We start from the raw sequence: 442182 nt of genomic DNA on the forward strand, positions 1-442182 counted from the left end.
GTGCTCAAAACCATGTCATACTGCCAGTTTTCGCCCTCGGGTTCCGAAGGGACGGCGTTGCCACCCTCCGCGCTGATGTCGATGGCTTCCTCGCCGTAGTTCGTGTAGGGCGCCGGCGTCGTCGTCGGTTCGTCAAGGTGGTTGAACGCGGCGTGGTAGTTCCGAATCCGCCGACCGTTGCCTTTGTCGTCCCAGCGGTACCCGATTGGGCCGGTCGCGCTGATGCTCATGACGTTGTCCGCCTCGTTCGGGAGGCTGATGACGTCGCCGTCGGTGTCGAGGTTTACGCCGTTGTTGCCTGCCGCCGCGACCATGAGCGTACCTTGGTCGTTGGCGTAGTCCGTCGCGCGTTCGATGGACTCCTGAAGCAGGGCGGTGTCGGCGTTGTCCGGCAGTGGATATGCGCCGAGACTCATATTCGCCACGTCGGATTCGATATCGGCGGCGTGGGTCATCGCTGCTATGATATCTCCGAACGTCGTGAACGGGCCAGTAAACACCCGAAGCGCGACGAGATCGGTTCCGGGAGCGGTACCGACGATTCCGCTTCCGTTGGTGTCGTCTCCCGCGATGATGCCGGAGACGTGGGTGCCGTGGTCGCTGATAATCGGGTTGTAGTCGCCGCCGTCGCCCGTGAAGTTCTTCGAGAGGTCGGTGTTGAGAACGCCGGTGAGATCCGGGTGGTCTTCGAAGGCACCGGAGTCGATGACGGAGACACGGGTTCCTTCACCGCGCGTCGCGCGATGAATCCATTTAGTTCCCTGCACCTGCTTGTCCCACTGGAGTTGCGAGAGTTTGTGCGGGCCGGGTTCGTCGCCGTTCCCGTTGTTCTCGATTTCGGCTTGGTTGAGTTCCATCTCGACGTCTTTCGAGTAGCGCGTGCCGCTCATCTGACTCTCCTCGCCTTCGACCACTGCGATATCGATTTGGTCGAGTTGGTGGACGACGGAGAGACCGGAAAGCGCGTCGTCCGACGCGCCTTCGAGGTCGATCATGAACCTATCGTCGGTCGAACTCGCCGAAACCGATTGCGTCGTCAGTGCAAGACCGCTCAACGCCACTCCTGCAGATTTCAAGAAAGAACGTCGTGTGGTATCTTTTGACATCCACTTTCACATTTTTCTGACTGTATATTATCGTTAATATATTAGAGGAGTTAAATTAAAATAACGTTTGAAGGAGTTTATAACGGCACAATTACATTTTGTGTTGAGCCGAAACTCTCGGAGCTAAAATGGTAGCAGCGACCGCAAACAGCACACAAAAAAACTACGGCAGTCCTTCGATTTCGCAAGCGAGATCGAGATACCGGTCGATAGGGCCGTTCGCGTCGTCACGCTGAACTTTGTCGCCGTTTCGTTCGATAATGCCGGTTTCCTCCATCTTCGGCAGATGCTTGTGCCGTAGCTCGGTCAGGATGCGCTCCCTATCGCCCGCGCTCGAGTCCCACTCCGCGATTCGGCTGGCGAGTTCGTCCATTTCGACCGCGGATTTTTGCTTCCGAAGATAGTATAGCGCGTACCGACGTCGGTGATCCGCGAGCAGTTCCATCAGGTCATCAAGGTCATCTGACCCAATGCGGTTCGTGCCAGTGTCCGGCAGGTCTGTCGAGTCAGAGCTCATCGTTCGACTAGTTGTCACATACCACAAAAAGGGCAACGCCTAAGCACTTAGGTAGTCATCGGCGGCGCTAAAACCCTTTCCCGAGGAGTTCGCGCGCGATGATGTTCTTCTGAATTTCCGTCGTTCCCTCGTAAATCTGCGTAATCTTTGCGTCGCGGTAAAACCGCTCCGCGTCGAAATCGTTGACGTAGCCCGAACCGCCGTGAATCTGCACTGCTTCGTCGGCACATTCGACTGCGATGCGGGAGGAAAACTCCTTCGCCATCGACGCGAGTTGCGTGAGTTGGCCGTCCTCGTTCGCCACACTCCACGCAGACTTGTACGTGAGATTTCGCGCCGCTTCGGTTTTCGTGTGCATGTCGGCGAGTTTGTGCTGAATCGCTTGAAATTCGCTGATAGAGCGACCGAACTGTTCGCGCTCCTGGGCGTATTCGAGCGCCTGCTCGCAGGCACCTTTGGCGATACCGACGCCCTGCGCCGCGACTGCGGTGCGGGTTTCGTCGAAGAACTGCATGAGTTGGAGGAATCCCATCCCGCGCGTGCCGACGAGATTCTCCTCGGGAACGCGCACGTCGTCGAAGATGAGCTCGGCGGTGTCGCTCGCGCGGATGCCGAGTTTGCCCGTAATCTTGTCGGCCTCGAAGCCGTCGCGGTCGGACTCCACGATGATTTGGGAAAAGCCGGAGTAGCGGTCTTCCGCCTCCGGGTCGGTCTTGCACATCACGACGAAGAAGTCGCCGACGGTGCCGTTCGTAATCCACATCTTATTGCCGTTTACGACCCATTCGTCGCCGTCTTTCTCGGCGGTCGTGGAGACGGACGAAACGTCGGAACCGGTGTCGGGTTCGCTGATGGCGGTACCCATGACGGCCTCACCCTCCGCGACCGGCGTCAGGTACTCGTTTTTCTGCTCTTCCGTCCCGAACTCGCGGATGGCGTCGCCACCGAACGCGGTGCTCGTGATACAGAGACCGATACCTGCGTCGACGGCGAACAGTTCTTCTACGATGATAGCGACTTCGAGCGGCGAGTAGCCCGCGCCACCGTACTCGATTGGGATGTTCGCGCCGGTCAGCCCCATCTCGGCGGCCTTGTCGATGATTTCCCACGGGTACTCTTCCTTCTGGTCGTACTCCTTGGCAATCGGAGCGACCTCGTTCTCCGCGAATCGGCGCACTTCGTCTCGAATCGCTTGCTGTTCTTTTGTCAGTTCGAAGTCCATGCCAACGAGTTACGGGGCCACGGATAAATCGTTTTGTAACCGGATATAAACTCATTCACAGTTTATTAGATCGGGGAGAGAAACGTTAAAACACCCTCATGTAGAGGGTTTATGCATGGAGTTGGAAGATATCAACAGTATCACGGTTCTCGGTGCCGGGAACATGGGCCACGGAATTGCGGAAGTCGCCGCACTTGCGGGGTACGACGTGAACCTGCGCGACATCAAAGAGGAGTTCGTCCAGAACGGCTACGACCAAATCGAGTGGAGTCTCGGCAAACTCGCCGAGAAAGACCAGCTCAGCGAGGCGGAGGCCGACGCCGCGCTGGAGCGCATCACACCGCTCGTCGATTTCGAGGAGGCAGTTTCGGACGCGGACTTCGTCATCGAAGCCGTTCCGGAGAAGATGGATATCAAAAAGGACGTGTACTCCGAGATGGAAGAGCACGCACCCGACCACGCCATCTTCGCCACGAACACATCCAGCCTCTCGATTACCGAACTCTCGGAGGTGACGAACCGGCCTGAACAGTTCTGCGGAATGCACTTTTTCAATCCGCCGGTTCGGATGCAGTTGGTCGAGGTCATCACGGGCGCGCACACGGACGACAGCGTTCTCGACGTGACCGAGGAGTTGGCCGAGGAGATGGGCAAAACACCCGTTCGCGTTCGCAAAGACAGCCCCGGCTTCATCGTTAATCGCGTCCTCGTCCCCCTGATGAACGAGGCGGCGTGGATAGTCGAATCCGGGGACGCAACCGTCGAAGAAGTCGATAGCGCGACGAAGTTCGACATCGGCCTGCCGATGGGAAGCTTCGAACTCGCGGATCAAGTCGGCATCGACGTGGGGTATCACGTCCTCGAATACATGCACGAAGTACTCGGCGACGCCTACGAACCGTGCCCGCTTCTCGCCGAAAAGGTCGAGGAGGGCAACCTCGGCAAGAAAACCGGCGAGGGTTTCTACGACTACGAAAACGGCGGCGTGGACGTGCCGACCGACGCCGGGAGCGAGGCGGTCGTCCACCGACTGCAGGCCGTGATGGCCAACGAAGTGGCGAAGCTCGTCGGCAACGACGTCGCGCCAGCAGACGAAATCGACGAGGCGGTCATGCTCGGCGCTGGCTTCCCCGAAGGGCCGGCGCGAATGGCCGACGACGCGGGACTCGACGTACTGCTCGAAACCTTGGAAGACCTCCGCGAGGAGACGGGTGCGGAACGCTACGAACCGGCGGAGTACCTCCGAGAGCGCGCCGAAGACGGATTCTACGAGCGGAGCGACGAGGACGGCATCGAATTCGAAACCGTCCGCATTGAAAAACCCGGCGACATGGTCGGCAACATCGTCATCGACCGACCGCACCGGATGAACACCATTAGCGCGCAACTGCTCGATGAGCTTTCGGTTGCGATCGACGAAGTCGTCGAAGACGACGAGGTTCGCACGATTCTCCTCACCGGCGAGGGTGACGAGGCGTTCTCCGCCGGGGCCGACGTACAGAGCATGGCCACAGGCGGAGCGGACCCGATTCAGGCTATCGATCTCTCGCGCAAGGGTCAGGAGACGTTCGGAAAACTCGAATCCTGCCCGATGCCGGTCGTCGCCGGAATCGACGGCTACTGTCTCGGCGGCGGGATGGAGCTCGCAACCTGCGCCGACCTCCGAATCGCCAGCGAGCGGTCGGAACTCGGGCAACCCGAACACGACCTCGGCCTGCTTCCCGGCTGGGGCGGCACCCAACGCCTCCAGCACATCGTCGGCGAGGGTCGGGCGAAGGAGATTATCTTCACCGCAGACCGCTTCGACCCGGAAACGATGGCGGACTACGGCTTCGTGAACGAAGTCGTTTCGAACGACGAGTTCGAAGATAAGGCGTTCGAACTCGCCAGCAAACTCGCGGGCGGCCCGCCAATCGCACAGGAGTACACGAAGCGCGCCATGCTCAAGGGCTGGGAGAGCACCGACGCGGGCCTCGAAATCGAGGCGCAAGCGTTCGGCCACCTCATGAGCACGGATGACCTGATGGAAGGCATCACGGCGTTCATGAGCAAGCGAGACCCCAAGTTCGAAGGGAAGTAAGCGAAATCGAATCCGGGTCGGAAATCGAAATCGACTTTCGGAGTGCCACCGACTCCCCCGGGAAACACTGCCGCTGTCGGTCGATAACGCAAGGCTTAAACTAGTACGGCAGAAAGCAAAGAGTGCGCAGGAAGCGCAACACGCTCGGTTGGTGTAGTCCGGCCAATCATCTTGGCCTTTCGAGCCGAGGACAGGGGTTCAAATCCCCTACCGAGCATTTTTCGAACGAAGTGAGAAAAAGCGCAGAGTATGAGGATTTGAACTAGACCAGTCGCACGCCCGGGAAGCGGTAGCGACCCGGAACGTCTGGGCGTGGTTCAAATCCCCTACCGAGCGCTTTTACGGTTTCTATGGAAACGAGGAACGGCTTTTACTTCAACTTCCGTTTTATCGGGGTTACGGCGGTTACTCCGGACCTGAACCGCACGAACGATAACCCCGGTTGAAGTCGCTCCTCGTCGCTGTTCCGACAGCGATGAATCGCGTTGCCAAACTGCTCTTGGCGGTCACGGTTGCGGGAATGGTATTCTCGGGGACGGTTCCGGCGGAGCGAACCGACAAAAAAGGACAGTACGCGGAAGCGAACCTGAGCCATTTCGAACTCGATTCCCGACCGGACGAAACCCACGAGGGCGAACGCTTCGTGTTCGCCCTCGAAAAAAACGACACGCCGTCTCCGCGGATAGTTGCGGATGACCGTCCGAGGGACGGCCCGAACGACGAATCCGCTGCGTTCGAGGCGGCGAATTCGACAATTGGAATCAACAACCACGGAGCTACGACCGAAATCACGAAGGAAACAGCTAAAACGACGTCGTAGTTGTCAATGTCGGTGAAATACCCACAAATCGATGACACCGTCACTTTCGAACCCTTTCCCATGACCGACGAAGAAATCTTGGGGACGACAAAAATCGCCCAACGGTGGCGAATCAGCCTCATCAAGGATGTTCGCGAACTGCTCGAAGAGCAGGATGTCGAACTCGAAGAAGGTGATAGAGTCATGTTCGTCGAACGTGACGGCGAGATATTCATTAAACCAACGAAGTAACCATTTTATCAGTACTATCGTGTGAAGATATCACTATCGTGCTAGCAATTCATAACGCTCAGAGACGTTAATAACTGGACAAAGGAGGCTAAGAGATGGAGTATTTAATTAGACAGTTCAGTTTGTCTAGTGAATATATTTATTATTCTGGAACGCTTCTATTTGGTATTGTCTGACGATGGCTACTCGTCAGTGTGAACGAAATAAAACGTCGATACCAATGTCATGAAGTCCGCCGCCGATTCGACCTCGTCCCCCGAGAACGCTCTCGTTTTTAGCCCTGCTATCGGAAACCGAACCGACGACGAATGCGTTTCTCGACTGTCCACGTCCCCCCCGAGCGCGACGAATGCTCTGCTCGTCTCCTACAAGCAGTCTCCCGAGGAACTACTCGAGCGCTGGCGCGAGCGTTTCGGCGACGAACCGTCGTCGTTCGGTATTATCGCCGTCGGAAATCACGGGTCGCCGAGACAGACGGAGAACGACCGAAACGTCGTCTCACTCGTTCGTCCCGACTGTCTCGGGCGTCTCCAAACTGCGATGTATCTCTATCTCGACCAGTGGTCGACGACCGACCGACAGCAGGTGCTCTGTTTCGATTCGATTACGGCGATGCTCCGCCACGTCAATCGAACGATCGCCTTTCGGTTCGTTCACTCGCTGACAAACTCACTTCGCAGATTCGACGTGGACGCGCATTTTCACATGCATCCCCAAGCGCACGACGAAGAAACGATTGCCATGTTTCGCCCGCTGTTCGATACGGTTATTGACGGACCGCCGAAAACCGCCCCGACAATCTCGCCGGAGGCGCTTTCGGTACTTCTCGACTCCCCCCGGCGACGTTTCGTCTGCCGATACCTCGCCGAAATCGCGGATACCGCGGATGTATCGGCCGTCGCCGACCGAATCGCGGTGTGGGAATCCGAAGCTGCGCCGAGCAGAGATACTTGAGAGCGAGTTCACATCACGCTTCGACACGTCCACCTGCCGAAACTGGTCGAAATGGGCGTGGTCGAACTCGATGGAGAGACGGTCACGTCGGCGATTAAAACCGAAGAACTGGCTCGGTACTGCCGAATCGCAAGCCAAGAGGGAACCGCGTCCGAGACGGAACCGACCATCTCGAACGGCGATGAACTGCCGGAGAGAAACCCTCCCGGAGACGAATAGAACGAAACCTACTGGACGGTGTATGGCACTGCACGGGATTCGGTCGTGGTAACGTTGGCGCGAGCACTCGGTACTGTCTCGAATGTGCATCCGACGAAGCTTCGGCCGGTTCTCTACGACGTCGTGGATATCGACTCGTTGCAACGACTCGCAGGGCACGAGGAAACGTCCGTCTATGCGGCATTCAACTACGGAAAGTACGAAGTGGTCGTGGACGGTGGCGAGATTCGCCTGTACGAATCGGGCTAAGAAATCTCAGGCGAGCCACTCGTCCGGCTTCGTGTCGTAATCGACTTCCGTGGCGGTGATGTCTTCGACTTCGCTCCACGGAAGGTCGTGCATCTCGAACTCCTCGCCGTCGTAGCGCAGGAGCTTTCCTTTCTCCTCCGGTTCCGGTTCGCGGTCACGTCGCCGGGCGATTTCGGCGTCCCGTTCGTCGATTTCCTTCACGATAGTTTTCAGATTCACCGGACGACCCCACAGGTCGTATATTCGTTCCAAGGTTCGCGTCGCCTGCCCGATGTCGAGCATGACACCGTTGTAGTGGTGGCCTAGCAGCAGTTCGTTGCGGTTGTCGTAGTTGCCGTCGTACACCGCGATGGTCGGCTTACCGAAGTTGGTGAACTGGAGCATCAACTTCTTTTTCACGTCCTCGTACTCGGAACTCGTCACGCGGTAGTCGCCGGTCGTCTGGCTGAATTCGTACGTGAAGTAGTTGTTGTCGGTGACGAACTCCTTCGTCAGGAAGCCATCGAGAAACGTTACGTCGTTGTGGCTGGACCGAACCTCGTACATCCGATCCCAGCCGACGGAGAAATCCACGTCCGCCATCGCTTCCGCGGCGCTCTCGTATCGCTCGTCGTCCAGCAAGTAGCGGGCGTACTGTTCCAAGGTCGGCTGTCCGATGGATTCCAGGAAGCCGCGGTTCTGGAGTTTGTTGAGCGAGAAATGTCGCTCCGCGAGTCCCTCGTAGGAAAGCACTTTCCACGGATGGCGGTCAACGTCGATTTCGCCCGCTTTCGCCCTCTCCAACCCGTCCGAATCGATTTTTTCGGATGGAAGCGATTCGAGGTCGGAAAGCGTCTCCGAGTTCACCGCTTCGAGCGCCGGACGCGGTTCGAGCAGTTCGTTCACCTCGTCGAAGTCCACGACCTCGTGGAAGTTTCGCCACGTGATGCCTTTCACGCGCAGGAGTTTTCGCACCACTTCCCGCCGATTTTCGGTGTTCTCGATGTACTCCCACAACTGCTTGCCGAGTTTGTACGGATTGAGTCCCGGCGACCCGAGGACGCGTGCTTGGTGGTCCGCGTACTCGATGAACTCGTCCGTCCCCGCGAAGGATTCTTCGCCCATCATCAGCGACTCCCAGTAGGCGGCCCAACCCTCATTCATCACCTTCGTCGTCTTCTGGGCGGCGAAGTAGTACGACTCGGTTCTGAGCATTTCGAGGACTTCCTTCTGCCAATCTTCCATCTCGACGGCTTTGCCCTCCTCTGGATCGTAGGCGCGTCCGTGGTCGCGGAAGAACGCGAGCAGGTCTTTTTCCGGTTCTTCGAGTTTCCCGGCCTGTTTCTCGCGCTGTGCTTCCAGCCATTCCTCGTCGAATACCTCCTCCCGAACTTCGTCGCTGAGGTTCATGTCCGCGAGTTGGTCTGAGATTTCGTCTGTTTCGGCGTTGTCTTCTTCTCGAACCCGGTGCTGGTTTTTGAACGCTTGGTGCTGGTCGATGTTGTCCTGTAGACAGAGCACGTTGTCTATCCACTTTTCGACCGCCTCTCGGTCGATTTCCGGGTCGGCCATGATGGACCGAACGCGGCCGGCGTGACGTTCGAGAAGGGCTGCCGCGTCGAGTTCGTCGGCGAACATGCGATACCAGCGGTTGTTGGCGAAGAAATCCGAGTGGGCTTCGACGTGCGTGATGACCGCCTTCTGGTCGGCGAGGCTGTTCGACTCCTGCAAGAAGGCGTGTGCCGGGTCGTCGTTGATGACGATTTCGAACGCCTTGCCGCCCGCGTACTGGCCTTGCTTTTGCTGGCGGTCGTACTTCATTCCCCATCGCCAGTGCGGGTATCGCTCCTGAAACCCGTCGTAGGCGATGAGTTCGTTCATCTCGTCGTAGTCGATTATCCAGTACTTGACGGGATAGGGGTCGAGACCGAGTTTCTTGGCGAGTTTTCGCGCTTCAACGACCGGTTCTTGTACTCGTTCCGCCTCGCGCTTGGTTTCGGTTCGTTCGTTCATTCTGCCTCCGTGCTCAGAATTTCGTAAATCGCCTTCGTCACGTCCTCCGGGCCGTTGACGTAGCTGACCGCGACGTTGTCCGCCTCGGCGAAGTAGCGTTCTACCTCCTCCGCGTGGGTCGCGTTGATGGCCTTGCCTTCCGGTTGCGTTTCCACGTAGGCGTGGAGGTTCGCCGGAATCGTCTCCATCATCGGGACGACGTTCTCCTCGGTATCGTTTCGGCTGTTTTCGCTGTCGCCCGCCGCGAACACGTAGCGGTTCCAGTCCGCCCACGGAAACTCCTCTTCGAGAATCGCGGCGGCGAGTTCGTAGGCGGACGAGATTTTCGTTCCGCCGCCCGAGCGAATGCCGAAGAACTCGTTCCGTTCGACCCGCCACGCCTCCGCGTCGTGGGCGATGTAGACGAACTCGGCGTTGTCGTACTTACCCGTGAGATACCAGTCGAGCGGCGTGAAGGTTCTCTCGACCAGCTCGCGCTTCTTCTCGCGCATCGACCCGGACACGTCGCGGATGTTGACGACGACGACGTTCTTTTCTCGCTCCTCGATGATTTCGGGGTAGCGGTAGCGTTCGTCCTCGCGCCGGAACGGAACGTGGCGGATGCCCTCCTCCCGAATCTTCTGGGCCGTACTCATCGGCGTCACCCGATCTTCCATCTCCTCGATGCTCTCCCACTTGGTTCGCTCGTCCACGGAGAGCGCGTCGTAGTTCTCTTCCACCCAGCGCTTCGATACGGTGAGGCTCTTTTCGCGCGCCCACCGGAACACCTCGTCCGGGCCCCAGCCCTCGACGCCCATCGCCTCGCGGACGTAGTTCGGGTCGAAGTCCATCGCCAGCTTGCGCTTCAACCCCTCTTTGAACATACGCTCGAAGTCGAGCGTGCTGTCGGGACCGGTTTTGGTCACGTCGGTGAAATCACCCTCGGTTTCCTCGATAACCTCTTTTCCTTTCGGTTCGAGTTCGAGACCGAGTTCGTCGTCCAGCTCTTGGGCGAACTCCTCGGGGTCCATCTCGTAGTAGTCGTGGTCGCCCGATTCGTCGCCGGGGTCGCCCTCCTCGCCGTCGTCGCCGGGTTGTGGCTGTGGCTGGCCGACCGGGTCGCCCACGTCCGGGTCGCCCTGTCCGACGCCGCCTCTGTCCCGTTGGTCGTAGCGGAACTCCGGCAAATCGACGATTTTGATGGGAATATGAATCTCGTCGGGGAGACTCTTCCCGAGGTCGCCGTACTGGATGAACTCCGCGAGGTCCTCTCTGCGCTCCTCGCCGACTTCACGGTACCGTTCGAGATCGTCTCTCAATCCCATTTGTAGCTCACCTGGTTCATGACGTGTTGACTGGTCAGTTCCGCGGAGGCTGCAGAGTAGCCGAACAACTCCTGTAGGTTCCGTATCGTCTCCGCTTTTACTTCGGCCGTCTCGGTGTTCGTCGGCGGGTTCTCCCACTGGCTCGGGTTGAAGTCCTCGTACACCCGTCGCACGTCCTCCCAGTCGTTGCTCGCGAGTACCGTCTTGATTATCGGCACCTCCTTCGGGTCGATGTCGCTCACCTCGAACTCCTCGTTTCGGCTCTCCCACGCGTGGCGGTTCAGCGCGGTGATAACCTTGTTCCGGCGGAACTCGGCCACCGCGGGGCCGGGTTGGTGGTCGGCTTCGTAAGCGTCCGGCCCGAATCGACCGAGATGTTCCGTCTCGAACACCTTCATCTTGAGCGCGTCGGGTTCGATGCGCTCGCCGCGGTCGTTCTCGACCTCCTCGCCGGTCGCCCACGCGTAAACGTGTTCGATGTACTCGGCGACCGTCTCCTCGTCCACCCGGCGGTCGCGCATGATGGCGTCCAGCACGTCGCTCTCTTGTTGCTGGAAGATGTAGTTTTTCACCGGCACGAGTCGGTTCTCGTACTCGGTGCGCTCGGCCGTCGAGAACACGGGGGCGTCCCCGACTCCTTCAGCCATCGCGTTCAGGATGTCCCGCGGCATGATGACCTGTTCGACGGGGTAGTCGGGATGATGGCGGTCGCGGACTTCGTTGAGCAGTCCGGCGATAACGTCCCGCGTGTAGGTGACCGGAATGCCGCCTGAGCCGTCCGCCGCGTCGTCGTCGAAGTCGAAGTCGTCCTTGTCGATTCGCTCGTCGCCGTCCAGCAGGTAGCCCCGGTCGAATAACACCGCTTTGTCCACGAGGTCGAGTCCGGCGGGAAGGTCGCTTCCATCGAGGCGCGAAACCACGCTGTAGAGCGCGGCGGCTTCGATGGCGTGCGGCGAGATCTCCCGCTTTCCGACGTCATCGCCGTCACGAACGCGAACCGAAATCGGTTCCCGAATCCACGCTTCGAGTTCGTCGTACACGTCGGCCTGCCACACCGGCGTCTCGTTCGTGAGTTCGCGTCGGATGAGTTCGGCTTCCAGACTGAGATTGGTCAGATAGCCGAACTCGCGCCGGTCGAGTCGGCGCTTCAGCGCGCGCAGGGGGTCGGCCCCGCCCGCGTCCGCGTGCTGATTCAACTGGGCTTCAAGGTCGGGATTCGAGATGATGACCAACTGCGTGTCGATGTCCATCTGAATTCCCTTGTCCAGTTTCACCGATTTTTCGTCCGGCACGTTGAGCAATTTCTGGAGCAAGTCCGCGTGCTGGGCCGCGTCCTCCACGATGGTCAACAGGCCGTTACCCTGCGAGAGGACGCCGTCGTAGCTGAACGCCTGCGGGTTCTTGCGCCCGCGGGAGTCCAGTTCCTGTAACATCCCTTGCATCCAACTGCCGACGAGTCGTTGTTTCGGCCTACCGCTATCCTCCGAGTGGAGGACGCCGATGCCGTCGCCAATATCCACGACGTAGTTTTTCACCCTGAGGTGCGCCGGGTCGGTGATTGCCGAAAACAGCTCTTCCTCGCCGTTGCGTCGGTACTGCTCCTCCAGATAGTTGTACGCCTCCCGACTGAACGGGTCGAGTTTCCCCTCGACGAGCACGTCGATGTGGTCGTCGAGATTACCGTTCAGTTGCGAGAGTAGTTCCTCGCGCACCGGCGGCGGGAAAACGAGCAGGGGGTGCGACTGAACGGGACTTGCGTACCAGTTCTCCTCGCTCGTCGCCGTCACGTCGTCGCCGTAGCTGAGTCCTGGCGATTCCGTCGCGGTGGCGATGTTCCATTCGATGGTGTAGCGCCGACCTTCGGGCGTTTTCGAGTACTCGCGCAGGCCGTTGACCAGACAGCGTTTGAGTTCGGATTTTCCGGTCGCCGTCGGCCCGGCGAACCAGATAATCTTTTCCTCTTTCCCGCGGCGGGCGGCAATCGAGCGCAGGTCGTCCACGAAGGCGTTCAACACCTCCGTGTTGCCGAGGATGGCGTGTTCGCCGTCGTTGTGCGGGTCGTCGAAAAACCGGTAGCGCTCCTTTTCGTCGCCCTCCTCGATGACCGTCCGGGTTCCCATCGACTCAATGGCTTCCAGCAGATACTTGCTCGCGTGCGAGGCGGTCGTCGGGTTCTCGAACGCCGAATCCACGTACTCCGCGAGGCTCATCGGCTCCTCGTAGGTCTCCCGGAGTTCGTGGTCGGCATTCGCGATGTAGTCGCTTCCTTCGGACACTGTGTTACTCCTCCATTTCCGCGCGGGCGACCTCCGCCCCGGCGAATTCGAGCACCTCCTTCGCGCCCTCGCGCGAGTAGCCCTGTTCAATCAGCGCGTCTACCCACGCGTTCTGTTCGTCGTTGTCCATTTCATTGGCCGACACCAACGCCGAGAAGTTGATGTTGTGTTTCTTGTCCTCCCAGAGTTTGCGCTCCAAGGCCCGGCGCAGGCGCTCGTTGTCCTGCGGGTTGAACGGCGACCCTTCGCGGGCGCGTCGCGAGACCCAGTTCGACACTTCCTGCCGGAAGTCGTCCTTCCGGTCGCGGGGGACTTCCAGTTTCTCCTCGACGGCGCGGAGGAAGCTCTCGTCCGGTTCCTGTTCGCGTCCAGTCAACTCGTCCTCGACGGTGGCGTTGTCGATGTAGGCCATGACGTGGTCCATGTACTTCTCGCCCTGTCGCTGAATTTCGTCGATGTCGTAGGCGAGCGCGTGGCGCACGTCCTCGATGGCGCGTTCGCGGTATTCACCGCGAACCGATTCGAGGTAGCGGTAGTACGTTTCGAAGTTCTCCTCCGGAATCGAACCGTGATTCTCCAGGTTCTCCTCGAAGTGGTTGAACACCGACAGCGGACTAAGGAAGCCGCGGCTTCGGTGGGTGGAGTTCATGATTGCCTCGGCGATTTCGTCGCCAATGAACCGAGCTGAAACGCCTTCCATCCCCTCGCCGATGTCGGCCTTCTCCTCCGCCTCCTCGCGGAGTTTCTTCACGTCGATGTCGTCGCTGTCCTCGGTTTCGCCGTTGTAGGTTTTCGCCTTCTGAAGCAGGTCGACCATCTCCGTGTCGGGTTCCTCGATGCGCGTCAGCACGCCGAAGAGACCCGCCATTTCGAGGGTGTGCGGTTCGATGTGCACGTCCGGCACGTCCGCGTTTCGGAGCATCTTCCGGTAGATGTCGGCTTCCGACTCGTATTCGAGGACGTACGGGAAGTCGATGCGTTTCGTCCGGTCATTGAACGCCTCCATCTTCTCGTCGCCCTTTTTGTCCCGGTACTCGGGCATGTTCGTCCTCCCCACGATGACTTGGTCGATGTCGATACGCGGGTTGTTCTTCGGCTTAATCGTCTGTTCCTGCGTCGCGTGCAGGAAGTCGTAGAGGAACTCCCGCTGAAGTTTGAGCAGTTCCTCGCCGCTGAAGATGCCGCGATTCGCGTTACAGAACGCGCCGGAGTAGTCGAACGCCCGCGGGTCGCTCTCACCGTATATGGCGATTTTCGAGTAGTTGACGTCGCCCGTGAGTTCGGTCTCGTCCTGATTTTTCTTGTCCTTCGGCTCGAACGTTTCGACAGCCTGTCGCTTGTTCTCGTCGGCGACGAGGCGGATGATTTCGACGTGGTTTTCGAGTACCTGCTTGATGTCGTCGTCGTAGTACGCGAGCAGTTCGTCCATGTAGAACTCACTGGCCGGGTCTAGGGCCTGTTCGTTTTTGATGGTGTACGGCGCGTCCAACTCTTCGTTGATGTCGTCAATGACTGTCTGACGCTGTTCGTACGGAAGCAGGACGAGCGGGTCTTGGTTCATCGGGGAACGAACCACGTCGTCCGCCGGATCTTGGTCGACGATAACGTCGCAGAGGTTCGTCCACCGGAAGGTGTACAATCGCCCTTCGTCGCGGAGCGTGTAGTCCTCGAAATATTTGCGAACCTGGCGGTCGAAGTCGGATTTACCCGACCCGACCGGACCCAACAGCAGTTTGATTCGTTTTTCCGGACCCAGTCCGCGGGCACCGCTTTTCACCTTGTTCACGAACTCGTGCATCGCGCGGTGAATCTCGCGTCCGTAGAACGTGTTCTCCCCGTCGTGGAGGGGGTCTTCGGACGCGAGTCGGTACTCGACGACGCCGGAGTCTTCGTCGTACTCCGTGCCGTAGTAATCGAACATATCGGCGACTCGCTGGTGGGCGTTTCGAGCGATTTTCGGATGCTCGTACACCTCTTTTAGGTACCAGTCGAACGATTTCGTTTCACGGAGGTCTTCCGGCATCGATTCCTGGTAGCTTCGGCTGAGGTCGTCCAGCGTTTCCATGTCACCTTTCATTGTATCACGCATTGTTTGGGGCTATGAGATGGACCGGGGAAGTGAGAGAAACCGACCGGGCGGCCCGATACCGGCGGGAAATACGTAGTCGGCACACACTCACAAAGTAGTGTCGGTCGAAACACCCAGATGGCTCTCACATGGGGCGAATCGGGCAACGACGAGCGCGCCCGGCGAGACTGCTGCCTCTGTCGGGTAATCATGTGCGTGCCATCCACCACCTCTATGAACCAGTCGGCGTCGCCATCTCATCTCGTCGTGAGAGGTGTGTGATTTGAGACCGTGCATCGTGTGGGCAACTACCACCCGATACTGTTTAATAGATAGGACGAGGGAATATATAACTGTTGCCCATAGACAAGATTCTTTTGATTTGGATTAACGAATCTAAAGAACCAATTATGCACTCTACAGCCCCTACAAAGTCGAAATCGTCCGTTTCACAAATATATCATTTAATCTCCTTTTATATGTCCCGATATCTATCCTGGACTGAGAAGCCTTACGCTCGTCCGTCACCAACCACCCGATATGTCGCTCGAATCCCTTCCGGAGTCGTGGGTCGTCTGGAACGACGAACCCAACGGTCGGTGTATCCTCGCCTTTCGTCCGGACGTGTTCGACACGAAGCAGTTCCCGCCCGCGTGTCTTCCCACGATTTACGTCACGCAAGGAACGCCGAACCGTCCCGCACAGGAACGCCGCACGACCGATTCGTGGTACTTCGAATTTTATCTCGAACCGGACGTTTCGCTTCCGCGGACGCCGCGGTTTTCGACTCGGGAAGAAGCGCTCGAAGCCGCGGTCGAACTCGCCGGCGAGTTCGACCGCGGCGAAATAGCGTATCGGGATGCCTATCAGATTCCCCGTGAGGAGTACCTCGACGAACTAGACGAGTTGACAGGACGAGGAGTGACAAACTGACGGGGCGAGGGGCTTAACCGATCCCCCTGCCTACGCTCACTCATGTCCACCATTACTCTCATCGGAACCCGACTCGCCGAACCCGGACAGGAGTTCGTCTATCACGGCGAAGCGAGCGCCTGCGAAGGCTGTCCGTACAGAAACCAGTGTCTCAATCTCACGGAAGGCGTTAAATACGAGGTTACCGACGTCCGTACGGGCGCACAGACGCTCCCCTGCGGCGTCCACGACGACGGTGTCACCGCGGTCGAAGTCGAACCCGCAACCACCCGGGCCAACGTCTCCGCGAGGAACGCTTACGCCGGAAGCAAGTCGAAACTCGAAGGGCCGTGTCCGCACGTCGAATGTCCGAGCCACGAGTTCTGCGAACCCGTCGGGGTCGAGTTCGACGAGGAGTACCAAATCGCTAAAATCGTCGGTGACCCGCCCCACGACTACTGCATGTTAGACCGCGACCTGACGCTAGTCGAGTTCGCAAACAAAAAGGAATAATCAGTTGCCGAGAACGCCGACTTGTTCCGCAGTGTATCCGAAAATGTCCTCGTAACCGTACGCCGACATCAACACCGGGATGAACGACTCCTCCGCGACCAACTGTTCCTCGCCCGTCGTGGCGAATCGTTCACCTTCTTCGACCGGCGCGAAGTTATCGACCAGCACTTCGAACTCCGACCCGCCGTTTTTGAGCACCGGCTGGTCCATTCGGTACACCGTGACTTCGTCGCGTTCGCCCGCCTCGACCGGGTTTTTCCCCTCCGGCAAGGGAAGCGCGCCGGTTCCGGCGAGGAAACCGCGAATCAGGTCGTAGGCGTTTTCCGCGGCCTCATCCGTACCCTGTAACCCGCATTCGACTTCGAGCGTGTGCGGGTGCGAGATGAGTTTCCCTTTCGTGAAGCGGTCGGTTTCGACCAACTCGGAGATGGAGAGATACAGACAGATGGATCGCGCGACGGCGTTCACCTTGTCCACGAGCGCGAACGGGCGCGCGTAGGACTGCGTGGAGTGCAACGAGAGAACGGTACAGTCGCGTAGTTCGCCCAGCAGTTCGTGGGCCAATCGTCGTTCGTAATTCTCCGCGTCCGGGTCACCCGGGAACACGCGGTTCATATCTTCGTTGATGTACCGAACGCCGCGCTCCAGCGCGCGTTCGTTCACGATAACTAGCTTTACCGGTCGCTCCACGTCCGGATTTTCCGTCAACAATCGCTCGACAGCGCGCGGGCCGCACGGTTCGTCGCCGTGGATTCCGGCGACGACAGCGACTTCCGGCGTTCCGTCACCTAACTGCTCGATTCGCATTTAACGGAGGCAGGTAGCGAAGCCTGAAAGCACTTTACACTCGCGCGCTCGGAAAAAAACGTGACACGATCGGCTGACCGATTCTGCCGAGCGGTTCACGGACGGCGCTTGTGCGCCGTCGATGTCTGCGTCGCCGTCGTTCCAGTTGCATTCCGACGTCGCTGTCGCCCACTTCCCTTTACAGTCGTCCTACTCGTCCGACTGGTCGGACTCGCCGCTGTCCCAGTTGTCGGACTCGTCATCCCCATCCGATTCGCTCCCGAGTAGATCAATTATGTGATATATCGGCACGGGCCGTTGATTTCTGTGTATTATAAAATAGTGGCCGAACTCCGGATTCTCCGAACCTACGACAGTATTTTGCCGCGCGTTGCGTGGTCTACTCTAGCGATTCCGCGTATCTAAAATCTTCTTCGCGCGCCGTCGGAAGTTTGCTATCGAGCGGAATGTTCCATCCGTGAAGCACCGTCGGATCGGACAGCGCGTTCGTCATCTTCATCCGAACGTCGGTCACGTTCACACCGTAGAAATCTCGCGGTACCCCGTGGAGGTACTGGAGCGCGGTTCGAAAGAGCGAACGCATTCCGTCGTCATCCTCGAAATCGAAGTGTTTGTACGCGCCCGCCGCAACCTGCACCATTCCGTGTAAGAACGCGCTCTCCGTGCTCCCGCTCCCGTAGTTGTACCACTCGTCCTCGAAGCAGTCGTGGCTCTCGTGGAACTCTCCGGAGTTGAACAGGCGAACGCCGTGAATCACCGCCTGACGGAGTGTGCCGTGTTCCCAGAGGTTCTTCTCGGGGAGCCACCCCGCCGGAGTCAGATGGGCTGGCGGCGGAGCGGCCGTCGGGTCACGCGTATGGTCGTCCATGGCATATATCGCGTTCGGAGCGGTGTAATTCCCTCGGTGCCGCGACTGTCCGAACCGCGCTCTCGTTCAGCGTTCGACTGTCGAGTAAAAATCGGAGAGACTCGTTACATCGCCCGCGCGAGCGACGGTTACACCGCTATCTTGCTCGGTGGGACTCTGGCTACCTCGTAATCGCCGCCTTCCCGAACTGCGATAACCGCCCACTCGTACTCAGGATTCGACTCGCGCAACTGCTGGCTGAGTTGCGCCGCATTTTCTTCCCATGCAACGAAACAGCGGAATTCTCCGCGTTTCGGTGCATTCATGGAGTCCGCGCATGCCGTAACCCGTACTTCTCGCCACTTCCGTTTGGCCCGGAATTCATCACCATCATCAATGACCTCGTAACCGAGGTTGTTGAAAATCGACCTGGCCTCCTCCATGGGTGGTGTGCTAACAGGGGCCATCCATTTGAACATAACACGCACCGCATAATAAATGTTCTTGCGGATTTGAACGCACATAGATTGACGTCTGGAAAATTCGAAACCAATTGCGTCCGGAAATAAGCGAATCGCCGTCGGGAATGTTCGGAGTCTCGTCAGGAAAGTTGTACCCACGGGTTCGTGTGCTGGGACGGATACTCCTCTATTTTTCCTTCCTCCCGAAGTTTTTTGAGTTGCGTTCTGGCGTCTTGGCGTTCCATTCCGCCGATTGCGACGGCGGCGTCCAAGAGGAGTTGCTCGGCCACGCCGTGTTCCGTGATTTCGCTGTCTTCGTCAGTTCCACCCTCGTCGCCGTCGGGCATATCCGAGCAAATGACGCGGAGGAATTCGTGCAGGTTCGTCGTGTTGCGAAGTTCTTCGTGCCACCCCTCAGGAAAGGCGCTGATTCCACCGTCGTCCAGTTCGTAAACCGTCCGGCCGCTTTGCCACGAATCCGACGCCGTCAGCGCCTCGTTGAGCGACGAGGGAAATGCGGCCATCCCGTGGCCCGTTTCATCGAGATAGGCCTCCAGCACGTCGCGTTCGACGCCCTGCCTATCGCCGCCGGGATGGTTTATCTCGATGAGCCGCACCGCGTCGGGCAACAGCAGCGTATCCATTCTGTCTTCTAACTCGGCAACGATTTCCGCGTCGGTCGATGTCATATCCGCCCTCCGATTCGAACGTCCCTAAAAAGAGTGGCCAACCTATTCGTGGGCCGCATCCCACTCGGTTGCTTTCCGGAGGTTTCCGCACTCGTTGCATTCGATTCGACCCATCGAATCCATCGCGTTGTCCAGCGTCTCGCAGTTGCCACAGAAGTAGCCGTACCGTCGCTCGCCCTCCGACGTGCGATAGACGACGAAAAACGGTCCGTTCGACCCGCGAGTTCCCTCCGACCGACTAATGTAGACGGTTTCGCCGTCGGCTGTCGTCGTTTCGTCCATCGACAGCGAATTGTTGGCCTACCGATTTAGGAGTGTCCATCGAAGGAACCATGTCCCACGGCTGAGATTCCTCGGCGATGGCGCTCCGTCTGCTTCACTACTCTGATGTCGAAAACGCCTACGACGACCCCGACCATATCGGCCGATTCGCTGGCTGTATCGACTCCTTACGCGATGACAAAACCCTCGTCGTCGGAACGGGTGACAACACCGCACCGGGCGTACTCTCGCTCGTGACCGAGGGCGGACATGCGCTCGATTTCTTCGACGCAGTTTCCCCGGATTTCGACACCTTCGGAAACCACGACTTCGACTACGGCACCGACCGCGCCCGCGAACTGGTTCGGAACTCACCGCAAACGTGGCTCACGGCGAACATCCGCGAAAACGGCGACCGGTTCGCGGTTCACGCGGGAACCGCCTCGCACGCTATCCGCGAACTCGGTGGGAAACGGGTCGGATTCTTCGGCCTGACGACGCCGAAAACACCGGCACTGAACCCGAACGTTTCCGGTCTCGACTTTCTCGACCCTCTCTCAGTCGCCCGAAAAGCCGTTTCGACGCTCCGTGATTCGGATGTCGATTACGTCGTCGCCCTCTCGCACCTCGGACAGGCCGACCGCGAACTCGCGAACGAACTCGATATCGACGTGATTCTCGGCGGACACGTCCACTCCGAACGAGTCGAACAAATCGAGGGAACGCTCGTCACCCGACCCGGCGTGAACGGTCGCGTCCTCCTCGAAATCGAACTCGGTTCCGAACCGACAGTCAGTCGTCACCGTATCGTGGACGCTCCCTTGGACGACGAAATCGCGGACGCCATGGAGGACACGATGGCGACGACAGGACTCGACACGACCGTTGCGACCGTCGAAACCGCAATCGAGCGAACCGAGGCGACGGTGTTTCACGGCGAAAGCCGAATCGGAAACTTCGTCGCGGACGCCTATCGCTGGGCGACCGACGCCGACGTTGGCTTGCAAAACAGCGGCGGCATCCGCGAAGGCGACCCGCTGGTCGGCGACGTGACCGTCGCCGACCTCGTGAGCGTCATCCCATTTCGGGAGAACGTGGCAGTCGCGGAACTCTCGGGCGCGGAACTGCTCGACGTGTTCCGACAGGCCCACGACGCCACCATCGGGTTCGGCGAACCCGACTGGTGGCACGCGCACCTAAGCGGCGTCGAACTCGTCTGGAACCGCGCCGGACGCGACGTCGAATCGGTCGCCGTCGGCGGCGACCGAGTGCGCGAGGAAGAAACGTACTCCGTCGCCACGACGGAGTACCTACTTCACACCGACGAGGAGTTTTCCGCGCTTCACGAAGGCCACCGCGTGGAAACCGGCGAGGTGCAGTACGAGGTGCTGGCCGACTACGCCCGCGAGTTCGGTATCGACCCGGAAATCGACGGACGCATCACGCGCCAATAAAATACGTAAGGTTCTCCCCCGCCGACCCCCTTTGACTCTCCATGACCCGCGTCCTCGTTCCGGTTCGATACCCGCTGTCGGAACATTCCCGACGGACGCTCTCCGAAGCCATCCGCGTGGCAGAAGAGCGTGGCGCAGACCTCACTATCCTCCACATCAATCTCTATCACCGCGGGGGTGAAACGACGCGAACCAACCTGAAACGCACCGTCGAGAAAGCGTTCGGTCGCCTCGCGAACGCTCGGTACGTCGTCCGGGATGGCTTTCTAATCGAGGAGACGATTCTCGAAGAAGTGGCCGCGACGCAGGCCGACGTGGTCGTTATCGGTCGGAAGCAGATGGGTCGCTGGCGGCGCGCGATTCGCCGATTGGTTGACGACCCGAACATCGAAAATTTCCTCCGCGAGAAAATTGACTGCGAACTGATTACTGTTGGATGAGGAAGAACCCGTTTTTCATCGCTCGTTAGCGCTCGTCGAACTCAACCGGGCGAGATTGCTGTTGCGCTTCGACTGATACCCGCGCGATTCCGCTCGTCTCGTCGAAAACGAGGTGCGAGTGCGGATAGGCGATTTCCACGTTCGCGTCCTCGATTTCCGTCCAGATGCGCTCTCGAATCTTCGATTCGACCCTCCTCATGTAGTAGGGGTCTTTCACCCAGTAGCGCAGTTCGAGGAGGACGCCGTGGTCGGCGTAATCTTTTATTTGTGCAACCGGAGCGCTCGGGTATCGGGCGCTCCCGATTCGGATATCCGGTCCGGACGCGACGACTTCCGGCGTTTCGCGGGCGGCACGTTCCATGATTGCCCGCGCTTTTTCGAGGTCGCCCTCGTAGGTTACCTGTAGTTTTATCGACAGTCGGGAGCGAGTATCCTCCGCAGAATAATTTATCACGTCGCGCTCGCGCATGGTCGCGTTCGGGATGACGATGAACGTGTTTTCGAGCGTGAAAACCTTCGTGTATCGCAGCGTGATGTCCTCGACGTATCCCCGGGTGCCACCCTGCGGCCCGTTATCTACCAACTCTATCAGGTCACCGATTTCGTAGGGCTGGTCGGCCAGCACGAACAGGCCGTTGATGACGCTGCCGACGATTGGCGCGAGGACGAGACCGATGACGGCGGAGAACACCGTCACCGAAATGAAAATGTTCGACGTTCCAATGCCGACCTGCGCCGCAGCAAACGCGAGGGCGACGAATAAAACGAATCCGCGCACGCTCCGCAGAATCGTCTTCGTCACGCTGGGTCTGCGGAACCGGCGAGCTACCTGCCGTCCGATGAGGCTGACGACCAACTGTGAGACGTACCAACCGAGGAGGAGATACAGCGCCGCGAGGACGAGTTCGGCGACGATAACGGAGTCGTTCGTCCTCCGGCCCAACACCTCCCAGCCGCCGACCTCTCCGAACCAGCGGAGCAATCCGGCGAGTCGGTCTTCGAGCGTCGGCATGACTCTCCCCTCTCACTCGGGAAAGTAAAACCCGCCTATTTCCGGATTTGACGTATCTCCGGGGCGATGGAAGCGGTGACGACCCGACGACGGGAGTACAAATTAAGATACAGCGCGTCGAACACGATGCATGTCTTGGCAATCACGCCCGACCCGTGCGTCGTTCGAAATCACCGCAGACGAGGAGCCGAGCGGAACTCTACTCGTCGGCATTTCGGAGTTCGGCCTCGCCGGACTGACCGCGGTCGAATACCTGGTCGAACACCTCGACCTCGAAGAGACGGGTTACGTCACGACCGAACAGTTGTCCAGCATCACACCGTTCGAAGACGGCCAGCCGCGCCACCACACGAGGCTGTTCTCCCGGCCAGACCTCGATGTGACCGTCCTCGTCGGCGAACTGTTCGTACCCGTCTGGGCCGCGGGATCGTTCGCCAACGCCATTCTCGATTGGACGGGCGACAACGGCGTCGAGGAAATCGCCGTCCTCTCCGGCGTGCCCGTTCCCCACGGCCCGGAGGAGCACCGCGTCTTTTACATCGCAACCGACGATTATCGGCAGAATCGGCTCGATGGAACCGACATTCCGGGTATGGGTCGAGGATTCCTCGACGGCGTGAACGCCACGCTCGTCAGACGCGGCATGGATTCCCACCTCGAAACCGGTGTGTTCGTCACGCCGGTTCACGCCCAGACGCCGGACGTTGAGGCCGCCCTACGACTCACCGAAACCATCTCCGACGTGTACGATCTCTCGGTCGATACAGACCCCCTCAAGGCGTTCGCGGAGGAGGTCGGCGAGTACTACGCCGAACTCGCGGCCCGCGTCGAATCCGCCCGCGACTCCGACGTACCGGACGATAGGATGTATATGTAGGAACCACCACCTTTTACGACGGTCACAGGCAGCAACGACAAACCGCGTCGTTCCTGCTGGCTCCCTGTAAAAGCTGGAGGCGAAAAGGTGGTACTATAGGCCTCCGTTGATTTGCTTTGGGTAATGGCCTCCGACGACCTCTATCTGACGCTCGAACGAGTCGGAGAACGGTTCAATCTCGGGGAGTACGAAATCGACGCCTATCTCACGGTGCTCGAACATGGACGACTGACTGCGAGCCAAATCGCAGACCACACGGATATCCCGCAACCACGGGTGTACGACACCGTCCGGAGTTTGAGCGACCGGGGACTGGTCGAACTTCGTGAATCCCGACCGATGAAAGTCATCGCGATCGATCCCGAAGAGGCGTTCTCCGACGTGCAGTCGTCGCTCGACGACATGATAACGAACCTCGAAGCGCGCTACACCGCGCCGACGCGGGACACGGAAGCCGTCTCCCTCGTCAAATCGCGCTCGACCATTCTGCGCTATCTCGAAGACGTTATCGACAACGCAGAGTACGAAGTCGCGCTGTCACTCACTCCCGACCTCCTCGTCCGGTTCGAAGACGACCTCGCCGACGCGATCGAATCCGGCGTGAGCATCGAACTGCTCATCACTCCTGCCTCGGAAGCGCCCGACCCGGAAGAGTTCGACTACGACGCCGTGGCGACGACGGCCCGCGCACGACGCGGAATCACGACGCCCGTCATCGCGGTGGCCGACGGCGAGTATTCGATGTACGCCACGCAGGACGCCCTGCGCGACGACCGCGACCGCTACGGCGTCATTTTCAACCGCTCGGCGCTGGGCTTTCTGGTTTCGGGGTTCTTCGGCACCGTCCTCTGGACGACCGCCGAACGCACCCTCTCGGCCGACGGCGACGAGAGAACGTTCCCCCGGCGGTACGCCTCGATTCGGCGCTGTGTGAAAGAGATTCAGGGAATGGAAGGAGACTTCTACGCGACCATCAAGGGTCGGGACATCGAGAGCGGTAAGGAGCGCGTCATTCGGGGCGAAGTCGTCGGATTCTCCTTCGAGGGGGGCGAGCGAGTTGCCGGAATGTCGGTCGAAACCGAAAACGGTATCGTCACGGTCGGTGGGCAGGTCGCCGCGCTGGAGGACATCGAAGCGCACGAAATCCGAATCGGTACCGACGAACCGCCCGCCTACGAACGGTGAGAAAATCGAAACTTAGAACCTGAAGACGTACTGGCGGCAGGCCGGGCACGCCAGCACTTCGTCCGGCGGCGATAACGGACTCGTGCCGCTCCCGCAGCACCGACTGGCGGTCGTTTCTTCGAGGTGTTCGTCGCAGTCCGGACAGTCGTAGAGGAACGCCCGCAGCGCCGACGCGGATTGCGTGCGAACGTCCCGGTCGATACCGTAGTCGGCCAGCGCGCGCACTCCCGCGACCTCGGCGATCGCGACAGGGCGAGAAAGCCACTGCTCGCTTTCGGGACTTCCCGCCGAAACGACGACCCAATCGCCGTCTTCCACCAGTTCCACCTCGATGCTCTCGGGGGCGGTCTTTCGGACTTCCCTATCGAGGTCGCCGCTTCTCGCCCGTTCCATCTCCGCCCGCCACTCGGTTCGGAAGGAGTCGTCCAAGTGAAGCGTCTCGCCGACGGCGTGGACGACGCCCGCATCGAGAAGTGCTTCTACTGCGCGGTCGCCGGATACATCGTTATCGCCGGCCAGTGATCCGGCTTCTGTCGGTTGGCGTTTCGATTCTCGGGATGCGAACCCGAGAGCCTCGGCTAGGCGAGGTGCGATGTGCGGCGTCCCCGGAATGAAGTAGCCGCGGAGGGTGATCGCGGCTCCCCCGATGAATCCGAGCGCCGAGGCAACTCCGAGGCGACGGGCGCGGGACGACGGGACTAGCGGGGCGAATTTTTTAGGAACTACCGTTATTATTGTGCACGCGAGAAGGAGGAGAACGGTGTTCAGCGCGGTACACGGCCAACATCGGTTTTCTCCGGTGTACTCCGGCTTTCGGAGCTGTTTCAGCATCGGTCAGTGGTTGGCGGGCGGTTCGTTTCAGTGTTCGGGAAACAGAGAGGAGTTCGAACGTTCCGAGCTTTTCCGCTTTGTCCTTAGCTGGTGCCGACTCCAAGGGACCGCACCGTTCCGCAACCGCAGTCCGCCCACAATCCTTTATCAAATCCCACAGAACTCACCTAGCGAACCATGACCGAAATGGAGTACACGAAACTCGGCGACACCGGCCTCGAAGTCTCGCGCCTCTGTCTCGGCTGTATGAACTTCGGGAGCGGTCAGCCGTGGATGATGAACGACGAGGAGGCGAGCCTCGAACTGCTCGACGACGCGCTGGAGATGGGCGTCAACTTCCTCGACACCGCGAACGTCTACTCGCGGGGCGAGAGCGAGGAGATCGTCGGCAAAGCAATCGAGGGGCGAAATCGCGACGAACTCGTAATTGCGACGAAAGTGTACGGGAAGATGGGTGGCTATCCGAACGGACAGGGTCTCTCCCGAAAGCACATCCTCGACCAAGCTGAGGCGAGCCTCGACCGACTCGGAACGGATTACATCGACCTCTACCAAATTCACCGCTGGGACGACGAGACGCCAATCGAAGAGACGCTTTCCGCGCTGGATTATCTCGTGGAGACCGGCAAGGTTCGCTACATCGGCGCGAGTTCGATGGCGGCGTGGCAGTTCTCGAAGGCCCTCTACGAGAGCGACCTGCAGGGCTACGAACGGTTCACCTGCATGCAACCCGAGTACAACCTCGTCGATCGCCACGAAGAGGAGAACGTTCTGCCCGTCTGCGAGTCGGAAGGCATCGGCGTCATTCCGTGGTCGCCGCTCGCGGGCGGATTTTTGACGGGGAAGTACGACCGCGACGAGGAACCGACCGAGGGGAGGGCGACCGAGGACGACCACACCGAAGCGCGGTTCACCGACGAAAACTGGGCCGTGGTTGGCGAAGTTCGCGCCATCGCCGAAGAAAAAGGCGTGACGCCGGCGCAGGTGAGTTTGGCGTGGCTCCTTCACAAACCGGTCGTGGATTCGCCGATTATCGGTCCGCGAACCATCGACCATCTGGAGGAAAACGTGGCATCCCTCGATGTCGCGCTTTCCGACGAGGAACTGGAGCGACTCGAATCGCCGAAGTCACCGGTCTGGTCGCGCGAGATCGCCGGACTGTAATCGACAAAATAGCACAGGTTCGAAAAGAAATCGAGAAAGATGTCGAACAAAATGCAATAGATATTGGTGATACCAGATAGCAATACCACGTCCATCTCGGCTTTTTCGGCTGGTTACTCGTTGAAGTGATAGAATTCGGCCATAAATAGTTTTACTCATCATCTACTCAATCCGCACGAAAGTGATACTTCGTGGTCGGAAAAGATAACAACGTAAGTAGTCAATCGCACCAAAGTTATAAATGCAGTCCTTCCGTCCTACAACCGTATGGTTGGTGTTAGCGAGGGTGAGGACCGTCGTCGGCGAGACGGCGTTTCACGGCGCAAGTTCGTGAAAGCAGTCGGGGCATCCGGTACCGCCGCTGGTCTCGCTGGCTGTATCAGTCGAGGGCAAAGTAGCAACCCCAACGTGGTACAATGGGCCGCCGACGACGACGTCAGAACCAACAAAGACGCGATAGAAAATGCACTTCACGAGGCTGGACTCGACGATAATATCAGGCTCGAAGTTCTCGCGGGGAACGAACAAACAGGTGCCCGGCAGTCACAGTACCAACGATGGCTGTCCGCAAACCTCGAAGAACCCGATCTGTTGCTGGTCGACAGCGGATGGGCGATTCCGTTCATCGAACGCCGCCAACTGCTCAATTTGAGCGAGAATATGGCGAGCGAGGCGCTCAATAAGGTTAACAACGATTACTTCCAAGGGAGCGTCATCACGGGCAAGTCCAGCGACGGCGACCTCTACGCAATCCCACTGTTTTCCGACTTCGGAACGATACAGTACCGCAAGGATTTGGTACGACAGTCGGGCTTTAATCCGGACCAGGAAAACTGGGCGACGGAAGGGATCTCGTGGAAGAAATTTTCGCGAGTCACGAAGAAGGTTCTTCAAGACAATCAGAACATCGATTACGGGTTTACCTTCCAAGCGAGCGCCTACGAGGGACTGTCCTGCTGTGACTTCAACGAGTTCATGACCAGTTGGGGCGGGACGTACTTCGGCAGTGTGGAGAACCTGCTCGGACAGGTCGGAAACCGACCGGTCACTTTGGATTCACAGAACGTTATCGATTCCATCAAGATGATTCGAACGTTCATCCACGGCAACGACGCTCCGAACACGCTGAACGATTTCGAGGGCGGTATCGCACCGCGGGCCGTTCTGAGCTGGATTGAAGAAACCTCGCGCGCGCCGTTCAGCAACGGAAACGCGGTCATGCACCGCAACTGGCCGTACTCCATCAACATCAACGGAGCCCCGAAGTCGGAGGGCGGCTTCGGCGAAGACCTCGGCGTCATGCCGATTCCGTACGGCGTCAAGTCGGGGCAAGCGGGCCAGGGTCTCGGCGGCGTCGCGTCCGCCCTCGGCGGGTGGAACGTTGCCATCAACCCGAACACGAGAAAGAAGGACAAGGCGCTGCAGGTTCTCGAAGCGATGACGTCGGAGAGTTTCAAGCTCAAACTGTTCGAACTCATCGGTTGGATTCCACCGGAACCCGGCCTTCTCGAAACACAACGGGCAAGTAACGTTCCCATCATGGGTCGCTACGTCGATACGCTGAAAGTTGCGGGTCAGAACGCCCTTCCGCGCCCCGTCTCGGTCGTCTGGCCGCAAGAATCCGGGAAGATTTACCAGAGCGTTTTCGCGGCGTACGCGGGCCAGGAATCGCCGCAACAGGCGATGTCCACGTTGAACAGCCAAATTACGGAGATCGAGGAGTACAACGAGTAGAGGTAGACAAGAATGTCAACCGAACAAACGACCGAAAAACGGCAACAAGGAAAGTCAGGGGCGTACGCTGGCGCGGTCAGATGGATCGAGAACCTGAGCGAAACCCAGTTCGCGTATCTGCTGTTGACGCCCGCACTGCTACTGCTCGCAGTCATCGCGTTCTGGCCCCTGCTGAGTACGTTCGAGATGTCTCTCCGCGCCGACAGCCTTCGCGGCGCATCGCAAGTCGGCGAGTTCGTCGGCCTTCAGAACTACACCGACCTGCTGACCGGGAAACTGGACACGGTGGCGCTGCCACAACCGTTCATCGACTTCAGCCAACCGTTTAAGAGTGCGCTCATCGTGACGTTCATCTTCACGATAGCCAGCGTCCTCATCGAGACCATCATCGGCTTCGGACAGGCGCTCGTCTTAGACCAAGACTTCCGCGGCCGACGCTGGGTGCGCGTGGCAATCATCATCCCGTGGGCGGTTCCAATCGTCATTCAGGGCATGATTTTCTACCTGATGTTCCAACCGGGCATCGGGTTCGGCGCAAACCTCACCGAAATGGTCGGGTTGACCAGCACGCCGCTGGCCAACAGCAGTTCCGCGCTCGGAATCATCGTCCTCGCGGACATCTGGAAGACGACGGCGTTCATGGCGCTGCTCATCCTCGCCGGGCTCCAGAGCATCGACCGAAGCCTCTACGACGTGGCGAAGGTCGCGGGCGCGTCGAAATGGCAGCAGTTCAAAATGATCACCCTGCCGCTCGTGCTTCCGACGGTGCTCGTCGCCCTGCTGTTCCGAACCATCGCGGCGATGCGGGTGTACGGACTCATCGAAACCGTCTCCGGTTGTACGACGGTTCCGTCGCTGTCCTGTCTGGTCGTCACGACGTTCAGCACGCGGCGATACGGTACCGCGGCAGCGGTGGCGTTCGTTACAGCGGCAATCATCGGAATCGTGGTGTCGATATACATCGTGAAGTTCCGCGACTCGCAGGGGGGATTCTAAATGGCCGAAGCAGAACAAACGCAAACTGACGGTCGGCAACAGGCGGAAACGACGCGTGGGCCGTTCCAGCGATGGGTGCAAGGGTCGATTCAGAACCCCGAACGAACCTATCAGGCCATGTTCTACGTGGTGACGCTCTTCTTCCTGTTCACCACGCTGTTCCCGTTCTACTGGCTCCTCGTGCTGGCGCTGACGCCGCGTGAGGCAATCGTGAACGTCTGGTTCCTCCCGAAAGGATTCAACCCCGGCGTGTTCATCGAAATCTTCGAACAGTTACCGTTCCATCTGTTCATGTTCAACAGCTTCGTGCTCGCGCTCATCACCACGGCCATCGTGTTGGTGTTAGCGAGCCTCGCTGGCTACGTCTTCGGGCGACTGTCGTTCCCCGGACGGGGCGTGTTGATGTTGCTCATCCTCGCCATCTCGTACTTCCCGCCGGCGGCGTTCCTGCTGCCGCTGTTCCGGCTGTTCACGGGGAACGTCGAACTGTTCGGCGTTAGCAGTCCGATGCTGTACAACACGCCGGGCGCGATGGTACTTCCGTTCAGCGCGCTGTTCATGCCCCTGTCGATATTCATCCTGACGACGTTCTACGGCCAGATTCCGGACGGCCTGGAGGACGCCGCACGAATCGAGGGGACGACTCGACTCGGTGCGCTGGTTCGGGTCATCATCCCGCTGTCCGCGCCGGGCGTGGCGACCGCAGGAGTGCTAACATTTATCTCGGTGTACAACGAGTTCTTCTTCTCGTTCCTCATGACGAACGGGGAGGTACAGAATTGGGCGCCACTGCTGTGGGGTATCCTCGGCTACCAAGGCCAGTACGCGGAGTTCTACAACTTGATGGCGGCGGCGAGCATCGTGGGTGTCCTGCCCATCGCCATTCTCGTCGTCATCGCACAGGAAAAAATCGTCAGCGGACTCACCGCTGGCGCGCTGAAGGAGTGATACACAATGGGTGAAGTCAACTTAGAACACGTTTCGAAACGGTACGAAGATGTAACGGCAGTCGACGACATGAACCTCGACATCAAGGACGGTGAGTTCGTCACGCTCGTCGGTCCGTCAGGCTGTGGCAAATCCACGACACTCGAAACCATTGCGGGGCTAACGATACCGACGGACGGGACGATTTCCATCGCAGACCGAGAGGTTACCACCCTCCCGCCGAAAGACCGCGGCATCGCGATGGTGTTCCAGAACATCGCGCTGTTCCCGCACATGGACGTGTACGACAACATCAGCTTCGGGCTTCGACTCAGAAACTACGACAAAGACGAAGTCGACCGTCGCGTCGAGCGCGCGGCGGAAATCGTTCAACTCGAAGGGATGCTCGATAGGATGCCGGACGAGATGTCTGGCGGACAGCGTCAGCGCGTCGCGATTGCGCGTGCAATCGTGCGCGAACCCGACGTGTTCCTGATGGACGAACCGTTGGCGAACCTGGACGCCAAACTGCGCGTTCACATGCGCACGGAACTCCAGCGACTCCACAAGGAACTCGACGCGACCATCATCTACGTCACGCACGACCAAGCGGAAGCGATGACGATGTCCGACCGCGTTGCGGTTATCAACCAAGGTGAACTCCAGCAGTTCGCCCCGCCGCTCGACTGTTACAACGAACCCAGAAACCTATTCGTCGCGGGCTTTATCGGGTCGCCGAGCATGAATCTCGTGGAAGGTGTCGTCGATTCCAACGGGCTGCAGACGCCGGACTACCACATCGAGTTCGACGCCGGACAATTCGACGGCGTGTCGGTGGACGACAGAATAACGATGGGCGTCCGACCCGAAGACGTATATCTCGTGGAGGACGCCGAAAGCGTTGCGCATCCGACCAGCCAAATCGACGCCCGAACGGACGTTCTCGAACCGATGGGCGACGAAATCTTCGTCTACATCCTCACGGGGGAGGGCGAGACGGTGGGAATGGACGCCGAGGCTGACGACGCCCATCAACTCCTGATGAGCGTCGATCCGGACAAGGACATCGACACGGACAAAGACGTGCAAATCGTCCTCGACAGGGAGCGGATTCACCTGTTCGACACTGATACCGGCAACGCCATCGCACACGGACTCGAATTCACGTCCGTCGAACCCGGTCCCACCAGCACCGAAGCGGAGGGGGACGACTGAGATGGCGGTGGAGTTCGGATTGGTGTATTTCGGAGCGGGGACGCTCCTGTTTTTCTTCTGGGCGTACGGTATCGTCTCGTTCGTCCTCGACGTGAAAAACAAAATCATCCCCGGCCTCCGGACACTCATCGAAAACCGGCGCGCGCAGAAAGCCGAAGAAGAGCGAGAGCGCGAACGCGAAGACAAAAAACAACAGTTGTACTGACGTGACTCCTTGCGACCATCAGAACCGTATCGGAAAACCATCCCGTTTTCGAAGCGGAAGTACCAGCTCGGTAAAACCGAGCGAACAAAAGGAAAAGAATAACACCGTCTCACAGGTGAGCCGTAAGTATGAGTGCCAGTGAGCCGGTTCGAGTTGGGTTCGTCGGTCTCGGGAATATTGGACATTATCACGCCGATAGAATTACTGATTTGCGTCACGAAATCGTCGGAGGGGTCGATATCAACCCCGACGCCCGTGCGCGGTTTGCCGAGAAATACGACACCCGTTCGTTCGAGAGCTACGAAGAACTGTACGAAGCAGATGTAGATTGTGTCATCGTCACGACACCGAACAAATTCCACGAGGAGTACGCCGTCGCCGCGCTGAACGCGGGACTCAACGTTCTTCTCGAAAAGCCGCTCGCCCACACGCTAGAGAGCGCGGAACGAATCGCGGAGGCGGCCCGGAACGCCGACGGCTTCTGTATGGTCGGGTTCCACAACCGATTCCGCAACCCCGTGGAAGTCATCAAGGGTTACCAAGACGAAGGACGATTCGGCGAAACGCGCCACATCGAGGCGAACTACATTCGTCGTCGCGGAATTCCGGGTCGCGGTTCGTGGTTCACGAACCGCGACGTTGCCGGTGGCGGCGCACTCATTGACATCGGCGTCCACGCAATCGACCTCGCGTTACACCTCCACGACTTCCCGAAAGTAAAGGAAGTCAGCGGCGAAGTCCGCTCACAGTTTGGAAGCCGAGAGGACTACACCTACCTCGAAATGTGGGGCGACGACACCGAATCCGGCGCGTTCACCGTTGACGATTCAGTAAGCGCGTTCATCCGCTGCGAAAATGGAAAGACCATCGCGCTCGAAGTCGCGTGGGCCGCGAACCGCGAATCCAACGAGAAATACCACGTCCGCGGAACCGACGCCGGTGCGAGTTTCGACAAGAGCGACGATTCGCTCACGATGTACGAGACGAGCATGGTCGGCGCGGACCATTTCTCGGACACCAGCGTCAGAACTCGACAGGAAGACGCCCACAAGGCGGAACAGCGCGTCTTCTTCGAAGCGGTTCGCGACGATGTTGCGCCGAAGATGAACACCATCGAGCAGGCGTTGACGGTTCAGCGCGTCATCGACGCGGTGTACCGCTCCTCGAAAAAAGAGCAGGCAGTGCAGTTGGGGTAGTCGGAAAATCGAAAACCGCTACTCTCCGGGCGCACTCGAAACGTCGGCGACGAGACCGGCGATAGCGAACCCGAGGGCGACGAGCAAAATCCAGTACGTCGGGCTATCGAACGGGAGCAGTTTGGCTCCATCCACCTCATCGAGAGGTTCGATTGAAGAGTGTACTCCTTCGCGTTTGCTGACTCAGCGAAGCCATCGAATCCATCGCCCGTGTTGTTCGTAGGCGACGAGCGATTCGTATCCCTCGCCGTCGAACCAGTCGAGCGTGAAGGCATTGTCCCACCGATCGGCGGCCTTGTGGCCCGATAGCCAGTGGAGCGGACGCTCCTGCGCCGCGGATTCGATATGCGCCCGAAGGCGGTTTTGCGCCGGGTCGGGCAGTTGATAGCGCATCTGCGTGTCGAAGACGCAGACGGGAACGTCGTCGGGGATTTCGGCGAGCACGTTCGGCAGTTCTTCGATTGCGTCGCCCTGCCGGAGGTCAGGTGGATTGCGCTCCGCCACATCCGCGGCCTGCTGAAGCAGTCGGTGGCGGTCTGCGTGCTCCGGCCAGATGAGCGCACGAAGCCAGCGAACGTCCGCTTCGTCGCGCACCGAGAGCGGATTCAGGTCGATGCCGACGCGGGAGATAACCGCCGGAAAGTCGTCCGAAACGGGGGGCATTTTGTCGCCCTTGATTTCCGAATCGAGCGTGCACTCGCTCGTTCCGAATGTTCCCGCGTCGCCGTAGTCGTAGGCGTACTGATTCCAACAGAGATTGAGTCCGCCGCTCGGTCCGAGTTCGACCAGCGCGAGGGGGTCACCGCCGACTGTTCGGGAGACGTGCGAAAACGCCGGAAACAGCGCTGTACAGCGCCGAACCGCGTTCGTTTGAGTTCTGCGATTTCGCAGGAGAGGACGGAGGTCGGTTTCGTATTCGGCGCAGAAATCCTGAAATGCGGGAAGCGGATTTCCCGATTTCGGGTCGTCTGAGGTGGTTGGATAGTATTCCGCGAGAGGATGGTCAGCGCCGCCGAGCAGATGCCAGTGAACCGCGGCGAACAGGATGTTCGCCGTGCCGCGCTTCGGTGGGATTTCCTCGGCGAGGGCGAGCAACTCCGGGTCGTCCGCGACCCCGCGGGCGATTTGCTCGTAGAGGGACGACGTTCCAACACACCAGTCCGCGAACCACTCGAACTGTTCGGCGAGGCGCATATTTAGAGAGTGGAAGACGGCGAGTGTAAGCGTTGCCACCGAAATTTTATTCCCGACCGAAGTAATGGTTCACGCTATGGACATCGGCGTTCACACTCCGCCACTGTACGGTGAATCGCTCGAAGACGCGCTCGCGTACCTCGATGGTATCGGCGTGGACGCTATCGAACCCGGTGTCGGCGGCTATCCCGGCGACACCCACCTCCCGCGCGACGACTATCTGGACGACGACGACGCACAGGAAGACCTGCACTCCTTGCTGGCCGAACACGACATGCACATCAGCGCGCTGGCGACCCACAACAACCCGCTCCATCCTGACGACGAGCAGGCCGAGGAGGCAGACACCGAACTCCGCGAGGCGATTCGGTTGGCCGACCAACTCGACGTGAACGCGGTCACCTGCTTTTCCGGACTCCCCGCTGGCGGCCCGAACGACGAGGTGCCGAACTGGATTACGGCCCCGTGGCCCTCGGAACACGACGAGGCGCACACCTACCAGTGGGAGGAAGTCGCCATCCCCTACTGGCGCGACGTGGCGGAACACGCCGCAAACCACGGCGTCGACGTCGCCATCGAGATGCACCCGAACATGCTCATCCACGAGCCCGTCGGGATGTTGGAACTCCGCAACGCGACCAACGAGCGAATCGGGGCGAACTTCGACCCCAGCCACCTCTACTGGCAGGGCATCGACGTGGCCGAATCCATCCGCTTCCTCGGCGAACACGACGCCATCCACCACTTCCACGCGAAGGATACGAAGGTGTACGAGTCCCAAGCCCGCTATAAGGGCGTTCTCGACACGACCCCATACGACGAGGAGGCCAACCGCTCGTGGCTGTTCCGCTCCGTCGGCTACGGCCACGGCGAGGAACACTGGAAGGACATCGTCAGCGCGCTCCGGATGATAGAGTACGACAGTACCCTCTCCATCGAACACGAGGATTCGCTGACCAGTTCGAACGAAGGATTGGAGAAGGCCGTCGAGATGCTGGAGCGCGCCGTGTTCCGAACCTCGCCCGGCGAAGCCTACTGGGCGGAATAAAGCGGATCCACGGACTTACAAATCCGGGATAAGCTGTTCGGGGTAGAACGTTTCCCTCCCCTCCGAAAACTCGGTCGGGCGTTTCCAGAAGCAATCGATTTTCTCGTCGAATTCGGCTTCGTAGCCCGAAAACTCGTCCCGTTCGTATGGCCACGACTCCGCGATGTCCGCCTCGTAGACCCGCCACAGTTCGTGGACGGGATTATCGTCGAACGTGAACAATCCCTCGTAGGTTTCGCGGTAGGTGACGTTTATCAGCGAGACGCCCAACTCCTCCTCGAACTCGCGGCGCAGGGCGTCCTCGCTGTGTTCGCCGAACTCGACACCACCGCCGAGTGGATAGTAAAACTGCTCGTCCTCAGTTGGTTTAGTGTCCTGCGCGACGAGCAGTTCGTCGTCCCGCCAGACGAGTCCTCTCGCCGAGACACGGATGTGATTCTTGTGCATTGACGTTGTGAGACGTGACAATATTCACGATTGTATAAAGTAGGTTGCGGTGTTTCGATTGTCGGAGACTGATGCCGACTTCAAACAAAACCGCCACCGCCAGTGTCCCCACTCCTCCCCGCCAGCGCGGGACTGCACTCGCGCCTCACTGGCGTTCGTTGCTCGCCCAAGTGCGCTGGCGCAACCATGCGGCTAATTTGTCAAGTAACGTGGCGCGCGCTGGCGAGACTTCCCGGATACGGTCATCCGAGAAGTCGAAACAAAGCCGCGCGAGGGATGACTAAGTGAACGCAGTGAGCGAAGGAATCGGTTGGGGAGGACGTGGCTTGCGGTGCGGTGGCGGTTTGATTGGAGTCGAGAATTGGAAACACCATCTCGAAACAAACCTCGAAGACTCATTGTCGAATTTTCTATGTGTGCGGTTTTCATTGGAGTCGGCAACAGCTAGCAAAACAGGACAAACGGCGATTCCAGAAGCCGATTTTACAGCACGTCAATCAAAAAATCCCATCACCGCTATTTTCGCCGAGGGCATCAAACACTAAGCCGTCCCGCAAAGAAGCCTTCCACAAGTTATGACGCTAAAAGTTGGTGTGTTAGGCTACCGGTTCATGGGAAAAGCCCACGCGAACGCGCTCGCCCGCCTGCCGATGTTCTTCCCGGACGCACCAGACGTGGAGCGCCACGTCCTCGTCGGCCGGGACGAGGAAGCACTCTCGGAGGCCGCAGAGCGCCTCGGCTTCGAAAACACGAGCACGGACTGGGAGGCGGTCGTGGACGACGTGGACGTGTTCTACAACCTCGGCCCGAACTTCGTCCACGCCGAGCCTTCCATCGCGGCGCTGGAAGCGGGCGTTCCCGTCCTCTGTGAGAAACCGCTCGCGGCCAGTCTCTCGGACGCGGAGCGAATGGCCGAGGCCGCGGAATCGGCGGGCGTGCCGACCGCGACCGCGTTCAACTACCGATTTATCCCGGCGATTCGGTACGCCAAGCGACTCATCGAGGACGGCGAACTCGGCGAGGTCCACCAGTTCCGGGGGCGCTATCTACAGGACTGGTTGGTCGACCCCGACGCGCCGTGGTCATGGCGCAACGACGCGGAGTTGGCGGGCAGCGGCGCGCTCGGCGACCTCGGCGCGCACACCATCGACCTCGCGCAGTTCCTCGTGGGCGACTTGGAGCGCGTCTCGGGACACCTCCGAACCTTCGTGGACGAGCGCCCGGTGGAAGAGGAAGACGAGACGAAACCCGTCACCGTGGACGACGCCTACTCCGCGCAGGCCGAATTGGAAGGCGGCGTGATGGGCACCTTCGAAGCCTCGCGGTTCGCCACGGGGCACAAAAACGACCACACAATCGAAGTCCACGGCTCCGAGGGGAGCCTGAAGTTCTCGCTCGAACGGCTCAACGAACTCGAACTCTTGCGGGACGACAACCGCGGCTACGAGACGATTCTCGTCACCGACGAATCCGACCCCTATATCGACCACTGGTGGCCGCCTGGCCACGTCATCGGCTGGGAACACACCTTCGTCCACGAAAATTACGAGTTCCTCTCTGCCGTAGCGAACGGCGAGGAATACCATCCGAACTTCGCGGACGGATTGAAAGTGCAAAAAGTGTTGGACGCAGTCGAGCGAAGCGACGAGAGCGGGGAATGGGTGAGCGTGGAGTAAAAGAGCAACTGAATCTGTTCAATACTCCCACGTCCCCTCGTCCGTTACGACGGAATCGAGGTGGTCCGTGGGGGTCGCGTCGTAGGCCGGATTCGCAACCGAAAACCCTTCCGCCGGTTCCCGGATCACTTCGCTGGCCGACCTGAAGTCGTTCTCGAAGCGGAACGCCTCGCCAACGATTTTCGCGCTGGAGCCGATAGTAGTGACGGGCACGCCCACCTTGTTCGCGGTGGCGACGAGCGAAAACGTCCCGATGCGGTTGTAGAGAGTACCATCAACGATGCAGTCCATGCCGGTGAACACGCGGTCGCACTCGGGGAGGTAGTGGCCCGCCGCGCTGTCGATGATGAGCGTTACATCGACCTGGTCGATTTCGCTGAGGACGCGGGCGGTTTTGCGTCCGAGATAGCGCGGTCTGGCCTCCAAGACGTACACGTCGAGATAGGAACCGTCGGCGACCGCATTTTCGACCGCTTCCAGCACCGTCGAAGAGTAGTCGTGGGTCATGAGGGTCATCCCGTCCTCGAACTGCGGGGCGGCGTTTTCGGCGGCCCTGCGTTTGGCGGTGACGACCTGTTCGACCACGCTGTCGATGGCCTGCGACATCTGGTCTTTCGACTGCTCGACCGACTCGCTCTCGGCGTCGGTGACCATCTTCACGATTGCTCGCTGGGTCGTCACGAGCGATGCGTGGGACGGATTCGCACGACGGAGGGCGTTGCTGTTATGATCGAGCGCTCGCTCGAACTCTTCGACCGTCTCGAAATCGCGGTTGAGGAGGTCTTCCAACGCGCGGGCGGCCTTGACCGCGACGGTCGAGGAGCTGTGCGTTTGCATCTCCTGTATCTCCTCGACTGTCTCGTCTATCATGCACTAACGGTGTTCGCCGGGCTACAAGATTGTTCTGGGTTTGCGTCTCTCCGGTGGCATCGACGCGCAGTTTACATTCTTCCGCAGCAAACAATCTCCTATGACAGTCCCCGTCCGCTACTACTGCCCTCACTGCGGCGCGATCGTCACGCTGGAACGCGACGCTAATCTCGCCGACAAGTCGGTGACCGCCGACCCCTTGGATGGCTGGAGGTACGCCGACGCCTACGACGATTTCGAGGATTCGGACGGCGTCCAAATCGTCTGCGGAGCCAGCGAAACGGACGAGGATGGCTGTGGCGAACTGTACTATCTCAACTTCGTCAAATTCGAGGACGGCCAGGAACTCGACCCGCACGTTCCACTGCGGCCCGAGGACGCGCCGAACTTCGATTTCAGAACCTGACGAACTCGACCAGCAGGCTTACCGAATCCGAAGCCAGAATCCCCAGCGGTACGCTTCGTCATCGACGCCGTACTGGTCTTCGAACCGATAGCGTCCGCTCGGAAAGCACGACTCGTTTTTCGCGTGGCTAAGAACTGCCCGTTCGACATGCGATTTCTCGCCCGGTTCGAGCGTCCGTCGCTCGGTCGTCCCTCGACCGCCGAGCCGTCCGGACTGCCAGCATTCGTCGCGTCTGTCGTCCGAATCGGGTTTGTACTGGAGGACGAGTTTCGACCCGTTCAATTCGGCGCTGACTACGTCCGAGAACGGACTCGGATAGCCGAACCGAATCGTCCGCTCGGACTCGGCGGTGCACTCGAACGTCACCCGGAGCATCGGGGGATGCTCCGGGTGACACCCGAAACGAGCGTCGCTGGCAGTCCATCCGGCACCGAATCGTTCTCGATACTGAACCGAGAATCGTCCGACGACAGTCCGAGAATGCCGCCGATACAACCGGCGGTGGTGCCCGTGGCCAGCGTGCTAAGCAACGTTCGTCGTCGCATACTCTTTCTTCGCGACGATAGATGTCAAAAGTTTTTGATTAGTGAAAGAGGTGTTTTAGCTATCTCCTCACCTACCCCTTGATGTTACAGACGGGATACGTCCGCACGACCTTATCGCCGATTCCGAGCGCGTCCGACACCTTCACGACCTCGTCCACGTCCTTGTAGACGCCCGGCGCTTCCTCCGCGACCGTCGCCCCGCTCTGGGCTTTGACGTAGATGTGTTCTTGCTCTAGTTCGTCCTGCACGTCGCCGCCCCAGTAATCCCGTTTCGCCTGCGTCCTGCTCATCACCCGACCTGCGCCGTGGGCCGTCGAACCGAAACTGAGGTTCATAGACTCCTCGCCGCCGCAGAGGACGTAGCTTCCCGCGCCCATACTTCCGGGGATGATGATGGGTTGTCCCACGTCGAGGTACGCGCCGGGCACCTCGGGGTGGCCCGCCGGGAATGCTCGGGTCGCGCCTTTTCGATGGACGAACAGCTCCTTCTCCTCGCCGTTCACGTCGTGGGTTTCCTTCTTGGCGATGTTGTGAGCCACGTCGTACAGCAGTTCCATCTCCATTTCTTCCCACGATTCACCGAACACGCGCTCGAACACCTGCCGCGTTCGGTGCATGATGAGCTGGCGGTTCACCCACGCGAAGTTGATCGCCGCGCCCATCGCCTGATAGTACTCCGCGGCGAGTTGGCTTTCGGCGGGGGCCGCGGCGAGTTCCTTGTCGGGAAGCTTCGACAGCAGTCCCGCGTGGGATTTCTCTATTTTCCGAAGGTAGTCGTTGCAAACCTGGTGGCCCAGTCCGCGGCTGCCGCAGTGGATGAGAACGACGATTTGATCTTCCGAGAGGCCGTAGGCGTTGGCAACGTCCTCCCGGAACACGTCCGTCACGCGCTGGACTTCGAGGAAGTGGTTACCGCTGCCGAGGCTTCCCAACTGGTTTTTCCCGCGGTCTTTCGCCTTCTGTGAAACCGCCGACGGGTCGCTTTCCGCCCGCACACCTTCGTCTTCGCAGTGGGCCAAATCCGCTTCCGTCGCGTAACCCTCGTCCAGCGCCCACGCCATTCCGCGTTCGAGAACGTCGTTGACGGCGTCGATATCGCCCTCCACGACGCCGCCGCCGCCGAGTCCCGACGGGATGTTGGCGAAGAGGGCGTCCACGAGTTCCTCTTCTTTCCCGCGCAGGTCGTCGTAGGTGAGGTTCGTCCGCATCATCCTAACGCCGCAGTTAATGTCGTATCCGACCGCCCCTGGCGAGATACAGCCGTTCTCGGCGTCGATTCCGGCCACGCCGCCGACGGGGAAGCCGTACCCCTGATGGCCGTCAGGCATGCAGAGGGCGTACTTTTGTACCCCGGGTAAGTGGGTCGTATTTTTCAACTGTTCGAGCGTCTTGTCGTCCGCGATTTGTTCGAGTAGTTCTTCGCTGGCGAATACCCGCGCTGGCGTCTCCATTCCGTCCTCTTGCGGGATTTCCCAGACGTACTCCCGAACCCGTTCGAGTGTGATGTCTCCCGCGGTGTACGTGTTCATACGTGGAGGTTGATCCCCGAACTCCGAAGGCGTTTCGGGGTTCGGTTGAGAGAACGTTCTTTTTATTTCCACGCCGAAAACGACGTGAGCGGTTTACACGTCGAACACCACGTAGGCTCGCCATCCCTCCACCGTTTCCTCGACGGCCATCTCGGAATACGTCACGGCCTTGATTTCGCGTGCCCCGAGTCCGTCGAGGGGCACGCCTCGCGCGCTTCCCGTGAGCGTCCACTCGCCGTCGGCGTCGTGGACGCTCGCCTCGTTTTCGACGGGAAGGACGGCGCGAACGTCGCGTTCGTAGATGAGTTCGTCGAGGTAGTCGAACAACAGTGCGTCCCGACTCTCTGCACTCACTTCGATGCCGAATCGCTCGCCCGTGTCCGGAATGTCGTCGCACATCGCGGCGGCCAGTCCGTCGGCGACGGCGGCGAAAACAGTGGAGAGTGAATCACCCGTGGCTTCGACCGCAACGTCGGCGGTGTGCTCGCGGAGCGCGTAGGTCATTAGTGAAATATCGGTCGCTGCGGGTATCAGGCTTGCCAAACGACGCGTGGTAACCGCAACCTATGCCGGTGGAATTATATTCACCTGTCTGCTACTCCCTCTCAGTGAGTGTGAATATTGACACGCGCGTCGTCTCGCCGGGCGACAACCGTTACGTCGAGGAGGCGTGGCAGTTAAAGGAAATTATCCGGCGGAACGAGGACGTGCTGAAACAACGACGAGGGTTTTTTACCGACGCATACCGCCGGTCGACCGTCTACTGCTACCTCACGGACGGCGAGGCGGGCGAGCAACTCATCGGGTTCGCGGCGGTGCGTCGTGACGGGTACATTCTCTTTCTCGCGGTCAACCCCGATTTCCGGGGCGAGGGCTTCGGCGAACGGTTGGTCGCACGGGTCGCGAAAAACCACGCCACCGTCACCTGCCACGCCCGCAGTACGAACCAGAACGCACTCGACTTCTACCGGTATCTCGGCTTTTCCGTCGAACGACGAATAAACAACTACTACGAGGACGGCGGCGACGCCTTCTATCTCCGACTGGGCGAAGAAGAGAGCATCACGAAGCGTCTTTCCGACTTCATGCGCGGCTGAAATTCGGACGAGTTCGTTTTCTCTCACTCCCGGATTCGTTTCGTTGAGTATTCGCGTAACGTCGCGTTACTCCGCTTCCTCGATTCCGCGAGCAGGGAGTTTTCGACTCGGTCCAAAATCAGAAGCGTCCTCGCAGCCTCGCGATTTCCGAAACGAAATGGGCACTTGAAGCGAAGAAACAACGCTTTAACCGCTCGGTGTTTTTGCAACTGACGATGGAAGAGCGGACGCGAGCGTATCTCCGGGGACGGTTCCGCGACCACTACCGGACGGTAGAACCGGAACTCCCGCCCGCCGCGGACGAGCGCGAGTGGGGCTACATCCCGTGGACGTCCGGGACGGGAACGACGATGGTTCGGCACAACTCGCTCCTCGACCTCGGAACGCTCCGCGGGTTCCTCGAACGAGAGCGTCCGCGCCACGTGTATTTCTCCGCCGGGCGGTACAGGAATCCCGGTGCGGGAACGATGGACGTAAAGGGATGGCAGAGCGCAGACCTCGTGTTCGATTTGGACGCGGACCACCTCCCCGGAGTCACCCCCGAAACCCCCTACGCCGAGATGCTGGCGCGGGGGAAGGCGGAACTGCTCGACCTGCTCGATTTGCTCGACCGGGATTTCGGCTTCGACGACATGACGGTCGTTTTTTCGGGCGGTCGAGGTTACCACGTTCACGTTCGGGACGAAGGTGTCCTCGAACTTGACCGCGAGGCTCGCCGAGAAATCGTGGACTACGTCCGGGCGGCGAACGCGGAGTTCGAATCGCTAATCCAATCCGAAGCGGTCGCCGGTATCGGGCTGAAAAATCCGACCCAAAAACGCACGCTTCCGACCGACAGCGGGTGGGGCGGACGAGTTCACGACTACCTCTGTTCGTTCGTGGACGAACTGCTGGCGATGGAGGAAGAAGACGCGCTCGAACTCCTGCAGGAGTTCGACGGTATCGGCGCGGGAAAAGCGGCGGGGGCGTACAAAGCCGCGAAAAACAATCACGAAGAGATCGAGCGCGGCAACGTGGACGTGCATCCGGCGTTTTACGGCTTAGCGAAAATTCTCGCGGCGGACGTGTTCGAATCCGAAACCGCGGCGGTGGACGAACCCGTGACTACCGATACGCATCGACTCATCCGACTTCCCGGCAGTCTCCACGGCGGGAGCAGTTTGGAGGTGACGCGGATTCCGCACGACGAACTCGTCGACTTCGACCCGCTTCGGGATGCGGTTCCCGAGACGTTCACGCGACACGACGTGACGATAGAATTGGACGAAGAAGTACAAGTCGAACTCGCTGGCGAAAGATTTAGGCTCCCGGCGGGAGATGTATCAACTCCGGAATACGTGGCCAACTTTCTCATGGCGCGTGGCCGGGCAGAAAAAGGGAAAGAATGAATCTCGACGAACTCCGCAGTGTTCAGAGCAAGGAGCGCTCGAAGGATAGCCTACAGCATCTGCGCGAATCCTTCTACGAGGACGTGGGGAGCTACATCGGGAGTTTGCGCGACGAACGCGAGCGAGCAGCGGAGCGAGCGGACAACCCGTTCGATTCGAGCGACGTCAATCGACTGACCGACGAAATTCAGACGGCGGAGGATGTCGTCCAAGCGATATACGAACGACGGGTCGGAAAAGTCGTCAAACGCGCGAGCCTCTCCGCCGCGGGGATTCCGGCGGACGAGGAGGGACTGACGAGCGAAGAGCAAGAACTGTTCGCCGACCTCGTGGAACGAATCGAATCGAACAAATCGACCGTTCTCGACGTGCTGGCCGGGAACGGGTCGGATGGCAATCCGACCGAAAGTGCTGTGCCAACGGGAATGGAACCCGCCGACTCCGCTCCGGACGGAGCGGAGTCGGCTGAATCGAGGTCTGCCGAGACGGGTCCGGGAACGGAAACTCCGGAACCAGAGACGCCCACCGCCGAACCCAAATCGGAATCCGAAGACCATCGGTCGTCCGCGGAAGTGGCGGCGGTTGCGGACAATCCCGAGGATTCCGGGACAGAGTCCGAAGCGGCGTCCTCCTCCACGACGGCCGTCGAAACGGGAGACGAGATGCCCGATGATACTGACGGAAGCGGAACTGCGGGCGAACCGAAACCCTCGCTTTCCAACGAGCGAACCACGGTTCGAATCACCCGCGACATCGGCGAAATCCTCGGCGTGGACGAACGCGAGTACGACCTCGCGAGTGAAGACGTGGTGACACTTCCGGCCGAAAACGCCGGGCCGCTTATCGAGCGCGACGCCGCCGAAAAGTTGGAATAACGAACACCGTTCCGGCGAATCTTCGATTTTAAGGCAAATCGTTGAGAAGCGAGAGCCATGCTCACCGAACTCGCGTGGCTCGTCGTGCTCGCGGTGGGTAGCACGGCGGTCGTCTGGAAAGGGAGCAACATGCTGGAGCGCGCGAGCAAGCGTTTATCGGCATACTACGATCTGCCCCCGATCGTACAGGGCGCCATCGTCGTCGCGGTCGGGTCGAGTTTTCCCGAACTGTCGAGCGTCGTCGTTTCGACGTGGTTCCACGGCGAGTTCGATTTGGGCGTGAGCGCCGTCGTCGGTTCCGCCATCTTCAACCTGCTCGTCATCCCCGCGTTGTCCGGTATTTTTTCGGACGGCGTCGAAGCCGACCGGTCGGTCGTCTACAAGGAAGCGCAGTTCTACATGATCGCCGTCTCGGTGCTCATCATCACGTTCGCGCTGGCGGTCATCTATTACCCCGTTCCCGACGTTCGCCTCGGCGGGACGGTGACGTGGCAACTCGCACTCATCCCCATCGCTTTCTACTGCGTCTATATTTTCACGCAGTACCAGGACACGCAAGACCACGACGCAGATGAAGCACCTGAGGACATCAACCCACTCCGCGAGTGGGGGCTGCTCCTCGCCAGTCTGCTCGTCATCGCGGTGGCGGTCGAAGGCCTCGTCGAGGCCGCAATCGGGTTCGGTGACCTGTTCGACACACCGAGTTTTATCTGGGGGTTGACCGTCATCGCCGCCGGAACCAGCCTCCCCGACACGCTGGTCAGCGTCCGGGCCGCCCGCGAGGACGAGGGCGTCACCAGCCTCGCCAACGTGTTCGGAAGCAACGTCTTCGACCTCCTCGTGGCGGTTCCGACCGGAGTGCTCATCGCAGGTTCCGCGAACATCGACTTCGCGGTAACGGTGCCGATGATGGGTTTTCTCACCCTGGCCACCATCGTCGTCTTCGGCTTCCTCCGAACCGAACTCACGCTCACGAAGGGCGAATCGTGGGGACTACTCGGCGTCTACGGATTGTTTTTGGTGTGGATGCTTCTCGAAACCGCGGGTGTGACGAATCTCGTTCCGGGGGCGTGACGACCGAAACGCCACCAGTGACGGAAGAGCGATAAGCTAGTGACACAACGGAGAAAACTAGCAATCGACACTAACTACGAAAACAAGCAATCGACGCAACCGCTGGCGGTTAGCAGTTCACCGGAAAATCTCCGATTTTCCGGGGCGACGACCGAATGGCGCATGGACGACTCGCGGCGCGAGTCGTCCACAGCGAAATGAAGGGGGAGTGTCTTCCTGAACGCAGTGAAGGAAGGCTCGGAAGTCGCATGCCCGAAGCGAGCAGAAACGTCTTCCGGTGCTTTTGATGAACGTTTTTCAGGGAGACGGTCAGTTTCCCGCGAAATCGCGGGAAACTGACCTTCGACCGTCGTAAAACGTTTTATTGGAAGGTTCTGCCCAACTGCTCTTCCTTCTTCGGTTCGGCGGTGTCGAACCGTTCTTCGATTTCCTCGTAGCGCTCCTTGGTTTCCTCGGTGACGCTCGGCGTCACCTCGTCCAGCGCGTCTTCGAAATGCTCGGCGGTGATGCGGACGTTGCCGACGCTGTCGCCGATGTCCTCGCGCGAGACGCTTTGGATGAACTCCCGACTCGCCGCCATTGCGGCTTCGCGGCAGACGGCCTCGATGTCGGCACCGACGTAGCCGTCGGTTTTCCGCGCCAGCGAGTCGAGGTCAACGTCGTCGGCCAGCGGCTTGTGGCGGGTGTGAACCTCGAAGATGGCTCGGCGAGCGTCCTCGTCCGGAACCGGCACGTGGACGTGCCTGTCGAGGCGGCCCGGACGCAGGAGCGCCGAGTCGATGAGGTCGGGGCGGTTCGAGGTGGCGATGACCACCACGTCTTCGAGTTCTTCGAGGCCGTCGAGTTCGGTCAGCAGCTGCGAGACGACGCGCTCGCTGACCTGCGAGCCACCGCCGCCGTCGCGTCCGCGCTCCGTCGCGATGGAGTCGATTTCGTCGAAGAACACCACGGTCGGGGCGTTCTCGCGGGCCTTGCTGAACACTTCGCGGACGCCCTTTTCGGATTCTCCGACCCACTTCGATAGCAGTTCGGGACCCTTGATCGAGATGAAGTTGCTGTCGCTCTCGTTTGCGACGGCCTTCGCCATCAGGGTCTTCCCGGTTCCGGGCGGGCCGTACATCAGGACGCCCTTCGCGGCCTGCATATCGAGCGATTCGAACACCTCTGGGTAGTCGAGCGGCCATTGGATGGTTTCGCGAAGGCGCTCTTTCGTGTCCTCCAGACCGCCCACGTCCTGCCACGACACGTCGGGCACTTCCACGAACACTTCGCGGAGCGCCGAGGGTTCGATACCTTTCAGGGCTTCCTTGAAGTCCGCTTCAGTTACTTTCAGCGACTCCAGTACGTCCGCGGGAATCTCGTCCGAATCGAGGTCGAGTTCCGGGCGGACGCGACGGAGCGCGTTCATCGCGGATTCGCGGGCCAGCGACTCGAGGTCGGCACCGACGAACCCGTGGGTGTTGTCGGCGTACTCCTCCAAATCGATGCCGTCAGCGAGGGGCATCCCGCGAGTATGAACCTGCATGATTTCGAGCCGACCGTCGCGGTCCGGCACGCCGATTTCGATTTCGCGGTCGAAGCGACCGCCGCGCCGGAGTGCGGGGTCAACCGCATCGACGCGATTGGTCGCGGCGATAACCGTCACCTCGCCGCGCTCTTCGAGGCCGTCCATCAGCGAGAGCAGTTGCGCGACGACGCGGCGTTCCACGTCGCCACCCGCCTCCTCGCGTTTCGGCGCGATGGAGTCGAGTTCGTCGATGAAGATGATGGCCGGGGAGTTCTGCTCAGCCTCTTCGAACACCTCCCTGAGTTGCTCTTCGGACTCGCCGTAGTATTTCGACATTATCTCCGGACCGGAGATGGTTCGGAAGTAGGCGTCGATTTCGTTGGCGACGGCTTTCGCCATCAGGGTCTTCCCGGTTCCGGGCGGCCCGTGGAGTAAAACGCCCTTTGGCGGGTCGATGCCGAGGCGACTGAACAGTTCGGGGTGTCGCATCGGGAGCTCTATCATCTCCCGAACCTGTTCGAGTTCGCGCTCCAAGCCGCCGATGTCCTCGTAGGTCACGTCGGGTCGTGCCTGTCCACCGCCTCCGGCCGCTCCGGCCGCGATTTCCTCGGCGGGGCGTTCGCTAATCTGGATTTCGGTGGAGTCTGTCACGACGACGGTTCCCTCCGGGTCGGTGCTGGCGACTTTGAGCGGAATGGACTGACCGGAACCCATCCCCATCAGACCGAAGCCGAACGGAATCGCCTGCCCTTGGGTGATGGCCTGCCCACTCAGCTTGTCGCGAATGTGTGGCGCGATGTTCCCGCGAATCTGAAGGTTTTGCGGGAGCGCGATGGTAACATTTTTCGCTGGTTTTACGTCGGCCTTCTCGATGCTAACCTTGTCGTCGATGCCGACACCGGCCTCTTGGCGAAGCTTGCCGTCGATGCGGATGATACCGCGACCCTCGTCTTCGGGGTACCCCGGCCAAACCCGTGCGACTGCACGACCCTGCCCGCGACCCTCGATAACGATGTAGTCGCCGTTTTCTACGCCCAGTTCCTCCATGGAACGCCGGTCGACCGCCGCGAGCCCGCGGCCAGCGTCCTTCTGCTTTAACGGCTTGACAGTGAGTTTCATCGTCCCTCCGTTATCGTTAGGACACCGTTGTTGATTAACACTTCTGCCCCGTCCGTCGGCAGTTCGATTTCCGTCTGGAGCGCATCGTCACCGTCCTCTACGATGACGATTGCCACGTCTTCGAGCACGTCCACGGCAACGTCCGCTGTTCCGAAGTCGGCGACGACGACATCTCCGTCGTCGTAGCTATACCGACGGGAAATGCTTCCACTCTGCTGTGAGATACGTTCGAGCGTCATGTTTGGCTAACCTTTGGTTAGTTACTTAGATATTTAAATCTGTCGCCAATGGATACGCCACCGTACTGCGGTTACTGTCGAATCAGTACAAATGCGGTTCGAACCGGCTGTCAGCCGAAACCGCTCCGCATCAGTCCTGAACTTTATGCTCCGCGCATGTGAAACATGGTATATGGAAACAGTCACACACCACGACCGGACGACAGCCTATCGCATCGCAGACCGTGGTGGTGATGGCGACCCCGTTCTGTTCGTCCACGGGAGCGGCGGCACCCACGAACTCTGGAAGGCACAACTCGCTCGCCTCGCTTCTACCTTCCCCGTCGTCGCACTTGATTTGAGTGGCCACGGCGACTCCGAAGACGTGGAAGCTGACCCCGGATGGAGTACCCTCTCGGCCTACGCGGACGACGTGCTCGCAGTCGCCCAAGAAACCGAAGCGAAAACGCTCGTCGGTAACTCGCTCGGCGGTGCTATCGTCGTACACCTCGTCCTCGACCGAGGTTTCGACCCCGACGCCCTCGCACTCGTCGGAACCGGCGCGAAACTCGCCGTACTGGACGACCTGCTCATCTGGCTCGAATCGGATTTCGACCGCGCTGTCGAGTTTTTACACGAAAGCGACCGCCTCTTTCACGACTCCGACAACCGCTACGTCGAACTCTCGAAGGAGTCGATGTACGAGGTCGGCCAGCGAGTGACGAGTCGGGATTTCCACTCCTGTCACACCTTCGACGTGCGGAACCAGTTGGACGAAATCGTCGCCCCGACGCTCGCCGTCGTCGGCGAACACGACATGCTCACGCCACCGCGGTATCATAAGTATCTGGCCGACAACATCATCGACGGTCAGTTCGTCGAAATAGAGGGAGCGGCACATCTGACGATGCTCGAAACGCCGGAGGCGTTCAACGGAACGCTGACGCGATTTTTGGAAGGCGTCCGTAATGACGCCGATTTTGGTAATTAGAAGGTTCGATAATCAATACACGTCGTCTAAGCTCTCCTCAACGTGCGAATGTTCGTCCGCCGGGAAATCGCCCGATTCGACTTCGGCGCGGAACGCGGAAACTGCGCGCTCCATCTCGCCGCGAACGTCGCCGAACTGCTTCGAGAACGAGGGACTCCACTCGCCCAGTCCGACTGCGTCGGTGATGACGAGAACCTGTCCGTCGGTGTGCGATCCGGCACCGATTCCGATTGTCGGGATGTCGAGTTCTTCGGTGATGGTCGCGGCGAGGTTCGCCGGAACGTGTTCGAGGACGAGCGAGAACGCGCCCGCCTCCTCGTGTTTCCGGGCGAGTTCGAGCATCTCGTCCGCGGTCTTCTGCGACGTTCCCTGTCGAGCGTAGCCCGACTGGTTGACGTGCTGTGGCGTCAGTCCGAGGTGGGCCATCACCGGAATCCCGATTCGCGAGAGCGTCTCGGTCAACTCGACGGTGTGACTCCCGCTTTCGATTTTGACAGCGTTCGCTCCCTCCTCTTTCACCATTCGACCGGCGTTCTCGACCGCCGTTTTCGCGTCGAAGCCGAAACTGAGGAACGGCAAGTCGGCGATGACGAGCGCGTCTTCGGCACCGCGGGAGACGGCCCCGGTTCGACTCGCAACCTCATCGACCGTGACTGGAAGCGTGGAGTCGTATCCCAACACCGCGTTCCCCATGCTGTCACCGACGAGTATCATATCGATGTCGGCGTCGTCTACGATTGCCGCAGTCGGCGCGTCGTAGGCCGTAAGCATCGTAATCGGCGCTTCGCCAGCCTTGGCGCGAATATCCCTCACCGTTGGCATGCTTCGAACTCCTTGTCGGGAGGGCTTAACCCCCCCGGTCGGCGACGGATCGACCGGAAGCTGGCTGGCTCGGTTGGGCAGCTGACCCGACCTGACAACGCTTAAGCCCGCCCAGTACTCGGATTTATCTGTGCCCGAACCAGTCGAAACCTACAGTCCGGACGGCGTCGATTATGGGTGGGTGATGCAGGTCACCTTCGTCACGACAATACTCGTCGGCGCGCCACTCGTTGCACTCATCGCGCTCTTTTCGGGAGTGTCCCTGCCGACGTGGGCCTCGCGTGTCTCCTTCGCGGTTCGCGTCGGCGCAATCGTGTGGTTCGTCACCGCGATTTGCGTGTTTTTCTACGCTCGCAGTCAGCAGACGGACTGAAACGCCGAAATTCGACAGTGGTCGAAAAAGACGACGAACGGGCAACGAACGGCGAAACGGGTTAAAATGACCCGGTACGGCGATACTATACTACATCGACTTGTTGGCACGAACTGAAATCCTCTTTCGGTGCATCCGCGCCCCCGCCACGTGAAAAGCGGGTCGAAAGCGATTCTGTTCCAGTATCATGTAGTTTATTTATTCAAATCTGCCAATAACGGTATCAATGAGAGCACCTGAAAAGGGGGGTATGACGGGAACGATTGCAGAGGTGACGTTTCCCGCCGACAAGTTCGCCCTCGAGCAAACTCTCCGATCACTTGATGCGACCCGGTTCGACATCGAACAGGTCGTGGCGTACAACCAAAACCGGCTGATGCCGTTCGTGTGGGCTGGAACGAGCGACCGCGAGACCGTCGAATCCGCCTATCTCACCGACGAGAGCGTGAGTGCGTTCCAGTTCGTCGCCGAGTTCGATACCGAATGTCTCTACCAGTTGGAGTGGGTCGCCAAAATCGACTCCCTCGTCCGAATCCTCGTTGAAGAACGTGGGGCGATTCTGACCGCGACAGGGAAAGAAGATACGTGGAATCTCAGAATTTTGTTCGGCGACCACGACGCGCTCGCTCGCACCTATGAACACTGTGAAACCCAGGGAATCGACCTCGAAGTCAACACGATTCAGGAGTTCGTCCACGGCCGAACCGGCCAGTTCGGTCTAACCCAGAGCCAACGACGGACGCTTCAACTCGCCCACGACCGGGGCTACTACTCCGTTCCGCGGGAAGCCTCCGCGAAAACACTCGCGGGCGAACTCGGTGTGACACATCAATCCCTCTCGGAGCGACTCCGCCGAGGGCACGAAAATCTCGTAAAAAATACGCTCGGCGGCCGATAAGTCGAAACTAAATCAAATTTCGATGCGGGGGTACAATACGATTAAACGTATTCGAACGCCACACCTGCGCGTTCCGCAGTCAGTTCATCCCGGCGCGAATCGCCGATGAACACCGCGCCATCGACGCCCAGCGCGCGAAGGGTCGCCTTCAGCGGTTCCGGATGCGGCTTCCGAGTCGGAACCGAATCCCGTCCGACGACCGCATCCACGTGCCTTGCGAGTCCGTGCGTTTCGAGGCCGACGTGGCAGGCGGATTCGCAGTTCAGCGAACACACACCGACGGGAATTTCGCGGGAGAGCAGTTCGTCCGCGTGCGGCAGGCGAATCGAACGCCGCGCGCCGTCGCGCTCGTGCTGGCTAATTATCGCCTCGATTTCGTCGCGCACGTTCGCCTCGTCGGCCAAATCGAGCATCCGCCAGAGATCGGCGTCACTGGCATCGACGCCGTGACGTTCCAGCTCCACCGTTACGTCCTGTGCCACCGCCTTCCAGTTCACGATGAGTTGTACGAGCGTTCCATCGAGGTCGTACACCACCGCCGAAACGTCGTCAGTCACGGCTGTTCGTAGGTAGGTCGGGGGCAAAGGGACTTCGGTCGGCAGCTTATTCGATTGCTTCTTCCACCATCTCGACCAGCGTCGTCACGTCGGAATCGGGGTCAACCGTGAAAAACAGTCCTTCTTCGCCGACGAGTATCCGAACGAGAATAATGTGATCCATGAACGTGACGAACGACCGAACCTCACCCGCATCGCGAAACACGTCCTCGAAGAGGTCTTTTTCCATGAAATCGACGTGGACGTAGGAGAGCACTTCTTCGAAGTGGTCTACCATCTCCCGCTCGCTGTCGTACAAATCGAGGGTCAGCTGGTCGGCACGCAGGATGTTGAAATCCTCGGTATCGTACTCCACGCACAGGTGAACGGAATCGCCCGCAACGTCTCGGAGTACAGTGACTGCCGAATCGACGTCGAAGGAAACGAGGGATGAACGGTTGGAGATAGTCATCGAATCACGGAACTGGTTATTGAGTCAGCCATCCTAGTGATGTGGCATAAATCTGTGGGATTATTCCAACAATTTGCGGGCGATGACTTTCTTCTGAATCTCCGACGTTCCCTCGTAGATGGTCGTTATCTTCGAATCGCGGTACAGTCGCTCCACGTCGAAATCGGTCGTGTAGCCGTAGCCGCCGTGAATCTGCACCGCCTCGTTCGTGATTTCGACGGCGGACTCGCTGGCGAAATATTTCGCCATGCTCGCCGCCATTCCGTGTTCTTCGCCAGCGTCAGCGAGTCGGGCGGCGTCTCGAGTCAGCAGACGTCCCGCTTGTAGTTTCGTCTGCATATCCGCGAACTTGTGCCGGATTGTCTGGATGTCGGCAATCGGTTTGCCGAACTGCTCGCGTTCCCCGGCGTAGTCGATTGCGTGGTCGAATGCGGCCTGAGAAAGTCCGACCGCCTGACTCGCGATGCCGATGCGTCCGCCGGTCAGAATATGCAGGGCCGCGGAGAGACCCCTTCCTTCCTCGGTGAGTCGGTAGTCGGCGGGAATCCGCACGTCGTCGAAGATGAGGCTGGTCGTGTCGCTCGCGCGCAGACCGAGTTTCTCCTCTTTCTTTCCGACTTCGACGCCAACATCCTTCGGAACCACAAACTGCGTGACGCTTCGCGGGTCGTCCCGGTCGGTTTTGGCGAACAAGATTATCACGTCGGCGCGCTTGCCGTTCGTAATCCACTGTTTTTTGCCGTTGATGACGTACTCGTCGCCCTCCTTGCGCGCCTCCGTGGACATCTCGGCGGGGTTCGACCCGGCCTCCGGTTCCGACAACGCGAACGCGCCGACGGGCCTTCCCTCGGCCATCTCCGGAAGCCAGCGCTCTTTCTGTTCTTCGTCGCCGAACTCCGCGAGACAGGACGTTGCGAGACAGTGAACCGACAGCGCCGTGGCCACCGACAGAGCGCCGTAGGCGACCTGCTCGTTGGCGATGCTGTAGGTCATCTTGTCCACGTCGATACCGCCGTACTCCTCGGGGACCGTCATGCCCGTCAAATCGAGTTCCGCGAGACCGTCCCACACGTCCTCCGGGAACTCCTCGTTTTCGTCACATTCCGCGGCAGTCGGCTGGATTTCCTCGACAGCGAACTCCCGGACCACGTCACGAATGGCCCGTTGTTCCGGGGAGAGGTTCATGCCCGTTCTTCGAGTTCCGGGGGAAAAAGATACCCGTTCTGCGGCGGCCTGGAAGCGGAATCTCGGCACCCGCGATAAGTCTTTGCTCGGCGTCCTACTCGCGCAGAAACGTGACGACATCCTCCGGTTCCGCCGACAGTCCGCCGCCTTGCGCGAACGACGGACTGCCGCCGCCACCGCCGCCGAACTCCGCGGTCACCTCATCTATCACGTCGACCGCAGAAACGTCACCGTTCGCACCGACCACGAGGAAGGTTGCTCCATCCGCGCCGGTGAGCGCGACCACGTCGGCCGCGTCGCCAGCCAACTCTTGCACGCGGTCTGCGAGTTCGTTCGGGCCGACGCCGTCGATGGTGCCGACCAGCCACTCGTTGCCGTCTCTGGCAACCGTCTCGTCCGCCAACTCCTCAATTTTCGCGCCGACGAGTTGGGATTTCGCGTCCGCCAGTTCGCGTTCGAGACCTCCGAGTTCGTCCGAGAGTCGGCCGATTTCCGCGGGCAAGTTTTCGACGCTCGTTCCCGCGACTCGCGCCGAATCGAGCGCCGCGGATTTTTCGTCTACCTGCTGGCGAATCGCTGGCGGGCCGACGGCGAACTCCACGCGCGTCAGTCCCTCTCCGGGATTTGACCGTTCGAGGACGGTGACCGGACCGATTTCGTGCGTGTTCTCGACGTGCGTTCCGCCGCACGCCGCCACGTCCCACTCTTCGATTTCCACCACTCGAACCGTATCCGAATCGCTCAAGACGCCCTCCTCGGTTTTCGTGTTGAACGCGATTTCCTCGCGTTCCAACGCTTCTGCTTTGGGAACTTCTACCCACGAAACCGGGAGCGAATCCCAGACCACCCGGTTCGTCAGGCGTTCGAGTTCCACGAGGATCGAATCGTCGATATCCGTCGAAGTTTCGAAATCGACGCGGATTTTCTCTTCGGCGATGTCGAATCCGCCGTAGCCGAGGTCGTCCAAAATTTGCCTTCCAGCACCGTAGAGGACGTGGCTCGCGGTATGCGCCCGCATACAGTAAGTTCGGAACGTTTCGTCGATTTGGCCGACGACGGTGTCGCCCGGTTCGAAGCTCGGGTTCGCGTCCGCGTTGGATTCAGAACCCAACGCGGACGCGGTTTCGCCCCTCGACACGGCTTCCGTTTCGAGCGTGTGAACTACCGCTCCGTCGCGCTTCTGTACGTCCGCGACCGGAATGCCGCCGAGGGTTCCTCGGTCGGCTGGTTGCCCGCCGCTTTCGGCGTAAAAATACGTCTCGGAAAGAACGACGTCGCGCCCGTCCCGTCGTTCGACAGTCGCCTCAAATCCCGTTCGATAGGGTTCCGCTGCTGCGCGAGTCATACACCGTTCTCCGAAACGAGAAGACAAAAACGCTCCGCCGACTCGAACCCTACGCCGATTCCGACAGCGTCACGCCGAGGCGGTCTTCCAACGCTTCGATGACCGACCCGCCGACGCCCGCGCGGTTGGCCCGGTTTTGCTCGACGGCGAGAAGGTGTTTTTCCGGAATCTCGAGTTCCTCGGCGAGTTCCTCGCGCTGGAGTCCCGCATCCTGTCGCGCTTCGACGACGTTGTCGCCGTAGTTGGAGACGAGGTACGGAAGCGGGTCGTCGTCGTAGTTCGTCCCCTCTTCCTCCCAGTGGCGGGCGTCGCCCTTGCGCGCGTCGTCCATCCGCGCCGTTCGCTGGGCGGCCCGGCGCTTTCTATCCTGTTCGCTGGGTTCTCTCGATTCAGTCTTCGTGCGCTGTGCCGCGTCGTTGTGGCTCGCACAGTTTTCACAGACGGACAACTGTGCGCCCGCGACGCTCGCCTCGGTCAGCGAGTCGGTCGCTTTGCCGCAGAGTTCGCAGGAACCGCCGCCACCGCCGCCGGAGGAGTTCCCGGTCGAGTATTTGGCCATACACCTGTTAGGGAGGGGCCACATTTCAATATCGCGTTTACATTCGGAGCAAAGTGGTGGGAACGCGCCCGAACGTTTATCCTCGGCGTCGTCGTCCCCCTGTCGGGGGAATCGGGATGCTAAGCGCACGAAACCGACTGACAGGAGAGGTAGTGGAAGTTCAAACCGGCGACGTGACCACCGAAGTGACCATCGACGTGAACGACGAGACAGTAACCGCGGTCATCACCCGCGAATCGGCGGAAGACCTCGAAATCGAGGAGGGAATGGAACTGACGGCAGTGGTCAAAGCGACCGACGTGATGGTTCGCTCGGACTGAGTGATTGAACGGACGCGGACGAAAACCATTTTATCCGGAACCTCACCGACCGCTCGTCGATTCGCGCCGAATCGACAGACCGATTTACTCGCTTCCGGTTACGGTTTGCATGGACGAATTCGGCTACACCACCGCGGTCGAAACGCGCTACAGCGACTTCGACACGATGGGCCACGTCAACAACGCGGTGTACGCGACCTACCTCGAACAGGCACGACTCGACTACTTTGGGGACGTTATCGGAATTCCGCTGGACGAAATCAGCGGCGTCGTCGCTCACCTCGAAATCGATTATCGACGGTCGATAACGCCGGAAGACGAGGTGACTGTGGCCATGCGAGTTGCGGAACTCGGCGAGTCGAGCATCACGATGGAACACGAAATCCGAGCGGGAGCCGACGTGGCGGCAACCGCCGAAGTCGTGCAGGTCGCCATCGACGGGAATACCGGCGACCCTCGCCCGATCCCTCCAGAACTGCGCGACCGAATCATCACGTACGAAGGCCTCTGATCGCAGAATCTCATCGCAGGCGTCGAAACCATTTTTCGGCGTCGGCGAACTGGTTCGCCTTCAAGCGCGGGACTACACTTCCATTCGGCTCTATAGTCGATTTTTTGGTACGGGAACGAGACAGCGCTTGCTGGTCGGTATAAATGCAGATGACAGTCACCAGCCGTGGCTGATGACTGTTGTTTCAGTAGAATTGTGCGTGGGTGATGTCCACGAAGGAGATCACCTGCATCGTGTTCGGCGGTTACACCGCCTCACGAATCGCGGCAAAGCCGCGTTTGCGATGCGTGGGACCGGATTTGAACCGGCGGACCCCTACGGGACAGCGCCCTCAACGCTGCGCCGTTGGCCTAGCTTGGCTACCCACGCTCGCTGTGTCTTTCCGCACTCAATCGTAGACGGTGGCCTAATAAAAGACCTTTCATTTGAGTCGCCGACGCGAACGATTCGCACAGAAATGCCAGGTGGAGGCCACTAATTTCATATTATTTGGCGACGTTCGGAAGAAAGATGCCACTCCAACGGCTCATCAATCGGTTTCGAAACAGCCACATCGATTACGTCTGTGCGAACTGCGGACGCGCGTTCAACCTTCCCCTCGATTCGTGTCCCTCTTGCGAGGATGAGCCCCTGCATCGAATCAAGAAGTAACAGGTGTACGGCCGGCACTAAAGTAACTGGTATGCCGCGGGAGTCCTAACGCCTGAGCATGGAGTCTACGGTTCGGAACAACGTTCCGGCGCTGACCGCGCTGTTGACCGTCATCTCGCTCGCACTGGTGTTCGCCGCGGTACTTGGCATCGTCCCAAAGGGGTCGATTCCGCGCGCACCCGACTCAGTTCTCGGCGCAATTCCGCACGTCAACGCCGTCATCAGCATCATCGCAGTCGGGGTTATCGGAACCGCGTGGCGCGACATCCGCCGCGGAAACGTCGCCCGCCACCGCGCCGGGATGCTCACCGGTGTCGTGCTGTTCGTCGCCTTTCTCGGCTTCTATCTCTACCGCGTGTCGCTGGAGGGACCGACCGAGTTCGCAGGCCCGGAAACGGTCTACCAGTTCCTCTACCTGCCGGTGTTGGCGATTCACATGCTGTTGGCCATCGCCTGCATTCCCCTGCTCTACTACGTGCTTCTGCTGGCGATTTCGTACCCCATCAACGAACTTTCGGGGACGAACCACCCGCGAGTCGGGCGAATCGCGGCGACCCTCTGGTTGATTTCCTTTTCCCTCGGCGTGGTCGTCTACACCCTCCTCTACGTAGTGTACTGATACGACGGTTCGTCGGATCCCGTCTGGCAATCAGCCACACGATATTTCCCCCAACAACCCTTACGACACCTATGCCAATTCCCGGGTACGACGAGGACGATTTGGACGAGATGCTCGAAGAGCGACTGGAAGAGCGCGACGAGCAGTTTCTCACGCCGAGTCAGCGCGAGGAGTACGAAAACGGCGGTAGCCTCCTCGATATCCTGAGCGAAGACGATATTCATCGACTGCTGAACTGAGAATGCGAACTTCGAGGTGGAACAGCAGACCGTCCTCTGATTTTCATCAAAATCTACGCAACCGGCTCGCGGGTCTCGGCGGATGAAGGGCGAACGAAGAAGATACGAGTGGCGAAGCCACGAGTACCGACTGAGGGCCGGAGAAAATTTCCGATTTTCTCCGGCCCTCGGTCGTTCACGACTCGCTACGCTCGTCGCTCTCTCTCGCCCTTCATCCGCCGAGGAAGTGATCAAAATAGAATACAATAAAGGGAGGAAACATCGTATCTGAAATCATGTCAGAGATCACCAGTCGCCGGGTGGGCCACCACTTCATCTCGGCCCTGTTGGGGTTTGCGTCAGTGTTACTGTTTCATCTGGAATACGCCCCGGAAAACGCGGCGAATCCGTACTGGCTCGGTGGCGGCATACTGGTCGGCAGTACAGTGATTGTGATGGAGTATCGAAGGAGAGAAATCAGTGCGGTGCTGGAAAACTCGATGACGATTACGTCTCTCGCGCTTATCGTCGGTGTCGTCCTCGTCGCTACCGTAATCACGGTTGCTGAACTCCATTATACGCCGAAATGGACCTCCGGATTGTTGGGACTGGCCTGTAGCAATCTCGTCGTCGTCCCGCTCTATCTCTCGAACTGAGGGACACACTGCTCACAAATCGTTCTACAAAAGCTCGTTCTCAGTCGCTCGCACCTTCGATAACCGGACGCGACACGTCGCGGTCTGTCTCCTCGTCTTCAATGTCGTACGGGTATTCGCCGGTCACACAGCCCAGACAGAGGTCGCCCTGCTGGACGGCGAGCGACTCCGCGATGGCCTCCTTCGAGAGGTAGGCGAGACTGTCGGCCGAAATGGTGTCTCGAATCTCCTCGACGGATTTGTCCGAGGCGATGAGTTCCTCACGGGTGGCCATGTTGATGCCCATGTAACACGGCGCGACGATTGGCGGGGCACCGATGCGCATGTGGACTTCTTCAGCCCCGCAGTCTTTGAGCAGTTGGACGAGTTGGGTCGATGTCGTCCCCCGGACGATGCTGTCGTCGATGATGGTCACCGTTCGGCCCTCGACGGTCGATTTGATGGGGTTGAGTTTGAGACGAACCGCGCGCTCGCGCTCGTCCTGCGTCGGCATGATGAAAGTCCGTCCGACGTAGCGGTTTTTCATCATCCCTTCCGCGAATTCCACGTCCGAACCGTCCTCCTGTGCGGCCTCGGCGTACCCCGACGCGAAGGCGCGGCCCGAGTCCGGAACGGGCATCACCACGTCGGATTCGATACCGCTTTCCTCCCAGAGCTTTCGGCCGAGTTCGCGCCGCACTTCGTACACGAGGTTGCCGTCGATAACGCTGTCCGGGCGGGCGAAGTAGACGTGTTCGAAAAAGCAGTGCGCAGTTTGCTCGCGCTCCACGAGTTGATAAGTGTCGTAGCCCTCCCCGTCCGCTTGGAGGACGACGAGTTCGCCGGGGCGCACGTCGCGGACGAGTTCGCCGTCGATGGTGTCGATGGCCGAAGATTCGGACGCGACGACGTAGCCGTCGTCCACTTTTCCGATGACGAGCGGCCGGTTGCCTTCGGGATCGCGAACGCCGAGCACCGTGTCGTCGTGCATGATCGCCAACGAGTACGACCCGTGGATACGGTTCATCGTTCGCTTGACCGCGCGGATGAGGTCTTCTTCCAACAAATTTCGCGCCAAATCGTGCGCGATAACCTCCGTGTCGCCGTCGGAGGTGAAGGCGTGGCCCTTTCCGGCGAGTTCGTCCCGAATCTCCTCCGAGTTGACGAGATTGCCGTTGTGCGAGAGTGCGAGCGACCCGCTCTTGAACGAGACGGTAAACGGTTGCGCGCAGCTTTTGTCCACGCTTCCAGCCGTCGGATAGCGGACGTGGCCGATTCCGGCGCTTCCTTTGAGTCCGTTGATGTCCTCCTCGTCGAAGGCGTCACCGACGAGGCCCATCGAAACGTGGTCGTGTTGTTGAAACCCATCGTGAGTGACGATTCCCGCCGACTCCTGTCCGCGGTGCTGGAGGGCGTACAGCGAGTAATAGAGGGGGCGTGCCGCGTCTCGACCTGCGAGTGACGCGCCAACGACGCCGCATTTCTCCGTCGGCCCGCCGAGGTTCCCGTCCCGGCCAGTTGACATAGCTGACCATTGTGCGGGCCAGTAGTAAAAACCCCCGCTATCGTGTCGAATTCGGAATCTCGAAGACAATAATTATGCACGATTGTGTATATTTGTCTCGGCGAACGAGCCGTCGGCTCGTCGGTTGAGCAAGTAAGAGGGAAAATCAACGGCAGGCGCTTAGTTGTCGCCTGCTCGACTCTGCCACTCGTAGCTACGTTGCTTGCTCGACTTACCGAAGCCGCACGACGAGCATTCCTTTTTGCGCGAGTGGTACGATTTCTCGCCACAGCGGCGGCATTTCACGTGCGTCGTCTTGTTCTTCTTGCCCTGGCTTGGGGTTCCTGCGCCAGTCATGGATTAATCGAAACGACGTTATCGCCGCGTATAATGGTTGTGTCTTCGTCTTCGATGACGAGGTTCATGTGCTGGTCGTAGCCGGTGAGTGTTCCAGTGTACTCCTCGCCACCCTTCAACTGTACAGTCACGACAGAGTTCAGCGACGCTTCGAGAACGTCGAGTGGTCGTCCGCTCATATCAACAAACCCAGTGTTTGCGTTGATAAACGTACCGGAACGCGAGTCGGAAACCTTCGCTTTAACCGAAAGTTAGAGGTCGACCGAGAATCCGTCGTGCTCACTCGCTTGCACGGCGAACTCGGCGAGCAGGTCGGCCGATGCTTCTAAATCCTCGATGTCGATGACTTCGACGGGGGTGTGCATGTACCGATTCGGCAGGCCGAGGTTGAGCGACGGCGTCCCGCCGCTGGCCGTGTAAAAGGCGTCTGCGTCCGTTCCGGTTCGAATCCCCGCAGCCTGTAGTTGAATCGGTATTTCGGCGTCTTTCGCCGTCGTTCGAACTGCTTTGACCACTTCGGGGTGGTTCGTGCTCCCGCGTGCGACGACGGGGCCACCGCCGAGGTCGATGCCGATATCTTTGAACTGCTCTTCGCTCGTCACGTCCGGGCTGTCCATTGCGTGCGTCACGTCCACGGCGACGATTGCGTCGGGGTCGAGGTCGAAGCCGACCATCTTGGCACCCTGCAATCCGACTTCCTCCTGCACGGTACTCACGGCGTACACCGTCGCGTCGGCGCCGCGATCTGCCGCGCGGCGCAACGCTTCCGCGGCGACCCACGTTCCGACGCGGTTGTCGATACCCGGCCCGGCGAGTCGCGTCCCGTGAAGTTCCTCTATGTTCGGAGCGAAGATGATGGGGTCGCCCACGTCCACGAGCTCCTCGGCTTCCGCCTCACTGCTCACGCCGATATCGACGTGCTGTTCCGTGATATCCTCGAACTCGTCGTCCTCCGGGTCGCGCAGGTGAATCGCCCGCTGGCCGACGACGCCGTTGACGACGCCGTCGTCGGTGTGAACTTTCACCTGTTGTCCCTTCGTGACGGTTCTGTCCGACCCGCCGATTTTATCGACGCGAAGGAAGCCGTCCTCGTCGATTCCGGCGACGATGAGGCCGATTTGGTCGGCGTGCCCTGCGAAGGCGATTTCGGGGCCGTCGCCTTCGACGACGGCGACGGCATTGCCGTACTCGTCCGTCCGTACTTCGTCCGCGAATTCGGAGACGTATTCGACCCACGCGCGCTGTCCCGGAACTTCGAATCCCGAAGGGCTTGGCGTCGTTAACAGTGTCTGGAGAAACGCGCGACGCTGTTCGTTCATACGAGTTTAGGGGGGACGGTGTCTCTTCAACCTCCTGAACATCGGCGAATGTTGTAACAATATGGATATTTATCCCGAACCGATAAGGCCGAGATTACCGAATGGGTGTGCATGGGGGTTTTCGAACTGCACCTACACGAACCGAATTTCACGCTCAACGCGGGCGAAAAAGGGTCGAAACCGAATCTCGACTGGGGCCAAACCGACGGCGAGGAGGAACGACCGCCGATTGCGGAGAAGCTCGGGCCGGTGTTCGTTCTGCTCGCCGTCATCGTTCTCGCGGTTCTCCGCAATCGCCGCCGAGAGTAGGACGAACGATCCGGAGCAATCGAAATACGCGCAGACGAACGGAAAACCAACACGGACGGGGTAAATCAGGAGGGAAAAACGAAACCAGTGTAGACAGAAGGATTTTGTCCGCGCGAACCCAACGTGACCGCGTGAATCTCTATCGTAGCGTGCGTGCCGTCACCGGCGCGTCCGGAAACGGCCCGATCGACTGGGCTGCGGTCGCCGAGGCGGCGAAGTCTGCGACGGAACCGGGGTCTATCGAACTCTCCGCCGAAGAGCGGACGGGGTACGCGACCGACGTTCGTGACGCCCGCGCTCGCGTCCGAGAGGCGTCCGGCGTCTCGTTCGACGTGCCGGACACCGTCGAAATTCAGAACCGTCACCACTGGATAGACGCGAACATCACCACGTTCAAGCGCGTGATGGAACCCATCGAGGAACACGGGCAAACGGTGCTTCCCGGCGTCTCCCGCGTCGTCAACACGGGAACGATGTCGTTCATGCTCGCCCTCCTCGGTAACAACGTCCTCGGTCAGTACGACCCGCTCTTGCTCGCGGACGGCAAGGGGGACGACCACGCTCTCTACTTCGTCCATCCGAACATCAAGCGAATCGCCGGAAAGTTGGACGTGGATTTCGACCGGTTCCGGCGCTGGATAGCCTTCCACGAAGTGACCCACGCCGCGGAATTCGGCGCGGCTCCGTGGCTCTCAGGCCACCTCGAATCGCGGATGGAATCCGGCATCGAAGCGTTGGCCCACGGCCAAGTAGACCGCGAGGCGTTCCGCGAACTCGACGCCGTGATGACCTCCGTCGAGGGGTACGCCGAACTCCTCATGGACGAGGCATTCGACGACGAGTACGAAGATCTGCGGCGGAAGATCGAGGCCCGTCGGAAAGGGATGAACCCCCTCTCGAAACTCGTCCGGCGGATGCTCGGACTCGGCATGAAACGCAGACAGTACGAGCGCGGTAAGGAGTTCTTCGAGTACGTGGTCAGCGTCGAGGGCGTCGAAACCGCGACCCGAGTGTGGGACGGTCCGGAGAACCTCCCCAGCGACGACGAACTCGACCACCCCGAACAGTGGCTTGCGCGAATCAAGTAGTAGAACTCACCGCATAATCCACGACAGATACCACGTCAACAGCGCACCGAGAAGGAGGCCACTCAGGGTTGCAACGATCATGCCGACTGTGTTTGCGCCGCTCTGAAATGCGATGAGTCCGCCGGACGCGCCGACCAACAGGACGATTGCGATTTTCAGGCGAACCATCGCCGACGACCGGTCTTCGGAACTCATCGGCGCGACCATTATCGCACCCGAGTTTCGTGCGTTGTTGCCGCTCTCTTTCGAACCGTCGCTTGCGCGCCGCCATCGCGTGCCGGGTGTACTGCCCCCATGAAAACAGGCGCGGTTGGGAGGTTCTTAAACCCCGACGGGATGCGATTCCTACTGAAAACCTCTGCCCACTTCGTCCTCGTCGATGAGGTCGTCTAGTTCCGCGGTCAACAGTTCCTCGCTCTCCTCGAATGTCTCGGAGAGGTCGTCAACCGATTCGGGGCGGTCGTAGCCGTCGAAATCCATCGGCCCGAACGCAGGACTCTCGATGACTCCCATCACGTCATCGAATAGATCTGCCCCGGACGTTGGGGCGTCGGCGTGCGCCTTCAACACCTCGCCGAGGTGCTTCGCGCGCGCTTCGGCCTCCGCTTCGTCCGGCGGTTTCTCTTCGGGGTTCCGAACCGCGAATCGCCCCTCGCGGGAATCTTTTTCCGGAAGATAACTTCCGATTTCGTCGTCCAACTTTCGGGCGACCCGCGCGCCGACCCCGCGAACCTCGTAGGGATTTTTCGCGTAGGTTTTCAGATGGTACAGTCCCGCCTTCCGATGGCCGAGATACAAATCCTCGCCGACGCCGCCCGCTCTCCGTCCCCCGGCAGCCCGCCATCCGTCCGGGTCAACGTCGCGGTCGATAACGTCTTGTAGGATTTCCTGCCACTCTCGAACCCGCATGGATACACCGTGACACGCCGAGGAGATTAACGTGTCGCTTCCGCGGGATAGTTCGTCGCGATGGGTGAGAGGGTCTTGACTCATTTCTGTGAGATACCATCGGGACAGTCACAACGAAGGATACGTTTTGGGTGGGACTCCGCTAGGTAATCACGACTCCAAAATAACCGCACCGCAGGCCACACACCTCCCCAACCGATTCCGTCGCGCCTCTCGGCGCTCGGTCATCCCTCCCGCACTATCAGCACAGCCCTTCGGAGGTGACTCGCGGCTCCGCCGCTCGCATCGCGGTTTCGCAGAAACCGCGTTTTTCATCAGACCTGTGCCAGCGCGCGCCACCGTGATTGATTGGGTTCTCGAATCGTCGTAAATCACCCTGGCGCGTGCTGGCGAGGCTTCTCAAACGTACAGTTTTCGAAGGCTCGCCAAAGCCGCGCGAGGTCTTCCTGAACGAAGTGAAGGAATGGCTCGTCAGAGCTTGTCTCTGACGGTGGACGACTGAAACGAGCGCCAGCGAGTTGAAGGCGTGTGGGCGGGTGCGAGGCGGCGGCGGTATTTGTTGTCGTGAATTGCTAAGCGCGCCAAAAATACAAAAACTGGTCACGGGAAACATACTTGAAGGTTCGGAAAGCCACCTTCAAAATATCAGTTCTGTAGAAGATTGATAACGAACTCCATCGCACACTGAAACATGACCGACGACCTCGCCGACCTCGGATTCCGAGACACGAATCATCCGACGGCCAGACTGCTTTCTGCAGTCAAACGCCCGATGGTCGGCGTCCTCGGAATCTGTACCGTTATCGGCGTCGTCGCGCTCCCGAATCCACTTCCGGAACTCCCGGTCGCGCTCTACGCCCTCCTTGGCATCGCCGAGGGGACTGGACTGGCAGTCGCGGCGGAAAATCTGGTTGCGCGCCCGACCACACCATTTCGGTTTCGCCGCGCAGTACAGACGGTCGGAATGGTCGCCGGGGCCGTCCTGACGTTCGTGGCCGCAATGGCGGTTTTGGGCGTTCACCTGACTCCGCGATTGGACACTATTGGGTGGCTTTTGCGTCTCGGTTCCGGCGTCGCTGGCCCTCATCGATTATCTGAAAGACAGGGTTCGGACGGAGTTGCAGCCCTGATTTTCCGACGGATGTTTCTCCCGGACTTACACTTACCGCGACAGCCACTTCTATTTCCTCCCGGAAGAAATCGGAGGACATGACCGACGCAGAAAACGACTCGCCTACGGTTCTCGTCCTCCGGCGAGGAACCCACGGGATGCCCGTCTTCGACTACGTCGCCGAACTCCGGGAACGACTGCCGAACCACGAGATCCTACACGCTCGAACGCCCGACGAGGAGCGCGAGTTCATCGCCGACGCCGAAATCGTGGCGGGGATGTCCATCGACGAGGAACTGCTCGACCACGCCGAAAACTTGCACCTGTTCGCCTGTGCCTACGCCGGGACGGGCCACCTCCCGCTTTCCGCGCTCGAATCGAAGGGAGTGGCGGTGACCAACGCCTCAGGCGTTCACGGCCCGAACATCGGCGAGCACGTTCTCGGCGCGATGCTGACGTTCGCCCGCGATTTCCTCCGCGCGGGACGCCAACAGTCGCGCAGGGAGTGGCGGCACTTTCAGGCGGACGAATTACGGGGGAGCACCGTGACCGTCGTCGGATTGGGTGCAATCGGAAGCGCCGTCGTCGAACGATTGGCAGGCTTCGGCGTCGAAACCATCGGCGTCCGCTACTCGCCAGAAAAGGGCGGTCCGACGGACGAGGTTCTGGGATTCGACGATTTGCACGACGCGCTTTCCCGAACCGACTACCTCGTGCTGGCCTGCCCGTTAACCGACGAGACGGAAGGATTGCTCGGCATCGCGGAGTTCGATACGCTCCCACCGAGTTCCGTGCTGGTGAACGTCGCCCGCGGAAAAGTAGTCGAAACCGACGCGCTCCTCTCTGCGATTCGCGGCAATCAAATTCGCGGTGCGGCGCTGGACGTAACCGACCCCGAACCGTTGCCGGAAGATCATCCGCTATGGAACTTCGAGAACGTCCTCATCACGCCTCACATGGCGGGTCACACGCCCGAATATTTCGCCCGACTCGCGGACATCCTCGCCGAAAACGTTCGGCACGTGAACGAAACCGGAGAATACGAGGGACTGCGGAATCAGGTTCGGTAGCGGATTCCGCGGTGCCGCGGAATCCGCCTCAGGTTCGGTAGTCGTAAGCGAGGTACAGAAACATGAACCCGAACACGCCGACCATCGATGCGAGCAGAAGCGAAACCACAACGTCCTGACCCGCGGAGCGCCCCACAACGACGATTCCTGCGGCAATGCCGACGAGTAGCAGGCCGAACGCCACGAGCGTCGCCTGCACGGTTCGATTCACTTCGGTCGGTTGACTTGTAGGTTCGTGAGCAATTCCATCTTCGATAACCCGTTCGACTGCCGGTGCCACCGACACGGGAACCGAGAGCCAATGCGTGTTGTTGAGGCGTTGTGCCTCGGAGGACAGTCGAAAAACGGTCATTCCAGCGAATTTGAACCGGCGGAACCCGTCGTAGTCGTCGAACGCGAGTTCGCGGGCCGGACGGAGGTCGGAATCGTCGATTCTGATGACGCGCCGAACCGGGTCTAACTCGCCTGACGATTCGAAGGTACCTACGATGACGAACATCGCTCCGTAGAGAACCGGAAATAGCAGTAGTAGCCACGGAGCGACCAGCACTGTGGCGATGAGAGCCACTGCACTGACGACTGATGCGACGACCAGGGGGAGCGGTCGAAGATGCTCGTCAAATCCTAAAAATCCCGGTCGCTGGTTCGAATCGGCGACCAGCGGAAGCAGGTAGAGCAGGGAAAGCGGCCCGCCGACCAACCCGAGGAGGAGGGCAAGTGCGAGAATCTCGAACTGGCCCGAAAGTATCGTCGTCACACCGACGAACGCGATTCCGAGAAGTACGATGAGCGTCACACCGCCGAAAACTCCGTAGGCCCCGTGCAGAGAGATGAGCGCGAGATGACTGTCCGACGGGTCGAGCGACCATCGAATCGTTTCGTTGGAGGACACGTTTCACACACTGTGTGTCCACATCATATACATTCGGTCGAAAATCGGAGGGCGGTCGGATAGCGGTTCGGTCGGGGAAAGAGCAGTCGGCGCGACTACCAGAGCTGTGCGGTGGGCGTCTCGCAGGTATCGCAGACGACCGCGTCGTTTCCTTTGTAGGTGCCTCGCTCCAGTTGGCCGTCGGGACACCACTGACACTCCTCTCCTTCGAGGCGTCTGATAACGCTCGGTGGGGTCGTCAAACTCATCTTGTTCGCACGTTTCGTCGCTCCCGCTATGAATTTGCTGGCCCACCTTGCAGGGAGTTTATCCTTCGTGGCGCACTAGGAAGGAACATGAGCGAACAGCAATCCAATCTCCCCGAAACCGAGGACGAATGGCGCGAACGCCTCTCCGACGAGGAGTACCACGTCCTGCGCCAGCAGGGCACCGAGCGCCCGGGAACCGGCAAACATCTCGATAGAAAGGACGACGGAACCTACGTTTGCGCTGGCTGCGGCGCGGAGCTGTTCGATTCGGATACGAAGTACGATTCGCACTGCGGTTGGCCGAGTTTCTACGACGTGCCCGAGGGGAACGTCGAGACGCGGGAGGACAGAAGTCACGGAATGGTTCGAACCGAAGTCGTCTGCGCGAACTGCGGTGGCCACCTCGGCCACGTCTTCGATGACGGCCCGGAACCGACCGGCCAACGTTACTGCATCAACAGCGCGGCGATGGATTTCGACGAAGAGTAGTTAGGTAGTACGCCCTCGATGACGCGTCTCCAAACGGGAACGCAGAGGAGTATCTTTTGGACGGTATCGCTCGGCCGATATTCCGTAGAACATTCATCAATAGAATGACGACAACGACAACCATCTGAACGGCACTATGAGTTCCGCCGAGAACGGGCAGGTCGTCGTGATAACCGGCGCGAATGAGGGAATCGGCTATCACGTGGCAACCGCGCTACTCGATCGCGGCTACCGAGTCGCAAGTTTGGATGTCGATGGAACAAACGTCCAGTCACTTCAGGAAACGCACCCCAATCGAGTGCAGTTCTATCGTTGCGATGTAACGGTGGATGGGGATGTCCGAACCGCGGTTGACGAAATTCTCGACCGATGGGGACGGATCGACATCCTCGTCAATAACGCCGCGATATTCAATTTTGCCCCTTCGAAAACCACACCCTTGCCGACACGAAGCGCGAGTTCGAGGTAAACTACTTCGGGTACGTTCGGACGATTCGACCCGCCTGCCGAACGACACGCCTTTCCTCCCGCCCGAGAAAACCCGAATATGGACAGAAAGCGAGAGCTTTCGAGCATCGACCTCGCCGCCGTCGTCCGCGAACTCGCGAGTTACGAGGGCGCGAAGGTCGATAAAGCGTACCTCTACGGTGACGACCTCCTGCGCCTCAAGATGCGGGATTTCGACCGGGGACGCCTCGAACTACTCATCGAAGTGGGCGAAACCAAACGCGCTCACACCGCCGCGCCGGAACACGTTCCCGCCGCGCCGGGCAGACCGCCGAACTTCGCCAAGATGTTGCGAAATCGGCTCTCCGGAGCCGATTTCGCGGGCGTCGAACAGTTCGAGTTCGACCGCATCCTCCAGTTCGAATTTCGGCGCGAGGATAGCGACACGACCATCGTCGCGGAACTGTTCGGACAAGGCAACATCGCCGTGCTGGACGAGAACTACGAAGTCGTGGACAGCCTCGATACAGTTCGGCTCAAATCTCGAACCGTCGCCCCCGGGTCGCAGTACGAGTTCCCCAACTCGCGGGTGAACCCGCTCGAAATAGAGTACGAGGAGTTCGAATACCGGATGAACGATTCGGACACCGACGTGGTTCGGACGCTGGCGACCCAACTCAACTTCGGCGGACTGTACGCGGAAGAGGTCTGTACCCGCGCGAACGTCGAGAAAGCGATGGACATCGCGGACGCCGATGAGGAGGAATACGAACGACTGTACGCCGCCATCGAGCGTCTGAAGGAGCCGCTGGTGACTGGAGATTTCGATCCTCGTGTTTACTACGAGGACGACACCCGAGTTGACGTGACGCCGTTCCCCCTCGAAGAGTACGAGGAGCGAGACGTGGAAGCGTTCGACTCGTTCAACGCTGCGCTGGACGACTACTTCACGAACCTCGATTTGAGCGACGACGACAGCGGAGGAGCGAACTCCCACGAACTACAGAAGCCGGATTTCCAAGGCCAAATCGAGAAACAACAGCGCATCATCGACCAACAGCAGGGTGCAATCGAAGGCTTCGAACGGCAGGCGGAGGTGGAACGAGAGAAGGCCGAACTGCTGTACGGCAACTACGGGTTCGTGGACGAAATCCTCTCGACGGTGCAAAATGCCCGTGCGGAAGACGCTCCGTGGGCGGACATCGAAGCCAGATTCGAGGAAGGTGCGGAGCGCGGCATCGAAGCGGCGGAAGCCGTGCGGGGAATCGACGAAAGCGAGGGAACCGTCACCGTCGAAATCGACGATACGGAAATCACGCTGTTTCCGGAAGACGGCGTTGAGAAGAACGCGGATCGCCTGTATCAGGAGGCGAAGCGGATCGAGGAGAAGAAGGCGGGTGCGCAGGCCGCAATCGAAGACACCCGCGAAGAGTTGGAAGCCGTGAAGAAACGGAAAGAAGAGTGGGAAGACGAACCGAACGAGGAGCGAAGCGACGACGAACCGAAGGACATCGACTGGCTGTCGCGGGCGTCAATCCCGATTCGGAACCAAGAGCAGTGGTACGAGCGATTCCGCTGGTTCCGAACCTCCGATGGGTTCCTCGTCATCGGCGGGCGAAACGCCGACCAGAACGAGGAACTCGTCAAAAAATATATGGACAGAAACGACCTGTTCTTCCACTCACAGGCCCACGGCGGCCCGATTACCATCCTCAAAACGTCCGACCCGAGCGAACCCTCGAAGGACGTGGACGTGCCCGACCGAAGCAAGGAGGAGGCCGCCCAGTTCGCGGTGTCCTACTCGTCGGTGTGGAAGGACGGACGCTTTTCGGGAGACGCCTACATGGTGTCGCCAGAACAAGTGTCGAAGACGCCCGAAAGCGGCGAATATCTGGAGAAAGGTGCGTTCGCTATCCGCGGCGACAGAACCTATTTCGACGACACGCCGGTCGGCGTCGCGGTCGGTATCACCGTCGAACCGAACACCCGCGTCATCGGCGGTCCACCGTCGGCCATCGAATCGCAGGCCGAAACCCACATCGAGGTAGAACCAGGGCAGTACGCCCAGAACGACGCCGCAAAGCGGCTGTACCGCGAATTCCGTGAGCGATTCAAAGATACCTCGTTCGTGCGAAAAGTGGCGAGCCCCGACCTGATTCAGGAGTTCCTGCCCGCTGGGGGCAGTCGGATGGTGGACTGACACGTCCGCTTTTCGCGAAGAAGGGTTAAGCGCTTGGCGAGCGTCTACATCGTAGAGTTCACGGGGGTTGCGCGTCGCGCAGACCCGCACTCAGGGGATAAACCATGTTCAACGACAGCATCAACTACCTGAAAGACAGTGACGACGCCGCGAAAACCGTGCTCATCGGCGGACTACTCGCCATTTTCGGCTTCCTCATCATCCCGGCGCTCATCGTGGAAGGATACGTAATTCGCGTCCTGCGCCGCGGGTCGGCGGGTGACACTGAAGCACCGGTGTTCAGCGATTGGGGAACGCTCACGGTCGACGGCCTGAAAGCCGCCATCATCACGCTCGTCTACTTCCTCGTGCCGGCAATACTCGCCGCAGTGTTCGTTGGCGGAGGAGCCGCGCTCGCAAACGACGCGCCATTTATCGGCGGAGTGGTGGCCCTGTTCGGCGGCCTGCTGACCCTGATTGCGACGCTCGCGGTTTGGTACGTGGTGCCAGCCGCGCTCGTCCGATTCGCGGAGAACGGTGCGATGGGGTCGGGATTCGACTACGAATCCCTCGCGCCAATCGTCCGCGACCGGGAGTACGCGACAGGTTGGCTCCTCGCGCTCGGCGTCATCGTCGTCGCCGGTGTCATCGTGAGCGTCGTCGCTGTCGTTCCGCTGGTCGGCTGGTTAGTGGCGGTGTTCCTCGGCTTCTACGCGCAGGTGACCGCGGCGTACATCTACGCCCGTTCGTATGCGGAAGCGACCGACCACCAGCTGCGAGAGGGGCCGGAAGTGGACGACGGCAGACCTGCGGTCTGAGCTTTCTGCTTTTGACCGCGCGTAGCGACAATTGTGTTCGAAACGACTAATTAACTGCCGAAGATTGTTTCGAGCGAGAGATGAGCTGTCGTGATAGCTGACGCGCTTCGATACCCGATTTCCGGTGACCGTTCACGGAAAACGGTCGCCATCGGGATGCTGTTGAGCGCGCTCGGCGTGTTCGTGATTCCGATGGTGTTGGTGGGCGGCTACATCGGTCGAGTACTCGATTCGAGTTCGCGCGGCGAGTCCGGTCCGTCGTTCGAAAACTGGGACGAACTGTTTGTTAACGGCTTGCTCTTCGGTCTCGATCTCGTTTGTTATGCCGCCGTCGTCGTTTCATTTCTCGGCGCAGTCGGCCTGCTCTCGCTCGTTCTCGACGAAACCGGTTTCGGCGGAGCGGTCGTCGTCGTTCTGTCTTTCGGTTTTCTCCTCGTCTTCGTTTTGCTGGTGTGGTTTTTCGCTCCCGCCCTGCTGACGAACTTCGTGCGCGAAAGACGATTGCGTTCCGCGTTCGACCGGAAAACGATTCGGGCGGTTTCGTTCGATACGCGATATCTGCGCCGTTGGTTCGTCGGATGCTGTTTCGTCGGCACGGGGACGGTCGTCTACTCCCTTCTCGGCGGAACCATCGTGACGGGTGTTCTCCTCGGCGAGTACGGCAATTCGGCAGTTGTGAGCGGCGTTCAAAGCATCGGTCACTTCGTCGGTGCTGGCGTCAACTTCTACTGTCAGGTGGCCGCCGCCTACTGCTTCGGCCGCGGCTACGCGATGGCGACCGGCCGATTGACGGCGGACGAACGGCACCGACCCATCCGAATCGAATCGGAGAAGCGACGGAACGGAGAGCGACGGAAAGCGAACCGACGAATGGACGAGGGAGAAAAAGACGAAGGAAAAATCGTCGCGGGCGGCATCGACGAGCGGCCCGAATGGGGTGCCGAAGCCGCGGCGTGGCGAGAACAGCGTAGACGCTCCCGACGTTCGAAAAACGACGAATAGGGAATCAGATGTCTCGGTCTACGAACGTCGCGTTGGTTTCCGGCGGGTGACTCGGCCGATTTTGCGTGGTTTCGCCGAACGCCAGACCGAACATGTAGCATCCCGCGAGGTAAACCCAGAACACGACGAACGGGAAGAACAAGTAGCCGAGGCCGAACGTGACGATGGAGACGATGGTAAGCAGGATGCTGACCGCCATGAAGATGAAGAGCGAAAACAGCGCACTGACGAAGTATTTCTTGCTCGTTACGACGGGTTTGAGCGTCCCGAAGTCGAACGCCGAGCCCATCTTCCCCGTTCGCCCGAGGTTCGTGTAGGCCGCGGGGATAATGTACATGAGCGGCAGTGAGAGCAGCAATCCGGTCAGCACGCCAACGGTTCCGACGATACCCAAACCACTCGTGTCGGTGCTACTCGCGCCGCTGAGTGCGACGATGAGCGACACGAACATGATGAGCGTCGGAACGATGGTGTAGGCGATGTTGACGACGAACGATTTCAGGCCCAGCACGAGCAGATTCCCCCAGTCCTCGAACGCCGGAAGATCTTCTTCGCCGCGCGAAACGGCGGTCAGCGTCTCGATGACGTAGCCCAGCGCGATAAGTCCGGGGATGATGAAAAAGAGAGAAGCAGTAAGACGCCCCCGATGAGCAGTCGTACGAAGCCGTTTTCCCCTCTCGTCGGATATGATAATGCGTCTTCTAACATACTGGATGTGATATCATTTTCAGCGCATTTAAGGCCGTCCGATATCTTTCGGAACGCGCGACCGAACGCTCCGAATAGCAGGGCACTTATCGCCGGAAACCACAGTTCCAGCCATGCAGATACACGACCGAACGTCCCTCGACGGGAATCGCGAGCGAATCATGCTCGTCCCCGAGAGTTTGGACGACCTCTGGCATCTCACCTATCTCCTCGAACCGGGTGACAGCGTCGCGGGCGACACGACCCGGCGAATCCAGCGCGCGGACGACCAGATGCGCGATACGGGCGGTGAGCGAGAGCACATGCACATCACGCTCGACGTGGAGGACGTGGAGTTCCACCGCTTCGCCAACCGCGTCCGCGTCGGCGGCGTCATCACCGACTGCTCACGGGAAGACCAGCTAGGCTTACATCACACGCTCAACATCGAAGAGCGCGATAAGATTTCCATCGAGAAGGAGTGGAAACGCGACCAGTTGGACAGACTCGACGACGCCGTCGAAGCGACCGAAAATCCGGACGTCGCCATCGCAACCGTCGAGGAAGGTCAAGCTCACATTCACACCGTCGCGCAGTACGGTGCCGACGAATACACCTCGTTCACCGGAACGACCGGCAAGGGCGAGTACGCGGGCGGTCGAGCTGAACTGTTCGACCAGTTGGGGTCGGCGCTGACCCACCTCGACGTGGATGCCATCATCCTCGCCGGGCCGGGGTTCACGAAGCAGGACGCCTACGACCACATCGCCGAGAACTATCCCGATTTGACCGACCTCATCACGCAGGTCGACGTGAGTGCGGTCGGCGACAGGGGCGTCCACGAAGTTCTGAAACGCGGCGCCGTCGCGGACGTACAGGAGGAAACGCGAATCGGCGAAGAGGCGGAACTCATCGACGAACTCACGAAGCGAATCGCGGAAGGGGCGAAAGCCTCCTACGGCATCGAACAGGTGGCCAAAGCCGCCGACTTCGGTGCGGTCGAACACCTGCTCGTGCTGGACGAACGCCTGCGCAAGGAACGGGGTGCGCTCGGCGAGGACGAAGCGGGCGGCGAGTGGGCCATCGACGTAAACGAGGTCATCACGGACGTGGAACGAAAAGGCGGCGACGTGACGGTCTTTTCCCACGAGTTCGCGCCGGGGGAGCAGTTGTCGAACCTCGGCGGAATCGCGGCGCTGCTCCGCTATCGATTGGAGTAATCCCGCCGGTACACGTACAGTACGAGTCCCGCGAGACCGAGAAAGCCGACGGCGATTCCTCGCACAATCGGACGATTTTGTTCGCGGCGAGCCGAATCCCAGTAAACGTAGTAGCCGACAGTCGGCCAGAAAACCAGCAGATAGAGGGCGATTCGGACGGCCGCGCCGTTTCCGGCGGTCAGGGTTTGGGCGTCCATTCGTGACAGTACACCCGACAGCGTCATACCGTTTCTCCATCGGCAGGAACGTTTAACCGAAATCCGAACCAAATTTCGGCTCGATGTGGCTGTATCTGGTGGGGAGGTTGGCCATCGTGGCGGTGTACTATCTCGTCAGGATCGTTCCGATCGTTGGTCTCAAGCTCTCCGACCGGTACGAACACGAACTGTTCGGCCCGCTGGTCGACGACCTCTCGGTCGCCGACGTTCGCGCGGTGCGAAATGGAAAAGCCGTGCGCTCCGAAGAATCCGGCCATTCCGGCGACTCCGACGAATCCGGAGACTCCGTCGGTGTCGAACTCCGGTTCGACAACGACAGCACGCTCGACGCGCGCATCATCGGCGGAACGATTCGATTTGGTCACACCGAGGACGGCGAAACCGCCTGTAACCTCGTCTGGACGGACGATTTCGACTCACCTCCAAAAAATATCGAAGCGTCCAAAATCGAGTCGGAGGGTTCCGGAACCCTCCGACTCGAACACCGTTTCGACGGCGACGACCTCTATTTGGACGGCGAACTTCGTTTGCGACGAATCGCCACGGTTCGCGGACGGGAACTGCCGTTAGGAGTCACCAGTTTTACCCTGCCAGAGGAGTCGATTCGCGTCGAGGAAGGGAGCGCGGAGAAGTCGGACACAGACGAAGCAGAGCCACCGCGACAAAGCGCCGTCGAGTAGCGCCGTCGAGCGATAGACGGTGGGCGATGGAGAGAGAAACCGCGATTAGATTTCGACCGAAAACAGGTCTTCCGCGAATCGCACGTCGCCGTCGTAGTTCTCCGTAACCGAGGACACCATGGCCTCGTGCTTGCCGTCCGTGTGCGGGTACAGGTGCGTGAGATAAACCCGACCGATGTCCGCGCCGGAGAGCGCCTCGCCGAGTTGCGTCGGCGTCGGATGGTTCGCCACGTCGACTTCGTCGGGGAACGAGCAGTCGTGAACGAGGACGGAGCAGCCATCCGCGAAGGTTGCGAGTCCCGAAAACGCCTCGCTGTCACCGCTAAAAGCGAAATCGTCACCGAACCGGTAGGCGAGGCAGGGCATCGAATGGCGCGTTTCGAAGCCTTCCACGTCGAATCCCGCGACCGAAAACTCCTGTGCGCCGACTTCGCGAATTTGGAGTTCGACCCGTCCGTCGAGATAGTCGTGAACCGAGAGAAGTCCGTCGAGCAGGGCTTTCGTCCCTTTCGGTCCGACGACTTCGAGGTGTTCTTCTCCCGCAAGCCAGCGGGCTTTGAGGAGGGGAAGCAGATCGGAGATGTGATCTAAATGATGGTGGGTCAGCAGAACGGTGGAAATGTTTTCGTAGCCGATTCCCGACTGCTGGAGGCGGTGGAGAACGCCACTGCCACAGTCCACGAGGAGGCGATTTCCGTCCTCTTCGACGACGAGGCCGGTTTGGAACCGCTCGCCGGTCGGCATCGCGCTTCCCGTGCCGAGGAATGTGACTCGCATGTGTGGAGTCCCGTTCGGAAGGGTGAAAAAGGTTCAGCCGTGCCGGAGGGTAACGCTGGACGTAGATTCGGAATTACGTTCGCCGACGAAGGTTTATGAACGATGACGGAACCACTCCTGATTGACAGGTAGCCGTCACGTTTCGAACGCGCCGGTTTCACTTTCACTCCGCTGGCATAACCCTCTTTGTCGCCCGCTCCCAATCCGAAACAAATGGACGGGAGAACGCTGTTGGCCCGCGAGGGGGTGAAATTCGACCCGGAATCGGTCGAACTCGCGGACGAGGAGGTGTTGGCCCTTCTCGAACCGGCGGTCAAGGAGTGGTGGGTCGAGACGTTCGGCGAGTTCGTTCCCGAGAACGGCGGGTTTTTCACGCCGCCACAGCGGGAGGCGATTCCGCTCATTCACGGGCGGGAAAACGCCCTCATCGCTTCCCCGACGGGGAGCGGGAAAACGCTCGCTTCCTTCACCGCGATTTTGAACGAACTGTTCCGCCGGGAACGCGAATCCGGACTCGAAAACTCGGTGTACTGCCTCTACGTCTCGCCGCTGAAATCGCTGGCGAACGACATTCACAGAAATCTCGACATTCCGCTATCGGGTATCCGTGAGAAGATGGCGAGCGGAAACTCGGTGGAAGAAAGCGAAGAATCGTCGGCGACTGCCGACGATTCTCCCGAGTCGAACGACAGCGACGCTCCCGATTCCATCCCGGCCGGGAGCGAGGTTCGCCACGCGATTCGACACGGAGATACAGATTCGTCTGCGCGACAGAAGATGCTAAAAGAGACGCCGCACATCCTCAACACGACGCCGGAAACCCTCGCCATCCTGCTCAACTCGCCGAAATTCAAGGAGAAACTCAGAACAGTCGAGTACATCGTTGTGGACGAAATCCACAGCCTCGCGGACGGAAAGCGAGGGACACACCTGTCGATCAGTCTGGAACGGCTCGAAAACCTCGCACACGACTCGCCGACGAGAATCGGCTGTTCCGCGACCGTCGAACCCCTGTCGGACATCGCGGAGTTTCTGGTCGGGAGAAAATCCCCCGGCGGGGGAAGCCGGGAGTACGAACTCGTAGACACGCGGTTCGTTCGCGAGTTCGACCTCGAACTCCACTGTCCGACCGACGACCTCATTCACGCGTCCCGCGAGACGGTGCAAGACCGGTTTTACCACCAACTACACGACCTCGTCCAAGACCACACGAACACGCTGGTGTTTACCAACACGCGCTCCGGGGCGGAGCGCGTGTTACAGAACCTCCGCGACAAGTTCGAGGGCTACGACGAGGACAGTTCGGGGTGTCACCACGGCAGTCTCTCGAAGGAGGCGCGCCAGCGAATTGAGGAGCGACTGAAAGAAGGCGAGTTGGACGTGGTGACGACCTCCACGAGCCTCGAACTCGGCATCGATATGCCCCACGTCGATTTGGTGGTGCAGGTCGGGTCGCCGAAAAGCGTCGCGTCCCTCCTCCAGCGTGTCGGACGCGCGGGTCACCAACTCGGACAGACGGTCACGGGCCGGGTCATCGCCCTCGACAGGGACGAACTGGTGGAATGTGCGGTCATGCTGAAAAAGGCGGAAGAGGGGTTCGTAGACCGCGTTTTCGTCCCCGAGCAGGCCCAGGACGTGGCGGCACAGCACGTCTACGGGATGGCCATAAACGAGGTTCGACCGGAGGTGGACATCAAGGCGACCCTTCGACGCGCTTACCCCTACCGGAACTACGGCGACGAGGAGTGGGAATCCCTTCTGCGTTATCTGACCGCGGACTACGACGGGTTGGAGGACAAAAACGTCTACGCGAAGGTGTGGCGCGACGACAACGACCCGCCGGACGGCGAGTACCACTACCCGGAGTTTCCGGTCGGCGAAACGCTGATGGGAAAACGCGGCCGCCTCGCTCGCGTCATCTACATGACCAACATCGGAACGATTCCCGATTCGTTTTCCTGCGACGTGGTCACCCGGGCCGACAACGAATGGGTCGGCGACTTGGACGAAAACTACCTCGACACGCTCGAAAAGGGCGACGTGTTCGTCCTCGGCGGCCAGCACTTCGAATATCGCTACCGGCGCGGATCGAAGGTGTACGCAGATCGCACGAATGCCCGTCCGACGGTTCCCTCGTGGTTCTCTGAACGACTGCCGCTTTCCTACGACCTCGGGCGGGAAATCGCGGCGTTTCAGGGCGAACTCCTTTCGCGGCTTTCCGACCGCGGCAAACCGGCGGTTCGGGTGTGGCTTCGGAGGCTCCCACTGGACGAAAACAGCGTCCGCGCAATCGCTCGGATGTTCGACGAGCAGGTTCGGTACGCTGGCCCCGAAAGCATCAGCACCGCAGACCGCCTCGCGGTCGAAATCGAGATGGACAGAGACGAGTACAAACGCCACTACTACGTCCACTCGAACTACGGGAGACGGTTCAACGACGGTCTCTCCCGCGTCGTCGCCTACCGTTGTGCACAATCAGCCAACACGAACGTCACAGTGGCGGTTGCAGACAACGGGTTTACCGTCTCCATGCCGCTGAACCGAAAAGTGGACGTTCCGGCAATCCTCCGCGATATTTCACCGGACGAACTGCGCGACGATTTGCAGTCTGCGCTCTCCGGCACCGACCTGCTCCAGCGCTATTTCCGTATCAACGCGACGCGGTCGCTGATGATTCTCAAACGCTACAAGGGGTACGAAAAATCCGCCAGCGAGCAACAGGTGTCGAGCGAGATGCTGCTCGGATTCGCCGACGAGTTGGACGAGTTCGCCGTCATGGAGGAAACCTATCGGGAAATCATCGAGGATAAACTCGCGCTTTCGGCCGTCGAAGAAATCCTCGGGATGATACAGTCCGGCGATATCGAAGTCGTCCAACACCGGGTGGACTCCCCGACGCCGCGAGCGTTCGGCCTCGCAACCCTGATGGCGAGCGACGTGGTTCTCGCGGATGACGAAAGCGCGGTCTTACAGGAGTTTCACGAGCGCGTGCTCGCGGAAATCGAAGACGAGGAAGCGATTGCCGAAACGAAGTGACGAAAGAATCGGCTTAGTCGGAGATAACGCCAAATATATCGGTTATAAATTATATTCCAAACGGCCGAAAGAATAATCTGGACGCATTCAATTGGATGTGGTTACCTATGACAGGGCAGTCGAATCCCCGCCGCCGACTCCTTCTCTTCGTCATCGCACTGCTTGGAACCGCACTCATCGCCGGCGCTCCGGGTCCGGCAGGCCTCTCGACTCGGGGGCAGTTCGCGCTCGCGACGATGTTCTTCGCGGGACTGCTGTGGGTCACGGGAGCGTTCCCGTTGGCCGTGACGGCGCTTTCGATACCCATCCTCCTCACCGTCTTCGGCGTCTACGCCGATTTGGACGAGGCGCTTGTCGGCTTCGCAGATCACCTCATTTTCCTGTTTATCGCCGGATTCATGCTGGCGAACGCGCTCCAAAAGTACGACATCGACCGCCGTATCGCGCTGTGGATGATGTCGGTGATGGGGTCGTCACCGCGCAGGCTCATCCTCGCCGTCATGCTGGCGACGGCGTTCCTCTCGATGTGGGTGTCGAACACGGCGACGGCCGCGATGATGACGCCCATCGCGCTCGGCGTCCTCTCGCAAGTCCTCGGGCGTGAGAACGTCGAAGTAGCGAGCGAGAGTCCCACCGGAACCGATACCACCGCCACCGACGGGGGAATCGCGGCAGCGAACGAGTTCTCGAACATTCAGGTGTCGATGCTCCTCGGAACCGCGTACGCCGCCAGCGTCGGCGGCGTTGGCACGCTCATCGGAACGCCGCCAAACGCGGTTCTCGCGTCCCAATTGAACGAAATCCTCGGCTACGAAATCGGATTCGCACAGTGGTTGATTATCGGCGTTCCGATAGTGGTCATCACGCTTCCCGTCATCTGGTACGTACTCACGTACGTCCTCTATCCACCGCAGGTGGAGGACGTGAGCGGCGCGCGGAATCAGGCGCGCCGGTATCTCGCCGAAGAAGGAGAATTGAGTCCCCGCGGGAAGCGCGTCGCGGTTATCTTTACCGCGACGGCATTCCTCTGGGTCGTCGGCGGATTGGGCGATTTCCTCGGACCGTACCTGCCATCGACGTGGGCAGTTACGCTCTTCGGCGGAGAAGGAACGAGCGTCTTCGGGGTCGACGGCCATCAGGGTATCCTCTACTACGTCGTCGTCGGTCTGCTGGCCATCCCGTCACTCGTGTTGGCGGATACGATGGAGTGGGACGACCTCGTCGATATCGATTGGGGTACCATCCTCCTGTTCGGTGGCGGTATCGCGCTGGCGGACGCGTTGGCGACCACCGGGGCGACGGAGTGGATCGCCGACTCGGTCTTTACGTCACTCACGGGTTCCCCCATCGTACTCGTGGTCGCTGCGGTAGTTCTCCTCGTCATCTTCCTCACCGAAATGACCTCGAACACCGCAACCGCGACCATCATCATTCCGATTCTCATCAGTATCGGGAGCGTCTTCGCGGCCACGCTCGGTCTCACCGACGCGGCCGCGGCCGTCTTCCTCTCCGTCTCGGGTGCCATCGCGGCGAGTTTCGCGTTCGCGCTACCGGTGGCCACGCCGCCGAACGCCATCGTCTTCGGGAGTGGCTATCTGAAACAGAGCCAGATGATGCGCGCTGGCGTGATTCTGAACCTGCTAATGACGGCTATCCTCACCGGACTCATCTGGTTGCTCTTCCGGTTCGTCTGGCCGCACGTGCTCTGGTAACGGAATCGGGATCGCCGTTCAATCGTTCTCGGGTTATATCAGGAGCGTTTCCAGCGCGTTCGGCACGACGAGTACGTCGCTTCCGGGTTCGACGGCGGCGCCCACCGATTCGCGGGCATTCAACAGACAGTCTTCGACGACTTCCGGGTGTTCGCTTCCCGTCACAAACACGTCGTGGTCGCGCAGGGCGCGCGCCACGACGAACGCCCGTTGTGCGCCCGGTTCGTACCCCGAACGCAGTTCGTCGTACAAACTGGCGGGGTCGCTGGCGTCGGCGAGTCGGCCGTAAAATCGCTTCTCCCCGCGGCCCTCGCCCGCTCCCTCCGAGAGTTCTGCGGGAACGACGACGCGCCCGCCGGAACGCAGTGGATTCCGGTCACCGAGAATGACGTAGGTGGCGGCGCGCGAGGCTTGATAGAGGTTCGTCGCTTTCGCGTCCGGAACCCCCGCAACGACCGCATCGAATTTCCGCTCGATCCGAACCGACAGCACCTCCTTCGCGGTTTCCGCCAGGTCGGCAACCACGTCGCGGTGGTGTCCTGCACTAGCGCCGAGAACCCCGTCCGGTCCGTGCGTGACGTTCAAACAGAAATCGAGACCGATGGCGTCGCCCGCTTCGTCGAGCGTTTCGCGGAAGGGGTTGTCCGCGGTTCGTCCGAGTCGGACGCCGTCGCGCGCGAGCATCTCCGGCCCGTGCGTGTATCGTATGAGCGATTCGCCGCCCGCGCCGATCGCCACCGTCTTTGCCCCGCCGGAAAATCCCGCGTACTGGTGCGGTTCTACCATCCCCGTCGAAAACACTCGGTCGGCATCCGCAACCGTCGGATTCAGTTCGATCGGAATCTCGGATTCGCCCGCCGTCACGCGTCCGACTTCGACCGCGGAATCGGCGTCGTGATTCTCGGCGAGGTCGGCGCGTTCACCGAGGGCGTCCGCGATTTCCTCGTCGGTCATCGGGCGGTGGAGGCCGAGGCCGATGACGACCGTGATTTGATTTCGGGGTACACCTACGTCGGCGAGTTCCGAGAGGAGCACGTCCAACAGAATATCGTCCGGCGTTGCGCGAGTAACGTCCGTAACGACGATTGCGACCGTTTCGTTCGGCGAGACGAGTTCGGGGATGCGTGGCCCGTGCGGACTTTCGACCGCTCGCTCGGCGGCCTCGCGCGGGTCAACGACGACTCCGCCGGGGGGTTCGAGGAATGTCACGTCGCAGTCGGGAAGCAAGAGATTCGACAGGTTCGATTCGTCCATGCGCCGAGATACGAATCCGGGGCACGAAAACGTTCACGTCGCCCACTCTACCATTCGGTCGTACAGCGGGGAAGAACGCAGTGCGGTTTCGTCGCCAACGAGGACGAGGGATTTTTTGGCTCGGGTGAGCGCGACGTTCACTCGGCGGTAGTCGTCGAAAATCGGACTGTCCAAATCGCCCGTGGCGACAAACGAAACGATGATGACCTCCTTGCTCGACCCCTGAAACCTGTCCACCGTATCGACCGCGACCGAGTCCGGAACCCGACGCGAGATTTCCGCAACCTGCGCTCGAAAGGGAGCGATGACACCGATGTCCTCGCGTTCGACGCCCGCATCCGCGAACCGGGAAACGAGTTCCTTGACCCGTTCTGCCTCCTCCGGATTCGTGTTGCCGACCGCCTTCCCGCCTGAATCGACGAAGGTCACCCAGCCGTCGAGTTCCGCCGGAAGTGTTTCCGCGCTGATTCCGGAAAGGTCGGCGAGTCGCTGGCCAGCGACCTCGCCGTTCGCGGGGCGAAGCACCCCGTCGTAGAACTCCCGCGACGAGAACGCCTGAATCTGCTGGGCCATCCGGTACTGACGTTCGAGCATGACGGAGGCGTCCGGATACTGTTCTACCAATCGTTCGAACAGCGATTCGGAAAGGTCGTTTTCCGCCCTAACGACCGGCGGCAGTTGATGGTGGTCGCCGACGAGGACGAACCGTTCCGCGAGATTGATGGCCGCGAGGGTGGCCGGTTCGGTCAGCTGCGAAGCTTCGTCCACGAGCGCAACGTCGAAGACCTGTTCGCGCATGATACGCGAGCCGCAGGTTGCGGTCGTCGCTGCGACGACGCTGGCCTGTTTGAGTTCTGCGGCGCGCGTTCCGGGGTCGCCGCCGTACTCTAACCGGATGTCCTGCATATCCTCGCGGACGCCAGTTTCGGTGCCGACGCGAATCACGTCGTCAAAGCCCTGTTCGCGCAACGCCTCCAGCGCGTTGTCCACCGCGCGATTCGTGAAGGCCGAAAGCAGGACTCGATTGCCGTCCTCGACCAGCGCCCGAATCGTTCGCGCGATGGTGTAGGTTTTCCCGGTTCCCGGCGGTCCGTGGATGAGCGCGCAGTCCTCGGCATTCACCGCAAGGTTGACCGCCGCGTTCTGCGATTCGTTGTTCGGGATGTACGACTCGTTCCTCTCCGCAAACTCGGGTTCCTGCTCCCCGAACAGGATGGCTTTCCTCCGGGGGTCGCCCTTCAGCAGACAGTCGTGCAGCGCGGTGAGCATCCTGTCCGCGGACAGTTCCGAGGGGTAGACGTCGAGTCGGCGCAGTTCGACCGGTTCATCAGTCGTGACGACGATTTCCGTTCCGAGACGCTTCACGCGGGCCAGTTCGCCGTGACCGTCAACCGGATGTCCGTCGCTGGCCAACACCACGTCTCCTTCCCGAATCTTCGACACCGCGTCGCCCGTCTTCTTCGCGCGGAGTTCCCAGCGTCCGCCCTCTATCTGGGTCTGTCCCGCGGGTTCCAAGTCGATGAGCGCGCGGTCGTCGTCCGCGCGCTCTCTCGCGGTCTGCTTCCAGAGTTTGGCGTACTCCGCGTGGGTCGCCCGGCGTTCCTCCTCGATTTCGCGGTACTTTCTGTCGAAATACTCGCGTTCGTGTTCCGGAATCGGCGTGCCGATTTGCCCGGCTTTCGACTCCTGACCGAGACGTCCGGAGACGACCATGCAGGTGTCCTTCTCGAAGCAGTACTGACATTTCGCGTTCGCCTCGTAGCCCGTCGGAACGTCCATCTCGAACTCCATCGCGGCGATTTCGTTCCGGGTTCGAACGACGAATTCGAGCAATCCATTCGCGATGGAGAACTCTTTCGCGGGCGAGAGGTCGCCCGATTCCTCGGTTCTGTCCAAGGCCGAATTTTTCGTGTACAGCAGAGTTCCGGTGTCGGCCGGAACGCCGCGCTCCTGGAGGAGGAGGGCGTAGCAGGCCGCCTGAATCTTGTCCTGAAACCGCGGGTCGCGGTTCGTGTTCTTTCCGGTTTTCAGCTCGACCGGCATTCCGCGCCGCAATGCGTCACACCGTCCCTTGATACCGAATCGCTCGCTGATGAGCGTGTACTCGCTTCGCCAGTCGTCCGTGTCGTCCAGCACGCCCTGTTCCAACCATCCTTCGATTGCGCGGGCGTTCTGGCGTACTTCTCCCGCGACCTCATCGGTTTCGCGTCCGAGCAGGCCGAGTTCCAAGCCCGCCTCCTCGACGCGTTCGTCGATGGAATCGTCCAACTCGCGCCCCCGAAGCAGGTCGCCGAACACCTCGTGGACGATGGTTCCCTTGATGACGGGGAAGTTCAGCGGGATTCCCGACAGTTTGTTCAAGTAGTACATCCGGGGGCACTGCACCCACGAGCGAACGTCGGTCACGTTCACCAGAAAGCCGGGCTCGACCACGACGTAGGATTCCTTGCTCGTCGCGTACGTCGTCTCCCCGTCGTACTCGGACTCCTCCGCGTCCGTCACCAGCAGTTCCATTCCCTCGCGGAGGAGTTCCGCGCTCTCCGTCCATTTGCCCCACAGCGTCACCGTTTTCGGCGCGTCGTCGTTCGGTTTTACGACCACCTCGGCGAGTTTTCGCTCGCCGTACCGGGTGGTCACGGTTCGTACCTCGCCCGGGTCGGCGACAGTCCCCCGTATATTCACGAGGTTTTGTACTGCCTCTCGCCGAAAAATTCTATCGATTGTTGCGACAGGGGTTTCAGGTTGGGTTTGATGGAATGGTGCTGCTAGTTGTTCGTCTCCGTGTTGATTCGGATATTGGTTATTGAGTTACAGCGGTTTGCACGATGTTGCTAGCTATTTCCGACTCCAATGAAACCGCTACCGCCTCCGCAGGCCACACCCTCCCCAACCGACTGCGTTTCTCACTCCGGAAGAGCTTGCTCTTCCGTGCTCTCGTTCACTCCTTCGTCGCTCACGAGAACTTCGTTGCGATACTCATCTCTCGCGCGGGTTCAGCTTGCGCCTCCGGGCGAAGTGCCCTCCGGCGCGTCCCAGCGCGCGCCACGAGGCAAATTTGGAGTTCTCGAACCCAATCAAACCACAGTGGCGCGTGCGCCAGCAGGCCCGAGCGCTTGCCACCGAGGGCTTGCGTGGGTTCGCGCGAGGGATGAGCAAGCAAGCGCCAGCGAGTGAGCGAATCGGTTGGGGAGGGAGTGGTCTGCGGTTTCGGTGGCGGTTTTTTGGAGTCGTGACTACTACCGACTCCCCACCACTCTCACTTTCGTATTGCTGATTTCGTCGTCGTGGCGGTCATGTGTTGTCGTGATTACCTAGTGCCATGCTCAAATACTGATTACCTAGCACCTTTCGCAAACACGCTCCAATGACAATCCACCCAAACAACACTTCTCTCCGAAATTCCAAAACAGAAATTGCGTCCTCAAACCTCACGCAGTCACGCGATCACCACGCATATTCATCGCGGGGGTCGCGGTCGTCGCGCTCCGCATCGTAGGCATGTTGACCATCCACGAAAACGTGCTCCGCGTCCGACGTGATGTCGAAGGGTTCTCCATCCCAAACAACCACGTCGGCGTCGGTACCCTCCACAAGCGTTCCGACGCGATGCTCGATTCCCAGAATCTCCGCAGGGTTGCGCGTGACCGTCTCCAAGGCAACCTCCTCGGGAAGTCCCTCTCGAATCGCCAAGCCGACGCACACGTCCAGATGCTCCTGCGGGAGCACCGGTGCGTCCGTCTGGATGGCGACTTTGACGCCCGCCTCGTGGAGGATACCCGCCGTCTCGAAGGTGATGTTCGAGAGTTCGTACTTCGCACCCGAGTACAGCGACGGCCCGACGACGGCGGGTACGTCGCGTTTCACGAACTCGTCGGCGAGGACGTGGCCCTCCGTCGCGTGTTCGATGGAGAGGTCGGAAATGCCGAACTCGTCGGCGATGCGGAATACGGTCGCGATGTCGTCCGCGCGGTGGGCGTGGACGCGGAGCGGCAGGTCGCCCTCGACGACTCGCGCGAGGTTTTCTAACCCCAAATCGCGCTCGAAGGAATCGCCCTCTTCCTCGGTCTTCTCGCGCCGAGAAACGTAATCCTCGGCGTCCATGAGCGCCTGCCGAAGGGTGGCCGCGATTCCGGGCCGAGTGGTCGGTTCGCGCCCGTTCTGGTCGCCGTGGACGCGCTTTGGGTTCTCGCCCATCGCGGCCTTCATCCCGTCCTCCTGAATCAGCATCTCGTCGGCGAGATCGCCGTAGGTTTTCATCGAGCAGATGATTCCGCCGACGACGTTCGCGCTCCCCATTCGAGCACTGACGGTCGTCACGCCGCCCCGATAGGCGTGTTGCAGTTCCTCGTCACGGGGGTGAAAGCCGTCCAGCGCGTTGACGTGCGGCGTCACTGGGTCGGTGAGTTCGTTCACGTCGCCGTCCTCGGGTTCGCCCCACTCGCCCATCCCGGCGTGGCTGTGAGCCTCCACGAGACCGGGCGTGACCGGCTTTCCGTCGGCGTCGATAATTTCGGCATCCTCGGGCACGTCAACGTCCGAATCCGCACCGACCGCGACGATTTTGCCCTCCTCGAACAGCACGGCTCCGTTTTCGATGGTTCCCGCCTCCGAAACAGTGTGAACCTCTCCATCGACAATTGCCTGCATTGCACAACCCTTCGCAATGAGAAAGGTTAGTATTTCGGTTCGAAATACGTCGTGTTCGTTCGCGATTCGATTCTACCGCCCCTCGAACTCCGGCGTCTCCTTCTCGAAGAACGCCGCCAATCCGCGCTCGTAATCCTCGGTTTCGGTCATCCGGGCTATGCTGTCGGTTTCGCTCGCCATCTGTGCCGAGAGGTCGCGGCCCAGTCCGCGGTTGAACAGGCGTTTCGTCGCACCGTAAGCACGGGTCGGCCCGTCCGCGAGGGATTCCGCGAGTTCGACGAGGCGGGCGTCGAAGTCCTCGGCAACTTCCGTGGCGAGTCCCATCTCGACAGCGTCGTTCGGGAAAATCGGGTCGTCCAACAGAGCGATTTCCTTCGCCCGGCGCAGGCCGACGAGGTGCGGCAGGAAGTAGGTCGAACCGCCGTCGCCGGTCAGGCCGACTCGCGGGTACGCGAACTCCAAGCGAGAATCTTCGGCAAGCAGGACGATGTCACCTGAAAGCGCGAGTCCGAACCCGCCGCCGGCGGAGACGCCGTTGACGCCCGTGATGACGGGTTTCGGCGCGCGAACCAGATTCTCGATGGAGCGGTGCAGGCTCGACGCTATTTTCCGGAGCGTGCGCGCGTCCTCCGAGTTGCCCGAAAGCACCGACAGGTCGGCACCCGTGTTGAACGCGCCGTCGGTTCCAGTGAGGACGATACAGCGCGAATCGTCGTCGTGCAGGGCCATCGTGACCGTTCGCAGTTCGTCCGCCATCTCGCGGTTCATCGCGTTGTGCATTTCGGGACGGTTCATCGTCACGCGGGCGATATCCTCGACGCGCTCGATATCGAGATACTCGAACTCCGTCATATCGTTTTCTGCGAGGGGAATCACCAAAATCGTACCGTCGTGAAAACGTATCGTGATTGTGCGAAAATCCATTCGCCGAACAAAAGGTCAAGAATTTAGTACCCCATGTTGAGTACGGTAGCCGTATGGAGCGATTTGACGTTGCTGTCGTGGGCGGCGGCCCCGCCGGAATGTCGGCAGGAAAGCAAGCCGCGACGCACGGTGCGAGCGCCGTCGTCTTGGAACAGGGCGTCCCCCGCGCTGACCGCGATTTCCTCGGCCCGGATTCCACCGACGCCGCCGGAATGTTGGACTACTGGGTGGACATCATGGACGAGGATTACCGGGAGATTCCCGACCGCATCATCCTACAGGAACTCGACCGGGTGGACTTCATCGGCCCGAATGAGAATGCGGTTCTCCGCCGCACGGGTATCGAAGCTTCGTACCCGAAGATGGGGTTCACCTTCAACCGAACGTGGATGGACGACTGGCTCAGAGAACGCGCCGAGGAGTCCGGCGCGGAGTACCGCGTCGGCGTCGGCGTCAAACGAACCGAAACCGACCTCGGCGCGGAGTACCGCCACACCCTCCGTCTGGCGGACGGCGAAAACATTTCGGCAAAATACCTGATTCTCGCCGACGGCCCACAGCGTCGCGTCACGCTAAACACGTTAGACCAGTTCATGCCGGACGGGCGATCGGTGAGCGACCACCTCAGTCCGCCGACGGCGAACCACATCGCCTATCAGGAGTATCGGGAGTTTCCCGAGGAACTGTTCGAACGCTCCGCGCTCAAGTTCTGGTGGGGCTACATCCCCGGCGAAACAGCCTACCCGTGGGTGTTCCCGAACGACGGTACGGTGGCCCGCGTCGGCCTCACGATGCCCATCGGGATGAATATAGAAAACATAGAAAATCCCGACTCCTACGTCCTCCTGAACGAAGACGACGAGAGCCTCCCTCGCGCCGGGGAGTACATTCGCAGGCTCCTCGAACACGAGTACGGCGACGAGTACGACATCGAGACGGATTTCCCGCTGGTCGAAGACCGCGGGAAATCCGGTGGGACGGAGACCTACCCGATTTCCTCGACCAAGCCGATCGAATCGCCCGTCGAGGCCGGTATCGCGGTCGCAGGCGGCGCGATGGGAACGACCAGCGCGTTCCACGAAGGCGGTTACCACGTTGCGGTTCGAACCGGCAAAATCGCCGGGGAACTCGCCGCGACCGATTCGCTCGAATCGTACAACGACGAGTGGAAGGCCACAATCGGGGACGAACTCCTTCGGAACGTCTCCTTCGCGGACATCGTCGCTGATTACGGTCCTGACGATTGGGACGACACCTTCTCGATGGCGGACAAACTACTCAAAAGCGAAGGGAAAGGACTGCTCCGGTCGAAGTTCGGGTCGGGTGTCAAGGCGGCGAGACTCGCCACGAAATACAAGAAAACGAAGTACGGCTATCGAAACGGCGGCTACGTCCAATTGAAGGAGTCGGAGTACACCATCTAACTTCGGACGAGAAACGACGATTTTATCGAATTAGTGACAATGTCTAGTAGGAGACAACCCGAAAGCCCTTATCGGGTTCGACGCCTACCTATTCTTTGCGTACCTCAGTCCCCGCCGGAGCAATCCCACTTCGGGAGCGATGACCGAGCGGAGAACCCGGGTACGCGACAGTTCAGTGAGTACGGTGATCGCTCCGAAATCACCCCCTGAGCCGGTGGAACCGGTTCAAACGTGGCAGTTCTCAAATTCGCCCGCCGAGATGGTAACTGCGTCTCGGTGCTCGGTGGTTCATCCACCCGCCCGGCACGAGGGTTTGCCAGCCGACGCGGCACGCCGCCTCGGGATGAGGCTGGAAGTTAGTGTTCCGGGCGACATTTCGATAACCGATAGCAGAACGCATCTCGATTCCATTCGATACTATTTACATATTAACCCATCGTTAGATTTTATTCGAAAGTGTTAGCACGATACGCCGCACCATGAAACTCGATAGACGAACACTCCTGCGGTCGGTCGGCGGAACGGTTGCCACCGCGGGCATCCTCGGCAGTGCGGGAACGGCCACAGCAGAAGGCTCGTACACGAACCACTACTACAGCGGCTTCGACTACTGGAAGTACGTCCCCGACTCGGCGGGGGCGGGGTCGCCGCTCGTCGTGATGCTTCACGGCTGTACCCAAGACGCAGACCAGTTCCGCGTGGAAACGGGCATGAACGAAGTCGCGGACGAAGAGGGGTTCGTCGTCATCTATCCCGACCAGTACAACGCGCGAAACAGTGAACAGTGCTGGAACTGGTTTTACGACGCGAACACCGTCCGCGGAAACGGCGAGGCCGCGGTCATCGCCGGAATGACGCAGGAAACGATAGACGCGCATACTCTCGATTCCGAACGGGTGTACGTCGCCGGACTCTCCGCTGGCGGCGCGATGGTTCCAAACTTGCTCGCCGAGTACGCCGACATCTACTCGGCGGGCGGTATCCACTCAGCACTAGAATACGACGCCGCGGACAGCGCGACGGAGGCGACGATAGCGATGGAGGAGGGCGGGCCAAACCCCGAGGAGAAAGGTGTCGATGCCTACGACGCGATGGAGTACTACGGCATCACGAGTTTGCGCCCGACGATCGTTTTCCACGGAACCGCAGACGAAACCGTCGCACCGATAAACGGCGACCAAGCGACGGTTCAGGCGATTCAGACGAACGACCTCGCTTCCGACGGCGCGGACGACGACAACGTCGATACGACGGCGGATTCGGTGACGAACGGCCAATCCGATTCGTTCAGCTACACCGTTTCGGATTACCGCGACGACTCCGGCAACAACCTCGTGGAGTACTGGGAGGTGGACGGCATGGGTCACGCGTGGTCGGGCGGAACCGCTGGCGGGGAGTACACCGCACCGGGCGGCCCGGAGGCGAATCGGCGGATGTGGGACTTCTTCATCCAACACGCAAGGAGTGAGTGACTCGAAAACAAATCCGTCCGAGAGCGCAAACCGTTTTTCCGCGCACTTCGAACACCGGGACATGAACACGAAGAAAATTGCCGACCTCGGCCCGGATGAGCGCCGCGCGTTGTTCGACCGGGACGCCGGAATCGAGAGCGTCCGCGGCGACGTGCGCGACATCATCGATCAGGTGCGAACCGAGGGCGACGTGGCGGTTCGAGAGTTCTGCCGCGAGTTTGACGGCGTGGAAGTCGGCAACATCGATATCACGGACGACGCTGAACGCGCCTACGAGGAAATCGACGCGGACGTGCGCGAGGCCATCGAAGACGCCGCGGCAAACATCCGCGAGTTCCACGAAGCCCAACTGCCGGAAGATTGGCGCGAGGAGTTCGGCGGACGCGAACTCGGCCGTCGATTCCGGCCCATCGAGCGCGTCGGCGTGTACGCGCCGGGCGGCACCGCGGCCTACCCCTCCAGCGCGCTTATGGGCGTCATCCCTGCGAAAGTTGCGGGGGTGGAACAGGTCGCGGTGGCCACGCCGCCGGGCGAACCACAGAACCCGATCACGCTGGCCGCGATTCACGCCGCGGGCGCGGACAGGGTGTACCGCGTCGGCGGCGCGCAGGCGATCGCCGCGTTAGCCTACGGAACTGAGCAGGTAGACCGCGTGCAGAAAATCGTCGGCCCCGGCAATCGCTGGGTGACAGCGGCGAAGGCGGAGGTGCAGGGCGACGTGGCAATTGACTTCCTCGCGGGACCGAGCGAACTGCTCGTCCTCGCGGACGAGTCGGCGAATCCGAAACACGTCACCAGCGATATGGTCGCGCAGGCCGAACACGACGAAAACGCGTCCGTGGTCACGGTGACAGACGATCCCGACTTCGCCGAGGCAGTCGCCGCGGAAATCGACCGCCAAGCGAGCGAACGCCAGCGCGAGGACGTGATTCGGGCCGCGCTCGAAAACGACGCGGGCGGCGTGTTCGTCGCTCGGTCGATGAGCGAAGGCCTGCTGTTCGCGGAGGAGTACGCGGCGGAACACCTCTCTATCCAAGCGGAAAACGACGAGGAACTCTTAGACCGAATCGACAGCGCGGGAAGCGTCTTCTTGGGTTCGTACACCCCCGTCGCGGCGGGCGATTACGCCTCGGGAACGAACCACGTCCTGCCGACGACCGGACTGGCGAAAATCACGGGCGGTCTGTCGGTCGATACCTTCCTCCGCTCGACTACGGTTCAGCGGTTAGACGAAGACGCACTCGACTCCCTTTCGGAGACGATTACGACGCTCGCTGAAGCGGAGGGGTTGGAAGCGCACGCTGAAAGCGTGCGCAAGCGGTTCGAATAGCAGTCTGAAAGCGGTTGAGCGGCGAACAAGGTTCGCCTGCCTGTGCTTTTCCGGGGTAGTGTTTTACCGTTTCAGTCCGTCGTTCAGAAACGTTCGAACGATGAACTTCATAGCTGAGTTCGACATCACCACGCCGATTTTGGCGAAAACGCGACGCGCTGTCACCGGGTTGGTCGTCGATATAGAGGATTTACAACTCCGGTCGGGAAAGTCACCGGTGCTCGTCTGCTGGGTCGACTGCGACGACTTCGACGTCATCGACAGGGAACTTCCGACCGACCCGACCGTCGAAGCGTTCGAAATCCTCGCGGAAAGCAGTGGGAGACGATTGTACCGCGTGGCGCTTTCGGAAAAAGGGGAGGCCGCTCTCGTCTACCCAGTCGCGGTGGAACACGGAATCACGTTTCTCGAAGTGAGAGCCACTGACGACGGCACGCACATCAGCGCCCGGATTCCAAATCGAGACGTGCTGCTCTCGTTACAAAGTCGATTAGAAGAACGCGACGTTTCGCTCCAACTCAAACGTATCTATCGCGCGGACGACTCCGGCGACGTTCCCTACGGAGTCTCCGAGCGACAGCGAGAAATCCTGTTGTATGCCGTCGAAGCGGGATTTTTCGAGGTACCGCGGAAAATCACGCTTCGAGACATAGCGGTGGAGTTCGACATCACCGACCAAGCCGTTTCGACGCTCTTGCGACGAGGGTTGACGAACCTTCTCCGTCACACCCTCGCCTCGTCCGTAGATACTTAAAACGTTGAATGACCAACGGAAGGTGATACCCCGACAGCCCCGCTATTCCCGAATGCATCAAATGCCCTCGAAAGTAACCACATCGAAAGACTGCGGGAGGGAACAGTTTTGTTACCAATGCAATCAGAACGAAACGCCGACCGAAGCGGTTCTCTCTGCGGTCTCTGCCGTCTCCAACCGAAAAATCATTCCAAGTGCGACCGGCGATGACGACCCCGACGCCCTCGAACCGCTATACGGCGCCATCAATACGGACGCGCTCGATGCACTCATCGGTTCCATCGAAGGCAACTCGGGAACCGACGGAAGCGTGACGTTCGGCTACAGCGGCCACGAGGTGACGGTAAAAAGTACGGGCGAAATCCTGGTTTGTGCGTCGCCAGCGCCCCCTAACTACTGACTGGTTCTATTTGCCGAGCGCGGTACTCGTCGCGGACAGTCCTGCCTCCACGTCCACGTCGGCACCCTGTTTTTCCAAGGCGTCGCCGAGCGCGCTGACGAGATACGACACCGTTTCCGGTCGGGCGGAGTAGCCCATACAGCCGATTCGGAATATTTCGCCGTCCAAATCCCCGAGCCCGGTGGCAATTTCGAGGTCGTACTGCTCCAGCAGGTAGTCGGTTACGTCCGTGTCCGTGACGCCCGCGGGCACCCGAACCGCGTTGAGGCTCGGCAACCAGTAGTCGTCCGGCGCGTTCATCTCGACGCCCATCGCCTCGACGCCCGTCTTGAGCGCGCCAGCCACGTTTCGGTGGCGTTCCCACCGCGCTTCGATACCTTCCTCGGCGACCAGTCGAAGGGCTTCGCGGAGCGCGTAGACGTTCGTAATCGGGGCGGTGTGGTGGTATGCACGCTCGTCGCCCCAGTACCCTTCCAGCAAACTGAGGTCGAGATACCACGACCGGGCGAGTTCCTCGCGCGACAGCACCTTCTCCATCGCGCGGTCGTTGAGCGTCAGCGGACTGGCCCCGGGCGGGCAGGAGAGGCACTTCTGTGGCCCGGAGTAGGCCACGTCGATGTCCCACTCGTCCACTCGTAGTTCGACGCCGCCGAGCGAAGTCACGCAGTCAGCAATCACGAGCGCGTCGCGGTCGTGCGCGATGTCGGTGAGTTCCGAAACGTCGGGTTGAACCACGCCCGTACTCGTTTCGGCGTGGACGAATCCGAACACGTCCGGGTCGTGTTTTTCGAACGCCGCTTCCACGTCCGATGAGTCGAGAGGCTCACCCCACGGCGCATCGACGTGGACGACATCGCCGCCCGCTCGGGTCGCCATCGACTCCATCCGTCCGCCGAAGTAGCCGTTCGTCGGAACGAGCATAGTGTCGCCAGGTTCGACCACGTTACCTATCGCTGCCTCCATCGACGCCGATCCTGTGCCGGACACCGGAATCGTCCACTTATTCTCGGTTCGGAAGGTGTACCGGAGCAGGTCTTGCACGTCGTTCATTACCTCGATGAACGACGGATCTAAATGACCGACCAACGGCGTACTCATCGCCCTGAGTACGCGTGGATGCACTTCGCTCGGGCCGGGGCCCATCAGCGTCCTGTCCGGTGGTGTCAACTCGCCTACGGTGGGCTTTTCCATGCGCCACTGTATCACGCGAAGTACCAAAAACCCCGCCTTCCCGGCATCGCGTGTCCAACGCCTCATTGAATCGGACAACGCGGCGTTTCTCCGGTCGAATAGTTTCCGAACGGTGGAAACGGTCGCCTCGATTTATCCGACGCATCGGTGTACGCCGGGACACCCCAGCACGTTGCTGGGTGGAGGAAAACAATGGCACATCATAGACATATGCAGGGTCCACACGGACAGCAGTACGGCCAACCGCAACGGCAAGGCCAGATGCAAGGTCAGCAGTATGGTCAATCAGAGCAGCAGGGCCATCAAGGCATGGGCCAACGGGGCCAGCAAATGACACAACAGATCGGCCAGTTCGAAGACCAGCTGCCGGGCGAGATGCGAATCGCGCTCGAAGACTTCGAGAAGGCCGCGAAGGTGTGCGACTGGTGTGCCGACCAGTGCATCGACGAAGGGCCGCAGATGGCCGACTGCATCAGACTCTGCCGCGACGTAGCAGACCTCGGGACGTTGAACGCGAAACTCATTTCCCGCGATTCGGTCTTCGGGCCGGAGGTCGCGGAAGTGTTCGCGAACGCCGCCGAGGAATGTGCCAACGAGTGCAGGCGACACCAGCATACACACTGTCAGGAGTGTGCAACCGTGCTTTCCCGAGCCGTCGATTCGACCTACCGACTGCTTGACGGGCTCCAGAGCGGACAGACAGAATCGTCCACCCAACAGCAGTCGCAGTTCTAAGGTCGCACTCTTTTTTCACACGACAAACCGCAGTAGTACGATTTATCGGACACCGACGGCCGCCGAGCGTTCGGTTCGTGGTGCCGGTCGTCACCGACGCGAATCCGGATTACGACGGCGAAACGACCGAAATGGTCGTCGCTCTTATTTCCACTTGCAACGGATTTTCGAGCGGTCGCTCGCCGAACTACGCCAGCATCCCGACCCGCCGATACGCGGGATACGACACGCGTACTCGAACGCGCATTGAAGTCGCTTTCTCGCGACGTTTCCGCGCCTCAACAGGAAGGGATGGGTCGGTAGGTAACCCATCCGTTCTCGGAGAGAAGTTTATAATCGCTGAACGCGAAGGAGAAATCCCATGATGGTCGGCCACGCCCTGTTAGCCTTCGCGCTGACGGCGCTCGTCGCCAACCGATACCGGCCTGCAGAGCGCGCGCTCGCGTTCGGCGTGGTAGCAGGCGCGTTCGCCACGGTTCCCGATGTGGACATGGCCTACGCGCTGGTCGGACTCGCGCAGGCCGGATTCGGCGGCGTTTGGTCAATGACCGGTGCGTTCTGGGGAAGTTCACAACTCGTCCACCGGGCGGTGACGCACTCGCTCGTCGTCGGTCTCATCGCCGCTCCCGGATTCGTTCTGCTAACCGGACCGACCTCTAGAAAAGCGATTGGCGCGATCACCCTCTCGGCCCTCGTCTGGATTGGGTTCGCGGAAAGCGGCGCCCTCGGCGGGGGTGTCATGCTCGTCTTCGTACTGGCGGGAACGGCGGTCGCGCTCGCCGCGGCTGCGCGCACTGACCTCGGGTCGCGAGAGCTGCTCTTCGCGGCGACGTTCGGCCTGCTGTCGCATCCCTTTGGCGACCTATTCACCGGCGAACCGCCGCAATTCCTCTACCCCCTCGATAGCGTGCTGTTTCACAGCCGAGTCGCCCTGTTCCCCGACCCGACGTTGAATCTGCTCGCCATCTTCGGGTTGGAACTGGCGACCGCGTGGCTCGCCGTCGGCGTGTACTTCCGTCTGCGCGACGGCCACCGCGAAAAACGTCTGCTGGGACACGTCCACGGACGGGCGACGCTCGGCGCAGGCTACGCGCTGACCGCGGTGTTCTTTCCGGCACCGACGCTCGACGTTTCGTACCACTTCGTCTTCTCGGTACTCGCGGTCGGTGCCGTGGGCGTTGGCCCGAAACTGTATCCCCTGCGCACATTCCGCGTAGAACGCGACCCTCGTGCGTGGCTCTGCACCGGTATGGCCGCGGTTACGGTCGCGGTACTGGCGTACGCAGGAGCATACGTCACGGCCTAACCTTTCTTACCGACGGCAGCCCTATCGAGCGATATGGCACAGCGAAGCGGCCGGTTGGACGCGTTCGTAGAAGACAAGCGCGTCAACGCCGGATTGGCGTGGATTTTGGTCGGATTTTTGCTGGTTGTCGTGGTGGTGAGCCTACTCCGGGCGGATTTCCTGTGGGCTATCTTCGCCGGGTTCGTCTTCGCGCTGGCGGTGATTCCACCGATTTCCTATCGAAATGCCGAAGCAATGCTTCCGTGGGAAGTGCTGCTACTCGCCGCACTTCCCGTCCTCGGGCGCGCGCTCGCGACGCTCGCGCTGACGACGCGAGCGTCGACGTACCTCTCGGTGGCTGCGCTCGCGCTCATCGTCGCCGTCGAACTGCACGTTTTTACTCCGGTTCGGATGACCCACTGGTTCGCCATTCTCTTCGTCGTCACCGCGACGATTGCGACGGCGGGCGTCTGGGCGGTCATCGAATGGCTCTCCGACGTGTACCTCGGCACCGCGTTCATCGAGAGCGAACGGCTGCTGATGTGGGACTTCGTCTACGCAACGGCGGTCGGCATCGTCGCGGGTATCGTCTTCGAACTGTACTTCCGACGAGTCGCACCGCCTCGAACGCGACTGCCGGACGACGTTCAGGAGCGGATAGAATGAGGGTTCGCGAGCGACTCGGGATTTCGCCCCGACGACAACGACAGTTGACTCGCGTGATGGAGTTGAGCCTCGTCGGCATTTTCTTCGTCGGAGTGGACAGGGGAAATCTCGGAATCATGGTCAACGCCGGAATCGCGTTCGCCATCACGCACGTTCCGGCAGTCATCGAACGGGACTATCACATTCCGATGGACGCCGGGCTGACGCTGTGGATTACGACCGCCGTTTTCCTGCACGCCGTCGGCACCCTCGGCCCGTACCAGAACGTCTGGTGGTGGGATCACGTCACGCACGCGCTTTCGGCGTCGCTCGTCGCAGCGGTCGGTTATGCCACCGTTCGAGCGCTGGACGCCCACTACGACGACGTCTACCTCCCGCCACGGTTCATGTTCGTGTTCATCCTCATGTTCGTGGTCGCGTTCGGCGTCATCTGGGAGGTCGTCGAGTTTGGAATCAGCGGACTGGCGGTCGTCCTGGGCGCGAAGACGGTGCTGACCCAGTACGGGCTGGGAGACACGATGCTCGACCTCATGTTCAACACGGTCGGCGGCCTCATCACGGCGATTTGGGGAACCGCGTACCTCTCCGACGTGGTCGGCGCGCTGACGGAGCGACTCGACGGCCAGATGCAAGGCGCGGAGTACGAACGGCAAGACGATTGACAGATCGAACGAACGCGCCAACCAACGGCCAGTGCGACTTTTACCCGCGGCGGAAAATGAGAGGACGCCATGGTGTTCAAGAAAGTCACCCTCATCGGAACGAGCGACGAGAGTTTCGACGCCGCCGCGGACGACGCAATCGACCGAGCAGAGAAAACGCTCGACAACGTCAAATGGGTCGAAGTAGACCACCTCGGCGTCGAAATCGCGGCCGTCGAAGATCGAGAGTATCAGGCCGAAGTGACCGTCGCTTTCGAACTGGAAGAATGAGGACGAAGCGTAAGTAGAGTACTAAAAGCGTACCGCAGTCTTTTTTGTTCCGTTCCGATTGCGGGCGAGTCGTCTCGATTAGATTCGACTACGTCCGGAAGCTTTCGCCACAGCCGCATTCGGAGACGACGTTCGGGTTATCGACGTGGAAGCCAGCGCCCTGCAGGCCGGTTTCGTAGTCCACGACGCTTCCCTCGATGTAGTTCATACTCGCAGGGTCGACGAACACGCGCAGTTCGTGGTGAGTGAACACCGTGTCGTCCGACTCGGGTTCGTCGTCGAATCGCATGCCGTAGGAGAGTCCGGCACAGCCACCCTGTTGGACGAATAGGCGCAGTCCGGCGACTCCAGGGTCGAGATCTTCGCTCTCCAGCAAGTCAAGGGCCTGCTCGGCGGCAATTTCCGTCACCTCGATTTGCGTCGTCTCCCCACTTTGCGCGGCGTCAGTACTCATAGATGTTGTTTGTCGTCCCGGCCTCATTAACGTTCGCCCCTAGCACGGATTTGGTGGCAAGGACGTTGTAGGGTCGTCCAAATGCTATCGGGAGATTTCTTCTGAGTAATGCTAACTGGCGGTTTTTCAGGAATGGTGCTAGGTAATCACGACTCCAATCAAACCGCACCCGCCCACGTACCTCCCCAACCGACTCCCTCACTCGCTGACGCTCGTTTCGGTAATCCCTCGCGCGGCTTTGCTCCGACGTCTCGGACGATCGTATCCGAGACGTCTCGCCAGCGCGCGCCACATCGCTTGCTTACTCAGCCGAATGGTTGCGCCAGCGCACTCGGACGAGCGACGAACGACAGTGAGGTGCGAGTCCAAATCTGCGTCCGGTAACTTCGTTTGTTGTCGGGAGTAGCTAGCGACAAAGAGCCAGTCTCATTCGAAGTAGTGCTAACAGAAACACAGAAATCACGAAGAACTCTCTATCGAGCTAGTCCACGTCACAGAAGGTTTTTGCGAGAGCCTGTTTGTTGGCCCTATGAGGTTTTTTGCGAGGGAAGAGCGCTCCGATGCGGTCTTCCTGCACTCTGTTATGAGTGCGAGGGAAGGGATTTGAACCCTTGGACCTCTACAGGAGCGGATCTTGAGTCCGCCGCCGTTGGCCGAGCTTGGCTACCCTCGCACGCAGTTTCTACTCCTCGCTGGGTGACTTAAAACGTTCCGGATTCGAAAACGGCACTCCGAAGCGACACTCCTTTTCCACTTCGCCGCGCCTGTCACAGCATGACCGACACGAACGCGCGATTTCGACTTGCAAAACGCGCCGCGACGGCGGGGAGCGAAATCGCGGCGGAAGGCTTCCGGAACGATATCGCGGTGGAGACGAAATCGAACAAGACCGACGTGGTGACGGAAGCGGACCGCCAGAGCCAGCGCCGGGTTATCGAAGTCGTCCGCGAGGAGTACCCCGACGACGCGATCGTCGGCGAGGAGGACGACGAACTGAAGGAAGTACCGGCGGAGGGAGACGTCTGGATAATCGACCCGATAGACGGCACGAACAACTTCGTCCGCGGGATTCCGATATGGGCGACTAGCGTGGCCGCGGTTCGGGACGGCGAGACGGTCGCCGCCGCGAACGTCTGCCCCGCGCTCGGCGACGTCTATACCGCGGACGCGGAGGGAACGTATCTGAACGGCGAGCAGGTGACGGTCAGCGACCGCACCGACCCGGAGACGTTCACGGTCTGCCCGACGCTCTGGTGGGATTTCGATCGACGGGACGAGTACGCCGCGACGGCGCGCGGTATCGTCGAACGGTTCGGCGACATGCGCCGGTTCGGCTGTGCGCAAATCGTCCTCGGGATGGTCGCCAGCGGCGCGCTGGACGGCACCGTCGCGAACGTCGTTCCGAATCCGTGGGACACCGTCGCGGGCGTTCACATGGTTCGGCAGGCGGGCGGGCAGGCGACCGACATCCACGGCGAACCGTGGACGACCGGGAGCAGGGGGCTGGTGGCGTCCAACGGCGAGGCTCACGACGAGGTGCTGGCCGCGGCCCGCGAGGCCGAAGCACATCGTGAAACGTAGGGAAACGGTCGTCGACAGTTCAGAATACTGCAACCGGGCTCCGGGGAAGGCGTGCAGTTATTTATCATTGGGGCATTTGGGTAGCGATATGAAGCTGGATGATACGGACCGCGCGATTCTCAAAGCGCTCCAAACCGACGCCCGAACCCCGTTTAGCGAAATCGCCCGCCAAATCGAAATGTCCAGTGCGACGGTTCACGACCGGGTCAACCGGATGGAAGAAGCGGGCGTAATCACCGGCTATCACGCCAACGTAAACCCGAAGGAAATCTCGCTCGGAATTTCCGCTTTCGTCGGTCTTCGCGTCGAACAGGGTCGGGAGAAGGATACGCTCAAGAAACTCGAAAACATCGACGGGATTCAGGAGGTTCACCTTACGACGGGGTCGTGGGACGTGATGGCGCGCGTGTACGCTGAAAATGCCGACAGCCTTCGCGAACTGATGTTCGACAGAATCGCCCAGATGGACGGTTTTTCGCGTTCTCAAACCATGGTCGTCCTCGGGTCGCCGTTCGAGAGCGAAGAACTTCCGCTTTCTATCGACAACGAAGAATAACGATACCGGAACTGTAAAACCCGCTCGCTCCGGTTCGTGCGATATGGATACCGCAAGTGAAGGAATCGACAACGAACGAACGTGGGCGGGTGCCGTCGCCGCCGCCATCATCGCGCTGGTCGGTGGTTCGCTCGCGTTCCCGAAACAGGTGTACGACGGCTTTATCTGGCACTATTTCTGGGGGCCCGTGGTCGCCGACGCGAAAAACGCACCGTGTGCGGTTCGTGAAGACGGAGCGACGCGGTTCATCTCCGACGCCGAAACCTGTGCGACCCTTCCGGAACCGGTCGCGGAACCGGGCTACACGCTCGTCTCCGAAATCGGCTACGCGGTGACGCTCATCGTCGCACTGGTCGGCCTCGTTTTCCTCCTCCGCCGACTCGGCATCGGCCAGGACAGGAGTCTCTTCTATGCCCTGTTCCCGTTCATGCTGTTCGGCGGGGCGCTTCGGGTCGTGGAAGATGCCGACAACGCACTCCAGCAGGTCGGCGGCGGTGCGATTCCGTTCCCGTGGAATACGCTCATCATCAGCCCGGTAATCTACTTCACCGTTTTCGCCGTCACGCTCCTCGCCGTGGTCGTGAGTGTCGCGGCGGCCCGCCGAGGAATTTTCGACGGGTACGAATACTCCCTCGCCGGAATAGGGACGCTGGCGCTCGCAGTCACCGTCGGCTACCTCTCCTACCTCACCGTCACGACCGAAGCGGTTGGTTTCTACCCGCAAATCCTCGTCGTCGTCCTCGGCGGAGCAACGGTGGTCACCGCGATTATGTGGGTGGCAATCGAGCGATTCAAACCAGGAATCAACGCCGGAACCGCCGGTATCGGTGCGGTCATCATCTGGGGCCACGCTGTTGACGGCGTCGCCAACGTCGCCGTCCTCGACTGGGCGCTGGAACTCGGTCTCAAGGGAGAGTACGGTGCGAAACATCCCGTCAATCAGGGAATCGTGGACATCACCTCGTCCGTTCTCCCGAGTTCGATAACGTCCGTCATCGGCACGGCGTGGCCGTTCTTGCTCGTGAAAATCGCCGCGGCCGTGGCCGTCGTCTGGGTGTTCGACCAGCAAATCTTCGAGGAAAGTCCACGCTACGCTATCTTACTACTCATCGCGATTCTGGCGGTTGGTCTCGGTCCCGGAACGCGCGACATGCTCCGGGCGGCGTTCGGAATCTAACGGAGCCGTTCGAGCGTCGATTCCGGGAAGTACTGGTCGCCGCAGTTCGCACACGCCGCGACATCGACCGACCCGACGTTTCGGAATCCCAGTCGGTCTACCGAAACGCTCTCTTTCGAAAGGGGCGACCCGCACGTCGCACAGGTGAGGTCGAACTCCGTCGTCATACTATCACCCGATCCGACGTGTAACGCGTTTTATGCATGATTAATAGTTCACCACTGCGGAAACTACGACCACATCCACTATAAACATGTGTGTTTCGTTAGCACAGCGCAACTAGCGTACGATTTCCTCAATTGCGAACGTTCCCCAGATTATGGATACGGATGCGGTTCCCTGTTCAGTTCCGAATCGAATCCGAGTTCGTTCGGCACGGTACGGGCACGCTCGCCGAAGAACGGCTCTCCGGTGAACAGCGGTTGGGCCTCGGGTGCGAGCACGCGCACCGCCTCGAAACCGAGCGATTGTACGTCTCGCGTCGTGAGACGCGCGCCGTAGACGGCGAACGCTTCGCTCGCCCGCGAAACGACTGCCCGTAGTTCGGCAGTACCTCCGGCAACCGATTTCCCGACGCTATCGCTCGGAATCGTCGTTTCGGGCGCGACGAGCTCTCGAACCGGTTTCGGAAAGTCGGCGTACCGGGCAATCGAACCTTCCGCGTTCGCCGCGTCATCCGGCCCCATCAGTTTCAGTTCCGTCCAGTTCTGGAGGGCTTCCGAGAGCGCAGACCGCGCCGCGGAATCCGGGTCGAGATTCGCCCCCGACCCGACCGCGAATTTCGGCCACTCTTCTTCCCGGTGCACCGCGACGGCGACGACCGGAACGTCCACGTCCTGGGTTACGAGGAGGGCAGTGACATCCAATTTCTCCGCGCGCGCTCGCTTCGCCAACTCCTCGAAGCCCTCGTCCTCGACGTGCAGACCGAGCGGTTCGAACGAGGAATACCACGCAAGCATGGTCGCATCGCGCTCTATCACCTCGTACAGTCCCGACAGTAGGGCCTCCGTGGTCGAATTACCCAGCCCCAACCCCGTCGTTATTGCGGGCTTGAATCGGGCGTCGAGAGGCGGAAAATGAACGAATTCCGCCGGGAGATGAACCGGATTGCCGGTTCCCAAATTCCGACCCGGAATCCACGCGAGTTCGTCGTTTTTCACCTCCTTCCAATCGTCAGGACGGACGAATTTCGCGGGCGAAACGGCGTCGTCGAGCACAGACGGGCGGGCCACACCGAACTCCGATTCGCGGTAGATTCCCGCGCAGTAGCGCTCCATCCCCTCGCCCAACGCCTTCATGAGCGCCTCGTCCCAGTCGCCCGCGACGCCCGCAGATTGTTCCGCGCACTGTGCATCGCTGAATCCCGCCGTCTTGCAGATATTCGCCAGATAGTACGGCACCGGAAACGAAGACACCTCGCCGAGCGATTGGACGATACCGACGCGCTCGTCCAACGCGATTTCCGCGCGCGAAATCGCCTCGTCCAGCGTTCGCTCGGAATGGTCGATGCCGAGCGTTCGGTCACGGGCATCACCGCACGCTGGACAGTTCGGAACCGGAAGCAATCGGTGCTCTGCGTGCGGTATTTCTACAACACCGCCGAGCACCGAAGAGCGCTCGCCGGAACGAAGCGTCACCGCTTCGCGTCCGGCGAGCGCTCCCGCGAAGCGGGTCGCTGCGGTGTCGGTTTCCGTCACCTCCGTTCCGTCGGTCTCCTCCGCGTTCGCCGCGACGCGTGCGCGAAGACATTCGAAACACGCAGTGTCGGGTGCGAAGCCCGACACTGCGGCATCGACATCCGGAAACGATCGACCCCCGACCCCGCCGAGTTCGACGGCGAGCCACGGCGTTCCGGAACGATTCGCGCGTGCAAAACGGTTCGACCCGACTTCGCCGGCGACCACGGCGAAATCGACGTTTTCGACCTCTTCCACCTCGATTTCGGTGACGGTTTCATCGACAGCAGAAAGGGCGGCGATGACGGCGTCAGTTGCGGAACCAGTTCCGACGACGCCCAGCAGGTTGCTCATGTGCGGGATGAGACGGGGAGGTGGCAAAAACGCGGCGGATAGCCGTTGCTCGTGACCGTGAAAAATGGAAAAGTTTGGACGCGGGAATTAGTGCAGGATGCCCTGTGCGACGCTCGCGAGCTGGTCGGTGTCCGCGGTCTGAAGGTCGTCGTTGGCGAGTTTCAGGCGGAGTCGTGGGCGACCGACGTCGATTGGAACCTTCTCCGTGCCGATGAGGCCCATATCTTCGAGCTTCGTCTTCGTGCGGGAGAACGTCGCTTTGCTTGCGATGCCGACGTCCTCGCCCCATTTGCTGATGTCGTAGAGGAGGGCTTCGTTTTTCGCCGCGACGAGCAGGCTGATGGTCACTTCGTCCAGACCGTCGCCGTCTCCGCGGGCGGTTTCGAGCGAGGAGAGGACGCTGTTGAAGTCGTCTTCCGCCTCGGGGCTAATTTCGTCGCTCAGCGTCTCGCGGACGCGCGTGATTGGCGGCGTACGGAGCGAGAAGTCGCTCGCGTCTTCCCAGTGGGACGTGTACGTGCTGTAGGCCGCGTCGACGAAGTCGTCGTCGTCGGAAGTCAGCCCGCCCACGCGGTCGCCCGCAGTGACGAGTGCAATAACGACATCGTCGGTGACGAGGAGCGAGTTCCCGGAGGAATCGTCCGTCGTGCGCAGAGTGAGCGCACCTTCGTCGATGAGGTCTGCAGCGTTGCTGGCGATGATGAAGTCCTCCATCACGTCTTTGAGCGTGCTCTCGTCCGCGAGCATGCGCATTTCGGGGAGGTCGCCGTCGTACTCGGTTGCGGCGTCGATGAGTTCTTCGATCGCGCTACCGGATGGGTTGACGACAACCATCACTTCGGGTCCTTCGTCGATGACGGTACGAAGGATTTCGTGGACGCTTTGGTTCAAGAGGTTCGTTTTTGTTTCCATATCCGGACGGACGAGATTCATCTATTTAATTTTAACGCTCAAACCCGACGGAAATCATAGGTTATATAGCATGAACAATTAGTCAATGCTGTAATTATAACCGTGCAATTCGAATAATACCACCCTGAAAACCAGAAACTCTTCGGAATGTTATAAATTCGGAAATCTGTTCGGAGAGGGGTCGGAGACGGCGAAAAAATCAATTTTTCGTCGCATGCAGGCGTTGCTGAACGGCACTCTACAGATAAATACGGAGAGTAATCGCTAATTACCAATTACGCCTTCTGTGAACAGTCCGAAAGAATGAAGTATGAATGTGAGAGACCAACATATACCATGCGAGGTAAAATACGCGAGTGGCTCATGGGACGTCCGAATGCAATGAACGTGGCTTTCGGACTGCTGTTGGGATATACGTACATTCAAAACACTGCTATAGACCCGCTTGTAGCACAGGGTGCTGGCGGAGGGCCTTAACACAAACTGATTTGATCAAGTAGTTCGTTTTCTCCCGACCAGTATAGTTCACCATCGTACAGAACAGGCATTTCTGCTCGTTCGAGAAATGAACGTAATTCGTCGCTATTTAAAATGAATGAGGTTTCATTTCCATATAAATGTAATTCCTTGTTCCCGTCGATGTATGGTTCATAATATCCACCAACCAGAGAGATAGGAAGTGAATTATATTCTAGCTCAAATTTGTTTCTGTACCGTTCGACATTCCCTAAAACCGGCATATGGTTATTACACTGCGTCAACTGGTACGTCCCATCACCAACAACAGCGTAATCCTTGTTCATCATAATGCGCCGTCGTGCGAGTTGAAGTGCGTTTTGGATGCTGAACCCGTTTATCAGCAGCCGGGCGAACGACACGCCGACTTTCGCGGCCTGCTTGTTCAACACTTTGTTGAACGTAACCGCTCCTGCGACGCTTCCTTTCTCGATCAGTTTCATTCCCTCGTAGTACGACCCGCAGGCGTTGAGGAAGAACGTTTGAACCTTGCTTTCCTCGATGTTCTCGACCGCGAGATTGCCATCCGTACATCGGAGTCCGTCTTCCTCGCAGTGGCCGATGTAGTGAACGTAATCGCACGGCGTCTCCAGTAACTCGGCGAGTTCGTCGCGCGTCAGATTCTCGTGGATGGTGACTTCGATGGGAAGGTCTTCCGCGCGATCGAGATAGATGTCGGCGGCGTCTTTGTGTTCGTCGCCCATCTCCTCGTCGTTCAACACCAGCGCTACTTCGATGTCCTCGCTGTCGCGCTCGAAATACTCGAACCGGTTTTCGTAGGCGCTCGGGTCGGCTTTGAACACGTCGATAGGAACGCCCTCGGCGAGCCAGCCGTGAACCCGACCGCGATGCAGCGTCGGATTGATTCGTTCGACCGAGTTGACGTTCTCCGCCCGCGCGCTTCGACACGACTCCCCGCCGGCAACCGCGCGTCGGGTGGCGTTCGATTCGCTCGGGGCGTTGCGGTAGAAGTCGCCGAGCGAGGCATCCAGCAGTTCGTTCCGGTTGAGATCCGACGACTCGGGGAGGTAGATGAGGCTGAGGTTCGAAAGCAGATACGGAAGCGTCGAGACGTTCTCCACCGACGGTTCGACGTACATCGAGAGATGCCAATCCGGTAGTTCGTCGTCGATTCGCTCGAACTCACAGAGGTCGTAGGCGACGAGCTGTTCGACGGGCGTCGCGTCGTAAATCGCTTCCGAGTCGATTTCGAGGTCATCCAGAAGCGAGATTTCCGCGAGGTTCCAGTGATACGGTCCCGCGTTACGGACGAGACAGTCGAGGAAAAACACCCGCCGAAGCATCTCCGCGACTTCGTGTTGATAGTTCGGAAGCGGACTGAAGGAGTACGTGAAATTGGCGGCAGGTGCCCGGAGAACCGGTGCGGTTCGATTTTCCACGATAACTTCCGCCTGAAGATAGTATGCCAGTGGCGCGGTGACGAACAGCGTTTTGAAATCGTCGGGGACGCGAAGTTCGATGTCGACGTCCTTTTTGTTTTCACGAACCGGCTCCGGAATTCGTAGTTCGTCACCCACCTCGAACCGTGGCGGATGCCCCCGGAGCGTCGGAAACGACCGGTCAGAGCCGGTGGTCTTGTGCGACGAAGAGGCGTAGGAAATCGCGGTCGCCAACCCCTCCGTCGTCGGCGGGATGGTTATCGTATCGACGGGAATTTCATGATGGCTTCGGAACCCGAGTGTCACCGGAATTCTGTCGCGGAAAGAGACAATTAACGCATCGAAATCGCACGTTTTTCGGATCGTCGCGGGGGCGGAAAACCGGAGATACGTCTTTACGTTTCCGTGGATGTTCGCTAAATATTCTTCGTCTGGGAGTGTGAGTATCCCGGTATCGCTTCCGTGATGTTGTCGTTCGCCCGATTCCACGTCGGTAATCGTCACTAAATTCGGCGGAAATCGGAGTTCTGAGGCGAATCCGGAGACGGTTTCGTCGATGGGTCTCTCGATATCGTACCCTCGCCCACCACTCCGCCAGTCGGGCGCACCTATCGAAATTTCCGTTTTCGTCCGGTCGAATGCCCGAAGGCCGGTATCCGTTTCCTCCCACTCAATCATACCGGTAATAGAAGCGTTATCTCACTATTAGTTTATATTTCTGTCGGGGATTCGGAGCCTACTCAGCGAAAGGTAAACTTATACGCCGCGGTGTCGCGGAATTGCACATGGAGTACGACCACGTTCGAGCGGTCGACCCGGCAGTCGCAGATGCTCTCGAAGCGGAAGTCGAACGCGAGCGCGACACGCTGGAGATGATCGCCAGCGAGAACTTCGTCAGCAAAGCAGTGCTGGAAGCGCAGGGAAGCACCCTGACGAACAAGTACGCGGAAGGGTATCCCGGCGAGCGGTACTACGGCGGTTGTGAGCACATCGACACCGTCGAATCGCTCGCAATCGAGCGCGCGAAAGAACTCTGGGGCGCAGAACACGTCAACGTCCAACCGCACAGCGGGTCGCAGGCAAACATGGGCGTCTATCTCGCCGTTCTCGACCCGGGCGACAAAATCCTCTCGCTCGACCTGACCCACGGCGGCCACCTAAGCCACGGCCACCACGTCAACTTCGCCGGCAAGCTGTACGAGGTCGAACAGTACAAAGTCGATGCCGAGACGGGCTACCTCGACTACGATGCGCTGTACGACCACGCCGTGGAGTTCGAACCGGATATCATCGTTTCGGGCTACTCGGCGTACCCCCGCGAAGTCGAATGGGGGCGGATTCAGGATGCCGCGGACGAAGTCGGCGCGTATCACCTCGCGGACATCGCCCACATCACCGGTCTCGTCGCAGCAGGGGAACATCCCTCGCCGGTCGGCGTCGCGGACTTCGTCACCGGTTCGACGCACAAGACGATTCGCTCGGGTCGCGGCGGTATCATCATGTGCGACGAGGAGTACGCCGACGCCGTCGATTCGGCGGTCATCCCCGGCATGCAGGGCGGCCCCCTCATGCACAACGTCGCCGGCAAAGCGGTCGGATTCAAGGAAGCCCTCAAACCCGAGTTCGAGGAGTACGCCGCGCGAACCGTCGAGAACGCGGAAGTCCTCGGCGAGACGCTCCAAGACCACGGCTTCGGCCTCGTCTCGGGCGGTACCGACACCCACCTCGTGCTCGTGGACTTGCGCGAATCCCACGAAGACGTAACCGGAAAAGATGCGGAAGAGGCGCTCGAAGAAGTGGGAATCGTCCTGAACGCGAACACCGTCCCGGGCGAAACGCGCTCGCCCTTCGTTGCCAGCGGCATCCGCGCCGGAACGCCCGCGCTCACGACCCGCGGGTTCGATACGGACGACATCGAACGCGTCGGCGACCTCATCGCGCGCGTAGTGAACAATATAGACGACAAAGACGTGAAAGCGGAGGTCGCGGAAGAAGTGCAGGCGCTCTGCGACGAGAACCCGCTGTACGAGTAGGTTCGAAACTCGGTGCGGTTTCGATTCGGACAGTCAACACAAAATTTATTCTCAATTTTCATGAATATCGTGTATGATGAAACCACGGCGGCATTTTCTCAGCTGTTGTAGCACGCTCTTTACGTTTTTAGCGGTTGCGTGGGCCAAGATGTCGGCAGTAGTCCCGACACGACGACCACGACCGAGCAGGATTTTCCCGAGACGATTTCGGTGACGGAGAGTATCGAACGCGAGGAAATCGAGTATCTGCCGGAAAACGATTCGATTCGATACGTCGCGGCTTATCGGAGAGGAGAAAGCGGGACAGAGGCGGGCGAATCGAACGACCCACCCGAAAGCGAACCGGTGTACGAAACGATTCCGTTCGATGACTGGGCGGAGACGGGGTGTGCAAGTGTCGGTGCAAAGGCGGTCAACTCGGCGATGAAACGTCGATTAGGTACTGCCGATGGCCTCGCCACGGGAATCACGCACGAGAACGGACGGCGAATCATCTCGATCACACACCAAACGATGCTTGACCGGGACGGCGATGTGGTTTCGGAATCACACGTCAAATACGAACGAGTGAAACGAGTGGCACCGAAACAGGTTCGGGCAACTATTTCGCTCGACAGTAAAGAACACACCTCGGTCGTTCCGATAGAGACGGAACAAACGACGATACAACAGCAGTAGTCGCGGAACAGTCGAGAACGACTGTACGCTGGTGCGGTAGATGTAACTACGCATACGGAGAATTTCACCCATGTCAGAACAGCTAGCGGGGTTCAAAAGCGCGGACATCGTTTTCACCGACGGAACAACCCTCACCGACGTGACCGTCGCCATCTATCCGGGGTGGATACGAATCCAGACCGAATCGACGAACCAGTTCCATCCCCGCGAACAGATAGACCGGATTCAGTCGAATCGGTGAGAGCGGACAACAGTTGCAGAACAATAGCCGAGGATTTCGGGGTTCTGCCTCTCGAATTTGAGCAAGTTTGTGTATATATTGTAGATATTATAGCCAAAAATACGCACGAACCCGAATGTTGAAGGGGCTTCACACCGGATAATCCGCCAATGACGGACATCATCGACGGGAATTCGGTTGCCGAACGGATTCGAAACGACTTCGGAGCGAGCATCGACGCGCTGAAAGACGAAGGTGTAACCCCCGGGCTTGCGACGGTGCTCATGAGCGACGACCCCGCGAGCGAAACCTACGTCTCGATGAAACAGCGCGACTGCGAGGAGGTCGGTATCGACGGCATTCACGTCGAAATCGATCCCGATGCACCCGCCGAGGAGTTGTACGAAACCATCGAAGAGCTGAACGACGACCCCGAGGTTCACGGGATGCTCGTCCAGATGCCCGTCCCCGACCATGTCGATTCCCGACAGGTCATCCGCGCCATCGACCCGGCGAAGGACGTGGACGGCTTCCACCCGGAAAACGTCGGAATGTTGGTCGCGGGGCACCCGCGATTCAAACCCTGTACCCCCCACGGCGTCCAGAAACTCCTCGAATCGGCGGATGTTGACCCCGAAGGCAAGGACGTTGTCATCGTCGGTCGGTCGAACATCGTCGGCAAACCGCTCGCCAACCTGCTCGTTCAGAAAGCCGACGGCGGCAACGCGACGGTGACGGTTTGTCACTCGCGCACCGACGACCTCGCCGCAAAAACGAAGAGTGCGGATGTCGTCGTCGCGGCCTGCGGCGTCCCGGAACTCATCGACGGGTCGATGATTTCGGAGGGCGCGACGGTCATCGACGTCGGCGTCAATCGAGTGGACGCCGACACCGAGAAGGGGTACGAACTCGTCGGGGACGTGGCGTTCGATAGCGCGAAGGAGAGAGCAAGCGCGATTACGCCGGTTCCGGGCGGCGTCGGCCCGATGACCCGGGCGATGTTGCTGTACAACACGGTGAAAGCCGCCGGACAGCAAAACGAGGTCGAAGTGGAACTGCCGTAAGCCGTAGACCGAAAAACCGAACCGCCATCTAAAAACTGCTATTTTCGTTCAGTTGCCGATATCGACGAGCGCCTGCCACGTGTTCGGGCCGACGATACCATCGACAGCGAGGCCAGCGCTGGATTGGAAGCTCTCGATAGCGCTCCGTGTTTCCGGCCCATACACTCCGTCTACGGCGATGCTGTAGCCTTCGTCGTAGCGCAGTTGATGCTGGGCGGCGTAGGTCGCCCAGTAGGGGTCGTTATTGGCGTCCTGCACCGTGACGACGAGTTGGCTCCACGTGTTCGGGCCGACGACGCCGTCCACGCTCAGCCCGTTAGCCGACTGGAAGGATTGCACCGTATTCGTCACTTCCGAACCGTAAATCCCGTCGTGGTAGTTCAGGTTGTAGCCGTGCTGTTCCAACAGGTACTGGATGGTGTACACGGCTTCGCCTTGGTCGCCGTTCGAGTAAATCGGCCAACTGTATCCGCCGGGGTCGTCACCGAAGGTGATGTGGTCTGCCAGCGAATTCATCACGTCGCGGATGCCCTCCGCCCAACTGATGTCCGTCGCGTAATCCTGATTCATGCCCCGCAGGGTCGGCCCGTAGGACGAGTAGTAGTGGTCGCCGCCGGGTGTCAGGTATTCGTCCCGAATGACGGGCATGACCGTCCGGATGCACTGTGATTTCGAGGAGAACGATTCGGCACAGGAGTACGGACAGCTATCGTACGCTTTCCAGCCGTAGATATTGTTCTTGTCCCGTGCGATGTTACTGGTGCCCCACGCGGACTCCCACGCGGCGTGAGCGGCCATGTACACCGGATTGATGCCTTCTTGGTAGCTGACATCGACCCACGTGCTTCCGAGTCCGATGAGCGGACTGTCGGAGCGAACCTGCCGAATCGCGTAATCGAGGTCACCGCCGGAGATATCCTCGGTGTTCGTCAGGTCGCTGTCGATGGAGTATCGCGCCGCGACACTCGTTCCCGAGAGAGCGCCGATGCCACCGATGGTTGCGATGCTTGCCGTCGCACCTCTGAGAAACGTCCGTCGTGATTGTTTCATGCGTCGAAAGTATATTAGTTTGTTTCTAGTATTAATCTTTATAATTATAATTGATAAATACATTACTAGGAGATATTAAATTAAATTTGAGAACTAACCTCACAACACACATCAGGAAGAAAACTGAGCCGAGATATTCGTGCACCCACTCCCTGCGAACGACTCACACCGCACTATGAACCTCACACTAGTACAGAATACTCACGTACCAACTCACTCGATTCGGTCGAGCGTATCGCGCGTGCTGACCAACGCGTTCTCGTCTCCCTCGCGGAAGTAGCGCGCGAGGTCGCGCGCCGACGACACCAGTGTATCCGCCGTGTCGATGTCGAGACCGCCTTCAAGCGCACGCGCGCGACGGACGTGTTCGCCGAGTGTTTCGAGCGTGTTTCTTCCCTCGCGGCCCGCGTCGTGTTCTCGCACCCAGTCGCCCATTTCGTCGTGATAGTCGTGAAGCGACTCCGAAACCGCGAGCCCGCGAACTTCGTACAGCGATTCCGGTACGTCCGCGGTGGCGGGACGTTCCCCGGTGTCTGCCCCGCGAAGCAGGGAGAAAAAGTACAATTCCTCGTCGTCGCGTATTTCTAACGCACGGGAGAACACGTCTGCGATGTGTCTGAGTTCCTGCGCCACGAGATAGGTGTCGTCCAGCGGTTGCAGTTCGCCACCCTTGATGAACCCGCGCTTTCTGACGTACTCGCGTGCGGTATCCGCCACGAGGGCCGAAACCTCGCGGAGCGGCCGTTCATCGACCGCTTCGCGTGCTTCCGCCAAATCGAGGGTGACGGCGCTGTCCGTGTGCTGGACGCGGTCGTCCTCTAGTCCGACGCTCTGCATACTCTCGCAAGTCGGGCAGGCCACGCTTCCGGTGTCGTAGTACGACCATTGCGTGCCGCAGTTTTGGCATTCGCGGGTGCCTCGAATCTTCATGTTCTCCCGTTGTCGTGCCGGGGTGAAAACTCTCACGCGGCCGAAGACTAATTAGCAGAATTTTGACTATGTATGAAATGGAAAATAACCCATGAGCAAATACGAAGAACCACTGCTGAACCTTCGCGCGCCGATTTCCGCGCGAGTCTGGTCGGATTATGCGGCACCAATTGCGCTCATGACCGGCGTTTTGCTCGCGTTGATGTTCGCGGTTGCGGGCGCTGAGGCGGTGTCGGTCGTAGCCGTCTTCGTCGGCCTCTGCGTCGGGTTACTCGCCGCTGGATTGCTCACCTACAATCTGCTGATGGTCGGTGTGATTTGGTTCGACCGTCGTTGAGATCCCTTCCCGAAGTCGTCCCGTAACTTTATCAGTCGTCTCTGACTATCCATTAGCACGATGTCGAGTGATACTCGCTCGGAGGATAGAGTAAGTCGCCCCGGGGCGACTGGTCGAGAAATTCTCGGCCGCGCATAGCACCAGTTCTACCGACGTTTGCAATCGCGACGAGCCATCGGTTTCCGCCACCGCCGCCGAAAACGGCGTCTCCGTGGTTGTTCGCGGCGAACGACACGACCTCTCCAGACGCGAGGCCGACCGTCTACGAGACGCGCTCGGACGGGCGCTGACCCAACGAACGGAGTTTTTCAACACGGTGGGCGAACGCCGCGACGACGGAAGCTACGTCGTTTCGCGCAGCGGTGCGGAGTCGTCCGGACACCGGAAGGTGTTCCGGAACTTCGACACGGTGGTCGAACTGTACGGCAGACTGCCCCCGGAGTTCACCGCCGAGTCAGTCGGCGAGCGCGGACTGACCGGCGGACGGAGACACATGCTCGTTCACCACTTCGCGGAACATCCGGAGTTCGACTGCGAACTCGTCTCTCGCCAACCGCTCACCGCGAGGAAGGAGGGGAGTTCGGAGTAGCCGTCTCTGCGAGCGTTTCCGCTGGGTCAACGTTTTTCGGGGTAGCCCGCTTTCTCCCGTCTATGCCACGACCATCGACGTTTTCAATCGTCGCGCGCGACCCGGAACGGGACGCCGTCGGCGTCGCAGTCCAATCGAAATTCGTCGGCGTCGGGGCCGTCGTCCCCTTCGTCAGCGCCGGTGCGGGAGCGGTCGCCACGCAGAGCTACGCCAACGTCGCCTACGGGCCAGACGGCCTCGACCTGCTTCGGTCGGGACGACCCGCCGACGAAGTCGTGATGGAACTCACGGGGGCCGACCCGGAGTTCGAATCGCGACAGGTCGGAATCGTCGGACGGGACGGCTCCGTCGCCGCTTTCACGGGCGACGACTGCTTCGACTACGCGGGCGACGCACAGGGCGAGAACTACACCGTCCAAGGCAACATTCTGGAAAACCGCGAGACGCTCGAGGCGATGGCCGAGACGTTCGAGGAAACCGAGGGCGACCTCCCGGAGCGGCTCATCGCGGCGCTCCACGCGGGCAACGACGCGGGCGGCGACAAGCGCGGCGAGCAGAGCGCGGCGCTGTACGTCGCCAAGCCCGAAGGCGGGTACGACGGGCGGAACGACCGCTGGGTGGACGTGCGCGTGGATGACCACGAAACCCCAATCGACGAACTGGAGCGCGTGTTCAAAATCTACGACGTGACCTTACTGGAGCGGGCGGAACCCGACGAAACCCGGGAACTATCGGGCAGAACCGCGAGCGAAGTCGCCGAAACGCTCGTCGACCTCGGCTTTTTCGAGGAGACGCCGTCGGAGGAGTTCGGGGAGAGAGAACGGAACGCCCTCGAAGCGTTCCGAGGAATGAACAACTTCGAAAACCACTCGCTCGCCGTGTTGGAGGACGCACTGGTTCGCGGATGGAACGATTCTGTGGGAGATGGCGAGGAGAAGATGATTGACGCGATTTGGCACGGACTCTCGCGTTTGGAGCGGAAATGATTCGAGAGACGGTTTAATTGTGGGGTCGAATTTGTGACCGTATTTGAAACGCTCGGTCGAAAGCACATTGCCGATACTGCTAACCGGATGAAACACAAAATTCCGTCCACGCATGAGGGACGAAGACGAAATCCGCGACCAGTACGAATACCTCAAAGAACAGCTCGACAGCGAGGAGATGAACCACGAAGGGGTTCGGCAGATGTTCACCTACTACAAGCGAGCTATCGGCTGGGTACTCGAAGAAGAGCATATCTGACTTTATTTCTACATCGTCTCCAGAGTTATCTAAATCGTTACCTTTAAGTCATTACACCGTCTTGTTGCAGTTGACGCTTCGCTTTGGAGGGCCGAAGCGTCAGCGGGGACCAATTCAGGGCGGCAAGCGGTACGCGGGGTGTTTTCATCCCCGCGTGTTCCGCTTTCCTTTCGAAACTAACTACCGAGCGACTGCACTGTTCTGACTGATTGTAACACGCGTGAACCGACGGCGTTCGATATCACCGATTATCGACAGAACCGAAAAAAGGATAGTCGCCGCGTGTACCGAATTTCGGCGTTTTGTGCCGGTTACTCGATTTTCAGCGACCCGTCGCCGCCGTCGCCACCCTCCTCGCCTTCCTTCCATTCGAGTTCGAACTCGATGCTGAGTTCGCTCGAACCGGACGAAGAGGTTTCTCGCTCGGCTTTCACTTCGAAGACGGGGTTGGTCGGCGGGTCGAGCGTGACGGATTGACTGCCCGCGTTTAGGGTCATTGCATCGCCGCTTTCGAGTTTGTCGGCGACGGTGCGAAGATATCGGGCGATGTCGGTTCGGCTCTGCGTACTCTCCGTTTCGAACAGGACTTCTTCGGGCATATCTCCCTAAAGGGGGTACACGAAGATAAAGACACTCCCGACAAAGAAGTGACCAGATCGTTATATTTATACTACTCAGACAGAAATAGGCGATATTGACGATGTACGAATTAACGGGGTTTCAGCGCGACGTACTGTACGTAATCGCCGGAAACGGCGAACCGCACGGACTGGCTATTCAGGAGGATTTAGAGCAGTACTACGATACAGAAGTCCATCACGGGCGACTGTACCCGAATCTCGATACGCTCGTCGAAAAAGACCTCGTGGAGAAAGGAAAGCGCGACGAACGAACGAACTACTACACGCTCACCAGCCGCGGAAAAAGTCACATCGACGCACGGAAAGAGTGGGAAAAACAGTTCGTTGATCGGTAGGGCGGTTCGATTTCTGAGCCGTTTTCCCGTTTCTCCCCACTACAATCGGCGACCCGAACGAAAACTGCTCGAATCGCGACTACTCCGGTGATTTATCGCCGCCCGTAGGCGTCACTGTCGCTCCATCTGTTTTCGTCTCGTCTCGTCTCCTGCATTCCCACCATCGCCGACCATATCGCCGCTAACCGCTTGTTCGGGGTCGCGCGGCGGTTGCGGGAGCGGTTCGCCGCTGCGAATGTACGTCGGGTCGACCGCCCACGGTTGAATCGGTTTTCCAGCGATAAGTTCCGGCAGCACGACCTCCACGAAGTGGACGACGAGGACGAGAATCATCGGCCCGAGGAAGATGCCGTACCAACCGAACAGCAGTGGCCCGAAGATGTACGCGAACATTACCATTCCGACGTGGAGGTTCCGCCCCGAAACGTAGGGCCGCAAAACGAGGTCCGGAATGGTGTCCACGATGACGAACGAGATGAGGGCGAACGCGAGAGGAAACCACAGCACGTCGGGGGCGCCATCCATCAGTGCGTTCGCGCCGATGACACCGGTAACCGGGAAGTAAACCAGTTTCATCCCGACGACGGGAATGAGGCTGGCGACCCCGGTCAACAGTCCCACGACGGTCGGGTACGGGATTCCCAATCCGGCGGGTGCGATTGCGTTCAACACGTTGTACGCAATCGCGCCGATGGTGCCGGTCATGAGGGCGTTCAGGATGTTACCGAAGAAGATGCTGTTGAAGTCGGTGTCGACCCGCTCGATGTACGTTTCGAGGACGCCCGCGCTGTCGGCGAACGTCCGGCGGAACCATCGAGAAAGCTTGTGATCGTCGCGAAGGAGGTAGAACGCGACGGCAATCATGACGAACAGGTGTAGAGCACCGTTTCCGATGAACGTGACGTATTTGAGCGTCGAACCGAACGCCTGCTCGATGAGTTTCGTGTTATTTCCGTCGGTGAGCAACTGCTCCGGATGCTGTGCGATTTCGGAGACGTCCGCGTACTGGCGGACCGGTTCAGGGAGCGCCGAAAGGTTCGTCGTCTGTGCGACTGTCGTGAGTTCCTGAACCGCGATGGCAAGCGTGTAGACGACGAGTAAAATCGCCGGGAGCGCGAGCGCCAGCAGCGCGACGGCGGCGGCGAGGCTCGGCGGACGGATGCGCCGTTTCAACCGGCGGTACACCGGTCGAGTCGAGTAGTAGAGAAAGAGACCGAAGACGAAGGTCCCGATAAACGAGTAGACGACGAAAAGCGTCGCCAGTCCGAGTGCCGCGCCGACAGACCACCACGCGACACGAGATTTGTCAATATTCCATCCGCTGACCATACGGGGGAAGTTTGTTGCCAGAACATAAAGATTTCGCGCAAGAAACGGCGGTGGCAGCAATTCTTTTATTTGTACAACTATATAGTCTATAGAGTGACCGGATTAGAAGAGGTTTTTGCGTCGGCGACGTTGGAAAGCGATGTCGTTCGAATTGCCATCGCCGGAGCGCTCGGTCTGTTTCTCGGCCTCGAACGCGAGTGGTCGCAGAAATCCGCCGGTATTCGAACGTTCACCCTCATCAGCCTCCTCGGCGCGGCGTTTACCATCGTCGATAAGGACATCCTGCTCGCGCTCGGCGGCCTCCTCGTCATCGTGCAAGGGATTCTCCTCGCGGTACAGGGGTTACTGGACGACGAGGAGGATACGGGGCTGTCCCTGACGACCTCCGTGTCGATGCTCGTCACCTTCGGCGTCGGCGTCCTCGTCGCGGAGGGATTCATCCTCGTCGGCGTCACCGTCGCCGTCGTGTCGTCGCTCCTCCTCGTGTTGAAGCGGGAACTCCACAGTTTCGCGTGGGGAATGTCGCGTCAAGAGCTCAGGTCTGCGGGTGAGTTCGCCATCCTCGCGTTCGTCATCTACCCACTGTTACCGCCGGGTGAAATCGAGATGGGGAGCGTCATGGTAAGCCCACGTCTCGTCTGGCTGATGGTCGTCACCGTGGCCGGTATCGGTATCGCCAACTACGCCATCGTCGAAACCTACGGCGGGCGCGGCATCGCCGTCACCGGCTTTTTCGGCGGGCTCGCATCCTCGACTGCCGTGGTCGGGACGATGTTAGACCACGTTCGCCAACGGCCGGAAGCGGCCTCCTACGGCGTGGCCGCGATTTTGCTCGCCGACGCCGCGATGGCCCTTCGAAATCTCGTCATCGCACTGGCGTTCACTATCGGAACCCCCGGCAAAACGCTGTACGGCGCGATTATCCCGCTCGGGACAATTATTATCGGGAGCGTTGCCATCGCCGCCTACTCGGCGGACTGGTCGCAGAAGATGGACATCGACCTCGAAAGTCCGTTTTCGCTCCGCAACGTGCTCGGCTTCGGCCTCATCTTCCTGTTCGTCGTGGTCGGCGGCGCCCTGGCGAAAAGCCAGTTCGGGGAAACCGGGTTTTATATCACGGCCCTGCTGTCCGGACTCGTTTCGAGTGCGGGCGTCACCGCCTCCGCGGTGACGCTCTACAGCGGCGGCAATCTCGACCAACAGACCGCCGTATTCGGTATTCTGTTGGCCACGGCATCGAGCATCGTCGTCAAGGCGGCGCTGACGATTTCCGCGCCGAATCGACAGTTCGCCTACAAGGTCGCGGTGTGGAGCGGCGTCCTCCTCCTCGGGTCGGGAGCGACCGCAATCGTCGCCGTGCTTTGAACACGCATAGCGAACTTTCCGAACTTTTTAAACGGGGGCTTTTCGTAGCGGAAGCATGGACCGGGAAACAGCCGAGCCACAGGTCCGGGAGATGCCCGGAACGAAAGCAAAACAGTGGTCTGAGTACCATCACCAGTTCGCCGCTCCAACGACGTACGTCTACGATTTCGTCTGGGATATAACGGAAGACGCGACTGGGCCGTTCTGTACCGACGTCGACGGCAACGTTCTTCTTGATTTTACTAGCCACGTTGCCGCCGCTCCACTCGGGTACAACAACCCGAAAATTATGGACAAGCTCCGCGAGTTCGACCTCCCCGACCCGACGAAAATCGCGGGACAGGATTTCTACGCCGCGGGCGGGTGGCCGCCGGAAAACCCCGAATTTCCCGGCCCAACGCAGTTGATGGACCGGTTGGTCGATGCGACGAGTCACTACAACATGGACACGGTTTTCCTCTCGAACTCCGGCGCGGAGGCCGTCGAGAACGCTATCAAAATTAGCTATAACCGCGGCGGCCACCGCGCGTTCACCTTCGACGGCGCGTTCCACGGTCGGACGCTCGGCGCGCTCTCGCTCAACCGCTCGAAGGTCGCTCACCGAAAAAGTTACCCCGAGATTCCGGGGGTCGTGAGCGTTCCGTACTGTTCCTGTACGGCCGAGTGTGAGTGCGGTTGGAAAACGAACGGGCCGGGCGGCAACGTCATCGCCGACAAACTCGACCCCGCACAGGGCGTCATCGACCCCGAGGAGGTCTCGTACATCATCCTCGAACCCGTACAGGGTGAGGGTGGCTACCGCGTTCCGAACGACGAGTTCATCGCGGATATCGCCGAGATTCAGGAAACCTACGACATCAACGTCATCGCCGACGAGATTCAATCCGGCATGGGCCGAACCGGCGAGATGTGGGCGGTTGACCACCTCGAACTCGAACCCGACGTGATTACGAGCGCGAAGGGACTCCGCGTTGGTGCGACCGTTTCGCGCTCGGGCGTGTTCCCCGAGGAGAAGGGCCGACTCTCCTCGACGTGGGGCGCAGGCGACGTCCTCTCGTCGCTTCAGGGCGTCCTCACCATGGATGCGATTCAGGAACACGACCTGCTCTCGAACGTCGATGCACGCGGTCAACAGACGCGCGAACTCATCGAGGATGCGAATCCCGAGAACGTCATCGACGTGCGGGGCCGCGGTCTAATGCTCGCCGTGGAATTCGACACGAAAGACCGTAGAGAAGCGGTCGTGGATGGGGCACTGTCCCGCGGCCTGCTCACCCTCGGTTGTGGCTACAAAACGCTCCGCCTTCTCCCGCCGCTCGACGTAACCGAGCGCGAAATCGACATCGGCGTCAACCTCCTGCTCGACGCCATCGAGGACGCGTCGTAACTCTCCCGCGCTCAGGCGAGAGGATTCACAAACCTCCGCAAGGCTATGTTCTCTCGGAGCGCCTCTTTGCATGAGCGTCACGGCTGACCTTTCAATTCTCGGTGAGGAGTTTCTGCTCGGAACCGCTTTGCTCACCGACACGGACATCCACGTCGAACTGGAACGAGTGGTTCCGGCCTCGCGGCAGGTGCTTCCGTTTTTCTGGACCATCGGCACCGAATTCGACGCCTTCGAGCGAGATGTCCAGTCGAACCCGAACGTCGAGCATCTCGTCTCGTTGAATACGGTGAACGACCGCGACCTCTCCCGAGTCGAATGGAGCAAAGCCGTAGAGAGTCTCATCTACGGAATTGCGGAAGTCGGTGCGACCATCCTCGAAGCGCACGGCGACGACCGTTGGCGGTTTCGACTTCGGTTCAACGACTACGAAGCACTGTCGGAATTTCAAACGTGCTGTGAAAAACACGACATCGACTTTCACCTCGACCGCGTAGCAACGGAAACGGAAATCGACCAAAACGGGTTCGGGTTAACGCCCGAACAACGAGAAACCCCCCTGCTGGCCGTCGAACACGGTTGCTTCGATGTTCCGCGGGGGGTTACACTTGGCGGAACTCGACGAAAAAATCGGCGTCTCACAGCAGTCCGTTTCGGAGCGCGTGCGGCGCGGTGCTGGTAGTGTACTGGAATTCGCCCTCTTCGACACGTCCATCTTCTGAAACTCGCCGAAGAGGGATTGGTGGAATGGACGCCGCACCGCGGCACCGTCGTTTTCGACCGACTGATGGGATGACGGAAACCAGTTAGAACTGATACCGGCGCTCGTCGTCGCGCTGGGGATACTGGGTCGCGCCGGTCATCTCCTCGAACGTCATGCCCGAGAGATACTCGTCGTACGTCACATCGTAGGCATTTCGCAGGTGGAAATCGAGTTTTCCGGTTTCGACGGTCGATTGAAACAGCAGGTGAACCGCGCGACGAACCAATTCCTCGGGGTCTTCGGGGTCGAGGGAGGCGGAAAGCATGGCGAGTTCGTTGTGCGTTTCCCTGTCGAGTGAAACGGACAGTTCGGAATCGAGGTCGGAGTAGGCGGCTTTCACGTCGTCGTTCAGGTCGTCTAAACTCATGGCCGGGTTGTAGGTCGGGCGCGGGATACGATTTTCGTTCTCGATTCGCGTCAAAATTCCTCGTCGCAGTACCGGCAGACGTTCCTGCTGGCGAAGTTGCGGGTCGCGCAGTGCGGACAGACGATATAGTGGTGAGACTGCGGACTCGACTGGCGGGCCGACCGGTTTCCGCGCCCCCGGTGAAGTGCGGTTCCGATTCCGGCGAGCATGAACGCCCCTCCCAGTGCGATCCACGCGGTTGGACTCCGGAAAAAGACGAACGGAGAAACCGGGACGACGATAATTCCGACGCCGATGAGGAACAGTGTGGAGGGCCGGACGCGCATTTTCCGGAGATTAAGACGAGCGGGCAATAAGCCTTCAGGTTGTCCGATTGTGCGTGCGACGAGGTATCGTAGAGCAATCGCGGTTGCACGTCACACCGAATTACGCTCCGCCTTCTCGAATCGCTACCGGTAAACCGAATCCGCACGAAGCACCGGTGATGACCGACACGTCGTGGTCGCTCCCGGACGACATCGACGCGGTGCGCGACGCCCTCGTCGCGTGGTACGAGGACGACCACCGGAGTTTCCCGTGGCGCGAGACGGACGACCCCTACGCCATCCTCGTCTCTGAAGTGATGAGCCAACAGACGCAACTCGGGCGCGTCGTCGCCGCGTGGGAGGCGTTCCTCGACCGCTGGCCGACCGCAAACGACCTCGCGGACGCAGACCGCTCCGACGTGGTCGGCTTTTGGACGAGTCACAGCCTCGGCTACAACAACCGGGCGAAATACCTCCACGAGGCCGCAAAGCAGGTCACCACCGAGTACGACGGCGAATTTCCCGAAACGCCCGACGAACTGCAAAATTTGCAGGGCGTCGGCCCCTACACCGCGAACGCCGTCGCATCGTTCGCCTTCAACAACGGAAACGCGGTAGTCGATACGAACGTCAAGCGCGTACTCTACCGGGCGTTCGACGTGCCGGACGACGACGCCGCGTTCGAGGAGGCCGCGAGCGAACTCATGCCCGGTGGCGAATCGCGCGTCTGGAACAACGCCGTCATGGAACTCGGCGGCGTCGCCTGCGAGAAGACACCGGCCTGTGAAACCGCAGGATGTCCGTGGCGCGAGTGGTGCCACGCCTACGAAATCGGGGATTTCACGGCTCCCGACGTTCCCACGCAACCGAAATTCGACGGCTCGCGCAGGCAGTTCCGGGGGCGCGTCATCTCGATTTTGAAGGAGTACGAGAAACTACCGCTCTCGAAACTCGGCCCCCGCGTACGGGTTGATTACGGCGGCGACCACGGCAAGGAGTGGCTTCGGGAGCTGTGTTCGGATTTGGAAGACGACGGGTTGGTGGAACTGGAGAGCGCGGACGGCGACGAGAACGGGGAATGTGTCGCGCGACTCCGGCGATAGGTACTCAACCGTAATAGGCGTCCAAACGGTCTCGAATCGTCCGCTCAATGTCTCGCATCGTTCGTCTACCCTCGAAATACACCCGTATTGGTGGGTTGGAAATCAACGACAAGAATCCGGAAAACCCGTTGCGGAGCGTTCTGCGGCTCGGTTTCCTTCCAATCGAGTAAGAGCGACAGCGTCGTCGGGCTCGATTGGATTCGGCGCAGTTTCGTCAACCGATAGCAACCCTGCTCCACGTCGTTCGGCAGCGTGGTGTGTCCGGCAGATTCACTTCCAATTCTCGTGGTCGATTCCGACGTAGCGATCGGTAGCGCGGACGAGCGCGGTTTTCGAAACCGCGCTCGCCGATTCGTGGAAATCGCTCGCTGTCAAGGCGCGCGAAGGGTCGAAGGAGGTCGTATCGGGCGACGTCATACGAACAGTTCACGAAGACGACATATGATTGTTTTCCTACAACGTATTTTGCCTTGCCGAACCCAATGTACTCCATGCCCAACGAACCAACCGTCGTTGCGATTTGCGGCAGTCTCCGGGACGAAAGCGCGACGCGGGTCGCGCTTTCGCGCACACTCACCGGCGTCGAGGAGGCGGGGGGAACCGGCGAGCTGCTGGATTTGCGCGAGTTCGACCTGCCGCTGTACGACGCGGACGACCGCCTGGCGGGCGACGCGGCGGATCTCAAACGTGGCGTGCGCGAGGCGGACGCCGTCATCCTCGGAACGCCGGTGTACCACGGGTCGTACTCGTCGGTGCTGAAGACGGCCCTCGATTACTGCGGCTTCGACGAGTTCGAGCAGAAGACGGTCGGTTTGCTAGCGGTTGCGGGCGGCCGATTTCCGATTACCGCGATGGACCACCTCCGGTCGGTTTGCCGGTCGCTCGACGCCTGGGTACTCCCCTACCAGGCCGCTGTACCGCGGGCGCACAGCGCGGTTCGGAACGGGCAATTTACGGACGACGAACTGGCGAAGCGGGTGGCGACGCTGGGCGGGCAGGTCGTTCGGTACTGCAAAATCGAGCCGTGTCCGGCGAGTTTCGAAAGCGAGGAAAATATCGGCGCGGCGGAGTAGCGTTCCGAGACGTGAGATGTTCGGAAATGAAATCGAACGTTGCCGCGGTGAGAATCGGATTGAAAAGGGTGGCGCTTGCCATGGGTTTATCCAATTCGAAAGCAAAATCAACGTATGAGTGTAATCGCCGACGTTAGCGTACCAGGGGAGTCGTTCGCGCTGCACGAGACGCTCGCGACAGCCCCGGAAACGACCGTCGAAGCGGAACGGCTGGCCACACACAGCGCCGAGTGGGTGATGCCGTTTCTCTGGACGACGGGCGGTGATTCTGGGGCGTTCCACGAGGCGGTTCAGGGCGATTCGACGGTTGATACAGCAACGATAATCGAGGAAACGGACGACAGTCGGTTGTATAAGATCGTGTGGGAGCAAGAGATCGTTGATCTCATCGAAGAGATAATTGACCAAGAGGCGACAATTTTGGAGGCGAAAGCGTCCGAGGACGTCTGGCGCCTAAAATTGCGATTTGCCGAAGAGGAACTGGTCTCGTCGTTCCAGAATCACTTTTTGGAACAAGGACACGAATTCGAGGTCAATCACCTTTCGTCCCCGACGACCTCCCGCCAAGGTGAGTTCGGTTTGACCAAAGAACAGCACGACGCGTTAGTCACAGCCATTCGGGAGGGGTATTTCGAAATCCCACGTTCGACCACGAATCAAGAGCTGGCGGATGCGCTCGGTATTTCTTCGAATGCCACCTCCCAACGCATCCGACGAGCGTCTGCGAACCTCATTCGCAATACGCTGATAATCGACACCGACGAAGAGTGATTTCAAAGATGTAATCGTCGTTTCGAATACCGGATCGGTATAAAGACCGGTGATTTCGCGCCATTCATCTATTATAGGTGGCCGGAGTAGTGTTCAGACACAGTGACCTTTCACCCGAATCAGAACATGGTTCATAAATGTCACTATCTGCAGTTCGAGCGCGCTCGGTACCGTCGCTCGATAGCTACGCGCGCCGATACCGAACGCGGTACGAGATGCGAGACAGCGAATCGAAAAATACTTCATAATTGATATATGGTTGGAACAATTGTCGATGTAGAACTCCCGGCAGAGAACTTCGCACTCGAACAGACACTCGATAGGCTTGAAACGGTCGTCTTCGAGGTAAAACAGATGGTCGCGTACAATTACGACAGCCTCCTCCCGTTCATCTGGGTCGGTACCGACAATCGAGACGCGATAGAGCGGGCGTTTGCCGAAGACGAGACCGTCGCCGGATTTCAGCTCGTCGGCGAATTCGACACCGATTGTCTCTATCGGTTGGAGTGGGTAGAGGAAATCGATGTGCTTGTCCGCGTGCTCGTCGAAGAGAACGGAACCATCCTCTCCGCGACTGGCAGCGATGGTTCGTGGCAACTTCGGTTTCTCTTCGCCGACCACGATTCGGTCACTCGCACGCACCAGTACTGCGAAGAAAACGGAATCCCGCTCGAAATTCAGAACATCACGGAGTTTGCGGGTGAGGATAAAGACCGATACGGACTCTCCAAGGAGCAACGCACGACGCTCCGACTCGCTTACGACCGGGGCTATTACTCGATACCACGAGAGACGAAAGCCGAAGCGTTGGCCGAAGAAGTCGGTGTGACACACCAAGCGATTTCCGAGCGACTGCGGCGCGGCCACGGTACGCTCCTTCAGAACACGCTCGTCAATGGCCACGGGACGACGGCCTCCCCACAACCGAAGTCGGAAGACGCCGACGAAGAAGTTGCTCCGGGTTCGTAGTCGACTTCGGGGAGACACTTTCGAGTTACCAACTCGAATAAGCAATCCTTTTGACGCCGGATTGAGCGCAGTTCGGATATGCACAAAATCACGAACAGCGGGTGGGTCGAAGTTATCACCGGCTGTATGTTCTCCGGGAAAACCGAGGAACTGCTCCGTCGGCTTCGTCGCGCGGAGATAGCGGGACAAGAAGTCGCCGTGTTCAAACCGGCGCTGGACGACCGCTACGGCGAGGATACGGTGGGATCCCACGACGGAGCGTCGTGGGACGCGACGGTCGTCGAACCGGATGACGAAGGCGTCTGGGAGATTCCGAAGAAATTGAACGGCGAGCAGGTCGTCGCCATCGACGAAGCGAACTTCTTCTCCGCGGAACTCGTCTCCGTTTGCGAACACCTCGCCGAGGACGAGCGTCGCGTCGTTATCAGCGGAACCGACCAGACGTTCCGGGCCGAACCGTTCGACCCGCTTCCGCAACTCATCTCGGTGTCGGAGTACGTTGAAAAGTTGCAGGCAATCTGCGCGAAATGCGGCGAACCCGCGACGCGGAATCAGCGCCTCATCGACGGGGAACCGGCGCACGTGGACGATCCGACGATTCTGGTGGGAGCGCAGGAATCCTACGAAGCGCGGTGTCGGAACTGTCATACCCTCCTAAACGACTAAGGTCAACTGTGACACAGTGGGTCGAAAATCCGACGGGCGGACGCGACCGAGGACCGCGGGCGATCGTCCGCGCGTGGGTCGAAGTGATGGTGCGGCCACGCCGGTTTTTCAACGTCGGCGTCGCACCCGGTGATCAAGCCCCGGGACTGGTGTTCGGCGTGTTCGTTACGGTCATCGAAGTCGCCTCTCGGATGACGTTCGGCGGTATTGGTGTGGGCGACTCCCTCTCCTCGAAACTGTTCGCGCTGATCGTGGTCGGCCTGTTCATAGCGCCCGCCGTCCTCCATCTGACGGCGGCGCTTCAGACGGCCATTTTGATGGCGTTGGTTCCCGAACGAGGCGGAATCAGCGAGACGGTGCAGGTTATCGGCTACGCAGTCGCACCCTGCTTGCTCGCCGGACTGCCGTTCCCGGAGGTACGGGTGGCTTGCACGCTGTACGGATCGATACTGCTCGCCATCGGGACGAGCGAGGTGCACGGAACCTCGCTCGTCCGCGCAGTCGTCGTCACCGCGATTCCGTCGGCGCTCGTGTTTGGATACGGATTCGGCGGGGTCGATGCCCTCGCGACCACCTTCCAATCTCTCGCGGGCGTCGTCCCATGGTAATTAAGCCAAAGAGGGCGTATCGGAGGTATGCTCAACCTGCGCATGGACAATTTCATGGTCGAGTTGAAAGACGGGTCGTTGAAAAACGTCGGTCCGACGAACAAAAAAGGGACGGCGAAACTGTTCGACGTGGAATCGGCAGAAGCGCGCGAGTTCGGGGACAAACGCGTCAAACTCGTGTTCGAAGACGAGGACGGCAACGAAGTGCAGGTCGCCCTGTTCCCCGAGCACGTCCGAAAAATCGCGGGCGAGATTGAAGCCCTCGAAGACGACAGCCCCGTTTTCGAGTGAACGACGAAAACGATTCTCTATTCCAGCATGTGCGTTTGTGTTGCATCGCTTTCGAAGCGTTAGAGGCTCAATAATAATATCATGGTATGTTGTAGCATAGTGCGACGAGCATGTCCACAATCACCGACTCGGAGACGAGGAACACCCGGACGAGCGACGAGGAAGCGGAGCCGTCCGACTACTCTCTTTCGGCCCCGATTCAGTTCGTCGGTTTTTGGACAGCCGTCGCGCTCCCATTCCTGTACGTCCCCCTCCTTGCAACTGGTCTCGACACGCCCGGACAATTTCAGACGTTTCTCATACTGATAGCAGTAAATCTGGCCGCACTCCTCCTCGGACATCGGTACCGAGCGAAGGCTTAACTGGTCAATAATCCTAAATATAGTTGGTATCGTACACCATCTGAATCCCGTTAGCGAGACTATAACTATGGGTTTACCGACCGTACAAAACGGTATGTCCCAGTCAGCCATGTCCGTCGGATGCCCCCACTGCGGAACGGCATCCGCAGTCGAACTAATGACCGTCGAGGGGGGCAACCACTCGAATGAAGACCGGCTCAAAGGAAGGCGAGTGGACTGTCAGCACTGTGGCGACGACTTCTCGTTTTACTACTACTGACCCCGGTCGTCCGACACCGATGGGGGTGAATGACCGTCGGGATTTCGACAACCGTTTTAGGCCGGGACTATTTTGTTCCAGTATAAATGGGTAACTGCGTCATTTGCGGAACGTCTGTCGACGGCCCAATTTGTTCGAGCCACGAGCAGGACGTTCTCTTCGAATTCGAAGGAAACCACCCGCAGCAACTCTCTGTGGGTCGATACTACAAAGGTACGGTCGATGGCTTCGCCGACTTCGGCGTCTTCATCGACGTCGGTAAAAACGTCACTGGTCTCCTCCACAAAAGTGAACTAGACCAGCGACTCGAAAGTCTCGACTGGAACTCGGGCGACTCCGTGTTCGTTCAAGTTCTCGGCGTCCGTGACAACGGCAACGTCGACCTCGGTTCGTCCATCCGCCAGTCGGAACGCGAGTTCCGCGGTAAATTGATTCAGGACGCCGAAAACACGTACCTTCCCGACGAATCCGAAACCGAACGAACGGAACAGTCCGACTCCGATCAGTCGAACCAACCCTCACGAAACGAGCCGAAAAAACAGGAAGAGAGCGAGACGCCGGATCCGTCCCCAACCACGGACGGGTCGGGAAACGCGGTCGGTAGCGCGACAATCCCCGAGCAGGAAGAGCCGCTGACACGCGTCACCATCGATAGCCTAAGCGACCGAGTCGGCGAGCGCGTCCGTATCGAGGGCGAAATCGTCGGCGCAAGTCAGACGAGTGGCCCGACCGTCTTCGAACTGCGCGACGAAACCGCCGTCGTGGACTGCGCAGCGTTCAAAGAGGCTGGTGTCCGCGCGTACCCCGAAGTTGACACCGGCGACATCGTCCGGCTCGTCGGCGAAGTCGAACTCAGAAACAACGAACTGCAAGTCGAAACCGAACAACTCGACGCGCTCACGGACGAGGAAGAAGACACCGTCGTCACCCGACTCGCCGAAGCGCTGGAAGACGAAGCACGTCCAGCGGACGTTGACCTGCTCGCCGAGGATTCAGTCGTCGAAGCAATTCACGACGACATCAAGGATGCCGCGGGAACGATTCGCCGCGCGGTCATCGAATCCCGTCCCGTCATCGTTCGGCACAACGCGAGCGCCGAGGGCTACGTGGCCGGTGCTGCGCTCGAACGCGCGGTGCTCCCGCTGGTGCGCGAGGAACACGCGCGAAGCGACGCCCAGTATCACTACTTCGACCGCCGACCGCTCGAAGACGGCTTCTACGACATGCAAGACGCGACGAAGGACGCGACGAACATGCTCGACAACCGCGAGCGCCACGACGAGAAGCTCCCCCTCTTCGTCCTCGTGGACGCCGGGAGTACGGTCGAATCCGGCGACGGACTCGACCTGCTCGACATCTACGACGCGCCGCACGTCGTCATCGACACGCAGTATCCCGACGAGGACGTGACGCAGACGGCGGATGTCGTCGTCAACCCACACCTCGGCGATTCGGACGAGGATGTCGCTGCTGGCGTCCTCGGCGCGAACGTTGCGGCCCACATCAACGACGACGTTCGCGAGGACGTGTCTCACCTTCCGGCAGTGAGCTACTGGGTGGAAACGCCGTCCGAATACGTCGAACTCGCGACGGAAGCGGGATACGACGAAGCACACGTTACGGCCCTGCGCGAGGCAGTCGCGCTGGAGGCTTACTATCAGTCCTACGAGGACAAGCGCGAACTCATCACCGACCTGCTGTTCGAACACGCAAAACGCGACCTCGCCGAACACGTCAGCGAGCAGTTCCGCACGAAACTCGAAAACGAATTGGACACCGCCGAACCGAACCTCTCGGTTCGCGGCGCGAACGGCGTCACCTTCACCGTCCTCGACACGGACGCCTACACGCATCGATTCGACTTCCCATCGACGGCGGTTCTCTTAGACGCACTCCACCGCCACGACATCACTGGGCGTCCCGGCGGTCAGAACGTCACGCTCGGCCTCGCGGACGACGAAATCCACATCCGAAGCGACATGGGCGTCAACGTCCGCGATATCGAAGAACCAGTCCGCGAGCGCGCCGAAAACGCCGGAATCGTCGCGGTCGGCACCCGCGACGGGAAATTCGAATTCCTCCGCGGCGAGCGCGAGGAAGCACTCGATGCGGTTATCGAGTCGGTTAGCGAACACGTGAACTAAACCAACGATTTCGCGGCGGTTTTGCTTTTAGCGGGATTGGTGCCTCGATTCAATAGTTCAGCAAGACCGCTGGTGGGTTTTACTACTGTGGATCGGAAAGACGAGTTTCCACAGAAACCGGCCGGTCAACTTTGAATCGGGCGAGCAGGCCGCGGCCTGCCCGCCCCCGCTGGTGGCAACGGGCGAAACGAAGAGCGAACGACTGGAAGGGGTGAGCGACGAGGAGGGCGTGACCTGCGCCGAGCATCAGCAGTCCCCGCACCAACAAACTCGGTTCCCGTACTTCCGAAAAATCCAATCAAAACTCGAATCCTCGTCCAGAGCAGTAGTCGTAGACGACACGCTTATCCGGGCGAAACGACCAAATACCACGTAATGAGTACCGAGACGCCGGACGCCACAGAGACGGAGGCGTTCGAGCAGGTCTGCGAGGCGCTCGTGGAGCGCATCCTCGCGGGCGACATCGAGCGCGACGACGTGGAGAGCGCAAAGCTCCAAGCCTGCTCCGAGTTCTCCGCCGGAAAAGTGCCGAAGAACTCCGAGATTCTGGACTACGCGCCGAACGACCAGCGCGAGGAGTTAGAAGCGGTGTTACAGCGCAAACCCGTCAGAACCGCGTCGGGCGTCTCGCCGGTTGCGATTATGACCAGTCCGCACCAGTGCCCGCACGGGAAATGTCTCTACTGTCCTGGCGGCCCCTCCTCCGAGTTTTCGTCCTCGCAGAGCTACACGGGCCACGAACCCGCCGCGGCGCGCGGCGTGCAGAACGATTACGACCCCTATGGTCAGGTGACCCTGCGATTGGAGCAGATGCGCGAAATCGGCCATCCCGTCGATAAGGTCGAACTCATCCTGATGGGCGGGACGATGACCGCTCGGAGCCACGACTATCAGGAGTGGTTCGTCAAGCGCGCGTTGGAGGCGATGAATGACTACGACGTTGACAAGGAACCCGAACCGGCGGAGGGCGTTAGCTTCGCGCAGGATTTCGACGAGTACGAGTTTTCGTATCTGGAGGACGTTATCGCCGAAAACGAGACGGGAGACGTTCGCAACATCGGCACGACGTTCGAGACGAAGCCCGACTGGTGTGACCCCGAGCAGATCGACCGGATGCTCGATTTGGGCGGCACCAAGGTCGAAGTTGGCGTCCAAACCACCTTCGAACGTATCAACCGCGAGATGCACCGCGGCCACGGCGCGCAGGCCTCCATCGAAGCGAACCAGCGACTCCGCGATTCGGCGTTCAAAGTCGGCTTCCACATGATGCCCGGCCAACCCGGCATGTCCAAAGAGATGTGCGTCGAGGACTTCCGGCGCATCTTCGAGGACGAGAAGTGGAAACCGGACTACCTCAAAATATACCCGACGCTGGTCGTCCGCGGTACCGCCACCTACGACTGGTGGTATCAGGACGAGTACGAACCCCTCCGAAACGAGGAGGCTGCGGAACTCGTCGCCGAAATCAAGTCGATGATTCCGCGGTACGTCCGCCTTCAGCGCGTCCAGCGCGACATCCCCGCTGACTTCATCGACGCCGGTGTGTGGAAGTCCAATCTCCGTCAACTCGCCCGAAAGAAGATGGACGAGCACGGGTGGGCCTGCGAATGTATCCGATGCAGAGAAGTCGGCATGAACGACGAGGAACCCGAAAACGTCGAGTTGGACGTGCTGACCTACGAGGCCGGTGGCGGCACGGAACATTTCATCAGCTTCGAGGATTTCGAGAAAGACTTGCTCGTCGGCTTCTGTCGCCTCCGATTCCCCGGCGACCCGGTTCGTCGAGAACTCGACAACGCCGCCCTCATCCGCGAACTTCACGTCTACGGGGGCGAAGTGTCCGTCGGGTCGGCAAGTGAGGACGCCCAGCACCAACACCGCGGTTACGGCCGCCGACTGATGGAGAAAGCGGAAGACCTCGCCAGAGACGCGGGGTACGAGAAACTGAGCGTCATCTCCGGTATCGGCGCGCGCGAGTACTATCGGAACAAACTGGGCTACCATCAGGACGGCCCCTACGTGAGCAAACTCATCTAGGAACGAAGTGCTAGCGAGGGGTTCGACACTCTGTTTTGGGGGTCGCAACCGGTATTTTCAGACGTTGGACTACGCCATGCCCCCTGTGCGATAAAACGAGGCACGATAACGGTGTTAGAGTCTCAATCGCCACGTTTTCGTGCACACCACTTATCCACGAACGTTTTGAAAAATCCCGACACACCAGTCTGCCGACATCGAAATCTGGGTTGCACAGATTTATAAGTGAGAAGCAAAAAGTAGCGAATGCCGATACACGACGCTTTTCTCGTCGTCTGTCGGCATATCGGGACTGTGCGCCTCGTCGCGTGGGCACACTGGTCGGAACCCACCGGCTTCCGGAAGCCACACCCCAACCCCTCGTCTCCAGTCGTCTTTCACTCTTCGCAAACCAAAATCGAACACCATTCTCAAAACTCCAGAGAAGTCGAAACTCGACGGCGCTCAGTTCGAAACGCGAGCGAATGACCTGACGAAAATTAGGATGCCGAACGCAGCGAACGCGAGGAAAACTATCGCGTCCGTATCTAACCCGCTGAAGGCAACAACGAGATAGCTGATGAGTGCCCCCCACGAGTGCGAGAGCGAACGTAGACAGGATGTTCCGATTTATACATTCGCATCGAATCGCCACGCTACTAATACCGGGAGAACCGCGATTCGAGAGTTCGGGAGGGTGGCCGTGTATCTCAGTTCGAAGTGCAAAGATACGATTTGAAGAAAATGAAGATGCCGAATATGACGAACGCGACAACGAACATCAAGCTATCATCCACTGCCCCTCTCCCAATGAGGAGGAATGTTATTACTGCAGCGACGAGCGCCAACGCAAAGGTAACGACGTCATCTCTGGTCATAATTCCAACTATTTTCGAGAACAGTAAATACTTTCTCGTCACGACGAGGGACGATTTTACTCGTTCCCCGTACAAACGGGAGCCGAGTCCCCTCGTTACTCGGTGCGAACGAAAAGAAAAAGCGCCTCGTTACACTCGGCGGTTTCGTTTCAGTCTTTGAAAAATGAGGGGACTATTTCGCGGCGCTCGTCTTCCTTCGTTTACTCGTCTTCGGTTTTGATGTCCGCCGACAGGCCCTGGGCCATCTGGATGTCCTTCGAGTTGTTGATGGTCCACGCCGTGCGCTCCGTCACCGCTTCGATGGCTTCACGGGCGCTCGGATAGCCGTTTCCGGATTTCTTCACGCCGCCGAACGGCAGTTGGACTTCCGCGCCGATGCACGGGAGGTTACCGTAGGCGAGTCCGATTTCCGCGTTGTCGCGGAAGTAGTTGACTTGGCGGTAATCCTCGCTGATGATTGCTCCGGCCAGTCCGTAGGGCGTGTCGTTGTGGATTTCGACCGCGTCCTCGATGTCGCCCGAATAGCTCATGAGGGCGACGTGCGGGCCGAACACTTCCTCGTGGATACAGCGCAGGTCGGGGCTGTAATCGACCTCGTAGACGAACGGGCCGACCCAGTAGCCGTCCTCGTGGCCGTCCGGAATCTCCTCCTCGTCAAGCTCCTCGCGGTCGACGAGAACTTCCGCACCCTCGTCTTTGGCGAGTTGGTTGTACTTGCCGAACTTCTCGACCTGCTCTTCGTTGACCAACGGCCCCATGAACGTGTTCTCGTCCAGTGGGTCGCCGACCGAGACGTTCTTCGCGAGTTCGACGTAGCGCTCTTTGAACTCGTCGTACACGTCCTCGTGAACGATGAGGCGCTCGCTGGAAACACAGCGCTGGCCCGTCGTCTTGAATGAGGACATGATGGCGCTGTGAACCGCGATGTCGAGATCTGCGTTTTCGGTGATAACGATGCCGTTTTTGCCGCCCATCTCGCAGGCCGCGAGTTTGCCGGGTTCGCCGCCGACCTTGCCCGCGATTTTGTGACCGACTTCCGAGGAACCGGTAAAGAGGACGGTGTCCACGCGCTCGTCCTCAACGATGGCGTTTCCGGCGTCGCCGAATCCTTGTACCATGTTGAAGACGCCTTCAGGGACGCCTGCGTCCTCGAACATTTCCGCGATGATTTGGCCGCACCACGGCGTCTGCTCGGCGGGCTTCCAGACGACGGTGTTCCCTTCGACCAGCGCGAGCGCCATGTGCCAGAATGGGATGGCAACCGGGAAGTTCCACGGCGTGATGCAACCGATGATACCGCGCGGCTTCCGACGCATGTAGGCGTCCTTGGCACCGATTTCGCTCGGCACCACGTCGCCGTGCGGGTGGCGGGCGTTGCCCGCGGCCCATTCGACCATGTGCGCCGCCTCGACCACGTCGGCTTTTCCTTCGGAAATCTCCTTCCCGCACTCCTTCGTGATTATTTCGCCGAGTTCGTCGGTTCGCTCTTTCAGTTCGTGGTAGATGTCCCAGAGGTGTTCCGCGCGGTCGATGTACGAGAGGCTCGCCCACTCGTCTTCGGCCTCCGCCGCGGCGGTCAGCGCTGCGTCGATATCCGCGGGCGTACCGCGGTGGAACTCGCCCAGCGTCTCCTTCGTCGCCGGGTTGACGCTCTCGAACGTCTCGTCTCCCTCGCCGTCGCTCCACTCGCCACCGATGTAGTGGCTGTGAATCTGCTCGCTAGCTTGTTGACTCATGTTGTACTCGGTGGATTTTGACCCGGCACCATAAAAAAGACTCTTACTTGCCGGAGACACCGCCCGGCAATTCAGGAAAATACGACCGAAATCCCGACTGTGGCCGCGCAGAGAGCGCTGGCACAGATAAGCAATAGTACCACCCTACGCGAGGTGACTGACATTTCCACGAGACGTTCGATGAGGTGGCGACCAGCGGGCGTTACGCCGACACCGACGACGAACAACAGCACACCCGCGATGGTAGGCAAAATTGCGTGGGGAACTGCGGCGAAAAGGTGGACGATACCGATTCCGAATATCAACGCAGCGAGGGCGGTCGTTCCAACTCCGAACGCGTAGCGACCCGCACGAGAAACGGTCAGAGACATGTTTCCTACTACGGTCATTCATCTAATAAGAATTTGTATTCGAGGGAGTTCGTACCGGGTGTTTGGTAAGACATCGGCGAAGATCGGTACTCCCGAACTACCCGTCTTCTCCCTCCCAGTAGTCCACTTCCGCGTCGAGCGGAAAATAGCCGCTCAAGGTGCGTCCCTCGTGGCCGCCGGGTGCGGCCCCCACGAAGAGACCGACCTTTCCCGAGTCAGGGTACACTGCAATGTCCGGTTCGCGCATGGTCGAAACACAGAGGTAGCGAAGCGCGCTGTCGGAATCGTTGATGACTCGTCGAGCGTACTCCTCGCCAACCGGAAACGCGACGTAATCGCCCGCTTCGAGGCTCGTTTCGTGGTCCTCGATTCGGAGGGTTCCCGAGCCGTCGAGGACGTATATCGCTTCCTCGTTTCCGGTGTGGTAGTGGTAGGGCCACGCTTTCTTTCCGGGGGGGAGTTCGTAGAGGCTACAGCCTAATCGCTCGCCGCGCGACTCTGCGCCGAGTTGTTTGCGCCGAATGTGAAACTCCTCTCCACGGGATTTTTCCTCCCAATCGAGGGTCCGTTCGTTGACGACTCGCGGTCGCTCGTCGTTCATACGAATTTGTTCAGCAACTGTGAGCAAGAGCGTTTCGAGGCGCTTAACTAGTCGTCTCGTCTTCCGTGTCGGCTAGCTTCTCGATTTCGCCTTTCACCGCAACCGCGTCGAAATCGTGGTCGGGACGCATATTTACGAAATCGAGAAACTCCCGGGCCGAAAGCAGTTCTTCCGCGGAATAATGGTTGCGGGCGGCCATCACTGCGTCACGAGCGCCGATGAGAGGCGTAAGCGACGCCAGCGCACAAGCGAGGTCGTACGACCTCGCCTCGTCGATTCGGGCTTCGTTCACGCTCGTCGCGTCGATGAAGTAGATTTCGTCGTTCGCCACGAGGACGTTTTCACCCCGCAAATCGCCGTGAGCGAGGTTGTTGTCGTGCATGCGCGAGAGGGCTTCGAACAACTCCGGTGCGTGGTCGTGCATCCCTTCGTCGGATAATTCCTCGAACGTTTCGAACTCGGGGAGATACTCCATCACCAACACGCCGAGGCCGTCGTATTCGAACGCCTCAATCGGGGCAGGAACGTTCAGTCCGATTTCGCGCATCTTCTTCGTCGCCTCGAGTTCGTGGTCGGCCATCTCGTCCGGACCGGCGAAATGCTCGAAAAAACCCTCCGTACCGCTGGAAAACGCACCCAAATTGCGGGCGCTGGTGAAAAGCGCGTGGACGAGCGAGTTCTGATCCGACGTGATTTTGACGAACCATTGGTCGTCCACGACACAGGGCGTCGAGAGCCAGTTGTCGGCATCGATGAACTCGACGCGAACCTCGTCGCGGTCGTATCGCTCCGCGAGTTCGCGGATAACCGCTTCGATGCGAGGCCACTCTATCGTGCCACGTACCAATCGCCGGATACCCATCAAAAATGGGTTCGTCCCCACGACTGATAAAGACATCCGTCACTGAGCCGTCCGTCTCGATAGACGGGTCACTCGCACTCGTAGACGTAGTACACCTTCTCTCGGGGAATCAGTACGGTCGATTCGTCGGAGAGGCCGGTCTTGCCCTCGACGAAGTTGATATCGTGCACCCGACAGCGCCAGTGGTCGGTTTCGGCATCGTACGTCGGTTTTTTGAGGACTTCGAGCCGCCTATTGTCGAGAACCTTGACGTCCGGGCCATCCTCCGAGACGAGTTTGGTGACGACGGTGTACGTCGGCGGCGTCGGTTCGACCGGTTGCGGCCCGTCGCTCGGCTCGTGTGGCCTCGACTTCGAAACCCAATACATTCGTTCGCCGGGAATGCGAATCGAGACCGGGGTCGTTTCGAGTGCTTCCTCGCCACTAATTGGTACGTCGGATGAGCGGGAGAGTTCCTCGACTCGAACGACCCAGTGACCGGTCTCTTTCTCGTAGTACATCGTCTCATCGGAGAACGCCGGGTCGCGGTCGTCGTCGAAGAGAAAACTCTCCCGCTCGTATCGTTCCGGGCCGTCGTACAGAATCGCAAGGGAGGAAGTCACAGTGGAAGGACGGGTAGCGATGGCAAAAGTGTATCCTGACCGAAGACTCGCTATGGTTTCATCATGACGGTGTCTTCGGGAGCGACGAAGGAGAGAACGAGGACTCACCATGGCGAAGGCATGGCGGTGTCTTTATACTCCGACCCGCGCAAAAATTGCGTATGGATTTCAATCTCCCTGACGAGCACAGGATGGTACGGGACACCGTCCGGGAGTTCTGCGACGAAGAAATAGAGCCGATTGCGCAGGAAATCGAGAGCGAACACCGCTTCCCAGACGAGATTTTTGACCAACTCGCCGACCTCGACATGATGGGCGTCCCCGTCAGCGAGGGGTATGGCGGCCTCGGTGGCGACCAGTTGATGTACGCTCTCGTCACCGAAGAACTGGGCCGCGTCTCCGGTTCTATCGGTCTTTCCTACGCCGCGCACATCTCGCTCGCTTCGAAACCGCTCGAACTGTTCGGCACGGAAGAACAGAAAGAACGCTGGCTCACGCCGCTCGCCGAGGGCGATTATCTCGGTTCGTGGGCGCTCACGGAACCCGGTTCCGGGTCGGACGCGAGCGACATGGACACCACCGCGGAGAAGGACGGCGACGAATGGGTCCTCAACGGAACGAAGCAGTTCATCACCAACGCTAACGTCGCCGGAAGCGTCCTCGTGAAAGCCGTCACTGACCCCGGCGCGGGCTACGACGGCATATCGACGTTCATCGTCTCCCCCGAGGAAGACGACGGATTCGAAGTCACGACCGTCTGGGACAAGATGGGCCTCAACGCCTCGCCGACCTGCGAGATTCAGCTTTCGGACGTTCGACTCTCGGAAGACCGCCTACTCGGCGAAGAGGGCGAGGGCTGGGAGCAGACGAAGAAAACGCTCGACGGCGGACGAATCTCCATCGCCGCGCTCTCGACGGGTATCGGACAGGGCGCATTCGAGGCGGCCCACGCGTACAGCCAAGAGCGCGAGCAGTTCGGCAAGCCGATTTCGAAGTTCGACGCCATCCGAAACAAAATCGTGGACATGGACCGTAAAATCGAACGTTCGCGTCTGCTGACCCACAAGGCCGCGTGCAAGTACGACGAAGGCTACTCCGTCTCCCACGAGAGCGCGCTGGCGAAACTCGACGCCAGCGAGTCGGCCCGCGAGGTGTCCGAGGACGCGGTGCAGGTTCTCGGCGGCTACGGCTACACCGAGGATTTCGCCCCGCAGCGATTCCTGCGAGATGCGAAACTGATGGAAATCGGTGAAGGAACGAGCGAGATTCAGCATCTCGTCATCGGACGAGAACTCGGGCTGTAATCAGGAATTTGCTTTTATCGGTCTGAACGAATTCGTTTCAGTACGTCGGACTCTCTTCTCGCTCTCCATCGCGTTTGTTCACCACGCGCGCGAGGATGAATAGAGCGTCCGACAGTCGATTCAGGTAGGTTACGGCGTCGTCGTTGATATCCTCCTCACCCGCCAGCGCGACTGCTCGGCGTTCGGCCCGCCGACAGACGGCGCGGGCGTGGTGCAAATTCGCACCCGACTCGCCTCCACCGGGGAGGATAAAGGAGGTGAGCGGCTCTAATTCCTCGTCGTGGGCGTCCATCCACGATTCGAGCAAGTCGGCGTGTTCCGCAGCGACCTGCGGGTCGTCCTCGTCGGGTTCCGGGTTGGCGAAGTCGGCCTGCACGACATGGAGGTGGTTCTGGATTTCGCGGAGCTGTTCGTCCACGTCGTCGTAGCCCGTGGGTCGACATCGTCCGATGAGGGCGTTCACCTCGTCCACCGTGCCGTAGGCTTCGATTCGCGGACTCGCTTTCGAGACGCGAGACATATTTTGCAGGTCGGTCTGGCCCGCGTCGCCGCGCCCGGTGTAGATTTTCATGCGAGCGACTGCTCCACGTACTCCACGATTTTTTCGCTCTCGGCCATCGTAACGCCCGAATCCTCGTTGACTAGGACGGGAACGCCACGCTGGCCGCTGGCGCGTTTTACTTCGTTTCGGTTCGAGTGTAGGGCGTCCACCCATTCGGTTTCGTACTCGATTTCGGCGTCGTCGAGCGCATCGTGGACTTTCTCGCAGTACGGGCAGCCGTCGAGCGAGTACAGCGTTATCGAGGGCATGGAAGGGACATGGGGCGCGAGCGTAAAGTAAGCTATCGTCCCGGGCGGTACCCCATCATCTTGACAACTGCCAACACGGTATTTTGCCACTCGCGCCGTATCCGACTCCATGGGGAAAGAATCAAACGAGGAAATCGAAAGTGGGGCGAATCGAAACGGCGAATCGCGACGAAATCGGCCGACGACGGAGGAGAGCTACGGAATTCCCGACCACGAGGATGGGCTGCTCTCGTGGGCGTTCGTTCGGGAGAAGATGGCGGGCGACGAAACCTACTGGGTGACGACCACGTTACCGGACGGTCGCCCGCATGCCCGACCGGTATGGGGCGTCTGGGTGGACGACACCTTCCACTGCGGCGGCGGCGATAAAACCCGTTGGATGCGGAATCTGGCGCTGAATCCCGAAATCGTCGTCCACCGAGAGAGCGGCACGGAAGTCGTCATCATCGAAGGTACTGCGGAACGAATCGAGGAACCGAAATCCGAACTCGCGGAACGTCTCGATTTGGCCTACGAGGGAAAGTACGGAATTCAGCACGGAACACCCTTTTTCGCGGTGCGCCCCGAGACGGTTTTGGCATGGAGCGATTATCCGGGAGATGCGACTCGGTGGGAGTTCGATTGAGATAGCTCGGTACAGGACTGAGTAACACCGGTACCACCGAATTTCGTATAGCAGTATGAAATTTATTTTCCCGTTACTGGCGACGATTCCCAGCCACGGGTTGATACTTTCTCGGGACGAACGGCTAGCATGACCCGCGCGCAGGAGTTGGTGGAGTATCTCGCGGGAACCGAATCGCTCGCGATTGTTTGTCACGACAACCCGGATCCGGACTGTATCGCTAGTGCGCTCGCGCTTTCGTCGATTGCCGAGTGGTGTGGCGTCGAAGACACCGAACTGTTTTACGGCGGGATGATTTCTCATCAACAGAATCGCGCGTTCATCAATTTGCTCCATTTGAACCTAGAACACGCCGAGGAGTTCGTCCGAGACGACTTCGACAAAATTGCGTTCGTAGACCACGCGACACCCGCAGGACATACGGAACTCAAATCGGTCGAACCCGACATCGTCATCGATCACCATTCGACCGAAGCTCCGGAGTGTGATTTCGTTGACCTCCGCGACGAATACGGTGCGACGGCGTCCATCCTCGTAGAGTATTTCCGCGAACTCGACATCAAAATGAACGTCCAGTTGGGGTCTGCACTGCTGTTTGCCCTCCATCGCGAACGAATCGACTATATTCGCGGGCCGACGGCACACGAGTACGAGGCCGCACTGTACGTCTACGGCCACGCCGACCTCGAATTGCTCGAACGATTGTACGGAGCCGCGTTTTCCCCGGCAACGGTGGACGCGATTAGCGAAGCCATTCGAAACCGCGTTCAGCGCGGAGCGACCCTCGCCACCTCCGCCGGTCGAACCGCGGAGCGGGATGCGCTCGCGCAGGCCGCGGACTACCTGCTGAACGTCGAGGGGGTGGATACGGTGCTCGTATTCGGCGTCGTAGACAGCGCGGTCGAAATGAGCGCGCGTTCCATCGACCCGCGCGTGCACGCGGGAAACGTTCTCCGACAGGCGTTCGACGATGTGGGAAGTGCGGGCGGACACGCCGACATGGCCGGGGCACAGATTCCGCTCGGTCTGTTCGCTGATTCGGATGCGGACGACGAGGAACTCGTCGATTTCGCCTCACGGCGCGTCGTCCACCGATTTTTCGACGCGCTCCACCTCGAACGCGGCGAGGAGTAGGCGGTCGAAACCAGTATCTTAAACTGCGCCAATCACGGAGGAAGGAACATGAGTCTCGAAATTCAACACGATTGTCCCGAATGCGGGGGCGAGCAGACGTTTTGGCGCAGTGCGAGCACCACCCTTCATCTCGGCGAGAAAACGAAATGGCGATGTTCGGAATGTGATTTCGGAATCGTTCGCATCAACGGCGACATCGACTCCGCATCGGCGTAACGACAGCACCCGGCTTTCGATTTTCCGATTGTCACGGTCAGTGACGGCGAGTAGCAACGTTTTCTCGGTTTTAGTTTGGACTGCGACCAAACGATATAAATCCCATGGTGATATAGCAAATCGCCAACAACGACGAACGCGCTAGATATTTTTCGCACCGCGGGTACCGTCCGACCGTGCGCCGATAAGCCGGTACAGCCCTGCTCTGACGAATCCGGCGAGAATACACAAAGCACAACCGCGGGGAGCGGGCCGTATCCCCGTGTCGTCGACCATCGTCATCGGCTGTTCTATCGTCGACGGGACGTTGATGACGACGAACGAAAGAGCGACCCGAATCCGAGGATGACCATCGCAACACCGGTTGATTGACCTGAAGTTGACAGTTCGTCCGTCTCCGTGGTCGGCGCGGTATCGAACGCCGCGCCGTTACATCCGGCGGGGCACAGGAAGAGAGCGACACCGAGCGGTTTCAGGGCTTGCTTCACCGGTCATCGATGACGATACTGAATAATATTTTCTGTCATACACCGGGATTGGGGCAATTTTTCACAGTTCTCAAACCGTGTCGCCATCGCCCGGCGGAACGAGTTTGTAAACCGCACCATTCCCCGCCACGCTGTTTGTTTCGCTGGTCAGGACGTACAGTTCGCCGGCTGTGCCGCGACCGAACGCCAGCACGTAGTGGCCAAGTTCGCCGTTTTTGCCCCCAGAAACGCGAAATTCCCGCATCGACCACTGTTCGTCTGATACGTTCGGTCTGTTAGCGTAAAACAATCTCCCGCGTGGCGACCGAAACGACCGGCTCCAATCCCCGAAAATGTAGTCTCCCGCGCGGTTTTGGAGTGCAGTCCCATCGTACACGTTCCCGCCGATGACGGCGAGGCCGACGGCCTGCCCGCCCTTTTTGTGTGGATATTCGATGATAGGGTCGGTAAACTGCTGGCCGTCGTACGGTGGCTTTGCCGTCGCGGAGCTCGGGCAGTTTTTGCGGGGGTGTTGCGGTGACCCCGCGTTGAAGCAGTGCCGTCCTTCCCGAACGTTCCAGCCGTAGTTGTCACCCGCTTCGACCAGATTCACCTCTTCGAACCGTCGTTGTCCCACGTCGGCCACGAACAGTTCGCCGCCGGAAAACGATAGCCGCCACGGGTTGCACAATCCCCACGCCCACAGTTCGTCCGATCCCTCTCCGCCGACGAGCGGGTTGTCGTCCGGAACCGCGTACGATTTGTTTCCTTCGCGGTCGTCCACGTCGAGTCGAAGAATGCTCCCGAGCAGGTTCCGGGTCACATCCTGTCCGTTGCCGCCACGGTTACGCGAGTACCAGTCCGAGACGTGGCCGCGCCCCGTGTCGCTCGCTCCGCCGCCGTCACCGAGCGGAACGTAGAGGTAACCGTCCGGGCCGAACGCGATGTCCCCGGCGTTGTGGTTCGCCTGCGGTTCGGGAACTGCCAAAATACGTCGTTCGGAACCGGAGTCTGCCGAAAGTAGGTCGTCGCTCGCCCGAAACTCGGATAGGACGGCCGTGTGGTCGAAGTTCCGCGGCGTCGATTTTCCCGGCGGCGCGCTGTACCGAACGTAAAACCGGCGATTAGTTCGAAAGTCGGGGTGAAGTGCGAGTCCGAGTAACCCTCGTTCATCCATGAAGTCAGTTCGCATCTTCAACCGGTCGCGCACGTCGAGAAACGGTTCGTCCGCGATTCCATTGCCGCCGAGAACGTGAACTCGCCCGATTTGATCGACGATGTATCGGTACCCGACCCCGTCCGCGGTTTCGAAGCCAACCGGTTGTGTCAGGGGTTCGCCCGCCACTTTTTGGACTCCGACGCTAGCACCGGTCGGTATCGCCGTCCGTCGAATCCCCTCGGTTCGAGCCGTGCCGATCGAGCCGAAAGCAGCGGTTCCGCCGATGGCTGCGGTGCGTAAAAATCGCCGTCTAGAAACGTTCTCGTTCGGTCGTCTCATTTTCCCATTCTCGGTTCCACGAACCGCGGGTTAAGAGTTCAGCGAAAATCACGTTCAGCGAGGAGAGAAACGAACGGTTCGGTCGGGCTACTCGTCCAACGCCTGCCACGAGAGCCGCAGGTTTCGCGCGGCGCTGGCTTGGTCGATGCGCTTTGCCGTCGTCTTCTGCGGTGCGGATTCCAGCGTCTCGGCGTCCTCGCCCGCAACCGCGTTGAACGCTTCGGCGAGTTGGTCGAGCGTCTCGCGATTCTCGATTTCCGTCGGTTCAGTCATGAGTGCCTCCGAGACGATTTCGGGCCACTTCGTCGTCGGCGGGTGAACGCCGTAGTCGAGCATCCGTTTCGCTACGTCCGCGGCGTCTTGGTCGCCCGCGCTGGCCACGAATTCGTGGTGGAACGGGCTAAACGGAACGTCGTACTCGATTTGCGAGGCGAGATAGTTCGCGTTGAGCACGGCCTTCGCGCTAGCGTCCGAGAGTCCTTCGTCGCCGAGGCGGGCGATGTAGGCGTAGGTTTTGACCAACACGAGCCAATTGCCCGTGAAGCCGTGAACTTTCCCGATGGTTCGGTCGGGGTCGAATCGCTCGTACCGGTTTTCGACTTTTCTGACTCGCGGTGCGGGCAGGAACTCGGCCAGTTTCTCGCCGACGCCGATTGGACCAGCACCGGGCCCGCCGCCGCCGTGGGGCGTGGCGAACGTCTTGTGAACGTTGTAGTGCATGATGTCGAAGCCCATGTCGCCGGGGCGGGCGCGTCCGAGGAGGGCGTTCAGGTTCGCGCCGTCGTAGTAGAGCAGGCCGCCAGCATCGTGAACGGTTTCCGCGATTTCTTCGATGTCGCGCTCGAACAATCCGAGCGTGTTCGGGTTAGTGAGCATGAACAGCGCGGTGCTGTCGCCGACGGCGGCCGACAGCGCCTCTAAATCGACGCGCCCGTCCTCCGCGCTCGGCAGTTCGACCACGTCGTAGCCGCCGAGTGCGGCGCTAGCGGGGTTAGTTCCGTGGGCGCTGTCCGGAACGATGATTTCGGTTCGCTGGTCGCCCTCGCCGTTCGCCTCGTGAAAGGCTTTAGCGACGAGGATGCCGGTGAACTCTCCCGCCGCACCCGCCGGAGGCTGAAGACTGACGGCGTCCATGCCGCCGATTCTGGCGAGGTAATCCTGCAAACCGTGCATGAGTTCGAGGGTTCCCTGCACGCTCCCCTCGGAGCGGTCGGGGTGGATACTCGCACCGGGGAGCGCGGCCACGTCCTCGGTGAACTTCGGGTTGTACTTCATCGTACAGGAGCCGAGCGGGTACGGGCCGCTGTCGATACCGTAGTTCATCTGGCTCAGTCGGGTGTAGTGACGTGCCAGCTCGGGTTCCGACAGGTCGGGGAGTTCGAGACTGTCGCGGGTCAACTCGTCCGGCAGGGACGAATCAATCTCAACGGCGTTGCCGTCCTTTTCGGAGAGCAGCGGCTCGTACAGGTTGTCTTCCTCGCGTTCCCATTTCGCTTGCGTGTATTTCACGCGAACCACCTCGTGAGCGTGAAGCTCGAAAGACGCGTCGTTCGGTGTCTCCGTGAGCGCAGCGATCGGATGCTCGAAGCGACAAATTCGCTTCGGTGGTTCATCGGGCCACCTCCTGAAACAGCGTGACGAACTCGCCGACGGCGTGTTCGTTCACGTCGGTTACGCACACCTGTACCTCGTGTTCGCCGACTTCGTGCACCGCGAAACCGCGCTCTTCGAGGTCGGCTACAATTGGCGGTGCGGGTTGGTCGGTATGCGCGACGAACTCGCGGAAGTGGTATCGGTCGTGAACCGGTGCCTGAACGCCGCTAATGTCGTCCAGCCGCTCCGCGAGGTCGTCGGCCAGCGTGACGCATTTTTCGGCCAGTTCGACCAGTCCGGACGAGCCCAGGTAGGCGACGTGAATCGCGGTTCGAAGCGCGACCCACGCCTGATTGGTACAGATGTTTGACGTCGCGCGTTCCCGGCGGATGTGCTGTTCGCGGGTCTGGAGCGTGAGTGTAAATGCGCGATTTTCGTCCTCGTCCTCGCTGACGCCGACGAGTCTGCCCGGAACCTGCCGGACGAACTCCTCCCGCGTCGCGAACAGGCCGAGTCCCATCCCGTAACTTGCGGGGAGGCCGAGGGTACCCGAATCGCCGACGACAACGTCGGCACCGACGTTCGCGGGTTTCTGCAGGAGGGAGAGCGCGACGGGGTCGGAACCGAGGCAGAACAGCGCGTCGCGGTCGTGTGCGAGGTCACCGATTGCCGAGAGATTTTCTTCGATAGTCCCTCTCGTCGTCGGATTTTCCGCGTACACCATCACCACGTCTTCGTCCATCGATTCTGCGAGGGCGTCAGCATCGACGTTTCCGTCATCGGTGGCGAATTCCTCGACGACGAGTCCTGGCCCCTCGGTGTAGTTTTCGAGGACGCTCTTTCGCCCGGAGAGCAGATACTCCGGAACGAGGACTTTGTTGCCGCTGGTTTGACGAACCCGCGATGCCAGCAGGGCCGACTCGGCCAACGCCGTCGCGTGGTCGTACATCGAAGCGTTGGCAATTTCCAACCCCGTCAGTTCGACCAGCATCGACTGGTATTCGAACAGCGCTTGCAGGAATCCCTGCGTGACTTCCGGTTGGTACTGGGTGTACGAGGTCAGAAACTCGGAGCGGTCGGCGATGTGGTCGACCAATGATGGGACGTAATGACTGTACTGTCCTCGTCCAAGAAACTCCGTCAGATTTCGGTTTTTCCCCAGGATTCGCTGTAGTTCGCGTCGGGTCGCCTGTTCCGACCGTTTTTCGATGCCGAACTCCCCGTCGAATCGAACCGACTCGGGAATGTCGAAGAGAGCTTCGACGCTCTCGACGCCGGCCGCGTCGAGCATCGCCGCTGTCTCCCCGACCGTGTGCGGTGCGTACGGACTCCCCGTACTCGCGTTGCCTCCGGTCATTGCCTTCGGCTATGGAGCGCATCCTTTTAATATGGGAGGAAAGCGGACGCCAGTGTTGCATAGTCGTGAACAGGTCCGTGGATTTAGCCGGAGAGAAAGCGGAGAAGTATGCACGACGGAACCAAATATTTCCGAAATCACCTGCTATCGTTCGCCAACCGTTTGTCGGTCGCGGTCGCTGGGAACAGTCGTCGGGAACCAGTGGGAAAACGAGAATCGGTCGCTACTCGATTTGGTCCCGGTACTCGTCCGCGGACAGCAAGTCGTCGAGTTCGCCCTCGTCGTCCACGTCGACTTCGAGCATCCAACCGTCGCCGAACGGGTCTTCGTTGACCAGTTCGGGCGTGCTCTCGAGGTCGTCGTTGACGGCCGTGACGGTGCCGGAAACCGGCGAGTAGAGGTCAGAGACCGCCTTGATGCTCTCGACCACGCCGAACTCGTCGCCCTGTGCGAGTTCGTCGCCCTCGCTCGGGAGTTCGACGAACACCACGTCGCCCAGTTCGTCCTGCGCGAAGTCCGAGATGCCGATTTTAGCGGTTCCGTCGGTCGCGTTGACCCATTCGTGCGATTCAAGATACTTACAGCTTTCAGGTATTTCGAAGCTCATTGTTTGTCCTTCAGGAATGGCGTGCTCTCAATCTTTGCTTTCTTCGACCGCCCGCGCACCATCACGCGGATGACGGTTCCGGGATCCGCATAGTCGGTCGGGACGTAGCCCAAGCCGATGGGTTCGGAAAGCGTGGGACTCATCGTCCCGCTGGTGACCGTCCCGATGATGGTGTCGTCCGTGTTGGTTATGTCGTAGCCGTGGCGAGGAACGCCTCGGTCGATGAGTCGAAAGCCGACGAACGTCTCCTCGACGCCTTCTTCTTTCACCTGTTCGAGCGCGTCGCGTCCCACGAACTCCGTATCGAGTTTCACCGTGAAACTTACTTTGGCCTCGTAGGGGTTTCGCGGGTCGTTTTCGTGGTTGAAATCCTGCCCGGACAGCAAGAATCCCATCTCCGTGCGGAGCGTGTCGCGCGACCCGAGTCCGCAGGGCTGACAGTCGAACGCGTCCCAGACGGTTTCAGCCTCGTCCCACGGGCAGATGAGTTCGAAACCGTCTTCTCCCGTGTAACCGGTGCGCGCGACCCAGCATCGCACGCCTGCGACGGTTGCGTACATCGCCTCGAACTTCGAGAGGTCGGCGACGGATTCCTCCATCACCTCCCCGACGGAGTTGGCGGCGTCCGGGCCTTGCACGGCGTACATGGCGTAATCGTCGGTTGCGTTGCGGATTTCCGCATCGAGTTCCCACTCGTTTCGGAATCGCTTCCACCGGTCGTGCATCTGCTCGTCGTGACCTGCGTTCGGGACGAACAGGTAGTCCGACTCGTCGTCCTCTGGGAGGCGGTAAACGACCGTGTCGTCGATGATGATTCCGTCCTCGTCGGTAATCATCGAGTACTGGGAATCGCCCGCGGACAACTGCGTTACGTCGTTCGTCGTCAGTCGCTGCATGAGCTGTTCGGCATCCGGCCCGCTGACTTCTATTTCTCCCATATGGGAGACGTCGAAGATGCCGACGGATTCACGAACGCTCAGGTGTTCTTCTTTTATCGAATCGAACTCGACAGGCATGTCCCACCCGCCAAATTCGGTAAACGTCGCGCCCCGCTCATCGTGGTGGTCGCGCAACGGCGGTTTCCGAAGGGGCATACTTGAACTGTCGAAGCGAGGTAAGTAATGTTTTGTTTTCTCTGTCGCGAGATGGCGGTTCTTTCAGTTGGTCGAGCGTCGGTCGAACTACGCTGGTTCGACGACGATTTGTCCGTCGCGTTTCTTGAAGACGAGTCGGTCGCCCTCCTCGATTTCGACTCCCTCGTCTGCGAACTCCTCCCGAACGGCTTTGATGAGGCTGATTCGCCAGCGCTGGGTAACGGTCGTCGTGCCGAGAATCTGCTCGGAAGACATCGCCTACCCCAATGTAATCGGTACTGTTATGGATTTGTAGCTATATCGACGTAATAGTCATAAATGACTATTTCGACGACGGAGTTCGTCCGCCGACTCCACGAACACGGTTCCGAATCGATTCTCGTTCGCGGTCGGCGCGCGCCGACCGGAACTATCGACGATACCGCGACGCTCGACCCGGGCACCGTCGCCGCACTGTACGGCGACCATCTGCGCCTCCCACTGTACGTTACGGTGCCGACGACGGATGGACGAAAACAGCGTCAGTTCAGTACGTCTTCGTTCGCGGACGCCATCGAGGGAGCAGAACGGATGCTCACGGACCACGCACCAGACAATGTGTGGATTCGAAACCACGCACAGCTCGTTGGGGCGCTCGCCCCCGTCACGGTCGGGTTACTGGAAGCACGATTGGCACGAATTGCAACCGACATCGATGCGACACTCGTAACGTGGACGGAAACCTCGACACCCGCGAACGACAGGCTTTACGACTCCGTCGTTGAGCCGTGAACGCGTGCGAGTAGAGCGGACGGTTCGACCGCGACATCCGTACTTTCACACGCCGGGCACTGCACGACGAGCGACCAGTCGAGCGGTTCGATGTCGCCCGCGACGCGGGCGGCGATGTCGAAAAAGCAAAACGAACGAATCAGAATGTCCACAGTTTCTGCAAGTCATTGGTAGTCAGGCCAACTGGTGTATTCGCGTTGTCGGCCGATTCGAACTGGTTCCGTTTCGGTATTTGAACGTTCGGTTCAGTCGTTTTGGGTGCGCTCAGTCGTTGCTGGAAGACAAACCGTACTCGTCCGCGCGTACGCGCCAAAACTCCGTGTAGCCTTCTTTTTCCGGGTTCTCCCGAGCCGTACTCTCACCGCTGTCAACGCGGTCGAGTTTGAGGTCGACTTCCTCCAGCAGTCGCTCGCCCACGTCGTCGCTGACGACGCCGGAGCGCATCGCGTCCATGATGGCACTTTTTTCCTCTTTCAGGACGCGACGCTCCCCGACGAGGAGTTCCTCCCGACGGAGGTCGGGGTTGTTCATCAGTAGTTGGGAAATCGCGGCGTTCAAGTCGTCCTTTTCGCGTTCGTACTCACCGCGGAAATCCTCGTACACTCCGCCGGGGAGTTCGCCCTTGTCGTGCAGTCGCTCCGCGGCGTTCAGTGCCGAATCCACCGCGCGCGCACGACCGAGAAGGAGTTCGTACAGTTCCTTGGATTCGCTCCGGGTGACGACGCCGAGTCGGTCGAGCAATCGGCCCATGGTTAGCCCCTGAACGACGAGGCTGAACGCCGCGACGCCGAACACCATAGAGCGCAGTTCGGTAACGCGCGGGAAGTCCGGGGGAAGACCGAGCACGAGCGCGATTGGAATCGAGGCGTGAAGCCCGCCCCAGACCATCACGTGTTGATACGAGAACGGCACGGTTCGGTTGCTGTAGCGGTTGACGAGACCGGTAATCGGGTAGACGACGAGCGCGCGAACCGCCAGCGTCAGCGCGATGGCGATGCAGATTATCTGCCAGTTGTCGAGCATCTGCGCGATAGGAGTTTTCGCGCCGATGAGAACGAAGATGAGCGTGTTGACGAGGAAGGCCGCCGTCTCCCACGTGTTGAAGACGGATATCTTCGTCTGCGGACTCATCGCGTACTCCGCGCCGCGGTTGCCGATGAAGAGACCCGCGGTGACGGTGGCGATAACGCCGCTGACGTGCAGGTAATGTTCGGCCAACAAGAAACTGCCGTAGGCGAGGATGAGCGTGAGAACGATTTCGGTCATATGCTCGTCCAGATTGACCATGATGCGGTAGATGAGATACCCCGAGGCGAGACCGACGAGCAATCCGCCGAGACTGGCGGTGACGATTTCGATACCCGCGTCTGCGATGACGGTCGGCGAGATGCTTTCGGAATTGGTCACCAGCACGAACAGCGTCGAGAAGATAACGACGCCGACGCCGTCGTTGAGCAGGCTTTCACCCTCGACCAATACGGACAATCGCTCCGGCGCGCCGAGTTCCTCGAACAAGGCGAGAACCGAAACCGGGTCGGTCGGGAGAATCATCGAGGCGAGCAACAGGGAGAGTAACAGGGAATAGCCGAAGGCGTAGCTTCCGACCCATCCCAGAACGACAACGGAGAGAACCAGGCCCGGAACTGCGAGCGCCAACACGGGGACGATGTTCTCACGAAAGCGTCCCAAGTCGGTCGTCGCCGCCCCTTCGAACAGAAGTGGCGGAAGGAGAACGAGTAAGATGAGGTCGTGCGAAAGAACGATGTCGATATCGAGGCCGAGTATCGATACGCCGAGTCCGGCGAGAAGCAGGGCGATGGTGTACGGAAACCGCCCGACTTTGGCGACGAAGACGCCGACGCCGCCCGCGATGATGAAAACCGCCAACAAGTCGATGAGACCCGACTCGATTCCCGATGGTGCGACCATGGCAGTTGGTTTGCACGGTGCGTAATTAAGTATTAAAGCCGAATCACCGACAGTCGGATGTCCTCCGGTCAGGGATGTCATGAAACCGGAGCCGTATCGTAAAAAATGGTTGCCACTCGTTGGACGATAGAACGAAAAAGAAAGGAACAATCGAAACGGGTGCTTACTGGTACTCCGTGATGGTCAGGTCGTAGCTCCCCGAACCGCTGTAGGAGTCCACGTCGATCTGGAGCGCGGTCGAGGTGTCCGGATTGTCGATGGTGATGGATTCCTGACTGTTGGTGCTCGTGGATGCGTAGTCGTAGTTGCTCGGACTCGCGTTGGTCGTCGTGCCTTCGTTGACGTAGAGGTCGAAGTCGGCGCTGGACGGGCCGTCGAGCTCGACGACAATCTGACTTGGACTGCTGTACTCCCAGTTCCACGAGTAGTCGTCGTAGTCGGCGTAGCTCGACAGCGAGCCGCTGACCGTTTCGGTCGTGGAGCCGTCACCGGGGTCGTCGCCACCGCCACCGCCGTCACCGGGCTGCGTGGTAACCGCGTTGTAGGCGTCAACCTGTCCCGCACCCTGCTTGTCCGACGAAAGACCGATGTCTTTCGCCGTGGCCTTCAGGTGGCTCTGAAGTTCGTTGTTCGAGAGGCTCGACCACTGTGCGAGGGCCAGACCGGCGACACCGGATGCGACTGGCGTCGCCATCGAGGTACCCGAGAGTTTCTCGTAACTTCCGCGGGCTTCCGTCGTCGTAGAGAGAACGTCTACACCGGGTGCGGCGAGGTCGATGTCGCCGTACTGGGAGAACGATGCGAGGTTCTCGTTGCTGTCCACGGCGGAGATGGCCATACATTCCTCGTAGGCCGCCGGGTAGGAGACGCTGCCAGTTCCGTTGTTACCCGCGGCACAGATGATGAGCGACCCTTGGTTGTTCGCGTACGACACGGCGTTTTTCATCGTGCTGTTGTATCCGCCACCACCGAGGGACATGTTGATGATGTCCGCACCTTGGTCTGCGGCCCACTCGATAGCGTCCGCGATATCGGACGTGGAACCGCTCCCGCCCTCGTCGAGCGCGCGGCCGTTGATGAGCGAGGAGTTACTCTGTCCGGCGACACCGGCGCCGTTGTCGATGACGGCGGACGCACAGCCGGAAACGTGGGTACCGTGGTACTCGTCGCTCGGTGCGTCCGGGTACGGGTCGGAGTCGTCGTCGGCGAAGTCGTAGCCGGGGTTAGATTTGTAGTTCGCGGCGAGGTCGGGATGGTCGTACTGTGCACCCGTGTCCACGACTGCGATGGTCACGTCGGAAGAACCGAGCGTCGTGTCCCACGCTCGGTCGGAACCGACCTGTTGTGGCGCGTACTGGTCGCCGAACTGCGGGTCGTTCGGCGTCAGTTGCGTCGAGAGCGTCTCGTTTTTCTCGGCGTACTTGATGCCGTCGCGCTTCTCGATAGCACTGATGAAGTTCTCGCGAGCAGTCTCGTTGCCGGGAACTTTTACCGCGACGTATCGAAGCTCGTCGTTTTTGTGAACTATTTCCGCATTGCCCATCGTGTATTGGGCAACTTTCTGTTCGATGTCCCCTTCACCGGCAGAGACGCCGACCAGCACTTCGTCCTTCTTCGGTCCTGGTTCGCGACCTGGCGTCGCCGCAGTAACCCCACCAAGGGCTGCAGCAGCACCGACTGCACCGGTCGTTTTCAGGAATGTCCGCCTGTCAAATCGAGATGTGTTGTCGTCTGCCATACAGCACGCTAACAAACCCCTCTATTATATTTAAATTTTATCTATTCGATTAAGAAATATGTAAGAGTAGACCAATAAATGAAGATTGGGAGATAAGGAACTAACTGATACCCACGTCAAGTGACAATGGCATACATCAAACATGCAACAATCTGCGGCGTTCTAAACGGCTTCGACGGCGAGGAGAATCGCCACGGCTTTGTCCGGGTATCCACTAGTCCGGCACATGACTGGCGGCTTGCGGTCGGTACTCGGCGGAACGAGTGACGACGACGACACGACCGTCGCGCTGTTCGTCGATGGCCCGAACGTGCTCCGCGACGAGTTTGACGTGGATTTGGACGACGTTCGAACGGCAGGACGAAAACTCGGTCAACTCGTCGTTTCCCGACTCTACCTCGACGAGCACGCGACTCCCGGACTGATTCAGGCGGCGGAAGCGCGCGGGTTCGAAGTCGTGATAACGAGCGGCGACGTGGACGTAAAACTCGCCATCGACGCGACCGAACTCGCACTGGACGAGCGCGTGGACGCGCTCGCCATCGCGTCGAGGGATACGGATTTCAAACCGGTGCTGGAGAAAGCGGCCCGAAACGGCATCCGGACGGTGGCCATCGCGCCGGGCGAGTACGGGCGCTCGGACGCGCTCCAAAACGCCGCCCACGACGCGTTCGTCATCGAAGAAGAGTAGGCGTTTTTTCCTCGGAGCGTGAGGGGTCAGGCATGAACGACCTCGGCACGCCGGTACTCGACAACCACCTGCATTTAGACCCTGAACACGGACGGGGTATCGAAGCGGTCAAAGATTTCGCCCGAAGCGGCGGCACGCACCTCTTCGTCGTCAACAAGCCCTCGTGGTTGCTCGGCGTGGAAGCCGAGAAAGGCGACGATTTCAGAATGACGTTCGACACCACCGTCGAAGTCGGCGCGCGCGCAAACGAAATTCTTCCCGGAAAAGCGTGGCCCGTCCTCGGCGTCCATCCCGGTCTCATTTCGAAACTGGTTGACGACCGGGGATACCCACCCGCCGACGCGCGCGACCTGATGCAAGCAGGATTGGAAGTCGCAAACGAGTACGTCGCGGCGGGTTCCGCCATCGCCCTGAAATCGGGACGACCCCATTACGACGTGGCCGACGAGGTGTGGAACGCCTCGAACGCCGTGCTCCGGCGCGCGCTGGAGTTGGGCGCGGAAACGGGATGTGCGGTTCAACTGCACACGGAGGGAACCGACGATCTCACCGACGTTGCCGAGTGGGCCGAGGATGCTGGCCTCGCGCCCGAGCGAGTCGTAAAGCATTACGCGGGGGGGAAACTGTCGGGCGTGACGCCGAGCGTGATGAGCGAAAAAGAGCGGTTAACGGTCGCCGTGGAGCGTGGCGAACCGTTCCTGATGGAGACGGATTTCGTCGATGACCCCGACAGACCGGGTGCGGTGATGGGACCGAAAACGGTTCCGCGGAGGGTGAGCTGGATGCAAGAGCGAGGGTACGACGACGGGATTCGAACGGCCCACGTTTCCACGCCAGAGCGGGTGTACGGTGTGGATACGCTCGAAACGCTCTCCCGATAGACGCGGACCGAAGGAAAGGCCTATTTATCGTGCTACGCAGGGGAAAGGTATGAGCGCTCCTCCAGAGGAGTTCTACTCCGAAGAACGCTGGCAGAACTGGCTGGACAGAATCAAGGACGAGGACATCGATCCGGAGAACGAGGATTCCGCGCGCCTGCTCCTCAACCTTCAGGACGACGTAGCAATCGCCGTCGCCAAAATCGTCACCGCCTACGACGACGACGACATCGGCGAGGAGACGGCCCTCTCCGAACTCACGGACATCCGCGAAACAGTTCTCGCGGAAGTCGAGTTCGAGGACGAGGAAAAAGCGATGCTTATCGACGGCGTCCAGACGAGCCTTCTCTGTGTCTTCTACGCTTCGGAGGAGTACGTGGCACACGGTCCCGCCGAGGACGCGGAAGTCGAGGAGTACATCCTCGAAGCCCAGAAAGCCGAGAACGCGGAAGATTTGGACTCCGCGCTCGGGCTCGTCTCCGCCGGAGGAACGCGAATTATCGCAGGTGACGAGCTTGATATGTCCATCACGGAGGATATGGAGTACGGACTGGTGACGGAGTGGGTAAACGGCCTCGACAGCCTCCTCAGCGCGATGAGCGACCCCGAAGTCGTCGAAGAAGACGGGGAGTAATCGAGTAACAGGTTTTTTATCCTTTTCCTGTATCTGTCCCATTCATGACGTTCTGGGCGGATGAGCGTGCGGTAACCGTGCAGGTAGGGACGGTTTTGCTGTTCGCCACGCTCATCGTCGCCATGTCGCTGTATCAAGCGACCGCGATTCCGAGCCAGAACGCTGAGATCGAATTTCGACACAGCAAGCAGATACAGGGTCAGATGCAGGACGTTCGTAACGCCGTGGTTCGGACGGGTGCGACCGGAACGAGCCGACCGATCTCGGTAACCCTCGGGACGCAGTATCCGAGTCGAATGTTCTTCATCAACCCGCCGCCGTCGTCGGGGACGCTGCGAACGGCTAATTCAGGCACAGTCGGCATCGAAAACGTCACCGCACGCTCGCCCGAGACGGCGGATTATTTGGACAGCAGTCGGACGAATCTCTCGTTTTCCACGCGCTCGCTTGTGTACGAGCCGAACTACAATCAGTACGATAATGCGCCGGACACCGTGTTGGAAAACGCGGTTGTCTACAACCGTGCGAACGAGGGGAACGCGACTCTGACCGGCCAGCAACTCGTTCACGGGCGGAGTATCACGCTCGTTACGCTCGACGGGTCGCTGTCGGAATCCCAATCCGCGACGATGAGCATCGACCCGCAGGCGCTTAGCCCATCGACCACGGAAATGCGGTCGATTCCCGTGCGGTCGAACGGGGACGGAAACGTGACGATACGGGTTTCGACCGGTTTGAACGAGGAAAAATGGAACGACCTGCTCGCCAATCAGATGGTTTCGGAACCGGGGGGCTACGTAGCCGACGTTAGCGTCGAAAACGGTATCCTCCGGCTAACGCTCCTCGGAACCGATGCGAGTGGGAAATACGTCACTTACGACCTCCGGATGGCGAAGGTCGGCATCGGGGCGGGCGGGGAAAGTAGCCAAGCACATTACGTAACGAGCGTCTCCGGTACCGGTATGAGTGTCTCCGAAGGAAGCCAGACACAGCTTGCCGTCGAAGTCAGAGATACGTACAACAATCCCGTTTCCGGGGCGAGCGTGAACGTTACGCTCGCCGATTCGACCCCGAGTACGTCGCACGAACTCGACAACGGAACCGAAACAGGTCAAACCGTGCGAATGACGACTGGGAGTGACGGAATTGCGACAGTTTCTTACCACCTCCAATCTGTTCCGGGAGTAGCGATGATGTCGAAGTCCGAACCAGTATCGACGACGTGCCGTCGGCGGACGAGGAGTTCGATACGGAGCGAAAGGAAACGCTCGCGTTCGACGTTACCGCAGTCGGACGAAACGGGAACGGCGGGAATGGCCCACCCGACGATGGTCCGCCGGGTGGGGATGGTAGCGCCGGGGATATCGAATACGTCTCCGACAGTGGACTAGCGAAGGCGAACGGTGGTCAGACGACGGGAGCGCAGTTCCAGTTCGAAAACACCGGGTCGGAGACCGTAACGGTGACCGATATGAAAGTGTCCGTCGAAAGCGGTCCTGCAAAGGTGATTCACGAGCAGGCAGGAGGTAGCAGCGGGGACGGTCAGAACGAGATATACGTCGAAGCGACGGAGTCCGGCTATCTCGAAATGGGTGGCTGGCGTGACTCACAGAACCCATCCGCCGCCTACGAGCTCGGAACGAAAGCCAGCCTCACCGGAAACGCGGAAATTGGCGGTGGTTCAACGGCGACGGCCTATCTGTTCGAGTTCAAAAAGTAGAACAGACAACCGGCAGAGATGAGTGGCAGAGAAGTCACCGTAACGCTGTACTTCGCCGACGGGTCGTCAAAAGACGTGACGTTCACCGCGGAAGATCCGTGGCGGTAATCGTTTCGACGGCTGTCGATACTTTCATCGACAAACACTTATACCACGTTAGACAACGTGATGGCAAGAATGACAGCCGTCGGTATCGACGCCATCGAAATCTGGACTGGAAAGCTGAAACTCGACCTGCCGGAAACCTTCGCTCCCGTGAAGGACGAAGACCCGGAGAAGTACACGAAGGGGCTGGGACTGTACGCCAGTTCGTTTCCCGACGCGCACGAGGACATCGTGACGATGGGCGCGAACGCGGCCTACCGCCTCATGGAGCGCAAGGGACTGGCGCCCGAGGATATCGGCCGCATCGACGTGGCGACGGAGAGTGCGTTCGACAACTCCAAGCCGGTTTCGACGTACATCGCGGGCTGTCTCGAACAGGTGTACGACGGCGACTTCCACCACGCGAACAAGGGAGAGCGAAAGTTCGCCTGCATCGCGGGAACACAGAGCTTAGACGACGCCTACAACTGGATTAAGGCGGGACGCAACCGCGGGCGCTCCGCGCTCGTCGTCGCCACCGACACGGCGCTCTACGCACGCGGCGACCCCGGCGAAGCGACGCAGGGAGCGGGTGCGGTCGCCATGCTCATCAGCGAAGACCCGAGCCTCGTGGAGATGTCCACGGAGCAGGGCTACGGCAGCGCCGACGAAACCGACTTCCTGAAGCCCAACCAGCAGTTCCCGAGCGTGGACGGCAAACGCTCGATGCAGGTGTACCTCGCCCGGATGCGCGAAGCCCTCGAAGACTTCGAGAGCGTCTCGGGGGATACCCACCCCGATGATTTCGAGTACATCCCGTTCCACACGCCGTTCCCCGGCATGGTTCGAAAAGCGGGATTGCTCGGCTACCGGCACATGATTCGGGGCACGGACGTCGAAGACGAACTGGCGGAGGAAATCGGCCGCCAACCTCGCGAGGAGGAGTACGACGACCGCGAGGCCTACGAGGAGGCCATCCTCGCGTACATGGACGAACTCAAATCGACCGACCAGTACCGAGAATGGTACGGCGAAACCATCGACCCGACGCTCGGCATCTCCCGCGAAGTCGGCAACTGGTACACCGGCTCGGTTCACATCGCCCGCGCTTCGGCCCTTCAGTACGCCGCGGACAACGACATCGATGTGACCGGCAAGCGACTCCTCGTCGGTTCCTACGGTAGCGGCGCGCAAGCCGAAATCCACGCCGAAACCGTGCAGGACGATTGGAAAGAGGAAATCGGCGATTTCACCATCGACGAGCAGATTCGCGACCGCTACAACCTCTCCTTCGAGGAGTACGAGCAGGTGCACGACCGCCACAACCACGACAAGCGCGTGGAACTCGGCGACTTCACGGAACCCGAAGACGAGTTCATCTTCACGGGCCGCGGCGAGATGGACGAGCGAACCTACGAATACGTGGAGTAAGGCGATAGGGAGTGTGACGAATAGCGTTTTTTGAAGTGTTCGTTTCTGTAGTAGCAGATTTTTTCGTGTATTTGAGCTACCGAGGAGGTTGGTTCAGGAGTGTTAACTGCTGGTGCTGGCTATAGGCCACGCCCTCGCTCGGTTAGTCACTCATGGCTTCGCCACTCGTTCCCACCGGAAGAGACAAGCTCGTCCGTGCTCTCGTTCGCTCCACCGTCGCTCACGAGAATTCCGTCGCTCGCCCGTTGCCTCCAGGAACCGCAGGACGGGCAGGCCAGTGGCCTGCCCGTCCAACCCAAATTCGGTTGGCCGTTTTCTGTGGAAATTCACCTTCCGACATCCAGTGGAATGACGACCAATCCCTTGAGGGCCGAGTGCAGCGCACTCGGCCCTCTGGCGGCCTGGAGGCAACGGGCGAACGAGGAATGAGCGACTGAAAGGAGCGAATGACGAGCGAGGGCGTGACCTATTGCCTGCACAAGTAAACGACACGCCGTCACCAAAAACTTCCATTCTCTCAACAGAAAATCCACAGACTACCCATCGACGTTTCTGTAGACAAACGATTTATCCGAGTCGGCACCCACTGTGCAACCAAGGAACACACCTGGAATCGCACGCCAATCAAAAAATCCTCCACCACCAAAATGACCGAAATCGAGTCGGAGACGCAATCGGCGGACGAACTGCCCGAAACCATCGCTCCCGAGAACGAAGACCGAGCAGACCCGACGGACGCCTTCTCGGTTCTCGGCAACGAAATCCGGATGGCCGTGCTCCGCGCGCTCGTGGACGCGGAGGCAGATGGAGTGGACACCCTCGCCTTCTCGGAACTATTCGAGGCCACCAGCGCCGACAACACGGCGGGATTTTCCTATCACCTCCGGCAGTTGACCGACCACTTCATTCGGAAAACCGAGAGGGGCTACGCCCTGACCTACGCTGGGCGCGAAATCGCCCGCGCGATTCGCGCCGGAACCTACACCGACAGCGTTGATTTCGACCCTATCGAAGTGGACGACCCGTGCCCCTTTTGCCGCGAAGAATCCTTCGAAGCCCGCGGCGAGGACAACTACGTCGTCATCGAGTGTTCGGCCTGCGATAAGCCGACGCTCACGCTTCCGTTTCCGCCCGGCGGCCACCGCGCGCACGACCGGGACGGCCTGCTGACGGCGTTCGACCGACACCATCGTTATCGCCTGTCGCTCATGTCCGATGGAGTCTGTCCGGAGTGCAGTGCCCCGGCGGACGCCCGAATAGGGTATTTCGACTCGGATACGAGTAGCGAATCCAAGGAAAACAGTCGTCCGCAGGTTCGATTCGACTGTGACCGTTGCGGCTGTCGGCTTCGCTCGCCGGTGACCTTAGCGGTGCTCGAACATCCCGAAGTTATCTCGTTCTACCACCGCCACGACAAAGACATCCGGGAGCGCCCCGTCTGGAACGTCGGCGAGGAGTGGCGCGAAGCGGTTGTCTCCGAAGAGCCGTGGTGCGTGCGGGTTTCGACGGAACTCGACGGAAATCTGCTGTCCCTGTTCGTCGCCGAAACCCTCGACGTGGTGACGGTACAGGAAACGACGAGTTCGGGAGCGGCGTCGTAGCGAGCCGCGACGAAAGGCGACTGTTTACGACGCTCTGTCGGCGAGCAGGTCGAGCGATTCTAAAGCTTCTCGACGAGCATCGATGTCGAGTTCGCGGTACGTCGGGTCGATAATCACCACATCGACTTCTTCGGGCGAGAACGGTTCGCCTCGCGCGTCCGCGAGCGCGGAAAGTGCGAGTTCGATGCCCGAATCGACCGAGACGTCGGGGCCGTAGTTCGCTTCGAGATACTCTCGAACCGCGTCGTCGTCCGCCCCGATTGCCGTGGCCTGCCACTCGTAGGGTGTTCCCGAGGGGTCGGTTTCGAACAAGCGAGGATGCACCTCGCCCTCGGAATTCGTGTCCACCCCGCCGACCAGCAGGGCCGCGCCGAACGGCCTTGCCCCTCCCTGCTGCGTGTACTCCTGTACGTGGTCGGTGACGGCTTTCGTAAACGGTTCGACGGCCATCGGTTGGTCGTAGCGCAACCGGTCGGTTTGCGCGCGTCGTCTGCCGAAATCCACCAGTTGTCGGGCGTCTGCGACGTGGCCCGCGCTGGCGACGCCGAGGTGCGTGTCGATTTTGTGGAGCTTTTCGACCCCGTCCGCTTCGAGCAGGGGCGACCGGACGCGCTTGCTCGCGGCCAGAACGACGCCGTCGTCGCCGCGAATGCCGACGCTGACGCTTCCTCGGCGGACCGCCTCGCGGGCGTACTCGACCTGATACAGTCTCCCGTCGGGCGAGAAGATGTTCGTCCCGCGGTCGTAGGCCTGCTGTTGTTGGCCGTTCATGCCGCCATCTCCTCGGAGTTGGTATCGTCGCCCTCATAGCTGTCGTGACTCCGAATTTCGACGCCCTCTCCCGTGACGGTCGCTATCGTGACACCGTTGCCGCTCGCGGTGTCGCGCTCCGCGGCGCTCTCGATTGCCCGGACTGCGACGCGGCGGGCGGAGTCAGTCGGGAGGTTCGATTCGTACTCGCGTTCGAGGACGCCGTAGGCGAGTTGCATACCGCTCCCGCCCGCGACGTAGTCCGATTCCATGACGCCCCCACCTGCGTCCAATTCGTAGACGCGGGGGCCAGTCGCATCGACGCCGCCGAGGATCGGGTGTGCTCCGCGGAACTGTCCGTTCCGGAGGAGGTTTCCGGTGAGCGTTGCGAGCGCGGACATGTCGATAGTTGTTCCCTGACGAGATTCGTAGAGACTCGTTTCGGCTCGGAGCGTTCGAACGAACGATTGCAAGTCGCCGACGCCACCAGCGAGCGTTATCGCGGCGGTCGGATGAACCTGCTCTATTTTCATCATCTTCTTGTTGGAGATGAACCGGCCGCCGAGACTGGCGCGGCGGTCTGCGGCGAGCAGAACGCCGTCGCCGGTCGTCAGGGCAACCGTGGTCGTTCCGGTTTTGAGCGTCGAATCGGATAGTGACTCGGGCATGTAGAAGCAAAGGTGCCCGATTCGGAAAAATGTTAGCTAAAATATATTTTAGTTCGTGTTAGGAATCGTTCCATTCGACCATCTCGTTCACGTCGCCGGAAAGCGGCCCTTCCACGAGCGTTCCGAATGCGCCGCGTCCGGCGAGCGTTCTAAGGTGCGAGACGAAATCGCGCCACTGGCCAGCACATTCGACGTGGAGGTGCCACGTATGGGATGGCGGACATCGACCCGGAGAGGAGATGCGAATATCAGTAGCCTGTTGGTCGATGCGTTCGTCACACCACGGGCACGTCGGACAGTTTGCCCCGACACCTTCGTGGGATTTCGCTGCGCTCATTATATAAACAAGACACGTCTGATTGAGTTTAAATCTCGCCTTCACCACGCCACCGTTTACGTGTGTCGTCGTTCAGACCCCCCCGTGACACACGCGTCACCGCTTATACAGCGAGGTCGCGCATGGCATCGACCATCGCCTCCTTATCGCAGTCGGTGACGGCCAGCGAGAAGCCATCCAGTTGTGCGAGTTTCGACGCGTGTTCCCACAGGTTGTCGGCGTCGAGTCCGTGGAGGACGACCGCGTTCGGCGTCGGATTGACGACGCGTATGGCGACCAGCGGTGACTCCCCGCGCGTGACGTTCGTGAAAACGAGTGCGCGACTCGTGCTCTGACCGTAGAGGCGGTAGAACTCCTCACTGGAGAGTCGAGTGATGGCTTCGATACTGTCGATGACGGTGTGACCCGTGATTTCGTCTTTCGCACCCGATGCGATTTCCGTCGCGTCGATGGATTCGTACAACTGCGAGAGGGGAACGGTCGTCGGATATTCGCGCAAATCGTTTACGATGGTACTGTCGAATCCCGCCGAGAGGACGCGGGCGTACTGACGGATTCGGTCGCCGCCTCTCTGTTGGTCGATGTCCAACAGCGCCGTAACCGTTCGGCGAACGACGCCGATTCCGGGATTCTCGCGCCGCCCGCTTTCGTAGTCCGAAATGACCGACGAGGATACTTCGAGGTGGTCTGCGAGCGCGGTCTGAGACACGTCGAAATCCGTGCGCCACTTCCTGAGGGTCGCCCCGGGGTCGTCGCTCAAGGTGATTTCACCCGCGATTTGTTCCGCGAGCGTCCGGCGCGCATCTGTCATGGATTTGGATGTGGCAGTGGCACGGAAAAACATATCGAAAGTACCCTTCGACACCCGTCGAAACTTCGAAAAACGGGATGGTTTCAGCGTTGGTGGTCGAACTATGTCGTCTAATCCGGAGTACGGGTATGAATTGCCGACTCTGAATGACCGCTACAGCGAGAGGACTGATCGGGAGTTACCTCGCTTTTGTAAGAATGGCGTCGAGGCTTGTTGACTCCAATGGAATCGCAACCGTCCCATACTCGCGGCCTTGCCGCGAGACGACGGCGAAGCCGTGAGCGACGAACGAAGTGAGGCGCGAGTGTACTCCCGCGCTAGCGGGGAGGTGTGGAGGGGACGAGATTTCTTCCAAACCTCGCTTGTAAGTAGCGCGAAACGCGCAGTTTCGCGGGCAGTTGAACGGCTGAGTCGCGAAACGACGGTGAAACCGCGAGCGCGGTTGCGGAAGCGGTGGCGGTCTCATCGGAGTCGGCATTTTCGAACGAAGCCCACGAGAAAAATCGGTTACCGGGTATCGAAATTCAGGTTGTGCATGGCAGAGTCACAAAAGCCACCTGTCCGAAGAAATCCGATTTCAGAACGTCAGAAATGCCCCAATGAACTTCCTCAAACACGCCCACATCAAGAGCAGCCGGAAATAACCGACGGAAACCCGAACGTACCGGTTCCGTATCGAAACGTACGACCGACCTACGCCGCCCGATGTCGGACAATTACTATGCACAACGCTGTCGTCCACCGTTTGATGCCATCAGTGGTCGTACACGTCGCGGTGGCGGGATTGCTCGCCACGTCACTACTTTCCGACCATTTCGATAGTCGAGCAGCGATAGTGGTGATGGTCGCCGCCGCGCTCCCCGACCTCGATACGCTGGTCGGGTTGTGGATTCCGGGGGGACACAGAGCCGTGTTTCACACACTTCTTTTACCGATGGGGGCCGGAACGCTCCTGCTCACGGACAAAATCGGCGGAAGTTGGATTCGTCGGCGCTGGGGGGCCTACGGGGTTCGAGTCGCGTGGGTGAGTCTCGTTTCGCTCCTGGTCGCGGGAATCGGACTGGATTTGGTTACCAACGGCGTGAACGCGTTCTATCCGGTTCACGACCAGTTTTACAGCGTCTCCGGAAAGCTGCAGTTCTCGAATCAGGAGGGTGTCGTCCAGACGTTCATCCAACCGCAGGCCCACGGTTCGACGGCGAACACGCACTACCGAACCGGATTCGACCTCGCACGGGGGCCCGACCCGGCGGAAAAAGAGCGCGTCTTTCCAATCGTCAGGAGCGGCCGACAACTCCTGTTGGGCGCAATGAGTTTCGGTATCGTCGGCTTTCGCCTCTGGGAATCACGCAACAAGTAAGCCCTCCCCACATCGACAGAGAGTATGGAAATCAGACCCTACGACGGTACCGAAACCGACGCGAAGCAGTTGTGGAAACTCAAGCGCGGCTTCGAACTCGGACTCGGCGAAGGCACGGGCGCGGAGGACAAAGCCGAAATCTACAGCGAGAAACTGACCGACGACTACCGCGAGGAGTACCTCAACTGGGTCGGGCGATGCGTAGCGGACGACGAACGCTGCGTCACCGTCGCCGGAGATAGTACAGACGACGGCCCCGAAGATGGCGAACTCGCGGGCTACGTGTTCGTTCTCCCCGCACGACTCGCGTTCATCTGGGATGCGGCGGTTCTCAACGAGATTTTCGTCCGACCCGAACACCGCGGAACCGGCGTCGCGGACGATTTGATGGACGCCGCAATCGAACTCGCTCGCGACCAGTCCCTTCCGCTGGACAGACTCGTCCTCGACGTTGACCGAGAAAACGACCGCGCACAGTCGTTTTACGACCGTTACGGCTTCGAACATTGGGGCGAGATGGTCGCCAGAAAGCTGTGAGTCGGATTTCGCAACTGAACCGAGAGCACGAGACTGAGTTGCACGAGATTCGATAGCACACCTCCAGGGTTATAAATCGTTCAAAATCCCATTCCAAATCGAGATATTTATTCGAGTCCGAGTTAATCTCTGTATAACGCCTGCCAACCCCCCGTTACTCTCTCCCCCCGGGGCGCGGCAGGAGGTTAGAAACAATGTGGCAAGAGTACGTCTTCCTAGCGGGTAGTATCGTCATCATGATTTCGCTCATCCCGACAATTCGGGACGAAGAGGCGCGGGTACCGCTTCGAACCAGCGTTCCGTCGGTAGCCGTGTTGTTCGTGCAAACACTGGCATTCCTCTCGATGGGGCTGACGTTTTCCGCGGCCGGAACCGGGATGGGCTTCGGCCTGTGGACGCTGATTGCGAAGTACAAATCCTAACGAATATCGAACCGCCGACACGAAACTCATTTTCACGATTCGTGTGTGAATAGTAGAATCCGGTCATCTTCTCGAACGACGCAAAATCGCATCGAACCAGTCGGTTGAAAGCTGTGTTCTCGCTGTTCAGTTATCAGCACCTCGGCAAACGGTTCCTCGCACGACGGACAGACCACCGAACCGCGGTTTTCGAACAGGGAGGTGTGTCCGACATCCCGCTTTAGTTTCAGGCGGTGGCGCATCGCGTGAACGTCGAACCGATCGGTCATTGGTCGTTACCATTTTCACGGCTCGCCTACCACTGCTCCCGCGTGATGGAGTAGCGGTGCGAATCGTACGTCGTCCCGTCGGGTCGGGTGCCAGCGTTTCGGATCAGAATATCATGCTGGCCGCCGAATCGTTCGACGTACTTCTCGATGGCTCGGCGCGATTTCTCGTTACCCGCTTCGTGGGTCACGGACACGAGTTCCAAATCGAGGCGGTCGAAGGCGAGTTCCACGAGCGCGGCGGCGCGCTCGCCTGAGTAACCCCGGCCCCAGAATCGCTTTCGAAGCCAGATGCCGAGGGTACCGGTTTGTTTCTCCCAGTCAATGGTCAGGCCGGTGTTGCCCGCGAACTCGCCCGCACCGTCTTCGCCGGATTTTGGGCGAACCACGTATGTCCCCCGAGAATCGTCCTCCCACGCTTCCTCGCAGTCAGTGACGAAATCGAGCGTTGCCTTCGGCGTGGCGTGGGGGTCCCACGTGAGATATTTCGTCTCCTCCTCGATTGCCTCGCGGTGCGAACAGAGTCGATACCAGTCGATAATATCGACGTTTTCGCGACACAGTCGTTCCAGCACCAGCCGATCCGTTTCGAGGCGTTCGGGGAAGAGGTCTGTCATGGCTCCGTGACCTCGTCACGGCTTTCTTTTTTCTCGCGGTTTTCCAGCCACTGTTCGCGCGTGACGGTGTAGCGGTGGGCGTCGCGGACGTCGTCGCCGTCTGGATACCAGTTGCGGAGTATCCCGTCATACTGGCCACCGTGTGCCTCGACGTACTTTTCGATGGCCCGTTTCGATTTCTCGTTGCCGTCGAAGTGATCTACGGCGACCAGTTCGAGGTCGAGCGTTTCGAACGCGAGTTCAATCAGTGCGTCGGCGCGCTCGCCGGAGTAGCCGCGCCCCCAGAAAGGTTTACGAAGCCCGATACCCAGCGTGCCCGTCCGACGCTCCCATTCGACGTTGATGCCGGCCAATCCGACGATTTCGTCGGTGCCAGTGTCGTGCGACGAAGTTCCTTTCTCACCTTCCTGTAGACGAATTAGGAACTCCGCACCTTCGCCTTCGGCGCGATTTTTCGCCGCGGCGTCGATGAAATCCTTCGTCTCTTTCGGCGTGGCGTGTGGTTCCCACGGGACGAATTCGGTAACCTCGTCGATGTCGGGTGCATCGTGTGCGTTGTGCTGATACAGCTCGAACACATCGACGTTCTCGTGCGTCAGCGCTTCCAGTACGAGGCGTTCCGTCTCGATGCGTTCGGGGAACATAGCACGGACGACAGGTCACAGGGATAAGAATTTTCTGACAGATAGATATTCTCTCGCACACCGTCGCTTCACATTTCGATTTCCGTTCTCAGTCCTCTGTCCGGATCTCCTTTCTGCTCGTCAGTCCGTCAGAAACGCTTCTAGTTCCTCTTCGTTCATCTGCACTGCTTCGGAATCGCCCATGGCACAGAAACTACGACCTGTCGAGCGAAAAGGTGCGGGACGAAATTCGGAGGTGCATATTTCAGGGTTCGGAGTGCAGATTCAGCTATGCCCGACAACCCACTGCACGTCGTGGACGTGTTCGCCCAGGAAAAATACGCAGGTAACCAACTCGCGGTCGTTCACGAGGCCGCGACGCTGTCCGACGAGGGGATGCAGAAAATCACGCGGGAAACTAACTTCTCCGAGGCGACGTTCATCGAATCGACGGCCGAAGACGGCGGCTACGACGTTCGGATTTTCGACCCAGCCGAAGAAATTCCGTTCGCGGGACACCCGACTCTCGGTACCGCGTTCGTGATTCGGGAGTTCGTCCGCGACGACCGGCCGGACGAACTGACGCTGAATCTGGGAGTGGGACGCGTTCCGGTTCACGTCGAACGGGACGAGGACGGGAACGAACTGTACTGGATGCGCCAAATCCCGCCGACGTTCGATCGGACGTTCGACCGCTCGCTCGCGGCCCGCATCCTCGGACTCGACGAAGCGGACATCGATGACAACTATCCCGTTCAACTCGTTTCGACTGGACTGCCGACGCTCGTCGTTCCACTGCGCTCGCTCGACACCGTCGAGCGAGCGCGAACGAACCGCGAACCGTACTACGAGGAACTCATCGACCCGCACGGAAACTTGAACGTGCTGCTCTTCGCGCCGGAAACCGAGGACGAAAACGACCTGCACGCGCGGGTGTTCGCCGATTGCGCCGGCGTCCCCGAAGACCCGGCGACTGGGTCTTCGAACGGGTGTCTGGCCGCCTATCTCGTCGCCAACGGCTTCTTCGATTCGGACGAAATCAACGTTCGAGTGGAGCAGGGGTACGAGATGGGTCGTCCGTCGCTCCTCCACCTTCGGGCGACGAAGGGCGAGGATGGAATCGAAGTGGAGGTCGGCGGACGAGTGATTCCGATCGCGGAGGGGAACCTGTTGTGAGCGGTCAGTCTTTTTGGAGTCGCTCGGTTCAGCCTTCGCAACCACTAAACGCACCACCTGCATAGAACGACACAATGGTAGACTGGACGGAGAAGTATCGCCCGAGCACGCTTTCTGAAGTGCGCGGGAACAACAAGGCCCGGGACAAACTCCACGAATGGGCAAAGACGTGGGACGAACACGGGGACGCCGTTATTCTCCACGGCAGTCCCGGCGTCGGGAAGACCTCGGCGGCCCACGCGCTGGCGAACGACATGGGATGGCCGACCATCGAACTGAACGCCAGCGATCAGCGAACCGGCGACGTAATACAACGCGTCGCGGGCGAGGCGGCCAAAAGCGGCACGCTAACCGGCGGCACGGCGGGCAGGCGAATCGTCATCATGGACGAGGCGGACAACCTGACGCACAACGCCGACCGCGGCGGGTCGCGGGCGATTACGGATGTCGTGAAAACGGCGAATCAGCCGCTCATCCTCATCGCAAACGAGTTTTACGACATGTCGAACTCCCTGCGAAACGCCTGTGAAACCATCGAGTTCCGCGACGTGTCGGCCCGAAGCATCACGCCGGTTCTCCGGGACATATGTCGCCAGGAGAACATTGAGTACGAACCGGAGGCGTTGGAGGCCATCGCCGAGAAAGACAGCGGCGACCTCCGCTCCGCGGTGAACGACCTGCAAGCGGTCGCGGCGTCGAACGGCAAGCTCACGGCCGACGACGTGGTGACGGGTCAGCGCGACACGACGAACGGTATCTTCGACTTTCTGGACGACCTCATCAAAAAGCAGGACGCGGAGGGCGCGCTGAAAGCCTCCTACGACGTGGACGAGACGCCGGACAACCTGCTCAACTGGGTGGAGGACAACGTCCCGAAGGATTACGAGGGCGAGGAACTCGCGGACGCCTACGACTTCATGGCGAACGCGGACCGCTGGCTGGGTCGGGTTCGTGCCACGCAGAACTACCGCTACTGGCGCTACGCGACCGACAACGCGACCGCCGGAGTTGCGGCCTCACGGAGAGGGAAAAAGAGTGGATGGACGCGCTACGGACCGCCGAGCTACTGGCGCAAACTCGGCAGTTCGAAAGGAGCGCGGAACACCCGTGACTACATCGCCCGGCAAATCGCCGAAGAGAGCGGCATCAGCATGAGTACGGCCCGACGGGTCATGCCGTATCTCGCGGAGATGACTCACCACTGCAAAAATCGGGAGTTGACTGTGGCCATGGCGGCGCGCTACGACTTAGAGGAAAAGCACATTTCGTTCGTCACGGGAAGTGGGAAAACGACGAACAAAGTCCAGCAAATCGTCGAGGACGCCGAGGAGTTGAGAGAACAAGCCGCCGTCGAGCACTCGGGCGGGGCATTCGAAGGTAGCTTCGGTTCGAAATCGGACGATTCAGCGGAGAATGATTCGGAAGCAGAAACCGAGTCGGAGGGCGAAGATTCGGACGACGACGAGCCTGAAGAGGCCGAAAGCGAGAACGAAGGAGACGCAGGTGGAGACGACGGGCAGGCCAGTTTCGGTGACTTCGTGTAAAACCGAGGACGACTAGGGTTTCATACTACTACCCGACTGCAGACCCATCTGCTGTACCACTATTTCGAAAAGACAGATTTCCGCCCTGAAAACGGCAGGTCGTCCTTGGATTGGGCGGGCAGGCCGACGGCCTGCCCGCCCTGCATTTTTTGTTGTCGTGTTTAACGGCTGTAATCGCCACACAGCCAAACGTATCACTGAACGCTGTTACCCGACGGTCGAAAAACAGACCATCGAAAATCGTCTAAAAATCGATTTTAGTACGGGAAGATGCGGAAGCCCTCCGGAAGCGTAATTCCGAGGAGGAGGAACAACGTGCCCGCAATCGTCGCGCAGATAATCGCGTACGGAATCTGCGTTTTGACGTGGACGAGGTGGTCGCTCCCGCTGGTCGAGGACGCGAGCACCGTCGTGTCGCTGATGGGCGAACTGTGGTCGCCGAAGATGCCGCCGCTGAACACCGCGCCCATGACGAGTGGCAGGTTCGCGCCCGTCGAGAACGCCACGGGGATGGCGATGGGGAACATGATACCGTAGGTCGCCCACGAACTCCCGTCGGAGAAACTGACCATGCTGGTGACGAGGAACAGCGCGACAGGCACGAGGAAGGCCGGAACGCCGGAGAACCAGTCCGTGACGAAGTCCGAGATGCCGAGCACCGTTACGGCGTTCTGGATGGAACTGGCGAACATGAGAATGACCGCCGCGAGCAGGATTCCCTTGAATCCGCGCGTCATCGCCTCGGTGGCGTCCTTGTTGCTCGGAATGTCACCTTTCAGGCGATACAGAACGAACGCGACGACCAGCGCGGAGAAGGACGCGAGGCCGAGTTGGACACCGCCGATGTCGAACGACCACTGGCCGCCCGCCGGGAGGATGAGTTGGTAGCCCCCCACCGAAAACAGGGTGTTCATCTGCGGGGCGGAGACGACCGGATTCGGTCGCCAGAACATCGCGCCGAGGCCGACGAGAATCATCGTGGCGATTGGAATGGCGAAGTTGCGCCAGTCCGGGGTCGCGGTGTCCGCCATCTCGAACTCGTCCATCACGCGGGAAATCATGGGGTCGTGGTCGTCGCCGACGACGCCGCCGCCGTTTCTGGCCCGTTCTTCCTCGTCGGCCATGCCGAAGATGTTCGGAACGACCTGCCACGCGACCAGCGCGGCGACGATGAGCGCAGTCCACGAGTAGAACCCGAACGCGAGACTGTTGAAAAACAGGGGCCATATCTGGTCGGTCGCGGCCTGCACCGAGTCACCGTTTTGGGTAACGTACCCGCTCATGTCGGCGGGAAGCGTGTTCTGTGCCGCGGCCTGTTCGAGGCCGCCGCCGATGAAGCCGATGAGCGCGACGCCCCACGTCGAGTAGAAGGCGAGGCGGGCCGCCGGACTTCCGGCGCTGTCAACGTAGTAGGCGAGTTTTGCCCGCGAGACGTTGTACTTGTCCGTCAGCGGGCGCATCATCGAGCCGACGACGAGGCAGTTGAAGTAGTCGTCGATGTGGATGGCGATACCCGCCAGAAACGCCGCTTTCTCGGCGTCTTCGGGCGAGTCCGCTCGTTTCACCAGCGCTTCGAGAACGCCCCGAATCGCGCCGGAGCGAATCATTAGGCCGATCATCCCGCCGATTGCGAAGATGGCGAGCAGAACGTTTTCGACGTACCACGCGTCCGAAAAGAGAGGTGAGGTTGCGATGATGGTTGGGACGTGTTTTAATCCGAATATCGCGCCGAGAGTAGGGCCGAACGCTCCTCCAATCATATCCTGTGGAACGCCCGCAGATGCGGGCTTTAGCGCGCCGTAAACCGCACCGGCGCTGGCGACGCCGACGAACAAGCCGATGATAGCGTCGCGCGAATACCACGCGAGGCTAATCGCAAGTACGGCCGGGACGACAGATAGCCAACCCGCGCTGATTTGGTCGAGAGCCATACCGTGTCTCTCAAATCGGCGAATAAATGGGTTTCGACGCGGGGTAACTAACCCCTCGAAAAGAAAAATTATCCCTTAGTGGACTCGTGCGAGGAACTGTCTTGCACGCTCCGTTTCCGGATTGGCGAAAAACTCTCGCGGTGGCCCCGACTCCACGATACGTCCTTCGGACATCAAAACGACGCGGTCGCCGACTTCGCGGGCGAATCCCATCTCGTGCGTGACGACGAGCATGGTCATTCCTTCCTCCGCCAGATTTCGCATGACTTCGAGCACTTCGCCGACCAGTTCCGGGTCGAGCGCGCTGGTCACCTCGTCGAACAGCATGACGCTCGGATCCATCGCCAGCGCGCGGGCGATGGCCACGCGCTGTTGCTGGCCGCCCGAGAGCTGATTCGGATATTTGTGGGCTTGGTCGGAGAGACCGACGCGGCCTAACATAGCGTTCGCCCATTTTTCGGCATCGTCGTCGTCGAATCCTTTGACGACTTCCGGCGCGAGGGCGACGTTCTCCATCGCCGTTTTGTGCGGGAAGAGGTTGAAACTCTGGAACACCATCCCGATGTGCTGGCGGAGTTGGTTCACGTCCACGTCCGGGTCGGTGATTGCTTGTCCCTCGATTCTGATTTCGCCGTTCTGAATCTCTTCCAGCCGGTTCGTACACCGCAGGAGCGTCGATTTTCCGCTCCCGCTCGGGCCGACAACGACGACCACTTCGCCGTCACTGACGGCGAGGCTCACGTCTTTTAACACGTGCGTCTCGCCGAAATATTTGTCAACGTGGTCGAACTCGACTTCGGGAACGGCGCTCATCGTTCCGTCCCCCACATCGACCGCGTTTCCATCGTCCGCACGAGTTTTCCGAGCGGAACGGTGATGACGAGGTACGCCACGGAGACGACCACGATGGGCGTCCACGCGTCGAAGGTCGCGCTATTCACGTTCCGGAAGACGCTGATGAGTTCGGGAATCGCTAACACCGTCAGCAGCGAGGTGTCCTTGACGAGGATGACGAGGTCGTTGCCGATGGCCGCCAGCGCGTTCCGCCACGCTTGTGGCAGGATGACGAATCGCATCGAGTCGATGTACGACATGCCGAGCGACCGCGCCGCCTCGGTCTGGCCCTCGGCGACGGAATTGATACCGCCTTTCACTGCCTCGCCGATGTACGCGGTGTGATTCAGCGTGAGACCGATGATGGCCGCGGCGTAGCTCCAGTTGGATATCGGGAACGCGCCGCTCGTCCAGAGCGCGGGAACTCCGAGATAGACGACGAACAACTGGAATAGAAGCGGCGTTCCGCGGAAGAACTCCACGTACAGGGTAGCGATGGACTGGGTGAAGCTCGTCTTAGAGACGCGGCCCAATCCGACGAGCACCCCGAAGGTGAGTGAAAGTACGCCGGAGATGAGGATTATTTCCAAGACAAGCAAAAGGGCTTCAACGAACTGCGGGATGATGGTTACCAGCAAGTCGTAATCGACGAACTGCGTCAAAATGAGAAGCAAGAAAAAGATGATTCCAGCCGTGAAGAGACCCGCTGCGGCGATGCCAATCCACCTGACGCGTCGATCGGTTAGGAACCCTTCTCCGCCCCCTGTCGGTTGTTCGATTCCTCTTTCGTCGGTGTACGTCTCGGCCATCACGTGCTCCCGTGGCGATTAGCCACTGGTCGTGCCCCCGTCGGTTCCCGCCGCGGCTTCGAAGTACTCGTTGTAGATTTCATCGTACGTGCTGTTTTCCTGAATCGTCGCCAGCGCGTCGTTCACTTGCTGTCGGAACTGGTCGTCGTCCCGTCGGAACGCGATGCCGTACTCCTCGGTGGTGAGCGTGAGGTAGGGCGGGGCGTCCTCGCCTTGTTCCTCGGCGGCACCCTCCCCTTGTAGAAGGATGGCTCGATCGTTCTGCTGTGCGAACTCGGCGTTGACCGTGTTGTCGTTGATAACCGCGGCGGCCTGATTGTTGCCGAGTGCGGCGAAGGCGTCGGGAATCTGGTCGTAGCTGTCGATGGTGAGGTTCCCGTCAAAACGCTGTTGCAGTTGTCTCGCGGCCTGTTCGCCGGTCGTCCCCTTCTGCACCGCGACCGTCTCCCCTCGCAGGTCTTGCAGATTGTTGATACCGCCGTCCCGCAGGACGAGGACGGTTTGGTACGCCGTAAAGTACGGGTCGGAGAAATCGACCTGTTGTGCTCGTTCTTCCGTAATCGTCATCGCGCTCATGATGACGCGGAAGTTTCCGTTGTTGAGGCTCGGAATGATGGTGTCGAAGCTCGTCTGGACGAACTCGTACTGCCGATTCAACTCTCCTTGGAAAATTGCCTCGGCGATGTCCACGTCGAAGCCGACGAGTTCACCCGTTGCTGTTTGATACTCGAACGGTCGATACGGAATGTCGGAACCGATTCTGACCGTGCCTCCGTCCTGTGCGCCCGCATTCCCGGCGAGCGTCAGGCCGACGATAGCTCCGGTACTCCCCTTGAGAAAGGTCCGTCTGTGCATTGTAGTTCTCCCCCGATACTACATGGTCAATCATCGTATAGAAAGCTACTATCGGTTTCTCGCACGATTTCGCTAAAACTTTCGCCGGGAGTTGTTAGTCGTCCGACGGATAACCCGCGGTCGATTCGCTCGTCGAGGATGCGTCTTTGTCCGGTTCCTCGTACGCCCACAGCGTCGTCGCCAGCAACGCGGCGAAGATGACCATCGCGGCGGCGTGGTGGGCCACCTGCGAGGCGGGGCCGTAGATGAGGACGGTCGCGCCGCCGAGGAGCAGTTGAACGGGGAGGACGACCAGCGCGATGGTGGACGCGACCCGGATTCGGGTGCTGTCGTAGTATTTCCACGCGCCGACCGTCGTTCCGAGGATGAAGAATCCGGTCACCATCGCCACGAGGCGGTGGAACCACTCGATGAAACTTGGAATCGTCTGCGGAAGCAGGCCGCCGTCACAGTACGGCCATTGGGCGCTACAGGACAGGCCCGCTCCCGCCGCGGCGGTGTAGACGCCGAGCAGAATGAGGGCGAACGTCAAACTCGTCGTGAAGGCGGCGAATCGCCTGAATCGAGACCCCATCAGGCGCTCACCTCGGTGCTGTCGTGTCGTGTCACGGTAATCCCCTTTTCCGTGGATTAGGAGGCGTCGTACTTAGGTCTGTCCGACTTTCCCGGAAACTGGGAGCGGAGGGAAGCAGTAGAGGTTAGTGTGAGAAGGGGGAATGGGGCGGAAGGTTCAGCAGGAACCGAACAGGACTGCGAGGCCACCAGCGGGCGGCACCGCGGCGGGCACTCTTCATTTACTGTAATTCAATAATAAGTTTTGTGGGAATAATATGTACTCTGACAATGAGCGCGACAGAAACAGGTTCAAGGGAGTCGAGAGCGACAAAGCGAGTATGTCGAAACTGGACCGTCTCGACGCGCTCCTCGACGCGCGCGACCTTCGGTCAGTCTGGTTCGCACGCCCGAACGATTTCGCGTGGCTCACCGGGGGGAACAACGTCATCGACCGCGAAGGCGACGTGGGAGTCGCCGCCGCCGGCTACGACGGCGAAGTCCTTCGTGTTATCACGAACAACATCGAAGCCCCGCGCCTGCGCGACGAGGAACTTCCGGACGAGGTGCCGGTAACCGAATACGATTGGTACGAAAAAAGCCTCACAGAGAGGGTCACAGAAGTAGCAAAAACGCCGGCAGGGGCGGATTTCGACGTGCCGGACTTCGAGTCGGTGGACGCCTCGTCACTGCGTCAACCGCTGACGCCAGAGGACATCGACACGTATCGCGCTCTCGGCCAGGAAACCGCCGCGGCGGTCGAAGCCATCTGCCGGGAGTTAGAACCAGAGGATACGGAACGGGAAGTGGCGTCAGCGGTTCGCGGCGCGCTCGATTCCAGAGGAATCGAGACGCCGGTTGCGCTGGTCGGCGGAAGCGAACGCGCGCAAAAATACCGCCACTACACACCGGACGATTCGAAAGTGGGCGAATACGCGCTCGTCTCCGTCACCGCGGAGAGGGCGGGACTCCACGCCAGTCTAACCCGTACCGTGGCGTTCGACCCACCGGAATGGCTCGAATCGCGCTCCCGCGCCGCGGCGCGGGTCGAAGCGACGGCGCTCACGGCGACACAACGGGTCGGAATGGAAGGTGGGACGGGAAGCGAGGTATTTTCGGAAATCCGGTCGGCCTACGAGCAGGTCGGCCACGAAGGCGAGTGGAAAAATCACCATCAGGGCGGGGCCGCGGGCTACGCCGGGCGGGAGTGGATAGCCACACCGACGACGGATGCGGACGTTCGACTTCCGATGGCGTTCGCGTGGAATCCGACAGTACAAGGTGCAAAGAGCGAGGACACCGTCCTCGTCACCGAGAAGGGAATGGAAATTCTGACGGAGACCGGAAACTGGCCGACGGAGGCCGTCTCAGCAGTCGGAGGCGACGGGGCAATTCCGCGACCGACGGTGTTGCAATCGTGATTTCGACAACCGTCGAAGGCAAATTCGACGGATTCGGATAGATTTTTAGCGGAGGGCGGGAACGTAGGGGGCATGGGACTCGACGAGGATTCACTCGACTACCACCGGAGCGACCCACCGGGGAAAATCGAGATTTCGACGACGAAGCCGACGAACACACAGCGCGACCTGAGCCTCGCGTACTCGCCGGGCGTGGCCGCTCCGTGCGAGGAAATCGCGGTGGACGCCGGGAAAGCGTACAACTACACCGCGAAAGGAAATCTCGTCGGCGTGGTTTCGAACGGGAGCGCCGTACTCGGACTCGGCGACATCGGTGCGCAGGCCAGTAAGCCGGTTATGGAGGGCAAGGGTGTCCTGTTCAAGCGATTCGCCGACATCGACGTGTTCGACATCGAACTCGACCAGGCGAACCCTGATGACATCGTGCGAACCGTCAGCGCGATGGAACCGACCTTCGGCGGTATCAATCTGGAGGACATCAAAGCGCCGGAGTGTTTCGAAATCGAGGAGCGACTCGGCGAGAAGATGGACATCCCCGTCTTCCACGACGACCAACACGGTACCGCCATCATCAGCGGGGCCGCACTGCTCAACGCGACTGAAATCAACGGCAAAAGTCTGGACGAACTGGAAATCGTCTTCTCCGGCGCCGGTGCGAGCGCGATTGCGACGGCCCGATTCTACGTCTCGCTCGGCGCGCGCAAGGAAAACATCACGATGTGTGACTCCACGGGTATCATCACGCGGAACCGCGCCAAGCAGGGCGACGTAAACGAGTTCAAAACGGAGTTCGCCCGCGACGTTCCTGAAGGGAGTCTCGCGGACGCGCTTTCGGGCGCAGACGTGTTCGTCGGCCTGTCGGTCGGCGGCATCGTCAGTCAGGAGATGGTGCGTTCGATGGCCGACAACCCGATTATCTTCGCCATGGCGAATCCCGACCCGGAAATCGGCTACGAAGCGGCCCGGGAGGCCCGCGACGATATGGTCATCATGGCGACGGGGCGTTCCGACTACCCCAACATGGTCAACAACGTCCTCGGATTCCCGTTCATCTTCCGGGGCGCGCTCGACGTGCGCGCGAGCGACATCAACGAGGAGATGAAGATCGCCTCCGCGCGGGCGCTCGCGGAGCTCGCTAAGAAGGACGTTCCGGACGCCGTCGTCAAAGCCTACGGCGACCAACCGCTCCAGTTCGGCCCGGAGTACATCATCCCGAAACCGCTCGACCCTCGCGTGCTGTTCGAAGTCGCACCCGCAGTTGCGAAAGCGGCCATCGAAACCGGCGTCGCCAGAAGCGACCTCAACGTCGGCGAGTACGTCGAAACGCTCGAAGCGCGACTCGGCAAGTCCCGCGAGATGATGCGCGTCGTCCTGAACAAGGCGAAAAACGACCCTAAGCGCGTCGCGCTCGCGGAGGGCACCGACCGGAAGATGATTCGCGCGGCCTACCAGCTGCGCGAGCAGGGTATCGCGGAACCGATTCTCATCGGCGACCGCGCTGAAATCGAGGCCGAGGCGACGGACCTGGGCCTCGATTTCGACCCCGAAGTCGTCGACCCGGAGAACAGCGACCACGAGGCCTACGCCGACCGCCTGTACGAACTGCGCGGGCGCAAGGGGATCACCCGAAGCGAGGCCGCGGAACTGGTCGAGCGCGACAGCAACTACTTCGGGAGCGTGATGGTCGAACAGGGAGACGCCGACGCGATGCTCACCGGTCTCACCCACCACTATCCATCCGCGCTCCGACCGCCGTTGCAGGTTATCGGCACCGCTCCGGATGTGAACTACGCCGCGGGAGTGTACATGCTCACGTTCAAAAATCAGGTCATCTTCTGCGCCGACGCGACGGTGAATCAGGCCCCCGACGAGGACGTGCTGGCCGAAGTGACGAAACAGACCGCGAAACTCGCCCGGCGGTTCAACGTCGAACCGCGGGCCGCGCTCCTCTCGTACTCCAACTTCGGCAGCGTGGACAACGAAGGGACCCGCAAACCCAGAGACGCTGCACAGATACTCCGCGACGACCCCAAAGTCGATTTCGCCGTCGATGGCGAGATGCAGGCCGACACCGCCGTCGTCGAGGAAATTTTGAACGGCACCTACGAGTTCTCGGAGTTGGACGAACCTGCCAACGTCCTCGTCTTCCCGAACCTCGAAGCGGGCAACATCGGCTACAAACTCCTTCAGCGTCTCGGCGGCGCGGAGGCCATCGGTCCGATGCTCGTCGGCATGGACAAACCCGTCCACGTCCTCCAGCGCGGGGACGAAGTGAAGGATATTGTCAATTTGGCTGGCGTGGCGGTCGTAGACGCGCAGCAGGACGAATAACGCGGACGAGAGGACGCACACCGCGGATTTTCGTATTTTTGTGGAAAGTGTTGCTATTTTGTCTCTATCTACTGCCGACTCCAATCAGATCGCACCATAGGGAAACCGGCAATCAGCCCCTGAAATTTGCTCCGAGATGGTGCTTCTTATTTCCGACTCCACTGAGACCGCACCGCCACGGCACTGGGCCACACCCTCCCCAACCGACGCTTGCGCTCACTTCGTTCGCGCAATCGTCCACCGAAAGACTCCTGCTCGCTTGCGCTCCGCGGGCATGCGACTTCCGAGCCGTCGCTCACGAGAACTCCGTTCACGACGACCTCGCATGGGCGAACCGGTGGTTCGCCTTCGCGCGCCAAGTGAAATTGGGTTTCAAATAGAGGCAAACCATGGTGGCGAGTGCGCCAACAATCCCGAGGACTCACCGTCCGAGGGGTTGTCTGGGTTCGCACGAGGGATGAGTACCACAGCGACTGCAAGGAGCGGAACGGAATCGGTTGGGAGGACGTGGCCTGTAGAGGCGGTGGCGGTTTCAGTTGAGTCGTAATTATCTAGCGACCCGAAAAAAGAAGACTACCAGTGGAAATTCAAAATCCTCCTTTAAATCCTCTGAAAACAGTCTCCGAAAACAATCCAACAAAAAGCCAAACCTCTTCAACGAGGCCGTCCCGAAACCTGTTCTCTCGAAACTGACTCCGCTCCCCGTTCAGCCACCAGGAACAGTGGTTTCACGGGTACCACTGTGTGCGTCTTCGCAACACCGCCGCCATGCCGCCGCCATTTGGTAGATGCATAGAGGACGTACACCTCCGGGCAACTATCCCGAATTTCGTCCACCAACTCGGCAAACGCGTCGGAATCGAACCGCGCGTCCGAAACGAAATCCGTCTCGACGACCACCGAATCTCGCTGGGGAACTCTGTCGAGTTGGCCTTCGCAAATTTTCTCGAACTCGTGCGCGAGTCGAGGGAGGCCTGTGTCGAGCGGGAGTTTGACGTATGCCTGCCTGTAGTCCGGTCGGTTGGTCGTTCGCTTCCAGTACCGAATCAACGAGTTGAATATCCGCGTGCCCATCGCGTGCCACACCTTGGACAGTCCTCTCTGAGCGACGTTGTAGTCGTTTCGTTGTCGATATCATACCGATTGGTGATACGTCAGTGGTGATAGTAATACCTCGATACGCGGGTTTTGTTTCCGTCTGGGACGACATCATTGTTCCCGAATCACCCACGAAGGTGATGCGAGGGATTACCGTTCTGTCGCCCATCCATTCGGTCGTGTCTAACAGTACGGACGATACGGACGGTAACCACCGATGTGAAGCGTGTGGTGCGACGTTCGATACCGAGGACGAACTCCGAAAACACGTCCACGAGCAGGGTCTCGTAGACTGAAAGCGTCGGGTTCGTCGCCGAATCAGTCGCTCGCGTGCCTGTTCGCCCGGGAGGGGGGCGGAATCTGCGTTTCGCAGGACTGCGGAGCGTCGGGGAGCAAACACCGCGCTGGTTCGCGGTTCACGTGAGCGTACTCGTCCGGCGCGTTCGCCAAGGGATGGGCGGGGTTGTGGTCGCTCCGAATTCGGGCAGCCCGGAGCTCGCCGAATCCGGCGATTCTGGCGCGGATGCCTCGCCAGTGGAACTTCCCCGGTGGTGGAACCGAGAACGGTTTCGGAGGTCGCCAGTCCAAGCGATTGAACGCGAGCACCGCGTTGTTGACGTTGGCTGCCAGTTGGTCGTGGTCAACTAACACGCCGACCCGCGCGTCGGCAGGGGCACGAACCGCCAGCACGTCGAGTCCGAGGTGGAGCGCTCGATATTCGGCGACGTTGTTGTCGGGAACGTCGTCGGGAATCGAGAGACGGGTGACCCGCCTGCCATCGCGGGTTTCGATGATGACACCGAGCCCGCCCGCTCCGCTGTTGTGACTGTATGAACCGTCGGTTGCGACGTAGAAATCACGATGATGCGTGTGCGGCGGATGGGCGATGTGCGGCGTGGGCGACTCGTCGAACAAGTCTCGCAATGAGGGGTGTCGGCCGTGAACGGCCATGGAAAACGGTTCGGTGTCTGATTACTTAACTGTGAGGTTACGTTCTGCATCGAACGTCCTGAGATTATAGGATACGGGGAATGATGACTTGTACCACAGATATATAACGGATTATGCGCCATATCAGGGCATGCCCGACGAAGCAATGAATCGGCGGACGTATCTGAAATTTGCAGGCGGCGCAGCGGCGTCGGCGGCACTCGCTGGCTGTACCGGTGGCGACGGGAATCAAGACGGAACGAACACCGGAGACGGTGGAAACGGCGGTGGCGGACAGTCGGGTGAACTCGCGGTCACCATCACGCAGGGACAGATGCCATCGACGCTCGACCCGCACAACCACCGAGAGACGACCACCGATAACGTCGTCCTACAGGCTTACGAGGGCCTGCTCTCCCGCGATACGGAGGGCAAAATCGTCAACAAACTCGCGACAGAGTACGAGCGGGTGGACGACGGAACGGTGGAGTTCACCATCCGCGACGACGTACAGTTTCACAACGGCGACGACCTAACGCCCGAGGACGTTGCGTTCAGTATCAACCGCATCGTGCAGTCGGACACCGGTGGATTGGAAAGCCCACAGAGCGACCAGCTTTCGGGCGTGACCGGCGCGGAAGTGGCGGACGGCAAGGTGCAAGTCTCCTCGGACGGCATCAACCCGATCGTGTTCGCACTGTTCGCATCCTACTGCGACGTGATGCAACAACAGTGGGTCGAGAACAACGACGGAAGTTTCATCGCTAAGAACATGAATGGAACCGGACCGTTCGAACTCCAGAACTATCGGGAGGACGTGAACGTCGTTTTCCAACGAAACGAAAACTACTGGCGAGATCCTGCGGCTGTGTCGGAACTCACCTTCAACGCGGCGAAGGAGTCGAGCACGCGGGTTAACCAACTCGTCAACGGCGAAACGGACCTCGTCGTCAACGTTCCGCCGCAGGATGCCGAGCGCGTGCGGGGTTCAAACAACACCCGGCTCTCCGCGGAGGCGAGTACGCGCATCATCTACAACGCGATGCGGTACAACGTCGAACCGTTCTCCAGTGCGCAGTTCCGCCGGGCGATGAACCTCGCCATCGACCTGCCGAGTATCATCGAAAACGTGCTCTCCGGCTTTGCCGACCCGACCGGACAACCCACGCTGGACGGGTTTACCGGCTACAACAACAACGTCAACCCCTACGGCACCGACAGACAGGAAGCCGAGCGACTCGTCGAGGAGAGCGGTCACGCTGGCGCGAACATCACGCTTCACACGCCGGTCGGTCGGTACCTGAAGGACGTGGAAATCGCACAAGCGGTTTCCCAACAGATAAGCCAACTCAGCAACGTCAACTGCTCCGTCAACCAGCGCGATTTCAACTCGCTCGCGGGCGAGTTGTCCGACGGGAATCTCGACACGAGTCCGAAGTTCTACCTCATCGGCTGGGGGAACGCGACGTTCGACGCCAGCCAGACCATCATCCCGCTGCTGACGACGGACGGCGCGCTCACCTCCTACAGCAACGAGGAGGTTGACACGCAGATGAACGAAGCCCAAAATATGCCGGACGGTGATGAACGAACCTCCAAGCTCCAGGAGGTGAACCAAATTCTCCACGACGACGCACCGTGGATCTTCCTGAACCGACAGTACAGCGTCTACGGCGTCAACGAACGCCTACAGTGGCAAGCACGGGCGGACGAACGCATCGAAGCGTACGCGATTTCACAAAAATAGGATGTCAGCAGCATTGAAGAGGTGTCACTAGATGTCGATGGGTCGATTCCTGTTCCGAAGAGGCGTGCAGGGGATATTCGTCATCTGGGGCGTCGTTACCGTGGTGTTTCTCCTCCGATTCATCACGCCCGGCAACCCGATTACGTTTATCGCACCGTTGGACGCGAGTCCGGAGTTGAAACAGCGAATCGCGGTCGAACTCGGGTTGAACAAACCGCTGTACATCCAGTACTTCGACTATCTCGTCAGCCTCCTTCAGGGCGATATGGGATACTCGTACATCTCGGGAACACAAGCGAGCACGCGCATCTTCAACCGCCTTCCGGCGACGTTGGAGCTCGCAGTCGCGGCGAGTCTCGTTGCGGTCATCATCTCGATTCCGCTCGGCGTGCTCAGCGCAACGCGACGTCACGAACCGGCCGACTACGCGGCGACGACGTTCTCGCTGGTCGGCATCAGCACGCCGAACTTCTGGCTCGGCATCATGCTCGTACTCCTGCTCGCCGTCGGCGGGCCGCTTCCGACGAGCCAACGCGGAATCGGGCTGTTTCCTGCAGTGGAGATGCTGTTTACCGAAGGTAATGCAAACGGACTGATGACGTGGTTGAAACACATTTTCCTCCCGGCGATAACGCTCGGAACGTACTTCACGGCGCTCATCACCCGTCTGACGCGGAGCGGTATGCTAGACGAACTCGGCAAAACCTACATCCGCGCGTCGCGGGCGAAGGGATTGCCGGAGACGCTAGTTCGGTACAAACACGCGCTCAGGAACACCTTAGTTCCCGTCATCACCGTCCTCGGCCTGCAGTTGGGGACGCTCATCGGCGGGGCAGTTATCACGGAACAGGTGTTCGCGTGGCCGGGGCTCGGCACGCTCATCATCAACGCCATCAACGCTCGTGACTGGCCACTGATTCAAGGGTCGCTCATCGTCGTCGGAATCGGATTCGTCGTCCTCAACATCTTCGTGGACGCGCTGTACGCCTACATCAATCCGCAGGTGGTATACGAATGATTTCGCCGCGCACGCTTCGGAACCTCAAACGCGAGTTCAGACAGAGCTTGCTGGCGAAAATTGGTATCATCGTCGTCATCTCGGTTATCCTGGTTGCGGCATTCGCACCGCTGTTGGCGCCGCACAATCCACACCAGCAAAACCTGGACGATTCGAACCTCCCGCCGCTGGGTTTCAGCAAGCAAACGACGGAAACGAGCACGGAAATGGTGGATGGGAACATCGAGATAGTTAACAACACGACATACGTCGAAGCACAGGCGTCCCATCCGCTGGGAACTGACCAACTCGGGCGCGATATGCTCTCGCGAGTCATTTACGGCGCGCGAACGTCGCTCCTCGTCGGCCTGTTCGGAACCATGCTCGCCACGCTCATCGGCGTGACGGTCGGTCTAGTCGCAGGCTACTACGGCAAACTCGTGGACGACGCGCTGATGCGAAGCGCCGACATCATGCTGGCGTTTCCGTCGCTCGTCTTAGCTATCGCATTGGTCGGCCTGTTCAGAAGCGCGGTGGTGAATATCCCCGATCCGCTCGTAGCGTTGGGTATCGTCTCCGGAATGCCCGCGCAAATCAACCTTCCGGGGACGGTTATCGTCGTCGTCGCGCTCGTCAACTGGGTGTGGTTCGCCCGCGTCTCACGCGGCGAGGCGCTGACCGTCTCGAGCGAGGAGTACGTGAAAGCGTCCCGCTCCGTCGGGGCGCGCGACTCGTTCATCCTGCGTAAACACATCCTGCCGAACAGCGTGACACCAATTATCGTGTTGGCGACCATCCAAATCGCGGCCATCATCCTGCTCGAAAGCGCACTGTCGTACCTCGGGTTCTCCGGAGTGAACCTCTCGTGGGGCTTCGATATCTCGCAGGGGCGAGATTATCTCGCCAGTTCGTGGTGGATTTCGACGGTTCCCGGCGTGGCAATCGTCATCACCGTCATCGGAATCAATCTCATGGGCGATTGGTTGCGCGACGCGCTTGACCCCGGTATCGAAGGCGAAGGGGGCGGCGTATGAGCGATCTGCTTCGCGTCCGCGACCTCTCGACGCGCTTTTTCACCGAGACAGGACAGGTCAACGCCTGCGAATCGCTGAGCTTTGACGTGCGGGAAGAGGAAGTGTTCGGCGTCGTCGGCGAATCCGGGTCGGGAAAGAGCGTCGCCGCTCTCTCCATCATCGACCTCGTGGAGTCGCCCGGCAAAATCACGTCGGGCGAGGTTTGGTATCGAAACCCGACGCTCGCCGAGGAGACGAAATCAGACCGGCCGGAGGCCGTCGATGGCGAGTTCGTGGACATCCGCCAGTTGACGGTTCGCGAACGGCGCGCGCTCCGCGGACCGTCGTTCAGCATGATTTTCCAGGATCCGATGAGCAGTCTGAACCCGTCGATTACGGTCGGCGAACAGATTGCGGAAGCGGTCGAAGTCCAACAGCGAGCGCGGTCGAACCCGCGTTCGACGCGCTCGCGAACGCAGGGCTACGGACTCACCAATCTGATTTCGAGTACCGTGCTTCCGTCGCAGGATTACGTCAGCGAAGCGAGCCACTCGAAAGCGGTTTCCCTGCTGGAGCAGGTCGGCATCCCCGACCCGGCAGACCGCGCCGAGGAGTATCCCCACCAGTTCTCCGGCGGGATGCTCCAACGAGCGATGATCGCCCAAGCGCTCGCGGGCGAACCGGATTTGCTCATCGCGGACGAACCGACGACGGCGCTCGACGTGACGATTCAGGCCCAAATCTTAGACCTCCTGCGCGATTTGCAGAAGGACACGGGTATGAGCATCATGCTCATCACGCACAATCTCGGCGTCGTTGCCCGGATGTGCGACCGCGTCGGCGTGATGTACGCCGGGGAGTTGGTCGAACGCGGGACGCTCGGAGACGTGTTCGACAGGCCGGTGCACCCCTACACGAAGGGTTTGCTCGGGTCGATTCCGGACTTGGAAGACCCCGCACCGCGACTTCAACCGATAGAGGGGAACGTCCCCGACCTGCTGGATTCGGAGATGGAAGACCGATGTTACTTCGCCGACCGCTGTCCGAAGGCGATGGAGGACTGTCTCTCCCATCCGTCGATGGACGATGCGAGCGGAAGCGACGAACACGAGGCGCGCTGTGTGCTCACCAAAATGGAGTACGACCAGTCGCGCGCGCTGGCGAACGACCGGTTCGAGCAAGACTCGGGAACTGCCGAAAACAGAGGTGACAACAGATGACTGACCCACTCCTCCGCGTCGATAGCCTCCGGAAATACTACTTCGAACAGGATACGCTGACCGACCGTTTGTTCGGACGAGAACCCAAAAGCGTGAAAGCGGTCGATGGCATCTCGTTCCACATTCAAGAGGGCGAAACGCTGGGTCTCGTCGGCGAATCTGGATGCGGGAAATCAACGACCGGTGAAACTCTGTTGAGCCTGCGCGAACCGACCGACGGGCGCGTCGAGTTCGACGGTCGAAACGTCTACGAGATGGACGATTTGACCGAGTTCAGAAAGCGCGCGCAGGTGGTCTTCCAAGACCCCTTCTCCAGTCTCGACCCGCGGATGACGGCGGGCGAAATCATCCGCGAACCGCTGGACGTTCACGGCGTCGGGTCGCGGAAGGAACGCAAAGAACGCGTACAAGAACTCATGGAGCGCGTCGGTCTCTCGGCGGGACAAATCGACCGTTATCCGCACGAATTCTCGGGCGGTCAGCGTCAGCGAATCGGGATTGCCCGTGCGCTCGCGCTCGAACCCGATTTCGTTGTGCTGGACGAACCCGTTTCCGCCCTCGACGTATCCGTGCAGGCGCAGGTGTTGAACCTCCTGCAAGACTTGCAGAACGATTTCGGTCTCACCTACCTGTTCATCGCCCACGACCTCTCCGTGGTTCGCCACATCTCCGACCGCGTGGCGGTGATGTACCTCGGCGAAATCGTGGAGGTCGGCCCGGTGGACGAAATCTACAACGATCCGCAACACCCCTACACGAAAGCACTGCTTGAGAGCGTTCCGCGCGCGGATACGAGCGAGCAAGAACGGGACATCCACACGCTTTCGGGCGACGTACCGTCGCCGCGAAATCCGCCGTCCGGCTGTCACTTCCGGACGCGGTGTCCCAACGTCATTCCGCCGCAGGACGTGGATATTCAGCAGTCCGCGTACCGCGAGGTGATGGATTACCGCGAACGACTCGAATCGGACGAACTCAGCGTGGACGGCGTGCGCGAACTGGCCGCCGGTGTGGACGAAAATCCGGCGGAACTGGATGACGAGGCGCTCAAGGCGGAGTTGTGGAACGAACTGTTCACGCATCGACTGGAGGGTGAAAATCGCGCCATTATCTCCGAATCGTTCGACCGTGTCGTCTCCGGCGACCGAAAAGGTGCAATCGCGGTGCTGAAAAAGCGGTTCGAGAGCGTCTGTGAACGAAAGCGACCGGTTCTCCAGAACCGCGACCATCCCGCCGCGTGCCATCTCTACGACCAACCAGACCCGACCCAGACGGAGTCCGAACGAGGAATCGAATCGTCCGCGGATTAACTGCACGACCGACAGTAAATCGAATTCGATCGGTTTTTCGAACCGTCCACCGATCGAGTTCCACGTCGATTTCGGACGAAGAGTTATAAACGAAGGGGCACTACTAGATGAACCCTAATGGTCGCCCGCGAGTATGACTTCTGGCTTCTCGATTTGGACGGGACACTCATCGACATCGAACCGACGTACGTCCGTTCCGTGTTCGACCGCGTTAGCGACCGCCTCGGAAGGGAATTCACGGAGTATGAATCGGAAATCATCTGGCACGGGCTGGGCGGGTCGCGGGATGCACAACTGCGCGAGTGGGGTATCGACCCCCTGAACTTTTGGGACGCCTTCCACTCGATAGAAGACCCGCAACTTCGTGCTGAACACACGTTTTTGTACGACGATGCCGCGTTCGTCGCCGACTTGGACTGCCCGGTCGGATTGGTCACGCACTGCCAACAGTTTCTCACCGACCCAGTCATCGACCAACTGGGGATTCGAGACTGGTTCGACACCGTCGTCTGCTGCGACGAGCAATTGGGCTGGAAACCCGACCCCGCGCCGATCGAGTACGCGATGGCCGACATGGGCGTCGAACAGGCCAGCCGCGGCATTCTCGCGGGAGACGGGTCGAGCGACATCGGCGCGGCGTGGAACACCGGTCTCGACGCGATTCACGTCGAACGGCACGACCCGCACCGCCGGAACCAGTGCGTGCTGGGCGACTACCGAGTGAGCAGTTTCGACGAGCTATGGTCGAACGCCGGGCAGGTCGCCGAGTACACCGACTAATTCCGAATCGAGCGCATTTTTCAACTCCTCCATACCGTCCTTCCGTTCGCGCGCTGGATTCGCCAGCACGCGAACTCGTTCTTCGCCGAGCGAGACGAATCCCAAATCCAGCTTTTCGGCCGTCGAGCGCAGGCCGAGTCCGGCGTCCGAAGATCCGGCGGCGACTTTTCGGGCCGGGCTTTCGTGAGCTTTCACCGTCATCTCGAAACCCGAGATGGACTCCACGAGTTCGTGGCGGGTCGTCCCGCGCTCGTCCGCGAGGTCGGCGACGGCGTTTCCGAGCGTCGTCCGCAGACCGGAGTCGGTTCCGCGGTTAACGAACGTGAGGTCGCGCTCGACCAAATCGGCGAGTCCCTCGATTACCTCGGGATTTCCGGCCGGGACGACCAGTCCCCACTCTCGGGAGTAGGACGCGAGTTCGGTTCCCTCACTCGCGTCCTCTGGCGTGTTTGTTGGTGCATCTGTTTCCGTATTCGTCGCAATCGCGAAATCCGGTACGCCGTTTCGAAGTCGGCGCAATCCCTCCCGACTGCCGAGCGCTAGATAGCGCGGCGAGTCGAGTTCGTCGAGGAGGCGCGAAAGCGCGGGGTCGTCCTCGCCGACACCGAAAACGGACGGCGGGCGCACGTCCGGCGAAAACAGGCGCACTTCGACCGATTCACCTTCCGCGAGGTAGGCGGTATCCGGTTCGACGGTCACCACGCCGTCGGCCTCCACGAGGCTGGTCGTCGCGCCGCTTCCCTTGTCAACCGGGTAGGCCAGGGCGCGACCGTTTTCATCCTCGACCAAACCGGTCGGCATGAGTCGCATTCTGCCTTCCCCGTAGCGTTCTTCCACGGCCATTCGAGCGCCGATTGTGGCCGTGGTCGGTTCCGGCACGCCCGCCGCGTTTCGAATCGCCGGTGCGACGAACGTTCGGAAGATGGTCAGAGCGGAGACGGGATACCCCGGCAGGCCGACGTAGGCCGAACCCGGAAACCGCCCAACGAGCATCGGTTTTCCGGGTTTGACCGCGACGCCGTGCAACAGGAGTTCGCCTTGGGCCTCGATGACGCGGTAAATCACGTCCACCGCGCTGGCGCTGGTCGAACCCGAAGAGAGGACGAGGTCGCATTCTTTCGCGGCCTCCAACAGCAGACGCTCCATCTCGTCGTAATCGTCGCCAGCGTGGGGGTAGAGGATTGGTTCGCCTTCCGCCTCCTCGACGGCGGTTGCGATAGTGTAGCTGTTCACGTCGTATATCTGGCCGGACTGGTCGGAGAGCGGATTGCCGGGTCGAACGAGTTCGTCGCCCGTCGAGATGATACCGACCCGAGGTTTGCCGCGAACCGGTACCTCGTCTACACCGAGCGCGGACAACAGGCCGATTTCGCGCACCGTGAGTCGCGCTCCGGGACCGAGTGCACGCTGTCCCGCGGACACATCCGCTCCCGCGAGCATGACGTGGTCTCCGGGCGCGAGCGAAGTACGGATTTCGACGCCGTCTTCTCGCTCATCCGTTCGCTCCACCATCACCACCGCGTCCGCACCGGAGGGCATCACGGCCCCGGTCGAAATTTCGACGGCTTCGCCGTCACCGACTTCGACTGCTGGCTTTTCCCCTGCGTGAACTTCGCCAACGAGGTCGAGAATCGCGGGGTCGGCCTCGTCCGCACCGAAGGTGTCCCGCGCCTGCACCGCGTAGCCGTCCATGCTCGCGCGGTCGAATCCCGGCACGTCGCGGTCGGCATCCAATCGTTCCGCCAGTACTCGCCCTCGCGCGTCCACGAGTGGAACGCGCTCGGTTTCGGGCGCGAGGTCGAGCGACGAGATAGCTTCGCGTGCGTCTTCGGGTTCTGCGAGGTCGCGGAACTCCTTGCGGTCGTTCACGCGGACCACTCCCAGTTGGCGACGGAAACCGTCTCACCTTCCGGAATTCCTTCTCGTTCTTCGGGGACTTCGACCCATCCGTCGGCCAGTGCGACGCTGGACAATACGCCGGAACCGCTGGCGCGCGTGGGGGTCGCGGTTCCATTTTTCATCGTGACCCGGACGAACGACCGAACGCCGGGTTCGCTCCGGATTTTTCTGCCGAGCGTCGCGGTCGTCGTCGGCACGGAATCGAGCGGAAGGTGCCCGGCCCATTTCATCGCTGGGCGGAGGAACTGCACCGCGTTGATGATGCAGGCGACGGGATACCCCGGAAGCATCACGATAGGTGTTTCACCAACCTGGCCGAGCGCGACCGGATGCCCCGGCTTGAGGGCGACGCCGTGAACGAGGATTTCGCCCAGTTCCGAAACGACTTCGGGGAGCAAATCGCGCTCGCCAACCGAGGAACCGCCGGTCGTGACGATGACGTCGCGATCGAGGTTCGACTCGATGGCGTCGCCGAGTGCATCCTCGTCGTCGGTGACAACGTCGCGGTAGGTCGCGTCGCCGCCCCAACGTTCGACGAACCGCGATACGGTCAACCCGTTCGTCTCGATTACTTCGCCGGGTTCCGGGTTGGATTCGACCAGTTCCTCCCCGGTCGGGACCACGGCGACTCTAGGGCGGTCGTACACGGTCAGTTCGCGTATGCCGACCGATTTCAGCATCCCGAGGTCGGAGGGCCGAAGGCGGTGGCCGGGTTCGTACAGCGACTGTCCCTCCTCTACGTCCTCACCGATCGGGGCGACGTTTTTCCCCTCCGCGACGGCATCGAACACCTCGACTTCTTCGCCGAACTCGTCGGTTTGTTCTATCATCACCACGGCGTCCGCGCCTTCCGGGAGCTCGCTGCCGGTGTGGACGCGAACCGCGGTGTGAGGTGCAAGTTCTTCGCCCCGTCGCAGGATTTCGGGCGACCGACCGCTCGCGCCGAAGGTGTCCTGCGCTCGCACCGCGAAACCGTCCATCGCGGCCCGCGGATAGTGGGGAACGTTTCGCGGGGCGACGACTGCCTCGGCGAGTACCCGCCCGTCCGCCGAATCGAGGGAAGCCGATTCGGTGCGGCCGTGTCCGGAAACCGCTTCGCGGAGTCGCTCGCGCGCGGCCGACACGCGAGTCGTCTCCTTGAATCCGGACCGTTTTCTGTCCGGTTGGTGGTCGCTCATACGCGCCCATTCGAGTCGCCGGGCAAAAAGGAAGCGGGGAACACTTATCACAGGATGGACAACAGTTCGAATATGTCCCTCCTCGATTACCCGTTCGTGCTGACGGTTCTCTGCGTCAGTTCGCTCGTCGGAGCCGTCATGCTCTGGTACGGAAGCAAAGACATTCGAACCGCCTACCGAATCCTAACCAACGACCCGAACGACGTCCAATCGCTCGGCGACCGTACCCCCGTCGAAGTGGAAGGCGCCGCAAAAGCCGAAGACGGAGTCCTCCGTTCGCCGTTCATGGACACCGAGTGTGTGGCCTACGAGTACGAAGTAAAAGAGGAGCGAAACAGCAAGAACGGACGCCACTGGCGCACCGTCGATTCGGGCCGAAACCACGTCCCGTTTCGCGTCGAGGACGAAACCGCCAGCGCGCTGGTCGACCCGCGCGGCGCGGATTTCCGGTTCAAATCTGAACGCTGCATCGACGTTCGCGGCGGGAACAAACCGCCCGAGCGAGTTCGAGAGTTCATCGCCGCGAACGATGATGTGGGTTGCGAAGACAGAACGCTCGACCTCAAACTGTTCGGACTGAAAACCGGCAAGGACAGAAAGTACGTCGAAAAACGACTCGACCCCGGCGAAAGCGTCCACGTCCTCGGCGAAGCGCGCTACGATTCGACGGCGGGGAGCGAGGCGGGCGAAGTGAACACCGTCATCGGCCACGGCGAAAACGCCCCGCGATTCCTCATTTCGGACGCGGACGAACGCGGCGCGGCGTGGCGCGTCGGGTGGGGTGGCCTGCCGTATGTACTTGGGGGAGCCGTGTTGTTGGGAATTGCAGGATTCATGTTAGTCGGGTCGTTGTAGTCGCCCCCTCGAATCAGAACGACAGGCGGATGTTCGATTTCTGTGCGATCGAGATACCGATGCTAGAGCCGACCGCCGAAGGGATGTACGCCAACCATCTGGATTCTCCCGTCAGAAATGTATCTAGAATGACGATGCTGACGTAGGAGATGGTCGCCCAGAGAACGAAAGCGGTTATGAATTTCACAGTTCGTCTATCGTTCTACTCCGTCGTAATTGTTCTGAGAACTATGTTTTCGCTCGGCGGTCAAACTCATTCGTTTCGGGAGCGCGATTCGGAGTCCTCCGAATCGCGCTCGTGTGCTGACGCGGACAGCATGACGACAACGAATCCGAACAGTAGCCAGACGAAGAATTTCGGGTCAAGCAGTGCGGTGTTGTGCAGTGCGGTGTTGTCGTAGTCAGTTAACGTTAGCAGGGCGGTTCCGACGATAGTAGTAATTCCGAAGACGACAACGGTTATAAGCGTCAATTTCGTCAGATACTCCATGTGGTAATCTTCAGCCACAGTGTCATATTCTATCCGGGAGAAGAACTCATCATGAGACGCCGCACTGCGATTGTGTTGTATATATCCTGCCATCGGTTCTCATGCCGGAATCATCGCCGTGACGCTTCTCCGATTTCCCGACGTGATTGGAACGCAATCGTTCCGGCTCGTCCAACTCACTTTTGTCGCCATCTTTGGCTGTCTTCTGCACACCAAACGGGATGAACTGTTGGGTGGCAACGAAGTGGAGGCACAGCAATAACCACAAAGCATTACCGCGCGTCTCCCAGCTCGCGGTTACACGGCTTACCAGGAGACGCGCACACGGCGCGTCTCCCAGACCGCACCCTTTTTCGGCTTTGCCTCCCAAGATGGAGCCATGTCAGCGCTTCGTGATGCGTTGCGGGAGCTTCCGGACGCCGTGTTCGCGGACTTATTGGAGAGCGAGGACGCCTATCTCCTCGTCATCGACATGCCCGGCGTCACCGAGGGGACGATCGATATCGGCGTAACAGATGGCCGCCTCCAAATCGAAGCGCGGCGCGAGAAGGACGTGCCCATGGAGTTCGACTACCTGAGCGAGGAACGTTCGCTGTTCCTCGACGCCGAGCTGCCCCTTCCGCCGGACTCGACCGGTTCGGGGGCGGAAGCGACCGTCTCGCGGGGCGTCCTCGAAATCACGCTCCCGAAACGGTCGTCGGCACCTGACCACTCCGTGCCTATCAAAGGTCGATAGCGTCAGGTGGTCTCTCTGGCATCTCTCCGCGCGTACCGTCGGTTCTTCGTCGTCGCATGGCACTTCCTGCCGCTCCTGCTTAGCTACGCCCGCGACCGAAATCGGTTTTTCCTGTTCGGTCGCTCCCGCCAGGTAGACCGTGAAACGCGAATCGAGCGAGCAGACACGCTCCTCGAATCACTCCTCACGCTGGGGCCGACGTTCATCAAACTCGGTCAACTGCTTTCGACCCGTCCGGACATCCTGCCGCCGGAGTACGTGGAGGAACTCTCGAAGCTACAGGACGAGGTTCCGCCCGCCGACTGGGAGCGGGCACGGACGGTGTTGGAATCGGAAATCGGGTCGGTCGAGGAGACGTTCGCCGAGTTCGACACCGAGGCGATAAGCGGCGCCAGCCTCGGACAGGTGTACGCGGCGAAAATCGACGGCGAGGATGTCGCGGTCAAGGTTCGCCGCCCCGGCATCGAGGAACTGGTCGAAGCCGACCTGCGGGTGATCCGCTGGTCGCTTCCCATCCTGATGCGCTTTATCGGTCAGGGGCGGGCGTTTTCGCTCGAAAATCTCGCCGACGAGTTCGCCCGAACGATTCGAGAGGAGATGGACTACGGTCGGGAAGCGTCGATGCTCCGGGAAATTCGCTCGAACTTCGAGGGTGAAGACGACATCGCCATCCCGCGAGTTATCGACAGCCACTCCAGTTCGCGCGTTCTCACGATGGAATACATCGGCGGAACGAAAATTAACCACGTCGATGAACTGGACGAGAAGAATATCGACCGCCACGAACTCGCGGTGACCCTCCAGCGTGCGTACCTCCAGATGATAATCGAAGACGGCGTTTTCCACGCCGACCCGCACCCTGGCAATCTGGCGGTCGAAGACGACGGCACCATCGTCTTCTACGACTTCGGTATGAGCGGGCGGGCGGACGAGTTCATCCAGGGTAAAATCGTGGACTTTTACATCGCGGTCGCGAATCAGGATATCGACGGGATTCTCGACGCGCTCATCGAGATGGGAACCCTCAGTCCGGAGGCCGACCGCGCGACGATGGGGAAGGTAATGGAGCTCGCAATCGAGGACGCCCGCGGGGAGGACATCGAAACCTACCGCGTCCAGCAAATCGTAGAGCAAGTGGAGGATACAATTTACGAGTTTCCGCTCCGCCTGCCGTCGAATCTCGCGCTCGTCTTGCGCGTGGCGACGGTCGTAGAGGGCGTCTGTGTCACGCTCGACCGCGAATTCGACTTTATCTCCGTGGCGACGGAGTATCTGACCGAGGAAGGCTACCGCGAGGAATCCATCAAGCAGTACGTCTCCGAGACGGGCGACCAACTGCAAGCCTCGGCCCAGTCAATAATTAGAACGCCGCCGAAATTGGAGCGAACCTTAGACCGCATCGACCGCGACGACTTTTACGCCCGCGTCAGCATCGAGGACGACAACGACGTGTTCGACCTGCTGGCGAAGCGTCTCATCTACGGTATTTTGCTCGCGTTCGGCGGCCTGACGACGGCGGTGTTGTACGCGGCGGAGGCGGTTCCCGCCGCCGCGATTTCGGGCGTGATTTCGCTGTTCATCGTCGGACTGCTCTACCGCTCGTTCCGCAAACGCAAGGGAATTCGGACGACGCCGCAGTTCACGCGGCAGAATCTACGAGAGCGACGCGGCGGGAAGTGAACTTTCGGCACCGCTCTCGGCTCCGTTTCGGTGAAAAATGTCGGTCGGGTTCCAAATAGCTTTTCACGACACTATTCGAACAGCTATACTATGTTCTCCAACATTCGGTCGTCTGCCACTGCGACCGAGAAAGAAAGCGGCTGGTGGCTGCTCATCCTCCCTGGATTGGTGACGACGACCGCCGTCGCAGTCACTTCGTTCGTGTTTGGTACCTCCTCATCAGCACTAGCGTCGCTTCCAGCACCCATTACGTTCATTTTCGGGATTTCGGTTCTCACCGCGCCCGCTCTCGTCGCAATCGGGGTCCACTTCGACCGGAAATACGTCGCGTCGGTGTCGGCGTGGGAACCGCGCTCGGAGTACATCCTCCTCGGAATCGCCATGTGGTTCGGTATCGGCATTCCGCTCGGTCTGCTGTATCTGTTCCGGCGGCACAAGTACGTCGGCGTACCGTGATTTTCGACCTACACCTCGACTGCCCCATTCCGTAGCTTTTCCACCGCCCGCGAACAAGAGGCGGTATGCAGATAGAACCGTTCAAACTGGAACGCTGGTTCGCGGAATACGAACACGAGGCGGACATCATGCTGGCCGAAAGCGGCATCCGAAGCATCGATTCCGACCGTTTCGACACGAACCCCGGCGAGCTGGGCTACGTCATCCCGACGAACGGTAGTCCGGAGTTTCGCGCCGAGGTGGGCGAACGCTACGACCGAACCGCCGGCGAAGTGCTGTTCACCTGCGGGACGCAGGAGGCGAACTTTCTGGCTTTTTTGAGCCTGTTGGGAGAGGGAGGCGAGGGAAGCAAGGAAGGCCACGCGGTCGTCGTTACGCCGACCTACCAAGCACTTCACGCCGTGCCGGAATCGCTCGGAGAGGTGAGTCGTGTCTGGCTCGAACCGCCCGAATGGGAACTCGACGTTGACGCGGTGGCCGACGCGATTCAGGAGAACACGCGGGTTATCGTGCTGAACAACCCGAACAACCCGACCGGGCGGTATCACCCGCAGGAGAAAGTCGAAGCCCTCTACGACCTCGCAGAGGACGCCGGGGCGTACCTGCTTTGTGACGAGGTGTACCGCCTGCTCGCGGACGACCCACTGCCTCCGGTGGCCAGTATGGGCGAACACGGCATCAGCACGACGAGCCTCACGAAAGCCTACGGACTCGCGGGGTTGCGATTCGGCTGGTTGGTTGGTGCTGAGGAAGTCGTGGAGGGCGCGTGGGAGTGGAAAGATTACACGACCATCTCGCCGGGTATCATCGACCAGCACGTCGCTCGGCAGGCCCTCAGCGAGCAAGAGGACGACATTCTGACCGAGAACCGCGAGTTGGCGAAGCGGAATCGAGACCGGGTGCGCGAGTTCGTGGACGAGCACGGACTGGACTGGTACGACCCGGTCGGCGTGAACGGGTTCGTCTCGATTCCGGACGGGTTCGAAGACGGCGAGGCGTTCTGTCGCGGCGTCGTCGAGGAGGAAAGCGTGGTTCTCGCACCGGGTGGTTTGTTCGGGTACGACCGGTATTTCCGCATCGGATTTGGGCTCTCGGCGGAGGAGTTGGAAGATGGATTGGAACGTGTAGGGCGGTTCATCGACGGGACGCGGTGACCGGTTTTCGTACCGAAATACACCTGGTGCCGATACGTTGTGCCGTTTCGAGCGGTCTTGCAGAGTAGCAACGACACCTGCATCGAAATCGACGCCGACGACGTCGATTTCGACGGAAACGGGCACCTCATCACTGGCGAGCAGGTGGCTGGAATCCCGGAAGGTCGACCGAAAACCAACGCCGTCGCGGCCGACAACCAGACGAACGTTACCGTACACAACGTCGAAATCGGCGAGTGGTGGTATTACGGCGTCCACTACACGAACGTCGACGATGGAACGGTACGCGACGCGACTATCACCAGAACCAACAACGGCGTCGAGTTCGACGCCAGCGACGACGGCACCGTTTCCAACGTCACGATCCGAGACGGTCTACTCAGCGGCGTCGTGCTCAGCGAAACGACGGACACGACGGTGTCGGACGTGCGTTCGATCGAGAACGATGAACGCGGGATCTACCTCTTCCACAGCGATAACAACGCGCTGAGAGACGTGACCGCCAACAGGAACAGGGGCATGGGTCGCGGCGGCGTTGTTCTCAGCGACAGTAATAATAATAGCCTGTCGAACGTGACAGCTCGGGAAAATCCCGCCAACGGTATTCTAGTTTGGAACGGTGACGAAAACACGATGTCCGAGGTGACTACCGACGACAACGGCTACGGCGTCGTCATCGAGGGGAGCCAAAATTCGGTGACGAACGCGACGGTGACGAAAAGCACCAACCAGGCCATACGGATCGAAGGGGCGGACAACGCGTTCCGAAACGTCGACGCCAGTCCCAATACGGGTGGCGTTTTACTGCTCGGAGAGAACCAGACGCTGGTAAACACGACGGTCGGTGCCTTCGGTCTCGCGCAAGCCAGGAGGTTGGAAATCGGCGCTCGAAACAGCACGCTGAAAAACACCACCGTCAACGGCTCTGAAGGCACCGAGATTACCTTCAACGGTGACGCTGCCAACAACACGCTAATTAACACGACGATTCCTAACTCCGAAGCTTCTGACGCGATTTTCCTCCTCGCTGGCACGACGAATAACACACTGATAAATACGTTTGTCAGTGGCGAATACTACACGAACGCGTTCCGGTCGCTCGGAAACGACGACACCACCGCGATCAACTTCTCGCTCGAAACGGCCACTATCTCGTTCCGAAGTCGCGCCGTGGAAATCGAGAAGACCCAAACCGTTCCGCCGTCGCCGGAGGGTTACCGAGACATCGGACAGTACGTGAACGTCACGAACACGAGCGAGGACTCGTCCATCGATCTCAAGGTTCACTACTCCGATGACGACGTGGCGCAGGCGGGTGTGGACGAGAGCACGCTTCGCATCTGGAAGTACGACGGGGGATCGTGGACGGAAGTGCCGCCTCCCAACGGGGTGAACACCGAAGCGAACGTCGTGTACGCGAATGTCACCAACTTCAGTGCGTTCGCGCCGCTCGGCGAACCGGCCGAATCGGACGAGCCGTTCCTCGACCCCCTCGTCATCGAACTCGGCAACGTCACAATCGCGGAAATCGGGCCACCGCAGGACCACGACGACGATGGTCTGTACGAGGATGTAAACGGCGACTGTGAGTTGACCGGTGACGACGTCGCCGCACTCTCCCTCGTCGAAATCGCTCACGAACGGGGAGCGCTGGAGTTGACGGACGAGCAAGTGGCGGCGCTTGATTTCGACGGGGACGGACGGCTGACACAGCGAGACGTCGGTCGCGAGAGCACCGACGTTTCGGCCTGAACCCGAACCGCGCATCGTTTTTTCGCCGACGGACGAGAACGGTCACACCCCGTCGTTCGCCTCCAGATACTCTTCGAGCAGGGATGGAAAATCCCGTCCCCTCAGATACCGCAGGCCGAAATCCTCGGCCCAGCCGATGATGCCGGTATCCTCAGTGACGACGCCCGCATCCAGTTCGCGGGCGAGGATGAGCAGATCGAAATCCTCACGGGAATCGAGGACGCCGCGCCGGAGGGTCGAGCGATACTCGCTTCGCAAGTCGGAGATGACCTCGCCGACGTTCGCCTCGCCGTCATCGAAGGCTTCTCGAACGGCGTTTTCGGAGACGCGCAGACCCCGGTCAACTCGACTGCTCATCTCGTCGATGAACCGGTAGACGAGTTCGGCGGGAATCATCACCTCGAAGCGGGCGGGATTTTTCTTGATAACCCACGTTTCCAGTTTTGAGAGGGTGGATTCCGAGATGTTGCGCTCTTGCAAAATGACGGTGAGTTCGTCGTGAACCGAGGGCGGGATATAACAGGAGATGTTGAGCGACAGTTTCGCTTGCGCAATCGAATCGAGCAGGCGGTCGATAGCCGATTCCAACCCCTCGTCTTCGTCTCGGATTTCCTCCGTGAGAAAGACCGACGTATCGAGGACGAACCGCTGTTTCAGCGGATGTTCCGGCATGAGTGGCGATTCGTGCGAGAGGGCAAAAGTCCTTTCATGGGATATGTTCACATCCATCATGACTGAACTTCTGAAAAATGGTTATGCTGATCGGTGGCTAAGTAGCAACTGTCGCAGGAACCGGGAGGACTAACCGGGCGGTCTACATTCGATTGGATGTAGATGCGGAGCAAAAACCAAGTGGTCGGTAACACGACACCGAGGTCAACGCTCCGACGGAGAACCGAAGTGACTCAGAAATCGTCTACAAAGACGATTGTGAAGACCAAGTAACGGACGGCGTGAAAACGGCGTTCGTGAAACTGGTGGAAGCCAGCAGGGTCGTACGAGTCGCGGAAAACGTCTCTCGTCCGGGTTCTAATCGCGGTTCTTGCGTCTTTCTCGATACACTGCACCGCCGAGCGACAGCGCGCAGGCGCGACAGTTCCAAACGGTTTATACCGGAGCGAACGCAATCCCGCGGTATGGCGAAAGAGCAAAAGGAAGTCCGCGAACTTCAAGAAGGAAACTACGTCATGATGGACGACGCCGCATGCGTCATCAACTCCTACAGCACCGCAAAGCCCGGAAAGCACGGTAGCGCAAAAGCCCGAATCGAGGGCAAAGGCGTTTTCGACGAGAAAAAGCGCAGTCTGAGCCAGCCGGTTGACGCGAAGATTTGGGTTCCGATTATCAACCGGAAACAGGGCCAAGTCGTCAGTGTCGAGAGCGAAACCGTCGCGCAGGTCATGGACCTCGAAACCTACGAGACTATCACCATCAAGACGCCCGAGGGAATGGGTCTCTCACCCGACGACGAAATCGAGTACCTCGAAATGGACGACCAACGCAAAATCGAACGTTAAATGTTCCCCGGTGCGTCCACTGACCGCGGACAAGCGGACTTCGTGGTGGTGGGTGCGCCGCTTGACGTGTCCACCACGTTTCAGCCCGGAACGCGATTCGGTCCCGAACGAATCCGGCGATTTGCCCGGACGTTCGACGACTATGACCATCGCACCGGGCTATTTTTTTCAGACCTTGCAGTTCACGACCACGGCGACGTCTACGCATGGGACGACGCCGAAGAGTATTTAGAATACATCGAGGGCGTTCTGACCGACATCGTCTGGGACGACGCCTGCCCGCTTCTCCTCGGCGGCGAACACACCGTCACGCTGGCCGGAGTCCGGGCGACCGAACCGGACACCTTCGTCTGTCTCGACGCCCACCTCGATTTGCGAGCGGAGTACGACGGGAATCCATTGAGCCACGCAACCGTCACCCGGCACGTTCTCGACGTGGCCGACCGCGCCATCATCCTCGGTGCCAGAACCGGAAGCGAGGAGGAGTGGAACCGCGCCGCCAAGTCCGACGTGACCGTCGTCCCTCCCGAGGAGGTGGCCGACTGGGAACCCGATTTCGGGGGAACCACCTACCTCAGCGTGGACATCGACGGCGCAGACCCCGGATTTACGCCCGGCACCGGAACCATGGAACCCTTCGGTCTTTCCCCCAGAGAAATGCGCGACGTGGTTCGAGATGTTGCCGAGGAAACCGACGTCGTCGGCTTCGACGTCGTCGAGGTCAACGACCGCGACGACGGCCAAGCCGCTTCGCTAGGCGGGAAACTACTTCGAGAGTTTGTGTTCTCGCATGCTCACGATAGGTAACTGGAAAACGTAGACGAATCCGACTTTTTGATTTTTCCAGAGTAGTGACCAAACCACACGGCGCGATAATCAGCAGGGCTTCGGATTCCGAAGCCCTGCTGATTATCGCGCGAGGGATGACTGAGTGAGTGAAACGAGCGAAGGAATCGGCTGGGGAGGGTGTGGTCCGGTAGCGGTATGATTGGAGTCGTGACTTACTAACGACCTTTTGATTAGACTGCGTTGTAGCAAATCACGACTCTAATGAAAACCGCACCGCGACAGCCACGTCCTCCCCAACCGATTCGCTCACTCGCTTTCGCTCGTTCACTCATCCCTCGCGCGACTTCAGTGCAGAGCCTCGGACGTGAAGTCCTCGGCACTGCACCAGCACGCGCCACAGTGGTAAGCTTAGATTCAAAGAGTTAGCACACACGACAGATCGACCGCTTCACGCAAAATATCGACTTCGTCTCGAAAAGTCGAATCAGGTTGTGTCAGATAGTCTCTGAAACCGAGCGGCGCGGGGTTAACTTCTGAACACGCGCCGAAGTTTGCTCACGATACGTCGCCTGAACCGTCGTGGCAGGCGTCGCCACGTAAACATAGCTTTTCGGAACTTGCCCATGATCAAACACCTCAGTTGCCGCTCGTCCCCCGAAAGGGGAGTAAAAATAGGCCGGGAACGGTCTTAACCGTGATGGCAGAAGGGAAGAAAGCCGGGACATACAAACCGACAGCGCGTGGAGGATGAGACATGAACCTCGCCGAACTCACGGAACGATACGACGACCGACTCCGGACGAGCGACTTCGCGGACGTAGACGCGAGCGCAAACGGGCTGCAAATCGGCCCGGACGACAAAAACGTCGAGCGCGTCGCCTTCGCCGTGGACGCAGCGGAAAAGACCATTGAGGACGCCGTAAAGTGGGACACGGACGCGCTGGTCGTCCACCACGGCCTGTCGTGGGGCGGCATCGAGCGCGTGACGGGGCGCGATTACAACCGAATTGCGCCGCTCATCGAAAACGACGTGGCCCTGTACGTCTCGCACCTACCCCTCGATTCGCATCCGGAACTCGGCAACGCGGCCGGAATAGCCAACCTCCTCGGTCTCGACTCGCGGGAACCGTTCGGGAGCATGGGGCCGGAGCACATCGGCCGGTGCGGACGGGGCGAATTGACGGTCGAGGAAATCCGGAACCGACTGACCGACGAACTCGACACCGGCGGGCGGGAAATACAGGTGTTCCATTTCGGTCCCGAAACAATCGAGAACGTGGCCATCGTCACCGGAAGCGGCGCGGACTGGCTGGACGAAGCGGTGTCCGTCGGTGCCGACGCGCTGATTACCGGCGAAGGGAAACAGAAGGTGTACCACGAGGCGCGGGAAGCGGAACTCACCGTCTTCCTCGCGGGGCACTACGCCACCGAGACCTTCGGCGTGCAGTCGCTCCAGTCGCTTGCGGAGGAGTGGAAGTTGGAAACGACGTTCATCGACGAGCCGACGGGACTGTAACCGATGAATCTATCGAGTTCCGACCGCTGAACTACCGCAAAATCGTGACTGAACTACTGGATAATTGCGACTGAACTACCCGATTTTTCGTGCTGATTTTTCGGAAATCGTCATACGATTTCATAGAAACAGGAGGTATTAAAAGGGGGGAGGACGAGGGTTCGGACGTGTCCTGCGGGTTTCAACGGTTCGAGAGAACCGCCGGGACTATCGGAGTCACGTTCCGGTCTCGCCGGATACGGGCCGCCGCCGACCGGCCCCGACAGCCGAGCCTTCGGGTTGCGGCTAATCGAAGCGTCTCTGGCGTCCGACTCCGCGTCACGCGCGCCCTTCGTGGCAGTCGGCAACACAGTTTCTCCACAGAACGACGGTTCGAGAGATATTAGCACGGCAACCGGAATAGGGATTATGCGGGAAGGCGCAGTGAACGTACTCGAATGAGTTTTATCGTCGAAATCGAAATTCCCGTCGACGCATTTCCGTTGGGTGAACTCATCCAACGGTATCCCGAGGCACACATCGAACTCGAACAGCTCGTCCCCGCGGATGACGGCTTACTCCCGTTTTTCTGGATCCGGAACGTCAGCGCGGACGAAATCGCAGAAACCGAGGAAGAAGAACCCGCACTCGAATCCGTCACCGTCCTCGACGATACAGGCGAGGCGCTGCTCTGTCGAATGACGTGGAACCGCAACCAGCCCGGATTACAGGACATCATCGTGGACGGTCAGATGACGCTCCTCGGTGGAAGTGGGTCGTCGGATGGATGGCATTTCCAATTTCGGTTTGCCACCCACTCCGCCGCGAGCAGGTTGCGCGAAGAGCTTTCGGAGCGGGAAATTCCCTTCGAAGTGATACGCGTCTACTCGGTACGGGAGATGCGCGAACGACAGTACGACCTGACCTCCGAGCAGTACGAAGCACTGGTCTCGGCGCATCAAGCGGGCTTCTTTGGAACGCCGCGACGGGCGACGTTGGCGGAAATCGCACAGGAGCTCGAAATCTCTCCACAGGCGTTGTCGGCCCGGTATCGTCGCGGGTTGGATTCACTGCTCGGCAGCACGCTGTACGAAATCGATGATGATTCCTCATTGGACGTATAAACCCTCGAACTCGTCAACCCAAACCGACCAACCGGCGACGCACTAACGAACGATGTGAACAACCAATCCAACATGGGAAAGAGCGAAAGGGCTATCTGCCAGTTCGAAGGAAACGACCGACCTTCGGAAACCGTCCTCGAAGCGGTTGCGACGGTCGAAGAAACAGAACCGTGGAACCTCCAACCACCGTTGTACGGGTCGCTCGACCCGGACGCCCTCGATTCGTTGCTAATGAGTGAGACGCCCCCGGAGCAAGTAGCGTTCGCCTATCTCGGTCACGATGTGACGGTCGGATGCGACGGCCACGTCATCGTCGAATAATCGCGGCGTTCAAGCCGATCGCTCACACAGCATGGAGCATGAGCGACCACGACGAGCAGGGCGAAAGTGAGCACGACGGACAGGGCGAAAACGGCCATAGCGGCCACGACCACGGCGAACACCACGTTCACCGTGAGGAGTTCCACCACGACCCCATCGCTCACGCGGAAGTCCGATCGGGGATGACCGTCGGGGAACTGGCCGACGAGTACGGCTCCGCGGGCGTTGGCGCTGCGAACGTCCACAAGGCGGTGGACATCTACGCCGAAATGCTCGGCGACGACGTGACCAACTTCTTCGGCCTCGCCGGCGCGATGGTTCCGACCGGAATGCGCAAAATCGTCGCCGACCTCATCCGCGACGGCCACATCGACGCGCTGGTGACGACCGGCGCGAATCTCACCCACGACGCTATCGAGGGAATCGGCGGGAAGCACCACCACGGAAGGGCACACCCTTCCTGCTCACACTCGCAAGACTCGCGTGAACACGGACGGGACGGACAGGATGGAAAATCGATGCGCGAACACGACGAACAGCTGCGCGACGAGGAGGTAGACCGAATCTACAACGTCTATCTCCCCCAGGAGCATTTCGCGCTGTTCGAGTCCCACCTTCGCACCGAGGTTTTTCCCAACATCGAGGAGACGGTCAGCATCCAGCGCATGACCGAGGAACTGGGCCGTGCTACCAGCGAGGTGAACGAACGCGAGGGAATCGAGGAGGACGCCGGAATCGCGGCAGCGGCCTACGAAAACGACGTTCCAATCTACTGCCCCGCGGTGCAAGATTCAGTACTCGGCCTCCAGGCGTGGATGTACTCCCAGACGACGGATTTCACCTTGGACGCCCTGCGGGATATGACTCACCTCACCGACCTCGCGTTCGAAGCCGACAAATCAGGCGCGATGGTCGTCGGCGGCGGCGTGCCGAAAAACTACGTCCTTCAGACGATGCTCGTCTCACCCTCGGCCTACGACTACGGCGTCCAATTGACGATGGATCCGCCGCAGACCGGCGGCCTCTCGGGAGCCACGCTGGACGAAGCGCGTTCGTGGGGCAAACTGGAAAAGGCGGCGCGTAACGTTTCCGTCTATGCTGATGCGACGATTACGCTTCCCCTCGTGGTGGCGGCGGCGCGCGAGCGAATCGAGTGAAAATGTAAATCGTGGGGTAGCCTGTTGACCGCAATCCCAACACTTTTCAAATTTCTGAATAATTATTCGGAATATGGCGTACGCACAACTCCCCCGTCGCGGTGCTATCCAGACGCTCAGTCAGGCGTTCGGATGGCTCGCCAGCAATCCGATTTTGCTCGTCCTCGGGTTCGTCCTCGGACTTCTGAGTGGTTTCAGAGAGATGTTTGTCCTCCTTTCGCTCGTCGGGATGTTGTTCGGTATCTTCGTCGATGGCGTCGCACACGTCTTCGCGGAGAACGAAGCGTTCGACGAACGGACCGATTTCGGCGACGCCGCCTCACGAGTCGGGAGCAAGTATCTCACCCTGTTCGTGATGACCATCGTCTACGGCGTCATCGTCGTCATCGGCTTCATTTTCCTCATCATTCCGGGAATCTACTTGGCCCTTCGACTGTCGCTCGCGTTTCCGGCCTGCGTCATCGACGACAAAAACCTCACGAAGAGCCTCGAAACCAGTTGGGAAGTCGCCCCCGGCAACTTGCTGAAACTCTTCGGTATCTCGCTGTTGGCGGTCATCATCGGCTTCGGCGTCGGAATCGTCGGCGTTATCGGCGGTGGCGAGAGTTTCGATGTCATCCTCATCGGTGTTTCAGTCCTGCTTACGACGTTCCTCCACCCCGCAATTCAACTGGCGTATGCGCGCGTCTATCTCGAAAACCGACCGACGGAAGACGAGATGGAGACGAACGAAACGGGCACGATGCCCGTCTGAGTTCGTCACGTCGGCGCGGACAGAGACAATCATTTTTTAGGAGTAGTACTGTAGTCGAGAGTGGCCGATGACGAAAACAGGTGTTCCGAGCTAGTCTGGCGGCTGGTTGTGACGAACCCTATGAGTGCCGAGGCCAAACTAATATCGAGAGTGCGACTTTACGAGCGACGTTCGTACACACGTGAAAATCAACGAACGAGAGCACCGAACACGCGCTCCTCCACTTTCCGGAGGTGCTCGCCCACGGTCGTCGGGGCAATTCCGACAGCAGCTGCTACATCGTCGAGCGTGGATTGGCGAGACGCGCTGTAGTACCCTACCTCGACCGCTACTTCGAGCACTTCCCGTTGGCGCGTCGTTAAAAGTCTCGTGAGCGTCGCTTCGTCCGGTTCGTAGTCACCCGTTTCGACGACATCGAACGCGACAGCCGACTCCTCGACGGAGTCGCGGAACAACTCTCGAAAGGCAGCGTCGCTTCCCAGATAAGTTATCCGTAGCGAACCGTCGGCGGTAAAATAGATCGGTGTCTCGATAACGACGTTCGACTCGCGTTGACGTTCCAGCAGGCGTCGAGTTGCCTCCGTCGGTTCGAACTGACTGACAGCCATCCACCGGTTCCCTCCGGAAACGAGATAGTCGACAACGTACGGCGAGTTTCGCATTATCTCCTCGTATCGGCCCCGATCTCCGCTCCCCTCGGCGAACGACAGTACCGTGTCGTCGGCGAGATGTTCGACGTGGTGGATCGCTTCCCGCTCGATCTCCGACTCTTTCGTGAGTTTCTCTCCGAGCGGGTGGAACGCACCGCCCTCGGCTGGATGAACGAGAACCGTGAGATATCGCATACGTATGATAAGAAACTCGGGGCGTTTTAAAGCAGCGTAGATAAGCGGCAGCCGGAATTTCACGGCTCGATGTGAACCGACAGATATGGAACGAGACCGTCGAACGCTGCGAACACCCCCGCAACGACGAGACGCCCACCAGTTGTGCCAGGAGCACCGATGACAACAGAAATACCCGACGTCGCTATCGTCGGAGGAGGGATCTGTGGACTAACCACGACACTCGCGCTCGAACGACGGGGTTGGACTCCGACCGTATACGAGACCGCGTCCGAGTACCGACCCATCGGCGCCGGAATCCTGCTACAGACGAACGCGTTACTCGTTTTGGACCGCCTCGGAATCGCCGACCGCGTCCGAGAAGCGGGGGTTCCCCTCGAAGAAAGTTTGATTCGGTCCGCAAACGGACGAGTGCTGACTCGATTCGATCTGAACCGAGTCGAACGGGCCGACTACGGCTACGGTTTCGTGGCGATACATCGCGCCGAACTACAGCGGATACTCCTCGACGAACTAGACGCCGAAGTCAGAACCGGAATGACGTGCGAAGCGGTGACAGACACGGAAGCGCCAGTCGTCCGATTTACCGACGGCACGCAAATTGAGCCCGACATCCTCATCGGGACGGACGGCATCAACTCCGTCGTCCGGGATGCCGTCGCGCCGAATGTCGAACCGCGAGCGCTGGACAGTATCGTTCATCGAGCCATCGCTACGGTAGATTTACCTGAGCAGCACCGAACTCGAGGAATCGAGGTGTGGGGTGAGGGAACCTACGCCGGTGGTGCACCCATCGACGCCGATCGGTTCTACTGGTTCGCTACGGCGCCGGAGTCCACCGCGGAGGGGCGAACCGACTCACGGCCGACGAAAGCGATGCTGCGCGAACTGTTTTCGGAGTACCCCGCTCCGATTCCCTCCGTCGTCGAGTCGCTTGATACCGATGCCGTGTTCAGTACCGGTTTGGCGGATGTCCCACCACTTGAACAGTGGCATCGCGGGTCAGTCGTCGTCGCCGGCGATGCGGCCCACGGAATGTTACCGTTTGCTGGGCAAGGTGCGGCGCAGGCCATCGAGGACGCGCTCACGCTGGCCCACGAAATCACCGCGTACGGGGAGACGACGGCGGCCTTCGAGGTATTCCAAGACGAGCGAAAACGCAGAGCCGATCGAATTCGAGCCGAGTCACACCGGCTCGGAGGTCTGAGTACGATCCAATCGCGGGTCGGGGCTCGAATACGAAATCTCGCTGTCGGAGCGCTTCCGGACGCAATTTTTCGACGAGCGCGTCGGCGACGAACATCGCGAACGTCACTTCCAGAGACTACCGCCTCCGACCGACAATCCGATATCCGATAATAATAGCTCGTTCGAGCGCCGAGACCGACTTTCTAGCGATCGGAAACAAAGCGTATGAGCCGTTTGCGGCGGTCATCGGTCCGTTATCAAACCGGTATGCGGAACCTGATAGCGCAACGGCTCCGAAACGAATCCTACGCACCAGAATCTACATTGGAGAGCCACCAACGACCGGTTTCGAGAGCAAATCAGGCGGTCCCTTCCACAGTGTAATCGACAACCAGACAACTCCACAAAATCCCATCTGTAAGCCAAAATACCGCAAATGTTTACTCAGTTCCGAAATCCTAATTCTACCAAAAATCGTGTTATGACACCACTAAGGCCGGTGTAAACCGTGCATAATTATAGGCGTCTATGCCGCTCTCATTAGTACGATGTCAGACAGTGGGCAGGCAGTCCGACCCCTGAAAGAGACGCTTCCTAATCCGGTAGAGGCAGACAATGTCATCTACAATCCGTCACTCGAAGAGCTTCGCGAATTCTCGCGCGAGCTCGAAACCACGGCGGAGTTCGGCTCCCCGACCTACGTGAGCAGAGAACGTTCGCGCAACTCGGATAAGACGAAAAACGCGATAGACGACGGGTTCGACTCGGAGGATTACACACACATAGAAAACGTGCTCGACTACGCACAGGAGAACGAAATCCTCTGCATCGACCGGCAAATGGGCCGCCACGCCGAGCACTCCTATCGATGCCGGTTGTACGTTCCCAAGGAGTACGGTCGCATCGCCCTCGCGTGGGCGAAGCTGTTCGAACCCGTCGAGGGTGAGGGCGAACCGGATTTCGTCACCGTACAGGTTCCGGAATGGGACGAAATTGCGATTCGAATCCTTCCCGAGGAAGGTCTCACTGCGGTTCTCGGAACCGACTACACCGGCGAGGCGAAAAAGTCGTTTCTCCGGCTGTTCATGTTCCACGCCAAACGTAAGGGCGGCCTCGGCCTCCACGCGGGAAGCAAACGAGTGACGCTCCACGACGACGACGGCGAACTTCAGAACGTCGGACAGGCGTTCCTCGGACTCTCCGCGACCGGCAAATCGACGCTAACCGCCCACGGCCTCTGGTTCGACGAGGACGAGGGCGAGACGGCGACGATGCTTCAGGACGACGTGTGCGCCCTGCTCCCCGACGGTTCCATCGCGGGAAGCGAAGGCAACGGCCTGTACGTCAAAACCATCGGCCTGGACGCCGACGAACAGCCAGCCATGTACGACGCCGTGACCCACGAGTCCGCCGTCCTCGAAAACGTGGACGTGGCGGACGACGGCACCGTGGATTTCGACAGCGACCTCCACACCTCCAACGGTCGGGCGATCATCCTCCGCGACAATCTTTCATCTGCGGATGACGACATCGACCTCGACGGGGTTGACCAAGTGTTCTTTATCACCCGCAATCCCGTCATGCCGCCGGTCGCCAAACTCTCATCTGAAGAGGCTGCGGTGGCGTTCATGCTCGGCGAATCCATCGAAACCAGCGCTGGCGACCCCTCTAAGGCAGGCGAATCCATCCGCGTGGTCGGGACCAACCCGTTCATCGTTGGGCCGAAAGGCGAAGAAGGAAATCGCTTCCGTACCCTCATCGACGACCTCGGCGTGGACTGTTTCGTCCTCAACACGGGCCACCTCGGCGGCAAGGACATCGGCGTCACTGAATCCGTGACGCTCCTCCGAGAAATCGCCCGCGGAACGGTCGAATGGACCGAAGACGAGGCCACCGGCCTCACGGTTCCGAGTTCGGTGCCCGACATCGGCATCGGGGAATTCGGCGTAGCCGACAACGTTTCCGACTACGAGACTGAACTGGAGAACCTGCGCACCGAACGACAGGTACACCTCGACACGTTCGACGACTTGGACGAAGACATCAGGGACTCGGTTTACTAAACGGCCCGTTCGCGGGTTTTCGAGCTGAAATCGAGATTTTCGGTTGTTTTTGAGGATAAAAAGAAACGAAATCCGGGTAGTCGCTCGTCCGAGTAGACCCCGCTATTCCGAATCGAAACCGTTCATCACCGTTTCGAAATCCAACTCGGTGTCCACGGGTTCCGTGAAGACGAGTCGGTACCCATCGGGGTCTGCGAGCGTTACCTGCCGCGTGTTCCACGGCGTTTCTTCCGGCGCACTGACCACGGTTGTATCGTTCAATTGTGCGCGTTCGAACACGTCGTCCACTGTTTCGTTTTCCATGTTGAGGGTGAGCGACAGTCCGTGTCCGGCCAGTTCGGATGACGCTTGTGCAGTCTGCTCCGGATGTTCGGATTCGTCGGCGGGAACGAGCATCACATCCGCGTACTTGCGATAGCGAAGGTAAGCGATGCCCGGCAGTGGTGCGACTTCTCGAAATCCGGCGACCTCCCGACACCAGTCGGTCGAATCCTCCATGTCGGTCACCTCCATTCGGGCGAACATCGGTATCGGGTAAATGTCGATGTCGTTTGCTTCGTTCGATTGCGATTCTGTATCCGTCGGTTCGTCGTTTGGTGTCGGCATCTGTCGTGATTTGTGGAACGTCGTCACTACGCAATGCGTAGGAACAGTTCCGAAAGCGGTGGCTCGACCCACACCGAGTGGCGTGCTCGGTGCAGAACGAACGGAAACGAAAGAGACGGCGTTAAATCGCCATGGTAGATGTGTGTCCAGCAGAGATAGTATTTATTCGTTTTGCCGGACGACTGAACATCCGAGAATCAGCTATCTTCCTCGCCCCCGTCTATGGCATATGAACGTCCACTTCGAGGATGCAACGTTCGACTACCAGACGCTCAGGGCCATGAGTTACGCAACCTATGGTGGGGCCGAACCGGGCGAATGTCTAGCCACGGTCGAAAACATCGGCGAGGGTGATTTCGAAGGATGGTTCACCGAATGGCGACGAACCGCCGACCGTGTCGCCGAAACGGCCCGAACCGCGCTCGACGGCAGGCACCGCGAAACCGCACGAGGGGCGTTTTTTCGGGCGCACAACTACTACCGAACCGCGGAGTTTTTCCTCGATTCGGACGACCCACGACGACTCCCGACCTACGAGCGAAGCAGGGAGACGTTCAGAAGCGCGCTCGGCTTGCTCGATACGCCCACCCAGCAGGTCGAAATTCCGTACGAAGATACTACTCTTCCGGGGTACTGGTTCGTTCCCGAGGCGAGCGATAACGACGGTGATGGAACCGAAAAATCGTTTCCGACCGTCGTCTGTCTCGGCGGGTTCGACTCGATTGCGGAGGAACTGTATTTCCTCTGTGGCGTTGCGACGGCGCTCGAACGCGGGTATTCGTGCCTCGTCTTCGACGGGCCGGGACAGGGCGCACCGCTTCGACTCGAAGGGCTGCGGGCGCGACCCGACTGGGAGGCCGTCGTCGGCCCAGTCCTCGATTTTCTCGAAGAAAAATCCGATGCGAACGAAACGCGCATCGCCCTCCTCGGCGCGAGCATGGGTGGCTATTACGCGCCGCGAGCCGCGGCGGGAGACGACAGGGTATCGGCCTGCATCGCGTTCGACCACTGTTTCGACCTCTGGTCTGCGTCGGCCCACGGACAGGAACGAATCGCGAATATCGTCGACCACGCCCCCGGCGCGGTCGTGAACGCATTGGCCTCGTTCGGCGCGCGATTCGATCCGGGAGCGCGCTGGCAGCTGGAGAATTCCAGTTGGGTGTTCGGCACCGACGCCGCCGCCCTCCGTCGGACGGTTCGGGAGTACTCGCTTCGCGACGTTGCAGACCGAATCACCTGTCCGACGCTCGCGCTAGCAGGCGAGGACGACCACTTGATTCCATTGCCACTCGTCTACGAGTTCGTGGACGCCATCGCCGGGCCGACGACCCTTCGCGTGTTTCGCACGGAGGAGGGCGCGGGCGAACACTGCCAACTCGGCAACCTTTCGCTGGCCCACGGAGAAATTTACGATTGGTTGGACGACCGTTTTTCGGGCGTCTAGCGACTCTCACACACATCGTCGAACGACCGTCGCCCCTCAGTCCGCGCTCTCTTCCCGAGTGAGTTCGTCGAGCGACGGGAGAACGTCGAGTTGCTGGAGCAACCCGAGGGCGTCGTAGTTTGTCCACATCTCGACGATGTTTCCGTCCTCGACGCGATACATCTCCATACCCGAGACGGTCACCCGTTCGCCCTCGTGGGTTCCACGAGCCGTGTATCGAAGCGACACGAGGTCGTCTTCGGCGAGCTCGATATCGACCCTGTACCGAGCGTCGGGAAAGGCCCGACGAAACGTCTCCACGTACTCCCGATACTCCTCCCGACCCTGTTCTTCGTTCGGCGACGACGGGTCGTGGAGCACGAAGTCCTCGTCGTATATCTCGTCGATAATCTCCGTTTTCCCCTTCGACCAAATCTCCTCGGCGTCGCGCCGAACGAGTTTTTGGTTTGTTTCTGTAGTCATACTCTCCCCATCGGGAATCGTCGGATATCGTTATCAAACGTGGGGCCGACGCACACTGGTGTAGCGACGCGCCCACCGTCGGGGTGGCGGTGGTGACGGACTACGCTATCGAAACGTTCTTTTTAGTGGTCGAATAACTTCGCGCTCCGGCCGAAATGGCAAACAGAAAAAGACCGCCGATGAACAGAATAATGGTTCTCGGTTCGCCCGGAGCGGGAAAGACTACGTTCGCTAAGCGGTTGGGTCGCGCACTGGACAGGCCCGTCACGCACCTCGACGCGCGGTTCTGGGAACCCGGATGGGAAAAGCCGAACCGCGACGACTGGGAGGAAACGCACCGGAATCTCATCGAGCGACCGAAGTGGATACTGGACGGGAATTACGGAAGTACCATCGACACGCGAATCGACGCGGCAGATACCGTGATTTTCCTTTCAGTCCCGCGGTACGTTTGTCTCTATCGGATTCTCGAACGATGGTTTCGAAACCGTGGCGGGACGCGCGCCGATATGGCCGAGGGCTGTGAGGAGAAAGTCGATACGGAATTTTTGCGGTACGTCTGGAACTTTCCCGCGGAGAAGATCCCGGCGATGGAACGGAAGTTCGAACGGACGGGAGAGGATACGGCCGTGATTCGCCTGCATTCGAACGCGGAGTGGGATGCCTTTCTCGCCCGACTCGAAGGATAAATCGGAAGACACCGTTCAGACGATTCGATTGACCATGCGGTCGAGGGTACCTGCCGCGAGCGCATCGTAGTTGGCCACGATTATTTCTCGCCAGCGTCCCGGCTTGTGGGGCGTCGAACCGGCCATGTGCGGCGTGAGAACTGCGTTCGAGAGGTTCCACAGCGGCGAAGCGGGCGGGAGCGGTTCCGTCGAAAACACGTCGAGCCCGGCACCCCGAATCAGACGATTCTGGAGCGCGCGTATCAGGGCCGCTTCGTCCACTACGTCGCCGCGGGCGATGTTGACCAGCACAGCATCGCTCGGCATGAGTCGGAACTCCTCCGACCCGAGAAGTCCTTCGGTTTCGTCCGTCAGCGGACAAGCGAGGACGACATAGTCCGCTCGACGAAGCACCTCGCGGTAATCGTCGGCGGGAAAACAGTCGTCGAGAATTGCTGGGGCAGTCTCGACGCTTCGCTTCGTTCCGATAACCGTCATTCCGAGTCCAGCACTCAACTCCGCGACGCGGGTTCCGATTGCGCCGACGCCGATGATTCCGAGCGTCTTTCCGCGGAGTTCGCCGCCCTCGAACCGTTCCCAGACGCCACGGGACTGTTGACGGACGCCGACGTGAAGGCGTCGTTCGAACGTCAGGAGAAACCACAGCACTTGCTCCGCGATTGGCTCGGCGTGAACGCCGGAGGCGTTCGTCAGGGCGATGTCCCGCGCTTCGAGTGCGTCTCGGTCGTAGCGGTCAACTCCGGCGCTGAGCACCTGCACCCAGCGAAGGTTTTTCGCCGCGTCGAGCATCTCCTCGGAGAGTCCCGCCGTGATGATTCCGTCGGCCCCGGGAAGCAGTTCGAACGCTTCTTCGGGCGTTCGGGCCCGAGCGAGGCCGCCGTCGGGAAGGTGACCATCGAGTTCGGCGTAGAGGTCGGATGCGGTGTCGGGCCTGAGGCGATGGGTTAGCAGGAGCGTCGGGTCGGTCATACTGCTCACGACGGGAGACGGGGTGGTAGCGTTTTACTTCGCGGAAATCCGGGAAAAGCGACCGTTATGAAGGTAGTAATCGGTTTTTTAGGAAATGACGCCGAAATCTGGGGCCGAATCGTCTCCGCGATTCGCGGAGACGATTCGGAACGGTGGCCCCTCAGTTCAGCGTCTCCACTTCGTTCGTCAAATCCTGCGGCTCATCGACCGGGCCGTTGACGAATAGGCCGTGGCCGATGATGGCACACGCGACGATGCCCGCCGAGATAGTCGCGACCGGGATCGAAACCGAGGTTAGCAACCCGACGCCAGCCCCGACGGACATACTGACGGCGATACTGAGTAGGACGAGGTCGTAATACTGCCATTCGTATGCCATGCGATACTGTTGTTCTTCTAGCCACGAAAAAGTGGGGGCGAATGGTCGGGAGTTCGACAGAGGGTCAGACGAAGAACGGATTCGTCGTCCTCGCGCTAGCGGTGCTGCTCACGTTCGGAGCCGCGACGGTCGATGTATCACTGAGCGTGTTTTCCGCAGCGAAACGCTCGATTCGGGCAACATCGTTGCCGGAACGGAGACGAACAGTGAATCGACCGAATCGGTTGCGATTTCGAACTCAACGACGATTCCAGCGGGAACGAATACCACCGTGGAAACCGGATAGCAAAAATGCGTTCTCGTCGGGGGGTCGCGTTTCCGACGCGATCGAAGACGGGATACTGACAGCGCGTCGTTCGAGTATCTAAAAATTGCGCCAGCTGCTCACCGAACTCGCGCTTCCCAGTGAACGGTTTCTGGCGAATCGATCGGTTCACCGTCGATACCGACCACGGCGGCAGTGAACGTGTCGTCGCCGATTTCGGCCGGAAACGCCCGATTCGTGGATTCGGTTTGAAGCACGACGCTCGTTGGCGGTTCCGCGAGTCCGTGTTGAATCGTCTCGCCGTCAGCGAGGGCTGCTCGACCGCCGTTTTCGGTCGCGTATCCGACGTTATCACGGACGAGCGCCGGAGAGCTCGTGAATCGGAGCGCCGCGGGTTCGCCGAAGGTGTTGCCGACCACTTTCGTTCCCTCGTGTTCGCCCTCGATGTCGATGCCCACGCGTTGCGCTGGCGCGTCCCGGTCGTCGTACACGTCGTTGTTCGATACTATCGCGTACCGGTATGGCTTCGTCCCGCCAGCGAGTCGAATCCCCGCCGCGTCGTCGCTGGCGACACCGTTTCGGAAGATGGAGTTTCCGGTGACGCGCAGATGGTCACCGCCGTTCTCGAATCGAATCCCCGACTGCCCGTTTTCGAAGACGGTGGCGTTCGAGACGGAAACCGTTCCATCGACGGTCGCCGCGACGAACGCGCCACAGCCGTCGTTCCCCGAGAGTTGACAGTTCGCCACGTCGAGCACTGTTCCAGCGCCGTCGAGCACCGCAACGCCGTGGACGCCGTTATCGACCGCGTGGCAGTCGGCGACGCGGTGTTCGCTCGCGGGCGGCGACGTGTCGTCCTTGTCGCTGATGACGAAGCCGTGTTCGTCGTTTTCGGTCGCCGAACAGCCGACGAACTTCACACACCTGTCCGCCGAGTCACGGAAACCGATGCGGTTTCCGCGTGCGGTACATCCCGTCGCCGTCATGAAACCGGCGTGAACGTTCTCGGCGTCGGGGCCTTGCGCTTCGAACATCACGCCGTTGTTCCCGTTGTCCGCGGCGTGGCAGTCCGAGACGACGACAGTTTCCGCCGAAAATCGACCCGCGCCGATGCCGATGCCGTTCGCCCCGATGTCACCGGGCGACCAAAGTCGCCCGTTCTGCTCGGCGATGCAACCGTGAACGAGACTATCGACCATGAAATCCGTCCCGATGCCGGTGGCGGGCGCGCCGTAGGCGTGGACCGAGACGATTCGACACCGTTTCACGTTTTGGAAATAGATGCACTTCTCGCCCGTGGAGTACGTCTCCCCGTCGCCGAGTGGCGAGCAATCGATGGTCATCGCCTCGACCGAGAGGTCGGTTAGCGGATCGTCCGGGGTTCCGAATCCTTCGAGCGCCGCATAGTCGTCCCCGTCAGCGAGCAGCGTCGTCGCGCCCATTCCCGCCCCGCGGAATCGGACGCCGGAGCGAAGCGTCACGGGTGATTCGACGCGGTACGTTCCGGGCGGCAGATAGACGCTTCCATCGCCGTCCGCCGCCGCGACCACGGCGTCCTGAATCGCCGCCGCATCGGGAGTCGTTCCGTCGCCCGTCGCGCCGTACGCCGTCACGTCGTGCCGGCCAGCGAACGCGGCGTTTTCGGTCGATGTGTCGCCCAGTTCGTCGGTCATAGGATTCCGTTTCGGACGAACCGGCGAAATCGTTCCGGCCGGTTTCGGGGATTGACAGTCGTACAAAGCGTCACTAGAAGGAAGGCGTCACTAATTACGAGGGCACGGCTTGCGACGAGAAGTAGCAGTAACAGCAGTTTCATCGACAATCCCTCACCCAGTTCCCAAAATAAGGCACGACAATCCTGCCTTCCGAACCGGAACCGACGAAATCGCCGAAATCACACTCGAAGCAGGTCTCGAATTTCGCGAAGCCCCCGAACTTCGTACGTTGGATCGACCGAAAGTTCGTACTCCGCACGATGCGGCCTGCGGATGAACACGGAATCGAGGTCGGCGCTGTGGGCCGCGACCACGTCGCTTTCGCTGTCGCCGACGAAGAGGGCGGTGTCGACACCGATGTCGGAAAGCGCCTGCTCCAAAAAGTACGGTTCGGGCTTCTTCCGGTGGAACGCGTCGAGCGTCGGCGGCCTCCCGTAGTACGTCTCGAAATGCCTGCTGAGGTCGAAATGGTCGAGCATGAACTCGATGGTCGCGTGCTGGTTCGAACTGACGATTCCCATCGGGCGAGTGAACGACTCCAGCGCGTCCACGTCGTCGTAGGTCGTGGTTCGTCCCGCTTCGAGTTCGCGCAGTTGGGCGTCGGAGGCCGCGGTGTCGCGGGCCTCCCAGAACTCGGCCGGGTCGAAATCGTAGGCCTCGCACACCCGCTTTAAGTCGTCGGGGGTTACGCTACGCGACACCGCGTCCAGATGGTCGTCTTCTGGTTCCGTATCGAACTCGGCGAACGCGGACAGTGCGGCCTCGCGGAGGACGGTTCCGTTCGGCGGTTTCACCAGCACGCCGTCGTTGTCGAACAACACCGCATCGTAGCTCATTTTCGAGACGATTACTCGGAGAATAGTTATCGCTGGCGATTTCGATACCGTATTTGCTGTTTCGGCGGCCTTCGGTACCGCTATTCGACGGACACGACGTTCCACTCGTCGTCGGTCACGCGCTGTTCGGCCAGCGTCTCGCCGTCGCCGAGCAGGCGAAACGAAAACCCTTCGCCGTCGCGTTCGGTTTGGAGTCGCGTCGTCGTCACGTCGGCCGTAACTTCGGTTCGCCGTTCGTCAGGAACCCAGTCGTCGCGCACCGCAGTCAGTCCGTAATCGGCGTACGCGAGGCTGGTCGATTCCTCGATTGTACCGTCGGTTCTAACCTCCGCGACGATTTCCTCGGTCGGTTCGGTTTCCCGAATGACGAACGTGTAGGTCGTTCGTGACATACGAATCGTTTTCGTGCAGTCGCCTATCGCCGCAGGGGTTGCATTCGCAGGTCGTATTTATTCCACCCGTTCGAGGACGATTCCGGCGGAAAATCCGCCGCGGTCGTCGGCTTTCTCGACTCGCAGTCGTTCCAGTTCGTCGGGCGAAACATCTGCGCGATCGGCCAGCGCGTACACGACCTCGAGTACGTCCGCCAGCTCTTCGGGGTCACCGGATTCGTGGAACTCGGCGACCTCCTCGTCCAGTTTTTCGGCAAGCCTGCGTTCGTACTCGTCGCCGTCCGTGACGTTTGTTTTCGGCGTTTCACCGTTTTCCTCGATTATTTCGGGGATTCGGTCGCGGACGAGTTTGTCGTAACGGGTCACATGAAAAACGCCCGAGCGAACGAAAAAAAATACCGCCGTCGCCTCGCTTCGTCGTCCCGCTATCGCTGTGGTTCGAAGGCGGAGAGACTGCCGTCGTCGCTACCGGTGTAAACGCGCTCGTTGTTTGCGAAGGGGGGTGTTCTCACCGCGCCCCTCGACTCGAAACGTCTTCCTCCGTTCCGCGCGTCGAATCCAGCAGATAGACGCGGCCGTCGCTTGCGCCGACGTAAACCGTTAGTTAGGATTTGAATCCTCGCGATTTTCTTCGATATTTTCCGCGGGAATAGCCCTGAACCGTAGTTTGAACACCGCGCCCTCGTCGCCGTTTTCGACCCCGATGCCGCCGCCGTACTTCTCCAGCAGTCGGGCGACAAAAAAGAGGTCGAGGCCCTGCCCGTGGTGAAGCGGGCTGATTTCCTCCCGACCGAAGATTAAGTCGTGTTCGTTCGCAGAAATACCCGGGCCGTCATCAGCAACCGTCACTGTGGCGACCGAATCGTCGCTATCGAGACGAACCGAGACGGTTGGAACGGACGAGTCGTTGTGCTCGACGGCGTTTTCGAACACGGCTTCGATTGCGGTTCCGGCGGCGTCGTCGGCGGCGACGAAGACTGGATCAGTGCCGAGTTCTGCACTGAATTCCGCCTCTGGATACATTTTTTGAGCGGAACGGAGTTCGTCTCGGAGGAGTTCGTCGAGGCGAACAGGCGCGAGCGAGGGGTCGGTTCGCTCGGAGAGCAGTTCGTCCAGATTGCGAGCCGTTTCCGCGTACTTGATGATGGAGTCGATGCGGTTGCGAGCGGTCGAAAGCGACCGCACTAACTCCTCGTCTTCCAGTTCGTCGGCGACGATATCCACGTGCCCGAGGATAACGTTCGCGTCGTTTCGCAAGTTATGCCGGAGGACGCGGTTCAGGATTCGAAGACTCTGTTCGTACTGTCGGCGCTCGGTGAGATCCGAAAAGAATCCGGCGTATCCGCGGAGTTCTCCGTCGATTCGAACAGGGACGCACGAACCGCGACCATAAACCATCCGCCCATCCTTCATCGTTGTCTCGAACCCGCCGACCCACGGTTCGCCCTTTGCCAGCGATTCTATCATCGCTTCGTATATCACCGGTTCGCTGAACAGGTTTATCGGCGTATCTCCGACAAGTTCGTCCCTACTGTAGCCGGTAAAATCGATACAGGCCTCGTTTACGTCCTGTATGACGAAATTCGAATCGGTGATAACGGCGGGATTTTTCGTCTCCCGGAAGGCGGTTTTGTAGATAGCCGACTCGAAACACTCCATGTCTCGATATGTAATCGAGAGCCGAAACGTATATTCTTATCGAGAGTACGTATCTTTTCGGATAGCTTTTATAAAATGTAGCAGAAATGTTTTTATTATCCATACAGTAAAGAAGACACGAGAATGCCCCGCCAACGGCTCGTCGACGAGCTACCGATTCCTTCAGAACATCTGACAGAGATAGCAGCGGTAACGCTTCCCGATTCGGTTGCAAAGCTGTCAGATGAGTACGATACCGTTGTTGGCGACCGAGACAAGTTCCTCTGGCAGTGGATATACACGCTGTTCCCTTCGTTTACCCTTTCGTCCGTTCCGGCGGAATACGCGGAGACCGCTCGGACGCAGAAGACGATTCTCACGATGTTCGTAACCCTGCTGGACGACCTCGCGGAGAAGGGCAACGACCGAGAAACGCTGGAGGAGGCGTGTCAGATTCCGTATCGGCCCGAAACCGTAAATCCCGACAGGGAAGGTGTGAAAACGGAGCAGTTACGCTTCATCAAGCGGGTCTGGTCTGCCTTCGAAGACGGTATCGAAGATGCACCGAAGCACGACGAGTACAGGGATATCTTCGACTGCGATCTCCGGCAGACGCTGACCGCCATTGATTACTCCCGTGTGTTGAACGATCACGTCGAAATCGCAAATATGGCGGGAATAGAGCATTACGACCCGCACAATATGTTGATGTTTCCGTACGCTGACGTCGATTTGATGTTCTCGCCGTCGTTCGCCGCGAGCGACCTTTCGACGCTCCGGTCGGTCATCTGGGAATTGCAACGGATGGCTCGAATCGGTAACTAGACGACGACGTGGGAGCGCGAACTCGGCGAAGGAGATTACACGGCCGGGCCGGTCATCTACAGCCTCCAGGAAGGACTCATCTCGCTAGAAGATTTAAACCCCGACGACGACGATGCTATCGAGCGAGTGACGGAACAAATTCGGTCACACGACATCGAAGACCGGTTCATCAACGAATGGGAACGGCGATACGAGGCCGTGAGGGAGCGACAAGAACGGGCGGACAGCGTCGATCTCGATTCCTTCGTAGACGGGATGCGAACGGTGCTGGCGTACCAACTCGCGGCGCGCGGTCGGAAATAGCGCCATAGTGACAGATAATCAAATAATCCAGTGATAAATACGTGATTATTGTACATAAACTATTAATTTAATATCAGATATAAAATGAAAAATTGATGGACGGATATAGAAAGTCACTTTTATGATGCCATGTGTACCCAATTGTCATGGCATCAGATTTCGGAGCACTGTCGCTGGTACCACCGCTACTGGCCATCGTATTGGCCGTCACCACGCGGCGAGCGATGCTGTCGCTGTTCATCGGTGTCTGGGTTGGTGGCATCATCTACTCCGGTAGCCTCGGCGTCGCACAGATGTTCGACTGGATTATCTCGTCGATCGGCGAGAGCACGTTCAACGCGAAAATTCTCGTCTTTACCCTCCTGATAGGGGCCGGAATCGCGCTTATCTGGCGATTGGGCGGTGCGTTTGCCATCACGCGGTTCGCCACCCAGCGAATCGACTCGCATCGTAGGGCGGGCATCACGACGTGGCTCCTCGGTCTTCTCTGGAACTTCGACGATTACGCCAACAACGCCATCGTCGGCAGTTCGATGAAAGACATCGCCGACGAGATGAAGATGTCCCGCGAGAAACTGGCGTACATTCTCGACTCGACCGCCGCGCCGATGGCGACCATCGGGCTTTCCAGTTGGGTCGCGTTCGAAATCGGACTGATACACACCCAGTACGAGGAACTCGGCATTCAGGGAGAGACCCCCACTGCGGCCACGACGTTCCTCCAGAGCATCCCCTTTAACATGTACGCGATTCTCGCACTGGCGATGGTCGGCATCATCGTCATCACGCAGCGCGATTTCGGCGAGATGCTCACTGCCGAAAACCGCGCACAAACCACCGGAAACGTCATTCGAGAAGAAGCTCAGCCACTACAGAGCATCAAGAAGGATTTGGGCGAACCCGCACTCGACGACGCACCCCTCCGGATGTTCCTCTTACCGGTTTTCGCGCTCGTCACCGTCGTCATCGGCGGGGCAGTGATAACGGGGTACGCCCCCGGACGGACGCCGATTGAGATGTTCGACAACACGGACGTCGCTGGCGCGCTCGTCTGGGGTTCGTTCGCCATGGTTGCGACGGGTATCGTCCTGTCGCAGGTTCACGGCGCGATGAGCTTAGACGAGACGATGGAAACCGTTCTCAACGGATTCGGAACGATGCTTCCGGCGGTCAGTATTCTCGTGTTGGCGTGGTCTATCGGCTCCGTCGCCAGCGCGCTGGAAACCGGCGCTTACGTCACTGCGTACGCCGAAGGAGTCGTCTCACCACTCCTCCTGCCCGTCGTCATCTTCCTCATCTCCGCCTTCATCTCCCTCGCCATCGGCACGTCGTGGGGAACGATGTCGATAATGACGCCGATAGTGATACCGATGGCGTGGAGTATCGGCGGCGAGTCGTCGCAGCTCATCGCAATTGCCGTGGGTGCGATGTTCAGCGGCGCTATCTTCGGTGACAACTGCTCCCCCATCTCCGACACCACGGTTCTCGCATCGACGTTTTCGGGGTCGGATCACATCGACCACGTCCGAACGCAGATGTACTACGCGGGAACCGTCCTCATCGCGACGGCGGCCATGTACCTACTGTACGGACTCACGAACGTCAATCCGCTCGTGCTCCTTCCGGTCGGCGTCGTAGTGTTGGTCGCACTGGTCTACGCGTTTTCGGAGTGGGATGCAAATCGCAAGAATATCTCATCGAAACCGGCCGCGAAACGACAGTCGAAACCCGACGTGACTAGCGACGACTGAGTGGGCAAAATTACGTCCGCGGTATTTTATCGTACTCTAACGTTTCCACGGCTATCCCAACGACACGTCGAGAAAGAGCATCACGACGATTCCGAGCATCATCCCGAGGGTCGCCTCGCGTTCGTTTCCGCGGGCGTGCGTTTCGGGGACTATTTCGTCGCTGATGACGAACAGCATGCCGCCCGCGGCGAATCCCATCGCGTAAGGGAGAATCGGCATCGCGACTTGTACCGCGAGGGCACCAAAAACGGCCAGCGGAATTTCGACCAGTCCAGCCCGGACGCCCGCGATTGCGGCGTAAAAGAGCGAGCCGAATCCGGCGTTCCGCGCCGCGACGGCGACGGCCAACCCTTCCGGAACGTTCTGAATCCCGATCGCCAGCGTCAGCGCGAGCGCGTCCCCGAGATTCCCCGCACCGAATCCGACGCCGACGGCGAGTCCCTCGGGCATGTTGTGAAGCGTGATAGCGACGATGAAGAGGAGGACGGAGGCGGTTCGCGGATCGCTAGTGCCGTTTTCTCGAACGTCCCCCGTGATAACAACGTGGACGTGGGGCACCCACTGGTCGGCCTGGTCTAAAACGAGGACGCCGAAAGCAAAGCCGACGATGACGGGAAACACGCCACCTGCCTCGATACCGGGGAGAATGAGACTCGTGAAACTGGCTGAAAGCATGACGCCCGCGGCGAATCCCAGCGCGGAATCCAAGGAGCGTTCCGACGGGTTTCGCCAGACGAGAACGAGCAGTGCGCCGAGCGTGTTGAGCGCCGCGATGATGATGCCGCCAGCGAGACCCCACAAGACGCGATTTTGCCCGACGATTTCGACGAACAGGTCTTCTACCATCGCACGAATCGTCCGGTCAGACGAATCGAGACGACAAAAAGCCGCGGTCGAAACACAGGCCACTTCCAGCGCGGATGGACAGGGGGATTGAAATTCGCCGAGGTTGACGGGAACGTATGGGGGTGTGTGACATCTGCGAGAAGCGTAAGTCAAAAGGAACGCAGTTGGTCGGCAGAACCGGGGAACTGTGGGTGTGTCGCGGCTGTATGATGCGGGCCGTCACCGGCAAGAAAGAGGAACTGTCGTTTATGGACTGGTAGCCGAGTTTTATGTCGCTCGTCGCCGTGGTGAAACGCAATGACGAGCACACGGGCACGCGGGAAGTTCGACGGGTCGGAAGAGACACCCGAACTGTCGCGTCTGCGGTACGCGAAGAACGACGCCGATTTCGAGAGCGAGGGAACGCGCTGTGCCGGGTGGCTGTACACGCCGGAGGGGAAAAAGAAACCGCCGGTCATCGTGATGGCACACGGCTTGGGCGGAGAGCGGACGTTCGGCCTACCGGAAATAGCGAAACGGTTCGTCGCCCGCGGATTTGCGGTCTTTCTGTTCGACTACCGAAACTTGGGCGACAGCGACGGTGAGCCGAGAAATCTCGTGAGCTTCTCCCGGCACGTCGCCGATTGGGAATCAGCCATCGACCACGTTCGGGGACTCGACGCCATCGACCGGCGGAAAATCGCACTGTGGGGCACGTCGTACAGCGGCGGGCACGTCATCGAAGCGGCCGCGGGCGACCACCGAATTGCCGCCGTCGTCGCGCAGGTTCCCTTCGTAGACGGCCGAGAGGAACTCCGCTCGGCGGGCATCAAAAAATCGCTGAAGGGGACGGTTTCGGGGCTGCGAGACCTCGTCCGAAAGTACACCTTTCGCAGCCCGCGAACAGTTCCGGTCGTCGGCGACCCCGACGAGTTCGCCGTGATAAACGCGCCGGGAGCGAAAGCCGGGTACATGGACATCGTCCCCGACCCACCGGTGTGGGAAAACGAAGTTCCGGCGCGCGTGTTCCTCGACATTTCCCGCTACCGACCGATTTCGGTCGTCGAGGACGTGCCGTGTCCGCTGTTCTTGTTGGCAGGGCGGGACGACGAAGTCGTCTCCGCCTCGTCGGTGAAGGAGGCCGCGGAGACCGCTGATGCGACCTACGTCGAACTCCCAATCGGCCACTTCGACGCGTACAATTCGGCGTTAGAGGAGGTTTTAGGCTACGAGATGGCGTTTTTCGACCACCATCTCCAAAATTGATAGATGAAGGGAATATATCCGAGAGTAAGAGTTGACTTTATATCGTTTGGTGTATTCTCGTATAATATATGACGATGAAACCATCTAACAATCTGAACCATTGTAAGACATCGAACAATCGAAACGAAATCGTCTCGATCGAAGATATCTTCGACGTGCTTACTGCGCCAGAACGACGTGCGGTGCTGTACGCTCTGTGCAACCAATCGAAGCCGATAGATGTAGACGAATTGAGTAGAAAGGTAGCGTCGGCGGACGTCGGCAACACGCGGAACTCTCCCGAGCAAATCAAACCCATCCTTCACCACGTTCACTTGCCAAAACTCGAACAGTTCTCCCTCGTGGAATACGACCGCGATCTAGGTACTGTTGAAATAAAGCGACTGCCGCGGCGATTGAAGCGCTATCTTCAATTTACCGCGGCGGATGAAATGGAAGCGTGTTTGGAGGATGTGACCGCGTAGTCGAAAACACGGTTGAAAGAACTGTTCAGCCGAGCGCGTGGCCGAGGAACCACGCGCCAGCGATGATGATAGTTCCACCAGCGAACAGTAGATAGTTCGCCTTCGGGTCGCTGGCCGGTGTGATGTCGAGCGTGAAATGCTTGTCCGAAACCGGCCAGAACGGGCGAATCCCCATCGGCGTCAACACGTCCGCGAGAAGGTGGGAGACGATGGTGAGCGTTCCGACCAGCAGTCCGAATCCGGCGAACCACAGTCCGACGGAGACGCCACCGTCGACTCCGGCGAGAACGCCAGCCGCGGCACCCGAAAGCAGTCCGACGAGGAGCGCGAAAGGAATCGAATGCGTCGGGCCGCGATGTTGGAGTCTGATCGTCTTCGAATCGAGGTCGGGAAGCATCGCCAACGCGAGGGAGAGACCGGCACCTAAAAACGCGCGGTCTGTCAGTCCGGCGGCAACGAGGACGCCGGCAATCGGCGCGTAGAGCGTGAGTGCAACGCCGAAATGACCGGGTCGATACATGATTTTCGCAAGAGCCGAGCGGGGTTAACTCCGACGGAAACCGGTTTTACGAACCCACCCGTCTGAACTCGCATGGACGGATTGACGGCGGTCGTCACGGGCGGCACGCGAGGAATCGGTCGGCAGGTAACGCGCGCCTTCGCAGAAGCGGGCGCGAACGTCGCTCTCTGCGGGCGTGACGCGGATGCAGTGGACGAAACGGTCGCCGCCATCGAAAACGCGGGCGGAACCGCCGTCGGACTCCGGGCCGACGTGCGTGACGAGTTCGACGTGGAGCGGTTGATGGAAACCGCGGCCCGGTTCGAAAACGACGGCATCGACGTGGTCGCGGCGAACGCCGGAATCTACCACGGAACGCCGGGCGAGACGCCGCTCGTCACCGAACCCTACGCCGCGTTCGACGACACGTTCCGAACGAACTGCCGCGGGGTGTTCACCGCGATTCGGGAGTCGCTACCCCACCTCTCCGAAAGCGCCAGAGTCGTCGTTCCGACCGGCGGAATCGGCCACGAGACAGAGGCAGGGTACGGTTCCTATGCCGTGTCGAAAGCCGGAGCGGAAGCACTCGTTCGCGGGTTTTCCGCGGAAATCGACCAGACGGTCGTCGGACTCGACCCCGGCGCTGTCGCCACGGAGATGATGGGTGGACGGGGTCGAGAGCCCGAAACAGTCGCAGAGATGTTCGTCTGGGCGGCGACGGACGCGAAGGACGTGAACGGCGAAATAGTGGGACTGAAGCAGTGGCGACAAGCGACGCGATAGGGAGTAGAAGAGCAGTTGGGAGGGGTTTTTTATCGCCGATTTTTCGGGAGGGACGGCGTGGTTTGTGTGATCGCCGAAGCACGAACTACGCCGTTAGAGGCCGGGCGTGCCGTGACACGTCCGGCCAACCCAAATTCGACCCGCCGTTTTCGATGAAATCCATCTTTCCCGTAAACGACACCATGACGAACATCCACTTGGCGGACGAATGTGGCGCACTCGCCCGCCTGCTGATCTGGTCGGACACGGACGAGTGAGCTCGGGCGTGGGTTGCGCGTAGCAGTTGGAAAAACTCACAATCTGTTCCAGTCGTTCCGAATCAGTAATAATGTGACAAATTATATACTGTTCTGCAATCCGTCACATCGTGCAGAGCCGAAACGTTAAGTCAGCAGTGTGAGAAATGGTGTCTACCTGATGGCGAGCGAAGATGTGGAGCAGACGCACACGCCGAAGTTACCCGAGTCGGTAACTCGGTGGTTGGACGAGAAAGCAGCGGAACTCGACTGCTCACGTCAGCAACTGCTCTCGGAACTGCTCACGGCACATCGCACTCTCGACGAGGACGACGCGATAGACGGCGAGCTCAACGCCGTACGCGAGGAGTTTACGTCGAAGCTGACCGATGTGCGAGAGCGCGTCGTGCAGGTCAAGCGCGAAACGGACGGGAAAGCATCGACCGACCACGCCCACCCCGACCTGCGGGCTGAGTTGATCGAAGTCCAGCGCGCGGCGGAGGAAGTGGATGCACTCCGCGAACGCGTCGAGGAAAACCGCGAGCGCGTGGACAGCGGATTCGAGAACTACGAATCGGTGCTGGAGTACCTCACCGAGACGACCGACGAGTTGGAAAACCGACTCGACGTACTCGCGCGCGCGCTCGTTTCCGTCCGCGACCAGACGCGTACGCTCGCCACGCAAAACGCGACGCGGGCCGCGACGGCCGAACTCGCTCGGACGGCGAATCGAAACGGAATCGAGAGCGCAAAATGCTGCGAGTGTGGAACGGGCGTCACCATTTCGCTTCTAACCGAACCGTCCTGTCCGCACTGTAGCGCGACGTTCGAGGGCGTCGAATCGAAACGGAGCTTTCTCGGGTCCGATCGACTCGTCGTCGGTCGGCCACCCGCAATCGAGGGAGAAACGATCGATTCCGACGTGGACGCGTCGGTGGACGAGGTCGAGGAGATGAGCGAGGAAGCGGATAGATGACGGGCGAAGATACCGCCGAGAGAGAAAGGAAAGGAAGAGACGAAACGGGCGGAAAGGGTAGAAAAGAAAGAATGGACGGGAGGGACGAACCACTCGCGAACCTCGCCAAGGGAGTGGAGGCGCGCCGGAATCGAAATCCGACCCGCGACCGTGGCGAATTGGACGACGCCTTTACCGAAGAACGCGTTGGCGAGGCGGACGTGAACGACCCCTGGGCGGAGTTGGAAACCGAAGACAGCGGCGACCTCGTTGTCTCCGCACCGCGCGAGACGATCGAGGACGACCGCGACGTTCGCACGATTCCGAAGTCTACCTGCCGCGACTGTCCACATTTCGGCGACCCGCCGAGCGTCCACTGCACACACGATGGAACGGACATCCTCACGATGATCGATATCGAACAGTTCCGCGTGGCCGATTGCCCGATGGTCGTGGACGAAAAAACCCCGCTTACCGAATGAGTGGGCTCGCCGAAACGGCCGTGTCGCTCATCCAACAGTACGGCTTTCTCGCCGTGTTCGTGTTCGCGTTTTTAGAATCCTCGATGCTGTTTCCGCTTCTGCCGAGCGAACTCGTCGTTCCGACGGCGGCGGGACTGCTCGTCCGCGACCCCATCTCGTTCGCCCTGTTCGTCCTCGCGATGACGGTCGGAACGACCGTCGGCAGTTTACTTCCATACTTCGTCGGCCACGAGGGACACGGCGCACTCGACAGGTACGGACAGTACCTCCGCGTTTCGCCGGACGAAACCGACCGCGCGAGTCGCTGGTTCCGCAGGTGGGGTGAACATTCCGTTCTCTGGGGGCGTTTTCTGCCCGTCCTGCGCTCCGTCATCTCGATTCCCGCCGGATTCGCGGAGATGGGGTTTCGAAAGTTCGTTCTCTACACGACAATCGGCGCGTTCGCGTTCAACCTACTGGTCACCGGACTGGTGTACGCGGGCCGGGACGACCTGCTCCACCTGCTTTCGGTGCTTCCGTAGGCCGTCTGTTTTCGGTGTACCGCTCTCGGCGCTGTCGTAGTACGTGGTGCTTTTGCGTCTCCGCACGCTATCGCGGGTATGCAATTCTGCGACGACTGCGGTTCCATGATGAAATCCATGGGGTCGAAGATGGTCTGTGCGAACGACGACTGTCAAGCGACGACGGCAAAAGACGAAGAACGCGCGAAGGAGTTCGTCTCCACGGAGGAACAAGGCGATTCGGAAGTCATCGAAACCGAGGAGGGCGCGGATTTCGAGGGCAAACCGACCGCCACGGACGTGACCTGCGACAAATGTGGCCACGGCGAAGCGTGGTACACCATCAAACAGACCGCCTCCGCCGACGAACCGCCAACGCGCTTTTTCAAGTGCAAGGAATGCGGTTATCGCTGGCGGGAGTACAACTAACTCGCACAGTTCTCGCAGTTTTTGACTTCAGACCGACGTTTTAGGTATCGGGACGACGACGATATGGTATGCGATTACACACCCGCGACGTCGGTCAGGACGTGCGCGAACTCGGCGGCTTGCTCGGCGACGTGCTTTCTCGCCTCGGGTCGGAAGAAGCGTTCGAGACGGTCGAAACCTTGCGAACCGAATCCATCGACTACCGGCGCGAAAAGACGGACTCCCGCGACGCGGTTCAGGACGAAATCAGGGGCCTCTCGCCGGAACTGGCGGGTCACGTCGCCCGTTCTTTTGCCACCTATTTCGAACTCATCAACCTCGCGGAGGAGCGCCAGCGAGTCCGCGCCATTCGGGAGGGGACGCAGGAAGGGACGCTTCCCGACAGCCTTCGTGCGACGGCCGAAACGCTGGCGGAGGAGGACGCCGACCCGGAAACCGTCCAGCGCGTGCTGAACGACGTGTCCGTCGTTCCGACGTTTACCGCTCATCCGACGGAAGCGCGCCGGAAGACGGTGAAGGCGAAGCTACGGTCGGTCGCGGCTCTGCTCTCCGAATTAGACGAGCGCAGATTAACCGAGCGGGAACAAGCGAAACTGGAGCGACAGTTAGAGAGCGAGGTGACTGGACTTTGGGAAACCCGCCAAGTGAGAAAGCGCAGGCCGGACGTGACCGACGAAGCGCGGAACGTCCTCTGGTACTTAGAAAACGTCCTGTTCGACATCATCGGCGAGGTGTACGACGAACTCGACCGCACCGTCGGCGAGGAGTTCGATGCCGACGTTCCGGAACTGTTCTCGTTCCGCTCGTGGGCCGGGAGCGACCGCGACGGCAATCCGTACGTCACGCCCGAAATCACCGCGGACACGCTCTCCCGTCAGCGCGAAGTCGTACTGGAACGCTACCGCGACGAATTAAAACGGCTGTCCGGCGTGCTCAGTCAGGACGGCGATCGGGTTCAGACGAGCAGCGCGTTCGAATCGAGCCTCGAAAGCGACCGGGAGCGGTTCCCCACCATCGCCGACACCGCGACCGAACGCTATCCCGACGAACCCTACCGCCAGAAACTCGCCCTGATGCGGGTTCGAATCGACCGCGTCGAGGACGTGCGACCCGGCGGGTACGCCGACGCCGAGGAACTGCTGTCCGACGTAACCGTCATCGCGGATAGCCTCCGCGAAAACGGTGGAGAGGCGGTCGTCGAAACGGAGGTCGACCCGCTTTTGCGGCAGGTCGAAACCTTCGGTTTCTCCCTTGCCTCACTCGATCTGCGCGACCATCAGGAGAATCACACGACGGCAATCGCCGAGACGTTGGCCCGCGAGGGATTCGACTACGACTCGATGAACGAAGAGGAGCGTGTGTCACTGCTCACGGACGCGATTTTGCAGGACGAACCGATCATCGACCTCGACCCGGAGGGGCTTTCGGAGACGGCTGGTCGCGTGCTGACGCTGTTTTCGGAAACCGCGAATTGGCAGAAAGAGTACGGTCAAACGGCCATCGACACCTACTGCATCAGCATGACCGAAGAGGCGAGTCACGTCCTCGAAGTGCTGTTTCTCGCCGATCAAGCCGGAATCGTGGATTTACCCGGCTACGCCGGACTGGACGTGGTTCCCCTGCTCGAAACCGAGTACGCCCTCTCGGGCGCCCGGCGCATCATCGGGACGCTGTTCGAGAACGAAGCCTACACCGCTGCGTTGGAGGCCCGCGGCGGCAGTCAAGAAATCATGCTCGGTTACTCCGATTCGAACAAGGAAAACGGCTTTTTGGCGGCGAACTGGAGCCTCTACAAGAATCAGAAGCGACTCGCCGAAATCGCCAACGAGTACGACGTGACCCTCCGCTTGTTCCACGGGCGCGGCGGGTCGATTTCCCGCGGTGGCGGGCCGATGAACGAAGCCCTGCTCGCGCTCCCGCGCGAGACCGTTTCCGGACAGGTAAAATTCACCGAACAGGGCGAGGCCATCGCAGAGAAGTACGCCAACCCCGCGATTGCCGAGCGCAACGTCGAGCAGATGCTGGACGCCCAGATTCGCGCGCGCTACGACGCGATAGACGAAGGTCCCGAATCGCTTCCCGACGAGTGGACGGAGACGATGGACGTGGCCGCGGACGCCGCCCGCGACGCCTACCGCAACCTGCTCGAATCGGAGGGATTCGTCACGTATTTCGAACAGACGACGCCGATTCAGGTCATCGAAGACCTCAATCTGGGGTCGCGCCCCGCCTCCCGTTCGAGCGAGCGAACAGTCGAAGACTTGCGGGCGATTCCGTGGGTGTTCTCGTGGACGCAATCCCGCTGTATCCTGCCGGGGTGGTACGCCCTCGCGGTTGGACTGGACGCCGTCATCGAAGACGGTAAGATGGACACGCTTCGAGAGATGTACGAGGAATGGCCTTTCTTCCGCACGACGCTGGACAACGCGACGTTGGCGCTCGCCCGCACAGACCTCGATATTACCACGGAGTACGCGAGTCTCGCGGAAGATGATCTACGAGAGGAGTTTTTCCCACAATTGGAGGAGGAGTACGACCGCTGCGTCGAACTCGTCACGGAAATCACGGGCCGCGACGAACTGCTCGAACGGGAGTGGCTTCGGAACAGCCTCAATCGGCGAAACCCCTACGTTGACCCGCTCAACCTCCTGCAGGTGAATCTTCTGCGCCGAACCCATCTTACCGAAACGGAACGTCGCGCCCTCCGGCTCACGGTAACCGGGGTTGCAGCCGGGATGAAAAATACGGGATAAACGTTAGGGTCGCTCGTACCGTGCGTTGGTTCGGGAAAATCATGCATGAATTCGACAGGCGGCGATTTCTCGAACTGACGGCGGGAACGATCGGACTCGCTGGTACCGCACACGGAACGACCCAGGGAACGAATCGGCGAAATCGCAGGATGGTGTTCGAAAACACCGACCAGCTGTCGGACGCGTATTTGAACCGTATCATACTCGTCACGGAGACGTCTGAACCCGACGCGAACGTCCCGCCCGTCGGCGGGTGTGGCTTCGACGACCCGTGGCCGCCCGCGAACGTGGACGTGTTTCAGGGCATCGTGGTGGAGTGGCGAAATCGGGACACAGCCAGATTGCTTGGGACGGATAGACGAGTACGAGCCGAAAAACTCGTTCGCCGCGACCTCTACGTCGAACGCCGTGACTCGCCGGTCGAAATCGGGACGCCGTTCATCATCGAAAACGTCGTTCGGTGTCCGAGCGGATTGGTCGGCGTGGAGGCCAGCCAGATTCCGGGAGTTCGAATCGAAACGCCGCCGGAGGACGAAGGCGGAATCGGGTGACCTTTCCTCGGACGTATCCCAAGACGCGAGTGTGACGACGAAGTGCATCCGGGGCGGGAGGCGGGCGAACACTGCGAGGGAATGCACGTCGGCGACCAGAGAATAATCGACTCCCTCCACGCGTTTTTGCCGGACTATCTCCGGGAGTTGGAGAATCCGGATTCGAACTGAGAACTCTGATCGTCGCGCAGGTTCGAATTACGGCTGTGCGATGGTCAACCAAAAGACGAAGACGACCACGCCGCCGAGCGTGGTGCTGGCGACGGCGTGGGTTCTGAGTTTGTCGAGCAGGTGATGCGCATCGTCGGAGAGCTGTGCGACCTCGTACACCTCGCCGCCGAGTTCGCAGCGCGGGAGGAAATCCATCGCGACGTGGAGGAAGACACCCGCCGCAAAGCCGAAGACGATGCCGTTGGCCGCGTCGCTGGACGGAACGTTGAGGAGCGCCGAGAGGATGGCGGTGATGCCGACGCCCGCCGCGGGAAGGAGGAGAATCGAGACGGGTTTGCCCGCGCGCCGGAGTCGATGGGCCGCGACGTAGCCCGCCGGGCCTTTGTGCGAGACGATGGCGAGTCCGAGGAGGAGACCGAGGCTCGGCATGTTGCCGTACACGAGTCCGATGATCGCCCCGGCGGTGAGCGAGTGTGCAGTTAGTTCGAGCGCTGCGTGGTCGAAGGGAACGTCTAAGTGCATCAGCCGATGGCCGACGGTGTGCGCGCCGAACCCGGTCAGAATACCGAAGGCGATACCGAACCCGCCGAACTGGGGGTGATGGCCGATTGCGTTAGGAACGAGGAAGACGGCGGCACTGGTTATCATCGCGCCGCTGGCCAGCCCGAACGCCCAGACGAGCTTTCTCGCGTGCGTGGACTCGCCCGGACGCGAACCGAGCGCGGCGGCCCCCGCCATCGCGGCGAACGCGACCCACGCGATAGCAAGCACCTTGTCCAACCCCGCTGACACCGCAAAGCCCGACAGCACGACGAGCGAGAGGAATCCGAGGAGTCCGATTCGAGACAGACGTGGCATAGTTATTAATTTTCAACTCCATCTTATTACGTCGTCGGTTCCCGGCCATAAAACTAATTTATTGTGACATTCTCGGCACGGGTAATGCAGACGAAAACGGCTCGAAACGTCATACTACTTCCCGACAATCGTGCCGTGCAGGCATTCGCGATAGCCGCCCTGTTCGCGGCGACGATGCCCTTCGCGGATGCAGTCGCCTCTGGGACGCTCTCACGCCTCGGATTTACCGTGGCTGACACCGGTTCGCATCAGGCGCTATCGCTACTGTTCGTCGTCGGCACGTCGGCCAACGTCGCGTTCTGCCGTTCCGACTGCTGGCGCGTCGTGCGGTCGTAACGCCATGCGCGCGCTCCAGTTCACGTGGCGGGACTGCCTGTTCGTCCACTGGCCGGTCGAACGCGGGACGCTCCGAACCGCTGTTCCGGATTCGCTGGCTCTCGACACCCATGAAGGACAGGCGTGGGTTAGCATCCTCGTCTCCACCATCGAAAACGCCAGGCCGCCGGGGGTACCAGCAATGTTGGGAATGACGTTTCCGCAGGTCAACTTCCGAACCTACGTTCGCCTCGGCCGCACGCCGGGCGTCTATTTTTTGAGCCTCGATACCGGCAGTCGACTCGCGGTTCGCGTTGCTCGGTCACTGTATCGACTACCGTACTACTACGCGGACATCGTTACGGAATCCGGGTCGCTCCACCGAGTTCGAAGCCGGCGTATTCAGCGTGGCGCGCCCCCGGTCGAGTTCGAAGCGACCTACGAACCCGAAGGGTCTGCAAGCACCCCGGAACCTGGAACGCTCGAAGACTTTCTCGCGGAACGCTATCGTTTATTCGTCCCGCAGGCAGGACGCACGACCGAAATCGAACACGACCCGTGGTACCTGTATCCCGCGACCGCCGAGGTGAGCGCGGAGTCATTCTTCGAAGCTGTCGGTCTCCCCGAACCGAAACGAGAAACGCGAGTTCGGTACTGCCCACGGATGGAGTTTCATGTACAGACACCGACGCGAATCGAGGAGTAAGGTGGGACAAAAATGGTAGCTTTCGGGGAAATCAGTCCGTCAAAACGCTTCTAAAAGCCGCTTCTGCACGAATCCGTCGTTTCTACCACGAGACTTCGAAGGTTCGTTCGCTCGCCGTTTCGTCCTCTTCGACCTGAACGAACGCGCCGCTGTTGTTGAATTTCTTGACGATTCCTTCGACGATTCCTCGATCCATCGACGTCGGGTAGGGCGTTTCACACACCATGCGTCCGCTGGTTTCGCCGGTTTCCTCGAACTTGTAATGACCAACGTCGCCCTCGTGGTGCATCTGATACACGTCGTCGAGTGAGGTCAGGGCCGCTTCGACGTCGTCGATCGTTGGTGGCCACTCGACGGTTTCCGGAATCTCCTTGCCGATAGTTTTGACGGTTTGCGGGCCGATTGCGTCCACGAGATCGTCGAGTGCGTTGATAGTATCTTCGAGGGAGTACCACTCACCGGGTCGTGGTTCCGGAATCCCGTGACTGTCGAGGACGTCGATAACGCGCTTTCGATACGCACCCGATAATCGAGAAACACCCTCAACGATCGAAGAGAGAGAATCGCCTTTTACTTTCGCATCTGCTGTTACTGTCTGAGACATGAAAAATACGTCCCGCACAGATATTAAGTAGTTTACTATTATCTATTTAAATAATTTGGGTGTGATTTAATAGACTCTAGGAAAATACCAGACTGAGACGGTTATACCGCGTCAATCGCTCTAAAACACTCACCTAGTTACTAGTAAATTACACTACATAACAGTATCCGTAAGTTTATCGTCTGTAAACTTATTTATGAATATATGAGCGTCGGAGATGAAAATTCTAAACTCGAAACGGCCCACGAAACCTACGAAATAGAGGATGTGGCCTTCATCGGTCGCACGCTCGAAGAGTACGTGCGTATGTTCGACCTCGACCTCGACGAACTCCACGACGCCACGATTCTCGACTGTCCGTCGGGAGCCTGTGCGTTCGTCGCCGAGGCGACCAAACGCGGCATCTCCGCAGTCGGCGCGGACGTGATGTACCAGTCTGACTACGTCGACCTTGACGAACGCGGTGAGGTCGATATCGAGATGGCTCTCGACGGATTCGACGGCGTCGAGGACCTGTTCGAGTGGGATTTCTACGGCGACGTGAACGGCGTTCGAGACCACTGGACAAACGCCTACGAAACGTTCCTCGATGACTACTCCGCGGGACTTACCTCCGGTCGGTACGTCCCCGCAAAACTCCCGACCCTTCCCTTCGAGGACGACAAGTTCACCCTCACACTCTCGGCGCACTTGCTGTTCTTGTACGCCGACCGACTCAGCTACGAATTCCACGTCGAATCCCTGCGCGAACTTGCCCGCGTCACCGAAGAGGAAGTTCGCGTCTACCCGCTTGCGGACTTCGAAGGAACGCCGTATCCGCGGCTGGACGAGATTCTCGATACACTGATGGAAGACGGACACGGCGTCGAAATCGAATCCGTCCCGTTCGAGTTCCAGCGCGGTGCCAGCGATATCCTCGTCATCGACTGCGCTTGAGTTCACCGTCGTCTTTCGGCGAAAGACCGTCCACTCGATTCACCCCCCGCTGGCGCACTCGCACCGTATCGAATCTCGTTTTAAATGCTGTCTACTATTGATTCACATCAAGCATAAAATCCAAATATACTTGCCGCGGCACCGTAGACAGTCATCCATGAGTCGGACCGTCGCCGTCGCGCACTATCCGGAGGGTGCTGGTCACGCAACCCGGATGCTCGCCGTGGCACAAGCACTGGAAGGACCGGAAACCGATGTCGTCCTTGCCGGTGGAGGTCCCGGGTCGCAGTTCATCGAATACAACGGGTACGAGGCCTACCACCCCGCAACAGTCGATTACATCGGCGATTATCAGGGCGGCTCAATCTTCAACGTCCTCACGCGGAGCGTTCCGGACAGCGCGAAACGAGTGTTCGATTTCGCCCGATGGCTCCGTCGGGAAGACCCCGCCGCGCTCATCACTGACGACATGTTCGCCGCGATGGCCGCCCAACTCACCGACACGCCGCTGTACGTGCTCACGCACAACGCCGCGTCCTACTACGACGCGGCGGTCGAACAGGCGTTTACGTGGTTGCTCAACCGATACCAACTCTCGGTAGCTCACGCGTTTCTGTATCCCGCAGTCTGGCCGCCGGACAGGGGCGACCCGCCGGGCGTTGTCCACATCCCTCCCATCGCACTCGAACCGAACGGCGCGGAGGCACCGGACGACGTCGGCGTCCTCATCGTCCCCAGCACGTACTCCACGAACTTCGACGAACTCGCGCGCACGCTTCGGGAAGAGGGACACACCGTTACGCTCGTCGGCGACGACAGTTGGGAGTGTGCCGCGTCGCTTCTGCCGTGGATTCAGTCGGCCGACGTGGTCGTCTGTTCGGGCTACTCCACCGTGATGGAGGCCGCTGTGGGCGGAACGCCGTGTATTATCTACCCTTTCACCGACGAACAACACGGCGTTTCGCGGGTCATCGAGCGCCGCGGCCTTCGCGGATTCCAAGTCGAGCACTCGATTCCGCACGTCGCCCGCGCGGTACGCCACCCGCCGGAATCGCCCAGTCACGAAAACGGTGCGAAACGGGCCGCGGAGTTCGTGTTGAACCATATGGAGAAAGGGGAAGCCCGGATACCGCGGTAATTTGCCACTGCCGAAATCGGCTTTTTTCCCTCCGCTGACCAGTACGTATGGTACGGGTGACGGTCGGCGCGCGACTCCACTTCGGATTTCAAAACCTCTCGCTCGCCTACGAGCGACTGTACGGCGGTCTCGGAGTCGCACTCGAATCGCCGACCGTCTCGGTCGAAGCCCTCCCCGCGGGCGAAGTACGCTGTGACGATTCTCGCGCGCGTGAGTACGCTCGCCGTGCGACGGATATGTTGGACGTTCCGGGCGTAGAGCTTCGCGTTCACGAGACCCTCCCGAGCCACGTTGGACTCGGAAGCGGAACCCAACTCGCGCTCACCGTCCTCGCCGCGACTGCGCGGGCGTACGATCGCCGACCCGAAATCCGCGACGACGCGCCTACGCTCGACCGGGGCGGGAGAAGCGGCGTGGGCGTTTCGACGTTCGAACGGGGAGGATTCGTGGTCGATGCGGGCCACCCCACCGAACGGTTCACCACCGACCGACCCTCTCGCGGCGAGTGGGCCGTCCCACCCGTCGTAGCCCGGCACACGATTCCCGAAGAGTGGCGATTCGTGGTCGTGCTCCCCGAAGCGAAACCGGGACGAAACGGCGACGGCGAGGACGAAAGCATACGAACGGTGGTCGAGCGAGCAGACCCCGCAATTTCGGACGATATTTCGGTGATGCTCCTGCGTCGGGTGCTTCCGGCAATCGTGGAAGACGATCCGGAGACGTTCGGCGCCGGAATCGCCGAAATCGGGCGGTTGAACGGCGCGTGGTACGCCGACGAACAAGGGGGCGTCTACCGCCCGCCGGTCGGCGAACTCGTGACCGACATGGAAGAGTCCTCGTCGATTTTCGGCGCAGGCCAGTCCTCGTGGGGACCGGCGGTGTACGGCGTGACGACGCGAAACGAGGGCGACGCTGCGATTGAGGCGGCGCAGGCGGCGCTCGATTCCGCGGGAGTCGGCGGCGAGGTGCGAATCGCTCGTCCGAGAAACACGGGTGCGAGCATAAACGGTAAGCGGTAGGGAAGAGTGTCACCGACATGAACCGAATCCCGTTCGGCGTCTCGCAGTTCGACTCGCTCATCGGCGGCGGCGCCCCACCGGGAAGCGTCGTCCTGCTGGCAGGCGACGCCGGGGCGGGCGCGCGCGAGTTCGCGTACACCAGTGCGACGATAAACGCCCTCGGCCACGCCAACACCGACCAGTTCGACCTTCACTACGGAGCAGTGGACTCCTGTGCGAGCCTCCCCGAGGAGATTCACTACGTCTCGTTTACCGCTAGTGCCTCGGAAATCTACGCCGAAGTCACGCACGCCATCGACGAGAAACTGGCGACGCCTGCGTCCGAAGCGATGGAGTTCGAAGACCTCTCGAGCGAGTATTTTCAGTTGAGTCCGATTCCCCACGACTGGTACGTCGAAAAGCGTAGAACTATCACCGACCTCGGAGGGAGCCACGGTCGCCGGGACATTCTCGAAGCACTAGGAGACTATCTCACCAAACACGCTTCGAATAATCTCGTAATCATCGACTCGCTCACCGATCTCATCTCCCTGCCCGACGAACAGGCGGACTGGCACGAAAATTCCATGCTGTTGAAAGGAATGAAGAAAGCGTCTCAATCGTGGGGCGGGCTGATTCTCGTCCTCGTAGACCAAGAGAGTCTGACGGACACGCAGATGGGCGAACTGATGGGTGCGACGGACGGAACCATCAGTTTCGAGTGGGAACGCGGCGGCAACGAGCGCGCCCGAACCATGTTCGTCCGCGAGTTCCGGGGCGTCCTCTCGCGCATCGAAGACGAGAACATCATTCAGTTCGAAATCGAGATTCAGGGCGACGGGTTGGACATCAGCAACGTCCGGAAAATCAGATGAAGCTATTAGGTGAGTTGGAGGAATTGTACCGGCACTGATTCGACCTTAGCGCGGCGACGTGTACTCCATGCCGAGGAACGGCCGCGCTTCGTCGGGGTCGGTGATGACCGACCGAGCATCTCCGCGAACTCCACGGCGAGTTCGATAACCACCAAATTCTTCTGAATCACTTCGTCTCGGTGAGGATATTTCCAGTAGGCGTCCTCGATGCCGACGCGAACGACGTTGCCCCGGCGTGAAGGCCGAAAACTCGCTTCGCTCGCCTTTCGTACTCCCATTTCGTTTCGCAAAAGTGGGACCGTCGAGAGTCGAACTCGAGTCCTACGGACCCCATCCGCAGAGGATACCACTACCCCACGGTCCCGCGGCATTTCGGAAATGGCGAGTGCGTGAGTTAAGCCCTTCGTTTCACTCTTGGTCGCGCGTGACGACGAGGTCGCCGTCGTCGCGAACCGCGAGGCTCGTCACGGGGTCGTTCTCGTAGGCCGAAACGCCGTGATAGCGTCCGACCACGTAGCCGTCGTGGTCGCTTTCCACCCTTGTCTTCGAATCGCCGTGCGGCGTTACGATGTCCGCGATGACGTCGCCCTTCTCGAAGGTGTCGCCCGCTTCGACGCGGTGGCGGACGATTCCCGCCGTGTCGGTGTGCGGATGAACCGCGCGCTTGACCGGAAAATCGACGGGAGCGGAGAGATCGGTCGGTTCGGGATCGCCGGGGAGCATGTCGAGTTCGCGCATGACGTTCATCAGGCCGATAACGCCCTTCTCGCTGGTATCCTCCTCGACGACTTCGAACCCGCCGAGTTCGACTGTGAAGGCTGGAATTCCGGCGTTGTTCAGCGCCCACCCCGCAGTCGAACGCTGGAGGTTCTGCTCGACGTACTCCTCGGCGGCGTACTCGTTGACGACCGGGAAATCGTAGGCGTCCACGAGTCGCTCCAGTTCGTCCGCAAGCTGGTTTGCTTCCGATTCGGTTCGCTCGCTTCCGTAGAGAACCCTGTCCCGAATCACGAACGGAATCGACCCGACCTGTGCGGTGTGGAGGTCGACGAGCGCGTCGGCGGACTCCTCGAAGGCATCGAAAATCCGCCCGTCGATGAGTTCCTGTACGCGCGGGGGGCGCGAACCGTCGGCGCCCGGGTCGGGGAAGTACCGATTCGGGTCGTCGTCGTGGTAGTACGAAGCGCGGGACGTTTGGCGCAAACCGGCCGGATTCAGGGTGGGAAGGCAGACGACTGTTCCACGAATCTTCGATTCGAGGTTCTCTTTCATCACGTCCTGTGCCACGGCGAGAGCGGTTACTTCGTTGCCGTGAATCGACGCCGTAATCCAGAGTGTCGGGCCGTCTTCTTCCCCCTCAGCGATGAGAACGGGGAGTCGTTCCGGGGTTCCCGTCGGAAGATCGGTTACGTCGAACCACCCGGTAACGAGTTCGCCGGGGGCGGATTCAGCGGTGCCGAGGTTCATACCGGGAGATGTTCGGCAAGTAGTAAAAAATCGCGCGTAGCGGCAGTGGCGACGAAACCGAATCGTGACGACTCTCGTTAGTTCCGAAGAACAGTTCGACGCTGGTTTCGTTTGCAACGTTCCCGAGAACCTCTGCACAGCGTCCGCGTCGATAGACTCGAACGAATCGCTCCGTAATCGAACATTCCAACCCGTGTTTGAGACCGATTACAGTCGAACAGTTTCGACGGGACGAAAAGCGAATCCTCCGCACCGGTATCCCACACTCGAATCGACAGGTCATACACGGACGGTTCGTGGAACGCGATGGCCACCACCGAATCGGTCGGGAACTCGAACGTACTGTCGAGAACCACCTCGCCCGTTTCCCGGTCGGTGACCACGACCACGGCGGTTCGAAACCGGATTCCCGCGTTCCAGGTGCTCACCGTGTGATGTGGGGTATCGCCGTTGGGTCGTCCGATTCCCACGGATCTGAGCGTCATTCCCGGGTCGTACGTCCCGAGATTTCCCCTCGCAATCGGCGGGATTCGGTGTTCGGTCGTCGCCGCGGTGAGGGCACCGACGCTGAAACACCCGATAATCGTCGTCACCACGGCGGGGAATCCGGCGAGGAATGTCCGACGATTCATACCATAATAAAAAAGATACGTAGATAGATCGCTTTTGAAGGAGTGAGACAGCGTTTATCAGTGAAATTTGAATATTCATGATGATATTTTGATTTAATGATAGGGTGAAATTGACCGGCGAAGACAGGGGGAATGGGAGAAGCAGGAAATCAGACCAACACGCGTTCCAGCGCGACGACTTCGCCGTCGTCCGCATCCGCATCGCCGACCATCTTTCCGAGACAGACCGCTGAACCGCTCGGCGTGAAACAGGCGACGAGTTGATCGCGCTCCGCATCCTCCGCGTCGATGACGCCGGGGGCGTACACCGGCGCGCCGTTTGCGACCTGTTCCGCCGCGTTCGGGGCGATGGTGACCGCCGGAAGGTGCGTCAGTGCACGTTCCGCCGGGTGGACGATTTCGCGCAACCAGTCGTCGGTTCCGTCTTCGCGCCAGCGACCGAGGGCGTCCGAGAGGTCGTGAAGCGTCGCGAGGTCGGTGTCGTCGAAGGGGTCGGTTCCGGTTCTGCGGAGGTGTCCCATGTGCGCGCCGGTTCCGAGCGCGAGTCCGAGGTCGTGACAGAGCTTTCTTATGTAGGTACCGCTCTCACAGCGAATCCGCAGGAGCACTTGCCTGTCGCGGACTTCGAGCACGTCCAACTCGTAAATCTCTCGGACGCGAAGTCTGCGCGAGACGGCGCTTTTCCGCGGCGGTTTCTGGTACAGCGGCGCTTCGAACTCGGAAACGATGGACTCGATGTCGCCCGGCGGTTCGTCGTGAATCTCCAGCACGGAGACGTACTCTTTCGACCCTTCGAGAAACACCTGCGAAAGGCGGGTCGCCGTGCCGGTCAGAATCGGCAGACAGCCCGTAACTTTGGGGTCGAGGGTACCCGCGTGGGCCGCCTGCTCGACTCCACAGAGGTCGCGAACCCACGCGGCGACTTGGTGGGCCGACGGGCCGGGCGATTTGTCGAGGTTGATGACGCCGAATTCGAGCAGTTCCTGGGGCGAACGCTCGTCAGGTGGGCCGCGGAGCGTCATCAGAAATCGTATGAGACGCCGGTAATTGGATACTTGCCCTCGTCGGCTTCCGGGTCGTAATCCTCGACGGCGGTCGTCAGCATGTCGAGAACGTTCTCGGGGTTCCACCGCGCCGTGTTGACGCTCAGGTCGTAGATGGTGAGGTCAGTGATGTCGATGCTGTAGTACTCTTCGTACCGTTGGGCCTCACTGCCCGCACGGGCGCGGGTTTCCGTCGCGGCCTGTTTCACCGTCTTTTCTTCGCGGTCGGCGATGCGGGCCGCCCGAACGTCAAGGGGTGCATCCAGCCAAATTCGGAAATCGGCGTGTTCCCCGGCGAGCCAGCCCGCGAGCCGGGATTCGAGGACGAGGTCGTCGCGTTCGACGGCGATTTCGCGGAGTCGCCTGTCCAAATCTCGGTCGATTTCCCCGTCTTCCTCGGCGAGTTTGTTGAACTCGAGCGGCGTCAAATCGCGCTCCGCGGCGAGTTCGCGGAAGATGTCGCCGCCGCTCACGTGTCCCAATCCGAAAATCTCGGCGAGTCCCTCGGCGGTCGTACTCTTTCCGCTCCCCGGTGGGCCGGAGACTGTCAGTAGCATATTCCCTCTCGAACGGGCACCAAGAAAGAGGTTTTGAACTTACGTCGGCGTCGTCTGGATGTTCAGTGCCTTGCGGATGAGCTGCGTGAACGCCATCGAACAGAGGAAGTACCAGACGATCCACGCCTGCATCGGGCCGATGACGCCGTGTTGCCATTCAATCGGGCCGCCCGCCATCGGAATGATAATTTTCTGCGGGACGACAGCACCCGTATCCGTACCGATTCGCCAGTACATCCAGAGGAAGACGGGGATGGTCAGGAACATCGTCCAGACCATCGGGCGGAACTGCTCTTTGAACATGCCCATCTGGTCGCCCATCGCATCCATCTGCTCCTCGCGGATGCGCTCCATCTCCTGCTCGTCGCCCTTCTCGCGGGCTTCCTTCTGGCGCTTTTGGATGTCCTTCATCCGCTGTTGGTACGCGCCCATCTTCTCCATGTTCATCAGGTTGTCCTGCAGGAGCGTGGAGTACAGCCCCGTCAGCATGGCGAGAATCATGATGACGACGTAGAAGGGGAGCGCCGATTCGACGGGGCCGATGAACACGTCCACGGCACCGCCGACGACGCCGCGAACCGATTTGATGGAGTAGCCCGCGAACAGGCCGATGCTGGCCACTGCCGCGAGTTTGTCCCACTTCGACCACGTCGTGCCATCCACGTCGTCCACGTCGGCGGACGATGTAGCGGCAGTAGTACCCGTCGAACCGTCGAGCGCGCTCTCGACCGCGTCGGGGTTGGCGAGTTCGAATCCGTGAATCCCGTCCACGAGGATTCCCTTCTCTATCATGCGACCCCACTGGCCGCTCGTGATGTCGTCGCTCACGTCGCCCCACTCGACCTCGTCCGACCCCTCGTCGGTTCGTTCGTAGACGACCGAGAGTGCGTCGGCCATCGCCGAATCCTCGGCGATAAGCGATTCCACTTTCTGCGCTGTCCGTGCCATTACGTCGGATTTGGAATCCGTCGTTAATCAACCTTCGCCATCGACGCGACGAGACCGGGAGTTGTGGTTTTGGCGGTGAGGAGTAGGATACCAGCTACGTAACTGATTGATAGAGGAAAAACAGGGAACCGTTAGGGAGTTCCGACTCCAATGTAACCGCACCGCCTCGCACCCACCCACACACCTCCCCAACCGACTCCCTCGTCACTGTGTTCCTCGGTCATCCCTCGCGCGAACCCAGCAGACCCTCGGCGGTGAACGCCTCGGTCTACTGACGCACGCGCCAGAATGCTTGCGAAAATTCACGGAATCCCACATTGACCATGTGGCGCGCGAAGGCGACCGTCAGGTCGCCCGCGCGAGGGATGACTGAGGAACGGAGTTCTCGTGAGCGACAGCGGAGCGAACGAGAGCACGGAAGAGCTTCGCTCTTCCGGTGTGACGAAGGAATCGGTTGGGGAGGGTGAGGCTTGCGGTGGCGGTCTGATTGGAGTCGTGAATTGTCGGTAGGACCTGTTGTTGTCTCCGTTAGTCTTGGACACAACAACATTTTCGAGCCGATGATTTCTGATAGCCTCCACAACCAGAAAACCGAATCATTAGCAACCAAAACCTTTTGCCACGCTCACATGAACTGTACAACATGAGCGGTAGCTTGGACGAACTGCTTCCCGAAGATGACTTCTGGCGGACGGCGACGTTCTGCGTCTTCCTCGTCTTTCTCGTTCCCCTCGTCGCAATCACGGGCGCCTTGGCACCGGAAGCCCTCATCGCGGGCGTCGTCCTCGCGTTCATCGCGTGGATAGCGAATCAGTTGCGGGACTCCGGAAACGATGCCACCAACGCGGATGAACGCGAACGAGACGCACTCGAAACGTTGCGAAAACGCTACGCCAACGGCGAAATCGGCGAAAGCGAGTTCGAGCAACGGCTGGACACACTCCTCGAAACGGAATCGCCGACGCCACGCGAAAAAGAACTGTCGTTCGAGTAATCGAATGTTCGAACAGCCGAACGATTACGCTTCGCTTTCGACCGTTTCCCGAATGTCGTTCCACACTTCGTCCGGGGTCTGTTCGCCGTCGATTCGGACGAGTTCGCCCGTTTCCTCGTAATGTTCGATGACGGGTTCGGTGTTCTCGCGGTAGACACGCAGTCGTTCTCGAACCGTCTCCTCGTCGTCGTCATCGCGCTGTTCGAGTCGCGCTTCGACTTTCTCGTCCTCCGGAGGGTTGTACTTCACGTGGTAGATGTCGCCCGTTTCGGGGTCGAGTCGTCGGCCCGTCAGTCGGTGGACGAGTTCCTCCTCGTCCACGTCGAGGTAGAGAACGACGTCGAGGTCGGTGATGTCGTCCAGATATTCCGCCTGCGAGAGGTTTCGCGGGTAGCCGTCGAGGACGTACCCGTCTGCCTCCGAGAGCGCGGCGTTGACGATTTCGTTCACCACGGGGTCGGGGACGAGTTCGCCGGCGTCCATGAAACTCGCGGGCGTTCCGTGCTCCGTTTCCATGTGTTTGTTCGCGCGGAGCGCGTCGCCTGTCGTGACGTGCTCGACGTCGAACTCATCGGAGATTCGCGCGCTCTGAGTTCCTTTTCCGGCACCGGGCGCACCCAGAATCAGGATGTTCGGGTTCATATTCACACCTCCATCGCCATCGCATAAAGGCTTAAAGAAACCGTCCGAGCGGCCGGGTTTTTGGTGGCGGGCCGCGAATTCCCGGTATGAGCAGATTCAGCGCCGACACGCCGACGGAGCGGCGAAAACTCGTGGTGGATGCCATCACCGCCCACCGCGAGCGCGGCAGTCCGTTCTGCACGCTACTGGTCGAATACGTTCCGGAGGAAGAATCCGGCGACGAACCGGACGAAGACGCGGAGTCACAGGAGGCCCCGCCGTGGATACAGTTCGGCGATCGGACGCTCAACCTCGACTGCACCGACGAGGAGCTCGACCGACTCAAAACCCTCCTGCGCGAGTTTCCGGCGTTCAAAATCGAGCAGTTAGAGAGTCCGGAGGAAGCGGAGGGGACGAACGTTCGAATCAGCGCGAAGGCCGACGTGAACAGAATTGCACAATTCGTGGAGCGAGCGCTCCAAACGGTGTACGAATGTCCAAAATCAACGACGATTTGGGCGGTCGAGGTGTAACGAACTGCCGCGATTTTCGTAGCTGTTATGAATATCGGACGCAATTACTGCGCCATATGACGCACAGACACGCCATTAGAGATACCTCTGACAGAGAACGGTGGACGGATGCGATTCGACGGCACACTCGACAAGTAATCGACACCGGGTGGTACGTCACATGACCCTGTTCGACCGCGTTGTCCTCCCGGTCGCCAGCGAGAAGGACGCCAAATCGACCTGAGATGCCGCACTGGGGCGAATCGGGTCGGCGGGTGGCCGGGTTGTCGCCCTGCACGTCATCGAAAAGGCGGGCGGTGCCCCCGACAAGGCATCGGTCGAACAGCGCGAAGAACAGGCAAACGAGATTTTCGAAATCGTCACGAAACGCTGTGATTCCCTTGGAATTCCGGTCGAGACGAAAATCGCGTACGGAACCGACGTGGCGGACGCCATCTTCGAATCCGCCGATGAAGTCGATGCCACCGCAATCGCGTTCACGCCTCGCGGCGGCAGTCGGTGGATGAAACTCCTCACCGGGGACGTGGCGCTTTCGCTCGCCACGAAGACGAACAGACCCGTTCTCATTCTTCCGGACGAGGGGGACGACTGATGGCGGACGAGGAACTCGCCAAAGACCTCGGACTGCTCTCTGCACTGACGATTGGTATCGGAACGATGATTGGTGCAGGTATCTTTGTGTTACCGGGAATCGCCGCACGCGCCGCTGGTCCGGCAGTCGTCGTCTCGTTTATCGCTGGCGGCCTCATCGCGATGATTAATGCACTGTCCGTCTCCGAACTTGGAACAGCGATGCCGAAAGCGGGTGGTGGTTACTACTACGTTAATCGGGCGCTCGGGCCACTTTTTGGTTCTATCGCCGGGATGGGTGACTGGATGGGACTGGCGTTCGCGTCGGCATTCTATTGCATCGGCTTCGGACAGTATCTCACGACGCTAGCGTCGCTTCCAGCAGTACCTTTCCTAACCGAGATTCAAATGGGGGCGCTACTTGCTGGCATCGTGTTCGTCACCGTCAACTACATTGGAGCGAAAGAAACAGGTGGAATTCAGACAGTCATTGTGCTGATTTTGCTGTCGATTCTTGCCGCGTTCTCCGTCGCTGGCTGGCTATCGTTCGACTACGCGACGCTCACCGGTGACGGCGGACTAGCACCGAAAGGATACGACCAAATCCTGCCGGGCACCGCGCTCGTGTTCGTTTCCTTCCTCGGCTACGCCAAAATCGCCACCGTTGCGGAGGAGTTGAAAAATCCCGGCAAAAATCTACCTCGGGCAGTTCTCGGAAGTGTTGCCATCGTGACTGTTATCTACGCCATCCTCGTGACCATCATGCTCGGCGTAGTGCCGTGGGCCGACCTGAGCCAGAGCGCACCCGTCGCACAGGCAGCCGAAGTCGCATTCCCCGGCGGTTTCGCGGGTATCGCCGTGACCACGATGACGCTGGGCGCACTTCTCGCAACCGCATCCTCCGCGAACGCCTCAATTCTCGCGTCGGCGCGAATTAACTTCGCAATGGGGCGTGATGGCATCGTCACTAACTGGCTCAACGACATCCATCCGAAGTTCGCCACCCCGTACCGCTCGATACTCGTTACCGGAGTCATCATCATCGTGTTCATTGCAGTGATGGGTCAGGACCTCGGCATTCTTGCAAAGGCGGCGAGCGTTCTCCACCTGATAGTGTATACGCTGATGAACGTCGCGTTAATCGTCTTCCGTGAGAGCGGGATACCCGAATACGACCCGGATTTCAAAGTGCCGCTGTATCCGATTACACCAGCCCTCGGCGCAGTTCTCTCGTTGGGTCTGGTCGGCTTCATGGCTCCGATAGAAATCGGGTTGTCCCTCGTGTTCGTGGCTGGTGCCGTCGTGTGGTTCTTCGTGTACGCACGTAACGAAGCGGACGAACGAGGCGTGTTGAGCAAATACATCCTCAATCATCCCGACCAGATGCCGGAACCCGTCGTTTCCGCGGCGTCGTCGGTTAAACCGGACGGCGGCGACTTCCGCGTGATGGTTCCGCTGGCGAACCCGGAAAACGAAAAAGACCTGATTTCGCTCGCCAGCGCGGTTGCGAGCCAACGCGGCGGCACCGTCGTCGCAACCCACATCGTGCAGGTACCCGACCAGACGCCGCTCGCAAGTGGTGCCGAGCACGTGGAAACGCTCGACGCCGAATCCAAGGAACTGCTCGAAAGCGCCCGCGAGGACGCGGAAACGTTCGGCGTTTCGGTCGAAACCCACACTATCCTCTCGCATCGCTCGTTCGAGGAAATCTTCGACGCGGCCCGAACTCACGATGCAGACCTCATGGTGATGGGTTGGGGGAAGGACAGCCACGGGTCGCCCGGACGCGCGGAAAGCGCCATCGACGAACTCACGAACGACCTGCCCTGCGACGTGGTCGTCTACCGTGACCGCGGATTCGACCCCAGCAAGGTTCTCGTTCCGACCGCCGGTGGTCCCGACTCCGCACTGAGCGCCGCAATCGCGCGGATGCTTCGGGCGGAGTACGACTCCGAGGTGTCGCTCCTCTACGTCGCCGACGATGGAGAAGAAGACGGAAAGCAGTTCCTCTCCGAGTGGGCCGAAGAACACGAGTTGGACGACGCGACCCTCATCGTCGAGAACGGCGATGTAGAATCGGCAATCGAACGAGCTGCACGGGACTGTTCGATGCTCATCATCGGCGCGACCGAAGAAGGGCTGCTTTCGCGTCTCGTCCGCGGGTCGCTCGCGCTCGACGTGGTGAACGAAGTGGACTGTTCGGTTCTGCTCGCAGAAAAGGCACACGAACGGTCGCTCCGTGAGCGACTATTCGGTTAGTCGGTCAACCCGTTTTTTAGTCGGCTGTGTTTCGTTTTTGTCGGTGAAAACTGGAAGCCGGGAGTCTTACGTCCGCCAGTAGGCGGGCGTCAACAGTACCAGCACGGTGAGGATTTCGAGTCGGCCAATCCACATCAGCGCGACCATCAGCAGTTTGGAAATGTCCGAAAACGGCAGATAGCTGTTCATCGGGCCGAGCAGTTGGAAACCCGGACCGACGTTGCCGAGGGTTGCGGCGACCGCCGACAACGCCTCCAAGGTGTTCAGATTTGGCCCGCCCGCCCGCTCCGCGTCGAGGAAGAGGAGGAGCGTGCTGGCGAGGAAGATGACGAGGTAAAGCAGGGTAAAGGCGTAAATGCCGCGTACTGCCTGCTCGTCAACCGCCCGCCCGCCGAGGCGGAGCGGTCGAACCGCTTCGGGGTGAACCGTCGTGAACAGTTCCCGACGGAGCGATTTCAGGATGACGTACCAGCGGACGATTTTGATGGCGCCGCCGGTCGAACCGGCACTGCCGCCGATGAGCATCGCCGCGAGCAGAAGGTACTGCGCGGAACTATTCCACGTGTTGAAGTCCATGCTCGCGTATCCCGTCGTCGTGACGATAGAGACGAGTTGGAAGGCGGCGTGTCGGAGCGACGATTCGAGGTTGCCCGCGACGGGTTCGCCGCCGGGAATGAACACTAACCCTTGATGCGTAAAGAGCAGGGCGGTCAGAATCGCGGAGAGGACGGCCATCACGCCGATATAAAAGCGGAACTCTGCGTCCCGGATGAGCGTTCGCGGATTTCCACTCAGGACGTGCCAGAACAGCGCGAAGTTCGTCCCTGCTGCGACCATGAACGGAATGATAACCCACTGTACCACCGCGGAAAACGCTTCGATGCTTCTCGCCTCCGGCGAGAAGCCGCCGGTCGCCATCGTCGTAAATCCGTGCGCGACGGCATTGTAAAGCGTCATGTTGGGTGCGAGCGGTTGTCCGACGACTGGGCCAAGGAGGTGGAGCCCGTAGAGCAGGACGATTTCCAGCGCCGTAATGCCGAGATACGCTTTCCAGAGCGCGCGGGCGGTTTCCGCAATGCGGGGCGTGAGTTTTTGAATACCCGGGCCGGGCGCTTCCGCGTCCATCAGCTGTGCGCCGCCGACTGATAGTTTGGGGAGAATGGCAACCGCGAGAACGACGATACCCATCCCGCCGAGCCATTGGGTCAGCTGTCGCCACATCAGTAGCGCGCGGCTGTGCGTCTCGAAGGAGATGTCGCCCATGACGGTCGCCCCCGTCGTCGTGAAACCGCTCATGCTCTCGAACAGCGCGTTGACCGGGTCTGCGAGCGTCGAGGGACCGGAAACGATGTTAACGAACGGAAACTGCCCGGGGAGCACGATTTGGTTCCCAGCGATAACGTACGGCAGGCCGCCGACGATCGAGACCGCCCCCCACGTCAGCGCAACCATCAGGAAGCCTTCGCGTGCGCCAAGGTCGGGGTCGGGTTCGAGGCGTTCGAGCGAACCGCCCACCACCAGCGCGATGACGATGGTGGTGACAAACGTTCGTATTGCCTCCAACTCGCCGTAGTAGGCGGCGATGAGGAGCGGAAACAGAAGCGGTACCGAGAGCCATTTGACGACGGAGCCGACGAGACTTACGCTGGCCCGCCAATTGACGCGCAGATTCATATCACGTCATTCACTTCGTTCAGAACGTCCGTATCGACGAACACCACGATGTGGTCGTTTTCCTTTATCACCGTATCACCGCGCGGAACGACGAACTTCCCGTTCCGGGTGATCGCTCCGATGACGACACCGGATGGGAGGTCGGCGACCGCCTCGTGGATGGGTCGATCGGCGAGGACGCTGTCGGCATCGATTTCGATTTCGAGTACTTCCGCACGGTCGTTTTCGATGAGCGCGATGTTTTCGGCGCGGTCTTCGCGGGTGAAGCGCGTGATTTCCTCGGCGGTCACCTCACGGGGGTTGATCGCCACGTCGATACCGACCGCCTCGAACAGCGAGACGTACTCGGCATCCTCGACGACTGCAATCGAGCGTTCCGCGCCAAGTTGCTTGGCCAGCACGGAGACGAGGAGGTTCTTTTCGTCGTTCTCCAAGGTGGCGACGACCACGTCCGCCTCGTCCACGTGCTCGCGGGCGAGGAACTCGGCGTCGGTCGCGTCGCTCGCCATGACCATGGTTTTCGGAAGGTCTTCGGCAAGCTTTCGAGCGCGCGCTTGGTTTTGCTCGATGAGTCGCGGGCGCAAATCCCGGTCTTCGAGCAGTCGAGCCGTGTGAAAACCGATTTCACTTCCGCCGATGACGACCAGTTCCTTGTCCGCGTCCGGCGTTTCGTTGGGCGCGACTTCGAGCGCGAACTGCTGGACGCTCTCGGGACTGCCGATGACGACCACCTTGTCGTCGGCCTGAATCACGGTTTCTCCGCCGGGAATGTCCACGTCGCCGTTTCGGATAATCGCGGCGAACGTGAGCGAGTCGAAGCGGTCTGCCTGTCGAATCGTCTGGTTTGCTACCGGACTGTCGGCCCGAACTTCGAACTCGGCCATCTGCACTTCGCCGCCCGCGAACGGGTCTACGTCGCGCGCCGCGGGGAGGCCGATGACGCGAACGATGTCCATCGCGGTGAGCAGATTCGTACAGACCATGAAATCGACGCCGAACGCGCCCTGCTCCGCATGCTCCCACGTGTCTAGATAATCGACTTTCTTTACTCGCGCGATGGTGAACGGGTCGTCTATCGTTTTCGCCGTCCCGCAGACGACGAGATTCGTCTCGTCGTCGTCGGTGCTGGCGATGACCATATCGGCCTGGTCGATACCCGCCTCTTGGAGCGTGGCGAGTGAAGTGCCGTCGCCCTCGATTGCGAGCACGTCGATGGAGTACGTAAGCGAGTCCACGCGCTCTTCATCCCGGTCTACGACGACCACTTCGTGGGAGTCGGCGAGACTTTGCGCGATGGACGAGCCGACCTCACCAGCGCCGACGATGATGACGCGCATCCGTTACCCTCCGTATCATTCTTGCTGGAGTGTTTCCACCGGTAAGGTAAGGATATTTCTCTTTTGCGACAGAGCGAGTCCAGTCGCCCGTCGAGAACTCGAATCGCACGCCCAAGAATTCGATTGCAGCGTCTATCGAGTTCCGATGGTGAGGACGGATGCTTGCTAGTTCAACCCCAATGTTTCTCGGGGTCAGTACGGTACGATTCCGGATATGGTAGAGCACACCCGAACGTTGGGATTTCGCGTCGCGTTCGCGATAGGATTAGGGACGATGATTGCCGCGGGCATCTTCTCGCTCTCGGGAACCGCCATTGCGCAAGTCGGCAGTAACGCCGTCATCTCGTTCGTCATCGCGGCGGCGATTGCGGGCGTAACTGCGGCTTCCTACTCCGAGTTCGCGTCCATCTACGCAGAAAACGGCGGTGGATACCTCTTTTCGTCGCGCACGTTCAAGGACGACCGACTGCTCTTCGCGGTCGGTGCGTCACTGTTTCTGGGTTACTCCGCGACGACCGCGTTCTACCTCGCCACGATGGGCGAGTGGTTCCACCAGTTCATCATTCCGCACGACATCTCGATTCCACACGGCACCGTCGCGGTGGCGACCGCAATCCTGCTCGGCGTGCTGAACGCCCGCGGTACCGAGGAGAGCGGAACCTTTCAGGTGATCGTTACGGGAGCGAAAGTCGCCGTTCTGCTCGCGTTTATCGGCGGCGCACTCGCGTACCAAGCGCCGTCCGCGACGGTGGACACGTTCATCGGCGGCTTCGAAAAAGGCGGCCCGGCGGGTATCATTTCCATCGCCGCCGTCGCGTTCATTACGTTTTTCGGCTTCTCGGCCATTGCAGCGAGCGCGGGTGAAATCATCAATCCGAAAGAGACGGTGCCGAAAGCCATCGGTGCGAGCATCCTGACCGTCACCGTGCTTTACATCTTCGTCATCGTGGCGATGATGAACTCGCCGACCGACCCGCAAATCATTCAACAGCAGGGCGAGACCGCGATGGGGAAGGTCGCAGCCGATTTCCTCGGGAGTTTCGGAAAGTGGCTCATCGTCGCTGGAGCCATCTTCAGTATGGTGAGCGCCTCGAACGCCTCGATTCTCGCGGCCAGCGGAATAGGGTCGCTGATGGGAAGACAGGGACAGGCACCGCGGCGATTCTCGCGCATTCACTTGGAGTACGGCACGCCGTTTTGGAGCGTGGTGGCCTGCACCGGAACCATCGTCACACTCGTCGTGGCGTTTATCGCGCTGTTTCCGGCGGAAGGTGGAGCCACACCGATTAACCTCGGCTTGGAAGCGCTCACTGGTTTTGCGAACCTGAATCTGCTCGCGCCGCTCGCGGTCGTCAACGTCGCACTCATTCTCTCCCGGCGACGTTTTCCGGAGATAGAGCGGCCGCTGAAAGTGCCGCTCGTTCCGTTGCTTCCGATAGTCGGTGTACTGGCGAACCTTGCACTCATCACGAACCTGCCGCCACACGGCATCGTCGTCGGAATCGCGGTGGAGGTGGCGCTCGTCGGGGCGTACCTCCTCTGGGGCGGTGCACCCGACGTGGACGAGATGATGACTCGAACCGTCGCCGCCCGCTCCCCGACGACGAATGGCGGAGAACCGAAGCCTGTAGGCAGCGAGGAGTCGGACGTCGGGAAAGCGGGTGCGGAGGATGTGGAGCAATCCGACGAGGATAGATACCGTATTCTCGTGCCGGTCGAACGAATGTTCAACGCATCGGAATACGTTCGTCTCGCCGGAAGAATCGGCGCACTGCGGGGAGAAAACCCGCTCGTTCAAGTCGTCAACGTCACGCAGATTCCCGAGCAGACATCGAGCGACGACGTCACCGACATCGCAAACGCGCGGGCAGACCGGTTGCTCGACACTCTCGGCGAGGCGAACTTCGACGTGGAGTACACCGTCGAAGGCCACATCTGTCGGAGCGTTTCGTTCGACATCCTGAACACCGCTCGGACGGACGACGTTGACCTCATTCTGATGGGCTATCCCAAGGAACACGAGGACGTCGCGGAAGCGGTCGAGTACGACTCGCCCTGCGACGTGCTGTTCGTGGACGGATTTGGCGAGGAATCACCGACCCTCGACAGCATCACGGTCGGAACCGGCGGCGGGCCACACCACCAAGCGGCGGTCTCGCTCGCCAACGAACTCGGGCGAACCGGCTCCGATGTTCACGTCGCCGACGTCACGCCGAGTCGCGACGGTGGTACGGCGGAAGACCTCGACGGAACTCTGTCGGAACTCGGAGATGTGTCGCAGGTGCAGACGCACGAAGCGCAAGCCGACACGGTTGCCGAGGGATTAGTTGCCGCAGCGGAGGAACACGACAGCGTGCTGGTCATCGGCGCGTCCCGAACCCGCCTGCTGAAGCGCTGGGTGTTCGGCAGTACCCCCGACCGCGTGGTCTCCTACGCCAAAATCGCGGGCGTTCCGGTCATCGTCTGTTCCCGCCCGACGGGCGTTTCCGGACGATTGGAGGACGCACTGTTCCCGGTTTATCGAACGCTCAAAAAATTCCGTCGTGGTCACGCGCCGGAACCGAACTCGAACTGAGAACCCGATTCGAATCGGATCGAAAACGGGTTCGGCTTAAATCTCCTCGTGAATCCAGTAGTGGGCGATGTGAGTCGCGTCCACCCAGTGAACCTCGTCGTCAGCCTCGATTTTGATGTATGGTTCCTCCTCGAACTCGACGTTGTGGGTGTGGAGTTCGAGCTCCTCCCCACCAGCCGTTTTCGCCATGATTTCGCCTTTTTCCTGCAGTTCATCTTCCAATCGCTGGTAGATATCCGTCATTCCGGTGAAATCGACGGCGGGAATCGCGAAAAATTTTGTTGCCAACGAGGTAAGAGAAATGGTGGAGTGAGGAGACTCGACTGGAAAAGGACAACCGCATTTGACGGAAAAGACTCAAACAATCCGGCGCGCGCTGGCACGGGTCTGAGGAGTTCACCTCCGAAGGCCCGTGGTGATAGCGTGCGAGGGATGAGCACTGGAGCGGAGCGAAGCGCGCAATCGGCTGGGGAGGGAGTGGGTGGTGGTTCCCTGGTGGAGAGAGGCGAATGAGGAGCGACCGGAGTTCTCGTGAGCGAAGCGAACGAGAGCACGGAAGAGTTTCCCTCTTCCGGTGGGAGCGACGACTGAGGGCTTCGTTTGGCATCGTGATTTGCTCACTCTCGGTTTGATTGTATTGTGTTAGAGCAAATCACGACGCCAATGAAAACCGCAACCGTCCACGTGCCTCCCCAACCGGTTCTTTCATTCGTTTCACTCGCTCAGTTATCCCTCGCGCGCTTCAACGTGAGTTCTCGGACGTGAACTCCTCAAACTCGCGCTAGCACGCGCCACGTGGTTTGCATTGATACTTGAGAATTCGATTTCCATCAAAATCCTACAAAACACCGTTATCCCGCAGTAAATCAGCCAGAACGTGGAAGTAAAGAACCACAGCCGTGAAAACTGCAACTGCTGGCGAAGCGAACACAAATACACCGACCAGAACACCACCGAGGAACACGTGCGAGAGAATCCGTTCGTGTTCTAGTCCCGTGTCGTCCATGTCCTCGAACACCCAATCCTGGTCGCCAAAGGCGGCGATCGGGTTTCTGAGACAGGCCGTGAGATGTCGCCAGCTTCCGGTTCGAATCCGGGTCAGCACGAAGTGGTCTAAGTCGATGAAGACGCTCAAAAGGACGCCGTAGACGAACAGACCGGCAAGAACGGGCGTCCCGAACCGCTCCGAAAGCGGAACGAGAAGGAGTCCCGAGACGATCGCACCGATGAGGAAGTGCTCCCGCGAGTACATTGACCGAATCCGACACGGCGACGGGAGTAAAAGGTAGCGTCCCGCCGTCGAATCGGGGCGGCCAACGCTCCGAGTTCACTTTCACCCGATGGCACGTATTTTTATATTAATTCGTCTCGCGTGCTCGTCAATCGGAGATTCAGCGTGTGAACCGGATATTCTGCGTGTGAATCACATTCGAAGTTCGGTACGTTCATACTGCCTCCACCGCAGTGATTTACCCGATGGCAGGACACAGCGCGGAACGCGTACCGCTCGCTCGGCTTCCCTCCGGCGTCGAACTCGAAACGACGGTTCACACCTACGAAGGCGCCAACGACGGTCCAACGCTGTACGTGCAGGCCGCACAGCACGGGCAGGAAATCAACGGGAGCGAGGTGCTTCGGCGATTCCACGAGGAAATCGACCCGGCCGAACTCGCCGGGGAAATCGTCGCGGTACCGGTCGCCAACCCCCTCACGTTCGACCGCGTGTCCTACACCACGCCCGAGCAGTTGGACAGCATCAATCCGAACATGAACCGCGTCTGGCCCGGCGACGAGGATGGCACCCTCCAGGAACGCATGGCGGCAACGCTCTGGGAGTACGCGACGACGGCGGACGCCATCGTTGACCTACACACGGGTAGTCCGAACATGATGACCCACGTCGTGTTCATGGAAGGCGACGAAGAATCCCGCGCCCTCGCGGAAGCGTTCGGTACAGACCTACTCCTGTCGGAGCAGGCTGGCGACGCCGCCGACGTGGAATGGAGCGAGCGGGATTTCGGTGGCAAGTTCCGCGTCGCGGCCACCCGCGCCGGAATCCCGTCCATCACGCCGGAACTCGCGCACAACAAGGAAGTGGTAGAAAACGCGGTCGAAACCGGTTTGACCAGGCTGCTAAACGTCTGTCGCGAGCTCGGTATGCTTCGGCCGTCGCCCACCGAAAACGGCGATCGGGAACTCGCCCGGAACCACCTCGGCAGGGTAGATGCCATCGATTCGGGCCTGTTCGTGGTCGAATCGAATCACGAACTCGGCGACGAAGTGGACGCCGGAGAACGAATCGGAACCCTGTACGACCCGGCGACGTACGATGTGTTACAGGAAGTCGAAACCGACCGCACCGGAGTGTTGTACGCGCTGACTCGCGAAGCGACGGTCTGCGGCGGCGGAAAGCTGCTCAGCGTCGCGTTACTTCGAGACTGAGCCGCGAATCCCGGAGCGGAAAATCCCTGAACAGGGAGGTCCGGAGCGTCGAATTCCGACGCGACCTGTTTGATTTTTCCGGCGCCGGGAATGCGGGTGACGGCGACGCCGAGAATCCACCCGGGGCGCACCGGTTCCGAGATAGTGACCGCTTGATCGTAGTAGCCGTTTGCATCGCCCTTGGTGATGAATCCGGCGTGCGGGGCCGGACAGTTCCTGAGTTCGGCGCAGTTGTCCGCTCGCGCGAGATAGGCCGGATTCGCCTTCCCGTACCAGTTTTCCCCCTTCTCGACCCAGAATCGAGCCCGATGCAGTACCGGTATCGCGGCGTCGCTGCCGTTCGGCTGAAAGACGAGCACGTCGCCCGAAGCGCCGAGCGAGCGATAGCTCTGGTTCCTACCAGCGCGGGCGGAGACGACGCCGGAGCGACTCCCAGGCGGCGTCACCCGGTGTTCTTCCATGACGACGACGACGTCCGTCTGCTCGATGTTCGGGGCCATGCTCCCGCTGATGACCGTGTAGGCTGGCGGCCAGACGCCCATCGTCGCGACGAACAAGAGGCTAACCACGAGGAGAGCGGTAATCGTGTGTGCAACCAGTCTTCGGAACCTGAACACGATCCGTCGAAACGGAATGTGCCGGCTTTGTTATCGACCGCCTGCGAACCGTCAAGGACTGCTTTCCTGCCGATTCGACACCGAACAGTGGCTTCGTATCGAACGTTTTGCTCGGTCAAATTCGGCAAAAATCCACCGTTGTGGCGGTGGAATGGGATCGAAGCAAAAACCGATTCGACCCGCCATTCGACGATGAGTCGAATCAGTCTTCCACGAGGCCTGCGAACTCCTCTACGGGAACGATTTCCATCGTCTGCGTGTCGAGGCCCTGATTTTCGATGGCTATCGACGCCCGGAACGCGGCGTTTCTGTCCGGCGCGTCGAAGACGACCATGAAGTCGTACTCGCCGAGTATCGCGTAACTCGCCTCAATTTCGGCGTCGTACTCCTGGACCTCGGTGGCGAGATTCCCCAACGACGACGCTAATTTTTGGGCGTTCTGTACGGAACCGCGAATTTTTATCAGTGATACGTATTTTGCCATCGAACGAGGAACGCGGGTCATCGGCAAAGCAATTGCGGCGAACGTCCGTACCCGACGCAGAGAATCCGCACACACCACCACTTTGTATCCGCGGACGAATTAGACCCGGTATGACCACAGACGACCTCCGCGAGCGAATCTGGACGCGGTTGGAAGACGAGGGTGTCGCGCGATTTCCCTTCCCTCCGCACGGCAGAATCCCCAATTTTGCGGGCGCGAAGGACGCCGCGGAGCGACTCGCCGACCTACCGGAATGGGAGGACGCGAACGTGATAAAGGTGAATCCGGATTCGCCGCAACTCCCCGTCCGACGGCGCGCGCTCCGGGAGGGAAAAGTAGTCTACATGGCCCAACCGCGACTGCGGGACGAAAAGCCGTTCATGAAACTCGACCCGACGGAAATCGAGGATACAGACGCCGCCGCCACCGTTTCGAAGATGGACGACTACGCCGAACCGGTTGTACCGGACGAGATGCCGCCGGTCGATTTCGTCGTTTCGGGGAGCGTCGCGGTGACGGACGAGGGCGCGCGAGTCGGGAAGGGAGAAGGGTACAGCGACCTCGAATATGCGGTTCTCCACGAGCTGGGGCTGGTGGACGAGCAAACGACGATTGCCTCGACGGTTCACGAGATACAGGTGGTCGAGGACGAGATTCAACTCGAACCCCACGACGTGCCGATGGACGTACTCGTCACTCCTGACGAGGTAATCCGCACTGAAACTCCGTTTTCGCATCCCTCGAGAATCGACTGGACGGAACTACCTGAAGAGAAAATCGAGGAGATTCCGCTTCTCGGACGACTGCGACCGTAGTCAGGAGAGAGCCGTTACGCCGTTGAAACTGGAACCGGAAACGGGAACGTATCCTCCGATAACCGACGATACCAGTTCGATTGGGGCGAATAACGAACTTCGAGGGGCGCGAGAAACGGAGCATGCGCACAGTTTGGGTCGTGCTTTCGGTCGTGCTCGCATTTACACTGGTTCCGGGTATCGGAAATACAGTGAGTCAGCAAGCCGCGGAACCGGAAAATCCGAACATTCAGAACGAGCGACAAACGGTCGATTCCGCCACCTCGGTCGATTCCTGCACGACGATTTCGAATCCGGGGCGCTACACCCTAACGAGCGACGTGACGAACGCGACGGACGACACCTGCATCCGCATCACCGCGAACGACGTAGTGTTCGACGGGCGAGGAAACGACATCGACGGCGTCGGCGCGTTCGGTTCCGCGGGCGTCCTTGTCACGGGCGGCGAGAACGTCACGGTTCGGAACGCGACAGCGACCGACTGGGACGACGGGATTCGATTCACGAGCGTGCAGAACGCGACCGTCCGAGAGACGACGACGGCCCGAAATCGCGTCGGACTCTCGCTCGTCTCGCTTCGCGGCGGAACGGTCGTGAACAACACCGCACGGGAGAACGCGGTGGCGGGCGTCTTCCTCGTCGGTGCGAGCGAGAACAACACGCTCCGGAACACGACGGCGAACGAGAACGCGCTGGTCGGCGTGCAACTCGTCGAAGCGAACGGGAACAGAGTTCTCGATACAGTCGCTCGCGGCAACGAGTTCGGAGTCGCCCTCATCGGCGCGAACGACAATACGGTTCGCGGGAGTGCCGCGGACGAAAACGAAATCGCCGGGGTGTGGCTCTCCGCCGCCGCCGACAACCGCATCCGCGACAATCGGGTTTCGAACCGGTTTTACGGCATTTACCTCGCGGATGGTGCGCGAAACAACACGGTCGAATCGAACACCGCGCGGAACAACTCCGTGGGCGTTCGCCTTCGTGCGAGCGACGGAAACGCCGTCCTCCGGAACACGGTTTCGAACAGCAGCGACACCGGAATCCTACTCATTTCGAGCGACGAAAACCGCGTCGTCGGCAACACCGGCGCGGACAACCGCCGTGGAATTATCGTGTCGGAGTCGTCGCAGGGGAACAGCCGGTCGAACAATTCGGTGGGAGAGCAAGAATAACTCGTCGCAGAGACGGTATTCACACGCGAGGGGCGTATTCGCGGGCGAACACCGTGACGAGCGAGCGAAACACGCCGAGTACGATGGGACCGAAAAAAAGGCCCATGAAGCCGAACGCGTAGACGCCGCCGAAAATGCCGACGACGAGCAGACCGGGATTCAGCCGCGCCTCGCGGCCGCTGACCACGGGGCGGAGGTAGTTGTCCGAGAGGCTGATGACGAGGGTTCCGTAGACGAACAGAAACAGGGCAGAAATCGGATGATTCACGACGAACAGATACGCCGACGCCGGTAGCCAGACGACGGACGCCCCGATAATCGGAAGCAACGAGAGAAACGTCGTGACGGCCGTCCAAAACACGACGCCCGGAACGCCCGCGATGGCGAGGCCGATACCGGTCAGTATACCCTGGACGATCGCCACGAGGAGGTTGCCGACCAGCACGCCCCACATCACCTGATTCATCTCGCCGTACAGTTCGTCTTGTACCGGCGCCGGAAGCGGCGTACTTCGGCGAATCCATCGAAGCAACGTCTCGCCGTCCACGAGGAGGTAGTACAGGAGAAACCCCAGAATCGTGATTCCGATGAGCGCGTCGGAAATTCCGCCGAAGATACTCATCGCGTTGTTTACAATCTGGGACGTGCTGCCTTCCGGAATGAACTCTCGAATGTTCCGCCCCTCGATGGCGATTCCGGTGTAGCGTTCGACAAGGTCGAAGAGTTCGAAAATCTGCGGGTCGCCGCGGAGGATTGCCCCGAGAATCGTCGCCGCCTGTTCGGCGGCGATGATAATGAACGTAGCGACGGGGACGAGTATCACGAGCGTCGTTCCGATGAGGAGCGACAGCGCCGAAATCCGCGGTCCAATTCGAGGCGCGAGTCGCTTCTGAAGCGGATGGAGAACGTAGCTCAACAGAATTGCTGCCAGTACGTACTGGAGAAACGGCTTGACGAGCAGTCCGACAAGAAGGCCGAACACGGCGATGAGGAACAGCAAAAATCCGCGTTCCCGGTTCATGGGAGTACGACACCGCGATGACGCATAAATCGACGCCCCGAAAAGTGAACCGTCAACGGGACGGTAATCGTCGCACTGGTGAGCACGTCTATCTCTCCCGCCACGAAGCGTCGCCGAAATCCATCTCGATACGGTAATCGTCGCACTGGTGAGCACGTCTATCTCTCCCGCCACGAAGCGTCGCCGAAATCCATCTCGATACGGCTCTCTAACTCGTCCACGTTCCGAATCAGCGAGGACACCTCCTGTCCTTTCTTCCGGCGCGCCAGTTTGAGCGTTCGTGCGATTTCCCGCATTTCGTCGATGCGGAGGTCGAGACCGAGGACGAACGAGACGACATCGTCGATGTCGTCTCGTCCGCTTTCGTCGCCGCCAGCCAGCGTTTCGAAGCCGTTTCGGACGGCTTCTTTTTGCTCGTCGGTTAAAGAATCCGGGTTTACGACGCGGAGGGTGCGGAGGTCGGAACTGGAGAGATTTATCGCACCGCCGCCGGTGACCCTTCCGTGGCTCTCGATGACGATTTTCGAGAGGCTGGAGTTCAACAGTCCGAGCAGGAGCGCTGAATCGATGGCCGTTGGCCGTACCAACAGAAACCGATTGCTGGCGACGATTTTTTCGTCGGTTCGGGCGAAAAACCGGTGCGTGTCCATCGCCTGCGGACAGACGATCGGAGCGGTGTCGTCGTCCAACGACCCCGTGTTGAACCACGGGTCGTTGAGTTCTACCGATTTGTTCGACCGAGATGGCTGTCGTTCCGCCCAGCGAAGGTACGACAGGACGCCGTCGTACCCGTCGCGCTTCAGCGCCGACGTGACGCTCGCTGCGAGGTTGCCGGAGGTGCCAGAGGTGGATTCGAACGCTAATTCGGATGCGACCTCCGAGACGTAGTCGTCCATATCGAGCATCCATTTTTCCGCATCGGCCGCCGCGTGTTCGTACCCGTCGAGTTCTTTCACGCTCTTCACCGCAGGGCGGAGGAATCGGTCGTCGATGGTTCGAGCGCGGACGGTGTCCGCATCGAGGATGAAAATCGGGTTCGCACCCGTCTTTTTCCCGCGCGTTATCGCTGCGATGTCGGACAGGGGAATCGTCTCCTCGTGTTCGAGAACCGCCGTGTAAAGGGTGGGGGCGGTGATGTACTGCTGGTTCTTTTCTTCGGGATTGGTGGCCAAATACGACTGGGAGACAGCGATCGTTCGACACTTTGAATTCCCGCGAATCGCCATGTGCCCCCCATTCGGAACGTCCGCGGTTCGGTCGATACGCTCCAAAATATCGTCTTCGTCCATCCACTCGTTGAGGCGGATGAAGTTCGTTTGCGTGCTTTCGCGCGCCGCCGCATCGTCGGTACGTTCCGCCAGCAACAACACCGTATCAACTAGCGCGTCCTCGAAGAGGCGCTTCCGGAACCCGACCACTGCTTCGACTTTGTACTGGTCGTAGAGGAATCGGCGAAGCGACGGGCCGTAATCCGCGGACATCCACTTCGTCGGAATCACCCACGCCAACCGCGCCCCCTCGCGGAGGAAACGCGTGACGTTCGTGAGAAAATAACAGTAGAGGTCGCTTCGACCGTCGATTTCTTCCTCGCCGTCGTAGTAGTTCCGCGACGAATCCCGTTCGAACCGCTGTAAGTGTTCGCGAAAATGGTCCCGATTCGGGTACAAAAACTCCTGGCGGACGTACGGCGGGTTCGCGACCGTCGCGTCGAACGTCCTGAGTGCGCCGTCTGTTCCATCGTTTTCTTTCGTGTTCGGCCCTCTCGTTCCCGGTTCGAGGTCGAAAAAGTCGGCGCGGTGCGCAAAGCGCTCGGTCACCGGTTCGCGGACGTTCCGAGTTGCGAGGTTGAGCGCGGTGAGCCGGAGCGGGAACTCGTTTATATCGACCGCCGTGATGCGCCGGAGAATCTCCCGGTGGGTGAGGTTCCCCAACTGGTCCAGTCGTTTGTACGCCTCGATGGCAATCGCCCCCGAGCCGCTGGCCGGGTCGAGAAACCTGTCGTCCGGCGACCGAATCGCCCATTGGGAGAGAAGCCGTCCGATTGCGTCCGGGGTGTAGAACTGGCCGAGCGCTTTCCGTTCTTCGACCGGGATGAGTTTCTGATACAACTGCCCAACGGCGTCGATGTCGATATCCGAAAACGGCTCTTTTTCGACACTACTGGTGAAGGCGGACAGACGCTCCTGTGTTCGTTCGTCGTTCGGAATCGCGCCGAAAAACTCGCTCTCTGCCTCGAAAATCGGGTCTGAATCGTGGTCACCGGCCGCCGAGCGAACGCATCCCGAAAGCTGTTGGTCGAGGGTCTGCACCGACGCATCCGACGGTCGGTCGTCGCCGAACTCGTCCACGCGGACGAGTTCGGCGAACACGATTCGGTTCATCAGCAGATACGCGTACTGCCGGGCAGCGATTCGGAACGTCTCTTTCACCTCGGGATACTCGAACGGATAGTCGTTTTCCCGCGCCCACTCGACCAGCAACTCCCGAAATCGGTCGCAGTCATCGAATCGCTCGCGGATGAGTGATTCGTACAGCGGATAGATACTGGTGTGAAAACTACGAAGTCGGGGAACGACGACGTCGTCAAATTCTACCGAGGCTCCGGAACCATTCCGTAGTTCGACCGCGTCCGCGACGAACTCGCCGACAAACTCCTCGACGGAAAGCGCACGAAGGTCGTAGTGTCGGCGGGCAAATTCGGGGGTACTCGCCCGGGATTCGGTTCGCCGGAACAGGAACGCGTCGCGTTCGTTCGCCGTGACGAACAGGCTCGCATCTTTCTTTCGGGCGTATCGGTCGCCCCGCCGTCTCACGTCCGCCGAGTGCGGGTCTACGGTTTTGTCGGTTACCGCGACGACGATGCCACCGCGGGAGGTGGACGGAATGAAGATGTCGGCGGAGTCGTCCTTCTCACGTCCCTCTTCGTCGGGCGTCTCGAAGTCGGTGTCGTGCGTAGAGACGTAGTTCTCTATCGCCGAAAAAAGACGTGCGCGAAAGGCGACCTCCGAACCCATAGTCCGTGACTCAAAGGTCTGGTTCAAGAATCTTCCGTGATTCGGATAGCGCGACCGCGAAAATTGCGAATCGAACGTGTTCGGCGGAGCTTATCCGCCGAACATCTCGCGCATCATCGGATGCATCTCCATCAACTGCTCTTCGGCGATTTCCTCGTAGAGCTTGTACGTGATGGACACCGTCAGCAGGAGTCCCGTACCAGAGACTGCGCCGATGGTGCCGAGCATGTTCGCCATGACGGCCAGCAGGCCGACCAGCGCGCCGCCGAGGACGGTGACTTGCGGGATGTATCGCTCCATCACCTTCTCGATGACGCCAGTGTTCTGGCGGAAGCCGGGTATCTGCATCCCGGAGTTCTGAATCTGCTTCGCCGTCGCCTCCGGCCCCATGTCCGTCGTCTCCACCCAGAAGATGGCGAAGATTGCGCCACCGACGACCATGAAGCCGAGGTCGATTGCAACGCGGAGGAGCACTTGCCACGCTTCGTGTGTCGCAGCGGGACCACCCGCCCACCACATCCAGTCCTGCGGTTGCTGGATGGGGGCGAGGTAGTAGAACAACCCGCTGGTGGGTTGCCCTTGCGTGTAACTACCGAGCCACGCCGGAAGACCGCCGAGCTGACTGTCGAGGATGCGCCCGAGGAACTGGATGTTCGCTTGCAGGGCGCGGACGAGGATCATCGGCAGGACGCTCGCGTAGATGAGCTTCACGGGGAAGCGACCGCGGGCACCCTTCACTCGCGCGTGGCTGAGCGGAATCTCGACGCGCACGCTTTCGGCGTACACGACGACGGCGAAGATGAACAGCGTCGTCGCGAGGGCGAGCAGACTACCGCCGCCGAACAGGAGGTACTGAATCCCTTCGCCCGTCAGCAGCGACGGAACGTTCTGCGCGCTGCCGGTGATGATGGCGATCCACTGCGGGATGATGCCCGCCGGTCCCTCCAATCCGGGCGAGATGAACCCGCCGACGAGGCTCTGGCTGACACCGGCGATGATGAACAGTCCGATACCGCTCCCGACGCCCCACTTGCTCACGATTTCGTCCATGAACAGGACGAGCATCGCGCCGACGAATATCTGCGCGAAGATGAGCCACTGAACCGCCATCGTGGAACCGAGCGCGGCGACAAGCGCCTCCTGCGGCTGGAAGAATCCGCCGACGAACACCATCGGCAGGCCGGTCAGACAGATCATCACGACCACCAGCAGTTTCTGGAGGCCCTGATACAGCACTTGGTCGCGCGGGTCGTTCGTATCGAGTCCGAGGAGGTCGGCACCGCCGAGCAACTGGAGGACGATGCTCGCGGTGACAATCGGCCCGATACCGAGATGTAACACGGACCCCTGTGCGCCCGCGAGAAGCGAGCGGAACTGACCGAAGAGGTCCGTACTCGTATTCACTCCGTACAGAGTGACGTTCGTCAAGAAGAAATACAACACGAGAACGCCTGCCGTCCACGTTAGCTTGCGCTTGAAGGGGACGTGCCCCTCCGGGCGCTGGACGGTGGGCATCCGTGTTAAAACCGGTTCTGCGGTTTCTTTCCAACCCATTGACTATGCCTCTGACTTCATCACACGTATCTCCTTCGACTTCGTAATGTGACAATCCGCGGAGTTTCCCCCGTTCTCTCGCGTCGAGGGAACGTTGTCCAATCGGGAACGGAAAATCAAAATCGGAATCACGGGAACGTTTCAGTCGTCCTCGCCGAACCGAGCTCGACCGCCGAACCGACAGTTGTCCGTGAGTCGCATACTGTTCCCTCTGACGACAATAAGAATTGTCATTTCAGATAGAACAGCAGACTAATCAAACCGGTCGGTAGCAAAGAGAACAATCGTCAAGAAACGGAATGTATTCGGCGGAAGACTACTCGGCTTCGTCTTCGTCGTCCGACGCTTCGTCTTCTTCTGCTTCGGCGCGCTCGCAGAGGACGGCTTCGCCGTCCGCTTCCTCGATGAGTTCGACTGCGGATGCCGAGAAGGCGTCCGCGGTCACGTCGAGGGTGTTGCGAACCTGGCCGCCGCCGAGCACCTTGACGGCGTCGGCGTCCCAGCCGTCATCGACGACGTCGCGCGCGTCGATTTCGTAGCCGTCACCGGTCTCTTCGGCGACACCTTCTGCCGCCAAGAGTGCGGCGTCTTCGTCGAGTTTCTGCACGGACACGGTGAGCACCGTCTCCTTTGCGTCTTCGGGTCGTTTGAACCCGTGCTTTCCGAGCGGTTCGTAGTTGTGGAACTCGTGTTTGGCGCGGCCTGCGCGTCCGCGTCCGCCGCGGTTACCCGCACCGCGGCGGTTCTTGTGCGTCCCGCCGCCGTGCGTGCGCGAGCCACGTTGGCGTCGTTTCTTACTCATGGTTATCGCATCGACTTGAGGAGTTCGTTGATTTCCTCAGTCGTGTGTTTGCCGAGTTGGCCGCCCTCTTTCGTGGGGTGTTTGATACCGTCGTGACCACCGCGCGGCGGGTGGAGTCGAAGGACGGGCGTCAGTCCCTGCTCTCGGAGGGTCGTCTCCTCGTCGAGCAGCGCCCCCGCGAGTTCGGCGAAGTCGGCGTACTCCGTGTTTTCCGCGAGCCATTCCTCGTCAACGTCGTCGTTTCCGTCGAGCGGCTGCGATCGCTTCGACAGAACCGTCTCCAGGACTTCCTGGTCGGGTTCGCCGTGTGCGACCCAATCGTTGACCTTCGTCACCATTCCGCGGTAAGTTTCCGTCTCCGGAACCAGCGCGCAGTGATTGACCTTGTGGAGGTTGAGCATGCCGAGGGTGTCACGGACACCCTGCGTCATGTCTACCTCGCCGCGAATCTGGACGACTGCTCTCATCAGTCGGCCACCTCCGGCTCTTCATCGGGGCGGGCGCGCGGACCGCGCGCCTGCGATGCGTTCTCCAAGGCGTTGTACGTCGCCTTGGCGAGGTTGAGTGTCGTTCGCGTGTTGCCGTGGCTCTTCGTCCATGCGTTCTCGATACCCGAGAGTTCGAGGATTTTGCGCACGGTGTCAGTTGCCGCGAGACCCAGTCCGGCGGGTGCCGGGATGAGCTCGACTTCCACACTGCCCGCCTTGCCGGTCGTCCGGTGGGTGAGCGAGTGCGGTCGGTCGCTTCGGTCCTCCCACGACCCTGCGCCGCGGGGGACTTGGACGATGTTCAGTTTCGCAATCTCGATTGCCTTCTGGATTGCGCCGCCGACTTGGTCGTCTCGTCCTTCTGCGTAGCCGACGAACCCGTCGCGGTTGCCGATTGCGCAGACACAGCGGAATTTGACACGCCGCCCGGAGTCGGTCATGCGCTGAACCATGTTGATGTCCAGCACTTCGTCTTCGAGACCGGGAAGGAGCTGGTCAACGAGTTCCGGCTCCTTCAGCGGGAGTCCGGAGTTGAGGGCGTCTTCCATCGTGTCGATTTCGCCCTCGGCGACCTTGCGGCCGAGACGGGTCTGGGGTTCCCAGCCGTCGTTGTAATTTGCACACATGTTATTCGTCCTCCTGGAGGTTCGAGAGCACTTCGTCGAAGTGCTCGGGTAGTTCGGTGGCGTCGAAATCGCCGCCGTACAGCGAGTCGTCTAGCTGTTCCGCGTACTCGGCGATGTGTTCGCCGCGGTTACGCGACCAGTCAGCCAGCACGCTGTCGTTGTGCGGGATGTCGAGGCCAGCGTCGATTGCACCTTCCTGTACTGCAAATGCCTTGCTACCGGGTGTTGCCGAGTTGAGACCGATGTCGAGGACTGCTTCCTCGTAGTCGGCATCGAGTGCGCGTTTTCCGAGCAGGTATCCAGTGAGGTACGCGCTGGGGATATTGCTCGTCGGGGCTTCCCAGCCGTACTCCTCCAAATCGCCGGAGTACGCACTCGCAACCGTGTTGTCGCCGTCGGGACCCATCGTGACCAGCTGCGCCCTGACGTGCTGGTTGCTCTTCCGAGCGACCAGGCGGGGCTTGCCCGATTTCAGCAGGCGCAACCTCTGATGGTAGTCAGTTCGGACCTCGCGGCGGCGGCGCATCGGCACCTTGTATCGTGGTCCAGTTGCCATTGTTAGTAGTTGTTCTCTATGTAGTTCAGCAGATACTGCACACTACGGAACTCGCCACCCTTGGACTTGTCATAGAGGTCACGGTACTGTGACTTCGTGATTTCGCCCTCGGAACGGAGTTCTCGAAGTTTGCGTCTCTGCGCGCGGATTTGGTTCTGCCACTCCTCTTTCGAGTTCTTGCGGCCGCCCTTCTTCCCCTTTCGGGTGCCCGGTCCCTTGCGGTGACCGTATTTGCGCTTCGATTTGCGCTCGCGGGCGCGGCCGCGGGAGTTGCTCTTTGCGTCTTTCGCCTGAATCGACCCGTCGTCGACGAGTTCGCGAATGTCCTCGCGGGTAATCGCGTCCGCGATGGCACCCTGCGCGTCGGGGTCGAACCAAACGCGGTTCTTCCCGACGTCGAGCACGTCGGCGGCGAGTCGCTTCTGTGCACTCAGGTCACTCATTCTCTACCTCCACTTCGACGTAGGTCGGGTTGAGAACGCGAATGTTCTCTTCCTCGGCGACTTCCTCGATACGCTCGCGCTTGCGAGCGCCGACTTTCGAGGCGATGCGAACCGCTTCCGTGTCGCCGTCCACGCCGTCCAAATCGTCGACGTTGTGGACGCGAACTTCGTCGAATCCGCTCGGGTGTTTCCCCCGGACGGATTTCGGCGTGCGGTAGCCGGATTCGACCATGTCGCCTTTGCCCTTGATGCCGCGGCGTTGCTTGCTCAGCGCACCGCGGGGCTTGCGCCACGATTCGGGCGTCCGCTTTTTCTTGTGGTAGTCCTGTCGATTGAACTGCGGTTTGCCCTCGCGTTTGCGCTGTTGGAGAAGTCGCGCTTCCTCGTCGCCGAGGCTCGGCGTCTTCTCGGTCAGGCCGCGTGGTTGCAGTTCGGTTTCGACATCTTCGTCCGATTCTTCTTCCTCGGCCTCGTCGTCCTCGATTTCGGCTTCGGTTTCCTCTTCGACTTCGAGGCCGCCGACGTCCGCTTTGATACGGGCGGCGAGCGCGTTGCCGATTCCATCGACTTCGGCGAGGTCGTCCTGACTGGCGGCGACGACGTCCTCGACGGACTCGTAGCCGGCGTCGCGAAGCGACTCGGCCTTGCTTTCGCCGACACCGCTGATGTCTTCTATCTGTTCTGGTTCGTCTGCCATCTATCAGGCACCTCCTGTAGACGGCTTCTCCGTAATGTAGACGCCGTCTTGGAACACGCGCGTGTCTTTGCCGCTCACGCGAGTGAGTTGTTCGATGTCCGCGGCGGTCTGGCCCACGTCTTCGATGCTGGGGCCGCGCAGGAACAGTTCCTCGTCGCTGACTTCGACGGTGGTGTCCCCGTGGATGTTGGTCCGTCGGGGCGCTTTCTCACCGAGAAAGTTCTCGATGACGACTGCGTCGCCCTCGGAACGAACCTGCATCGGGAAGTGAGAGTAGAAGACTTCCATCTTGTACTCCCACTCCTCGGACACGCCGTGAATCATGTTTCGTACGTGGCTCTCGAACGTTCCCATCGTCGCCTTCGTTTTGGCGTCGGTGGAATCGCTCTCGATGACCACTGCGTCCTCCTCGACGCTGACGCTGATATCTGGGTACCAGAGCCGTCGCGTGACGGTTCCTTCGGGTCCATCAGCGGTCAGGTCGAGGTGGTCTACGTCAGTGGTCACCTCGTCCGGAATTTCGATTTCTACTCGTGGCATGGTTCTAGTAGACGTAGGCGATGACTTGGCCACCGATTCCCTGATCGCGGGCCTCGTAGTGGCTCATGACGCCGTGGCTGGTCGTGACGACGAGCGACCCGTAATCTTGGGCCGGGAGGAATCGTTTCTCCCATTTCTCGAAATCGTCTTTGCCCGCGGAGTACCGGGGCTTGACCGCGCCACATTCGTTGATTGCGCCTTTTAGTTCGACCTCGAAGCGACCGGCTTTACCGTCGTCGACGAACTCGAAGCCGTCGATGTACCCGTGGTCGTAAAAGACCTCGAGTACGCTGCCAATCTCGTTCGAGGCGGGCTGTACCGTGTGGGACAGATGACCGACACTTTCGGCGTTGTCCACGCCGGAGAGTGCGTTGCTGAGTGGGTCGTTTCCTGCCATAGTTATCGGTACTTCTTGAATCCCATGTCGCGTGCAATCTCGCGGAAGCACTGGCGACACAGATTGATGTCGTATTTTCCGACCAAGCCTTGCTTTCGACCGCAGCGCTGGCACGTTTCGAGTTGTCCAGTGCGCTTGGCCGTCTGCTCGCCGGTCGCGTCGTTCTCACTTTCGCTCATTCGTCCACCTCAACGTCGAAGTTGGCTTCGAGGAACGCCGTCGCGTCCTCGGCCGTCAGTCGGTGGTTCGACGGAATCTGGCGGGACACCTTGTCGCGCTTTGCGACGCGGTAGCCCGGTCGAACGAGGTTGACGGTCACGTCAAGCCCGTAGATTCCGACGTTCGGGTCGTACTCCTGGCTCGGGAACTCGGTGTGTTCGTCGACACCGAAACTGAAGTTCCCCGTCTCGTCGAACTGTGATTTCGAGAGACTGGAAAGCGACAGTGCGGTATCGAGGAACTCGTGTGCGGTCTCGCCGCGGAGCGTGACCTTCGCACCGATTGGGTCGCCCTGACGGATGCCGAAGTCCGGCATCGTGGACTTCGCCAGCGTACGGACGCTCTCTTGCTCGGTCACGTCCTCTAAGATTTCCTCGGCGTTGGCGAGTTCTCGACCACCTTCACCGACGCCCATGTGGACGACGACTTTCTCCACTTTCGGCTCTCGCATCTCGTGGAATTCGGCTTCGCTCATTCGTCATCACCCGTAGACGAAGTCTGCTGTACTTCGGACGAGTCCGAACCGCCCGTGAAATTCTCGTCGATGACGACGAGGTATTCCTCGACGGTTTCGAACGTGGTGTCGTCACCTTCGACGGTGACAGTGTTCGATCCGCTTCCGGGCGTCACCGTGATGTCGGTGACTTTACCGATTTCGCCCGCGTGCTGACCGCGGACGGCGGTGACGAGACAGCCTTCCTCGTATGGGAAGTGAACGAGAATTTCCTTCTCCTCGGTTCCCACGACGATGGAGTCTTTCGTGCTGTATTCGTCGGCGTCATCCACGCGGAGATTGCTTCCGTCGTGGAGGTTGAGTTGCGTTTCGCCACCGGTGACCTGCGTCTTGTCCTCGATTTTCGCCAGTCGGCCGTCCGCCGCATCTGCGTCGATGGGGGTCAGCGCGAGGCGTCCACCTTCGTCGGGGAAGACGCGGTAGTACTCTTCGCGTTCGGTGAACGCGATGATGTCGAACATTCCGATGGGTCGCTGTTCGTCGCTGATCGCCTCGCCGTTCACGAGAACGGAATCCTGGTTGAGCGCGTAGCGGGCTTCCTTCTTCGAGTTCGCGTAGCCCAGCACGTCCCGCAGAATGATGAGGAGCGGGACGCCGTCACGTCCGTGCGGGCCGGCGCCGGCCTTCACGGTGAACGTGGCGGTCTTTCGCTCGACCGGCCAGGAGTTCGGAACGGAGAGTCGTTTCTGATGGTTGCTCATTCGGTATCACCTTCCAGACGCGCCTCGCGGCGGTCGTCTTCGAGGTTGAGGTCGGTCACGCGAACGTTGCTCGTGTCGAGCGGACGCGGAACGTCCTCGCCGTCTGCTTTTTCGAGGGTGATTTCCTCGACGTGGATGACCGCGTCTTTCATATCCACTTCGAGCACTTCGCCCTCTTCGCCGGCGAAATCGCCGCGCATGATCTCGACCGTGTCGCCCGCGTTGACGCGGACGCTTCGCTGACCGTACTCCTCGCGGAGGTCGTCGGACAGCGTCGCTTTGACCTGCTGGTGTCGCTGGTGAAGCGAGGCGCGTTCGGTCTGGTTTCGCTGTTTGCGTGGTTGTCGAGTCATACTATCATCGTAGCTGTGCTTGCAATACTTCCGAACCGCTCGGCGACTTCCTGCGCGATGGGACCCTTAATCTCGGTCCCTCGCGGCTCTTCGACGTCGTCGATAACGACGGCCGCGTTGTCTTCGAATTTGACTCGCGTGCCGTCCGGACGGCGGATGGATTTGCGCTGTCGAATGATGACGGCCTCCAGCACCTGACGCCGCATCTCGGGCGTCCCCTTCGTGACGGACACGGTGATTTTGTCACCGATGCCAGCCTTCGGGTGTCGGCTCTTCGTGCCGTGGTAGCCGGAGACGCTGATAACTTTCAGCTCGCGTGCGCCGGTGTTGTCGGCGCAGTTGATCAGGGAGCCTTTCTCGACGCCCTGCGTCACGTCAGCTTTCAGCGCTTCCATTAGTTGTCACCTCCGTCCGTGACATCGTCTGCCACGGTCTCGACGACGACGTGTGATTTCGTCTTCGAGAGCGGTCGGGTTTCTGCGATACGAACCGTGTCGCCGACTTCGAGAGCCAGGCACTCCGGCGCGTGGGCCGGAACGCGGGAGCGACGTTTCATCTGCCGATCGTATTTCGGCACTGTAACGTCGTACTCTCGCTCGACGACGACGGTCTTTTCCATGTCGGTGGAGGCGACCTCTCCTTCGAGAATCTGTCCGCGCACGGAAAGGGTTCCGTGGAACGGGCAGTCCTCGTCGGAGCAGGTCTCCTCCGGTTCTGGTACGTTCAATCCTAACGCCATTTCGAATTACCTCCAGTTTCGGTACGCAATGCGGGTCGTGAGAGCAGCGTGACTCCATCCACCGTAACGTAGGCTCCGCCCTCGCCACCGTCGGAATCGTTCCGACGAGCCTCCGAGCGTGGCTCGGAGAAAGAGCCAGACTGACCGGAGTTTCCTCCGGCAGTTTCCGACTCCCGTTTGGACGGAGTCCCCGTTCCTTCGCAGGAAACGGCGGCTTCATCTGTGAGTCTGAACTCGAATCTCGTACCCTGCTTTGGTACCTGCCACGACCGAGACGCGGACTCGACGGTAAGCGTGCGCATCGTTTCGGAGACGACCCGACCCTCGATACCTTCGAGGGCGGGATTCGTGGCCGAAACGACCCGCACGGGCAGACCGGCGAGTTCGTGTTTCGTGAGCGTCTCGGGTGTCAGTGGCATCTTATTCGAGGTCGCCTTCTTCTTGCTGAATCGTCTTGATTCGAGCGATGGTTCGGCGAAGCTCCTTGATGCGACCCGGGTTCTCGGGCGCACCACCCGCGGCCTTGACAGCCTTCGAGTTGAGCAGTTCCGTCTCGAGTTCTTCGAGCTCTGCTTCTCGCTCGGCAGGCGTCATGTCGCGGATTTCTCCGGTGTGAAGAATAGCCATTATTCTTCACTCTCCTCGTCTTCCATTTCTTCGAGCAGTTCTTCGGCTTCGGCTTCGACTTCCTCTTCGAGCTCGTCGAGTTCCTCCTCGACGGACTCGGATTCGGAGTCCTCTGCCTCCGCCGACTCTTCCTCGATGACCTCTTCGACGATCTCTTCGTCAACCTCGGTCTCGCCGGGCTCTGGCGATTCCTCGTCGTCGGCTTCGAGTTCTTCGAGCGTTTCCTCGTCGGGTTCCTCGATGAGGGCCGCTTGCTCGTTGACCTCAACCGCTTCCGGAACGAGTTCTTCCGGGTTCGCATCCTCCTCGATGTGGAAGTCGTCGGGCAGGTTGGCTCCCGGCGGGATGATTTTGACATCCACGCCGATGGTGCCGAGTTTCATCACTGCGACGCCCTGACCGTGGTCGACGATTTCCTGTGCGGGTTCGCCGTTGTGCTTGATGTAGCCACGGTTGAACTTCTCCACGCGCGAACGTGCGCCCGTGACTTTTCCGGACAGGACGATTTCGGCACCGAGCGCGCCGGAATCCATGATTCGGTCGATGGTCGTGTGACCCGCCTTCCGGAAGTACCAACCGCGTTCGAGCGCGTTGGCCAGTCGGTCGGCGACGATTCGGGCGTTCAGATCCGGTTCGTCGACCTCTTGAACGTCGATCTGCGGGTCGTCGAGGTTGAACCGCTCACCGAGTTCTCGGGTGATTTTCCGGATGTTCTTCCCGCCTTTTCCGATAACCATACCGGGCTTTTCGGCCTTGAGGACGATTTGGGTCCCCATCGGCGTCTTGGCGACGTCCATGCCGCCGTAGCCCGCGCGGCCGAGTTCTTCCGAGAAGAACTCGTCTATCTGCGAGCGCTGAAGCCCATCTTGGATGAATTGATGTTCGTCTGCCATTATTCTTCAATCTCCTCTAGGATGAGTTCAACATCCACTTCAGGGGTGTTCCAGGCGCTTGCGCGGCCGAATGCGCGCGGCTTCCGGCCCTGCACTTCGCCGACCTTGTGGGCGGCGACGTGCATGATTTTCATCGACTCGCCGTCGAAGCCCTGCGCATCCGCGTTGGCGGTGACGTTGTCGAGGAGTTCGATGAACGCCTTGCTCGCCTTCTCAGGGTAACGACCTGCGTCCCAGCCGTCGATATCCGAGCGATGGCCGACGCCGCTGTTGTGCTGCTTAAACGGCACCGACTGCTCCTCGTTCACGACCTGCTGGAGGTACGCTTTCGCGTCCTCGGCAGTTTTGCCCTTGATTTCGCGGGCAATCGCCTTGCTGTGCTTGTGGCTCATATGCCGCTCCCGGAGCATCCCTTTCGCAGTGGTGTCCGGGTCGGCATCGACGCTGTAGCTGATTCCCATGGTTTATTTGAGTGGCACGAACTTCGAGGAACGGGTCGCACCGATGCCCGCTTGTCCGTGTTCGACGGAGTTGCGGGTCAACTGGAACTCGCCGAGGTAGTGGCCCAACATCTCCGGCTCGATGCGGACACGTTCGAACTCACTGCCGTTGTAGACGGAGAACGTCTTGCCAACGAACGATGGAAGCACCGGCATGTCGCGCAGGTGCGTCCGAATCGGGCTGTTCGCCGATTCTTCCTCGGTTTTGTTCCGGGCCTTTTCGAGCAGCTTCTCCTGCTCGACGGTCAACCCGCGAAGGATGCTTCGCCGCTTGCGTGCGGGGAGCAGTTCTGCGACTTCCTCCAGGCTCATGTCCTGCAGTTCGTCCAGGTCGTAGCCGCGATAGGTGAACTCACCCTCGCGTCCGGTTCGGTATTCGTTTCCGCTCATTTGTTACCTCCACGTCCAGTTCGTTTGGACGCGATGTCTCCGACCTTTCGTCCCGGCGGGGCGTCCCGCGAAACGCTTTTCGGTCGGCCGGGGTGCTGGCGGCCACCGCCACCGAACGGGTGGTCTACGGCGTTCATCGCCACACCACGCACGTTCGGCCACTTCGTGCCGCGAGCTTTCATCTTGTGATGTTTGTTACCGGCCTTAACCATCGGTTTCTCCGTCCGGCCGCCACCGGCGACGACGCCGATGGTGGCGCGGCAATCAGGCGACAAGCGCTTCATTTCGCCGCTCGGGAGTTCGACGACTGCGGCCTCACGGTCGTGCGTGATGAGGTCCGCGCTGACGCCGGAGGCGCGCGCGAACTTCCCGCCGTCACCGGGCTGGCGCTCAACGTTGCACACCGGAACCCCTTCCGGGATTTCGGCGAGCGGGAGCGTGTTGCCCGGCTTGATTTCGGCGGAAACGCCGACCTGAATCTCCTCGCCCACGCCGACTCCTTCCGGCGCGAGGACGAGTCGCTGGTCGCCATCGTCGAATTCGATGGCCGCGACCGGAGCACTGCGAGCAGGGTCGTGTTCGATGCCGACGACCGTGCCGGTGACCATGTCGCTGTCCTCGGTCTGTTTGTGGCTCAGTTCAGCTTTGTATCGGTGCGACGGTGCGCGGAAGGTCGGTCCACCGCGACCACGTCGCTGTCCCTGAATCCTTCGTCCCATTGTTAGAACACCCCGATTCGGGAGGCGACGTCCTGCGCGTCGTCGTCGTCCGACAGCGCGACAGTCGCCTTCTTTTTACCCTTCATCGTTACCTGGGTGTTGATTTTCTCGATGGTGACTTCGTAGCGCTCTTCGACTTCGTCTCGAATTTCAGGCTTCGTGGCGTCGAGCGAAACGATGAATTGGAGCTTGTTGTCGAAGTCCATCTCGTTCATCGCCTTCTCGGTGACCCACGGATATTCGATGACGCTCATCGGTCAGCCACCTCTTCGAGTGCACTCTCGGTCCAGACGGTCAGTCGTCCTGCCTGCGTCCCGGGGGCGAGGTCTTCGGCGTTGACCTCGCGCGCCGTCGCAACGTCAGCGCCAGCGAGGTTGCGCGCCGCGCGCGATGGTTCTTCGCTGGTGACGAACAGAATCGACTTTGGCGTCTTGTACTTGCGGCCACGGGTCGTCCCGCGACCTGCGCGAATCGACTTGTTTTCTTCCGCGCGCGTGATGTCGGCGTCGATGCCGACCGCTTCGAGGAAGGAAACGACTTCCTTCGTTTTGACGAGATCTTCGAACTCGTCGCTCACGACGAGCGGCAGTTCGGTATCCTCGTCGAAGCGGTGTCCGCGCTCGGAGACGCGCTCTGTATCCGTCGTCGCCGCGATGGCGCTTCGGATGGCCTGCTTTCGTTCCTTCTTGTTGATTGAACGCGTTCGATCTTTCTCCGCCTTCGGCGGGTGTGCGACACGCCCGCCCACGGTGAATGGAACGCGAGCGGCCCGTCCGTTCGTTCGCGGGACGTGAGCCATACCGCGGCCACTGCCCGGCGACTCGGCGGAGGTCCGCATTCCGGCGTGCGGGTCGGTGCCGTAGTCTTGTTTCCGGTTTGCCTGTGCGGCGAGCACTGCACGCTTGATGAGGTCCGTTCGGACGGTCGTGTCGAACACGTCCGGAAGGTCAACCGTGTCAGCCTCCTCGCCATTCAGGTCACGTACTGTTGCCTGCATGGGTTATCCCTGGTTAGACTCCGTGCTTACGTAGCGCACCTCGGGATCGAGGCGCGGTTGGTCAGTCGGTCGAATCGCAGGGCGGAAGCGCACGAGGCGTTTGTTCGGCCCCGGAACCGAACCCTTGATGAGCGCGTACTGGCCATCGACCTCGCCGTAGTTGACGAATCCGCCGTTGACCGAGGCTTCGTCGTCGTCGCCGAGGGAGATGAGGCGCTTGTTGAGTTCGGTGCGCTGGTGGTAGCCCATCTGACCAAGCTGCGGAACCGTCGATCGAACGCGCGACGGATTCCACGGGCCGAGGTTACCGATGCGGCGTCTCCAGCCTTGGCGGGCGTGTTTGCCCTTCCGCTTCTGGACGCCCCATCGCTTGACGGGACCCTGCGTTCCTTTTCCTTTCGTAACGCCACCGATGTCGAGGTACTCGCCCGCGCGGAACACGTCAGTGATGCCGTGTTCCCCGCCGTCCGCGAGTACGTCGAGCGCGAAGTCGGCGCGCTCCGTGAGGGAGCCGCCGCCGACGCGCGTTTCCATGACGTCCGGTCGTTTCTTCGGTACGTTCTTCAGCTCGCTCGGGACGGTGTGGGTGATGACCCGGAGGTCTGCCACGTCGCCTGTCTCGATGGCGCTGCGGAGTTCGTCCTCCGCGGCGTCGGCGTCGTGGTTTTCCGGCACGTTGAGCGTGCGGTCGAGTTCGTCGTGGAACTCGCTACCCCACACTTCCGTCAGCGGCTTCTTCCCGTACGGCGTGTCTTCGTAGGCTCGGAGAGCGACGGCCCGCATTGGGGGCGTCTCGACGATGGTGACGGGCACGGTTTCCTCCATCCCTTCGCGGGGGGAGTTTGCCTCGTCGTTGACCATCACCACGTGGGTCATTCCTGCCTTGTAGCCCGCAAAGCCCTGTAGCGACGGTTGACCGTCGCTGTCGGGCCATGATTTGAAGCGCGGAACCTCGCTAGTTGCACGCTTACGGGGGCCGAAGCCCAGCGAACCTTTTCGTGGTCTGCTTGTTTGTGGCATCGTATCACTCGCTGTTGAGGTTGAGGCAGGCGAGGGAGGCGAACATCGCTTCTTCGGTTCGTATTACCTCGCTGCCTTGATTCGGAACCGTATTCAGCCAGAGGTCGAACCGGGCTGGTACGCCGGATTCGACCGCGGAGATACGCTCGGGTTCGACCCCGAGTATCTCCGGCAGCCCCCGACCGGGCGAGCCGAACGCGACGGACATGCCGTCGCGTTCGGTTTGCGCAACGATTTCGTCGAGCCGCGCCACGGAGAGCGATTCTCCGAAGCGGGACGTGGCGATTCGGACGCCAGCATCGTCGCGGTCGAGGGCCGCCGAGAGGTTCGTGCGCATCACTGTGTAGCCCGACTGCGGAGCGTCCACGAGCTTCGCACGAACCGGTCTTCTCGAAGAGATCCTGACGGTAACGCGCTCCCCCTCGCCGACCGTCATTTCTGACGGAACGACGAGCGAAATCGGGTGTTGCAATCCGCAATTGACCCGGACGCGCCCTTCAGGTCCGACCTCGGTCACGATTCCCTGTCTTAACGACCCCGAATCGTCGGATTCGGAGCCGGTCTGCGATGGTGCGCGGAGCGGCGGCAGGACGCCCACATACTCCAACTCGTCGCGCTTCCCGAATGCCTCCTTTCGGAGGTACGGTGGTGTAGCGGCGTACCGGAGTACGGTCTCGACGAATCCGCCGCCCCATTTTCGCTCGCCTTCCGAATCGGGGAAGACGATAAGATTATCTGCCCGGAAGATGGTCGCCGCGCGGGCGACGTAGCCGATTTTGCGAGTTGCCTCGCGTTTGTCTTCGGCTTCCCGGACGAGGGACGACGGCACGAGTATGGTGACGCTCATGCCGTGACGCTTCGACGCCTCATCACTAGACTGTAGCGAAATTTTCGTAGTGACGGTTAAAAGGGTGACGCTTCCGATTTGGGAGCGTGACGTATTCACACGCCTGAAACCCTTCGAATCAAGAGACATGAGGGAGTGATTCCCACGCGAAGGTCGCCCCGACTCGCAAGTCTTATACTGTAGTCGGGAATACGGGGAAGTGGACGCAGCACTGCGCTGGTAGTGTAGTGGTATCACGTGACCTTGCCATGGTCACAACCTGGGTTCAAATCCCAGCCAGCGCATTTTTGGGAACTCACGACGACGAGCGAAGCGAGTCGGCGGTGAGAGAGTCAATTCCGAGCGATGAACCACAGTCTGCACGCTTTTACTGAGGACCACAGTCTACACGCTTTTACGGTGAACAACGGGCGAGCGCTGCATTGCGTGCGCTCGCCCACGCGCAGGCAATGATTAAAGGATATTAGATTGAACTAATCCGTCATCGGTTTGCTCTCGCCACCTCGCGTGCGTAATACATTTATACCCAGCCGTAGCAAGATTGTACTGTCGCGGAACGCAACGCTGCGCGCTGGTAGTGTAGTGGTATCACGTGACCTTGCCATGGTCACAACCTGGGTTCAAATCCCAGCCAGCGCATTTTTGGGAACTCACGACGACGAGCGAAGCGAGTCGGCGGTGAGCAAAATGCGTACTGGGTTTGAAGTTAGACCAGTCGCACGCCCGCGTAACGACCAGAAGTGATATTTTCGACCAACCGCCAGAAGACGTTCCGCCACTTTCGTCTCGTTCCTGGAGAGTTGAGCGGTCGAAAGGAAGTGTAGTCGGACGGCCGAGCGTCGGCAATCACGCTTACCTACGTCCCCCGCGACTCGCCTTTGGGAAAGCCATGGCATCCGAAAACCCCGAACCCGAGATAACCGCGAAGCGCGCCGACCAACTCGATCCGGACGCAAAATCGTTCCTCGAAACGCTCGAATCGGAGGGCGTTCCGCAAGTTGAGACGTTGAGTGTGGAACAGGCCCGCGCCCTACACACCGACGCGTTCACGCCGGAGGCAGAACCGGAGTCCGTCGCGTCGGTCGAAGACAGCACTATCGGCGAGTTCGGAAAGAACATCCCGGTTCGAATCTACACGCCCGAGGGGGACGGCCCGCGTCCCGCGCTCGTCTACTTCCACGGCGGGGGGTGGGTGCTTGGTAATCTCGACACCCACGATTCGGTCGCGCGGTCGCTCGCAAATCGCGGCGACTGTGTTGTCGTTTCGGTCGAATATCGGAAAGCGCCGGAGAATCCGTTCCCAGCGGCTGTCGAGGACGCCTACGAAGCGACGAAGTGGACGGCAACGCACGCCGAAGAAATCGGTGCGAACCCCGACAAGTTGGCCGTCGGCGGGGAGAGCGCGGGCGGTAATCTCGCCGCAATCGTCGCACAGATGGCACGGGACAAGGAACTCGGCGCGCCGGAAATCGACTTCCAACTGCTCGCCTATCCGGTGACGAACCACGACTACGGAACCAAATCGTACAGCCAGAACGGTTCGGGTTATTTCCTCTCCCGACCGCTCATGATCTGGTTCTGGAACCACTACCTGCGGGAGGACGTGGACGGAAGCAACGTGCGCGCCTCGCCGCTCCTCGGTCGCGATTTGTCGGGACTGCCGCCGGCGTTCGTATTGACCGCGGGCTACGACCCGCTGCGCGACGAAGGAGCCGCATACGCAAGCCGATTGAGCGACGCTGGCGTTTCTATTGAACACGCGAACTACAACGGGATGATTCACGACTTCCTCAACATGCGGCAATTGGACGACCCGTTCCCCGACGTCGAGCGAGCGGACGACGCGCTCGACCGGGCGGGAGAGGCGCTACGCGAAGCGTTCGAGGAGTGACGAGTCGGTTCTCCCGCCGAAATCCTTCTGCCGGAATCCGCCGTCCAGAGCACGAGGAGGGGAGAATGAACCGACCAGAAAACCGACCGAAGAGCAAATCGAATCGCCGCGAGAATCGATCCGATGAACGGATCGGTCGGATGTTTTTCACGCAGAACCGTGTTTCGGACGAGGACAGGCGGGCGCTCGTGGAACTGTTGAATCAGGAACCCGCGGATACGACCGACCTGCTGACCCAGACGAAGTACGCGCACACTGGAACGTAAAAGGAATGCAATTTTACGCACTGCACCAACTGTTCGACGACTTCGCCGAGGTGCTGTTCGAACACGGCGACGGACTCGTCGAACGGGCGACCGCACTCGGCGGCGAAGCGCGGGAACGGTTCGAATGGCGTCCGCGAACTCACGCATTCCGGAGATTCGAACCGATATCGTCGTCGGCCCGCAGTACGTCGAGACGTTGGCGAACGACGTGTCGATTCACGCCGCGAACCTGCGCGGAAATCGACGCCGCGGAGGCACACAACGACCAAGGCACTGCCGACCTGCTCACCGAACTCTCCCGCGAAGTGGACCAGTACCTCTGGTTCCTCGAAGCGCATCTCCATCGGGAACCGATTCAACCGGCGGGCGAAGAGCCTGAAGGGAGGACGGGAGGGGAGACAGGGCGGAACCACGGCGAGCGACCACAGCGGTCTCGGCGAGGAACGGCGCCGACGCGGTAATCATGAGTGTGCTGACATGGAGCAGCCACGCTTAGGTAGCCAAAGACCGATGGAGAACGTATGACAGTTATCGCGCTCCTTTCGGTCGCGCCGGTCACCGAGGACAGCATGGCGGACGAAGTCGCAAAGGCGGTGGCGGCGCTGGACGAGTTCGACGTTTCCTACGAGACGAACCCGATGGGAACCGTCATCGAAGCCGACTCGATTGACGAACTGTTCGCCGCGGCGCAGGCCGCCCACGAAGCGGTCGATGGCGACCGGGTGAGCACGGTGTTAAAAATCGACGATAAGCGCACGAGCGACCAGCGCGCACACGAAAAAGTCGATGCTGTCGAGGACGTGCTGGGCCGAGAAGCGAAACGCGACCGGTGAGTGTAAGCTACGTTCGGTCGTCTGCCACGTCCGGCCGTGGGGCGCGTTCGTCCGCCCTCAGGTTCGCCAGTAGGCGAGTGAGCAGCACGAGCACCGGGAGTATTTCGATTCGCCCGACCCACATCAGTATCACCATCACGAGTTTTGCGGAATCGGAGAACGATTCGTAGCTATCGAACGGACGGGCGGTGAACCGATAAACGGTTTACCGGCCGACGACCAACTCCGTGGCATGGACAGTCTCAATCGAATGGCTCTCGAACTCGTGGACGAGGCCATCGACTTCGCGGGCGAACTGAACGTCGCCGCCTACGAACTGGACAACGAGGCGACCGTCCTCGATTTCGGCATCGAAGCGGACGGCGGAACGGAGGCCGGTCTCCTCCTCGCTGAACTCCAGACAGCCGGATTAGCCACGGTACAGACTCAGATGGACGACGTCGCTGGGGCACCGTTCCCCTCCGTCGAGCTTTCGACCGACCAACCCGCACTCGCTCTTCTCTGTTCGCAGAAAGCGGGATGGGAACTCACCGTCGAAGAGTTCGACGGACTCGGAAGCGGTCCCGCGCGCGCGCTGGTCGCAGAAGAGGACGAATACCGGCGCGTCGGCTATGCCGACTCGTTCGAGTTCGCCGTCCTCGCCGTCGAATCCGACGAACTTCCGGACGAGAAAGTCGCGGAGCACGTCGCCGACCTCGCGGGCGTCGAACCGAACGCTGTGTTCCTCCCGACGTTCGCCACGGGGAGCATCGCCGGAAGCGTCAGCGTCGCCTCGCGCGCCGCCGAACTCGCCGTCTTTCGACTCAGCGAACTCGGATACGACCCGCTCGACATCCTTTCCGCGAGAGGGTCAGCCCCCGTCGCGCCGGTCAGTTACGACGAAGCGACCGCCATCGGGCGAACGAACGACGCGCTCGCCTACGGCGGCCGAGTGCATCTCACCGTCCGCGAGGAGTTCGAGAGATTCGACGAACTCCCATCCACCGCGAGCGACGAGTACGGCACGACGTTCCAGACATTCTTCGACGACGCAGACTGGGATTTCGGCGCGGTTCCGGAGAGCGTCTTCGCCCCGGCACAAGTCACGGTGGACGTCGTAAACGGCCCGACGCACGTCTTCGGCGAGACGAACCACGACCTGCTGGCCGACAGTTTCGAACTGTGAAATTCAAACTCGTTCCCGAAGCGCCCGAGGAGTTGGATTTCGTGATGGACGCACAGAGAGCGGTTCCGCTGGTTCCCGGAACGGAGGACGACTGCTGTGCCCGTCTGATGGACCGACTCGGCTTTCAGAGTCGGGACGTGGCCCGGACGTGGCTCACCTTCCTCCGGGCGCTCGAGCTGGCCGAGGAGACGCGGTCGGGGTTCGCTCGACTGCGTCGCGACCCCAACCGGGACGAACTGGCCGAATCGTTTCGGTCGCGGGTGTACGGCGTTTCGACTGTTCTGTCAGTGCTGGACGAACACGGTCCGCTCCGAAAGCGGGCCGTGTTCGAGAAGTTCCGCGAGGAGATCCCGACGTGGGAGCGCCACAAAGACCCGAGCAGAGTGGAGGAAGTGTGGCGCGAGCGGGTCGGAAACGTGCTCGATTGGGCGGTTTTGTTAGGGTTGGCAGAGCAGTCGGATGGCGACTATCGGCGGGCGTAGTTCGAGCAAATATCGTCCGAAATCGCTAACAGAAAATGTATACCATATCTGAATCATATTTTTACGTATGGGCATACCGAAGGTATTGTTGTTCGCCCTATACGTGGCCATCTTCGGCATCATGAGCTGGTTCGTTATCGACATCTTCGCCCCGAATCCGACTCGAATGGGAGTTATCGGAATGTTCTCCGTCGCCGTTGGGGTCGGCGGTGCGTACTACAGAACGTATCTCGCAGACTGAAGAAAACGCTCCGTATCCGGCTCACTGGTCGGCCTGCAAGTGCTGATAGCCGAGTTGGACGAGCATCACCGACCCCGCCACGCCCAGCAGCAGAGAGACCTGGTCGCCTCCGGCGAAAAAGTAGTTTGTCATCGACCAGACGACGATGCCGCCGAAAAAGGCTGCCCGCCACCGCGATGTCTGCGTAATATCGCGGAAGACGCCGATAATGAGGACGACGACGAGATACAGGAGAGAAAGGCCTTCCAACAGTCCTCCAACGCTCCGTTCGGAAACCAACCCGACGACGGAAACGAGTGCGACCAAGAAGAGAAGCGCGGTGAACGCCTTCGTGACGGTGGTCGCATCGACTCGCAGTTTCGACATGGGTGAAACTGCGAGCGTGGGGGAAATAAACCTACTCGACTGGCAGTACGTCGGTGACGGTGCCGACGCCTTTGCTCTGCCCCTCGCGGAAGACGAATCGTTGGCCCTCCTCTACGAGGTAGGGTCGGAATTTGAACCGGACGTTCGTCCTCCCCTTGTCTCCGGGTAGGAGTCGGCCTCCCTCGGGTTCGAAGACGGCGGTTTCGCTCACCGTTTCGAGGTGAACGACGGGTTCGTAGCCGGTGCCGATTTTGGTCGGATGGTTCAACACCATCACTTCGGCGTCGAACTCCCAGACCGCGTTCGGTTTCGTCTCCGGCGGAACCAGAACCATGCCGCGTTCGATATCCGCCTCTCGAACTCCTTTCAGCGCGATGCCGACGATTCTACCCGCCTTTGCTTCATCGACGCGGTGGTAGTGCATCTCGATGGAGCGAACCTCCACCTCTCGGAACTCCCCGTCCGGCATCGGACCGAGGAGGAGGTTGTCGCCCGCTTCCACCTCCCCCGAATTTATCGTGCCGCTGGCGACCGGGCCGACGCCCGTTACGCTGTAACTGCGGTCGATGTACATCCGGAACTCGCCGCTGTCGGCGGTCGTTTTCGGCAACTGCTCGAACATCGTGTCCAAGGCGTCTAACCCCTCCATCGTGACCGCGCTGGTCAACAGGACGGGAACGACGTTTTTGTTCACCTCCTCGATGGCGACTTCGACGCCGTGGCGTTCGACCCGGAGCGGCGTTTTGCCGACTTCGCGGAGCAATTGCTCGACTTCCCGTTCGACTTCCATGGCGCGTTCCTCGCCAACCACGTCGGTTTTCGTGATGGCGACGATGGTCGGCAGTTCGGTGGCCAACAGGATACCGAGGTGTTCGCGCGTCGTCTTCGTCGGGCCGTCGTCCGCGGCGACGGTCAGGAGGCCATAATCGAGTTTCTGCCCGACGAGGCCGCGAATCGTCGTTCGAAGCCACGGCTCGTGGCCGACGGTATCGACGAACGAAACGAGTCGGTCACTCTCCTCTACGATTCGCGCCCGGTCGGATTTTCGGTGCGGGTTGTCCATGTGAACCGGGCCGTCCTCGTCGAAGCCGTACACCGCGTAGGAAAGGTCGGCGCTGAGTCCGCGCTGAACCTCGTGCGGTTGCACGTCCAGATACCCTCGGGTTCCGCCTTCGCCATCGTCCGACTGACCGGTGACGAGACTGCCGACGAGCGTACTTTTTCCGTGGTCGACGTGTCCCGCGGTTCCGACGACGATGTGTTCGCTGTCCGTTTCGAGGACGGCACCTTCGCGGATGGTGGCGACGCCCACGATTCCGCCGCTCCCGTTTCGCGCCGAGGCGCGCGTACTCGTTTCAGTGGCGTCGATTCCCCACGTCTGTACGTCCTCGATGTGCGCGCCAGCCTCCTCCGCGAGGAACGAAAGAACGTCCATCGACTCGGAAAAGAGGTCGGGACTGATGCCCGCCAGTCCGCCGTCGTCCGTGACGCCGACCACGTACGTCGCTTCGCCGTCCCCGGAGAGGACGCGATGGCGTAACTGCGCGGCCAGACTCTCCATTCGCCCCTCGGCAAGGTGGATTTCCCTCGTCAGTCGTTCCTTGAACTCTACGCTACCGCCTTCCTGCTCTCCCCGGTCGAGAGCGCGCTGTAAGGCGGCGCGGTCAGCGCTCATGAGCGCGAGTTAGGGACGGTCGGTCAAAAGGTTTGCCCGCATTACAGAACCCTCAGCAGCGATCAAATGTAGCGATTTCTCAACTACTATTTACTTTTCGACAGCTAAATTCGAGTCCTTCTCGAATTTGATGGAAACCCCTCCGTGTTTCGCTCGATCGCTTACGACGAGGGTCGCGTCGGCGGCGTCGATCGAAACCAGCGTTCTAAAGGTTTTCGTCTGTCCCCCTTCGATGACCATCGGACTGAAGTCGGTCACGTTTTCCAGCGGTTGATAGCCGTGGAGCGTGCCGTTCGAGCGAACGCCGAAGTCCCCCGGTTTGAGACCGACCGAGTCGTTACCCTCGTTCGTGACGTTCATCGTGACGAGAAGGAACTGTTTGCCTTCGCCCGGTTTGTAGATGCCGGGGTCGCCGGATTCCGGGTTGAGTTCCGAGAGACGCTTTGCGTTCCACTGCACGGTCAGCGAGTCGGTGGAGTTGTTCGCGACCGTGGATTGCGCTGTCACGTTCCAGTCTTGCGTTTCGACCTGCCCTCCGGTTCCGATAATCATCGGGGCGACCGTGGTCGTCCCGACGAGTCCGAGGAGAAGGACGACGACGCCCACCACGAGTTTCGGTTTGACGAGCAGTGAATCCGGAAGCGAAACGGGAAGCGAGAAGCCGCCTTCGTCGGAATCGTTCGTTTCGGCCCCTCTCTCCCCACCATCGGTGAACTTGTTGACGAGGTCGTGGAGTTCGCGCGCCTCGATGATGGTTCGTAGCTTCTCGCCATCGACTAACTGCACGCCCGCCTTCGCGCCGATCTTTTCCGCGTCCTCGGAGAACATACCCGGCGTGACGACCGCGCCCTCGCCGACGCCGTACTGCTTGCAGAGCATGACGAACTGCTGGAGTTCCTTGCCGCTGACAGCGTCACCCGTCGCCGGTCGCGCCCAAATTAACCCCTCTGCGCCCTCTTTCTGAAGCGTGACGAACGATTTTTCTTTTTTTCGTCGTCACCTGTGTTTGCCAGCCCTGTTTGGTCCAGAGGGCGGCGACGAATTCGGCAAACGGGGTTTGTTCCATTTGGCGTATCATGGTCTATGTGGGTTCGGGGACGGTTGGTTCGTGCGTTTATCCTCAGTCATCGTATAAAATCTATCGGACATGTTCATCGCGAGCGCCGGACGACGAGGAGCGCGGTGGCGAGAAACGCCACGAGCGCGACGGTTACGTTGAATCCGGGCAGACCACCCTCCGAGACGGTTTGCGCGGTAATCGGCTGTTCGGTCGAAATCGGCGTTGGCGGGGCGACCGTGGTCGTCGTAGTCGTCGTGGTAGTTGTCGTTGTCGTGGTGGTCGTCGTTTCGGGCTCTTCTGGTTCGAGCGTCGGTGCCACGATTCCGCGAATCTCCATTTCCTGGTCGCGGAGTTCGATCATGAACTCGGTGCCCGACGCGAGTTCGCTGAAATCGAACGTCGCGCCGAACGTTCGGTTTTCCGTGACGACCGGCGCGGGGTCTGCGTGCCAGATGAATGGATTCGTCCCTTTGTCGAACACGCTCACGTTGATGGTCGTCCCCGGTGCGAGCGTCGTGTCGCCGCCGATGGCCGTCTCGTTCGCCACGACCATCACGTTGCCGGTGTAATCGACGGACACCCGGCGTTCGACTACGGAGAGACTCGTTTCAGCGATTTCGGATTCCGTAACCATCGGGTTGTCCGCGCCGATTTCGAACGTCACGTCGTACTCCTCGCCGACTTCGATGTCGTGACTCGACGTGTCGGCAATCAGGTAGAGCGTATCCGTTTCCTCGTCCAGAAGGAGCCGTTCCGGTTCGCCTTCGGTCACATCCTCGCCGTCGAACTCCTTCGGCGTCGTGTTCCGGCCGTTGTTGGACTCTCGGAACGTGACGGAGACGTCCTCGGCACCGCCAGCCAGATTCGCGTTTTCGACGAAGCCGCCGAGTCCGGACGCGTTGAGCGCGAAGACGAACTGGTCGCCGCTCGCAATCGTTCCGTTGTCGTCGGTCATCGACGCGGCCTCTCGAAGGTCGGCCGCCGGGTCGTCCGCCGATTCGAACGCCGAGGGATCCGCGGCGGCCGGGAGAACCATCGTGCGTGCGTCGCGCGTTTCGCGCTCTTTCACGGTGAACGTCCCCACGTCCTGTCTGACTCCATCGACCGTGACGTTCATCTCGTACTCTCCGGTTTGGAGCGGGCCGGTTTTCGACAGAATGATGGCGTTCGGGGTTCCTTTGAGACTCCCCTTGACCAGCGAAACCGAGTCGTTTTCGTCTGCCCGGTAGGTGTTAACCGCGAGGGTCGTCGTTCCTTTCGTCACGTTCGCCTGCACCCAAAATCCGTTCGCCTTCGAGCCGATGTTGACCGTTGCGGCCTCGTTCGTGCTCACCGTTATCTCGATAACGTCACCGCGGTGGTCGCTAACTGTCGCGTCCTCGAACGTCGCGCTCTTTCCGTTGACGACGCCGCTAGAGAGAATCGGAGCGACAATGGCCGAACAGAGGAGAACCACAACGAACAATGTGGCATGTTTTGTGACACTTTTCATCGATAGACACACATCTGACAGTATTTAGTGCCCATTACTCGAAATCGCATGTTTCAGGCTATTTGGTCATCGATAGCCGGGATCGATAGTGTCGGCATGAGTTACTAAGTGAAGTGTTATGAACCGACTGTAATAAATTCGTCCGTCAGTACCGCGACTGATAATCGGCGCCGTAACTGAGACTCATCGGTCGCTTCGAACCCGTTCGTACGCTCGATTGACGCGCTTGAACGCTTCTTCGTTTCCGTTGGCCCGGTCCGGGTGAACGTCTTTCACCTTCTCGCGGTACGCCTCCCGAACTGCCTCGTCGTCAGCACCGACATCGAGACCGAGGATTCGGTAGGCCTCCGCCGGACTCGGCCCGGACGAACCGTTGACAGTCGCCCGTCTGCGGTTGCCCTCGCGCGCGTCCCACTGCGCTTGTTCACGACTGCGCGCGCGAGTTCGCGCGCGCGACTGGCTACGAGTTCGCTGTCGCGTCCGCTCTCGGCCCGCGGTCCGCGTCGACCCGAACCCACGATTCGAGTCGCGGTAGGCAGCCTCGCGTTCGACTTTTTTATGAAGTCGGCCCGTCGCGTGGTACCAGAGGATAGCTGTCGTGACGCCGAACGGTATCGCGAAAACGACGAGAAAGAGGTTGTACCAGAACCCGAGGATGGTGAGCGAAACCGTAATGCCGGCGAAAACCGCGGAAAGACCGAGCAGGAGGCGCGACCTGAGCACGTTCTACGCTACGGGAGGATGGGTGTTAAGCCTCTCGCCGCCCACAGACTGATAGCCGTCGGCGATAAACGGGGAGACATGAGCGTCACTGGTCTGTGTCAAATCTGTGAGACGGCGAAAGCGACGCACGACTGCGACCGCTGTGGTGCCCTCGTCTGCGACGACGACTGGAATCGTGACACCGGTTTCTGCGTCGAGTGCACGGCGGAAATCGGCGGCGGCGGAGGCGGAAAACGGACACCGGAGGGGCCGGGAAGCGAGGATATTCGACCGCCGGACACCGACGACGAAACGCACCAGTTGTAGCCGACGGAGAGAAGGCCGATTTCGGCCGCTCTACCGGTACTGATTCAACTGCGTTTTCAGTCGTTTTGCGGACTGTCCGGAAACTTTGTGGAATTCCTCGCCAGCGTCCTCGCCCGCGAAGATGATTCCCCGCGAGGAGTTGACCAGTCCGGCATCGCGCGCGGTGGCGCAGGTCGCCGCCGCCTCCGCGTCGCCGCCCTGCGCCCCGACGCCGGGGACGAGGAACGGGAGGTCGGGGACGCGCTCGCGGACGTCTTCCAGTTCGTCGGGCGTCGTCGCGCCAACCACCAATCCGACGTTTCCGTTCGCGTTCCAGAGGTCTGCGAGCGAGGCGACCCACTCGTACAACGACTCGCCGGAGGCCAATTCGAGATCTTGGATGTCCGTTCCGCCGGGGTTCGAGGTACGACAGAGGACGAACACGCCCTTGTCCTCGCGCGAGAGGAACGGGTCGAGGGAGTCGCGGCCCATGTACGGATTGACCGTAATCGCGTCGGCCATATCGAGCAGGTTCGCGTACTTCCGGGCCGTGTTACCGATGTCGCCGCGCTTCGCGTCCAGCAGAACCGGTACGTCCTTTCCGTGCGCGTACGCGATGGTTTCTTCGAGCGCCCTCCACCCGTTCCTGTCCTCGTAGAACGCGACGTTTGGCTTGTACGCTGCGGCGTGTTCGTGCGTCGCGTCGATAATTCGGCGGTTGAACGCCCAGCGAGGCAGGTCGTGCTCGTGAAGATGGTCGGGGATTCTGTCGAGGTCGGCGTCGAGTCCGACGGAGACGATGCTGTCGATGGCGGAAATTCGTTCCCCGAGGCGGTCGAAGAAGTTCATACTCCGAACTTTTCGCGGTGGGTCATGGATGTATCGAACTGATAAAGAGCACTCGCGTCGTAGACGTATCAAATGCGCGTGACCGCTGTGGGCTTTGACCTCGATGACACGCTTGCGGTAACCGACCAATCGCGAGCGACGCTTCTCTCGGACGCGGCGGAAGCGGTGAGCGCTCCGGCGCTCTCGCGCGATGATTATCTCAACGCCCACAGTCAGCATCTCGCGACCGAAACGCGGGAGCCGATTTTCGAGGATCTGCTTCCCGAAGGGAGCGAAATTTCCTCCGAGACGCTCACGGAAGCCTATCGGAACGCGATTCTCGACGCGCTCACGCCGCTGACCGGCGTTCCTGGTCTGCTCGATACGCTCCGGGAACAGTATCGCGTCGGACTGCTGACGAACGGTCCAGTGGTCGCCCAGCGCGGGAAAATCACCCAACTCGGCTGGGAACCGTACTTCGATACGACCATCGTCACGGGCGAACTCGACGCTGGCAAACCCGACAGTCGGGCGTTCGGCGCGCTCTGTACCGAACTCGAAACGCCGCCGGAAGAAGCCGTCTACGTCGGCGACGATCCCGAGATGGACGTTCTGGGCGCGAACGACGCAGGGATGATGACCATACAGGTGCTGTATCCCGACGGCCCCGAACCCGAACCGGCGGCCGACGCCTACATCGACCGCGACGAACTCGTGTTGAGGCTTCCCGACCTGCTTTCCTCGTTCTAACCGTCTAACTGGCGTCCAGTCCGGCAATCAGGGCGTCGACGGCGCGTTTGACGTGCGCGCCCTGCTCCACGAATATCAGAACGCGGGGCGGCTCAACCGCTTTCGGTCGAACCAGCAGATCTGCTTCGCGGGCGGTTCTCTCGGCCGATTCGATGCCGTCGGTGAGTTCCATCCGAATCCGATCGGGGTGAACGAACACGCTCGCCACCCGTTCGCCATTCCGTTCGACTTCGTAAGCCAGCGTCCCGTCTTCGGTCGGTTCCGCGTCGCGGTTCGCGTTCACCACGGCGAGCGAATCGAGCGGCGGGTCTTCGCGCCCGTCGAGTTCGGAGGAGAGGAGTTGTGCGATGCGCACGCCGTCGGTGGTTCTGTCCTCGACCATATCCGGCTTTGGCGAAGCGCGGGTTTACGCTTTGAGATCTTCGAGTGCTTCGTCCGCCTCGCTGCTCACGTCGATACCGTTCCGGCGCGCGTAGACGATTGCGGCGGCTTCGACCGAAATGCCCGCGTCCTGTTGTAGCTCGTTGATTTCCGCGACCGCGGTCTGTTTGGTCGTCCCGTGTGCGACCAGTTTATCCAGCACCTTCTCGAACGTCGATTGCTCCTGTAACAGGCTCTCCTCCGGTTGGAACTCGTCGGGAATCTCGATGTCGGTGGGGTCGAACTCCGCGACGAGCGTTTCGTCCTCCCGCGAGAGGAGTCCCTGTCCGCTGGCGACGTCGACGAGGCGCTTCGCTTGGTCGGGGGAAAACCAGTCCCGGTCGAGTGACAGCGCGACGACGAATTCGCTTTCTCGCATCCGCTCGCGCCCGTTCTGTTGGAACGGCGCGGCGACAGCTATCCGCAAACTCATGGTCAAGCGGAACTGGATGTGGTGGCCTAAATCTGCCGATGTCGAACTACGAATCGAGCCATTGAAGTATTTCGTGGGCGACCCTCACGATATGAAAGACCAAGGACGCTCCACGCGAAAGCGAACCGGTGGCCGACTAAAGCCTCTCCGGAAGAAAAAGAAGTACGAACTCGGTAACCAGCCAACCGAAACGCAGGTCGGCGAACCACGCTTCCGCACTACGGACGCTCGCGGCCGCAACGCGAAAATTCGCGCGCTCACGACCGACGCCGCCAACGTAACGACGGGCGACGAAACCGCCAGCGCGACGATTCAGGACGTGCTCGAAAACGGCGCGAACCCGAACTACGCCCGCCGAAACATCATCACGAAGGGTGCGGTCATCGTCACGACCGAAGGCAAAGCGCGCGTGACCTCCCGACCGGGCCAGACCGGACAGGTCAACGCCGTCCTCGTCGACGACGAATAATCGAATCTTCCGTTTTCGATTCGACGATTCCGAATTCCGAGAGCGACTGCGCTAACAAGGGGAAGGGTGGTTTGTAGAAGGGCAGAAACGGAGTTGAACGTTCGTTTTTACGGACGCGGTGCGGCTTTCTGGAGCGCTGTCTCGGCGATGTTGCCGCCGTAGTCGGCACAGCGCGAGAGGGAGTCGACGACGAGTCCGAGCGACTGTGCTTGCTGTGGGTCTTGTTCGCGGAGCAGCTTGTCGATGGAGCGCGCGTGTTCGTCGATTTCCAAAATCGCCTGTCGAGCCTCGTTTGCGAGTTTGGTCGCTTCGTCGCTGTCGGCGGAAAAGAGGGCGTCCATCGCAGTGGCGATAACGTCGGTGGCGTCGTCGTGGAGTTCTTCGAGACTGTCCATCACCTCCTCAGGCGGTGCCGACGACATCTGAAGCGTGAGTCGACCGATTTTTGCGGCGTGGTCGGCGATGCGTTCGAGTTGCCGCGCGCTCGAGTGGTAGTCGAAACACACCTCGCGGGACATGCCGAGTTCCTCGGTCGCTTTCGCCGTGCGAAGTGCGGCCCGGAAGATGCGGGAGACGACGTACCAGAGTCGATCAACGTCCTCGTCGCGGGTGATAACGTCGCGCGCGATATCCTCGTCGTTCTCGGCGAGGGCGGTGATGGCATCGTCCAGCATCGATAGCGCGATGAGTCGCATGCGCGTGACCGCGTTGTGAATCGACAGTTCGGAGGAGTCGAGAAGGTCTTGAATAACGACCTTATTGCCGGTTTCTTCCAACACTTCGAGGCCGACGAGTCCTTGCGTCGCGGAGCTGATGGTTCTGCGCTGTTCGGTCGTGATACGACTGGATTCGAGCGTGATGATGTCGAACCCGCTCACGTACATCGTCATGACCGCGCGATTCAGTTCTTCGTCCCGAAGGTCTCTGATGTCGAGCGTTCCTTCCAATTGGTCTCGTTCGTCCTTCGGGGTGAGGAGTAGCGAATCCGATTCCGGGTAAAATTCGACGACGCTTCCGGCTTCGATGCCGTTGTCGGTTGCCCACGTTTTCGGGAGCGAAACGGTGTACGTCGAACCGCCGGTGACCTGCACCTTGCGCGTCTCCATACGTTCGTATGGGTTCGAGCGGACTATAAATCCACCTATCTCTATATACTAATTCGAGAAAACCACTATCAACGCGGATAGTATGGTTATCGTTCAGATGGGCGATAATCATGGAAATATTGGCAATTTAAAGCCAGAAAATTAGAAGATAAATACGTCGAACAAATCGGAGTGTATCGCTCGAACCTCGCGATATGGGATAGTTAGCTCCGTGTAAACAACGGATGACACATATGACCAAACGCAGAACAATACCATACGTAGAAGTATATAGAAATAATAGCAACGTATTATTACGTTCTGTCCTTCGAATTTGATGATGTCAGGTAAGTCGTCAGACGGCGTTTCGCGGCGGACGTTCCTCGCGGGAGCAGGTGCATTAGGAGTAATCGCGCTCGCGGGTTGCACGAAAAATCCCGCGGCGGGAGGCGGTTCCGGAAATTCCGGCGGTGGCGGTGGACTGAGCGGTTCGATTAGCATCTCCGGTAGTTCGACGGTGTTTCCACTGGCGCAGGCGATGCGAGAGGAGTTCCTCAAAGAACACGAAAATGTGAGCATCGACGTGAGTTCGACCGGAAGTGGTGGCGGCTTCGCGAACCACTTTTGTCCGGGGCAGACGGAGTTCAACAACGCTTCCCGACCGATTCAGGAGGAAGAGGTAACGTCCTGTGAAAACAACGGCGTTACGCCCGTCGAACTTCAAGTGGCAACGGACGCGCTCACGGTCATCGTCAACAACGACAACGACTTCGTCGACTGCATGACCGTCGACGAACTCAAACAGATTTGGCAGGGTGGAAACGGCAAGGTCACCAACTGGAGCGACGTGAACTCCGACTGGCCGGACGAGAAGATTCAGCTCTACGGGCCGACGGAGGCCTCCGGGACGCTCGACTACATGCACGAGACGGTCGTCGGCGAGGACAACGAACACCGGATGGACCATCAGGCGAGCGAAGACGACCAAAGTATCATCGGCGGGGTCAAAGAGAGCAAATACGCGCTCGGCTACCTCGGATTTTCCTACTACAGCAAATCGAAAGACGAGGTAAAAGCGCTCGGCATCGACAACGGCAACGGCTGCGTCAAACCGTCGCTCGAAACCGCAAAATCGGGCGAGTACAAGCCGCTTTCGCGACCGCTGTTCACCTATCCGGCGCAGTCGGCGCTGAGCGAAGACCACGTCGCCGAGTTCGCAAAATTCTGGGTCGAGAACACGACGAACAAGGAAATCGTGGCGGACAGCGTCGGATACGTGCCGCTCGACGATTCGCAGAAAGAAAAGCAGATGAACACCCTCGAAAAGGCCATCGAGAAGGCGAACGGTAATTAAAGCGACCGAATCGGTAAACGAAGGCCTTTTCGAATACGACTGAGGAATACGAACAATGAGTACTGATCGGATAACACAAAATCTTACAAGACGAACAGGAAATTCGTCGCGGGAGCTGTTAGCGCGCCTGTTTTTCTTTACTTGCGCACTCCTGTCGATAATCACAACCGTCGGTATCGTTCTCTTGTTGCTCAACGAGTCGCTGGGGTTTTTCAGCGAAACTGCGGGATTACTCGGTGTCAACGGTGAGACGACATCTATATTCGACTTCGTGACCGGGTCAACGTGGCGACCCAGTAACGGCGAGTTCGGCGTGTTAGCGCCCCTAACGGGAACGCTCATGGTGACCATCGGTTCCGCAGTTATCGCGCTACCGCTCGGCGTCGCAACCGCACTCTATCTAAGCGAATACGCGAGCACGCGGACGCGGTCGGTGCTGAAGCCAGCACTCGAGATTCTCGCTGGCATCCCGACCGTCGTCTACGGTTTCTTCGCGCTCATCTACATTACACCGTTGATAGACATCTTCATCGACGTACAGTTTTTCAACATGATATCGGCGAGCATCGTCGTCGGTATCATGATCATTCCGATGGTCGCATCCATCAGCGAGGACGCGATGAGCGCCGTTCCTGATTCGCTCCGACAAGCGGGATACGGAATGGGAGCGACGAAGCTCGACGTCTCCGTCGGCATCGTCATTCCCGCGGCGATTTCGGGTATCTTCTCCTCGTTCATCCTCGCGCTGTCGCGCGCAATCGGGGAGACGATGGCAGTGACTATCGCGGCGGGAAGCGTCGCGTTCCTCCGAAATCCGCTCAACCCGGCGGAGTACACCAACCCGAACATGCCGATGACGGCGGCGATCGTGAACTCGCTGACGGGTGACTTCGCCGGCGGCGGTATCGCGTATCGGAGCGCGTTCGCCCTCGGTCTCACCCTGTTCGTCATCACGCTCGTGATGAACGTCGTGAGCGACCTCATCGCGGAACACTACCGGGAGGAATACTAAGATGGCAACAGACTCAGGCGGATACGAAAAGACGAGCGGATTTGGGCAGGTCAGTCAAACGGCCGGAACGGTATTCAAGTACACATTGCTGGCCGCGACGCTCGTCGGCATCGTCGCGCTGGGAGTGTTGCTGCTGTACGTAGCGAACGACGCCATTCAACCGCTCACGGCCGACCCGGGGTGGTATCTCGTCTTCTTCACCACGTTCGTCCTTCCGACCGTCGCCGTCGGCTGGTATCTCAACCGAACCGACAGAAGCTCCCTTTCGGCTGGGGTAACCGCACTCGGAATTCCGGTCGTCGGGACGATATTCGCGGCCGGAATTTCGACCGTCTTCATCGACGTGGTGTACCCGCTGCTGTGGTTCGCGTACTTCGTTGCGTTCGCCGTTCCGGTCGTCTTCGCCATCGGATTGAGCCGAAGCGATTTCGAAGTGCCGTTCCTCGGATGGCTGGGTATCACGATTCTTACGTTCGCCGCATCATACGTGCTCATTCCGTACGGTATCCTCCGTCTGCTCTACATCCCGACCGACGGAATGTCGATGGCGCTCACCTTCGGCTCGGTGGGAGCGCTGGCGGCGAGAAGCTACGTCGGCAAACGGTGGGACGGAGAACGAACCGGGAACATCGTGGCGGCCATCACCCTCCTCGTGACGATGCTCTCCGCCCCGGTTGGTCAGTTCGTCGGAATCGGGGCCGTTCCCGCGCCCATTTTGATGACATTGGCCGGAGTGCCGGTCGGGCTCTACGTCGCCGACACGCTCGCTCATCGGCCAGAAAACAAAGTTGGACTCGCACTCCCCCTCGTCGTCATCGGCGGCGCACTTCTCGGGGCGCTTTTCGTTGATATTCTTTCTTTCGCCGGGCCGCAATCGTGGCTCGATTGGAAGTTCGTCACCGGCAATAGTTCGAGAACCGCTGGTGATGCGGGTATATATCCCGCAATCGTCGGGTCGGTGCTGTTGATGTTCGTCGTCGCCCTCGTTTCGTTCCCGGTCGGCGTCGGTGCCGCGGTGTATCTCGAGGAGTACGCGCCGAACAACCGGCTGACGAGAATCATCAAAATCAACGTCTCGAATCTAGCTGGCGTTCCGAGCGTCGTGTACGGACTGCTCGCCGCAGGTGTCTTCGTCACGTATCTCGGCCCCGGTATTCCTGTGCTTCCACCGGCAATCGCAGAACCGCTCGGCCTCGCGCCGATATACGTCGCCGGGAGCCTGTTCGGTTCCGGTACCATCGTCGTGGGTGGATTGGCGCTCTCGTTGCTCATCCTCCCTATCATCATCATCTCGTCACAAGAGGCTATTCGAGCGGTGCCGGACGACATGCGACAAGCATCGTACGGAATGGGCGCGACCCAGTGGCAGACGGTGAAAAACGTCGTCCTCCCCCGATCGTTCCCCGGCATCCTCACCGGAACGATTCTCGGACTGGGACGCGCAGTTGGCGAGACCGCACCGCTCATCATGATCGGTGCGGCGAACATCGCCGGTATCCCGCGCACGTTCGAGTCGAAGGTCGTCGCGATGCCGATGCAAATCTACGTGTGGGCGGGGACGTTCGCCACGGAGGAGTTCTTCGAGCGAGTCGTCCCGGCGGGCGTCGTCGTCCTGCTCGTCGCCATGCTGGTGATGAACTCGGTCGCGATTGCACTGCGAAACAAGTATCAGAAGGAGGGATAACCAATGAGTCAAGAGAACATGCAGAACGAGGAAACGAACGAGGGAGAGAGTACAGGCGAATCACCTACCTCGATGGCCGACGACATGGTCATCGACACCGACGTCGATTCGGGGAGCGTCAATCGCGCGGACACGCGACCGATAATCACGTCGAAGGACGTGAAAGTCTGGTACGACGACGACCAAGCGCTCCGGGGAATCGACATGGAGATTCCGGAAAACCGCGTCACCGCGATGATCGGTCCATCCGGGTGCGGGAAATCCACCTTCCTCCGGTGTATCAACCGGATGAATGACCTCATCGATGCTGCGCACGTCGAAGGCGAACTCTCCCTGCGGGGGAAAAACGTCTACGACGACGACGTGGACCCGGTGGCGCTCCGCCGCCGCGTCGGAATGGTGTTCCAGAAACCGAACCCGTTCCCGAAGAGCATCTACGACAACGTCGCCTACGGACTGAACATTCAGGACAAGGACGGCGATTACGACGAAATAGTCGAAGAGTCGCTCAAGCGCGCCGCGCTGTGGGACGAAGTGAAAGACCGACTGGACGAATCCGGCCTTGAGCTCTCCGGCGGGCAACAACAGCGTCTCTGCATCGCCCGCGCCATCGCGCCCGACCCGGAAGTCCTGCTGATGGACGAACCCGCGAGCGCGCTCGACCCGGTCGCGACCTCGAAGGTCGAAGACCTCATCGCCGAACTGGCGGAAGATTACACCGTCGTCATCGTCACCCACAACATGCAGCAGGCGGCGCGCATCAGCGACAAAACAGCCGTCTTCCTGACGGGCGGCGAACTCGTCGAGTTCGACGACACGCAGAAAATCTTCGAGAACCCCGAGCACGAACGCGTCGAAGATTACATCACCGGCAAGTTCGGATAAGATTCATACGACAACCTCTCAAATACAATCTCAACACAAACTATGGCACGCAAAAGCTACCAACAGCAGTTGGCAGGCCTCCACGAAAACGTCCTCTACATGAGCGAAGTCGTGATGGAGCGACTCCGTCTCGGTCTCAACGCGCTCGAACAGAAAGACCGCGACCTCGCCCACGAGGTCATCGAGGGCGACGACGAAGTGAACGAACTGTACCTCGAACTCGAACAGGACTGCATCGACCTGCTCGCACTCCAGCAACCCGTCGCGAGCGACCTTCGGATGATCGCCGCGTCGTTCAAAATCATCACCGACCTCGAGCGGATCGGCGACCTCGCGGTGAACCTCGGCGAGTACACGCTCGAAGCCGACCACGACGTGTTCCCCGAAGTCGATATTCAGGAACTCGGAACCGTCACGCTCGACATGCTGGAGGCGACGATGGACGCCTACGCTGAGAACGACACCGAGGCCTGTTACGCCGTCGCCGACCGAGACGACGATTTGGACGACCTCTGTGAGCGCGCCAGCGCGCTCGTCGTCCGCGACCTCATCGAGACGGAACTCGAAGAGAACACCGAACAGGAAATCGAGCGACTCCTGCAGGACGTTTCTCGCCTCCTGCTCACCATCCGCGACTTGGAACGCATCGGCGACCACGCCGTCAACATCGCCGCACGAACATTTTACATGGTCGAAAACGACGACGAGCTTATCTATTAGAACGCACCTTTCGATACTACCTTTTACGACGGTCGCAGGCAGAACCGGTGACGACCACCGTCGCCGGTTCAGCTGGCTTCTTCACGGGCGCCGCCCGTGAAGGAACGAGATAGCTTCGCTCTCTCGCATTTTCTGTAAAAGGTGGTAATTAAAAGCTGGTTCCTTATTGGAAACCGATTCTGCCGCCGGTCTGGCGCTGTGGGCCGGACGAGCCGCCTTTGAAGTCCTGTTCGATTTGGGTGTAGTAGTCGAGCAGATCTTCGGTGATGGTGGCGCGCACGCTCTCCATCGCCGCGCGGAAGTGGCGCATCTCGACCTCTTCCGCGTCGTCGTCCTCGCGCAGGGCTTCGATTGCGGCCTCGCGCGCGATAGATTCTAAGTCGCTGCCGACGTAGCCGTCGGTCATCTCCGCGAGTTCGCGCAGGCTCACGTCAGGCGCGAGCGGCGTGTCTTCGGTGTGGATTTTGAGGATTTGCTCGCGACCTTCCTCGTCGGGTTGCCCTATCATGACGAGGCGGTCGAAGCGACCCGAGCGGATGAGCGCCGGGTCTATCATATCGGGACGGTTGGTCGCGCCGATGACCATCACATCGCCCTTCTCTTCGAGCCCGTCGAGTTCCGTGAGCAATTGGTTCACCACGCGCTCTGAGACGTTGCTACCGACCTCCTGACTGCGTCCGGGGGCGAGGCTGTCCAGTTCGTCGAAGAAGATAACCGTCGGGCTAACCTGCCGCGCCTTGCGGAAGGTCTGGCGGATGGCCTTCTCCGACTCGCCGACCCACTTCGACAGCAGTTGCGGTCCCCGCACGCTGATGAAGTTGGCGTTGGTTTCGTTAGCGACGGCTTTCGCCATGAGCGTTTTCCCGGTTCCGGGCGGCCCGTAGAGCAGGACGCCGGACGGCGGGTCGATTCCCATTCGGTCGAACTTCTCGGGCGAGGTGAGCGGCCATTCGACGCTCTCTTTGACCTGACTCTTGGGGTCTTCGAGGCCGCCGACGTCGTCCCACGAAATCTTCGGCAGTTCGACCAGAACTTCGCGCATTGCGGAGGGCTCGACCTCGTTCAGCGCACCCCTGAAGTCCTTACGCTTCACGATCATCCGGTCGATGAGCGACGGCGGTATAGACTCTTCGTCTAAGTCGATTTCCGGCAGATAACGCCGGAGTGCCTTCATCGCAGCTTCCTTCGTCAGGCTCTCGATGTCGGCACCGACGAAGCCGTGGGTGTCGTTCGACAGGTCGGGAAGGTTAACGTCGTCCGAAAGCGGCATCCCGCGGGTGTGTATCTGGAGGATTTCCGTGCGACCCTCCTCGTCCGGAACGCCGATTTCGATTTCACGGTCGAACCGACCCGGACGGCGGAGCGCCGGGTCAACCGAATCGACGCGGTTGGTCGCCGCGATGACGATGACCTGTCCGCGCGCTTCGAGGCCGTCCATCATCGTCAGCAGTTGGGCGACGACGCGACGCTCGACTTCGCCGGTCACGTCCTCGCGCTTGGGCGCGATGGAGTCGAGTTCGTCGATGAAGATGATAGACGGTGACTCCTCGGCGGCGTCCTCGAAGATTTCTCGGAGTTGCTGTTCGGACTCGCCGTAGTATTTCGATATAATCTCAGGGCCAGCGATGGAGAAGAAACTCGCGCTGGTTTCGTTGGCGACGGCTTTCGCCAACAAGGTTTTCCCGGTTCCGGGCGGGCCGTGGAGAAGCACCCCTTGTGGTGGCTCGATGCCGAGCTTTTGGAAGATTTGCGGGTGCTTCATCGGGAGTTCGACCATCTCCCGCACGCGCTGGATTTCGTTCTGTAAACCGCCGATGTCCTCGTAGGTGATTCCGCCGCCGGTCTTCTCGAAGCCGGAAATCGGCTCCTCGCGCAGTTCGACCTCCGTATCCTCGGTGATGAGACAGACGCCTTGCGGGTCGGTCTCCACCGCGATGAGCGGAATCGCCTGTCCGGGCGAGCGCATGAACGGGTGGTTCGTACTCGACATGACGGGCACGATGTCGCGCTCGACCACCGGGCGTTTCAGAATTTGGCGTTTGACCATTCCTGCGGCGTCGCTTCCGAACTGGACGCTCGCCTCCTCGGGAGGAGCGAGCACCAGTTTGTCGGCCTTTTCCGCCTCGGCCTTTCGTATTTCGACGCGCTCGCCGATGCCGACGTCGGCGTTCTGGCGCGTGAAACCGTCGATACGAACCGTATCGGTGTTCCAGTCCTGCCGGTCGGCACGCCAGACTTTCGCCGCCGTCGTGTCACCGCCTTCTATCTCGATGATATCTCCGGGGCTCAGCTTCAGATGCAAGAGCGTGTCCGGGTCGAGACGGGCGATGCCGCGTCCCGAATCGTTCGGATACGCCTTTGCGACCTCCAGTTGCACTTCGTTCATGATTGTTCAGTCACGGGGATGGTTGTGGGTGATAGTTCGCGGGGCATAAGTCCTTTGCTACCGGGTTTTTCGGCCACGCTGTCTGCCGATGTTGTAGGGCGGTGCCCGCGTGCGATGATTGACACTACGGGATAACAGTACAAAGGGATAGTGGTGCCAACACGACCGGTGGGATTTTCGCGTTCCGGCACGCGCTGGCACGTATGAGGACGCTTGCGTTCGACGGACGAATGGGGGCCAGCGGCGATATGATTCTCGGAGTACTGCTCGACGCCGGAGCGGACCGAACCGCACTCGAACCGATCGAAAACGCGCTCGACGTGGAGTATTCGGTCGAAACGACGGTGAAAAACGGAATTTCTGCGACACAGGTTCGCGTGCTGCTGACCGGCGATTCGGAGCGCGACGAGTCGGGCGAGGGCGAACCGGACGAGGATGGGGACGCTCCCGAACATGGACACACCCACGGAGATGAGCACGGCGACAACAGCCACGAGCACAGCCACGACGGCCACTCTCACGAACACGACGATGATACTCATGGAAATCACCACGAACACACCCACAATCACGGCGATGATCACGACCACCCCCACGACCATCAGCACGCAGAAAGTGCCGGTCCGGCGCGAACCTACCGCGAAGTAATCGATCTGCTGGAATCGATGGGACTCGACAGAGACGTCGAAGCCAACGCGAAAGCCGTGTTCCGGATTCTGGGCGAAGCGGAGGCCAGCGTCCACGACACCGACCTCGATTCGACGCATTTTCACGAGGTCGGCGCGGACGACGCCATCGCGGACGTGGTCGGTTCCTGCTTGCTGTTCGCCGATCTCGACGCGGAGCGAGTCGTAACGACGCCGCTCGCGACCGGCGGGGGACAAGTCGGGATGAGCCACGGAACCTACCCGATTCCCGCACCCGCCGTGGTCGAAATCGCGACCCGGGCCGATTGGTCGCTGTCCGGCGGCCCGGTCGAAGCGGAACTGCTGACACCGACGGGGGCCGCGATTCTCGCGCATTTCGCCGACGGCGTCGAAACGGTTCCCACCTTGAATATCAAAAAAGCGGGCTACGGCGCGGGGGGCCACGACTTTCCCGAACATCCGAACGTCCTCCGCGCTCTCGCCGGTGAATCGGGGGATGACGGCCTCATTCGCGACGATATTACCGTTCTCGAAACGAATCTGGACGACACGTCGCCGGAAGTGCTCGGCGGCCTTCAAGATACCCTCGCAGGTTCAGGCGCGCGAGACGTGTCCATCCTCCCGGCGACGATGAAGAAATCGCGTCCGGGCCACCTCGTTAAAGTCATCACGAAACCCGAAGACGCGGAACGAGTCGCCCGAAAATTGGCCGAAGAAACCGGAACGCTCGGCGTTCGTGCCACGGGCGCAAGCCATCGCTGGATTGCCCGCCGGGAGTTCGAGACGGTGACGCTGGAGATCGGCGAATCGGAGTACGACGTGACCGTAAAAATCGCAAGCGACGAATCCGGGTCGGCGTACGACGTGAGCGCCGAATTCGACGACGCTCTTGCGGTGGCGGAGGAAGCCGGGATTGCGGTTCGTGAGGTGATGCGCCGAGCGGAGGGCGCGACGTACGAAAATCTATAACTATCGACAAATCGTAGTTGGAACATGGTTCTCGTTCGCGTTCAGTGTCCCTTCGACGGCTGTGACGGAATGGGTGAGTTCGAAACCGACCCGGAGGGCGAAATCGTCGCCCGCGAGAAGGGTCACGTCGAACTCGACAAGTTTCAAAAGGTCGGTAAGCAACTGCTGTCCGGGTCGATCGTCAAGGAAGAACACCTCCAGTGTCCGGTCGAAGAGACGCACCGGTACACCGTGCTGGTGGAATTGTAATCCGCGCCGATAGATCGGTAATTTACCCCTCCTCACTCCTCCCGATGTTCGTCGAGCGCTTCGTCGATAGTCAACTCGCCCGCCGCGACACGGCGGGCGAGTTCCTCGTCGATTTCGCGGTTGTCCTCCGAGCGTTCGCGCGACCGGCGTTTGATGACGCCGAGTTCTCCCTGCGTCGGTTCGATGTCGCGTTCCTCCACGACTTCGCCCTCCAGTCGAGCGATGTTGGCCGCCGCGAGCACGTCGCCCATGCCGCGCGCACCGGTTCCGAGGTACGGCGTGGTTCCGGTTTCGTCCACGAGTTCGACCAACATATCTTCGAGTTCGCGGATGAGGTGCGCGCCTTGGAGCCGCGCGCCGTCGCCGATTCGGACGACCGGGTCGATTGCGTCTTCGACCTCCTCGCGGACGACGTCCGCGGCGTCGGTAATCGGGACGTGAAACGCGGAGACGACGAGATCGCCCGAGAGAACCGCGATTCCGGGGCGCGTTCCGGGGTCGATGCCGATGATGGTTCTACCGGACTCACCGCGGAGGACGACGAGGGCTTCCTCGACCGCTTTTCGAGGATGCTTGGAGTCCGCGACGACGACTGGAAGGTCGGTGTCGATGTCGTCCTCCTCGGCCCGGATACAAATCCGGGCGTGCTCCGGAAGGTCGTCACCCGGTTCGATGGTCGTAAACCGGACGCCCCTATCGCGCAGTTCGTTCACCACGTCGTGATACAGTTCGAAATCCGCTGTCGCAACGACGACTGTCACTCTGCTCCATTCGCAGGGGTGGAACAAAATCACCTCGGTCGAGCTGAAACCGGAACTTTTTGCGTGAGAAGGCCTAACGACCGCACGTGACCGACGCAGAGAAACTAACAACCGGGTGCCCGCCCGTGGACGACCTGCTCGGAGGGGGATTGGAACGAGGAACCGTGACGCAGGTGTACGGGCCGCCCGCGGCAGGAAAGACGAACGTCGCGCTTGGAAGCGCAATCGAAACCGCGCGGAACGGCGGGACAGTGGTGTATATCGACACCGAGGGGCTCTCAGTCGAGCGATTCGAGCAAGTCGCCGAGGCGAAGGTGAGCGACGTGGACGAGGTCGCCTCCCGAATCATCATCAAGGAGGCCCTCGATTTCGCCGAACAGGAGGCCGCGGTCAAGGACGTGAGCGAGTTCGCCGACCGCGCCGACCTCGTCGTGCTCGACAGCGCGACCGGATTTTACCGCCTCGAACGGAGCGAGGACACGAAAGGCGGAGAAGCGCTTCGCAGCGTCGCCCGACAGGTGACCCATCTACTCTCGCTGGCGCGAAAGCACGACCTCGGGGTTCTCCTGACGAATCAAGTGTACACCGACCCGGATTCAGACGGCACCCGACCGCTCGGCGGACACACGTTGGAACACTGGACCGGCGTCGTCCTTCGAGTGGACCGCTTTCGCGGCGGCAACCGTCGAGCAACCCTCGAAAAACACCGGTCGAAACCCGCCGGGGAACGCGCCCAGTTCCGAATCACGGACGCCGGATTGGAAGGCACGGAAGAGATGGTCTGAGTTCGAGTCTGCGGGTTCGCTTTTTACTCCGAGATTGCCGTGACTGTTGTGCCGAGTTTTTGAACGAGGAAGACGGTTGTTGAGAAGAGACGATTGCAGATGTTGGGCGCAAACCACGCCCGTCCTTCTTTCGCAGGCGTTCCGCCTGCTCGATACCTCGTTCGGTCCCCGCTTCCGGCCCAACCGCAAGCGGGCAGGCCGTCGTCCTGTCCGCCCGAGCCAAACCCGACAAGCCGATTTCGGAATAAAACGCTAACTTCCGACAATAGCGGCTGACTACTCGCTCGCCTGCGGATTTGGCGGTCGGCTACGCCTAACAGTTGCAATCTGCATCACGATTGCACCACCTTTCGAATCCAAAAAAACGAGAGAACAAAATTGCGCCAAATCCTGATCAAGACGTCTTCGACACCACTCGCGCCGTTACAGTTCGTTGAGCTTCCGGAGGAGTTGGCCCTCGTACTCGCGGTCGCTCTGCACGCCTTTCAGTTCGAGGACGTTGCGCTCCAGCGTGTCGCGGGCGACGTTGAACCCTTGTTCCGCGCCGTAGCCTTCGCCCGACCCGGCGACCTGCCCACGGTTAGTGCGGAGGCGAATCTTACACTGGATGAGGGGTGTGCCGCGGAGTTTCTCTTTGTGCTCGTGGAATCGAACGTGCGCGTGGCGCACCTGCATATCTTGGTACTTGTTTGTGATTTCTTGGATACTCTCCCGAATAGTCTGCCGGGAGATGGTATCGAGGAGGTTGATGTTCGTGATTTGCACGTCCATGTGTTCCTCCTCGGTGTAGGTGAGCGCGCGAAGCACGTCGGTTTTCGTGACGACGCCGCCCACCACGCGGTCGTCGTCAGGCGTAACCACGAGACCGGCGTAGTTCATCTCGAACATCTTTCTGACCGCGTCCTCGACGGTTGCGTCGAGCGAGATGGTTTCGACGGGGCTGTTCATCACGTCGTACACCGGCAGGTCCAGCATTCGGTCGCTGTCGCCGGTTCGCTCGCCGGTCGTCGGCTTGTCCTCGTTTCGGGTGACGAAATCCACGATGTCGTGGGTCGTGACCATCCCGGTGAGGAAGCCGTCGTCGTTCACGACCGGGAGGCGGGAAACGCTGTGTTCGCGCATGAGATTGATGACGCGCCCGAGGGTGGCGTCCTCGGGAATCGTGACGGGATTCTCGGAGTAAATCTGCTCGACGGTGAGCGCGTCGAGATTGTCGAGGACGCCGTCGAGAATCATATCCTCGTCGATGATTCCCCAGACGGTCTCCCCTTCGAAGATGGGTGCGACCTTGCTCCCGCCTTCGACGAGGGCGCGAGCGACTTCGCGCACGTCGTCGTGCAGGTCGATTTTCGGCGCGGGTTTCGTCAGCGTCGCCACTTTCGTCTGGTCTTCGATATGTGACTGCAGAAGCTGTTTCTGCGTGATAACGCCGTCGTACTCTCCCGCTTCGGTGACCACGATGCCCTTCGGATTTTCCTCTTCGAATATCGAGCGTGCTTTCCCAAGTCGCTCTTCGGCCTCGATTTCGAAGTAGTCAGTGGTCGCAATGTCAGAGATATCCATCGGCAGTTTCCATGACGCGGTCATTGGTCTTGAACTTTGTCGCAGAACGGGCATTTCTGGTGGCTTTTTGGAGACACACCGCGTAGGGATTCCCTGTGTTTCCTGACATTGGTGCGGTGTTCGGTTCGTACACCTACCTCGCCAGCGAGGTAGTTTTTGGGACGGTTGCGCTCTGGTTACTCCTCCGGGCCGGCGCGCTTTCCCGCGCGGGCAAGACGGTCATCGCCCTGTACCCAATCGGTTACGTCTGGGACTGGTACACGCTAACCATCGGCGTCTTCGCGATTCCGCTTCGAACCGGTATCGAGGTGGCTGGAATTCCACTCGAAGAACATCTATTCATCATTGTAGTGCCCGCGCTCGTCATCGGCGTTCACGAAAATCTGTACCAGGTGACGGAACGCGGTGAAACCGGTCAGTAATCGGCGGTTACCGCCGGACTACGGGAAGATACGGACAGCATTCCGTTTCTCGTAACCACTCGTTTACGGCTGGTAAATGGTGAATAACAAAGAACAAACCCGGTAATGTTTGAATCCATGCTGGGTTACGAGCAAGGGGTGGCGAAGTAATGAGCACAATCGGTGACTCCTCTGGCACGGGGAACAACGAAACCGATAATCAACCGAATGAGTCAGACTCAACCGTGGCTGAACACGTTTCAGACATACTCGAATCAAACGCGTCGGGAGAGCAACGGGACAGTCCCCTCTCCCGCGATATGGTTTTCGATGTACTGAAAAATCAACGCCGACGGTACGCCCTGCACTATCTGAAGCAGGCCGAGGAAACCGTCCAGTTGAGCGACCTTGCGGAGCAGGTCGCCGCGTGGGAAAACGATACCACGGTCGGTGCCATTTCCGCCGCCGAGCGAAAACGAGTCTACACCGCGCTTTACCAATCCCACCTCCCGAAACTCGATGATGCAGGAATCGTAGATTACAACCAAAACCGGGGAATCGTCGAACTCGCCACCGCCGCCGAACAACTCGACCCCTATCTCGAAACCAACACACGGGACGACATCTCGTGGTGTAAACGATACCTCGGAATCGCAGCCGCCGGATTTGCCGTGCTTACCGGAGCATGGCTCGAACTACCGCTCCTCGCCGGAATCGCCGATATCGCACTCGCCTTGCTAGTAGTGGTCGCATTTACGCTCGTCGCAGTTGCCCATACCTACGACGCACGACATGCACCCTCGACGGGCGAACAGGCACCGAATATTTCGAGCGAATAGTTCCTCGAATCACTTTTTCTGGAGTCGTGTTCGGAGAGCGGCGGCTACGGACGGGTGAATCGTATCCTAAATTATTGGGAAAGAGCGACCACCCTGCCGAGAGGGTTTTCACGAGTGAAAATCGGAGAACGACATCGGAAATAGCTGTCAAACTGCGACTTGCTTCGCTCGTCGCATTGTGTCGTCAAAAATAGTGGGTTTGGGCAGATTTGAACTGCCGGCCTCCTCCATGTCAAGGAGGTGTCATAACCAACTAGACCACAAACCCAGTCGGCCTCTGTGCGCATTTCTTCGTTGGCCGCATGGGTAATTGAAGGTTTCGAAATCGAACGCCGTATCCCGGTTTTATTTCGCTCGCGACGGACGACAGCTTTAAGTGATTGTACGAATTTGTGCATTACAACACGAATCAGTTCATTGGTGTTCCACTATGCAGGACTACATCGAACACGTCACCACCGGACACGACCTCACGCTCACACAGGCCAGAGACGCGGCGAACGCCGTCTTCGACGGCGCGACCGACGCCCAAATCGGCGCGCTCCTCACCGGGCTGCGTGCAAAAGGGGAAACAGAAACCGAAATCGCCGGATTTGCACAGGGCATGCGCGACGCCGCACGGACAATTTCCCCTAACCGAACCCCGTTGGTTGACACCTGTGGCACCGGCGGTGACGACTACAATACTATCAACGTCTCCACGACCGCCGCAATCGTCGCCAGCGGCGCGGACGTTCCGATTGCCAAACACGGCAACTACTCGGTGTCTTCGTCCTCCGGCAGCGCTGACGTGCTGGACGAGGTTGGGGTCGTGGTCGATTCGGAACCACCGGCAGTGGAACGCGCAATCGAGGAGCAGGGAATCGGATTCATGCTCGCGCCCGTCTTCCACCCCGCGATGAAGGCCGTCATCGGTCCGCGCCGCGAACTCGGTATGCGAACCCTGTTCAACGTCTTGGGACCGCTGACGAACCCGGCGGGAGCGGACGCGCAAGTCGTCGGCGTCTACGACCCCGACCTCGTTCCCGTGCTGGCACACGCACTCGCCCACATGGAGGTTTCGCACGCCCTCGTGGTTCACGGGGCAGGGATGGACGAAATCGCCGTTCACGACGAAACGACGGTCGCGGAAGTCGAGGGAGATTCCATCGAGGAATACACGCTCGCGCCCGAAGACCTCGGCGTCGGTCGGCACGACGTGTCAAAAGTCGCGGGTGGTACGCCCGAGCAGAACGCCCGCGACCTTCGCGACATCGTGGCGGGCGAAGTCGGCGGCGCGAAACGCGACATCATTCTGGCGAACGCCGGAGCGGCGGTGTACGTCGCCGGCCGAGCGTCGTCCTTGGAGGACGGCGTCGAACAGGCGAAGCGGGCAATCGACTCGGGTCGCGCGGAGGAAAAGCTAAACGCGATGACGAGGGCCGTCTCGGCATGACCCGGACGAAAATCTGCGGGCTGACCGAGGAAAATGACCTGCGCGCCGCCATCTCTGCGGGCGCGGACGCAATCGGCCTGCTCGTGGACGTGCCGATCGATTCGCCCCGGGAAATCGACCCACTTCGGGCCGCCGAGCTCGCCCGGGAAGTCCCGCCCTTCGTGACGACCGTACTCGTGACGATGCCAGAAACCCCGGAGCGAACGGTCGAACTAGCCGAAATCATCGAACCAGACGCCGTACAGGTTCACGGGATGGGCGTCGGCGACCTCGCGTACCTCTCGTCCAGCATCGACGGAAACGTCATTCGCGCCATCGACACGACGGCGGAGGGACCGGGACGCTACGACGCGGTTGCCGACGCGCTCCTCCTCGATGCCGGAAAAGCGGGTGGAACGGGCGAAACCCACGACTGGGAGCGTGCACGGAAGTTCGCAAATAGCCTCGACTCGCCGGTCATCCTCGCGGGCGGACTGACCCCCCACAACGTCGGCGACGCTGTCGAGGCGGTCGAACCGTTCGCGGTGGACGTTGCGAGCGGCGTCGAATCGAACGGCGGGCAGAAAGACCACTCGGCCGTCGAATCGTTCGTCGAGAACGCGAAAACGGCATCGATGAAAGAATCAGAAACGAATTCGAAGTCGGGATCGGTTTTACAACGATGAATCGAAACGAGTTCGAAGCCTACGCCGACAGCGACCAGTCGGTCGTCGTCCACGCGGAAACCGAACTGGACGTGGAAATCGACCCGCTAACCGCGTACTCCACCCTCGGGGGGAACGAGTACGATTTCCTCCTCGAAAGCGCGGAGAAAGTCGCGTCCTCCGATCCGGACGGAGCGTTCGACCCCGCGGAAACCGACGACCGACGGGCACGCTACTCCTTCGTCGGTTACGACCCGAAAGCGGTAGTGTCTGTGAAATCGAACGAAACGGAGGTTCGGGTGCTTGACGACGATTGGAACGGCGCAGTCGTCGGTCGAAACGGCGAGGACGAGAAGGGCGATGGATGCGATACGGGGGAAGACGATGTACTCGACAAACTTCGAGATTCGCTTCCCGAGGTGGAGCGGCGGGGGTTCCCGAACCGGGACGGCTTTTCAGGCGGTTTAGTCGGTTTTCTAGCCTACGACGCGGTGTACGACCTCTGGTTGGAAGAGCAGGGGGTCGAGCGTCCGGAGACGGAACTGCCGGACGCGCAGTTCGTCCTGAACACGAAAACGCTCGTTTTCGACCACGTCGAAAACTCGCTCTCGTTGGTGTGTACGCCGCTCGTCGCTCCGGAAGACGAACCGGGCGAGAAGTACGACGAACTGGTCGCGGAGTCGAATCGCGTTGCGAACGCGCTCGAATCCGCAGAAGAGCCCGAACTCGGCGGCTATCGACCGGAAGGCGAAACGGCGGGAGCGCAGGACGAGTACGAGGACGCAGTGCGCCGGGCGAAAGAACACGTTTTCGACGGCGACATCTATCAGGGCGTCGTCTCCCGAAAACGAGAGATTCGGGGCGAAATCGATCCGCTCGGATTGTATGCGTCCCTGCGCGAGGTGAACCCCTCGCCGTACATGTACATCCTCGGCTACGAGGACAGAACCATCGTCGGCGCGAGTCCGGAGACGCTGGTGTCGGTGCGCGACGAAAAAATCGTCTCGAACCCCATCGCCGGAACCAGCGCGCGCGGCGGGAGTCCGATGGAAGACCGGCGACTCGCGGGCGAACTGCTCGCGGACGAAAAGGAGCGGTCGGAGCACGCGATGCTAGTAGATTTGGCCCGAAACGACGTTCGCCGAGTGGCTGAATCTGGAAGCATCCGCGTCGAGGAGTTCATGAACGTCATCAAGTACAGCCACGTCCAGCACATCGAAAGCACCGTCACTGGAACCATGGCGGAGGACTGCGACGCTTTCGACGCGGTTCGCGCGACGTTCCCCGCCGGAACCCTGACCGGCGCGCCGAAAATCCGCGCGATGGAGGTAATTCACGACCTCGAAGAAACGCCGCGAGGCGTGTACGGCGGCGGGGTCGGTTATATTTCCTGGACTGGCGACGCCGACTTCGCTATCGTCATCAGAACCGCAACGATTGAACACGGCGAACGAGATACAGTCGCGGTGCAGGCGGGCGCGGGCATCGTCGCGGACAGCGACCCGACCGCCGAGTTCGAGGAAACGGAACAGAAGATGGGCGGCGTGCTTTCCGCGCTGGAAACGATGGAGCGTGAGTCAGCACCCGAACAGAAACTGGAGGTGTCCCGATGACGCGCGTGCTGTTCGTGGACAACTTCGATTCGTTCACCTACAACCTCGTGGAGTACGCTGAGGAAGCGCTTCGGGCGCAGGTGTCAGAATCGAATCGCGAATTGCGGTTCGATTCTGACGGTTCGCGTTCGGCCTCGGCGATCGAAACCGAAGTCGTGAAAAACACCGCCTCGCTCGACGCCATCCGCGAGAAAGACCCGGCCGCAATCGTCATCAGTCCCGGTCCGGGTCACCCGGAAAACGAACGCGACGTGGGCGTCACGAACGAAGTCCTCCGCGAGCTATCACCAGAAATACCGACGCTGGGCGTCTGCCTGGGCTTGGAGGCTGCGGTGCATGTGTACGGCGGGAAAATCGGGCGCGCACCGGAACCGATTCACGGGAAAGCGTTCCCGGTCGAACACGACGGTGTCGGCGTGTTCGACGGTCTCGAACAGGGATTCCAGGCCGGGCGATACCACTCGCTTGTCTCGACCGCCGTCCCCGACTGTTTCGACGTGAGCGCGACGACGACCCACGACGGCGACGAACTCGTGATGGGAGTTCGCCATCGCGACCACCCGATAGAGTGCGTTCAGTTCCACCCGGAGAGCGTGCTGACCGCTCGCGGGCGCGAAATAATCGAGAATTTCCTCGGCGGCTACACCAGCACGCCCGCCGCGTAAAGGGCGGCGACGACGAGGAGTGCGAGGACGCCGATTCGCCAGGTGAGCGCGACGGCGAAGCGAACGGCGACGACGAGGAGAATGATTCCGATAACCACGGCGGCGATGCCGACTGGTTCGATGGCGAGGGGTGTCATACCCGAAATGACCGCGTACTGAATGGTAAACGTATCGGTGGTGTTTGGTTCGTTTTCGAGGAAAATCGGGGGAGGGGACGAGAGTAGGCGCTCCATACCGTGAGAAACTCAATCATATCGGTCACTTTCGCTCCGGTCTGAACACTCTTATAGTCCTTGGCGTCTTACTCTCTGATAGGCAGAGAACGACCCCAGAGGCGTCACTATACAAACAAACTTGGGATAGAGAAAGTAAACTTAATTTGGGATGGGTCGAATGCATTCTTCGTCACGAATGAAACGGTTCTACGCACAAAATGAACGGCGAATCGCCACGCAGAGTAACAGAGCAGCGGTGGTGACGCTCGTATGAGCGGCGCGCACGAGACGGACGCCAACGAGGTCACTCTCCCGGTCAAGCGAACCAAGGGCGACACGCTCGAAGACCGGATGACGGGGAACGCGTACCAGAACATCCTCCCGGCGCGCTATCTCCGCAAGGACGCCGACGGCAACCTCGTCGAGAAACAGGAAGACCTGTTCCCGCGCGTCGCGAAGAATATCGCGCTCGCGGAGGCCGTCTACGAAGCCGAAAAACAGGGCACCGAAATCACCGTCACGCCCGAGCAGTTGAAACCCGGTCACCCGCGACGGGACGAACTCGCCGCGGACGTGTTCGGCACGAGAACGACCGCCGAAGACGACGCCGAAACTGCACTCTCCGTCTACAACGTCAACAAGTTCGCCTACGAAACGGTGGTTCCGGAACTTCCGGAGGACATCCGAGAACACGTCGAATCCGTCCGAGACGAGTTCGACGACCTGATGGAGAGGCTGTCGTTCATCCCGAACTCGCCCACGCTGATGAATGCGGGCGACGAACTCCAGCAGTTGTCGGCCTGTTTCGTCGACTCCCCCGGAGACGATATCACCGACATCCATCAAACCGCGAAAGAGGCCGCGGAAGTCTTCCAGTCCGGCGGCGGAATGGGCTACGCCTTCTGGAAGCTCCGACCCTACGGCGACGCAGTCGGTTCGACGGGTGGCATCGCCTCTGGCCCGATTACGTTCATGCGCACCTACGACCAGATGTGCGAAACCATCGCGCAGGGCGGTGCCCGCCGCGGCGCGCAGATGGGCGTCATGCGCGTCTCGCACCCCGACGTTATCCAGTTCATCCACGCGAAAAACAAGGACGTGAGCCTCGCCAACACGCTCCGCCTGAACGACCCCGACGACTACACGCACACGTCGTTCAAGGACGCGTTGGAGGAGGCCCGCGAACTCATCGACGACGATGGTCGGGTTCCGAAACACCTCCGAAACGCCGCCGAGGGGCATCTCTCTAACTTCAACATCTCCGTCGGCGTTACGGACGACTTCATGGACGCCCTCTACAACGGCGAAGAGTTCGTCTTCACCAACCCGCGCACGGAAGAGCCCCACGTCGCTACCGAACACACCGAGGAACTGTACGACATGTTCGGTCTCGGCGAGTACGTCACGGCCGGTGAAGTGCTGTCGATTCCCGCCGACGTTATCTGGAACCGAATCGTGGAAGGCGCGTGGGAAAACGGCGAACCCGGCGTCATCTACCTCGAACGGGTGAACAAAGAACACTCCTTCGACGTGGAAGAACACCCCGACCACCGGATTCTGGCGACGAACCCCTGCGGCGAACAGCCGCTCGAAGAGTACGAGGCGTGCAACCTCGGCCACATCAATCTCTCGACGCTCGCCGACGTGGATGCGCCGGACTGGCGCGTCTGGTACGAGCAAAACGCCGACAGCTACGGGTCGCTGTCGGAAGCCGTGGACGCTTTCCTCCGCGACGCCATCGACTGGGACGAGTTCGACTATCGCATCGACTACGGCACCCGGTTCTTGGAGAACGTCGTCACGATGTCCGACTTCCCGGTCGAGAAAATCGAACAAAAAGTTCGAGATATGCGCAAAATCGGACTGGGCATCATGGGTCTCGCCCAGTTGTACATCCAACTCGGCGTCCGCTACGGAAGCGACGAGGGTAACGAAATCGCCCAGCAGTTGATGACCCACATCAACCACGAGTCGAAGTGGGCCTCCCACGAACTCGCCGAGGAGCGCGGATCGTTCAACGACTGGTCGGACTCGAAGTACGCGAACCCGACGGAGTATTCCGAGTGGTTCGAGAAACAAACCGGACTTGACGCCGAAAAGTGGAAGGACGGCTTCTCGGTTCGGAACCACAACACGACGACCATCGCGCCGACCGGCACGACTTCGATGGTCGGCAACACCACGGGCGGTTGTGAGCCCATCTACAACGTCGCCTACTACAAGAACGTCTCCGACGACGTGCAGGGCGACGAGATGCTCGTGGAGTTCGACGACTACTTCCTCCGCACACTGGAGGCGAACGACATCGACGTGGGCGCGGTCAAAGAAGAAGCCCAAGAGCAGATGGCGACCAATCAGTTCTCCGGCGTCGAAGGACTCGAAACCGTCCCAGACGCCATCGGCGAACTGTTCGTCGTGACGGGCGACCTCACCGGCAAGCAACACGCCGCGGTGCAGTGCGCCTGCCAGCAGGGCGTCGATTCGGCCATCTCGAAGACCTGTAACTTCCCGAATTCCGCCAGCAAGGAGGACATGGACGAGGTGTACCGCTACATCTACGACCACGGCGGCAAGGGCGTCACGGTGTACCGCGACGGTACGCGCTCGAAACAGGTGCTCACCACGCGCGCCGACAACGCCGAGTTCGCCGACGAGGACGAGGCGGCGGAAACCATCGCCGAACAGATCGAGGAGGTCTTCGGCGGCATCGAGGGCTTCATCGCAAACGAGGAAGTGCAGGCCGCGCTCGGCGACGAACTGTCAAGTCTAGTCGAAGACGGCGTCACCGGCGGCGCATACGCCAAGGAGCGTCCGCGTCCGGACGTGCTCCACGGCGTCACCCAGCGCATCGACACCGGCTACGGCAAGATGTACGTCAACATCAACGAGGACGAATCCGGCGAACCGTTCGAACTGTTCGCCACCATCGGTAACTCCGGCGGCTTTACCAACTCCTTCACGGAAGCGCTGGCGAAGGTCATCAGCTACGCCCTCCGGAGCGGCGTCGACCCGAACGAAATCGCGTCCGACTTGCAGGGCATCCGCAGTCCGAAAGTCGCGTGGGACAAAGGCGAGCAGATCAACTCCATTCCAGACGCTATCGGCGTGGCGATGCGCCGCTACCTCGACGGCGAAATCGAGCGTACGGGCGTTCCACAGCAGAAGACGCTCGAAGAGACGGCGGACGAAAGCGAGACTGACGGCGGAGCAGTCGAGACGCGGAAAGACGCCTCCCAGTCGCTCATCGACGCGGGTGAAAGTCCGGAATGTCCGGAGTGCGGGTCGCTCTCGCTGTATTTCTCCGAAGGCTGTAAGACCTGCGAATCCTGTGGCTGGAGCGAGTGCTCGTAATCCACCAGTAGCGTTTTTCTAACCCAGTTTTGCCGCTCGCTGATTTTGCGTTTTTACGGCTTCGCATGCCGTGAGGGTGGCCGGAAACCACAAGTGCAGAGACATTGTCTCAAAGGAAGTTGCATGGGGAGGAATGCCAAGTGAGGTGTCGAAAGAGAGGGGGACGACGTGAAACCGACTAGTGATTTTCGGCGTGGCCTCTTTCTCATCGTATTCGGTGCGCTACTCGTCGGAGTGGTGTTCGGGGCGAGTTGGGCGCTCGCCCCGAACACGAGCGTAACGACCCCCGATTCGAACGCAACGACGACCACGCTCGTCGGCGTGCAGGGGCCCGGATGGGGCGGAAGCGTAGTCGAACTTGACAGCAACGGAACGAGGATGTGGCGCATCGGGAACGCCATCAGCTATCAGGACGTTTCGATGCTCGACAACGGAACCGTGCTGGCGACCCACGCGGATGGAAACTACCAGCGGTGCGGTCAGTTCCCCGCACCCTGCAAGCGAACCGGTGTCAGGTTCATCGACCCCGCAGGAAACCCGAACATCGTCGGCGAGTGGAGCTATCCGGTTCGAACCCGGAAGGATAGCGAGGTTCACGACGCGGAGATGGTTCCCTCGGGCGAACTACTGGTCGCGGACATGGAGTACGAGAGCATCTACACGTACAACTTCTCGACCGGAAATCGGTCGTGGACCTGGAACGCGAGTCAGTACTACAACGAGCCCCGCGACCCGACCAGAACCGACTGGCTCCACATCAACGACGTGGATAGAATCGGCGACGGACGATACCTCGTCTCGGTTCGGAACACGAACCAGCTGCTCGTCATCGAACGCGGTGAAGGGGTAGTCGAAGTGATCAACAAAGACCGCGACCCGTCGGTGCTCAACAAGCAACACAATCCGCACTGGCTTGGAGACGGTGCCGTACTCGTCGCGGATTCCGAGAACCACCGCGTCGTCGAACTTCACAGAAACGAATCGTCCGGGGAGTGGGAAGAGGCGTGGATAGTGTACGAAGCGGGCGGAATTCACTTCGATTGGCCGCGCGACGCAGACCGCCTGCCGAACGGGAACACCCTCATCACGGACAGTCGGAACAATCGCGTGGTCGAGATAACGCGAAACGGCAGCGTCGTCACCAGTTACACCGTTCCCGACTTACCCTACGAAGCCGACCGCGTTCCGTTCGGGGAGTCGCACGGACGACCGTATGAAACGGCAGGCGAGTACGACGTGTTCGGTGACCGAAGCACAGAAATTCCGATACTATCCGCGCTTCTCACAGGGGCGCGCCATTCTGTCGCGCTTCCGTTCTGGGTGTCCGAACTGCACGTCCTCGTCGTCCTCGTCGCGGTCATCCTCTGGGGAGTGGGTGGAGCACTGTTGGTCAAGTCCCGGTGGACATCCTGAGGGAAACAGTCAAACCGGTCGCATCCGGTAGTTTTCCTATGGCAGAAGAGGCAAACGGACGACCCTGTCCGCTCTGTGGCGAGTCTATGTACCACCGCCACTGTAAGTACGTCTGCCCCCAACACGGCGTCGTCTACGACTGTTCAGACACTTTTTACTGACATCTCTGCGATTGTACAGCTTCATCCGATTTCGATACCTCACTCGCTATCGAAGAAATGTCGGTACGCAGGCCCGGCCAACAGGAGAAGCGCAACGAGCCCCATAGCCGCGATGAGGGGCAAATTCTTTCCGAGTTCGTCCACCGAGAGCGAATCCAACGAACTTCCGGCGAGCACCGCCGCGATCATCCACGGTGCTTCGCCGATGGTCGTCCCGATGACGAACGCCCGCGGCGAAACGTTGGATAAGCCCGCCGTCGCCGAGATGGCGTCGGCGGGCACCGGAGAGAGTCGGGACACGACTATCCCGCGCAGGTCACCGGTCGTCTCGAAAAATCGGCCGCCGGACTCGCCGAGTCGGCCGAACATTCCCCCCTCGATGCCGAAATACCGCGCACCGGCGAACGGAACGCAGGAACTCATCGTCGCACCGACGAGGGCGACCGGAATACCGACGACCGGCCCGTAGACGTACCCAACCGCCGCAGCGACTGCGGTCGTCGGCCACGCGAAAAACGGGCGAACGAGATAGACGAGGAGGAAGAAAACGCAAGCGAGGAACGGGTGTTCGGTCACACGCTCGACCTGCTCGAAGACGACCGTCGGCGAGAAAAAAACGCCCGCAAGAACGACCAGCGCGACGACTGCGAATGCGGTGATATGCCGACGAGTCTTCGTGAGAACCATTCTGCCGTAGGTAGCGGGGGAAGAGGTTAAGTTCTTTCCACCCGAGCGCGCAACGTTTAATCCGCTTCGTGCGGGATTCGTAGTCGATGGACGAGGACGATACCGTCGCGCTGGGGGTGGAACTGTTGTCCAAACTAGAACATCCCGAACTGTCGGTCGCGGAGGCGGTAGACCGCATCGAGACGATTACCACCAATCCGTCGATGACGCGGACGATTCTCGACGAGGCCGAAAAACGCGGCGTCATCGAGCGCGAAAACGGAATCATCCGACCGCAGGGCGGCAGCTACCTCAGGTTCGAAAGCGACGTGGTGACGAAGGAAGGAGATTTCAGCTGTCGGCGCTGTGGAACCGGCATCTCGACGGGTTACTTCATGAAACTCGATGCGGGCGAACACGGGCCGTTCGGGTCGTCCTGTATTCGGAAGGTGACGGGACGAGAGTGAGACCCGGCAGAAAAATGGCTATCGACCGCGCGTCAGTTCCTCGATGAGTTGCTCGATGGTGCGTTGCTGTTGTTCGAGCAGTTCGTTCTGTCGCTCGACGACTTCGGTAAGGGCGGTCAGTTGCGCCTCCACCGGGTCGTCTAAATTCTCGCTCGCGGATTAGAAGCCCGAGTCGGCAAAACCGGTCGTCGCTTCGGGTTCCTGTGCGATGGTTTTCCCCGTTTGAGATCCGCTATTTTCGGTTTCTCGCGGCTCGGTTTCCGATTCGGCGGCCGAACCGGTCGGCGAGCCAGTGGAAGCGGGTCGTGATTCCGCGGCCGTCGCGTCCGTCGGTGCGGATTCGGTCGTCGCGTGGTCGGCATCTTCCAGTTCCGCAGAAACGCGTTCGGCCTCGCCCTTGCCGAGCGGATCGGATGGCACCCCTTCCACGATTTGTCCGTTGTCGTCGAGTTCGGGCGGGTCCGCATTGAGCGGTTCGACGCCGCCCCCGAACACGTCGTCATCCTCGGTGAGCGAGACGTTTTCGTCGGATTTCGGCTCGGATTTTCGTCCGGTGCGACCGTCTGCTTGAACTCGGCGTAACTACCGACATCGTGGTAGGTGAGGAGCGACTGTTCGATTCGCTCGCGGACTTCTCGGGTTCGGTCGCTCGGAGTTTTGATTCGCTGAGGGCGACCGTTCGCTTCGATGATAATTTGCGAGGAGACGGTTCCTTCTTCGACGTCGAGACTCGTCACGTCGGCAAAATGGAACTGCTCGAAATCTTGATCCCAAATCGCTTCTCCCACGTGTTTTACGACGCGTGCGCTAGTGAGTACCAGGGTGAGTTCGCTGAACTGGTAGGTTTGGGTGACCTGCTCGTTCGCGTCGGTGATACCCGCGCCGTTCAGCACACCAGCGATGACGGGATGCAGTGCATCGTGAAGGCGTTTGGTCGGGATTTTAAAGGTGTCTTCGCCGTCGATACCGTAATCGAGGGTGATGGTGGATTTCCGTCGCCCTTCGGCGACGGAAATCCGCTCCGCTCCGTGTGGGTACTCTTCGACCGATTCGTCGCTCAACAGGCCGTCGGCGCGGTAGACGAGTGTTCGCGAGGGTGTGACGAAAAGGATGTCTTCCCCGCCAAGCGACACTTTCGCGGCGACGTGCTCGTCTCCGAGACTAGACTGGACGATTCCCGGTACGCTCATGCAGGGAATGGTCAGGCCCGTATCTTAAATCCGCCGGGTGAACACGACACAGACAAAACTGGTATGATAACCAGCATAGGATTGTCGTGCAAGTCGAACGACGGCGTCGCCATCGTGGCGTGCATCCCAGTGACATCCGGCGGTCGATATGAGAACTTTAAAGAGTGACTCATCCCTACCCGTAGTTGAGCCCGGGTGGCTTAGCTGGACATAGCGCCGCACTCATAGGGTTCTGAGATTTGGCGCTCAGGCCTTGGAAGCCTCCCATGCGCCCGTGAGGCCCCGCCAGGCCTCGAACCTGGGACATGCGGAGATCGAGGGTTCGGAGCCCTCCCCGGGCATTTTCACGACTTCAATTCGATAGCCGAGCCGAGGTTCCGGGCGTCGAAATTCGGTAGATCCGCGGATAGCCGGCGAGTGAAGCGAACCGGGGATAGAACGGCAAACGCTCGATGGTCGGATTTGTTCCCGATTCGACCCCTTTCCGATGACGCGCTCGTTTGTGCGAAGTTCGTGTTGGAAGACAGAATATATCGCAGCGTGCAAATATTCAATTCAATTGCCAAAGTGAGAACTTCTCGATGATTCGAAATCAGAAGTTCGAGTTTCGATTTCATGATACTCTATCGGACACGTTTTGAAAACCGATTCATAGATACTAGCTCAAAACCCGTTTTAAAAGGTCTAAAGATCTCTCAGAAGATTATAAAATGCCGGTGAACCGAATTAGAGTGGTAAAATAGCGCGAATTTCGTTGTACACTCATCTCGTTATATGACCCCTCCAGTCGTAGCGAGAGATACATCCCAGAGTAATCATGTCCAGCCCTCCAACGATACAGAACGACCACGCATCGGATTTCGAACTGTCCGTTCCCCGTAACGCCGTCGAAAGCACCGCCCGAAAGCTGTTCGCGCCGGTTCAGTTCCTGAGCTTCTGGACCGCGGTCGCGCTCCCGTTCGCCTACCCGCCGCTGCTGTATCACGGCTACGTGTCTGCGACGACCGTGACGTTCGCCCTCCTCCTCGCCCTGAACATGGTCGCCATCGTCGTCGGTCACGGCTACAACCTCGACTGAGCCCCTCCGTTCGACGGACGGCGTCGAACGAATGCCGCCCTGTTCCGAAGATAGAGCCACACGTATGCGCCGGAATCCGCGTTCCGTTTTTAGGCATGCCGAAATGGTAGGCGTTATGATAAGTATTAACCCTGCGTACGCCAAAATAGACGGCTATGGGAGTGCTGGGAAACTTCTCGCTGGTATTCGTCGCAGGGCTTATTACGGCGCTCGCAACCGGCGTCGGTGCCCTCCCGTTTTTTCTCGTCAGCGACGTGAGCGACCGATGGAACGTCGTTCTCTGGGGGCTCGCTTCGGGAATCATGCTCTCCGCGTCGGTGTTCGGTTTGATATTCGAGGGTGTTTCGAACGTGAACGGCGGCAGTTTCACCGGTGTGGGCATCGGGTTGCTGGTCGGTGCCGGACTCGTCGTCGTAAGCCACCGCGCCATCGCCGGCGTGGAAGTCAATCCGAAAAAGTACGAGGAGGCAGATTTCAAGAAACTAGTGCTTATCCTCGGTATTCTCACCGTCCACAGTTTTCCGGAAGGTGTCGCAATCGGCGTCTCGTTCGCTGATTTGAATCTCGGAACCATCGACGGAATCGCCGTTCTCGGGTTTTCGATTCCGCTTCTCGCCATCTTCATGACCGTCGCCATCTCGATTCACAACGTTCCGGAAGGGGTTGCCATCTCCATCCCACTCCGCTCGATGGGCGTGAGTAACTGGCGGATGGTTTGGTGGTCGATTTTTTCGAGTTTGCCCCAACCAGTCGGCGCAGTCATCGCGTTCTACTTCGTGCGAACCGCGCGAGATTTCCTTCCCGTCGGGTTCGGCTTTGCGGCGGGGGCCATGATATATCTCGTCGCGGCCGAGTTCATTCCGGAAGCGCTTGAAGTCGGCGAGGAATTACCAGGCGGTGGCTACCGCGAACTGCTCTCGGGACTCTCCGCGGGGATTCTTATAATGGTTCCGCTCGCATTCATCTGAATTTTATCTTACCGATAAGAATTGTATTTATTCCGTATCCCGAAGAAGAGGTTTCAGTGAAACAACCTCAAAAACGATTTTGAAGCGTTTGGCGACTTTTTAGAGCGTTATAAATGGATAGACAGGTCGGTTCATTGGTCGTAAACGATGTGAATTCATCCCAACGCTCTCCACGCTATAAGGTCGCCCCTGTCTACGACTTAGTCGGGCACGAGTGTGCTACAATGTCGGGAACAACCTCATTCGAAAACGACGGTGACGGTATCAGTCGCACCGCTATTGGACGCAAGAAAATCACCGCACTCCACGCGAAGTACCGAGAGCACACGCTCACGACACCGCTTCAGTTCGTCGGCTTCTGGTCGGCAGTTGCACTGCCGTTCTTCTACGTTCCACTCCTGATAGATGGTCTCGCTGGCGCAGAAATTACGGTTTTCCTCTCCCTGCTGGCATGTCACATCGTCGCCCTCTTCGCCGGACACTCCTACGGACAGGAGTAGTCCCCCTCTCGCTCGACACCGTCCTCCACTCGCCGTACCCCGGTTTTCCCCTTTCCGCTACTCCCTAACCCTGTCCTCCTTCGGTCACTTTAACCTCCCTCTCGAAAACGGGTAGACATGGGACTCGAAACGGTGTCGCTCGGCAGTACCGGCACGAAAGTGAGTGAAATCGCGTTCGGAACGTGGCGATTCGGTCGAGAAAACGATGAAGGCAAAGTCGAAATCGGCGAAAAGCGCGCTCACGAACTGTTGGACGCCTACGCGGACGCTGGTGGTAACTTCATCGACACCGCCGACATGTACGGCGACGGCGAGAGCGAGCGATACATCGGCAACTGGCTCGCGAACCGCGATCGCGAGGATTTCGTCGTCGCATCCAAAATTTACTGGCCGACCCGAAAGGACGACCCGAATGGACGCGGCCTCTCGCGCAAGCACCTGCGCAGGCAGATGAATCTCATTCTCGACCGTCTCGGTACGGAGTACCTCGACTTGCTCTATATCCACCGGTGGGACGACGAGACGCCCGCTGAGGAGTTCATGCGCACGCTCGACAGGTTCGTCCGGGACGGCAAAGTGAACTACATCGGCACGTCGACGCTCGAACCGAACGCGTGGAAGGTCGTCAAGGCGAACGAGATGGAGTACGAACCGTTCCGCCTCGCGCAACCGCGATACAATCTCGTCAACCGCGAAATCGAGTCGAACTACCTGCCGATGTGCGAGGATTACGACATCGGCATCATCCCGTGGTCGCCGCTCGCGGGGGGTTTCCTGACCGGCAAATACGCCCGAGACGAGGAACCGCCGGAGGGAACCCGCGGCGCGACGGACCAGCAGTTCCGCGATTCCTACCTGACCGAGGAGAACTTCGACGTACTGGAGGAAGTCGAAACGGTCGCCGAGGAGGTCGGGACGACTCCGGCGAAGGTCAGCCTCGCGTGGTTGCTAAGACACGACGCAGTGACGGCACCGATTGTCGGCGCGCGAACGGTAGAGCAGTTGGAAGAGAACCTCGACGCAACCGACGTTTCGCTCAGCGACGAGCAGTTCGAGCGACTGGCCGACGCGAAATAAGAACACTGCACCGCCGAGCCAAGCGTTTTTGACGGATTGCGAACAACCCCACTGCATGGACGAAATTTCACTCGTGGTTCCAGAGGCTATCGTCAACTCACTTCCCGAAGACGGCGACGCCGCGGCGCGCGACATGCAGGAGGCCGTCGCGGGGTGGGAAGCGCGACTCAATCGACTTATCGAAGACAACTCGGACGAAGACGTGGCCAGCGCCGCCGTCGACGTTGTCGAGCGGTTCGAAACCCGATGGGAGCAGTACGACGATTTCGTCGCCGAACTGCGAGCGTGGGGACAATCGCCCATCTACGCGATGGCGTGGCGCGACCTCCACGCCGCGCTCGTCCAGCAGTTGTACGACAACGACGACCTCTCCGCGCACATCGACCGCGAGCGAAACGCCCGCATCGTCAACGACGGCATCCGATTCGGGAGATGAGCGGCGACGACCGGCCGCTGTCCCGCGTTCGACGGGCGAAAAGTCAGCAATCGGCCACCTCCCGAATCGACGGCGGTGCGATTGCGGTCGGAATGGTCGTCACGCTCGGTGCGCATCTCGCCCCCGCCCTGCTGTTGCTTCTCGAAACTTCGGCATCTCTCGTCCGTCTGACCGCACTTGCGAGCACGGTCGCGTTCCCGTTTGGGAGCTACGTCACCGGACGCTACGCCGGTTCCGACTGGGAGCGCGGCGGACTCAACGGCGTATTTGCGGCGGGGGCATCCCTCGTCGTGCTCGGCGCGTCGGCGATAATTCTCGTCGGGGCAGACCGAGCAGTAGCCGAGTTCGGTCGCATGCTCGTCGGAACACAGGCGGTTGGTTTCGGGCTAACCACCGGGTCGCCCGTGCTCGCGGGAACCGTCGTCTTCCTCCTGTTCGTCGGAATCGTCGGCGGGGCGCTCGGGGCGAACTGAATCGGTCGAGGCGGACGCTTGCACCGAACCGTTCCGCAGTCTGAGCGTTTATAATCACAGCGAGCCATTTCCGCGTATGGAACTCACGCTCCGGTTCTTTGCGAACTTCCGTGAAGATGTCGGACAGAAGGAACTCGAACGGGAATTCTCGGACGAGGCGACGGTCGGCGACGTGCTGGAATCGCTCACCGAGGAGTACGGAGTCGACGTGTTCGAGGACGGAGAGTTGCGACCGCAAGTCACCATCATGAAAAACGGAAAGGACGTTGTCCATCTCGACGGCAGGGAAACCGCACTTGCAGAGGGTGACAGACTCAGCATCTTCCCGCCGGTCGCGGGTGGATAGATGCGACGCGAGAAATCCTTCCGGGGTATCAACGAACGACTCGCGCGCGTCTACCTCGAAAACCTCGGCGGCGAGGTAGAGGAGGACGGCGACGTGTCGGGCGATGGCTGGCGGGCCTCGCTGTCCTCGGAAAAAGTCGAGATCGGGCCGACCGTCGAACTGACCGAAATCACGGTCGTTTTCGAGGGCAACGAGGAAACGCTCGATTCGCTCGTGGACGATTTCTCCCAGAAGGCCATGCGCGCGGGAGGATAAGAGCGCGGGTACCGCGAGTTTCAAATGACCGACGACGACCCCAACCACCCCATCGAAGGCCAAATCGTGCTGATGGCGGGCGCCAAAGCCAGCGTGCCGCTCGAGCGACTCTCCGAACTGCTCGGCGAGACGCAGGCCGACCTCGGCGGGCGGATTGCCGAGTACCGACAGCGGTACGAATGCGTCCACGAAACGCCCGAAGAACGCGTCTTTCTCGTCGAGGAAGGACACTGGGAAACGGTCGGCAATCGGCTTGGATTTGGGCGGCGGGAATGGGATGGACTTCGGCGCGCGCACGAACAACAACTCTACCGAATCGGACGGCGCGAACGTCGCCGGTCGGAGTTCGACAGCGCGCTTGAGATTCGGGACGCCGTCGTGATTGGAACTGAAGAGTGATGACAGGTAGTTTGTTGTGTTTTGTTTCGGTAGTTCACAGGATTTTCACAGGATTGGTCGAATCGGAGTATGTTTGCCGGGTTTTTGGAGTGATCAAGTCTACAAATCCCGACTCCACCGAGACCGCACCACGTCCTCCCCAACCGATTCCTTCGCTCACTGCATTCGCTCGGTCATCCCTCGCGCGACTTCGACTCGGCTTCTCGGACGACCATCTCCGAGAAGCCTCGCCAGCGCGTCATGCGGTAATTGAGTGCCAAGTGAATTTTCACAAACATAGTGGCGCGCGCTGGCGCAGGGATGAGGAGTTCACCTCCGAAGCCCTGCGCGAAGTCGTGTGAGGGACGACCGAAACGAGCGTCAGCGAGTTGAGGGAGTCGGTTGGGGAGGGTGTGGCTTGCAGTGCGATGGCGGCATGTGTTGTCGTGATTTGCTACCGACAAAGTGCCTCAGTTCGAATTGCGTATCACCGGTTTCGTCGTGGCGGTTTCATTGGAGTCGGGAATAGCTACCATAGAATCGAAAACAGTGGCCGAGACACAGTAAGTAAAAATCAGTAATCAAAATACAAGACAGTCGTTCTCAGCAGTCCGCTAGTCCAAAACCTCGAAAGCAGATTCCAGGTCGGCGAGCAAATCCCGCGGGTGCTCGACCCCGACGGAAATCCGCAGGAGCGAATCCGAGATGCCGATTTCCTCGCGCTCTTCGGGCGTGAGCGGCGAGTGGGTCATACTCGCGGGATGTTCGATGAGCGACTCCACGCCGCCGAGGCTGACCGCTAGCGCGAAGTGGTCGAGTTCGCCGACGAATCGTTCGACATCCGCGAGCCCTCCGTCGAGTTCGAAAGAGACGACGCCGCCCCCACCGTCCATCTGGCGTGTGGCGAGGTCGTACTGCGGATGGGATTCGAGGCCGGGGTAGTAGACGGTCGAAACGCCTTCGCGTTCGTCCAGATACGCCGCGATTTCGGCGGCGTTGGTCTCGTGCTGGCGCATTCTGAGCGGGAGCGTCTTCAGGCCCCGAAGAGTGAGGAAGGCGTCGAAGGGCGCGAGCATGTTGCCCATGCCGACCTGCTGGAGGAATCCGATTTCGTTCGCCAGTTCCTCGTCGCTGGTGACCGCCGCGCCGCCGATTGAGTCGCTGTGGCCGTTCAGGTACTTCGTCGTGCTGTGGACGACCACGTCCGCGCCGAGTTCGAGTGGTCGCTGGAAGTACGGCGAGAGGAAGGTGTTGTCCACACCGAGGGTCGCGTCGACTGATTCCGCGATGGATGCGATGGCCTCGATATCACAGAGTCGGAGGAGCGGATTCGTCGGCGTTTCCATCCAGATGAGGGCGGTGTCGTCGCGCACGGCGTCGGAAACGGAGTCGGTGTCGCGGGCGTCCACGAAATCGACGGCCACGTCTAGTCGCTCGCGGAACAGTTCCTTGAGCATCGTCTTCGTCCCACCGTAGAGATCGTCGAACGCGACGACGTGGTCGCCGGGCGAGACGGAAGCGGTGATGGTCGCCACGATTGCGGAAGTTCCGGAGGCGAAGGCCATCCCGTAATCCCCGCCTTCGAGGGCCGCGAGTCGCTTTTCGAGGGCGTGTCGGGTCGGGTTGGAAAGCCGCGAGTAGAGATACTGGTTTTCGTCTGGGTTAAGGTCTTCGAGGGAGATGTCCGGGTCGATACCACCGACTTCGAAGGTCGAAGCGAGGTGAATCGGCATCGTCACGTCGCCCGCTCGGTCGTCGTGCGATGGTTGCTCCGCGTGAGTCACGGCCATCGTTTCGAATTTATCTGTGTCGCCGGGACGGTCAGTCATGCCACCTTCACGTTCGATAACGATAGTTAGAAGCTTTCGATGCGGCAGGCGTTACCATGCGCCGAAAGAATGGTGATCGGCGGGAAATTATTGTGAAGCATCTGAATAGAATTTTTCAGACGTATCTCGAGTAAAGTCAGGGATAACAGAGTGAGTATCGGGAGGGATTTCGATCGCGCGCGGTCGGGAACGGCCGGTCGAACTCCTTTCGAGGAACGTATTAGTAGGATCTTAACTATATTAGAATTTGTATCCTTGTATAAAATTACTTTTGACGACTATTGAATCATATCCCGGTGCCTCAACAGAAGCAAGACGGTTCGTTCGACAAGCCAATCAAAGAGCGCGCGCCGAACGGAATCAGTCGCCGAGCGTGGCTGAAAGCCAGTACAGTGGGTGTTACGGGCGCATCAATAGTCGGAACCGGATCATTTTCCGGAACCGCGGGGGGCCATTGTCCAACCCCGGCGACCCATCACCAGTGCAGTCGGAAGTCGGTGGAGGCGAGCCATACAACAACAAAGTGACGCGAAGCGACGCGAACTGCTACGTCGAGCAACCCGATGACGGCCGGGGATGAACTCAAAAGCCACATCGACAACGCGGCTTCGTCCGACATCTTCTGATAGACTCCGGCGTGACCGCCGACATCACCTACGTGTACGAGAAAAAACGCTCTGGCGCGTGCGTTGGCAGGCCTGAGGATGTCCTGAAGGCCTGCCAATCACCACGCGAGGGATGACTGAAACGACTGAAAGGAGTGGAAGGAAACGGCTGGGAGGCATGTGGGCGGTTGCGGTGGCAGTCTCACTGGAGTCGTGATTTGCGAACAGCATACCGATACCAACCCGTATCACTCGTTGCTCATTTCGCCACGTTGAGGTCTGATTAGAATCAGTAGTAGCTAACAAGCCGGTACAAAAATACGAAAATTCGACTGTTCGACCTAGTCGTCGCCGGAGGCCGCCGCGCCACCGCGACTCACGCCGGTTCCGGGACCGACGTCGATGCCGAGGTCGTCCAGTTTCTCGTCGGGAACCACGCCGCTTTCCCAGCCGCGCACGTCGTAGTATTCTTCTTTCATCTCCGCCAGTTCGGCGAGTTGGCCCTCCGAACCGCCCTCTCCGGGAATGGCGTCGGGGTGACCTTCGACGAATCGAGCCGGCAGGTCGTCGTCGTCGCCGTCGAAGCCGACGAGGTTGTTGTAGTAGCGCTCCAAGTTGTAGATGCGCTCGCCGGACTCCATCAGTTCGTCCTCGGACACGTCGAGACCGGTCATGCCGTTGTACTGGAGGACGTACTCCTCGACGCCCTCCGCGAAGGCGTTGAACTTGCAGATGTCGAAGGAGTCGCTGACCGCGTGCATGTCTTGGAAGGTGGCGCAGAGTTCACCCTTGCCTTCCCAATCCGCCGGGTCAACCTTCTCCGGAATGCCGAGCAGTTCGGCGGCAGGCGTGTAGCCGCGCAGGTGGCACGCGCCGCGGTTGCTGGTCGCGTAGCCGATTGCCATTCCCTTCATCGCCCGCGGGTCGTAGGCGGCCATCGTCTGGCCTTTCACGTCCAGCGCCATCTCCTCGTCGCCGAGTTCGGTCGCGGCGCGGGCTGCACCCTCCGCGAGCAGGCCGGCGAGTTCGTCTTCACGGTGGGCCACGCGGTCTATCATATCGACCATCGTGTCCACGTCACCCCATTCGAGGCCCTCGTCCAAGCGACCCTCCTCGGTCGCTTCCATCGCCATCGCCATGGTGTTGCCCATCTCGATGGTGTCGAGTGCCACGTCGTTACAGCGGTCTATCATCAGCGCGACCTTGTCCCGGTCGTCGGTCATCGAGTTCGGACCGAGCGCCCACGCGGATTCGTACTCGTAGGACTCCATCCGGACGTTCATGTCGTCGCCCTTGTGGTGGACCTGCACCTCGACTTCCTTCTTACAGGCCACCGGACAGGAGTGACAGGTCGGTTCGTCCACGAGAATGTTCTCGCGGACGTTCTCGCCGGAGACGTTCTCGGCGTCGATGTTCGGTTGCGAATGCCCCGCCTCGGCCTCGCTGCTGGTGCTGGTGTGCTGTGCGTTCCGAGTCGGCAGACCGTCCATCTCGTTGGTGACGTTCATCAAGACGTTCGTGCCGTACAGCGACAGACCACCCTCGTTCGGGGCCGTCACGTCGGATTCCTGAATGGCCTGCATCGCCTGCTTGTGGCCCTTCTGGAATGTTTCTTGGTCGGCGGGCTGTTGCATCTTCGTCGTGGATTTAATGACGATCGCCTTGAGACCTTTCGACCCCATTACCGCACCGGTGCCGCCGCGCCCGGACGCTCGGTCGTCCTCGTTGATGATGCAGGCGTACCGAACTTCGTTCTCGCCCGCCTGCCCGATTGCCATCATCGAGAGGTTCTTGCCGTAGGCACCGTCGATTTCCTCCTCCAAGGTGTCGCGGGTTTCGTGGACGCCTTTCCCCCAGAGGTGCGAGGCGTCGCGCAGTTCGACTTCGCCATCTTCGACCACCGCGATAACCGGGTCGTCGGATTGCCCTTCGAACAGCAGGCCGTCGAATCCGGCCCACTTCAGTCGTGCGCCCGACCACCCACCGTGATGGGAGTCCGTCACGGTGTTCGTCAGCGGCGACTTGGTACAAACCGCGATTCGACCGCTCATCACGGTCTGTGTGCCCGTGAGCGGACCGTTCATGAACGCCAAGAGGTTGTCCGGACCGAGCGGGTCGACGTCCGCTCCTTGGTCGAACACGTACTTTACGCCGAGGCCCCGTGCCCCGATGTACTTTTTCGCGTCGTCGTCATCGACGCTCTCGTAGTTCACCGAACCGTCCGAGAGGTCGACGCGAGCGACGTGGTCGTGAAATCCGCCTAAGTCGGTCATGGTAAGTTCCAACACTTATATTGGATCGCTATCGTGTTAGCCGTTGCCACATAGATGTAACTGTTTTTGGTTACGTCATTGTAGAACGACAACGTCGAAAGCGGAGCAATCAGGCCAAAAAAGTCGGGGCGTTCGACCGGTTCAGTCGTCGCGGCGGAACGAGTACACGTGTCCGCTTTCCGCTCGTTCGCTGTACGGTGGATAGATGAACGTCCCGGCACTGGCGTAGATAGCATCGTCCGTGACTGCCGGTTTGGCCCGCACGGTTCCCATCACTTCCCAGTGTTCGAGTTCGGTTCCGTCGTCCGTCGAATAGGCGTCCACGCGTCGGTTGCTGCCGATGTAGATGGTATCGTCGTAGACGACTGCCTCGGAAACTCGCAAATACGAAGTCGGGGAAATCGTCCATCGTTCGTCTCCGGTTTCCGCCTCCAGCGCGACGAGACGGGGCGGTTTCTCACCGAGTTCACCCGAGTCATCGATAACCGAGGCGTAGACGGAACCGTCCGTTACAGTAAGCCCGTTCACGTCCGTCGTATCTGGAATTTTCTTCGACCACAGCGTCGTTCCGTCACTGGCGTCGAAGGCGAAGATCTCGGCGGATTTGTCGCGGTTCTGTGTGAAGTGTCGTTCGGTTGCGTAGACGATGCCATCGGACACGACAACCGTCGAGTCCCGCGTGAATCCGCCGTCGGAAACCTGCCACTCGACACAGCCATCGCCTGCACTGAGCGCCCAGAGGTTTTCGGTCTCGCCGAGGTACACGATACCGTTCGAGACGGCGACAGAAGTGGCCCTGTCGCCAGTCGAATGGTCGCTACCGAACGTCCACTCGATGTCACCCGTCTCCGCGTCCAGGGCGTACAACAACGTCTCCTCGGGCGCATACTGCTGTGAGACGTAGATGGTTCCATCGGCGACTTCGTAGTCGCCGACGTTTCCGTCGACTGCGGTTTTCCACTCGACAATTCCGTCCTCGCTGTCCACCGCGATGATGTGACGTTCCCTTCCGTCCCGACTGTACGCGTAGACGGTTCCGTCTACGTAGGTCTGTTCATCATATGAACCGTCGATTTTCCACTTTTCTCCCCCGCTTTCTGTGTCAATAGCGTAGAGGCTACCGCTGTCATCCACAGCGTAGAGCGTGTCGTCAATAACTTCGGGCGAAGTTTCGACAGTTTCGTCCGTGACGAACCGCCAGTTCGTTCGGTCGTCTGTCGCCGAAAACACGTAGAGGTAGCCGAAGTTGTCCCCCGCGTAGACCGATTCGTTGACGACTGTCGGTGCGAATTCAACAGTACCACGGGGGTAGTACTGCCACTGAGCATCGCCCGAGGATGCGTCGAAAACGCGAATTGGGTCACCACCCGTGTAGATATTTCCGCCTGCAATCGTGAGTGTAGCGGTATTTGCGAGGGTTTCCCACGAGTTCCAAACCTCGCTTCCATCTTCCGCATCGTACACGTATATCGACCCCGAGCGTCCGGAACCGGAGACGTAAACCTTGCCGTCGGCGACGGCAGGCGTGCTGTCCATGTCTAAACTGCCCTCATCGACTTGAACGGTCCACTGTTCGCTCCCGTCGTCGGTCGAAAAGGCGCGTAGTTCGGTATCGTCTACGATGAAGATGCTTCCGTCCGCGACTGATGGGGAACCGCCAGATCGGGATAGTCCGTCAATCCGCCACAGTTCGGTGCCATCTTCGGCATCGAGGGCGTACACGGCGTTCCTTCCACGGAAGTACGCGACCCCATCGACGACCGCCGGAACGTTTGCTCGCGGCTCGTTCGGTTCGAACTCCCAGCGAACAGACCCATCTGCGAGGTTGAGCGCGTAGCATTTTGTTCCGGTGCGATGTGCTGTCGCGTATACAGTACCATCGACGACAGTGACCGAAGGAGTACGTTGTGAGTCAGCCTCGAACTGCCACAGGTTGTTGCCGTCTTCCGCATCTTGCGCGAAAATCATTCCTTCAGCCGTCGTCAGCACCGTTCCATCTGCGACCGTCGGCGGAGAACCATAGGAGTACAGCTCACCATCCATATCGGGTGTTGCTCGCCAGAGTACTTCGCGTGTCTCTATGTCGAACGCAATGGTTGTTACAGTTGCGTCAACGACGTAGGCAACGTCGTCAACGACAGCAGGGTTCGAAATCTCTTCTTCGCTCAGTCGTTCACTCCACCCAAACGGTGGTTCGGGGAGGCCGTCTCCCGGCGGGTTGCCCGTATTCGCGGCGTCGTACAGGAACGTAGACCAGTCCTGTCCGGCGAGTGTGGAGGGGTTGTCGGACGCGGTTACATGCGTACTATCGAGTGCGCCAGAGGCACCTGCGACGCTCGCGCCACCGACTGCGAGGCCGACCGTCTTCAGGAACGTTCGTCGTGTATTTTCGGACATGCGACTATGCAATGTGAGAGAACGATATTTGCTATCAGGTTTCTAATTCGTTTTCGCTTATTTTCACCGATTTTATTGGTCATACACCCAACAATTAAAGGGTGGAGTTTCGATCCGAATCGTGTTTAACCACCGGTAGGTGTGACTTTCTTGGATCTGTCCGTTTTTATCCCTTCAGAAAATCAATTTTCAGTGACCAAATATTCGAATCGAAATCTATTTTGGACGGATTGACACGATTCTATCCGTAGGATTATATTCGGTTGATAAGTGTCATAGTTCGCAACATGTTCTGTTGTGAAATGGTCGGTGAACCGTCGTCCTTTACATTCCCTGTTACTATTTGGCGAACGAATGCCCTCTTCCCTCGATAAACCGGCCGCACAAAACTGGGGCACCGTCCTCGCTTTTGCGGTCGGTATCTGCTACTTTTCCGTGTTCTCGACTCCCGACACTGGCGTTTCCTCCCTCGGTCCACTCGGACTCGTCGGAACGGACAAGTGGTATCACGCGATTGGATACGGTGTTCTGGCTACCCTGCTCGCAATCGCGCTGTCGGGCAGGGTTGACGAGTCTAACAGGCCCGGCGAGGCGAATAGGGCCAACGAATCTAACAGGACGAATTGGGCCACCAGCGCGATTGCAGTCGCGCTGGTGGCCATCGCCGGAGCGACCGGCTTCGGTATTCTGATAGAAATCGCCCAGACGTTCGTCCCGGTTCGACACGGCGGAATCGGGGATGCGACCGCGAACGCATTCGGGGCGACGGTCGCGGTCACGATTCGGTTTCTCGTCGCTCGGCGAGACGAAGGCGATTTACGCTCGTAACCGTTCTTCCCGTACAATGAGTACGCCGACTCCCGAGAGCTACGAACGGGGTAAGGGAATGGATGCCCACAACTCCGTGATGCGCGATATTCGCGCCCGGAAGGAGAAACACTACGACCCGCACGAACCGACGCGAGTGTGGCTGGACGAGGACAACACGCCGGACGGCGTCTACCAAAGTTTGACCATCATCCTCAACACGGGTGGCTGTCGCTGGGCGCGGGCCGGTGGCTGTACGATGTGCGGCTACGTCGCCGAATCGGTCGAAGGCGGAAGCGTCGGCCACGAGGCGCTGATGGATCAGATCGAGGTCTGTCTCGACCACGAGCGCGAAAACGCGGACGAGAAGAGCGGTCTCATCAAAATCTACACCTCCGGTTCGTTTTTGGACGAGCGTGAAGTCGGTGCCGAAACCCGGCAGGCTATCGCCGAGACGTTTTCCGACCGCGACCGAATCGTGGTCGAGAGCTTGCCGGATTTCGTGGAGAAAGCAAAGTTGGAGGACTTCACCGACGTCGGTCTCGAAACCGACGTAGCAATCGGGTTGGAGACGGCGAACGACCGCGTTCGGAAAGACTGCGTGAACAAGTACTTCGACTTCGAACAGTTCATCGAGGCAAGCGAACACGCCGAATCAGTCGGGGCGGGTATCAAGGCCTATCTGCTGATGAAACCGCCGTTCCTTTCTGAAGCCGACGCAGTGCAGGACATGAAGGAGTCGATTCGGAAATGCGCCGAGTACGCCCACACGGTGTCGATGAACCCGACGAACGTACAGCGATACACGATGGTAGACGAACTCTACTTCCGAAACGGCTACCGGCCGCCGTGGCTCTGGAGCGTCTGCGAGGTGCTACAGGATACGGCTGACGTGCCCGCAATCGTCATCTCCGACCCCGTCGGCCACGGGTCGGACCGCGGCGCGCACAACTGCGGCGAATGCGACGACCTCGCCCAAAAGGCGATCAAGGACTTCGACCTCCGACAAGATCCCTCCGTGTTCGACGAAGTGACCTGCGAGTGCGAACACACGTGGGAAGCCGTCATGGAGCGTGAGAAGAGTTATAATCTCCCACTGGCACGGTAGTCAGGCCGATCTTATTTCGGCTACGGCGCGGATAACAAAGTACGCGTCCAGCAACCGGTCAGGCGGGGTGAATGGACACAGCCGACTGTCCCGAGGGATGACGGACGCACGGAGTCACTACGAGACGATTTTCTGTCCGAACGGCTGGGTCGAAATCCGGAATCCGGAGCGGGCAGACCAGTGGATTGCCATCGATACGCCGACCGAGGTACGACGATGACCGTCGCGGGGGAGATAGCAGTCGCTCCGGTGGCGGTTGCCGGACCGGTCGTCCTCTGGCCGCTTCTCTTGCTATTTATCGGCGGTCTGTTGATGAGCGCGATGTGGTCGCTCCTTCGCGGACGCCGTGGAAACAACAACTGAACGATCGAGTCTCAGAAATCGCCGTCGGGGGAAGGGACACAAAGGAACCAAACGCCCGAAAAACGCTCCCGCTAGAGCTTTCGAGCCATCATCACTTCGTCAACGAATTCGTCGCCGACGAGATAGTGGTCTTTCCGAACCGCTTCGGTTTCCCAACTGAAATCTTCGAGGAGGTCGATTGCCGTCTCGTTCGTCCCGGGAAGGCTCTGGTACACTTTCTGGTAGCCGGCGTCGTTCGCCCACGCCATCGCGCGCTCCAGCAGTCGGCTGCCGATACCGTGTTTGCGGTACGGTTCGCGGACGCCCACGGTTAGTTCGGCGGTGTGGCGCAGTTTGTCGAGTTCCGGGGCGTCAAGGTGAACCCATCCCACGACTTCGCCTTCGTTCTCGCCGTCGGCGACGGTTGCGACGTAGAACATTCGCGAGCGCCGGTCGTTGTTGCGAAGCAGGGCACCTTCGTCGTCGATGTCCGCCGCGACTCGCTCAGCGGAAATCGACGCCCCTTCGTCGGCGACTTCACGAATCGCGGTTTCGATACCGCGGCGGTTGAACTGGTGGGCTTGTCGGATTCGGTACGAAAGCCCCTCGTCCTCGTACTCCTCCACGTCGTTGTCCAGTGCGAGGTGCAGTTCGCCTTCCTCTTCGGTGAGGTGACCCGCGTCCAACAGCGCGGAGACGTATTTCCGGAACTCCTCCGGTGGAATCCGAACCTGTGGCTCCGTCGTTCCGGACCGGGCCGGTTTCGACCCGGTCGGCGAGTCGATTCGGACTTGGTCGCGGAGTTCCTCGACGGAGACGGAACCGTTGCGTTCGACCTCGTCGTAGATGCGTTGTTGAATCGCGTCGTCGAACTCGATGGTGGCGGGTACTCCCATACTGGAGTGTACCAACGCGGAGAAGGTTATTATTTATCGCCTAATTTCGACCCGTGACCGACCGGCGCCCGGTTCGGATTTATATAGTTGGTAAGTCTCGGAACCCCGCTATTTCTCTTCAACGTGGCGCACGTCCGCCGAGACGCCGCGCGTCGATTCCACCATCTCCGGTCCGGACATCTCCGCGCGTCCGATGGCGAATGCCTTCGGCCCCTCGATGACGACTTCGTCGCCGACGCGAATGTCGTCGTCAGCGTCCACGATACCCGGCGCGAGGACGCTCCCGTGGGGCGCGAAGGCGTCGATTTCGATTCGTTTCACGGGCGCGTCGCTTTCGACCCACTGGCGCGCTCCGGCGAGCGTGAACGAGAGCGTGCCGTACTGGGGAACCATCGCCGCCAACTGTTTCCCGTCGTCGTCGTGAACCCGGAGTTTCGGGTAGCGACTCTCGATGTTGATCGACGAAAAGAGTTCGTCGCCCGCACCGTCACCGAACTGGTAGTCCGCGATTCCGCGAACCGTGTTGTGCTGGCGCTCGCGCTTGCCGTACTTGAGTTCGCCCGAGAGGGTGCTAGCAAGGTTGGCGAGCGATTCCGTGCTCGTCGGATGCCCCTCTACGGTGTATTCGAACTCCACGTCGAGGGCCGCTTCGACTCGCTCGCAAACGTCGCGATAGCCCTCCTCAGGTACGTGCGCGATGACGCGGGGATACTCGTTTCGCTCCAGATACCGACGCAGAACCTCGGCCACGAACTGCTTTTCGTCCTCGCTCCAACGACCCGTGACGACCGAATCGTAATGCTGAGCCGGATAGGTGAGTTCGAGTTCCTGCGGCACGACGCCAATTGGACTGGTCATCGACACCTTGTGCGCGCGGAACTGGATGGCGTCGTGGTACTGGCCGTGACTCTGCGATTCGCTGTACGGCTTTTTCGCCGAACAGGGAAGCAGCACCAGCGGGTTGTCGAACCGACCTCGATAGCGCGTCGTCACGCGGTCGGCGAACCGGTGAATTTCGACTCGGCGCAGGGAGTCCGAGGTCGCGGCGGCGAGTTCCGTGTTCCGGAGAACCGGGGTTCGTTCTTCCACGTAGCTCCACTGCTGGTCGAACTCGCGAAACGCGGCGGTGAGCCACTGGTCGTGTCGGGCTTGCCCCTCGATGTAATCCCGAAGTCGTCCCGCACGGATTCGCTGGCGAACGATTGCCAACTCGGCCCGGAGCGCGTTCACGTTGTGATCAGCGCAGTCTTCGCGAGTAAACTCGTCCACCGGGCGCTGGCAGGCCGGGCAAGAACACGGGAGTTCTTGTAGGTCTTCCAGATGATACTCGCCTTCCGTCGTCAGGTATTTTCCTTGGGTTCCCTTGACCACGGCGCGGTCTGCGTCCACGAGGTCAACTCCAGCGTAGACCAGCGTGGCGACGTTCTTCGGCGTGGCGACGCCGGACAGAAAGAGCGCGCTATCCGAGGGAATCGCCTCGCGCGTTTCGAGAACTGCCTCTTTGAATCCCGCTCCGTGACCGACAACGCCCTGCGCACCCGAGAGAACGTAGGCGTCGGTGCCGTAATTCTCGGCTGTTTCGGGTGCGATTACGGCGGCGCTTGGGTAGTCCACGTCGGGATAGTCCACGGCGAACGATTCCATCACTTCCTCGTCGGTGCCGCGCGGGAATGCCCGGTGGGGCAGGACGGTCAGTTCCGATTCGTCGCCATCCGGCATTTCGCGCTCCTTGAACCAGAGGCTTCCCGCGTCGGAAACCACCTCGTCCGCGAGTCCGGGCGTGGTCACGGACTCGGCGAGGCGGAGTTCCCCGATGCGGGCCGCCCCATCCCGGTCGTGAACTTCGAAATAGTCGGTCATACCCGTGTTTCGGGGGAGCGGATTCAACTATCTTGCGTAACTCCGTGAGTGAGGAGAGTGTGCATTCGTAAAATTGTGAGAGAAATGAATGTAGAAACAGCAGTAATATGTTTTTCTGATACCGATATCGGAACTAATTCTGTCGAGGAGATGACCGCCAAGTGTTTTGCGCGGCTTGCCACTGGTTTCGGAGTGACGAATTTCCACCTCGAAATCGGCCATCCGACTTTGATCTGGATGGCGGGTCAGTGGCCCGCCTGTCCTGCGGTTGGGCGCGGGCGACGTGATTTGCGCCTCGCAACTTCCGTGACAGCAGTCCCGTCACTGCTAACTCACCACTCTCAAAAATGCAAATACGGAAGTGGGAACTTCCGAAGAACCTATTCTCGCAGGTATTCGTCTTCGTCGAACGCTTCGTCCTCGCCCTCCACGGCAATCACGTCCAGTGCGGTCACTTCGGCACCGACGCCGAGCAGTCCGGCCAAACTCGGTTCCGTCCGCCCTCCGTCGCCGCTCACCAGTTCCTTGATGTAGAGTCCGCCTTCGCCGTGAATCTCGACTTGGCCGTGCGTTTCGTCGTCGAGGTGGCCGTCGATTTCATACACTTCTCGTACGCGGGTCAGATTTGCCCGACGGTGGTCAACCCGATTCGGCGTGTACTGTTCGACAGTCGCACCGCGCAGGTGTTCGATTGCGTCGGCGAGTTCCACTTCGGTGACGGCGGCGTCGAACTTGACCTGTGCGCGGTAGGTTTTGCTCGCGTCGAGTTCCTTCACGCGTTCGACCATCTCGTGCGTGGCGAGAGTGAGACCCTCGACTTCGGCGTTTCCATCAGCGAACTCGTTGATTTCGGCTTCGAGCGCGGTCGTGTCGGGGGCGCGCTGTTTTGGTTTTTTAATTTCGATGACGAACGGGCGACCCGTCCCGAGCATGAGGGCGTCCACGTCCTCTCTGCCCGCGCCGTGAAAGAGGGCCTCGTCGCCGTCCATCGCGTCGAGAACCGGGGGTGTCGTCAACTCTTCCACGCTTTTGCTGTAGAGGTAGCCGTCGCCGCCGCAGTAGTCACAGGGTTCCTCGCCGCCGCCTTCGGCGAGTTGCTTGCCCGACCCGCCGCACTCCCGGCAGGGCCACTCGGTTTGTGGAATGTCGCGCTCCAGTTTTCGATAGCGTCCGAAAACGAAGGCAGGGTTGATCTGCACGTCCACGTCACCGCGTTCGAGGTTGAGGAGGGCGAGAACGTCGGGTCGCTCGAAATCGACTTCCGTGTCGGTCAGCGCGCCGACGCGCTTGCCGACCTCGCGGTTATACTCGGATTTAAACAATTCACCCGTGTCTTCGGGGAGATCGGCCAAATCGCGGAGCAGTGACTCGTTCTCCTCAATGAGCGGCGGGGTGCGCGTGCCAACTTGGTACGTCTCGAAGTCGATGCTGGAGAGAGTGTCTGCGACTTGCTCTGCGTATCTTTCGAAGTCGTTCGTGAGACCTTCACAGACCCAACACTCTTCGCCGGATTCCTCGAAATCCTCGAAATCCTCGTCGTCCTCCAGTGCGACCGTAATCCTGAGCGAGTGGCCGCGCTCCGCGTTCGACAGGCCGAAACTCCGGTCTGCGAACTGGCGACCGAGGCAGGCGTCGCACACCGGCCCCTCGTCGATGACTCGCCGCGCCGCGGAAAGTACGTCCATGTTGCTTCCGTGGGAGTCACGCGGTAAACCGGTTTCCGATTCCGGTGGCCTCCGATTCGGGAGCCATCTGACTTGGGCGTCTCGGTCGAACGGTCATTCGCAAGGAAAGCACCCGCATCGAGTGTCGCTTGGCTCGGCCCTCCATCGACCGAACCGATGCGGGTGTGGCGGTCTGTTCCTGTTTCGGACGGACAGGTGGACAGACGACAGGTGCGGAAACAGACACCGGTTGTGATTGAGTGGTGGTGGTACATTCCCATGTTGTCTCTCGACAACCTGTTTCCGCACTCGACTGTTCACACGCTGGTAACTTATAAATTACTTCTAGGTACTTATACATCCCCCGACGGTACAGTGATACTCCCGCCACCCACTGTCGAAGGTATGCGACGACACGCAGAGTGGATGGCACACGCCGACGAGCGAATCGTAGAATTTCTCGCCGACTACGGCAACCACCAGCCGTCGCAGATTACCGACGGATTGGCTGAACTCGGCCCGGAGATGGACTATCATCCAAAATACGTCGGGCGGCGCTGTCGCACCCTCGCGGCCTACGGCCTCTTGCGAAACCTCGGTAACGGACTCTACCAGATTACCGACGAGGGAAAATCGTATCTCGCGGGAGAATTGGATGCGAGCGAACTGACCCGCGACGACGAGTAAGCTCAATCGAATGCGACGTATTCTGATAGTCACAAGTGCCGGAATAGTCACAATCGGCTACGGATACTGAATCCGTAAACATCTATCGATTTTGAAATTCATTAACCACAAGATTACGCGCGATGCGGCGATTTAAACAGCGGAGTCGACCAACGCCTGCAGACGATGGAATAGCGGGGTAACTTGTTTTCCACCGTTCTCGCGTTCGCTCTCCAAATCGAATCGTCTTTTCACCCTACCTGCCAATACCTATCTAATGTCGAATCGGTCGCTCGTCGTCGCTCTCGTCGCCGGAATCCTGCAAGGGATTTTCGAGTGGCTACCCATCTCAAGCGAAGGAAATCTCGTCCTTTTTCTCACCGCGACGGGCGAAAATCCGGCGTTTGCGGTGCAGTTCGCGCTGTTCCTTCACGTCGGAACCGCCCTCTCCGCGACGGTGTATTACCGCGACGACGTGACGAAAATAGTCCAATCCGTTCCGAACTGGCGACCGAGTTCCGCGTTCCACAGCGGCTCGGCCGAACAGTCCTTTCTCGCGGTTGCGACCCTCGTCTCCGGCGTCGTCGGCGTCGTCGTCTATCGAACCCTCGACGCGGTGGTGAGCGAACTCGCGGGCGGGATGTTTGTTGCGCTAATCGGCGTTTTGCTAGTCGGAACTGGTGCCCTGCTCAAAACCGCCGACGGGATGAAGTTGGGAAACCAACTCGGAATGCGCGAGTCGCCCACGCTCATCGACGCGGTACTCGTCGGAACACTACAGGGAGTCGCAATCTTACCCGGTGTTTCGCGCTCCGGTACGACCACGAGCGTGCTCCTGTTTCGGGGCTTTGACGGCGGGTCGGCATTCCGACTATCGTTTCTGCTCTCGATTCCCGCCGCGCTCGGCGCAGGGTCGCTGACGGTACTGAATTCCGGCGTTCCCGAAATCCAGCTATCCACGGCGGCCACTGTGATTGGTGTCAGCGCCCTCGTCGGGTACCTCGCAATCGATGGCCTTCTTTGGGTGGTCGAACGAGTCGCCTTCTGGGTGGTCTGTGTCGCTCTCGGAGCACTGGCGGTGTTAGGTGGGTTTGTCGTCGTACTCTGATTTCTTGCGCGCGTTACCGCCGAACCTCGTAACGGGAGTTTCGAACCGGGGCATTCGTGAGGCGATCGTACATGTCGATTCCGGGATTTCAGTGCCCGGAGACGCCGAAAAACCGGGGATACCCGCCAATTCATGACCGCAAGCTGCCACAATTTTTATACTCAGTTCCGGAGTAGCGCCGTCTACAATCAGGTCTGGATTGGGTCAAAATTGAGTATTGAAGAGCGACTGCGTCACGGTAGCGTGTTAAATGATACGAATACACGACGAACGAATCGGTAACCAGCGCATCGGCAACGAGCAACAGGAACACGACAGAATATCGAACAGAATTCATTCGGACCACTGTGTGCCGAGAGGGCACGTATCAAGCGTTACGAGTTGCGTGTTAGCGGAACCGAAGGGGCTATAAGCGTGCTAGAACAGTCTGATGATATGGCTTCCGAGCGGCCGTTTGTCTCTGTCATCATCCCCGTATACAACGACCCGAGGGGAATTCGGATGACTCTCGATGCTGTCACGAATCAGACGTATTCTCCCGAAGGGTACGAGATCCTGGTCGCCGATAACGGATCTACCGATAACACTAGGGATGTCGTCCGGAAATACTCCGAACGATTCCCCGACCTCGTTCATCTGTTGGTCGAAGACGAAGTGCAAGGGCCTGCGGCCGCGCGAAACGCTGCAATCCCGCGAGCGAACGGGTCGCTGTTGGCGTTCATCGACGCCGACATGACCGTCGAGGAGACGTGGCTCGAAGACGCCGTCGCGTCGATGGAGTCGAACGATTGGGACTACATGGGCTGTAACGTCGAAATTTACATCGAAGACGGCAAGGATACTCTCACAGCAAAGTACAACCAGATTTTCGGCTTCCCGATTCGAAAGTACATCGAAGAACAGCAGTTTTCGGGAACCGGTTGTCTCGTCGTTCGGGATACCGTATTCGACGAAGTCGGCGACTTCGACGAACGACTGTTCTCGGGCGAGGATCAAGAGTTCGGCAATCGGGTATACGACGCCGGATTCGACCAGCATTACCAACCCGCGATTACGATGTATCACCCTGCTCGCTCGTCGCTTCTCGAACTCCTGAAAAAGCACTTCCGACTCGGTCGGGGGCGCGCCCAGATGCAGAGATATCATCCCGAACGCGTCGAAAAACCGAGTTTGCTGAATCCGCGGAACTATCTTCCACCGCATCCGATTCGGTTTTACAAACGCATCACCTCCTCCGCGTCGCTGGCGTGGCACGAAATCCTCCTGCTCTTTTTCATCGCCTATCTGAAACGCCTCTCCGCCACGTCCGGATGGGTGTACGAGCACTTCAGCGAGGACGACGGCTAGACGCGGGTCGATACGCTCCCCGGATTCAGCAAGCGACTTACGCCGTCGTGTCCAGCGTCCGAACATGCGACAGTTCATCGTCCTCGGCCACGACGCCCCGATGACTTCCGACTTCTCGTTAGACGACCTCGCCGGTTCGGCGGGGCGACTGGACGCCCTCTGTCGGTGCGTCAACAGCGCATTTTTCCTCTCGCACGACTTCCGCGGCGACGCCCGCCTCTTTCTCGTCCTGCAAGACGAACTGACGATTCGATTCGAGGGAAGCGAACTTCGCCGACTCAACCCCGACGAACGAAGCACCGCGGCATTGATTCGGAAGGCGTTGGAAGCGAAATCGAAAGCTATCGGTCACATGGAGGCCGAAAGCACGCCCGGCGTCTACGTCTCGAAGCGCGATTTCGAGGCGGTTCTCGACGCGGCCAGCAAAAAAGCCACGGTCATCGAACTGCACGAGGACGGCAGTCCCGTGGTCGATGTCGAACCGCCGGAAAACCCGCTGTTCGTCCTCTCCGACCACGGCGATTTCTCCGACGAAGAGGCCGAATTGTTGGCGGAACAATCGGACCTGCGCGTTCGATTGGGGCCGAAGCTCCTACACGGAAATCACGCGATGACGGTCGCCCACAACTACCTCGATACCGAGGGTTACGCCGACTACTGACGCCATAATTCCGGAACCGTTAAAGGCGGGTATCGCCATTTCTCATTTGCGGGCCGGTGGGGTAGCCTGGTATCCTTCGGCCTTCGGGTGGCCGTAACCGCGATTCGAATTCGCGCCGGCCCACTATTCATCCCGCATTCTCAACACACCGAGCGACAGCGAGGTGTTTCGATTGCGGCAAACCCGTGAAGAGGAGCGATTTGATGGCAATGAAATGTTCACTATTTTTATCCCTAACTCTAGAACACCAATATTCATATATAAATTTCCTAACCATGGTTAATATAGAAATAATAATATTATGATATATTAATGAATAAATCGTATGCCGAATACAGACGACAGTGAGACGAAGCCAGCAGGAGAACTATCCCGGAGAGCACTGATAGCGGCGACAGGGTTTGCGGGGCTCGGCCTCCTCGGGTCGGAACGAGCGAGCGCGAGAGACGGTTCGTTACATATCGACGGGTCGAATTCGATGGAAGCGGACATCGACGCCGACGGCCACAGTCTCGTCAACCTCGACGACATTAGCGCGGCGGACGACCATTCGTCGTGGTCGTCCTCCGGGTCTGGCAACGGGAATTTGCAACTGTGGGACTCCACGCAGGGTAAGCCACTGGTGCGCGCGCGAGAGGGTGGCGAATTGTTACTTGATGCCGACACGAAACTAATCGGCGGTCTCTCCGTCGCCGACTGGAAGGTCGTTGACGTCGTCGAGGCCGGGGGCGACCCGACCGGCGGCGAATCCATCAATCCCGTGCTGGAAGACGAGTTCGCCGACAACGTCGTTTTCGTATTTCCGCAAGGAACCTACTACATGGACGCCCGGTTCGAGAAAACCGGATTCGAGAACGTCGCGTTTGTCGGCCAGCCTCGCGCGACCATCCGAGTTGACGAACCGTACGAGCAACTGTCCCGACTGTTCATCCTCGGCTCTAGCACCGATAACACAGACCCATCCTACGAAAACAGCGTCACATTCCGCAATCTCACATTCGATATTGATAACGGTAGCTCGCAAAACCCCGGTTGTCCGCTCATCATCGCCCGTCCAACCAATCGACTAGTCATCGACGGTGTTCGCATCGAAGGGGAGATGCAGTTCGCGGACGGCAGTTACGACGGAAACGACGGATATGCGACGGTCAACCCGTGGGTCACCGGTGAAGGTGGTCACGGGTACGTGAGCATCGTCGCCCGTGACGGCGGGAAGTACGACCCGGATACCGGCAGCACGAATCATCCGGTCGGTATCGGCGTCCAGAGCGAGAGCAAGGGAATCCTCCACTTCTACGGCTGTGACATCCGTGGATTCCCCAACAACGGTCTGTACATCAAAGGTGGCGAACGGGCCGTTATCGAGCGGTGTTTCGCGGCGAACAATCAGGTGGCGAACATCCGAACCGGGCAGAACATGTCCATACGGGACTGTCACGTTCGCGTCGATGGGAACGTCAACTCGGACTTCGGGAAAACGAACGGCATCCGAATCGACGAGGGGAACACCATTGTCGAGCGGACGAAAGTCGAGATGTTGGACGGTGACGGGGCGGCAGTCAAGCAACTGTTCAAAGACGACGGCGAAGTGACCGTCCGCAACGTCGATATTACGCTCGATGTCGGCACGATACGCGCCCTCGACATCACGGGGGCGGATGCGACCGACGAGTCGGTGTACGACAACGTCCGAATCAAGGGCAGCGGGAGTGACACGTATAACTACGCCGTCAAAGTGACCCGACCGTACGTCACGTTCCGTAACTGCCACGTCAACGTCCCTGATATGCGCGGAATCACACTGCAGGCTCCCTACTGCACCATCAACGGCGGCTATCTCACGTCGAACCAGTACCGCGCGCTTGGCGGTAGCGGGAGTGCGCCAGACGGCGACCGGTTGACCGTCCGGGATTTGCGACTCGGTGGGAGTCTTCACGTGCCGTCCGACTGGGAAAACGTGACGCTCGCGGATATCCGACTCGACGGTGGGTCGGTCGATGTAGACGCCAGCGATACGGTTGAGCGCAACGTTCGGTAAGAACCACGACATCACGATAGGCGTTTTGCGACCCGAGACACCACCGTTATCCCCCTCACGTACCTACTCAAACAGAATGAGCGAAGGAATCGACTTCGACATCGCTGAAACCGACCGCGTCGCCGAGGAACGGGACGCGGTCGTCTCGGCGGTTACGCGACACGCAGGGCAGATTGCGCGCGAACTCGCGCTCTTGCAGGGGGGCGATTACGGCCAAGCGACGTTCGACACCAACGTCGGGGAGTGGACGGTGAAATACGAGGCCGGCGACCTCCAGTATCTCCGGTTCAAGGGGAAGTCCGGGGGCGAAATCTACGTCGTTTCGGCCAAGCAACCGCCGGATCCGGACGATCTCGCCGACGCGATGCAAGATTACGAGGCGTTCGTGCGGGCGTACAACCGCCACGTCGAATCGAAGGAGGGTGTACTGGACGACGTGGAAACCGACTTTCCGCCAGTTTCCACGACGGATTCGGTCGTGTCGGAACGCGACCGCATCGTCGGGCGCATCCGCGACGTCGCCGACACGATCGCGGGCGAACTCCACCGATACGACGGCGTGGATTACGGAACGTTCACCGCGCGAGTCAACGGCCAGCGATGGGAGTTAAAGCGCGACCACAGTTCCGTTTCATACCTCCGCGTCGGCGGCCGGAGCGGCACCTACCTCGTTTCGCAGTACGAACCGCCGTCCGCGCCCGACGTTCGCGAACTCGCCGACGATTTCCGGGGATTCGTCGAGGCGTTCAACGAGCACGTGGACGAGTTGGAGGCAGATCTGACGAAAGTCTCCTTGTGAATCGAGCAAGAGAACGGGAAACAGAGCTGATTTCGCCCGTTTCCGAACGCACAAATCCCCATCCGACGATGGTCCGGTATGGACGAACGAAAAGTCGCCGTCGTTACCGCAGCAGGTCGCGGAATCGGCGCAGAATGCGCTCGAACGTTAACAGCGGACGGATACACGCCCGTTTTGTTGTCGAAATCCGGCGCCGCAGTCGATGTGGCAAGAGACATCGGCGGCGTCGGATTCGAGGGGTCGGTAACCGACCCTGACGATCTTTCTGCACTGGTGGCGGCCGCGAAGGAGCGATACGGTCGCATCGACGCCGTGGTGAACAACACCGGTCACCCGGCAACTGGCGGGTTGCTGGATATTTCGGACGAAGAGTGGCACGACGGACTCGACCTCGTTTTGTTGAACGCGGTTCGAATGGCGAGATTGGTTACTCCGATTATGAAGGAGCAAGGTGGTGGCGCGTTCGTGAACATCTCCACGTTTTCGGCATTCGAACCGAGCAGTGAGTTTCCGGTTTCGTCGGTGCTTCGCGCAGGCCTCGGTAGTTTCACGAAACTCTACGCCGACCGATATGCCGACGACGGGATTCGAATGAACGCGGTGTTACCGGGGTTCGTGGATAGCTACGAAGTCGATGCGGAAACAAAAAATCAAATTCCGATGGGGCGACCCGCGGCCACCTCCGAAATCGCTGATACCGTCGCATACCTCCTCTCCCCGTCAGCGAGTTACGTGACCGGACAGAACATCCGGGTGGACGGCGGTCTCACCGACAGCGTCTGATTATTACAGCCCTTCGTCGTCGTCGAAGACCAAAATAGAAACCGCCTGATGGTTTGCCAGCAAAACGAAGACTGGAACGTTACTCCGAACCGTTCTCTGAAGCAGTTTCGTTTTCACCGCTCTCGACAGTCTCCGTTTCCGGTTCGGGCGTCGGTTCCGACGGTTCGGCGGTTGTGTCTGCTGGTTCGGCGGTCGGTTCCGCTTGTTCAGTCGTCGGCTCCGCCGGTTCGGTTGTCGAGGGGTGTGACTCCGTCGTTGGCGATGGTTCTTCGGTCGGTGTCGAATCCTCTGTCGTCGCGCTGGACCGGTCAGTCGTCGCTTCGTCCGTTTTCGTGTTCGTCGTCTCGGTTCCGTCGTCCGGACGAATCTCCTGCAAACAGGCGTCCAGATTCGGCGGTCGCTTCGAAATCGTGGGGTCCACAGCATTGGATTCGAAGGCGCTTATTTCGGTGATTGCGAAGCCAGCGACACCCGCCACGTCGCCGACGTTCGATTCGTTGATTTCCGTCTGGCCGCTCACCGGCCCGATTTCGTTGTAGGAAGTCGCGACGCCGTCCGGCGCGTACCACGTCGTGCTGATGGCGATACGCTCGAACTCGCCGGTCACCCGCGCTCGGTCGCAGGCGAGAAATTCGATACTCTTCGCTTGTTCGCCGTCGTCTCCCGCCGGTTCGTTGTCTGTCGGTTCACCGTTGTTGTCCGCCGGTTGGTCGTTCTCTTCGTGCATTTCGAAATCGTCCGGGTCTATCCGCCGTCCGTTCAAAAACACCCTCGCGTTGCGCCCGATTCTGAATCGCTCGATTCGTCCGGAAAATCGGTAGGCGTCACCGCCGCCAGCGACCGCACCGCGGACGCGGCGTCCGGAAACACGGTCCGTTCGGTCGATGGTGACGTGTCGGTTTGCGATGGGCGCACCGCCGCCGTCTCCGGTTTTTTTGACCTGTCCCCCGACGACGAACTCGTATCGAGCCGGGTTTCGAGGGAGTCCACCGACGATAACGAGATGGTTCGATAGGTCGCCGTTCGGCCGTTCGGTTGACGAGTTCTCCGACGTGCGTTGCGCTCGACACCACGGCCCCGCGAAGGGATTGTCCGCGGTGAACTTCGCGGTCTGTCCGGGCGTCCGTAGTCGCCGCGTATCGACGCTCACGGAGTCGATAGCGAACGGATAGGGTTCGTGTTCCGACCGAGGATTGAGGAGCGTCGTTCCGCGAATCGGGCCGTCGAACAACCAGTTGGTTCCGAGGCCGTCTTCGTCCCAAAAACTCGTGTGCAGTCGGACACCGTGGAAGTTCCCCCTAACCCGCGCCGTGGTGCAGTCGAGAAATTCGATCGGCGTGTCCGTTTCCGGGGCGTCCCCGAGGTCGGCAGGTGTGACCCGCCGACCGTTCAGATACACCGAAACGTCGTTCACACGATTCGCCGACAGCGAAACCCGGAATCGGACGATTCGGCCGGTGAATTCATACGCATCGCCGCCGCCGGCAATCGCCCCGCTTGCGTTGGTTCCGTCGCCGGAAATCGTATCTTCACCGTCGATAGTGACGTGGCGGTCGGGGATAGGTGCACCACCGCTCTCGTTGCTCCGTTCGAGACGACCGCTCACCGTAATGCGATATTCGATGGGATTCCGCGGACCGCCGCCGAAAACGACGATGTGGTTCGTTCCCTGTCCGCTCGTTCGGATTCCGCCGACGCTTACGAAACCCGCCGTCGCCGAAAGGACACCGCGACGACTGATGCGAGATTCCATGGATTGTTCGCTCAAATTCGAGAGGAATCGGGATAAAGCGAGAGAATCGTTCGCCCCACGAGCCGGTGGCAACGTCGGATTACCGAGTCAGCGAGCCGACACGAATGAGGTACGTCAGGCCTACCGATTTCACGGGTGGCGACAAAAACGAAGACCGCAGTGCCTTTGCCGTCGGTCGAAAAGGATACCTTATGGCCGACGAAGACGACCCCCTCGCGTGGGAGACGCTCGAATCCGACGTCGCCTACGCCTGCCCCGGATTCGACATTCGCCACGAGGACGTACGACTGCCCGACGGAACGAAAACGGATTTCGATTACCTTTCGGAGTCCGAGAGCGTCGTCGTCCTCCCCTTCACCGAAGATGGCGACGTGGTCGTCATCGAGGAGTGGCGACAGGCGGTGTCGCGCGTCTCGCGCGGCCTGCCGGTCGGCGGAGTCGAACCGGAAGACGACGACCTCGAAGCGTCCGCACGCCGCGAACTCACCGAGGAAACCGGTTACGAGGCCGCCCGCGTTTCACACCTCACCACCGTCGAACCCGCGAACGGAATCGCGGATTCCGTTCTCCACTACTTCGTGGCACACGGCTGCGTCCCGACCGGCAAGCAGGAACTCGACCACAACGAAAGCATTCGCCCGACGACGACCACGTTCGACGCGCTGAAGGAAGAAATCGAGACTGACGGCGTCTACGACGGTCGAACCGCCCTTGGCGTCCTTTACTACGAGGCGTTCGGCAACTGAACGTTCGATGAGTGATGTCGCGCGGACTGGGTTCGAGTGAGTCGTGTTCGCCTCTTTCGCCCGTAGTTCGATTATTTCAGATTATCTGTCCAAATCCGCTAAACGTTTTTGGCATAATGTTATTTTTCTCACACATAAATTATAAATGATTGTCGTTGCTTTTCGGAGTGTATGGCATATCCTCACAGTCCGCTGGTCGCCTTTGTTGTCGGATTGGTTGCAGTCATCCTGTTGCTCGTGTACTGGGATCTACCAGCGTTTATCGGGCTCGTTATCGCGACGTTTATCGTCGGACTCGTCGCGCCGCAGGTTGCATTCGGGGACATCGCTTCGGAAACCGCAACCGCGTTCGGCGAGGGAATGACGGGAATCGGAATACCCATTCTGATGGCGGCCGTCATCGGAAATCGATGATGGGAAGCGGGGCGGCTGAACGAATCGTCCGCGGATTTCGCAGCTTGACCGGGTCGGACGGTTCGGAGTTCGCCCTGTGGGGCAGTAGTTCCTTCTTGGCCATTCCGGTGTTCTTCGACAACGTGTTCTATCTGATGGCACCGCTCGCGCGCTCGATGCGCGCTCGCGTCGGGAAAAACTACGCGCTGTACCTCGTCGTCGTCGGCGCTGGCGCCGCGACGACGCACGTGTTCGTTCCCCGACGCCGGGGCCACTGGCGGTAGCCGACGAAATCGGCGTCAACTTGGGAACGACCATCCTGATCGGACTCGCCGTGGCGATACCCTCCGCCCTCGTCGCCGGAATTTTTTACGGCCGGTGGATAAACGCCCGACTGGACATCCCGCTCCGCGACTCGATGGACACGAGCGGCGCGGAACTCGAAGATATCGCCCAGCGATCGACGAGTCAGCTTCCGGGCGTATTCGAAGCCAGTCTTCCGATTTTGCTCGCGGTCGTGCTGGTCGCGTCGAACACGGTCGTGGACACGTTCCTCTCTGATGGAACGACTTTCAGCGGCCTGCTCGGTGCCAATATTCCCCTCGTCGGCTCGATGGAAGTCGGTGGCGTCACCGGCTTCCTCGGCGACCCGAACTTCGCGCTCACGATGGCGGCGGTGGCCGCTGCGTTGACCTACCGACGAATGCGCGCGATGAGCGACGAGGAGTGGTCCGACGAACTGACGGAATCGTTGAAATCCGGCGGCAACATCGCGGCCATCACCGCCGCCGGTGGCGCGTTCGGCGCGATGCTCGCCGCGGCGGGTATCGGTGATTACATCGCCGATGCGCTCGCCGGACTCGGTATCGGCCTGCTCGTCACCGCGTGGCTCATCGCCGCCGCGGTTCGTATCGCACAGGGGTCGGCGACGGTCGCGATGCTCACGACGGCGGGCATCGTTTCCGGCTCCGGACTCGTCGCTTCGCTTTCGGTTCATCCCGCCTACCTCGTCATGGCCATCGGCGCGGGGGGCAACATCTTCTCGTGGTACAACGACAGCAGGTTCTGGCTGGTCAAGGAAATCGGCGGTCTCACGCAGGCAGAGACGCTGAAGACGTGGACGGCGCTGATGACGATTATTTCCGTTACCGGCATTATCACGGTTCTGATTGCCTCGTCGGTCTTCCCGCTGACCTAACAGCGCAATTCTTACACCGCCACCGTGGCAACGACGCGGTAATGGAACGAGACATCTTCGAACTCCGCGCCCAAGACGGGGCGGGTCGAATCGGGGACCTCACCGTCCCGCGCGCCGGTGTGACGGTCGAAACCCCCGCCCTTTTACCGGTTGTCAACCCGCACGTCGTAACCGTCGAGCCCTCCCGACTCGAATCCGAGTTCGGCGCGGAAATCCTCATCACGAACTCTTACATCCTCTACAAGAGCGACGATTTCCGCGAGGAAGCCCTCGACGTGGGACTGCACGAACTGCTCGATTTCGACGGCGCTATCATGACCGACTCCGGGTCGTTCCAACTCGCCGAGTACGGCGAAATCAGCGTGACGACGGACGGAATTCTCCAATTCCAACACGACGTCGGATCGGATATCGGAACTCCCGTGGACATCCCGACGCCCCCGGACGTTGACCGCGAACAGGCCGAAGACGAGTTGGCCACGACGAAGGAACGCCTCGAACTGGCGGAAACCGTCGATGTCGGCGACATGCTCGTCAACGCGCCGGTGCAGGGTTCGACCTACCCGGATTTGCGAGAAGCGGCGGGTAACCACGCCTACGGTACCACGCTGGACGTGTTCCCCGTCGGGGCCGTCGTCCCCCTGATGAACGAGTACCGGTACGGCGACATGGTGGACATGGTCGCCGGGGCAAAGCGCGGACTGGGCGCGGATGCACCGGTTCACCTGTTCGGCGCGGGCCACCCCATGATGTTCGCGCTGGCGGTCGCCATGGGCTGCGACCTGTTTGATTCGGCGGCTTACGCGCTCTACGCCCGCGACGACCGCTATCTGACGGTTCGGGGAACCGAGCAGTTGGACGACCTCGAATACTTCCCGTGTTCGTGCCCCATCTGCGCGAACAACGCGCCAGACGAAATCCGACGGTTGGGCGACCGGGAGCGAGAAGAGCAACTCGCGGAACACAACCTCCACGTCACGTTCGAGGAGATTCGCACCATCAAGCAGGCGATTCGGTCGGGTAACCTGCTCGAGCTGGTCGAGAACCGCGCCCGCGCCCATCCCGCGATGCTGGACGGCTACCGTGCGCTGGTCGAACATTCGGCCCAACTCGAACGCGCCGACCCCGCCTCCAAGGGGACGTTTTTCTATCTCTCCAGCGAGAGCGCCCGCCGACCCGAAGTCGTGCGCCACCACGAGCGCCTGTCGCGCCTGAATCCCGAAGGGCGGGTTCTCCTGACTGAAGGCAACCCGAGCAGTCGCTACGACGAATCGTGGAACATCGTCCCGCCGTTCGGCCCGTTCCCCCGCGCGCTTTCCGAAACCTATCCCCTGACGGTAGAGGTTCCCGACCGGATGGACACGGATGCGTTCGAATCCGCCGCTCGCGGCGTGGGTCGGCTGGTCGAAGAGAATCCAGAAACCGAGTTCACGCTAGCCCACCGCGGCTGGCCCGAATCCGCGGTGAAACTGGTTCCAGAATCGGTTCATTTGGTCGATTTGGACCACGTGTAGACCGCGGCTGAGGATTTTGTTTGTCGGTTTTTCTCGATGTTTTGGTGGTTTTTCGAGAATAGACTGATTGTGAAGAGGAGGTGGTTGCTCACACGAGTCGTAAGCCACGCCCGAGCGCAGGAAGAAACGAGTGGCGAAGCCACGAGTGACTGACGGCGCTCGCCCGTTCCCGACCAAATTTGCGGGCGAGCGAGTGCGGCGCTGCGCCGCACTCGCCCGCCAAGCGACTGGACGAACTGGCCACTGCTTTCGGAAGGACGATTTTCCACCGAAAACCGGCAGGCCGAGTTTGGAGTGGGCGGGCCAGTGGCCCGCCCGCTCTGCGGGTGGGTCGGGGAACGGGCGACCGAACGAGAAGACCGAATACGGCGCTTCGCGCCGCTGAGGGGAGCGAGTGAGGGCGGGCGTGGCTTACGACTCGTGATTACTATCATACCTGTCTTGGCACCGATTCTGTCACGCTGTCGGCTCAAAACTCCAAAAATGTAGCAACCGCCACATCCTATCCGAATCAGAAACGCCCATGTAACGCCCCGCCAACCCTACAACCGTGTTCGGGGTAGACGAAGCGGGCAGAGGGCCGGTGTTAGGGTCGATGTTCGCCGCGGCGGTCGTGGTTGAGGACACAGACGACCTCCCCGCGGGAATCGGCGATTCGAAAACGCTCGCGCCGGAGCGCCGAGAGGCGTTCGCGGAGCAGTTCCGAGAGGACGACACAATCGAAGTCGGCGTGGCCGAAATCCCGACGAGTCAAATCGACGACCCGGAAACAGATATGAACACCCTGACCGTCAAGGCGCACGCCGAGGCGATTTCACAGGTTGCAAAAGAGAATGCGCAGGGGATCGTAGACGCCTGCGACACCAGCGAATCGCGGTTCGCACGGCGGGTGACCGAGGGAATCGAATACCCCATCGAAATCACTGCGGAGCATGGCGCGGACGAAACCCACACAATCGTCGGCGCGGCCAGCATCGTCGCCAAAGTCGAACGGGACACTCACGTCGCGGAACTCGAGGAAAAGCACGGCGAGGTCGGAAGCGGCTATCCCAGCGACCCGAAAACGCGGACGTTTCTCCGCGACTACGTCGAATCCCACGGTGAGCTGCCGGACTGCGCCCGCGCGTCGTGGCAGACGAGCAAGGACGCGCTGTCGGCCTGCGAGCAGTCCGCGCTCGACCAGTTCTGAGGATTGTTTTTCGAAGCGTGGTGACCGAACGCGATGGCTCGACATTAGTCGAGTGAAACAGCAAAAAGCCGAATCGTAAAAACGCGATTATTTGTCCGTCAGCAGGTACCGCAGGATGTCACCGTAGGCCGGACGGGTGATGAGCACCCCGATGAGCACGCCGAGGATCGTGATGATGGCGAATCCGCGGAGGTCACCGAGCGAGAGCACGGCCAGCGGACTCATCGCAACGATGGTCGTCGCGGCGGCGGCCCCGATGACCCAGAACGCCTTGCGGAAGCGCGACTGGAAGACGCGCGAGGAGTGGACGTCACCCTCGCTCATCACCTCGTCGGCGATGATGATGAGGTCGTCCACCCCGGTTCCGATGACGGCGATGAATCCCGCGATGTGCGACAGGTCGAGCGGTAACTCGATTGCCGCGGCGAAACCGAGGAGGATGACCACCTCGGAGAGCGCCGTGACTATCATCGGGAGCGCGACCTTCGGCTTCCCGTACCGGAGGAACACGGTGCCGCTCACGGCGAACACGGCAGCGATACCCGCGACGAGCGAGTACAGTTTGAACTCCGTGGCGAGGCTCGGCGCGAGGTAGGTGGTCGTCCCCGCCTGCGTGTCGAGGGGCGACGGGAGCGCGCCCGCTCGGAGGTTGACTTGCAGTTGTCGGGCGTCTGACATGTTGGTCGTCGTCATCGTGAACGTCGGTTGATCCTCGAACTCGCCGCTCTCTATTTGTGGGGCGAGACTGTTGCTCATCGACGCTCCGTAGACGACTCGTTCGTCCACGATCGTGTACAGACAGTACCCGCCTTGGCTTGCGTTGGCTTGCGGATAGTTACAGGCTTGAATGCCTTCACTACTCGTGAATCCGCGCTCGTTCATCACGCGGGAAAATCGCTCCGCGGCGGAATCGGTGAGCGTGACGGAGACGAACGGGCGGCCGTTCGGGTCTTGCTCCGCTTGCCCGATGCTCGTAAAGGAATCCTGCTGGAGCACCGTCGTGTTCTCGTAGCTTCCGTTGCCGGTCGGGTAGTGAGCGACGACGGTCACCTTACCGCGTTCGGTAACCAAGTCGTTCATCTCCGACTGGTTCGTGTTCGGCATCTCGATTTGGATGAAGTGGTCGCCGGTCGAGGTCACCTCTTGGACGCGACCGCCCGCGAGTCCGGATTCTGAAATCTTGTCTCGCAAGGTGCGAACGATTTCGTCGCGGGTTTGTTGGGTCACGCCGTCACGAACCGTTCCGTGTTCGATACCCGCCTCGTCGAGCGCGGATTCCAGTTGATTCGTCGTGACGTTGTCCGTGAGCACTTCGACGGTGATTCCCTCTTGGCTCTGGCGAATCATCACGTCGCTCTGGTCGGCGTTGGCGATGTTCCCGGCGACGGCTTTCTGAATTTCGGATTCGCTCGTTCCGTTCGAAAGCTCCACGTCTTCTGCGGTGACGCCGTGAACCGGCGCACGAATCCGCGTTCCGCCCGCCAGATCGAGCCCATACTCCAGATTGGTCGGGCCATCGTTCGTGGTCAACGCATCGTTTTGATTACCGCCGGAGACGGTTCCTTGCGGAGCGAACAGCGCGAACGCGCTTCCTAGCAGGAGAAGGACGAGCAGGGTGACCCGCCACTGTTTTCGGATGCTCATCGCGCTATCCCCTCGTATTTGTACCAGCGAAGGAGGCTCAAGTTGAGCATGTAGGTGTTCATCAAGTCAGTTGCCAGTCCCATCACGAGCACCACGCCGATGGACGTGAGCAAGTCGATGCCGAAGAAGAACGCTACGAGCGTCATCACGGCCATCGCCGAAATGGACGTGAGCGTCATCGTAACACCGGTTCGCATCGCGCGGTAAGTGCTCTCGTAGAAGTCGCCCGACCGCCGCAAGATGTGATTGTTGAGCAGTATGTCCGAGTCCACGCTGTAACCGATGAGCATCAGGAGCGCCGCGACGGTACCCAACGAGAGTTTGATACCGAAAACGTTCATCAGCGCGAGCGGAATCACGATGTCGCTGAACGCCGATAGAACGACGGCGATGGACGGAACGAACGTCCGAAACATGAGAAAGACGAGGATGCTCATGCCCGCAAATGCGGCCACGAGACCGTACAGCGCGAGTTCCTGCGAATCCGCGCCGAAGCTCGCCGAGGTACTCTGCACCGAAGTCACCTCGTACCCTTGCTGTTGGGCCTGCGATTCGAGCGCCCGCGTGTTCGTCTCTTGGAACGTTACGATGTAGACGTTATCCGCTGATTGGGCGGGTGCAATCGAGACGGGGTTCAGCGACTGTTCGATCTCCGCTTGCGATGCAGTCGCCTGAATCCGCATCTCGGTGCCGCCCGTAAACTCGATACCGGGGGTTACCGGTGCGCCGGTGGTCAACCACCATCCGGCGAGCACGAGGAGGGCCAGCACGAGGACGGCGAGCGGCACCGCCGCGAGTTGCCGGTTCGAGTACCGGGTGTAATCGACCTCCGGTACTTGAAACTCTACCATGATGGATGGGTGCGTGATGGCCCTGAATAAGCCTTCTTAATTACTGTGGCCAAACGTGTCGTGTGAAAATTGAAAGACCGGACGACGGAACGGTTCGACAACCGCGAAAACCGATATACGTGTGAATCACCTATTCGTTCGTATGACGACCAAAGAGGCCGTACCGGCGGGCGAGACGGCGACCCGCGTCGTCGTCTCGTACCCCGAAGACCTGAGCAGTTGGGGCGAGTTCCAACTGAACGAACGCCCGTTCCGGGCCTACCTCCGGAAAACGAAGGACGACGTTCAGGAGGGCGACGTGTGGGAGGAGTTCCTCGACGTCGGCTGTTGTGGCGACACGCTGGACGTTCCGCTTCGCGTCGAATCGGTCGAAGGCGGCGGCAAAATGGGAGAAGACACCGAAATCGTCTACGAGGTTCGGGAAGCCTGCGGTATTCGGGGCGGATGGTTAGTGCAGAGCGCGGACGGGCCGAACGAATTTTAGCACCATTTCGGAATTCCACTAAAACTGCTCGTCGAGAAACGCTCCGACGCGCTCTTTCGTCGGTGCGGTACGAGCGCCGGGTGCCATCGACGCGAGCGCACCGCAGGCGTTTGCGAACTCCAGCGCCCGCTCGTAATCCGTGGAATCGAGAAACGTGGCGATGAACCCCGCGGCGAAGGCGTCACCTGCTCCGGTCGTGTCCACCGAATCGACGCCGAATCCGGGATGGGTGTAGACGCCTTCTGTCGTATCCACGCGCGCACCGTCGCTTCCGTGTTTGATGACGACGACGCGACCGTGAAGTTCCGAGGAGGGATGTTCTAAATCCTCGTCCAGAAGGGTCTTTGCCTCCCTGTCGTTCAGAAAGACGATGTCCGAGTAGGCGAGCGCCCGTGAAAAATCCCGGTCAACGAGTCTGCGACCCGGGTCGAAACTGACGGGAACTCCCACTTCGGTTGCAACCCGCGCGAGTTCCGCCGCGCTGTCCGGGCGTTGACTGGTCAAGTGGAGATGTTCCGCGTTTCGAATGTACGCTTCGTTCACGTCGTCCGGCGAAACCGCTTCGTTCGCGCCGTCGTTGCCGAGAACCATCACTTCTCCCGCCTCGTCCACGATGAGGTACTTCGTCGTGGTTTCTATTCCCTCGACTTGGAGGACGTGTTCGCAGTCTACCCCTTCGGCATCCAATTCGCGACGGACGAGCAATCCGTGTTCGTCGGTGCCGACGCTGCCAACGAGTCCCGCAGAAACGTCCATCCTCGACAGGGCGACGGAGACGTTTGCGGCGCTTCCGCCGCCGGAGCGTCGTTGGGACGTGATACGCGCCTCACCGTCGGGGTCCGGAAGGGCATCAACCTGAAGCGTCACGTCCCAGTTGACGTGACCGGCAGTTACGACTCGAACCAATGTAGTTCCCCCTCGCGGTTCGTGGACGGCATACTGTTCCGATAAGCGGTACTGGTAAAAAATCCTGATGATTGTGCCGGAATCGGCAACAACGGTTGGTTATCCCGTGATGGCGAACAGTATGAGATTGTGCGCGCCCGGACCCAATCCGACCGCGGCGACGACACCGAGCAGGAGGTAGCCCTCCGTCGGTTCGTCCGCGACGTAGTCGGCAAACAGAATCACGACGAACTCCGCGATGGCGAGTTTGACGAGAATGAACAACCACCCGACGCCGATAGCGTCGGCCGTCGGAAGCACTTCCGCAAATTCGAGGATGGTGCGGGAGACGGGGGTTCGTTCGCTCGCGTTGAGAATGTCGATACCGACCGCGGTCGAAACGGAATCGACCGCGTGGCCGAACAGCGTGAGGACGCCGACCGCGCCGGTAATGACGGCGACGTGAGGGTAGAAAAACTGCGTGCCCACCCAGAGAAGGCCGGTTAACACTACGGCGACGACGAGCGCGACGAAGGGCCAGAACAGCCGCAAACTGTCGTTTTGAATCCCGTACCAAAGGGCGGCGGAAATGACGAGGAGGATGCCCGCAGTACCGACTCCCGCGAGTGTCTGCGGGACCGACTGTTCGCGCCGCCGGAGCGAAAACAGCCAAACCAAACCGGCGACGACGAACGTCGTGAGATACACCGAGGGCGTCCCGAACAGGGGCGCGATGCTTTCCGGAACGAACCCGACCTGATAGAGCGCGTGGAGTCCGGCGCCCACGACCATCCACGGGGCGAGTGCGACAACTGTCCGTTCCGAAATCGTCGGCTTCGCGCGCAGGAGCGCCCACGCGACGAAACCAACCGCCAACAGAAGCGGGAGGAGATAGACCAGCGATGGGAGTGCAAATCCTTCCGGCAGTACCATACACCGACAGGTGAACGGAGGTATGGAAAGGTTTGCGGTCTGTCTACAAGTCTCGTGATAGTTTGACGGTGATGACCAGTTAGGTACCGAACTACCGTTCCCACGGTTCGTTGGCGTGGTAGTCACCAAACAACTCGCGCATTAGCGTCACGACACTTTCCGGCGGAAACTGGCCGCGTTCGGTAACGATGGCGTCCACGTATCTTGGGGGCGTCACGTCGAACGCCGGATTTTCGACCGTCACGTCGCCGATTTCGGCGCGTTCGTCGTCGGGGAGGATTTCCGCTTCGTCCCGCATCTCGATTTCGACCGTGTGACCCGTCATCGTCCCCGGGTGGAATTTCAACGTCTGCGCCGCGACCATGATGGGAACGCCGCGTTCGCGGGCGTTCACCGCCAGTCCCGAGGTGCCGATTTTGTTGATGACGCTCCCGTCCGCCGCGATGGCGTCCGCGCCGACGAGAACGTGGTCGGTGTCGTCCAAATACCGGCGGGCCGCGTTGTCCACGATGATCGTGACCGGAACGTCCCACTCGCGGAGTTGCTTCGCGGTGATGTGGCCCTGCTTTCGCGGGCGCGTCTCCTTGACGATGGCGCTGATTTCCTTGCCGTCGTCCAACGCGTTGCGAACGCAGGAAAGCGCGTCCGTCGAATGACAGTGCGTCATGATGGTGTCGCCGTCGCGAAGGCGGTTCGCGCCGATTTGACCGAGGTTGTCCTGCGCGTGGTCGAGTTCCCGGCGGAACTCGACCGCACCTTCGATGACGCTCACGCGCAGTTCTGAGACGATCTCGCCGTTCATTCCGCGAAGGACGTACCGCAGGGCGTTCGGCAGACTCACCGCGGTCGGGCGGGTTTCGTGGAGCATCCGGGCCGCAGTTCGTATCTCCGCTCGGAACGCTTCCGGCGTTTCGGCCTCGCTCGCCTCTGCCTGTTCGCCGAGCGCCGCCGCCGCGGCGTCGGCGATGGTCGCCGCACCGCGAACCTCCATGTCGGCGATGTCGTCCGCGGCGTCGGTGACGGCGGGATGGATGTCGCGTTCCATACCCCTTACTAGAACGTTCGGCGACAAAAAGATAGTCCGGCGAAACGTCCACAGTCGTGGTACGTGCGCCACTACTATAGGTTTCGACGCACCCTACGCGCAGTTTCTGTCGGTACGGACGATAGCGGGATTTTTACCCCGCCGGTTCATCCGCCCCGCTATGAACGAAACAGAACTCGCCGGCGCAATCGACCACACCGTCCTCGGCCCGGAGACGACGCTTGCAGACGTCGAGAAAGTACTCGACGAAGCGGAGGAGTACGGAATGAACGCCTGCATCCCGCCGTGCTACGTGTCGGAGGCGAACGAGTACGCTCCGGACGTGACCCTCGCAACCGTCGTCGGGTTCCCTCACGGGCAACACGCAACCGACGCGAAGCGCGACGAAGCGGTCGGCGCGTGGGACGACGGCGCGGACGAACTGGATATGGTCATCAACGTCGGACGACTGAAAGCGGGCGACCACGACGCGGTCAAAGCCGACATCGAAGAACTCGTCGCGGCGGTGCCGATTCCCGTGAAAGTCATCATCGAAACCGCGCTGCTCACCGACGAGCAAAAGCACGACGCCTGCCGACTGGCGAAGGAGGCCGACGCCGCGTTCGTCAAAACCTCGACCGGTTTTGCGGATGGCGGGGCAGAAATCGAGGACGTGGAACTGATGGCGGAATACCTGCCCGTCAAGGCGAGCGGCGGTATCGGCGACTACGAAAAAGCGAAGGCCATGCTCGACGCGGGCGCGAAACGAATCGGTGCGAGCAGTGGCGTCGAAATCGTGAGCGATTTCCGCGGATAGTCTTTTTTCAGCCGTTTTCGACCGATTCGTTCAGTCGTCGTCGTCGCTGGGTTGCGGACTCGGCGTCCCCTGACTGGCGCTGCTCATCCAGCTGTCGATGTGGTTTGCGACGTAGTCCCTGCCACCCCATCCGAAGGCGACGCCGACGCCGATGGCGACCGCGGCGGCGAGACCCCACGCGAGCGCTCTCGCGAAGACGTACAGGATGCCGACGTCGATTCCCATCGTGTCGAGACCGATGACGATGGCGGTGAAGTACAGGAACATCCGGGTTCCTGTAGAGAACCAACGGGTGTAGGCGGTGTGCGTCGCCGCTCGGGTTCGCATGATTGCGTCACCGATGAAGTCGGCGACGACGAATCCCAGCACGATGACGAGCAGACCCGCGATCAGTGCGGGAAGGTACGAGACCGCGGTCGCCACCCACTCCGAGAGCGTTGCGATTGCGAGGACGTTCGCCGCGGCGAGAATTGCCAGTGCGTAGATGAACCACGCGGCGAGCTTCCCGAACGCGCCGGATACCGCGCTTTCGGTTCCGCCGAGCATTCGACCCAGCGGCGTATCGAGCACCATTCGGTCGAGTTCGATTCGGTCTGCGATTCGACGAACGACCGCCGCCACGGCGCGACCGATAACCCAGCCGATGAGCAGGATGACGAGCGCGCCGACGAGTCGCGGGAGCAGTGCGATAAAACCGGAGATGGGATCTTGCAACCAGCCCGGAAGGCCCCCTACTTGCAGTACTGTATCCGTGACCAGATTATGTTGAGTCATTGTTTTTCTCCCCCACTTCCGCGTGGGTAATAGAGGAATGGACTACAGCCAATTTGTTGTTGGCTGCCTAAAGCGAAACGGCAATCGAGTAACGATGAATGATACAGAATTTATTTTTCTCCACAACAGTACGAACACAGATAGTTAGGTCGCCGATTATGGCTGAAATATTTCATTTTCGGAGAGCCGCAGTAGCAGAGAAAACGCGTTCCTTTTGCCGCGGTGCGGTTTTTTCGAACGGAAAGACACGAACCGTTAAACTGTGTCAAAAAATTTCTGACATTATTTCGCTCCGTCCGATTCGGGACGCCCCGGTAGTTTTCATGCTTCGAGCGCGTACAGCATATCCGACCCCTCCGCCGGTTCAGTGGTTGCAAAGAGCATCCCGTCCGCGACGGCGAGACCCTGCCGAACGCGGCCACCGAGGTCGCGTTTCCACCGCATCGAACCGTTTTCCGGCGAAACCGGTTCCACCGCCGGTTTTGATGCCGTACAGCGTTCCACTGTCGTCGCCGATATACAGCGTCTCGTCGGCAACGATCGGCGAAACAAGACTGTTCTCGGCGAGGGAGAACGTCCAGCGCGCCTCTCCCGAATCAGCGTCGGTGGCGACCACTTCGTCACCGTGCGTTCCAAACACGGTTCCGTCGGCCACGGCGAGATGATTGTCTGTTATGCCTCCCTTTTTTCGCTTGCCACTTCGTTGCGACAACTCCGGCGTCCGCGGCGAGGCAGAACAATCCCCCGAGAGTGGGGACGTACAGCGCGCTTTGAATACTTCCGGCCGGGGCGTTTCGGAAGGGAGGTTAGAGTTCATTTGTCAGCGGTTCGTCGTTTGGTGCAATAGGTCTTCTGTGCCGAAACGAACGCAATTTCGGCCCACAATCGTCGCCCTTTTGCCCGCGTAGGCGAAAGCGAACACCGAATGGCCCGGTATCACATCGAGACGTACGGGTGTACCTCGAACCGCGGCGAGAGCCGTCAGATAGAGTCCGCGCTCCGCGACGCGGGCCACTATCGCGTCGAGGCACCCGAGCAGGCGGACGTCGCAATCATGAACTCCTGTACGGTGGTGGAGAAAACGGAACGAAACATGGTTCGCCGGGCCAAAGAACTCGAAGCGGAGACGGCGGATCTCATCATCACCGGCTGTATGGCGCTCGCGCAGGGCGACGAGTTCGAGACGGAGGGAATCGACGCTCAAATCCTTCACTGGGACGACGTGCCGACGGCGGTGACGAACGGCGAATGTCCGACCCCCGGTCCGGGTGTCGAACCGGTTTTGGACGGCGTGGTCGGCATCCTACCCATCGCTCGCGGCTGTATGTCCGACTGTTCGTACTGCATCACGAAGCACGCGACCGGCAAAATCGACTCGCCCTCGGTCGAGGAGAACGTCGAAAAGGCTCGCGCGCTCGTTCACGCAGGTGCGAAGGAACTCCGGATTACCGGACAGGACACGGGGGTGTACGGCTGGGACCGCGGCGAGCGAAAACTGCACGTCCTGTTAGACCGCATCTGCAACGAAATCGAGGGCGAGTTCCGCGTCAGGGTCGGCATGGCGAACCCGAAGGGCGTCCACGGCATCCGCGAGGAACTCGCGCAGGTGTTCGCCGAAAACGACGAACTGTACAATTTCATTCACGCGCCCGTCCAATCCGGGTCGAACGACGTGCTCGGCGACATGCGCAGACAGCATCAGGTGGGCGAGTACGTCGAAATCGTGGAAACGTTCGACGAGTATCTGGACTACTGGACGCTTTCGACCGACTTCATCGTCGGTTTCCCGACGGAAACCGACGACGACCACGAACAGAGCATGGCGCTCCTACGCGAAACGCGCCCCGAAAAGCTCAACGTCACCCGGTTTTCGAAGCGTCCGAACACCGACGCCGCGAACATGAAAGGACTCGGCGGCACGATAAAGAAAGAGCGCTCGAAGACGATGTCCGAGCTGAAGATGGACATCGTCGGCTCCGCCTACGAGGAGATGGTCGGCACCGAAAAGCGCGTGATGGTCGTGGAGGAAGGTACCGGCGATTCGGTCAAATGCCGGGACGAAGCGTACCGACAGGTCATCGTACAGAACGCCTCCGACTACGGCATCGAACCCGGTGACTTCCTCGACGTGGAAATTACGGGTCACCAGACGGTGTACGCGTTCGGGAAGCCGATTTAGAGATTCAATTTTTGGCAGCTGAAAGAAGTGAGAGACTCGGGAGGGCCGAATCGGGGTTGGGTGATGAACGTCGATTACTCGACAATTATCGTTCCCTTCATGCCGACTGATTGGTGCGGAACGCAGTAGTATTCGTATTCACCGGGCACCTCGAAGGTGTGGCTGTACTCGTGGCCCGCGTCGTACACTGTTCCGTCGCCGCCGGGCGTTCCCTGCCAGTTCGCCTCGTCGGGTTGGCTTTCGACGGCGATGTTGTGCGTGTCCGACTTCCAGACGAAGGTGACTTCGGTTCCTGTCGGGACTGTGAGCAGGTCGGGAGTGAACTCCAGATTCCCATCCGACCCGACTTCGACCGGCAGGTCGTCTTCGGTCGCGGGGGGTTGTTCGCCCGTCGTTTCGGTGAGTTTCTCGGTCGTTTCCTCCGCCGGCGGTGCGACGGTAATCGTTCCGACCATCCCGGCGGCATTGTGCGGTTGACAGAAGTACTCGTATTCGCCGACCGTCTCGAAGGTGTGGGTATAGCGGTATCCCGTGTCGTAAAGTGTGGAACGGGAACCGGGCGTCCCTTCCCAGTTCGCATCACTGGGTTGGTCTTCGACTACGATGTTGTGGGTGTCCGATTTCCACTCCCACGCGACAGTCTGGCCGGGGTGAACCGTAACGTTCTCGGGTGTGAACGTGAGGTTGCCGCCGCGGCCGACTTCTATCGTCACGTCAGCTTTCGTCCCCTCGTCCGGTTTCGACTCGTCTTTCGAGCCGATTTGTCCACCTGCGAGACAGCCAGCGAGGGACGTTCCCGCGAGCATCGCGCCGGTTGCTTGCAGCATCGTCCGCCTGTCGTATTCGGAGGTCATAGGAACCTGTATCTGTGTCTACAACACCGTGGTAAAAAATACCGGAACCCGATTCCCACCATCTGAAAACGACAGCCTATCCCCCGTCTCCGTCCCGAACCGGTGTGTCAGCCAATCGGTCGGCTTCGTCGTCCGTCTTCCACTCACCGAGTTCCTTGGGATCGACGTGGACGAAGACGTCGTCCACCTCGGCAATCTCCTGAACGGAGTGCATCACCTCGGTTTCGATGTCGTGTGCCTCGATGAGCGTTCTATCCCCTTCGACTTCGATGTGCATGCTCACGTCGATTTCCGGGCCGACGTAGTGGGCGACGACGTCGTGGACGCCTTCTACATCAGGATGTGAAAGCGCCCGTTGGATGATTTTCGCCCGAAGGTCTTCCGGCGGGGCACGCCCGACGAGATACTCCACGTTGCTCTCGACGATTTCCCACCCTGTGTAGAGAATCCCGAGTGAGACGACGCCCGCCGCGAGTGGGTCGAGTTCCGGAATCCCGACGGACGCGCCGAGAACCCCGACGAGAGCCGCCCCCGCGGTGAGAATGTCGTTGCGGTTGTCCAGCGCGATCGCTTCGACTGCGGGCGAGTTGGCACCCGCACCGATTCGGAGGCAGTATCGGTACAGTCCGTATTTGACGACACATGTTCCGACGAGGACGCCGACGGCCAGCGGACTCGTCGTCGCCGAAACGTCGCCCGAGAGGAAGGAGGTTGCCGACCGCCAGAAAATCAGTCCACCGGCCGCGAAAACGCCGAGCGCGACGAGCAGCGAAACGAACGGTTCGATTCGCTCGTGCCCGTGCGGATGGTCGAAATCCGGCGGTTGCGTCGTCAGGTACAGTCCGGCGAGGACGACGACGCTGTACACCGCGTCGGAGAGGCTGTTGACCGCCTCGGAACCGACCGCGAGGCTCCCGGTTTGAAACCAAACGAGTCCCTTCGCGACCGCCAGCAGGAGGTTCGCCGAGAGGACGACGATTCCCGCGGTGCGGACGGCGGACGAGCGGTTCATTACGGCTGAATTAGGTCGGATTCCCTATGGCTATGTCGGCGGGGAAGAGCTGTCGTCCTCTTTCATTCTACTCGAACGAAACCGCGGTGTTTTCGTCGGGAATCGTTGCACCTTCCTGTTCCGCGAAGGCGTCGTGAACCCGTTCGTAGGTGGCCTCCAGCGCTTCCACGATGACCTTCGTGTCGGAGATTACCGGCATGAAGTTCGTATCGCCCTGCCACCGCGGGACGATGTGCGTGTGGAGGTGGTCGATGGAGCCGCCGCTTCCCTCACCGATATTCAGCCCGGCGTTGAATCCGTCCGGTGAGAGGGCGGTTTCCAGGGCGTCGAAGGTTCTCTGTTTGAGTCTCGCGTGACCAAGCAGGGACTCGTCCGTCAGCTCCCGGTAGTCCGCGGTGTGCTGGTTCGGAATGACCATGACGTGCCCCGGATTGTAGGGGTAGTTGTTCAACATCACAACGGCGTGGTCGTTTCGCGCCACGACCAGAAAATTCCGGTCGGCACCGCGGTTCGGGAGTTCGCAGAAGACGCACTCTTCGATTTCGACGTCGCTGTCCTCGCGTTCCACCCACTCGATTCGCCACGGTGCGAACACCTGTTGCATGCGTAGATGTGTGGCTTGAGATGGTTTATGTTATGAGGTTCGTGCTATCGGGAGTCGTCCTCTGCCGTGTACTATCCAGGATTTCGTGAACTTCGTCCTTTGTTGTGTTTTTGTGACTCTTAGGATAGGTAGTCACGGCAACAAATCCCGCCACCGAACCGCGCTCGCGGCTCCACCGCTCGACTTCTCGCTTGATCACTCAACCGCAAGGGTGCGCCAGCGCGTTTCGCGCGAGGGTCGAACGAAGTGAGGCACGAGTGCAATTCAGCGCTGGCGGGGAGGAGCGGGGACACTGGCGATGCGGTAGCGGTTCCTCGGCGTCCTCGTGAACGGAGTTCTCGCGAGCGCAGCGAGCGAGAGTACGGAAGAGCAGAGCTCATCCGGTGTGAACGAGGGGTCGTCAGAGCGTCCTCTGACGGCGGATGAAGGACGAGAGAACCACGGAGCATGAGGGTGGGGGAAATTTCCGATTTCCTCGAGTGAGCAAACCGGTGTGTTTGCGAGCGACGGAAAACCGCTGGTTTTCCGGTACCGCGAAAGACGGAGTCTTTCGCAGGCATCGTTTTGAGTCGGAAATACCAAACACCCTTTGGGCACGAACCGCTAGAGCACACTTCTGGATAACCACACTTCAGTACAACCCAACTCAATACTTTCGTCCACGTCAAACCCGTCGATGCGTGCGTTACGACGAGTTTAACGACTCCCTAACCGAGACTAAACACCCACCTACTGGAGTCGGTGACCACCCGCCTCACTTATGAAGCCCTCATCTCACAACAGTATCTTTTCAAACGCTGACTTCGGAGGGAGAATAACGAATGTATCTCATCATCGTCGGTGCGGGCGACATCGGCTCGCAACTCATCAGCATTGCGACCCAGAACAACAACGACGTGGTGGTCATCGAAAAAGACCAAGAACGCGCGGAACGCGCGTCGATGGAGTTCGACTGCCTCGTCCTCCACGACGACGCGACAGTCATCGATACGCTAGAAGAAGCGGGCGCAGAACGCGCGGACGCCCTCATCAGCACGACCGACCAAGACGCGACGAACATTATGGTCTGCCTGCTGGGACAGGAGATGGAAGTGCCGTCGCTCATCTCGGTCGTTCACAATCCCGAACATATGAACATCTTCCGCCAAATCGGCGTGAACGTCATCGAGAATCCCCAACGCCTCATTGCGGACTATCTCTATCGCGCCGTGAAACGCCCGTCCATCAAGGATTACATGAAGGTCGGCGAGCAGGCAGAAGTGTTCGAAATTACAGTCGATTCGTACGCGCCGATTTCGGGCCTCACGCTTTCCGAAGCGGCGGGCGAGGGCCTGTTCGGCGAAGGGATGTTGGTCGTCGCAATCGAGCGCAACAAAGACGTTATTACCCCGCACGGGAACACGAAAATAGAGGGCGGCGACCTCATCACCGTCTTCTCGGAAAACGGCGCAACGCCCGAGGTAACCGACATCTTCGGCCACTACGAGGACCACGACTGATATGCCACGACGCCCGACGGTTGCCGGGGTTCCGGCGAACCTCGCAACCATTCTGCGGGACATCGGCGCGCTCGTGTTGATGCAGGCGACACTGATGCTGCTTACCGCCGTCGTCGCGCTCGTCTTCAGGGAGTTCTACGTGGCGCTCGCGTTTCTCATCGCCTGTGGAATCACGGCGACGGCTGGCGGTGCGGCGCGCAGAGCCTTCGAAGACGCGCCGAACCCCGTGATGAAACACGGGATGGTCATCGCCGCCGGGGGCTGGTTCGCCACTGCCATCTTCGGCTCGATTCCGTTCTTCCTCTCCGCTCACCTGACGCCCGTTTCGGTGATGAACAGCTACGTCCCTGCGGGGGCGAACTACGAACCGATTCGAATTGGCGGCGAGACGGCGTTCTCCAGCCTCGCCTACTACGGCGAACCCCTCCACGCCCTGTTCGAGAGTATGTCCGGGTGGACTGGCAGTGGCCTGACGATGGCGGTTCACGAACCGTCGCTTCCGCGGGCGATTCAATGGTGGCGCTCGCTCATCCAGTGGGTCGGCGGCGTGGGCGTTATCGTCCTCACGACGGCGATTCTCGCCCGACCCGGAAGCGGAAGTTACGCGCTTTATCGAGCGGAAACGCGAGAAGAGCGAATCCATCCCAGCATCATCCACACGGTGCAGACGGTGTGGCGAATTTTTCTCCTCTACACGATACTCGCCGTCGTCGTGCTGTTCGGCGCGATTTGGTGGAGCGAGCCGCGATTGAGCCTGTTCGAAACGTTTTGGCAAGCGTTGAACCACGCGATGACCGGGCTTTCGACGGGTGGATTCAGCGTCACGGACAACTCCATCGAATCGTACGATTCGACGCTGGTCGAAGGCGTCCTCCTTCCCATTATGACGCTGGGGGCAATCGCATTTCCGATTCATTATCTCGTCCTGCACGACCGGGATTTCGACGCGCTGTTTTCCGACCTCCAGACGCGCTGGCTGCTCACCCTCTTCATCATGGGAAGCCTCGCGCTGTCGGTGCAGAACATCATCGCGCTCCCGGTGGCGAGCGAGGCGTTCACGGAAACCGGATGGCTCGGAGTTCGAAACGTCGGGATGTCGGCGTTGGCGGGCGATGCGGCCCGCGATTCGACGTTTCAGTTCATCAGCGCCCTCACCTGCACGGGGTTCCAGTCGTCAGACATCGGCAGTTGGAGCGCCGGAGGGAAACTCATCATCAGCGGCGCGATGGTGCTCGGCGGGGCGGCGGGGAGCACCGTCGGCGGTATCAAAATCATTCGCGGCTACATGATAAGCAAGGGCATCCAGTGGGAGTTCTCGCGGGTGTTTCTCCCGGTATCCGCGGTCGTCAACACCCAGATCAATGGAAGAAAACTCGACCGAAACCAGATGTACGAGGAGTTCAGCGAGGCGGCAATCGTCAGTATGCTCTGGATTATTCTACTAATCACGGGAAGCGTCCTCCTCGTGAACGTCACCCCCGAATTCGGCTACGCGGACGCCCTCTTCGAGGTCGCCAGTGCCCAGGGCAACGTCGGACTCTCGACCGGTATCGTCGGGCCGACGATGTCGCCTCTCGGCGAGGGAATGCTCGTCCTGAATATGTGGGTCGGCCGCCTCGAAATAATTCCCGTACTGGTTTTTATCCGATCTGCTCTCTTCGGTCTCAATCCCTGACCAAGTATATATAGTATTCGGCTGTTGTAAAGCGTTCCGCCATCATTAACGGTTCAGGGAGTTCGATAAACGAAATAGGACGCTCTCGCGGCTCCAAATGGTAAAACCGCAAGACGGAGTTCGAATAAACGGTTCGAACGTCATCCAACAGAGAGGGGTTTTTATGCTCGTGTCAGCGGTTGTATGGACTGAGCAGGAAGTCACCATGGCAACAAAAAATCAGGGGTTCCAAGCAATGGTAGAACTGTGCGACAACTGCGGCCGCGAAACCTCGCACGAGGTATCAGTCGAAATTCGTACCGAGAGCAAAAAGCGGGAGAACGCCGAGTTCTCGCGCGAACCGTACCGTGTTACCACTTGTCAGGCGTGTGGTGAAGAGACGAGCCAGCGGATGAACAACGCATAAACCGTTCCGCATACCTGTCAGCTATTCTCGTTCTCGTCGACGATTCGTTACCGAGTTATCACTAAAATATAGATGATAGTCTCTCGACTATCTCGTGAACACTTCACAGCCGTCTTCGGTGACGATGACGGAGTGTTCTTTCTGACTAACGAGGAATCCCTCTTCTTCTTTGAGTACCGGATAGCCGTGGACGACGTTTTTCATCTTCAAGCGACGAAGCGCCATCTCGGGACGGGAACTGTCCAACCATCGCGTTGCGAACGGAAGCGTCCGGAACTCTTCGGTAATTTGGTCGAGCGCTTTTCGGGCGCTTCGGTCACGAACCGACGCCTCGCGTTCGAGGGAGAAAATCTCCTCCTCAGCACCCTCTCGAACCTTGCCACTGCCGTCGGTGGCGAACGGTTCGATGGCGACTACGTCGCCGACCTGTAGTTCGATTCCCTGCGAGACGGCACGGTTCGGAATGTTCGGTTCCGTGTGCTGTTCGTAGTGGGCCAATCCGTGCCCGGAGAGGTTGACGACCGGATTGTAGCCGTAGCCGTCGATGACGGATTCGATTTCGGCACCGATTTCGCCCGTTTCGACGCCGGGTTCGACGACTTCGAGCGCGGCGTCCAGTGCTTCCTCGCTCGCCTCTGCGAGGTCGTCGTGTCCCGAAAGGTCAACCGTGATCGCGGTGTCGGCGAGCCAACCGTCGATTTGAACTCCGATATCGAGGTTGACCATGTCCTCGCCGAACGTGCTTTCGTCGTCGAGGCTCGGCGTCGCGTGTGCCGCTTCCTCGTCGATGCTGATGTTCACCGGAAACGCCGGTTTGCCGCCGAGTTCGCGGATACGGTCTTCCGCGAACTCGGCGATTTCCAGGTGACTCGCACCGACTTCGACGCGCTCCGCGGTTTCCGTGCGAACCTGTGCGAGGATTTCACCGGCCTCACGGTGTTTTTCGTACTTCTCCGCCGAGAGGTCAACTGACTGGTCGCTCATGGCACGGTGTTCGTCCGAACGCCGGAAAGAGTTTGCGTTACGCGGAAAGACGGTGGATACGACCGCACCCGACTCCGAAATTCACCGAGTGACGCCGATCTGCATCGCGTCGCTGTTGAACGCGCTTCCGGCGTTTCCGTCCCGGTCGAGGACGATGACGCCCGCACTCGAACCGGTGAGTTCGGCGAACTCCTCGATTGCCCTATCTGCGGCCTCCTGTGCGTCGGAGCCGGATTCGAGATGGCGAACGGCGCGCCGGGTGAGCGTCGATTTTGCGATGTCTTCCCCCGCACCCGTGGAACTGGCCGCACCTGCCGGTGCCGCGTAAAAGCCACTCCCAATTTGTGGCACGTCCCCGACCCGGCCTGCAAGTGCAAGCCACCGTCCACCCGTGGAGGTTGCTGCCGCAAATTTGTCTCCGTCGTAGGCGACCGCGCCGACCGTGTCCGCGCCGCCGAACTTCTCGCGAAGCCATTCGAGGTGTTCGCTCGGCGCTCCGTCGGGAGCGTCGTACCCCTCCCATCGCTCCTCGCTTTTTTCCGTCCAGAGGTCGATTCCGGTTTCCACGCCGAAATCCGCCGCGAGTGAAACGGCGTGGTCGCCGCTAACCAGGACGTGCGGCGTTTCCTCCATCACGGCGCGGGCCGCACTGACGGCGTGTTCGACGCCGGGCATCGAGCAGGCCGCGCCCGCTTTGCGGTCGCTCGTCATGATTCCCGCGTCGGTTCGGATTTCACCGTCGCTTTGCACCGCGCCGCCGACGCCCGCGTTGAATCGCGGCGAGGATTCGAGGACGTGAACCGCGGCTTCGACCGCATCGACGACCGTCTCCGCCTTTCTTCCGGTTTCCGCGGCCTCGTCGAGAACTGTTTGCCGAGGTGTCGGTTCGTCGGGTTCGCCGCCAGCACCGCCGTGAACGATAACTTTCATGCCGACTGCTCTCGCGTGGGATGGCTTAAATTCACGTCAAACGGCGATTCGGACGAAATAGTTTGTCGGTTTAATTGACTAATATGCCAGTTAGTTCTCTTGATAATATCAAATATAACCTCGATAACTATACTGCATCGTTCATCTTTTCTAACCGGATCATGTCCAAAAAACCGAAGTTCAACCGCCGAACGATGCTCTCGTTGACCGCCGCCGGTCTCGTCGGGAGTTCCACCGCTATCGCCGCATCCGATGATGTAGTCCTGACCGAGTACGACGCCGATTCCAGCGTGAATTGGGATACTGACGCATGGCCGCAGGTCGGGTACGATAACGGCAGAACAAGTTATAATGCGGCCGCGAGCGGCCCGACGGGAGAGCTCTCGGTATCGTGGAAATTCGGCGAGGAGTCGTTTTCAGGACAGATTCCAATCGTCGCCGACGGAACCGTTTACACCATTCAGGGAGCTCCCCTGTACGGTGTACAGAAGTTGTACGCCCTCTCCAGCGACGATGGAACGGAGCGGTGGGTCGCCGAGTTGAAAGGGGACTACGAGCAGAACGCCAAAGATGACGATGCCCCTCGCTACACGTACGATATGCGAAGTACTGCCGTGGCCGATGGAACGGTGTACACCAGCCGGCTCGATAGGACGGAGGTGTTCGACGCGGAGAACGGTGACCGATTGTGGACCGTCGAAACGGGTGGCAACAACATCGCGGTCACCGACGAACTGCTCGTCGTGGATAGTCCTCTCCTCTCCGATGGCAACCACGAGGTAGGACATCGGGTTGTCGCACTCTCCCGTGAGGATGGGAGCGTCGAATGGACGTACAACTTCCGCGGTAGAGGCCCGACTACGCTCGACCCGACGCTCGATATCGTCGTTGCCGATGGGTCGGTGTACGCCCTGTACGATGCCGTCGATCCGGAGGAGAAGAAAGTACTACGCTCCATCTCGCTCGACAGCGGTGAGGAAGAGTGGTCACGAGAGGCCACGAGTTTGGAGGGCGATATGGTCGCCACCGCCAGCGAACTGTACGTGTCGCTCGGCAACGCACTCCTCGTCCTCGATCCGAAAACCGGCGATGAAAAGTGGACGAACGACTCGGAATACGCAGTTAAGGCGGTCGGTGACGGAACCGCATACTGCACCGACGGGAACGTTGTGACCGCATTCGACGCCGCATCGGGAGCGGAACAATGGCGCGTCGAGACGAACCGTCGCGGGAGCGCGCGCATCGTCCACGATGAACTGGTGGTCGCCGGAGACGTGCTCTATTACACGATTACGAAAGACGACACCGTCAACGACAAACCGGCGGTCCGCGACGTGGAAACCGGGGAACTCCTCGGCAGGTACGAATTACCGGAAACCGCTGACCGAGATGACGGCTTGCTGGATGCGACGAACTATCTCGCACCTGCCGGTGAAAAACTGTACACGGTGTCCGATGACGCGCTGGTAGCCTTCTGTGACAAATCCGACGACGAAAGTGATGGCGTGGATAGCGACGATGGTGACGACAGCGGTGGTGGCGAAGGAGGCGACGGTTCGGACGAAGACGAGTTCGACGACTGCTAGCCGCACTACCAGTCAATTACCTAATTCTTTAAGGGAGTATAAGGCCCATACGCAGACCAAACGGTAGGCCTTTTACCCTCCTCGAAACACTGTTCGAACGATTATGAGCTACGAGTACGATAAGGTGGAAGTACCCGAAGAAGGGGCTAAAATCACGTACAACGAGGAGACCGATGAGTTGGAAGTTCCCGACAACCCGATTATCCCGATTATCCACGGAGACGGTATCGGAACCGACGTCGGCCCGGCCGCACAGAAAGTCCTCGAAGCCGCGGCAGAGGCGACCGGACGCGAAATCAACTGGATGCGCGTCTACGCCGGATCCAGCGCCCGCGAAACGTACGACGAGAACCTCCCGGACGACACCGTCGAAGCGATCAAGGAGTTCAACATCGCCATCAAAGGGCCGCTCACGACGCCCGTCGGAGCGGGATTCCGCAGTTTGAACGTCGAGCTCCGCAAAACCCTCGACCTCTACGCGAACGTTCGCCCGACCTACCACCTCGACGGCGTTCCGTCGCCCGTCAAAAATCCCGGCGCGATGGACATGGTCACCTTCCGTGAGAACACGGAGGACGTGTACGCCGGTATCGAGTGGGAAGCAGGAACCGACGAAGTGCAGGAAGTGAAAGAGTTCATCGAGAACGAAATGGACGCCACGGGCGTCATCCACGACGGGCCGGTCGGCATCGGCATCAAGCCGATTACGGAGTTCGGAACGAAACGTCTCGTCCGCGAGGCAATCGAGTACGCCCTCGAAAACGACCGTGATTCCGTCACGCTCGTTCACAAGGGCAACATCATGAAGTTCACCGAAGGCGCGTTCCGCGACTGGGGCTACGAACTCGCAGAAGAGGAGTTCGGCGACGTTACCATCACGGAAGACGATCTGTGGGACGAGTACGACGGCGAACAGCCGGACGACAAACTCGTCGTCAAAGACCGCATCGCCGACAACATGCTCCAACAGATTCTCACCCGTACCGACCAGTACGACGTCGTCGCCACGATGAACCTGAACGGCGACTACATGTCCGACGCCGCAGGTGCGCAAATCGGCGGCCTCGGCATCGCACCTGGTGCGAACTTCGGCGACCACCGCTGTCTCGCGGAACCGGTTCACGGTTCCGCGCCGAAGTACGCTGGTGAGGACAAAGTTAACCCGACCGCGATGATTCTCTCCGGACGCCTCATGCTCGAATACATGGGCTGGAAGGACGCCGGTGCACTCGTCCGCGACGCCGTCGAGGAAACGATTTCCTCCGGCAAGGTCACCTACGACCTCGAACGCCAGATCGAAGGCGGCGAGAAACTCGCGACCAGCGAGTACGCCGACGCCATCGTCGAAAACATCCACGACCTCGCGTAAGCGAGTCGTGGGTTAATCGAACTGTGTTCGGTGGTATCGGAATTTCTCGATGGTCTTTTTTCGAGTCGAACTCTGTTCAGTCGGATGATGCCTCGTTACTTCCACGGCACGTCCAGTCGCGGCGGACTGAAGATGTCGATGCCACGAACCGGTTCGTCGCCCTCGTTTTTGGCGGAATGCGGTTCGTCGCCCGGAATCGCGTAGGAGTCGCCGTCTCCGATGACGATTTCTTCGCCGTCAACGGTGAACGTCAACGCGCCGCTGTGGATGAATCCGGTCTGTTCGTGTTCGTGGCTGTGTTCCGGCACCATCGCACCGGGTTCGATACGGAAGTGCTGGATGCTCATTTTCTCTCCGGCGGCCAGTTGCGCGAGGTAGACGCCGTCGGTAACTTCGGTTTCCTCGTGCTCTGAAAGAACGCTCTTTTCCATGCGGTGGACTCACACGCAGAGATGGTAAATCCCTCGGCGAGAGTTTAAATATGAGGAAGGAACCAATTCGACGCGATGGCGGACCCGCGCTTCAGATTTATCGACCGACGACCCCGACCTGCGGCGGCGAGACCGTCGCCCGAATCAGGATTGCACAGACTGAGAAGACGGGAAGTTGGGGACGAACGCAGGCTTCAACACGGAGGCAGTCGGAGGGGAGAATATGTACTCTGTCGTCGGTTGTAGCGCGTGTAGCAACCTGTGGATAGTCGATGGAAATCCCGAGACGACGCAGTGTTCGCGCTGTGGCAAGCGGAAGAAATTCCGAAAGCTGAAGAAGTTCGTCGAAACCGACGACGAAGACCGAGCCCGGGAGATTCGTGCGTCCATGCTCGCCAATCGACAGGGGCACGGCGACACCTTCGCGGAACTCGACTCGTTCGCCGAGATGGACGCACAAACCGACCACGCTGGAATGGACGACGAGGAATACTTAGACCGCTCCGGAATCGACGTCGAGGAGGTGTCCGCCGTCGAACAAGGTTCCCGACGCGGAACCAACAGCAAAAGCAAGAAGCAAATCGTGTTAGATACACTCTCGAATCTGGACGAAGCGGACGAAGCGGAAATCGTCGCCTACGCGGGTGAGCGCGGCGTCTCCCGTGAGTACGTCGAAAAAGCGCTCGAAAAACTCGTCCGACGCGGGGAGGTCAGTGAAAGTCGGGGACGGTATCGTCGCATCTAAAAATGTGGTGGGGGTCGGAAGACCCTCACCACTGGAGCGCACCGTTCAGGCCCTTCCACACGGCAACGAACAACGTGACGACGGTAAGCAACAGTTTCAGGAACCGAAGGACGTGATATGCCCAGGAGTCGGTAATCGGTGCGTCCTCGTCGGAGGGTGCTGTAGCCATTGAAGGTCACCATCGGGCGGCACGGTACGAGAGATTTTATTTCTCGTTCGTGCCAGTTATTTATTATATCTTGCCAGTATAAATTTATAGGAAAGTTCTTCGCATTTTAATTCGTAACCGATGCTTACCGTCCGAGTTCTTCGTGCGCGCTCGAAAGATGACGCGATGCGAGCGCCGCGAGCAGGGAGAGTTCGCCCGCCAGCGCGCCGACAGCGATGATTTCCGCGAGGGCGTCGGCGTTGCTTCCGGGAGGGTCGCCGCCGCCACGAAGTCCTAACACGTCGAGCGCCTCCGTTTGTGTCGGGAGTTTCGTGCCGCCGCCGACGGTGCCGACTTCCAAACTGGCGATGCTGACGCTCGCGTACAGCTCCTCGTCCCGCGCTTCGACGGTCGTAATCGCGTTACTTCCTTCCACCACCTGTGCGGCGTCCTGTCCGGTTGCGAGGAAGGCGGCGGCGATGGTGTTCGCAGCGTGGGCGTTGAACCCGAGGCTTCCAGCCTTCGCGCTTCCGACGAGATTCTTTCGCGTGTTCGCCTCTTCGATGGCTTCCGGAGTGGTGTGCAGTCGATTTTCGACCGTCTCTCGCGGGATTCGAACGTCCGCCGTGACGCTCCGTCCGCGACCCTCGACGGCGTTGATTGCGGCGGGTTTCTTGTCGGTACAGAGGTTGCCCGAAAGCGCGACGAGGCTCGCCGGGGTTTCTTCTTCGACCAACGACGCGGCTTCGCCGGTTGCAATCGTCGCCATGTTCATCCCCATCGCGTCCTTCGTGTCGTAGACGAATCGCAGAAAAACGGAGTCGCCGACGACGTATGTCGTCACGTCTTCGAGTTTGCCGTGATTGGTCGTGGCTTCTGCGGCCTCCACAAGTTCGTCGCGGTGGTCACGAACCCAGTTCACGACTTCTTCGGCTTCCACGATACCCTGCACCCGGAACACCGGCGCGCGCGTCATCCCGTTTTTCGTGACGCGGGCGTCCGCCCCTCCGGCGGTGCTGATGACGGAGCAGCCGCGGTTGACGCTGGCGAGCAGCGCGCCCTCGGTCGTAGCGAGTGGGAGGTAGTAGTCGCCCTCCGCCGACCCGCCGCTGACCACAACGGGTCCCACGACGCCCATCGGAATTTGGGCCGCGCCGACCATGTTCTCGATGTTGGGTTCGGCCAGTTCCGCGTCGAATGCGTAGTCGCCGACCGTACCGAGGTCTGCGTCGGTTTCCGATTCGAGGAGCTTCCGGCGGGCCTCGGCGGCGGTGTCGTGGTCTGCGTGGTCTTCGAGTTCGTGAAGGCGCAGGTCGCCCGCCCGAACCTGTTCCGCGAGTTCGTCTGCGTCGGTCATAGTTCGGGATTTCTCCCGCGCCCCCTAACAGTTGCTCATTTGTACGAGCCACCAAGGATTTGCCCACCCTGTGAGAATATCGACTATGGAAACGAGGGACGTGACAGCGAGCGACATTCCGGCGATTCGTCGCGTTTCGAGCGAGGCGGTGAACGCGGCATACGAGTTCCTCCCCGAGAAAGAGCGCGAAGCGACCGTGCGGGAGCGATTCAGCGACCAACGCCTCCAAACCGCATTAGGCGACGACGATGTGATACTCATCGCCGCAGTCTCGGACGGCGAACTCGTCGGCTATGCACACGTCGAGGCGATTAGCCGGGTCGATGCGGTCGGTGAAGCGGCCCTGCGTGGAATCTACGTCGTGCCAAATCGTTGGCAAACGGGCGTCGGAACCGCCCTGCTAGAAGCCGTGGAAAAAGCGGTTCACGAACGGGGATTCACGCAGCTATCGGTTGCGGTTCTCATCGACAACGGACGAGCGAAACAGTTCTTCGAATCGAACGGGTTCGAGCGCGTAGAGGAGCGGGTCGAAGACCTGTTCACCGGAGGAACCGCGTATCAGCAGGTTTACTACCACGATTTCGCGTAGTACACTTCAAATCGGAATTGACAATTGTGTGAAAATCAGTGGATTCGTATGGTCGAAATCACGATGTCCGTATATCTGGCCGTCCCACCCGCCCTCCTCGGTGCCGCGTGGATGTACCGCGACGCCAGCAGGCGGAGGATTGAGACCGCCGATATGTGGGCAGTGGGATTTTTCGTCGGCTTCTTCATCCCGCCGTTTATCGGAGCAATTGCCGTATACGTGTTTTATATCCTGAGCCACAACCGCGGAGGCGGTTCTATGCACGCAGTTCCGTCGGAATAGTTCTTCTTTTCGTCTCGCCGACCGGCTCGTGACGTTCCCCCCGGCGAACGACTTCCCCGTCGTGAAGAACCGCCAGCGTGAATTTTCCGTTCGGGCCACCGTCCGGAATCCGGACGGTGGCGGTGTAGTTCGCAAGTCCCGCGCAGTTCCGCTTCGGTTTCTCGGGCGTTTGACTGCTGTTCACCTGGAGCGCGTAGTCCCCACCCCGTCTCGACCAGCGTCGGGGTTTCGAGCGAGTACGCGGCGTCGGGGACGCTCACGTTTCCGGAGACGACGAGATAGCTGGTTCCATTCGTGGTTCGGTCGCGATTTCGACCCGGTTTTCGGGCGAATCGACACAACCACCGCCGGTCAGCACCGTATCGACGATTTTCGGCTCTTCGGGCTTTTCTCGGTCATCACGTTCGGCCCAAGAAACCCGGCGTCGGAACACCCGGCGAGGAGGACGAGAACGACGACTAGGAGCGTGGGGAACTTCGAGGACATCGGTCGTGTAATCACAGCAAACGATCAAATGCGTTCTGCCGCTCCCCGAACAGTTATCGCCGTCGGAATACACCACGAAAGCATGACAGCGCCAGCGGATGTGGTTTTCACGAACGCCGAGGTACGCACCCTCGCGGAGACCGACGAGACGGCGGACGCGGTGGCCGTCCGCGACGGGGAAATCGTTCGTGTCGATAGCGCCTACGAAGTGGACTTTTTGGAAGGCGTCGAAACCGAGGTAGTAGATCTCGACGGCCGCGTGCTCCTGCCGGGATTCATCGACGCCCACACCCACCTGATGATGGTGGGGAGCTATCTCGTCAACGCCGATCTCTCGGTCGCCGACTCGCCTGCCGACTGCGTGGAACTGCTCGCGGAGTTGGACGACGACCGCGACTGGATTCTGGGCTACGGGTTCGATGAAAGCACGTGGGAGGAGTCGCGCTACCTCACCCGCGACGACCTCGATTCGGTCAGCGAAACGCGGCCCGTGGTCGCGTTTCGCGAGGATATGCACACGGCTTCGGTCAACAGCGAGGCCCTCTCTCGGCTCCGCGACGAGATTCCGGACGAGGACGTGGAAACCGAGGGCCGCGAACCGACCGGCGTCATCGTGGAAGAGGCCGTCGATGCTGTCTACGAAACCATCGAACCCGACGCCGAAACGATGCACGAACTCCTGCTGGCGGCGCAAGGCGACGCGCACGAGAAGGGAATTACGGGCGTCCACGACATGGTTCGACGCTCGCGCGCGCCCGAAGTGTACCGGCGTCTCGAACTCGACGGCGACCTCGCCCTACGCGTGCGTATCAACTACTGGAGCGACCACCTCGACGCCGTCGAGGAAATCGGCCTCCAGACGAACCACGGGAGCGAGTTCGTCCGAACCGGCGGAATCAAATCGTTCACCGACGGGAGTTTCGGCGGGCGAACCGCGAAACTCGCAGAATCCTATGCTGACGGCGATGGAAACGGCCAGTGGGTCGTTCCCCCGGAGGAATTGAACGAAATCGTTGCGCGCGCTGACGACGCCGGACTGCAGGTCACGGCGCACGCCATCGGCGACGAGGCAATCGACGCGACCCTCGACGCGTTCTGCGAAACCGAAGACCCCGGCGCGATGCGCCATCGCGTCGAACACGTCGAACTCGTGACCGACGAACAGGTCGAACGATTCGCGGAAACCGGCATCGTCGCCTCCGTCCAACCGAACTTCTTGAAATGGGCGCAGGAGGACGGCCTGTACGACGACCGGCTCGGCAAAGAACGACGGAAGCAGACGAACCGCTTCCGAACCCTACTCGATGCCGGGGCGAACCTCGCGTTCGGAAGCGACTGCATGCCCCTCGACCCGCTGCTCGGGATTCACCAGACGGTCAACGCGCCAGTTGAAGCACAGCGACTGAGCGTCACCGAAGCGCTCCGTGCGTACACACACGGGGCGGCCTACGCCGGATTCGACGAAAATCGTCTCGGAACCGTCGAGACGGGTAAAAAAGCGGATTTCGTCGTCCTCGACGGGTCCCCGTGGGAGACGCCGGACGATATCGAAAACATCGATGTGGCCATGACGGTGGTTGACGGCGACATCGTGTTCGACGGACGAGCCGATTGAGCGGGCGGTTTGCTTTTTCCGTTATGAGTTAATTTCGTCTCGGAACCGGATTCGGCGACGTATTTGTATCATTTTCCTAAGATATTCTATCCACCGACGAGTATTTGCGTGTTTATCTCCCAGATAGACGAGAAACGAAATGCAGTCCACATCTTTGAAGAGAAAATCTTTTCAATACATGCGATTGTCAACTAGTGTACTCGTAGGTGCATAACTGTGACCCAAATGGAATCGATAAACCTCGAAACGGAGCTCAGCCTTTTCAAATACGATAGTTTGGAACAACTACCCGAGGAGTATCGGGAGTTGAGCCAGCAGGACCGAACGGAGCGAATCGAACGGTCGCTCGACCGACTGGGCGATTCGGTGGTCATCCTCGGTCACAACTACCAGCGGCGCGAAATCGTCGAGCACGCTGATTTCGTCGGTGATTCGTACCAGTTGAGCGCCGAAGCCGCGAACGCAGACGCGGAGTACGTCCTCTTCTGCGGCGTCACATTCATGGCCGAATCGGCGGACATCATCACCGACGACGATCAGACGGTTATCCTTCCGTCGATGGAAGCATCCTGCCCGATGGCCGGGATGGCAGAGGCCCTGCAGGTGGATTCCGCATGGGGAGACATCGAATCCGCGGCCCCAGACGCCGACATCGTTCCGATAACGTACATGAACTCCTACGCCGACCTGAAGGCGTTCTGCGCCGAACAGGGCGGCGCGGTGTGCACGTCCTCGAACGCCCATCGCGTTTTCGAGTGGGCGTTGGAGCGCGGCGACAAAATCCTCTTTCTCCCCGACAAACACCTCGGCGAGAACACCGCCCACCGACTGGGGTTGGAAGACGGTGTCGTTGAGTGGAACCCGTGGAATCCCGGCGAAGACGCGAACGACGTGGCTGACGTGGATATCATCCTCTGGGACGGCTACTGTCAGGTTCACGAACGATTCACGACCGAGCACGTAGAACAGGTTCGCGACGACTACCCCGACGCGCGGGTCGTCGTCCATCCCGAGTGTCGCCGGGAGGTCGTCGAATCGGCGGACGTCGTCGGGAGCACGGCGACTATCCGTGAAACCGTGGCCGACGCGGATCCCGGCGAGACGTGGGCCGTCGGCACCGAGATTCATCTCGTTCACCACCTCCAGCGCTGGCACCCGGAGGCGTCCGTCGTTCCGCTTTGTGGCGACGCCTGCATGGACTGCAACGCAATGCAACAAACCGATCCAAACTATCTGACGTGGGTGCTCGAAGAACTGGTCGCGGGGAGGGAGCGAAACGTCATCGAGGTTCCGCCGGAGGAGAAGGAACTCGCCACGCTGGCGCTCAACAGGATGTTGGAACTATGACGGGGAGCAAAGCAATCGGCGACGCGAACCGAACCGACGACACGGACGTGCTCGTCGTCGGAAATGGTATCGCGGGATGTAGCGCCGCGCTCGCCGCCGCCCGCGATGGGGCGAGCGTCTTCCTCGTGACGAAAGCGACCCGCCCGGAAAACGCCGCGACCTATCGGGCGCAGGGCGGAATCGCGGTCACTCGCGACGCCCCCGAATCGCTCCGAACCGACGTTCTGCGGGCGAGCGCCAACACTGCGAATCCGGACGCCATCGACGTGTTGGTCGAGAACGCGAATGACGCGGTGCACGACGTGCTCATCGACACCCTCGGTATCCCGTTCGACGGGAACGGCGACGGGTTCGACTACGGCACCGAGGCCGCCCACTCCGAGGCGCGAATCCTTCACGTCGATGCCAGCACGGGACGACACCTCCTCGGGCCGTTTTGCTCGCACCTCCACTCGCACCCGCGGGTAACGATTCGGGAGGATACGGCCGTGCTTTCGCTCCTCACACACGAGGGTTGCGTCCACGGTGCGACCCTCGAACGCGATGGAGAGACGTGGGAAACCTACGCGGGGGCGACGATACTCGCAACCGGCGGTGTCGGCGCGCTCTACGGAACGACGACGAACCCGGATTCTGCGACGGGGGATGGCATCGCCATGGCCGCCCTTGCGGGGGCAGAGACGGCGGACATGGCCTACGTACAGTTTCACCCGACCGCCTACGCCGGGGCGGATTCGTTCCTCGTCAGCGAGGCGGTCAGGGGCGAGGGTGCGGTGCTCCGGAACGCCGACGGTGACCGGTTCATGCCGGAGTACCACCCGGACGCTGAGTTGGCCCCGCGTGATATCGTCGCTCGCGCGGTTCAGCGCGAACGCGATCGAACGGGCGAGGTCACGCTCGACGCGACGCCGCTCGATTTTTCGGGGCGGTTCCCCGGTCTCGCCGAGAAATGCAACGACCGTGGCATTCCGCACGACGCGATTCCAGTCGGCCCGAGCGAGCACTTCCTCTGCGGCGGTATCGCGGTAGACGACCGTGGACGGACGACGCTCGATCGATTATTCGCTGTCGGCGAGTGCGCCCGAACCGGCGTCCACGGCGCGAACCGACTGGCTTCAACGGGCCTCCTCGAAGGATTGGTTTGGGGACTCCGTGCGGGAGAGGCGGCTGTCGGGTTCGACGCCGAATCGATCGAATCGCCAACCCTGCTAGACAGCGACCCGTCGCTCCCGTCGGAGTTCATCGAAAACAAGTTCTTTCGCCTTCGGCGGGTGATGGACGAATGTGTCGGTCTGTGTCGCACTCCGGGCGACCTCCGGCGAGCGGCAGCGACCCTACGCCGACTGAAGGGTGAAATCGACGCGTACGTCAGAACGCGAACCAGCCGCGAGCTGTACGAACTCCGGAGCGCGAGCGTCGTCGCACTGCTCGTCGCGCGCGACGCGCTGGAAGCGGAACCGGTCGGCTGTCATCACGTTTCCGAGGGTCGTCTTGAGGGGGAAATCCGTGCTGACTGATCGCGAGGTGGAGCGGTGGCTCCGCGAAGACGTGGGGCACCGCGACGTGACGAATCGCGTTCCGGGGGAGACGACCGGACGACTCGTCGGGCGGGAGTCGGGCGTCGTCGCCGGGGTAGACGCGGCCGTTCGGGTGTTCGACTATCTCGACTGCGACGCGACGCCGCTGGTGGAAACCGGCGAGCGATTCGACGTGGGTGAAACCATTCTCGAAGTAACCGGGACTGCGACCGACATACTGCGAGGCGAGCGAGTCGCGGTCAACGTCGTCGGTCACGCGGCGGGAATCGCAACAAGAACGGCGCGAGCGGTTTCCGCGGCGCGCGCCGTGAGCGATGACGTCGCAATCGCAGGAACCAGAAAGACGACGCCCGGCCTGCGCGGTGTAGAAAAACGAGCGATTGCGGCGGGTGGCGGCGACACCCACCGCCTCACGCTTTCGGGGATGGTGATGTTGAAAGACAATCACATCGAAGAGATGGGGCTGGTCGGCGCCATTGAGCACTTCCGGGAGTTGGCCTCCTTCGCCACGAAAATCGAGGTCGAAGTCGAGCGTCCAGTGGACGGCGAACGGGCCGCGGAAGTCGGTGCGGACATCGTTCTGTTCGACAATTGTTCACCCGAGGAAGTCCGGCGCGGCGTCGAACGGCTTCCTGACGGCGTGCTCGTGGAGGCCAGCGGCGATATCGAAATCGACACCGTACCGGAGTACGCCGATACCGGTGTGGACGTGATTTCGATGGGGTCGCTGACGCACTCGGCCCCGAGTTTGAATTTCTCGTTCCGAACCGGGTGAACCGAGAGAATCGAGGCAGATTTCACCGTCGAACGAAACGTGCTCGTATGGACTCGTTCGAAGGAACGGCGGTGGAGGCGTGCCGAGTCGCAGGCGAATATCTCGTCAGCGAATTCGAACGCGAGTCGCTCGACGCGGACTACGGGCCGGACGACGTGAAGGCGGTCGCAGACCGCGGGTCCGAGCGTCGGATTCTGGATATTCTCGCGGCGGCCTACCCCGACCACGGGGTTTTCGCGGAGGAGTCCGGCAAACGGGTCGGCGAGAGCGAGTATCGCTGGGTCGTCGACCCGTTGGACGGGACGAACAACTTCTGCTCGGGCATTCCGTACTTCGGAACCGCGGTCGCGCTTCTCCGCGGAAACGAACCGATTTTGTCGGTGATTCACGACCCGCTTCACGACGACACGTACATCGCAAAGCGCGGCGATGGAGCGACGCTGAACGGCGAACCGATCCGAGCCAAAAGTACGGTATCGAGCGACCACGCGACCATTGCCTTCGTCATCGGCATCGACGTGCTTCGGGACGAGGAATTGAACGCACGGGGTGACGAACTCGAGTCGAACCTGTCGGGGTACGGAAAGCGCGTCTGGCGAAGTTGGGCACCGATTCTCGACTGGGGGTTGCTGGCACGAGGAAAACTCGAAGCGGTCGTCTGCTTCCACCCGGACGACGTCGAACAGCACGCTGGATGGCTTCTCGCCGAGGAAAGCGGAGCGCGACTGGCGAACGAGGGCGACCTCTTCGTTGCGACTGCGAGCGACGAACTGTCCGGGGAACTCAAATCACTGTTCTGACCGGCATTTTTGCCGCGGTCATATCGGCCACATCAACCAGCCAACCGATATTGTTTGAACAATCGTTACAATTATTGCGTTCTATGTCATATGCTACCACATGGCGGCAAAACAGAGTCGTTCTCCGTTCGTCAGGCTCCGAAAACACTACGAAAAGACGGAACGACGGTGTACGAAGTGCGGTTTCGTGGACGACGACGGCAAATGGCGCGTCACCGCGCGCGGCGGCGAAGTTCACTTCCAGCACATCTGTCCGCGCTGTGACGCCATCGACACACGGGTGCTTCGGTACGACCGTTAGCGGAGCAGTGATTGCCCGGTCATCGCGTCGGGTTGCTCGACACCGATAACCGACAGGAGCGACGGCGCGAGGTCACAGAGCGACCCACCGTCTCGAATTTCTTTTTCTCCATCGTCGCCGTCCGGCGAGAGATAGACGAGCGGAACCTCATTGTAGGTGTGCGCAGTGTGCGGGTCGTCCGGCGTACCCATGTCGTCGGCGTTGCCGTGGTCCGCCGTGATGAAGACGTGCGCACCGTGGGTTTGGAGGGCTTCCACGAGTCGCCCTAGTTGTTCGTCCACCGCCTCGACGGCGGCGACCGCGGCGTCGAAATCTCCGGTGTGTCCGACCATGTCCGGATTCGCGTAGTTCAACACGAGCACGTCCGGGTCGTCCGATTCGATAACCGAGATGGCCGTGTCGGTCACTTCCCTCGCGCTCATCTCCGGCTTTTGGTCGTAGGTCGGTACGTTCGGACTTTCCACGATGCGCCGGATTTCGCCCTCGAATTCGACCTCACGCCCGCCGTTCAGGAAGTAGGTGACGTGGGCGTACTTCTCCGATTCCGCGAGCCGGAGCTGTGTCTTGCCGTGGTTCGCGAGCACTTCGCCGAGCGTGTCCTTCGGCTGGCTCGGCGGGAAGGCGACGGGCAGGTCGAACTCCGCGTCGTACTGCGTCATCATCACGAAATCCACTTCCGGCGGGTTCGTCTCGAACACCCAGACTGGGTCGATGTCGCAGAGCATTCGCGTCAGTTGTCGGGCGCGGTCGGAACGGAAGTTGAAGAAAATCATCGCATCACCGTCTTCCAGCGCCGGTTCGTCGTCAATCAGCGTCGGTTCCACGAACTCGTCCGTCTCGCCGCGCTCGTAGGACTCGCGGACGGCATCGACCGCGGTTTCGGCGGCGAACTCCGTCTCCCGGTTCACGATAGCGTCGTAGGCGCGTCTCGTTCGCTCCCAATTTTGATCGCGATCCATCGCGTAGTAGCGGCCGGTGACGGTCGAGACGTTTCCGGTTCCGTGTTCCTCGATGACTTCCTGCAAATCCGCGAGAAATCCGGCCCCGCTTTTTGGCGGCGTGTCCCGTCCGTCGGTAAAGGCGTGCGTGACCGCCTCGATACCGCGGTTACCGGCGAGTTCGATGAGCGAGTACAGATGTTCCTGCGCGGAGTGGACGCCGCCTTCGCTGACCAATCCCATGAAGTGGACGCGTCCGCCGTGGTTGTTCGCGTAGTCGAAGGCGTCGCTGATGGCTTCGTTCTCGCCGAGTTCGCCTGACTCAATTGCGTTGCTGATTCGGGTGTACTCCTGTCTGACGACGCGACCCGCCCCGATGTTGAGGTGGCCGACCTCGCTGTTGCCCATCTGTCCTTCGGGGAGGCCGACCCTGCGACCCGACACGGTGAGCGTTCCAGACGCGCCCGTCTCCGCGAGTCGGTCGAAGTTCGGCGTGTCGGCGGCTTCGATTGCGTTTCGTCCGCCGTCCTCGCTTCCAAGTCCCCACCCGTCGAGTACGATGAGTCCCGCTTGCATGGGCGAATCGTCGTCGTCGTGGGGTAACTAACCTTCGCTCGAAAGTTGGTAGCCGAGGAGATTTCGGTAAGACATCCTACCGAAAAACGGATCACAGTCGCACGACCGCCACCCACGTAATCTATGTGGTTTCGATGGCGAATCGAAACACGATGGAAGTTCCCTTCGATACCGGTGTTCTGTGGATTGCGCTCTGGTTTAGTATCGCGTCGGTTCTCGCGATTTCTCTCATCTGGCGGTATCGAACCAGTGGTCGGATTAATTATCAATTCCTCAGTGGTGTCTTCGTCTGCTCCGCCGGAGGTGTCGAGTTGGGCATAGCGCAAAGGAGATTATCGGACAGTTTCGTTCCGAACGCGCTTGTCATTTTCTGTATCGCGGTCGCCGTCCTCTCGTTCGCGCGCGGCGTTATCGTCCAGCGAAAGCGAGCGATGCAGTCCGAATAGTTCGCACTCCCTGTCTGCGGTTTCGAAAGGTGACCTTTTTTCCGGGTGCGACGGGATGAGGCGTGCATGACCTTAGACCCCGTCCACTTCGATGGCATCGCCACGTTAGCGGACGAGATAGAGTACGAGGGCGAAGAGCGCAACCATCAGAAACTCGCCCAGAATGTTTGGGAAAACTACCTCGACCCGTTGTATCACGAGGGGACGAAAGTGCTCGAACCGCTCGGAACGCTGGAACGACGACGGGCGAACATGGAACGCCTCGCGCTCGAAGACGACCGGTTCGAAACGATGCATGGACTCGATTCGGGAACCACCAACCCGCTTCCGTTCAAAAACGGACTGGTGGTGGATGTTGCACACGCCGCGATGAGTGCGTCGCCCTCCGACCTCGACCTGCACGATTCGCGGACGGTCGTCAAGGCGATTCACACGAACGACGTGGAGCGCAATTTCGACAAGAAATGGGAAGCCTACGGCGAGAGCAGTAAACGAAAAATCGTCCACGCACCGCGCCGCGACGACTTCGAGGAGGACATCGTTCACGCGCTGGCGCTATACCGTGCGGAGAGTCGCCACGCGCTCGATCACGCGAGCGAGGTGTCTGATTTTCTCCTGTTGGACGGGCCGGTGTATCCCAAGGGAATCATCCGGTGGCGCGACCGCGGGTCGGTGCTTCCCGACCTGTTCGAGGAATCGGATGAAATACGAACGATTATCGAAAACTACGTTCGACTCGTGGAGCGATTCGCCGAGCGCGGGGTACCCCTCGCGGGATTCGTCAAGAATATCTCCGCGAAGTCGATAATCCGAACCATACGGAAGAAGGGCGTAAACGCGCCGTGGGCGCACGACGCGGCGTTTTTCTCGCAGGTGCTCGAACGCGGGACGCACGAGAACGGGGAGTACGAGCGACTGACGGATGACCTGACGCTGACGAACTGGTTCGTCTCCCGAGCGGGATCCGATTCGTTTTTCGGAAGTACGGAGGCAGACTGCCACGTCGAACGCGAGTTCGCGCCGGAACAGTACGAAGTGACGTTCTGCGTCGTCTACGACCCGCGCCGAGACTTACTCTACAAGGTCGAAGCACCGCGAATCTTCACCGACGACGAAACCTGCCGCGACCGAATCGAACGCCAGATTCTAAAGGAAATTGCCGTCGCAAACGGCCCTCCGATTGCCATCTCGAAAGCCGATTCGCTCGCCAAAATCGGGCAACAGAGCACGCGGTCGCTGATACGGAGTTTCGAGCGGTCGTTCGACAGCGAGTTGGACGCGAGCTACAACGCGGTTCGTTGGGGCCGAAACTACTGAGGGTCGTTCTTTTCGACGGAAATCTCCACGTCGTCCATATCGACGCCGATGCGGGCGAATTGCGTTCGAATGTGTTCTTCCGCGGCGTCTATCGCCTGCTCGCGCGTGTCGAACCCGCGGGGCATCGGCGTCTCGAACGCGACGTGAACCTCTTTCCCGGAGACGGTTTGCGCAGTGCCCCCGCTTTCGACCTGATAGAACTCGTCGCACACCCACACGTAGGGAGCGTCCTCGTCCGGCGCACCCTTGAACGTGGGAGCGCGCTCGCCGCGTTCGTACAGCGATCCGGTGAGGGTGGTTCCCCCTGCTTCACCGCGAACGAGTAACATAGGCTGAAATACGACGCGCGGACATAAAAGGAAAGCGGGGGGACGAGTGTGACAAACAGAGTCAAGAGGAGGATTCGGCGGTACCACGGGCTGTTTCTGGCAGCTAAAATGACGGAGTTTGTGACACCATTTCCACAGATTCGAACGACGCGACCGACGCTTCGCGCCGTCTTCAGTTGCTCCAACTACCTCTCGCCGGATTCGACCGCTTTCTTCCGGCTACTGCAGTCGGATAACTTCCGACGATGCCCGCGCTCACGGGCGCGACGCTTCCGACCTCGCGTTCGTCGCGCTTCAACCGGCGGGCCCGTTTCTCGACGGTCTCACGCTCGGCGCGCTCCTCTTGGGGGCGAGTTCGCCGCTCGCTATCATCGTAGCGCTCGGGTGGAAGCTCGTTTCCGTTTTCTCGACGCGAATCGAGTAGTCGAGCACTCGTGTTTCGGGCGTTTCGACGGCGGCGTGCGAAACACGTTTTACGCACGGCTGAGATGACAGGCGCATGAGCGAACTCGGCGATTTTTCAGACCACGGTCTCGATTCGGGCGACGAATCGGGGAGCGATGAGTCCGCCACCGGGTCGGAAGCCAGCGAAGCGAGAACTGGAACGGGAGAAACCGAAACGAAGACCGGAGACGACGGCTTCAACGAGATGGAACTCGACCCGGTCGGTGCCGACCACGGAATCGGAAGCCTCGCCGTGTCGGAGGGGTTGGCAATCGGCGAGGACGAAGACGACACGCGACTCCGCGCATACGTGACCGCGCCGAATCGGACGGACGTGCGAATCGGGAAGTATCTGCTCGTCCCCTATCCGGACGGGGAGAAACTGTTCTGTCGGATTACGACCCTCGAATACGCACAGGAGTTCCACAGCGATGACGCGACCGAGATTCACGCCCGGCGAGCTATGCGAAGCGGGCCGATAGACGAGACGGATTACAAATTCATGGCGACGTTGGAGCCGATTGCAGTACTCTTCGAAGATGGGAACGGCTTGAAGCGTCGGATGACCGACCGCGTTCCGAAACCCGAAACCGTCGTCAAGCATGCCCGCGACAAGCGCGACATCAAAACCGGGCTAAAGATTCCGGAGGACGGCGTCTTCCTCGGCCACCTCTCGGTGGGTGGCGAAAAGGTGAAAACCGCGGCGGAGCCGCCGACTATCGACTATCGCGTGAAAGATGATTATGAATCGGGCGACCCGCTGGTTTTCCGGCACACGCTCGTCGCGGGGGGAACCGGGTCGGGGAAGACCCACGGCGCGAAGAACATGCTTCGACAGTATCTATCCGCGGAGCGAACGTACCCGATGGACGACGGGCGCGATGCTCGGATGGCAGTCGTGCAGTTCGACCCGCAGGACGAGTACGCCCAGATGCACGACGACAACCCCGAGGTGGGGACGGAGGACGAGCGCACGTGGGAACGCGAGGGAGTTGCCCACGGCGGACACGACGAGACGAAGGCGTTCGTTCCGAAAGTGGGCGACGTCTCGTACTCCGCCAGCCACCACAACGCGGAACAAATCGAATTCACGATACCGTTTTCGATGGTTCGGGCCAATCCGTGGCTCGTCGCGGGTGCGAAACTCAACGACAACCAGTACGGCGCGCTCACTTTCCTGCTCAAGCGATTTTTCCGCAGTTACGGGGATGATGGAACGTATCAGAACTTCCTGTCGTATCTAGACGATCCGGCCCTGCGCGAGGAGTTGGACGAGAGCGGGAGGGTTCACGAGGCGACGTTCGACGCGGTCAAACGTCGCGTTCGGTCTGTTCCGAGCAGCGTCTTCGACCAGTCCGCCGAACCGATTACCGACCTCGTTTCACGGTTCGTTCGTCCGGGTCGATTGTCGGTGGTTCCGACGTACCACCTGCCGACGAGTCGGGCGAAGGAGATGGTTGTCCTCGCGGTGTCGAGCCTGTTAGTCGATGAAAAACTGTCAAACTCGCCAAACCACCCGGAAATCAAGGAGACGCCGTTGGTCGTCGGGATGGACGAGGCGCACAACTTCCTCTCGGACGCGGAAAGCGTGCAGGCCCAGAAGGTCATCGGCAAATTCACCGACGCCGCGAAACAGGGACGAAAAGAAAGGCTCGGTTTGTTCCTCATCACGCAAGACCCGCAGGACATCGCCGACCCGGTGTTCAAGCAGATAAACACGACCGTCGTGTTGAATCTGGGCGACGAGGACGCTATCAAGAGCGTGAACATCCCGCCGAACTTGGAAAAGAAAGTGCCGTACATGGAGAAGGGACAAATGGTCGTCTACTCACCGGACAACTCGGAGCCAGTTGAACTCATCGGCCTTCCGAAATGCGTCACCCGTCACGGGCGAGACTGAGTAATCGACACACTGATACGCTCCACTTTTAACCACCTCCTGCCAGTAGTTATCACAGTACCACTTTCTTCACTCACGAACCTGTTGCTGTGATTTGTATCTCGTCAATACTATTTAGTTAAATTTAAATTTTTATAATATATAATATCTGCTGTACTATGAGCCAAATGGCACTGTCGGAATACCTCGAATCGCATCCACGAATGATTGGCATCCTGTTCTCGGCGAGTCTGCTGTTGATGCAGGCCGGAACAGTTCTCGCGTGTTGTGGTGACGCTACTTCGGGACCCTAACGGAGGTCAGCCGCAGTTATTTCGTCGCTCCAATACAGGTCATTTTCGAAAGTGACCGGCAACACGCCACAGTTGAGATACTCGTCGAGTTCTGCTTCGGACACAATCCAACTGTCGAGAACTCCTGAATTGAGGTACTGCGTATCGTCGTCGTTGAGATGGGGCCGAAAAAGGGTTCCAATACCACGGATTTGTGAAGGATATACCATAATATCGACTTCGAAAGAATCCTCTTTCTCGTTCCTGACTCGCAGATGAAGCGGACACCCACTCTCGCACTGCACCAGTCCCAACCCACCGTCACCGACGGTAATGTACCGATAACCGGTCAAAATTTCGCTTTTCGCTATTTCCAGCCCTGTCCGGAGCGAGAACCCGATGTTGAGAAGACGAGCGAGCGCCCGCCCGACTTTCGTCGCGCTGACGTTCGCGATTTCGGAAAGCGTGACGACGCCGCCGCGACTTCCGTTCTCGACCAGCGCCATTCCCTGCTCGTACGACCGGCAGGCGTTGAGCAAAAACGCCTTCGTGCGAACGACATCGAGCGTTCTAACGTCGAGATAGCCGTCGGAACACTGCATCCCTTGGTCATCGACGTGGCCGATGTAGTGAACGAAGTCGAGCGGTTTGGCGAACAACTCCGCGAGTTCGTCCGTCGTCAGGTCGTACGAAATTCCCACGTCGAACTCGATCAGGTCGCGGGAGCCGTAGAACTCGTTTACGACGCCCTCCTCTTCCATTCGCTCGTCGTTACAGACGACGTGAATTTCGATGCTCGAACCGTCGGGCGCTGTCCCTTCGATTCGGCGGCGACAGGACTCGACGGTCGTTTTGTTGCTTCCGAGCGGGTAGCCATCCCCTATCCACACGTGTTCGACCGAGTTCGACGGGTCGGGTTGCACGATGTCGTTCACCGACGTGGAGCTACCGGTACTCCGAACGAAGTCGGCGCGGTAGAACTCGGTCAACGGTTTCGGCTGTGACCGAACCGTGCGCGTGGTCGGTTTCGGCGGACACCGAACCAACGAAAGGTCGTTCGCAACGAACGGGAGACTTTCGACGTTGTTCGCCGCCGGCACCACGTCCGTCGTGAGATGCCAGTCCGGAAGGTGCGGTTCGAGCGTCTCGAACGGTACCGAGAGATACGCCGCCAGTCGCTCCGCGAGCGATGCGTCGTAGAGCGCGGCGAAGTCCAACTCAACCAGCGGCACAATCTGCTGGCGTTCGTATAAATCGACTTGATAATATCCTTCTGTCCGAGTGAGACAGTCGAAGAAGAACACCTGCTGGAGCGTGTTCGCCACCGCGTTCTCGAAGCCACCGGAACCCGTAAGCGGATGTTCGAATCCACTCGCCGCGAGACGCGGATACCTGCCTGGAACGACCTTCGCACCGAGGTAGTATGCGAGCGGCGTCGCCGTATAGACGGCGGCGCGTTGGCGCGGCACGACGAGCTCGACGCCCGTTTCGGGGCGCTCGAGACCGTCTGGTACGGAAAAATCATCTCCCCGTTCGATGAGCGGAGGATGGCCCCGAAGGGTCGGAAACGACCGTTCCGGACTCGTCGTTTTCAGCGCCGACCCGAACAGGGAGATTGCCCGCATAGAATCTTCGATGTCGTCCGTAACCGTGACGGTTCCCGCCGGTTGCTCGTGAAACGAGCGCGCGCCGACCCTCACCGGGATTTTTTCGTCGAAGTCGAGGATAACCGACTGATTCCGTTTTTCGATGTGCACCCCGCTTTCGACGGTGAGGTACAACTTCATCGGTGCCGTGTTGAGTTCGAGGGTGTACGCACCCGCCGAAACCGTCGTTTCGTCGTCCGTGACGTTGTAGCTCGCCGCGAGGTCGCCGTCCCGCGTTCGGACGTACACTCCCGTAAGCTTCGGGATTTCTACTGTCTTCGTCTCAAATTCGACGGCGGCATCGACCGGAAAATGGAACGTCTTCGGGTCGGCGGGACGAAGCGTCGATTGGTCGGGTGTGTACAGTGCGAATCGGACGCTCTCGATGGGGTCTTCGATGAGCAACCCCGGTCGGTTCGGTGGGGGTTCGAATGCTGGTTGCATCGTCTCAGAGTCGTACCCAGTTCGTGCTTCGTTCGTAGGTGGGCACGTGCCATCGCTGTTCCGGCACCAGACCGTCGCGCTGGCGAAGTTCGATACGCGCGTCGAACAAGGGCGACAGTTTCGTTACGAGGGGTGCGTCGTCTGCCATCGGCAGGTGGTAGTGGCCCATTCCCCGTACGCCCCGAGTAATCGCCGTGAGCATCCGCAAGAAACACTCGAACTCCGTTCGGGAGTACTGCTCGGCCAGAAAGCTCAACGAATCGACCGAAAGACGGAGGTGCGCCGGTTCCAGTCCGTCCGTCGTCATGTCGAAAAAGCCGATTGCGAGCATGATTTCTTCGGCGAGAGTCCAAAGCTCGTTTCGACCATCGCGCCGGGCGGGGAGTTCCACGTTCGAGACGCTGGCGCTGGCCGGTATCGACCGCTCGCCGTTTCGCTGGTCGATGACCCACACGTCGGAACTATCGAGTCGAACGCCGGTCGGAAGGCACGGTTCGACGTGTCGCGTGGTCGAGTCGGTCAGTGCCAAAATCCGTTTTCGGTCGGCGGCGGGGTCGCCCAGAAGCGTTCGCGTCGCTCTCGTACTGACGCGTTCGGACACCTGCCCGGTGACGAGGAGGTTACATCCGTCCGTTTTGAGTTCCGCGAGCAGCTCCGAGAATCCGGGGACGTTTTCGTCGCCGCGAAATTCGATACCTTCGATCCCCATTTTACTCTACTGATGATAGTAATGAGATAAAAATACTCGGGTTGTCGTGGCGTCGTGAAACCGCGCCGATGGGTGAAACACTATGGCAACACCACCCGTAAATAGGAGTATGGGAAAGCGGATTCTCGTTCCAATCGACGGGTCGGAGCAGTCCACGAAAGCGCTCGACTACGTGCTGACAGAGTTCCCGAATGCGGAACCCACCGTCATTAACGTCATCGACCCCATCGACGTCGGCTACACCTCGACGGTCGGGATGCCGGGGTACTCGGAGGAGTGGTACGAAGATTCGAAAGCGCGCGCGGAGGCGATGTTCACGGAGGCGCGGGAAATCGCGGACGAACACGGTAGGACACTCGCGACGGCGACGGAAGTCGGACGCCCGGCGCAGGTAATCGTTGACTACGCCGAGGAGAACGATTTCGACCACATCGTGATGGGCAGTCACGGTCGCTCCGGCGTCTCGCGGATTCTACTGGGAAGCGTCGCGGAAACCGTCGTTCGGCGGTCGCCGGTGCCCGTGACGGTGGTTCGGTAGCTCGGGTTTTCCGGCAGTTTCCCGACGGCAACCGTCCGAAACGAGCGACGCGAGTTTTTCGGCGAGCGCGGTATGCAATCGACGTAACCGGCAAAAGTCGACAAATGGCACGACCAATAGACGCGGGAATTTACGCAACCGCCCGAAACGAGCAATCTACACAACCGCGGACGGCCAGCACACCCACCGCGAACGAGTGAGAAGCGACAGCGACGAGTGAGCGGACCGACGACTGGAAGGAGGAGTGTTTTGGTCCAGATTTTTCCAGGGAAGAAGGCCGAGACGAGTGCTATATGGCACTCGTCTCGGCTCCCGATCGCAGAAAAAGGTGGTTAGAAAAGATTAGCCTGCTGATACACGCTGATACCTTCGTCGGTGATGTCGTAGGGTTTGATTTCGCGGGAGTGGTTCGCGTCCCGAATCTTCTGTATTTCGACCGCGAGTCGGGTTTCGCGGAAGTCGTCTGTGCCCCGGACGTATTGGAGCACGAACACGGCGTCGGTGAGGTATTCGATGATACCATGGCGGGAGGCGTAGGGATTGTCGTCGCTGGCCTCGCTCGTCAGCATGGTCGTCACGCCCGCTTCCTTCAAATTGCGGGGGAAATCGTAAATCTCGTTTCGACGCGTCGCGCGCTCTTCGTACATCATTTCGAGCAGCGAGACGGAGTCGAGGACGAGGCGTGTCGCGTCGAAATCGCGGATAAGTTCGGGGAGTTCGCTCTGGATGCTCGACAGTGAGTTGGCCATTTCGATGGGATCCAAATCGACGATCGCGAGCAGACCGTCTTCGACGTACTCGTCGTAGGGGCAGCCCTTCTCCGTTGCGCTATTGACGATTCGTTCGTGGCTCTCCTCTAACGTGACGTAGACGGCACTTTCACCTTGTGACAGCACGTGGTCTAAAAACTGGAGTCCGAAGGTGGTTTTTCCGGTTCCGGCGTTACCGATGACTACCATCAGGGTTCGCTCGGGGACGCCGCCCTGAATCATGCTGTCGAGGCCGTCGATTCCGATGTCGGTTCTGGGAATGTTGGATTCGAAATCCTCGTCATCGAAGCTACCGGTGTCGAATCCACCGCTATCGAAACCATCACCGTCGAACCCGCCGCCGAAATCCGGTTCGCTTCCGGAACCTGCGCCGGGTGCGTTCGAAAGCGCGGATGCGAAGTCGTCGTCGAACAGCGACTCGCCGTCGGAGGAATCCGACGTGTCGATGTTTCTCGTGTCTTGCTCCGCACTGGGGGTTGCCATCTCGTCCGCGCCGACCCCCGGGCCGTCCGCGGAGAAACCTTCGGTTCCGTCGGTCGAGGATTCGGACGAGCCGGATACGTCGGGAAAGTCAGGAGAATCGGACGTTTCTACCGGTTCGTCGTCAGTACCGCCGTCAGGATTTGGCGACGGGAAATTCGGCGCTCGCTAGCTTTGCTCGTGCGCACCGAATTCGGGATTTGGACGGAAATCCTCATTATCCTGTCACTGGAACCCGGCGCAAATTAATGTTCGTGTCGGCGGCTTTTTGAGCGCCGGGCGAGAACGAAGTCGTGATGAACGTCGGTATCGTCGCGCAGAGGGGAAACGAACGGGCCGCGACACTCGCAGGGCGATTGCAGGAAACGCTCACGGAGGAGAGCGTAGCAGTTCGAATCGACGCCGCGACCGCCGAGCAGTTGGGCACTGACGGAGTCGATGTTTCGCGAATGGCAGAAAACGACCTCGTCGTGAGTATCGGCGGCGACGGAACCTTCCTGTTCGCCGCCAGCGGAGCGGAGGGGACGCCGATTCTGGGCGTGAACCTAGGAGAGGTCGGCTTTCTCAACGCCGTCGCGCCGGAGGAAGCAGTCAACGAAGTGTGCGCGGTCGTTTCTGAGTACCACGAAAACGGAAAAATCCCGTCACGGGCGGTACCGCGCCTTCGGGCGAGCGGGGAAGGCGACTGGTCGGTTCACCCCGCACTGAACGAAATCGTCGTGCAGGGCGCACAGCGCGGTCACGGCCAAGGACTCGATTACGAAGTTCATATCGACGGCGTCGAGTACGGCGGCGGGCACGCCGACGGGGTTCTGGTTTCGACGCCGACCGGAAGCACTGCGTACAATCTCAGCGAGGGTGGCCCGCTAGTGCACCCCGGTGTCGCTGGGCTGGTGTTGACCGAGATGTGCGCGAGCAATCCCATGCCGCCGCTCGTTTTCGACGCGAATCACGACGTCGTGATTCGCGTCGAAAACGCGCCGTTCGTGGTCGTCGGAAGCGACGGAACGCAGGTCCGAATCGAACCGCCCGAGACGATTACGGTGTCGCTCGCGCCGGAACCCGCCCGCATCGCCGGGCCGTCCACGAACTTCTTCGGAGCACTCTCTAAGTTGGATTGAGGGACTAACTGCCGGAAACCTATCGGGAAGGAGTGCCGGAAGCGGAAGCCTCTAATTCTGTCTCTCACAACAGAGGGACAATGAAACAGCAACTCCCCGACGTGCAGGCCACGGCACCCGACGTGACGGTCGGGTTGAACCGAGTCGGCGTGACCGGCGTGGAAAAGTTGGTCGAAATCGCCCGTCCCGGCAAGCGACCCTACGTGCTGACCGCCGAGTTCGACGTGCTGGTTGACCTCCCGAGTTGGCGTAAAGGCGCGGACATGAGCCGAAACATGGAGGTCGTGGACGAAGTCCTCGAAGACGCCGTCAGCGAACCGACCTACCGCGTCGAGGACGTGTGCGGCGACGCCGCGGAGCGACTCCTCGAGAAACACGACTACACGACGAAAGCCGAGGTCAGCATGGAAGCGGAGTTCATGGTGCGGGATACGACGCCCGAAAGCGGTCGCCCGACGCAGGCCACCGTGGACATCATCGCCAGCGCGACCGCGACCGAGGAGGAGACGAAGGAGGAAATCGGCGCGCGCGTGACGGGCATGACCGTCTGTCCCTGCTCGCAAGGCATGATGAGCGGCCGAGCGAAAAAGAAACTTCTCGACCTCGGCGTCGGCGAACAGGAGGTCAAAGAGTTCCTGCGCGAAATCCCACAGGCAGGGCACTCCCAGCGCGGGCACGCTACCCTCACCGTCGAAAGCGTCGGCGCACCGGAGGTAGACCTGCACGAACTCATCGAAGTCGCGAGAGATTCCATGAGCGCCCGCATCTACAATCTCGCAAAGCGCCCCGACGAAGACCACATGACGTTTCAGGCGCACGCCGACGCGAAGTTCGTCGAGGACTGCGTGCGCGACATGGCCCACGGCGTGGTCGAACGGTTCCCCGACCTACCGGACGACGCGGTCGTGACGATGAAACAGAGCAACGACGAGTCCATCCACCAGCACAACGCCCACGCAGAGCGTATGGCCGAGGTCGAAACGCTTCGTGAGGAAGTTACGGAATCGCGCGACGAATAGCACAGTTCGAGAGCCGTCGGTTCGAAATTCTACCGCAATCGAACGCCGCCGACGTACAGGGCGTTATACAGGATGAATCCGGCGATGGCAGTGTAGAGGACGTGGGAAGAGAGTGGCGTCGGCCGCCCAGTCGATAATGCTGAACGCGATGAATCCGAGAACGAGCCCGAATAGCTGGCGGGAGAGGGGGGGTGTTGATTACGTAGATAGGGCCGATGACGTGTCGAGTGCGGGCGGTAGAAGCGTCGGAGGGCATCGTTTACGCTACGACTCGTCGGTGCCAAATAGTTTATCAGTTCGACCCGACTGTTTTCCTACCGATTTCGAACCGCGAGGCAGAAGGCGTAGTGGCCGAAAATAGCCGTTTACACGGCGTGTTCCGTCCGAATTCACCACTATCGTTCCCTCATCGAGAACCGTTTCGAAAAACGTACCTACCAGATTTCCGGGTCGTAACACGTATTCCACGGGCCACCGAACCGGACAGGTATGATAGGTATCGTCGGTGGGGGAATCGCCGGATTGGCCGCCGCCTACCGCCTCCAACAACACGATTACGACGTGCAGGTGTTCGAAGCGAGCGATGACCTCGGCGGACTCGCCGCGACCTACGAGACGAACGGCGACCGAATCGAGAAATTTTACCACCACCTCTCCGCGTCCGAGGAGACCATCATCGATCTCATCGATGAACTCGGACTGGGCGACGACTTGGAGTGGCCCATCGGGAAAAACGCCTACTACGTAGACGGCGTCGTTCACCCGCTCGACAAGCCGTGGGAAATCCTCGCCTACCCGCACATGAGCGCCTACGACAAGTTCCGGTTGGCCCTACTGACGCAGGAAATAGACGTTCGGGGCGGGATTCCGAAGTTCGACACCTACGAACGACTGGAGGATTTCGAGGACGTGCCGATAGACCAGTTCCTCATAGAGCACACCTCCCGCGGCGTCTACGAGAATTTCTTCGGGCCGCTTCTAGACGCGAAATTCGGAAGCAGAAAGGAAGACGTGAGCGCGGCGTGGCTCCTCGGACGTATCAAGTTCCGGGGCGAACGTGACCTCCTGCGGGGCGAACCGCTGGGCTACCTCCGTGGCGGATTCGGCCGCCTCATCGACGCCCTCATCGAGGAAGTCGGCGAGGAAAACATCACGACGGGCGTGCGCGTCAGCGACATCGACACCGAGGGCGGAGCGGTTCGGTCACTCACGACCGAAGCGACCCAAGTCGTAGAAGCCACTGTCACAGATGGAGGGACGGCGAGCGACGAAACCGTGACCGAAACGCACGACGTGGACGGCGTCGTCGTCGCGGCGATGCCGAACGTCCTCGAAGGACTCACGGGCTACGAGTGCGACATCGACTTCCAGGGGGCGGTCTGCGCGCTCGTGACGATGGACGAATCGTTAACCGACACCTACTGGCTCAACATCGGCCACGACGCACCGTTCGGCGCGCTCATCGAACACACGAACTACATCCCGCCGGAGCGATACGGCGGCGACCATCTGCTCTACGTCGCGAGCTACATTCAAGACTACGAGGAAGAGTTGTGGCAGATGGACGACGAGGAAATCGAAGACCTGTGGCTCTCCCACATCGCGGAAATGTTTCCCGACTGGAACCGCGATTCGGTGAAACAGTTCCGCCTCGCGCGGAATCCGCGCGCCGCGCCGGTGTACGAACGCGGCTATCTCGACTTGGTGGTTCCCTACGACCTCGGCGACGACATCGCGGACGGCATCTACTACGCCGGAATGGCGAGCAAGGCCCAGTACCCCGAACGCAGTCTCAACGGCGGTATCGTCGCTGGTTACGAATGCGCCGACAGAATCGCGGGAAGAAAGCAGGTTATCAGTCCCGAATAAACTGCCGTCGGTTGCCGTATCGTTCGGGCACGATTTTCGCCACGCGAATATGGTTTCGTGCGTGAACTTTTGCCTGTCCGTCGCTAGTGTGACCTATCATGGTTGGGGTCGAGCAGATAGCGGTTTTGAGCGTCGGCGCGGCGGCGAGTTTCTTCATGGCGTGGACAGTTGGGGCAGGGTGGACCCCCTACGCTCCCAGCGTCGGCGCGCGAACGATGACGATTATGCGCGCGGCTTTCTTCACGGGCCTGTTCGGTATCGCTGGGGCGGTGTTGCAGGGCGCGAACGTCACGGAAGCGATGGCCGCCGGACTCATCGAGGGCGTGGCGATTTCGCCGATTGGGGCGGTTATCGCGCTCACCGTCGCAGCGGGACTGGTCGCAATCGGCGTCTTTACGGGGTATCCGCTGGCAACCGCGTTCACCGCGACGGGGGCGGTTATCGGCGTCGGACTCGCCCTCGGCGGACAGCCGGCCTACGCGAAATATCAGCAAATCCTCCTGTTGTGGGTGTTAACGCCGTTTCTCTGCGGCGGGGTCGCCTACGGACTCGCGCGCCTGATTCGCCGGGACGACGTACCCGACGAGTACACGATTCCGCTGTTCGGCGGCTTGGTCGGAATCATACTCGCAAACTCGCCGTTTACGTTTCTCGCACCCGAGAGCGGTGGGGCGTCGATTGCGGCCTTTTTGTCGGACGAACTGTCGCTCTCGCCGCTATTCGGTCTGATCGTCGCGACTCTGTTGGTCGGCGTCCTAATCGGCGGCGTCCTCCTACTGGAAGTCCGGTCGAGCGTCAGGCGAGGCCAGCGCCATCTGCTGTTCGGAATCGGCGCGCTGGTCTCGTTTTCGGCGGGGGGCAGTCAAGTTGGTTTGGCAGTCGGACCGCTCGTACCGATGCTCACGCCATTGGAACTGCCACTCCTCGTCGTCCTCGTCTTCGGCGGTCTGGGCGTCATGTTCGGCGCGTGGATGGGCGCGCCGCGGATGATAAAAGCACTCGCGCGGGATTTTTCATCGCTCGGACCGCGGCGAGCGACCGCCGCGCTGATCCCGGCGTTCGCAATCGCTCAGACCGCGGTGCTGTTCGGAATTCCCGTCTCGTTCAACGAAATCGTCGTGAGCGCCGTGGTCGGAAGTGGATACGCCGTCGGTGGCGAACGGACGAGTACGAAAAAGATGACGTACACGGTTCTCGGCTGGGTCGTCTCGCTGCTCCTCTCGTTCGTGTTAGCGTTCGGGCTACTGACGCTCGTGAAGATGCTCTAACTCGGGTTCACTTCGGCGTACGTCGTCACGACTATCTTTTCCGGTGCGGTCGGCTTACGCCAACCGTCAGTGCTCCATTCTTTGTCAGAAATGTAGATGCCCGTAGCGAGCGTTTTACACGATATGGAGGAGAGCGTCGCGGGGTTCAAACAGCAAGGAGATTGGGTTACCATCGTCGAACACGGCGAACGAATCACGAAGGCCCTTTCTGACGAAGGCGTCGAAGATTCGGATTCGAACTTCGAAGAGTGGAACGAATGGCGACCGAAAGTTCACGAACGTCTCCGCGAGGACGTGAAAGAAAAAACTGCGAAGCAGGCGAGTCCGTCGGAAGGGGAGGGAGAAAAGGCCGGAAAATCCCCGACCGAGGACGTTGATGCCGCGGGCGACGAACTCAAGGATTCGGTGGCGGAACTCGCGGAGGGAGACGTAGAAGACGCGGTCAAGGAGGGTCAGGAATCGGTCGAGCGTGCGAGTCGCGCGGTGGACACGGCGGGGCGCAAAGCACTGCGGGCGGTGGAGGAGACGGTGTACAAACACGTCATGACGAAGGTTTCGCCCGTGTACTTCGACAACGAACTCGTCAGCGCCAACGTCGAGCGGACGCGGGACGCAGACCAACGGTACGTCTTCGAGGTGAACGTCAACGACGACGACCTCAAAGACCGCGTCCGCGAGCGTCTCGAAGAGTACGAAGAGAGAAAGCGGTGGCGCGGAGAGGCCAAAAAAGAGACCGAATCGGTGGAGGCCGCGGAGGGAACCGAGTCTCCCGAATAGGAAAGCGAGTTGGTTCAAGCTCGTTGAAGTCCGGACAATAGACGACAATCCTATGCGAGATTGTCGCGAATGAGTACTAATGTACGAACGAATCCTCATCCCAATCGACGGAAGCGAAGCGGCCGAGAACGCGATTCCGCACGCGCTCGACTTAGCTGAGACGTACGATGCGGGCCTGCACACTGTTTCGGTCGTGGATACGAGCGACGCCGAGCAGGACGAAACGCGCGAAGCAATGTTCGACGAATTCGAGGCCCAATCGCGGGAGATGGTCGAAGACGTGATTCGGCAAGCGGAGGGACGGGATATCAAGACGACTGCCGGGTCGATTGCCGAGGGAAAGCCACACCGGGCGATTCTCGACTACGCCGACACCCGCGACATAGACATTATCGTGATGGGGACGCACGGTCGAGGCGGTATTCGGTATCCGCTTCGCCGCAGCGTCACGGAAAAAGTAATTCGGCGCGCGACGGTGCCCGTGGTGTGCGTTCGACTCGGAAAGGGCGAAAAATAGAGTGAAGTGGGAACCGCAACGGGCACTGACCGCGATGAGAGTTGATTTCGAATCGCAGGATCGAATCGAAGCGTCTACGCCTCGCCTTCGTCCACGCCGACCGCATCCGAAATATCAACGTCTTCGGGTTCTTCTTGACCGCCGATTCTGACCTCGCCGTCGTCGCCTTCGACGTACACGTCGTCCGCGAAGCCTCCTTCGGCGTGGGGGTGCTCAGGATTGTCCAGCTTTTCCGGCGTCGACGGCGCTTCGGGCATTTCTTCGGGTTCGAACTCGCCGAGGGGGTCGGCGATGGTGATTCCGTGGCACTCGAAGAACGTCTCGTAGCGTTCGTAGTGTGCTTCGAGTTCGTCGCCGGGGAACTCCATCATCTCCGTCCATCCGTGGTTGTAGAAATCGAAGTTGGCCTGAATGTGCGTGATTTCGCGGGCTTCCGCCTCCGGCGCACCTTCCTGAAGCGCGGCGAGGTAGGAGTCCATCGTCGCGCCGAAGAAGGCGTCGAGGCGTTCTCTGCGCTCTTCTTGATGGTCTGGGTCTGCCTTCTTCAGGAAAATTTTCGTGTGGAAGTCCACCAGTTTCGATTTCACCACGTCGCTCACGACGGGCAATTCGAGCGCCTTTCTCGACGCGAAGTGGCGGGCGTTCTGACGGATTTTCATGGACGGGTGTTGGGACGCGAGCGTCTTCAACGTCCCGGCACGTTCGTCACGGTGACGGGCGAGGGAGGCCCCGTTCCGGACGCAGGTGGTCGTGTTGGCGTTTGACATCGATATCGAGATAGCAATCCACTTTAACCCTGACGCAGAACTTCTCCCACATGAGCGAATCGTACGTAATCATCGGCGACGGTATCGCGGGCAGTTCCGCGGCGGAGACCATCCGCGAAGCCAAACCCGACGCTGACGTTGCCGTCATTACCGACGAGGGAGAGGCCCTCTACAACCGGATTCTCATCAAGGAGTTCGCCAAAGGAAAGCTCCCCGAAGCACCGATTTCCATCCACGAGGAAGACTGGTACGCGGAGCGCGACATCGACCTCGAACTAAACACGTTCGTCACGCACATCGACGCCGACGCACACGAAGTCCACACCCACGAGAGCGGCACCTTCGAGTACGACAAACTGCTCATCGCCACGGGCGGCACGCCGACTCAACTACCGGTGGACAACAGCGATGCGGACGGAATCCACCACTTCTGGACGTTCCAAGACGCCCGTAAAATCGCGGAGAACGCGGAACAGGCGGATACCGGCGTCGTCATCGGTGCCGGTCTGCTCGGCATCGACCTCGCCGCGATTTGCGGCGAACAGGACGTCGACGCCCACTACATCATGCGCGGTAATCGCTGGTGGCGCTATGGCCTGAGCCTCGACGGTGCGGAAATCATCCACGACGCCCTCGAAGAGAAGGGCGTCACGCCGGTTCTCGAAAGCGGCGTCAACGGTTTCAAAACGGACGACGACGGCAACGTGGTCGCCACGCTGGACGCCGAGGACAACGAGTACGAAAGCGAGTTCGTCGGCGTCGCCATCGGTCTCAACTTCAACACCGAATACCTGCAAGGGAGCGGCGTGAAGACGGACAACGGCGTCGTCGTCGACCAGTACATGCAGACCAACGTCGAGGACATTTACGCCGCTGGCGACATCACGCGCTACTACGACGTAATTTTGGACGAGTACGCCCAGAACGGGTCGTGGGGTAGCGCGAAACAGCAGGGTGCCGTCGCTGGCAAGAACATGGTCGCGGACGACGACGAAAAAGAGGAGTTCCGCTGGGTGTCCTCCTACTCCATCACGCACTTCGACTTCCCGTTCCTCTCCTTCGGATTCCCGACGCTGGGCGACGACGAATGCGAGGCGAAGTACAGCGACACCGAATGGCGGCGACTTTCCTTCAAAGACGGCAAACTCATCGGCGGCGTCCTCATCGGCGACATCGCGCCGCAAGGCAAGTACAAAGACCTCATCCGGAACGAGGTCGAGGTCGCAGACCAGAAGGATATCCTGCTCGAAAAGGAGTTCGACCCGGACAAACTCGCACTCCCGCAGGAACAGTAGGCGGTCGATTTACGAACGATTTCCATTCCTTTGTCGATGATCTGTAATCAGTGACAGTCATCGAGAACAACGAGAGAAATCGTCTCCGTCTGGAGTGGATCTCTCGTAGCAGGGATACTGACGTGGTACTTCGACTCGACGCCATGGGTAACGACAATTCAGCAGACTGCACTGATTCCTCTGTTGGTCGCGTTTTCTCGTCTCTCCATTTCCGCGTCGGAAACCGCACTGCTCCGGCGGAGGTCCGAACTGTCGAGGCTTCGACGAGCGCTCTTTCTCACGGGATTCGCCCTCTCGCTGTTCGCGGTGGCGGGATTCCTTATCAGTCCACTCGTCGGTATTCTTCCGGTAGTTGCGAGGGACGGCGATTCTTTGCTTTTGGATACTGACGCCGATTCTCGCGGTCGTCGTCTACGACCGGCTTTTCGGTCGGAGTCGGTCGTTTTGAGGGGGTAAAGCGGTGCAGTCGGACGAGATAGATTCAGACTCCAGATAATATAGAGACATATTTTTCGACAGGTGTGATATTCCATAGTTTGTTTAGCGTCCACCACAACGTTTAAGAATCCCCACGACAATTGGTATCATATATCAATGGCTTCGAACACAACAACTAGCGTTGACGCCGTGCCGAGCGGCGGAGCGAACAGCCTCGTCGTCCGCCGAACCGAAACCGTGGCTCCCGAGACGCGAGTCCGCCACTTCGACGAGTTGAGCGAGGAGGCACAGACCCTCCTCGCGAAATTCGACGGCGAGGAGTCGGTGGTGCCGATTACGCAGTCGTTGGCGGACGACATCAATAGCGACACGACCGTCGTGTTCATCGACTACTACCGACTCACCCTCGCGTAAGTCACGGCAGAACAACCGAAGCCGTTTTCTCCGGCAGGACGGGATGTAAGGACATGAACGGAAGCGGAGAGATGACGCTGGCGTTCGAGCTGTCCGCGCTCAAGGCACTAGCGAGTCCCGGCACGGTGTTCGACGACGCCCGCAGATGGACCCAGTACGTCGGCGTCATCTCCGACCAACCGACCTACGTGGTGACGAACTTCACCCGAAAGAACCGCATTCGGCAGGATTTCTTCTCCGGGCCGAAAGGAAAAGCCGCGAGTTTGGACAGCGTTCGGTCGCAGTTCGACACCGACCGCCACGTCTTCGTCGGCGTCACCGACGATGACCGCGAACTCGCGGAAGACCACGACTGGGAGTTCCTGCACGTCGAAGACGCCGCGGAGGCCGCCGAGTGGGCACTCACCTCGGACGACGACGGCGACGATGGCGCGGTGGAAGAGGACGTCCGCGACGACTGGCCCTAACGATTGGATTTGGCGGATGGGGGTTTTCGAGAAACGTATTGTACCAGCGTTGCCAAGAGGGATTTTGACGGTACGTTGACCCTAGTTGCCGACCGTCGGCCCGCCGCCGGAAGAGCAAAGCTCTCCCGAGGTAGTTACGAACGCGGAGCGTTCGTCACATCCGAAAAATTTCCGGTTTTTCGGGGCATCAAAATCGCTCCGCGATTGTGAGACGCCAGGGGTCCGGTGCGTGACTGATTGGCACCGCGTATCGGAAGCCGAGTTTCCGAAAAAGCGGCGACCCGAATTGGTTGACCGGGCGCGCATGCGCGTCCGGCTTCTCGCGGCCTGGGGGCGACGGGCGAACCGAGAGGCGAGTGACCGCAAGGAGCGACGAGTGGGGGCGTGGCCTACGGTTCGTGACTTCTGCGGTCGTCGCTCCACCAAAACCAACGTCACGCGGGCGTGACCGACAGTCGCCATCTGCAACGGTCACGCCAGTAAAATCGGTTTCACGGCGTGTACCCACCTACAACGACTGCCGACCTCGTTCGGTAATCTCGTAACAGCACCAGTTCGAGTTGCAGATGAGACCGCGTTCCGCGAGCGCCCGACAGCGCCGCGCCGTCAGGAGGCCGGGGAGGGAGAGCTCTCGTTCGATGTCGAGTCGAACCTGCACGCCCTCGGCGTCGAGCAGTCGGAGGATTCGCTCGTCGGTCGGCTGTAGTCGGTCGGGAACCTCGCTTACCTGTGCCATAGGAGACGATATTTTTCCGCCACCAAGTAGCTCGCTAAGATGGCAATATATCCCGACCCGTTCGACCCGAGAGATATTGTTCGATACCTCGACGGTCTATGTATATGTTTGATGAATGATGGAACAGGAACCGAGAGACAATCACGTCGTTTAAACTCGTAAAGGACAAACGGGAGGTTATGGCAGAACCGCGCGTACCGGGAGGCAAGGGTGCGAGGCTCGACCTCCCATGTGGCGAGTCAGTCGCCGTCCACGAACTCGACATGGGAATGCGCGAGTACGACTGCGACTGTGGCAAGTCCCACGCAGTCGTGATGGATATCCACCCTCCCTCACGATTCGTTCCCGAATTTCTCGTGGACATCCTCCGTGAAACCGTCGAAACGACGGACGATGCGGGAGAGTTCGGAACCCTGCACATCATGGGCGTCGTACTGGAGGAGTTCCCGAGCGAAGTCGTCGCCGAGGACATGATGGAAAATCCCGAAGTTGGCTACGGAATGGTGTGGCTCACCGACTTCGACTCCCGACGACTTCACGAAATCGTCGTGGAACTCATCGTGGAGCTGATGGAACACGCCGTCAGCCACGCCGAGGACGAGGACGCGATGAGTAAGTTCGAGGCGGATATGCTCAATTTCGACGTGGCGGAATTCGTCGACCAGTACCGAAAAGAGCGCGATTTCACCGGGCCGCACGACCGGCCCGCGTAGAGTCTGACACACGTCTGACTGAAGATTAAAGTGCACACATAACTAGTACGGAATATGTACGCTCGTGGGCAGGAGTTCGACCGGATTCAGGCGGTCATCGCGGATGCTGGAGCCGACCGGCCCCTCACCGCGCGTGAAATCCTCACACTGCTCGACGAATACGAAGAGAACCTCGACGGGAACCACGGGGGGAAATTCGAAAGCGCGCACGAAGTCGCAACCGTCCTCGGACGACAGGCGCAACACGGGGACGTAACCGTGATTCGTTCGTCACCCTACCGGTACCAATTCGGCGAACGTCTGTAAAGTTCTCTGCTACGTCCCACCGTCGTCTTTCGTTTTGACGGTCGGCCCCTGTTCCCGTTTTCAACACACCAAACTACAAGAGCGTAGCCCACGCGCTTCGAGTCGATGTTGGACGAGTTGCTCGGGCGCGCGGAGTTGAAAGAACGAATCGACGCCCTCGAAGAAGAGAAACATCACCTCGAACGACAACGGGACGCCGAAAAGGAACGGCGAGCGGAGGCGGTCACCGAGCGACAGCAGGCGGAAGAGCGGGTCAACCGCCTCGAAGACCGAATCGAGGAACTCGAAGACCGCGTCGAGCGACTGCGCGGCGACGACGGTGACCTCGATTTTCGCGGCGTCGAAACCCTCCGCGGGAAGCGACTGGACGCGGTTCTCTCCCGGCTGGGGTCGGTCGAGGCGGAACCCGAAGGTGCGCTGACGGCGATGGTCGATGGCAACCTCCCCGGCACGATTCGGGAGGCGTTCGACGACCACGCACCGCTCGTTTCTCGTGCCGTCCCCGGCGTCGTCGTGACCGACGACGCAGGACTCGTTAGCGGCGTCCTCGTTCCGCCAAATCCGCCGGAACCGTTCGTGACGTGGGACGACAGCTTCGAGTTCGAAACCGACTGGTTCCGTCCGGAAGGGAAATTCTCGCTGGCGCTCGTCCGCTCCGACCTGTTCGCCATCGGCGAGTACGACGGGCGCGACCGCCGGTCGGTTTCGGGATTCGAAAGCGACGTGAAAAGCGACCACTCGAAGGGCGGATTTTCGCAGGGGCGGTTCGAACGCAGACGGGACGCCCAGATAGACGAACATCTGAAACGCTGTCGGGAGGAAATCGAAAATCGGGATGCCGAACGGTTGTACGTCGTCGGCCAGCGAACGCTTCTGCCGGAGTTCCGAAAGCAGGCCCGGCTGACGAAACCGGTCGATGCCACGGGCGACCCGGAGGACGCGCTGGAGGATGCCTTTCGGGAGCTGTGGACGACGCGCCTGTATCGAATTTAGGACGCGGTTCAGCTACTCGATTTCGGCGTGGAACAGCAATCGACCGCATTCGGGGCACATCCGCGTTCGAACGGATTTCGTCTCGCTCATCCCGAGCGACCCGAGCAACCCCTCCCTGCGCTCGTTCGTTTTGACGTGCGGTTTCCACGCGTCGTTCATCCCGAATTTGACCGGTTCGAGCGTGACGCTACAGTCAGGGCAACGGTTTGGTTCCGTCATACCGTCACCTTTCTGATGGAACACCGTGGCTGTTACGCTGTCGGCGGAAGTCGTTCGTCGCTACCGGAAAATCGTCGCGCCATCGCCGATCGAGGTCTGGTAGGCGCGCGCTTCAACATCGACGTCGAAAAAGGCATCCAGCATCGCGCTCGCGACCGAACCCTGTCCACCCTCGCGACAGACCGCGAGGACGCTCGGTCCGGCACCGCTCACGGCGACGCCGGTCGCACCCGCGGAAAGTGCGGACTCCCTCACCGCGTCGAACCCCTTGATGAGCGGTTCCCGCGCGCCGGTGAGGGAGTTGTTCCGCAGTCCTTTCCCCACGAGTTCGGGGTCGTCTCGGAACATCCCCGCGGTGAGCGTCGCGGCGTCGCCGACCGTTCCGACGAGTTCGCCGATTCCGACGGATTGGGGGACGACCTGCCGCGCGTCCCGCGTCGAAACGACGATTTCGGGGAGACAGGCGACGATCGGAATCGAAGCATCGACCTGCGTCACGTCCTCGTCGGTGACGATGGTAAATCCGCCGAGAATCGCGGGTGCGACGTTGTCCGCGTGGGCCTCACCGGAAACGGCGGCTTCTCCCTCTGCGGCGACGCGAACCAGTTCGGTCGGCGTGAGCCCGCAATCGTAGAGTTCGTTCAGTGCGACCGCGGCGGCCGCGGCGCTCGCGGCGGACGACCCGAGGCCGGACGACGGACGGACTCCTTTGTCGATTTCGATGTGCGCGGGCGCGTCGAGTTCCTCGGCAACGACGCCCGCGGTGTTTTTCGCCGGATTTTCCGGGATGTACTGTCGACCGACTCCCGTGACCTCAATCGTCGTCTCGTCGGCGCGCTCGACCCGGACGACGTCTGCGGGCCGCTCCAGCGCCAATCCGAACACGTCGAATCCGCTTCCGAGGTTGGCGCTCGTCGCAGGTGCCCGCACAGTGACCATGGCTTACGTTTAAAAGGCTCATTGAAAAACCTTCGCCTAGCATCGGGATTTGAGAGACAGGGTAGGAAGCGTCTGCGAGAGAATCGAGTAATTCGGATGGGATGACGCCGAGAGCTAGCAGCCACAAATCCAGAAACATCCCCTCCAGAGGATAGTAAGAATGGACGTGTGACTTCAATCGAAACGCGCCATCGAAGAAACCAGACAGCGCGCTGAAATCCCGTTACCGATAGGGCAGGGCTTTAAGCCACCGTGCCACCACCGCACACGCATGCAGGTGGCCATACTCGCTCACGAGAAGTTTCCCGGGCGCGCCAAAACCGCGGTCGGAATTCTGCGCTACGCCGACTACGAGGTCGAAGCGGTTCTCGACCGCGATCGACCCGGCGAGCGCGTCAGTGACTATTTGTCGGACGTGCAGGACGCACCCATCGTCGCCGGAATGGACGACGTATCGGACGTGGACGCGCTGGTTATCGGTATCGCCCCGATCGGCGGCGGCTTCGACGATTCGTGGCGCAACGACGTGCGCACGGCGCTCTCTCGCGGCTGTGACGTGATTTCGGGACTCCACTACTTCCTCGAAGACGACGAGGAGTTCTCCCGACTCGCCGAGGAAAACGACTGCGACATCTGGGACGTGCGCAAACCGCACGACGACCTGACCGTCAGTCAGGGCGTGGCGAACGGAGTGGACGCCGAAATCGTGCTGACGGTCGGCACCGACTGCTCTGTCGGGAAGATGACCGTGACGCTCGAACTGCTCGAAACGGCCAAAGAACGCGGAATCAACGCCGGATTCATCCCGACCGGCCAAACAGGAATCATGATCGACGGCTGGGGTAACCCAATCGACCGCGTGGTGAGCGATTTCACCGCCGGGGCGGTCGAAGAGATGATTTTAGAGCGCGGCGACGACTACGACTACCTGTTCGTGGAAGGACAGGGAAGCATCGTCCACCCCGCCTACTCCGCCGTAACGTGCGGCATTCTCCACGGGTCGATGGCCGACAAACTCGTCCTCTGTCACGAAGCAGGGAAAGAGGTCATCCACGGTTACGAATCGTTCTCGCTCCCGTCCATCGAGGAGTACGTCTCGCTGTACGAGAACCTCGCGCGACCGGTGCAGGAAGCCGAAATCGTCGCGGGCGCACTCAACACATCTGGAATCGAAGACGGCGAGTCGGCCCGAAAGGCGGTCGAATCATACGAAAGAGAACTCGGAAAGCCAGCGAACGACCTCGTTCGCTTCGACGCCGACGACGTGCTGGAGGCGATTCTGTGACCCTCTCGACCGACTACGAGCGACTCTCGCTTCCGCTCGAACACGCCTTTACGATTTCGCGGAGTACACAAACGACCGCCGAAAACATCGTCGTCCGAATCGAAGACGACGAGGGCAACGTCGGTATCGGCGGTGCCGCACCCGCCGACCACTACGGCGAGACGGCCGACACGGTGGAAGCCGTTCTGCCCGACCTGTTAGATGTCGTGGAATCGGTGGACGACCCCCACGCCCTCGCCCGAATCGAACGGGAGATGAAGGAAACGGTGAACCGAAATCCGTCCGCGCGCTGTGCAGTGAGCATCGCGCTCCACGACCTCGTGGCGAAGCGGGCCGACCTGCCGCTCTATCGCTACTGGGGACTCGACCGCGAGGACACGCTCGAAACCTCGTTCACCATCGGCATCGACACGACGGACGTTATGCGCGAGAAAACGGCGGAAGCACTCGAAGCCGGATACAACACGCTGAAGGTGAAAGTCGGCACCGACCGCGACGGAGAAATCGTCGGCGCGATTCGTGACGAGGCTCCCGACGCGACGATTCGCGTGGATGCGAATCAGGCGTGGAGTCCCCGCGAGGCGGTACGAAAAATCGAGGTTCTCGCGGAGTACGACGTGGAGTTCGTAGAACAGCCCGTTCCCGCCGAAAATCCCGATGCGATGCGATTCGTTCGCGAACGCTCCGCCCTGCCGATTGCGGCGGACGAATCCTGCGTGACGCTTGAAGACATCCCGCGAATCGCCGGAAAGACCGACATCGCCAATCTGAAGCTGATGAAATGCGGCGGCCTCCGCGAAGCGATGCGGATGATTCACACCGCCAAAGCGCACGGCATGGAGGTCATGCTCGGCTGTATGATCGAGAGCAACGCGAGCATCGCCGCGGCCTGTCACTTCGCTCCGTTGCTCGACTACGCGGATTTGGACGGGTCGCTACTGCTCGCCGAGGACGAGTACGATGGCGTCCCGATGCCGGACGGCGTTATCTCCCTCGAAACCAGGCGACCCGGAACCGGCGCGCGAAGGTAGTTCCCCGCTGGAATTTCGTCGTTAGAGTTTGCCGACGCGCTCGGCCTGAAAGCCGAGTATCTCCTCGTACCCGTTCGTGGACATCAACACCGGATAGAACGCCCGTTCCGCGCGGCGTTCCTCGCCGTTCTTTCTGGCGAACGGTTCGCCCACCTCGACGCGGACGAAGTTCTCCCCGACGAAGTCGTATCCGGTTCCTTCCACAACGTCGAAAATCCGGTACAGTTCGGGGTCGCTGGCGTCAGACAGCGTATCGACAGCATCCATCTCCCCCAAAAAATTGCGGAGGACGCGCTCTGCGTTTTCTCCTGCTCGCTTCGTCCCGCGGAGTCCACACTCGACTGCCACCCCGTCAACGTGGTCGATGAGGCCGCCAGCGATGTAGCTGACGTCGACCACCCGCGAGACGCCCGTCGCACGGGCGAGTTGTTCCGTTCGGTCGTTCAACTGCGCGACCAGCGCGAAGGGTTCGGGGTGAGAGCGCGTCGAATGAAGGTCGAGGAGGGAACAGTCCCGTACCAGCGGAAGGAGTTCCGCAGCGAGTCTTGATTCGTGGGTTTCACCCTCTTGGTCGCCCGGAAAGGCGCGATTCAGGTCTTCGTCGATGGAGCGGACATTGTTGACGATAGCTTCTTCGTTGGCTACGACGAACCGAACCGGTCGGTGAAAATCGGGATTTTCGGCCAGCACTCGCTCGATGGCCGTCTTGCCGCACAGTTCATTTCCGTGGAGGCACGCAACCACGGCGAGTTCCGGCGTCCCGTCGCCGACGGTTTCGACGTGCATTGACAGCGAGTGGCACGCAGTGGTACTACTTGAGACTGTGGATTGGGAACGGGAAGGGGATTCGGGCGAGAGGTGGATTCGGATGACAGGGTGGAGGGACTCAGTCGGTTTCGTGTTCCGAATCGTGAATTTGCAATCGAAGTTCTTTTTCCGTGATTTCCGCGATCGCGTCTTTCGGGAGCGGGTAGATTTCCTTCGAATCGTCCTTCCAACCGAGAAGCATTTTGTACTGGTTCACGAGGCTCGGATTCGGATCAACGTAGGCGGTACCGTCCCTAACCTCGGTGACGATGCCGACTTTTTGGTCGTCCACGTTAAACACCGGTTTGCCTTCGTCGTCTTTCGTTGGTAATTGCCGCATAGTGGTTGTACTATTCAATCGAATATCAGGCTGTCTGCCAAATAGGGTGCCGTGTGGAAGGGATTCGGTACGAATTTTCAGAGCAACCCGAATTGAAGTCGGTTCGTCGGCAATTGCTAACAGCACAGGGAAAAACATACTCTAGTGAAATACAGGAAACGCTAACGACACCGAAACAAACCAAATCCGTCGAAGTACAGCAGAAACAACGGTGACTTTCTACGAGGATAATTCAAACGTCAACCGATAGAATTCAACCCGAACCATTCCTCCCCTCCTCGCGTCCGTCTCAACACACTTATCTTGCACGTGCCCCGTATCTGCGCCCATGAGTAATATCGTCGTCACGCTCCCGGACGGCTCCGAACTCCATATGGAGAAAGGAGCAACCGTGGAGGACGTGGCCTACGAAATCGGTCCCGGACTCGGCAAGGATACGGTCGCAGGTGTCGTGGACGGAGAACTCGTTGATAAGGCAACGTCCCTCTCCGAGGACTGCCGACTCGTCATCGTCACCGACCAAAGCGACGAGTACGTGGACGTGCTCCGCCACTCCGCAGCCCACGTCTTCGCGCAGGCCCTCCAACGACTCCACCCCGAGGCGAAACTCGCAATCGGTCCGTGGACCGATGAGGGATTCTACTACGATATTTCCGGCGTCGAACTCGACAGCGACAACCTCGAAGAAATCGAAGACGAGGCCCACGACATCATCGAGGAAGACCTCGAAATCGAGCGCGTCGAGAAATCCCGCGAGGAAGCGTTCGACCTGTACGAGGACAACCCGTTCAAACAGGATGTGCTGGACACCGAAGCGGCGGACGAAGACCCCCTCTCGTTCTACGAACAGGGCGAATTTGTCGACCTCTGTAAGGGGCCGCACGTCGAATCGACGGGCGAAATCGGCGGCTTCTCAATTCTCGAAACCTCGGCGGCATACTGGCGCGGCGACGAGGAAAACGACACGCTGACCCGCGTGTACGGAACCGCGTTCGCCAGCGAGGGCGAACTCCACGACTATCTGGAGCGCATGGAAGAAGCCGAGGAGCGCGACCACCGCAAACTCGGACGCGAGATGGACCTGTTCTCCATCGACGAGACGACCGGGCCGGGCCTGCCCCTATACCATCCAAACGGCAAAACCATCCTGCGAGAGCTGTCGGACTTCGCGGGCGAACTGAATCGGGAGGCGGGCTACGACGAGGTCGAGACGCCCCATCTGTTCCGCACCGAACTGTGGAAGAAATCGGGCCACTACGACAACTACGTGGACGACATGTTCCTCCTCGACGTGAACGACGAGGAGTACGGCCTGAAGCCGATGAACTGCCCCGGCCACGCGACCATCTTCGACCAGGACACGTGGAGTTACCGCGACCTGCCGGTTCGGTACTTCGAGAACGGGAAAGTGTACCGGAAAGAGCAGCGCGGCGAACTTTCGGGCCTGTCGCGTGTCTGGTCGTTCACCATCGACGACGGCCACCTGTTTGTCCGACCCGACCAAATCGAGCGCGAGATTCGGCAGGTCATGGATCTCATCTTCGAGGTCATCGAGACGTTCGATTTGGACGTGGAAGTCGCGCTGGCGACCCGCCCGGAAAAGTCGGTCGGAAGTGACGAATTGTGGGAGCATGCGGAATCGCAACTCGAATCCGTGCTGGACTCCAGCGGAATGGACTACGACATCGAACCCGGCGACGGCGCGTTCTACGGCCCGAAAATCGACTTCGGCTTCGAGGACGCCCTCGGCCGAGTCTGGGACGGCCCGACGGTGCAACTCGACTTCAACATGCCCGAGCGGTTCGACTTAGAATACGTCACCGAGGAGAACGAGCGCGAGCGTCCGGTGATGATTCACCGCGCCCTGTACGGGAGCTACGAACGCTTCTTCATGGTGCTCATCGAGCACTTCAACGGGAAGTTCCCGCTCTGGCTCTCGCCCGAGCAGGTTCGCATCCTCCCCGTCAGCGACGATAACCTCGGCTACGCTCACCGCATCAAAAACGAACTCGATGACTTCCGCGTGGAGGTCGAAGACCGCTCGTGGACGGTCGGACGCAAGATTCAGCAGGCCCACGACGACCGCGTGCCGTACATGATTGTAGTCGGCGACAACGAGGAAGAGGCAGGCACGATTTCGGTTCGCGACCGGAAAGAGCGCGAGGAAAACGGCGTTTCGTTGGAATCGTTCCGCAACCACCTCGAATCGGAGCGCGACGAAAAACGCACGGAAATCGACTTCCTTGACTGAGACAGCGTGATTTCCGAATCGTCGGTTCGGAAATCACGGCTTCGCTTTCTTCCGCTGGTTCGACTTTTTCACTCTAATTCGTCGCTTCGCCCCGTCTCCCGAAGGATGAACGGCCCGATGGAGAGCGTTCGTTTCGCCACCGTCGCAATCCGGAGGATGTACGATAGCAGGATGACGAACGGAACGACCGCGATGGTCGTCGCCAAACTCGCAACCAGCACGTCGTTACTGATGGTGAACGTGTAGCCCGGAACCGCTCTCGCGTCGTAGTAGAGTATCATCGCGACGGTGACCACGAGCGCCGGAATCGCCGTGTACAGCATCGCCCGCGAGAGATTGACGAGTTCCCACTGGAAATAAAGCGTCTTGAAATGTTCCCGCGACGGGCCGAAGAACTCCAGCGATTCGATGATGTCGTCGAATGCTTCGTCCACTTCATCGGTGAGGGCGTCCGCGTGTTCGTTGCGAATCTTGCGCGCAAGGAAGATTTTCCACGAGTAGTTAAAGTTGAGGATGGCGGACAGCAGGTCGAACGTCCCGAACTGGGTACCTTCGAGTCGCTCGCTCACGGCTTCCGCGTTCCCGGATAGACCATCGACGTAGCTTCGAATCTCGTCCTTCAACTCCTCGTCTCGGCTCTCCTCGACGGCGTCCGCGAGCGCTTCGGCGCGGTCTTCCGTTTCGTTCATCAACGCTTCCATGAACGACGCGGGTTCCGGCGGAGCAGTCGGCACGTCGAGAAGCTTCTCGGCATCTTTTCGGAAATCCAACGCACCTTTCATTCGATTTCGCTGGTCGCCGACCGGCCCAAGTTCCTGCGAGAGAACGAGCTGATTCAGCGTCACGACGAGCGTCACGCCCGTGATAATCGCTCCGATGAATCCCTGAAAGACGGTGTCTACGGGGTCTTCGGATGCGATGGATCGCTGAAGCGGCGACGGGTCGAGAACACCGAGGATAACTAAGGAAAGAAAGAAGGCGAACAGGATGCCACCAGCGATCACCCATCGATTCGCCTCCATCAGAATCCACAACTTTCGCCGATTCTCGTCTACTCGTTCCCGCATCGTATCGCCGGGTTGGGAACTGCCACCTGAATCGCTCATACTACGTGAAAGGGAGAGTGGATTCAAATAGACTGTTGCCGGGACGAAAGGACTGCTACGAAGTATTGCGATTATCGAGGTTTACGAGTTGTTCTCCTCGGTGGCCTGTTCGGTTTCGGTTTCGGTCTCATCGGCCGCAACTTCGGCTTCGAGGTCAGCGAGGTCGATGTCCTCCTCGTCGGATTCGGATTGCGTTTCCGCCTCCACTTCCGGTTCGTCTTCCATTCCCATCTCGGCTTTCAGGGTGTCGAGTTCGGAATCGACCTCCCCGCCGGTTCGCATCTCTTCGAGTTCGCGGTCGAGTTGGTCTTTGTCCGAGAGCGCGTCGTCGAACGCACCCGTATCGTGGAGTTCGTCCATCGCCTCCGCGCGCGCCTCCATCTCCTCGGTGCGCTGTTCCGCATTCTCGATGGAGCGCGAAACGTCCTCCATCTCGTCGCCGACGCCCGTCATGGCTTCTGAAACGCGACTGTTCGCTTCGGCGGCCTCGTAGCGGGCTTTCATGCTCTCTTTTTTCGTACGGAACTCCTCGATACGGTTCTGGAGCGTGTCTTTCTTCTCCACGAGGTTGTCCTGCGTGTTCTGGAGCTGCGCGATTTGCCCCTCCAAATCCTCGATTTGGTTCATCTTCTGTTTTTTCTTCTCGAGCGCCTTCCGGGCCAAATCCTCGCGGCCTTGCTTGACGGCCTCCCGCGCCTGCCCGTTGTGCTTCTCGACGTTCTCTTCGAGGTTACGCTTCTGAATTTCGAGGCGTTTTTTCTGGGTGGTCAGGTCGGCGATACCCTTTTTCACGTCCTGCAGTTCGTCGCGCATCTGCTCGTAGGAGTAATCGAGCGTCTCGGTCGGGTCTTCGGCCCTGTTGAGGACGGCATTTATTTTCGAGCGGATGACGTACGACATGCGTGAGAGTACTCCCATACATCTACATTCAGAACCCGACCCTTAAAATCCTCACCAAGCTAACACGCCCTCATGCAGTCGAACAAAGTCGTCGTCCCCGGCGCGCGGAACGTTCGGGCCACGTTGAACGCTCCGGAGGGTGAAACGGACGAGATTGTGGTTGCGTGCCCACCTCATCCGCAGTTCAACGGGAATCGGCGTGACAACCGACTCGTCGCCCTCGGCGAGTACCTGACCGACCACGGAATCGCCTGCCTGCGGTTCGATTACGGCGACTGGGACGAGGGCTACGGCGAGCGCGAGGACGCCCGGAACGCCCTCCAGTGGGGCAAAGAGCGATACGATTTCGTTGGAATTTTTGGGTTCAGTTTCGGCGGCGGAGTCGCGGCGTTGGCTGGTGCGGATGAAGGTGCGGAGGTGATCGGACTGCTCGCGCCTGCGTCTCGTTTGGCGGACGATTTAGACGCGGTGGAAGTGTTGGACGAGATTAACGTACCGCTGAAGATTCTGTACGCCACGCGGGACGACACCGCGAACTGGGAGCCCTTGGTGGAGCGCGCGGAGGAGTTAGGGTTCGAAGTAGAGGGGTTTAGTGCCGACCACTTCTTTGTGGGCCAGGAACAGAAGGTTGCAAGGCGGTTGGGGGAATTCTTCGTTAAACAGCTCTGAATAGGAGTGAGATTTACTCGATTCAGGCTCGTTCCTGCAGATTCTTTCCGGCATCCTGCTTGTTACTTAACCACCATGTCTCTAGCTATCACGACTCTTAATCACCGCACCTCGCCCTCCCCCATCCTCTTCCCGCACTCCGGACGAGCGAACCTCGTCCGAGTTCTCGTTCGCGTGCGATCACGAGAACACCGTGCGGATCGTCCCTCGCGCGCGTTGCTCGCACGCGCCGGGGGGATTTGTGAAGATTCGAAATCTGTGCGGTGGCGCGCGAAGGGGAACCATCTACAGGTTCGCCCGTGCGAGTCGGTTGGGGAGGATGTGGCGCGGTTGCAGGACGGGTGCGGTATGATAGGAGTCGGCAATAGCTAGCACAAATGAAACAAACCAATCATCCTCGCTGTCGCGGTTGGCGGTGTGAGAGGTTCAGCAGTAGCGAGGACGTAACGAGCAAATGACCAACATCCAATCGACCCCTCTCCACGGCTGTCGTCTGTGCCATCCCCTACCGAACCGCGCGCCCTCCGAAATGGTTTTGACGAACGATTGCTGAAAGTCAGTATGCCGACTGACCCCGAGACAGGCTACGACCCCGAGATGGGGGAGAAGTTCATTTTCGTCACAGGGGGCGTCATGTCCGGACTTGGCAAAGGCATCACCGCCGCGAGCACCGGGCGACTGCTCGCAAACGCCGGGTTCGACGTGACCGCCGTAAAAATCGACCCGTATCTGAACGTAGACGCGGGGACGATGAATCCCTACCAGCACGGAGAAGTGTACGTCCTGAAAGACGGTGGCGAGGTTGACCTCGATTTGGGCAACTACGAGCGATTCCTCGACATCGACATGACGTTCGACCACAACGTCACCACCGGAAAGGCGTACAAGCACGTCATCGAGAAGGAGCGGGCGGGCGACTACCTCGGAAAGACCGTCCAGATTATCCCGCACATCACGGACGAAATCAAGCGCCGAATCCGCGAGGCCGCCGAGGGCCACGACGTGTGTATCGTCGAAGTGGGCGGCACCGTGGGCGACATCGAGAGCATGCCGTTCCTCGAAGCGCTGCGCCAGTTCGCCACGGAGCAGGACGAGGAGGATTTCCTGTTGACCCACGTGACGCTTGTTCCGTACTCGAAAAACGGCGAGCAAAAGACGAAGCCGACTCAACACAGCGTCAAAGAACTGCGGAGCATCGGCTTGCAACCCGACGTGCTCGTCGGGCGCTGTGACGACGGCCTCGACCCCGAAACGAAGGAGAAAATCGCGCTCTTCTGCGACGTGCCGACCGACGCCGTCTTCTCGAACCCCGACGTGGAGGACATCTACCACGTTCCGCTGGTGGTCGAAGAGGAAGGACTCGACGACTACGTGATGGAGAAACTCGACCTCACCGACCGCGCCGTTTCGAGCGAGGAGCGAACCACGGCGTGGCGCGATCTCGTCACGCAGGAAACCGAGGACGAAGTCGATATCGCACTCGTCGGGAAGTACGCGCTCGAAGACGCCTACATGTCCATCCACGAGGCGCTGAAACACGCCGGACTGGAGAAGAACGTGGACGTGAACGTCCTGTGGGTTGACTCCGACGAGATGGACGACGACCACGAAGAGCGCCTGAAGGAGGCCGACGGAATCGTCGTTCCCGGCGGATTCGGCAGTCGCGGTACGGAAGGGAAAATCGAGGCGATTCGTTACGCCCGAGAGAACGACGTTCCGTTCCTCGGCCTCTGTCTCGGCTTCCAGATGGCCGTCGTGGAGTACGCCCGAAACGTCCTCGGACTGGAGGGCGCGAATTCCGCGGAAATCGACGACGACTCGCCGCATCCCGTCATCGACATCCTGCCCGAGCAGTACGAAATCGAGGATATGGGCGGCACGATGCGTCTCGGCGCGCACGAAACGGAAATAGAGGCGAATACGCTCGCACACGAGGTGTACGGCGCGACGAGTTGCACGGAGCGCCACCGTCACCGCTACGAGGTGAACCCAGAGTATTTCGAGGATTTCGACGGCGAACCGCTCGTGTTCTCCGGACGCGCTGGCAACCGGATGGAAATCCTCGAACTGGACGGTCATCCGTACTACTTCGGAACGCAGTTCCATCCCGAGTTCCGCTCGCGACCTGACAGGGCGAGCCCGCCGTTCGTTGGCCTGCTGGAAGGAGTGCTCGAAGAAGCAGAAATGAAAGAATGCGAGGAGGTAGAAGCCTAATGGTCGAAACCGGTAAATTCATCGAAGAAGCGGTCGCGGAGATTCGAGACGAAGTCGGCGACGAACACGCCATCATCGCGCTGTCGGGCGGCGTCGATTCGTCCGTCGCCGCCGCACTCGCCTACAAAGCCATCGGCGACCAACTCACGCCGGTGTACGTCGATACCGGACTGATGCGGAAAGGTGAAACCGCCCAGATTCGGGAGACGTTCGCCTACATGAGTTCTCTGGAGGTCGTGGAAGCGGAAGACCGATTCTTGGACGCGCTGTCGGGCGTCACCGACCCAGAGGAAAAACGCGCCGTCATCGGCGAGCAGTTCATCCGCGAGTTCGAACGAGAGGCGAAGGAAACGGACGCCGACTACCTCGTCCAGGGGACGATTTACCCCGACCGAATCGAGAGCGAAGGCGGCATCAAATCCCATCACAACGTCGGCGGTCTACCGGACGTGGTGGATTTCGAAGGAATCGTCGAACCCGTCCGCGACCTGTACAAGGACGAAGTGCGCGACGTTGCCCGCGCACTCGGACTGGAGGACATCGTCGCGGAGCGCATGCCCTTCCCCGGCCCCGGCCTCGCGGTTCGCGTCGTCGGCGAGGTGACGCGCGAGAAAGCGCAAGTCGTCCGCGAGGCGTGTCACGTTGTCGAGGAAGAACTGGAGGAGTACGACCCGTGGCAGGCGTTCGCCGCCGTCGTTGGCAAGGGAACCGGCGTGAAAGGCGACAACCGCGTCCACGGCTGGATCGTCGCGGTTCGGTCGGTCGAATCGCGCGACGGCATGACCGCCAGAGCGCAGGAACTCGACTGGGAGACGCTCCAGCGAATCCAGTCGCGTATCACCGGACAGAACGAAAACGTCGCCCGCGTCGTCTACGACGTGACACATAAACCTCCGGCGACCATCGAATACGAGTGATGCGCGCAGTTATCGCAGGACCAGACGAAGACGGACTCGGAACTGCACTGGAATCGCAGGGCGTCGAAACGGCCGCCGTGGAGGGTGTCGCCTCCCGCCCCGCGCTCGAAGACGCGGGCGTCCACGACGCCGACCTGTTCGTCCTCACCGACGTCGGGCAGGCTACCGCAATCGCGGTTGCGAAGGACGTGAACCCGAAAATTCGCGTCGTCGTGTACGACGACGACACCATCCCGGAGTTCGCTCGCAATCAAGCGGGCCTCATCGTCGACCCGAATCTGCTGTCGGCGGACGCGGTCGCGGAAGAACTGACGGCGTAAGTCGGTTCGGAACAACCACTCGTGCAGAACGATCGAAACCGACGGTATCGGCCGGAAAAGGTAGAACTAATCACCTTCCTGCGGAACGAATTTTTATGACCTACGAAGTGCGTGATGAACTGCCGACAGTCGAGGAATTCATCGCCCTGCGCGAGGCCGCCGACATGGCGCCCCGGAGCATGGAAGCAGTCGAACGGGGACTGCCGAACTCCGTTTTCGGCGTAACCGTGGTGGATGAAAGTGGCGAAGTCGTCGGCATGGCTCGAATCATCGGCGACGGCGGGTCGGTGTACCAAATCGGCGATATGGCGGTGCATCCCGACCACCAACGACAGGGACTCGGTTCCAAAATGATGGAGCGACTGATGACGTATCTGGAGGCGAATGCGCCGGAAGGAGCCTACGTCAACCTCATGGCGGACGTGGAGGGCTTTTACGAACAGTTCGGATTCGAATATACCGCGCCTGCTTCGCGTGGGATGTATTTGCGGATGTAAGTGCGCCGTGAGGTTGCTGGGAAGTCCGAAAAATAATCCGGTGAACGCTACTCTGAGGATATTTTTGAGTTGCTGTTAGCAATCGCCGACTTCAATGAAACCGCAACCGCACTCGCCCACAGACCTCCCCAACCGACTGCGTTTCTCACTCCGGAAGAGCAAGCTCTTCCGTGCTCTCGTTCACTCCTTCGTCGCTCACGAGAACTTCGTTGCGATACTCATCCCTCGCGTGATTTCACCACAGACCCTCGACGGTAAACGCCTCGGGCCTGTGGAAGCACGCGCCATAGTGTTGTGGAAGGAAAGCAGACTCCCGATAACGATGAGTGCGCTTCCGAACCGAACGGCGTTTGTACCAAACCCTATAGACAAAATCGAAGTTGTTGAAAAGTAAATGAATAGGTCTTACAGCCTTTCAGCCAATTCCTGTAGTCGCGCGCTCCCGTCGCGGACGAAGGGGACGCCGTGGCCCATTCCGACGACTTCGAAGTCGGGTGCGCGTTCCGCCAGCGAGACGATGCTGTCGCGCACGTCGTCGGTGTCGTAGCTCATGGCCCACGACGAGGGCTTCAGTTCGCCGTGGCTCTCCATCACCAAATCGCCGAGGAAGGCGACGCCGAGAGGCTCGCTAATATAGGCGATGTGGCCGGGTGAGTGACCCGGCGTGGAATAGGCCGTGAAGCTCCCGATTTCGTCGCCGTCTTCGACGGAACGGATTTCGCTTTCGGGCGCGGAAACCAGCGACCCTACCACGCGCTGGAGTGCGCCTTTGTGGTTCCGCCAGTCGGGGGTTTCCGACCCCGAGAGAATCGGGGCGTCCGCTTTCCCGGCGAAAACGGGCGCTTCGAACGGAAGGCGGGCGAGCGCGCCGACGTGGTCGAAATCGTAGTGCGTTAGCAGCACGCGGTCGATGTCGTCCACGCTGTATCCCGCTTCGCTGACGCCGCGGGCGATGTCGCCGCTGTCGAAGGGCGTTCCGGCGTCGATGAGCGTTAGGTCGCCGTCGTCGTCCGCGAGGAAAGAGTTCACGTTCCCGAGGTCGAACCACCAGAGGCCGTCCGCGAGTTCGGTCGCCATGTGGGGTGCTACGACGGCGATCCACTTGAGCGTGGGGCGAATTCCGAGGCGAACGGGTGGTTTTTGGTCGTGGGACGCCGACCATCTGTTATGGGTTCGTCACTGCTGGACAGGTCGGAGGAGGTAGACAGAAAGCGCGCCGCGAAAGCCATTGCTCCGTTTCTCGTCCTCGGGCTACTCAACCTCGCGCTCATCCTCGGGTGGGGGATGAACCCGCTTTGGGGATTCGCCATTCTCCCGCCCATCCTGTTCATCAGCGTCATCGGCTGGATCGGGTTCAAATCGGGCTTCATCACCGACCACGCGGATTATCGAGAGGAAGATTCGGAAGAAACCGGCAGTGACCACATCACCGACGACCACACCCACACCGACCAGTCCGATTAAGTTCCGACCCGCCGTTTTCCCGGTATGTTCGACCGCTACGCAGACCTCGATTTAGACCCCGACGACGACGAAGTCCAGACCGCCGAACTGGTCGTCACCGACGACGTTCTCGTGAAGGCGTTCGCCCTCGGCCCCGGCGCAGAACTCTCGCCGCACGAACACGGCGATAGCACGAACGTATTCCACGTCCTCGACGGCGATGTAACCGTGATTCAGGACGGTTCGGAGGAAGTCGTCTCGGCCCCCGGCGTCGTCCTCCACGAGCGTGGGGTTGTACACGGGGCGCGAAACGAGACCGACGAAACCGTGAGTTTCACGGCGAGCCTCTGTCCGCTTCCTTGAAACAGGCGAAGAGAACGTCGAGAAGGCGTTTGTTACTCCCGGACAGTTGAGAATAGATTGTGAATTTCAGAGCGTTGAGAATTGGGATGTGACTGCTGTGGTTGCAGATGCAGAAGTTACCTCGTTACAACCAACCCCGATATCTCGAAGGGGTGGCCTACTCCTAGTGATTACAGTTACGACGCCCTCGCCAATCTGCTCTCCTGTTCGGAAACACTAACACACACGATTGAATTCCTGTCCAACTTCTCTGCGAACCGCACGCCTGCGTAACCGCTTTCGGAACGTCTTTGAAACCGGACTACATCTCCGGGGGCATGAACCGAATCATCGGAGAGCGAGAACTGGCCGAGACGCCGTTTTCCGCCGAGGACGCCCGCGAGACTTTCAAACAGATGGTTCTCGCCCGACGATTTGACGAGCGCGCAATCGCGCTCCAGCGCCGGGGCTGGATGAGCAGTTGGCCGCCGTACCGCGGTCAGGAAGGCTCGCAGGTCGGCGCCGCGCTGGCGATGGACGAAGACGACTGGCTGTTTCCCACCTATCGCTCCAACGCGATGCAGGCCGCGCGCGGCGTCCCGATAAGCGACATCCTCCTGTTCCGACTCGGACGGCCGGAGTTCGACTCCGAACACGACGTGCCGAACTTCCCGCAGGCGGTTCCAATCGCCACGCAGATTCCCCACGCGGCGGGCGTCGGCATGGGGATGAACTACCGCGGCGAGGAGGATGCAGTTCTCTGTTACTTCGGCGACGGCGCGACGAGCGAGGGCGACTTCCACGAAGGGATGAACTTCGCGGGCGTGTTCGACGCGCCGGTCGTCTTCTTCTGCGAGAACAACAACTGGGCCATCAGCCTCCCGCGGCACAAACAGACCGCGAGCGAAAGCATCGCGGTGAAAGCCGAGGCCTACGGCTTCGAGGGCGTCCAGGTTGACGGCAACGACCCGCTCGCAGTGCGCGAAACGGTCGCCGAGGCGCTCGATTCGGCCCGCCAAGGGAAACCCGTCCTGGTCGAAAGCTTGACCTACCGACAGGGCGCCCACACCACCAGCGACGACCCGAGCAAGTACGAAGATCAAGAACGCGACCTGCCCGAGTGGCGAAAAGCGGATCCGATCGAACGCTACGAATCGTGGCTCCGCGAGCAGGACGTTATCGACGACGAGTTCGTTGAGACGGTTCACGACGAAGCGGACGAAACGTTGGAAGAGGCGGTCGAGGAAGCCGAATCTGTCGAAGATCCAGACCCTCACGACGTGTTCGACCGGGTGTACGCCGACGTGCCGCCCCGACTGCGCAAACAGAAGGGCTGGTTGGATTCGTTCCTCGAAACGAACGACGTGTACGAACTCGACCACTGACGGATTCAGCACCCGCTAAACGACAAATAAAACGTTCGATTCAGTCGATTGCGATGTACGTTTTCGTGTCCACGACGCCATCGAGCCCCTGAATATCGGACGAAGAGGTTTGAAGCACGTTGTACACTTCCTCCGCGTCCACCTCTACGACGATGTCGTAATCTCCCGCGACGATGTGGGCTTCCTCGACGCTCCCTAAGCCTCTCACCGAGTCCAGTAGGCCTTGAGACTTTCCTGCGGCGGTGTTGACCATGATAAATGCGTGAACCATGGTATGTGATACTCTACCACGCGAGAAAAGTCTTTGCCCGGAGCGGGCACTACACGGGACTCCCCCTCATTCTCGGTACGACGATGGATTTCTTCCCGACTCACTCTTCGAACGGTTTGTCTTCCTCCTCGTAAACGATAGTCAGCCTCCCGGGTGTTTCACGATTTGTCGCTGTGCGAAGCCTGTCGAATGTTTCGAGCATTTCGTTCGGTATCCTAGTCCGATCTTCGACAATCGCCGACTCCTCCCGCAACGAATCGTACACCCGTTCCATGAGCAAATTTACGGCGTATGCATCCGATTTTGAGCGTATTTCGAAGGTCGCTTCGTGTCGCGCCATACCATGAGTTGACTTTGCAGCGGGAAAGCACCCTCGCCACCAATTCCGGATTAGCGGTCGTTTACACCGCGATCTCGACAACGTTAACGCGATGAAATATGGGTTCGAAGAGGTTCTCGAAGGCGAGGAAGAATGTATGATAAGGAGAATAAAATTATCGTGATGCCCATTATCAATCGCCGCAAACATTCACGCTGGTCGCCGGTATGCTTCCCCTTTCGTTGAGTGGCGCCCGGCCAACAGTGATAATCTGGCGACAGAACTCACCGGCGATGACCAATCCCCGTCGGCGATTACGGTCTTTTCGGGCATCGTGAACGACCGTCTTCGGAGAAAAGTTATTCAACCCCACTGTCGTAGGATGTTCCATGCGATTCGTTATCATTGGTGCAGGTCGTGTCGGCCTGCGAACCGCCCGCGTCCTCCGCGAAGAAGGCCACGACGTGGTTATCGTGGAGTACAACGCGAACAAGGCAAAGCGCGCACGAACCGACGGCTTCGAAGTCGTCGAAGGGGACGGGTCGCGCGAATCGATTCTCGAACAGGCTGGACTCGAATCCGCCGACGCCGTCGGCGGATTGACCGGGGATTTGAACGTCAACTTCGCGGCCTGCATGGTCGGCAAGCACAACGGCTGTCGAACCGTCCTCCGCATCGACGAGGATTACCGAGAAGATATCTACCGGAAGTTCGCAAGCGACGTGGATGAAGTCGTCTACCCCGAACGCCTCGGCGCAATCGGGGCGAAAAACGCCCTCCTCGGCGGGAACATCCGCGCGATTGCTGACATCGCTCAGAACTTGCAGGTGGTCGAACTCACCATCACGGAAGAATCGCCCATGCGCGGCTACTCCATCAGCGAACTGGAACTTCCCGCCAACTCGCGCATTCTCGCGTTCGGGAAGGAGGACGAGACGATGGGAATCCCGCTTCCGGACGACTCCCTCGAACGCGGGGATAGAGTCGCCGTTCTCGCGGATTTCTCCGTGTTAGAGGACGTTCGGCGGATTCTCGTCGGGGATAACAGTCGAGCAACCGCGGAAGCTGGAGGCGTCTGAGATGGTCGCCGCATACATCATGGTCAAAGCGAACACGGGAGAGGCGGATCGACTGAAAAACACGATCCTCGATATCGACGACGTACAGGATGCACACATCGTCGCCGGGGATGTAGACCTCATCGTCAAGGTGCAGGTCGAAAACCCCGCCGAAGTCAAGACGATTTCAGCCGACGGGATTCAAGGAATTCAGGGCGTCGAAGATACGCAGACGTATATCTCGATGGACTGAGGGTGAGGAAGAAGAACAAAAAAGCAAGAAAGAACGGAAGGAGAAACGGCGCGGCGGAGTTCCCAGAACTCCGCCGCGCTGCCGACTAGTCGTAGCTCTGGTGTGCCTGCGATAGTAACCCTGCCGCGGGGTTGCCGTACTCGTAGCCGGGAACGATGCCTTGTACCCACGTTCCTTCGACGTAATCGACGACAGCCATCGCGTCGTTGGGCACTTTATCTGGATAGCCCGAAAGTTCGAGCGAAAGCACGGCTTCGTCGCCCTCGCGCACGATTTCCGGCGACGTAATGTCGTCCGTGGACGCGACGGTGTGTGCGTCTTCCAATCGCAGTTCGAGCGTTTCGAACCAGCCGTTCTCGACCACGTCGGCGACCGACTCATCCTCGACGACCGCCGAGAGCATCGGCATTCGAATCGTCACCGAGACGGTTTCGTCCGTCACTCGAACGATTCCGTCGAACGGCGTCGTCGTCGCGACGTACGTTTCCTTGCCGTCTTTTTCGAATCCATCGTGTAAATCGAACTCGCGTTCGATGCTCGTCTGCGTCATTGCCCGGAGTAGGGTCGGCGGACTGAAGGGCGTTACGAGAAGTCGCGAGCGACGTCGATTTCGGACGTCCAGCGAAGCTCGTCGTCGAAGACGGCGGGCAAATCCTCCAATTCGAAGTAATCTTGCAGTTCGTCAGCCGCCAGGGTAACCGGAGGAGATCACCGTCCGAGAGGAAGTGTGTCTGAACGCCGTCGATGAACGGCAGAATGGTTCCACCCATCGACCGCCCGTTTGCCGAGTGCGAACGCGAGCAAACCCTGTATCGGCAGTCATCGAGGTTCCACGAAGTGGATGAGCGGGATACCGCTGTCGGCTTGGGCGATTTCGACCCCGCCATCACCGACGACGACGTACTGGTTCCCGACGAGTCGCTGCTCACGGGCGATAGAGAGCGCAGAGGAAATCCGGCGTTGAGCAGACGACCAATCATCCGTCCGACCACCGTTGCCCCGGTGTTTCCGATTTCGCTGTAGGTGACGACGCTGACCGGTGCTTGGAATGCCGAAGCAGGAACCGCCCGCGGTTCCACCGGACGAGAGGTTTCTATCTGGAACCGATTCCGTTCGAGCGGGTCGATAACCGTGAGGCCGGGAAGGTCGTCACGCAGTCGAAACTGCGGGAGACCCCCTCCCAACAACGTCGAAGACGGATACTTTGCTCACGATGTCGTGGAAGTGTATCCTCAGATGTCGAACCACTCGGTAGTGTAGTTCGTTTCCCGGAGATGCCAGCGCTGTTCCGGACCGGAGTCACCTGCTCGGAGCTCGACGATAGCGTCGAACTTCGAGGTGATGGCGCGAACCGGGGGCGAATCGTACTCTATCGGGAGAACGTAGTGGGCCATGCCGGAAACGTCCTTTAACGCTTCGCAAATCGGGCCGAGGAAGGCATCGACCAGTGCATCGTCGTGGGTTTCGACCAGCGGACGAAGCGTGTCGAAACAGAAGCGGAGTTCTGCAGGTTCGAACCCGCCGCGTTCCGCGTCGAGTCGGCGAATCGTGGCGACGATTTTGTCGCGGAAATCGTCAATATCGCCATCGATACGCTCGATTTCGGGGAGGATTCGCACCGAATCCTCCGCTACCGTCGAGCGAGAATCCGTGTGATAATCCACGATGTAGGCGTTTTTACCGATAGACCCGGCCATCGAAAGCCGACTACGGGCCGTCGAAATGCTCCGGTCGTGTAGGGCGAACAGTCGCGTTCGATTGCGCGACGTTTCGCCGAGTAGGGGCGTACTCGCCGTGTCGACAACGGAATCCGGAACCGACCCAACGACGAGTAGGTTTCCACCGAGTTGCTTGATGCGGGCGAGTCCGGGTTGCACCGTAATCGACCCATCGCCGCGAACCGTGACATGGTGGCCGTAAAGCGAAAATGAAAGTCGGCCACCCCGACGCGACGTGCCGTCGTCACGGGATTTGAACAGTTTGTCCAGTGCCTCCGGGTCGATAACGTCGTACAACTGTTCGGGGATTTCGGCTGGTTCGACACCCGCAACGTCCGCGACGGCCACCGTGACAGTCGTGCTAAGCGACTGTGAGCTAGCGAGGTCGTGCTTGACGCGATGGACACCTCGCTTATCGGGGGAACCATCCTCATTCATACACTTTGTAACACTCCGCAACCGACGTTCAAAAACCCATCGTCATTTATTTGACATTCGTTTATGAACTCTGGAATTGGAGGAGAGTGGAGCGTTGTTTTTACAGGAGTGCCGTTTGAACGTGGAGCAGTTGTTGACTTCTCTAAAATGTATCAAAATGTATTATTTTAGGATGAAATATGGTTCGGACTGGTGAGATACGCGTTGAAACCCAGATAGCCGTATTCGCTACAATAGCAGTTCCCGGCCGGTTAGTTCATCTTGGCGTTCACGTACCGAAGGAACCGCTCGACGGGATACGGCGCGGTACTGGCGATTTTCGCCTTGAGCGGATTTTTGCTCGGATTGACCGTGTATCTCCGCAATTCCGGCCATTTTTCCTCGATAACGCCGCTTATCAGATCGTGGTTAGGTGGAGAGAGTCGCGCTGAGTCGACGCTCAGCACCGTCAACAGAAGGTTGTAGTTCGAAAACGGAGACACGCCCCTGATGGCGATGTCTTTTTCGCGCGGTGCCAGCGCACCCCATCGACCCATTCGTTGTTCCCAGTAGAGCAGGTTCATCGGTGAGATATCGTTCTCTTTCGCGTATTCGGTCGCGTCGGGCAGCCATTCCTCTATTTCATGCTCGACGAACTCGCTATTCGGATACTGAAGCATTTCACAGCAGTGGTCGACCAGATTCGCGCCGTTTTCGGGAGAGGGATAGTTTGTCTTAAATATTGGACCGTTTCCGGTCACGTAGATGTGTTTTTCCACGTCGTAGTTGTTGTAGAGGAACTGGACGTGTTTCGTCTTCGAAAGGTTTCGCGTCCAACAGAGATAGTCCGAAAGTGCGCTCCGAAAATCGTCGTCAAGGCCGCGCGGATGATGAATCGAGTAGTCGAAATTTTGCTCCGCGGCCATCCGTTTCGGGATTTTTACGTCGGGTGCTCGCCCGACGACCAATTGGAAAACGTGTACCACGTCACGTCTCGAACGATGTCCTTCGAGCAGGCGAGTATCGTCCGAGAATCCCATCCCGCCGTAATCGGCGTGAGAAGGTGGAACTTGTCGTTGAACGACTCCATCGCGCCCGAGATACTGTCCGCGATGAACTCCATCGGCGATTGCTGCGTGTCCGGCGAAAACAGCGGTCGCCGCGACGGTTCCATCGCATCCATATCGAGGATGTGGTTCGGAAGCACGCACCGCAAATCCCGAAACAGCGTTTTGTCGCCGATGAACGCACTTTCGTTGTTCGTGAACTGCGCCGAGTTCATGAACGCCACGGCCTCGGAATTCGTTCGCTGTTCCACATCGACCGAATCGAACAGCAGTTTGAGCGAGGTGGTGACCAACCGGGCGTCCGTGTGATAGTAGACGGATTTGTGCGCGAAGGCGTCCGGAATCACGGTCGCCGAATCCCCGTCAGAGTAGAGAATCACATATCGGCCCGTGAGCGCCTGTGAACGTCGAAAAACTTCTTTCAGCGATTTGTTGACGGTATCCCGCATCCACTTTCGAACTGTCGGGCCGTTCGGAAGAACTACATCGCCGATAACTGCGAGTTAGTTGTCGCCGTCCGACGCCTGGAAAACCGGAAGCGTTTCGGAATGGTACACGTCCAGTTCGTCCGTAAATTCGGCGTGAGAAAATCCGACGGGCGGCGTCGGTTCGAACGTTGAATCGCATACCAAAAATTGGTTTTGATGTTGCACGCGATTGTTCTGGCTCATTAGATAATTCGACTCATAACTCCAGATTAAAGGTATCGGCCCTCAGTAAATTTGTCAAAATATTTATTCAGTACAGAAATGGCTTCAGATAGGGTTGAAATCATAAAATATATAAAATTAAAAGTTGATACAGTCGGGCGTCGTTAGAGGGGATCGCTCGTCCAAATCAATCGTTCGGTAGTACGAGGGAGGGGATTCGAACTATGCCCGAACAGCCCGACTCGCTTCGCTATCGCTCGCTGTTCGGGCCGTGACCGGTTTCCTTCGAACCCAGATTACATTCTCCGCTCACGGAATAGTTCCTGGAGAATGCGAGGGATGGGATTCGAACCCATGGACTCCTACGAGAGCGGGTCTTAAGCCCACCGCCGTTGGCCTGGCTTGGCAACCCTCGCTCGTCAGTCGATTACCCCTTCCCATCCAAGTGGGTTTCGGTTGACCGGCCTCCTCGCTTATACACTCCGAGAATGAACCACCGTGTATGCTCGTCCTCTCGCGCGAAGTGTACGACACGCTCGTGAGTCGCGCACGCCGGGGTCGTCCGGCCGAAATCTGCGGTCTCCTCGCCGGAGCGCGGGACAGTCCCACCCGAATCGAAGACACGTTTCAGGCCGAAAACGTCGCCGAGACGCCGGAGACGAACTACGAGATTCATCCAGAGGAACAGCTGGCGATAATGGAGGAGATAGAAGACCGCGGGCAGGACGTCGTCGGATTTTATCACTCCCACCCGGCGGGGCCAGACCGCCCGAGCGAAACCGACGCCGCGGACGCGACGTGGGACGGCTACTCATACGTCATCGTCTCACTGAACGGGGCGTACCCCTTCGTCGGGTCGTGGCGCTGGACCGGAGAGGCGTTCGAACCCGAAACCGTCCACCTCGAATAGGCGATAAGATTTTCACCGCCCTCCGAGGAGGGAAGCGCATGGACGACCACCAGCGCGCGCGACTGGCACTGCAACGCTGTCGGACGAAGCACGCACCCGATTCGCGGGTCTCGGTTTTCGACGCGAAGGTCGAATCGGATGCAAACCAACTCTTCTTGCGGGGGAGCGTCTCGACACCCGAACTCGAAACGCACGCCCGGAACGCAATCGAGCAGGTCACCGACGAATCGGTGACGAACGAGCTGTCGGTTCTCGCGAACGAACGAACCGAGCGAACAATCGACGCTTCGGTCGCCCCCGTTCGCGGCGATTCGGACGCCGACGCAGAACAGGTCACGCAGGTTCTCTACGGTGCCGCCGTGACCGCGTTCGACCGCGACGGAGATTGGGTTCGGATTCGAACGCCCGACGACTATCTCGGTTGGGTCGAAGCGGCGGTTCTCACGACGCCGCAGGGGGAGATAGACCCGGGAAAAAGAGCGGACGCAGTTGTGGCGCACGAAATCGCCCCCGACGAGTTGGGGCGGCCAATATACGCCGGAACGGAGTGTCGAATGGACGGGTCGGAAGTCGTCTTCCGAACGGGAGCGACCATCGCGCGTTCCAACTTCGAGTCCAAATCCGAGTTGGAACCCGACCACGCGGTTCGACAATCGCCCGAGAACCCGACCGGTGAGGGAGTCGTCGAAGTCGCGCGACAGTTCTTCGGCACGGAGTACGACTGGGGCGGGATGACGACGGACGGAATCGACTGCTCGGGATTGGCGTGGATTTCGTATCGCGTCAACGGAATCGTCCTCCCGCGGGACGCCGACCAACAGCGCACCATGGGCGAGACCGTTTCCCGCGACGAACTTCTACCGGGCGATTTACTCTTTTTCCCGGGTCACGTCGCCATTAGCCTCGGCGGTGACGAGTACATCCACGCCTACGGCGGCGACGACGCGGTGGTCATCAACAGCTTCGACGACGGCCACGACGACTATCTCGCCGACTTGGACGAGAAATTCGAACTCGCCCGGCGACTCATCTGAGCCAGGAAAATACGGCGTCGCCGATTTCCGCAATTGCGTCCGCGGCGTCGGCCCCGTGAGGGACGTTATCGGCGAAGACGGCGAAAGCGAGCGGAGTGTCTCCGTCGGGAACCGACAACAGACCGGCGTCGAGCGCGGCGGTTGGAAGCCATCCCGTTTTGTGGGCAGCGTCGTTTTCGTAGGGCAGATACCGGGGAATCATCGACGTATCTTTCTGGGCCGAAAGTGGGATACGCATTCGTTCGTAGGCGTCCGCCGAGAGGGTCGCCTCGCACGCGATGTCGGCGAAGAATCGAGCGCAGTCGAAGGGGGCCGTGACATTCGCGGGTTCGTCTTCCGGAACGTGAATTCCGGACGCCTCGAAATTCGTCGCTTCGAGCGTCGTCATCATCTTGCGAGCCAATCGCGTGTTCCCCATCCCGAGTTTCGCCGCGGAATCGTTGACGGCGGCCATACCGAGGAGGTCGATGAGTTGGTTCGTCGCGGCGTTGTCGCTGGTCGCAATCATCGCGCGGGCCAAATCCTCGATTGTCGGCGTGGCGTCGAGTAGGTGCAGGACGCCGCTCCCGCCGACCCTGTTTTCCGGGTCAAGTGGGCACGATTCTGCGAGAGAATCCAGTCGTCCGTCGTATCGTTCGTACAGCGCGTACAGAACGGGGAGTTTCACCACGCTCGCGCTCCGAAACGCCTGCGAGGCGTTTCGAGAGCAGACAACATCGAACTCGTCCGGGCCGTAGGGAAACCCGAGGAAGACGCCGAGTTCGCCGTCGATTCGGTCGGCGTAGCGCTCGATGTATTCGGCTAGTTCGCCGCGGGATTCGAGTGTCGGCGTCGTCGGGCGCATAGTCACCGACCCCCTATCGTCGTTTGCATGTCGGCAATTTTCTTCCGCCTTCGTACAAATACTTTCGTCACGGCCCGCCGTGAATGCCAAAACGTTTATTTCACGTTTGTTAGTTTGTACCGGTATGGCAGGGATGAGCACACTCGACTGGTTGGGATTGGCCGGACCGTACGTGGTTTTTTTCGTGATGCTAATCGCGTACTACGTCCTCGAAGGTAGGCGAGAAAAACGCCTGCGTGAGGAATACGAGGAGGACAGCTATGCCTGATGGAATCGCCGGACAGGCGGGCATCTGGGTGCTCGGAACCTTCGGCGCGTATCTCCTCGTCCTCATCGGAATCGGGTTGTGGGCGTCGAAAATGATGGATTCTGTCGGCGACTACGTCATCGGCGGCCGTCAAATCGGGCCGGTCGTCACCGGCTTTTCGGAGCGGGCGTCCGAAATGAGCGGTTGGCTCACGCTCGGCGTTCCGGCGGACGCCTTCAACACGGGAATCATGGCGTTTTTGAACGGACTCGGGATGATTCCGGCGGACTTGCTCGCGTGGGCGGGACTCGCAAAGCGGCTTCGAAAGTACACCGAAATTGTCAAATCGGTGACTCTGCCCACGTTTTTCGCCACTCGCTTGGGGGACACCTCCGGCATGGTTAAAGGCGTCTCTGCAATCGTGTTGATGCTGTTCGAAGGCGGCTACGTCGGTGCGCAAATCGTCGCCGCCGGGACGCTGTTGCGGGTTCTGACCGGTGTCGAACCGTGGGTCGGCATCGTCGTCGGCGGCGTCATCGTCGTCGGCTACACGATGCTCGGCGGCTACTTCGCCGTCGCGTGGTCCGACTACTTCCAAGGGGCGATCATCCTCGCCGCGTTCATCGTCCTCCCCATCATCGCGTTCACGACTTACGGGCTACCGTTCGGTGACCTCGCGAACGTCAGCGGCGGTGCTTCGTTGACCAGTATCACCGCGGGCGCGACCGGCTGGGCCGCGGTGTTCGGCATCATCAGCTACGCCGCAATCGGTCTTGGCGTCCCCGGTAACCCGCACATCATGGTGCGATTCATGGGTATCGACCGGGTGAAAAACATCCGTCTCGCGGCGATGGTCGCCCAACTGTTCATGTTCGTCGCGTACGTCGGCGCGGCGCTCGTCGGACTGTACGCCATCGTCGTTTTCGGACAGGGTGACCTCGCGAACGCCGACAACGCGATGCCGCGATTGACACTCGACCTCCTGCCCGGCGCGGTCGCCGGAATCGTCCTCGCGGCGGCGTTGGCGGCGATGATGTCCAGCGCCGACTCGCAACTGCTCGTCGCCACGAGCGCCGTCGTGGAGGACGTGTACCACGGTTTCCTGAACAAGCAAGCGACCGAACAACAACTCGTGCGCTACTCGCGTTACGTCACGCTCGGACTCGGCGCTGCGAGCATCGCCTTCGCGTACCTGGCCAAGGATACGCCCATCTACACCCTCGTCCTCGATTACGCGTGGGGCGGTTTAGGCGCGGCAATCGGGCCGACACTCATCGCGGCCTTATGGTGGAAGCGCGTCACGGCGAAGGCTTCCGTGGCGAGCATGATCGTCGGCGCAACGACGATGGTGCTGTGGACGCAACTCAGCACCCTCCTCGACACGCTGGGGATGATGCCCACTGAATCCTCACCGTTCCTCTACAACCTCGTCGGCGTCTACGGCCTGTTCCCGGCGTTCATCCTCTCGGTGCTCACGCTGATTTCCGTCTCGCTCGTGACGAAACCGCCGTCCGGCGTCGAAGACCACTTCGACGTGTTCGACAAACCGCTCTCCGCGGTAACGAGCGAACCTGGAAGCGGGACGCCGAGTTACGTGACCGACGGTGGACGAGACGTGTCGCCGAAAGCAATCACAGAAGCGGACAACATCCGTGCCCACGTCGGGGAATCCGGCTACTGGAATGACGAGTGATGACCGGTAAACTGGTCGGGAAACGGCGCGAGCGCGCTGAACTCGCGGTCATCCCGCCGTCGGTTTCGCGCGAGGACGCTGGAACCGGCCGGGTCGGTGCGGTCGCGTACCCCTACCGGGTGTACGAGGCCGAGGTGACCATCGAGCGACCGTTCATGAGCGAGCGAACCGACCGGTTCGTCGCCAGCGTCGACCGTTCCCGCAGGTTGGTGGTTCGGGCGGACGGGGTTCCGGACGCGGAAGACAGAGAAATCGAGGACGTGCTGGTACTTCCAACGGAGCTTTCTCCCGAACAGTCCCGAGCGAAAGCGCGGGAATCCGTCCTCCAGTGGACGCTCCGTCGATACTCGCTAAACGACGCGCCGAATATCGAGTTCGTTCGGGACGTGGACGCCTACAAACTGTTCTGGCTGGTCGAGCGTCCGGAAGGCGATGTCATCGTGGACAGCGTTCGCGGGACGGAAGACCCACTTCGAGAGTAGCTCTATTACTCTCCCGCGGTGCTCACGACCCATACGCCGAGGGCCATCACCGCACCTCCTGCGAGGAACGACGGCCCGAGCGACTCCGAGAGGAGGAGCGCGCCGAGCACTGCGCCGACGACGGGTTGTGCGAAGAAGAAGACGGCGACCACGCCGGCGTCGAGTTCCTCCAATCCGCGATACCAGAGGAACCACGCCGCCGCGGTGCTGAACACGCCGAGGTACAGCACCGCCCCGACGATCGGGAGAGTTACGCTCGCGTCGAAGGAAACGGCTGCGAGTTCGAACGGAACGAGAACCGCGACCAGCGGAATCGATGCGAGCGTGGAGTAGGTCGCGGTTTCGAGCGCGGAGTAGGTTCTGACGAGGGGTTTGCCCCACACCGTGTAGCCCGCCCATCCGAAACTCGCGGCGAACAGCGCGAGAACGCCGAGGAGATTGCCGTTTCCGACGGTCGAAAAATCGTACCGTCCGGTGAGGACGATCAGCGTGCCGACGACGGCCAGAGCCATTCCCGTTCCTTTTCGTTCGGAGAGCGATTCGCCGAGGATGCTGACGCCGAGCAAGAGGGTAAAAACGGGCGTGAGGACGGTCAGCAGAGAACCCTGGCTCGCGGTGGTCAGGTCGGTGCCGACGAACTGCGTGACGAGGGTGAGCGCGACCCAGCCGCCGAGGACGCCGAATCGTTTCCAATCGTCCCGCGAAAACGACCGATTCGGCATCGTCAACCGGACGACCGCGAACAGCGTCAGGCCGCCGAGAACGACTCGCAAAAAGGCCAGCGTCACGGGAGGAATGACGGCGAATCCCCACTTGCTTACGACGTACATGCCACCCCACAGCGCGGCGGCGGTGAGGGGCGGGAGCGATCCGGCACGCGACATCGTCCGGAGGGTATCTCCCTCGCGGTAAATTTCTGTCCCTAGCATGGGAGGGCGAACCGTTATTCGCTCCGTGCGGGATTTCGTAACATGGATATCGACACTCGGCGAGAGTGACTGCGCAGGCACGCCGACGACCTCGTCTCCGACTTCGGGTCACCGGTGTACGCCTTTTTCGAGGACGACCTGCGGACGAACTACGAAACTCTCCGGCAGATCTTGGACGAGCATTATCCCGATTCTGCGGTTCACTTCGCGGTGAAAGCCAACTACAATCTCGGCGTTCTCTCGGTGCTCCGAGATGCGGGGTGTAAGGCGGAAGCCTACGCCAGGTGCGAACTGACGGCGACCCGGCGCGCCGGATTCGACGCGGAGGACGTGCTCCTCACGGGGATGAACCGCGCGCTGGAAGACATCGAACGCGCGCTGGAGTGGGGCGTCTCCCGTCTCCTCGTGGACAACGCCGCGGAGTTGGAGAAAATCATCGTGGCGGCGGACGCGACTGGAACAACCCCGGACGTGCTGATTTGCGGCAACCCCGCGATGGACGTGCCGACCCATCCCGGGGTGGCGACGGCGACCCGCGAGAGCAAGTTCGGACTGGATATCGAAAGCGGACGGGCGATGGCAGTCGCGGAGGCGGCGGTCGAATCCGACGCCGTCTCGCTCGCCGGCGTGCAGTTACACGTCGGAAGCCAGATTCGCGGCGTCGAACCCTACGGGGTCGCCGCCCGCGAAATGCTCGGGTTTGCGGGGAGAATACGCGACGAGTTGGACGTGGAAATCGACGTTCTCCACCTCGGCGGCGGCTTTCCCGTTCCCTACGACGAGGACGTTCCTGCCACGGAGGACATCGTCGAACACATAGCTGAGACGATTCGTGGGACCTGCGCCGACCTCGACCTCGCGGAGCCGAAACTGTTCGTCGAACCCGGGCGCAGACTCGTCGGCAACGCGGGAACCTACCTCGCCACGGTCGGCGTCGTAAAGGAGACGCCCTACGCTGACTTCGCGGTGCTGGACGGTGGAACGAACGCCGTGTCCTCCCACTGGCCGTACCCGGTGTACGCGCCGAAAGACCGCAAACCGACGCGGAAATATCACGTCGCCGGTCCGCTCTGTTACACGGGCGACGTGATTAGCGAGGACGTAGCGCTTCCCGAACTCGGTCCCGGCGACCTCGTCGCGGTGGACAAAATCGGTGCATACTCGCTCGGCAGTGCGAGTCACACCAATGCGGAACCGAAACCGCCGGTCGTGTTGGTGCGAAGCGACGGCACGCACGAATGCCTGCGAACGCGAGAGACATGCGAGGACGTGCTCGGCCGCGACCGGAGCGAGGACGGACTGTGAACGGCACAGTTCGGATGGACTGTAGGTCCACGTTCCGCCGTGAGAAAGACATTTGGCTCGCCCGTTCGGTGACCAGACCATGAAACCGGCAGACGTGCTTTCGCCAGACCCAGCAGGCGGGACCGAAAGCGGGGGCAGTTGGGTCGCTGGATTGGTTCCGAACGCGATTGCGCTTCGGTGTCTCTCAGTCGAACTGCGCGCAGCGCGGGAAATCGTGGTCGGCGAACCGGCGAAGTTCGTACTTCGGGTTCGAAATCGTTCGCCGATTCCGGTCAGCGTTCGCCTGCCGACGAGTCGACTCTGGGGGTGGGAAGTCGATGGTATTCCGGATGCCGACGAACGACGGTTCGAGCCGCCCGAGTCGCCGCGACGAGTCGCGTTTCCGCGACGGGGTATCCGTCAGTTCGAGGGAACGTGGGACGGTCAGATCCGTCGGTCCGGAATCGACGGCGACGAGTGGCGGCCCGAACCGGGAGTCCACACCCTGACGGGATATCTTGCAACCGGAAAAAACGCATCAAATTTACGAGACAGCGTACAGGTAAATGTTTCGAACGGATAACCCTAGTATAAAAGGGCTGTCTTATTTGCTACATCCATCTTTGCTATTAGGTATCACGAACCGGGCAACGTGCCTGCATTAACAACTACCATGACAGAGAAAAACGACGCTCCGCTCGACCGACGACGCTTCCTGACCATGAGCGCACTCGGCGGAGCCACGGTACTCGCCGGGTGTGGCGGCCAAACGACCGAAGGCGACGATTCGAGTGGGACGGGAGGTACGTTCGTCAACACCACGTCGGAGGACGCGACGACTCTCGACCCGCGAATGAACGAACTCGCGTGGGTCAACAGTATGATGCACTACCTGTTCGACACGCTCCTGACGGTCAAACCGGACGGGAGCGAAATCATTCCGCACCTCGCCACGGAGCGACCAACTCAACAGGACGAAACGACGTACACCGTCCCGATCAGGGAAGGGGTGAAATTTCACAACGGAGACGAAATGACCGCCAAGGACGTGGCCTACTCGTTCAGTTGGGTTCTCGACGCGGACAACAAATCCACGAATCAAGAGAACCTCGCGTTTATGGACAGCGTGGAAGCGTCGGGCGACTACGAAGTGACGTTCAACCTCAAACATCCCTACGCGCTATTCGAGTTGGTGCTGACGGAGATGAACGCCGCCATCGTCCCGAAGAAGGACGCGGAGAACAAGGGCCAGAAACAGTTCGCTCAGAAACCGGTCGGAAGCGGCCCATTCAAACTGAAGGACTGGCAGTCCGGGTCGCATCTCACGCTGGAACGGTACGACGACTACTTCCTGAAAACAGCGAATCTGAAGGAATTGAAGTATCGGGTCATTCCGGAACCGGAAACTGCGTTCGTCGAACTGGGAACCGGCAACGTCCACCAGTCGTCGGTGCCGAAGACACTGCTCAGCGAGGCGGAGAGCAAGGATAACTTGCAGATGAAACGCATCTCACAGTTCGATTACAACGGCCTCGTCTTCAACGCGCTCAACGAACCGTTCGGCGAGCGCAAGGTGCGCGAGGCGATGCAGTATCTCGTGGATTACGACGAGATGTTGAGCACGACGAAGGGGAAACTCGGCAAGCGAATCTACGGCTTCATGCCGAAGGAAGTGAACGAAGCGTGGGACTTCCCGTGGCAGGAGTGGCGGGACAAATACTACCCGGAAAGAGATCACGAAAAGGCGAAACAACTGCTCGAAGAGGCCGGGTACGGCGATGGTTTCGACGTGTCGATGTCCACGCACACCTCTGGGAAGTTCAAAAACATGGCCATCAAGCTCCAGAACGAGATGGACCAAGTGGGCATCAACGCCGAGGTGCGCGAAGTCACCATCGGTCAGTGGTTGGAGGAACTCGATGCTGGTGACTACGACGTCACTTTCTACGGCTGGTCGGGCGGCCAAGACCCGGACGGATTCTACTACTACCTGTTCCGCAACATGCGAAACGACGATAGCGTGCCGGACGACTTCGTCGGCAACGCCTCCGCCGGAATGTTGCACGAAGCCAACCCGAACAGCGACAAACTGGCGAAAGCTGACGAGAACATTCGGAAAGCGCGAAAAGTGCAAAGCAGAGACGAGCGCCGAGAACTGTACATCGAGGCCGCGGAAGCGTTCCAATCCGAGTATCCGCACATTCCGGTGTACTCAGAGCAGTCCGCAACCGCGTGGAGTACCAAAGTAAACGGCTACGACCCGACCGCATTCGCCGCACAACCGCTCTGTAACAAGTGGTCGAACGCCTCGCTCGAAAACTAACTACATCGCGTTTCGACTTCCAAAGGAGATATTTCAGTACACGAAACCATGAGCATGTATCGCTACACCGTCCGTCGACTCCTACAAATCATTCCCGTGTTGCTGGGCGTTTTCACGCTGACGTTCGTGATGATGCACGCGCTTCCGGGGAATCCGGTGCGCATCTACCTCGGATTGAATCCGAGTCAGGAACTCGCGGACGAACTCATCCGGCAGTACGGCTTCGACCGACCGCTGTGGCAACAGTATCTGGACAACCTCGGACGAGTGTTGCAGGGCAACCTCGGCGAATCGTTCATGCGTAAGCGTCCGGTGACAGACCTCATGCTGGAGCGACTCGGCCCGACGCTGACCCTGATGGGCCTGTCGTATGCCATCGCGCTTCCAACGTCGCTTCTGCTTGGCATCTACGCCGCCTCGCGGCACAACGAGTTGGGCGACAGCGTCTCCCGGTTTTTGGGACTGGCAGGCCTTTCGACGCCGAACTTCTGGCTGGGCCTGATGCTCATCTTCCTATTCTCCTACAAATTGGGATGGCTTCCGGCGTCAGGCTACGTGCCGTTCGGACAAGACCCGGTCGAGTCGGCAAAGCGCCTCGTCCTGCCCGTCATCACGCTCACGACTGCTCAAACGGCGACGTTGATGCGAATGACGCGCTCCAGCATGGTCGAGGAGCTATCACAAGACTACGTTCAGACGGCACGAGCGTACGGACTGCCGGAACGCAGAATCCTGCTCAAACACGCCTTCAGGAACGCGCTCCTACCGTTGGTGACGATTATCGGTCTTCAGCTGTCGTTCCTGCTGGACGGGAGCGTCATCGTGGAGAAGATATTCGCCATCCCCGGCATGGGTCGGCTGTTCTTCTCAGGCATCATGAGCAACGATTACGGCGTCATCATGGGTTTGACGCTGTCGTTCGCGCTGTTGTTCCTCGTCGGCGTCCTGCTGACGGACCTCGCCTACGCCTATATCGACCCACGAATCAGGTACGACTGATATGAGTACGAACAAATCACTGTCGGAGACGAGCATCGACACCGAAAGCCGACTCATGGGAACCATCCGAGAGCTTCGGTACAGCCCGACCGCCATCATCGGCGGGGTAATCGTCGGCACCCTCGTCGTGCTGGCCGTGTTCTCGACCATCGACCTCGTGCTGTTCGACAAGGCTCTCATCACTGCGATTCACGCAGACCCCCACGTGATGAACCAGCCAGAAAGTTACTCGGCTCCCTCCCTCGACCATCCGATGGGAACCGACCAGTTCGGGCGGGACGTACTGTCCAGAGTTATCTACGGAAGCCGAATCGCGCTGGCCATCGGCGTCATCGCCGTCGGAATCAGCTTCCTCGGCGGCATCGTCTGCGGCGCGACGGCGGCCTACTTTGGCGGCCGAATCGACGACACCATCATGCGCCTGCTGGAGGTGCTGTACTCGATTCCGGGCCTCATCCTCGCCATGACGATGATGGTGATTATGGGGCGGAGCGTGTACAACCTCTTTCTCGCCTACGGGGTCATCGGCATTCCTGCCTACGCCCGCGTCATGCGGTCGGAAGTGCTCTCTCTCCGCGAGGAAGAGTACGTGGAGGCGGCGCGCGCCGCCGGACTACTCAAACGCACCATCCTGTTCCGCGAAGTCGTGCCGAACGGACTGGCCGCGGTCGTCGTACAGGCCACCCTCTCGATGGGGAGCGTCATCATCGGTGCGACGGCGCTGTCGTTCCTCGGATTGGGCGTTCAACCGCCGACGGCGTCGTGGGGTCGAATGCTGAGCCAGGCACAGGAAGCTCTGATCATCGCACCATGGGTTGCGGTGTTCCCCGGTCTGATGATTTTCATCACCGTGATGGGGTTCAATCTGCTCGGTGACGGCCTGCGGGACGCAATGGATCCGCGAACGACGCTCCGCAAGGCAAATTGGGACGAACTGGACGACGGTTTCCTCCCAAGCGAGAGCGCGCCGAGGGACGAACCGGACGCCGTCGCCGACAGACCCGCGACGGACGGCGGGACGGATTCGAATCCCGAATCGGATACGAAGACGGGAGAAAGCGAGACTGAGAGGGGGCGAATGCAATGAGCCTCCTCGAAGTCGACGACCTCCGGACGTACTTCTACACGGAAGGTGGCATCGTGCAGGCGGTTGACGGCGTCAGTTTCGAGGTGGGCCGCGGCGAAACCCTCGGACTGGTCGGCGAGAGCGGGGCCGGAAAGAGCGTGACGGTCAAAAGCCTCCTCGGACTCATCAATTCGCCCGGCAAGGTGGTCGATGGGTCGGTTCGGTTTGACGGGCGCGACCTGACCGACTGCTCCGAGCGTGAACTGCGACGGGAGGTTCGCGGGAGCGAAATCTCGTTCGTCTTCCAGGACCCGATGTCGGCGCTGAACCCCGTCTTTACGGTCGGACACCAAATCGCCGAAATCGTGGAGTATCACACTGACCTGAGCGAGAAGGAGGCCGAGGAGCGGGCGGTCGAACTGCTGGACGACGTGGGGATTCCAGACCCGGAACAGCGGGCGGAACAGTATCCGCACGAGTTTTCGGGCGGGATGCGCCAGCGGGCGCTCATCGCCATGGCGCTGTCGTGCAGTCCGAAACTCATCATCGCGGACGAACCCACGACGGCACTGGACGTGACGATTCAAGCCCAGATTCTCGACCTGTTCGACGAGATTCAGGCAAAGTACGACACCAGCGTCGTCTACGTCACGCACGACCTCGGCGTCGTCCGCGAGGTCTGTGACAGAGTCGCCGTGATGTATCTCGGCAAAGTGGTCGAACACGCGCCCTACGAGGAACTGTATCGAAACCCGAAACACCCCTACACGCAGTCGCTTCTGCGCTCCGTCGTCCGCCCCGACGAGCGCGCGGACAACCTGAATCCAATCGAGGGAACGATGCCGAGCGCGATCGACCCGCCTTCTGGCTGTCGATTCCGCAGGCGCTGTCCCGTGGCCGTGGACGACTGCGCCCGCATCGAACCGCCGCGAATCGACGTAGGGCCGAACCACGATTCGGCCTGCATCCTCTACAAAGACGAGTACGATGGGAAAGACGAACCGACGCTTCACCAGCGAGGTCAACGATGAGTCAACGCCTTCAGCAACGCCCGGAACAATCGGACGAACCACTGCTCAGGGTCGAGAACCTGAAGAAACACTTTCCGGTCAACTCCGGCTTCATCAGTTCGGTTCGGTGGAACTCCGACGGCGGATTTCCGCTCGAACTGGACGACAAGAGCGTGAGAGCGGTGGACGGCGTCAGTTTCGACCTCTATCCCGGCGAGACACTGGGCGTCGTCGGCGAATCCGGCTGTGGGAAATCGACGCTCGCGCGAACCCTACTCGGCTTGACAGAACCTACGGATGGGGCGGTCGAATTTCGCGGAACCCGAACCACGACGTTCGACAGCGATGCAAAGCGGGAGTTCCGGCGGAACGCTCAGATGGTCTTCCAAGACCCTCAATCGAGTCTCAATCCGCGCCGGAAGGTCGGGAACATCATCGCAGACCCGCTGGAAGCGGCGGGAGGGGACGAAAGAAAGCGACGGGAGCGCGTCCGCGAACTGCTCGGGCAGGTCGGTCTAAAAGCGGAACATTACGGACGCTATCCGCACGAGTTCTCGGGCGGTCAGCGCCAGCGAATCAACCTCGCGCGTGCGCTGTCGATCAATCCCGACCTCGTCATCGCCGACGAACCCGTGAGCGGACTGGACATGAGCGTGCAGGCCCAAATCCTCTCGCTCATGCAGGATTTACAGGACGAGTACGGCCTGACCTACCTGTTCATCACGCACGACCTCTCGGTGATTCGGAACGTGGCAGACCGCGTTGCGGTGATGTACCTCGGCGACTTCGTGGAAACCGGTCCGGTTGACCGACTGTTCACGGAACCGCATCACCCCTACACGCGCGCCCTGCTAGATTCGGTTCCGAACCCCGACCCCGATACACGCGGCGTCGAATCGAAACTGGTCGGGGACGTTCCGAGTCCGAGCGACCCGCCGTCGGGGTGTAAATTCCACACTCGCTGTCCGTCGCTCATCGTGCCCGACCCCTTCTCGCGCGAGGAGTACCGCGAATACGTGGAACTCAGGAGCGACGTGCGCGATGAAACCCTGCAAACCGACACCGACCCGGCGTCGGTTCGAGCGCACTATTTCGAGGGGAACCTTCCGGCAGCGGTCGAGGAAACGGTCGAGCAAGCCGTTTCGCACGCCGCGGACGGAAACTGGAACGAAGCCCAATCCGCGCTTTCTGAATATCTCTCACCCTGTGAAGCGCACGTGCCGCAACTGGAATCCGTCGATAACGGTCAACTGTCGGCCTGTCACATCGACAGTGACGACCGAGAGGCCTTCTCGTGGTAAGGTCCGACAGTTTCGCATCGAGCGTGCTGGCGCGAGAGCTCGCTGGCGACGAACTCGTCACTTACAACCCGGACGTGCCATTGCCACCCGCGTCGAACACGAAACTGCTCACCGCCGCGCTCGCGCTTTACCACCTCGGCCCGGATTACCGATTCGAAACGCGCGTTTTCAGCAATGGTAATTCCCTCGTGCTCGCAGGACGAGGGAATCCGTCGCTTTCGCCGACGCAGTTGTCCGTGCTCGCGGAACGCGTCCGAAATGCCGACATCGACGCGGTCACCAATCTCGTCGCCGACGTGGGATGCTTCTCCGAACCGTCCCGCGGACCGGGGTGGATGTGGGAAGATGGGAAATACAGCTACGGTGCCGAAAGCACGGCGCTCGCACTGTCCGAAAACACCGTTTCGGTGACGGTATCCGGTACAGATATCGAAATCACGCCGAAGACGAACACGACCGAATTCGTTACGGATTTCGACCCGACGGCCGACGAACTGCACGTCTTTCGAGATGGGGACGAGATTCGAATCGAGGGAAAGGCGCCCGACGAATTGCGGACGGAAACCGTTCCGGTTCCCGACCCGGTTTGTCACTGTCTCCTCGCGTTTCGGGACGCGCTGGAGGAAACGGGAATCGCACATACGGGCGGGTTGCTGATGTCCCGAAATACGGATTCGGGAGCGGCGATTGCAACCGTGAAATCGCCACCCGTGTCGGAACTCGTCCGGGAAATGAACGTCCCGTCGAACAACTTCCTCGCGGAACAGCTCGCGCGAACCGTCGCTCGCGAAGTTCGGGGCGACGGTTCATGGGACGAATGGGAAACGGTCGTGAACGAATTTCTCGATTCTCGCAACGCTGGCGGGGCCAGAATCCGGGACGGGTCCGGCCTGTCGCGGTACAACTTGCTTCCCGCCCGCGGCATCGTCCGCGTTCTCGAATGGGTGGAAGAACAGTCGTGGTCTGAGACGTTTTTCGCCTCGCTTCCGAAACCCGGCGAGGGAACGCTCGAAGAGCGACTGTTAGACGTTGTCCCTGAAATCCGGGCGAAGACGGGGACGCTCACGGGGAGCAGAACCCTCTCGGGAATCGTCCGTCGGGACGGGGAGGAAAGCGATGTGGTGTTTTCTGTGCTTCTCGGCGGATTAACAGGCGAGGACGAGGAGAACGCGCGGGAGACGATAGACGATTTCGTTCGGGAATTGGCGGACTGAGGGTGCGAAGACTTTTATTCGAAGACGCGGCCAGCGAAGAGCAATGCACAGCTAGTATCGTTCAGCCATTCGGGTGGTGCGGTTTCTATCCGGGAATTTCTGGTTACAGCCCGAGCAACGCGTACCATCTCGGCGTGCCGGATGATTCCGGCCGAAGCCGGGAGAGTCACCGACGCTTGGAGTGCGTTGATACCGGAACGTAGCCACCGAAAACCTCGAACCGCGCTTATCCGTACCACTCGTTTCGCCCCGCGCCACCAGCGCGGAGCATCGCCACGGATGCCTCGAAGACTTCCGCGTACTCCTCGCCTTCGACGCGCGTCGTTCGCCCGCCGACTCGCTCAACGGAGGGAAGTCTCGCGGCGCGGGCGGCCTGATTCGTTGTCGCCCAGTCGGCCTCGATAGCGGCAGGTTCGTCGGGAATCGGCTGAGCGAAGTCGTCTGTTTTCGCCCGTCGAACCGCTCGCTCTGCCGCGGTTCGAATCCGGTTACGGGCGTCCTCGGCAGGAAGACAGTCTGCCGTAAATCGGTCGATTCCATCCTTGACGACCGCGGTTTCCGCATTTTTCAGTTCGTCGCGGGCTTCGGCGTCGGTCGCGTCGTCGCCCGTTACGAGGCCGACGGGAACCCCGAGCGAGCCCGCGAGTCCGGCGTTCCAGCCGAGCTCGCCGACTTCGTCGTTGTTCACGCGAAGCGAAACGAGAATCTGCGAGTAGAAGGTGTGGTTCAGGACGGCCTCCGGCGTCCCGGCTTTGCCGTGATAGCCGACAAAGAAGGCGACGTCGTGGCTCGTGGTCAACCCTTGCATCATCGACCGGGGTTTTGTGCCGCCGCGAATTAGGCGGGCGGCGTCGTGGAGCACGCTCCGGGAGAGATTCGTCATCGAGGAGTGCGAATCGTTGACGAGAACAGCCTCTGCACCGCCCGCTAGTGCACCCTCGATTGCGGCGTTCACGTCGCCGACCATCAGTTCTCGGCCAGCGTCGTAGTCGGCTTCACCTTTCACCACGTCTCGCGGGTCGGCGATGCCCGTAATGCCTTCCATGTCGGCGGAGATGAAAACGTTCACAGCTCCGCCTCCAGCGCTCGTTCGACCTTTTTCAGGGTTCGCTCCCACGTGGCCCGTTTTGAGAAAACGTGATTCTCGTCGGGGTAGTGGTCGGCGTCGAACTCCTTGCCGAGGTCGGTGAGGGTTTCGACCACGAGGTCTAACTGCTCGAAGTTGACGTAGCGGTCACCGGTTCCGTGGAAGTTGTACAGCGGAGCTTCGTAGGCGTCCATGTGCGTCGCGGGCGACGCCTCGGCCCAGTGTTCCGGAACGTCCCACGGCTCGCCGCCCATCCTGAGTACTTCCGCGGAGGCGGCGGGCGGATACTTCGTTTCCTCGGCCCAATCGCGGTACAGTTCGAGGTCGGCGAGTCCGGCGAGATTGACGCCGAGCGTGAACGCGTCGGGGTGCGTACCGAGCACTTGGAGCGTGGCGTAGCCGCCGTAGGAGAGGCCCCAAACGGCGACGGAATCGGCATCGACGTAGTTGAGTCCTTTCAGGTACTCGCCCGCTCGCGCCACGTCCTCGATTTCGTCCGCACCGCGAACGCCTGCGATGGCCTGTCGAAACTCCCGTCCGTAGCCGATTCCGCCGCGATAGTTGACGAACAGGCCGACGTATCCCTTCTCTGCGAGATACTGGTGGAACGTGTAGAAGAGGCTGTACGACCGCGTGGGATGCCAGCCGTCGCGCATCTGTCGCATCGGCCCACCGTGGACGCAGACAACCGCGGGGAGGTTCGTCGCGTCGTCCGAAACTGCATCCGATTTCCGCGGGTCGA

At 60.0% G+C, this 442182-nt stretch carries 498 protein-coding genes, 10 tRNA genes and 4 pseudogenes (2 of these 512 only partly in view); 288 read left to right on the forward strand and 224 right to left on the reverse strand.

The genetic code is table 11. From position 1 onward, the window contains the following. The 3 genes from LIX15_RS01560 to LIX15_RS01570 all read right to left on the reverse strand — a co-directional run. Positions 1-1076, reverse strand: partial view of a S8 family peptidase gene (locus tag LIX15_RS01560; protein WP_227775758.1) — the 5' portion only. It extends 241 nt beyond the left edge of the window; 1076 of the gene's 1317 nt are visible here — the first part of the coding sequence; the start codon lies at positions 1074-1076; the stop codon falls past the left edge of the window. 193 nt (positions 1077-1269) lie between these two features. After that, the gene (locus LIX15_RS01565; protein ID WP_227775759.1) at positions 1270-1623 is read right to left on the reverse strand and encodes a DUF7344 domain-containing protein; all 354 of its coding nucleotides are present in this window, start codon (positions 1621-1623) and stop codon (positions 1270-1272) included. Between the two features lie 67 nt (positions 1624-1690). Then, complete coding sequence (locus LIX15_RS01570; RefSeq protein WP_227775760.1) at positions 1691-2845, reverse strand: acyl-CoA dehydrogenase family protein; 1155 nt, start codon at positions 2843-2845, stop codon at positions 1691-1693. 115 nt (positions 2846-2960) lie between these two features. On the opposite strand from LIX15_RS01570, the gene LIX15_RS01575 reads away from it, so the two are divergent. The 7 genes from LIX15_RS01575 to LIX15_RS01605 all read left to right on the forward strand — a co-directional run bounded on the left by LIX15_RS01575 (position 2961) and on the right by LIX15_RS01605 (position 7398). Next, the gene (locus tag LIX15_RS01575; protein ID WP_227775761.1) at positions 2961-4925 is read left to right on the forward strand and encodes a 3-hydroxyacyl-CoA dehydrogenase/enoyl-CoA hydratase family protein; all 1965 of its coding nucleotides are present in this window, start codon (positions 2961-2963) and stop codon (positions 4923-4925) included. Between the two features lie 142 nt (positions 4926-5067). Beyond that, a tRNA-Glu gene (locus tag LIX15_RS01580) sits at positions 5068-5142 on the forward strand. A 258-nt stretch (positions 5143-5400) separates the two neighbouring features. Next, positions 5401-5745 carry a hypothetical protein gene (locus LIX15_RS01585; protein ID WP_227775762.1) on the forward strand — a complete coding sequence of 115 codons (345 nt, stop codon included), beginning with the start codon at positions 5401-5403 and terminating at the stop codon, positions 5743-5745. A 60-nt stretch (positions 5746-5805) separates the two neighbouring features. Next, positions 5806-5976: a hypothetical protein gene (locus tag LIX15_RS01590; protein WP_227775763.1), complete on the forward strand. Its 171-nt coding sequence runs from the start codon at positions 5806-5808 to the stop codon at positions 5974-5976. A 225-nt stretch (positions 5977-6201) separates the two neighbouring features. Then, on the forward strand, positions 6202-6930 hold the full coding sequence (locus LIX15_RS01595) for a DUF7504 family protein (RefSeq protein WP_227775764.1): 729 nt from the start codon (positions 6202-6204) through the stop codon (positions 6928-6930). 12 nt (positions 6931-6942) lie between these two features. Beyond that, a complete protein-coding gene (locus LIX15_RS01600; protein ID WP_425556733.1) occupies positions 6943-7149 on the forward strand; it encodes a hypothetical protein in 207 nt (68 codons plus the stop codon). 45 nt (positions 7150-7194) lie between these two features. Continuing rightward, positions 7195-7398, forward strand: coding sequence for a HalOD1 output domain-containing protein (locus LIX15_RS01605; RefSeq protein WP_227775766.1), 204 nt, complete (start codon positions 7195-7197; stop codon positions 7396-7398). A 6-nt stretch (positions 7399-7404) separates the two neighbouring features. Here LIX15_RS01605 and LIX15_RS01610 read toward each other — a convergent pair whose 3' ends face one another. Genes LIX15_RS01610 through LIX15_RS01625 form a run of 4 tightly spaced genes read right to left on the reverse strand, consistent with a single transcriptional unit; the run spans position 7405 to position 15047 of the window. Further along, positions 7405-9390: a SpoVR family protein gene (locus LIX15_RS01610; protein WP_227775767.1), complete on the reverse strand. Its 1986-nt coding sequence runs from the start codon at positions 9388-9390 to the stop codon at positions 7405-7407. Further along, complete coding sequence (locus tag LIX15_RS01615) at positions 9387-10694, reverse strand: YeaH/YhbH family protein (RefSeq protein WP_227775768.1); 1308 nt, start codon at positions 10692-10694, stop codon at positions 9387-9389. The genes LIX15_RS01610 and LIX15_RS01615 overlap by 4 nt, the downstream gene beginning before the upstream one ends. Continuing rightward, positions 10685-12970, reverse strand: coding sequence for a PrkA family serine protein kinase (locus tag LIX15_RS01620; protein ID WP_227775769.1), 2286 nt, complete (start codon positions 12968-12970; stop codon positions 10685-10687). The genes LIX15_RS01615 and LIX15_RS01620 overlap by 10 nt, the downstream gene beginning before the upstream one ends. 4 nt (positions 12971-12974) lie before the next feature. Beyond that, entirely contained in the window at positions 12975-15047 is a 2073-nt protein-coding gene (locus LIX15_RS01625; protein ID WP_227775770.1) for a PrkA family serine protein kinase, read from the reverse strand. Between the two features lie 531 nt (positions 15048-15578). Here LIX15_RS01625 and LIX15_RS01630 point away from each other — a divergent pair. Together LIX15_RS01630 and LIX15_RS01635 are read left to right on the forward strand one after the other, a co-directional pair. Next, positions 15579-15971 carry a DUF5820 family protein gene (locus LIX15_RS01630; protein WP_227775771.1) on the forward strand — a complete coding sequence of 131 codons (393 nt, stop codon included), beginning with the start codon at positions 15579-15581 and terminating at the stop codon, positions 15969-15971. A 42-nt stretch (positions 15972-16013) separates the two neighbouring features. Then, positions 16014-16463, forward strand: a complete 450-nt coding sequence (locus LIX15_RS01635) for a UPF0179 family protein (RefSeq protein ID WP_227775772.1) — start codon at positions 16014-16016, stop codon at positions 16461-16463. Here LIX15_RS01635 and LIX15_RS01640 read toward each other — a convergent pair whose 3' ends face one another. Further along, positions 16464-17270, reverse strand: a complete 807-nt coding sequence (locus LIX15_RS01640; RefSeq protein WP_227775773.1) for a M99 family carboxypeptidase catalytic domain-containing protein — start codon at positions 17268-17270, stop codon at positions 16464-16466. It abuts the gene before it with no gap. A gap of 60 nt (positions 17271-17330) precedes the next feature. Between LIX15_RS01640 and LIX15_RS01645 the strand changes: the two genes are divergently transcribed. Then, the gene (locus LIX15_RS01645; RefSeq protein ID WP_227775774.1) at positions 17331-17537 is read left to right on the forward strand and encodes a hypothetical protein; all 207 of its coding nucleotides are present in this window, start codon (positions 17331-17333) and stop codon (positions 17535-17537) included. A 112-nt stretch (positions 17538-17649) separates the two neighbouring features. Here the strand turns inward: LIX15_RS01645 and LIX15_RS01650 are convergent, their stop codons facing one another. The 4 genes from LIX15_RS01650 to LIX15_RS01665 form a co-directional block, all read right to left on the reverse strand. Next, positions 17650-18138, reverse strand: coding sequence for a DUF309 domain-containing protein (locus LIX15_RS01650; RefSeq protein WP_227775775.1), 489 nt, complete (start codon positions 18136-18138; stop codon positions 17650-17652). Positions 18139-18266: 128 nt separating this feature from the next. Beyond that, positions 18267-18584, reverse strand: coding sequence for a DUF7116 family protein (locus tag LIX15_RS01655; RefSeq protein ID WP_227775776.1), 318 nt, complete (start codon positions 18582-18584; stop codon positions 18267-18269). A 134-nt stretch (positions 18585-18718) separates the two neighbouring features. Beyond that, positions 18719-19267 (reverse strand): hypothetical protein, encoded by a 549-nt coding sequence (locus LIX15_RS01660; RefSeq protein WP_227775777.1) that lies wholly within the window; start codon positions 19265-19267, stop codon positions 18719-18721. A 42-nt stretch (positions 19268-19309) separates the two neighbouring features. Beyond that, a complete protein-coding gene (locus LIX15_RS01665; RefSeq protein WP_227775778.1) occupies positions 19310-19549 on the reverse strand; it encodes a DUF5816 domain-containing protein in 240 nt (79 codons plus the stop codon). Between the two features lie 77 nt (positions 19550-19626). On the opposite strand from LIX15_RS01665, the gene LIX15_RS01670 reads away from it, so the two are divergent. Both LIX15_RS01670 and LIX15_RS01675 read left to right on the forward strand, forming a co-directional pair. Further along, the gene (locus LIX15_RS01670) at positions 19627-20982 is read left to right on the forward strand and encodes a bifunctional metallophosphatase/5'-nucleotidase (protein WP_227775779.1); all 1356 of its coding nucleotides are present in this window, start codon (positions 19627-19629) and stop codon (positions 20980-20982) included. A gap of 41 nt (positions 20983-21023) precedes the next feature. Next, positions 21024-21422, forward strand: a complete 399-nt coding sequence (locus LIX15_RS01675; RefSeq protein ID WP_227775780.1) for a universal stress protein — start codon at positions 21024-21026, stop codon at positions 21420-21422. A gap of 25 nt (positions 21423-21447) precedes the next feature. Here the strand turns inward: LIX15_RS01675 and LIX15_RS01680 are convergent, their stop codons facing one another. Beyond that, a complete protein-coding gene (locus LIX15_RS01680; protein WP_227775781.1) occupies positions 21448-22434 on the reverse strand; it encodes a mechanosensitive ion channel family protein in 987 nt (328 codons plus the stop codon). A gap of 130 nt (positions 22435-22564) precedes the next feature. Here LIX15_RS01680 and LIX15_RS01685 point away from each other — a divergent pair, with 130 nt between their 5' ends. Next, entirely contained in the window at positions 22565-23311 is a 747-nt protein-coding gene (locus LIX15_RS01685) for a proteasome assembly chaperone family protein (RefSeq protein WP_227775782.1), read from the forward strand. A gap of 123 nt (positions 23312-23434) precedes the next feature. Next, positions 23435-24496 (forward strand): HTH-type sugar sensing transcriptional regulator TrmB, encoded by a 1062-nt coding sequence (trmB, locus tag LIX15_RS01690; RefSeq protein ID WP_227775783.1) that lies wholly within the window; start codon positions 23435-23437, stop codon positions 24494-24496. Between the two features lie 12 nt (positions 24497-24508). Here the strand turns inward: trmB and LIX15_RS01695 are convergent, their stop codons facing one another. Further along, complete coding sequence (locus LIX15_RS01695; RefSeq protein WP_227775784.1) at positions 24509-25327, reverse strand: DUF8054 domain-containing protein; 819 nt, start codon at positions 25325-25327, stop codon at positions 24509-24511. Positions 25328-25504: 177 nt separating this feature from the next. Here LIX15_RS01695 and LIX15_RS01700 point away from each other — a divergent pair, with 177 nt between their 5' ends. From LIX15_RS01700 to LIX15_RS01730, 7 genes are all read left to right on the forward strand, one after another. Beyond that, the gene (locus LIX15_RS01700; protein WP_303657536.1) at positions 25505-26491 is read left to right on the forward strand and encodes an aldo/keto reductase; all 987 of its coding nucleotides are present in this window, start codon (positions 25505-25507) and stop codon (positions 26489-26491) included. A gap of 267 nt (positions 26492-26758) precedes the next feature. After that, a complete protein-coding gene (locus LIX15_RS01705; protein WP_227775785.1) occupies positions 26759-28225 on the forward strand; it encodes an extracellular solute-binding protein in 1467 nt (488 codons plus the stop codon). A 12-nt stretch (positions 28226-28237) separates the two neighbouring features. Continuing rightward, positions 28238-29221, forward strand: a complete 984-nt coding sequence (locus LIX15_RS01710) for a carbohydrate ABC transporter permease (protein ID WP_227775786.1) — start codon at positions 28238-28240, stop codon at positions 29219-29221. After that, positions 29222-30169, forward strand: coding sequence for a carbohydrate ABC transporter permease (locus tag LIX15_RS01715; RefSeq protein WP_227775787.1), 948 nt, complete (start codon positions 29222-29224; stop codon positions 30167-30169). Positions 30170-30175: 6 nt separating this feature from the next. Next, positions 30176-31363, forward strand: coding sequence for an ABC transporter ATP-binding protein (locus LIX15_RS01720; RefSeq protein ID WP_227775788.1), 1188 nt, complete (start codon positions 30176-30178; stop codon positions 31361-31363). Position 31364: 1 nt separating this feature from the next. Then, positions 31365-31568: a DUF8005 family protein gene (locus tag LIX15_RS01725; protein WP_227775789.1), complete on the forward strand. Its 204-nt coding sequence runs from the start codon at positions 31365-31367 to the stop codon at positions 31566-31568. Between the two features lie 128 nt (positions 31569-31696). Further along, the gene (locus LIX15_RS01730) at positions 31697-32764 is read left to right on the forward strand and encodes a Gfo/Idh/MocA family protein (RefSeq protein WP_227775790.1); all 1068 of its coding nucleotides are present in this window, start codon (positions 31697-31699) and stop codon (positions 32762-32764) included. Positions 32765-32947: 183 nt separating this feature from the next. Here the strand turns inward: LIX15_RS01730 and LIX15_RS01735 are convergent, their stop codons facing one another. Further along, the gene (locus LIX15_RS01735) at positions 32948-33958 is read right to left on the reverse strand and encodes a DUF2332 domain-containing protein (RefSeq protein WP_227775791.1); all 1011 of its coding nucleotides are present in this window, start codon (positions 33956-33958) and stop codon (positions 32948-32950) included. Positions 33959-34034: 76 nt separating this feature from the next. On the opposite strand from LIX15_RS01735, the gene LIX15_RS01740 reads away from it, so the two are divergent. After that, a complete protein-coding gene (locus tag LIX15_RS01740; protein ID WP_227775792.1) occupies positions 34035-35006 on the forward strand; it encodes a sugar phosphate isomerase/epimerase family protein in 972 nt (323 codons plus the stop codon). Between the two features lie 15 nt (positions 35007-35021). Here the strand turns inward: LIX15_RS01740 and LIX15_RS01745 are convergent, their stop codons facing one another. Beyond that, positions 35022-35453 carry an NUDIX hydrolase gene (locus LIX15_RS01745; RefSeq protein WP_227775793.1) on the reverse strand — a complete coding sequence of 144 codons (432 nt, stop codon included), beginning with the start codon at positions 35451-35453 and terminating at the stop codon, positions 35022-35024. A 284-nt stretch (positions 35454-35737) separates the two neighbouring features. Between LIX15_RS01745 and LIX15_RS01750 the strand changes: the two genes are divergently transcribed. Continuing rightward, complete coding sequence (locus LIX15_RS01750; RefSeq protein ID WP_227775794.1) at positions 35738-35998, forward strand: hypothetical protein; 261 nt, start codon at positions 35738-35740, stop codon at positions 35996-35998. Between the two features lie 30 nt (positions 35999-36028). After that, complete coding sequence (locus LIX15_RS01755) at positions 36029-37129, forward strand: Gfo/Idh/MocA family protein (RefSeq protein WP_227775795.1); 1101 nt, start codon at positions 36029-36031, stop codon at positions 37127-37129. 18 nt (positions 37130-37147) lie between these two features. On the opposite strand, the gene LIX15_RS01760 is transcribed toward LIX15_RS01755, so the two are convergent. Further along, a complete protein-coding gene (locus LIX15_RS01760; protein WP_227775796.1) occupies positions 37148-37999 on the reverse strand; it encodes an eIF2B alpha/beta/delta subunit family protein in 852 nt (283 codons plus the stop codon). A gap of 100 nt (positions 38000-38099) precedes the next feature. Between LIX15_RS01760 and LIX15_RS01765 the strand changes: the two genes are divergently transcribed. Then, positions 38100-38405, forward strand: a complete 306-nt coding sequence (locus LIX15_RS01765; RefSeq protein ID WP_227775797.1) for a DUF7969 family protein — start codon at positions 38100-38102, stop codon at positions 38403-38405. 18 nt (positions 38406-38423) lie between these two features. On the opposite strand, the gene LIX15_RS01770 is transcribed toward LIX15_RS01765, so the two are convergent. The 4 genes from LIX15_RS01770 to LIX15_RS01785 all read right to left on the reverse strand — a co-directional run bounded on the left by LIX15_RS01770 (position 38424) and on the right by LIX15_RS01785 (position 40983). Beyond that, positions 38424-38780 (reverse strand): hypothetical protein, encoded by a 357-nt coding sequence (locus LIX15_RS01770; RefSeq protein WP_227775798.1) that lies wholly within the window; start codon positions 38778-38780, stop codon positions 38424-38426. After that, positions 38768-38950 carry a hypothetical protein gene (locus tag LIX15_RS01775; RefSeq protein ID WP_227775799.1) on the reverse strand — a complete coding sequence of 61 codons (183 nt, stop codon included), beginning with the start codon at positions 38948-38950 and terminating at the stop codon, positions 38768-38770. The genes LIX15_RS01770 and LIX15_RS01775 overlap by 13 nt, the downstream gene beginning before the upstream one ends. Before the next feature lie 71 nt (positions 38951-39021). Continuing rightward, positions 39022-40479: an RtcB family protein gene (locus tag LIX15_RS01780; protein ID WP_227775800.1), complete on the reverse strand. Its 1458-nt coding sequence runs from the start codon at positions 40477-40479 to the stop codon at positions 39022-39024. A gap of 93 nt (positions 40480-40572) precedes the next feature. Further along, positions 40573-40983 (reverse strand): archease, encoded by a 411-nt coding sequence (locus LIX15_RS01785; protein ID WP_227775801.1) that lies wholly within the window; start codon positions 40981-40983, stop codon positions 40573-40575. A 104-nt stretch (positions 40984-41087) separates the two neighbouring features. Between LIX15_RS01785 and LIX15_RS01790 the strand changes: the two genes are divergently transcribed. The 5 genes from LIX15_RS01790 to LIX15_RS01810 all read left to right on the forward strand — a co-directional run bounded on the left by LIX15_RS01790 (position 41088) and on the right by LIX15_RS01810 (position 45114). Further along, positions 41088-41576 carry a GNAT family N-acetyltransferase gene (locus LIX15_RS01790; RefSeq protein WP_227775802.1) on the forward strand — a complete coding sequence of 163 codons (489 nt, stop codon included), beginning with the start codon at positions 41088-41090 and terminating at the stop codon, positions 41574-41576. A gap of 215 nt (positions 41577-41791) precedes the next feature. Beyond that, positions 41792-42964, forward strand: a complete 1173-nt coding sequence (priS, locus tag LIX15_RS01795) for a DNA primase small subunit PriS (protein ID WP_227775803.1) — start codon at positions 41792-41794, stop codon at positions 42962-42964. Beyond that, the gene (locus LIX15_RS01800) at positions 42961-43839 is read left to right on the forward strand and encodes a DNA replication complex subunit Gins51 (protein WP_227775804.1); all 879 of its coding nucleotides are present in this window, start codon (positions 42961-42963) and stop codon (positions 43837-43839) included. The genes priS and LIX15_RS01800 overlap by 4 nt, the downstream gene beginning before the upstream one ends. Before the next feature lie 57 nt (positions 43840-43896). Beyond that, positions 43897-44913, forward strand: a complete 1017-nt coding sequence (locus LIX15_RS01805) for a sodium:calcium antiporter (protein WP_227775805.1) — start codon at positions 43897-43899, stop codon at positions 44911-44913. Between the two features lie 39 nt (positions 44914-44952). Further along, positions 44953-45114 carry a hypothetical protein gene (locus LIX15_RS01810; RefSeq protein ID WP_227775806.1) on the forward strand — a complete coding sequence of 54 codons (162 nt, stop codon included), beginning with the start codon at positions 44953-44955 and terminating at the stop codon, positions 45112-45114. Between the two features lie 160 nt (positions 45115-45274). Here LIX15_RS01810 and LIX15_RS01815 read toward each other — a convergent pair whose 3' ends face one another. Together LIX15_RS01815 and LIX15_RS01820 are read right to left on the reverse strand one after the other, a co-directional pair. After that, a complete protein-coding gene (locus LIX15_RS01815) occupies positions 45275-47539 on the reverse strand; it encodes a CDC48 family AAA ATPase (protein WP_227775807.1) in 2265 nt (754 codons plus the stop codon). Next, entirely contained in the window at positions 47536-47778 is a 243-nt protein-coding gene (locus LIX15_RS01820; RefSeq protein WP_227775808.1) for a DUF7127 family protein, read from the reverse strand. The genes LIX15_RS01815 and LIX15_RS01820 overlap by 4 nt, the downstream gene beginning before the upstream one ends. Positions 47779-47950: 172 nt before the next feature. On the opposite strand from LIX15_RS01820, the gene LIX15_RS01825 reads away from it, so the two are divergent. Continuing rightward, on the forward strand, positions 47951-48748 hold the full coding sequence (locus LIX15_RS01825) for an alpha/beta fold hydrolase (RefSeq protein ID WP_227775809.1): 798 nt from the start codon (positions 47951-47953) through the stop codon (positions 48746-48748). Between the two features lie 12 nt (positions 48749-48760). Here the strand turns inward: LIX15_RS01825 and panB are convergent, their stop codons facing one another. Next, a complete protein-coding gene (gene panB, locus LIX15_RS01830; RefSeq protein ID WP_227775810.1) occupies positions 48761-49570 on the reverse strand; it encodes a 3-methyl-2-oxobutanoate hydroxymethyltransferase in 810 nt (269 codons plus the stop codon). Between the two features lie 130 nt (positions 49571-49700). Here panB and LIX15_RS01835 point away from each other — a divergent pair, with 130 nt between their 5' ends. Continuing rightward, positions 49701-49943, forward strand: coding sequence for a DUF5822 domain-containing protein (locus tag LIX15_RS01835; RefSeq protein ID WP_227775811.1), 243 nt, complete (start codon positions 49701-49703; stop codon positions 49941-49943). A 250-nt stretch (positions 49944-50193) separates the two neighbouring features. Beyond that, positions 50194-50841, forward strand: coding sequence for a helix-turn-helix domain-containing protein (locus LIX15_RS01840; RefSeq protein ID WP_227775812.1), 648 nt, complete (start codon positions 50194-50196; stop codon positions 50839-50841). A gap of 41 nt (positions 50842-50882) precedes the next feature. Here LIX15_RS01840 and LIX15_RS01845 read toward each other — a convergent pair whose 3' ends face one another. The 5 genes from LIX15_RS01845 to LIX15_RS01865 all read right to left on the reverse strand — a co-directional run bounded on the left by LIX15_RS01845 (position 50883) and on the right by LIX15_RS01865 (position 54938). Further along, entirely contained in the window at positions 50883-51398 is a 516-nt protein-coding gene (locus LIX15_RS01845; protein ID WP_227775813.1) for an HAD family hydrolase, read from the reverse strand. 46 nt (positions 51399-51444) lie between these two features. Continuing rightward, positions 51445-51849, reverse strand: a complete 405-nt coding sequence (locus LIX15_RS01850) for a DUF7522 family protein (RefSeq protein ID WP_227775814.1) — start codon at positions 51847-51849, stop codon at positions 51445-51447. A gap of 60 nt (positions 51850-51909) precedes the next feature. Further along, positions 51910-53034, reverse strand: a complete 1125-nt coding sequence (locus LIX15_RS01855) for an acyl-CoA dehydrogenase family protein (RefSeq protein WP_227775815.1) — start codon at positions 53032-53034, stop codon at positions 51910-51912. Positions 53035-53128: 94 nt separating this feature from the next. Beyond that, a complete protein-coding gene (locus LIX15_RS01860; protein ID WP_227775816.1) occupies positions 53129-54379 on the reverse strand; it encodes an alanine--tRNA ligase-related protein in 1251 nt (416 codons plus the stop codon). A 49-nt stretch (positions 54380-54428) separates the two neighbouring features. Next, positions 54429-54938, reverse strand: coding sequence for a helix-turn-helix domain-containing protein (locus LIX15_RS01865; protein ID WP_227775817.1), 510 nt, complete (start codon positions 54936-54938; stop codon positions 54429-54431). A gap of 116 nt (positions 54939-55054) precedes the next feature. On the opposite strand from LIX15_RS01865, the gene LIX15_RS01870 reads away from it, so the two are divergent. Together LIX15_RS01870 and LIX15_RS01875 are read left to right on the forward strand one after the other, a co-directional pair. Next, positions 55055-55258, forward strand: a complete 204-nt coding sequence (locus LIX15_RS01870; RefSeq protein WP_227775818.1) for a TOBE domain-containing protein — start codon at positions 55055-55057, stop codon at positions 55256-55258. A 4-nt stretch (positions 55259-55262) separates the two neighbouring features. Continuing rightward, on the forward strand, positions 55263-55769 hold the full coding sequence (locus LIX15_RS01875; RefSeq protein ID WP_227775819.1) for an acyl-CoA thioesterase: 507 nt from the start codon (positions 55263-55265) through the stop codon (positions 55767-55769). Between the two features lie 284 nt (positions 55770-56053). Here LIX15_RS01875 and LIX15_RS01880 read toward each other — a convergent pair. Continuing rightward, positions 56054-56138 (reverse strand) — tRNA-Leu (locus tag LIX15_RS01880). 141 nt (positions 56139-56279) lie between these two features. Here LIX15_RS01880 and LIX15_RS01885 point away from each other — a divergent pair. The 4 genes from LIX15_RS01885 (at position 56280) to LIX15_RS01900 (ending at position 57913) form a co-directional block, all read left to right on the forward strand. Next, the gene (locus tag LIX15_RS01885) at positions 56280-56420 is read left to right on the forward strand and encodes a hypothetical protein (RefSeq protein ID WP_227775820.1); all 141 of its coding nucleotides are present in this window, start codon (positions 56280-56282) and stop codon (positions 56418-56420) included. Positions 56421-56478: 58 nt separating this feature from the next. Continuing rightward, the gene (locus LIX15_RS01890) at positions 56479-57039 is read left to right on the forward strand and encodes a DUF420 domain-containing protein (RefSeq protein WP_227775821.1); all 561 of its coding nucleotides are present in this window, start codon (positions 56479-56481) and stop codon (positions 57037-57039) included. Between the two features lie 71 nt (positions 57040-57110). Continuing rightward, positions 57111-57278 (forward strand): DUF8027 family protein, encoded by a 168-nt coding sequence (locus tag LIX15_RS01895; protein WP_227775822.1) that lies wholly within the window; start codon positions 57111-57113, stop codon positions 57276-57278. Between the two features lie 275 nt (positions 57279-57553). Then, on the forward strand, positions 57554-57913 hold the full coding sequence (locus LIX15_RS01900; protein WP_227775823.1) for a hypothetical protein: 360 nt from the start codon (positions 57554-57556) through the stop codon (positions 57911-57913). A gap of 40 nt (positions 57914-57953) precedes the next feature. Here LIX15_RS01900 and purF read toward each other — a convergent pair whose 3' ends face one another. The 4 genes from purF to LIX15_RS01920 all read right to left on the reverse strand — a co-directional run bounded on the left by purF (position 57954) and on the right by LIX15_RS01920 (position 61072). Next, the gene (gene purF / locus LIX15_RS01905; protein WP_227775824.1) at positions 57954-59417 is read right to left on the reverse strand and encodes an amidophosphoribosyltransferase; all 1464 of its coding nucleotides are present in this window, start codon (positions 59415-59417) and stop codon (positions 57954-57956) included. 159 nt (positions 59418-59576) lie between these two features. Beyond that, positions 59577-59753: a 50S ribosomal protein L37e gene (locus LIX15_RS01910; protein WP_227775825.1), complete on the reverse strand. Its 177-nt coding sequence runs from the start codon at positions 59751-59753 to the stop codon at positions 59577-59579. After that, positions 59750-59932 carry an LSM domain-containing protein gene (locus LIX15_RS01915; protein ID WP_049970133.1) on the reverse strand — a complete coding sequence of 61 codons (183 nt, stop codon included), beginning with the start codon at positions 59930-59932 and terminating at the stop codon, positions 59750-59752. Before LIX15_RS01915 ends, LIX15_RS01910 begins: the two co-directional genes overlap by 4 nt. A gap of 72 nt (positions 59933-60004) precedes the next feature. Continuing rightward, positions 60005-61072 carry a M20/M25/M40 family metallo-hydrolase gene (locus LIX15_RS01920; protein WP_227775826.1) on the reverse strand — a complete coding sequence of 356 codons (1068 nt, stop codon included), beginning with the start codon at positions 61070-61072 and terminating at the stop codon, positions 60005-60007. A gap of 111 nt (positions 61073-61183) precedes the next feature. Between LIX15_RS01920 and LIX15_RS01925 the strand changes: the two genes are divergently transcribed. Together LIX15_RS01925 and LIX15_RS01930 are read left to right on the forward strand one after the other, a co-directional pair. Next, positions 61184-61381: a hypothetical protein gene (locus tag LIX15_RS01925; protein ID WP_227775827.1), complete on the forward strand. Its 198-nt coding sequence runs from the start codon at positions 61184-61186 to the stop codon at positions 61379-61381. A gap of 131 nt (positions 61382-61512) precedes the next feature. Continuing rightward, positions 61513-62469 (forward strand): zinc-dependent metalloprotease, encoded by a 957-nt coding sequence (locus tag LIX15_RS01930; protein WP_227775828.1) that lies wholly within the window; start codon positions 61513-61515, stop codon positions 62467-62469. A 6-nt stretch (positions 62470-62475) separates the two neighbouring features. Here LIX15_RS01930 and LIX15_RS01935 read toward each other — a convergent pair whose 3' ends face one another. Both LIX15_RS01935 and LIX15_RS01940 read right to left on the reverse strand, forming a co-directional pair. Continuing rightward, entirely contained in the window at positions 62476-62664 is a 189-nt protein-coding gene (locus LIX15_RS01935) for a DUF8527 family protein (protein ID WP_227775829.1), read from the reverse strand. 150 nt (positions 62665-62814) lie between these two features. Further along, complete coding sequence (locus LIX15_RS01940; protein WP_227776951.1) at positions 62815-63378, reverse strand: hypothetical protein; 564 nt, start codon at positions 63376-63378, stop codon at positions 62815-62817. A 691-nt stretch (positions 63379-64069) separates the two neighbouring features. Between LIX15_RS01940 and LIX15_RS01945 the strand changes: the two genes are divergently transcribed. Next, the gene (locus LIX15_RS01945; protein ID WP_227775830.1) at positions 64070-64591 is read left to right on the forward strand and encodes a hypothetical protein; all 522 of its coding nucleotides are present in this window, start codon (positions 64070-64072) and stop codon (positions 64589-64591) included. Next, positions 64588-65559, forward strand: a complete 972-nt coding sequence (locus tag LIX15_RS01950) for a D-2-hydroxyacid dehydrogenase (RefSeq protein ID WP_227775831.1) — start codon at positions 64588-64590, stop codon at positions 65557-65559. Before LIX15_RS01945 ends, LIX15_RS01950 begins: the two co-directional genes overlap by 4 nt. A 28-nt stretch (positions 65560-65587) precedes the next feature. Here LIX15_RS01950 and LIX15_RS01955 read toward each other — a convergent pair whose 3' ends face one another. Both LIX15_RS01955 and LIX15_RS01960 read right to left on the reverse strand, forming a co-directional pair. Then, positions 65588-66451: a hypothetical protein gene (locus LIX15_RS01955; protein WP_227775832.1), complete on the reverse strand. Its 864-nt coding sequence runs from the start codon at positions 66449-66451 to the stop codon at positions 65588-65590. A 95-nt stretch (positions 66452-66546) separates the two neighbouring features. Continuing rightward, positions 66547-66699: an HVO_A0556 family zinc finger protein gene (locus LIX15_RS01960; protein ID WP_227775833.1), complete on the reverse strand. Its 153-nt coding sequence runs from the start codon at positions 66697-66699 to the stop codon at positions 66547-66549. 87 nt (positions 66700-66786) lie between these two features. On the opposite strand from LIX15_RS01960, the gene msrB reads away from it, so the two are divergent. The 5 genes from msrB (at position 66787) to LIX15_RS01985 (ending at position 71634) form a co-directional block, all read left to right on the forward strand. Beyond that, positions 66787-67188, forward strand: coding sequence for a peptide-methionine (R)-S-oxide reductase MsrB (msrB, locus tag LIX15_RS01965; protein ID WP_227775834.1), 402 nt, complete (start codon positions 66787-66789; stop codon positions 67186-67188). Between the two features lie 136 nt (positions 67189-67324). Continuing rightward, entirely contained in the window at positions 67325-67657 is a 333-nt protein-coding gene (locus tag LIX15_RS01970; RefSeq protein ID WP_227775835.1) for an SDR family oxidoreductase, read from the forward strand. Between the two features lie 78 nt (positions 67658-67735). After that, a complete protein-coding gene (gene rqcH, locus LIX15_RS01975; RefSeq protein ID WP_227775836.1) occupies positions 67736-69835 on the forward strand; it encodes a ribosome rescue protein RqcH in 2100 nt (699 codons plus the stop codon). A 104-nt stretch (positions 69836-69939) separates the two neighbouring features. Further along, a complete protein-coding gene (locus LIX15_RS01980; protein ID WP_227775837.1) occupies positions 69940-70632 on the forward strand; it encodes a DUF4013 domain-containing protein in 693 nt (230 codons plus the stop codon). Between the two features lie 90 nt (positions 70633-70722). Beyond that, a complete protein-coding gene (locus LIX15_RS01985; RefSeq protein WP_227775838.1) occupies positions 70723-71634 on the forward strand; it encodes a DUF4013 domain-containing protein in 912 nt (303 codons plus the stop codon). Between the two features lie 4 nt (positions 71635-71638). On the opposite strand, the gene LIX15_RS01990 is transcribed toward LIX15_RS01985, so the two are convergent. Further along, positions 71639-72349: a DUF4013 domain-containing protein gene (locus LIX15_RS01990; RefSeq protein ID WP_345410685.1), complete on the reverse strand. Its 711-nt coding sequence runs from the start codon at positions 72347-72349 to the stop codon at positions 71639-71641. Between the two features lie 106 nt (positions 72350-72455). On the opposite strand from LIX15_RS01990, the gene LIX15_RS01995 reads away from it, so the two are divergent. Beyond that, positions 72456-73541 (forward strand): mRNA surveillance protein pelota, encoded by a 1086-nt coding sequence (locus tag LIX15_RS01995; protein WP_227775839.1) that lies wholly within the window; start codon positions 72456-72458, stop codon positions 73539-73541. Here LIX15_RS01995 and LIX15_RS02000 read toward each other — a convergent pair. Further along, positions 73526-73765, reverse strand: a complete 240-nt coding sequence (locus LIX15_RS02000; RefSeq protein ID WP_227775840.1) for a hypothetical protein — start codon at positions 73763-73765, stop codon at positions 73526-73528. The genes LIX15_RS01995 and LIX15_RS02000 overlap by 16 nt on opposite strands. Positions 73766-73821: 56 nt before the next feature. Here LIX15_RS02000 and LIX15_RS02005 point away from each other — a divergent pair, with 56 nt between their 5' ends. Further along, positions 73822-74439 carry a hypothetical protein gene (locus LIX15_RS02005; RefSeq protein ID WP_227775841.1) on the forward strand — a complete coding sequence of 206 codons (618 nt, stop codon included), beginning with the start codon at positions 73822-73824 and terminating at the stop codon, positions 74437-74439. 45 nt (positions 74440-74484) lie between these two features. Here LIX15_RS02005 and LIX15_RS02010 read toward each other — a convergent pair whose 3' ends face one another. Next, complete coding sequence (locus LIX15_RS02010; protein WP_227775842.1) at positions 74485-75216, reverse strand: MBL fold metallo-hydrolase; 732 nt, start codon at positions 75214-75216, stop codon at positions 74485-74487. 213 nt (positions 75217-75429) lie between these two features. On the opposite strand from LIX15_RS02010, the gene LIX15_RS02015 reads away from it, so the two are divergent. Then, the gene (locus tag LIX15_RS02015) at positions 75430-78252 is read left to right on the forward strand and encodes an ATP-dependent helicase (RefSeq protein ID WP_227775843.1); all 2823 of its coding nucleotides are present in this window, start codon (positions 75430-75432) and stop codon (positions 78250-78252) included. Between the two features lie 107 nt (positions 78253-78359). Next, positions 78360-79964, forward strand: a complete 1605-nt coding sequence (locus LIX15_RS02020; protein ID WP_227775844.1) for an SLC13 family permease — start codon at positions 78360-78362, stop codon at positions 79962-79964. A 33-nt stretch (positions 79965-79997) separates the two neighbouring features. Here the strand turns inward: LIX15_RS02020 and LIX15_RS02025 are convergent, their stop codons facing one another. From LIX15_RS02025 to LIX15_RS02045, 5 genes are all read right to left on the reverse strand, one after another. After that, positions 79998-81218 (reverse strand): lactate racemase domain-containing protein, encoded by a 1221-nt coding sequence (locus LIX15_RS02025; protein WP_227775845.1) that lies wholly within the window; start codon positions 81216-81218, stop codon positions 79998-80000. 33 nt (positions 81219-81251) lie between these two features. Then, the gene (locus tag LIX15_RS02030) at positions 81252-83900 is read right to left on the reverse strand and encodes an AAA domain-containing protein (RefSeq protein ID WP_227775846.1); all 2649 of its coding nucleotides are present in this window, start codon (positions 83898-83900) and stop codon (positions 81252-81254) included. A 271-nt stretch (positions 83901-84171) separates the two neighbouring features. Further along, a complete protein-coding gene (locus tag LIX15_RS02035) occupies positions 84172-84378 on the reverse strand; it encodes a hypothetical protein (RefSeq protein WP_227775847.1) in 207 nt (68 codons plus the stop codon). 284 nt (positions 84379-84662) lie between these two features. Continuing rightward, a complete protein-coding gene (locus LIX15_RS02040) occupies positions 84663-85865 on the reverse strand; it encodes an amidohydrolase (RefSeq protein ID WP_227775848.1) in 1203 nt (400 codons plus the stop codon). Between the two features lie 72 nt (positions 85866-85937). Then, positions 85938-86717, reverse strand: a complete 780-nt coding sequence (locus LIX15_RS02045) for an enoyl-CoA hydratase/isomerase family protein (protein ID WP_227775849.1) — start codon at positions 86715-86717, stop codon at positions 85938-85940. Positions 86718-86842: 125 nt separating this feature from the next. Here LIX15_RS02045 and LIX15_RS02050 point away from each other — a divergent pair, with 125 nt between their 5' ends. The 5 genes from LIX15_RS02050 (at position 86843) to LIX15_RS02070 (ending at position 92169) form a co-directional block, all read left to right on the forward strand. Beyond that, the gene (locus LIX15_RS02050; protein ID WP_227775850.1) at positions 86843-88213 is read left to right on the forward strand and encodes an NAD(P)/FAD-dependent oxidoreductase; all 1371 of its coding nucleotides are present in this window, start codon (positions 86843-86845) and stop codon (positions 88211-88213) included. Positions 88214-88692: 479 nt separating this feature from the next. After that, positions 88693-89685: an extracellular catalytic domain type 1 short-chain-length polyhydroxyalkanoate depolymerase gene (locus tag LIX15_RS02055; RefSeq protein ID WP_227775851.1), complete on the forward strand. Its 993-nt coding sequence runs from the start codon at positions 88693-88695 to the stop codon at positions 89683-89685. Positions 89686-89746: 61 nt separating this feature from the next. Further along, positions 89747-91015, forward strand: coding sequence for a histidinol dehydrogenase (gene hisD / locus LIX15_RS02060; RefSeq protein WP_227775852.1), 1269 nt, complete (start codon positions 89747-89749; stop codon positions 91013-91015). Between the two features lie 100 nt (positions 91016-91115). After that, positions 91116-91769 (forward strand): helix-turn-helix domain-containing protein, encoded by a 654-nt coding sequence (locus LIX15_RS02065; protein WP_227775853.1) that lies wholly within the window; start codon positions 91116-91118, stop codon positions 91767-91769. Positions 91770-91821: 52 nt separating this feature from the next. Further along, positions 91822-92169, forward strand: a complete 348-nt coding sequence (locus LIX15_RS02070; RefSeq protein ID WP_227775854.1) for a HalOD1 output domain-containing protein — start codon at positions 91822-91824, stop codon at positions 92167-92169. Between the two features lie 6 nt (positions 92170-92175). Here the strand turns inward: LIX15_RS02070 and LIX15_RS02075 are convergent, their stop codons facing one another. Beyond that, entirely contained in the window at positions 92176-93360 is a 1185-nt protein-coding gene (locus LIX15_RS02075; protein WP_227775855.1) for a pyridoxal-phosphate-dependent aminotransferase family protein, read from the reverse strand. A 192-nt stretch (positions 93361-93552) separates the two neighbouring features. Here LIX15_RS02075 and LIX15_RS02080 point away from each other — a divergent pair, with 192 nt between their 5' ends. From LIX15_RS02080 to LIX15_RS02105, 6 genes are all read left to right on the forward strand, one after another. Continuing rightward, positions 93553-94095 (forward strand): four-helix bundle copper-binding protein, encoded by a 543-nt coding sequence (locus LIX15_RS02080; protein WP_227775856.1) that lies wholly within the window; start codon positions 93553-93555, stop codon positions 94093-94095. Between the two features lie 77 nt (positions 94096-94172). Next, positions 94173-94460, forward strand: coding sequence for a hypothetical protein (locus LIX15_RS02085; RefSeq protein ID WP_227775857.1), 288 nt, complete (start codon positions 94173-94175; stop codon positions 94458-94460). Beyond that, positions 94457-95401 carry a metal-dependent hydrolase gene (locus tag LIX15_RS02090; protein WP_227775858.1) on the forward strand — a complete coding sequence of 315 codons (945 nt, stop codon included), beginning with the start codon at positions 94457-94459 and terminating at the stop codon, positions 95399-95401. Before LIX15_RS02085 ends, LIX15_RS02090 begins: the two co-directional genes overlap by 4 nt. 33 nt (positions 95402-95434) lie before the next feature. Beyond that, positions 95435-96046 (forward strand): hypothetical protein, encoded by a 612-nt coding sequence (locus LIX15_RS02095; protein WP_227775859.1) that lies wholly within the window; start codon positions 95435-95437, stop codon positions 96044-96046. Continuing rightward, the gene (locus LIX15_RS02100; RefSeq protein ID WP_227775860.1) at positions 96043-96708 is read left to right on the forward strand and encodes a DUF2238 domain-containing protein; all 666 of its coding nucleotides are present in this window, start codon (positions 96043-96045) and stop codon (positions 96706-96708) included. The genes LIX15_RS02095 and LIX15_RS02100 overlap by 4 nt, the downstream gene beginning before the upstream one ends. Positions 96709-96777: 69 nt before the next feature. Then, positions 96778-96978 carry a dodecin gene (locus LIX15_RS02105; RefSeq protein ID WP_227775861.1) on the forward strand — a complete coding sequence of 67 codons (201 nt, stop codon included), beginning with the start codon at positions 96778-96780 and terminating at the stop codon, positions 96976-96978. A gap of 88 nt (positions 96979-97066) precedes the next feature. On the opposite strand, the gene LIX15_RS02110 is transcribed toward LIX15_RS02105, so the two are convergent. The 3 genes from LIX15_RS02110 to LIX15_RS02120 all read right to left on the reverse strand — a co-directional run bounded on the left by LIX15_RS02110 (position 97067) and on the right by LIX15_RS02120 (position 98105). Further along, a complete protein-coding gene (locus LIX15_RS02110) occupies positions 97067-97432 on the reverse strand; it encodes a HesB/IscA family protein (protein WP_227775862.1) in 366 nt (121 codons plus the stop codon). Positions 97433-97630: 198 nt separating this feature from the next. Next, positions 97631-97801: a hypothetical protein gene (locus LIX15_RS02115; protein WP_227775863.1), complete on the reverse strand. Its 171-nt coding sequence runs from the start codon at positions 97799-97801 to the stop codon at positions 97631-97633. A 219-nt stretch (positions 97802-98020) separates the two neighbouring features. After that, positions 98021-98105 (reverse strand) — tRNA-Leu (locus tag LIX15_RS02120). 101 nt (positions 98106-98206) lie between these two features. Between LIX15_RS02120 and LIX15_RS02125 the strand changes: the two genes are divergently transcribed. From LIX15_RS02125 to LIX15_RS02135, 3 genes are all read left to right on the forward strand, one after another. After that, complete coding sequence (locus LIX15_RS02125; protein ID WP_227775864.1) at positions 98207-99013, forward strand: inositol monophosphatase family protein; 807 nt, start codon at positions 98207-98209, stop codon at positions 99011-99013. Between the two features lie 88 nt (positions 99014-99101). Next, positions 99102-99569, forward strand: a complete 468-nt coding sequence (locus LIX15_RS02130) for an Lrp/AsnC family transcriptional regulator (RefSeq protein WP_227775865.1) — start codon at positions 99102-99104, stop codon at positions 99567-99569. Positions 99570-99612: 43 nt separating this feature from the next. Beyond that, positions 99613-100746: a DUF63 family protein gene (locus tag LIX15_RS02135; protein ID WP_227775866.1), complete on the forward strand. Its 1134-nt coding sequence runs from the start codon at positions 99613-99615 to the stop codon at positions 100744-100746. Here the strand turns inward: LIX15_RS02135 and LIX15_RS02140 are convergent. From LIX15_RS02140 to LIX15_RS02155, 4 genes are all read right to left on the reverse strand, one after another. After that, on the reverse strand, positions 100743-100913 hold the full coding sequence (locus LIX15_RS02140) for a hypothetical protein (protein WP_227775867.1): 171 nt from the start codon (positions 100911-100913) through the stop codon (positions 100743-100745). The two genes, LIX15_RS02135 and LIX15_RS02140, sit on opposite strands and share 4 nt — an antisense overlap. A gap of 150 nt (positions 100914-101063) precedes the next feature. After that, a complete protein-coding gene (locus LIX15_RS02145) occupies positions 101064-102776 on the reverse strand; it encodes a YcaO-like family protein (protein ID WP_227775868.1) in 1713 nt (570 codons plus the stop codon). Positions 102777-102863: 87 nt separating this feature from the next. Then, positions 102864-103688, reverse strand: coding sequence for a transcriptional regulator TbsP (gene tbsP / locus LIX15_RS02150; RefSeq protein WP_345409965.1), 825 nt, complete (start codon positions 103686-103688; stop codon positions 102864-102866). 473 nt (positions 103689-104161) lie between these two features. Continuing rightward, the gene (locus tag LIX15_RS02155) at positions 104162-106282 is read right to left on the reverse strand and encodes a hypothetical protein (RefSeq protein WP_227775870.1); all 2121 of its coding nucleotides are present in this window, start codon (positions 106280-106282) and stop codon (positions 104162-104164) included. 107 nt (positions 106283-106389) lie between these two features. Between LIX15_RS02155 and glyA the strand changes: the two genes are divergently transcribed. The 4 genes from glyA (at position 106390) to LIX15_RS02175 (ending at position 109599) form a co-directional block, all read left to right on the forward strand. Beyond that, positions 106390-107637 (forward strand): serine hydroxymethyltransferase, encoded by a 1248-nt coding sequence (glyA, locus tag LIX15_RS02160; protein ID WP_227775871.1) that lies wholly within the window; start codon positions 106390-106392, stop codon positions 107635-107637. Between the two features lie 138 nt (positions 107638-107775). After that, positions 107776-108315 (forward strand): hypothetical protein, encoded by a 540-nt coding sequence (locus tag LIX15_RS02165; protein WP_227775872.1) that lies wholly within the window; start codon positions 107776-107778, stop codon positions 108313-108315. Between the two features lie 70 nt (positions 108316-108385). Next, a complete protein-coding gene (locus LIX15_RS02170; protein WP_227775873.1) occupies positions 108386-108556 on the forward strand; it encodes a hypothetical protein in 171 nt (56 codons plus the stop codon). 149 nt (positions 108557-108705) lie between these two features. Beyond that, complete coding sequence (locus LIX15_RS02175; protein ID WP_227775874.1) at positions 108706-109599, forward strand: bifunctional methylenetetrahydrofolate dehydrogenase/methenyltetrahydrofolate cyclohydrolase; 894 nt, start codon at positions 108706-108708, stop codon at positions 109597-109599. A 48-nt stretch (positions 109600-109647) separates the two neighbouring features. Here LIX15_RS02175 and LIX15_RS02185 read toward each other — a convergent pair whose 3' ends face one another. Then, positions 109648-110649 (reverse strand): peptidoglycan hydrolase, encoded by a 1002-nt coding sequence (locus LIX15_RS02185; RefSeq protein ID WP_265338400.1) that lies wholly within the window; start codon positions 110647-110649, stop codon positions 109648-109650. A 213-nt stretch (positions 110650-110862) separates the two neighbouring features. Further along, positions 110863-111579 carry a DUF7117 family protein gene (locus LIX15_RS02190; RefSeq protein WP_227775875.1) on the reverse strand — a complete coding sequence of 239 codons (717 nt, stop codon included), beginning with the start codon at positions 111577-111579 and terminating at the stop codon, positions 110863-110865. Positions 111580-111670: 91 nt separating this feature from the next. Here LIX15_RS02190 and LIX15_RS02195 point away from each other — a divergent pair, with 91 nt between their 5' ends. The 4 genes from LIX15_RS02195 to LIX15_RS02210 all read left to right on the forward strand — a co-directional run bounded on the left by LIX15_RS02195 (position 111671) and on the right by LIX15_RS02210 (position 113750). Further along, positions 111671-111916: a hypothetical protein gene (locus LIX15_RS02195; RefSeq protein ID WP_227775876.1), complete on the forward strand. Its 246-nt coding sequence runs from the start codon at positions 111671-111673 to the stop codon at positions 111914-111916. A 211-nt stretch (positions 111917-112127) separates the two neighbouring features. Next, on the forward strand, positions 112128-112505 hold the full coding sequence (locus tag LIX15_RS02200) for a DUF7528 family protein (RefSeq protein ID WP_227775877.1): 378 nt from the start codon (positions 112128-112130) through the stop codon (positions 112503-112505). 62 nt (positions 112506-112567) lie between these two features. Next, a complete protein-coding gene (locus LIX15_RS02205; RefSeq protein WP_227775878.1) occupies positions 112568-113491 on the forward strand; it encodes a DUF1028 domain-containing protein in 924 nt (307 codons plus the stop codon). Between the two features lie 112 nt (positions 113492-113603). Then, positions 113604-113750: a DUF8555 family protein gene (locus LIX15_RS02210; protein ID WP_175609654.1), complete on the forward strand. Its 147-nt coding sequence runs from the start codon at positions 113604-113606 to the stop codon at positions 113748-113750. 311 nt (positions 113751-114061) lie between these two features. Here LIX15_RS02210 and LIX15_RS02215 read toward each other — a convergent pair whose 3' ends face one another. Continuing rightward, positions 114062-114349 carry an amphi-Trp domain-containing protein gene (locus LIX15_RS02215; protein WP_227775879.1) on the reverse strand — a complete coding sequence of 96 codons (288 nt, stop codon included), beginning with the start codon at positions 114347-114349 and terminating at the stop codon, positions 114062-114064. 101 nt (positions 114350-114450) lie between these two features. On the opposite strand from LIX15_RS02215, the gene LIX15_RS02220 reads away from it, so the two are divergent. Then, positions 114451-114726, forward strand: coding sequence for a PadR family transcriptional regulator (locus LIX15_RS02220; RefSeq protein WP_227775880.1), 276 nt, complete (start codon positions 114451-114453; stop codon positions 114724-114726). 111 nt (positions 114727-114837) lie between these two features. Here the strand turns inward: LIX15_RS02220 and LIX15_RS02225 are convergent, their stop codons facing one another. Then, positions 114838-116055 (reverse strand): AI-2E family transporter, encoded by a 1218-nt coding sequence (locus tag LIX15_RS02225; protein WP_227775881.1) that lies wholly within the window; start codon positions 116053-116055, stop codon positions 114838-114840. A gap of 93 nt (positions 116056-116148) precedes the next feature. Here LIX15_RS02225 and LIX15_RS02230 point away from each other — a divergent pair, with 93 nt between their 5' ends. From LIX15_RS02230 to LIX15_RS02240, 3 genes are all read left to right on the forward strand, one after another. Beyond that, positions 116149-117420: an MgtC/SapB family protein gene (locus LIX15_RS02230; RefSeq protein WP_227775882.1), complete on the forward strand. Its 1272-nt coding sequence runs from the start codon at positions 116149-116151 to the stop codon at positions 117418-117420. 55 nt (positions 117421-117475) lie between these two features. Then, positions 117476-118807 (forward strand): class-III pyridoxal-phosphate-dependent aminotransferase, encoded by a 1332-nt coding sequence (locus LIX15_RS02235; RefSeq protein WP_227775883.1) that lies wholly within the window; start codon positions 117476-117478, stop codon positions 118805-118807. A 70-nt stretch (positions 118808-118877) separates the two neighbouring features. Continuing rightward, complete coding sequence (locus LIX15_RS02240; RefSeq protein WP_227775884.1) at positions 118878-119486, forward strand: bacterio-opsin activator domain-containing protein; 609 nt, start codon at positions 118878-118880, stop codon at positions 119484-119486. 124 nt (positions 119487-119610) lie between these two features. Here the strand turns inward: LIX15_RS02240 and LIX15_RS02245 are convergent, their stop codons facing one another. Next, positions 119611-119934 carry a ribbon-helix-helix protein gene (locus tag LIX15_RS02245; RefSeq protein WP_227776953.1) on the reverse strand — a complete coding sequence of 108 codons (324 nt, stop codon included), beginning with the start codon at positions 119932-119934 and terminating at the stop codon, positions 119611-119613. 50 nt (positions 119935-119984) lie between these two features. Further along, a complete protein-coding gene (locus LIX15_RS02250; protein WP_227775885.1) occupies positions 119985-120260 on the reverse strand; it encodes a hypothetical protein in 276 nt (91 codons plus the stop codon). Positions 120261-120418: 158 nt separating this feature from the next. Between LIX15_RS02250 and LIX15_RS02255 the strand changes: the two genes are divergently transcribed. After that, positions 120419-121342: an HhH-GPD family protein gene (locus tag LIX15_RS02255; protein WP_227775886.1), complete on the forward strand. Its 924-nt coding sequence runs from the start codon at positions 120419-120421 to the stop codon at positions 121340-121342. 270 nt (positions 121343-121612) lie between these two features. Here LIX15_RS02255 and LIX15_RS02260 read toward each other — a convergent pair whose 3' ends face one another. Continuing rightward, positions 121613-121759, reverse strand: a complete 147-nt coding sequence (locus tag LIX15_RS02260) for a hypothetical protein (protein WP_227775887.1) — start codon at positions 121757-121759, stop codon at positions 121613-121615. A 74-nt stretch (positions 121760-121833) separates the two neighbouring features. Between LIX15_RS02260 and LIX15_RS02265 the strand changes: the two genes are divergently transcribed. From LIX15_RS02265 to LIX15_RS02315, 11 genes are all read left to right on the forward strand, one after another. Then, complete coding sequence (locus tag LIX15_RS02265; protein WP_227775888.1) at positions 121834-122415, forward strand: NADPH-dependent FMN reductase; 582 nt, start codon at positions 121834-121836, stop codon at positions 122413-122415. A gap of 114 nt (positions 122416-122529) precedes the next feature. Further along, positions 122530-123186, forward strand: coding sequence for a helix-turn-helix domain-containing protein (locus tag LIX15_RS02270; RefSeq protein WP_227775889.1), 657 nt, complete (start codon positions 122530-122532; stop codon positions 123184-123186). A gap of 255 nt (positions 123187-123441) precedes the next feature. Next, entirely contained in the window at positions 123442-124155 is a 714-nt protein-coding gene (locus LIX15_RS02275; RefSeq protein WP_227775890.1) for a helix-turn-helix domain-containing protein, read from the forward strand. A 78-nt stretch (positions 124156-124233) separates the two neighbouring features. Continuing rightward, positions 124234-124821: a thymidine kinase gene (locus LIX15_RS02280; protein WP_227775891.1), complete on the forward strand. Its 588-nt coding sequence runs from the start codon at positions 124234-124236 to the stop codon at positions 124819-124821. Positions 124822-124829: 8 nt separating this feature from the next. Next, on the forward strand, positions 124830-125429 hold the full coding sequence (locus LIX15_RS02285; RefSeq protein WP_227775892.1) for a YIP1 family protein: 600 nt from the start codon (positions 124830-124832) through the stop codon (positions 125427-125429). Positions 125430-125456: 27 nt separating this feature from the next. Then, positions 125457-125720: a hypothetical protein gene (locus LIX15_RS02290; protein ID WP_227775893.1), complete on the forward strand. Its 264-nt coding sequence runs from the start codon at positions 125457-125459 to the stop codon at positions 125718-125720. 110 nt (positions 125721-125830) lie between these two features. After that, complete coding sequence (locus tag LIX15_RS02295) at positions 125831-126082, forward strand: DUF8028 family protein (protein ID WP_227775894.1); 252 nt, start codon at positions 125831-125833, stop codon at positions 126080-126082. Positions 126083-126176: 94 nt separating this feature from the next. Then, complete coding sequence (locus tag LIX15_RS02300) at positions 126177-126341, forward strand: hypothetical protein (RefSeq protein WP_227775895.1); 165 nt, start codon at positions 126177-126179, stop codon at positions 126339-126341. A gap of 86 nt (positions 126342-126427) precedes the next feature. Beyond that, entirely contained in the window at positions 126428-128485 is a 2058-nt protein-coding gene (locus tag LIX15_RS02305) for a DHH family phosphoesterase (protein ID WP_227775896.1), read from the forward strand. A gap of 172 nt (positions 128486-128657) precedes the next feature. Next, complete coding sequence (locus LIX15_RS02310; RefSeq protein ID WP_227775897.1) at positions 128658-128861, forward strand: hypothetical protein; 204 nt, start codon at positions 128658-128660, stop codon at positions 128859-128861. After that, a complete protein-coding gene (locus LIX15_RS02315; protein WP_227775898.1) occupies positions 128861-130522 on the forward strand; it encodes a tRNA uridine(34) 5-carboxymethylaminomethyl modification radical SAM/GNAT enzyme Elp3 in 1662 nt (553 codons plus the stop codon). Before LIX15_RS02310 ends, LIX15_RS02315 begins: the two co-directional genes overlap by 1 nt. Positions 130523-131211: 689 nt before the next feature. Here the strand turns inward: LIX15_RS02315 and LIX15_RS02320 are convergent. The 6 genes from LIX15_RS02320 to LIX15_RS02345 all read right to left on the reverse strand — a co-directional run bounded on the left by LIX15_RS02320 (position 131212) and on the right by LIX15_RS02345 (position 135551). Beyond that, complete coding sequence (locus tag LIX15_RS02320; protein WP_227775899.1) at positions 131212-131379, reverse strand: hypothetical protein; 168 nt, start codon at positions 131377-131379, stop codon at positions 131212-131214. A 200-nt stretch (positions 131380-131579) separates the two neighbouring features. Beyond that, a complete protein-coding gene (locus tag LIX15_RS02325) occupies positions 131580-133115 on the reverse strand; it encodes an aldehyde dehydrogenase family protein (RefSeq protein WP_227775900.1) in 1536 nt (511 codons plus the stop codon). Between the two features lie 71 nt (positions 133116-133186). Further along, entirely contained in the window at positions 133187-133486 is a 300-nt protein-coding gene (locus LIX15_RS02330; RefSeq protein ID WP_227775901.1) for a hypothetical protein, read from the reverse strand. A gap of 97 nt (positions 133487-133583) precedes the next feature. Continuing rightward, a complete protein-coding gene (locus tag LIX15_RS02335; protein ID WP_227775902.1) occupies positions 133584-134087 on the reverse strand; it encodes a cupin domain-containing protein in 504 nt (167 codons plus the stop codon). Between the two features lie 43 nt (positions 134088-134130). Next, positions 134131-134949: an RIO1 family regulatory kinase/ATPase domain-containing protein gene (locus LIX15_RS02340; RefSeq protein WP_227775903.1), complete on the reverse strand. Its 819-nt coding sequence runs from the start codon at positions 134947-134949 to the stop codon at positions 134131-134133. Between the two features lie 68 nt (positions 134950-135017). Then, positions 135018-135551 (reverse strand): hypothetical protein, encoded by a 534-nt coding sequence (locus tag LIX15_RS02345; RefSeq protein ID WP_227775904.1) that lies wholly within the window; start codon positions 135549-135551, stop codon positions 135018-135020. A 161-nt stretch (positions 135552-135712) separates the two neighbouring features. On the opposite strand from LIX15_RS02345, the gene LIX15_RS02350 reads away from it, so the two are divergent. Beyond that, positions 135713-136855, forward strand: coding sequence for an acyl-CoA dehydrogenase family protein (locus LIX15_RS02350; protein ID WP_227775905.1), 1143 nt, complete (start codon positions 135713-135715; stop codon positions 136853-136855). A 37-nt stretch (positions 136856-136892) separates the two neighbouring features. On the opposite strand, the gene LIX15_RS02355 is transcribed toward LIX15_RS02350, so the two are convergent. Both LIX15_RS02355 and LIX15_RS02360 read right to left on the reverse strand, forming a co-directional pair. After that, positions 136893-137426 carry a cob(I)yrinic acid a,c-diamide adenosyltransferase gene (locus LIX15_RS02355; RefSeq protein ID WP_227775906.1) on the reverse strand — a complete coding sequence of 178 codons (534 nt, stop codon included), beginning with the start codon at positions 137424-137426 and terminating at the stop codon, positions 136893-136895. Next, the gene (locus LIX15_RS02360; RefSeq protein ID WP_227775907.1) at positions 137423-137665 is read right to left on the reverse strand and encodes a glutaredoxin family protein; all 243 of its coding nucleotides are present in this window, start codon (positions 137663-137665) and stop codon (positions 137423-137425) included. The genes LIX15_RS02355 and LIX15_RS02360 overlap by 4 nt, the downstream gene beginning before the upstream one ends. Positions 137666-137774: 109 nt before the next feature. Between LIX15_RS02360 and LIX15_RS02365 the strand changes: the two genes are divergently transcribed. The 3 genes from LIX15_RS02365 (at position 137775) to LIX15_RS02375 (ending at position 139640) form a co-directional block, all read left to right on the forward strand. After that, positions 137775-138290 carry a pyridoxamine 5'-phosphate oxidase family protein gene (locus tag LIX15_RS02365; RefSeq protein ID WP_227775908.1) on the forward strand — a complete coding sequence of 172 codons (516 nt, stop codon included), beginning with the start codon at positions 137775-137777 and terminating at the stop codon, positions 138288-138290. A gap of 129 nt (positions 138291-138419) precedes the next feature. Then, positions 138420-139424: a DHH family phosphoesterase gene (locus LIX15_RS02370; RefSeq protein WP_227775909.1), complete on the forward strand. Its 1005-nt coding sequence runs from the start codon at positions 138420-138422 to the stop codon at positions 139422-139424. Positions 139425-139472: 48 nt separating this feature from the next. Beyond that, positions 139473-139640, forward strand: coding sequence for a DUF7838 family putative zinc beta-ribbon protein (locus tag LIX15_RS02375; RefSeq protein ID WP_227775910.1), 168 nt, complete (start codon positions 139473-139475; stop codon positions 139638-139640). 141 nt (positions 139641-139781) lie between these two features. On the opposite strand, the gene LIX15_RS02380 is transcribed toward LIX15_RS02375, so the two are convergent. The 8 genes from LIX15_RS02380 to LIX15_RS02415 form a co-directional block, all read right to left on the reverse strand. Further along, the gene (locus tag LIX15_RS02380; RefSeq protein ID WP_227775911.1) at positions 139782-139922 is read right to left on the reverse strand and encodes a hypothetical protein; all 141 of its coding nucleotides are present in this window, start codon (positions 139920-139922) and stop codon (positions 139782-139784) included. 8 nt (positions 139923-139930) lie between these two features. Beyond that, positions 139931-140128 (reverse strand): hypothetical protein, encoded by a 198-nt coding sequence (locus LIX15_RS02385; protein ID WP_227775912.1) that lies wholly within the window; start codon positions 140126-140128, stop codon positions 139931-139933. A gap of 70 nt (positions 140129-140198) precedes the next feature. Then, a complete protein-coding gene (locus LIX15_RS02390; RefSeq protein WP_227775913.1) occupies positions 140199-141605 on the reverse strand; it encodes a PQQ-dependent sugar dehydrogenase in 1407 nt (468 codons plus the stop codon). A gap of 87 nt (positions 141606-141692) precedes the next feature. Then, the gene (gcvPB, locus tag LIX15_RS02395; RefSeq protein WP_227775914.1) at positions 141693-143114 is read right to left on the reverse strand and encodes an aminomethyl-transferring glycine dehydrogenase subunit GcvPB; all 1422 of its coding nucleotides are present in this window, start codon (positions 143112-143114) and stop codon (positions 141693-141695) included. A 100-nt stretch (positions 143115-143214) separates the two neighbouring features. Then, positions 143215-144555, reverse strand: a complete 1341-nt coding sequence (gene gcvPA / locus LIX15_RS02400; RefSeq protein WP_227775915.1) for an aminomethyl-transferring glycine dehydrogenase subunit GcvPA — start codon at positions 144553-144555, stop codon at positions 143215-143217. A 223-nt stretch (positions 144556-144778) separates the two neighbouring features. Beyond that, positions 144779-145162: a glycine cleavage system protein GcvH gene (gene gcvH / locus LIX15_RS02405; protein WP_227775916.1), complete on the reverse strand. Its 384-nt coding sequence runs from the start codon at positions 145160-145162 to the stop codon at positions 144779-144781. Then, positions 145159-146256: a glycine cleavage system aminomethyltransferase GcvT gene (gcvT, locus tag LIX15_RS02410; protein WP_227775917.1), complete on the reverse strand. Its 1098-nt coding sequence runs from the start codon at positions 146254-146256 to the stop codon at positions 145159-145161. The genes gcvH and gcvT overlap by 4 nt, the downstream gene beginning before the upstream one ends. An 87-nt stretch (positions 146257-146343) precedes the next feature. Next, positions 146344-146511, reverse strand: a complete 168-nt coding sequence (locus LIX15_RS02415; protein ID WP_227775918.1) for an AbrB/MazE/SpoVT family DNA-binding domain-containing protein — start codon at positions 146509-146511, stop codon at positions 146344-146346. A gap of 63 nt (positions 146512-146574) precedes the next feature. On the opposite strand from LIX15_RS02415, the gene LIX15_RS02420 reads away from it, so the two are divergent. After that, positions 146575-147027, forward strand: coding sequence for a hypothetical protein (locus LIX15_RS02420; protein ID WP_227775919.1), 453 nt, complete (start codon positions 146575-146577; stop codon positions 147025-147027). Here the strand turns inward: LIX15_RS02420 and LIX15_RS02425 are convergent. The 3 genes from LIX15_RS02425 to LIX15_RS02435 form a co-directional block, all read right to left on the reverse strand. Next, the gene (locus tag LIX15_RS02425; protein ID WP_227775920.1) at positions 147003-147179 is read right to left on the reverse strand and encodes a hypothetical protein; all 177 of its coding nucleotides are present in this window, start codon (positions 147177-147179) and stop codon (positions 147003-147005) included. The genes LIX15_RS02420 and LIX15_RS02425 overlap by 25 nt on opposite strands. A gap of 112 nt (positions 147180-147291) precedes the next feature. Then, complete coding sequence (locus tag LIX15_RS02430) at positions 147292-148956, reverse strand: Na+/H+ antiporter (RefSeq protein WP_227775921.1); 1665 nt, start codon at positions 148954-148956, stop codon at positions 147292-147294. A gap of 163 nt (positions 148957-149119) precedes the next feature. Beyond that, complete coding sequence (locus LIX15_RS02435) at positions 149120-150694, reverse strand: S8 family serine peptidase (RefSeq protein WP_227775922.1); 1575 nt, start codon at positions 150692-150694, stop codon at positions 149120-149122. Between the two features lie 226 nt (positions 150695-150920). Here LIX15_RS02435 and LIX15_RS02440 point away from each other — a divergent pair, with 226 nt between their 5' ends. The 8 genes from LIX15_RS02440 (at position 150921) to LIX15_RS02475 (ending at position 157733) form a co-directional block, all read left to right on the forward strand. After that, positions 150921-151385 carry an NYN domain-containing protein gene (locus tag LIX15_RS02440; protein WP_227775923.1) on the forward strand — a complete coding sequence of 155 codons (465 nt, stop codon included), beginning with the start codon at positions 150921-150923 and terminating at the stop codon, positions 151383-151385. A 32-nt stretch (positions 151386-151417) separates the two neighbouring features. Further along, the gene (locus LIX15_RS02445; RefSeq protein ID WP_227775924.1) at positions 151418-152266 is read left to right on the forward strand and encodes a TatD family hydrolase; all 849 of its coding nucleotides are present in this window, start codon (positions 151418-151420) and stop codon (positions 152264-152266) included. Positions 152267-152315: 49 nt separating this feature from the next. Next, positions 152316-152897, forward strand: coding sequence for a DUF2150 family protein (locus tag LIX15_RS02450; protein WP_227775925.1), 582 nt, complete (start codon positions 152316-152318; stop codon positions 152895-152897). Positions 152898-152941: 44 nt separating this feature from the next. Beyond that, entirely contained in the window at positions 152942-154288 is a 1347-nt protein-coding gene (locus tag LIX15_RS02455) for an Ig-like domain-containing protein (protein ID WP_227775926.1), read from the forward strand. Positions 154289-154359: 71 nt separating this feature from the next. Beyond that, positions 154360-154617, forward strand: coding sequence for a hypothetical protein (locus LIX15_RS02460; RefSeq protein WP_227775927.1), 258 nt, complete (start codon positions 154360-154362; stop codon positions 154615-154617). 177 nt (positions 154618-154794) lie between these two features. After that, the gene (hmgB, locus tag LIX15_RS02465) at positions 154795-156132 is read left to right on the forward strand and encodes a hydroxymethylglutaryl-CoA synthase (protein WP_227776954.1); all 1338 of its coding nucleotides are present in this window, start codon (positions 154795-154797) and stop codon (positions 156130-156132) included. A gap of 152 nt (positions 156133-156284) precedes the next feature. Beyond that, entirely contained in the window at positions 156285-156569 is a 285-nt protein-coding gene (locus LIX15_RS02470) for a hypothetical protein (protein ID WP_227775928.1), read from the forward strand. Positions 156570-156779: 210 nt separating this feature from the next. Beyond that, positions 156780-157733, forward strand: a complete 954-nt coding sequence (locus tag LIX15_RS02475; RefSeq protein ID WP_227775929.1) for a winged helix-turn-helix domain-containing protein — start codon at positions 156780-156782, stop codon at positions 157731-157733. A gap of 24 nt (positions 157734-157757) precedes the next feature. Here LIX15_RS02475 and psmA read toward each other — a convergent pair whose 3' ends face one another. From psmA to LIX15_RS02495, 4 genes are all read right to left on the reverse strand, one after another. Continuing rightward, the gene (gene psmA / locus LIX15_RS02480) at positions 157758-158504 is read right to left on the reverse strand and encodes an archaeal proteasome endopeptidase complex subunit alpha (protein WP_227775930.1); all 747 of its coding nucleotides are present in this window, start codon (positions 158502-158504) and stop codon (positions 157758-157760) included. After that, positions 158501-159151, reverse strand: a complete 651-nt coding sequence (locus LIX15_RS02485; protein WP_227775931.1) for a proteasome subunit beta — start codon at positions 159149-159151, stop codon at positions 158501-158503. Before LIX15_RS02485 ends, psmA begins: the two co-directional genes overlap by 4 nt. A gap of 58 nt (positions 159152-159209) precedes the next feature. Continuing rightward, a complete protein-coding gene (locus tag LIX15_RS02490; protein WP_227775932.1) occupies positions 159210-159488 on the reverse strand; it encodes a hypothetical protein in 279 nt (92 codons plus the stop codon). A 103-nt stretch (positions 159489-159591) separates the two neighbouring features. Further along, entirely contained in the window at positions 159592-160299 is a 708-nt protein-coding gene (locus LIX15_RS02495; protein ID WP_227775933.1) for a helix-turn-helix domain-containing protein, read from the reverse strand. Between the two features lie 748 nt (positions 160300-161047). Between LIX15_RS02495 and LIX15_RS02500 the strand changes: the two genes are divergently transcribed. The 3 genes from LIX15_RS02500 (at position 161048) to LIX15_RS02510 (ending at position 162618) form a co-directional block, all read left to right on the forward strand. After that, positions 161048-161659 carry a metal-dependent hydrolase gene (locus tag LIX15_RS02500; protein WP_227775934.1) on the forward strand — a complete coding sequence of 204 codons (612 nt, stop codon included), beginning with the start codon at positions 161048-161050 and terminating at the stop codon, positions 161657-161659. A gap of 24 nt (positions 161660-161683) precedes the next feature. Further along, entirely contained in the window at positions 161684-162196 is a 513-nt protein-coding gene (locus LIX15_RS02505; RefSeq protein ID WP_227775935.1) for a GNAT family N-acetyltransferase, read from the forward strand. 194 nt (positions 162197-162390) lie between these two features. After that, on the forward strand, positions 162391-162618 hold the full coding sequence (locus LIX15_RS02510; protein ID WP_227775936.1) for a hypothetical protein: 228 nt from the start codon (positions 162391-162393) through the stop codon (positions 162616-162618). Between the two features lie 32 nt (positions 162619-162650). On the opposite strand, the gene LIX15_RS02515 is transcribed toward LIX15_RS02510, so the two are convergent. The 3 genes from LIX15_RS02515 to LIX15_RS02525 are packed head-to-tail and all read right to left on the reverse strand — an operon-like array spanning position 162651 to position 164145. Further along, positions 162651-162887 (reverse strand): DUF7385 family protein, encoded by a 237-nt coding sequence (locus tag LIX15_RS02515; RefSeq protein WP_227775937.1) that lies wholly within the window; start codon positions 162885-162887, stop codon positions 162651-162653. Between the two features lie 26 nt (positions 162888-162913). Next, positions 162914-163501: a GNAT family N-acetyltransferase gene (locus tag LIX15_RS02520; protein ID WP_227775938.1), complete on the reverse strand. Its 588-nt coding sequence runs from the start codon at positions 163499-163501 to the stop codon at positions 162914-162916. Next, positions 163498-164145 carry a GNAT family N-acetyltransferase gene (locus LIX15_RS02525; RefSeq protein WP_227775939.1) on the reverse strand — a complete coding sequence of 216 codons (648 nt, stop codon included), beginning with the start codon at positions 164143-164145 and terminating at the stop codon, positions 163498-163500. The genes LIX15_RS02520 and LIX15_RS02525 overlap by 4 nt, the downstream gene beginning before the upstream one ends. A gap of 270 nt (positions 164146-164415) precedes the next feature. On the opposite strand from LIX15_RS02525, the gene LIX15_RS02530 reads away from it, so the two are divergent. Together LIX15_RS02530 and LIX15_RS02535 are read left to right on the forward strand one after the other, a co-directional pair. Then, complete coding sequence (locus tag LIX15_RS02530; RefSeq protein ID WP_227775940.1) at positions 164416-165300, forward strand: PhzF family phenazine biosynthesis protein; 885 nt, start codon at positions 164416-164418, stop codon at positions 165298-165300. Between the two features lie 74 nt (positions 165301-165374). Continuing rightward, complete coding sequence (locus LIX15_RS02535; RefSeq protein WP_227775941.1) at positions 165375-166844, forward strand: replication factor C large subunit; 1470 nt, start codon at positions 165375-165377, stop codon at positions 166842-166844. A gap of 257 nt (positions 166845-167101) precedes the next feature. On the opposite strand, the gene LIX15_RS02540 is transcribed toward LIX15_RS02535, so the two are convergent. The 5 genes from LIX15_RS02540 to LIX15_RS02560 all read right to left on the reverse strand — a co-directional run bounded on the left by LIX15_RS02540 (position 167102) and on the right by LIX15_RS02560 (position 171847). Further along, complete coding sequence (locus LIX15_RS02540) at positions 167102-168775, reverse strand: Na+/H+ antiporter NhaC family protein (RefSeq protein WP_227775942.1); 1674 nt, start codon at positions 168773-168775, stop codon at positions 167102-167104. Between the two features lie 75 nt (positions 168776-168850). Then, on the reverse strand, positions 168851-169588 hold the full coding sequence (locus tag LIX15_RS02545; RefSeq protein WP_227775943.1) for an amino acid ABC transporter ATP-binding protein: 738 nt from the start codon (positions 169586-169588) through the stop codon (positions 168851-168853). Beyond that, complete coding sequence (locus tag LIX15_RS02550; RefSeq protein WP_227775944.1) at positions 169585-170418, reverse strand: amino acid ABC transporter permease; 834 nt, start codon at positions 170416-170418, stop codon at positions 169585-169587. Before LIX15_RS02550 ends, LIX15_RS02545 begins: the two co-directional genes overlap by 4 nt. Before the next feature lie 18 nt (positions 170419-170436). Beyond that, positions 170437-171273: a transporter substrate-binding domain-containing protein gene (locus tag LIX15_RS02555; RefSeq protein WP_227775945.1), complete on the reverse strand. Its 837-nt coding sequence runs from the start codon at positions 171271-171273 to the stop codon at positions 170437-170439. A 94-nt stretch (positions 171274-171367) separates the two neighbouring features. Continuing rightward, positions 171368-171847: a COX15/CtaA family protein gene (locus tag LIX15_RS02560; protein ID WP_227775946.1), complete on the reverse strand. Its 480-nt coding sequence runs from the start codon at positions 171845-171847 to the stop codon at positions 171368-171370. Between the two features lie 319 nt (positions 171848-172166). Between LIX15_RS02560 and LIX15_RS02565 the strand changes: the two genes are divergently transcribed. The 3 genes from LIX15_RS02565 (at position 172167) to LIX15_RS02575 (ending at position 176124) form a co-directional block, all read left to right on the forward strand. Next, entirely contained in the window at positions 172167-173246 is a 1080-nt protein-coding gene (locus LIX15_RS02565; RefSeq protein ID WP_227776955.1) for a M24 family metallopeptidase, read from the forward strand. A gap of 72 nt (positions 173247-173318) precedes the next feature. Then, complete coding sequence (locus tag LIX15_RS02570; RefSeq protein ID WP_227775947.1) at positions 173319-175577, forward strand: NADP-dependent malic enzyme; 2259 nt, start codon at positions 173319-173321, stop codon at positions 175575-175577. A gap of 325 nt (positions 175578-175902) precedes the next feature. Next, a complete protein-coding gene (locus LIX15_RS02575) occupies positions 175903-176124 on the forward strand; it encodes a hypothetical protein (RefSeq protein WP_227775948.1) in 222 nt (73 codons plus the stop codon). 107 nt (positions 176125-176231) lie between these two features. Here LIX15_RS02575 and LIX15_RS02580 read toward each other — a convergent pair whose 3' ends face one another. Continuing rightward, positions 176232-176651: a hypothetical protein gene (locus LIX15_RS02580; protein WP_227775949.1), complete on the reverse strand. Its 420-nt coding sequence runs from the start codon at positions 176649-176651 to the stop codon at positions 176232-176234. A gap of 86 nt (positions 176652-176737) precedes the next feature. Here LIX15_RS02580 and LIX15_RS02585 point away from each other — a divergent pair, with 86 nt between their 5' ends. Beyond that, positions 176738-176971, forward strand: coding sequence for a hypothetical protein (locus LIX15_RS02585; RefSeq protein WP_227775950.1), 234 nt, complete (start codon positions 176738-176740; stop codon positions 176969-176971). Positions 176972-176993: 22 nt separating this feature from the next. Here LIX15_RS02585 and LIX15_RS02590 read toward each other — a convergent pair whose 3' ends face one another. After that, positions 176994-177626, reverse strand: coding sequence for a ribonuclease HI (locus LIX15_RS02590; RefSeq protein ID WP_227775951.1), 633 nt, complete (start codon positions 177624-177626; stop codon positions 176994-176996). A 130-nt stretch (positions 177627-177756) separates the two neighbouring features. Between LIX15_RS02590 and LIX15_RS02595 the strand changes: the two genes are divergently transcribed. From LIX15_RS02595 to LIX15_RS02620, 6 genes are all read left to right on the forward strand, one after another. Beyond that, on the forward strand, positions 177757-179352 hold the full coding sequence (locus LIX15_RS02595) for an ABC transporter substrate-binding protein (protein ID WP_227775952.1): 1596 nt from the start codon (positions 177757-177759) through the stop codon (positions 179350-179352). Positions 179353-179383: 31 nt separating this feature from the next. Then, entirely contained in the window at positions 179384-180370 is a 987-nt protein-coding gene (locus LIX15_RS02600; RefSeq protein ID WP_227775953.1) for an ABC transporter permease, read from the forward strand. Then, positions 180367-181383, forward strand: a complete 1017-nt coding sequence (locus tag LIX15_RS02605) for an ABC transporter permease (RefSeq protein ID WP_227775954.1) — start codon at positions 180367-180369, stop codon at positions 181381-181383. Before LIX15_RS02600 ends, LIX15_RS02605 begins: the two co-directional genes overlap by 4 nt. Then, a complete protein-coding gene (locus tag LIX15_RS02610) occupies positions 181380-182582 on the forward strand; it encodes an ABC transporter ATP-binding protein (protein WP_227775955.1) in 1203 nt (400 codons plus the stop codon). The genes LIX15_RS02605 and LIX15_RS02610 overlap by 4 nt, the downstream gene beginning before the upstream one ends. Beyond that, positions 182579-183892 carry an ABC transporter ATP-binding protein gene (locus tag LIX15_RS02615; protein ID WP_227775956.1) on the forward strand — a complete coding sequence of 438 codons (1314 nt, stop codon included), beginning with the start codon at positions 182579-182581 and terminating at the stop codon, positions 183890-183892. The genes LIX15_RS02610 and LIX15_RS02615 overlap by 4 nt, the downstream gene beginning before the upstream one ends. A gap of 117 nt (positions 183893-184009) precedes the next feature. Beyond that, on the forward strand, positions 184010-184672 hold the full coding sequence (locus LIX15_RS02620; RefSeq protein WP_227775957.1) for an HAD family hydrolase: 663 nt from the start codon (positions 184010-184012) through the stop codon (positions 184670-184672). On the opposite strand, the gene LIX15_RS02625 is transcribed toward LIX15_RS02620, so the two are convergent. Together LIX15_RS02625 and LIX15_RS02630 are read right to left on the reverse strand one after the other, a co-directional pair. After that, a complete protein-coding gene (locus LIX15_RS02625) occupies positions 184631-186541 on the reverse strand; it encodes a molybdopterin biosynthesis protein (protein ID WP_227775958.1) in 1911 nt (636 codons plus the stop codon). The genes LIX15_RS02620 and LIX15_RS02625 overlap by 42 nt on opposite strands. Continuing rightward, complete coding sequence (locus LIX15_RS02630) at positions 186538-187749, reverse strand: molybdopterin molybdotransferase MoeA (protein ID WP_227775959.1); 1212 nt, start codon at positions 187747-187749, stop codon at positions 186538-186540. The genes LIX15_RS02625 and LIX15_RS02630 overlap by 4 nt, the downstream gene beginning before the upstream one ends. A 72-nt stretch (positions 187750-187821) precedes the next feature. On the opposite strand from LIX15_RS02630, the gene LIX15_RS02635 reads away from it, so the two are divergent. Next, on the forward strand, positions 187822-188604 hold the full coding sequence (locus LIX15_RS02635) for an E3 ubiquitin ligase family protein (protein ID WP_227775960.1): 783 nt from the start codon (positions 187822-187824) through the stop codon (positions 188602-188604). A gap of 13 nt (positions 188605-188617) precedes the next feature. On the opposite strand, the gene LIX15_RS02640 is transcribed toward LIX15_RS02635, so the two are convergent. Both LIX15_RS02640 and LIX15_RS02645 read right to left on the reverse strand, forming a co-directional pair. Next, positions 188618-188791: a hypothetical protein gene (locus LIX15_RS02640; RefSeq protein WP_227775961.1), complete on the reverse strand. Its 174-nt coding sequence runs from the start codon at positions 188789-188791 to the stop codon at positions 188618-188620. Between the two features lie 66 nt (positions 188792-188857). Then, positions 188858-189187: a hypothetical protein gene (locus LIX15_RS02645; protein ID WP_227775962.1), complete on the reverse strand. Its 330-nt coding sequence runs from the start codon at positions 189185-189187 to the stop codon at positions 188858-188860. A 25-nt stretch (positions 189188-189212) separates the two neighbouring features. Here LIX15_RS02645 and LIX15_RS02650 point away from each other — a divergent pair, with 25 nt between their 5' ends. The 6 genes from LIX15_RS02650 to LIX15_RS02675 all read left to right on the forward strand — a co-directional run bounded on the left by LIX15_RS02650 (position 189213) and on the right by LIX15_RS02675 (position 194872). Continuing rightward, the gene (locus LIX15_RS02650) at positions 189213-189356 is read left to right on the forward strand and encodes a hypothetical protein (protein WP_227775963.1); all 144 of its coding nucleotides are present in this window, start codon (positions 189213-189215) and stop codon (positions 189354-189356) included. A gap of 117 nt (positions 189357-189473) precedes the next feature. After that, entirely contained in the window at positions 189474-189830 is a 357-nt protein-coding gene (locus LIX15_RS02655) for an Hsp20/alpha crystallin family protein (protein ID WP_227775964.1), read from the forward strand. A gap of 6 nt (positions 189831-189836) precedes the next feature. Beyond that, complete coding sequence (locus tag LIX15_RS02660; protein WP_227775965.1) at positions 189837-191510, forward strand: ABC1 kinase family protein; 1674 nt, start codon at positions 189837-189839, stop codon at positions 191508-191510. Between the two features lie 90 nt (positions 191511-191600). Then, positions 191601-191966 carry a hypothetical protein gene (locus LIX15_RS02665; RefSeq protein WP_227775966.1) on the forward strand — a complete coding sequence of 122 codons (366 nt, stop codon included), beginning with the start codon at positions 191601-191603 and terminating at the stop codon, positions 191964-191966. A gap of 65 nt (positions 191967-192031) precedes the next feature. Further along, a complete protein-coding gene (locus tag LIX15_RS02670) occupies positions 192032-193120 on the forward strand; it encodes an aminotransferase class I/II-fold pyridoxal phosphate-dependent enzyme (protein ID WP_227775967.1) in 1089 nt (362 codons plus the stop codon). Between the two features lie 57 nt (positions 193121-193177). After that, positions 193178-194872 carry a right-handed parallel beta-helix repeat-containing protein gene (locus tag LIX15_RS02675; protein WP_227775968.1) on the forward strand — a complete coding sequence of 565 codons (1695 nt, stop codon included), beginning with the start codon at positions 193178-193180 and terminating at the stop codon, positions 194870-194872. Positions 194873-194914: 42 nt separating this feature from the next. Here LIX15_RS02675 and LIX15_RS02680 read toward each other — a convergent pair whose 3' ends face one another. Continuing rightward, positions 194915-195544 carry an RNA ligase partner protein gene (locus tag LIX15_RS02680; protein ID WP_227775969.1) on the reverse strand — a complete coding sequence of 210 codons (630 nt, stop codon included), beginning with the start codon at positions 195542-195544 and terminating at the stop codon, positions 194915-194917. Between the two features lie 464 nt (positions 195545-196008). Between LIX15_RS02680 and LIX15_RS02685 the strand changes: the two genes are divergently transcribed. The 3 genes from LIX15_RS02685 (at position 196009) to LIX15_RS02695 (ending at position 198694) form a co-directional block, all read left to right on the forward strand. Next, positions 196009-196389: a translation initiation factor IF-5A gene (locus LIX15_RS02685; protein ID WP_227775970.1), complete on the forward strand. Its 381-nt coding sequence runs from the start codon at positions 196009-196011 to the stop codon at positions 196387-196389. Continuing rightward, complete coding sequence (gene speB / locus LIX15_RS02690) at positions 196390-197196, forward strand: agmatinase (protein ID WP_227775971.1); 807 nt, start codon at positions 196390-196392, stop codon at positions 197194-197196. 736 nt (positions 197197-197932) lie between these two features. Further along, positions 197933-198694: a Nif3-like dinuclear metal center hexameric protein gene (locus LIX15_RS02695; RefSeq protein ID WP_227775972.1), complete on the forward strand. Its 762-nt coding sequence runs from the start codon at positions 197933-197935 to the stop codon at positions 198692-198694. A 110-nt stretch (positions 198695-198804) separates the two neighbouring features. Here LIX15_RS02695 and LIX15_RS02700 read toward each other — a convergent pair whose 3' ends face one another. Continuing rightward, on the reverse strand, positions 198805-199041 hold the full coding sequence (locus LIX15_RS02700) for a hypothetical protein (RefSeq protein WP_227775973.1): 237 nt from the start codon (positions 199039-199041) through the stop codon (positions 198805-198807). A gap of 90 nt (positions 199042-199131) precedes the next feature. On the opposite strand from LIX15_RS02700, the gene LIX15_RS02705 reads away from it, so the two are divergent. The 4 genes from LIX15_RS02705 to LIX15_RS02720 all read left to right on the forward strand — a co-directional run bounded on the left by LIX15_RS02705 (position 199132) and on the right by LIX15_RS02720 (position 202029). Then, positions 199132-199797, forward strand: a complete 666-nt coding sequence (locus LIX15_RS02705; RefSeq protein WP_227775974.1) for a helix-turn-helix domain-containing protein — start codon at positions 199132-199134, stop codon at positions 199795-199797. 54 nt (positions 199798-199851) lie between these two features. Then, entirely contained in the window at positions 199852-200118 is a 267-nt protein-coding gene (locus LIX15_RS02710) for a HalOD1 output domain-containing protein (RefSeq protein WP_227775975.1), read from the forward strand. A gap of 38 nt (positions 200119-200156) precedes the next feature. Further along, positions 200157-201275 (forward strand): deoxyhypusine synthase, encoded by a 1119-nt coding sequence (locus tag LIX15_RS02715; protein ID WP_227775976.1) that lies wholly within the window; start codon positions 200157-200159, stop codon positions 201273-201275. 73 nt (positions 201276-201348) lie between these two features. Beyond that, a complete protein-coding gene (locus tag LIX15_RS02720; RefSeq protein WP_227775977.1) occupies positions 201349-202029 on the forward strand; it encodes a DUF7847 domain-containing protein in 681 nt (226 codons plus the stop codon). Positions 202030-202217: 188 nt separating this feature from the next. Here the strand turns inward: LIX15_RS02720 and LIX15_RS02725 are convergent, their stop codons facing one another. Beyond that, the gene (locus LIX15_RS02725) at positions 202218-202874 is read right to left on the reverse strand and encodes a helix-turn-helix domain-containing protein (protein WP_227775978.1); all 657 of its coding nucleotides are present in this window, start codon (positions 202872-202874) and stop codon (positions 202218-202220) included. A gap of 159 nt (positions 202875-203033) precedes the next feature. Here LIX15_RS02725 and LIX15_RS02730 point away from each other — a divergent pair, with 159 nt between their 5' ends. Beyond that, a complete protein-coding gene (locus tag LIX15_RS02730; protein WP_227775979.1) occupies positions 203034-204233 on the forward strand; it encodes an FAD-dependent monooxygenase in 1200 nt (399 codons plus the stop codon). A gap of 377 nt (positions 204234-204610) precedes the next feature. Continuing rightward, entirely contained in the window at positions 204611-206125 is a 1515-nt protein-coding gene (locus LIX15_RS02735; RefSeq protein WP_227775980.1) for a phosphoenolpyruvate carboxykinase (ATP), read from the forward strand. 102 nt (positions 206126-206227) lie between these two features. Here the strand turns inward: LIX15_RS02735 and LIX15_RS02740 are convergent, their stop codons facing one another. Further along, complete coding sequence (locus LIX15_RS02740; protein WP_227775981.1) at positions 206228-206758, reverse strand: VOC family protein; 531 nt, start codon at positions 206756-206758, stop codon at positions 206228-206230. 202 nt (positions 206759-206960) lie between these two features. Here LIX15_RS02740 and LIX15_RS02745 point away from each other — a divergent pair, with 202 nt between their 5' ends. Further along, positions 206961-208175 (forward strand): alpha/beta hydrolase, encoded by a 1215-nt coding sequence (locus LIX15_RS02745; protein ID WP_227775982.1) that lies wholly within the window; start codon positions 206961-206963, stop codon positions 208173-208175. A 36-nt stretch (positions 208176-208211) separates the two neighbouring features. Here the strand turns inward: LIX15_RS02745 and LIX15_RS02750 are convergent, their stop codons facing one another. Beyond that, positions 208212-208637, reverse strand: coding sequence for an ester cyclase (locus LIX15_RS02750; RefSeq protein ID WP_227775983.1), 426 nt, complete (start codon positions 208635-208637; stop codon positions 208212-208214). A 191-nt stretch (positions 208638-208828) separates the two neighbouring features. Between LIX15_RS02750 and LIX15_RS02755 the strand changes: the two genes are divergently transcribed. Then, complete coding sequence (locus tag LIX15_RS02755; RefSeq protein WP_227775984.1) at positions 208829-209326, forward strand: P-loop NTPase family protein; 498 nt, start codon at positions 208829-208831, stop codon at positions 209324-209326. A 15-nt stretch (positions 209327-209341) separates the two neighbouring features. Here the strand turns inward: LIX15_RS02755 and LIX15_RS02760 are convergent, their stop codons facing one another. Further along, a complete protein-coding gene (locus LIX15_RS02760) occupies positions 209342-210295 on the reverse strand; it encodes a D-2-hydroxyacid dehydrogenase (RefSeq protein ID WP_227775985.1) in 954 nt (317 codons plus the stop codon). A gap of 160 nt (positions 210296-210455) precedes the next feature. After that, positions 210456-210674, reverse strand: coding sequence for a DUF8015 family protein (locus LIX15_RS02765; RefSeq protein ID WP_227775986.1), 219 nt, complete (start codon positions 210672-210674; stop codon positions 210456-210458). Positions 210675-210705: 31 nt separating this feature from the next. Here LIX15_RS02765 and LIX15_RS02770 point away from each other — a divergent pair, with 31 nt between their 5' ends. Further along, positions 210706-210960 carry a hypothetical protein gene (locus LIX15_RS02770; RefSeq protein WP_227775987.1) on the forward strand — a complete coding sequence of 85 codons (255 nt, stop codon included), beginning with the start codon at positions 210706-210708 and terminating at the stop codon, positions 210958-210960. A gap of 98 nt (positions 210961-211058) precedes the next feature. Here LIX15_RS02770 and LIX15_RS02775 read toward each other — a convergent pair whose 3' ends face one another. The 5 genes from LIX15_RS02775 to LIX15_RS02795 form a co-directional block, all read right to left on the reverse strand. After that, positions 211059-212612, reverse strand: a complete 1554-nt coding sequence (locus tag LIX15_RS02775) for a right-handed parallel beta-helix repeat-containing protein (RefSeq protein ID WP_227775988.1) — start codon at positions 212610-212612, stop codon at positions 211059-211061. A 221-nt stretch (positions 212613-212833) separates the two neighbouring features. Next, on the reverse strand, positions 212834-213490 hold the full coding sequence (locus tag LIX15_RS02780; protein ID WP_227775989.1) for an HAD family hydrolase: 657 nt from the start codon (positions 213488-213490) through the stop codon (positions 212834-212836). An 80-nt stretch (positions 213491-213570) separates the two neighbouring features. Beyond that, entirely contained in the window at positions 213571-213882 is a 312-nt protein-coding gene (locus LIX15_RS02785; protein WP_227775990.1) for a hypothetical protein, read from the reverse strand. 57 nt (positions 213883-213939) lie between these two features. After that, complete coding sequence (locus tag LIX15_RS02790) at positions 213940-214248, reverse strand: nucleoside triphosphate pyrophosphohydrolase (protein ID WP_227775991.1); 309 nt, start codon at positions 214246-214248, stop codon at positions 213940-213942. Positions 214249-214482: 234 nt separating this feature from the next. Next, positions 214483-215541: a PAS domain-containing sensor histidine kinase gene (locus LIX15_RS02795; RefSeq protein WP_227775992.1), complete on the reverse strand. Its 1059-nt coding sequence runs from the start codon at positions 215539-215541 to the stop codon at positions 214483-214485. 123 nt (positions 215542-215664) lie between these two features. Here LIX15_RS02795 and LIX15_RS02800 point away from each other — a divergent pair, with 123 nt between their 5' ends. The 3 genes from LIX15_RS02800 (at position 215665) to LIX15_RS02810 (ending at position 218399) form a co-directional block, all read left to right on the forward strand. Further along, positions 215665-216345: a hypothetical protein gene (locus tag LIX15_RS02800; RefSeq protein ID WP_227775993.1), complete on the forward strand. Its 681-nt coding sequence runs from the start codon at positions 215665-215667 to the stop codon at positions 216343-216345. Positions 216346-216471: 126 nt separating this feature from the next. After that, positions 216472-216648, forward strand: a complete 177-nt coding sequence (locus LIX15_RS02805) for a hypothetical protein (RefSeq protein WP_227775994.1) — start codon at positions 216472-216474, stop codon at positions 216646-216648. A 146-nt stretch (positions 216649-216794) separates the two neighbouring features. Next, positions 216795-218399, forward strand: a complete 1605-nt coding sequence (locus tag LIX15_RS02810; RefSeq protein WP_227775995.1) for a Na+/H+ antiporter NhaC family protein — start codon at positions 216795-216797, stop codon at positions 218397-218399. Between the two features lie 51 nt (positions 218400-218450). Here the strand turns inward: LIX15_RS02810 and LIX15_RS02815 are convergent, their stop codons facing one another. Next, positions 218451-219245 carry a ZIP family metal transporter gene (locus LIX15_RS02815; RefSeq protein WP_227775996.1) on the reverse strand — a complete coding sequence of 265 codons (795 nt, stop codon included), beginning with the start codon at positions 219243-219245 and terminating at the stop codon, positions 218451-218453. Between the two features lie 116 nt (positions 219246-219361). Between LIX15_RS02815 and LIX15_RS02820 the strand changes: the two genes are divergently transcribed. From LIX15_RS02820 to LIX15_RS02830, 3 genes are all read left to right on the forward strand, one after another. Further along, on the forward strand, positions 219362-219505 hold the full coding sequence (locus LIX15_RS02820; RefSeq protein WP_227775997.1) for a hypothetical protein: 144 nt from the start codon (positions 219362-219364) through the stop codon (positions 219503-219505). A gap of 37 nt (positions 219506-219542) precedes the next feature. Continuing rightward, the gene (locus tag LIX15_RS02825; protein ID WP_227775998.1) at positions 219543-220490 is read left to right on the forward strand and encodes an alpha/beta hydrolase; all 948 of its coding nucleotides are present in this window, start codon (positions 219543-219545) and stop codon (positions 220488-220490) included. Positions 220491-220564: 74 nt separating this feature from the next. Next, entirely contained in the window at positions 220565-220954 is a 390-nt protein-coding gene (locus tag LIX15_RS02830; RefSeq protein ID WP_227775999.1) for a DUF7344 domain-containing protein, read from the forward strand. Positions 220955-220979: 25 nt separating this feature from the next. On the opposite strand, the gene LIX15_RS02835 is transcribed toward LIX15_RS02830, so the two are convergent. Next, positions 220980-221474, reverse strand: coding sequence for a metal-dependent hydrolase (locus LIX15_RS02835; RefSeq protein ID WP_227776000.1), 495 nt, complete (start codon positions 221472-221474; stop codon positions 220980-220982). Between the two features lie 72 nt (positions 221475-221546). On the opposite strand from LIX15_RS02835, the gene LIX15_RS02840 reads away from it, so the two are divergent. The 9 genes from LIX15_RS02840 to LIX15_RS32685 all read left to right on the forward strand — a co-directional run bounded on the left by LIX15_RS02840 (position 221547) and on the right by LIX15_RS32685 (position 228313). Continuing rightward, positions 221547-222236 (forward strand): SDR family NAD(P)-dependent oxidoreductase, encoded by a 690-nt coding sequence (locus LIX15_RS02840; protein ID WP_227776001.1) that lies wholly within the window; start codon positions 221547-221549, stop codon positions 222234-222236. Positions 222237-222298: 62 nt separating this feature from the next. Further along, entirely contained in the window at positions 222299-222493 is a 195-nt protein-coding gene (locus LIX15_RS02845; RefSeq protein WP_227776002.1) for a hypothetical protein, read from the forward strand. Positions 222494-222653: 160 nt separating this feature from the next. Then, the gene (locus tag LIX15_RS02850; protein ID WP_227776003.1) at positions 222654-223448 is read left to right on the forward strand and encodes a hypothetical protein; all 795 of its coding nucleotides are present in this window, start codon (positions 222654-222656) and stop codon (positions 223446-223448) included. Continuing rightward, positions 223445-223909: a DUF8135 domain-containing protein gene (locus LIX15_RS02855; RefSeq protein ID WP_227776004.1), complete on the forward strand. Its 465-nt coding sequence runs from the start codon at positions 223445-223447 to the stop codon at positions 223907-223909. Before LIX15_RS02850 ends, LIX15_RS02855 begins: the two co-directional genes overlap by 4 nt. After that, positions 223906-224430, forward strand: a complete 525-nt coding sequence (locus LIX15_RS02860; protein ID WP_227776005.1) for a DedA family protein — start codon at positions 223906-223908, stop codon at positions 224428-224430. The genes LIX15_RS02855 and LIX15_RS02860 overlap by 4 nt, the downstream gene beginning before the upstream one ends. Positions 224431-224508: 78 nt before the next feature. Beyond that, on the forward strand, positions 224509-224838 hold the full coding sequence (locus LIX15_RS02865; protein ID WP_227776006.1) for a transcription factor S: 330 nt from the start codon (positions 224509-224511) through the stop codon (positions 224836-224838). Positions 224839-224906: 68 nt separating this feature from the next. Continuing rightward, a complete protein-coding gene (gene ppc, locus LIX15_RS02870) occupies positions 224907-227591 on the forward strand; it encodes a phosphoenolpyruvate carboxylase (RefSeq protein ID WP_227776007.1) in 2685 nt (894 codons plus the stop codon). A 41-nt stretch (positions 227592-227632) separates the two neighbouring features. Continuing rightward, the gene (locus LIX15_RS02875) at positions 227633-228142 is read left to right on the forward strand and encodes a hypothetical protein (protein WP_227776008.1); all 510 of its coding nucleotides are present in this window, start codon (positions 227633-227635) and stop codon (positions 228140-228142) included. A 42-nt stretch (positions 228143-228184) separates the two neighbouring features. After that, positions 228185-228313, forward strand: coding sequence for a hypothetical protein (locus LIX15_RS32685; RefSeq protein WP_265338401.1), 129 nt, complete (start codon positions 228185-228187; stop codon positions 228311-228313). A gap of 27 nt (positions 228314-228340) precedes the next feature. On the opposite strand, the gene LIX15_RS02880 is transcribed toward LIX15_RS32685, so the two are convergent. Next, positions 228341-229171: a ZIP family metal transporter gene (locus tag LIX15_RS02880; protein WP_227776009.1), complete on the reverse strand. Its 831-nt coding sequence runs from the start codon at positions 229169-229171 to the stop codon at positions 228341-228343. Positions 229172-229255: 84 nt separating this feature from the next. Here LIX15_RS02880 and LIX15_RS02885 point away from each other — a divergent pair, with 84 nt between their 5' ends. Continuing rightward, on the forward strand, positions 229256-229507 hold the full coding sequence (locus LIX15_RS02885; RefSeq protein ID WP_227776010.1) for a hypothetical protein: 252 nt from the start codon (positions 229256-229258) through the stop codon (positions 229505-229507). Between the two features lie 4 nt (positions 229508-229511). Continuing rightward, positions 229512-230192, forward strand: a complete 681-nt coding sequence (locus LIX15_RS02890) for a YqjF family protein (RefSeq protein WP_227776011.1) — start codon at positions 229512-229514, stop codon at positions 230190-230192. Positions 230193-230274: 82 nt separating this feature from the next. Here LIX15_RS02890 and LIX15_RS02895 read toward each other — a convergent pair whose 3' ends face one another. Then, on the reverse strand, positions 230275-230796 hold the full coding sequence (locus tag LIX15_RS02895; RefSeq protein ID WP_227776012.1) for a hypothetical protein: 522 nt from the start codon (positions 230794-230796) through the stop codon (positions 230275-230277). Between the two features lie 204 nt (positions 230797-231000). On the opposite strand from LIX15_RS02895, the gene LIX15_RS02900 reads away from it, so the two are divergent. From LIX15_RS02900 to LIX15_RS02915, 4 genes are all read left to right on the forward strand, one after another. After that, positions 231001-231732, forward strand: a complete 732-nt coding sequence (locus tag LIX15_RS02900; protein ID WP_227776013.1) for a hypothetical protein — start codon at positions 231001-231003, stop codon at positions 231730-231732. A gap of 157 nt (positions 231733-231889) precedes the next feature. After that, positions 231890-232870 carry a glycosyltransferase gene (locus LIX15_RS02905; RefSeq protein ID WP_227776014.1) on the forward strand — a complete coding sequence of 327 codons (981 nt, stop codon included), beginning with the start codon at positions 231890-231892 and terminating at the stop codon, positions 232868-232870. 47 nt (positions 232871-232917) lie between these two features. Beyond that, the gene (locus LIX15_RS02910) at positions 232918-233889 is read left to right on the forward strand and encodes a beta-ribofuranosylaminobenzene 5'-phosphate synthase family protein (RefSeq protein ID WP_227776015.1); all 972 of its coding nucleotides are present in this window, start codon (positions 232918-232920) and stop codon (positions 233887-233889) included. 17 nt (positions 233890-233906) lie between these two features. Continuing rightward, the gene (locus LIX15_RS02915) at positions 233907-234743 is read left to right on the forward strand and encodes an RAD55 family ATPase (protein WP_227776016.1); all 837 of its coding nucleotides are present in this window, start codon (positions 233907-233909) and stop codon (positions 234741-234743) included. A 5-nt stretch (positions 234744-234748) separates the two neighbouring features. Here the strand turns inward: LIX15_RS02915 and LIX15_RS02920 are convergent, their stop codons facing one another. The 7 genes from LIX15_RS02920 to LIX15_RS02950 all read right to left on the reverse strand — a co-directional run bounded on the left by LIX15_RS02920 (position 234749) and on the right by LIX15_RS02950 (position 239390). Continuing rightward, complete coding sequence (locus LIX15_RS02920) at positions 234749-235021, reverse strand: hypothetical protein (RefSeq protein ID WP_227776017.1); 273 nt, start codon at positions 235019-235021, stop codon at positions 234749-234751. 15 nt (positions 235022-235036) lie between these two features. Next, positions 235037-235107 (reverse strand) — tRNA-Pro (locus tag LIX15_RS02925). Between the two features lie 44 nt (positions 235108-235151). After that, positions 235152-236210: a succinylglutamate desuccinylase/aspartoacylase family protein gene (locus LIX15_RS02930; RefSeq protein WP_227776018.1), complete on the reverse strand. Its 1059-nt coding sequence runs from the start codon at positions 236208-236210 to the stop codon at positions 235152-235154. 77 nt (positions 236211-236287) lie between these two features. Then, entirely contained in the window at positions 236288-236842 is a 555-nt protein-coding gene (locus LIX15_RS02935; RefSeq protein ID WP_227776019.1) for a hypothetical protein, read from the reverse strand. 149 nt (positions 236843-236991) lie between these two features. Next, the gene (locus LIX15_RS02940; protein WP_227776020.1) at positions 236992-237864 is read right to left on the reverse strand and encodes an RNA-guided pseudouridylation complex pseudouridine synthase subunit Cbf5; all 873 of its coding nucleotides are present in this window, start codon (positions 237862-237864) and stop codon (positions 236992-236994) included. After that, positions 237864-238442: a (d)CMP kinase gene (gene cmk, locus LIX15_RS02945; RefSeq protein WP_227776021.1), complete on the reverse strand. Its 579-nt coding sequence runs from the start codon at positions 238440-238442 to the stop codon at positions 237864-237866. Before cmk ends, LIX15_RS02940 begins: the two co-directional genes overlap by 1 nt. 39 nt (positions 238443-238481) lie before the next feature. Further along, positions 238482-239390 (reverse strand): DUF106 domain-containing protein, encoded by a 909-nt coding sequence (locus LIX15_RS02950; protein WP_227776022.1) that lies wholly within the window; start codon positions 239388-239390, stop codon positions 238482-238484. A gap of 643 nt (positions 239391-240033) precedes the next feature. Here LIX15_RS02950 and LIX15_RS02955 point away from each other — a divergent pair. Continuing rightward, a complete protein-coding gene (locus LIX15_RS02955; RefSeq protein WP_227776023.1) occupies positions 240034-240384 on the forward strand; it encodes an SHOCT domain-containing protein in 351 nt (116 codons plus the stop codon). Positions 240385-240408: 24 nt separating this feature from the next. Here the strand turns inward: LIX15_RS02955 and LIX15_RS02960 are convergent, their stop codons facing one another. Then, positions 240409-241026 carry an adenylate kinase gene (locus LIX15_RS02960; RefSeq protein WP_227776024.1) on the reverse strand — a complete coding sequence of 206 codons (618 nt, stop codon included), beginning with the start codon at positions 241024-241026 and terminating at the stop codon, positions 240409-240411. 86 nt (positions 241027-241112) lie between these two features. Between LIX15_RS02960 and LIX15_RS02965 the strand changes: the two genes are divergently transcribed. The 3 genes and pseudogenes from LIX15_RS02965 to LIX15_RS02975 all read left to right on the forward strand — a co-directional run bounded on the left by LIX15_RS02965 (position 241113) and on the right by LIX15_RS02975 (position 244367). Continuing rightward, complete coding sequence (locus LIX15_RS02965; RefSeq protein WP_227776025.1) at positions 241113-241538, forward strand: DUF7975 family protein; 426 nt, start codon at positions 241113-241115, stop codon at positions 241536-241538. A 160-nt stretch (positions 241539-241698) separates the two neighbouring features. Next, positions 241699-242130 (forward strand): annotated as a pseudogene (locus LIX15_RS02970) (universal stress protein). Beyond that, a complete protein-coding gene (locus tag LIX15_RS02975) occupies positions 242130-244367 on the forward strand; it encodes an amino acid permease (RefSeq protein WP_227776026.1) in 2238 nt (745 codons plus the stop codon). The pseudogene LIX15_RS02970 and the gene LIX15_RS02975 overlap by 1 nt, the downstream one beginning before the upstream one ends. Before the next feature lie 66 nt (positions 244368-244433). Here LIX15_RS02975 and LIX15_RS02980 read toward each other — a convergent pair whose 3' ends face one another. Both LIX15_RS02980 and trkA read right to left on the reverse strand, forming a co-directional pair. Further along, a complete protein-coding gene (locus tag LIX15_RS02980; protein WP_227776027.1) occupies positions 244434-246041 on the reverse strand; it encodes a TrkH family potassium uptake protein in 1608 nt (535 codons plus the stop codon). Continuing rightward, on the reverse strand, positions 246038-247378 hold the full coding sequence (gene trkA, locus LIX15_RS02985; protein WP_227776028.1) for a Trk system potassium transporter TrkA: 1341 nt from the start codon (positions 247376-247378) through the stop codon (positions 246038-246040). Before trkA ends, LIX15_RS02980 begins: the two co-directional genes overlap by 4 nt. A gap of 214 nt (positions 247379-247592) precedes the next feature. Here trkA and LIX15_RS02990 point away from each other — a divergent pair, with 214 nt between their 5' ends. Then, the gene (locus tag LIX15_RS02990) at positions 247593-249953 is read left to right on the forward strand and encodes an amino acid permease (RefSeq protein WP_227776029.1); all 2361 of its coding nucleotides are present in this window, start codon (positions 247593-247595) and stop codon (positions 249951-249953) included. Between the two features lie 36 nt (positions 249954-249989). Here LIX15_RS02990 and LIX15_RS02995 read toward each other — a convergent pair whose 3' ends face one another. Further along, complete coding sequence (locus LIX15_RS02995; protein WP_227776030.1) at positions 249990-250241, reverse strand: hypothetical protein; 252 nt, start codon at positions 250239-250241, stop codon at positions 249990-249992. 550 nt (positions 250242-250791) lie between these two features. Then, on the reverse strand, positions 250792-251205 hold the full coding sequence (locus LIX15_RS03000; protein WP_227776031.1) for a hypothetical protein: 414 nt from the start codon (positions 251203-251205) through the stop codon (positions 250792-250794). 224 nt (positions 251206-251429) lie between these two features. Between LIX15_RS03000 and LIX15_RS03005 the strand changes: the two genes are divergently transcribed. After that, the gene (locus LIX15_RS03005; protein ID WP_227776032.1) at positions 251430-252395 is read left to right on the forward strand and encodes a succinylglutamate desuccinylase/aspartoacylase family protein; all 966 of its coding nucleotides are present in this window, start codon (positions 251430-251432) and stop codon (positions 252393-252395) included. An 819-nt stretch (positions 252396-253214) separates the two neighbouring features. Here the strand turns inward: LIX15_RS03005 and LIX15_RS03010 are convergent. Continuing rightward, positions 253215-253496 (reverse strand): GYD domain-containing protein, encoded by a 282-nt coding sequence (locus LIX15_RS03010; protein WP_227776033.1) that lies wholly within the window; start codon positions 253494-253496, stop codon positions 253215-253217. A 110-nt stretch (positions 253497-253606) separates the two neighbouring features. Here LIX15_RS03010 and LIX15_RS03015 point away from each other — a divergent pair, with 110 nt between their 5' ends. Together LIX15_RS03015 and LIX15_RS03020 are read left to right on the forward strand one after the other, a co-directional pair. After that, on the forward strand, positions 253607-254311 hold the full coding sequence (locus tag LIX15_RS03015) for a 5-formyltetrahydrofolate cyclo-ligase (protein WP_227776034.1): 705 nt from the start codon (positions 253607-253609) through the stop codon (positions 254309-254311). A 122-nt stretch (positions 254312-254433) separates the two neighbouring features. Then, positions 254434-255483 (forward strand): right-handed parallel beta-helix repeat-containing protein, encoded by a 1050-nt coding sequence (locus LIX15_RS03020; RefSeq protein WP_227776035.1) that lies wholly within the window; start codon positions 254434-254436, stop codon positions 255481-255483. A 19-nt stretch (positions 255484-255502) separates the two neighbouring features. Here LIX15_RS03020 and LIX15_RS03025 read toward each other — a convergent pair whose 3' ends face one another. The 27 genes from LIX15_RS03025 to LIX15_RS03155 all read right to left on the reverse strand — a co-directional run bounded on the left by LIX15_RS03025 (position 255503) and on the right by LIX15_RS03155 (position 274140). Next, positions 255503-256504, reverse strand: coding sequence for an AI-2E family transporter (locus LIX15_RS03025; protein WP_227776036.1), 1002 nt, complete (start codon positions 256502-256504; stop codon positions 255503-255505). Positions 256505-256662: 158 nt separating this feature from the next. Next, complete coding sequence (locus LIX15_RS03030) at positions 256663-259518, reverse strand: HsdM family class I SAM-dependent methyltransferase (RefSeq protein ID WP_227776037.1); 2856 nt, start codon at positions 259516-259518, stop codon at positions 256663-256665. A 90-nt stretch (positions 259519-259608) separates the two neighbouring features. Beyond that, complete coding sequence (gene secY / locus LIX15_RS03035; protein ID WP_227776038.1) at positions 259609-261072, reverse strand: preprotein translocase subunit SecY; 1464 nt, start codon at positions 261070-261072, stop codon at positions 259609-259611. A gap of 316 nt (positions 261073-261388) precedes the next feature. Further along, positions 261389-261874 carry an uL15m family ribosomal protein gene (locus LIX15_RS03040; protein WP_227776039.1) on the reverse strand — a complete coding sequence of 162 codons (486 nt, stop codon included), beginning with the start codon at positions 261872-261874 and terminating at the stop codon, positions 261389-261391. A gap of 2 nt (positions 261875-261876) precedes the next feature. Then, positions 261877-262341 carry a 50S ribosomal protein L30 gene (gene rpmD / locus LIX15_RS03045; protein ID WP_227776040.1) on the reverse strand — a complete coding sequence of 155 codons (465 nt, stop codon included), beginning with the start codon at positions 262339-262341 and terminating at the stop codon, positions 261877-261879. Then, positions 262341-262988 (reverse strand): 30S ribosomal protein S5, encoded by a 648-nt coding sequence (locus LIX15_RS03050; protein ID WP_227776041.1) that lies wholly within the window; start codon positions 262986-262988, stop codon positions 262341-262343. Before LIX15_RS03050 ends, rpmD begins: the two co-directional genes overlap by 1 nt. 1 nt (position 262989) lies before the next feature. Further along, entirely contained in the window at positions 262990-263544 is a 555-nt protein-coding gene (locus LIX15_RS03055) for a 50S ribosomal protein L18 (RefSeq protein ID WP_227776042.1), read from the reverse strand. 2 nt (positions 263545-263546) lie between these two features. Further along, entirely contained in the window at positions 263547-263987 is a 441-nt protein-coding gene (locus LIX15_RS03060) for a 50S ribosomal protein L19e (protein WP_227776043.1), read from the reverse strand. Continuing rightward, on the reverse strand, positions 263980-264684 hold the full coding sequence (locus tag LIX15_RS03065) for a 50S ribosomal protein L32e (RefSeq protein WP_227776044.1): 705 nt from the start codon (positions 264682-264684) through the stop codon (positions 263980-263982). The genes LIX15_RS03060 and LIX15_RS03065 overlap by 8 nt, the downstream gene beginning before the upstream one ends. Positions 264685-264687: 3 nt before the next feature. After that, positions 264688-265224, reverse strand: a complete 537-nt coding sequence (locus tag LIX15_RS03070; RefSeq protein ID WP_227776045.1) for a 50S ribosomal protein L6 — start codon at positions 265222-265224, stop codon at positions 264688-264690. Positions 265225-265228: 4 nt separating this feature from the next. Continuing rightward, complete coding sequence (locus tag LIX15_RS03075) at positions 265229-265621, reverse strand: 30S ribosomal protein S8 (RefSeq protein WP_227776046.1); 393 nt, start codon at positions 265619-265621, stop codon at positions 265229-265231. A gap of 2 nt (positions 265622-265623) precedes the next feature. Next, on the reverse strand, positions 265624-265800 hold the full coding sequence (locus tag LIX15_RS03080; RefSeq protein ID WP_227776047.1) for a 30S ribosomal protein S14: 177 nt from the start codon (positions 265798-265800) through the stop codon (positions 265624-265626). After that, positions 265797-266315 carry a 50S ribosomal protein L5 gene (locus tag LIX15_RS03085; protein ID WP_227776048.1) on the reverse strand — a complete coding sequence of 173 codons (519 nt, stop codon included), beginning with the start codon at positions 266313-266315 and terminating at the stop codon, positions 265797-265799. Before LIX15_RS03085 ends, LIX15_RS03080 begins: the two co-directional genes overlap by 4 nt. After that, complete coding sequence (locus LIX15_RS03090) at positions 266312-267055, reverse strand: 30S ribosomal protein S4e (protein ID WP_227776049.1); 744 nt, start codon at positions 267053-267055, stop codon at positions 266312-266314. Before LIX15_RS03090 ends, LIX15_RS03085 begins: the two co-directional genes overlap by 4 nt. Next, on the reverse strand, positions 267052-267408 hold the full coding sequence (gene rplX, locus LIX15_RS03095) for a 50S ribosomal protein L24 (protein ID WP_227776050.1): 357 nt from the start codon (positions 267406-267408) through the stop codon (positions 267052-267054). The genes LIX15_RS03090 and rplX overlap by 4 nt, the downstream gene beginning before the upstream one ends. Next, positions 267405-267803, reverse strand: coding sequence for a 50S ribosomal protein L14 (locus LIX15_RS03100; RefSeq protein WP_227776051.1), 399 nt, complete (start codon positions 267801-267803; stop codon positions 267405-267407). Before LIX15_RS03100 ends, rplX begins: the two co-directional genes overlap by 4 nt. Further along, complete coding sequence (locus LIX15_RS03105) at positions 267803-268147, reverse strand: 30S ribosomal protein S17 (protein ID WP_227776052.1); 345 nt, start codon at positions 268145-268147, stop codon at positions 267803-267805. The genes LIX15_RS03100 and LIX15_RS03105 overlap by 1 nt, the downstream gene beginning before the upstream one ends. Next, positions 268138-268566 carry a ribonuclease P protein component 1 gene (locus tag LIX15_RS03110; RefSeq protein WP_227776053.1) on the reverse strand — a complete coding sequence of 143 codons (429 nt, stop codon included), beginning with the start codon at positions 268564-268566 and terminating at the stop codon, positions 268138-268140. Before LIX15_RS03110 ends, LIX15_RS03105 begins: the two co-directional genes overlap by 10 nt. Before the next feature lies 1 nt (position 268567). Next, complete coding sequence (gene rpmC, locus LIX15_RS03115; RefSeq protein WP_227776054.1) at positions 268568-268774, reverse strand: 50S ribosomal protein L29; 207 nt, start codon at positions 268772-268774, stop codon at positions 268568-268570. Beyond that, on the reverse strand, positions 268774-269667 hold the full coding sequence (locus LIX15_RS03120; protein ID WP_227776055.1) for a 30S ribosomal protein S3: 894 nt from the start codon (positions 269665-269667) through the stop codon (positions 268774-268776). The genes rpmC and LIX15_RS03120 overlap by 1 nt, the downstream gene beginning before the upstream one ends. Further along, positions 269667-270128 (reverse strand): 50S ribosomal protein L22, encoded by a 462-nt coding sequence (locus LIX15_RS03125; protein WP_227776056.1) that lies wholly within the window; start codon positions 270126-270128, stop codon positions 269667-269669. Before LIX15_RS03125 ends, LIX15_RS03120 begins: the two co-directional genes overlap by 1 nt. Before the next feature lie 3 nt (positions 270129-270131). After that, complete coding sequence (locus LIX15_RS03130) at positions 270132-270557, reverse strand: 30S ribosomal protein S19 (protein ID WP_227776057.1); 426 nt, start codon at positions 270555-270557, stop codon at positions 270132-270134. After that, positions 270554-271276: a 50S ribosomal protein L2 gene (locus LIX15_RS03135; RefSeq protein WP_227776058.1), complete on the reverse strand. Its 723-nt coding sequence runs from the start codon at positions 271274-271276 to the stop codon at positions 270554-270556. The genes LIX15_RS03130 and LIX15_RS03135 overlap by 4 nt, the downstream gene beginning before the upstream one ends. Positions 271277-271278: 2 nt before the next feature. Beyond that, on the reverse strand, positions 271279-271530 hold the full coding sequence (locus LIX15_RS03140) for a 50S ribosomal protein L23 (protein ID WP_076430012.1): 252 nt from the start codon (positions 271528-271530) through the stop codon (positions 271279-271281). Next, complete coding sequence (rpl4p, locus tag LIX15_RS03145) at positions 271527-272273, reverse strand: 50S ribosomal protein L4 (protein ID WP_227776059.1); 747 nt, start codon at positions 272271-272273, stop codon at positions 271527-271529. The genes LIX15_RS03140 and rpl4p overlap by 4 nt, the downstream gene beginning before the upstream one ends. A gap of 3 nt (positions 272274-272276) precedes the next feature. Then, complete coding sequence (locus tag LIX15_RS03150) at positions 272277-273293, reverse strand: 50S ribosomal protein L3 (RefSeq protein ID WP_227776060.1); 1017 nt, start codon at positions 273291-273293, stop codon at positions 272277-272279. A 4-nt stretch (positions 273294-273297) separates the two neighbouring features. Continuing rightward, positions 273298-274140, reverse strand: a complete 843-nt coding sequence (locus LIX15_RS03155; protein ID WP_227776061.1) for a putative RNA uridine N3 methyltransferase — start codon at positions 274138-274140, stop codon at positions 273298-273300. Between the two features lie 213 nt (positions 274141-274353). On the opposite strand from LIX15_RS03155, the gene LIX15_RS03160 reads away from it, so the two are divergent. From LIX15_RS03160 to LIX15_RS03185, 6 genes are all read left to right on the forward strand, one after another. Next, positions 274354-274424, forward strand: a tRNA-Gly gene (locus LIX15_RS03160). Positions 274425-274708: 284 nt separating this feature from the next. Then, positions 274709-274779: transfer RNA gene (locus LIX15_RS03165), tRNA-Gly, on the forward strand. 250 nt (positions 274780-275029) lie between these two features. Then, positions 275030-276031: a LipP1 family hormone-sensitive lipase gene (gene lipP1, locus LIX15_RS03170; protein WP_227776062.1), complete on the forward strand. Its 1002-nt coding sequence runs from the start codon at positions 275030-275032 to the stop codon at positions 276029-276031. A 65-nt stretch (positions 276032-276096) separates the two neighbouring features. After that, a complete protein-coding gene (locus tag LIX15_RS03175; RefSeq protein WP_227776063.1) occupies positions 276097-276297 on the forward strand; it encodes a ferritin family protein in 201 nt (66 codons plus the stop codon). 5 nt (positions 276298-276302) lie between these two features. Beyond that, entirely contained in the window at positions 276303-276758 is a 456-nt protein-coding gene (locus tag LIX15_RS03180) for a ferritin family protein (protein ID WP_265338402.1), read from the forward strand. A gap of 60 nt (positions 276759-276818) precedes the next feature. Next, positions 276819-277130: an MTH1187 family thiamine-binding protein gene (locus LIX15_RS03185; protein WP_227776064.1), complete on the forward strand. Its 312-nt coding sequence runs from the start codon at positions 276819-276821 to the stop codon at positions 277128-277130. A 57-nt stretch (positions 277131-277187) separates the two neighbouring features. Here the strand turns inward: LIX15_RS03185 and LIX15_RS33115 are convergent. Beyond that, a pseudogene (locus tag LIX15_RS33115) lies at positions 277188-277317 on the reverse strand (potassium transporter TrkG); the annotation flags it as partial. Between the two features lie 45 nt (positions 277318-277362). Between LIX15_RS33115 and mch the strand changes: the two are divergent. From mch to LIX15_RS03205, 3 genes are all read left to right on the forward strand, one after another. Further along, a complete protein-coding gene (mch, locus tag LIX15_RS03195) occupies positions 277363-278295 on the forward strand; it encodes a methenyltetrahydromethanopterin cyclohydrolase (RefSeq protein ID WP_227776066.1) in 933 nt (310 codons plus the stop codon). Continuing rightward, positions 278292-278777, forward strand: a complete 486-nt coding sequence (locus LIX15_RS03200; protein ID WP_227776067.1) for a double winged helix-containing putative transcriptional regulator — start codon at positions 278292-278294, stop codon at positions 278775-278777. Before mch ends, LIX15_RS03200 begins: the two co-directional genes overlap by 4 nt. Positions 278778-278844: 67 nt before the next feature. Further along, positions 278845-279018: a hypothetical protein gene (locus LIX15_RS03205; protein WP_227776068.1), complete on the forward strand. Its 174-nt coding sequence runs from the start codon at positions 278845-278847 to the stop codon at positions 279016-279018. Positions 279019-279039: 21 nt separating this feature from the next. Here the strand turns inward: LIX15_RS03205 and LIX15_RS03210 are convergent, their stop codons facing one another. From LIX15_RS03210 to LIX15_RS03230, 5 genes are all read right to left on the reverse strand, one after another. Beyond that, positions 279040-279384, reverse strand: a complete 345-nt coding sequence (locus tag LIX15_RS03210) for a hypothetical protein (RefSeq protein WP_227776069.1) — start codon at positions 279382-279384, stop codon at positions 279040-279042. Positions 279385-279415: 31 nt separating this feature from the next. Then, positions 279416-281059 (reverse strand): GTPBP1 family GTP-binding protein, encoded by a 1644-nt coding sequence (locus LIX15_RS03215; RefSeq protein WP_227776070.1) that lies wholly within the window; start codon positions 281057-281059, stop codon positions 279416-279418. Between the two features lie 90 nt (positions 281060-281149). Further along, complete coding sequence (locus LIX15_RS03220; RefSeq protein ID WP_265338404.1) at positions 281150-281938, reverse strand: hypothetical protein; 789 nt, start codon at positions 281936-281938, stop codon at positions 281150-281152. 272 nt (positions 281939-282210) lie between these two features. After that, positions 282211-283611 carry a BGTF surface domain-containing protein gene (locus LIX15_RS03225; RefSeq protein ID WP_227776071.1) on the reverse strand — a complete coding sequence of 467 codons (1401 nt, stop codon included), beginning with the start codon at positions 283609-283611 and terminating at the stop codon, positions 282211-282213. A 183-nt stretch (positions 283612-283794) separates the two neighbouring features. Further along, positions 283795-284334: a J domain-containing protein gene (locus tag LIX15_RS03230; RefSeq protein WP_227776072.1), complete on the reverse strand. Its 540-nt coding sequence runs from the start codon at positions 284332-284334 to the stop codon at positions 283795-283797. Positions 284335-284412: 78 nt separating this feature from the next. On the opposite strand from LIX15_RS03230, the gene LIX15_RS03235 reads away from it, so the two are divergent. Next, entirely contained in the window at positions 284413-284640 is a 228-nt protein-coding gene (locus LIX15_RS03235; protein ID WP_227776073.1) for a hypothetical protein, read from the forward strand. Positions 284641-284670: 30 nt separating this feature from the next. Here the strand turns inward: LIX15_RS03235 and pyrF are convergent, their stop codons facing one another. Continuing rightward, the gene (pyrF, locus tag LIX15_RS03240) at positions 284671-285468 is read right to left on the reverse strand and encodes an orotidine-5'-phosphate decarboxylase (RefSeq protein WP_227776074.1); all 798 of its coding nucleotides are present in this window, start codon (positions 285466-285468) and stop codon (positions 284671-284673) included. A 72-nt stretch (positions 285469-285540) separates the two neighbouring features. On the opposite strand from pyrF, the gene LIX15_RS03245 reads away from it, so the two are divergent. Next, entirely contained in the window at positions 285541-286197 is a 657-nt protein-coding gene (locus LIX15_RS03245; RefSeq protein WP_227776075.1) for an HAD family hydrolase, read from the forward strand. A 4-nt stretch (positions 286198-286201) separates the two neighbouring features. Here the strand turns inward: LIX15_RS03245 and LIX15_RS03250 are convergent, their stop codons facing one another. Together LIX15_RS03250 and LIX15_RS03255 are read right to left on the reverse strand one after the other, a co-directional pair. Then, positions 286202-286579, reverse strand: a complete 378-nt coding sequence (locus LIX15_RS03250; protein WP_227776076.1) for a DUF7993 family protein — start codon at positions 286577-286579, stop codon at positions 286202-286204. Between the two features lie 24 nt (positions 286580-286603). Further along, positions 286604-287050 (reverse strand): DUF2240 family protein, encoded by a 447-nt coding sequence (locus tag LIX15_RS03255; protein ID WP_227776077.1) that lies wholly within the window; start codon positions 287048-287050, stop codon positions 286604-286606. Between the two features lie 91 nt (positions 287051-287141). Here LIX15_RS03255 and LIX15_RS03260 point away from each other — a divergent pair, with 91 nt between their 5' ends. Further along, the gene (locus LIX15_RS03260; protein ID WP_227776078.1) at positions 287142-287519 is read left to right on the forward strand and encodes a 30S ribosomal protein S8e; all 378 of its coding nucleotides are present in this window, start codon (positions 287142-287144) and stop codon (positions 287517-287519) included. Positions 287520-287626: 107 nt separating this feature from the next. On the opposite strand, the gene LIX15_RS03265 is transcribed toward LIX15_RS03260, so the two are convergent. Then, positions 287627-288625: a phosphate signaling complex PhoU family protein gene (locus LIX15_RS03265; protein ID WP_227776079.1), complete on the reverse strand. Its 999-nt coding sequence runs from the start codon at positions 288623-288625 to the stop codon at positions 287627-287629. A 319-nt stretch (positions 288626-288944) separates the two neighbouring features. Between LIX15_RS03265 and LIX15_RS03270 the strand changes: the two genes are divergently transcribed. The 5 genes from LIX15_RS03270 to phoU are packed head-to-tail and all read left to right on the forward strand — an operon-like array spanning position 288945 to position 294259. Next, entirely contained in the window at positions 288945-289958 is a 1014-nt protein-coding gene (locus LIX15_RS03270) for a phosphate ABC transporter substrate-binding protein PstS family protein (RefSeq protein WP_345410689.1), read from the forward strand. A 55-nt stretch (positions 289959-290013) separates the two neighbouring features. Beyond that, complete coding sequence (gene pstC / locus LIX15_RS03275) at positions 290014-290970, forward strand: phosphate ABC transporter permease subunit PstC (RefSeq protein WP_227776081.1); 957 nt, start codon at positions 290014-290016, stop codon at positions 290968-290970. Between the two features lies 1 nt (position 290971). Next, positions 290972-292654, forward strand: a complete 1683-nt coding sequence (pstA, locus tag LIX15_RS03280; RefSeq protein WP_227776082.1) for a phosphate ABC transporter permease PstA — start codon at positions 290972-290974, stop codon at positions 292652-292654. Positions 292655-292657: 3 nt separating this feature from the next. Then, entirely contained in the window at positions 292658-293539 is an 882-nt protein-coding gene (pstB, locus tag LIX15_RS03285) for a phosphate ABC transporter ATP-binding protein PstB (protein WP_345410061.1), read from the forward strand. 42 nt (positions 293540-293581) lie between these two features. Next, a complete protein-coding gene (gene phoU, locus LIX15_RS03290; protein ID WP_227776083.1) occupies positions 293582-294259 on the forward strand; it encodes a phosphate signaling complex protein PhoU in 678 nt (225 codons plus the stop codon). A 163-nt stretch (positions 294260-294422) separates the two neighbouring features. Here the strand turns inward: phoU and LIX15_RS03295 are convergent, their stop codons facing one another. Further along, complete coding sequence (locus LIX15_RS03295; RefSeq protein WP_227776084.1) at positions 294423-296645, reverse strand: CDC48 family AAA ATPase; 2223 nt, start codon at positions 296643-296645, stop codon at positions 294423-294425. Between the two features lie 203 nt (positions 296646-296848). Here LIX15_RS03295 and larC point away from each other — a divergent pair, with 203 nt between their 5' ends. Further along, complete coding sequence (gene larC / locus LIX15_RS03300; RefSeq protein ID WP_227776085.1) at positions 296849-298261, forward strand: nickel pincer cofactor biosynthesis protein LarC; 1413 nt, start codon at positions 296849-296851, stop codon at positions 298259-298261. A gap of 24 nt (positions 298262-298285) precedes the next feature. Next, entirely contained in the window at positions 298286-298510 is a 225-nt protein-coding gene (locus LIX15_RS03305; RefSeq protein WP_227776086.1) for a hypothetical protein, read from the forward strand. Between the two features lie 32 nt (positions 298511-298542). Here the strand turns inward: LIX15_RS03305 and LIX15_RS03310 are convergent, their stop codons facing one another. Then, on the reverse strand, positions 298543-299271 hold the full coding sequence (locus LIX15_RS03310) for a hypothetical protein (protein WP_227776087.1): 729 nt from the start codon (positions 299269-299271) through the stop codon (positions 298543-298545). 86 nt (positions 299272-299357) lie between these two features. Here LIX15_RS03310 and radB point away from each other — a divergent pair, with 86 nt between their 5' ends. Continuing rightward, entirely contained in the window at positions 299358-300056 is a 699-nt protein-coding gene (gene radB, locus LIX15_RS03315) for a DNA repair and recombination protein RadB (protein WP_227776088.1), read from the forward strand. A gap of 23 nt (positions 300057-300079) precedes the next feature. Here radB and LIX15_RS03320 read toward each other — a convergent pair whose 3' ends face one another. Together LIX15_RS03320 and LIX15_RS03325 are read right to left on the reverse strand one after the other, a co-directional pair. Next, on the reverse strand, positions 300080-300322 hold the full coding sequence (locus LIX15_RS03320; RefSeq protein ID WP_227776089.1) for a hypothetical protein: 243 nt from the start codon (positions 300320-300322) through the stop codon (positions 300080-300082). A 157-nt stretch (positions 300323-300479) separates the two neighbouring features. After that, complete coding sequence (locus LIX15_RS03325) at positions 300480-301619, reverse strand: CBS domain-containing protein (protein WP_227776959.1); 1140 nt, start codon at positions 301617-301619, stop codon at positions 300480-300482. 95 nt (positions 301620-301714) lie between these two features. Between LIX15_RS03325 and LIX15_RS03330 the strand changes: the two genes are divergently transcribed. Together LIX15_RS03330 and LIX15_RS03335 are read left to right on the forward strand one after the other, a co-directional pair. Beyond that, a complete protein-coding gene (locus LIX15_RS03330) occupies positions 301715-302041 on the forward strand; it encodes a lycopene cyclase domain-containing protein (protein WP_227776090.1) in 327 nt (108 codons plus the stop codon). A 149-nt stretch (positions 302042-302190) separates the two neighbouring features. Further along, a complete protein-coding gene (locus LIX15_RS03335) occupies positions 302191-302859 on the forward strand; it encodes a DUF7344 domain-containing protein (protein ID WP_227776091.1) in 669 nt (222 codons plus the stop codon). Between the two features lie 194 nt (positions 302860-303053). Here the strand turns inward: LIX15_RS03335 and LIX15_RS03340 are convergent. Then, positions 303054-303127 (reverse strand) — tRNA-Val (locus LIX15_RS03340). Positions 303128-303289: 162 nt separating this feature from the next. Between LIX15_RS03340 and trpD the strand changes: the two genes are divergently transcribed. The 4 genes from trpD to trpG are packed head-to-tail and all read left to right on the forward strand — an operon-like array spanning position 303290 to position 307216. Further along, complete coding sequence (gene trpD, locus LIX15_RS03345; RefSeq protein WP_227776092.1) at positions 303290-304294, forward strand: anthranilate phosphoribosyltransferase; 1005 nt, start codon at positions 303290-303292, stop codon at positions 304292-304294. Further along, positions 304291-304959 (forward strand): phosphoribosylanthranilate isomerase, encoded by a 669-nt coding sequence (locus tag LIX15_RS03350; protein WP_227776093.1) that lies wholly within the window; start codon positions 304291-304293, stop codon positions 304957-304959. Before trpD ends, LIX15_RS03350 begins: the two co-directional genes overlap by 4 nt. Further along, the gene (gene trpE, locus LIX15_RS03355; protein WP_227776094.1) at positions 304956-306551 is read left to right on the forward strand and encodes an anthranilate synthase component I; all 1596 of its coding nucleotides are present in this window, start codon (positions 304956-304958) and stop codon (positions 306549-306551) included. The genes LIX15_RS03350 and trpE overlap by 4 nt, the downstream gene beginning before the upstream one ends. Continuing rightward, a complete protein-coding gene (trpG, locus tag LIX15_RS03360; protein ID WP_227776095.1) occupies positions 306548-307216 on the forward strand; it encodes an anthranilate synthase component II in 669 nt (222 codons plus the stop codon). The genes trpE and trpG overlap by 4 nt, the downstream gene beginning before the upstream one ends. On the opposite strand, the gene LIX15_RS03365 is transcribed toward trpG, so the two are convergent. After that, complete coding sequence (locus tag LIX15_RS03365; RefSeq protein ID WP_227776096.1) at positions 307192-307449, reverse strand: hypothetical protein; 258 nt, start codon at positions 307447-307449, stop codon at positions 307192-307194. The genes trpG and LIX15_RS03365 overlap by 25 nt on opposite strands. Positions 307450-307701: 252 nt before the next feature. Here LIX15_RS03365 and LIX15_RS03370 point away from each other — a divergent pair, with 252 nt between their 5' ends. The 3 genes from LIX15_RS03370 (at position 307702) to LIX15_RS32690 (ending at position 312356) form a co-directional block, all read left to right on the forward strand. Next, a complete protein-coding gene (locus tag LIX15_RS03370; protein WP_227776097.1) occupies positions 307702-310782 on the forward strand; it encodes an adenosylcobalamin-dependent ribonucleoside-diphosphate reductase in 3081 nt (1026 codons plus the stop codon). Positions 310783-310950: 168 nt separating this feature from the next. After that, a complete protein-coding gene (locus LIX15_RS03375; protein ID WP_227776098.1) occupies positions 310951-312195 on the forward strand; it encodes an aryl-sulfate sulfotransferase in 1245 nt (414 codons plus the stop codon). Positions 312196-312233: 38 nt separating this feature from the next. Beyond that, positions 312234-312356, forward strand: a complete 123-nt coding sequence (locus tag LIX15_RS32690; protein ID WP_265338405.1) for an HVO_2523 family zinc finger protein — start codon at positions 312234-312236, stop codon at positions 312354-312356. Positions 312357-312395: 39 nt separating this feature from the next. On the opposite strand, the gene LIX15_RS03380 is transcribed toward LIX15_RS32690, so the two are convergent. Further along, positions 312396-313043, reverse strand: a complete 648-nt coding sequence (locus LIX15_RS03380; RefSeq protein WP_227776099.1) for a TVP38/TMEM64 family protein — start codon at positions 313041-313043, stop codon at positions 312396-312398. An 86-nt stretch (positions 313044-313129) separates the two neighbouring features. On the opposite strand from LIX15_RS03380, the gene LIX15_RS03385 reads away from it, so the two are divergent. After that, the gene (locus LIX15_RS03385; RefSeq protein ID WP_227776100.1) at positions 313130-313489 is read left to right on the forward strand and encodes a DUF5830 family protein; all 360 of its coding nucleotides are present in this window, start codon (positions 313130-313132) and stop codon (positions 313487-313489) included. Between the two features lie 159 nt (positions 313490-313648). Here the strand turns inward: LIX15_RS03385 and LIX15_RS03390 are convergent, their stop codons facing one another. Together LIX15_RS03390 and LIX15_RS33600 are read right to left on the reverse strand one after the other, a co-directional pair. Further along, complete coding sequence (locus LIX15_RS03390) at positions 313649-313984, reverse strand: hypothetical protein (protein WP_227776101.1); 336 nt, start codon at positions 313982-313984, stop codon at positions 313649-313651. 431 nt (positions 313985-314415) lie between these two features. Then, a pseudogene (locus tag LIX15_RS33600) lies at positions 314416-314679 on the reverse strand (DUF7115 domain-containing protein); the annotation flags it as partial. 189 nt (positions 314680-314868) lie between these two features. On the opposite strand from LIX15_RS33600, the gene LIX15_RS03400 reads away from it, so the two are divergent. The 11 genes from LIX15_RS03400 to LIX15_RS03450 all read left to right on the forward strand — a co-directional run bounded on the left by LIX15_RS03400 (position 314869) and on the right by LIX15_RS03450 (position 320552). Further along, positions 314869-315020, forward strand: a tRNA-Met gene (locus LIX15_RS03400). A 476-nt stretch (positions 315021-315496) separates the two neighbouring features. Then, positions 315497-315757, forward strand: coding sequence for a DUF8028 family protein (locus LIX15_RS03405; protein WP_227776103.1), 261 nt, complete (start codon positions 315497-315499; stop codon positions 315755-315757). Positions 315758-315912: 155 nt separating this feature from the next. Continuing rightward, complete coding sequence (locus LIX15_RS03410; protein WP_227776104.1) at positions 315913-316725, forward strand: ZIP family metal transporter; 813 nt, start codon at positions 315913-315915, stop codon at positions 316723-316725. 224 nt (positions 316726-316949) lie between these two features. Beyond that, positions 316950-317225, forward strand: a complete 276-nt coding sequence (locus tag LIX15_RS03415) for a DUF8028 family protein (RefSeq protein WP_227776105.1) — start codon at positions 316950-316952, stop codon at positions 317223-317225. Positions 317226-317342: 117 nt separating this feature from the next. Then, positions 317343-318302, forward strand: coding sequence for an aldo/keto reductase (locus LIX15_RS03420; RefSeq protein ID WP_227776106.1), 960 nt, complete (start codon positions 317343-317345; stop codon positions 318300-318302). A gap of 55 nt (positions 318303-318357) precedes the next feature. Next, positions 318358-318738 (forward strand): DUF7971 family protein, encoded by a 381-nt coding sequence (locus LIX15_RS03425; protein WP_227776107.1) that lies wholly within the window; start codon positions 318358-318360, stop codon positions 318736-318738. Next, on the forward strand, positions 318735-319211 hold the full coding sequence (locus LIX15_RS03430; protein WP_227776108.1) for a hypothetical protein: 477 nt from the start codon (positions 318735-318737) through the stop codon (positions 319209-319211). Before LIX15_RS03425 ends, LIX15_RS03430 begins: the two co-directional genes overlap by 4 nt. Positions 319212-319287: 76 nt before the next feature. Continuing rightward, positions 319288-319557, forward strand: coding sequence for a ubiquitin-like small modifier protein 1 (locus LIX15_RS03435; RefSeq protein ID WP_227776109.1), 270 nt, complete (start codon positions 319288-319290; stop codon positions 319555-319557). Next, positions 319558-319812 (forward strand): MoaD-like domain-containing protein, encoded by a 255-nt coding sequence (locus LIX15_RS03440; protein ID WP_227776110.1) that lies wholly within the window; start codon positions 319558-319560, stop codon positions 319810-319812. It begins immediately after the preceding gene. Positions 319813-319836: 24 nt separating this feature from the next. Further along, positions 319837-320211: a DUF8048 family protein gene (locus LIX15_RS03445; protein WP_227776111.1), complete on the forward strand. Its 375-nt coding sequence runs from the start codon at positions 319837-319839 to the stop codon at positions 320209-320211. An 89-nt stretch (positions 320212-320300) separates the two neighbouring features. Beyond that, a complete protein-coding gene (locus LIX15_RS03450) occupies positions 320301-320552 on the forward strand; it encodes a hypothetical protein (protein WP_227776112.1) in 252 nt (83 codons plus the stop codon). A 252-nt stretch (positions 320553-320804) separates the two neighbouring features. On the opposite strand, the gene LIX15_RS03455 is transcribed toward LIX15_RS03450, so the two are convergent. Next, positions 320805-322019 carry a trans-sulfuration enzyme family protein gene (locus tag LIX15_RS03455; RefSeq protein WP_390184411.1) on the reverse strand — a complete coding sequence of 405 codons (1215 nt, stop codon included), beginning with the start codon at positions 322017-322019 and terminating at the stop codon, positions 320805-320807. A 296-nt stretch (positions 322020-322315) separates the two neighbouring features. Between LIX15_RS03455 and LIX15_RS03460 the strand changes: the two genes are divergently transcribed. Beyond that, positions 322316-322546, forward strand: coding sequence for a hypothetical protein (locus LIX15_RS03460; protein ID WP_227776113.1), 231 nt, complete (start codon positions 322316-322318; stop codon positions 322544-322546). Between the two features lie 419 nt (positions 322547-322965). On the opposite strand, the gene LIX15_RS03465 is transcribed toward LIX15_RS03460, so the two are convergent. Together LIX15_RS03465 and LIX15_RS03470 are read right to left on the reverse strand one after the other, a co-directional pair. After that, positions 322966-324897 (reverse strand): aldehyde ferredoxin oxidoreductase family protein, encoded by a 1932-nt coding sequence (locus LIX15_RS03465; protein ID WP_227776114.1) that lies wholly within the window; start codon positions 324895-324897, stop codon positions 322966-322968. A gap of 141 nt (positions 324898-325038) precedes the next feature. Further along, on the reverse strand, positions 325039-327294 hold the full coding sequence (locus tag LIX15_RS03470) for an outer membrane protein assembly factor BamB family protein (protein WP_227776115.1): 2256 nt from the start codon (positions 327292-327294) through the stop codon (positions 325039-325041). 354 nt (positions 327295-327648) lie between these two features. Between LIX15_RS03470 and LIX15_RS03475 the strand changes: the two genes are divergently transcribed. From LIX15_RS03475 to LIX15_RS03485, 4 genes are all read left to right on the forward strand, one after another. Next, on the forward strand, positions 327649-328122 hold the full coding sequence (locus LIX15_RS03475) for a VanZ family protein (protein WP_227776116.1): 474 nt from the start codon (positions 327649-327651) through the stop codon (positions 328120-328122). A gap of 16 nt (positions 328123-328138) precedes the next feature. Next, the gene (locus LIX15_RS03480) at positions 328139-329209 is read left to right on the forward strand and encodes an archaeosine biosynthesis radical SAM protein RaSEA (RefSeq protein ID WP_227776117.1); all 1071 of its coding nucleotides are present in this window, start codon (positions 328139-328141) and stop codon (positions 329207-329209) included. 97 nt (positions 329210-329306) lie between these two features. Then, positions 329307-329429: a hypothetical protein gene (locus LIX15_RS32695; RefSeq protein WP_265338406.1), complete on the forward strand. Its 123-nt coding sequence runs from the start codon at positions 329307-329309 to the stop codon at positions 329427-329429. Beyond that, on the forward strand, positions 329426-329572 hold the full coding sequence (locus tag LIX15_RS03485) for a hypothetical protein (RefSeq protein ID WP_227776118.1): 147 nt from the start codon (positions 329426-329428) through the stop codon (positions 329570-329572). Before LIX15_RS32695 ends, LIX15_RS03485 begins: the two co-directional genes overlap by 4 nt. A 71-nt stretch (positions 329573-329643) precedes the next feature. Here the strand turns inward: LIX15_RS03485 and LIX15_RS03490 are convergent, their stop codons facing one another. The 3 genes from LIX15_RS03490 to LIX15_RS03500 form a co-directional block, all read right to left on the reverse strand. Beyond that, positions 329644-330447, reverse strand: coding sequence for a GNAT family N-acetyltransferase (locus tag LIX15_RS03490; protein ID WP_227776119.1), 804 nt, complete (start codon positions 330445-330447; stop codon positions 329644-329646). A 108-nt stretch (positions 330448-330555) separates the two neighbouring features. Continuing rightward, entirely contained in the window at positions 330556-332307 is a 1752-nt protein-coding gene (gene arcS, locus LIX15_RS03495; RefSeq protein ID WP_227776120.1) for an archaeosine synthase subunit alpha, read from the reverse strand. A 380-nt stretch (positions 332308-332687) separates the two neighbouring features. Then, positions 332688-333992: a tRNA pseudouridine(54/55) synthase Pus10 gene (locus LIX15_RS03500; protein WP_227776121.1), complete on the reverse strand. Its 1305-nt coding sequence runs from the start codon at positions 333990-333992 to the stop codon at positions 332688-332690. Between the two features lie 384 nt (positions 333993-334376). Between LIX15_RS03500 and LIX15_RS03505 the strand changes: the two genes are divergently transcribed. The 8 genes from LIX15_RS03505 to LIX15_RS03540 all read left to right on the forward strand — a co-directional run bounded on the left by LIX15_RS03505 (position 334377) and on the right by LIX15_RS03540 (position 341373). Continuing rightward, positions 334377-334658 carry a winged helix-turn-helix domain-containing protein gene (locus LIX15_RS03505; RefSeq protein WP_227776122.1) on the forward strand — a complete coding sequence of 94 codons (282 nt, stop codon included), beginning with the start codon at positions 334377-334379 and terminating at the stop codon, positions 334656-334658. A gap of 256 nt (positions 334659-334914) precedes the next feature. Continuing rightward, positions 334915-335745, forward strand: coding sequence for an undecaprenyl-diphosphate phosphatase (locus tag LIX15_RS03510; RefSeq protein WP_227776123.1), 831 nt, complete (start codon positions 334915-334917; stop codon positions 335743-335745). Between the two features lie 435 nt (positions 335746-336180). Further along, positions 336181-337092 carry a glycosyltransferase family 2 protein gene (locus LIX15_RS03515; RefSeq protein WP_227776124.1) on the forward strand — a complete coding sequence of 304 codons (912 nt, stop codon included), beginning with the start codon at positions 336181-336183 and terminating at the stop codon, positions 337090-337092. A gap of 64 nt (positions 337093-337156) precedes the next feature. Further along, a complete protein-coding gene (trmY, locus tag LIX15_RS03520; protein ID WP_227776125.1) occupies positions 337157-337753 on the forward strand; it encodes a tRNA (pseudouridine(54)-N(1))-methyltransferase TrmY in 597 nt (198 codons plus the stop codon). A 50-nt stretch (positions 337754-337803) separates the two neighbouring features. Then, positions 337804-337876, forward strand: a tRNA-Pro gene (locus LIX15_RS03525). A 202-nt stretch (positions 337877-338078) separates the two neighbouring features. Beyond that, on the forward strand, positions 338079-339791 hold the full coding sequence (locus LIX15_RS03530) for a right-handed parallel beta-helix repeat-containing protein (protein ID WP_227776126.1): 1713 nt from the start codon (positions 338079-338081) through the stop codon (positions 339789-339791). Between the two features lie 76 nt (positions 339792-339867). After that, positions 339868-340590 carry a profilin-fold protein gene (locus LIX15_RS03535; protein WP_227776127.1) on the forward strand — a complete coding sequence of 241 codons (723 nt, stop codon included), beginning with the start codon at positions 339868-339870 and terminating at the stop codon, positions 340588-340590. A gap of 78 nt (positions 340591-340668) precedes the next feature. Continuing rightward, on the forward strand, positions 340669-341373 hold the full coding sequence (locus LIX15_RS03540; RefSeq protein WP_227776128.1) for an SDR family oxidoreductase: 705 nt from the start codon (positions 340669-340671) through the stop codon (positions 341371-341373). Positions 341374-341452: 79 nt separating this feature from the next. On the opposite strand, the gene LIX15_RS03545 is transcribed toward LIX15_RS03540, so the two are convergent. Continuing rightward, the gene (locus tag LIX15_RS03545) at positions 341453-343126 is read right to left on the reverse strand and encodes a hypothetical protein (protein WP_227776129.1); all 1674 of its coding nucleotides are present in this window, start codon (positions 343124-343126) and stop codon (positions 341453-341455) included. A gap of 191 nt (positions 343127-343317) precedes the next feature. On the opposite strand from LIX15_RS03545, the gene LIX15_RS03550 reads away from it, so the two are divergent. The 5 genes and pseudogenes from LIX15_RS03550 (at position 343318) to rnhB (ending at position 348166) form a co-directional block, all read left to right on the forward strand. Further along, the gene (locus LIX15_RS03550) at positions 343318-343872 is read left to right on the forward strand and encodes an NUDIX hydrolase (RefSeq protein WP_227776961.1); all 555 of its coding nucleotides are present in this window, start codon (positions 343318-343320) and stop codon (positions 343870-343872) included. A gap of 171 nt (positions 343873-344043) precedes the next feature. Continuing rightward, positions 344044-345463: pseudogene (locus tag LIX15_RS03555) on the forward strand (GntP family permease). 41 nt (positions 345464-345504) lie between these two features. Further along, positions 345505-346977, forward strand: a complete 1473-nt coding sequence (tgtA, locus tag LIX15_RS03560) for a tRNA guanosine(15) transglycosylase TgtA (protein WP_227776130.1) — start codon at positions 345505-345507, stop codon at positions 346975-346977. A gap of 130 nt (positions 346978-347107) precedes the next feature. Next, positions 347108-347362: a hypothetical protein gene (locus LIX15_RS03565; RefSeq protein ID WP_227776131.1), complete on the forward strand. Its 255-nt coding sequence runs from the start codon at positions 347108-347110 to the stop codon at positions 347360-347362. A 165-nt stretch (positions 347363-347527) separates the two neighbouring features. Further along, a complete protein-coding gene (gene rnhB / locus LIX15_RS03570) occupies positions 347528-348166 on the forward strand; it encodes a ribonuclease HII (RefSeq protein ID WP_227776132.1) in 639 nt (212 codons plus the stop codon). Positions 348167-348253: 87 nt separating this feature from the next. On the opposite strand, the gene LIX15_RS03575 is transcribed toward rnhB, so the two are convergent. Beyond that, positions 348254-349810: a preprotein translocase subunit SecD gene (locus LIX15_RS03575; RefSeq protein ID WP_227776133.1), complete on the reverse strand. Its 1557-nt coding sequence runs from the start codon at positions 349808-349810 to the stop codon at positions 348254-348256. Then, complete coding sequence (secF, locus tag LIX15_RS03580; RefSeq protein WP_227776134.1) at positions 349807-350661, reverse strand: protein translocase subunit SecF; 855 nt, start codon at positions 350659-350661, stop codon at positions 349807-349809. The genes LIX15_RS03575 and secF overlap by 4 nt, the downstream gene beginning before the upstream one ends. Before the next feature lie 142 nt (positions 350662-350803). On the opposite strand from secF, the gene LIX15_RS03585 reads away from it, so the two are divergent. Next, positions 350804-351145: a DUF7968 family protein gene (locus LIX15_RS03585; protein WP_227776135.1), complete on the forward strand. Its 342-nt coding sequence runs from the start codon at positions 350804-350806 to the stop codon at positions 351143-351145. A gap of 18 nt (positions 351146-351163) precedes the next feature. Here LIX15_RS03585 and LIX15_RS03590 read toward each other — a convergent pair whose 3' ends face one another. The 3 genes from LIX15_RS03590 to LIX15_RS03600 all read right to left on the reverse strand — a co-directional run bounded on the left by LIX15_RS03590 (position 351164) and on the right by LIX15_RS03600 (position 354008). Further along, entirely contained in the window at positions 351164-352051 is an 888-nt protein-coding gene (locus LIX15_RS03590) for an ATP-dependent ribose-1-phosphate kinase (protein WP_227776136.1), read from the reverse strand. A gap of 99 nt (positions 352052-352150) precedes the next feature. Further along, on the reverse strand, positions 352151-352963 hold the full coding sequence (locus LIX15_RS03595) for a DUF63 family protein (protein ID WP_227776137.1): 813 nt from the start codon (positions 352961-352963) through the stop codon (positions 352151-352153). Positions 352964-353054: 91 nt separating this feature from the next. Then, on the reverse strand, positions 353055-354008 hold the full coding sequence (locus tag LIX15_RS03600; RefSeq protein WP_227776138.1) for a ribose 1,5-bisphosphate isomerase: 954 nt from the start codon (positions 354006-354008) through the stop codon (positions 353055-353057). Positions 354009-354168: 160 nt separating this feature from the next. On the opposite strand from LIX15_RS03600, the gene deoC reads away from it, so the two are divergent. Next, positions 354169-354804, forward strand: coding sequence for a deoxyribose-phosphate aldolase (deoC, locus tag LIX15_RS03605; RefSeq protein WP_227776139.1), 636 nt, complete (start codon positions 354169-354171; stop codon positions 354802-354804). A gap of 30 nt (positions 354805-354834) precedes the next feature. Here the strand turns inward: deoC and LIX15_RS03610 are convergent, their stop codons facing one another. Next, positions 354835-355578: a mechanosensitive ion channel family protein gene (locus LIX15_RS03610; RefSeq protein ID WP_227776140.1), complete on the reverse strand. Its 744-nt coding sequence runs from the start codon at positions 355576-355578 to the stop codon at positions 354835-354837. A gap of 364 nt (positions 355579-355942) precedes the next feature. Next, positions 355943-356395, reverse strand: coding sequence for an outer membrane protein assembly factor BamB family protein (locus LIX15_RS03620; RefSeq protein ID WP_265338407.1), 453 nt, complete (start codon positions 356393-356395; stop codon positions 355943-355945). 108 nt (positions 356396-356503) lie between these two features. On the opposite strand from LIX15_RS03620, the gene LIX15_RS03625 reads away from it, so the two are divergent. Next, positions 356504-357757, forward strand: a complete 1254-nt coding sequence (locus LIX15_RS03625; RefSeq protein WP_227776142.1) for a tRNA (N(6)-L-threonylcarbamoyladenosine(37)-C(2))-methylthiotransferase — start codon at positions 356504-356506, stop codon at positions 357755-357757. 74 nt (positions 357758-357831) lie between these two features. On the opposite strand, the gene LIX15_RS03630 is transcribed toward LIX15_RS03625, so the two are convergent. The 3 genes from LIX15_RS03630 to LIX15_RS03640 all read right to left on the reverse strand — a co-directional run bounded on the left by LIX15_RS03630 (position 357832) and on the right by LIX15_RS03640 (position 360227). Further along, positions 357832-358611 (reverse strand): plastocyanin/azurin family copper-binding protein, encoded by a 780-nt coding sequence (locus LIX15_RS03630; RefSeq protein WP_227776143.1) that lies wholly within the window; start codon positions 358609-358611, stop codon positions 357832-357834. A 76-nt stretch (positions 358612-358687) separates the two neighbouring features. Then, positions 358688-359623 carry a cation diffusion facilitator family transporter gene (locus tag LIX15_RS03635; RefSeq protein ID WP_227776144.1) on the reverse strand — a complete coding sequence of 312 codons (936 nt, stop codon included), beginning with the start codon at positions 359621-359623 and terminating at the stop codon, positions 358688-358690. A gap of 67 nt (positions 359624-359690) precedes the next feature. Further along, positions 359691-360227, reverse strand: a complete 537-nt coding sequence (locus LIX15_RS03640) for an HIT family protein (protein WP_227776145.1) — start codon at positions 360225-360227, stop codon at positions 359691-359693. An 821-nt stretch (positions 360228-361048) separates the two neighbouring features. On the opposite strand from LIX15_RS03640, the gene LIX15_RS03645 reads away from it, so the two are divergent. The 3 genes from LIX15_RS03645 to LIX15_RS03655 all read left to right on the forward strand — a co-directional run bounded on the left by LIX15_RS03645 (position 361049) and on the right by LIX15_RS03655 (position 363807). Then, positions 361049-361726 (forward strand): potassium channel family protein, encoded by a 678-nt coding sequence (locus LIX15_RS03645; RefSeq protein ID WP_227776146.1) that lies wholly within the window; start codon positions 361049-361051, stop codon positions 361724-361726. 1 nt (position 361727) lies between these two features. Further along, positions 361728-363401, forward strand: a complete 1674-nt coding sequence (locus LIX15_RS03650; protein ID WP_227776147.1) for a TrkH family potassium uptake protein — start codon at positions 361728-361730, stop codon at positions 363399-363401. A 205-nt stretch (positions 363402-363606) separates the two neighbouring features. Then, positions 363607-363807 (forward strand): DUF7835 family putative zinc beta-ribbon protein, encoded by a 201-nt coding sequence (locus LIX15_RS03655; protein WP_227776148.1) that lies wholly within the window; start codon positions 363607-363609, stop codon positions 363805-363807. 87 nt (positions 363808-363894) lie between these two features. Here LIX15_RS03655 and map read toward each other — a convergent pair whose 3' ends face one another. Both map and LIX15_RS03665 read right to left on the reverse strand, forming a co-directional pair. Beyond that, entirely contained in the window at positions 363895-364791 is an 897-nt protein-coding gene (gene map, locus LIX15_RS03660; RefSeq protein ID WP_227776149.1) for a type II methionyl aminopeptidase, read from the reverse strand. An 81-nt stretch (positions 364792-364872) separates the two neighbouring features. Then, complete coding sequence (locus LIX15_RS03665) at positions 364873-365721, reverse strand: isoaspartyl peptidase/L-asparaginase (RefSeq protein WP_227776150.1); 849 nt, start codon at positions 365719-365721, stop codon at positions 364873-364875. 161 nt (positions 365722-365882) lie between these two features. Here LIX15_RS03665 and LIX15_RS03670 point away from each other — a divergent pair, with 161 nt between their 5' ends. Together LIX15_RS03670 and icd are read left to right on the forward strand one after the other, a co-directional pair. After that, entirely contained in the window at positions 365883-367307 is a 1425-nt protein-coding gene (locus LIX15_RS03670) for an outer membrane protein assembly factor BamB family protein (protein WP_227776151.1), read from the forward strand. A 103-nt stretch (positions 367308-367410) separates the two neighbouring features. After that, positions 367411-368676: an isocitrate dehydrogenase (NADP(+)) gene (gene icd, locus LIX15_RS03675; protein WP_227776152.1), complete on the forward strand. Its 1266-nt coding sequence runs from the start codon at positions 367411-367413 to the stop codon at positions 368674-368676. Between the two features lie 95 nt (positions 368677-368771). Here the strand turns inward: icd and LIX15_RS03680 are convergent, their stop codons facing one another. Continuing rightward, positions 368772-369107 carry a cupin domain-containing protein gene (locus tag LIX15_RS03680; protein ID WP_227776153.1) on the reverse strand — a complete coding sequence of 112 codons (336 nt, stop codon included), beginning with the start codon at positions 369105-369107 and terminating at the stop codon, positions 368772-368774. Positions 369108-369330: 223 nt separating this feature from the next. Here LIX15_RS03680 and LIX15_RS03685 point away from each other — a divergent pair, with 223 nt between their 5' ends. Further along, positions 369331-369852: a DUF5817 domain-containing protein gene (locus LIX15_RS03685; RefSeq protein ID WP_227776154.1), complete on the forward strand. Its 522-nt coding sequence runs from the start codon at positions 369331-369333 to the stop codon at positions 369850-369852. Positions 369853-369877: 25 nt separating this feature from the next. Here the strand turns inward: LIX15_RS03685 and LIX15_RS03690 are convergent, their stop codons facing one another. Beyond that, positions 369878-370021 carry a hypothetical protein gene (locus LIX15_RS03690; protein ID WP_227776155.1) on the reverse strand — a complete coding sequence of 48 codons (144 nt, stop codon included), beginning with the start codon at positions 370019-370021 and terminating at the stop codon, positions 369878-369880. A 124-nt stretch (positions 370022-370145) separates the two neighbouring features. Beyond that, complete coding sequence (hmgA, locus tag LIX15_RS03695) at positions 370146-371357, reverse strand: hydroxymethylglutaryl-CoA reductase (NADPH) (protein WP_227776156.1); 1212 nt, start codon at positions 371355-371357, stop codon at positions 370146-370148. Positions 371358-371442: 85 nt separating this feature from the next. On the opposite strand from hmgA, the gene LIX15_RS03700 reads away from it, so the two are divergent. Then, positions 371443-371946: a GNAT family N-acetyltransferase gene (locus tag LIX15_RS03700; protein ID WP_227776157.1), complete on the forward strand. Its 504-nt coding sequence runs from the start codon at positions 371443-371445 to the stop codon at positions 371944-371946. 48 nt (positions 371947-371994) lie between these two features. Beyond that, positions 371995-372228 carry a hypothetical protein gene (locus tag LIX15_RS03705; RefSeq protein ID WP_227776158.1) on the forward strand — a complete coding sequence of 78 codons (234 nt, stop codon included), beginning with the start codon at positions 371995-371997 and terminating at the stop codon, positions 372226-372228. Here the strand turns inward: LIX15_RS03705 and LIX15_RS03710 are convergent. Next, complete coding sequence (locus tag LIX15_RS03710) at positions 372203-372412, reverse strand: hypothetical protein (RefSeq protein ID WP_227776159.1); 210 nt, start codon at positions 372410-372412, stop codon at positions 372203-372205. The two genes, LIX15_RS03705 and LIX15_RS03710, sit on opposite strands and share 26 nt — an antisense overlap. 167 nt (positions 372413-372579) lie before the next feature. Beyond that, positions 372580-372714, reverse strand: a complete 135-nt coding sequence (locus LIX15_RS32700) for a hypothetical protein (protein WP_265338408.1) — start codon at positions 372712-372714, stop codon at positions 372580-372582. A gap of 82 nt (positions 372715-372796) precedes the next feature. On the opposite strand from LIX15_RS32700, the gene LIX15_RS03715 reads away from it, so the two are divergent. The 6 genes from LIX15_RS03715 to LIX15_RS03740 all read left to right on the forward strand — a co-directional run bounded on the left by LIX15_RS03715 (position 372797) and on the right by LIX15_RS03740 (position 379090). After that, positions 372797-374329, forward strand: a complete 1533-nt coding sequence (locus LIX15_RS03715) for an amidohydrolase (protein ID WP_227776160.1) — start codon at positions 372797-372799, stop codon at positions 374327-374329. A 225-nt stretch (positions 374330-374554) separates the two neighbouring features. After that, positions 374555-375676 carry a quinolinate synthase NadA gene (nadA, locus tag LIX15_RS03720; protein ID WP_227776161.1) on the forward strand — a complete coding sequence of 374 codons (1122 nt, stop codon included), beginning with the start codon at positions 374555-374557 and terminating at the stop codon, positions 375674-375676. After that, the gene (locus LIX15_RS03725) at positions 375673-377193 is read left to right on the forward strand and encodes an L-aspartate oxidase (protein WP_227776162.1); all 1521 of its coding nucleotides are present in this window, start codon (positions 375673-375675) and stop codon (positions 377191-377193) included. Before nadA ends, LIX15_RS03725 begins: the two co-directional genes overlap by 4 nt. Beyond that, entirely contained in the window at positions 377183-377989 is an 807-nt protein-coding gene (gene nadC, locus LIX15_RS03730; RefSeq protein ID WP_227776163.1) for a carboxylating nicotinate-nucleotide diphosphorylase, read from the forward strand. The genes LIX15_RS03725 and nadC overlap by 11 nt, the downstream gene beginning before the upstream one ends. A gap of 47 nt (positions 377990-378036) precedes the next feature. Continuing rightward, positions 378037-378789 (forward strand): inositol monophosphatase family protein, encoded by a 753-nt coding sequence (locus LIX15_RS03735; protein WP_227776164.1) that lies wholly within the window; start codon positions 378037-378039, stop codon positions 378787-378789. A 100-nt stretch (positions 378790-378889) separates the two neighbouring features. Beyond that, positions 378890-379090 carry an HVO_0649 family zinc finger protein gene (locus LIX15_RS03740; RefSeq protein WP_227776165.1) on the forward strand — a complete coding sequence of 67 codons (201 nt, stop codon included), beginning with the start codon at positions 378890-378892 and terminating at the stop codon, positions 379088-379090. Here LIX15_RS03740 and gpmI read toward each other — a convergent pair. After that, positions 379087-380604, reverse strand: coding sequence for a 2,3-bisphosphoglycerate-independent phosphoglycerate mutase (gene gpmI, locus LIX15_RS03745; protein WP_227776166.1), 1518 nt, complete (start codon positions 380602-380604; stop codon positions 379087-379089). The genes LIX15_RS03740 and gpmI overlap by 4 nt on opposite strands. Positions 380605-380738: 134 nt before the next feature. On the opposite strand from gpmI, the gene LIX15_RS03750 reads away from it, so the two are divergent. Beyond that, positions 380739-381050 (forward strand): hypothetical protein, encoded by a 312-nt coding sequence (locus LIX15_RS03750; protein WP_227776167.1) that lies wholly within the window; start codon positions 380739-380741, stop codon positions 381048-381050. A 66-nt stretch (positions 381051-381116) separates the two neighbouring features. After that, on the forward strand, positions 381117-382367 hold the full coding sequence (locus tag LIX15_RS03755; RefSeq protein WP_227776168.1) for a DNA double-strand break repair nuclease NurA: 1251 nt from the start codon (positions 381117-381119) through the stop codon (positions 382365-382367). On the opposite strand, the gene LIX15_RS03760 is transcribed toward LIX15_RS03755, so the two are convergent. Next, complete coding sequence (locus LIX15_RS03760) at positions 382361-382696, reverse strand: DUF7113 family protein (protein WP_227776169.1); 336 nt, start codon at positions 382694-382696, stop codon at positions 382361-382363. The two genes, LIX15_RS03755 and LIX15_RS03760, sit on opposite strands and share 7 nt — an antisense overlap. 172 nt (positions 382697-382868) lie before the next feature. Then, positions 382869-383177: a hypothetical protein gene (locus tag LIX15_RS03765; protein ID WP_227776170.1), complete on the reverse strand. Its 309-nt coding sequence runs from the start codon at positions 383175-383177 to the stop codon at positions 382869-382871. A gap of 18 nt (positions 383178-383195) precedes the next feature. On the opposite strand from LIX15_RS03765, the gene LIX15_RS03770 reads away from it, so the two are divergent. Both LIX15_RS03770 and LIX15_RS32705 read left to right on the forward strand, forming a co-directional pair. Then, positions 383196-385040 carry an ATP-binding protein gene (locus LIX15_RS03770; protein ID WP_227776171.1) on the forward strand — a complete coding sequence of 615 codons (1845 nt, stop codon included), beginning with the start codon at positions 383196-383198 and terminating at the stop codon, positions 385038-385040. A 167-nt stretch (positions 385041-385207) separates the two neighbouring features. Then, positions 385208-385333 carry a DUF7503 family protein gene (locus LIX15_RS32705; protein WP_265338427.1) on the forward strand — a complete coding sequence of 42 codons (126 nt, stop codon included), beginning with the start codon at positions 385208-385210 and terminating at the stop codon, positions 385331-385333. Here LIX15_RS32705 and LIX15_RS03775 read toward each other — a convergent pair. After that, on the reverse strand, positions 385330-387402 hold the full coding sequence (locus tag LIX15_RS03775; protein WP_227776172.1) for a hypothetical protein: 2073 nt from the start codon (positions 387400-387402) through the stop codon (positions 385330-385332). The genes LIX15_RS32705 and LIX15_RS03775 overlap by 4 nt on opposite strands. A gap of 4 nt (positions 387403-387406) precedes the next feature. Beyond that, complete coding sequence (locus LIX15_RS03780) at positions 387407-388111, reverse strand: DUF7504 family protein (RefSeq protein ID WP_227776173.1); 705 nt, start codon at positions 388109-388111, stop codon at positions 387407-387409. 109 nt (positions 388112-388220) lie between these two features. Here LIX15_RS03780 and LIX15_RS03785 point away from each other — a divergent pair, with 109 nt between their 5' ends. Beyond that, positions 388221-388649 (forward strand): universal stress protein, encoded by a 429-nt coding sequence (locus tag LIX15_RS03785; protein WP_227776174.1) that lies wholly within the window; start codon positions 388221-388223, stop codon positions 388647-388649. 332 nt (positions 388650-388981) lie between these two features. Here the strand turns inward: LIX15_RS03785 and LIX15_RS03790 are convergent, their stop codons facing one another. Beyond that, positions 388982-389902, reverse strand: coding sequence for a KaiC domain-containing protein (locus LIX15_RS03790; protein ID WP_227776175.1), 921 nt, complete (start codon positions 389900-389902; stop codon positions 388982-388984). 293 nt (positions 389903-390195) lie between these two features. Between LIX15_RS03790 and LIX15_RS03795 the strand changes: the two genes are divergently transcribed. The 6 genes from LIX15_RS03795 (at position 390196) to LIX15_RS03820 (ending at position 396470) form a co-directional block, all read left to right on the forward strand. Next, complete coding sequence (locus tag LIX15_RS03795) at positions 390196-391020, forward strand: NAD(+)/NADH kinase (protein WP_227776176.1); 825 nt, start codon at positions 390196-390198, stop codon at positions 391018-391020. A gap of 80 nt (positions 391021-391100) precedes the next feature. Next, on the forward strand, positions 391101-392039 hold the full coding sequence (gene mptA, locus LIX15_RS03800; protein WP_227776177.1) for a GTP cyclohydrolase MptA: 939 nt from the start codon (positions 391101-391103) through the stop codon (positions 392037-392039). A gap of 489 nt (positions 392040-392528) precedes the next feature. Continuing rightward, on the forward strand, positions 392529-393908 hold the full coding sequence (locus LIX15_RS03805) for an NAD(P)/FAD-dependent oxidoreductase (protein WP_227776178.1): 1380 nt from the start codon (positions 392529-392531) through the stop codon (positions 393906-393908). Positions 393909-394006: 98 nt separating this feature from the next. Continuing rightward, positions 394007-395176: an inorganic phosphate transporter gene (locus tag LIX15_RS03810; RefSeq protein WP_227776179.1), complete on the forward strand. Its 1170-nt coding sequence runs from the start codon at positions 394007-394009 to the stop codon at positions 395174-395176. A 123-nt stretch (positions 395177-395299) separates the two neighbouring features. Continuing rightward, positions 395300-395953 (forward strand): DUF5828 family protein, encoded by a 654-nt coding sequence (locus tag LIX15_RS03815; RefSeq protein ID WP_227776180.1) that lies wholly within the window; start codon positions 395300-395302, stop codon positions 395951-395953. Positions 395954-396032: 79 nt separating this feature from the next. Further along, positions 396033-396470, forward strand: coding sequence for a universal stress protein (locus tag LIX15_RS03820; RefSeq protein WP_227776181.1), 438 nt, complete (start codon positions 396033-396035; stop codon positions 396468-396470). A 74-nt stretch (positions 396471-396544) separates the two neighbouring features. On the opposite strand, the gene LIX15_RS03825 is transcribed toward LIX15_RS03820, so the two are convergent. Continuing rightward, positions 396545-397129 carry a DUF6149 family protein gene (locus LIX15_RS03825; protein WP_227776962.1) on the reverse strand — a complete coding sequence of 195 codons (585 nt, stop codon included), beginning with the start codon at positions 397127-397129 and terminating at the stop codon, positions 396545-396547. Between the two features lie 158 nt (positions 397130-397287). Here LIX15_RS03825 and LIX15_RS03830 point away from each other — a divergent pair, with 158 nt between their 5' ends. The 4 genes from LIX15_RS03830 to LIX15_RS03845 all read left to right on the forward strand — a co-directional run bounded on the left by LIX15_RS03830 (position 397288) and on the right by LIX15_RS03845 (position 400299). Next, positions 397288-398532 (forward strand): NAD(P)/FAD-dependent oxidoreductase, encoded by a 1245-nt coding sequence (locus tag LIX15_RS03830; protein ID WP_227776182.1) that lies wholly within the window; start codon positions 397288-397290, stop codon positions 398530-398532. A 594-nt stretch (positions 398533-399126) separates the two neighbouring features. Continuing rightward, positions 399127-399384: a DUF7979 domain-containing protein gene (locus LIX15_RS03835; RefSeq protein WP_227776183.1), complete on the forward strand. Its 258-nt coding sequence runs from the start codon at positions 399127-399129 to the stop codon at positions 399382-399384. Between the two features lie 53 nt (positions 399385-399437). Continuing rightward, positions 399438-399851, forward strand: coding sequence for a DUF7124 domain-containing protein (locus LIX15_RS03840; RefSeq protein WP_227776184.1), 414 nt, complete (start codon positions 399438-399440; stop codon positions 399849-399851). Positions 399852-399936: 85 nt separating this feature from the next. Further along, the gene (locus tag LIX15_RS03845; protein WP_227776185.1) at positions 399937-400299 is read left to right on the forward strand and encodes a hypothetical protein; all 363 of its coding nucleotides are present in this window, start codon (positions 399937-399939) and stop codon (positions 400297-400299) included. Positions 400300-400359: 60 nt separating this feature from the next. Here LIX15_RS03845 and LIX15_RS03850 read toward each other — a convergent pair whose 3' ends face one another. Next, positions 400360-400587: a hypothetical protein gene (locus LIX15_RS03850; RefSeq protein ID WP_227776186.1), complete on the reverse strand. Its 228-nt coding sequence runs from the start codon at positions 400585-400587 to the stop codon at positions 400360-400362. A 179-nt stretch (positions 400588-400766) separates the two neighbouring features. On the opposite strand from LIX15_RS03850, the gene LIX15_RS03855 reads away from it, so the two are divergent. From LIX15_RS03855 to LIX15_RS03865, 3 genes are all read left to right on the forward strand, one after another. Further along, positions 400767-401300: a DUF5815 family protein gene (locus LIX15_RS03855; protein WP_227776187.1), complete on the forward strand. Its 534-nt coding sequence runs from the start codon at positions 400767-400769 to the stop codon at positions 401298-401300. Positions 401301-401354: 54 nt separating this feature from the next. Further along, the gene (locus tag LIX15_RS03860) at positions 401355-401606 is read left to right on the forward strand and encodes a hypothetical protein (RefSeq protein WP_227776188.1); all 252 of its coding nucleotides are present in this window, start codon (positions 401355-401357) and stop codon (positions 401604-401606) included. A 105-nt stretch (positions 401607-401711) separates the two neighbouring features. Then, positions 401712-402599: a Vms1/Ankzf1 family peptidyl-tRNA hydrolase gene (locus LIX15_RS03865; protein WP_227776189.1), complete on the forward strand. Its 888-nt coding sequence runs from the start codon at positions 401712-401714 to the stop codon at positions 402597-402599. 12 nt (positions 402600-402611) lie between these two features. Here the strand turns inward: LIX15_RS03865 and LIX15_RS03870 are convergent, their stop codons facing one another. Both LIX15_RS03870 and LIX15_RS03875 read right to left on the reverse strand, forming a co-directional pair. Next, positions 402612-402818, reverse strand: coding sequence for a hypothetical protein (locus LIX15_RS03870; protein WP_227776190.1), 207 nt, complete (start codon positions 402816-402818; stop codon positions 402612-402614). Positions 402819-402878: 60 nt separating this feature from the next. Beyond that, positions 402879-403757, reverse strand: a complete 879-nt coding sequence (locus LIX15_RS03875; protein WP_227776191.1) for a homoserine kinase — start codon at positions 403755-403757, stop codon at positions 402879-402881. Between the two features lie 271 nt (positions 403758-404028). Here LIX15_RS03875 and LIX15_RS03880 point away from each other — a divergent pair, with 271 nt between their 5' ends. After that, positions 404029-405042, forward strand: a complete 1014-nt coding sequence (locus tag LIX15_RS03880; protein WP_227776192.1) for an N-acetyltransferase DgcN family protein — start codon at positions 404029-404031, stop codon at positions 405040-405042. Next, positions 405039-406073, forward strand: a complete 1035-nt coding sequence (locus tag LIX15_RS03885) for a dipeptide epimerase (RefSeq protein WP_227776193.1) — start codon at positions 405039-405041, stop codon at positions 406071-406073. Before LIX15_RS03880 ends, LIX15_RS03885 begins: the two co-directional genes overlap by 4 nt. Before the next feature lie 21 nt (positions 406074-406094). Here the strand turns inward: LIX15_RS03885 and LIX15_RS03890 are convergent, their stop codons facing one another. Together LIX15_RS03890 and LIX15_RS03895 are read right to left on the reverse strand one after the other, a co-directional pair. Further along, positions 406095-406859: a M14 family metallopeptidase gene (locus tag LIX15_RS03890; protein ID WP_227776194.1), complete on the reverse strand. Its 765-nt coding sequence runs from the start codon at positions 406857-406859 to the stop codon at positions 406095-406097. 100 nt (positions 406860-406959) lie between these two features. Beyond that, positions 406960-407220, reverse strand: a complete 261-nt coding sequence (locus LIX15_RS03895; RefSeq protein WP_227776195.1) for a DUF8593 domain-containing protein — start codon at positions 407218-407220, stop codon at positions 406960-406962. Positions 407221-407548: 328 nt separating this feature from the next. Here LIX15_RS03895 and thrS point away from each other — a divergent pair, with 328 nt between their 5' ends. Beyond that, positions 407549-409471, forward strand: coding sequence for a threonine--tRNA ligase (thrS, locus tag LIX15_RS03900; protein WP_227776196.1), 1923 nt, complete (start codon positions 407549-407551; stop codon positions 409469-409471). Between the two features lie 68 nt (positions 409472-409539). On the opposite strand, the gene LIX15_RS03905 is transcribed toward thrS, so the two are convergent. Next, complete coding sequence (locus tag LIX15_RS03905; protein ID WP_227776197.1) at positions 409540-410577, reverse strand: DUF7972 family membrane protein; 1038 nt, start codon at positions 410575-410577, stop codon at positions 409540-409542. 81 nt (positions 410578-410658) lie between these two features. Further along, on the reverse strand, positions 410659-411495 hold the full coding sequence (locus LIX15_RS03910) for a PspA/IM30 family protein (RefSeq protein ID WP_227776198.1): 837 nt from the start codon (positions 411493-411495) through the stop codon (positions 410659-410661). A 54-nt stretch (positions 411496-411549) separates the two neighbouring features. On the opposite strand from LIX15_RS03910, the gene LIX15_RS03915 reads away from it, so the two are divergent. The 6 genes from LIX15_RS03915 to LIX15_RS03940 all read left to right on the forward strand — a co-directional run bounded on the left by LIX15_RS03915 (position 411550) and on the right by LIX15_RS03940 (position 416488). Then, positions 411550-412146 carry an alpha/beta hydrolase gene (locus LIX15_RS03915; protein ID WP_227776199.1) on the forward strand — a complete coding sequence of 199 codons (597 nt, stop codon included), beginning with the start codon at positions 411550-411552 and terminating at the stop codon, positions 412144-412146. Positions 412147-412707: 561 nt separating this feature from the next. Beyond that, the gene (gene pyrG / locus LIX15_RS03920; protein ID WP_227776200.1) at positions 412708-414360 is read left to right on the forward strand and encodes a glutamine hydrolyzing CTP synthase; all 1653 of its coding nucleotides are present in this window, start codon (positions 412708-412710) and stop codon (positions 414358-414360) included. After that, entirely contained in the window at positions 414360-415277 is a 918-nt protein-coding gene (gene guaA / locus LIX15_RS03925) for a glutamine-hydrolyzing GMP synthase (RefSeq protein WP_227776201.1), read from the forward strand. The genes pyrG and guaA overlap by 1 nt, the downstream gene beginning before the upstream one ends. Continuing rightward, positions 415277-415597 carry a DUF7126 family protein gene (locus LIX15_RS03930; RefSeq protein WP_227776202.1) on the forward strand — a complete coding sequence of 107 codons (321 nt, stop codon included), beginning with the start codon at positions 415277-415279 and terminating at the stop codon, positions 415595-415597. Before guaA ends, LIX15_RS03930 begins: the two co-directional genes overlap by 1 nt. Before the next feature lie 95 nt (positions 415598-415692). After that, a complete protein-coding gene (locus LIX15_RS03935) occupies positions 415693-416094 on the forward strand; it encodes a GNAT family N-acetyltransferase (protein ID WP_227776203.1) in 402 nt (133 codons plus the stop codon). 94 nt (positions 416095-416188) lie between these two features. After that, a complete protein-coding gene (locus tag LIX15_RS03940) occupies positions 416189-416488 on the forward strand; it encodes a hypothetical protein (RefSeq protein ID WP_227776204.1) in 300 nt (99 codons plus the stop codon). A gap of 11 nt (positions 416489-416499) precedes the next feature. Here LIX15_RS03940 and LIX15_RS03945 read toward each other — a convergent pair whose 3' ends face one another. Then, positions 416500-417171, reverse strand: a complete 672-nt coding sequence (locus LIX15_RS03945) for an MBL fold metallo-hydrolase (protein ID WP_227776205.1) — start codon at positions 417169-417171, stop codon at positions 416500-416502. A 90-nt stretch (positions 417172-417261) separates the two neighbouring features. On the opposite strand from LIX15_RS03945, the gene LIX15_RS03950 reads away from it, so the two are divergent. From LIX15_RS03950 to pdhA, 3 genes are all read left to right on the forward strand, one after another. Further along, on the forward strand, positions 417262-417558 hold the full coding sequence (locus tag LIX15_RS03950; RefSeq protein WP_227776206.1) for a DUF8142 family protein: 297 nt from the start codon (positions 417262-417264) through the stop codon (positions 417556-417558). Positions 417559-417582: 24 nt separating this feature from the next. Next, positions 417583-417900 (forward strand): cupin domain-containing protein, encoded by a 318-nt coding sequence (locus LIX15_RS03955; protein WP_227776207.1) that lies wholly within the window; start codon positions 417583-417585, stop codon positions 417898-417900. A gap of 317 nt (positions 417901-418217) precedes the next feature. Continuing rightward, positions 418218-419264 carry a pyruvate dehydrogenase (acetyl-transferring) E1 component subunit alpha gene (gene pdhA / locus LIX15_RS03960; protein ID WP_227776208.1) on the forward strand — a complete coding sequence of 349 codons (1047 nt, stop codon included), beginning with the start codon at positions 418218-418220 and terminating at the stop codon, positions 419262-419264. A gap of 40 nt (positions 419265-419304) precedes the next feature. Here the strand turns inward: pdhA and LIX15_RS03965 are convergent, their stop codons facing one another. Together LIX15_RS03965 and LIX15_RS03970 are read right to left on the reverse strand one after the other, a co-directional pair. Then, positions 419305-419535: an Lrp/AsnC ligand binding domain-containing protein gene (locus LIX15_RS03965; RefSeq protein WP_227776209.1), complete on the reverse strand. Its 231-nt coding sequence runs from the start codon at positions 419533-419535 to the stop codon at positions 419305-419307. A gap of 100 nt (positions 419536-419635) precedes the next feature. Further along, positions 419636-419875 (reverse strand): hypothetical protein, encoded by a 240-nt coding sequence (locus LIX15_RS03970; RefSeq protein WP_227776210.1) that lies wholly within the window; start codon positions 419873-419875, stop codon positions 419636-419638. Between the two features lie 368 nt (positions 419876-420243). Between LIX15_RS03970 and LIX15_RS03975 the strand changes: the two genes are divergently transcribed. Both LIX15_RS03975 and LIX15_RS03980 read left to right on the forward strand, forming a co-directional pair. Then, on the forward strand, positions 420244-420933 hold the full coding sequence (locus tag LIX15_RS03975; RefSeq protein WP_227776211.1) for a potassium channel family protein: 690 nt from the start codon (positions 420244-420246) through the stop codon (positions 420931-420933). 1 nt (position 420934) lies between these two features. After that, complete coding sequence (locus LIX15_RS03980; protein ID WP_227776212.1) at positions 420935-421165, forward strand: Lrp/AsnC family transcriptional regulator; 231 nt, start codon at positions 420935-420937, stop codon at positions 421163-421165. Positions 421166-421250: 85 nt separating this feature from the next. On the opposite strand, the gene LIX15_RS03985 is transcribed toward LIX15_RS03980, so the two are convergent. Then, positions 421251-421715 carry a DUF5813 family protein gene (locus tag LIX15_RS03985; RefSeq protein WP_227776213.1) on the reverse strand — a complete coding sequence of 155 codons (465 nt, stop codon included), beginning with the start codon at positions 421713-421715 and terminating at the stop codon, positions 421251-421253. Between the two features lie 206 nt (positions 421716-421921). Here LIX15_RS03985 and LIX15_RS03990 point away from each other — a divergent pair, with 206 nt between their 5' ends. Then, positions 421922-422188, forward strand: coding sequence for a hypothetical protein (locus LIX15_RS03990; RefSeq protein ID WP_227776214.1), 267 nt, complete (start codon positions 421922-421924; stop codon positions 422186-422188). 209 nt (positions 422189-422397) lie between these two features. Here the strand turns inward: LIX15_RS03990 and LIX15_RS03995 are convergent, their stop codons facing one another. From LIX15_RS03995 to LIX15_RS04015, 5 genes are all read right to left on the reverse strand, one after another. Then, complete coding sequence (locus tag LIX15_RS03995) at positions 422398-423321, reverse strand: DUF7504 family protein (protein ID WP_227776215.1); 924 nt, start codon at positions 423319-423321, stop codon at positions 422398-422400. Positions 423322-423572: 251 nt separating this feature from the next. Further along, entirely contained in the window at positions 423573-424286 is a 714-nt protein-coding gene (locus LIX15_RS04000) for a hypothetical protein (RefSeq protein WP_227776216.1), read from the reverse strand. Further along, a complete protein-coding gene (locus LIX15_RS04005) occupies positions 424241-424747 on the reverse strand; it encodes a hypothetical protein (RefSeq protein ID WP_227776217.1) in 507 nt (168 codons plus the stop codon). Before LIX15_RS04005 ends, LIX15_RS04000 begins: the two co-directional genes overlap by 46 nt. Positions 424748-424870: 123 nt before the next feature. Then, on the reverse strand, positions 424871-425038 hold the full coding sequence (locus LIX15_RS04010) for a hypothetical protein (RefSeq protein ID WP_227776218.1): 168 nt from the start codon (positions 425036-425038) through the stop codon (positions 424871-424873). A gap of 310 nt (positions 425039-425348) precedes the next feature. Beyond that, a tRNA-Leu gene (locus LIX15_RS04015) sits at positions 425349-425433 on the reverse strand. 86 nt (positions 425434-425519) lie between these two features. On the opposite strand from LIX15_RS04015, the gene LIX15_RS04020 reads away from it, so the two are divergent. Beyond that, positions 425520-425927: a desampylase gene (locus LIX15_RS04020; RefSeq protein ID WP_227776219.1), complete on the forward strand. Its 408-nt coding sequence runs from the start codon at positions 425520-425522 to the stop codon at positions 425925-425927. 38 nt (positions 425928-425965) lie between these two features. Beyond that, the gene (locus tag LIX15_RS04025; protein ID WP_227776220.1) at positions 425966-426961 is read left to right on the forward strand and encodes a C40 family peptidase; all 996 of its coding nucleotides are present in this window, start codon (positions 425966-425968) and stop codon (positions 426959-426961) included. On the opposite strand, the gene LIX15_RS04030 is transcribed toward LIX15_RS04025, so the two are convergent. Beyond that, positions 426954-427805 carry a serine hydrolase gene (locus LIX15_RS04030; protein WP_227776221.1) on the reverse strand — a complete coding sequence of 284 codons (852 nt, stop codon included), beginning with the start codon at positions 427803-427805 and terminating at the stop codon, positions 426954-426956. The two genes, LIX15_RS04025 and LIX15_RS04030, sit on opposite strands and share 8 nt — an antisense overlap. Before the next feature lie 124 nt (positions 427806-427929). Between LIX15_RS04030 and LIX15_RS04035 the strand changes: the two genes are divergently transcribed. From LIX15_RS04035 to LIX15_RS04045, 3 genes are read left to right on the forward strand one after another with little or no spacing between them, the layout of a single operon-like run. Then, positions 427930-428073 (forward strand): hypothetical protein, encoded by a 144-nt coding sequence (locus tag LIX15_RS04035; RefSeq protein ID WP_227776222.1) that lies wholly within the window; start codon positions 427930-427932, stop codon positions 428071-428073. Beyond that, a complete protein-coding gene (locus LIX15_RS04040; protein WP_227776223.1) occupies positions 428066-429745 on the forward strand; it encodes a sodium/proline symporter in 1680 nt (559 codons plus the stop codon). Before LIX15_RS04035 ends, LIX15_RS04040 begins: the two co-directional genes overlap by 8 nt. Next, on the forward strand, positions 429745-430227 hold the full coding sequence (locus LIX15_RS04045; RefSeq protein ID WP_227776224.1) for a hypothetical protein: 483 nt from the start codon (positions 429745-429747) through the stop codon (positions 430225-430227). Before LIX15_RS04040 ends, LIX15_RS04045 begins: the two co-directional genes overlap by 1 nt. Positions 430228-430232: 5 nt before the next feature. On the opposite strand, the gene LIX15_RS04050 is transcribed toward LIX15_RS04045, so the two are convergent. Then, complete coding sequence (locus tag LIX15_RS04050) at positions 430233-431111, reverse strand: DMT family transporter (protein WP_345410693.1); 879 nt, start codon at positions 431109-431111, stop codon at positions 430233-430235. A 114-nt stretch (positions 431112-431225) separates the two neighbouring features. Between LIX15_RS04050 and lysA the strand changes: the two genes are divergently transcribed. The 8 genes from lysA to dacB all read left to right on the forward strand — a co-directional run bounded on the left by lysA (position 431226) and on the right by dacB (position 440353). Next, on the forward strand, positions 431226-432461 hold the full coding sequence (lysA, locus tag LIX15_RS04055) for a diaminopimelate decarboxylase (protein ID WP_227776963.1): 1236 nt from the start codon (positions 431226-431228) through the stop codon (positions 432459-432461). Between the two features lie 79 nt (positions 432462-432540). Then, the gene (locus LIX15_RS04060; RefSeq protein ID WP_227776226.1) at positions 432541-433023 is read left to right on the forward strand and encodes a DUF7974 family protein; all 483 of its coding nucleotides are present in this window, start codon (positions 432541-432543) and stop codon (positions 433021-433023) included. Between the two features lie 90 nt (positions 433024-433113). Next, positions 433114-434763, forward strand: coding sequence for an ABC transporter substrate-binding protein (locus LIX15_RS04065; protein WP_227776227.1), 1650 nt, complete (start codon positions 433114-433116; stop codon positions 434761-434763). Between the two features lie 48 nt (positions 434764-434811). Continuing rightward, positions 434812-435762: an ABC transporter permease gene (locus LIX15_RS04070; RefSeq protein WP_227776228.1), complete on the forward strand. Its 951-nt coding sequence runs from the start codon at positions 434812-434814 to the stop codon at positions 435760-435762. A 1-nt stretch (position 435763) separates the two neighbouring features. After that, positions 435764-436849: an ABC transporter permease gene (locus LIX15_RS04075; RefSeq protein WP_227776229.1), complete on the forward strand. Its 1086-nt coding sequence runs from the start codon at positions 435764-435766 to the stop codon at positions 436847-436849. After that, on the forward strand, positions 436846-437859 hold the full coding sequence (locus tag LIX15_RS04080; RefSeq protein WP_227776230.1) for an ABC transporter ATP-binding protein: 1014 nt from the start codon (positions 436846-436848) through the stop codon (positions 437857-437859). The genes LIX15_RS04075 and LIX15_RS04080 overlap by 4 nt, the downstream gene beginning before the upstream one ends. Beyond that, positions 437856-439139, forward strand: a complete 1284-nt coding sequence (locus tag LIX15_RS04085) for an ABC transporter ATP-binding protein (RefSeq protein ID WP_227776231.1) — start codon at positions 437856-437858, stop codon at positions 439137-439139. The genes LIX15_RS04080 and LIX15_RS04085 overlap by 4 nt, the downstream gene beginning before the upstream one ends. Next, positions 439133-440353 (forward strand): D-alanyl-D-alanine carboxypeptidase/D-alanyl-D-alanine endopeptidase, encoded by a 1221-nt coding sequence (gene dacB / locus LIX15_RS04090; RefSeq protein ID WP_227776232.1) that lies wholly within the window; start codon positions 439133-439135, stop codon positions 440351-440353. Before LIX15_RS04085 ends, dacB begins: the two co-directional genes overlap by 7 nt. 226 nt (positions 440354-440579) lie before the next feature. Here the strand turns inward: dacB and LIX15_RS04095 are convergent, their stop codons facing one another. Both LIX15_RS04095 and LIX15_RS04100 read right to left on the reverse strand, forming a co-directional pair. Further along, positions 440580-441422, reverse strand: coding sequence for a M55 family metallopeptidase (locus tag LIX15_RS04095; RefSeq protein ID WP_227776233.1), 843 nt, complete (start codon positions 441420-441422; stop codon positions 440580-440582). Continuing rightward, a protein-coding gene (locus tag LIX15_RS04100) for a S9 family peptidase (protein ID WP_227776234.1) crosses the window boundary here: on the reverse strand, positions 441419-442182 show its end. It continues 1204 nt past the right edge of the window; the window shows 764 of its 1968 coding nt (coding positions 1205-1968); its start codon lies beyond the right edge, outside the window; it ends in the stop codon at positions 441419-441421. Before LIX15_RS04100 ends, LIX15_RS04095 begins: the two co-directional genes overlap by 4 nt.

This window comes from Haladaptatus pallidirubidus (assembly GCF_020700235.1).
GTDB classification, from domain to species: Archaea; Halobacteriota; Halobacteria; order Halobacteriales; family Haladaptataceae; genus Haladaptatus; species Haladaptatus pallidirubidus.

Coding starts and splice junctions, on each gene's coding strand:
- LIX15_RS02680 (WP_227775969.1), bottom strand. CDS start 195,544: ATGCCGGAACATCCGCTGAAACAGCGGTTCGTCCTCGATACGTCGGTC.
- LIX15_RS01950 (WP_227775831.1), top strand. CDS start 64,588: ATGACCGACGCAGAAAACGACTCGCCTACGGTTCTCGTCCTCCGGCGA.
- LIX15_RS02785 (WP_227775990.1), bottom strand. CDS start 213,882: ATGTCACGAACGACCTACACGTTCGTCATTCGGGAAACCGAACCGACC.
- deoC (WP_227776139.1), top strand. CDS start 354,169: ATGAACGAAACAGAACTCGCCGGCGCAATCGACCACACCGTCCTCGGC.
- LIX15_RS02550 (WP_227775944.1), bottom strand. CDS start 170,418: ATGGCCGAGACGTACACCGACGAAAGAGGAATCGAACAACCGACAGGG.
- LIX15_RS02265 (WP_227775888.1), top strand. CDS start 121,834: ATGCCCAACGAACCAACCGTCGTTGCGATTTGCGGCAGTCTCCGGGAC.
- LIX15_RS01640 (WP_227775773.1), bottom strand. CDS start 17,270: ATGCGAATCGAGCAGTTAGGTGACGGAACGCCGGAAGTCGCTGTCGTC.
- LIX15_RS03950 (WP_227776206.1), top strand. CDS start 417,262: ATGGGTTCGTCACTGCTGGACAGGTCGGAGGAGGTAGACAGAAAGCGC.
- LIX15_RS01570 (WP_227775760.1), bottom strand. CDS start 2,845: ATGGACTTCGAACTGACAAAAGAACAGCAAGCGATTCGAGACGAAGTG.
- LIX15_RS01635 (WP_227775772.1), top strand. CDS start 16,014: ATGTCCACCATTACTCTCATCGGAACCCGACTCGCCGAACCCGGACAG.
- LIX15_RS02665 (WP_227775966.1), top strand. CDS start 191,601: ATGTTCTCCAACATTCGGTCGTCTGCCACTGCGACCGAGAAAGAAAGC.
- LIX15_RS02245 (WP_227776953.1), bottom strand. CDS start 119,934: ATGAGTTTAGACGACCTGAACGACGACGTGAAAGCCGCCTACTCCGAC.
- gpmI (WP_227776166.1), bottom strand. CDS start 380,604: ATGCAAGCGGGACTCATCGTACTCGACGGGTGGGGACTTGGAAGCGAG.
- LIX15_RS03080 (WP_227776047.1), bottom strand. CDS start 265,800: ATGAGCGAAAGTGAGAACGACGCGACCGGCGAGCAGACGGCCAAGCGC.
- LIX15_RS02280 (WP_227775891.1), top strand. CDS start 124,234: ATGCACAAAATCACGAACAGCGGGTGGGTCGAAGTTATCACCGGCTGT.
- LIX15_RS03870 (WP_227776190.1), bottom strand. CDS start 402,818: ATGACGGAACCAAACCGTTGCCCTGACTGTAGCGTCACGCTCGAACCG.
- LIX15_RS03625 (WP_227776142.1), top strand. CDS start 356,504: ATGGCCCGGTATCACATCGAGACGTACGGGTGTACCTCGAACCGCGGC.
- LIX15_RS03435 (WP_227776109.1), top strand. CDS start 319,288: ATGGAACTCACGCTCCGGTTCTTTGCGAACTTCCGTGAAGATGTCGGA.
- LIX15_RS01630 (WP_227775771.1), top strand. CDS start 15,579: ATGTCGCTCGAATCCCTTCCGGAGTCGTGGGTCGTCTGGAACGACGAA.
- LIX15_RS03505 (WP_227776122.1), top strand. CDS start 334,377: ATGCGACGACACGCAGAGTGGATGGCACACGCCGACGAGCGAATCGTA.
- LIX15_RS04070 (WP_227776228.1), top strand. CDS start 434,812: ATGAGCATGTATCGCTACACCGTCCGTCGACTCCTACAAATCATTCCC.
- LIX15_RS03410 (WP_227776104.1), top strand. CDS start 315,913: ATGGGAGTGCTGGGAAACTTCTCGCTGGTATTCGTCGCAGGGCTTATT.
- LIX15_RS02540 (WP_227775942.1), bottom strand. CDS start 168,775: ATGGCTCTCGACCAAATCAGCGCGGGTTGGCTATCTGTCGTCCCGGCC.
- thrS (WP_227776196.1), top strand. CDS start 407,549: ATGAGTAATATCGTCGTCACGCTCCCGGACGGCTCCGAACTCCATATG.
- LIX15_RS03785 (WP_227776174.1), top strand. CDS start 388,221: ATGGGAAAGCGGATTCTCGTTCCAATCGACGGGTCGGAGCAGTCCACG.
- LIX15_RS02885 (WP_227776010.1), top strand. CDS start 229,256: ATGCAGACGAAAACGGCTCGAAACGTCATACTACTTCCCGACAATCGT.
- LIX15_RS01755 (WP_227775795.1), top strand. CDS start 36,029: ATGACGCTAAAAGTTGGTGTGTTAGGCTACCGGTTCATGGGAAAAGCC.
- LIX15_RS02125 (WP_227775864.1), top strand. CDS start 98,207: ATGACCGACACGAACGCGCGATTTCGACTTGCAAAACGCGCCGCGACG.
- LIX15_RS03650 (WP_227776147.1), top strand. CDS start 361,728: ATGCCACGACGCCCGACGGTTGCCGGGGTTCCGGCGAACCTCGCAACC.
- LIX15_RS03015 (WP_227776034.1), top strand. CDS start 253,607: ATGACCACAGACGACCTCCGCGAGCGAATCTGGACGCGGTTGGAAGAC.
- pyrG (WP_227776200.1), top strand. CDS start 412,708: ATGCCGACTGACCCCGAGACAGGCTACGACCCCGAGATGGGGGAGAAG.
- LIX15_RS02600 (WP_227775953.1), top strand. CDS start 179,384: ATGTCGATGGGTCGATTCCTGTTCCGAAGAGGCGTGCAGGGGATATTC.
- LIX15_RS01800 (WP_227775804.1), top strand. CDS start 42,961: ATGAATCTCGACGAACTCCGCAGTGTTCAGAGCAAGGAGCGCTCGAAG.
- LIX15_RS04080 (WP_227776230.1), top strand. CDS start 436,846: ATGAGCCTCCTCGAAGTCGACGACCTCCGGACGTACTTCTACACGGAA.
- LIX15_RS02760 (WP_227775985.1), bottom strand. CDS start 210,295: ATGACCGACCCGACGCTCCTGCTAACCCATCGCCTCAGGCCCGACACC.
- LIX15_RS02185 (WP_265338400.1), bottom strand. CDS start 110,649: ATGAAACAATCACGACGGACGTTTCTCAGAGGTGCGACGGCAAGCATC.
- LIX15_RS32700 (WP_265338408.1), bottom strand. CDS start 372,714: ATGTCCTCGAAGTTCCCCACGCTCCTAGTCGTCGTTCTCGTCCTCCTC.
- trmB (WP_227775783.1), top strand. CDS start 23,435: ATGGCCTCCGACGACCTCTATCTGACGCTCGAACGAGTCGGAGAACGG.
- LIX15_RS01840 (WP_227775812.1), top strand. CDS start 50,194: ATGACGGGAACGATTGCAGAGGTGACGTTTCCCGCCGACAAGTTCGCC.
- LIX15_RS04010 (WP_227776218.1), bottom strand. CDS start 425,038: ATGAGCCAGAACAATCGCGTGCAACATCAAAACCAATTTTTGGTATGC.
- LIX15_RS03955 (WP_227776207.1), top strand. CDS start 417,583: ATGTTCGACCGCTACGCAGACCTCGATTTAGACCCCGACGACGACGAA.
- LIX15_RS01980 (WP_227775837.1), top strand. CDS start 69,940: ATGTTCAACGACAGCATCAACTACCTGAAAGACAGTGACGACGCCGCG.
- LIX15_RS02940 (WP_227776020.1), bottom strand. CDS start 237,864: ATGACGCTCCGCGGCCCACCTGACGAGCGTTCGCCCCAGGAACTGCTC.
- LIX15_RS02090 (WP_227775858.1), top strand. CDS start 94,457: ATGATGGTCGGCCACGCCCTGTTAGCCTTCGCGCTGACGGCGCTCGTC.
- LIX15_RS03500 (WP_227776121.1), bottom strand. CDS start 333,992: ATGGACGTACTTTCCGCGGCGCGGCGAGTCATCGACGAGGGGCCGGTG.
- LIX15_RS02570 (WP_227775947.1), top strand. CDS start 173,319: ATGGGACTCGACGAGGATTCACTCGACTACCACCGGAGCGACCCACCG.
- LIX15_RS03750 (WP_227776167.1), top strand. CDS start 380,739: ATGGCGAATCGAAACACGATGGAAGTTCCCTTCGATACCGGTGTTCTG.
- LIX15_RS03405 (WP_227776103.1), top strand. CDS start 315,497: ATGTCCAGCCCTCCAACGATACAGAACGACCACGCATCGGATTTCGAA.
- LIX15_RS02450 (WP_227775925.1), top strand. CDS start 152,316: ATGAGCGCTCCTCCAGAGGAGTTCTACTCCGAAGAACGCTGGCAGAAC.
- LIX15_RS03670 (WP_227776151.1), top strand. CDS start 365,883: ATGTCCAAAAAACCGAAGTTCAACCGCCGAACGATGCTCTCGTTGACC.
- LIX15_RS04045 (WP_227776224.1), top strand. CDS start 429,745: ATGACCGGTAAACTGGTCGGGAAACGGCGCGAGCGCGCTGAACTCGCG.
- LIX15_RS03995 (WP_227776215.1), bottom strand. CDS start 423,321: ATGAATGAGGATGGTTCCCCCGATAAGCGAGGTGTCCATCGCGTCAAG.
- LIX15_RS02105 (WP_227775861.1), top strand. CDS start 96,778: ATGGTGTTCAAGAAAGTCACCCTCATCGGAACGAGCGACGAGAGTTTC.
- LIX15_RS01870 (WP_227775818.1), top strand. CDS start 55,055: ATGCTAAGCGCACGAAACCGACTGACAGGAGAGGTAGTGGAAGTTCAA.
- LIX15_RS32705 (WP_265338427.1), top strand. CDS start 385,208: ATGGCACTGTCGGAATACCTCGAATCGCATCCACGAATGATTGGCATC.
- LIX15_RS02510 (WP_227775936.1), top strand. CDS start 162,391: ATGTGGCAAGAGTACGTCTTCCTAGCGGGTAGTATCGTCATCATGATT.
- LIX15_RS03070 (WP_227776045.1), bottom strand. CDS start 265,224: ATGCCACGAGTAGAAATCGAAATTCCGGACGAGGTGACCACTGACGTA.
- LIX15_RS02575 (WP_227775948.1), top strand. CDS start 175,903: ATGGGCGAACCGGTGGTTCGCCTTCGCGCGCCAAGTGAAATTGGGTTT.
- LIX15_RS01610 (WP_227775767.1), bottom strand. CDS start 9,390: ATGAACGAACGAACCGAAACCAAGCGCGAGGCGGAACGAGTACAAGAA.
- LIX15_RS02630 (WP_227775959.1), bottom strand. CDS start 187,749: ATGAGCGACCACCAACCGGACAGAAAACGGTCCGGATTCAAGGAGACG.
- LIX15_RS03125 (WP_227776056.1), bottom strand. CDS start 270,128: ATGGGAATCAGCTACAGCGTCGATGCCGACCCGGACACCACTGCGAAA.
- LIX15_RS03105 (WP_227776052.1), bottom strand. CDS start 268,147: ATGGCGTTAGGATTGAACGTACCAGAACCGGAGGAGACCTGCTCCGAC.
- LIX15_RS03865 (WP_227776189.1), top strand. CDS start 401,712: ATGTTGGACGAGTTGCTCGGGCGCGCGGAGTTGAAAGAACGAATCGAC.
- LIX15_RS03545 (WP_227776129.1), bottom strand. CDS start 343,126: ATGGAATCTCGCATCAGTCGTCGCGGTGTCCTTTCGGCGACGGCGGGT.
- LIX15_RS02325 (WP_227775900.1), bottom strand. CDS start 133,115: ATGAGTCAACAAGCTAGCGAGCAGATTCACAGCCACTACATCGGTGGC.
- hmgB (WP_227776954.1), top strand. CDS start 154,795: ATGACAGCCGTCGGTATCGACGCCATCGAAATCTGGACTGGAAAGCTG.
- LIX15_RS02015 (WP_227775843.1), top strand. CDS start 75,430: ATGGACGGGAGAACGCTGTTGGCCCGCGAGGGGGTGAAATTCGACCCG.
- LIX15_RS02725 (WP_227775978.1), bottom strand. CDS start 202,874: ATGCGATATCTCACGGTTCTCGTTCATCCAGCCGAGGGCGGTGCGTTC.
- LIX15_RS02745 (WP_227775982.1), top strand. CDS start 206,961: ATGAACGTCCACTTCGAGGATGCAACGTTCGACTACCAGACGCTCAGG.
- rpmC (WP_227776054.1), bottom strand. CDS start 268,774: ATGGCTATTCTTCACACCGGAGAAATCCGCGACATGACGCCTGCCGAG.
- LIX15_RS01720 (WP_227775788.1), top strand. CDS start 30,176: ATGGGTGAAGTCAACTTAGAACACGTTTCGAAACGGTACGAAGATGTA.
- LIX15_RS02780 (WP_227775989.1), bottom strand. CDS start 213,490: ATGAGCTACGATGCGGTGTTGTTCGACAACGACGGCGTGCTGGTGAAA.
- LIX15_RS01715 (WP_227775787.1), top strand. CDS start 29,222: ATGGCCGAAGCAGAACAAACGCAAACTGACGGTCGGCAACAGGCGGAA.
- LIX15_RS02355 (WP_227775906.1), bottom strand. CDS start 137,426: ATGAAAATCTACACCGGGCGCGGCGACGCGGGCCAGACCGACCTGCAA.
- LIX15_RS02755 (WP_227775984.1), top strand. CDS start 208,829: ATGGTTCTCGGTTCGCCCGGAGCGGGAAAGACTACGTTCGCTAAGCGG.
- LIX15_RS03185 (WP_227776064.1), top strand. CDS start 276,819: ATGACAGTTATCGCGCTCCTTTCGGTCGCGCCGGTCACCGAGGACAGC.
- LIX15_RS02530 (WP_227775940.1), top strand. CDS start 164,416: ATGCCCGACAACCCACTGCACGTCGTGGACGTGTTCGCCCAGGAAAAA.
- LIX15_RS02365 (WP_227775908.1), top strand. CDS start 137,775: ATGGGGAAAGAATCAAACGAGGAAATCGAAAGTGGGGCGAATCGAAAC.
- psmA (WP_227775930.1), bottom strand. CDS start 158,504: ATGAACGGCCAACAACAGCAGGCCTACGACCGCGGGACGAACATCTTC.
- LIX15_RS02515 (WP_227775937.1), bottom strand. CDS start 162,887: ATGACCGATCGGTTCGACGTTCACGCGATGCGCCACCGCCTGAAACTA.
- LIX15_RS02135 (WP_227775866.1), top strand. CDS start 99,613: ATGGATACCGCAAGTGAAGGAATCGACAACGAACGAACGTGGGCGGGT.
- lipP1 (WP_227776062.1), top strand. CDS start 275,030: ATGGCATCCGAAAACCCCGAACCCGAGATAACCGCGAAGCGCGCCGAC.
- LIX15_RS02500 (WP_227775934.1), top strand. CDS start 161,048: ATGCCATCAGTGGTCGTACACGTCGCGGTGGCGGGATTGCTCGCCACG.
- LIX15_RS03690 (WP_227776155.1), bottom strand. CDS start 370,021: ATGGCTACAGCACCCTCCGACGAGGACGCACCGATTACCGACTCCTGG.
- cmk (WP_227776021.1), bottom strand. CDS start 238,442: ATGCTACTGACAGTCTCCGGCCCACCGGGGAGCGGAAAGAGTACGACC.
- LIX15_RS03815 (WP_227776180.1), top strand. CDS start 395,300: ATGGAGGAGAGCGTCGCGGGGTTCAAACAGCAAGGAGATTGGGTTACC.
- LIX15_RS03970 (WP_227776210.1), bottom strand. CDS start 419,875: ATGGCGCGACACGAAGCGACCTTCGAAATACGCTCAAAATCGGATGCA.
- LIX15_RS03010 (WP_227776033.1), bottom strand. CDS start 253,496: ATGGCAAAATACGTATCACTGATAAAAATTCGCGGTTCCGTACAGAAC.
- LIX15_RS01825 (WP_227775809.1), top strand. CDS start 47,951: ATGGAAACAGTCACACACCACGACCGGACGACAGCCTATCGCATCGCA.
- LIX15_RS01675 (WP_227775780.1), top strand. CDS start 21,024: ATGACCCGCGTCCTCGTTCCGGTTCGATACCCGCTGTCGGAACATTCC.
- LIX15_RS03250 (WP_227776076.1), bottom strand. CDS start 286,579: ATGGTCGAGGACAGAACCACCGACGGCGTGCGCATCGCACAACTCCTC.
- LIX15_RS01760 (WP_227775796.1), bottom strand. CDS start 37,999: ATGATAGACGAGACAGTCGAGGAGATACAGGAGATGCAAACGCACAGC.
- LIX15_RS02415 (WP_227775918.1), bottom strand. CDS start 146,511: ATGTCTTCCGAGCAGATTCTCGGCACGACGACCGTTACCCAGCGCTGG.
- LIX15_RS02685 (WP_227775970.1), top strand. CDS start 196,009: ATGGCGAAAGAGCAAAAGGAAGTCCGCGAACTTCAAGAAGGAAACTAC.
- LIX15_RS03055 (WP_227776042.1), bottom strand. CDS start 263,544: ATGGCAACTGGACCACGATACAAGGTGCCGATGCGCCGCCGCCGCGAG.
- LIX15_RS02890 (WP_227776011.1), top strand. CDS start 229,512: ATGCGCGCGCTCCAGTTCACGTGGCGGGACTGCCTGTTCGTCCACTGG.
- LIX15_RS02955 (WP_227776023.1), top strand. CDS start 240,034: ATGAGCGGTAGCTTGGACGAACTGCTTCCCGAAGATGACTTCTGGCGG.
- LIX15_RS02915 (WP_227776016.1), top strand. CDS start 233,907: ATGAACCGAATCCCGTTCGGCGTCTCGCAGTTCGACTCGCTCATCGGC.
- LIX15_RS03595 (WP_227776137.1), bottom strand. CDS start 352,963: ATGGTACTGCCGGAAGGATTTGCACTCCCATCGCTGGTCTATCTCCTC.
- LIX15_RS02145 (WP_227775868.1), bottom strand. CDS start 102,776: ATGAGCAACCTGCTGGGCGTCGTCGGAACTGGTTCCGCAACTGACGCC.
- LIX15_RS03065 (WP_227776044.1), bottom strand. CDS start 264,684: ATGGCAGACGAACCAGAACAGATAGAAGACATCAGCGGTGTCGGCGAA.
- LIX15_RS02795 (WP_227775992.1), bottom strand. CDS start 215,541: ATGGAGTGTTTCGAGTCGGCTATCTACAAAACCGCCTTCCGGGAGACG.
- LIX15_RS02140 (WP_227775867.1), bottom strand. CDS start 100,913: ATGACGACGGAGTTCGACCTCACCTGTGCGACGTGCGGGTCGCCCCTT.
- LIX15_RS02980 (WP_227776027.1), bottom strand. CDS start 246,041: ATGAATCTGCGCGTCAATTGGCGGGCCAGCGTAAGTCTCGTCGGCTCC.
- LIX15_RS02565 (WP_227776955.1), top strand. CDS start 172,167: ATGTCGAAACTGGACCGTCTCGACGCGCTCCTCGACGCGCGCGACCTT.
- LIX15_RS02615 (WP_227775956.1), top strand. CDS start 182,579: ATGACTGACCCACTCCTCCGCGTCGATAGCCTCCGGAAATACTACTTC.
- LIX15_RS03890 (WP_227776194.1), bottom strand. CDS start 406,859: ATGCACGTCGAAACCGTCGGCGACGGGACGCCGGAACTCGCCGTGGTT.
- LIX15_RS03175 (WP_227776063.1), top strand. CDS start 276,097: ATGAACCGACCAGAAAACCGACCGAAGAGCAAATCGAATCGCCGCGAG.
- LIX15_RS02045 (WP_227775849.1), bottom strand. CDS start 86,717: ATGACGGAGTTCGAGTATCTCGATATCGAGCGCGTCGAGGATATCGCC.
- LIX15_RS01665 (WP_227775778.1), bottom strand. CDS start 19,549: ATGGACGAAACGACGACAGCCGACGGCGAAACCGTCTACATTAGTCGG.
- larC (WP_227776085.1), top strand. CDS start 296,849: ATGAGGACGCTTGCGTTCGACGGACGAATGGGGGCCAGCGGCGATATG.
- LIX15_RS03000 (WP_227776031.1), bottom strand. CDS start 251,205: ATGTACTCGCGGGAGCACTTCCTCATCGGTGCGATCGTCTCGGGACTC.
- LIX15_RS03385 (WP_227776100.1), top strand. CDS start 313,130: ATGGACGAGGACGATACCGTCGCGCTGGGGGTGGAACTGTTGTCCAAA.
- LIX15_RS01670 (WP_227775779.1), top strand. CDS start 19,627: ATGGCGCTCCGTCTGCTTCACTACTCTGATGTCGAAAACGCCTACGAC.
- msrB (WP_227775834.1), top strand. CDS start 66,787: ATGAGCGAACAGCAATCCAATCTCCCCGAAACCGAGGACGAATGGCGC.
- LIX15_RS02390 (WP_227775913.1), bottom strand. CDS start 141,605: ATGAGACGACCGAACGAGAACGTTTCTAGACGGCGATTTTTACGCACC.
- LIX15_RS02495 (WP_227775933.1), bottom strand. CDS start 160,299: ATGACAGATGCGCGCCGGACGCTCGCGGAACAAATCGCGGGTGAAATC.
- ppc (WP_227776007.1), top strand. CDS start 224,907: ATGCGATTACACACCCGCGACGTCGGTCAGGACGTGCGCGAACTCGGC.
- LIX15_RS02225 (WP_227775881.1), bottom strand. CDS start 116,055: ATGGTCAGCGGATGGAATATTGACAAATCTCGTGTCGCGTGGTGGTCT.
- LIX15_RS02110 (WP_227775862.1), bottom strand. CDS start 97,432: ATGAGTACTGACGCCGCGCAAAGTGGGGAGACGACGCAAATCGAGGTG.
- LIX15_RS02435 (WP_227775922.1), bottom strand. CDS start 150,694: ATGGCAGACGACAACACATCTCGATTTGACAGGCGGACATTCCTGAAA.
- LIX15_RS03975 (WP_227776211.1), top strand. CDS start 420,244: ATGCGATTCGTTATCATTGGTGCAGGTCGTGTCGGCCTGCGAACCGCC.
- LIX15_RS01940 (WP_227776951.1), bottom strand. CDS start 63,378: ATGCGGGTTCGAGAGTGGCAGGAAATCCTACAAGACGTTATCGACCGC.
- LIX15_RS03020 (WP_227776035.1), top strand. CDS start 254,434: ATGCGCACAGTTTGGGTCGTGCTTTCGGTCGTGCTCGCATTTACACTG.
- LIX15_RS01815 (WP_227775807.1), bottom strand. CDS start 47,539: ATGAAACTCACTGTCAAGCCGTTAAAGCAGAAGGACGCTGGCCGCGGG.
- LIX15_RS03790 (WP_227776175.1), bottom strand. CDS start 389,902: ATGGCAACCCCCAGTGCGGAGCAAGACACGAGAAACATCGACACGTCG.
- LIX15_RS02965 (WP_227776025.1), top strand. CDS start 241,113: ATGAGCAGATTCAGCGCCGACACGCCGACGGAGCGGCGAAAACTCGTG.
- LIX15_RS01590 (WP_227775763.1), top strand. CDS start 5,806: ATGACCGACGAAGAAATCTTGGGGACGACAAAAATCGCCCAACGGTGG.
- LIX15_RS02895 (WP_227776012.1), bottom strand. CDS start 230,796: ATGTCTCAGACAGTAACAGCAGATGCGAAAGTAAAAGGCGATTCTCTC.
- LIX15_RS02100 (WP_227775860.1), top strand. CDS start 96,043: ATGAGGGTTCGCGAGCGACTCGGGATTTCGCCCCGACGACAACGACAG.
- LIX15_RS01970 (WP_227775835.1), top strand. CDS start 67,325: ATGAGTTCCGCCGAGAACGGGCAGGTCGTCGTGATAACCGGCGCGAAT.
- LIX15_RS02735 (WP_227775980.1), top strand. CDS start 204,611: ATGTCAGACAGTGGGCAGGCAGTCCGACCCCTGAAAGAGACGCTTCCT.
- LIX15_RS02975 (WP_227776026.1), top strand. CDS start 242,130: ATGGCGGACGAGGAACTCGCCAAAGACCTCGGACTGCTCTCTGCACTG.
- LIX15_RS03110 (WP_227776053.1), bottom strand. CDS start 268,566: ATGCCACTGACACCCGAGACGCTCACGAAACACGAACTCGCCGGTCTG.
- gcvPA (WP_227775915.1), bottom strand. CDS start 144,555: ATGACCGGAGGCAACGCGAGTACGGGGAGTCCGTACGCACCGCACACG.
- LIX15_RS01935 (WP_227775829.1), bottom strand. CDS start 62,664: ATGAGTTCCGAAGACCGGTCGTCGGCGATGGTTCGCCTGAAAATCGCA.
- LIX15_RS02775 (WP_227775988.1), bottom strand. CDS start 212,612: ATGACCGACGAACTGGGCGACACATCGACCGAAAACGCCGCGTTCGCT.
- LIX15_RS03945 (WP_227776205.1), bottom strand. CDS start 417,171: ATGGCGACCGAACTCGCGGACGGCCTCTGGTGGTTCGACCTCGGGAAC.
- LIX15_RS32695 (WP_265338406.1), top strand. CDS start 329,307: ATGACGGACGCACGGAGTCACTACGAGACGATTTTCTGTCCGAACGGC.
- LIX15_RS03120 (WP_227776055.1), bottom strand. CDS start 269,667: ATGGCAGACGAACATCAATTCATCCAAGATGGGCTTCAGCGCTCGCAG.
- LIX15_RS03535 (WP_227776127.1), top strand. CDS start 339,868: ATGAGCGAAGGAATCGACTTCGACATCGCTGAAACCGACCGCGTCGCC.
- LIX15_RS02240 (WP_227775884.1), top strand. CDS start 118,878: ATGAGCGTCACGGCTGACCTTTCAATTCTCGGTGAGGAGTTTCTGCTC.
- LIX15_RS01765 (WP_227775797.1), top strand. CDS start 38,100: ATGACAGTCCCCGTCCGCTACTACTGCCCTCACTGCGGCGCGATCGTC.
- LIX15_RS03830 (WP_227776182.1), top strand. CDS start 397,288: ATGAGCGAATCGTACGTAATCATCGGCGACGGTATCGCGGGCAGTTCC.
- LIX15_RS02420 (WP_227775919.1), top strand. CDS start 146,575: ATGACTATTTCGACGACGGAGTTCGTCCGCCGACTCCACGAACACGGT.
- purF (WP_227775824.1), bottom strand. CDS start 59,417: ATGTCAACTGGCCGGGACGGGAACCTCGGCGGGCCGACGGAGAAATGC.
- LIX15_RS03665 (WP_227776150.1), bottom strand. CDS start 365,721: ATGAAAGTTATCGTTCACGGCGGTGCTGGCGGCGAACCCGACGAACCG.
- LIX15_RS03860 (WP_227776188.1), top strand. CDS start 401,355: ATGTACGCTCGTGGGCAGGAGTTCGACCGGATTCAGGCGGTCATCGCG.
- LIX15_RS01775 (WP_227775799.1), bottom strand. CDS start 38,950: ATGCGACGACGAACGTTGCTTAGCACGCTGGCCACGGGCACCACCGCC.
- LIX15_RS01855 (WP_227775815.1), bottom strand. CDS start 53,034: ATGAACCTCTCCCCGGAACAACGGGCCATTCGTGACGTGGTCCGGGAG.
- mptA (WP_227776177.1), top strand. CDS start 391,101: ATGAAACAGCAACTCCCCGACGTGCAGGCCACGGCACCCGACGTGACG.
- LIX15_RS01910 (WP_227775825.1), bottom strand. CDS start 59,753: ATGACTGGCGCAGGAACCCCAAGCCAGGGCAAGAAGAACAAGACGACG.
- LIX15_RS03100 (WP_227776051.1), bottom strand. CDS start 267,803: ATGGAAGCGCTGAAAGCTGACGTGACGCAGGGCGTCGAGAAAGGCTCC.
- LIX15_RS03515 (WP_227776124.1), top strand. CDS start 336,181: ATGGCTTCCGAGCGGCCGTTTGTCTCTGTCATCATCCCCGTATACAAC.
- LIX15_RS02380 (WP_227775911.1), bottom strand. CDS start 139,922: ATGACGATGGTCGACGACACGGGGATACGGCCCGCTCCCCGCGGTTGT.
- LIX15_RS04065 (WP_227776227.1), top strand. CDS start 433,114: ATGACAGAGAAAAACGACGCTCCGCTCGACCGACGACGCTTCCTGACC.
- LIX15_RS02010 (WP_227775842.1), bottom strand. CDS start 75,216: ATGCGAGTCACATTCCTCGGCACGGGAAGCGCGATGCCGACCGGCGAG.
- LIX15_RS01655 (WP_227775776.1), bottom strand. CDS start 18,584: ATGGCCCCTGTTAGCACACCACCCATGGAGGAGGCCAGGTCGATTTTC.
- LIX15_RS02525 (WP_227775939.1), bottom strand. CDS start 164,145: ATGTTCCCCGAACGCATCGAGACGGAACGCCTCGTACTGGAAGCGCTG.
- LIX15_RS02005 (WP_227775841.1), top strand. CDS start 73,822: ATGTGGCTGTATCTGGTGGGGAGGTTGGCCATCGTGGCGGTGTACTAT.
- LIX15_RS03540 (WP_227776128.1), top strand. CDS start 340,669: ATGGACGAACGAAAAGTCGCCGTCGTTACCGCAGCAGGTCGCGGAATC.
- LIX15_RS03415 (WP_227776105.1), top strand. CDS start 316,950: ATGTCGGGAACAACCTCATTCGAAAACGACGGTGACGGTATCAGTCGC.
- LIX15_RS03425 (WP_227776107.1), top strand. CDS start 318,358: ATGGACGAAATTTCACTCGTGGTTCCAGAGGCTATCGTCAACTCACTT.
- LIX15_RS03350 (WP_227776093.1), top strand. CDS start 304,291: ATGACCCGGACGAAAATCTGCGGGCTGACCGAGGAAAATGACCTGCGC.
- LIX15_RS01770 (WP_227775798.1), bottom strand. CDS start 38,780: ATGCTCCGGGTGACGTTCGAGTGCACCGCCGAGTCCGAGCGGACGATT.
- arcS (WP_227776120.1), bottom strand. CDS start 332,307: ATGACCGACTATTTCGAAGTTCACGACCGGGATGGGGCGGCCCGCATC.
- secF (WP_227776134.1), bottom strand. CDS start 350,661: ATGGTAGAGTTTCAAGTACCGGAGGTCGATTACACCCGGTACTCGAAC.
- LIX15_RS02820 (WP_227775997.1), top strand. CDS start 219,362: ATGGGGGTGTGTGACATCTGCGAGAAGCGTAAGTCAAAAGGAACGCAG.
- LIX15_RS01595 (WP_227775764.1), top strand. CDS start 6,202: ATGAAGTCCGCCGCCGATTCGACCTCGTCCCCCGAGAACGCTCTCGTT.
- LIX15_RS01960 (WP_227775833.1), bottom strand. CDS start 66,699: ATGAGTTTGACGACCCCACCGAGCGTTATCAGACGCCTCGAAGGAGAG.
- LIX15_RS02130 (WP_227775865.1), top strand. CDS start 99,102: ATGAAGCTGGATGATACGGACCGCGCGATTCTCAAAGCGCTCCAAACC.
- LIX15_RS02430 (WP_227775921.1), bottom strand. CDS start 148,956: ATGGTCGCACCATCGGGAATCGAGTCGGGTCTCATCGACTTGTTGGCG.
- tbsP (WP_345409965.1), bottom strand. CDS start 103,688: ATGGAAACAAAAACGAACCTCTTGAACCAAAGCGTCCACGAAATCCTT.
- LIX15_RS03835 (WP_227776183.1), top strand. CDS start 399,127: ATGGCTTCGAACACAACAACTAGCGTTGACGCCGTGCCGAGCGGCGGA.
- LIX15_RS02605 (WP_227775954.1), top strand. CDS start 180,367: ATGATTTCGCCGCGCACGCTTCGGAACCTCAAACGCGAGTTCAGACAG.
- LIX15_RS01995 (WP_227775839.1), top strand. CDS start 72,456: ATGCAGATACACGACCGAACGTCCCTCGACGGGAATCGCGAGCGAATC.
- LIX15_RS02440 (WP_227775923.1), top strand. CDS start 150,921: ATGACTGGCGGCTTGCGGTCGGTACTCGGCGGAACGAGTGACGACGAC.
- LIX15_RS03820 (WP_227776181.1), top strand. CDS start 396,033: ATGTACGAACGAATCCTCATCCCAATCGACGGAAGCGAAGCGGCCGAG.
- LIX15_RS02800 (WP_227775993.1), top strand. CDS start 215,665: ATGCCCCGCCAACGGCTCGTCGACGAGCTACCGATTCCTTCAGAACAT.
- LIX15_RS03915 (WP_227776199.1), top strand. CDS start 411,550: ATGCAGTCGAACAAAGTCGTCGTCCCCGGCGCGCGGAACGTTCGGGCC.
- LIX15_RS03905 (WP_227776197.1), bottom strand. CDS start 410,577: ATGAGCGATTCAGGTGGCAGTTCCCAACCCGGCGATACGATGCGGGAA.
- rpmD (WP_227776040.1), bottom strand. CDS start 262,341: ATGAGAGCAGTCGTCCAGATTCGCGGCGAGGTAGACATGACGCAGGGT.
- rqcH (WP_227775836.1), top strand. CDS start 67,736: ATGGACAGAAAGCGAGAGCTTTCGAGCATCGACCTCGCCGCCGTCGTC.
- LIX15_RS01885 (WP_227775820.1), top strand. CDS start 56,280: ATGCCACTCCAACGGCTCATCAATCGGTTTCGAAACAGCCACATCGAT.
- LIX15_RS03465 (WP_227776114.1), bottom strand. CDS start 324,897: ATGACCGACTTAGGCGGATTTCACGACCACGTCGCTCGCGTCGACCTC.
- LIX15_RS03735 (WP_227776164.1), top strand. CDS start 378,037: ATGGACTCGTTCGAAGGAACGGCGGTGGAGGCGTGCCGAGTCGCAGGC.
- LIX15_RS02935 (WP_227776019.1), bottom strand. CDS start 236,842: ATGAATCGTCGGACATTCCTCGCCGGATTCCCCGCCGTGGTGACGACG.
- LIX15_RS02195 (WP_227775876.1), top strand. CDS start 111,671: ATGAGCAAATACGAAGAACCACTGCTGAACCTTCGCGCGCCGATTTCC.
- LIX15_RS02865 (WP_227776006.1), top strand. CDS start 224,509: ATGCAATTCTGCGACGACTGCGGTTCCATGATGAAATCCATGGGGTCG.
- LIX15_RS02155 (WP_227775870.1), bottom strand. CDS start 106,282: ATGATTGAGTGGGAGGAAACGGATACCGGCCTTCGGGCATTCGACCGG.
- LIX15_RS03550 (WP_227776961.1), top strand. CDS start 343,318: ATGGCCGACGAAGACGACCCCCTCGCGTGGGAGACGCTCGAATCCGAC.
- LIX15_RS03755 (WP_227776168.1), top strand. CDS start 381,117: ATGACCTTAGACCCCGTCCACTTCGATGGCATCGCCACGTTAGCGGAC.
- LIX15_RS02305 (WP_227775896.1), top strand. CDS start 126,428: ATGGGTAACTGCGTCATTTGCGGAACGTCTGTCGACGGCCCAATTTGT.
- hisD (WP_227775852.1), top strand. CDS start 89,747: ATGAACACGAAGAAAATTGCCGACCTCGGCCCGGATGAGCGCCGCGCG.
- priS (WP_227775803.1), top strand. CDS start 41,792: ATGGAAGAGCGGACGCGAGCGTATCTCCGGGGACGGTTCCGCGACCAC.
- LIX15_RS02255 (WP_227775886.1), top strand. CDS start 120,419: ATGACCGACACGTCGTGGTCGCTCCCGGACGACATCGACGCGGTGCGC.
- LIX15_RS01865 (WP_227775817.1), bottom strand. CDS start 54,938: ATGGCCAAATACTCGACCGGGAACTCCTCCGGCGGCGGTGGCGGCGGT.
- LIX15_RS04040 (WP_227776223.1), top strand. CDS start 428,066: ATGCCTGATGGAATCGCCGGACAGGCGGGCATCTGGGTGCTCGGAACC.
- LIX15_RS02215 (WP_227775879.1), bottom strand. CDS start 114,349: ATGCCCGAAGAAGTCCTGTTCGAAACGGAGAGTACGCAGAGCCGAACC.
- LIX15_RS03420 (WP_227776106.1), top strand. CDS start 317,343: ATGGGACTCGAAACGGTGTCGCTCGGCAGTACCGGCACGAAAGTGAGT.
- LIX15_RS03630 (WP_227776143.1), bottom strand. CDS start 358,611: ATGACCTCCGAATACGACAGGCGGACGATGCTGCAAGCAACCGGCGCG.
- LIX15_RS03715 (WP_227776160.1), top strand. CDS start 372,797: ATGACAGCGCCAGCGGATGTGGTTTTCACGAACGCCGAGGTACGCACC.
- LIX15_RS01740 (WP_227775792.1), top strand. CDS start 34,035: ATGGACATCGGCGTTCACACTCCGCCACTGTACGGTGAATCGCTCGAA.
- LIX15_RS03130 (WP_227776057.1), bottom strand. CDS start 270,557: ATGAGCGGAAACGAATACCGAACCGGACGCGAGGGTGAGTTCACCTAT.
- LIX15_RS03155 (WP_227776061.1), bottom strand. CDS start 274,140: ATGAGCGTCACCATACTCGTGCCGTCGTCCCTCGTCCGGGAAGCCGAA.
- LIX15_RS02065 (WP_227775853.1), top strand. CDS start 91,116: ATGAACTTCATAGCTGAGTTCGACATCACCACGCCGATTTTGGCGAAA.
- LIX15_RS03935 (WP_227776203.1), top strand. CDS start 415,693: ATGACCTACGAAGTGCGTGATGAACTGCCGACAGTCGAGGAATTCATC.
- LIX15_RS02905 (WP_227776014.1), top strand. CDS start 231,890: ATGAGTCGGACCGTCGCCGTCGCGCACTATCCGGAGGGTGCTGGTCAC.
- trpE (WP_227776094.1), top strand. CDS start 304,956: ATGAATCGAAACGAGTTCGAAGCCTACGCCGACAGCGACCAGTCGGTC.
- LIX15_RS02330 (WP_227775901.1), bottom strand. CDS start 133,486: ATGTCTCTGACCGTTTCTCGTGCGGGTCGCTACGCGTTCGGAGTTGGA.
- LIX15_RS03480 (WP_227776117.1), top strand. CDS start 328,139: ATGAGTACGCCGACTCCCGAGAGCTACGAACGGGGTAAGGGAATGGAT.
- LIX15_RS02095 (WP_227775859.1), top strand. CDS start 95,435: ATGGCACAGCGAAGCGGCCGGTTGGACGCGTTCGTAGAAGACAAGCGC.
- LIX15_RS01565 (WP_227775759.1), bottom strand. CDS start 1,623: ATGAGCTCTGACTCGACAGACCTGCCGGACACTGGCACGAACCGCATT.
- LIX15_RS01820 (WP_227775808.1), bottom strand. CDS start 47,778: ATGACGCTCGAACGTATCTCACAGCAGAGTGGAAGCATTTCCCGTCGG.
- LIX15_RS04085 (WP_227776231.1), top strand. CDS start 437,856: ATGAGTCAACGCCTTCAGCAACGCCCGGAACAATCGGACGAACCACTG.
- LIX15_RS02900 (WP_227776013.1), top strand. CDS start 231,001: ATGAGCGTCGGAGATGAAAATTCTAAACTCGAAACGGCCCACGAAACC.
- LIX15_RS03635 (WP_227776144.1), bottom strand. CDS start 359,623: ATGAACCGCTCGTCCGCCGTCCGCACCGCGGGAATCGTCGTCCTCTCG.
- LIX15_RS03085 (WP_227776048.1), bottom strand. CDS start 266,315: ATGAGCGAAGCCGAATTCCACGAGATGCGAGAGCCGAAAGTGGAGAAA.
- LIX15_RS03365 (WP_227776096.1), bottom strand. CDS start 307,449: ATGGAGCGCCTACTCTCGTCCCCTCCCCCGATTTTCCTCGAAAACGAA.
- LIX15_RS02475 (WP_227775929.1), top strand. CDS start 156,780: ATGACCGAAATCGAGTCGGAGACGCAATCGGCGGACGAACTGCCCGAA.
- mch (WP_227776066.1), top strand. CDS start 277,363: ATGGACAGTCTCAATCGAATGGCTCTCGAACTCGTGGACGAGGCCATC.
- LIX15_RS02715 (WP_227775976.1), top strand. CDS start 200,157: ATGAGCGACCACGACGAGCAGGGCGAAAGTGAGCACGACGGACAGGGC.
- LIX15_RS02860 (WP_227776005.1), top strand. CDS start 223,906: ATGAGTGGGCTCGCCGAAACGGCCGTGTCGCTCATCCAACAGTACGGC.
- LIX15_RS01705 (WP_227775785.1), top strand. CDS start 26,759: ATGGTTGGTGTTAGCGAGGGTGAGGACCGTCGTCGGCGAGACGGCGTT.
- LIX15_RS02595 (WP_227775952.1), top strand. CDS start 177,757: ATGCCCGACGAAGCAATGAATCGGCGGACGTATCTGAAATTTGCAGGC.
- LIX15_RS03025 (WP_227776036.1), bottom strand. CDS start 256,504: ATGAACCGGGAACGCGGATTTTTGCTGTTCCTCATCGCCGTGTTCGGC.
- LIX15_RS03370 (WP_227776097.1), top strand. CDS start 307,702: ATGAGCGGCGCGCACGAGACGGACGCCAACGAGGTCACTCTCCCGGTC.
- pyrF (WP_227776074.1), bottom strand. CDS start 285,468: ATGAACTTCTTCGACCGCCTCGGGGAACGAATTTCCGCCATCGACAGC.
- LIX15_RS02520 (WP_227775938.1), bottom strand. CDS start 163,501: ATGACAGACCTCTTCCCCGAACGCCTCGAAACGGATCGGCTGGTGCTG.
- LIX15_RS03305 (WP_227776086.1), top strand. CDS start 298,286: ATGGTTCTCGTTCGCGTTCAGTGTCCCTTCGACGGCTGTGACGGAATG.
- LIX15_RS02610 (WP_227775955.1), top strand. CDS start 181,380: ATGAGCGATCTGCTTCGCGTCCGCGACCTCTCGACGCGCTTTTTCACC.
- LIX15_RS02360 (WP_227775907.1), bottom strand. CDS start 137,665: ATGCCCTCGATAACGCTGTACTCGCTCGACGGCTGCCCGTACTGCGAG.
- LIX15_RS03040 (WP_227776039.1), bottom strand. CDS start 261,874: ATGAGTAAGAAACGACGCCAACGTGGCTCGCGCACGCACGGCGGCGGG.
- LIX15_RS03700 (WP_227776157.1), top strand. CDS start 371,443: ATGGAAACGAGGGACGTGACAGCGAGCGACATTCCGGCGATTCGTCGC.
- LIX15_RS02545 (WP_227775943.1), bottom strand. CDS start 169,588: ATGAGCGCCGTTCCCGAAGTCGAGTTCGACCACGTTGACAAATATTTC.
- LIX15_RS01895 (WP_227775822.1), top strand. CDS start 57,111: ATGCCAATTCCCGGGTACGACGAGGACGATTTGGACGAGATGCTCGAA.
- LIX15_RS01585 (WP_227775762.1), top strand. CDS start 5,401: ATGAATCGCGTTGCCAAACTGCTCTTGGCGGTCACGGTTGCGGGAATG.
- LIX15_RS02250 (WP_227775885.1), bottom strand. CDS start 120,260: ATGCGCGTCCGGCCCTCCACACTGTTCCTCATCGGCGTCGGAATTATC.
- LIX15_RS02445 (WP_227775924.1), top strand. CDS start 151,418: ATGAACGACCTCGGCACGCCGGTACTCGACAACCACCTGCATTTAGAC.
- LIX15_RS02175 (WP_227775874.1), top strand. CDS start 108,706: ATGACGGACATCATCGACGGGAATTCGGTTGCCGAACGGATTCGAAAC.
- LIX15_RS03050 (WP_227776041.1), bottom strand. CDS start 262,988: ATGTGTGCAAATTACAACGACGGCTGGGAACCCCAGACCCGTCTCGGC.
- secY (WP_227776038.1), bottom strand. CDS start 261,072: ATGGGTTGGAAAGAAACCGCAGAACCGGTTTTAACACGGATGCCCACC.
- LIX15_RS02470 (WP_227775928.1), top strand. CDS start 156,285: ATGGCTTCGCCACTCGTTCCCACCGGAAGAGACAAGCTCGTCCGTGCT.
- LIX15_RS01915 (WP_049970133.1), bottom strand. CDS start 59,932: ATGAGCGGACGACCACTCGACGTTCTCGAAGCGTCGCTGAACTCTGTC.
- LIX15_RS01785 (WP_227775801.1), bottom strand. CDS start 40,983: ATGACCTACGCGCTCCGCGAGCACACCGCCGACGTTGCGGTCGAAGCC.
- LIX15_RS03980 (WP_227776212.1), top strand. CDS start 420,935: ATGGTCGCCGCATACATCATGGTCAAAGCGAACACGGGAGAGGCGGAT.
- LIX15_RS03610 (WP_227776140.1), bottom strand. CDS start 355,578: ATGACTCAACATAATCTGGTCACGGATACAGTACTGCAAGTAGGGGGC.
- LIX15_RS02765 (WP_227775986.1), bottom strand. CDS start 210,674: ATGGCATACGAATGGCAGTATTACGACCTCGTCCTACTCAGTATCGCC.
- phoU (WP_227776083.1), top strand. CDS start 293,582: ATGGCACGCAAAAGCTACCAACAGCAGTTGGCAGGCCTCCACGAAAAC.
- LIX15_RS02580 (WP_227775949.1), bottom strand. CDS start 176,651: ATGGGCACGCGGATATTCAACTCGTTGATTCGGTACTGGAAGCGAACG.
- trpD (WP_227776092.1), top strand. CDS start 303,290: ATGCAGGACTACATCGAACACGTCACCACCGGACACGACCTCACGCTC.
- LIX15_RS03810 (WP_227776179.1), top strand. CDS start 394,007: ATGGTTGGGGTCGAGCAGATAGCGGTTTTGAGCGTCGGCGCGGCGGCG.
- LIX15_RS02455 (WP_227775926.1), top strand. CDS start 152,942: ATGACGTTCTGGGCGGATGAGCGTGCGGTAACCGTGCAGGTAGGGACG.
- LIX15_RS02275 (WP_227775890.1), top strand. CDS start 123,442: ATGGTTGGAACAATTGTCGATGTAGAACTCCCGGCAGAGAACTTCGCA.
- LIX15_RS04020 (WP_227776219.1), top strand. CDS start 425,520: ATGCTCGTCCTCTCGCGCGAAGTGTACGACACGCTCGTGAGTCGCGCA.
- pstA (WP_227776082.1), top strand. CDS start 290,972: ATGGCAACAGACTCAGGCGGATACGAAAAGACGAGCGGATTTGGGCAG.
- LIX15_RS01725 (WP_227775789.1), top strand. CDS start 31,365: ATGGCGGTGGAGTTCGGATTGGTGTATTTCGGAGCGGGGACGCTCCTG.
- LIX15_RS03840 (WP_227776184.1), top strand. CDS start 399,438: ATGAACGGAAGCGGAGAGATGACGCTGGCGTTCGAGCTGTCCGCGCTC.
- LIX15_RS03485 (WP_227776118.1), top strand. CDS start 329,426: ATGACCGTCGCGGGGGAGATAGCAGTCGCTCCGGTGGCGGTTGCCGGA.
- LIX15_RS02080 (WP_227775856.1), top strand. CDS start 93,553: ATGGCACATCATAGACATATGCAGGGTCCACACGGACAGCAGTACGGC.
- LIX15_RS02535 (WP_227775941.1), top strand. CDS start 165,375: ATGGTAGACTGGACGGAGAAGTATCGCCCGAGCACGCTTTCTGAAGTG.
- LIX15_RS01730 (WP_227775790.1), top strand. CDS start 31,697: ATGAGTGCCAGTGAGCCGGTTCGAGTTGGGTTCGTCGGTCTCGGGAAT.
- LIX15_RS03060 (WP_227776043.1), bottom strand. CDS start 263,987: ATGAGTGACCTGAGTGCACAGAAGCGACTCGCCGCCGACGTGCTCGAC.
- LIX15_RS04060 (WP_227776226.1), top strand. CDS start 432,541: ATGAAACCGGCAGACGTGCTTTCGCCAGACCCAGCAGGCGGGACCGAA.
- LIX15_RS03475 (WP_227776116.1), top strand. CDS start 327,649: ATGCCCTCTTCCCTCGATAAACCGGCCGCACAAAACTGGGGCACCGTC.
- glyA (WP_227775871.1), top strand. CDS start 106,390: ATGGAGTACGACCACGTTCGAGCGGTCGACCCGGCAGTCGCAGATGCT.
- LIX15_RS01615 (WP_227775768.1), bottom strand. CDS start 10,694: ATGGGATTGAGAGACGATCTCGAACGGTACCGTGAAGTCGGCGAGGAG.
- LIX15_RS02335 (WP_227775902.1), bottom strand. CDS start 134,087: ATGAACGACGAGCGACCGCGAGTCGTCAACGAACGGACCCTCGATTGG.
- LIX15_RS03430 (WP_227776108.1), top strand. CDS start 318,735: ATGAGCGGCGACGACCGGCCGCTGTCCCGCGTTCGACGGGCGAAAAGT.
- LIX15_RS03930 (WP_227776202.1), top strand. CDS start 415,277: ATGCGCGCAGTTATCGCAGGACCAGACGAAGACGGACTCGGAACTGCA.
- LIX15_RS04050 (WP_345410693.1), bottom strand. CDS start 431,111: ATGTCGCGTGCCGGATCGCTCCCGCCCCTCACCGCCGCCGCGCTGTGG.
- LIX15_RS03245 (WP_227776075.1), top strand. CDS start 285,541: ATGCGCGTGACCGCTGTGGGCTTTGACCTCGATGACACGCTTGCGGTA.
- trmY (WP_227776125.1), top strand. CDS start 337,157: ATGCGACAGTTCATCGTCCTCGGCCACGACGCCCCGATGACTTCCGAC.
- LIX15_RS03445 (WP_227776111.1), top strand. CDS start 319,837: ATGACCGACGACGACCCCAACCACCCCATCGAAGGCCAAATCGTGCTG.
- LIX15_RS03140 (WP_076430012.1), bottom strand. CDS start 271,530: ATGAGCGTCATCGAATATCCGTGGGTCACCGAGAAGGCGATGAACGAG.
- LIX15_RS04035 (WP_227776222.1), top strand. CDS start 427,930: ATGGCAGGGATGAGCACACTCGACTGGTTGGGATTGGCCGGACCGTAC.
- LIX15_RS02315 (WP_227775898.1), top strand. CDS start 128,861: ATGAGTACCGAGACGCCGGACGCCACAGAGACGGAGGCGTTCGAGCAG.
- LIX15_RS03205 (WP_227776068.1), top strand. CDS start 278,845: ATGGGCATACCGAAGGTATTGTTGTTCGCCCTATACGTGGCCATCTTC.
- LIX15_RS01680 (WP_227775781.1), bottom strand. CDS start 22,434: ATGCCGACGCTCGAAGACCGACTCGCCGGATTGCTCCGCTGGTTCGGA.
- LIX15_RS04025 (WP_227776220.1), top strand. CDS start 425,966: ATGGACGACCACCAGCGCGCGCGACTGGCACTGCAACGCTGTCGGACG.
- hmgA (WP_227776156.1), bottom strand. CDS start 371,357: ATGACCGACGCAGACGAACTCGCGGAACAGGTTCGGGCGGGCGACCTG.
- LIX15_RS03265 (WP_227776079.1), bottom strand. CDS start 288,625: ATGGAGACGCGCAAGGTGCAGGTCACCGGCGGTTCGACGTACACCGTT.
- LIX15_RS03655 (WP_227776148.1), top strand. CDS start 363,607: ATGGCAACAAAAAATCAGGGGTTCCAAGCAATGGTAGAACTGTGCGAC.
- LIX15_RS02020 (WP_227775844.1), top strand. CDS start 78,360: ATGACAGGGCAGTCGAATCCCCGCCGCCGACTCCTTCTCTTCGTCATC.
- LIX15_RS02260 (WP_227775887.1), bottom strand. CDS start 121,759: ATGACGTCGCCCGATACGACCTCCTTCGACCCTTCGCGCGCCTTGACA.
- LIX15_RS01650 (WP_227775775.1), bottom strand. CDS start 18,138: ATGGACGACCATACGCGTGACCCGACGGCCGCTCCGCCGCCAGCCCAT.
- trpG (WP_227776095.1), top strand. CDS start 306,548: ATGACGCGCGTGCTGTTCGTGGACAACTTCGATTCGTTCACCTACAAC.
- LIX15_RS03455 (WP_390184411.1), bottom strand. CDS start 322,019: ATGACTGACCGTCCCGGCGACACAGATAAATTCGAAACGATGGCCGTG.
- LIX15_RS02490 (WP_227775932.1), bottom strand. CDS start 159,488: ATGAGCGCAGCGAAATCCCACGAAGGTGTCGGGGCAAACTGTCCGACG.
- LIX15_RS02920 (WP_227776017.1), bottom strand. CDS start 235,021: ATGGGAGTACGAAAGGCGAGCGAAGCGAGTTTTCGGCCTTCACGCCGG.
- LIX15_RS02560 (WP_227775946.1), bottom strand. CDS start 171,847: ATGGGGTCTCGATTCAGGCGATTCGCCGCCTTCACGACGAGTTTGACG.
- LIX15_RS03180 (WP_265338402.1), top strand. CDS start 276,303: ATGCAATTTTACGCACTGCACCAACTGTTCGACGACTTCGCCGAGGTG.
- LIX15_RS02555 (WP_227775945.1), bottom strand. CDS start 171,273: ATGCACAGACGGACCTTTCTCAAGGGGAGTACCGGAGCTATCGTCGGC.
- LIX15_RS03220 (WP_265338404.1), bottom strand. CDS start 281,938: ATGCTCTGCAAGCAGTACGGCGTCGGCGAGGGCGCGGTCGTCACGCCG.
- LIX15_RS03965 (WP_227776209.1), bottom strand. CDS start 419,535: ATGGTTCACGCATTTATCATGGTCAACACCGCCGCAGGAAAGTCTCAA.
- LIX15_RS02705 (WP_227775974.1), top strand. CDS start 199,132: ATGAGTTTTATCGTCGAAATCGAAATTCCCGTCGACGCATTTCCGTTG.
- LIX15_RS03740 (WP_227776165.1), top strand. CDS start 378,890: ATGGCGGCAAAACAGAGTCGTTCTCCGTTCGTCAGGCTCCGAAAACAC.
- LIX15_RS03850 (WP_227776186.1), bottom strand. CDS start 400,587: ATGGCACAGGTAAGCGAGGTTCCCGACCGACTACAGCCGACCGACGAG.
- pstC (WP_227776081.1), top strand. CDS start 290,014: ATGAGTACTGATCGGATAACACAAAATCTTACAAGACGAACAGGAAAT.
- LIX15_RS03770 (WP_227776171.1), top strand. CDS start 383,196: ATGAGCGAACTCGGCGATTTTTCAGACCACGGTCTCGATTCGGGCGAC.
- LIX15_RS03880 (WP_227776192.1), top strand. CDS start 404,029: ATGCAGGTGGCCATACTCGCTCACGAGAAGTTTCCCGGGCGCGCCAAA.
- rplX (WP_227776050.1), bottom strand. CDS start 267,408: ATGACTCGACAACCACGCAAACAGCGAAACCAGACCGAACGCGCCTCG.
- LIX15_RS02025 (WP_227775845.1), bottom strand. CDS start 81,218: ATGGACGAATCGAACCTGTCGAATCTCTTGCTTCCCGACTGCGACGTG.
- LIX15_RS03005 (WP_227776032.1), top strand. CDS start 251,430: ATGGCAGGACACAGCGCGGAACGCGTACCGCTCGCTCGGCTTCCCTCC.
- LIX15_RS01660 (WP_227775777.1), bottom strand. CDS start 19,267: ATGACATCGACCGACGCGGAAATCGTTGCCGAGTTAGAAGACAGAATG.
- LIX15_RS01735 (WP_227775791.1), bottom strand. CDS start 33,958: ATGCGCCTCGCCGAACAGTTCGAGTGGTTCGCGGACTGGTGTGTTGGA.
- LIX15_RS02485 (WP_227775931.1), bottom strand. CDS start 159,151: ATGCCCGAGTCACTATCCGATTCGACGCTCAAAACCGGAACGACCACG.
- guaA (WP_227776201.1), top strand. CDS start 414,360: ATGGTCGAAACCGGTAAATTCATCGAAGAAGCGGTCGCGGAGATTCGA.
- LIX15_RS03640 (WP_227776145.1), bottom strand. CDS start 360,227: ATGCAACAGGTGTTCGCACCGTGGCGAATCGAGTGGGTGGAACGCGAG.
- LIX15_RS03910 (WP_227776198.1), bottom strand. CDS start 411,495: ATGGGAGTACTCTCACGCATGTCGTACGTCATCCGCTCGAAAATAAAT.
- LIX15_RS02350 (WP_227775905.1), top strand. CDS start 135,713: ATGGATTTCAATCTCCCTGACGAGCACAGGATGGTACGGGACACCGTC.
- LIX15_RS03135 (WP_227776058.1), bottom strand. CDS start 271,276: ATGGGACGAAGGATTCAGGGACAGCGACGTGGTCGCGGTGGACCGACC.
- LIX15_RS01805 (WP_227775805.1), top strand. CDS start 43,897: ATGCTCACCGAACTCGCGTGGCTCGTCGTGCTCGCGGTGGGTAGCACG.
- LIX15_RS01575 (WP_227775761.1), top strand. CDS start 2,961: ATGGAGTTGGAAGATATCAACAGTATCACGGTTCTCGGTGCCGGGAAC.
- LIX15_RS02910 (WP_227776015.1), top strand. CDS start 232,918: ATGGTACGGGTGACGGTCGGCGCGCGACTCCACTTCGGATTTCAAAAC.
- LIX15_RS03585 (WP_227776135.1), top strand. CDS start 350,804: ATGACGACCAAAGAGGCCGTACCGGCGGGCGAGACGGCGACCCGCGTC.
- LIX15_RS03940 (WP_227776204.1), top strand. CDS start 416,189: ATGAAACCGCAACCGCACTCGCCCACAGACCTCCCCAACCGACTGCGT.
- LIX15_RS02270 (WP_227775889.1), top strand. CDS start 122,530: ATGAGTGTAATCGCCGACGTTAGCGTACCAGGGGAGTCGTTCGCGCTG.
- LIX15_RS01920 (WP_227775826.1), bottom strand. CDS start 61,072: ATGAACGAACAGCGTCGCGCGTTTCTCCAGACACTGTTAACGACGCCA.
- LIX15_RS03875 (WP_227776191.1), bottom strand. CDS start 403,757: ATGGTCACTGTGCGGGCACCTGCGACGAGCGCCAACCTCGGAAGCGGA.
- LIX15_RS02950 (WP_227776022.1), bottom strand. CDS start 239,390: ATGGCACGGACAGCGCAGAAAGTGGAATCGCTTATCGCCGAGGATTCG.
- LIX15_RS03575 (WP_227776133.1), bottom strand. CDS start 349,810: ATGAGCATCCGAAAACAGTGGCGGGTCACCCTGCTCGTCCTTCTCCTG.
- LIX15_RS02070 (WP_227775854.1), top strand. CDS start 91,822: ATGCATCAAATGCCCTCGAAAGTAACCACATCGAAAGACTGCGGGAGG.
- LIX15_RS01900 (WP_227775823.1), top strand. CDS start 57,554: ATGTCAGAGATCACCAGTCGCCGGGTGGGCCACCACTTCATCTCGGCC.
- LIX15_RS01745 (WP_227775793.1), bottom strand. CDS start 35,453: ATGCACAAGAATCACATCCGTGTCTCGGCGAGAGGACTCGTCTGGCGG.
- LIX15_RS03855 (WP_227776187.1), top strand. CDS start 400,767: ATGGCAGAACCGCGCGTACCGGGAGGCAAGGGTGCGAGGCTCGACCTC.
- LIX15_RS03530 (WP_227776126.1), top strand. CDS start 338,079: ATGCCGAATACAGACGACAGTGAGACGAAGCCAGCAGGAGAACTATCC.
- LIX15_RS03215 (WP_227776070.1), bottom strand. CDS start 281,059: ATGAGCGCTGACCGCGCCGCCTTACAGCGCGCTCTCGACCGGGGAGAG.
- map (WP_227776149.1), bottom strand. CDS start 364,791: ATGAGCGACCAGTCAGTTGACCTCTCGGCGGAGAAGTACGAAAAACAC.
- LIX15_RS02000 (WP_227775840.1), bottom strand. CDS start 73,765: ATGACGCTGTCGGGTGTACTGTCACGAATGGACGCCCAAACCCTGACC.
- LIX15_RS02930 (WP_227776018.1), bottom strand. CDS start 236,210: ATGAACCTCGGCACCGCTGAATCCGCCCCCGGCGAACTCGTTACCGGG.
- LIX15_RS02235 (WP_227775883.1), top strand. CDS start 117,476: ATGGACCGGGAAACAGCCGAGCCACAGGTCCGGGAGATGCCCGGAACG.
- LIX15_RS03985 (WP_227776213.1), bottom strand. CDS start 421,715: ATGACGCAGACGAGCATCGAACGCGAGTTCGATTTACACGATGGATTC.
- LIX15_RS02840 (WP_227776001.1), top strand. CDS start 221,547: ATGGACGGATTGACGGCGGTCGTCACGGGCGGCACGCGAGGAATCGGT.
- LIX15_RS02750 (WP_227775983.1), bottom strand. CDS start 208,637: ATGACTACAGAAACAAACCAAAAACTCGTTCGGCGCGACGCCGAGGAG.
- LIX15_RS02990 (WP_227776029.1), top strand. CDS start 247,593: ATGGTAGAGCACACCCGAACGTTGGGATTTCGCGTCGCGTTCGCGATA.
- LIX15_RS03760 (WP_227776169.1), bottom strand. CDS start 382,696: ATGTTACTCGTTCGCGGTGAAGCAGGGGGAACCACCCTCACCGGATCG.
- LIX15_RS02830 (WP_227775999.1), top strand. CDS start 220,565: ATGAAACCATCTAACAATCTGAACCATTGTAAGACATCGAACAATCGA.
- LIX15_RS02835 (WP_227776000.1), bottom strand. CDS start 221,474: ATGTATCGACCCGGTCATTTCGGCGTTGCACTCACGCTCTACGCGCCG.
- LIX15_RS02720 (WP_227775977.1), top strand. CDS start 201,349: ATGGCGTACGCACAACTCCCCCGTCGCGGTGCTATCCAGACGCTCAGT.
- LIX15_RS02370 (WP_227775909.1), top strand. CDS start 138,420: ATGACCCGCGCGCAGGAGTTGGTGGAGTATCTCGCGGGAACCGAATCG.
- LIX15_RS03510 (WP_227776123.1), top strand. CDS start 334,915: ATGTCGAATCGGTCGCTCGTCGTCGCTCTCGTCGCCGGAATCCTGCAA.
- LIX15_RS02810 (WP_227775995.1), top strand. CDS start 216,795: ATGGCATCAGATTTCGGAGCACTGTCGCTGGTACCACCGCTACTGGCC.
- LIX15_RS01710 (WP_227775786.1), top strand. CDS start 28,238: ATGTCAACCGAACAAACGACCGAAAAACGGCAACAAGGAAAGTCAGGG.
- LIX15_RS01850 (WP_227775814.1), bottom strand. CDS start 51,849: ATGACTATCTCCAACCGTTCATCCCTCGTTTCCTTCGACGTCGATTCG.
- LIX15_RS02620 (WP_227775957.1), top strand. CDS start 184,010: ATGGTCGCCCGCGAGTATGACTTCTGGCTTCTCGATTTGGACGGGACA.
- LIX15_RS03825 (WP_227776962.1), bottom strand. CDS start 397,129: ATGAAAATCCGTCAGAACGCCCGCCACTTCGCGTCGAGAAAGGCGCTC.
- LIX15_RS03075 (WP_227776046.1), bottom strand. CDS start 265,621: ATGGCAGGAAACGACCCACTCAGCAACGCACTCTCCGGCGTGGACAAC.
- LIX15_RS02300 (WP_227775895.1), top strand. CDS start 126,177: ATGTCCCAGTCAGCCATGTCCGTCGGATGCCCCCACTGCGGAACGGCA.
- LIX15_RS03150 (WP_227776060.1), bottom strand. CDS start 273,293: ATGCCACAAACAAGCAGACCACGAAAAGGTTCGCTGGGCTTCGGCCCC.
- LIX15_RS01780 (WP_227775800.1), bottom strand. CDS start 40,479: ATGAACACGTACACCGCGGGAGACATCACACTCGAACGGGTTCGGGAG.
- LIX15_RS03255 (WP_227776077.1), bottom strand. CDS start 287,050: ATGAGTTTGCGGATAGCTGTCGCCGCGCCGTTCCAACAGAACGGGCGC.
- panB (WP_227775810.1), bottom strand. CDS start 49,570: ATGCCAACGGTGAGGGATATTCGCGCCAAGGCTGGCGAAGCGCCGATT.
- LIX15_RS02190 (WP_227775875.1), bottom strand. CDS start 111,579: ATGAAGATTCGAGGCACCCGCGAATGCCAAAACTGCGGCACGCAATGG.
- LIX15_RS03090 (WP_227776049.1), bottom strand. CDS start 267,055: ATGAGCAACCATCAGAAACGACTCTCCGTTCCGAACTCCTGGCCGGTC.
- LIX15_RS04075 (WP_227776229.1), top strand. CDS start 435,764: ATGAGTACGAACAAATCACTGTCGGAGACGAGCATCGACACCGAAAGC.
- LIX15_RS01695 (WP_227775784.1), bottom strand. CDS start 25,327: ATGCTGAAACAGCTCCGAAAGCCGGAGTACACCGGAGAAAACCGATGT.
- LIX15_RS02590 (WP_227775951.1), bottom strand. CDS start 177,626: ATGGCCGTTCACGGCCGACACCCCTCATTGCGAGACTTGTTCGACGAG.
- LIX15_RS03600 (WP_227776138.1), bottom strand. CDS start 354,008: ATGGAACGCGACATCCATCCCGCCGTCACCGACGCCGCGGACGACATC.
- LIX15_RS03490 (WP_227776119.1), bottom strand. CDS start 330,447: ATGGGAGTACCCGCCACCATCGAGTTCGACGACGCGATTCAACAACGC.
- LIX15_RS02040 (WP_227775848.1), bottom strand. CDS start 85,865: ATGCAGGCAATTGTCGATGGAGAGGTTCACACTGTTTCGGAGGCGGGA.
- LIX15_RS03645 (WP_227776146.1), top strand. CDS start 361,049: ATGTATCTCATCATCGTCGGTGCGGGCGACATCGGCTCGCAACTCATC.
- LIX15_RS02880 (WP_227776009.1), bottom strand. CDS start 229,171: ATGCCACGTCTGTCTCGAATCGGACTCCTCGGATTCCTCTCGCTCGTC.
- nadA (WP_227776161.1), top strand. CDS start 374,555: ATGGAATCGATAAACCTCGAAACGGAGCTCAGCCTTTTCAAATACGAT.
- icd (WP_227776152.1), top strand. CDS start 367,411: ATGAGCTACGAGTACGATAAGGTGGAAGTACCCGAAGAAGGGGCTAAA.
- pdhA (WP_227776208.1), top strand. CDS start 418,218: ATGAACCGAATCATCGGAGAGCGAGAACTGGCCGAGACGCCGTTTTCC.
- LIX15_RS02210 (WP_175609654.1), top strand. CDS start 113,604: ATGAGGGACGAAGACGAAATCCGCGACCAGTACGAATACCTCAAAGAA.
- LIX15_RS02075 (WP_227775855.1), bottom strand. CDS start 93,360: ATGGAAAAGCCCACCGTAGGCGAGTTGACACCACCGGACAGGACGCTG.
- LIX15_RS03780 (WP_227776173.1), bottom strand. CDS start 388,111: ATGGGGATCGAAGGTATCGAATTTCGCGGCGACGAAAACGTCCCCGGA.
- LIX15_RS02670 (WP_227775967.1), top strand. CDS start 192,032: ATGCAGATAGAACCGTTCAAACTGGAACGCTGGTTCGCGGAATACGAA.
- LIX15_RS03270 (WP_345410689.1), top strand. CDS start 288,945: ATGTCAGGTAAGTCGTCAGACGGCGTTTCGCGGCGGACGTTCCTCGCG.
- LIX15_RS03725 (WP_227776162.1), top strand. CDS start 375,673: ATGACGGGGAGCAAAGCAATCGGCGACGCGAACCGAACCGACGACACG.
- LIX15_RS03620 (WP_265338407.1), bottom strand. CDS start 356,395: ATGAACTCTAACCTCCCTTCCGAAACGCCCCGGCCGGAAGTATTCAAA.
- LIX15_RS01945 (WP_227775830.1), top strand. CDS start 64,070: ATGACCGACGACCTCGCCGACCTCGGATTCCGAGACACGAATCATCCG.
- LIX15_RS03295 (WP_227776084.1), bottom strand. CDS start 296,645: ATGAACGAAGTGCAACTGGAGGTCGCAAAGGCGTATCCGAACGATTCG.
- LIX15_RS03030 (WP_227776037.1), bottom strand. CDS start 259,518: ATGGGTTCGGAGGTCGCCTTTCGCGCACGTCTTTTTTCGGCGATAGAG.
- LIX15_RS02050 (WP_227775850.1), top strand. CDS start 86,843: ATGGAGCGATTTGACGTTGCTGTCGTGGGCGGCGGCCCCGCCGGAATG.
- LIX15_RS03705 (WP_227776158.1), top strand. CDS start 371,995: ATGGTCGAAATCACGATGTCCGTATATCTGGCCGTCCCACCCGCCCTC.
- trkA (WP_227776028.1), bottom strand. CDS start 247,378: ATGCGCGTCATCATCGTCGGCGCTGGTGAGGTCGGCTCGTCCATCGCG.
- LIX15_RS02655 (WP_227775964.1), top strand. CDS start 189,474: ATGTCAGCGCTTCGTGATGCGTTGCGGGAGCTTCCGGACGCCGTGTTC.
- LIX15_RS02505 (WP_227775935.1), top strand. CDS start 161,684: ATGGAAATCAGACCCTACGACGGTACCGAAACCGACGCGAAGCAGTTG.
- pstB (WP_345410061.1), top strand. CDS start 292,658: ATGAGTCAAGAGAACATGCAGAACGAGGAAACGAACGAGGGAGAGAGT.
- LIX15_RS03225 (WP_227776071.1), bottom strand. CDS start 283,611: ATGAAAAGTGTCACAAAACATGCCACATTGTTCGTTGTGGTTCTCCTC.
- LIX15_RS03210 (WP_227776069.1), bottom strand. CDS start 279,384: ATGTCGAAACTGCGAGTCGATGCGACCACCGTCACGAAGGCGTTCACC.
- LIX15_RS02055 (WP_227775851.1), top strand. CDS start 88,693: ATGAAACTCGATAGACGAACACTCCTGCGGTCGGTCGGCGGAACGGTT.
- LIX15_RS03235 (WP_227776073.1), top strand. CDS start 284,413: ATGAGCGTCACTGGTCTGTGTCAAATCTGTGAGACGGCGAAAGCGACG.
- LIX15_RS03325 (WP_227776959.1), bottom strand. CDS start 301,619: ATGGATATCTCTGACATTGCGACCACTGACTACTTCGAAATCGAGGCC.
- LIX15_RS02340 (WP_227775903.1), bottom strand. CDS start 134,949: ATGGGTATCCGGCGATTGGTACGTGGCACGATAGAGTGGCCTCGCATC.
- speB (WP_227775971.1), top strand. CDS start 196,390: ATGTTCCCCGGTGCGTCCACTGACCGCGGACAAGCGGACTTCGTGGTG.
- LIX15_RS02730 (WP_227775979.1), top strand. CDS start 203,034: ATGACAACAGAAATACCCGACGTCGCTATCGTCGGAGGAGGGATCTGT.
- LIX15_RS04030 (WP_227776221.1), bottom strand. CDS start 427,805: ATGCGCCCGACGACGCCGACACTCGAATCCCGCGGCGAACTAGCCGAA.
- LIX15_RS01925 (WP_227775827.1), top strand. CDS start 61,184: ATGGGGGTTTTCGAACTGCACCTACACGAACCGAATTTCACGCTCAAC.
- LIX15_RS02635 (WP_227775960.1), top strand. CDS start 187,822: ATGTCCCTCCTCGATTACCCGTTCGTGCTGACGGTTCTCTGCGTCAGT.
- LIX15_RS01625 (WP_227775770.1), bottom strand. CDS start 15,047: ATGAAAGGTGACATGGAAACGCTGGACGACCTCAGCCGAAGCTACCAG.
- LIX15_RS02320 (WP_227775899.1), bottom strand. CDS start 131,379: ATGACCAGAGATGACGTCGTTACCTTTGCGTTGGCGCTCGTCGCTGCA.
- rpl4p (WP_227776059.1), bottom strand. CDS start 272,273: ATGCAGGCAACAGTACGTGACCTGAATGGCGAGGAGGCTGACACGGTT.
- LIX15_RS03805 (WP_227776178.1), top strand. CDS start 392,529: ATGATAGGTATCGTCGGTGGGGGAATCGCCGGATTGGCCGCCGCCTAC.
- LIX15_RS02875 (WP_227776008.1), top strand. CDS start 227,633: ATGCATGAATTCGACAGGCGGCGATTTCTCGAACTGACGGCGGGAACG.
- LIX15_RS01700 (WP_303657536.1), top strand. CDS start 25,505: ATGACCGAAATGGAGTACACGAAACTCGGCGACACCGGCCTCGAAGTC.
- LIX15_RS03440 (WP_227776110.1), top strand. CDS start 319,558: ATGCGACGCGAGAAATCCTTCCGGGGTATCAACGAACGACTCGCGCGC.
- LIX15_RS32690 (WP_265338405.1), top strand. CDS start 312,234: ATGGCAGAAGAGGCAAACGGACGACCCTGTCCGCTCTGTGGCGAGTCT.
- LIX15_RS02960 (WP_227776024.1), bottom strand. CDS start 241,026: ATGAACCCGAACATCCTGATTCTGGGTGCGCCCGGTGCCGGAAAAGGA.
- LIX15_RS02645 (WP_227775962.1), bottom strand. CDS start 189,187: ATGGCAGGATATATACAACACAATCGCAGTGCGGCGTCTCATGATGAG.
- LIX15_RS02295 (WP_227775894.1), top strand. CDS start 125,831: ATGTCCACAATCACCGACTCGGAGACGAGGAACACCCGGACGAGCGAC.
- LIX15_RS01890 (WP_227775821.1), top strand. CDS start 56,479: ATGGAGTCTACGGTTCGGAACAACGTTCCGGCGCTGACCGCGCTGTTG.
- LIX15_RS01685 (WP_227775782.1), top strand. CDS start 22,565: ATGTCTTGGCAATCACGCCCGACCCGTGCGTCGTTCGAAATCACCGCA.
- LIX15_RS03680 (WP_227776153.1), bottom strand. CDS start 369,107: ATGGAAAAGAGCGTTCTTTCAGAGCACGAGGAAACCGAAGTTACCGAC.
- LIX15_RS01860 (WP_227775816.1), bottom strand. CDS start 54,379: ATGACTCGCGCAGCAGCGGAACCCTATCGAACGGGATTTGAGGCGACT.
- gcvT (WP_227775917.1), bottom strand. CDS start 146,256: ATGCCCCTTCGGAAACCGCCGTTGCGCGACCACCACGATGAGCGGGGC.
- LIX15_RS03470 (WP_227776115.1), bottom strand. CDS start 327,294: ATGTCCGAAAATACACGACGAACGTTCCTGAAGACGGTCGGCCTCGCA.
- LIX15_RS02855 (WP_227776004.1), top strand. CDS start 223,445: ATGACGGGCGAAGATACCGCCGAGAGAGAAAGGAAAGGAAGAGACGAA.
- LIX15_RS02290 (WP_227775893.1), top strand. CDS start 125,457: ATGCTCAACCTGCGCATGGACAATTTCATGGTCGAGTTGAAAGACGGG.
- LIX15_RS02695 (WP_227775972.1), top strand. CDS start 197,933: ATGAACCTCGCCGAACTCACGGAACGATACGACGACCGACTCCGGACG.
- LIX15_RS02205 (WP_227775878.1), top strand. CDS start 112,568: ATGCCACGACCATCGACGTTTTCAATCGTCGCGCGCGACCCGGAACGG.
- LIX15_RS02170 (WP_227775873.1), top strand. CDS start 108,386: ATGTCAGAACAGCTAGCGGGGTTCAAAAGCGCGGACATCGTTTTCACC.
- LIX15_RS02850 (WP_227776003.1), top strand. CDS start 222,654: ATGGCGAGCGAAGATGTGGAGCAGACGCACACGCCGAAGTTACCCGAG.
- LIX15_RS03775 (WP_227776172.1), bottom strand. CDS start 387,402: ATGCAACCAGCATTCGAACCCCCACCGAACCGACCGGGGTTGCTCATC.
- LIX15_RS03990 (WP_227776214.1), top strand. CDS start 421,922: ATGGTTCCACCCATCGACCGCCCGTTTGCCGAGTGCGAACGCGAGCAA.
- LIX15_RS03685 (WP_227776154.1), top strand. CDS start 369,331: ATGTACTCTGTCGTCGGTTGTAGCGCGTGTAGCAACCTGTGGATAGTC.
- gcvH (WP_227775916.1), bottom strand. CDS start 145,162: ATGAGCTTCGAAATACCTGAAAGCTGTAAGTATCTTGAATCGCACGAA.
- LIX15_RS02375 (WP_227775910.1), top strand. CDS start 139,473: ATGAGTCTCGAAATTCAACACGATTGTCCCGAATGCGGGGGCGAGCAG.
- tgtA (WP_227776130.1), top strand. CDS start 345,505: ATGGAACGAGACATCTTCGAACTCCGCGCCCAAGACGGGGCGGGTCGA.
- LIX15_RS03895 (WP_227776195.1), bottom strand. CDS start 407,220: ATGCGGCAATTACCAACGAAAGACGACGAAGGCAAACCGGTGTTTAAC.
- LIX15_RS03795 (WP_227776176.1), top strand. CDS start 390,196: ATGAACGTCGGTATCGTCGCGCAGAGGGGAAACGAACGGGCCGCGACA.
- LIX15_RS02815 (WP_227775996.1), bottom strand. CDS start 219,245: ATGGTAGAAGACCTGTTCGTCGAAATCGTCGGGCAAAATCGCGTCTTG.
- LIX15_RS02825 (WP_227775998.1), top strand. CDS start 219,543: ATGACGAGCACACGGGCACGCGGGAAGTTCGACGGGTCGGAAGAGACA.
- LIX15_RS03380 (WP_227776099.1), bottom strand. CDS start 313,043: ATGGTTCTCACGAAGACTCGTCGGCATATCACCGCATTCGCAGTCGTC.
- LIX15_RS02220 (WP_227775880.1), top strand. CDS start 114,451: ATGTACGAATTAACGGGGTTTCAGCGCGACGTACTGTACGTAATCGCC.
- LIX15_RS03335 (WP_227776091.1), top strand. CDS start 302,191: ATGAGCACAATCGGTGACTCCTCTGGCACGGGGAACAACGAAACCGAT.
- LIX15_RS03260 (WP_227776078.1), top strand. CDS start 287,142: ATGAAAGACCAAGGACGCTCCACGCGAAAGCGAACCGGTGGCCGACTA.